This window comes from Chryseobacterium daecheongense, assembly GCF_003729955.1.
GTDB classification, from domain to species: domain Bacteria; phylum Bacteroidota; class Bacteroidia; order Flavobacteriales; family Weeksellaceae; genus Chryseobacterium; species Chryseobacterium daecheongense.
Genome location: NZ_RJTX01000004.1, coordinates 461,371 through 922,743, shown reverse-complemented (window position 1 = coordinate 922,743; position 461,373 = coordinate 461,371). Strand labels below are relative to the sequence as shown.

The following is a 461,373-nucleotide window of genomic DNA, read 5'->3' as shown; positions in this document are numbered from 1 at the left end:
CAAGAGTCATGGACCATTTTGATGAAGCCGGGCTTTTTCCTGCTTTGGATGCCATGGGCTTTGAAAAGAAATTGGGGGCCCGTTTCCTTCGCGGTGATGAAGTCTGCATCTTTGATTTCAGTGATAAGTTCGGGGAAGGCTGGGACTGGACCTGGCAGGTTCCAAGAGCAGATTTTGATAATACTCTGGCTCAGGAGGTTATTAATAAAGGCATTGATCTTGAATTTGAAACCGAGGTTACGGGTATTAAGTTTAATGGTACAGATTCTATCACTACAGTAATTAATAAAGATGGAAAAGCTAAGGAAATCCACGCCAAATTTGTGATCGATTCCAGTGGTTACGGTAGGGTTTTACCTCGTTTGCTTGATCTGGAAAAACCTTCAAAACTTTCTCCACACTCCGCTATTTTTGCGCATGTAGAAGACATTAACCGCGAAGAAGGTGTTGAGGGAACTTTAATTTCTTTTGACATTATTGAAACTGAAGTATGGCTTTGGGTAATCCCTTTTTCCAATGGCAATACAAGTGTTGGAATTGTTGGACCTACCGATTATATTGAAAAACTTTCTGAAAACGGAGATACTATAGAAGCTTTAAAAAAGGCTATTTCACTTTCTGATTATTATGTAAAGCGTTTCGGAGATGTAGATTTCCTTTTTGAACCTAGACATTTGAAAGATTATTCTTGTTCTGTAAAAAAATTATTCGGAGACGGATTTGCCCTAACCGGAAATGCGTCTGAATTTCTGGATCCTGTATTTTCTTCAGGAATGGCATTTGCTACAGAATCGGGTATGCTTGCTGCAAAACTGGCATTAAGACAATTGAATGGTGAAACCATTGACTGGCAAAAAGAATATACCGATTATATATTATACGGCGTAGATGTTTTCACCACTTATGTAAAAGAATGGTATACAGGAAATCTTCAGGAATTATTCTTTCACAGGCCTGAAAATGAAGATGTAAAAAGGAAAATATGTGCTGTTTTAGCAGGGTATGTATGGAACAAGGACAATCCTTTTGTAAAGAAACATGATACCGTAATTAAAAATCTTGCGAATCTGATTAAAATGGAAAAAGAACAAAAGCAATAAAAGTTTCGGCGGCCTTTGGCCGCCGAAACTTTTATTGCTTATTCACATAATGATTCACTTTCAAGGCGAGCATTTTTGATGTTTTTGCATAGCATTCAGAAATTCGGTCATTATTATTAGGAATTCCTATTACATTATCTCCGGTAGCTTTTATTCCTTCAACCAGCATTAAAATGTTGCTCGGGTTTTCAGTTTCCACAAAAGTCATTTTGGAGTTCATTTCAGCAGGAATACTTCCTATTCCTCCAAAAATACCTTGAGAAATCCATGTGGGTTCAACAATTAAAGTATATCTTGTTTTCTCAAATTTTGTAGATGCTTCTATCTCTGTATTTTTATTCCACGAAGCTAAAAACTTATCCTGAAAAGTTTTCTCTTTTGAGTATTCCCAATCTGCTTTCCATTTTTCCGCTTCTTCTTTGCCTTTATTCTTTTCTATTTCCATCATTCTTTTGGCAACAAATTCTTCTTCACTCAGTTTCTTTTTCTCAAAAGTAACTCCCTCAAATTTAAAGACAACTTTTATAAATTTTTCTCCTTTTAAAAAATTGTAATCTCCAGAAATAACTTTCACTCTTTGAGACATCAGATTTGCCGAAATAGCCAGCAAAATAAATAATAAAGCTTTTTTCATTTTGAATTTATCTTAAATCAATAAAAGTAATTGGCTTCCTATTGTTCGGATGGTAAACATCTTTAGATAAAACATCAAACTCCATCAATTCAATTTTCGGACTTACTCTTAGTTTTGCCCGGAAATGATCCCTTACCTCATTGACAAAATTTTCATCTTCCCTTTCTGTACTCACCTTAATGACAATCTCATCCAATCCTATTTCATTGGACTGAATCACGATCTGATAACAGGAAATAGAAGTAAAGTCATTAAGAATATCATTCATTGCAGGTGGATACAAGGTAGTCCCTTTGTATTTGATCATCTGCTGTTTTCGCCCGATTACGGGTCCTAACCTCATGGTATTTCTTCCACATGCACAAGGTTCATAATGGGCTTTTACTATATCCCCAGTTTTAAATCTCAATAAAGGAATAGCCTCAACGCCCAAAGTAGTAATGGTTAATTCTCCACTTTCACCCTCTTTTACCGGGTTCCCATCGTCATTTAGAATCTCCGTGATAATCAGCTCCGGGTGATGATGACCTCCAATCTGGAACTCACATTCCGTAAATGCCGTACTCATCTCTGTGGAAGCATAGGTAGAAAAAAGTTTAATATCCCACTTTTCCTTGATCTTCTGAGAGAGAATATTATCCGTGAAGTCCTGATTTTTGATGCTTTCTCCAATACAAACAGCTCCGTAAACACTGGAGTTTTTATAATCCAGTCCGTTTTTTTCAGCATAATCGATCATTTTCAGTAAAAAAGACGGAACAGTGATCAGATATTTGGGTTCATATCTAAATATAGAGTCCCATTGTAATTCCGGAATTCCGGGTCCCATTCTGACCACGCTTGCGCCCATTTTTCTTAATCCTAAAAAATAAGCAAGTCCTGCCATGAACCTCTTGTCAATAGTAGTGATCATTTGAACGACATCTCCTTTTTGAATTCCCGCACAGGCAAATGAGATCGCTTCATTGTAAGCCAGCCTCTCAAGATCATTATCCGATAAACCAAATGTAACAGGGTCACCTAATGTCCCGGAAGTTGTACTGTAATCTACAATTTTATCGTAGGGAATACAGAAAAAATCATGATTGTATTGTTGAAGGTCATTTTTTGTAGTAGTCGGAATTTTCTGTAGGTCTTCCAACGATTGAATATCACTAATACTGATATTGTTTTCTTTAAATAGTCGTTGATAGAAAGGAGAATTTCTTTCAAGATAGATCAGCAGTTCTTGAAGCTTTTCTTCCTGAAACTTTTTAATTTCCTGAATAGTCGATTTTTCAATAGCCGGATAAAATTCCAATGGTTTTGATTTTAAAGTAACAAATGTATTAATTCTTAAATATATTTCTTTTATTCTTTCACTCACGGATTCCACAAATTTTCACAGATGATTGCGTTTAAAATCTGCGTCATCTGCCCAATCTGTTAGAGAAATAAAAACGTATTCTCCCCGTCAGTCAAAATTTTATTTTTTATTTCACATTACCATTCTGGAATTGAAGTTTTTAATAGATAGAACCTAAATAAAACATATATTATAAACCGACAAAATTCACTAAATTTGCAAACTTAATTAATCATCGAATTGAGATATTTACAATGAGCCAATTTAAAGAATATAAAAACCTCAACCTTATCGACATAGCCGAGAATGTATCGGAATTCTGGAAACACAATAAAACATTCAGCAAAAGTGTTGAAATTCGTGAAGGTAATCCCGAGTTTGTATTTTATGAAGGACCACCTTCTGCAAACGGTATGCCCGGAATTCACCACGTTATGGCCAGAGCGTTAAAGGATATTTTCTGTCGTTTCCAGACACAGAACGGAAAGCAGGTTTTCCGTAAGGCGGGTTGGGATACACATGGGCTTCCTGTGGAACTTGGTGTAGAAAAAGAACTTGGAATAACGAAGGAAGATATTGGCAAAAAAATCTCTATTGAAGACTATAACAAGGCTTGCCGTGAAGCGGTAATGCGTTATACCGATGTTTGGAATGACCTTACGGAGAAAATCGGATATTGGGTAGACCTTGATGATCCATATATCACCTATAAGTCAAAATATATGGAGACCGTTTGGTGGTTGCTGAAACAATTGTATGATAAAAACTTATTGTACAAAGGCTACACCATCCAGCCTTATTCTCCAAAAGCAGGAACAGGGCTTTCTTCTCACGAATTGAATCAGCCTGGAACATATCGTGATGTTTCAGATACTACGATCGTGGCTCAATTTAAAGTAAAGAAAGAATCTTCTGAACTATTCAATGAGGTAGATGGTGATGTAAACATCCTGGCTTGGACAACAACTCCATGGACTTTGCCTTCAAACACAGCTCTTGCGGTAGGAAGAGATATTGAATATTATGTAGTTAAAACGTTCAATCAATATACATTTGAACCTGTAACAGTTGTTTTAGCGAGAGTCCTTTTAGAAAAGAACTTTGGTAAGAAATATGTGCAAGGAACAGATGAGGATTTTGCAAACTATACTGCAGAAAGCAAAACAATTCCTTATAAAGTTTTAAAAGAATTCACAGGAGAGAAACTTGCAGGAACCCAGTATGAACAATTAATCCCTTGGTTCACTCCGGATGAAACTCCTGAAAAAGCATTCAGAGTAATTTTAGGAGATTTTGTAACAACGGAAGACGGTACAGGTATCGTTCACATCGCTCCTACTTTTGGTGCGGATGATGCAAGAGTAGCGAAAGAAGCCGGAATTCCGCCAATGTTGGTAAAAGATGAGAATGACAATCTTGTTCCATTGGTAGATTTACAGGGTAAATTCCTTGTCGGAAATAATGTGCCGGAAGTATTCTCAGGAAAATATATCAAGAACGAATATTATGATGATGGAGCTGCCCCTGAAAAATCATGGGATGTAGAATTGGCTATCTTATTAAAAACAGAAAACAAAGCCTTTAAAGTAGAGAAATACGTTCACAGCTATCCACATTGCTGGAGAACTGACAAACCTGTATTATATTATCCTTTGGATTCATGGTTTGTGAAAATGACTGCTGTGAAAGACAGGTTAGTTGATCTGAACACAGAAATCAACTGGAAGCCAAAAGCTACCGGAGAAGGACGTTTTGCCAACTGGCTGGAAAATGTGAACGACTGGAACTTGTCCCGTTCAAGATATTGGGGAATCCCATTACCAATCTGGAGAACAGATGATCTGAAAGAAGAAAAAATCATCGGCTCTGTAGAGGAATTATATAATGAAATCGAAAAATCGGTTGAAAAAGGATTCATGACTGAAAATCCGTTCAAAGGTTTTGAGATCGGAAATATGTCTGAAGAAAACTATTCTTTAGTTGACCTACACAAAAATGTAGTGGATAAAATAGTTTTAGTTTCAGAATCAGGAAAATCCATGAAACGTGAAAGTGATTTGATCGACGTTTGGTTCGATTCAGGTTCTATGCCGTATGCACAGCTGCATTATCCTTTCGAAAATAAGGAAATGATCGACAGCCACAAAGCATTTCCTGCAGATTTCATTGCAGAAGGTGTTGATCAGACCCGTGGTTGGTTCTATACACTTCATGCGATCGCTACTGCTGTTTTTGATTCTGTTGCTTATAAAAACGTAATGAGTAACGGGCTTGTTTTGGATAAAAACGGACAGAAAATGTCAAAACGTTTAGGCAATGCAGTAGATCCGTTCGAAACACTTTCTGTATACGGTCCGGATGCTACACGTTGGTACATGATTTCCAATGCCAATCCTTGGGAGAACCTGAAGTTTGATATCGAAGGAATAGATGAAGTAAGAAGAAAGTTCTTCGGAACGCTTTACAATACCTATTCATTTTTTGCTTTATATGCGAATGTTGACGGATTCAATTATTCGGAAAAAGAAGTGGAAAACCGTCCTGAAATCGACAGATGGATTCTTTCCGAGCTTAATCTTTTAATTAAAGAAGTAAAAGCATTCTATGAAGATTATGAGCCAACAAGAGTAGCAAGAGCAATCAGTACTTTCGTGAACGACAATTTAAGTAACTGGTATGTAAGATTATGCAGAAGACGCTTCTGGAAAGGAGATTATACGGAAGATAAAATCTCTGCTTACCAGACTCTATATACCTGTCTTGAAGTGGTAGCCAAATTATCGGCACCCATTGCTCCATTTTTTATGGATCAGCTGTATCAGGATTTAAATAAAGTTACAGGAAAAGAAACGTATGAATCTGTACACTTAACGGATTTCCCTGTTGCTGATGAAAGCTTAATCGATCAGGATTTGGTGGAAAAGACTCATTTAGCACAGAATATCACCAGTATGGTTTTCTCTTTGAGAAAGAAAGAGAACGTAAAAGTACGTCAACCATTACAGAAAGTATTGGTTCCTGTATTGGATTCTAAAACGGAAAAGCAAATCTTAGCAGTGGCGGAATTGATCAAGCAGGAGGTGAATGTGAAAGAGTTACAATTGATCAATGCTGAAGAAGCATCTCATTTAATTGTAAAACAAATTAAACCTAATTTCAAAGCTCTTGGACCTAAATTAGGAAAAGACATGAAAGTGGTTGGAAATGAAATTGCTAATTTTTCCGCAGAACAGATCACCGCTCTTGAAAAAGAAGGAAAAATCGACATCCAGGGCTATGAAATCACGCTTGATGACGTGGAAATCTCTACGAAAGATATCCCGGGATGGACGGTAACTTCTGATGGAAAAACAACTGTGGCATTAGATTTGACGTTAACAGAGGAATTAAAATCTGAAGGTATTGCAAGAGAATTCATCAACAGAATTCAAAATTTAAGAAAAGACAAAGATTTCGATCTGACCGACAGAATTAAAATCTCTCTTGAAGAGAATTCTCCATTTCTTGAAGATATCAGGAAAAATGAAGAATATATTTCGTCCGAAGTCTTGTCAAATAAAATAGAAGTTGTATCTTCACTTCTTAATTTTAACGAAATCGAAATAGATACCGTTAATTTTAAGGTAAATATTGAAAAAAATTAACATATAGTTATTGTATTTCAAATTCCATTTCATAATTTTATTAAAAAAGAGAAAAGAACATGCAAGACGAAAGAGTAAGATATAGCGATGCTGATTTACAGGAATTTAAGAAAATCATTCACGAAAAGATTGCAAAAGCTGAGAAAGATTTGGCACTGATCAACGAAAGTTTTATCAATGACCAGAACAACGGAACGGATGACACATCCCCTACTTTCAAAGCATTCGAGGAAGGGGCAGAAACCCTTAGCAAAGAACAAAATGCAATCTTGGCAGGAAGACAGGAAAAATTCATTCGTGATCTTAAAAATGCGCTGATAAGAATTGAAAACAAAACCTACGGTGTTTGCAGAGTAACAGGGAAGCTGATTCCTAAAGAAAGGCTTTTGGCAGTTCCGCACGCTACGTTAAGTATCGAAGCGAAAAACATGCAGAAATAACCATCGGTTTGCAACAATAAATTTGGGTTTATATTGTATTTCACAAATACTTTATAAACCTAATTTTTAATGTATACCCATGAGCGAATATATCATTTTAGGGATTATTCTTATAGTGGTTCTTTGGTTTTTCAACAGGGAGTGGATCAAAAACAGATTCTTTCCGGACAAACAGAAGAACTACACCATAGATGATCAGTTTAACTCTGAAAGACGGGAACGAGAAAAAGAAATCGACCGCCTTTTAGGAAAAATGGGCAAAAACGGCATTAATGACCTTTCTGCAAAAGACAGGAAAAGGCTTGATGAATTGTCCAAAAAATAAATTAAAGAAAGATAAAATTTAGAAACCTTGAAAAAGATCTTAGCCGTAACATTCCTTATATTATTAATTGACCAGGCTTCAAAAATTTATATTAAAACACACTTCAACCTTGACGACAGTATTTCTGTCTTACCGGGCTTCAAGCTTACTTTTGTAGAAAATCCGGGAATGGCTTACGGGCTTCATTTCGGAGGAGTCATTGGTAAATATTTCCTGGTGATTGTAAGAGTATTATTAATCGGAGGAATGATCTACCTTTTCAGAAAATGGCTGCAAAGAGGGGAATCCAATTATCTTTTGATTCCAATGGCTATGATTTTTGCAGGAGCTATCGGAAACCTTATTGACGGAATGTTCTATGGTTTGATTTTCGACAGCGGAACAGTCTATGATCCAAGCATCGATCGATGGATCGGCTATGGCGGAGTTTCTAAATTCGTCCCTTTTGGTGAAGGCTATTCTACCTTTATGAAAGGTTGTGTGGTAGATATGCTCCACTTCCCGTTAGTAGACTGGAACGTTCCTGAAAATGTTCCGCTAATCGGAGGAAAACATATTGAATTTTTCAAATATATTTTCAACGTTGCGGATTCAGCCATTACTATTGGAGCGGTTTTATTATTAATTTTCAGGAAAAAGGCATTTCCCAACGGCCTTGAGTTTTAAAAATGAAAAGATTCATTAAAAATACTTTTAAAATTTTCCTGCTTCTTATGGTTGCAGGAATTATTTTTATTGCTTTTGCGAACTACAGCATTAAAAAGCAAAGTGATGCTTTTATATTCTATGATATTTCCAAAGTTCCCGAAACGAAGACAGCATTACTTCTCGGAACCAGCAAAACATTAAGCAATGGAATGCCCAATGCCTATTTCTATAACAGAATTCAGGCTACTATAGATCTTTATAAAAGCGGAAAAATCCAATACATTATTGTAAGTGGAGACAACAGCAGAAAAGATTATAATGAACCTGAGGATATGCAATTGACACTCATGAAGTATGGGATTCCACAGGATAAGATTTTTATGGATTTCGCAGGTTTCAGAACTCTGGATTCCGTGGTGAGGGCAAAAGAGATCTTCGGGCAGAAAAAGCTGGTGATTATTTCCCAAAAGTTCCATAATGAGAGAGCTGTCTTTTTAGCCCAGAAAAATGGAATGGAAGCCTATGGATATAATGCACCGGATGTTAACAAGTATGCAGGATTAAAAACCAATATGCGTGAATATATAGCCAAGGCAAAGGCATATTGGGATTTGCTTTTCGGAGTTGAACCGAAATTCGGTGGAGATAAAATTTTGATTCCTTAGTAAAATTTCCCGGCAGATTAAGCAGATCACAAAGAAACCTATTAAATTTGCAATTCATTAATTTTTATAAATAAAAAACAAATGTCAAGAATTCTTACCGGCATTCAAGCCACCGGAACACCGCACCTTGGGAATTTATTAGGTGCTATTATTCCTGCCATCGAACTATCGAAGCAGGAAGGAAATGAGTCATTTTTATTTATTGCGAACCTTCATTCGCTTACACAGATTAAAAATGCGGAAGAGCTAAAACAAAACACCTACGAGATCGCTGCGGCTTGGCTTGCTTGTGGGCTGGATACGGAAAAAACCTATTTTTACAGACAAAGCGATATCCCTGAAACCTGTGAACTATCTTGGCATTTATCATGTTTTTTTCCTTACCAAAGATTAACGCTTGCTCATTCTTTCAAAGATAAAGCAGACCGATTACAGGATGTGAACGCAGGGTTATTTACCTATCCTATTTTGATGGCTGCCGATATTTTGTTGTATGACGCAGAAATCGTACCTGTAGGGAAAGATCAGCTCCAGCATTTGGAAATTGCCCGTGATGTAGCTTCAAGATTCAATAATCAGATGGGAGAAGTTTTTGTACTTCCACAATCTGAGCTCCAGGAAAACACGAAATATGTTCCGGGAATTGACGGACAGAAAATGTCTAAATCCAGGGGAAACATCATTAATATTTTCTTGCCTGAAAAAGAACTGAAAAAACAGGTAATGAGCATTGAAACAGATTCTAAAAGTCTTGAAGAGCCTAAAGATCCTGAAACCGATAAAGTATTTGCCATTTATCAATTGATTGCCACTCCTGAACAAACAGAAGAATTAAGAGCGAAATATTTAGCAGGAAACTTCGGTTACGGTCATGCGAAAACAGAACTTTTAAACCTGATCTTAACCCGTTTTGCCAAAGAAAGGGAATTGTTCTCCTACTATATGAACAATCTTGACGAATTGGAGGCTAAACTTCAGGAAGGGGCAGAAAAAACGAGAGTAATTGCTTTGGAAACCATTAAAAGAGTAAGAACAAGTTTAGGAATTTAATTCATCATGTTCTTGTATAAATAAAGTTTCGGCGGCACCAAAGGTGCCGCCGAAACTATTATAAATAATCTTTTATTTGTAATAGTAGCTTGACCGTCTTCAACCCATCTTCTTCCCTATTTTCATCCAAAGCATCAAAGAAAATAACGTCCATTCCAAAGTTTTGCGCTCCTACTACATCTGCAATCCAGTCATCCCCAATTAAAATACTTTCTTCTTTTTTTGCTTGGGAAAGCCCCAAAGAATATTCAAAAATAGCAGAATTAGGTTTTCTTACACCCACGGAATCTGCACTTGTGATGGTATTAAAATACTTGGCAATTCCGGATAGAAGGCACTTTCTTTCCGTTACTTCCTGGAAGCCGTTTGAAATTACATGTAAAGTATATCCTTTTGATTTCAGATACTCTAGAAGAGCTTCTGCTCCCTCCACCAATTGATTATGATTCAATATTTTATCCAGGAAATGTTCTTCAAAATACATAGAAAGCTCTTCATTATCAACACCAAAATGTTTGAATGTATCATAAAAACGATGCTTTCTCAAATATTCCTTACCAATAATTCCATCTCTGATCTTTTCCCACAGTGATTCATTAATCTCATGATAAACAGCATGAAACTCCTCAAAATCAATAGCATATTGTAAGGTGATTTCCTGTTTCTCAAAAAGGTCTTTGATAGTAAGATAGGCGTTCTTGCGATGATCCCAAAGCGTATTGTCCAGGTCAAAAAAAATGTGCTGAATTTTCATACAGCACAAAATTAATAATTTTAATTTTTGGAAATCGGATAATTCTTATTCTTGGACTTAACAACTTCCAGGTTCTTTGAAAAGTTAAGCAAAAAATCAATTGTTTGTTTTTTTGGTTTCAAAGTTTTCTCTTTTAGGGAATCATTTTTTCTCATAGGCGAGTGAATGTTTTTCCTTAAAACGAGAAATATTAAGAATTATTATCTTGTTAGTATAATATTATTCTCATCCATGATTTTTCTCAGGTTAATGAGTGCATATCGCACTCTTCCCAAGGTTGTGTTGATACTCATATTGGTATGATCCGCAATCTCTTTGAAGCTTAAGCCGTCAAAAAATCTAAGTTTAATCACTTCCTGTTGATTTTCCGGCAAAAATTGCAGCATTCTGAGTAGGTCTTCCTGAATCTGGTTGGTGACCAGCTGGTCTTCAATGTTTTCAGAAGGCTCTCTGATCAAATCAAAAATAGAATACTCATCCGTTTCAAAGGTAGTCTCTGAAACTTTAATGTTTTTCGATTTTAATCTGAAATGATCGATAATGAGGTTGTGAGCGATTCTTTTGGCCCAAAGGATGAATTTTCCTTCTTCGTTGTAACGTCCTTCTTTCAGCATGATGATGATTTTCATAAAAGTATCCTGAAAAACATCATTAGCAAGGTCTTCATCATTAATTTTGTAAAAAATGAATGTAAACAGCTCTCTCTGATGACGATGAATAAGCGTTGATAATGCTTCTTCGTCTCCTTTCTGGTAAAGGGAAATTAGTAGGCTATCCGATTTTGATTTCATAACTTTCTTCTCAATAAAATATTTGTAGACAATTTATCTTCCAGATATTTTATCTGGCTCTTATTGTAAATACAAAATAATTCTTTAGAGTAAAGTCTAATCAATAGGCGGGTACAATTTTTATGGATGTAAATATAATAAAATTTTAATAACTGTTAACCTATTATTAATATTTTCCAAAAAATAATTAAAAGAAATCATTTAAACATGTCATGAATGAATACAGTAGGGATATTTAATGTGAAATTAATATTTAATCCTTTCAATTGTTTACCATTTAATTCCGCATCTCCGATAGGAAAAGCATACCCTCCTGTAAGATCTAAGATCCCAAAAAGTGTAACTCCGACCTTAGGAGCGATGTATTTATTGGTTCCTTCCGCTCCAACCAAAAAATAATAGGAATGGTAAAAATCTACATTTTTTTCAAAATTAAGAAGCACATCCGCCTGCAATTTCGGCATAATGGCAAACTTTGAGTGAGCAGATCCCATTAAAGCAGAACCTCCTAGTCTGTAAATTACATCGTCATCCTTCAAAAAAAGCAATTTACCTCCTACTTCACCGAAACTCTGGTTTTGGTACACATATCCTACATTGATCATTTTATGCATTGTATACTGAGCTTTTGATACACTCCCTAAGAAAAATACAAGCAAAGCGGCCATTGCCAAACGAAATTTCAGCATCATATTATTTATTTAAGTGTAAAAATAAAAAAAACTGCCTTATCTGTTGGATAAAGCAGTCATTATATTATCAAAAGCGGGAAATTAAATTCCGAAAGCGGCTTTAATTTCGTCTACTTTGTCAAGTTTTTCCCAAGTAAAGAATTCAAGACCTTCTAATGTAAGTTCATTCTTTTGACCTTTATTGAAAGTTTTATTACCTACATAATGCTCTTTACCCATGTGTCCGTAAGAAGCCGTTTCTTGGTAAATAGGATTTCTTAATTTAAGGTTCTGCTCAATAGCATATGGTCTCAAATCGAAAATAGTTGAAACCTTCTTAGCAATCTCTCCATCATGAAGATCTACTTTTGATGTTCCGTAGGTATTAATGTATAAACCACAAGGTTCAGCAACACCGATGGCGTAAGAAACCTGTACTAAAACTTCATCAGCAACTCCCGCTGCTACTAAGTTTTTAGCAATGTGTCTTGTTGCATACGCTGCACTTCTGTCTACTTTGGAAGGATCTTTTCCTGAGAACGCACCACCTCCGTGAGCTCCTTTACCACCATAGGTATCAACAATGATCTTTCTTCCTGTAAGACCCGTATCTCCGTGAGGACCTCCGATTACGAATTTCCCTGTAGGATTAATATGATACTTGATCTGATCATTAAATAATGCTTTGATTTCCTCCGTTTGCTGGGCAACCACTCTTGGAATCAAAATATTTTTAATGTCTTCGCGGATTTTATTCAACATCTCTTCTTCCGTACCAAAATCATCGTGTTGAGTAGAAACTACGATAGAATCAATTCTAATGGGTTTGTGGTCATCAGAATACTCAATCGTAACCTGACTTTTTGCATCCGGACGAAGGTAAGTAATCTCTTTATTTTCTCTTCTGATCGCAGAAAGCTCTTTAAGAATAGTATGTGCCAAGTCTAAAGCTAATGGCATATAGTTCGCCGTTTCATTAGTTGCATACCCGAACATCATTCCCTGGTCACCCGCTCCCTGAGCATTGGCTTTGCTTTCAAAAGATTCATCCACTACAGTTCTGTCAACACCTTGGTTGATATCCGGAGACTGTTCATGAATAGCAGAAATCACTCCGCAAGAATCTCCATTGAACATATATTCTCCTTTGGTATACCCGATTCCGTTGATCACTTCTCTGGCAATAGTCTGTACATCTAGATAAGCATCAGATTTCACTTCTCCTGCCAAAACTACCTGTCCTGTTGTAACAAGAGTTTCACAAGCTACTTTTGAATTTTTATCGTATGCTAAGAAGTGATCGATTAATGCATCGGAGATCTGATCGGCAATTTTATCCGGATGTCCTTCTGAAACGGATTCAGATGTAAATAAATAAGACATATTATTCTTTTGTTTTTTTAATTAAAAATTGAGTGAAGAAAAATATGAAATAATTGCCTAGAAAGCTCAAAAAAGAATACTGTTTTAGCATTTTTTTATAGAGGTTGCAATCAGGTCAAATTTTTCCTCGTTTAATAAACGTTGGCAAATTTAAGCACTATTTTTTTAATACTCAAATTTTTATCCGCTATTTATAATTTTCTTTAAATTAATGATTTATATCATTTTATGAGATATAAACTATTGTGGCTTTATGCTTACAAATTCCTTCGGACTTTGATTATAATTCAGCTTTTCTTTTAAAGAAGCCTTGATGGAATTCGCCAATTCATCAATAATCTTTTGCTTGAAAGTAGGTTTATAATAAATAATGCTGATTTCTCTGTAAGGGAATGGCTTTTTAAACCTGAAAACGTTGTTCTTCTGCTCCTCAGAAAGCTGGCTTAGTGCCAATTCAGGCAAAATACTGATCCCGCCCACTTTATCTACCATATGTACTAAAGTCTGGATGTTGGAAGCAAGGAAATCCAAATTCTTTGGTTTCAGTGTATTTTCTTTTAAATGACAAATATTCTCAAACTGATTCCTTAAGCAGTTACCTTCCTCAAGAAGCCACACTTTCTCCACATTCAGCTCCTCTGGAATAATGTATGAATTCTTTTTATTGGCTTCTGTATCTGAACTATAAATCATTAACTCTTCATTGAACAGGAAATCCTGATAAAATTCATCAGCACTGTCGTAAGGTGTGGAAATGATTCCCGCATCCAGCTCGCCTGCTTTTAAAGCTTTGATGATATTATCAGTTGTCATCTCCTTCACATTCATCTGAATTTTGGGATTTTCTTCCAAAAATTTAAAAATCTCAGTAGGTAAAATGAAAGATGAAACTGTAGGGATGATTCCTATATTAATAGTGCCTCCCAGAATATTGTTCAAAAGGTTTGCTTTGTTTTTCAGCTCATTGACAGATTCTATAATTACCTTCGCCTGATCAATGATCTGTAACCCCACATCCGTAGTACGGATAGGGTGGGTTGTCCTGTCGAAAACCTTCACATCCAGTTCATCTTCAAATTTTTGTATCATTGCACTTAAAGTAGGCTGAGTAATAAAGCACGCCTGCGCGGCTTTTCCAAAATGTTTATACTTATCGACAGCGATAAGATACTCCAATTGCTGAATGTTCATCTGATTAATATTATCTATTACAAAGATATAACGTTTTTGCTATTAGCAATTAAAAATTCAAGTAAATTTGATATTTATTACGTTTAAGAACTACCTTTGAAAAGGCAGAATTATTATTCAAATCATAACTATATGGATTCTAAAAAATTAACAGCAAGCAACGGAGCTCCTTATTATGAACATCAGGATTCCCAGACGGTAGGACCCAGAGGACCAGTGCTTTTACAAGATTTTATCCTTCAGGAAAATCTGGCCCATTTTGTAAGAGAGAGAATCCCGGAAAGAATTGTACATGCAAAAGGCAGCGGGGCTTATGGTAAGTTCACCGTAACTCATGATATTACAAAATATACGAAAGCCAAATTGTTTTCCAATATTGGGAACTCTTGCAGAATGTTTGCCCGTTTTTCAACGGTAGGTGGAGAAAAAGGAAGCGCAGATACGGCAAGAGACCCTAGAGGTTTCGCTCTGAAATTCTATACGGAAGACGGAAATTGGGATCTGGTAGGAAACAATACCCCGGTTTTCTTTATTAAGGATGCTAAAAAATTCCCGGATTTTATTCATACTCAGAAAAGAGTACCAAAAACCAACTTAAAAAGTGCCACCATGATGTGGGATTTCTGGAGCTTGAATCCTGAATCTCTTCACCAGGTTTTAATTCTGATGTCTGACAGAGGAACACCTCACGGATACAGACATATGCACGGATTCGGATCTCATACTTTTTCCATGATCAATGCTGATAATGAGAGAGTGTGGGTAAAGTTCCATCTGAAAACCAAACAGGGTATCAAAAATTTCACGAACGAGGAAGCCATAAAAATGGCAGGGGAAAATCCCGATTTTGCCCAGGAAGATCTTTGCAATGCTATAGAGAATGGAGATTTCCCGAAATGGACGATGTACATTCAGGTGATGACGGAAGAACAGGCTAAAGAATTCAGATGGAATCCTTTTGATATTACCAAGGTATGGTTCCAAAGCGACTTCCCATTGATTGAAGTTGGTGAAATGGAACTGAATGAAATTCCTGTGAATTATTTTGCACACGTAGAGCAATCTACTTTCTCTCCAAGCAATTTAATCAATGGTATAAGTTTTTCCCCGGATAAAATGCTTCAGGGAAGGTTATTCTCTTATCCGGATGCACACAGATACAGAGTGGGAGTAAATGCTCATCAGCTGGAAGTCAACAGATGTCCTTTTGCTGTTAATAATTATCAAAGAGACGGATTTATGGCAGATTCCAAAGATTATGGTGACCAGCCTAATTATTATCCGAATAGTTTCGACAACATCAGACCGGATTCTGCTTATAAAGATTTTGAATATGAGCTGGATAGCTATCACGTAGCTCATTACAACAGAAACGAAAATGATGATGACCACTACACCCAGCCAGGTTTACTATATACTAAAGCGATGAATGCTGAGGATAGGGAACATCTTGTTCACAATATTGTTGAAAGTATGAAAGGAATAGACGGTCCAAAGAAAAATGAGATCATCAACCGACAATTATGCCATTTTTTCCGAGCCAATATTGAGCTTGGCATGAAAGTAGCTTTGCAACTAAATATCAATATTGATGCGAATATGATGAATCATTCTAAGTAATCATATCAAATAAATAATCACACTAAAAGGAAAAAAAATCAATATTTTTTCCTTTTTTTTACAAAAAATTTATAATTTGCGGTCGATTGTATTTTAAAGTTGAAAATGGGTTACCAAAATATATTATTAGAAAAGGAAGATAAAATATCTATCATTACCATAAACAGACCTGAAAGTTTAAACGCATTGAATGCAAAAACCATTCAGGAAATAAGCTCGGCGCTGGATGAATTGAACTCTGATACAGGATGTAGAGTGATTATCATTACAGGAAGCGGTGAGAAGTCATTTGTTGCCGGAGCAGATATTAAAGAGTTTAGTGATTTTGGACAGGAGAAAGCTGAAGAATTGGCCAGAAACGGACAAAATATACTATTTAATAAAATTGAAAATATGTCTAAGCCTGTGATTGCAGCCGTAAACGGTTTTGCATTAGGCGGAGGACTGGAGCTTGCTATGGCATGCCACATCAGATACGCATCGGAAAATGCTAAATTAGGACTTCCGGAAGTTACCTTAGGATTGATTCCCGGGTATGGAGGAACTCAAAGATTACCAAAGCTTATCGGAAAGGGTCTTGCCAACGAAATGATCTTCTCAGCCAAAATGATCCCCGCTCAAAGAGCCAAAGAGATCGGATTGGTGAATGAAGTATATCCTATCACAGATTTATTAATCCAAACAAAAGAATTAGCAAAGATTATTGCCCACAATTCACCGATGGCAATATCCAAGGCAATACATGCCGTCAATTTATCAGACACTGATAAAGGCTTCGATACAGAAATCCAGTATTTCGGGGAGCTTTTTGAATTGGATGATAAAAAAGAAGGAGTGACCGCTTTTATGGAAAAAAGAAAGCCGAACTTCTAAACCTTAATACAAAATTATTTCGAAAAAAAACAATGCTGCGGTATGAATAAGTTTGATAAAGCTTATCTAAAAATGGCTCAGGAATGGGCAAAACTCTCCTACTGTAAACGAAAGCAGGTAGGGGCTCTTATCGTAAAAGATAGGATGATTATTTCAGATGGTTACAATGGTACTCCTTCAGGATTTGAAAACTGCTGCGAGGATGAAGAGGGGAAAACACACTGGTATGTACTGCATGCTGAAGCTAACGCCATATTAAAACTGGCTGCTTCAACCCAGTCTGCAAAGGGAGCTACGTTATATTTAACGCTTTCACCCTGCAAGGAATGCAGTAAACTGATTTTACAGGCGGGAATTACCCGGCTAGTGTACATTAATGAATATTCGGACGATGACGGGATATCATTTTTAAGGAACCATCATATTGAAATAGAGCAAATTTCGGACAATGAATTAAAAAAATAAGCACACAATGACTTGGGATGAAAAAATTAAGGATTTTGAAATCTTTCTTCGATTTGAAAGAAATTTTTCAGAAAACACTCTCGACGCGTATGTACGAGACATTAAAAAATTAAAAGAATACGCAGAAGAAGATCTGGCAAATGTCGGTCCAGATAGTATTGAGTATGAGAACTTACAGGAGTATATTTTCAATCTCTCCAAACAAAAGTTCAGTGAAAGATCACAAGCAAGATGGATTTCATCCATAAAAGCGTTTTTCAAATTCTTACTGGAAGACGAATACCGTGAAGATAATCCGGCAGCATTGCTTGAAGGCCCTAAATTAGGATTATATCTTCCGGATACTTTAAGCCTCCCCGATATCAACAAAATTATCGGTGCTATCGAGGTAAATTCCGATCTGGGAAAAAGAAATCAATGCATTATTGAGGTTTTATACGGATGCGGGCTTCGTGTTTCGGAACTTATTGAACTAAAAATTTCAAACATCAATTTTCAGGAAAATTACATTAAGGTGAACGGAAAAGGGAATAAAACCCGCTTTGTTCCTCTGGCGGACTATACTGCTGAGCTCCTGAAAAGCTATATTGACGATGTACGTTCTAAGAATAAAATCAACAAGAAATATGAAGACACTTTGTTTCTGAACAGCAGAGGGACTTCCATGTCCAGAGTAATCGTATTTCTTATCATCAAAGAACTTACAGATAAAGCTGGTGTTAGTAAAAAAATCTCTCCCCATACATTCAGACATTCATTTGCTACCCATTTGTTGCAAAATGGAGCAGATCTTCGATATATCCAGGAAATGCTTGGACATTCGAGTATAACAACCACAGAAATTTATACTCATTTGAAGACAGAAGAACTTCGGGATGTAATTTTGAGTTATCATCCGAGAAATATTAATATTACTCAATGAAATTATTGAAATATTGCCCTAGCTGCGGCAAAGAATCTTTACATTGGGACGGCGAAAAGAAATGGAGCTGTCCCAATTGTAATTTTACCCTTTATAATAATGTTGCTGGTGCCGTTGCTGTTGTCATACGATGTGGTGACGAAGTATACCTTACAAGAAGAAACAGAGACCCTAAAAAAGGAAAACTGGATCTAGCCGGAGGATTTGTTGATCCGAAAGAAAGTGCAGAGGAAACCTGTAAAAGGGAACTTTTTGAAGAGTTGCAGCTGGATATTGATATTTCAAATTTAAAATACTTAACAAGCTTACCCAACGTTTATGAATATAAAGAGATCGATTATAATACGATTGACCTTTTTTATGAATATAACGTAGCGGAAAAGTTTGAAGTAAATATTGATCTTTCTGAGATCTCACAGGCTGTCTGGATTCCCTTAAAAGAGTTAAATCTGGATGATATAGCCTTTGATTCCCAAAAGAAGTTTTTTGAGCAGTATTTGAAGGATTTATAATCATATTCCCACACATTTCACAGACGAGCACAGATGTTTATGAACATACACTGTGTAAATTGTGAAATCTGTGGGTTATATTTTAAGATTAATAATCTTTAGATTTCAGAATATCCTGGAAATAATTGATAAGCAATGTTCTTTCTGCTTCGGATAGATTAGCTTCTTTATGATACACTATATAACCCGGCATCGGCATTGTTTTATTCCGTAAGGTCTGAACGGATTTCGTCAGCATATTCGTTTTTAAATCCTTATTGTAGCTTTCCCAGACAGAGAAATTAAGATGCTCTCTACCTTCATTGATATGGCTTTTCACAGACCACGAAACGGGGGCGATATAAGCATATTTCGGATAAATGGTTTCATCCGAATGACAATCGTAGCATGCTCCTTTAAGCAATTGTGTAATCTTTTCCGGTGTTTTTTTGGAATCTACAAAGTTGATCTTATGATTTACCGGTTTATTTGTCCTGTCAACAGGAATAAACTGGATGATCGCAAAGCCTACCAAACACCAAAATACAATTTGCCTGAATTTTTTCATTCTGTTATTTCACCGGTGTTAAAAGAGTTCCATTCTTATTGGCATTATTTAAAGCCGGAACCTGTCTATCCTGCGTTCTAGCAGGTTGAGTATTGCTATTGTTTGGGACTGTATTTTTAGGGCTTTCCAGAGTTCTGGTATCTTTTAGATCCCAATCCTCTACGGAATCCCATAATGGTCTTACAATAGCTATTTTATAGAACACGTACGAATCTTCCGCAAACGTTTCATTGGCAAAATCAGCTTCATCCCAATACTTGTTATCATTATTATCTACCAGGATTCTTACGATATATTCTCCAGGCTTGATGATATTGAATTTAACACTCTCTCCTTTTATATATTTCTGATACTGAACTTTCTCTGAGGAATCCAATAATTGAATCCAATAACTTGTAGCAGGTGGATTTTTGAAATTAAAAGCTAAGCTTCCATAATTCTCCACTTTATCGAATTCAAAATCAAATCGTTTTGAAACGGAATTTTTAGCGTAGAATGAAGAAACGGTCTCTTTAGGAACGATGAGCTGGTATTTCTTTCCTGAAACAAAGTCAGACTGTACCAGAATCTGATACGGATTGGTTTCGGAGATTTTTGCTGTAAATGGCTGAGTAGTTAAGCTATCACTTTTAAGCACCCATTTTTCTGTATTTATTTTATCAATAATATAGGTGGAGGTAATCTTGAAATCAGATTTCGGAGCTAATGCGCCTACTTCATTGTTGACGATATCCATTGCGTTCTTTGCATTGTACTTATAAAACAAAGATGCATTATAAAGAGTATCTTTCTTTTGATCCGCATTGTATCCAAATTTCAAATTCTCAGTTGCGGTTTGCCCCACATCACTTTTTACCGCATCAAACCAAATATTCACAGTATCCGATTTTGGACGATGCGTTACTTTAATATCTTTAAGCTTATCATTCAGCGAGACTACTTTTACGTTTTCAGGCTTGCCTTCAAAAGTCATCGTAATTCCGCCCGGAGATTCTTTCATTTCCAAATATTTCACGGGCTTCTTAGACGGATACACCTTTAAATTCAATCCAGAAATAGATTTCTCCAAATCTACGATCTCCTTCTGAAAACCTATTTTCTCTTTTCCGGGATCATACATAGAATTCCCGTTTTCATCTTCAAAAGCCAAGATCTTATATCTGCCTTTTGACAAATAATTAAGCTCATAATATCCGTCGTCGTCAACTTTTGTAATATAGTAAGGTTTCTCTTTATAATTGATGGTATCTTTAGCCTGATATAATCCTACGACAAGTTTATTATCAGTGTTTGTAGTCTGTTTTTTGATGGCAAGTGCGTCTTTGATTTCCCCGCTGATGTATAGATCGTCTAATTTTTCTCCCGTTGAAAAAGCAAAGTTGAAATAACGCAGAATATTGGCTTCATTATTATCTGCAATCGCGTTTCCAAAATTAAAGTTATACGTAGTATTGGCCTGTAAAGTATCTTCCCATTGGATCAGAATATATTTATTGGCAATATTGGAAGGGAGAATACGCTTCATCTTCTTGATGGGTGGAGAAATATTCAGATTTTTATTGATATCCTTCAAGGTAATATATTCATCAAAGTCAAGGCGCAGTTCTTTGATGTCTCTTGGGACATTTACTCTCGTAGTATCAATATTAGAGCTTAAAAACTTAGGAGCCAAAGAATCTTTAGGACCTCCTACAGGCGACCCTACCCTTGCACACGACTGTACAAGAAAACCGATGATGAATAATAGAAAAAGTTTTTTCATGAAGATGTTTGAGCAAAAGTAAACATTATTCTCCAAAAACTTCGTGTCCGCTTTTCAGAGAATCCTGATTATCATTCATGATGCTGTGAAGCTTGTCTTTCTGTACAGGAAAATCCTCAAAAAGTCCGGATAGAGCAAGTGCAGTATACACTCTGTTGGAGTATTTATTCCCGATAGCAACAATCGTTACTTTCGATTTCAGCAAATGGGCAAAAACCGCATTGGTTCCGTGCCACCAACCATTATGATAGGTAAGCTTCTCTCCGTTATCAAAGATCTTCATTCTGAATCCTAATCCGTAATTATTCATTCCGGCTTTTTCATTACTGTAAGGAGTGAAAACCATTTTCATAAGTTCTGGCTTCAGGAAATTATTGGAAAACATCGCTTTGGAAAAATTATACAGATCTCTTGGAGTTGTATATACATTTTTATCCCCATAAATAAGATCCAGTCTGTCTAAAGGATACAATCTGTTCCCACCATAATAAAAAGATTGTGCTGCTGTAGGAATATCTTTTTCCTGGAAGATATAGCTATCATTCATTTTTAATGGCGTAAAGACCATTTCTTTCATTGCCTGAGGGAAAGGTGTTTGAGTTACTTTTTCTATCAACAAAGCCAACAAGGCAAAATTGGTATTACAGTACATAAAACCGGTATCCGTATCTCTGGCTAATTCAGGCTTGTATTGGATGATCATATTCAGAATATCCTGATTCGTCAGATACGGTTTTGAAAGTTCCGCCGGAGCTGGTTGAATCTTGGTAATAAAATACTCATATTTTGGAAGTCCGCTTCTTTGATCCAGCAAGGTTTGTACAGTAACATTCGGATAAGGAAATCCCGGGAAATATTTTGAAAGGTTATCCGATAATTTGATCTTCCCTGCTTCTACCAATTTCATCATAGCCATTGCCGTTAATGTTTTGGAAACTGAAGCTACATGTAATGGTGTGGTCTTTCCAATCGGCATCTGGTTTCCATCCCTACCGAAGCCTCTGTAATTTTCATAGAGAATTTCATCTCCTTTTGCCACTAATATGCCACCGCTCAGATCACTTCCTTCCCAAACGGTTTTATAATATTTATCGATAAAACGGACAATAGAATCTTTATTGGACAGATTGTTATCTGCCTTTGTAAATACTTTATCCAGTTCTACATTTCCAAAATTAGGAAGTTCAGTAGTTGCAGCTACGGATTCATGAGATTCAGATTTATTTTTACAGGAAAAAAGGAATACAATTACGGTTATAACCAGTGCAAGATTAAGCTTCTTCATGAGTTCAAAAAAATGAGCAGCAATTTAATAAAACTCAAAATAAATAGTAAAGAGTTCCTATGACATTATGAATTATTTAACATAAAAGATGGAAGGTAAATTCGTGAAAAGGCTACATGGCAAAATCGCTGAATTGCAAAATCGTAAAAGTGTGAAAGAGTAAAATCAATAATAAAGTATAGTTGCGGTGTTTGTAATTAAGCTTTTTCGCGATTTTGCGATTTTACTTTTCTTAGCAATAAGACGCTACAATTTTGTCTACAATCACCTGTGCCAGTTTTTCTTTACTTTGATGTGTCCATCCTGCAATATGAGGCGTTACAATTACTTTTTCTGATTCTAAAAGGAATTTCAAATCATCATTTTCCGTTTCCAAATGTTCAAATGAAGATTTTTCATATTCTAAAACATCAAGACATGCTCCTTTTACTTTGCCAGACTTCAACCCTTCAACTAAATATTTAGTTTCAACATTCTTTCCTCTTGCCGTATTGATGAAATAGAAGTTATTTTTCATTTCAGAAATGAATTTTTCATCGATCAGGTAGTGAGTTTCGGCTGTAAGAGGTATATGCAGACTTATAATGTCTGCTGTGCCTTTTAACTCTTCCAAAGTCACCTGGGTTGCGAATTCATCAGAAAGATTGGGTAGTATATCATGAAAAATCACCTTACAACCGAATCCGGAAAACCTCTTTGCCGTGGCTTTTCCCATATTTCCATATCCGATAAGCCCTACTGTTTTTCCTAGTAATTCATCCCCTCTGTTCTCTTCACGCTTCCAGATTCCATTTTTCACTTCCTGAGAGGCGATAAAAAGACGATTCATAAGGATCAACAGCATTCCTACGACATGCTCTGCTACAGAATCCCTGTTTCCCTCCGGCGAATTGATCAATTGAATACCTAATTGTTGAGCGGCTTCTACATCAATATTCTCCATTCCAGCTCCCACTCTGGCAATAAATTTCAAATTTTTGCCTTTTTCAAGGAAATTTCTATCCAAAGGAATACGGCTTCTGATGATGATTCCGTCATAATTTTCAATGATATGACAAACCTCATCATAGGAAGAAGTAAAATCCTCTTCCAGAACGAAGTTTTTGGCTAAAAGCTGTTCTGTAATAAGAGGATGGTTTTTATCTAAAAGAAGAATTTTCATTTTTTACTTTAAACGCAAAGTCCGCAAAGATTCGTGATAAACTGGTTGTTTTTAAGTTTGTAAAGGCGTTAACACTCAGCAAAGACTATTCACAAGTTGTCTAAACTTGTAATTTGGATTAGCTGGGTTCCTGGAAAAGCTTTTTAAGCTCTACAGATTCCAGAGGCTTCATTCTTCCGGAAAGAATCAATGAAAGCTCTTTTCTACGGAAAGCAGCATCAAATCTGGCTTTTTCTTCATCCGTTTCTGGGACCATTTCCGGGATCGGAATAGGGCGGTTGAATTCATCTACTGCAACAAAAGTATAGATCCCCTCATTAGTATGAACTTTCTTCTGATTGATCGGGTCATCCAACCAAACATCTACATAAACCTCCATAGAAGTTGAAAAAGCTCTTGACACTTTTGATTCCAGAACCACAACTCCGCCTTCAGGAATCGGGTGGTTAAAAGAAACGTGATTCACAGAAGCTGTTACCACTCTTCTTTCACAGTGTCTTGCAGCAGAAATGGAAGCACATCTGTCCATTTTTGCTAACAGTTCACCTCCGAAAAGGTTTCTTAGTGAGTTCGTTTCGTTAGGAAGTACAATATTGGTCATGATGGTCAGAGATTCTGACGCTGTTTTTACTTTTGCCATTTATTAATCTTAGTGTTTTTAGACGTCTGTTTTCCGACACCTTTTTTTGCGACAGATACCATTGCTGAATCTTTTTTCAAAGAGTCAAGCATTTTCATCTGTGCAGAATCTTTTTTAATTTTTACTGTATCTTTTACGATTCTGTGTGTTTTGGTCTGTACGGAAATAGAATCAAAAGATTTTTTTCCGAAAAGAAGTTCCTGTTGTGTGTAGGCCAGATAACCAAGTCCCAAAGCAGGAATAATGAAAAGAAAAGTCCACAGAATAGATTTATTAAATGTATAATCTCCTTCAGTATTCTTCTGTTTACCGGCAGTTCCGGTAGTATTGATGTCCGAAATCCTGATTTCTTCCAATCCGTAATAATCCGGATGATCAGTCTGCAATCTGTTTCCTTTGAAGTGGGTGTCCCCGTCTTCTATGTAAATGGTCCCCAGATTCTGAATTTCCAAAAGCTGATCCGCCTGAAGTCTTTTTTTCCAGAAATCGGTTTGAATCAATAATTCATTTTTCACAGACTCCATGGATGTCTGTTTCTGAGCACTTACAAATGAGGCCAGCTCATCAGATTGTACTTCATAATCGGAGATAAATGCAATTTGACTGGATGGTGGAAGTATACTTCCGTTCTCAGCATTGATGATTGCTTTGGAATTTTCCAGATGAAATACACCAAAACCCGGAACTGTAACAGTACCAAATTGTTTCAGATATTCAAGAATGTAAGCCGAAATATTCATTTGGCAGCAAATTTATAACTTTTTCATGACTTTTCAGGAGATTATTGACATGAAAAAAGACTGCCGAAACAGTCTTTGATAAAAATTTAATCTAACTTCTATTTTACTATTTGAAATATAAAATATCTGTTATATGGTTATTGGATTTTCCAGCTGATCCCAAACATAAAATTGGTTCCTGCCTGTGAAAAATAATAAGGAGAACCATCCCAAACTGCTCCATTATTCACGTACTTCTTATTGAACAGGTTATTGACCAATAATTTTAAAGCGATATCATTATTCGCAATTTTGAATTGATATTGTGCATTAAAATCCGTAAGGAAATAATCTTTCAATTGAAGATCCTTATTCTCCGTATTATCCAAATATTGTTTCCCTACATACTGATTCATCAATGCAAACTGGAAGTTTTTATTAGGATTAAACTTCAACCCCAGATTCGCTATCACATCCGGTGAGAAAGAAGTTTGTGTATTTCCCAGATCTTTCACGCCCGTTTCATCTTCGATTTTAAAATCCAGGTTTCTGTTTTGGCTTACCGTTACATTACCTGAAACCTCCCACTGTTTTGAAAGTTTAGCCATTGTACCAATTTCAATACCTCTCCTATAGCTTTTCCCTGAATTGGCTCTGATAAATGCTCCTACATTATTAAGTTCCCCCGTTAAAACCAACTGATTCACATAATACATATAATACAAATTGGCGGTTAAAGAGAAAATTCCGAACTGTTTTTCAACGCCTGCTTCAAAGTCGTGAAGTTTTTCCGCTTCAGTGTCATTATTGGCAAACAAATCGTCTCTGTTCGGTTCACGATGAGCATGGGCATAAGAAAGAAACACCTTTCCTTTTCCTATATTATAATTAATTCCCGCTTTTGGATTGAAGAACAGCCAATTTTTATCTAAATCAGCTCCTTCATAATCACCCTGAGTAATAATCTTCGTATCATAATCGATATGCCTAAGCTGTAAATCTCCGAAGAATTCAAATTTATTCACCCGGATCAAAGCCTTTGCAAATCCGGCTGCTTCATTTTTCACAGAACGGTTTCTGTAATATTCATGCTCATCTATCTGCGGATAAAAAACGCCCGTTACATTTCCGAAATGCCTTCCGTAATATTGATTGGCAACGACTCCGAAATTAAGATCCAGATTATCAAACTTTCCGTAAAGCGTGGAAACCAATCCGTAGAAATCATTATTCAGCCATTTTTTTCTGATGAAATCTGAATATTCTATTGTTTGTCCGCCCTCAATTACATTAGGTAAATTATATCTTGAAAAAGGATCTCCCTGTTTATAGTTTTCATAATATCCTTTTCCTTTGGTATAATGTAAAGTAGTTTCTAAATTCCATTTTTCACTGATCCCCTGCTCCCAAAATAGCTGATAATGATTTTGTCTATAATTATCCGTTTCATTATCATAAAACCCAACGATATTTTCCCAATTGGCATCATAAATAGCCCCGGAAATATTGAACTTCGGGTCTGTTTCCCATCTTTCTCTGTCAATCCCATTCCAAGCCTGATACGTTTTTTCTTTTCCTCCAAAGGCCATCAAACGAAGTTTTGTTTTTCCTTCTTCGAACAATGCCGTGAAATTATAAGAATGAAGATCAGAAGAAGCCCTGTCTATATATCCGTCAGAATGAATATGCGTGTATCTTCCCATCACAGAAAGACGGTTTTTCCAGAATTTTCCTGAGCCTACCTCAGCAGAATATTTATAGGTATTGAATGATCCGTAACTGTCGTCAGTTTTAAAATAAAACTTTTCTTCCGGCTCCTTAGAAATTACATTGATACTTGCTCCGAATGCTGATACCCCGTTGTTAGAAGTTCCTACCCCTCTTTGAATAAGAATTTGAGAAGCAGAGCTCGTTAAATCCGGCACATTCACAAAAAAGGTCCCCTGACTTTCAGAATCGTTGTATGGAACACCGTTCATCATGACATTGATTCCGCTTCCACCTACACCACGGATTCTAAAACCTGTATATCCAATTCCGTTTCCCGCATCGGATGTGGAAATAATGGAAGTTTGGTTTTTCAGAAGTATGGGTAAGTCCTGGCCAAGATTTCTGCGGTCTACATCTCTTTGAACATTGATGATCTCTTTAGCTACAGGAAGTCTTTTGGTAAAATTAATGGCTTCTATTTCCTTAACCTTCAAGGAATCTGTATTTTGGGCAAAAGCCAAAGAGCTTGCGGTAAGCCCTAAAAAAAATAATCCTTTCATTCTATAAATTTTAAAATTTAATGAATAAAAGGGGTGATTATGATGAGTAATTAGTGATTGGTAATAAGTAATATTTTGATTACTCATTGCTCATTACCTATTACTTACTTTAATTTCCCTAAACAGCATTACCCGTTCAGGTTCATTGGGTATCATCTCAGCCTGTTACAGCACCCCTTTATTTCAGCCGCAAAATTACGAAAAAAAAATTGAGTCTCGAGAAACATGCATTTTTAATATGCCTTATTCTTAGAATCAATGTAATAATAATTCTTACCGTCTTTTGTTACTTCAAACATTTTACCCAGTTTCCAGCTGAAGTTTCTCTTAATATTGGAATACTCAAAAGGAATAATCACTTTATTATTGACATCAATGACTCCAAACTTGTCATTATGAGAAGCTACAATCATCGGATTAGAAACATCATCACCTTCCATAATGTGTAAATATTGATATTGAGGATAGATCTGATAGTCTCTGTAATCAGCAGCATTAACAAATTTTGCAGGCTCAATGATCCCATAAAATCCGTTTAAAATATAAGCCTGATATTGTTGTTGTTTATATTCGCTTTTACATTTTCCCAGATCGGAATTTTTATACTGATAAACTCTTTTTCCTGCCTGATTGATCCTGTAAGAGATCATATCTTTTTCTACAGTTGCATATTCTTTGGTTCCAAACTTTCTTATTTTTTCATTGGGAGAGTTTAAAAGATTACAATCTTCTGCAAAAAAAACAGCAATATGATATTGGGGTTGAATAATGAATTTTCCTTTCTGATTGATGTATCCGAACTGATCGTCTTTCTTTTGTGGAATTAAAACGGGAACCTCTTCATTGATGCGTACCAGATCCGGATTTGGCTTAGGTGCTGAAGCTTTCTTAACAGCAGTTTTAGGAGTAGTTTTTACAGGTAATTTCTTCACAGATTTTGCCTGTGAAAAAATTAAAATTGATAGTAAAGTCAATAAAAAACCAAACGTCTTTTTCATATTCATCATTTGGTTACAAAAATACGACCAAAATAGAAAATATAAAAATCATATTTATAAAGAATCTAAATAATTTCATCTTTATAAAATAGTAAAATTTCGTAATTTTGGGATCATTTTTGATTGGTTGATAATTTCGAAAAGCCCATTTATAATCACTTGGAACAGAATATTATCTCGCATTAAAAAAGTGTAGGATATACTGACTTTAATACTACTAACAACAGTCTTATACTCTACTTAAAATTGAAAAGATTTCTATTATTATGAACATTTATAAGGATTACATCAAAGAGATTGAAGAAAGAAAAAACCAGGGGCTTCATCCAAAGCCGATTGATGGTGCTGAATTATTAAGCGAAATTATTGCGCAAATTAAAGATTCAGGTAATGAGCACAGAGCTGATTCTCTTAAATTTTTTATCTATAACACTTTACCTGGTACCACAAGTGCTGCCGGTGTGAAAGCTCAGTTTTTAAAAGAAATTATTCTTGGTGAATCCATAGTAGAAGAAATATCGCCTGTTTTTGCTTTTGAATTATTATCTCACATGAAAGGAGGTAAATCCATCGAAGTATTATTGGATTTGGCTTTAGGTGATGATGCAGCCATTGCTAAACAGGCTGCCGAAGTTCTTAAAACACAGGTTTTCCTTTATGATGCAGATACCAACCGTCTGAAGGAAGCATTCCATAGCGGAAACGAAATCGCAAAAGAAATTCTTGAAAGCTATGCAAAAGCTGAATTCTTCACAAAACTTCCTGAAGTTGCCGAAGAAATCAAAGTGGTTACATTCATCGCAGGGGAAGGGGATATTTCAACTGATTTACTTTCTCCCGGAAATCAGGCCCACTCTAGATCGGATCGGGAATTGCATGGTAAATGTATGATCACACCTCAGGCTCAGGAAGAAATTAAAGCTTTACAGGCAAAACATCCTGATACAAGCGTAATGCTTATTGCCGAAAAAGGAACAATGGGTGTTGGTTCCTCTCGTATGTCAGGAGTAAACAACGTTGCACTTTGGACGGGGAAACAAGCAAGCCCTTATGTGCCATTCGTAAATATTGCTCCGATTGTTGGAGGAACGAACGGTATTTCTCCAATTTTTCTTACTACAGTTGACGTTACCGGAGGTATCGGTATCGATCTTAAAAACTGGGTAAAGAAAGTGGACGAAAATGGAAACGCTGTTCTTAACGAAAACGGAGAACCCGTTCTTGAAGAAGCTTATTCAGTAGCTACAGGAACTGTTCTTACCATTAATACAAAAAAGAAAAAATTATATAACGGAGATAAAGAATTGATCGACCTTACGAAATCCTTTACTCCACAAAAGATGGAATTCATCAAAGCAGGTGGCTCTTATGCCATCGTCTTTGGTAAAAAATTACAAACATTCGCGGCCCAAGTTTTAGGCATTGAAGCTCCAGCTGTTTTTGCTCCGTCAAAAGAAATTTCTCATGAAGGGCAAGGTCTGACTGCCGTTGAAAAAATCTTCAACAGAAATGCAGTTGGAACAACTCCGGGAAAAGTATTACATGCCGGTTCTGATGTTCGTGTACAGGTGAACATCGTTGGTTCTCAGGACACCACAGGTCTAATGACGGCTCAGGAATTGGAATCAATGGCGGCAACAGTAATTTCTCCAATTGTAGACGGTGCTTACCAATCAGGTTGTCATACTGCATCAGTATGGGATAAAAAAGCCCAGGCAAATATTCCGAAATTGATGAAATTCATGAACGATTTCGGTCTGATCACAGCTCGTGACCCAAAAGGTGAATACCACTCTATGACAGACGTAATCCACAAAGTTCTTAACGATATTACTGTAGACGAATGGGCGATCATCATTGGTGGTGATTCTCATACAAGAATGTCTAAGGGAGTGGCTTTCGGAGCTGACTCCGGAACTGTAGCCCTTGCTTTAGCTACAGGAGAAGCTTCTATGCCAATCCCTGAATCTGTAAAAGTAACATTTAAAGGAGATATGAAAGAGCACATGGACTTCCGTGATGTTGTTCATGCAACTCAGGCGCAGATGCTGAAGCAATTTGGGGGAGAAAATGTATTCCAGGGTAGAATTATAGAGGTTCACATCGGAACACTTCCTGCTGACCAGGCATTTACGTTTACAGACTGGACCGCAGAAATGAAAGCTAAAGCTTCTATCTGTATTTCCCAGGATGACACTTTGATTGAATCATTGGAAATTGCGAAAGGCAGAATCCAGATCATGATCGACAAAGGTATGGATAACAAAAACCAGGTTCTTCAAGGGCTCATCGATAAAGCAAATAAGAGGATCGCGGAAATCAGATCTGGTGAAAAACCAGCTTTAACTCCGGATGCGAACGCTAAATATTATGCTGAAGTAGTGGTTGACCTTGATGTGATTGTTGAACCAATGATCGCTGACCCAGATGTAAATAACGAAGATGTTTCTAAGAGATACACTCACGATACCATCAGAGATCTTTCTTATTATAAAGGTGAGAAAAAAGTAGATCTTGGTTTTGTAGGATCATGTATGGTTCACAAAGGAGATTTAAAGATCGTTTCTCAAATGCTAAGAAACCTTGAAAAACAACAAGGTAAGGTAGAATTCAATGCTCCACTTGTAGTAGCTGCACCAACCTATAATATCATCGATGAATTAAAAGCGGAAGGAGATTGGGAATTGCTGGAAAAATATTCTGGCTTTGAATTTGATGATAATGCTCCTAAAGGCGAAGCTCGTGTTGAATACAAAAATGTAATGTATCTTGAACGTCCTGGATGTAACCTTTGTATGGGTAACCAGGAAAAAGCAGCTAAAGGAGATACGGTATTAGCAACTTCAACCCGTCTTTTCCAGGGAAGAGTGGTTGAAGATTCCGAACGTAAAAAAGGAGAATCTTTATTGGCTTCAACTCCGGTTGTTGTACTATCTGCTATTATTGGAAGAATTCCTAATATTGATGAATATAAAGCAGCAGTTGAAGGTATTGACCTTACTAAATTTGCTCCCCCAATTAAGGAGCTGGTTCAGGTGGGTCACTAATAAAAATACCTCAGCTTCTTAATCCTATAAAATTAAAAAACATTAATTCTAAGAGATATGACTTTTGATATTGATATGATCAAAAAAGTGTACGAGCGCTATCCAGAAAGAATTGCTGCGGCAAGACAAATCGTGGGAAAACCTCTTACCCTTTCAGAAAAAATCCTTTACACCCACCTTTGGGAAGGAAATGCTACACAAGCATATGAAAGAGGAAACTCTTATGTAGACTTCGCACCAGACAGAGTCGCTATGCAGGATGCTACCGCACAGATGGCGCTTTTGCAATTCATGCAGGCAGGAAAATCTAAAGTGGCGGTTCCTTCAACGGCCCATGCGGACCACCTGATCCAGGCAAAAGTAGGTGCTGATAAAGATTTACAAGAAGGCATCAACAAAAACTCTGAGGTATTCAACTTCTTGAGTTCTGTTTGTGATAAATATGGAATCGGTTTCTGGAAACCAGGAGCAGGAATCATTCACCAGGTAGTATTAGAAAACTATGCTTTTCCTGGAGGTATGATGATCGGTACAGACTCTCACACAGTAAATGCTGGTGGATTAGGAATGGTAGCTATTGGTGTAGGAGGAGCTGATGCAGTAGATGTAATGGCTGGAATGGCGTGGGAACTTAAAATGCCTAAGCTTATCGGAGTGAAATTAACCGGTAAAATGAATGGCTGGACTTCTGCAAAAGACGTTATCCTGAAAGTGGCAGGGATCCTTACGGTAAAAGGAGGGACAGGGTGCATCATCGAATATTTCGGTGAAGGTGCAGAATCTCTTTCAGCAACAGGTAAAGGAACCATCTGCAACATGGGTGCTGAAGTAGGTGCAACAACGTCAACTTTCGGATATGATGATTCCATGAGAAGATATTTAGCGGCAACCGGAAGACAAGATGTAGTAGACGCTGCTGACAAAATTGCTGAACATTTAACGGGTGATGCTGAAGTATATGCTAACCCTGAACAATACTTTGACCAGTTAATTGAAATTAACCTTTCTGAATTAGCTCCACACTTGAATGGACCTTTCACACCGGATTTAGCAACACCTGTTTCTGAATTCAGAGCGAAAGCTGAAGCTAACGGATGGCCTTTAGAAGTTGAATGGGCTTTGATCGGATCTTGTACCAACTCTTCTTATGAAGATTTGTCAAGAGCTGCTTCCATCGTTGAAGATGCTGTAGCAAAAGGAGTGAAACCAAAAGCGATCTTAGGAATCAACCCGGGATCTGAACAAGTGAAATTTACGGCAGAGAGAGACGGGTTCTTAGATTCTTTCAGAAAATTTGAGAATGCGAGAATCTTTACTAATGCTTGTGGACCTTGTATTGGACAATGGGACAGAGAAGGAGCTGAAAAAGGAGAGAAAAACTCAATCATTCACTCTTTCAACAGAAACTTCGCAAAAAGAGCAGACGGAAACCCAAATACGCACGCATTTGTAGCTTCTCCTGAAATGGTAGCTGCAGTTGCAATCTCCGGAAGATTAGACTTTAACCCGATTACAGATACTTTAACCAACGAAGCTGGTGAACAGGTAAAACTTAATGAGCCAAAAGGTTCTGAATTGCCTGCTAAAGGATTTGATGTTGGAGATAACGGATATCAGGCTCCATCTGAGGATGGTTCTTCAGTGGTTGTTAATGTAAGTCCTACTTCAGACAGACTTCAGCTATTGGAAGAATTCCCTGCTTGGGATGGTAAAAACATCGAGGGAGCTAAAGTTTTAATTAAAGCTTTCGGAAAATGTACTACCGACCACATTTCCATGGCTGGACCTTGGTTGAAATACAGAGGGCACCTTGATAATATTTCTAACAACATGCTGATCGGAGCTGTCAATGCTTACAACATGGAAACCAATAAAGTGAAAAATTTACTTACTGGTGAATATGGGGAGGTTCCTGCAGTACAAAGAGCTTACAAAGCATCCGGAGTTCCTTCTATTGTTGTGGGTGACCAAAACTATGGAGAAGGTTCTTCAAGAGAGCACGCTGCGATGGAACCAAGACACCTTGGAGTGAAAGCTGTGTTGGTGAAATCATTTGCGAGAATCCATGAAACGAACCTTAAAAAGCAAGGTATGCTTGCATTAACGTTTGCTAATGAGTCTGATTATGATAAAATTTTAGAAGATGATACCGTAAACTTCTTAGATTTGGATCAGTTTGCTCCGGGAAAACAACTGACATTAGAGTTTGTACATGCTGACGGAACTAAAGACATCATTATAGCCAACCATACTTATAATGCTCAGCAAATTGAATGGTTCAAGGCTGGTTCTGCACTGAACTTAATTAAACTACAAGAAAAAAATTAAGATTAATTGTTAGATCGATTAATATAAAGGCGGCTTCAAATAGAAGTCGCTTTTTATTTCAGTCTGTTCAAAATATTTGCTCTATAGCTATCCCCTACAGGGATTTCATGTTCAGAAATCAAATCAACTTTTTTCGCCCCGATGCTTTTAATTTTATCTAGATTAATGATAAATGATTTATGGATTCTTACAAAATGTTTAGGAAGCTGGTTTTCCATCGATTTAAGAGTATCTAAAACTATATATTCTTCATGAACCGTCCGAATATTAATATAATCTTTAATGCTTTCAATATAAAGAATATCGTTAAAATTTATACGATGTTGCAATCCTGAGGATTTAACAAAAATATAGGATTCCACCTTATCCGTACCAGAAAAGCGCTCCCTGGCTTTTAGAGCACTTTTTTGAAACCTTTCAAAAGAAACTGGTTTCAGCAGGTAATCAATAATATTATGTTCATACCCCTCCAGAGCATATTCCGAGTAAGCGGTTGTTAAAATATATTTTTGTTTTTCGCCGACAATCTTCATAAAATTAATTCCGGTAAGCTCCGGCATCTGGATATCCAGAAAGACCAGGTCTGAATTATTGCCCTGAATATACTCCAGAGCCAGAATAGGATTTTCTGTAGAAAAAACCAGCTCAAAAAAAGGAATTCTTTGAATATAGTTTTCAAGAAGCGATATCGCCAAAGGTTCATCATCTACAATAATGCATTTAATCTTATTCATCTCGTAAATTAATCTTTAAATCTACAATAAATTCTGTTTCCGAATCTTGTATGTCTAGCTCATACTTTTTAGAATACAAAATTGCCAGTCTTTTTCTCACATTTTCAATTCCAATCCCGGAAACCATATCCTTCATTCTTTCTTTTTTGTGGTTTAAAAGATAAAAATGCAGAATTTGATTTTCATCCGAAATTTTCATTTTAAATCCTTTATCCCGAAAATTGCCGTGCTTAAAAGCATTTTCAACAAATGGAACTAAAATCATCGGAGAAATATTTAATTTCGGGTAATTAATATTTTTTTCAATGATTAATAATTCCGGATTTTTGATCCTCAATTTTTCCAAAGCCGTCAAACTATCAATATAGCCGATTTCTTTATCTAGAGTAATAGTATCTTCGCCAAGATCTTTTGTACTGTATCTTAATAGCCGGCTCAATTCTTCAAGCGCGGGTAAAGCCTGATCTGACTTCTGATAAACCAATGAATAAATATTATTTAAGGAATTGAAAATAAAATGTGGATTGATTTGCATCTTTAAAGCCTGTAATTCTGCACTTTTTTTAGCTTCAATCAGCTTTGTTTTTTCCTCTTCTGCCATGATGGAATATTTAAAAAACCAAAAAGTCGTGCTGATGAAGATTGTTGTGCTGCTGTAAAAAATATTATCAAAGAAGTAAAATCCGAAACTTATTCCCTTTTCATAATTCCTGATCCCGAAAAACTGAGGCAAAAACATTTCTTCTGCAAAATATCTTACCATTACAAATGCAGTTACACTAAGGAAAAAAGCGAAAAAGGATTTATAAAGCTTATCTACATCAAAGAACTTCGGAACCACAATAAAATAATTGATATAAAAACAAATAATACTCGTGATAAAAAAGGTAATATTGAAGATCGTATTCTTCGTGTGAAAAACAAAATAAGGAACAAGAACAGTACCCGTTATATAAATTGCCCAAAAGAAAATATGCAGATAAAGGAGTTTATTAATTTTCATACAACAAAAATAGATTTTCCACGAAATTTCGACCTGTTTTTTCGACAAACTATACATTTTTTCCGATGAAATTTTTTTCATGCCGTTTCAGATTCATTTGACCGAATTGATGTTTTACACTGTTAATAGTAATGATATTTTTGGCAAAATCAATCTCATGAAAACATTATTATATACATTTCTGCTTTGCCTATCAACGTATACGTTAGCTCAGAAAAAGCCATCAGAATATTTTACAAATGCTAAGACAAAAGTTTTAGTTGTCGGGTCATTTCATTTTGATTATCCCAATCTTGATGCTCATAAAACCAAAAAAAGTGATCAGGTCGATGTTTTGTCACCCAAAACTTCACAGGAAGTGACCGAGCTTATTAATTACATCAAAAAATTTAAGCCCACAAAAATTGCAATTGAAGCCTTTCCAAGCTGGAATGCCAATCAGAAATTAAATGAATATAAGGAAGGTAAGCACATGAATAAAAGGGATGAACGATACCAAATTGCGATGCGTACAGCGAAAGAATTAAACTTAAATGAATTGTACAGTATTGATGCAGAATCGGTTTTGGATGATTTGCAAGAAAGATTCGGGAAGAAAGATTCATTATATTTCAAAAATTTAAGCCAAGACTATGATTTTTTAAGTGATGATCCTATTTCAAAAGAATACAATGCATTCTTTAAAAGTTCAGAACCTAAGAAATTTAAATCGTTGTTGGAGCTTTTCCAATTTATGAACAGCAAAGAATACCATCAATATGAATATGGAGCCTATTTAAGCGGAGATTTTAAATTAAGAGAACACGATGGTGCAGATATGCTGGCTCTATATTGGTACAACAGGAATCTGAGAATGTTCAGAAATATTCAGAATATTCCGCATACTTCAGAAGACAGAATTTTAGTTGTTGTGGGAAATGGCCATGCTTCGGTTTTAAGGCAGTTATTTTCCTCATCTCCCGAATTTGATTATGTGGAATTCAATTCATTAAAATAATACAGTACAATTGTTTGTAACAAAAATTCTTTTTCAACGTCTAACCCAATAGAAGTTTGAAAAACATTATGAAAAAAACAATTATTGCTTTATCCTTTTTGGGCTCTGTAGCGATCTATGCACAGGAGAAACCTGATAACCAAGTAAAAGAAAAACAAATTGAGGGTGTCACCATCACCAAAACTAAAAAAGCCGTTGAGCAAAAAGCAGATCGTACGATCTTCGATTTTTCTGAACAGCCTCAACTGAATAACGGGAATGTTTTAGAAGGGATTAAAAAGTTACCCGGACTTATTTCTACAGATATCGCAGGAATGATGTATCAGGGAAAAGTATTGGATGTATTCTTGAACGGAAGACCTCTCAACATTACTTCCAATGAATTGAATTCTTTCCTGGAAGGAATGCCTGCCAATTCGGTAGACAGGATTGAAGTAATCACACAGCCGGGTGCTGAATTTCCTGCTACCTCAGGCGGAGCGATCATGAATATCATCACCAATAAAAATGCCAATAAATATTTAACAGCAACCTATTCCGGGAACTATTCATTTACGAACTATGATAAATTCCGAAGCAGAACTTCGAACTCCCTAAATTTGAATGCCAGAAATAAAATTTTCGGATGGCAATTGAATATCGGGCAGAATTACCGTGAAAGTAATCTGAGAACGCTACAGGACGTATTATTGAATAGTAACACAGACAGAATCGGAAGAGGATACTTTGCAAAATCCGGACTGACTTTCGATCTTGGGCAGGACCGATTATTAGTAAACTACGATATTTATCACAACAACAATGACAACTATACTGCGAGTAACGGACTTGCTGATATTCCCGTAGCACCGGATACTTTCAGAGAAACTATATTTGAAGCTTCGGATGCCGCTCATACGAACAATTTAAGGCAGGAAGCGGTAGTAACTTATCAGAAAAGATTTACAGATAAGTCTCAAAAACTGGATTTTCAGTTTGGGTATACCAAATCTGACAGTAAATTCATACAGGATAATTTCTTCCAAAAAGGTATTTTCACAGATAATAATCAGAAATATTTCATTCCCGGAACCAAGGGGCTTTTGGATAACAAGACGGATATGAGCATTGCCAATTTCAAAGTGGATTATTCTCAACCTATCAATATTCTGGATGGCGGAAAAGTAAGCTTGGGAGGTCTATATGAAAGACAGGATCTGGATACGGAGAGTAAAGGTCTAACTAACTTAGAGTACCAAAGACAAACGGCTTCCACTTATCTGGAATTCCAGGCAAAATTGAAAAAATTTGATTTCATTTTGGGTTCCCGTGCAGAAAATTATGATATCTCCGGGGTAACAAGAGTGATAAAGTCAGGAGCAGTTGTTGAGGGTGATTTGAGGCCTTTCAACCGATTCAAGTTATTCCCGAATGCAAGTGTCCAGTATAACCTGATGAATCAAGTATACGTGGCTGCCAATTATAATAAAAAAATCAACCTGCCAAGTATTTCTGCTCTAAACCCGAATAACGTGATTTTTGCAGGACCAAACACGCAGGTAACCGGTAATCCTAATCTACAGCCTACTATTTTTGATAATTATGAAATAAAAATTTCCGCCTTTGATTATGCTTTTATCGGATATAATGTAAGCTCTGCCAAAAACCAGGTGGCGCAGATCATCAGAAAGAATGGTAAAAATCTTACTAATGAGCAGATCAACATTTCGAATATGAGAATTCATAATTTCAATGTGGGGCTTCCTGTTCCTTTTATGCTTTTCACTAAACCTTTGAGTGAAGTGATGAAGTTCAATTTCAATCCTGACAAGATCAACTTCATGTATATCTATGCAGGATATCAGAAGCATGACATTGATAACCTGAACAATAAAGGTTTTTGGATTTTCAACATCATGACCCAATTGATTTTACCAAAAGATATCAAACTGACGGCAAATTATAGTTACCTGACTCCAAAAGCAGGATATTTCTACTTTACAGCAGAGAAACCATTTAATAATTCTTTCGATCTTACGCTGACGAAGAAGTTCATGGATAACCGTCTGACACTTTCTGTTTTTGCGAATGATATTTTCAACGGTCAGAAAATGCAGGTCCGTTCTAATCCTCCAACAGGAGAAAGCGTATTTATGAGCAATAAATACGATACGAGAAACTTTGGTTTATCTATCAACTATAAAATCCCAACTAAAAATAAGCTGGCCAAAGAGGATCCAAATATCTTAAACAGTACAAAGAAGGAAGAAAATGGCGGAGTGATGCAGCAAGGTCAATAATTTTGAATCAATTTATATAAAAACGGACATCGGTCCGTTTTTTTGTTTATACCTCTCCGTCAACAATTCTTGGTGATTACATCAGAAGTCAATCGTCTGGAATCTCCAGTGTAAAGTATCAATCAAGGTAATTTGATTACCCTGCAAAGGAAGCTCTGTTATTATTTTCAAGATTAAATTCGCCATCATACTTCCTACAATTCCCGGCAAAGCTCCCAAAACACCTAAGCTGTCACAATCAGGAAGGTCTTCATCAAAAGGAGGTTCAGGAAAGAGGTCTCTTAAATTTTTGCTTCCTTTATAATTAAATACGGCAACCTGCCCCGAAAATCCTAAAATGCTTCCGTACACCAAAGGCTTATTTAATTGCACACAAGTATCATTGATTAAATATCTGGTTGTAAAATTGTCTGATCCATCAACAATGATATCAAATTGAGCGAGAGTCTTCTCCGCATTGGAAGCACTAATCTTTTCATCAATTCCAATAAAATTGATATGATGATTGAGTTTACTCACAAATTGTTCTGCACTTTTCACTTTAGATATCCCTACAGTATTTTCATGGTGAATGATTTGCCTGTTCAGGTTATGCAGTTCCACCTCATCAAAATCTGCGACACCCAAAGTTCCTACTCCCGCTGCTGTTAAATACTGAATAACAGGACTTCCCAATCCACCAGCTCCCACTACAAGAACTTTTGCATTCATTATTTTTCTTTGCCCTTCCAGGCCTATCTCATCAATGAATATCTGTCTGCTATACCGGGAAAAGACATCTTCACTTTTCATCTTGTTCTATTTAAATTAAAACCCACTGTAAACCGAATCCCAGTCTTTCATTACCGGATCATAGCCGGATTTTTTAATGACATTTCTTATTTCCTCCATACTTCTTTCATCACTGGTTTCAAACTGTTCTAATGATTCCTGATCTACCGCATATCCTCCAGGATTAGTTTTAGATGCTGCACTCATGGCTGTTGCTCCCAATGAAATAATATGGTCTCTGAATTTTTCATTCTCTCTTGTAGAAATCGAAATTTCCAGATCTTCATTCCAAATTCTGTAGGCACAGATCAATTGCAGCAAATCTTTATCTTCCATGATGAAATTGGGTTCAATAATTCCTTCCGCAGGTCTGAGCCTTGGAAATGAAACAGAAAATCTGCTTTTCCAATACTGTTTTTGCAAATAATCAATATGTAAAGCATTAAAAAAGCTGTCAACACGCCAATCTTCCAGACCCAATAAGACTCCCAAGCCCATTTTATGAATCCCGGCTTTACCAATTCTGTCAGGAGTTTCCAAGCGAAATTGGAAGTTTGATTTTTTTCCTTTCGGGTGGTATTCTTTATAGACTTCCTCATGATAGGTTTCCTGATACACCAGAACAGAATGTACTCCTTCTTTGTGAAGTTGGGAATATTCATCTTCAGACAGTGGCTGAACTTCAATGGAAATATTCGCAAAATGAGGCTTCAATAAACGGACTGCATTCAGAAAATAGGAAATTCCCACCATTTTATTGGCTTCTCCGCTTACCAGCAAAACATGATTAACACCCATTGCTTTTAACACACTTGCTTCAATCATCAATTCTGTGTCAGTAAGTGTTTTACGTTTGATCTTATTATCTAAACTGAAACCACAATAGGTACAAATATTCTGGCATTCATTACTGAGATATAATGGTGCATACAGCTGAATGGTCTTTCCAAAACGTTTTTGTGTGATAGAACGTGCCATATTCGCCATTAATTCTAACTTTTGAGCGGCAACCGGTGAAATCAGATTCAAAAAATCATCTATTGTTTTATTCTTTTTTGACAGGCTGTGTTCTACATCAGATAAGGTTATTTTTTCAAGCTTTTGCTTTACTTCTTCCCAATGATAGCGTTCAAAAATGTCTTTAAAACTCTTCATAGCAAATCAGATTAATCAAATAAGAAAGAGGTCAGCGGGCTTGATGCTTCCGCATGATCAGCAATAGCTCCTAATCCTGATTCAAAGGCTCTTCTTCCTGCAATAACGCCTTCTTTAAAAGCCCAAGCCATATTTACCGGATTTTTTGCCACTGCAATGGCCGTATTCACCAAAACAGCATCTGCTCCCATTTCCATTGCTTTTGAAGCGTCGGAAGGGGCGCCAATTCCCGCATCTACGACCACCGGAACATTGCTCTGACTGATGATGATCTCCAGAAAATCCAAAGTCCGTAATCCCTTATTAGTCCCGATTGGCGCTCCTAAAGGCATTACTACAGCTGTTCCCGCATCTTCAAGACGTTTACATAAAACCGGATCCGCATGGATATAAGGCATGACCACAAATCCTAATTTGGCCAGTTCCTCCGTTGCATACAATGTTTCTATGGGATCGGGCAATAAATATTTAGGATCCGGATGTATTTCAAGTTTCACCCAATTGGTTTCCAGGGCTTCTCTGGCTAACTGTGCCGCTAAAACCGCTTCTTTTGCAGTTCTGGCTCCTGAAGTATTAGGTAAAAGATGCGTTTTGGTAGGTTTTAAAGCGGTCAATAAATCATCTTCGGAAGCTCCGGAATCTATTCTTTTCAAAGCCATGGTTACCATATTGGTTTCTGAGGCTAGGATGGATTCCGTCATTTCCATAAGATTTCCAAACTTTCCTGTTCCTAAAAACAATCTTGATTCAAATACTCTATCGGCTATTACTAATTGTTGGCTTTTCATTTCAATACTTTTTTAAATTCTTTAATGATGGAAGGTTGAATGGTCAATTCTCCTGAAACAGCTACTCCATAAATTCCGATTTGCTGTAATAATTCTATATCATGTAAAGTAACTCCGCCGATCGCAAAGATTTTAGGAATTTCCTGTGACTTTTCTTTCAAACTTTCAATGATCTTCTGATACCCTTCAAATCCTAAAACCGGACTTAAATTTTCTTTGGTTGACGTAAACCTCAATGGTCCCAAACCTATATAATCACATGGTTCATTCATTCTTTGAAGCACATCCGACATGGTGTTTGCCGTTCCACCAATAATTTTATCGCTTCCTAAAATGTGCCTTGCTTTTTCAGTGGACAGATCTTTTAAACCCAAATGAACTCCATCTGCATCAATATCCTTAGCTAATTGAGCATGATCGTTAATGATGCAAACAGCTTTATATTCTGAACAAAGCTGTTTTGAAGTTTCACAGAGCTCGATCAATTCATTTTCAGGAGCATTTTTCCAACGAACCTGAACCCATTTCGCCCCATGATCTAATATTTTCCGGATATTGATCTCCTGTTCCTGCTTTGTATTTCCTTGTGATATGTATTGTAATGTTTCCATTGTTAAGTTGAATGAAACCCTAATAAAGAAGGGCTGCTTTTTAAAAATTGTTCGATGTAGTTTTTTCCTTTTTTACAGGCCGTTTCCAGGTCTTTTCCTCGAGCCAGCCAACTCGCAATAGCAGAAGAAAGAACGCAACCGGAACCATGTTTTGGAAAGTATTCAAAATTTCCCTCACCAGGCTCCAATGAAATTTCATTTCCATTTTCTTTTAAAATATCAACACCTAATTGATCATCTCTATGCCCTCCCTTAATGAGAACGGAACACTGCTGTTGATCCAACAGCTCATTTCCTTTTAAAATATTGTATTCATGATAATTGGGTGTGATTAAATCAATCTGATGCAAAATATTCTTCAAAAGAGAAAGTGAGTTTAAGTCAAAGAATGCAAACTCAGATGTACTTTTCAAAACAGGATCCCAAATGATTTTAATGTTTGATTTGTTCGATTTGATCGTTTTTAGGATTTCAATAAGCATCATCGCATCTTTAACTACTCCTATTTTTACTGTCTGGATGGGATACTCTTTCATCAAGACAACAATAGATTTCAATATTTCCCCTAAAGGCTGCCATTCCAAACTCAAACATTGAGATTCCGTCTGTAAAGTCATTGCTGTGCAGATCCCCAAACCCATTACTTTCAGCTGTTCCATGGTTTTGATATCCGCCAATAAACCAGCTCCACCACTGGGATCATATCCAGCAATACTCATTACGAAAGGGCGTTCTGTATGCATCTTCTGAAAACTTGTAAAGGTTGATTACTTTCCCATATTGCACCCAATACAGCTACTCCGTCTACTCCACTATCAAAGGCCTCATGAATATTATTTTCATCGATTCCTCCTAAAGCAACTAATTTCACATTCGGATTATCCCGATGTTTAATATCCTCTAAGACCGTTGTATTTTCTCCATATCCTCTTTTGGAAATGCTTGGAAAGACCGGGCTTATGAATGAATATTCCCATTCTTTTTCCAATCTGTTGTATGCATTAATATCATGAACGGAGGTTGAAAGAGTTTGATTTTTGAATTGAACAGCCCATCCATTCTTTCTCTCTTTTTCCCTGATATGAAATCTGGAAATAGCATACTCTTCTCCCAAATCATAATGACTATGCAATACTACTTGAGCATGGTATGGTGAGTCTATCCGATCAAGAAAATTTTTCATTTTTTCATTGCTGATAAAAGGTTTTCTGACATGAAGCAGATCCAATCCTTCCTGAAACAGCTGATTAATAATTTCAGTTTCATTGGAAATGATTGATTCAGGAGTGATTACAATGATCATATATAAATTTCTTTTCCTTTTTCAATAAATTCCTGTGATTTATCCAGCATTCCCTTTTCAGCAGATTCACGGATTTCCTGAGTGATCTTCATAGAACAGAATTTTGGTCCGCACATTGAACAGAAATGAGCGATCTTGGCTCCTTCTGCAGGAAGAGTTTCATCATGATAAGCTCTTGCGGTATCCGGATCTAATGAAAGGTTGAACTGATCTTCCCATCTGAATTCAAATCTGGCCTTGCTTAAGGCATTATCTCTATACTGTGCTCCCGGATGTCCTTTTGCCAAATCTGCAGCGTGGGCGGCAAGTTTATAAGTGATCACCCCGTCTTTCACATCTTTTTTATTAGGGAGTCCCAAATGTTCTTTCGGAGTTACATAACAAAGCATTGCGCATCCGAACCAACCGATCATGGCTGCACCAATTCCGGAAGTAATATGATCGTATCCCGGAGCAATATCCGTCGTCAACGGTCCTAAAGTATAAAAAGGGGCTTCATGACATTCTTTCAACTGCTTATCCATATTTTCTTTGATCATGTGCATCGGAACGTGACCGGGACCTTCGATCATTACTTGCACATTATGTTTCCAGGCAATTTTTGTCAGCTCTCCTAATGTTTCCAATTCTGCAAACTGTGCCGCATCATTTGCATCTGCAATAGAACCCGGACGAAGGCCGTCTCCCAGAGAAAAAGCAACATCATATTTTTTCATAATCTCACATATCTCTTCAAAATGGGTATATAAAAAGTTTTCTTTGTGATGATAAAGACACCATTTGGCCATAATAGAGCCTCCTCTGGAAACAATTCCCGTCACTCTATTCGCTGTCAGATGAATGTATCTCAATAAAACTCCTGCATGAATAGTGAAGTAAGAAACTCCCTGCTCTGCCTGTTCGATCAAGGTATCTTTAAAGATTTCCCAGGTAAGATCTTCAGGAACACCTTTTACTTTTTCTAATGCCTGATAAATGGGAACTGTCCCGATAGGAACCGGACTGTTTCTGATGATCCATTCTCTTGTTTCATGGATATTTTTTCCTGTTGACAGATCCATGATGGTATCTGCACCCCAACGACACGCCCAAACCGCTTTTTCCACTTCTTCATCTATACTCGATGAAACAGCACTATTTCCGATATTCGCGTTAATCTTCACTAAAAAGTTTCTCCCGATGATCATAGGTTCACTTTCAGGATGATTAATATTATTCGGGATGATTGCTCTTCCCGCTGCAATCTCTTCTCTGACAAATTCCGGAGTAATTGTATCTTTCGGTGTATTGGCTCCAAAGCTGTTTCCTTCATGCTGAAATGCCATATCCTTCGAAACGGAATCAAGCTGCTCTATACGCTGGTTTTCCCTGATCGCTACATATTCCATTTCGGGAGTAATGATTCCTTGTTTCGCATAATAAAGTTGGGTAATTTCTTTTCCTTCAGCTGCTACTTTGGGTTTATGGTCATATGAAAAACGTAATTCATCAAGTTTGGGATCTGCCAAGCGAGCTTTTCCATATTCTGAAGAAATTCCGTCTAAAACCTCAACATCTTTTCTATCCAGGATCCACTGTTCTCTGATCCTTGGAAGACCTTTTAAAATGTCGATTTCTGCGTTTTCATCAGTATACGGTCCCGATGTATCATATACAGTAACAGGTGGATTATGCTCTAATCCCCCATTGGTAAGTCTGGTAGGACTGAGTTGTATTTCACGCATTGCAACATTGATGGGATGTATATTTCCTTCAACGTAAATTTTTTTTGAGTTCGGAAATGGCGAACATGTAATTGAATGAGCCATGAGTATTGGTATTATTATGGGTATGAAGATTAGCCGCCTTGAGTGGCCGTAATGATTAAAATAGAATCTTGATCTTTGAGAAATGTTGCTGCCCAATCTGATTGGGGAACAATACGATTGTTAAGAGCTACTGCGATCCCTTTTTTCTTTCCGGGTGCTTCAATAGTCATTAATGCTTCCAGGGTTTCGGGAAGTTCATTAAAAGTTTTTCGGGTGTGGTTGATTGTAAGTTCCATTCCTAAATTTATTTGTACACTTTAGGAATGGCTATTATTGTACAATAGAATGTACAGCAAAAGTCATCTCACTTTTCCCTACGCTGGTATGATCCAGATCAGGTTCAAAGGGTAAAGTCTCAGCCTGTTGGTCAACAGACACCCCTAAAGTATGGGACGAAGTTAGGTATTTTTTCAGAATACACAAAATTTCATATTTCAGAAAACAAAAAAGCGGTGAATGAACACCGCTTTTTTATTAAAGATATTTTATGTTATTTCTATTTCTTGATAATCTTGACAGATTGCTGAGTTCCATCTTTCATATCCAACATCAGAATATAAAGGCCCGCTGAAAGATCTTGTAATCTTAGTATGGACTGAGGCTGATCAATCGTTTTGATTAATTTCCCTGAAAGATCTATTATTTTAGCTGATCTTACCAATTCAGGCTTACTGATATTGATGATTTCCGAGAATGGGTTTGGATGAACTTTTACGTTTTCTTTAGCACCCGTTTCAGAAGTTCCTAAACAAGTTGCGGCATCAACGGTTGCTGTTACCTGCTGACGTGAAGATTCGCAATTGGTTGATATTTGCCAATTATAAAAGAAATAATAATAAGTTGTTGATAAGTTGGTTCCCGTAATATTTACATAACCAGGTAATGAATAAGGATAAGCTAGGTTGCTTCCATCTCTAAACATATTGGTAACCCCCGTCCAAGCGGCTACACCTAAACGATAACTTGCTCCCCCTGTAATAGGGAAGTTGAGTGTAACAGTCTGTGGTGCTGATGCGGCTGTTGTATTATACCCTGTAACATTTACAGTCGTGGAGGTAATTGGTGTCCCTGTAGCAGTACGTAATTCAATGGTCACTGTACCTGCTGTACCTGCCGTAGCCGAATATGGATATAGATCTACAGTTTTCAAAGTGAAATCTGATAATGCGGTAAATTCAAGATATGAAGTAACTCCTCCACCTGTACCACTTGCATTAGACTCTATTCCTGCTTTACCTACATTCGCTGTTCCTGAATTTGAAGCAGAAACATAATAGTTGGTTGTTGAACTCAATACAGGTGTAGTAAACGAGTTCCCTGTTCCTACTAAGTTACCGTTTGTTGCAGCATCATACCATTTTACAGTTGCCCCTGCATCAGCCGTAGCATGTAAAGTTGCTGTTGCTCCAGGACAAATTGTTGCTCCTGTTGTTGAAAGTATATTAGGTGGTTGACAAAGCGTGGTAACAGATATTGGTAAAGCAGACCACTCACTGTAATTTCCAGATCCACAATTAGATCTTACCCAAACATAATATGTAGTAGTGTTTGATAATGAATTAATTGTTGCTGATGTCCCTGTAATATTATTTTGTGTTGGAGTTGTAGTACCTGTTGGGGCAATATTGGTTGTATTATAATACACATCATAACTTGCGGGCGTTGGTGTTGGAGCAGCCCAGTTAACTGTAACAGAATTTGGAGTAGATGAACCCGTCGTTAAAGTTGGAGCAAAACAAGTAGGAGGAGTCCATGTATAAGTAAATCCTGCCGGAGGCATTCCTGCTGTAGATGTAGAGGTAGTACTTGTATACTGTGTGCTTGTGTTAGCTGTCCCGGGAGTAGAGCTGGTAAATGCTAATGTGCTTGCATTTAAACGATTATTGTAATCAGCGCTTGAAGCACCACGAAGCCCGATCTGAACAGTTCCGGAAACACTCGTAGAACCTATAGCAAAGGCTCCACTATTGTAAATCATATCGATTACATTAGTTGTTTCTTTCAATCTGATTTGAAAAGAAAATGCATAGGCAGATGTAGAAGAAGTACTGTATGCAGGTCTAAAATTCGTCCATTGAATGACCATCTCTCTATTAGGAGCGGTTCCTACAACATCTGTTCTGATATCACCGGTAATTCCACCTAAATTAGCAAACGTGTTTAAACTTTTACCAAAAACAGAAACAGTTCCTTCATAAGCCTCCGTTGATGATATAGGAGTAGAATTTGATATACTTGGAGCAGTTGTTCCAAAAGTAATGTAGCCATTAGACGAGACTTTAATACTTGAGTAGATCTTACCATTATAATTAAAATTAAAAGGTAATGTCACATCATAAGGTGTTACCTGATATAAACTGGCCGTTCCTGAGTTGGCTGTGGCCGTTCCTAAAACAGTTCCCCCCGTAATTGTTGTAAAAGTACCCGTAGACTGAGCAAACGCGTAAGCTTTTGCCTGTGCATTTACCAATGAGTATGAGCCAGATAATAAGAGAGAACAAAGGGCTAGTGTTTTTAAATTCCGTTTTCTGAAATTTTTAAAAACATTTAAATTGTAAAGTTGTTTCATAAGGATAAATTTAAAAGCACAATATATGAAATTTTTAAAATATCAACACATACCACATTTTCACAAAAAATCATCACTATTAAATGCAATTAATTGAAAAATTAACAAACAAAAATAACTTATCCGTATAAATTTACTAAATCAAAAAACACTCATAAGTTTATTTTAAATTCTCATGTTACCATACTATTCATTTAAAAAAAAGAGTAGCATAATGCTACTCTTTTACAGTCACTTACTATTTTTAAAAGAAATTTTCTATTCACACGCTTTCCAAATGGCATCATCTTGTGGAACAGAAGCCACAATTTCTATTTTTTCTTTGGTTACAGGATGAATAAATTCAAGTTTTCTTGCATGAAGATGAATTCCACCATCCGGATTAGACCGGGGTGATCCGTATTTTAAATCTCCTTTTATAGGCACTCCTATTTTAGAAAGTTGCGCACGGATCTGGTGATGCCTTCCCGTTTCAAGATCAATTTCAAGAAGCAGGTAATTATCAAGGCTTTTAATTACCGTATATGTTAAAATGGCTTCTTTTGCCCCATCAGTAGCTTTGGGAAAGACAATTGCCTTATTATTTTTTTCGTTTTTCTTCAAATAATGAATGAGCCGTTGGGTTTGAGGGATCATCTCTTTAGCAACAACTGCCCAGTATGTTTTTTTGATTTCCCTGTTTTTCACCATCTGCGTAAGACGGGAAAGCGCTTTGGAAGTTTTAGCATAAATAACAAGGCCGGATGTAGGACGATCAATACGATGAACCAATCCAAGAAATACATTCCCTGGTTTATTATCTCTTATTTTTATAAAATTCTTGATCGATTCCAGCAAAGATTCATCTCCGGTCTTATCTCCCTGAACAAGTTGCCCTACTTTTTTATTGATCACCAAAAGGTGGTTATCTTCATATACAATCTGTTCTTCCATTTGATCAGATTTGTTTAGGCCTGTTGGATAAAGAAAGAATAATTCCCGCTAAAAGACCTATTGTTTTAAGTACAGATAATTTCGAATCTGCTGGAATAAAAGCTCCAAGAACACAAATAGCTGCCGCACCATACATCGCGTACACAAAATTTTTATTAGTAAGAAAAGGGGCTTGCAAGAAAAAACTGATTCCAATTAAAACATAGAATACCTTGCGGGAGAGCAGATCATTGATTTCAGGAGAAAATAAATTAAACCATCCGGCTGCAAGGCAAACTAAAGCGATAATAGAAATAACCCCTTGTGCTGTCTGTTGATTTCTCATGAATTAATAGCTTTCGTTTTCATTTGGAAAATCAACACTTTTCACATCTTTTACATATTGGGCAACTGCTCCTGTAATTTCAGTATAAAGATCAAGATATCTTCTTAAGAACTTTGGGGTAAAATCTTTATTCATTCCTACCATATCATGATACACCAGAACCTGCCCGTCACAATGAGGCCCTGCTCCGATTCCGATAGTAGGGATAGAAATACTTTCAGACACTTTCTTTGCCAGATCAGCAGGAATTTTTTCCAACACCACAGAAAAACATCCTAGTTCTTCCAAAAGTTTTGCATCGCTGATCAGTTTTTCAGCTTCCGCCTCTTCTTTTGCCCTTACTTTATAGGTCCCGAATTTATAGATGGATTGTGGCGTTAATCCTAAATGTCCCATCACCGGAATTCCGGCATTAATGATTTTCTTGATTGATTTTGAAATCTCTTTACCTCCTTCAATTTTAACGGCATGAGCTCCTCCTTCCTTCATCATTCTTACTGCAGATTCCAATGCTTTTTCTGGATTACTCTGATAAGTTCCGAAAGGTAAATCTGCCACCACCAAAGCTCTGTCTATTCCTCTAACCACACTCTGCGCATGGTAGATCATCTGGTCTAAAGTAATTGGCAACGTAGTTTCAAATCCCGCCATTACATTCGCAGCAGAATCTCCTATCAGTACGGCATCAATTCCTCCTGCGTCTACCATTTTGGCGGTAGTAAAATCATAAGCAGTAAGCATGGTTATCTTTTCCTTATCGAATTTCATTTTTCGTAAGGTTTCGGTAGTAACTTTTTTAATTTCAGAATGAACAGACATAATTATTGTATGTTTAAAAGTTAAAAAGTCGGCTTTCGCCGACTTGAATTTTGTATGGATTATAAAACTACGTGTCCTAGTTTCATTAGTTTGTCGTGATTCAAGATTTTGATGTTTCTGCCATCCACCTCGATGAGGTGATCTTGTTTGAATTCGGAAATCAATCGAATGGCACTTTCTGTAGCCGTTCCTATGATATTGGCAATTTCTTCCCGTGTTAAAGAAATTTTGATGAATCCTTCCGGATCCACTCCCAGTTTCTGTTCCAGAAGTAATAAGATTTCTGCCAATCTTTCTCTTACTGTTTTTTGTGCAAGGAAAGTAATGGTATTTGATGATTCTCCTAACTCATAAGCGATTTTCTGAAGCATCACAAAAGAAAGCTGAGGATCAACTTCTAAAAGATGCATAAAAATCTCCGAAGGAAGAAAAACACATTCAATGTCTGTCATAGCTTCAGCTTTCGCCTGGAAATTTTCCCCACAAAGCAAAGATCGGTATCCGATAATATCGCCTTCTTTAATAAATCTTAAAATCTGGTCTTTTCCAAAAGCCCCTGACTTCGATAATTTTGCCGCTCCTTTTTCCAAAACAAACACTCCTTTCGGAATCTCGCCGTCCTCGAAAATAGTATCGTGTTTTTGAAAACTCAATCTTTTTTTGGCATTAATATATTTTTCGAAATCTGCGCTGGAAAGTCTTTCTTTAAATGATTTATCATTAAAAACTCTGGCAAATCTTTCTTCAATCGCTAACTGTTTTTCCTGAGGCATTTTACATGACATTTATCACAAAAATAGAACATTTTAACTCGATAAACAAAAAAAATTGTTATAATTTTGTAAGTCAATATTTTATGAAGGTGAGCGAGAACTGTTATCATTGCGGACAAGGTATAGAAAAGGAAAGGATTCTTTTTGATGAAAAGACTTTTTGCTGCAACGGCTGTAAATCTGTCTATGAAATTCTGAATACCAATAATTTAAGTAATTTCTACGAATTAAATAAAAAGGCAGGAATTCGTCCGAGCGATGAAAACTCTTCTCAATTCGATTACCTGGACACTCCCGAGATTTTCGAAAAGGTAACTGATTTCTCCGAGGGAGGAACCAGCCTTGTCACTTTCAAAATCCCTGTAATCCATTGTTCTTCATGTATTTGGTTATTAGAAAGCCTTCATACCCTGAATAAGGACATCAAGTATTCGCAAGTTAATTTCACCAGAAAGACCCTACAGATTTCTTTCAATCATAATAATTTGAAATTAAGTGAATTAGCTAAATTCCTAACAAATCTAGGGTACAAACCCGTCATCAGTTTAGAAACCGCGGAAAAAAACGTTGATCACCTTGACAAATCTCTCTTGGTAAAATTTGCCATTGCAGGGTTTGCTTTCGGTAACGGGATGTTCCTTGCTTTTCCCGAATATATTGGAGGCGAAGATTACTGGATGGACCACTACAAAGGACTTTTCAGAATATTAATGTTTTTATTGGCCACTCCTGTTGTATTCTATTCCGCATCAGACTATTATAAATCCGCGTGGTACGGTTTAAAAAACAAAATAGTCAACATCGATGTTCCAATCGTTTTAGGAATTCTGGTTCTCTACGGAAGAAGTATTTATGAGATCGCAACAGATTACGGTCCCGGATATTTTGACACATTGTGCGGCCTTTTATTCTTCATGCTTTTAGGTAAAATCTTTCAGAAAAGAACTTACAATGCGCTTTCCTATGATCGCGACTATAAATCCTTCTATCCTATCGCCGTTACAAAAGTTGACTTCGAAGGAAAGCAAGAAAACATTTTACTTTCCGAGATCAAAGTTGGAGACAGGATACTGGTAAGAAATCAGGAAATCATTCCTGTGGATGCTGTTTTGATTAATGGTGAAGGGAATATAGATAACAGTTTCATTACCGGAGAAAGCGTAAGCATCAGTAAACAACCGGGAGATAAGATTTTTGCAGGAGGAAAACAGATCGGCTCCTCATTAGAGCTTGAAGTAATCAAGAATGTTGATCAAAGTTACTTAACCCAGCTTTGGAATAAGGAAGCTTTCAAAAAACATGAAACCGGACTCGACACTCTCACCAATAATATCAGTAAGTATTTTACATTCATTATTTTAGGCATTGCATTGATTGCCGGAATTTACTGGTCTTTTATCGATCTGGAGAAAATGTTCCAGGTTATTTCCGCCATCTTAATTATTGCCTGCCCTTGTGCATTGGCTCTTTCAGCGCCATTCACATTTGGACACATTATGAGGATTTTAGGTAGAAATAAATTCTATGTAAAGGATACTTTAACCATTGAAAAGATTGCAAAGCTTGACACTATTGTTTTTGACAAAACAGGAACCATCACCCATAGAAAGAAATCAAGTATCACCTACGAAGGCTCTGAAATTCAGGAATTTGATTTAGCCAACATCAAAACTTTATTAAAGAACTCCAACCACCCTCTTTCCAAATCTTTATATGAATTTTTGGACATCCAGGATGATTATTTTCCGGTGGAGAATTTTGAAGAAATTTCAGGAAAAGGATATCATGCCTATGTAAGGGGGAATATGTATAAAATAGGTTCTGCCCGTTATAACAATCAGGAGTCCAAAAATCTTGAAACAGCAGTTTACATCAGCAAAAACGATGAGTTTTTAGGAAAATTTATATTCAAAAACGAATATCGAGGAAACCTTAAAAATCTTTTCCAACGACTCACCAACTATAAGATTTTTATCCTGAGTGGAGATAATTCCTCTGAAGAAAACCAATTAAAAGAATTGATTCCAAACTATGAGGAAATGGCCTTTAACCAAAGCCCGGAAGACAAGTTGAATTACATTAAAAATCTTCAGGATAAGAATTGGAAAGTGGCCATGTTAGGAGACGGCTTAAATGATGCAGGAGCTTTGAAACAAAGCAACGTTGGAATTGCTATTTCTGATGACACCAATACATTTACACCATCCTCAGATGTTATTATGAATGGAGATAAAGTGGTAACTCTTGATAATTATCTAAACGTTTGCAAAGGTTCTATTACCATTGTGAAAATGACATTCATAATTAGCTTTTTGTACAATATCGTTGGTTTAAGTTACGCAGTCACAGGACACATGCATCCTCTTTTTGCCGCGATCATCATGCCAATAAGTTCTATTACGGTGGTTACATTCACTACACTTTCAACTTGGATTTTGGGTAGAAAATATTTCAAGAAACAAGCCTGAAACCCGCTTATTTAGACTGATTTTAAATTAGCTGAAATCCGTATTTCGTGATGAAAGTCATTATTTTTCACTAAATTTGAACCCCGAAAATTGGTTAATTTTGTTGTCCAATGGATATTCTATATTTAATGATCTTATGCAGCGTTTCTTTGGCTGCGATTTTCTTGGTCGTATTTATAGTCAACGCCAGAAAAGGACAGTTTGAAGACGATGAATCTCCAGCTGTAAGGATTCTTTTTGATTCTGATGAAATCAAGGAAAAAGAAGAAGAAAAAGTTGGCAACAAAGAAACAGACCTGCAAGAAAAAGGAGACAATAAAAAAATTGAAGAAAAAAGTGAATAGTTGATATGGAAACACAAAAGTTTAGTTATGACAACAGTATTGTTCGGGCATTCCTTTATGCGACCGTAGCTTTCGGGATCATAGGGTTTTTATTCGGGCTTACAGCAGCATTAATGCTTTTCTATCCGGAGCTTCCTGAGTTTTTCTTTGGAACGGATGATACAACCATTAAAAGCTTAGCCTCCGGCAATATACAAGGCTTGATCAATACACAAGGAGCGTTTGGATTCGGAAGAATCAGAATGCTGCATACAACGACTGTAATTTTTGCATTCGTATGTAACAGTGTATTCGTAGGAGTCTATTACTCATTACAGAGACTATTGAAAACAAGAATGTACAGTGATACTTTATCATGGATACATTTCTGGACATGGCAGATCATGATCATTGCTGCCTATATTACATTCTTTATGGGGATCAATACCTCTAAAGAATACGCAGAACACGAATGGCCAATTGATATTTTGATCGCATTCTCATGGATCGTATTCGGAGCGAATATGTTCCTAACTATTGCGAAAAGAAGAGTGAGACACCTTTACGTAGCAATCTGGTTCTTTATTGGTACCTGGATCGCGGTAGCAATGCTTCACATCTTTAACAACTTAGAAGTTCCATTATCATTCACCGGATGGAAATCATACTCAGCGTATGCAGGAGTGAAGGATGCTATTGTACAATGGTGGTATGGTCACAATGCTGTAGCATTTATCTTGACAACTCCGGTTCTTGGTTTGATGTATTATTTCTTACCAAAAGCTGCTGACAGACCGGTTTTCTCTTATAAGTTATCCATTATTCACTTCTGGTCATTAATTTTCGTATATATCTGGGCTGGTCCTCACCACCTTCAGTATACAGCACTTCCAGCATGGGCACAGGCTGTGGGAACAGGTTTCTCTATCATGCTTATTGCACCGTCTTGGGGAGGAATGCTAAATGGTCTTCTTACATTAAGAGGAGCTTGGGATAAAGTGAGAGAAAATCCTATTCTTAAATTCTTCGTGGTTGCAGTAACCTGTTATGGTATGGCAACATTTGAAGGACCACTTTTAGCTACTAAAAACATCAACAAAATTGGTCACTTTACAGACTGGGTAATTGGTCACGTACACTTAGGTGCTCTTGGATGGAATGGTTTCATGGCATTCGGGGTGATCTATTATTTGATCCCAATCTTGTGGAGAACTAAACTTTGGTCTGTAAAATTAGCTAACTGGCATTTCTGGTTAGGAACATTAGGAATTATTTTCTATGCAGTACCAATGTATATTTCAGGGTTCACTCAGGGGTTAATGTGGAAACAGTTCAACCCGGATGGAACATTAGTATGGAAAAACTGGTTAGATACGGTAACCGCTATTATTCCTTACTTTAAAATGAGATTCTTAGGTGGAGCATTCTACCTTTCAGGAGCTATCTTAATGGTGGTTAACCTTTATAAAACAGTAAGAGCGGGTTCGTTCCAGAAAGAAGTTCCTGCAGAAGCACCTGCTTTAGCTAATATCAGCAAAAACAGAAAAGAAGGAGAAGGAACTCACCTTTGGTTAGAAAGAACACCGGTTTTATTAGGGATATTATCTTTCTTAACCATCTCAATTGGTAGTTCAGTGGAAATCATTCCTACACTGTCTCTTAAGAAGAGTGTTCCTACCATTTCAGCAGTAAAACCATATTCTCCACTGGAATTAGAAGGTAGAGATATTTATATCCGCGAAGGCTGTAACGCTTGTCACTCTCAAATGGTAAGACCATTCAGAGATGAGATCGTAAGATTCAACGGTAAAAATGGACAATATTCAAAAGCTGGAGAGTTCGTGTATGACAGACCATTCTTATGGGGATCTAAGAGAACAGGACCGGATTTACATAGAGAAGGAGGTAAAAACCCAAGTTCTTGGCATTACAAGCACATGTATAACCCAAGATCTACTTCCGCAGGTTCTATTATGCCTCGTTACCCTTGGTTAATTGCTAATAACTTAGACAGATCTAAAATGGTTGACAAAATGGTATTAATGAAAAATGCCTTTGAAGTACCATATACTAAAGCTGAAATAGATTCTGCAAACAAATGGGCAGATAACCAGGCGGCAAAGATTGTAAGAGATATCTTCTCTGAAGCTACTGACTTAAAAGACGCGTATGCTAAGAGACCTAAAGGTGAATTGGAGAAAAAAGAAATCGTAGCTCTTATCTCTTATTTACAAAGATTGGGAACTGATATTAAAACAACTGAGATAAAAACAGCAAGTAATAACTAAACATATTAAAAGGTTCAATAATGATTCCTCAGAATTTTAAAGATATATTATCCAATACCGAAAATGCTGGCTTTTACCAGACATTGGCTCTGATATTCTTTATGCTGTTCTTTGTAGCCTTAGTAATATATGTTTTTAGCAGGCCTAAAAAATATTACAAGGAAGAAGAAGAAGCTCCTCTTGAGGATGACGCAGATGAATCTGACTTTAAAAATTAAACTTTATTATGAAACAAAGAACACCGGTTTTTGTAAACATTTTAATAATAACTGGACTTTTAATAGTTTTTTATTATTTGTTTGTTCAAAGCTATTCGTTTTTATCTTCACCTTATTTCTGGGGAACTATTGTAATAGGCAGCATTTTAGCTTACATCCACAGTGCAATTGGAGATTTAATTGAGAATAATAAATTCAAAAAACTAAGCCCTGAAGAAAAGGCAGCTTACTTAGCAGAAAAGAAAGTTCCTTACTTCAAGAGATTATATAATGCAGCCTTCAAAAAACAATCTGCAGCTGAAGAAAAAGATATCCTTATTGACCATGGTTTCGACGGGATCATGGAGCTGGATAACCAATTACCAAAGTGGTGGGTAGGATTATTCTGGTTTGGGACTGCTTTTTGTATTGTATATGTAGCGGCTTTCTCTTTCACAGATTTTGCACACCCGATCAGTGAATACGAAAAAGAATATAAAGAGCAAATTGCAAGTATTGAAGAGTTTCAAAAGTCTCAGCCTCCTGTAACTATTGAAACAGCTAAATATTCAGCAGATAATATTGCAGAAGGTAAAGAATTATTTAAAACAAACTGTGCGTCTTGTCACAAAGAAGATGGTAGTGGTGGTATTGGTCCGAACTTAACGGATAACTATTGGATCAACCAGCCTGAGAAAACATTATTCAAAAACGTTTTCCATATGGACTGGAATGGTTCGCCTACCAATCCTGCGATGAGACCATTCGGTAAAAACGGAGAAGTTTCCGGTGCAGAGATTGAAAAGATTGCAGCATATGTATATCACATCAATCAGGAACAACCTCCGGTAACACCTGCTCAGGGTGGAGCTGCTCCTCAGGGAACAGAAGCACATTGGGAAAAAGAATAATTTTAAAAAGAAATTAGAAAACATATGAAAAAACATAATTTGTTATTAGAGAAAAAATAGTAACGAATTATGTTTTTCTTTTTTTAAATCTATACAATATGTCAGACATAGAAGAAATAGAAGTACGCGGCGGACAGGGACAGGTTCTGGACCCTGAAACTTACAGAGATTCTATAGGGACAATGGAGCAATCCGGAAAAAGAAAATGGGTTTTTCCAAGAAAGCCTAAAGGTAAATATACCAACTATAGAAATGTTGTAAGCTATATTTTATTACTTATTTATTTTGCAGTACCGTTCATCAAAATCAATGGGAATCCATTACTCCTATTTAATGTTATTGATAGAGAGTTCTTCATTTTCGGACAGCCATTCTATCCTCAAGATTTTTTCATCCTTACATTAGGCGCTATTGCCTCTTTGATATTCATTATTGTATTTACGATTGCTTTCGGTAGAATTTTCTGCGGATGGATATGTCCTCAGACAATTTTCCTAGAAATGATCTTCCGTAAAATAGAATATGCTATCGAAGGAGACAGAAATAAGCAGATGAAGCTGGACAGACAGGAATGGAACAGTGAGAAGATCTGGAAAAGAGGACTGAAATGGAGCATTTACATCATTATTTCTCTTATCATAACCCATTTTATGTTTATGTATATTGTGGGCTATGAGGAAGTATTAAGAATTATTTCAGAAGGCCCTTTTGCCCATCCTACTAATTTTATCGTAATGGTCCTTCTTACGGCTGCCTTTTACTTTGTGTTTGCATGGTTCAGAGAACAGGTTTGTACATTGGTGTGCCCATACGGAAGATTACAGGGTGTATTGATCGATAAAGATACCATCAACGTATTTTATGATTTCAAGCGCGGTGAAAACAGAGCTAAATGGAGAAAAGGAGAAGACAGAAAAGCAGCAGGAAAAGGAGATTGTATTGATTGTCATCAATGCGTTGTGGTATGTCCTACCGGAATTGACATCAGAGACGGGCAGCAATTAGAATGTGTAAACTGTACGGCATGTATTGATGCATGTGATGAAGTGATGGAAAAAGTGGGGCTTCCAAAAGGCCTTATTCGATATGCTTCTGAAAATGAGATAGAAAACCAAACCGGGTTTAAGTTTACAGGAAGAATGAAAGGCTTTGCCCTATTTCTCGTTCTACTGGTGGGATTCCTGGGCTACCTTCTTTACAACCGTGGAGAAATGGAGGCTAAGTTCATTAAACCTGCAGGAAGTACCTTCTTTGTAAGGGATGGTAAAATTACCAATACCTATAACTATACTTTCCTAAATAAAACAAACGAGAAAAAGATTGTAACCATAAAGGTACTGGAGCCTGCACATGGTGAAGTTATTTACAGTGCCTCAAGCAAAATTCCGGTAGAAAGAGATAAAATTTCAAAAGGAACGGTCAATATTAGTTTCCCTGAAAGCGAAATGAAGCTTTCCAAACAAAATATCACCATTGGAGTTTATGACACAAAAGGTAAACTGATCGATTCTTACCAGACCTATTTTGAAGGACCATTTAAATTACAATTTTAATTTTTAAAGATGAAAAACTTTAGTTGGGGACACGGTGTTGTTATTGCATTATTTGCATTCATAATATTTATTTTATCCATGTTATTTCTTTTCCCTAATGGGCAGAAGAATTCTGAAATGGTAACGGATAATTACTATGAAGAAGAACTACAATACCAGGATGTAATAGATGCGAAGAAAAGAGCAGATCAATTGCAGGAAAAACCTGCATATCATCAGACTGCTGAAGGAATTAAAATAACATTTCCTAAAGACTATAATAATTCCAATACCACGGTGAAATTTGTACTCAACAGAACCGACGACCAGAATTTAGACATAAAAAAATCTGTACAACTTGACGCCGCACAATCTTTCCTGATTCCTACACAGGTTTTAAAAACAGGAAACTATACATTGAGATTGATGTGGACGAAGGATAAAACAGACTACAGAATGGATTATGATGTGATATGGAAATAGCACTTGTCATATCGGCAATCGGTTTAGGCTTTGCATCCGGATTTCATTGTATCGGGATGTGCGGTCCTATTGCTTTGTCGATGGGATTAACGAAGAAGCAGGCAGCCAATTATTATCTTCAGAATCTTACTTACCAGTTCGGAAGAATATTTACCTATGCTTTGCTTGGAGCCATACTGGGAATCATTGGAGAAGGTTTTGAAATGGCAGGCTTTCAAAAGTATTTAACTATTGCAGTTGGTATTTTACTAATTGTAATGGCTTTGTTTTCATTCGGAGGGAAAGATTTTGCTTCAAAAATTCCTTTCTTTTCTAAATTCCTATTTTCTGTAAAATCTAATTTAGGAAAGCTTCTCCAAAAGGCTGATTACCGTTCAAGATTTACGACGGGTATCCTTAATGGGTTTCTTCCGTGTGGAATGGTTTATATGGCATTAACAGCCAGCTTGGCCAGCGGAGGAATATGGCAGGGAGCTTTATATATGGCTTTATTCGGATTGGGAACACTTCCGTTTATGTTTGCTGTAGTTTTAGTTGGAAACCTCATGAATCAGGCTTTTAGAATTAAAGTTTTAAAAGTTATTCCTGTTATTATGATTATTTTAGGCGGATTATTTATTGTGAGAGGATTGGAACTTGGAATTCCCTATATTTCTCCAAGAGCTGAAGCCATGACGATTTCTAAGGATAATCAAGGCTCATGTCATTTAGAAGGAGATCACAGTAAGCATGAGCATTCAACCAATTGTCATTAAATTTTAAAAACTAATAGTATGAAAAAAAACTTATTATTCTTTCTTGCCATATGTCTTTTCGCATTACAATCCTGTTCAGTGAACTCTGAAATTACTTATCATAAAGACTCCGCCTCTACAACGGTGATGGATCTTGATATGAAGGATGCCATGCAAATGATGAAGTCTATGGTTCCCGACTCAGCTAAAAATGACCAAAAAGAATTAGCCGAACTGGAAAAACTTCCAAGAACATGGACCAGCCTTTATGAGATGGAGAAAAAAGAAGGCAAATTAAAAACCGAAGATCCGGATTCTATTAAGATCATGAAGAAAATTTTTATGAAATCTAATGCCGAAGGTAAGGAGATAACCGGTTTTTCTTTAAAAATGGATCACTTTACAAAAGCTGACTATGATGGTCTTACTAATTTTTCCAAAGAGGAAAAGTTACCTATCGATCAGATGGCATTGAATTCCTGGGATGGAAAAACATTAGTAATCAATACAGACCAGTTCAGTTTGGATGGATTGAAAGAGATCATGTCCGGAAAAGATATGGGAGATGGTGAAATTTCAGCAGAACAGGCAGGAAGTATGATGAAAATGATGTACAAAAGCGTAGGAACTACATTGAAATTTGAAAATAAGATCAAATCTATTTCCGGAAAGCATGACTGGGTTTCCAAAGTAGATGATTATTCCGTAAGGATTAATTATGATTTAGATGCCTTATTTGGTGATGCTAAAGATAAAAAGTCCCTTAAGAATTCCGATAAGAAAATAGTTATTGTAACAGAATAAAACAAACCACCGAGATTCGGTGGTTTATTATTTATATAAGAAGATGATAAATCTTAATTAATCAGATCAAATCTTGCATATTCTGCAACTTTCTTAGGAAGCTTGATCCCTTCTGCAGTCTGGTTGTTTTCGAGAAGAGCTGCCATAATTCTAGGAAGCGCCATTGCTGAACCATTTAAGGTATGAACTAGCTGAGACTTTCCTTCCGTTTTGTAACGGCATTTCAAACGGTTCGCCTGGAAAGTTTCAAAGTTAGAAACAGAGCTTACTTCCAGCCATTTTTCCTGAGCAGCACTCCATACTTCGAAATCATACGTCATCGCCGATGCAAAGCCCATATCTCCACCACACAGCCTTAGTATTCTGAAAGGCAATTCAAGGTCCGTTAAGATCTCTTTTACATGCTCTACCATTTCCTCTAAAACAGCATAAGAATTTTCAGGTTTCTCCACTCTCACAATCTCAACCTTTTCAAACTGGTGAAGACGGTTCAATCCTCTTACGTGAGCTCCGTAGCTTCCCGCTTCTCTTCTGTAGCATTGAGAGAAAGCCGTATTTTTTACCGGAAGGTCTTTTTCATCAAATAAAACATCACGATATAAATTCGTGACAGGAACTTCCGCTGTTGGGATCAGATACAGATCATCTGCTCCGATATAATACATTTGCCCTTCTTTATCCGGCAATTGTCCCGTTCCGTAACCTGATGCTTCATTCACAACATGAGGCGGATTAACTTCCGTATATCCTTTATCCACATTTTTATCTAAAAAATACTGAACCAAAGCTCTCTGCAATCTCGCTCCTTTACCAAAATAAACGGGAAATCCTGCTCCCGCAATTTTTACTCCCAGTTCAAAATCAATAAGGTTATATTTTTTAGCAAGCTCCCAGTGAGGAATAGCGCCTTCTCCTAAACCAGTTACATCGTGAGACTGATAAATAATTTCATTATCATCAGCAGATGCACCGCTTTTTACTAACTCACTCGGAACATTCGGGATTTGGTATAAAATATCCAATAAAGCCTTTTCTTTTACGTCTAATTGGGACTGTAATTCTTTACTCGATTCTTTGTATTGTGCTGTTTTAGATTTTGCCGATTCTGCTTCTTCTTTTTTTCCTTCTTTCATTAAAAGCCCAATTTCTTTGGAAATTTTATTGATTTCGGAAAGTTGTGAATCTAATTCAAACTGAATTTTTTTTCTTTCGTCGTCAGTAGCAATAGCTTCATCTACCAACTCAAGATTTTTGAATTGTCTTTTTTTCAGACCTTCTAAAACGCGCTCTTTGTTATCGCGTAAAAAATTGACTTGTAACATTTTATTTAGATGTTAGTTATTAGATTGTCAGTCATCTTATGATTTTGATTCTGACAGTTGTGCAAATTTAAAAAATTATTTTACGATAGTCACTACATTGGGTAAACCCGGTTCTTTGGTAAATTTCAGCTCGTGATTGTAGTACACTTTCGAGACCTGAAATGCGGAAGGAGTCCAGTGGTATTGAATTTCCAATGTATCGTTAATGGTATCTGTGACGTTATTTACCGTTCTTCTTAAGGCCAATGCAATGACGGAATGATAAGTCCTGTCCTCCGGACTTATGGAATCCAGTGTCAGTCTTTTTGCTCCGGCAATGTACTCAATATAATAAGTAGAGTCTGCCCTCATTTTAAGAGACGCATTTACCGGTGCCGAATTGGTATTCCCATTGGTATCATTCATGGGGAATGCAAAAAAATAACCAGGAGTTTTATTGCTCAGAAGATCCTGTCCTGCACTGTTTTTGATATAAAGATTCAAGATCTGATCTATTTGCTGTAAAGAATCCTCATCACCACTTCTACAGCTCAGCAGGGCGAAAAATATGACTAATATTCCAAATACGATGTTCCTCATTATCAGCAAAGATAAAACTTATTTTAATTTCCCGGAACCATTTATCAATAGATTAACCAATCTGGATGAGTTATCAATCATTTACTTCGTTCCATTCTTCAATAATTTATCGAGCAGTATTTGAAATTCGCTTTTGGAAATAAAAAAATCTTGAATATGAAATTCCGTGATCTGATAAAATTTCCAGAACAGCAGTGCTGATGATAAGCAATACGATATAGAGGTTACCATACAGGCTCCGGTAATTCCCCATCGCGGAATGATGTAAAAAGAAGAAATGATGGTAAAGACAACTCCAATCAGGGATTTGGCGTTCAAAATTCTGAGTTTATTAATCCCTGCAAAGTAATACCCGATGATATTGCTGACGGCAATCGCTAGAATTCCGGGTGATAAAAACAAAATGATCTGCTTCGTCTGATGAAAGTCTTTTCCGAAAACAAATACATAAAACCGGGCCGGTAACAGCAAAATTCCCGCAATAAAAAACAACGTAGTGAAAAAACTTATTTTCAGGGAAATTTTTGTTTTTTCAAGGGCCGCGTTCTGATTTTCATTGTTAACCAGATCTGCATACAGAACAATTGATAAGCTTCTGCTGACCGTCCAGATCGCCTCAGAAAAGGCTACTCCTATTGAAAATATACCTACACTTACAATTCCTTTGAAATATTCCAGAAAATAGAAAGACAACCTGTTATTCAAAAACTGTAAAAAAGAACTGAGCTGAATTTTCCAGCCATAATCGAACATCTTGTTTCTGATGGGGGTAGAAAATGAAATATTTGACATTTTACAGTTCCGCAGCAACAGAAATGAGCTTACTATAAATAATAAAGAGTAACATCCTATTTGCGCAAGAAAATATGCTGATACAGAGGTCATCCCTATTAAGTAAACAATGCCTACAATAAAAACAATATGTACAAGTTGTTGTAAGATCGTAAACACATTAAACATCCGGATATTCTGTTTTCCCACAAACAGATTGATATTAGCGGCCAAAAGGGAAGAAAAAACAGACAGGAAAATCAGATAATTCAGATATTCCACATGCCGGACTAAACTAAAAATAACAGGAATAAAAAACCCGATCAAAACAGACCATCCATAAGCATACAAAAGGATTTGCTCGGTTTTATATTTTGAAGCAAAATACGTCACACTGCTTCCTACAAATATATTACTGAAAAACCCAATGATCGTCAAATCCGCAATGACTATTGATATGACTCCCTTTCCTTCACTCCCCCACATATTGGTAGAGTAAATTACAAGTCCGAAGTTCAATATCAGTATCAAAAATCGGGAAATGAAAGTCTTAAAAACAGTATTTTTCATCTAGTGCAGTGCTTTTTTGACAAAGTCCACAAATATATCCCGGATCATGTTCCAGTTATATTTCTTCTCATATTCCATTCGGGCATTATAAGCATGCTCATCGTACCTTTCAGGATGATCAATATAATTTAAAATAATATCAGCTATTGCTCCTGAATCTTCCGGATTAACCAGAAATCCAAATTTTGATACTTCTACGTGTTGTCTTGTTGCTTTCAGATTGGTATAAATGACGGGCTTACCGGAAGCTGCATAATAAAATATCTTAATCGGAAGGCAATGATCATTTTCATAATTATGCTCCCTTAAATCAAAACAAATATCAGCAGAAGCGTAGGTTTGTGTAAATGTTTCAAATGAAGCTGGCTTTTCGATCCTGATATTGCTCCAATTATACATAGCCAATTGATTATCAAAATAGATTTGGTCTTTTTCTTTTCTTGTTCCTCCTATAAGCAAAATATCAATCTCCAGATTCGGACGTTTTTTACGCAGCTGATCTATTGCTTTAAAAAAGTTCCCGATGCCTTTTTCTTCAGACATTTGCCCTGTATAGCATAGCGTAATTTTTCCGGGCTCTAATTTCTTGATGTGGGTATGAATATAACGGTCATCAGGAAAATAGGGCAAAAGAATACTTTTTTTGAACGGAAAAATATATGCTAAAGGAAATTTTTTCGTGTTCTCCCCAAAAATGAAATGAGTGCTGAGATACCCTGCATACAATTGAATCAGAAAGAATTTAACGGCATGCAGAAGTTTTAAATAAGAAGGATATTTTTCCACCATTCTCATGGAAGGATACCATTCGGTAATATCATAGATAATGCTGATCTTTTTCTCTTTTTTAATATTTTTTGCAGCCACTACCGCCAAAGGTTCAGAGCAGATCATACAATCCGGCTGAAAACGGTCACATACTTCCTGAAGTTTTTTCTGCTTTTCGTTAATACTATGATCTAAAATTCCATAAGCTTCTACTTCAATCCCATCAATGCTGCCTTGAAAATCTGTATAAAGGCTGCATATTTTCACTTCGTATCCGTGGCTTTTCAGTTCTTTTGCCTGATGATAGAAGATCCTGTCATCATTATAGTTATGTGAAGTCGTTAGAAAAAGAATTTTAGACATCAGTTATTAGTTCTATGCAAATATACTTTAAAACAAAAAAGTGGAAATATTTCCACTTTCCATTTATTATAATGTATTCAAATTTATATAGAAGCCGCCCAACTTTTGTCCAAAGGCAAAAGGAAATGACTTAAGAAATCCAGGTAGGTATTTTTAGAGAAATCAAAAACTTCTATGTCTTTTGATAATTCTCCGCTTCTCAGTTTGGATTTAAACTCCTGAAGTTTCAAAGTTTTTACCTCACCATTCTCCACATAGCTGGCTTTCATTCTGTCGAACAATCCCAATTGATATTCCTCATCAATCTCTCTCATCACTTTCCCTAAAGTGTCAATACTACATCCTGAAGCCATTTCTTTTTCTTCATCTACACAGATCACTATAAACTGATTTTTTTCAATTTTGAAGGATGAAGAAAGTGGTTTACCGTGGGCTGCCCATGTTGCCAGAAAATCAAATAATTTTTCTGTAATAGTCTTTGCTTCTTTGGTTGTAAAAGGTCTTGAAGCAGGATATATAATGACTCTATAATCGTTTGTTTCAACGACGTTTGATTCTTCAATTTTCATTTTCAATAAATTAAAGTACAAAATTAGTAAATAAAATCGAGTTCTGATAAAACTAAAAAAACTCAGGATGTCGTCCTGAGTTTTTTATTATTTTATTTGACAAAGCTTATAAATCTTCCGCTTCTGCAAGAAGTTCTACGATGTCTTTTACCGCAACTTCAGCATTCTTATTAAAGTGTTTCACTCCATCTGTCATCATCGTATTACAGAAAGGGCATCCTGTAGCGATCACTTTAGGCTCAAAAGATAAAGCTTCTTCTGTTCTTTCGATATTGATGTCTTTATTTCCTTTTTCCGGCTCTTTGAACATCTGTGCTCCTCCTGCTCCACAGCAAAGTCCGTTGGTTCTGCAACGTTTCATCTCCACTAATTCTGCATCTAGCTTTTCCAAAAGCATCCTTGGTGCTTCATACTCATCATTGGCTCTTCCCAAATAGCAAGGATCGTGGAAAGTGATTTTCTTTCCTTTGAAAGCGCCACCTTCAATTTTTAGCCTTCCCTCTTCCATTAGTTTTTTCAGGAATTGGGTATGGTGCATTACTTCGTAATTTCCACCAAGGCTTGGATATTCATTTTTCAGAGTGTTGAAACAGTGCGGACAAGCGGTTACGATTCTTTTTACCTCATAGGCATTCAGAACTTCAATATTCGTTAATGCCATCATCTGGAAAACGAACTCATTTCCGGCACGTTTTGCAGGATCCCCGGTACAGCTTTCTTCCTGTCCCAGCACTGCAAACTCTACTCCTATTTTATTTAATATTTTGCAAAATGCTTTGGTGATTTTCTTGGCGCGGTCATCGAAACTTCCGGCACAACCTACCCAAAACAAAACTTCCGGTGATTTTCCTTCGGCAGCATATTCTGCCATTGTTTTAATTTGCATTTTCTTTTTGTTTAATTAAAAAATCCGCATAGTATTCTTTAGCCTTCTTCATCACTTCCACCGGTATTACTGATGCATACAATGGATTGGTTTCATCGTAATTCACATATTTCCAGACATTCCCTGTAGATTTATCATTAATAGCCACAGACATGCTTTCTTTACTCATTTCTATCGTATGATCGTCCACAAACTTCGCTTTCATTCCTTGAACTTTCATCATACCGATCATCATTGTCTTCTTTTCATCATCAAACTTTTCCTTTAGAAAAGTCATTTTCATGTTCATTGGATAAGTCACGAATGCATACTTTACTTTATCCTTTCCGGAGAAAACCTCAGAAGCTTTGAATGCATTTTGATCAATTTTTCCGAGTTCTATTTTGAACTCTTCATTACCTTCAAACATGGCCTTGAATCCTTCAAGCATTGTTTCTCTTCCAACCTTTTCAAAAATAGCCGGATGCGTAAGGTTGAGTATTCCGTTATAATCCTTTTTTTCCATTAACTCCATCATAGACCGGGAGTCGTCAAGAATTTTTTTCTGATCAGCAGATTGTGCCACCAGAAAGCCGGAAATTAATATGAAAAGTAAGAATAGTTTTTTCATCTTTTGAGCATTATTTAATCATTCGCCCAATTCAAACGATCGGCCTGATTATATTGCCAAGGAGCCGCATTGTTCTCCACATTGGTCATCATCAGATTCAGTTCCTGTGGAGCCGCCGATTGTTCCATGACCAGGAATCTTCTCATTTCAAAAATGATGGAAAGCGGGTCAAGCAAAACAGGACAAGCCTCAGTACATGCGTTACATGTAGTACAAGCCCAAAGCTCTTCTTTGGTAATATAGTCGTTCAACAACTTTTTACCGTCATCTACAAACTTTCCGTTTTTATCGATATTTCTTCCTACTTCTTCCAGACGGTCTCTGGTTTTCATAAGGATTAGTCTTGGTGAAAGCTTTTTCCCCGTAATATTGGCTGGACATACAGATGTACATCTACCACATTCCGTACAAGAATAAGCATTTAATAATTGAACCTGATTCAAATCAAATACATCTTCTGCTCCAAATTTTGAAGGAACATCTGTTTCTGCTCCTTCTGCCGGTGCAGCATAAGGATCTGCGTTAGGATCCATCATCAATTTGATCTCCTTGGTAACAGATTCCAGATTATTGAATTTTCCTTTCTTATCCAGATTAGCATACCAAGTGCTTGGGAATGCCAGGATAATATGTAAATGTTTTGAATAATACAGATAATTCATGAAGAATAAAATCCCTACAAAGTGGAACCACCAGGCTGCTCTTTCCGTAAAGAACAAGAAGCTGTCTCCAAAGTTGTTGAAGATCGGAGCCAAAATAGTGGAACTGATCGGGAAGTTTCCATGTTCAGGAAGTAAACCTTTCTGTTGCAGTACCCAATCAGAAGTATTCATTGTAAAGAAAGCCACCATTAAAGCAAACTCAATGATCAGGATCCAGTTCGCATCTTGTTTGGGCCATCCGAAAAGCTCTTTCATGGTTAATCTTTTAACTCCATAAAAATTTCTTCGGATAAAGAATACAACAACACCAATCACTACTAAAAGAGCTAGGATTTCCAGTGTTGCCGTAAAAGCATTATAAAACCCATGTCCTAAGATCGTTGCCAAAAAGCGGTGTGTTCCGAATAATCCATCAACAATGATCTCTATAAGCTCTATATTAATGATAATAAAACCTACATATACAAAAAGGTGTAAAATCCCTGCAACAGGACGCTTCACCATTTTGCTCTGTCCCATCGCTACTCTTGCCATGGTTTCCCAGCGTTCGGGTTTTCTATCATTACGGTTGATCTCTCTTCCTAATCTGATGTTTCGATAGATCTTCTGTAAGCTTTTCGCAAACAGTCCAAAACCTGCAACTAATAAAATCAGGAAAATTATGTTATCGATGTACTGCATAAGGTCTATGAGTTATTAGTCTTTATTGTTCTTGCCAAAAACGGAGAAGTTGATATATCTTTTCGGATTGGCTTTCATGTCTTCAATTAATGAGTTCAGATTATTGGAAGCAGAATTCAGGTTATTGTAAAGCTGTTCGTCTTTCATGAGTTTACCTAAGCTTCCTTGTCCGTTGTCTATTCCCACGATCACCTGATTCAATTTTCCAACAGTGGCATCTAAATTGGCAATGGTAGCATTTAATTTTTGAGTATCAATGCTTTCTGCCAGGTTTCCATATTTATCCAATGTAACTTTACCGCTTTGCATCGTTAAGCTTGCATCATCCAATACTTTTTGAAGTTTAGGATCATTGTGTCCTACCAGCGAATTTACACTAGCAGCAGTTGTTTGTAAGGCACCAACTGTTTTATTAAGATTAGCCAATAACGCTTTGATCTCTGCTCTGTTCTGAGCATCTACAAGCTGATTGGCATTCGTCATTAAAGAATCTACACGGTGAAGAACAACCTGTAGCTGATCTTTAACCGGACCTACCTGAGAAGATAAGTTATTCATCATGGATAATTTAAAAGCTCCTTGTAAGGTGTCTCCATCTTTCGCAGTAGGACCACCATACATAAGATTTACTCTCATTTCTTTTCCTGACATTAATCCCGGTTCGAAAATTTCAAGGGTAGAATTCTTTGAAAACTCAAAGTTATTGTCAATAGTAACTTTTACAATAAAATGAATTTTTCCATCTTTTGTAGTTTGAGGAATAATCTTATCCACCTGACCCACTTTTAAACCATTGATCGAAACGGGAGAAGATTGAGCTAACCCTTCTACATTATCATATTTTGCGTAAAATATATTATCGGTAGTAAAAAGACTTCTGCCTTTCATAAATTGAAATAATAACACAAAGCCTACAATAGCTAAAAGTGCGATCACACCAGCTTTTAATTCTTTACTGAACTTCACTTGCTAAATTTTTTCTAATGAGCAAATATAAGACATTTAAATTAATGTTTTTCTTTATTGCTCTGCGTTAAATACAAAAAAAGCGGCAAAAACTTTGCCGCTTTATATAAATAAAATTGAATTCTTATTGTTGCTGTGCTCCAAGCTTACTCCAGATCTCGATTCTGTAATCTTCGATATCTGCATTATCCTGTAAGCTCTTCATCCACGCCTGTCCGAACATTCCGGCATTTCTCTGCGTAATAGATTCTGTAAGCTGTTTTAGATCTCCAGGTTGTTTGTTCATCGTCTCATTCTTTTTGATCAGTACATACACTCCTGTTCCGCCTTCTACTGGATTAGAAATTTTACCTTTTGCAACTCCAAATGCAGCTCCTGCTACTTTAGGCTCCATAGATCCTCCTACTGACGGATTTAAAAGATTCACCTGAGCAGATTGTTTTGTTGTCGCAAACATTTTAGCAATTTGATCTAAGTTAGAAGCTTTTGCTGCAGCAATTTTATCAGAGATTTGTTTTGCAGCCAATTTATTTTTCACAATCACTTCGATCTGGTCTCTTACAGATTCAGGATCAGCAAGTCCTTTTTCCTGTTTTCCGTTCAGATACACTACAATTTTATCTCCTGTTCCCTCTACCGTAAAGAATTCCGTATCTCCTTTAGATCTTTTCTTATCGAAAGCCCATGCAAGGATTTCAGAATCTTTATCTGTTCCTAAACCTTGTAGCTGACCATCAAATCTTTTAGCTGCTTTAGGGTTGGAGAACTGGTAATTAGATTTTTTGGCAATATTCACGAAATCGTTGAAAGATTTTCCTTGAACCTGCTGAATAAATCTTCTTGCTTTTTTATCAGTATCAGCTTCTGTAGCTTCAGAAGGCTTAATTACTTTTACAAGGTTAGCTACTTTATATCCCATTGCTCCAGGCTTTTTATCCTGAATATTGATGATGTGATAACCGAATTGTGTTTCCACAACACCAGTTGCTCCTTTAGGATTGTTCGCTAAATACGTTAAAAATTCAGGAACGAAAGGTGTTTCCGGTGTAGTCCATCCTAAGCTACCTCCCTGAGCCGCAGAATTAGGGTCATTGGAAAGCTTAATGAAGTCTGTAAATTTAGCAGGATCAGCTTTTACAATAGCTCCGATAGAATCTGCTAACTTTTTAGCCGATTCTTTAGATCTTGTAACGCCTTGTCCGGCAGGACTTCCTTTGAATGCAATAAGGATATGTCTTGATAATGTAGAATCCGATGTCTTTTTATCCAAAAGTTTAGATACCACATACACGTTCTGTTCTTTATAAGGACCAAAGGTCTGACCGATTGCAGCAGTTGCAATCTGACCTTGAATAGTCTGAGGCAATTGATTAGGCTTTACATACTGATCGCTGAAAGGCATATCAGAATTAGCCATGATGAACATAGAGTCATTGGTTGTATTCTGGAAGTTTTCTTTCCCTCCACTGGCGTCAGTACCTCCTGAGAATAATTTTGTAATTTCCTTCTGAGTTGCCGCTTCATCCGCCGCACTTGCCTGAGAAGGGAAATATACGATTCCGATATTTCTGCTTGGCTCAGTTTTGAACATCACAGGATGCTGCTTAATATAATTAGCAAGGTCCTCAGTAGAAACATTGATTTTAGTTTTTTGAAGGTAAGCTGCGTAATCGATTTTCACAAAGTCGATATCAGCAAGCTGATCTCTCTGTTTCATCAATTCTTCAGCTTCTTTCTTACCTGTAGTGATTCCGGCAGAAAGATTAGCAAACACTTGTCTTGCCATCAATCTGTATTCGATCGCTTTTTTAGATTTCAACCACTGGTTGTAACCCTCAGGACTAGCATTTTTTAATTCTTCGATCTGTTTTTTAAGCTCTTGGGTCTTAAAATTACCTTTTTCATCAAAGAATTGTTGGTTTTGAGCGAACAACTGATCGTACTGGATCTGATTCCAGAAGTAATCTTCCGTCATTTCAAACCCCATCTTCTCGAATTGTTGTTTGATAAGCTTAGATTGCACCAACAATTGCCAAGCTTGCTCCTCAAGACCGCTCTTTGGCTGACCTTGCTGCTCTGCCTGCTGTTGAAGTACGAATAGCTGATCATTATACTCTTCACGGGTAATTTTTTCACCATTCACTTTTCCTAAAACATCAGGATTTTTTCCAAAAACCTTATCAATACTATCAGGATTCACCAAGAAGGCTAAAAGTGCCAACGCAATTACTCCCATCAAAAGCCAAGGTCTGTTCCTAATCTGTCCTAAAATTGCCATTTTATAAATTATAGTTTTTTATCAGTTTGCGAAAATACACATTTTTAAGAAATTACAGAAGCGTATATGCTTTTTTTAATCTTTTTAAACTCAAACTTATATAAAAAAGGAAATTTTGACCAGATTTTTCACTAAAAGACAAATGGCATAAGTATTGTGCCATTTAGAATGATATAGTATGGCCGGTATTCTTCCGGCATATTATCAAAATATCACTTTAACGATTTAAAACTGTAATGACAATTTGTCATTCAACTGACTATGACAGAATTTGAAGATATGAGTTTAGAAGAAATAATCAGTGATGGATTCGATATTGTGGCCGAGGAGATCAATCTTTCCGACCTTACCGAGACTGATAAAAATTCCGAACAGAAAATATTCCCTATACTTCCTGTAAGAAATATGGTTATGTTCCCTAATGTGGTGATTCCTATTACCGCAGGAAGAAAAACATCCATACAGCTTCTTGAAGAAGCTCAGAAAAATGGAGATCTTATCGGAATAATAAGCCAGAAAAACTCCGACTTGGAACAACCTGCCGAAAAGGATCTTTTCCAGATCGGAACGTTAGCTAAGATCATAAAAATCATTAAGCTTCCGGAGGGAAATATCACTGCAATTACCAAAGGGTTCTACAGGTTCAAGGTTAAGAAATATATAGAGACACAACCTTATTTCAAGGCTGAAATTTCAAAATTAAAAGATTCCAAACCGAAAGATAAGGAAGAATACGAAGCTTTGCTTGAGAACATCAAAGACCTGGCTTTAAAGATCATTGAGCTTGATCCTAATATTCCTAATGCAGCTAATTTTGCGATTAAGAACATCAATAATAATGACGATTTATTAAATTTCATCTGTACCAATGCTAACTTCTCTCCTGTAGACAAACAGAAGTTGCTTGAAGAGAAGAGCCTGGTTGAAAGAGCGAATAAATGTTATGAAATGATGCATGAAGATTTCAGAAAACTGGAGTTGAGAAATCAGATTCATCAGAAAACATCCAAAGACCTGGATAAGCAACAGAGAGAATATTTCCTTAACCAGCAGATCAGAACGATCCAGGAGGAATTGGGTGGTGGGCCAGAAAGCGATGTTGAAGATCTTATCAAAAAGGCAAGAACTAAAAAATGGAGCAATGAGGTAGAAGAACATTTCCAGAAAGAGATCAGCAGGCTTCAGCGCCAGAATCCGAATTCACCGGATTACAATGTTCAGAGAAATTACCTTGATTTCTTCACTGATCTTCCTTGGGAAACTTATACTAAAGATGTTTTTGATATTGCCAAGGCTGAAAAAGTTTTAGAAAAAGCACATTTCGGGCTTGAAGACATTAAAAAAAGGATCTTGGAGCACATGGCTGTTTTAAAATTAAAAAACAACATGAAATCTCCTATTCTATTGCTCGTTGGTCCTCCAGGAGTGGGTAAAACCTCTTTAGGAAAATCAATTGCCGATGCCTTGGGCAGAAAATATGTAAGACTGTCTTTAGGAGGTCTTCATGATGAAAGTGAGATCCGCGGACATAGAAAAACATATATCGGAGCAATGGCGGGAAGAATTCTTCAGTCCATTAAAAAATCCGGTACTTCTAACCCGGTTATTGTTTTGGATGAGATTGATAAAATCGGGCAAGGTCTTCACGGAGATCCGAGCTCCGCACTTTTGGAAGTTCTTGATCCTGAACAAAATAAATCTTTCTATGACAATTTCTTAGAAATGGGTTATGATTTGTCTAAAGTAATGTTCATTGCCACAGCCAACTCTCTTTCCACAATACAGACTCCTCTTTTGGATAGAACAGAGATCATCCAGATTGCAGGATATACATTGGAAGAAAAGATAGAGATTGCCAAAAGACATTTGATCAAAAAGCAGCAGGAAGAAAATGGCTTGGATTCCAAATCATTTAAATTAGGAAATGCTGAACTTAAACATATTATTGAGGCACACACTTCTGAAAGCGGAGTACGATCCCTAGAAAAAAGAATTGCCGCTATCGCTCGTTGGGTAGCTCTACAAACAGCTTTATTAAAAGAATATGATCATAAAATCTCTATTGAAAAAGTAGATGAGATTTTAGGGGTTCCCAGACCAAAAAGTTTATCTGAAATTACCGGAGTTCCGGGAGTCGTTACAGGCTTGGCCTGGACCAGTGTAGGTGGAGATATTTTATTCATTGAAAGTATTTTAAGCAATGGTAAAGGATCTCTTACAATGACAGGTAATCTGGGAACTGTAATGAAAGAATCTGCCACAATTGCCCTAGAGTATATTAAAGCGAAACATAATGAGCTGGGAATTGATCAGGAAGATTTAGAAAAGAAAAACATCCACGTACACGTTCCTGAAGGAGCAACTCCTAAAGATGGTCCTTCGGCAGGGATTGCAATGTTAACTTCCATGGTTTCCTCTTTTAAAAACAAAAAGGTAAAACCTCATCTTGCTATGACAGGAGAAATTACGTTAAGAGGCAAAGTTCTTCCTGTGGGTGGAATTAAAGAAAAATTACTGGCAGCAACAAGAGCCGGAATTAAAGATGTTATTCTTTGCGCAGCCAACCGGAAAGATGTGGAAGAAATTAAAAAAGATTATTTAAAAAATCTGAAAGTCCATTATGTAAACAGAATGGAAGAAGTGATTGACATCGCTCTTGAAAAATAAAAACTTACATATTAACTTCTCAATATTATAAATTCGTCTCAATTGGGGACGAATTTATTTTTATTTACTATTCAAGAATTAATTGAAAATATGAACAAGATAAAATCTTTCAATTAACGGCTTTTTATTATTTTTATACTGAATAATTATAATATGAACTTTTTTAGGATTCCTTTTTTACTGAAACTTACTCTTGTTATTGTTTCCATCATTGGCATCGGATATCTTCTGGCTTTGGGGCAAAGCATTCTATCACCTTTCTTTCTGGCATTTTTAATGGCAATGTTATTTTTACCGGTAGCCACTTTTATGGAAAGAAAGCTAAAGTTTCCAAGGTCGGTCTCCACTATGGCTTCTGTAATGATCATGCTGGTCATTTTAACCGGGCTTGTTTATTTCTTTGGATCCCAGCTTTCCAGTTTCAGTAAGGACCTCCCTCATCTGAGGGCACAATTCGATTCGGTATTTGAAAGCTTGCAGAAATGGGTATCAAAAACTTTCCATGTAAAAATAGATGAACAGCTGGATTATCTGGATCAGGGTTTAAATAAGCTTCTATCTTCTTCGGGGGTCATCCTGGGCTTTACTTTCGGGGTTTTTTCCACGGGAATAGGTTTCATCGTGTTCTTTATTCTGTTTTTTATTTTTATTTTGAACTACAGAAGAATCCTGAAAAACTTCATCGTTTCTGTTTTCAATGAAAAGCATAAATCCAGTGTACAGGAAGTAGTGAATGAAGTAAGGGTGATGACGAAGAAATACATCATCGGGCTTTGTTTACAGGTGATAATCGTATCTGTACTTACCACTATCGTACTTTCTATTTTGGGAGTGAAGTATGCTGTTCTTTTGGGAATATTAACAGGCCTGCTCAATGTAATTCCTTATTTGGGAATTCTTATCTCCCTTTTAATAGCCTGTTTCATCGCTTTTGCAACCAGTACTCCGGCAACCTGCATTTATGTAGCTATCGGATACATCGGTGTTCATATTGTTGATGGTAATATTGTACTTCCATTTGTGGTGGGTTCAAAAGTGAAAATCAATGCTTTATTTTCTTTCATCGGCATTGTGATCGGAGAACATCTTTGGGGAATTGCAGGAATGTTTCTTTGTATTCCCGCTATTGCCATTATCAAAATCATATTTGAAAGGGTAGAAGATCTGAAACCTTGGGGAAAATTATTGGGTGAAGAAGAAAAGCCTCATAAAAAGAAAAAGAGCTATAAGATCTCTAAAAATATTACCTTGCAAGAAAAGGATTAAAAAAGCCCTCCGATTGGAGGGTTTTATTTTTTATAAAGGGCAAAGTGGTTGTCTGCCGTCAGAGCAAAGCTGATCGCAAGGAATATAGGCTCCGTCATTCGGGCAATATCCCAATGTACCACCTCCTCCCGGATCTCCTCCGCCGCCAAGGCACGGATGCCCAGGAGGAACTTTACAAGGGCAACCTTCTGGAGCTATATCACAAGGCTCGATGCCTGTTCCCCCGTTAATTTTCTTTAATTCTTCGCGATTTAATTTTTGAAGTTTTTTCAACATAATACTATTGTTTAATTTGTTTGGTTTAACAAATATATAAAGTATAAGGCAAGAAATAATAAAAAATTCTCTAAACAGAGAGTATCAATGTAATTTTTATTTAAATTTGATAAAAAATCCAACAATCATGAAAATAGTAAAATTCATTTTATGCTTACTTTTCGGGCTTATGTTCATTAATGCCGGATTAAATAAATTCTTTAATTATATGCCTATGGAGAAGCCAACTCCCGAACAAATGAAGCTTTTTGCTGCCTTTGGAGAAATCAGTTGGTTGATGCCGTTAGTAGGCATTGTAGAAGTAATTGGCGGTTTATTATTCATTTTTCCTAAAACAAGAGCTTTAGGTGCCATTGTGATTTTACCTGTAATGGTAGGGATCGTTGTTCACGTTTTCACTATGGATAAATCTCCAATGGGGATGAGTATCGCCGGGATTATGTTCCTGATCAACCTTTGGATCATTATTGATAATAAAGAAAAATATAAAGCTTTAGTGAGCTAATATTTTTGGGTGAATGGTGAATGGTCAATTGTGAATTTTGCTACGCAAGTGAATTCTAAATTGACAACGAAGTTAATTGACTATTGACCATTCACTTTTAATTATACGAATGCACTAAAACCTGTAATAGATCTTCCTACAATCAGTGAATTGATCTCTTTTGTTCCTTCATAAGAATAAATGGCTTCTGCATCGGCAACAAATCTTGCCACATCATATTCCAGAAGAATTCCGTTTCCGCCCATCACTTCACGGGCTCTGGAAACAATATCTCTTGTTCTCAGCGTACAAAATACTTTGGCTAAAGAAGCATGTTCATCTTTAAGAATTCCTTCATCCTGCATTTCAGATAACCGGAATACCATTGTCTGCATCGCTGTAAGATTAGACAACATTTCTACCAGATGTCCCTGAATCATTTGAAAAGAGGCAATCGGCTTTCCGAATTGTTCTCTCTTTCTGGTATAATCCAATGCACTTTCATAGGCTCCTCTTGCACATCCCGTTGCCATCCAGGCAACTCCGGCTCTTGTCATTCTTAGGACTTTTCCTGTATCTTTGAATGAGTTGGCATTTTGAAGCCTGTTTTCTTCTGTGATCAGGCAGTCTTTCAGCGTGATCAATCCGTTTTGAACAATCCTTAAGGCCATTTTTCCTTTAATCTTCTCTACGGAATATCCAGGATTATCTTTTTCTACAATAAATCCTTTCACTTCACCATCATCCAGATCTCTTGCCCAAATGATGACCAAATCTGCAAAAGTGGCATTTCCAATCCATTTTTTCTGACCATTTAATATCCAGCCTGCCGTAGTTTTTTTACAGGTTACCGTTAATCCGCCTGCCGCTCCGGAACCCACTTCAGGCTCCGTTAATCCAAAAGCGCCAATTTTTTCAAACTTCTGCATTTGAGGCAGCCATTTCTGTTTTTGTTCTTCAGAACCACAAATATAAATGGACCCCATTGCCAATCCGGACTGCACTCCGAAGAAAGTGGCAATAGAAGCATCAATTCGCGCCATTTCCATAGCAATAACACCTTCCATTAAAAACGGCATTCCGGGACAGCCATATCCTTCATAGGTGACTCCGCAAATATCAAGTTTCTGAAATTTCGGAATCAGCTCAAAAGGAAATTCGTCTCTCAGCCAATAATGGTTGACTAAAGGTTTAACTTCTTTTTCCATAAAAGCTCTTACTTTCAGCTGAATTTCTCTTTGTTCCGGCGTCAACGTATGATAGATATCGTAGAAATCTCCGTCAATGGGCGGAAGTTCTTTTTTTGGCTTATTCGGATCAAGCATTTTCATTAATCCGCTCAGCTGCTTATCATCTAATTTTGAAAAGTTTTGCATCAGTTTTGGAAGATCCACTTTTTGAGAGATGGCACTTAACTGATCAAAATCTATTGATCTGAATAATTCTATTGCGTTTCTGATTTTAGAAAAAGGACTAGACATAGTTATTGTTGTGATTTTATTTTGTAAAAGCATGCAAAAATCAATCCGAAATTAAGCATTAGCACAATCGTTTATTTTACAAAATACTGATTTACAAACAATTAACCAACGCATTGAGTTTACAATTTTTTTACCCGTGATTTTCAAACATTACAAAAGATTCAGGCTGAACTTTGAAATAAGAAAACAATAAAAATCAACAATATGAAAACGACTTACATCAAATTATCATTAGCATCATTATTACTTCTAGGAGTATATTCATGTAAAAAGGGAGAAGCAACGGCAAGCGATTATGAAATAGCCGCTACCGCAGATTCTGCTTCAGCTATGGTTTCAGACAGCGTTTCTTCTGCTGCCACCATGAAAGTAAAAGATAAACAGTTCATTAAAACGGCAGATGTAAACATGGAAGTGAAAGATGTATATGAAGCCACCATTTCCATTGAAAAGTCGGTTCAGGATTTGGGTGGATTTGTTACTCATAGTGAATTACACAGTAATGTTATTTCGGAAGACACTTACAATACTTCGAATGAAAATGCAATGCTGGTAAAGAAATACCAGACAGAAAACACCATGCAGGTACGTGTTCCTACGGAAAGATTGGGAGAGCTTCTCACTTTGATCAATGATAAAAAGCTGTTTTTGAATTCAAGAGTTATTAATGCTGAAGACGTAACATCAGGTATTAAATATGCTGAACTGGAAGGCAAAAGAATCAAAAAAACAGGTGAAAATATTTCTCAGCTGAAAACCAATAAGGACAAGGTGAAAATGGGAGATGAAAATATGTCGGAAGAGAATTTGCAACAGCTCGCCAATATGGATGTGACGGATAATTTGAAATACAGCACCATTGATATCTACATCAAAGAACCTAAACTTCGTATTGCTGAAATTGCAATTACCAATACGAATAACATTGACAATAAATATCAGTTCAATTTTATCTACGATGCCAAAAATGCTTTTGTAGAAGGGTTTTATTTAATTCAAAAGATTGCTGTAGGACTAATTACAATTTGGCCTCTTCTATTAATTCTTGGAACAGTCATATATTTTTTAAGAAAAAAAAAGCCTGTAAAAAGAAAACCTCAAACTCTTTCTGAATAAGAGATTATGCTATCCTAACCGTTCGGTTATCCTCATAATTTTAAATTTTACGAGCCTCCGATTTTTTTTCGGAGGTTTTTCGTTAAAAAGCTAATTTTGTATAAACACTCTTACATTATGGGAACCATTTTCTTCATTGGAATTTTGCTTGTATTCGGTCTGCTGATCTTTCTTTGGGCCCAAACAGGGAGGACGGACCACCAAAACCCTGATTTGAATAGTATACAAGCCAAGAATGAAAGTTTTAAAACTCTCAATGAAGCACAACAGGAATTTCTAAAAGGAGATCATCAAAGAATTGAATTCCGGAGAAATGAAATCCACATCAAAAACCATCCTCTTTATGCAGGCGTAGGCGCCACCGATACAAAGGAAGTTCTTCTAGAAGGAGCAATCCCTGAAATAAAGATCTATGAAAATGGGAAATACCTGCGGACCTATAAGATTGAACCTAAAGATTCAAACCCGGATCTCAATAATCAGATTTTTGACTGCGAAGTCAGAGTTCATCCGGATTTTTCAGTGCAAATTGAAGGAGCTGTTTATAAAAATAAAGATCAGGAGAAAAAAGAATATATAAGATTTCAGCCTTTTTATCTTTCCAATAAAAATGAAAAAAACGAAGCACTTTTCGGAAGAGGAATGTTTGCCAGAGGGCTTCATTTCAGCGGTTATATTTCTTCAGGCGATATAAGGCTAATCTGTATTTGTGATGTCTGTGAGAAAAGTTTCTCCGTAGATTTTTATCATGCAGGATTTTCTGACACCCAATATTTCTATTCATCAAATAGCATGGAGACGCTTATGGTTACTTATGGAGATATTGAAAACATGCCCACTCAGCTCCAGGAAAATATTGATGAAAACATTCTTGGCGAGGTAGAAAGCCAGCTTCCGAAAACATTTGACGGAACCTTTACATATTACAATTCCTTCTGTTGTCCACATTGCCATTCTCCTTTTAATAATTTCGAAAAATTCAAAGCAGACAGACCTAAAGAATATTACGCTCATTTTTACTTGAACAAAACCCCAATTTATTTCCAAAAAATTTAACAATAAACTTCAACGCTGTAATTTCACTAGGGTTTTATTTTTCCGTAAATTTGCATCTTAATTTCAAGATTCTATTAGAAATATTTGATTTCAACCTTGAATCTTAAAATGTGAATTTACTATGCTATCAAAAATAAATCCTATACAGACCAACAGCTGGAAAGCACTTGACGAACATTTTGCCGGTAACGATTTTGATTTAAGAAGTCTTTTTCAATATAATCCGAACCGTTTTGAAGAATTTTCCATCAAAAGAAACAATTTTCTTTTTGATTATTCCAAGAACTTAATGGATTCCAGAACGAAAGAACTTTTGTTGAATCTTGCTGAAGAATGCCAGTTAAAAGATGCAATTTCTAAAATGTTTTCTGGCGACAAAATCAATGAAACGGAAGGAAGAGCTGTGCTTCATACAGCTTTGAGAGATTTTTCAGATAAGGAAATTATAGTTGATGGTGAAAATATCAAGCCTCAGATCAGAAGAGTCCTTGATCACATGAAAGCTTTTTCTGAAAGTATCATTTCAGGAGCGCATAAAGGCTTCAGCGGAAAAGAGATCACCGATGTAGTGAATATTGGAATCGGAGGTTCTGATTTGGGACCTGTAATGGTGGTTTCAGCTTTAAAGCATTTTAAAACAAGATTGAATGTTCACTTTGTTTCCAATGTAGATGGAAACCACATTGCAGAAGTGGTTAAAAATCTTAATCCGGAAACTACTTTATTCATCATTGCTTCTAAAACGTTTACTACACAGGAAACAATGACAAATGCGAATTCTGCAAAGGATTGGTTCTTAAAAGCTGGAAAACAGGAAGACGTAGCCAAACACTTCGTCGCTTTATCTACTAATATTCAAGAAGTTAAAAAGTTTGGGATTGCAGAGGAAAACATTTTTGAATTCTGGGATTGGGTAGGCGGACGATACTCTCTTTGGAGTGCCATCGGATTAAGTATTGTTCTCGCAGTAGGTTATGATAACTTTGAACAGCTTTTAAAAGGAGCTTTTGATACCGATCAACATTTCCAAACAGCGGATTTTTCTGAAAACGTTCCTGTTTTAATGGGGCTTCTGGGAATCTGGTATCGTAATTTCTATGCGGCAACAAGCTATGCTATCCTGCCTTACTCACAGTATTTGGACAGATTTGCAGCATATCTTCAACAGGGCGATATGGAAAGTAATGGGAAATGTGTTGACCGAAACGGGGAATTTGTGGAATATGAAACAGGACCAATTATTTGGGGAGAGCCGGGAACCAATGGACAACATGCTTTCTATCAATTGATTCACCAAGGTACAGAATTGATTCCTGCAGATTTTATCGCTTACGTGAAAAGTTGTAATGAAATTTCCGATCATCAGGAAAAACTGTTAGCCAACTTTTTTGCTCAGACCGAAGCACTTGCTTTTGGAAAGACAGAAGAAGAAGTAGAGGAAGAATTAAGAAATTCTGGAAAGTCTGATGAGGAAATAGACAGGCTATTAAATTTCAAGGTATTCCATGGAAACACCCCTACTAATTCATTTATGTTCAAAGAATTAACTCCTTTTTCTTTAGGACAGTTAATTGCTATGTATGAGCATAAAATTTTCGTTCAGGGAGTGATCTGGAATATCTTCAGTTTTGATCAGTTTGGTGTTGAATTAGGAAAGGTTTTAGCCAATAAGATCTTACCGGAGCTGGAAAATAATGATCCCATTACCTCTCATGACAGTTCTACCAATGGACTGATCAACTATTATAAAGGAAATAAGTAAATTTGAACTCAATATCTAATAAAAGTAAAATGGCAGAAATTCTTGACGGACTTAAAGTATCCAAAGAAATAAAAGCAGAAATCAAAACTGAAGTTGAAAAAATCCTTGAAGGAAAAAGAAGAGCACCCCATTTGGTGGCTATCCTTGTTGGGAACAACGGAGCAAGTAAAGCGTACGTAAACTCTAAAGTGAAAGACTGTGAGGAGGTTGGCTTTCAATCCAGCTTAATCAAATTCCCAAGTACGGTTTCTGAATCTGAATTATTGGAAAAGATCGATGAATTAAATAAATCAAAAGCAGTTGACGGATTTATCGTTCAGTTGCCATTACCGGATCAGATCGATCAGGAGAAAATCATCAATGCTATTGATCCAAGAAAAGACGTAGATGGGTTCCACCCTGAAAATTTTGGGAAAATGGCATTAGAAATGGATACTTTCTTACCTGCAACTCCCTTCGGAATTTTAACATTATTAGAAAGATATAATATTGAAACTAAAGGTAAAGATTGTGTCATCATTGGAAGAAGTAAGATTGTAGGAAGACCTATGAGTATTTTAATGGGAAGAAAAGATTTCCCGGGAAACTCTACTGTTACCCTTACCCACTCTTACACTAAAGATATTGAAGAGTATACTAAAAAAGCAGACATCGTTATTACCGCTTTAGGAGATCCTCATTTCTTAAAAGGAGATATGATCAAGGAAGGAGCTGTAGTAATTGACGTGGGTATTACAAGAGTGGATGACGATTCTCCAAAAGGATATCACCTTGCAGGTGATGTGGATTTTGACAGCTGTGCTGCAAAAGCAAGCTGGATCACCCCCGTTCCTGGAGGAGTCGGACCTATGACGAGAGCCATGTTGATGAAAAACACCATCATTGCTTACAAAACTTCGGTCTATAACGACTAATTGTAAAATGAACAAAGAAGAAGATATTTTATTAAAAGAAGGTAAAATGCTCCCGGTAATGGAGCATTTTTATACTTTACAGGGAGAAGGAGCACATACCGGAAAAGCAGCCTATTTTATCCGCTTGGGAGGCTGTGACGTCGGATGTCACTGGTGTGATGTAAAGGAAAGCTGGAATCCGGATTTACACCCGTTAATGAATACGGAAGAAATTGCTGAGATTGCTGCAAAACACTGTAAAACTATTGTTTTAACCGGTGGTGAACCTTTGATGTGGAATCTGGATATCCTTACCTCTAAATTGAAAGAATTAGGTTGTACCATTCATATTGAAACTTCTGGAGCTTATCCGATGAGCGGCCAACTAGACTGGATTACCCTTTCTCCTAAAAAAACAGGGCTTCCTAAGGAAGAGATCTATGCAAAAGCCAATGAACTGAAAGTCATCATTTTCAACAATCATGACTTCACATTTGCTGAGGAACAGGCTGCTAAAGTTTCGGATAGCTGTAAGCTTTATCTTCAGAGCGAATGGAGCAAACGCGACGAAATGTATCCTAAGATCACGGATTTTATTTTAGCTCACCCGGAATGGCAAGCATCAGTGCAAACCCATAAATATCTGAACATCCCATAAAAATACGTATTTTAGCTTTCGGTATTGTTTTAATAGTATTAGATGCAAAGAATTCGATATTCTAGATATTTAAAATCGATTATCATTTTGCTTGACCTCGTGGTTATTGCATCTATCTTTATTTTTTTCTTTATCAGCAGGAATGAAGATTTAAAATACGATCAGGAAACGTGGTATCAGAACATATTTTCTCTTATATTATTGTTTTTATTCTGGATGCTTTTAAGCGGTAGAACAAAAATCTATAATATTCCGAGAAACCTAACGTATACTTTATTTCTTGAACGTCTTTTAATTCATTTCATCTTATTTATCATTGGGGTATTATTGATAGGAAAGGTAAGCTATAACGTTTTTTTCAATTCAGATATTTATTGGCTGTCTTTTTACCTGTTCTTCTTTATTTTTATTATAAAATCCATTATATTCTTTGGAATCAAATATTTAAGAAGTCTTGGGATCAACTACAGAAATGTGATGTTTCTGGGCAAAAACAGCTCCACTGAGATTTTAAGGAATATATTCAGTGAGAGAACTGACTATGGGTATAGAATTTTTAATTATACTCATCCTGATATAAATCCTGATAAACTTGTTGAATTCTGGAAAGAGAATGAAATTCACACCTTATTCTTATCCACAGAAAATTCATTAAGCGAAAATATTGAAAATGAGATTTTCAAAAGAGCTGAAGCCAGCAAAGTCCACGTTTCGCTGATCCCGAGTATTACCCAGAGTGATTTTTTCCTTTACGATTTGGCTTACATTCAAACACAACCGGTTTTAAATCAGGCAAGATATCCTTTAGATTATTTTGCTAACTATTTAGTAAAGCGAACATTTGATATTATTTTCTCGGTTCTGATATTAACCTGTATTTGTTCCTGGCTGTTTCCGATCATTGCTATCCTTATAAAAATCACAACTAAAGGACCTGTATTCTTTTTGCAAAAAAGATATGGATTTCATGAAGAGGTTTTCACCTGCATTAAGTTCAGAACTATGGTTGTAAACGAGGAATCTTCCACCAAAACAACACAGGAGAACGATTCCAGGATTACCAAAATAGGAAAATTCTTAAGAAAAACCAGCCTTGATGAAATGCCACAATTCATTAATGTTTTGAGAGGAGAAATGTCTGTGGTAGGCCCAAGACCTCATATGCTTTCTGTAGATAATTATTATAAGCCTAAAATCGGAAGATATAGTTTAAGAAGTATGGTAAACCCCGGAATTACAGGTCTGGCTCAGGTAAATGGATTGAGGGGTGACTTCGGAGATGTGGAAGTGGAAATGAATAAACGAGTTCTGGCAGATTCATTTTATGTACGAAACTGGAGTTTTGTACTTGATATGGTTATTATTTTGAAAACCGTTTTATTAGTCATAGGAGGTGATAAAAATGCAAAATAAAAGGCTAAGATGAAGAACATCGCTTTATATTTTAACATTAATTTCAACCTCAACCTTACCTTCACTTTGACACTTAATTAAATAAAAAAGGTTAATTTAGCAGCATGTTAAAAAAGTTTTTCACAGCTGTAGGAGAATATATTATTCTTTTAGGGAAATCCCTTCAGAAACCTCAGAAAATGAGAGTATTCTGGAAGCTGTTCATGAGAGAGATCAACGACCTGGGAGTCAATTCATTTGGATTGGTAATCTTTACCTCCATATTCGTAGGAGCAGTAGTTGCGATCCAGATGTTCAACAATTTTGATGCTTCATCATTCCCTATTCCTACTTCTTTTGTAGGATATGCAACAAAAGCTGTATTGGTTCTGGAATTTTCACCTACAATTATAAGCTTGATTTTGGCAGGAAAAGTGGGTTCATATATTGCATCAAGTATTGGTACGATGAGAGTTTCCGAGCAAATTGATGCATTAGATATCATGGGAGTGAACTCACCAAACTTTTTGATATTTCCTAAAATAATAGCTTGTGTTCTTTTTAATCCTCTTCTTATTGCCATCAGTATCGTATTTGGGATAGGTGGTGGATATATCGCCGGAGTTTTAACAGGAAACTGGACAGATAATGATTATGTCATCGGGATTCAGATGTATATGCCTAATCTTTTCATTTATTATGCATTTACTAAAACCATTGTTTTTGCTTTTATTATTGCCACTGTACCGTCTTATTTCGGATACAATGTGAAAGGAGGTTCACTGGAAGTAGGTAGAGCAAGTACACAGGCGGTAGTTTGGACCATGGTATTTATCATCCTTTCTGAATTACTTTTAACCCAATTAATATTAAGCTAATGATTGAGGTAAAAAATCTTAAAAAGAGTTTTGATGAAGTTGAAGTACTTAAAGGGATTTCAACCACGTTTGATAAAGGAAAAGTAAACCTGATTATAGGACAGAGTGGTTCAGGAAAAACGGTTTTCCTGAAAAGCTTATTGAATGTTTATCAGCCATCATCCGGAGAAATCCTTTTTGATGGAAAAGATATCAATACGATGTCCAGAGAACAAAAGCAACATCTTCGTTCCGAAATTGGAACGGTATTCCAGGGAAGTGCTTTGTTTGATTCTTTAACTGTAGAAGAAAACATCATGTTTCCATTGGATATGTTCACCAACCTTACTTTCAGAGAAAAGAAAAGAAGGGTTTTTGAAGTAATCGGCAGAGTGCATCTGGATAAAGCCAATAAAAAATTCCCGTCTGAAATTTCAGGAGGGATGCAAAAGCGTGTGGCCATTGCAAGAGCGATTGTAAACAATCCGAAGTATTTGTTCTGCGACGAACCGAACTCCGGATTAGATCCTTATACATCCAATGTTATTGATGATCTGTTGTTGGAAATTACTAAAGAATATAATACTACAACCATTATAAATACCCATGATATGAATTCCGTGATGACAATCGGAGAAAAGATTGTTTACCTGAGATTAGGAATTAAAGAATGGGAAGGTAATAAGGATATTCTGATCACTGCAGGCAATAAAAACCTCATCGACTTCGTTTATTCATCAGAGTTGTTTAAGGAGTTAAGAGAATATTTACTAGAAAATAATAAAACTATTGATAATACAATCACAAAACTAGACGACAATGAAAAAGATTCTTAGTATAGCATTAATAAGTTTTTCCGTATTTGCTTCTGCACAAATTTCTCTTGCCGGTAAGGCCAATTTGATTTTCCCTACAGGTTCTCCTTCTTGGGAAAACATTAAAGGGACAGTGGTGGATGCAGCAAATAATGAAGGAAAAAACAACGTAGGTTTCAATGTAGGTCTTTCCTTAAAAGTAGGCCTTCCGACTTCATTCTATGTAATGCCGGAATTATATTACACTACTTTTAAAAATGAATACACGGCAGCCAATACAACATTTGATATCAAAAGCAACCGTATTGATTTACCTGTGCTTTTAGGGTATAATCTTTTAGGAAATACACTAGGTGTTTTTGCAGGTCCGGTGGCAAGTTATAACTTAAGCAAAGAGGATACATTTAATGACTTCAAAGAAAATGCAAGAGATAACTTCACGGTAGGGTATCAGTTCGGGGCACAGCTTGAAATCCAGAAACTGATCATCAATGCAAGATACGAAGGTGCTTTCAGCAAGGATGAAAGAAACTTTATCAACAGAGTATCCGGCGAAGAGATCAGATATGATAACCGCCCTAACTTATTTATGGTAGGTATTGGATATAAATTCTAATCAATTCAATAATTGAAAATAACAACAACTATCAAAAAATCCTCAAATTTAAATTTGAGGATTTTTATTTTGTGCTTCCAGCTCTGCCTGACGTCTTGCGATTTCAGCAGCCTGTTTTTCTAATTCTTCTTTGTCTTTTTGCAGTTGTTTGAATTCTTTTCTCTTCTGCTCTTCTTTGATGGCACTTCCCTTACTTACATACCCCACCATTCCGCCAATAATAAGGCCAATACCCACTCCTGCCATAATTCCCATGATATGAGAAAGTTTAATCTGCTCTACGGCAAAATCGGTAGTCAGGTAAAAAAGCAATGCTGATACAGCTAAAAGAATAAGTCCGGTAATTGATAAACTCTTCATAATGTTGTGTTTAATAATTAAAAAGCCTTATCAAATGTAGGGAAAATTTAATAAGGCTTTATCAAGATTAAAAAATTCTAATACCTATATTTTTCCTCCGGCTGCTTTATAGTATTCTAAGGCCTTTGGTAAATCTTTCTGAATATCTGAAATTCTGGTTTCCGGATTTGGGTGGGTAGATAAAAACTGCGGTGGTCTGCTACTTCCCTGAGAAGCTGCTTCCATTCTGTTCCAGAATGGGATCGCCGCTCTAGGATCATAACCTGCCATTGACATTAAATATAATCCCATTTCATCCGCTTCAGACTCCTGGTTTCTTCCATATTTCAGCAATGCTACTTGTGAACCTACCGGATATACCTGTTGGAAAATGTTTGCCCATTGTGCATTAGAGATAGTACTTCCTAAAATAGCTCCTCCATATTGAGCTACCATAGCCTGAGAAATTCTTTCGTTCCCGTGCCCTGCCAATGCATGCGATACTTCATGTCCCATTACTACAGCAAGTCCGTTATCATCTTTTGTTACAGGTAAAATCCCTGTATAGACGGCTACTTTTCCTCCCGGCATACACCAAGCATTCAGTTCGCTGCTTTGTAAAAGATTAAATTCCCATTTATAGCTGGCTAAATCGGCTGACCTTCCTATACTTTGATAATATCTTTCAGCAGCACTTTTTATTCTGTTTCCTACACTTACCACTCTTTTTGCATCTGCTGTCCCGGTAATTACCTTACCTTTGGCCAAAGTTGATTTATATTCCTGAGCAGACATTGTCATGATTTCCGAATTATTGGCTAACTGCAAAGAAGACCTTCCCGTAATCGGGTTGGTGGTACAAGCTGCAACTGACATTGCAATTGCTCCTATTCCTAATAGATGTATTATTTTCATAGTTTAGAGTGTTAATAATTCAACTTTAACAATTTTTATTCCAAAAAATTTCCAAGAGGAGATTTGCATACATTTTGCTATTTAAATTTAATAATTATTAAGGTCATGAAAAAGTATATTTCACTTCTATTTGTTTTTGGTATCTTTTTTTTCTTTCAAAGCTGTTCTGCTCAAAACACAACAGATTCGAAAACAGTAGATGCATTGGTGAATTCACAGAAATTCACATTCTATGCAACAAGGGCTAATCCTACGAATTATGATGTGATTAACGTCATGAACTCTATGCCCAATTCCACTTCTACCAGAATGTTGGATTTAACTGGAAGCAACTACACTATTGAGTTAAAAAATAATACTTTAGACGTGGTTTTACCTTATTTCGGAAGGTCTTTCACTCCATCATATAATAATAATGACAACAGCTACAGATTTACGTCCAAAGACTTTACCATTAATAAATCTCAGGGTAAAAAAGGAAAATGGATAGTAAAAATCAAGCCTAATGATGTGAGGACCGTTGATGAAATCATCATTGAAATTTTCAAGAACGGGAAAGCACTTACTTCGATAAGAAGTAATGACAGACAGCCTATATCTTATGATGGATATATTGGAAAAAATGAGGAAGCTAAGCCTTAATCTGAATCTTTAGAAAGAAATTTTTCTACAAATAATTTTGCTTCGGTACTGGGGTTAGAAACCATTGCCGAAGCATTTTTTTTGTGCTGAACATAGGCTTCTTCCATAGAATTGTCCCTTTTCATCATAGCCAGAACATACTCCTGCACCCAATAATCGAATCTTTTTTCGGATTGTTGAGTTCTAACCGTTTCAAAACGGCCTGTTTTCTTTTTCAAGCTGATAAATTCATCAATTTTATCATACACATCTCCTAATCCTTCATTGTGTAAAGCAGAACCTAACAGAACCGGTACTTTCCAGTCTTTTTCTTTGGGCGGAATAAAATCAAGGGCTCTTTTCAATTCGAGACGGGTGCTTTTAGCTTTCTGAAGGTTATCCTGATCCACTTTATTGATGAAAATAACATCCACCATTTCCATAATTCCACGTTTAATCCCCTGAAGTTCATCCCCACCGCCGATAATTTTAAGGAATAAGAATATATCTGTGATGTCTGCCACTAAAACTTCTGATTGGCCTACACCGACAGTTTCAATTAAAATATAATCATAACCCGCGGCCTCACAGATCATCATGGTTTCAAAAGTTGTATTGGCAACACCGCCTAAAAAGCCTGAACTAGGGGAAGGACGTATAAATGCATTTTCTTCCTTTGCCAGCTCTTCCATCCTGGTTTTATCACCCAAAATACTTCCTTTGTTTACGGCAGAACTTGGATCAATAGCCAGTACAGCTACTTTTTTGCCATTGGAAATGGCCAATCGTCCGAAATTTTCTATAAAGGTTGATTTTCCGGCACCAGGAACTCCCGTCACTCCCACTCGTATGGAATTTCCGGTAAACGGCATTATTTTTTTTAATAATTCTTCCGCCTGTTCTCTGTGTTCCGCCTTTTTACTTTCAACCAGGGTAATAGCTTTTGCAGTCAGGCGTTTGTTTCCTGATCGTATTCCCTGTATAAGCTCTTCTGTAGAAAATTTCATTGATTCAAAAATAATAATTAAATGTGAGAATGTGAACGGCGAATCTTGAATTGTCAGTGATAAATAGTGAATTTTTAATAAAGAAAACCCCGCAAATAAAATGACTCCACTATTGACAATTCACTTGCCCTTACTTTTATTTCTTCTAAATTAAAACTATCTGCGTTTATATCAACAGGAAGGGGAATTCATTACATTTGTTATTATTCAAATTTTTAACTCACATGAAAAAAATATTCGCTGTAGCAACATTTACTGCTATTTTACTAGCTTCTTGTACTCCAAAAACTACAACTCCAACTGCTGCTACGGGACCTGCCACTTCTACTGCTGAGCAAATTGCCCAAGGAAAAACTATTTTTGAAAATTCGTGCGGTAGATGTCACAAATTGCCAGATCCAACCTCTCACAATTCTGTACAATGGGTAGGAATTATGAACTCAATGGCTCCGAAAGCGAAGCTTACCGACGAGCAGCATCAGTGGGTTTATGATTATATTGTTTCTGTGAAGAAATAAATCATTTCCAAAAAATAATAGTATGAAAAAATTGATTTCAGGGATGATCCTAGGTTCCGTTTTTATGGTATCCTGCGGACCCAAAAGTGTAGCGGTGACCGGACCGAAATACACCTCATCCGAACAGCTAGCTCAGGGAAAAACCATTTTTGAGAATTCGTGCAACAGATGCCACAAATTACCGGATCCGGCAAAGCATGACGACCAAGGGTGGATAAAAACCTTAAGCAGAATGGCTCCAAAGGCCAAATTGAGTGACGACCAGCATCAAATGGTTTACGACTATCTGATTTCTGTAAATAAGAAATAGAATCATATCATAGTTTTGTAATAAGAAATTTTATATCTTTCAATGTAAAAACTACAGAAGTCTAAAACATATAAAAAATAAGACAACCAAAAATAAATATTTATGAAAAATTTAAAAAAATTAACAAAAAAACAATTGAAATCAATTAAAGGTTCGGGAGGATGTACATTGGTAAGACCTGCCTCGAATTGTGAGGAGTGGTGCTTATATATGACAATGGGGGAAGCTGCGTGTCTAAGTGCTCCAGCATTTCCATTAGACTGTTATGATCCTTGCGAGTAAAATATAAAAATCGGTTGTTTCAAAGATGAGACAACCGATTTTTATTTTAACTCTATTCCTAATCCTGATTTTCCGGACAATATTATTTTCCCGTTCTCCACAAAATTTCCGGTTGCATAATCATTGGAGATAAGGTTGGCCCCGTCAAGATCTGAATAGTCCACAAGTCCTGTCAATACACATCCTGCAGAAATTCCGACAGAGGATTCCGTCATACAGCCAATCATTATTTTGTATCCTAATTCTTTTCCTTTCCGGATCATTTCCAAAGCCGGAGTTAAACCTCCGCATTTCATCAGTTTTATATTAATGCTTTTATAGTAAGGAATAAGTTCATCCAAAGATTCTATATTCTGGCAATCTTCATCCGCCATCCAATTGGCAAACCCTTCTTTTTTTAAAACCTCGTACTGATCGATCGGCCTTGGCTGTTCCAGATAAGAGAATTGTTGGACTTTTATATTTTCCTGCAACCAAATACAGTCTTCATCTGTAAAGCTTGCATTGGAATCCAAGGCTATATTTCTGTTCAATTGCAGAAGTTTTTCTACATCATTTTCATTCAGTCCTTTGCATTTTACTTTGAACTTGTTCCATTGACTGTTTTCAATTTTTCTGATTTGTTTATCAATTTCATCAACAGAAATGGTAATGGAACTTTCCACCAGATTTTTGTGGGGAATATTATTCAACTCAATAAAACTTTTGTTTTCAAGTTTTCCAAAAAGATCCCAATACGCACAATCTAAAGCGGACAGTAAAAAGGGATGCAAATTCAAACTTGAAAGAAATTGAAAAAAATCCTTGGGATGAATGATCGAATGAGTTTCAATCCGGGATTGAATTTCTTTTAATGTCGAAACAAAGGTTTGCAGATTGATCTGATAATAATCAATGGCTACACATTCTCCGTATCCTTTAGAGCCTTGATGACATAACTCTATGAGCAGTGCCTCTCTTTTATCATAGTTTCCGTAAGCAATAGAGAATGTTTCTTTTAATTGGAGTTGTTTTATAGTAAAATTGATCTTCATACTTAACTTATCCAATGATCAAATGTTCTCACTTCTATCCATTTTCCATCTACTTTTTTATAAATAGCTGTGTATCCTCTTCCGTTTAAATATCCACAGGAAAATGAATGTTGAACAACACACTTTGTTTTATCTTTATTGAAAAAAGGCACTGAAAAGCTTTGCATACATTTAATCCCATATTTTTTATGAAATTCTGTCCAAAAATCACTTTTCCTATTTTGGCTCAATTTAAAAAGTTCTTCATCCGTAGTGAATTGCAGGTTCTTACTTATTTTATTTTTATCAAATTTGAAGTTCTTAAATATCTGCATTTCATTCCGATAATAAGCAGAATCCTTACTTATAAATATTGAATCATAATTCAATCTGATACCAAATCCGGGTGGAGGTGGAGGCAGTTCAGATGTATTTATTGGTATTTCTAAAGAAATGGGCATCAAGGAAATGTTATAAACATATGAGTCTGTAAATTTTTCTTCGGATTCTGTTTCACTAATCAATTGGTTTAAAACCTCATATTTCAGATCTAAAGTTCCATCTTTAGGAATCACCTTTTCTTTTCTATTTTCACTTTTCTTACAAGAGACTACTATAAGCAGGAATAAAAAAATAATGTGTTTCATAACTTAAATCTACAAAAAAGGAGACTTATTTCGTCTCCTTCTCGGTTTTATTTTGTTTTTTCTTCGGCATTTTTGACTTGATAAATTTTTTACGATCTCTTACTAAATCCAGACTATATATTGTGAAGCAATATTTTTCTGCCTCGTTCAAAAATTTCAATGCATTAGAAAAGCTTCCTCTTTTCTCGGAAAGTAAAGATCTGTAAAGCCATATTATTGATTTATCTATTCCTTTTATTTTCAATGAGTATTCAATTAACTTTTCGGCTTCTCTCAAGTCTTCGTTATCCAATAGACATTTAATATAATATTGAGGTACATTTAAATTCGTCATGTCACATTGCATAGCCTCTTCAAAATAGAGTTTGGCTTTTTCAAAGTCATTCAGCATTTCACTGTAGATTCTTCCCATCAGACAAAGGCTGTCTGCATCTTCCGGATCATAAGACAACGCATAGTTTAACGCTTCCAAACAATCAGGAAGGCTGTATGGATAATTATCTAAAGCTTCAAAGTAGTATTTATTTTTAGTTAAGGTCATTGTTGTAGTTTTTTAATTCATTTTTCAGAGCATTTCTTTGCTTTTTGAAAGATTTGTCCTTGTAATTCTTTTTAAAATCTGTTCCGGAAAATGTACGGACCGGGTTTCCCCTCTGCACCTGCAAATGGTTGTTCCAGGTTTCCTGCATTCTTTTTTCCAGTTGTTGAATATGTAATCCCATTACTTTTTCCTTTAACCGGATAACGGAAAGCTTTTTGTTCTCCAACTGTGAGCGGGAATCCTGTACGAAAACACTTTGTCCCGTCGGAATATGGGTAGCCCGAACAGCAGTGTTTACTTTATTCACATTCTGTCCGCCACTTCCCTGGCTTCTCGTTGTTTGAAACTGGATATCTTTTTCATTAAAATGAATCTTCTCCAATCCTTCCATTTCAAAAATCCCGATAAACCAATTGCTTCTTTTATGCAATTTCCGGAATGTACTTTTTCCGACCCAACAGATACTTCCCAACCAGCTTTTCAAAAATTGAGATAACTTTTCTCCTTTTAAAAGCAGGCTCACGGATTTCAATGTCAGGTTTTCATCACCATTTTCACGATGAATGATTTCGTACTCTATATGATTATCTTTTATTTCCTCAAGAAAGACCTTCAGAATTTTGGCAACTACCCATTGACATTCCAAAGGTCCTCTTCCTGAGGTAATCTGTATTAATTTTTCCATTTTATTTTGGCATTTCACTTAATCTGGGGTGGCCAACCGGATCAATTCCCTTTTCCAATAAATCTTTGGCAGCCATTACTGCCCAACATTTATCATTGGAATGAATATTTCTGTAGAATGAAAGTAGAACTTCAGGTTTTACCACAGTAAATCCATTGGATTCCACAGTTTCTAAATCGTTTCTTTCAAAAAAATCTATAGTAATCCTGTGAGATTTTCCATTTTCAATTTCCACCGTTTTCTCATACCTGCGGAAGTTTTCTTCGCTCGGCAAGTGATCATAGCGTGTCCAAACTTTTTGAAAACCTTCCTGCTGAAGAATAATGACAACTTCAGCTACATTTTCTTTTTCTACAAAAACATCAATATCTTTATGATCGTGGGCATGCTTATATTCGGTATGTCCTGCTTCAGACATAAAATGCCACGCCCAGCCGCCAGATAAAATGATTCTATGTTTTAATTTTTCTAAAATTTCAAGTCCGTGCCTGATTCTGAATTCCGGCCAGACTTCACCGTATCTTTTTATATTATGTGGTGCTCCCATTTCTTTAATTTTAGTTGTTCGTACTTGACCATTTCGAACGAAGCAAGTGAAGGGCGAAATCTTTGAGATTCTTCATTACACTCTGCTTCATTCAGAATGACATAACGGATATTATTATTTATCCATTCTTACAATTCTTGGCTGAAAGGTTCCGAGGATATCTACTAATTCACTTTGTGCATTCATGACTTCATTGATGTCTTTGTATGCCATCGGAGCTTCTTCTGCATTGCCCCCCATCAAAATGACATTTTTTAATTTTAATTCTTTTTTGATGTCATTTTGAGTGAACAGACTTCTGCATTCTCCTCTTGAATGAGCTCGTCCTGCGCCGTGTGAGGCAGAATTCAACGATTCTGAATTTCCTTTTCCGCGGACAATAAATCCTTTTGCCGTCATGGATCCGGGAATCATTCCCAATTCATTTTCATTGGCCGGAGTTGCCCCTTTCCTGTGAACGATCACCTCTTTTCCGTTATGGATCTCTTTCCATGCGAAATTGTGATGATTCTCGATTCTTGCTTTGACTCTTCCGCCAACTGCTCTTACCAGTCTTCTGTGAATATCGTCATGACAGGCTGAAGCATAATCTCCTGCTAAATTCATTGCCGTCCAGTATTCTAATCCGAGATGGGTATTCAAATCCAGCCAAGCAAATTGTTGTGCTTCCTTAGGCAACGGACATTGTTCTACCGCAACCCGTGAATAATATTGGGCTATCTCTGCTCCCAATCCTCGCGAACCGCTGTGTGAAAGAATTCCTAAATATTTGCCTTGTGGCAATCCTATTTGTTCGTCTTCTTCAGTGATTTCCACTTCTCCGAATTCCACAAAATGGTTTCCGCCACCGGAAGTTCCCATTTGTTTAACAGCTTTTCCTTTCAATCTTCTCAAAATCGGAATCATATCAAACGTATCTCTATCGAAAATTTCATGTTCCCCATGAGATTTATGCGTTTCATACATCCCGAATTTGGTATGTTCAGCCAGTGCTTTTTCATATTTATCTTTAGCACCGTCCAGATATGAAATTGGCGTATCCAAAATACTAAGGCTCATTCTGCAGCCTATATCCATTCCTACCCCATAAGGAATTACCGCATTTTCCACTGCGAGAACTCCCCCGATTGGAAGTCCGTAACCGCTGTGTGCATCGGGCATTAAAGCCCCCTGAACAGACACCGGCAATTTTAAAGCAGTATACAACTGATTCTTTGCTTCTTCTGAAATATTGTTCCCGAAAATCTGAAAAGAGGCTCGTTGAGTATTCAACATTCTTTTTTCTGTTTTCTTTGAGGATAGCAATGCTTCTGCAATCTGTCCGAAGGTTAAGTCTTTCTCAAAACCCTCCGGATTAATCAATATTTCTTTTAAAAGAGATTTCACATAATGGATATTCTTCGTTGCAAAATTTCTTTTCATTACTTCCAAAGCGATGTTTACACTTTGGTTGTTTGGATAGCCTAATTTTAATATATCTTTTCCTTTTAGTTTTAAATTTCCCATTGTTTTTGTTTTAAAAAATCAGATGTGAGCGTTTAGAAGTTAATTTCATATCTCTAAAAGACACATCAATATCAATTCAACTAAAATATTAGTTGAAAATAATCATTGTCATTTTGAAATACTTAAGAAGACGTCAGAATGACAAATTAATTGAATATTAAAAGGATTTCGGGAAACTAAGTTTGAAATATTGCGCAATAAAAAACCCGAAATCTCTATGACTCCGGGGTTTGATATTTCATTATACTGTTATTCTAAGAATGTACCATACCACGAAGCCTTACCACCATAAGCGGTAATCCAACTGTAGAATTCTGATTAAATCTGAACATTTGCTTCGTTGTTTTTTAAATGGTTAAACTTTATTTTCTGGTGCAAATATATTAATTTTTCTGAAACTCAAAATTTTTTATTTGCAAAATAAAAAGCCTGAACAAAATATTCAGGCTTTTCTTCTACTTTTCTATATGCTTTGAGATCAGTCTTCTGATCCCTGACTGTCCATAGGTTCATCCATTCCTTTACTTCCGGATGTATATACTCTTTCGGAACCCAAGAAATATAGGTCGTGCCTTGCTTTGGCAATGATTCCGTTGTACACTTCCTCAGACATCCCTTCCGGTGCTTTAGATTCGGATTGTTTTCGGTATACTTCTATAGCTCCGTTTTTATCAAGAATTGTTTTTGCTCTTTGCGCATCATCAGCAGTATCCGCATACACTATGATATTGTTTTTTCCTACGCTTTCTTTTTTGTAGGCTTCTAACATTTCTGTATCATGGGCAAAGATGAAATCCCAAAAATTTCTCGTCTTCACGTCATCTTCGTAATGACCATCCGGTGATCCGTCTTCCAGCTTTGATTTTGAAACTATAATATTTGCCTTATCAAAGCCGTTACTTGCTAAGTCTCTTTTAATTTCCTCTGTATCTACAGTAGCAGGAAATACTGAAATTACTGTATAAGCCATAATGAAATTTTTCAACAAATAATGCAAAAATCATACAGCTTATACTTTATAAATGTTAATTAACTTAAAAATTTTTCTAAAATATCCACTGCACATTTTGGCAGATTGGTTCCCGGGCCAAAGATGAAATCGGCTCCGTTAGCATAAAGGAATTCATAGTCCTGCTGAGGAATTACCCCTCCCACAACAATGGTAATATCATCTGCGCCAAGCTTTTTCAATTCTTCTACTACCTGTGGAACTAAAGTTTTATGTCCTGCTGCTAAAGAGGAAACTCCTAAAATGTGGATATCATTTTCTACAGCTTGTTTTGCTACTTCTTCAGGAGTCTGGAACAATGGAGCCACATCAACGTCAAATCCCATATCGGCAAATGCGGTGGCAACTACTTTCGCACCTCTGTCGTGACCATCCTGTCCCATTTTGGCAACCATAAGTCTTGGGCGACGTCCTTCTTCTTCCTCAAATTTTTGAGTTAACTGAAGGGCTTTTTCAAAATATTCGTTTTTACCGGCATTCATGGCGTATACTCCAGAAATTGTTTTAATGTTGGCTTTATATCTTCCGAAGCTTTCTTCCATAGCATCGCTCATTTCTCCCAAAGTCACTCTTCTTCGAGCCGCTTCAATGCATAATGCCAGAAGATTACCTTTTCCTGTTTTTGCACTTTCACGGATTTCGTTCAAGATCTGTTCAACCGCTTCGGCATTTCTTTCTGCTTTTATGGTATTTAATCTTTCGATCTGCTTTCTACGAACTTCGGTATTATCAATATCTAAGATCTCAATTTCGTCTTGTTTTAATGATGATTTGAATGAATTCACTCCAATAATGAATTCTTCACCGCTATCAATTTTGGCCTGTTTTCTTGCAGCAGCTTCTTCGATTCTCATTTTAGGAATTCCGGCTTCAATGGCTTTGGTCATTCCACCTTCCTGTTCTACCTCATCAATGTATTTCATCGCTTCTTCAATCATCTGTTGGGTAAGGCTTTCAATTAAATGGCTTCCTCCCATTGGATCCACCACATCACAAATCCCACTTTCCTGCTGTAAAATGATCTGCGTATTTCTTGCAATTTTTGCAGAATAATCTGTCGGAAGTGCAATCGCTTCATCTAGCGCATTGGTATGCAGGGATTGTGTTCCCCCCAAAGCAGAAGATAAGGCTTCAATTGCTGTTCTGGTGATATTATTGAAAGGTTCCTGCTCTGTTAAAGACCATCCTGAAGTCTGAGAATGTGTTCTTAAAGCCAGAGATTTTGGATTCTGAGGATTGAATTGCTTTAAAAGGTTCGCCCAGATGTATCTTGCTGCACGCATTTTAGCAATTTCCATGAAGTGATTCATCCCGATTGCCCAGAAAAATGATAGTCTTGGCGCAAAATCATCCACATTCATTCCTGCTTTTATCCCTGTTCTTACGTATTCAAGGCCATCTGCCAAAGTGTAAGCCATTTCCAGTACGGGAGTCGCTCCGGCTTCCTGCATATGGTATCCTGAGATAGAAATTGAGTTGAATTTAGGGATATTTTGAGAGGTATATTCAAAAATATCGGCAATAATTTTCATGGAAGGTGCAGGTGGATAAATGTATGTATTTCTTACCATGAATTCTTTCAAAATATCGTTTTGGATAGTTCCCGAAAGTAATTCCTGCTTTACTCCCTGCTCTTCTGCAGCTACAATGTAGAAAGAAAGGATGGGCAAAACGGCACCGTTCATTGTCATGGAAACGGAAATCTGATCCAAAGGAATTTCGTTGAAAAGGATCTTCATATCTTCTACGGAATCAATTGCTACTCCCGCTTTTCCAACGTCTCCTACTACTCTTGCGTGATCTGAATCGTAGCCTCTGTGTGTTGCCAAGTCGAATGCTACAGAAAGTCCTTTCTGTCCTGCTGCTAAGTTTCTTCTATAGAATGCATTGGATTCTTCTGCTGTGGAAAAACCTGCATACTGACGGATCGTCCAAGGCTTTTGAACATACATGGTGGAATAGGGGCCTCTTAAATAAGGTGCTATTCCCGGTGAGGTTTCCGTTAAAGATTTGTCTTTAATATCTTCGGCAGTATAAGACGATTTTAACTGTAAACCATCCTTTTCAAATGGATAGATCTCTGTAGTGTGTTTGGCTATGCTAAATTGAGGAGTTTTGTTCTGGATTTCCCTTCTCATTCTTTCGGATTTATTACAGTGCTAAAATTACGGATTTTTGCATTAATATTTTTGCGTCAATTTTTGAAGCAAAAAGGCGAAATTGCAACATTGCAAAATCGCCTTTATCATTAAGTTAAACATTTGCTTTGTCGCTTTTTTGCGATCCAGCTTAGTTATTTTTCTAATTTTTTAATTCCCATTTCGTAAAGGGCGAAGGAAAGTCCATCTGAACTTTCACTAAGGATTTGTTCTGTTGATCTTCCTGCTCCATGGCCTGCATCTTTTTCTATTCTCAGTAAAATTGGGTTATCACAACTTTGTTTCTCCTGCAATTCTGCGCCAAATTTAAATGAATGTGCAGGAACTACTCTGTCATCATGATCACTTGTAGTGATCATTGTGGACGGATAACATGTTCCTTTTTTCACATTGTGTAAGGGAGAATATGATTTCAGATATTCAAACATTTCCTTATTATCTTCTGCCGTTCCATAATCATATGCCCATCCTGCTCCTGCGGTAAATTTATTATATCTCAACATGTCTAAAACTCCAACTGCAGGAAGTGCCACTTTTGCCAAATCCGGACGTATGGTCATTGTGGCTCCTACAAGTAATCCTCCATTCGAACCTCCTGATATTGCCATAAAGTCTTTGGATGTATATCCTTTATTCTGTAAATATTCTCCTGCCGCAATAAAATCATCAAAAACATTTTTCTTCTGAAATTTAGTTCCTGCATCATACCATTTTTTTCCATATTCTCCTCCTCCGCGGAGGTTTGGAACGGCATAGATACCGCCATTTTTCATCCAGATTGCATTTACCACTGAAAATCCAGGCTGTAAACTAACATTGAAACCTCCATAACCATAAAGGATTGTCGGATTTTTACCGTCAAGCTTTGTTCCTTTTTTATAATTGATCATCATAGGAACCTTTGTTCCGTCTTTTGAAGTATAAAATACCTGCTCCGAAACGTATTCATCCGGGTTGAAATTCACTTTTGGTTTTTGGTATACCTCTGATTTTCCAGAATCTGCGTTGAATTTATATATTGTTCTTGGCATGATATAATTGCTGAAAGAAAAATATAATTCTTTTTCTTCTTCTTTTCCTCCAAAACCTCCAATACTTCCTTTTCCGGGAAGAGAAATTTCTCTGATCAATTTTCCTGTCTTGTCAAATTGTTTTACCTTATCTATAGCATCAATCATATATGTTGCAAAGAAATAACCACCTCCTGAAGAAATTCCCAATACGTTTTCTGTTTGCGGAATTACGTCTTTCCATGTTTCGGGAGAAGGATTTTTAATGCTAGTTTTCACCAGACGCATATTCGGAGCGTCCTTATCAGTAAAAATGAAGAGATCATCTCCTTGCGTATCTACAATACTGGCATTGATGTCAAACCCTTTATTAATCTGAACAAAGTCCCCTCCATTTTTTAAATCTTTAATATATAATTCATTCCCGTTAGTTGCATTGGCTGCTGAAATAATAAGGTATCTCTGATCTTCAGAAACTGATGCACCAATATATCTGCGAGGTGTTTTTTCTCCTCCGAAAATCAATTTGTCTTCAGATTGCTTGGTCCCTAATTTATGGAAGTATACTTTATGCTTATCCGTCATTCCGGAAAGCACGGTTCCTTCTTTTGGTTTATCATAGCTTGAATAATAGAACCCTTCATCTCCCTGCCATGAAATTCCGCTGAACTTTACATCCAGCAAGGTTTCATCGATCTGTTTTTTGGTAATAGCATCAATAATAATGATTTTATTCCAATCGCTTCCACCTTCAGAGATGGAGTAAGCCGCAAGGTTTCCTTTTTTATTGAATGACAGATTGGAAAGAGAAGTTGTTCCTTTTTCCGAAAATTTATTGGGATCAAGAAATACTTCTGTTGCTTTCGTTTTGTTGTTGGTTCTGTATAAAACAGACTGAGCCTGTAACCCATCGTTTTTGTAATAATAGGTATAGCCCCCCTCTTTGAATGGCGCTGAAATTTTTTCATAATTCCAGATATCGCGCAACTGATTTTTGATTTGTTCTCTGAAAGGGATTTTAGAAAGGTAATTCTGGCTATATGCCACTTCTTCATCTACCCATTTTTTGGTTGCCTCCGAATCATTTTCCAAATCTCTGAAAGGGTCTGCTACTGCAGTTCCGAAATACTTATCTGTCTGACTTCCTTTTAATGCTTTAGGATAACTCATCATTTTTTGTGAATAGAAAGATGCCGAAAACAAAACTCCGGCAGTTAATAAAACAGGTTTGATATTCATATTAATCATTTTCTCAAAAATACATAAAGTAGTGAAATAAAAAAAGTTCCGATTACTGGAACTTTTTTAGGTTGATTTCAATTATTCTTTTGAACCAAAACTGTCGAAATAGAAGTCCGACAAATTAGTGACAATCTCATCCGGGCTTCCATTCCAATAATAGATCTTATTATTTTCTTCGAGTTGATATAAGCTGAACTCTTGATCGGTAGTCACAATTTTATCTGCATTTTTAAAACCTTGAACTACCTGAGTCAAATATTTTTTAAGTTCTTCCGCTTTAACTTTTCCAGGATCTCCTTTAGGTCCTGCATCTAATTTCGATGGTACTTTAAAGCTTACCGTATAAGTTATTTCAGCTATTTTTTGCCCTTCAACATATTCATTGGGAACGATTTTCACATTTTTTATCTTCAGGCTTCCATTTCTAAAGTTTCCGAATATTGCTCTGAAGTAATCTTCTGCTTCTTTTTTGCAGGCTGAAGCAGTGGAAGCGGGAAAAACCGCCAGGAAATTTTCGGTAGTTGTTTTAATCATATCTTCTGATGTTTCCTTAAAATTGGCCTGATAAGCATCTCCTCCTTCTACGGTTGGTTTTAAATATTCATTGAGTGTGCGTTGTGCCGACTCATCATTTTTTAAGAAAGTGGCAAAGAACAATTCAAATACTTCAGCAGGCTTTTTCACTTCTGTCTGTGCCATAAGTTGCTGTCCTGTCATTGCCAGCAAGAGAACCAGAATGATTTTAAAATTTTTCATAATATATATTTAAGATTTTAATGTTGATGTTATTAAAAAAGGCCCTTGATGAACAAGAGCCTTAGATATTTTTTATAAGCTTTCCTCCTCTCCTTTCATCTTCTCTGCATTTTCCGCCATGATTACCGCGTCTATCATTTCAGAAATATCTCCATTCATATAAGCGTCGAGATTATACATGGATTTGTTGATCCTGTGATCGGTCACCCTTCCCTGAGGATAGTTGTATGTTTTGATCTTTGCAGAACGGTCTCCTGTAGAAACCATTGTTTTTCTTTGGGCTGCAATGTCTCCCTGAACTTCCTGTAATTTGATATCGTATAATTTGGCACGAAGCATTTCCATTGCCAATTCACGGTTCGCTAACTGGGAACGGGCCTGCTGACAAACCACTACAATACCTGAAGGCTTATGTGTAAGCTGAACTTTTGTTTCAACTTTGTTTACATTCTGACCTCCTGCTCCTCCTGAACGCGAAGTCTGCATTTCGATATCCGCCGGGTTGATCTCTACATCCACTTCTTCAGCTTCGGGTAGAACCGCTACTGTAATGGCGGAAGTATGAACTCTTCCTTGCGATTCCGTTTCAGGGACACGCTGTACACGGTGAACTCCGGATTCGAATTTCATAATTCCATATACGCCTTCACCTTCTACTTTCATGATCAATTCTTTGTAGCCTTTTGCCGCTTCATTAGAATCAGTTACTTCATGTCTCCATCCTTTTGCTTTGAAATACATGCTGTACATTCTGTAAATATCTTCTACAAAGATTGCTGCTTCATCCCCTCCTGTTCCAGCACGTAATTCCACGATTACGTTCTTGTCATCTGCGGGGTCTTTCGGGATCAGTAATACTTTCAATTCTTCTTCAAGTCCCGGGATTTTATCCTGAGCTTCAAGTTTTTCCATTTTGGCAAGGTCTACTAAATCTCTGTCTGAACCGTCAGCAATGATTTCATCAGATTCTGCAATGGTATCCAAAGCTCCTTTGTACTGATCATATACTCTAACAATTTTCCCCAAATCACTATACTCTTTATTCAAAGAAGAATATCTTTTTTGATCTGAAATCACATCAGGCTGTATAATAAGGTCTGCCACCTCATTATATCTTTGTTTTATAGCTTCTAATTTTGGAATTAATGACTTAGACATTGTAGAATTTTTGTGGGTGCAAAGATAAGAATTATTAATTCAATTTAAAACTCTTATCATTTTCTGATGGAGAAAGTCTTCTGTAATTCATCATTTCAAAATAAAAGAGAGACGATTTCTCCATCATCTCCCTTTCTTTTATTAAAAGGTTAATTAGCTATTGAACAATCATTTTCTGGATAGCCATTCCTGTTTCGGATTTTAAATGTACCAGATAAGTTCCTGCCGGATAATGGGCTTTCAATTCGTAAATTCCATCCTCATCCTTCAATTTAAATGAATCCATTTTCTTGCCGCTTACATCATAAATGGTAATTTCTCCATTCTTAGCCTTATGATAAATTAATTTTATCAATCCATTTTTCACAGGGTTGTCTGCTATCTGAAGAGATAATTTATGGGCAGCATTTTGATCTATTGTAGATAATGCCCCCGTATAGTTTCCAAAAATCCTGAATTCTCCCGGCTGAAGTGTAATAGGAGCTGTTGTGGATGCTACACTTAATATAGTATTATCCATTAGGTTCTGCCATTGCCCTGTGTATGGGAAATAAGGAACAACATCTTTTGCCACGGTATTATAATTGGCTAGAACCACTACATTTTTAATTCCTGCAGCTGCCGGATCATATACATATATTCTTGTGATCAGTCCATCCGGATCATTGGTAAGATTGTTAGATTCTACACTGTATGTTTTGGATTTAAATACCTGGTTAGCATTTCTGATATTGATAATTTTTGCCCATGTATCATAAACCGCTTTTCTATTGACATTCGTATCATACCCTAAAGTGAAAGCCACTGGTTTTTCATCTGTTCTGCATCCATTGTTGATGGAACCGTCCGCACACCTGTTGATGCTGAATTCATATCCCAGTTCTCCAAATTGCCAGATCATTTTAGGACCTGGAATCGTGAAGAAAGTAGCTCCGAAAGTTTTCATTCTTTCCAATGCCGTATTTAAGTTTTTAACGTCATATGCTCCGCTTACGGCACCATAAGCAAGATTTTTATACATCAATCTTTCTTCATCGTGGCTTTCTCCATATCCTACAGCATGCATATTAGTGAAGCCGTGAAGCTCATGATCCATTCTATCATAATTGCTGTTATCTTTATACCCCATTGTATTTTGATTGTAAGGATCGGTCTGTTTATTCCAAAGCATTACGCCTTTTCCTTCCGCAATTCTGTAATTGGCCCACTGCTGTTCTTCTGCATCTGTTCCCAAATGTTCAAAAATCATATAGGAATTAGGATCAATTGCCCATTGTCTGTCTGCATAATATTTCATAATATCCACTCTATCCTGCTGATAAGCATTGGTACACGTTTCATCATTGGCTGAACAATTTTGAGTAAATCCTTTTGTTAGATCCCAACGGAATCCATCAATATGATATTCTGTTAACCATTGCTGTAAAGACCTTTCAACATAATATTTGGTTGCCGCACTGGTATGGTTGAAGTCATTGAAAACATTATAGGAATGCTTCGGAACCTGATTAAAGTAAGGGTTATTGGCTGCTACATCTCCATAGCCGTCTCCGTCCGGATCAATATTCCACAATCTTACCAACGGTGATCTTCCTGTAGCGTGATTGAATGCAATATCTAAAATAACGGCAATTCCATTCTGATGGCACAGATCTACAAATTCTTTGAATTTTTCCGGAGTTCCGTAAGCTTTATCCAGTGCATAGTGGAAAGAAGTATTATACCCCCAGGAAAGATTGCCTTCGAATTCCATAATCGGAAGAAGCTCTATTGCATTGATGTTAAGGTTCTTTAAATATGAAATCTTGTTAATTAAAGACTGCCAGTTTTTTTCCTGTGTAAAATCTCTCAGTAGCAATTCGTAAACTACCAGATTTTCTTTGTTTGGTCTTTGGAAGTTAGTCACTTGCCAATTGTATGGGGTTTGTGCCGTTTTAAACATAGAAACCTCAAATCCCTGTCCTGCAGGAAATGCCGGTAAACCAGGATATGTAGAAGCAGATATCCATTGATCATCATAAGAGGATAAAATCTGCGGAGAAAAAGGATCTGCCACTTTTCTCAGATCATTTGTCTTATACTGAAAAGTATATAATTGTGCCGCAGTAAGTCCGCTCAGTTCAATCCAGTATAGATCCGGATTGGCGGTATCCCTTTTCATCAGGTAGGTGTCATTCACTGTCCAGTTGTTGAAGCTTCCGATCACATGAACAAAGTTTTTATACGGAGCATACAAAGCCAACCCTACTTTTGTATTGTCTGTAGGATGATAATTAATTCCTTGTTTTATCCATGCAGGAATTGCTTCAGAAACCACATTTCTGGCTTTATTCAAAATGAATGTCGCATTTTTGGTAATAGATGTTGAAGCATCCGTAGCAATAAGCTCCATAGATGCGTCATCAGCAAGAAAACTGTAGGCATATGAGGTAGAGGGCGTGGAAGTTGAATTCACAACCACTCCGTTTGCTTTCAGCTGGAATGTTGCATTAACATTGGTGGTCGCAGTGATATTGATGGAATTTCCTGCCGGTACAGATGTTACACTGTTTGCTAAAGGATTTGTTAAATTTAAACTCAACATTCCCACATTCACGAAATGATCTGCGGTTTGATGTGCTCCTGTTTTATCTTTCAACAAAAATCCAAATCTGCCGATTCCTGTTCTGTTAAAAAAAGTAGTAGGAGTAAAAGTTAGAGAATAAGTGTCTGTTCCTGCATTGTAAGCCAGTCTATTGGCTTCATTAGAATTGTTCCAGCTTCCATTGGTAGGGCAATCCTGACTGTTGTTAAAATTGGTATCCAATGACCATGACCATATATAAATAGCATTCCCTGTGACACCCCATGCAGATTCATCAATCTGGTTTCCGGGAACACTTAATGTGATCTGATTCGTTTCATTGAATGGATTTGGTGTAATGGTATAGCTGATCTGCCCGAAAACGAGAGCCATTACAAACAGCAGTATACCAGAATAAAATTTCTTCATAAAAGTTTGTTTTTTTAATATTTTAATACGAATGTAATTTATTTTTTGAAAATAATTGATTCTGAGTAAAAAAAATAAACTTTTACACAAAGATTAAAGACACCTATTCCTCTCTCTTCTTCAAAAAAGAAAGAAAACAAAAAACCACTTACAAAAGTAAGTGGTTGATATATGTTGTTTTGCTTTGATATTACTTTTTCAGAATTCAGGTGAAAAAGCAATGACAATCAATTAATGATGATGTCCGTGACTATCGTGTAAGAAAGGACCATTTCCTTTAGGTTCATTGTAGATCACTTCTACACCTTCCTGCTCATAAATGTTTTTTCTTCTGATCTGTTCAGGATCGAAAGGTTTTACTTTTCCAAAATATTCTTTCAAACCTTCAGTTAACCACATAGGGATTACTAATCCGAAGAACATAAAGATACACCAGAATCCCACTAAGAACATGGTGAAGAAAAATATCGTCCAAATGAACTGATAAAACGGCCAAAATGCTGATAACATCATTTTTCTTAAAGATTTTAGGCAAAAATAGAACTTTTTTCCTTTTCACACAAAAGATAGAAGCCCTATTTTTTAATTTATTTTGATTTTAAACTAATTAGTGAGCAAGATCTGCAAAGAAATCGTTTCCTTTATCATCGGTGATGATAAATGCAGGGAAGTCCTTCACTTCAATTTTTCTTACGGCTTCCATTCCTAACTCAGGGAAGTCTACCACATCTACGGATACGATATTATCTTTTGCCAAAATAGCAGCAGGCCCACCAATAGATCCTAAATAGAATCCTCCGTATTTGTTGCATGCATTCGTCACATCTTTGCTTCTGTTTCCTTTTGCCAACATGATCATACTTCCGCCATGGCTTTGGAATTCATCTACATATACATCCATTCTTCCCGCAGTTGTAGGCCCAAAACTTCCTGAAGCCATTCCTTCCGGAGTTTTAGCAGGTCCGGCGTAATAAATCGGATGGTTTTTGAAATATTCCGGCATTGGTTTTCCACTGTCAAGAATTTCTTTGATTTTTGCGTGGGCAATATCTCTGGCAACAATTAAAGTTCCATTTAGCTTTAATCTTGTTTTGATTGGATATTTGGAAAGCTCCGCCAGAATTTCAGGCATTGGTTTGTTCAAATCAATCTCAACGGCTTCTTCCAGGTGCGGCGGAGTATCCGGTAAAAATCTTTTGGGGTTTTGTTCCAACTGCTCAAGGAAAATTCCTTCTTTTGTAATTTTACCTTTGATATTTCTGTCTGCAGAACAGGAAACTCCCATTCCGACAGGGCAAGAAGCCGCGTGACGAGGGAGTCTGATCACTCTTACGTCATGAGTAAGATATTTACCTCCGAACTGCGCTCCAATAGCACTTTCCTGGCAAATTTTCTGCACTTTAGCTTCCCATTCCAAATCTCTGAAGGCTTGTCCTGCTTCATTTCCTTCAGTAGGAAGATGATCATAATATTTAGCAGACGCTTTTTTCACCGCCGCCAAATTGGCTTCAGCAGAAGTTCCCCCAATAACCAGTGCTAAGTGGTACGGCGGGCAAGCCGCCGTCCCTAAATCTGAAATCTTTTCTTTGATAAATTCTTCAAGGGATTTTTCGTTCAATAAAGATTTCGTCTTTTGGTAAAGGAATGTTTTATTGGCAGAACCTCCTCCTTTTGTCAAAAATAAAAACTCGTAATAATCCCCTTTTTTAGCATAAATATCGATTTGCGCAGGAAGGTTTGATCCTGAGTTTTTTTCATCAAACATCGTTAAGGGAACTACCTGAGAATATCTTAAGTTTCTTTTTTGATAGGTATTATAGATTCCTTTGCTTAAATACTCTCCATCATCAACTCCTGTATATACATTCTCTCCTTTTTTTCCCATTACAATAGCTGTTCCCGTATCCTGACAAGAAGGTAAAGCGCCTTCTGCAGCCACTGCAGCATTCTGTAACAAATTATAGGCAACGAATCTGTCATTATCTGTAGCTTCAGGATCATCAATAATTCTTCTAAGGCTTTCCAGGTGAGAAGAACGAAGCATAAAAGAAACGTCTGCCATAGCTTCTTCGGCCAATAGCTCAAGACCTTTCGGATCTACAGTTAAAATTTCCCTGTCTCCCAGTTTCTCAACTTTTACGTAATCTGATGTAAGTTTCTTATACACCGTATCATCTTTCTGAATCGGATACGGATCCTGATATCTAAATTCCATTTCAATTTTTTATTGGTGCAAAAATAAAACATACATAAAAAAACATGAGTAAAATCAGTGACTTACATTGATATTTATAATGATTATAAATTGCAAGGTTTTCATGTTATGAGTAACTTTATAAAAATTTCAATCACAATGAATTACAGAATAGAAAAAGACACCATGGGAGAGGTGCAGGTTCCTGCTGATAAGTTCTGGGGTGCACAAACGGAACGCTCAAGAAACAATTTCAAGATTGGTCCGGAAGGCTCTATGCCGCACGAAATCATCGAAGCATTTGCGTTTTTAAAAAAAGCGGCGGCTTATACCAATACTGATTTAGGTGTTCTTCCTGCTGAAAAAAGAGATATGATTGCCAAAGTATGTGACGAAATCCTTGAAGGTAAATTGAACGATCAATTTCCATTAGTGATTTGGCAAACAGGATCAGGAACACAGTCGAATATGAATGTGAATGAAGTTATTTCTAACAAAGCACATGTGAATAATGGTGGCGTTTTAGGAGAACAGTCTGAAGTTCACCCGAATGATGATGTAAATAAGTCTCAATCTTCCAACGATACCTATCCGACGGCCATGCACATCGCTGCTTATAAAAAGGTAGTAGAAGTAACGATTCCTGCTGTTGAAAAATTAAAAAATACTTTAGCAGAAAAAGCTAATGCATTTAAGGACATCGTAAAAATCGGCAGAACACACTTAATGGACGCGACTCCTTTAACATTAGGACAAGAATTTTCTGGTTATGTAGCTCAATTGGAGTTCGGATTGAGAGCTCTAAAAAATACACTACCTCATCTTTCAGAGCTTGCATTAGGAGGAACGGCAGTAGGAACTGGCTTGAATACTCCAAAAGGCTATGACTTGAAAGTAGCTGAATATATAGCCAAATTCACTAATCTTCCCTTCATCACAGCTGAAAACAAGTTTGAAGCTTTGGCGGCACATGACGCTATTGTTGAATCTCATGGAGCTCTTAAGCAATTGGCTGTTTCACTGTTCAAAATTGCACAGGATATCAGATTACTGGCTTCAGGACCTCGTTCCGGAATCGGGGAAATTTATATTCCGGAGAACGAACCGGGATCATCGATTATGCCAGGAAAGGTAAATCCAACTCAAAATGAAGCTATGACTATGGTTTGTGCACAGGTGTTAGGTAATGATACTACCATTTCTTTTGCAGGAACTCAGGGGAATTATGAACTGAATGTTTTTAAGCCTGTAATGGCCTATAATTTTTTACAATCTGCACAGTTAATTGCTGATGCCTGCATTTCGTTCAATGATCATTGTGCTGTTGGAATTGAACCTAATCATGAAAGAATCAAAGAATTGGTAGATAAGTCTTTAATGCTTGTAACTGCTTTGAATACCCATATCGGCTATGAAAACGCGGCAAAAATCGCCAAAACAGCTCATAAAAACGGAACTACCTTAAAAGAAGAGGCCATTAATCTTGGGTTATTGACGGCTGAACAGTTTGATGAATGGGTAAAGCCTGAAAATATGGTGGGAAGCTTGAAATAATGATTTTAGTAATTATAGATTAAATGTTAGAAAAATCCCCGGAAAAATTCCGGGGATTTTATTGGGTGTTTACCTAAACCGCAGAAACAGAAACCTGATCTGCAAAATACTGTTCAAGTTCACGTAATGTTTCCGGATTGGTTTGGATGTCTTTTACCAGCAGTCCTTTATTCACTACGACAATTCTGTTACAAACTTCCGTCGTATGGGATAAATCGTGACTGGAAATCAGGAATGTAACTCCATCCTGTTTAGATAATTCTTTAATCAGGTTTTTCAGTTTGATTTGTGTGGAAGGGTCGAGATTGGCAAATGGCTCATCCAGGATAATAATTTCAGGGTTTCCAATGATTGCCCCAACAATCCCTACTTTTTTCTGGTTTCCTTTTGATAAATCACGAACATATTTTCCGGAGTTTAATATTTCTCCATTGAACAGATCATGAAACTGTTTCAGAAATTCATCCACTGTTGCTTTGTTTTGGCCTCTCAGCTCTCCGATGAAATAAAAATATTCTTCCGGAGTGAGATACCCGATCAGGAAAGTATCATCTACAAAGGCAGAAACTTTACTTTTCCATGCTTCCGATTCACTGACTTTTATTCCGTCTATGCTTACTGACCCCGTGGTTGCCTGGATAAGATCAAGCATTAGACTGAAAAGGGTTGTTTTTCCAGCGCCATTATTCCCAACCAGCCCGAAAGTTTCTCCGTTTGGAATTTCAAGGTGTTCAATATTAAGAACAGTAGCCGTTCCGTAAGTTTTGGATAGATTATTTATAGTGATCATTGTATTATTTATTAGATTTGAATGCATCTAAAGTACTGTACTTCTCTGCTTTATATTGTTTTACGATAATATCAAAGATTTTTTCCCGGAATAAGAATCCGATCAAGCCTAAAATAGCGATACTTACCACTCCTCCAGTCATTCCGAAGAAATATTTTGTTATCCCGAAAACAGCCATCGGCAATAGCATTTTAGGAATTAATAACAAAAGTGCTTTCATGCTGAAACTGTTTTTCTGTCCTATTCTTTTTTCTTTGGAATTCAGATCGATCTGGGTTTTATTGAAAGCTCCGGACCAAAGGGTAAACTGTGAATTCACTCCTATATTATAAAGCCCGGCCGCAAAAAAAGTAACATACAATTCCCATCCGAAATATACATAAAACAAAGCCACAACAATGGATACGGCAGTTATGATATTCATCAACCACCATTTTGCTTTCAAATATTCCTTGTAGGGAACATTCAGCGTCATCATCAAAGGGTAATACGAACTATCGAAAGACGGAACCCTTTGCCCGAACATAAACTGAAAACCTCCGGTAACAAACAATCCCATGAACATCATCATATAAGACGTTTTATATATAGGAGACGTAAAAATCAGCAATCCGTAAAAAATGAACAGAAAGCTTCCCAGTAAAACACCTTTGGTAACCTTATTCCTTCTCAGCATTTTAACGTCGTTATTAATAAAGCTTCCCAATACACCATATTTATTTAAAAAAGCTATATTCTCTGTTTTACCTACGGTTTTCTTAGCTTCAAGCCCCTGATCAAGATAAAATTCCTGGTACACATGCCTGAAACATATTCTCCACAATCCTAAAAACAGTATGATGGATAGCACCGCAAAATAAGGTCTCTCATAAAAGTTATAAAAGAATTTTTCCGAGTATGATAATAACGGAATAATATTATAATAGGTAAGAATTCCCAATACCGTAAAAATACTTCCCACTACAATGGCAATGGTTTCTTTGTCGTTAAAAAGGATATTAATAAAATTGTTGAGATAAAAGAGTAACGAAGCTCCTACCAGCCATGTAAAGGTTCCTAACACTCCATAGCCATTGAATAAACAAATGCCTGCGAAAGTGATCAAAAAGAAAGAATTCAGCCAGCTGAAAGCCGATAAGAATGTTTTGACCAGCATATAATTGACCAATGTTTTTTTGGAAACATTCAGCGTCAGAAAAGGCTTAATATTCTGAGTAGGCATTTCCTGCCAAAGGTATTTAAAGACAAGATCCAGAACCCATGCAATGATTAAAAACCTGGAAACAATTTTCAAAGGGTCTGTGTGCATTTCTTCCTGCACGTAATAAAAGGCCCCGAATGCTCCAGCCACTAAACATGCAATGAAATAAAAAATCCCCATAAACCGGAGAATTTTCATGGCAAGATTAATTCCTACTGAAGAACCACGAAAAAAACTTTTTATTTCTAATCTGAGGAACTTAAAAAACATAGTTTACTTTTTTACATTAGTAAATGTAATGCAAAATATGTTACAGTTTTTATCCAATTAATTCTTTCGCCTGTGCCAAAGCAGCTTCTGTAATCTTACTTCCGGAAAGCAATTGGGCAATTTCGTTGAGTTTTTCTTCTTCACTTAGAGGAATGATGGTAGATTGCGTTTTCCCGGAAATATCCTGTTTTACCACTTTATAGTTATTATTTCCTTTTGCTGCAACCTGAGCTAAGTGAGAAATCACGATAAGCTGCATATCGGCAGACATTTCACGCATCAGATTTCCGATCTCTTCTGCTACTTTTCCGGAAACTCCGGTATCAATCTCATCTAAAATAAGTGTTGGAAGCTCATCATTTTCCGCAATGATTTTTTTCACCGCCAACATTACTCTCGATCTTTCTCCACCCGAAATAGCGGTTTGAATAGGTTTTAACGGAAACCCGGAATTCGCCTGGAATAAAAGCTGAATGTTTTCTTTCCCAAATGAATTGAATTCTGTGACAGGTTGTAAATCAATATCTACTCTGGCTTTTTCAAGACCTAGTTTTTTAAGAAGTCCTTCTGCTTTTTTAATGAAATCCGGAATGCTTTTTTTCCTGTTTTTGGATAATTTTTCGGCTAAAGCCTGAAGATTTTTATCTTTTTTAGCAATATTCTCTTCGATTTCATTTATTAAGCCTTCAAGCTCGGAAGCCCCTTTTTGTTCTCCTGCTAACTGGTCTCTGATTTCTTTCAGTTCACTAAGGTCTGAAACATTATGTTTCAGAAACAAGGCATTGATTTTATTGTTGAGATCGGATAATACAGCTAAAGTTTCCGGATTGATTTCAATTTTTTCCGATTCGTTTTCAAGCTCGGCAATAATATCTTTCAACTCTACAAAAGAAGTTTCCATTCTCTCATCCAGTTCAGAAAAACCGGACGAAACTTCGGAAATTTTAGAAAGTTTATTTTTCGCTTCATTAAAAAATGACAGGATCCCGATTTCTTCCTGATGGAAACGGGATAAAATCTGACCAAGGTTCTCGGAAATCATTTCCGCATTTTCCTGAATAGAAAGCTGATTTTGCAAATCCTCATAATCTACATCATCCAATTTCAATTCTTCCAGCTCATTTAATAAGAATTGTTTATAATCACTTTCCTTGGTATTTTCAGAAAGCTGGGTTTGTAATCTTTTAAGCTGTGTTTTGAGGCTTTGAAATTCAGAAAACTCATACTGATAGTCTTCTATGATTTTTTTATTGCCTGAAAGCCCGTCAATAATTTTAAACTGATATTCGGAAGTAAAAAGATTAGAAGTTTCAAATTGGGAATGGATGTCAATAAGCTGGGATGAAAGCTCTTTTAATACATCCAATGTTACCGGAACATCATTGATAAAAGCTCTGGATTTCCCTGAAGGAAGGATTTCTCTGCGGATAATCGTCTGATGCTCATAATCCAGGTCATTCTCAATAAAGAATTTTTTGAACTGGTTATTGAGTGCAAATTCCGTTTCCACAATACTTTTCTCTTCAGCAATGGAAATAGATTTCACATCCGCTCTTTCGCCTAAAATAAGTCGTAAAGCACCTAAAATAATGGATTTACCTGCTCCCGTTTCACCGGTTATGACCTGTAAACCGTTGTGTAATGATACTTCCAGTGTATCAATCAGGGCAAAATTTTTAATGTAAATTCTCGAAAGCATGAATCAGTAGCAGATTACGTTAGGTACTGCAAATATAGAACTTTAGAATTCAGAATTCAATAGAAGGAAATGAAGCTTTTGTTATTTCCACTTATTCCATTTGGATTCAGTATTCTTAGGGGAAAACATAATCATAAGCTGCTTCAGGTCATTGAGTACAATTCCGCCATTATTTCCTGTATTGAAGATATTGAAGATCTCATCACTTTTATTATCCATGAAAAGATTGAAGAAATAATTCTGCTGGAAGGAATTTTCATACATTTTCAGCTGCATTAGGGCATTGAAAATGATCTTTTTAGCCGCAGTCTGATCCTGGTTGAATAAATTATCCAATCCTGCTCTGTGGTATGTATAAATAGTAGAACGAAGCTGACTTAAATTAGGGTTTAGAATTTCTCCGATCAATATAGCACGGCTTCTTGGCTCATTGATCTGCCCCCATCCTTCATATCCTCTGTTCTGAGCATTCTGGGCGATCTGCTGTGCTTTGGAAAACCATTGTGATCCCGCCATAGACTGGAAACTGTCTGCATCATATCCTAATATCAGATAAACATAAAAACTGATGACATCAATTAAGTTTTTCCCTGAAAATTGTCTTTCATTGAAGATCAGATTTTCATTTTCCACGTATTCAAATCCGAATTTGGTGTCCTGAAGATTTAGAAGCGGAGATTCATAGGTAGTATTGTATACCGGACGGACCGCCTGAACTACAATGCTTCCTTTAAACCTATTTCCGTCTCTTTCTGAAATGACGATAGCAAAGTTTGACTTTACTTTTTCGAAATTCTGTAGTTTTTTCCCGGTCCAGCTTGTATTGTTGATAAAGTCTCTAAGACTTTTCTCCAACGCTTTGTAAGCCTGCTGGTTACTTCCTCCCAATTGCTGAGCATTCACCTGCACTGTGGCCAAGATTTCTTGGGAAAAGCTGATGTTATATAAGAAAAGCAGTAAAAATAAGCTTATGATCTTTTTCATTCTGTTAGTAAAAATTGAGAACGGAAATTTATTAAAATTATTCTTAGTATACGATAGAAATTCAGAATTAATCTAAACCAGAACTAAATTAAAAGCAAAAAGTATTATAGTAAATTTAAAGGACCTGCCACTACAAGGATTTGACGTAATGAAGGTGGATGCTCTCCATATCAACATTATTGCTAAATTTGGAGTTTATAGCAAGTAATTGCTAAGACGTTACAGAAATGACTGAATACATAATAATATGCCTTTTTGCCTTACTCGGTTCCGGACTGACATTTTTTTCAGGTTTCGGACTTGGAACTTTATTAGTTCCGGTATTTGCCATCTTCTTTCCTATTGATCTCGCCATCGCATTGACAGCAGTAGTACATTTTCTCAACAATATTTTTAAACTGACCTTAATTGGTAAAAACGCCAACCGACAAATTATTTTAAAGTTTGGATTTCCTGCAATTCTTTCTGCATTTTTAGGTGCTTATGTTTTAACTTTTATTGTAAACATCTCACCTCTTTATACTTATGCAATCTCAGACAAAATATTTTACATAACTCCAGTAAAGCTGATTATTGCAATATTACTATTTATCTTTTCTCTGTTTGATATTGTCCCGAAATTAGTCAAACTCGACTTTGACGAAAAATACATCCCATTAGGTGGTTTGTTGAGTGGCTTTTTTGGTGGGCTGTCAGGAAATCAGGGAGCTTTAAGAACCGCATTCTTGATAAGAGCTAATTTGACAAAGGAGGCATTTATTGCAACTGGTGTTGTTATTGCTGTTCTTATTGATATTTCAAGACTAACTGTCTATTCGGCTGATATCTTAAAAGTGGGCGATAAAATAGATTACACGCTTTTAATTTCAGCGACCCTTTCTGCATTTGCAGGAGCGGTATTAGGAAACAGACTTCTTAAAAAGATTACAATAAAGACCTTACAGCTAATCGTTGGAGTGATGTTATTAATTTTTTCGGTTTTATTGGCCCTTGGAATTGTATGACAAAAGCACCACTGCTAGTAGGCATTTGGCTGATGAAGTGATTAATTGAACACTTTATCTATTTTAAAAGCTGACTTTCAACAAAATTGAGGATATCCTTCGCCACATCATCCTTAGATTTCAGGTCAAACTCCTTTTTTTCCGTCTTAGTAAATATTTTTATTTTATTGGTATCGTTTTTAAAGCCGGCTCCTTCATCGCGGAGAGAATTCAGAACAATCATATCCAGGTTTTTCTTTTCCAGTTTTCCTTTGGCATTTTCTTCTTCATTCTGGGTTTCCAAGGCAAATCCTACCAAAAATTGGTGAGATTTTTTCTCTCCCATCGTTTTAAGGATATCGGGGTTTTTAACCAATTCAATAGTTAAGCTGTCATCATTCTTTTTAATTTTTTCTTTGGCTACTTCTTTCGGTGCATAATCTGCGACGGCAGCACTGGCAATAGCAATATCTGCATTTTCATAGAACTCAAATACTTTTACCAACATTTCTTTTGCAGAAGTCACTCTGTGAAGTTCTACATTTTGATCATTGATCACCTGAGAGCTTGGCCCGGAAATCAAAATAACTTTCGCTCCTCTTTTGGACGCTTCTTCCGCCAGAGAAAAGCCCATTTTCCCAGAGGAATGATTCCCAATAAACCTTACGGGATCAATGGCTTCATAAGTGGGCCCAGCTGTAATTAAAACAGTTTTTCCTTCAAGACTTTTATTTGTACTTCCTGAATTAAAAAAATCTTCTACTGCTTTAGCAATAGTTTCCGGCTCCGCCATTCTCCCTTGCCCAATTAAACCACTTGCCAATTCCCCGTTTTCTGCGGGAATGATGAAGTGCCCGTAATCTTCCGCCAATTCAAGATTTTGTTTGGTAGACGGATGCTGATACATATCCAAATCCATTGCCGGAGCAATAAAAACAGGACATTTGGCAGACATGTAAGTGGCAATCACCAGATTATCACACATTCCATGTACCATTTTAGCTAATGTATTGGCTGTACAGGGAGCCACAATCATTACATCTGCCCACAAAGCCATTTCCACATGGCTGTTCCATGTGCCATTATCACTGTAAAAGTCTGTGTAGACAGGTTTTTTAGACAGTGTAGATATACTGAGCTTGGTAACGAAATGTTCCGCATCAGGAGTCATAATCACCTGAACTTCGGCTCCTTTCTTTATAAAATCCCTGATCAGAAAATGAATTTTATATGCAGCAATTCCTCCAGAAACGGCAATAAGGATCTTTTTTCCGGAAACACCCATGTAGTTTTAATTTTAGAATACTAAATTACTTATTTTTTCTCAGGTTCAGAAACAGCAAAGGTCATAAAAGAACTTATTCCTTTACGACCTTCGTTTATTGTAGTACAGAAAAAATTATTTTCTGTCTTCTGTTTTTCTGAAATAGATATCTTCATTCATCCATTCTTCAATTGCGATTGAAGTTGGCTTTGGAAGTTTTTCATAGTGCTTAGAGATTTCAATCTGCTCTCTGTTTTCAAAAACTTCTTCCAATGTAGAATTGTGCACTGCAAATTCATCTAATTTATTATGTAATTCCGTACGAATTTCTGCATTGATCTGTTCTGCTCTCTTTCCCATGATAACAATAGCCTCATAGATTGAACCTACTTTTTCTTCAATCTTATCTCTATCGTAAGTAATTGTATTTACTTCTGCTTTTGTATCTTTTACGCTCATTTTGAGAAATTTATTTTATTTTAAGATGGCAAATTTACGAATTATCTTTGAATTTTGAAAGTCGCAGCCGGAGGAGGGGTTTGAAGTGCTGCACTATCCCTTTGGATCTGCATTGCCTTCTTTTCTGCATCCACCTGATCTTTCATTTGTTGCTCGGTTTTATTTTTCTCGGCTAATTTATCCGCTTCTTTTTTCTGCTTAGCTGTTAAAGTTGCGATTCTTGCTTCTGTTTGTTTCTTTACAACAGCGAAATCTTTTTTCTCTTTCTCTAACTTACCTCTTAAATCCAGAGCTGTTTTAGCATATTCTGTATTCGGAAGTTCTTTTTCTACCTGTCTGGTAAATGCCAAAGCACTTTCTATACGTTCTTCTTTCAGGTCATATACAGAGTTCAGAGCTAACTGATAACGTGATTTTAAGATATAATCATAGATCTTCGGACGAAGCTTGGTACTTGGAAAATCTTCCAATACATTATCCAAAGCTACATTCGCTGCTTTATAATCCCCCATTTTGAAATACTGTCTTGCATTTTCGTATGCTTTAAACTCTAGTTTATAAGACAATTCATCAATAAGCTGGCTTATATTTTTAGATCTTTCAGAATTCGGATAATTATTCAGGAAGTCCTGCAGTTCATTTATTGCTAATTCTGTACTAGACTGGTCCAGGTTGTAGTCCATAGATCCTTCATAATAGCATAAAGCAGACATATATGCCGCTTCTTCTTTCCTGCTGTCCTGAGGAAAGCTTACTGCGAAGTTTTTGAACTGGTGTCCTGCTAGTTTATAGTTCTTATCGTAATAGTTGGCATATGCAGAGTTGAAAACCACATTTGGAGCATCATCTGTTCCTGCTACAAGGTTTGGAAGCCTGTCGTAAAGAGCCAGGGCATTTTTCCATTTCTTTTTAGCAAAGTTTTCATTAGCAACTTTCAAGATGTAGTTTTTGTCCGCACTTTTCATGGCTTTATCCTGCTGACTCACACATGAAGCAACCACAACTGCTGCTAAAAGACCTAAAATATATTTTTTCATAAAAAATTCAACAGTTTCCGGATTTTTCCGATCTACTAATTTGCAAAAATATAACTTTTTTGCCAATACATTTCTTTTTATGAATATTTAACGTAATTTTAGTCTGCTGCGTATCCCAAAATGGCAAAAACACTGAGCAAGAGGTTCATTCTTACCTTTTTTTCCGCTTCTTTGGTATATGTTTCATCATTTTTGCTGGGAACATATAATTCATAGAAATTTTTATTGCGGATCACGAAAAGTGTTGAGCCTATAATTGTGGTAAGAATATCTTCCGGCTTTGGAGTGAAAGTAAAAACCCCGGAAGCTACCCCTTTTTTGATAACGTCATCCAGCTTCTTCACAAAAAGCTGGTAAAAATCCAGCAATTCATCTTTTAGATTTTCTGTATGGCGTAATTCCTGGGTAACAAAACCGTGGAAGTAATTATATTTAAATAACTGGGAAACAATGTATTTAATGATTTCTTTCATTTGCATTTCCGGCTTGCCGTCTTTAATGGTATCGGCAAATTCCGAAAAATTCTCCCTGGTTTTCAATACTCTGTACTGATAGAGATAAGACATCATTTTTTCTTTGGAACCAAAGTAATAGGAGATCATGGCGACATTGATATTGGCTTTGGAACAGATATCCCGGACGGAGGTTCCTTCATAGCCTTTCATCGCAATAAGCTCTTCGGCAATGTCTAAAATATGAATTTGTTTTTCTGTAAATTTTTTTCTCATGAAGTGCAGTTTGAGTAAAGTTAAGAAATTTTTAACAAAATTATAAACGTTTGTTTAAGGATTTTACCTTAATTCCAAATAATGAGTATTTTTGATCATGGATTTTTTTGATTTTCACCATCATAAAAAAAATGTATCCACGGGTATCTATAATGTGAACCCGGGAGAAATTCTACCGAATCATTTCTACTCTATCGGAATTCATCCGAAGGATATCCTTGTTGATTCCATTGAAAGTCAACTTCAGTGGCTACAGTCACATATTTCAGAAAATTGTTTTGCGATTGGAGAATGTGGTCTGGATTCTTTTGTTCCGGTAGATCCATCCATTCAAGAAGATGTCTTTCTAAAACAGATCAATATTTCTAATGAATTCGGAAAGCCATTGATCATCCATTGTGTAAGAAAGTTTTATGAGGTGATTTCGTTCAGAAAGAAAGCGAAACACGCGATGATCATTCATGGTTTTAATAAAAAACAGAGTATAGCGGATGATCTGCTGAAAAATAATTTTTATCTGAGTTTTGGAAAAGCGGTTTTGTATAATTTATCTTTGCAAGAAACTTTGAAAACGGTTCCTTTAGATAAGATATTTTTAGAAACTGACAATGATGATTTTAACCTCGGAGAGTTGTATCAAAAAGTTTCGGATATCAAAGGAATTTCGCTGGAGAAGCTTAATGAGCAGATTATAGAAAATTTAGAGACGATAAAAAATGGATAAATACTGGCTGGAAAGAACAGAACTTCTTATTAAGGAAGGTGGGATCAGGAAATTAAGCAACGCTAACATACTTGTGATTGGCTTAGGTGGTGTCGGTTCTTTTGCTGCGGAGTTTCTGGCAAGAGCCGGTGTCGGAAATATGACCATTGTAGATGGTGATACGGTAGATATTACCAATATCAACAGACAATTGCCTGCATTACATTCTACTGTCGGAAAGCATAAAGTGGAAGTGGTTGCTGAAAGACTTTTAGATATCAATCCTGAACTCAACCTTATCAAGATCAATGAATTCTTAAATCCTGAAAGAATGGATGAAGTGCTGGATTCCGGAAAGTTTGATTATGTACTGGACTGTATTGACAGCGTTACCCCTAAATTATGTCTTATTAAAGCTGCGAGGAAAAGAAAAATCAAAATCATCAGTTCGATGGGAGCAGGCGGGAAAACCGATCCGAGCAAAGTAATGGTGAGAGATATCAGCAAAACCCACAACTGTTTTCTTGCCAAACAAGTGAGAAAGAGACTTAAAAAAGAAAAAATCCATAAAGGTTTCCGATGTGTATTCTCTAATGAGATTCAGAATGAAGAAAGTCTGAAAATGACTGACGGAAGCAACTTCAAAAAATCGTTCTACGGAACCATCAGCTTCATTCCTGCTATTTTCGGTTTGTATGCAGCGGCGGAGGTGATTAATTACTTAGTGAAAAAAGAATAATGCAGAATTTCAAATATCCCAGAGAGGAAAAACTCAAAAAAAACAGTGCAATCACTTTACTTTTTGAAAAAGGTAAATGGAGAACCTGTGGAAATCTGAGAATCATTATTCTTAAGGATAAACCTAATCATCCTGTTGAAAGCACCCAATTCGGAGTTTCTGTTTCCAAGAGGTATTTTAAGAGAGCTGTTCACAGGAATCGTATCAAAAGGCTTCTGAGAGAATGCTACCGGATGCATAAAGACATATTTAAGGATGCTTTTGGCGGAAAAACTTTAGCAATGCTGTTCTGGGTTTCTCCCGAAATGCCACAGAAATTCCAGGATGTGGAAGCTCAGTTTATAAAACTTTGCCAAGCTCAGAAAAAGTCTTAATCTTTATTTCATTGATTGCATAGATTTATTTAAATCTTTGCATACTTTTTGTAACTTTAGGGAAAACAAACACTGAAAATTAAAATGTTAGATAATGTTCCCTATTTGCCTTACGTAATCAGTGCCTTTATTGGCATCGGTTTGGCTGCTGCATCCGGCTTCAGGGTATTTCTCCCGATGTTTGCCGTTAGTTTAGCTTCCTACATGGGCTGGATCCCGATGAATGAACATTTTCAATGGCTTTCCGGGCTTCCTACGCTTATTACTACAGGAATTGCAACAATTGTGGAGATTTTAGCCTATTACATTCCTTACATCGATCATTTGCTGGATACCCTTTCGGTTCCGATGGCTACCGTTGCCGGCTCGGTTCTGTTTGCCAGTCAGTTTGCTGATCTTGGAACGTTTCCTCAATGGGCATTGGCTTTAATTGCAGGGGGAGGAACTGCGGCGGCGATCAGTTCAGGATTTGCTGGAACCAGGGCTGCTTCTACTGCCACTACTGGTGGACTTGGAAATTCCGTAGTAGCGACTACAGAAACAGCGGGTGCAGGAATTATGTCTGTTTTAGCAATGGCTGCTCCGGTAATTGCAGCAATTTGCGCCATTATACTGGTTATTCTTGTTCTTGTAGTAGGACGGAAAGCATGGCGGAAACTGAGGAATAATAAAGATGTTATTGATCATACATAAAAATTCCGGCCATAAATGGCCGGAATTTTATTTATAATATTTAAATTTCCTTCGTCTGAATAACATCATTAATTTTTACCGCGAATATCTTTTATTTCCTGAATTTTACCTTCAAAATAATCTTTCTTTTCAGGATGTTTGTTGGCCAATATCTGGAAAGCATTGATTGCTTTCGTGTATAGCTTCTGCTCGAAATACAATTTTGCTAACGTTTCCGTCATTAGGTGGGAAATATCATCTCCTTTTTCCTTAACTACAAAGCTGCTTTCTTCTTTTAACTGGGTAATTTTCGGGTTGTTCTCAATGAAAGAATCAATAACTTTAATTTTACTTTCAACTTTTGATTTTTCTACTTCCTCCGACCTATCGATCTTCAACCAGTTTTGCCATGTATTGATAAATCCGGGAACGTTACTGTCATCAACATCAGAAACTTTAGTTTCCTGCGCAGGTATCTCTTTAATTTCTTCTTCTTTCTTCTCTTTTTGAGGCTCATTGATTGCCCAGTTGGAGCTGAAGAAGGAAACATTCATTACCGGAGCTTCTTCCTGTTTTTTCTCTTCTGTAGTTATTTTTGGAGCTTCTTTGTCTTCTTTAAGCTCTTCTGTATTCTTTTCGAACTTTTCAGAATGATCTTCTACCAATTCCGGCAAATTCTCTAAGGAAGGTAACCCTTTCTCTACTTTTGGAGATTCAATAACAGCTTCTGTTTTCTGTTCGGCAACTTCAATGGGTTTAGGTTTATTGATCAAAGAGTCCGGCACATTGGATTCAAAACTCATTGGCTTCCACGCCGTCTTAGTTTCTTCTTTAACTTCAGTTGCAGGTTGAGATTCTTCAACAGCAGGTTTTTCATTTTGAGAAACTTCGGGTTTTATTTCAGTTTCAGTTGGCTGTGGCTCTTTTACTTCAGCCTTTATTTCATCTTTCTGTTCGGAAACAACCTCGAAACTTTGGGTTTCCGCAAAATTGATATCATGACTTTGGATTTCCGGCTCAGCTACTTCTTTCTCAGAAGAAGTTTCTTTTTTGGCCTTCATTTTTTTCTCTACCTCTTCGATCAAACGTCTCATTTCTTCTTCATGTTTGTTGATGGTAGATCGAGGTGTATCCTGCTTTGGTATTTCTGCCGAAGGATTAGACTGGATCGTAACTTCCGGCAGGAATGATTCTAATCCGTGGAAACTTAATTCTTCATTGTCACGAACTGATTTTATTTCTTCCTCGGAAGTGATTTCTTCTTCGTGGATGATCTTTTCCGGAGTAAACTCTGCAACCCCTTCGATTTGATTTACTTCTTCCTTTTGATTATTTATTTCTACCGTATTAGATTGAACTGAAACTTCCTGCAGGAATGATTCTGTTTCATGGAAACTTAATGCTGCCTCATCCTCAATTTCCCGTTGTTCCTTCATTGAAGAAATCTTTTCTTCTTCAATAATGGTTTCGGGAGTGAATGTATCAATCTGTTCTTCTTCTTTTATTTCTTCTTGTTCTTCTGAAATACTTTCTTCTACTGGTTCCGGTTGACTTATTTCCTCTGTTTTTTCCTGTTTTTGGGTAACAATAACTCCGGATTCTAATGTGGATTCCAGGTCAATGGTCTCCAGATTATCATCTTCAAGAAAGTTTTCTTCTCCTTCGAATAAAATTCTGTTTCTTTCTCCATTCACATAGACATGCTTAATTTCAGGCTGTGGTTTTGCCAATAAACTGGCTGCTTCTTCAAACTGGTTTTTCTCTGAAGGCTTTTTATCTTCAATAAGGATTTCCTCTGAATGAAGAGCCTCCACTTCCTGAACAGGTTCAGCAATATCTTCTTTTCTTTCTTCAACGATTTCAGGCTTTGGTTGCTGCTGCACTTTACCGTTGATCAATTGATACAGGATTTTTTTATCTGTGGTATAAGCTGCTGTAATGGAAAGCTCTTTCTGATAATTCTCTCTGTCGTAAAGATGAACTCCATATAAATGAAGCGCTCTTATATTTTGAATATAGGGAAAGGAACTGATCTCTTCTTTCAGAAGTCCTAAGTCCTCTGACTGAATGTTTTTCGGGTTTTTTAATAATTCTAAAACTCTTGGATTCATGTTACCAATTCGCTACAATATCGTTAAATATTTTATTAATGATTCTATCTGTCACAATTTTCACCTGAGAAGCTTCAATGTCACTTTGGGATAAATTGCTGTTGAATACGGCTTCATCAGAATAGGTTCTATCGAAACTCACATCCGGATGAAGTTTATTTTCATAATGTACTTTTACGGTAATCGTAAGTTTATTCTGTGATTCCTGGATAACTCCCCCCGTATTGGTAGTTTGGGTATTGGAGCTAATGGTCGTAGGGGATATGGAATAATCCGTGATCTCTCCTTCGATCAGAATATCCGGGTTTTCTTTGGTTCCTTTCAATGTTGTTCTTTGCAGAAACCTATTTTGAATATCTGTTGAAAACTGCTGTGATAACGCTGGATTTACGTAAGCTGCATTATTCGGAAATTCATTAATCTGCACTGTTTTTTCATCGGTCAGAGACGATCCGGTAAAACTGTAGCACGAATGTAAAACACTCAGGCAAAGAAGCAAAAGCCCAACTAATAAAGGCTGTTTTATAGAGATATTCTTGTTTTTAATATTCATTTTTCTGTCCGATTTCTTTGATCTCGTCATATTCAATCTGCTGCATCGCATCTTCAAAAGCAAAATAATGAGTTGTGTAGAAATAGGGCATTGTAATCAATATCCCAATTCCGCAAAGCAATATTCCTATTTGAGAAAGAAAGCTTATTACAATACTGAATAGAAGGATGGATAACAGATTGTCTTTAGTCATTATTTTAGACATATTCCATGCTGTTTTGATATCTTTCACTCCTCCGAGGGAGATCAAAGCAGGAATATAAAATGCTTTCAAGGAAAGAAAAATTATAACGATAATGATTAAAAATATATAAAATATAAAGAATACTCCTAAAACCGGTGAAGGCTCTTCTCCATGTCCCATAAAAGGAAATACAAAAAACATAGGAATATAAATAGAAAATACAATCCCAATAATAATCAACTGAAAAATGATGTACGCTGCAAAGTCATCGAAATTAAAAATATCCGAAGGATTCGCTTGTTCTCCTTTATTCACTTTTCTGCAATATTTATAAAAATTTCCTACGGCCATAATTCCACAAAATGGAATGATCGATAGGACCATGCAAAAAATAAAAGCCAAGACGAAGTTTCCAAAGTCTTTTTTTAATAGTTCATATCCTTTGTTCAGGTACTCATTGAATTTAAAATTAATGGGTCTTGCTGTCATTTTCATGTAAATTATTCTTCCAGGTTATATTGTTTAATTTTTCTATATAATGTTCTTTGTGAGATTCCCAATTCATCGGCAGCTTTATTCCTGCGTCCTTTATGCTTTTCCAACGCCTTGATAATCAAATCTTTTTCATTATTCTGAAGCGATAAGGATTCAGGCTGATGTTCTTCCACTTCAATATCTTCTACATCTTCATAGCTGTCATCAGGATTGGAAATAATGGTTGGTGTCTGAACCGGTCCATTATTATTCTCAAAATATAATAAGGAATTCGGGTTTACAGCTTGTTGAGATTCAGGAGTATAAATCCTGTTGATCAAACTTTTCTCATGATTGCTTAAATCTCCTGCTCCTCTATTCTTTATCAGTTCCGAAGTTAAGGATTTTAAATCATTAATATCGCTTCGCATATCAAAGAGGATTTTATACATAATTTCTCTCTCACTTGCGAAGTCGTTTTGTTTAGGTGTATTTGGAGTATTGACCACCATCGGAAGATGGGTTTCCATCGGGATATATTCCGCAAGTTTTTCTACAGTAACATTTCTGTTTCTTTCCACAACAGTCATTTGCTCCACAAGGTTTCTCAGCTGACGGACATTCCCTGGGAAAGTATAATTTTCAATATAATGAACCGCACTTGGATCAAGCTCCAACTCTGGCATTCTATATTTTTCAGCAAAATCGATGGCAAATTTTCTAAATAGCAGATGAATGTCTCCTTTTCTGTCTCTTAAAGGCGGCATATCAATTTGTACGGTATTCAGGCGGTAGAATAAATCCTCACGGAATCTTCCATCATGAATCGCCTTCATCATGTTTACATTGGTAGCTGCTACAATTCTTACATTGGTTTTCTGCACCTGAGAAGAACCTACTTTCATGAATTCTCCACTTTCCAGAACTCTTAGAAGACGTACCTGTGTCTGCAAAGGCAGTTCTCCTACCTCATCAAGAAAGATCGTTCCTCCATCCGCTACTTCAAAATACCCTTTTCTTGTAGCTGTAGCTCCCGTAAAAGCTCCTTTCTCATGTCCGAACAATTCGGAATCGATGGTTCCTTCCGGAATTGCGCCACAGTTGACCACAATGTAGGGTTGATGTTTTCTTCTGGATTCTGAGTGGATGATTTTTGGGATAAATTCTTTCCCCACTCCACTTTCTCCTATAACTAATACAGAAATATCTGTGGGGGCAACCTGGATTGCTTTTTCCAGCGCACGGTTTAAAGCCGGAAAATTCCCGATGATTCCGAAACGGTTTTTTATATTTTGTAACTCGTTGCTCATAAGTAAATGCTAGATTATGGTTTTACTTTAATTCTACTTTTATCTGATTTTTGTAGAATTTTGATTAATTTTTTAAAAATTTGAATGAATTTCTTTAATTAACCTAATAAATCCAAATAATCCTTGTTTCTGATTTTTGAAACTTTAGTTTTAAAATATAATGTTCCTGTAGCAGCATTTTGGTAATTGTTCTCAAAATTTCCCAGAACGATAGTATGCCTTTCTCTTACAAAGCAAAAAACGGCATTATTGTCATTTTTCCCGTATTCTTTTGCAGATACGGTTTTTCCAATAACACCAATTACATTTTGTTTATGGTGTATGGAATGATAAAACTTCGTCTTTTTTGTAACACACGCTTTGTGCGTAGCCTCAGAATATTGAGAATTTAAAAGCTGAGTATATATTTCGCACAGCTTTTTATATTCATTAGGTTCAATAGAGCCATTAATGATCTGTGCCGAAATATTTCCACAAATTATCACCAATAAAACACTGAGGCAATATTTTTGAAATTTTTCCATTGTCTGAGTCTAATTATAAGGTGTTGATAATAATCTGTTATTTAAAGTTCCTGAAAGGGCTTATTTATTTTCTACTGTTTCCCCTAAAAGTGTGCCTTGTGTGTTATCAAAAACAAAAACGTCCACAATGTCACCAATTTTCTGCCCTTCAAGTTTATCAAATACGCAAACAGCATTTTGAGAATTTCTTCCTTTCCATTGGTTTTCATTCTTTTTGGAGGTACCTTCAATCAATATCTGATGTACTCTTCCTACATAAGATGCCATACGTCTTCTGGAAAGCTCACCCTGCAAAGCAATGACTTCCGCTAAACGTCTCTGCTTAATATCTGCCGGAATATTGTCTTCCAATTTCTTGTGAGCCGGTGTTCCCGGTCTTTCTGAATAAGCGAACATATAACCATAATCATATTCTACTTCTCTCATTAAGCTTAATGTATCCTGATGATCCTGCTCTGTTTCATTGCAGAAACCAACGATCATATCTTGTGAAAAGGCAATATCCGGAACAATAGCCTTCGCTTCTCTCACTAAATCCAGGTATTCCTGACGGGTGTGCTGCCTGTTCATCAACTGCAACATATGGTCACTTCCACTCTGTACAGGCAGGTGAACATATTTACAGATGTTATCATGTTTGGCAATCATCCTGAATACATCCAGGCTCATATCCTGAGGATTGGATGTAGAGAATCTGATTCTCATTTCAGGCACCGCTTTAGCAACAAGATCAAGTAATTGTGCAAAGTTTACAGCTGTAGCTTTCTGCATTTCAGAAGCTTTTACGAAATCTTTTTTAGGACCTCCTCCATACCAAAGATAAGAGTCTACATTTTGTCCTAACAAAGTAATTTCTTTATATCCGTTGTTCCAAAGATCTTTACATTCCTCAATAATAGAGTGCGGATCACGGCTTCTTTCTCTTCCTCTTGTAAATGGTACTACACAAAATGTACACATATTATCACAACCTCTTGTAATAGTAACAAAAGCAGTTACGCCATTTCCTCCTAAACGAACCGGATTAATATCAGCGTACGTTTCTTCCTTGGAAAGAATAACATTGATGGCATCTCTTCCGTCTTCAGTTTCTTTTAAAAGGTTAGGCAAATCTCTGTATGCATCAGGCCCTACAACCAAGTCTACCAATTGTTCTTCTTCTAAGAATTTGGTTTTCAGCCTCTCAGCCATACACCCGAGAACACCAACCGTCATATTCGGTTTTTCTTTTTTAAGATTCTTGAACTGAGAAAGACGCATTCTGACGGTTTGCTCCGCTTTTTCACGAATAGAGCATGTATTTAAAAGAATAAGGTCTGCTTCTTCTGCTTTTAGTGTAGTATTATAGCCTTGCTCATTAAGAATGGAAGCAACAATCTCGGAATCAGAGAAGTTCATCTGACAACCATAGCTTTCCAAGAATAATTTCTTAGAATTCCCTTCCTTTTCTGCAATAGCAAAAGCTTCTCCCTGTTTTGTTTCGTCTATATATTTTTCCTGCACTTTTATAAGTCTTAGATTCTTAGAATCAGATATGATGCTGATTCAAAATTAGTTTAGTTTGCAAAGATACAAAATATTGTGACAGAATGGCAGGTTAATCGAAGTTAAAACTTAAAGGCAATCTGAAAGGAGACTAATGGAAATATTTTTATCCCACATACAATTTATATTCGTTACCATCCCGCATTTTCATATTTAACCCTCTCATAGTCAAAACTGAATTCCTGGTTAAATTCATTATAAAATTTGAATTTCATAGGTATTCCATTAAAAGTAGCAGGTTCCCATTCTCCTTTTATTTTTTTTAATTCGTTGGCCATATTTCCTTTTTCTGCAGCCGTATAGTTTCCCTCAATTTGAAAATTCTCAGCTACACCTTTTTCATTCACAACGAAAGAAAGATATAGCTTTTTATCTTCATTAGCGTTAAGATTCTTTTCAATGATATTCTTTACATGACTACCAAAAACCTTCATCCCACTTTTAAATTTTGGTTTTTTATATTCATTCAACTTTGGATTCTCCTTAGAGTAATAAAGATAAAAGGGCTCAATTTGTATTTCTGCAATAGCACCAACAGGCTTACCATTTTCACTTGCAGGTTTCCACTTTTTAAGATATGGAATGAGTTTTCTACTGAATTCAAAAGCACATTTATTCTTGAAAACACTTACTGTATCCGGGTCCTTAACAAAATTAATGGACGCATCTGCATTAACCAAAATAGGAAGCAAATATTTCTCAGTACTAGGGCATGGAGAAAACTCGTTTTTTTTAATGACTTGGATCATCTCAAGTATTAATGCATCAGTACCTCCTTCATAAGGGCTTTGTCCATAAGGGTATCTTTCCAAAACCTCTTGCTGTTGTGCCTGAAGTGTCTTAAGTAAAGTAAAGCAAATTAATAAAACTATTTTTTTCACCATATGATTATTTTAAAGCTTACATATCTGCAGAAAGCGAAGAGAAATTCATTTTAAGTTTCATTTCAGATTTTACAGGTTGTCCGTTGCATACGGCAGGAGACCAGTTTTTCTTAATTCTTCTTACCACATACTGCATATCATCAAAGAAAATTTCACTGTTCAGAACTTTAGGATCCCCTGTCACGTCTATTACTTTACCGGTAGCATCAATAGTAAGCGTAAAAGTAAACTCTCCGTTTAATGTATAGAAGTCTGAATTCAAATAGGTATACATATATTTCTTAAGAATCTCTTTATAAGCTGCAGCCCCGCCTTCAAAACTTGCCGGTTTAAAATCATTACAATTTTTTATAGCAACCTGCATGAAAGGCTCTTTAATATCTATTTTTAAAAGATTCTTATTATTTTCCGTGATAAAAGAATCATCTCTGTCTTCAAGATCCTGGGCAAATGAAAAGTTTGCCATGAAAAGTCCTATAAATAATGTTATTGCTTTCATAAAATTATTATTTGTGATTATACTGCAAAATTACAATTTACAAAAAGAAAACTTCACGCCAATGTGTGAAGTTTTCTATGATTGTTATGTTAAAGTAGATTCTTAAGACAGAAACTACAATACTTCGATCTGATTTCTCAACAGGTCTTCGAATTCATCTCTTTTGCGGATCAAATGAGCCTTACCATCCAGGAATAAAACTTCTGCCGGCTTCAGCCTTGAATTAAAGTTGGAGCTCATTTCAAAACCATACGCTCCGGCATTATGGAAAGCCAGAATATCTCCTTCTCTTACCTCGTTCAGCTTTCTGTCCCATGCAAAAGTATCTGTTTCACAAATATTTCCTACCACAGTATAAATTCTTTCCGCTCCTTTTGGATTAGATAGGTTTTCAATAACGTGATAAGAATCGTAGAACATTGGACGGATCAAATGGTTAAACCCTGAGTTAACTCCCACAAAAACGGTTGCCGTAGTTTGTTTGATTACATTAGCTTTCACCAAAAGATAACCACTTTTACCTACCAAGAATTTTCCAGGTTCAAACCAAAGTTCAAACTTTCTACCATTTGTTTTGGCAAATTCCGAAAGAACTTTTTCCACTTTCTTCCCTAAAGTCTTTACGTCTGTTTCCATTTCGCTATCCTGATACGGAATTTTGAAACCACTTCCCATATCAAGATACTTCAGATTAGGGAAATGTTCAGAAAGCTCCAGCATAATATCTAGTGCCTGAATAAAAACTTCCGGATCTTTAATTTCACTTCCTGTATGCATATGAAGACCTTCCACATTTAAATTAGTGGTTTTCATCACTCTTTCAATATGACGAAGCTGGTGAATGGAGATCCCAAATTTACTGTCTATGTGTCCTGTAGATATTTTATAGTTTCCTCCCGCAAAAATATGTGGATTGATTCTTACAAAAATCGGATAGGTATTTCCGTATTTGTTTCCAAACTGTTCAAGAATAGAAATGTTATCAATATTGATGTGCACTCCATGCTGTATAGCTTCTTCTATTTCAGCCAAATCAACACAATTTGGAGTAAATAATATTTTTTCTTTTGGAAATCCAGCCTTTAAGCCAAGTTTAACTTCATTAATTGATACACAATCCAAAGATGCACCCAGGCTCTTGACATATTTCAAAATGTTTATGTTGGTTAATGCCTTTGCAGCATAAAAGAACTTTGTGTGCTTTAAAAAAGAAGATGTAAGTTTCTCGTATTGAGTTTTAATAGATTCAGTGTCGTAAACATACACCGGTGTGCCAAACTCATTGGCAATCTGTAGCAAATCTTTTGAATTCATAATTAATAAGTAAACTTCTTTTTTGTTAATAAGAAACTGCAAAGGTAGTGAGAAATTGTTTATAATTTAAAACCAATTACATAGAAGATTATTCTTATTATTTAATTTTTACAGGATAATATACTTTATATTACGTATAAAAAGCATAATATTCTGTATATTTAAACAATCTCCAATTAAAGCGCATCAGTCAAAATCACCAAATACAGTACCACAAAGCAATTCGGCATAATTGAAGAATCCCATAGCATAAGTTTGAGATTATTTTCTGTTTTTTATGATAAAAAAAGATTATTTTGGCAATGGTAATGTTTCAAAATCACCACGAAGCAAAGCCAGCTGTAATTCATTATTCAAATCAGTCGAAGATAGCGGGAGATCAATCTTTAACTTGGAAAGCTTACTTAATGTCTGAATTTGCGTAAAAAGCTCATAAAAACCATAAGAATTTACTTTTCCGTTTTCTACAATTAAAAATAGCTTCTCACCCAGTTTTCGTCCCTGTCCAAGCCAAAGCTCATTTCTTTTCTTAAAATCTATCTTTTTCCTAAAAGAATCAATTTCTTTGAAGGCTTCCTGAGTATTGATAAACTGGATGGCCTTGGAGCCTTGAGTAAAAGATCTGAATTTTAAAATTGGCTTTTCAGCTTTGTTCAGCTTATTTTTTTCAACAATATATTTATTGTTTCTGAAGTAAAGCCCGAAAGGAAGAGTTTCTCTTTTCTTTATATTTTTAGAATTCAGAATCAGTTTAGCAATAATATCTGTCCCCGTAAGCTCAAAATTGATCTGTTCCGTATTTTTTTGAATTTCTTCCCATTTCTTAGACTTGGAATTGAAAACTTTTTTAGAGAATTTATTAATGTCCTGAACATGATCACTAAACACAATTTTCCCGGCTACATCCTGAAAATAGACAAAGCCTTTTTCATTAGGAAGATCCTGAGTCAGCTCTTTGATTTTATTGATGTAGGTTTTAGCATTGGTTTCCTCATGTTGCTTTTGAATGATCTCGTTCTCCGTATCTTTTGAAATCAAAAGCTTGAAAAGTTCTAACGTTGCTCTTGCATCTCCTTCGGCTCTGTGATGGTTGGTTAAAGGAATTCCCAAAGACTTAACAAGTTTCCCTAAGGAATAACTTACTTCATCCGGAATAAGCTTCTGTGCCAAAGGAATGGTATCTAATGTATTGATTTTGAAATCATAACCAAGCCTTTTGAATGACTGGCGCAGCATTCTATAATCGAAATCAATATTATGTCCTACCAATGTAGTGTTTTCAGTAATTTCAATAACCCTACGAGCAATTTCGTGGAATTTAGGAGCAGTTTTAACCATTTTTGGAGTAATACTGGTTAATTTCTGCACAAAAGGTGTAATATCGCTTTCAGGATTCACCAGGGAAATAAACTGATCAACAATTTTTTGACCATCATACCTGTAAATAGCAATATCTATAATGCATTCTTTTCTATAACCTGCACCATTACTTTCTATATCTATTATTGAATACATCTAATTATCTGTTATACAACTAATTTTTTTTGATTAATCTTAATAATACCCGTCATCAAAAGTCCAAAAAATAAGGTTATCAAGCTAAGTACATAACCCATGCCATATGTCCAAAGCAGATCCGGATGCCCCTGCTGATATTGCCTTGCCTGAGACAGAAAAACCGCCAAGAGAATATATAAACAGATCAAAGAAATGCTTCCGCCAAAAACCTGGTAAATCCATTTTTTATTGATGAGCAAAGGCAATATTGCTAAAATAACAAAAATAATATCAAAAAAACTAAAATGCCCGTTAATACTGTCCATCACTAAATTCAGTGTAGCCAGACCAATAAAATAGAAAGATGATAGTTTTTTCATGGTTATTAAGTTTTTTTAGTAGTTTTTATCTCCTTCTTCCGCCCAAGCCGAACATTCCTAAAATGGCTTTAGCTCCCTCTCTCATTAATGTATTGGTAAATGTTCTGCCGGCTTTGCTTTGCAATACCTGCTCAAACATTCCGGGTTCTTCCTTAACTGGTTTTGTTTTTTGTGTTGGTGCAGAATTCTGAACAGCCTGTTCCATTCTATTGGCCAACATTTCATAGGCAGACTCACTGTCTACTGCCTGATCATATTTAGCAACCAATGCAGATTTGCTCGTCAGTTCCGAAACTTCGCTATCATTAAGCACATCCATTCTTGATTCAGGAGAGATCAGATAGGTGTGCACCAAAGGTGTTGGAATCCCTTTTTCATCTAAAGCCGTTACAAATGCTTCTCCGATTCCCAGATTCTGAATTAAAGAGGAAGCATCATAAAACTCTGTAGTAGGATAATTTTCCACCGCTTTTGAAATCTCCTTTTTATCTTTTGCCGTAAATCCTCTTAAGGCATGCTGAATTTTTAATCCTAGTTGGGAAAGCACATTTTCAGGGACATCACCCGGAATTTGAGTGATAAAATAAATTCCCACCCCTTTGGAACGAATCAGCTTCACCATCGTTTCAATCTGCGAAAGGAGCGCTTTGGATGATTCATCAAAAATCAGGTGAGCTTCATCAACAAACAATACCAGTTTGGGCTTTCCGCTATCCCCTTCTTCAGGAAAGGTCATATAAATTTCAGCAAAAAGTGAAAGCATGAAAGTTGAGAAAAGCTGCGGCTTATTTTGAATATCCGCAACCCTTAAAATATTCACTACTCCTTTTCCGTCCCTTGTTTGAAGTAAATCCTGAACATCAAAGCTTAATTCTCCAAAGAATCCTGCTGCCCCTTGCTGCTCTAACGCCACAATGGATCTTAAAATAGCCCCTAATGAAGCCGGTGCAATGGAACCATAATTAGCAGAAAGCTCAGCTTTTCCCTGAGGATTATCTGTTACATACTGCAAAACTTTCTTCAGATCATTAAGATCAATCAATGGCAGTCCTTTATCATCGCAATATTTGAAAACGATAGACATGATACTTTGCTGAGTATCATTCAGTTCCAGTATTTTACTTAATAAGACAGGTCCAAATTCCGTAACCGTAGCTCTTAATTTCACCCCTTTTCCTCCGGAAATACTCATCAATTCCACCGGAAAAGCCTGTGGATTATAGGGCAGTTGCGTTTTTGCGTATCTTTCCTCGATAATGGAATTCTTCTCTCCCGCTTCTGCAATGCCGGAAAAATCTCCTTTAATATCCAAAACAAGTGATGGAATTCCAGCATGGGAAAGCTGCTCGGCAAAAACCTGTAATGTCTTGGTTTTTCCTGTCCCTGTAGCTCCTGCTATAAGTCCATGTCGGTTAATTGTCTTCAAGGGAATCGTAACGTTTACCTCAGGAACAACTTCTCCATTCAGCATTCCTTTTCCCAATATAATATGTTCTCCTTTCGGAGTGTATCTTGCGTTTAGTTCTTCAATAAATTGTGCTTTGTCTGCCATTTGATTTTTTTAACCTATAAATATAAAATTTTTTATAAAATATTGACACATTAATGTAAGAATATTGGGCAGGTTCTGTTATTAATATAACCTCAAATCTTACTCCTATAAAATCCCTGGAATAAGTTTTCTACAGCTCTTTGTACAAATCAAATGTATTCAGCAATAGTATTTCTTGTGTATATGACAAAAAACAGTCTACTAATCTAGTGCGATTACACATTTTCATTTTCATGCTGATAATAAGCATTTTACACCCCTTGTTTTACATCTAAAACCACTTACTATTGACAGAAACTATCAATGAGATTTAACATTTAATTTACATTTCATGTAATACTTTGTATCTTTATCTAAAATTTTTAAAACAGAGCCAATGAAAGTTGAACAAATATATACAGGTTGTCTGGCTCAGGGCGCCTATTATATTGTATCAGAAAATGAAGCTGCCATTATAGATCCTTTAAGAGAAATAAAACCTTATCTGGATCGTCTTGAAAAGGACAATGTAACTTTAAAATATATTTTTGAAACACATTTTCACGCTGATTTTGTTTCGGGACACTTGGATTTAAGCAAAAAGACAGGAGCTCCTATTGTATATGGTCCTACTGCACAGCCTCAATTTGAAGCTATCATTGCTGAAGATGAACAGATTTTCAGTATTGGAAAGGTAAAAATAAAGGTGCTGCATACTCCTGGCCACACCATGGAGAGCACAACTTATCTTTTGATTGATGAAAATGGTGTTGAAACAGCAATTTTTACAGGAGACACCCTATTCTTAGGAGATGTCGGAAGACCGGATCTGGCTCAAAAAGCAACCAATTTAACGCAAGAAGATCTGGCTGGTATTTTATATGATAGTCTTCAAAATAAAATCATGCCTTTAGATGATAGCATCACAGTTTATCCGGCTCACGGGGCTGGTTCTGCCTGCGGAAAAAATATGCAAAAGGAGACCGTAGATATTTTGGGAAATCAGAAAAGAACCAATTATGCTCTTAATCAGCCGGATAGAGAATCTTTCATCAAGGAAGTTCTGGATGGGCTTACTGCTCCACCCAAATATTTCGGAATGAATGTAGCCATGAACAAAGGAGGCTACGAAAGTCTTGATGTAGTAATGGATAAAGGTTTAACTCCTATTCCTGTAGAAGATTTTGAAGCGTATGCGGAGGAAACCGGAGCTTTGATTCTGGACACCAGAAATGCCGCAGAATTCCATAAAGGATTTATTCCAAACTCTGTCAATATAGGATTGAAAGGTGATTTTGCCCCTTGGGTGGGAACTTTGATCGTAGATGTGAAGCATCCTATATTATTGGTTTCTGACGAAGGAACAGAGGAGGAAGTGATCACAAGATTAAGCCGTGTTGGGTTTGATCATGTGTTAGGATATTTAAAAGGCGGATTTGAAGCTTGGAAAAACGCAGACAAGGAAATTGATGAAATCAAAAGAATTTCACCCGCTGAATTTGCTGAACAATTTACCAAAAATGCAAAAGTCGTGGATGTAAGAAAACTTACAGAATACTCTGCAGAGCATATTGACAATGCCTACAATAAGCCTTTGGATACTATCAGTGACTGGATCAGCTCCATTGATGATTCAGAACATTTCTTTTTACATTGCGCAGGAGGATACAGAAGCATGATTGCCGCAAGCATCCTTAACTCACATGGAATCAGAAATTTTACTGAAATAGAAGGTGGTTTCAACGGGATCAAAAAGACGGAGAAATTTCCTACAACAGATTTCGTTTGCCAGTCTAAAACATTGTAGAATGAAAAGTAAAATTTTCAGATTCATTCTTGCTTCAGCTTTTGTATTGACTGCTTGCAAAACAGTAAGAACAGCGGAAATCCCTACAGCCAATATCAGGGAAATTGTAAATAGCTCTGATGTAACATTGGTAGATGTAAGGATCCCTGAACAATATGCTGAAGGAACCGCAAAAAATGCTATCAATATTCCTTTGGCAGAGATTCAAAATAATATTGAAAATCTTAAAGGTAAAAAAGTGGTTGTTTTCTGTAATAAAGGAATGCAAGCGGACGAGGCTTTAGAAATTTTAAAGAAAAACGGAGTGGAAGTTTATGACGGAACAACCTGGAAGAACGTAAAAGCCATTCAGGAAGAAAACAAATAAAAACCATTAGCTATGTCACAAAAATTTCAAGAGATCATTAATTCCGACAGACCTGTTTTAATAGATTTTTTCGCGACCTGGTGTCAACCATGCAAGGTTCAGTCTTCAGTGCTAAATACCGTAAAAGAAAACGTTGGCGAAGGCGCAAGGATCATTAAAGTGGATGTGGACCAATATCCAGCTTTAGCTGCACAATATGGAGTTCGTGGGGTTCCTACCTTAGCTATTTTTAAAAATGGAGAATTGCTATGGAAAGAAAGCGGTGTACATGATGTTAACACATTAACTGAGCTTTTAAAGCAATATGCATAAAATAAAGCCTGTGAAATTCACAGGCTTTTTAATTATAGTTCTATAGAAAAATGATCCCTGTCGTTTAAAAACTGGAAATGATTTCTGAAATCTTTTAATTCATTCAAATTCAATTCAGCAGTAATCAAGTTTCCATTTTTTTGAGAGATTTCTGTTCCATCCGCAAAAAAACAATGTGAGCTTTCCTGATAGAAAAGATCGTTCCCATCAGTCCCTATTCTGTTCAGACCAAAAACAAAAGATAGGTTTTCAATAGCTCGGGCTTTTAACAGATACTCCCAGGCTCCTACTCTTTTCTGAGGCCAATTGGCAACATATAAAATAGCATCATAATCATCATTATTTCTTGCAAACACCGGAAACCGCAAATCATAACAAACCTGCAACAAGAATCTAACTCCTTTGTAACTTACAATTACTCTCTCTTTTCCTGGAGTATAGACTTTATCTTCCCCTGAAAAGGAAAACAAGTGTCTCTTATTATAATAGTCAGTTTCTCCATCAGGCTGGACAAAATACATTCTGTTGTAGAATTTCCCATCTTGTTCAACCGGAGCACTTCCGCAAAAAGCAGCATTTTTGTCCTTGGATATCTTTTTCAAAAATTCCAGGGATTCCTGATTTCTATCCGAAATTTCAGAGGCGTCCATACAAAATCCTGTGGAAAACATTTCAGGTAATAAAAAAATATCCGCATCCTGGTTTTCCAGTTGCTTTTCAATCTGCTGAAAGTTCTCTGTTTTATTTTTCCAGATAATATCTAAATTAAGCCCTGTAATTTTCATAAACCTTATTCAAAATCTTCTATAAAAATAAGGTTTTTAATTGATTTCGGTTTCATTTTTGCTTCTCATTATTTTCGGATAGTAACAATAAAAATGTAAAATTTATGAAGAAATTAGTTTTTATGTTGATGGTAGTTGGCCTAGGAACTGCTGCCAATGCACAGGCATGGACAGGAAAAGGAGATCAGAAAATACAGCTGGGTCTCAATGCATGGGGATATGGAACCGGTGTTACGGGAACTTATGATTATGGGCTGAACAAGCTTTTATCAATCGGAGCCGGATTGAATGCTTATTTTGACGGCTATAAGGATAATGATAAAGACAACCGTGTTTTCGTTTTCGGGAGATTGAATTTCCATCTTCAGGAAGCATTACAGTTGCCGGAAAAATGGGATATTTACCCGGGGGTTGACTTAGGGGTTCTTGGAAAAGACTTCGGAATAGGTGCACATATTGGAGCCCGTTATTTCTTTAATGACAAAGTAGGGGTTTTTGCTGAAGTAGGAAACAACGGCAGCCTTGGTGTTTCATTCAATTTATAAGGAATATTCATAAATATGACAAAGCTTCTCGTTTCGGGAGGCTTTTTTATTTGGCATAGTTTTGATAATTGTTACCTTTGCAAATTAAAATCTAAACATATTAATGGAATTAGCAATCAAGATCTTTCAATTTATATTAAGTATCTCAATCTTAGTAATTCTTCACGAGCTTGGACATTTTTTACCAGCCAAATGGTTTAAGACAAGAGCTGAGAAGTTCTTCCTATTTTTCGATCCATGGTTTTCATTATTTTCTATGAAAAAAATCAATGGTAAATGGGAATACAAATTTTTCTCTAAAAACCTTCCGGACACAGAAACCATTGAAGTGAATGGCGAAAAGAAAGAGGTTGCTATTGATATATCCAAATTACCAGACAACGACTGGAGAAAACATCCTGAACAGACAAAATATGGTATAGGCTGGCTTCCCTTGGGTGGTTATGTGAAAATCGCCGGAATGGTAGACGAAAGCATGGACACCGAACAATTGAAAAAGCCTGCTGAACCTTGGGAATTCAGATCCAAACCAGCTTGGCAGAGATTGATCATTATGCTTGGTGGAGTTACCGTTAATTTCTTTTTAGCCTGGTTAATTTTCGGATGTCTTTCTTATTTTAATGGCGAAACTTCATTTGATACCACAAAAGTAGATGCTCCTATGCATTATACCAATATTGCCAAAGCAATGGGATTCCAGGATGGTGATAAGATATTGAAAGTAGACGGAAAAGTTCAGAATAGCCTAGATAAATTGTCATTGGATATTCTTTTGAGTGATCAGGTTACTGTATTAAGAGATGGAAAAGAAGTTACCTTCGATACGAATGATGACGGAAAAGCATTGGCCTTCAAAGATGAAAACCCTAAAGCTTTCCTTACTCCGAGATATGCACCGGTAATTGATTCTATTTTCAACCCTACAACTCTTGCAGCTGGTTTAAAAGTAGGAGATAAAGTGATTTCCGTGAATGGCCAGAAAATCAATTATTATGATGAATTCCGTAGCCTGGTTGAGAAAAACGGTGGGAAAAACCTTGCAGTAGAAGTTTCAAGAAATGGAAATATCTTACCTTTAACGATTCCTGTTTCAAAGGAAGGAGCTATTGGTATTGCTTCCTATAAACAATTGGAAAAATACGCAAAAACACAGCATTTTACGTTAGGACAGTCTATTGGCAGAGGCCTTACAAGAAGTATTGAAAGCTTAACTTATCAGGTAAAGCAATTTAAACTGATCTTCAATAAAAAAGTTCAGGGATATAAAAAAGTAGGTGGCCCCATTGCAATCGTGAAAAATATGCCGGTAGACAAAGCAAAAGATGGTAGTGTTTCTATCAACTGGACTGCATTCTGGGGTTTCACAGCAATGTTCTCAGTTTGGTTAGCATTCCTAAACCTTATTCCTATTCCTGGATTAGATGGTGGACACGTATTATTTACCCTGTGGGAAATGATTACAGGAAAACCTGTTCCGCAGAAAGTATTGGAAAATGCTCAGATGATTGGGGTTATCTTCCTGTTAGGCTTGATGTTACTGATTTTTGGAAATGATATCGTAAAATCCATCACAGGAAATTTGTAATTTTTTTTCAATTTTTTGAATAAAAAATTTGCCCGATATAAATATTCGTCCTATATTTGCACCACTTAAAACAAAGGACATTCCTCCTTAGCTCAGTTGGTTAGAGCATCTGACTGTTAATCAGAGGGTCGCTGGTTCGAGCCCAGCAGGAGGAGCCCAAAAAGACTTACAAATTTTGTAAGTCTTTTTTTGTTTATTTCATTCTCACCATGATTTTTTGCTATAATTTGATTATAAAAACTTGCTTGATATATATTTTTCGTTCTATATTTGCAGCACTTCAAAGAAAGGAAAATTCCTCCTTAGCTCAGTTGGTTAGAGCATCTGACTGTTAATCAGAGGGTCGCTGGTTCGAGCCCAGCAGGAGGAGCTAAAAGACTTACAATTTTGTAAGTCTTTTTTTTGTTAAATACACCTCCTATTTTTCAGATTAAACATTTGATTTATACTATAATAAAATACATCACGTTAATTCATTACATTTGCAGTTTTATATTCCGATAATAAAGACATTAAATTTTTATTATTTTTTTAAATAAGTGCACACTTTTTGTTTATGCTAAATGCTTGAAGAAACAAATGATGTTAAATAATAACTCTAAATACTACTATTTACTTTTTTTAATAGTTCTTTCTGGTTTTATCCAGGCTCAAAATACAGCAGCCGGAAAAATTGTTGACGACAGGACCAATAAAGAAATTAGCGGTGTAGATATTTTTATCAACGACAGTAATAAGCCGTATGCAACAACAACTTCCGGAAACTTTAGTGTCCAGTCTGATTCCATTATCTACAAATTAAAATTTGTGAGAAAAAACTACACTTTGGAAAGTGTAGATATCACCCCTGAAAATGCCAATAATTTGATCGTACAACTTTCACAAGCAAAAGTAAGCAGCATTGATGAAGTTGTGATCCACAATGAACGGCCAAAATACAAAAACAAAAAGGAAAACCCGGCTTATGCTATTATGCAGGAAGTCTGGAAAAGAAAAAGGAACAATGGCTTAGATAAATTCGATACCTATACTTATAAAGAATATGAGAAAATCCAGTTTGACGCCAATAATCTGGATAGCGCTTTTATGAAGAAGAAAATCTTCAATAAATTGGATTTCATATTTGATTATGCCGATTCTACCGCAAGAGGTAAAATGGCACTTCCTATTTTCCTGAATGAAGCCATTTATGAAAATTATGGTGAAAATAAACCGGGAAAAAAGACCAAAAAACTTTTAGTTGCACAAAAAACTTCAGGATTTCAAGATAACCAAATCGTTACGCTAACTGCTAAAAACCTGTATCGTGATATCAATATTTATGATAACACCTTAAATTATTTCGATATTGGATTTCCCAGCCCTGTAGGATCAGATGGTTTTAGCACATATGATTACAATTTGCTTGATACAATATCCGTACGTGGAGAAAACGCTTATAAAATAAGATATCAGCCTAAAAGAACGGAGGTTCTCGCTTTTCAGGGATACTTATATATAGATACGGATAATTATGCTGTTTTAGGTGCTACTCTAAAATCTACCCAGAAGATCAATATCAATTTTATCAATGGCATTTCTACCGAACTTGAATATGACAATCCTGATGAGAATACATTCTTACCGAAAAAGTTCATTACCGAGATCGAAATGACTCCTTTCTCTAAAAAGAAGACCTCAAAAAGCATTGTTGCCAAAAGAACAGTTGATTATTCAGAATACGAGTTCAATAAACCCATTGAAGCTTCTGTATTCACCAGGAAAGAAGAAGAATATGATGACAAGTTCGTGGAAAAAGATGATGCTTACTGGTTAAAAGCAAGACCTGATTCACTCTCCAAAACCGAGCAGGGAGTTTATGATATGTTAGACAAGCTTCAGCAAACCCCTAAATTCAACAGAATAGTAAAGCTGTATGAAACGCTTGGTTCAGGATATTATAATATTACAAAAGGTATAGACCTTGGCCCTATTTTTTCCATATATGGAGTAAATGAAGTAGAAGGAGACAGGATAAGATTTGGAGCAAGAACGTATTTCACTCGTAACGACCCCTGGAGAATTCAATTTTATACGGCCTATGGATTCAAAGATCAGCAGTTTAAATACGGAGCTGAAGCAAGATATATGTTCAACAGAGTAAACAGATTCATGATCGGTGCAGGAACGAGAAGAGACGTTATGCAGTTAGGAGTACAGCTTACCAATGATGACGGGATTATGGCCCGTTCATTTGCGTCGTCTACAGTGTTTGCAAGAGGAGAAAACGCTTCATTAAGCTCCGTAAATCAAACCAATGTTTTTGCGGCTATTGAGCCTTGGAAAAACTTCCAGGTCAGAGTAGACGGAACAATGCAAAGTATTAAATCAGCTAATCCTGCAGGATTTAACCTGATGTATTATAGAAATGGTGATTTAAGAAAAACAGTGAATGACTCTCACATTACTATAAGTTTGATTGCAAGACCCGGAGCAAAATTTTCTCAAACAGGTATTGACAGATATGAACATGGTACTTTAGCTCCTACCATCGTTTTAAAGTATACAAGAGGAATCGAAGGTTTATTCAATGCTGACTTTAACTACAATAAATTACAGTTTATGTTCTATAAACCAGTTTTGATAGGAAGCTGGGGTAAAACTTTAATCAATTTTGAAGCAGGTAAGAACTTTAATACAGTTCCTTTGGCATTACAGAATGTAATTCCGGGAAATCAGTCTTATAGTTTAGCGGCCAATACTTTTGCTCAGCTGAATTATTATGAATTTGTAGCCGATACTTATACCACCTTACACTTAGAGCATCATTTCAACGGGAAAATCCTTTCTTTTATCCCTTTGATCAAAAAATTGAAGTTGAGAGAAGTAGCTTTTATCAGAGGAGCCTATGGAGCACTTAGTGATGCATCAAAGGCAATCAATGTAGAAGGATTTAAATATTCCGCCCCAAGTGAGCATATTTACTACGAATATGGTTTTGGAATCGAAAATATAGGTTTTGGAAATCTTAGAATTTTCAGAGTAGATTTTAACTGGCGTGGAAATTATTTAGACAGGCCGGACATTTCCAAATTTGGGATCAAAGCCGGTTTCCAGTTTGGATTTTAAGAAAAAGAAAAGAGCGCTCTTTATTAAAGAAGCGCTTTTTATTTACCATTTAAATATTGTTACCATCTCCGCAATGGAGACTATTTGTGGAAAATATAACCCTGAACGGCTTTCCGCAGGCCAATCCACACATCAGTATCATATAAACGAATAACTTTTATAAATAGTATTCTATACATATAACAATCAAGCCTCAACATGCGTTGAGGCCCAATCTAAAAACAAATTTCTACTGTTTGTTTTTTCAATGAATAGTTAAGTTATGATTAGCAGTTACACGGAGTATCTATAACTGCATTTAGGCAATGTTGTTTCTGCCATTCGGTCCAGGTACACCAGTCTGCACACCAGCTTGCTAATGGAGGACAAGAACCCGCTCCACCGATTGACTTCAATTCTTTTTTGTTTAGTTTTTTTAGATTTTTCATAATACTTTGTTTTAATTTGCGCCTACTCTATATGCTTTTGGGCTTCCGCAATTTATTTGATGTAAAACAAATATAAAAAATATTTCACTTCGTAATGAATATTTGTGATTTTTTTCAATAAAAAAAGCTTCAACAAATGTTGAAGCTTTTTAATTTTTATGAAACGCTGATTATGCGTTTGGTTCTACAGATACGAAAGATCTGTTGTTTGCTTTTTTTCTGAAAACTACTTTACCGTCTACTAACGCAAACAAAGTGTGGTCTTTACCGATCCCAACGTTTAAACCTGGGTGGTGTTGAGTACCTCTTTGTCTAACAATAATATTTCCAGCAATAGCTTCTTGTCCTCCGAAAATCTTCACACCTAATCTTTTAGAGTGAGATTCTCTACCGTTTTTGGAACTACCAACTCCTTTCTTGTGTGCCATTTTATTATTGGATTATTTATTTATTAAGAGCTTTAAAAGTATCGATGTTCTTTACGATAGCAGCATCCACTTCTTCGTGAGTAAGAACAGTCTTTTCTAATTCAACTTTAACTGCTTTACCTAAAGTAATTAAAGTTTCTCTGTTTTCTTTAGACTGAGACAATCCGTGTTTCTTCAGGTGATAGTTCAATTCGTGATCTTCACCGAAGTTAACTGTTGCGCTGTCTGAAAGAACTTCTGTTTTAGCTTCTGCTTTTGCTGTTTCTTTTTTAGCAGCTTTCTTTGGAGCTCCTTCAAAACCTGTAATACCAGTGATTTGAATCTGAGTTAAAGATTGTCTGTGACCATTTTTCACTTTGTAACCTTTTCTTCTTTTCTTTTTGAAAACGATTACTTTATCAGCTTTTACGTGATCTAAGATTTCAGCATTAACAGTGATACCGTTTACAGCCGGGGCGCCTACAGTGATTGTACCGTTTACAGTAAGAAGAACTTTATCAAAAGAAACTGAATCTCCTTTCTCTCCTTTTAAACGGTTTACAAACAACTTCTGGTCTTGCTCAACTTTGTATTGAAGCCCTGCTATTTCTACAATTGCAAACATTGTTTATAAATTTTTAGTTATTTCGAGGTGCAAATATAATAATAATTTTCTAATTAACTAACAATCAACCCCATCTTTTTTCATAAATAAAAAATTCACTATGTTTTGAATAATTTTTCACCCTAAAGTACTCATACATAGCAGATAATTTTATAACTTCGTTTTCACCAAACCAATATTATATGAAAAACAACTTTAAATTCTGCTTATTAGCAGGGGCTATGGCTGTATTCTCACTTACAGCATGTAACGACGACCAAATGGAAGACACTGTCTTACCAGAATCACAAACGGAAACCGCCAAAATTGAACAACCAGGAGATCTTGAAAAAATCTGCGCTTATGTAGATCAATACTGGACCTCATCCTCTGTTTTAAAGACGTCATTGAAAACTACAACAGACACCAATTTCATGACCGGGCAAATGACAAAAATCGCCAGTCTTTGGGGAAGAAGCAATCCTACATTACGTTTTGTTGATGATCCTAACAATCCGGGGTCTACTTACAATGCCATTTCTTACTCCACAGGGAAAATTTATTACGGGTACGCTATCTATTATGATGCAAAATCCAAAGGTGGAGATATCGTGAATGCAATGATCTTAGCTCACGAATATGGTCATCAGTTGCAATACATTTTCAACCTCCCGTCTGTAAGTGAATCTACTGCAAGACCTAATGAACTTGAAGCAGATGGTTTTGCCGGCTATTATCTGAGAAGACCTGCCGGATACAACAAAACCAATTTCTCCGAAATTGCAGCTGCATATGAGTTTGCACAAAGTATCGGAGATTATTATACAACGGACCCTGGACATCACGGAACTCCGGCTCAAAGAAGGTCCGCCGTTCGTTTAGGCTTCCTTTTAGGGCAATACAGCCTTTCCGCTTCTGATTTTGATTATAATTTCTTCTATTACTACCAAGGAGTTCTGAACGGAACTTATAAAATGGGTAAAAACACAAGAAATCCAGAGATTGATGCTTATATGAGCCAATATATGGATGAATTAAGAAAAATTCAAACCGGAGAAATCTCTGCAGAAGAGTTTAAAAATTTATAAACATTCATTATTAACATATTTTCAAAAAGAGGTAAGCATTTGTCTTGCCTCTTTTTTATTCTATTATTCGTAAACTTTATTTACTTTTGATCATCATACTTACTAATGAACAGAGATCTCTACATAGACTTTGCTAAGGGATTAGCAACCTTATCCATTATATTCATCCATACGGCTTTCTGGTCGGGGCAATTTTATATTCCGGCAGAAGTAAGAGTTTTTTCTTTGGTTTTTGATGTGGCTTTATTTTATGCATTGAGTGGAATCACATCAGGAGCTAATATCGAAAAAACATTTTACCGGTTATTAAAATTACAGATCACTTATATGATCTTTGTAACTTTTCTATTTTTTGCAGATTACTTTTTTAAGGTATTTGGATTGAATTTTTTCTCATTAGAGTGGCTACAGAATTTCTACTCAACCTTTGGATCCAAGTATTCCACCACAAGCATTTCCACAGAACCTCAATGGCAAAATCTTGGCAATTGGTATCTCCATCAATATACCAATGCAGATACTTTCCCTGTAGTGATGGGCAGCTTCTGGTATTTAAAAGTATATTTTATCCTGACGGTTTTCGGGGTCTTGATTTTAAGATTTTTTCCAAAGCACATTAATTGGTTTATAGCTGTTTGTATTCTGCTGACTTTAATATTCAATGTATTTCCCTGGTATTATCCAACGGGGCAGGTTGGTTATGTTGCTTTTTATTTGGGAGTCTTTTTAATTGCTAACAAAATGCGGGGTAAGAAAATCCCGACAAAAATGATCCCTATCCTCTATGGGCTAGTTGCTGCAACATTGATCTGGATGTTCTGGTATTATGGAAATGATATTTTTTATAAAATCAATAGAAATAAATTCCCACCAAAGATTCCTTATATAATATGGACACTCTTTTCTCTGGTGACCTTATTTGTTTTATACAACAGATTAAAGATCTCTAAAGAAAGCTTCATTACACACATCGGAAAAAATGCCATCTTTTTCTATTTTGCACAGGGAATCAGCTCTTCATTGGTTTACTTCATAGTTGTTCCTCTTCAGGGGAAAATGCTTTGGTGGATATTAATGATCTTCATCTATATCGTCAATGTAATTTTAGCATTCTTCATTGCTGAAGGCCTTAAGAAAATAGATCATTCAGGATGGAAAATTTTAGAATTCTTACGAAAAAAGACTGCTTCTTAAAGCAGTCTTTTTTATTCTTTATTCCTGGCTCTCGTTAAAAAAGCGACAATGATAATAAGAATAGCCGCACCTGCGATAAGATAAACGGGATCGGCATACCATTCTGTTGTCGTTGTTGTTTTTGTAGATGTTGAATTTTCACTGGTTTGCGCTTCCCCCACTTTTTCTTGAGCAAATGCCATAGCGGAGAAGAAAACTGTCAATAAATAAACTATTAGTTTATTACCCTTATTTTTTAAAAGTGCAATTGTTTCCATATGTTTAATTTTTTAACTTAAAATAGTAATATCAAAAAAAATACCAGCTCTTTGCTAGATTTTAATTAATTCTTAAAAAGCGTTGCCAATCACAAATCTCAATAATGCTTCTTACTTATGACAATTTATTTTAAATTTACAGAAAATTTGTAACATGTTTAAGTTGAAACTTCCTACCGATCCAAGGTGGGCAAATATTGCAGAAGGAAACATTGAAGAAATTTTGACGGATCATGCCTGGTGTGAACAGAAAGCAGCTACTAATGCCATTGGCCTTATTACCATGCTTCCTGAATACGCTGAAATTGTCACCGAACTTCTTGCCATTGCGCAGGAGGAGCTGGACCATTTCAATCAGGTACATGAAATTATAAAAAAGAGAGGCTATACATTTGGAAGAGCAAGGAAAGATGATTATGTGAATGAGCTTGCCCGATTTATAGTTCAGGGAAGCAGAGAAGATTTAATTGTAGATAAAATGCTTTTTGCTGCTATGATTGAAGCCAGAAGCTGCGAAAGATTTAAGGTTCTTACCGAAAATATAAAGGATGAAGAACTGAAAGCTTTTTATCGTGAGCTTATGATCTCTGAAGCCAATCATTATACTACTTTCATTGGATTTGCAAGGCAGCTTGGAGATCCTGAAAAAGTAAACAAACGCTGGGAAGAATGGCTGGAATATGAAGCCAAGATTATCCAGTCTTATGGAAATAAACAAACAATACACGGATAAACCACTTGAAAAAACTGACCTTTGAAAATATTGCCAATTTTTTCCTGAAAAATTTCTTTCAGGGATTGGTTATTATTGGCCCTATTGGTCTTACGATTTTTGTCATTTGGTACGTCGTTACTTCTATTGATAATATCATTCCTTCGGTTGCCAAAGAAATTCCGGGACTCGTTTTTGTTTCCATTATCTTAATGACTGCTCTTTTAGGATATTTGGGAAATAAATTTGTTGTGGGCCGCTTCTTTTTTGACACGATGGACAGTCTTCTGGAAAGAACTCCAGGGGTAAAGCACATCTATACTCCCACCAAAGATGTAATGTCTTCATTTGTGGGTGACAAGAAGAAATTTAATGATCCTGTTTGGGTAAAAACCAATGAAAACCCTGAAATCTGGAGGATCGGATTTTTAACTCAAAAAGAAATGGCCGATGTAGAAAAACATAATTATGTAGCAGTTTATCTGCCTCATTCTTATGCTATTTCCGGATGGGTGATTATTACTGAAGAAAAAAATATCAAACCTGTGGTTGGGATGACAGCTGCTTCTGCTATGAAATTTGCAGTAAGTGGAGGTGTGGCAGGTTTCCACTCGGATGATAACATTTTCAAAGCTCCTGAATAAGTAGTTGTATTCTTATGTCGTTCTGACATTCAGCGTTTTTAATATTCTCAAAATATTATGTTAAATCAAAATCATCATACTTTGGATATTACGTTATTTACAATCTTATCTTTATTTATTAATTTAATCAACCCCAATAATTCTAATAAAATGAACAAGAATCCTCTTTTAAATTGCGATTACGAAAAAGGCGTGTGCGAAGTTCTTGAAACTCCAGCTCAGGAAACGTCTTCTGAACAATTAAAAGATCTAAGTGCTGATAAAATCCACATTATATATTATACAGACCCAATCTGCTCTTCTTGTTGGGGAATAGAACCTCAACTGAGAAAACTGAAACTTGAATATGGCGATTATGTAGATGTCGATTACAGGATGGGAGGATTACTTCCTTCTTGGGATATTTATAATTCAGGAGGAATCAGTAAGCCAAGTGATGTTGCAATACACTGGGAAGAGGTAAGCCCATACTACAAAATGCCTATAGATGGCGGTGTATGGTTGGAAGACCCGCTTAACTCATCTTATCCACCTTCTATTGCCGTTAAAGCCGCGCAAATGCAGGACAAAAACAAAGCAGTTACATTCCTGAGAATTATACGTGAAATGGTTTTCCTTGATAAACTGAACATCACGAAAATAGAACACCTTGAAAAAGCAGCTTCATTGGCAAAGCTGGATGTAGAGCAATGGAAACAGGATTATGAATCTAGCGCTCAACTGGAATTCAAAAAAGATCTTGACTTAGGAAGACAAATAGGAGTAAGAGGATTTCCTACGCTGATCTTCGTAAAAGATGACGAAATGTTGGATGTTTTGTATGGTTCAAAACCTTACGCTGACTTTGAGCACAGAGTCAAAAAAATCAATCCTGAGGCAAAGAAAAACATCTACTCTACAGAATGGGAAAAGCTGTTTTCCATTTATCCGACGCTTACTACACAGGAATTTGCAGTGCTGTCTAATATTTCTTTCGAAAAAGCTCTGGAAGCTTTACAAAACCTTACCACCGATCATAAAATAACTCGTAAAAAAGTAAAAAACGGAGATCTCTGGATCCTGAATAACCATAAATAAATAAGAATCTCTAAACACTAAAAATGAATACAGTTGCAATAATCGGTGCAGGAGTTTCCGGACTCAGCATGGCGAATTATCTGGAAAAGAACAATATAGACTATCACCTCTATGAAAGAAGAAAGAAAGATGATCTGAAAGGACATGGCTTTATTCTTCCTAAAGAAGGAATTGAATATCTTTCCAACATTATTGATATCAATGAACTTTATGAAAGAGGCAGCTTTCTTAAAAAGTATATTCATTATAATCATATTGGAGAAATTCTTTCCGAAAAAGATCTGGAAGATGTTTTTGTGGTTTCAAGAAGCTCTTTGATTGAGATTCTAAGTAAAAATATTCCTTCAGATAAGATCACCTATGAAAAAACGCTAAATCTTCAGGGATTTTCACCAGAAGGAAAAGCAGAAATACAGTTTGATGACCGTTCTGTTTTAGATGCAGATGTTATTGTAGCCTCAGACGGTTCCCGAAGCAGGATCAGGAGAAATATCTTCGAAGATGAGATCATGAAAGCCGTTTTGGAAAATGAAGTCGTTAACATTATTGAAAACGAAGAATTAGCAAGCCAGATCGAAAGTAATTTTTTAAAATTTCATCATGAAAATGGCGGCCTGACTTTCGGTGTTTTAAAGCTTTCTTCCACTAAAATATTATGGTATTGCCAGTTTGACATTACCCGTTTCTTCATCAATGAAGATTATACACCGGACTGCATCAGACAATTCATGATGGATCATTTTGGAAACTGGAATCCATTGGTTTCTTCCATTATAGAAGGGTCAAGCTATGAAAATGCTCATATCTGGAGAGTATATGAGCTTGAAAAACTGAATCCTTTCCATTATAATAATGTTGTTTTCATTGGTGACTCTGCACATCCTTTGATTCCTTTTACCAGCCAGGGTGTTACTTCCGCATTGAAAGATTCATATATCCTGACTAATCTTTTAATGGAAGAAGAAAATATACAGGATGCATTCATCAAATATGAAAACGAAAGAAAACCCGAAATTGAAACCCATATTAAAAATGGAAGAACTTTACTAGATCAATTCCTGCTGCCATTGGATCAGCAACCTAAAAATACTTTACCAATTTCTTATAAATAAAATGTTTACAAATACTGATATTAATTTCGAAGCCCTTAAAAGAAAAGCATACAACGGAAGATGGGCTACCCTGGAAGACGGAATCATTCCTCTTACAGCTGCAGACCCGGATTTCAGAATGTCCGAAGAAATAGAAAAGGGAATTATAGAGTATATCAAAGACGGATATTTAAGTTACGGTCCGTTTTCAGGTATTCCGGAGTTCAAAAAAAGTGTTGCGAAGCATTTTAATGTGGAAAAGAAAGGTAGTTTTACTCCCGATAATGTATTGGCTGTAAACAGCGCTGCTCAAGGGATGTTCTTAATTGCCAAATACGTTTTGCAACCGGGAGATGAAGCTATTATTTTTGATCCTGTGGATTTCCTCTTCAAAAAAACAGTTGATGCAGTGGGTGGAACTATCAGACTTTGCCCCGTAGACTCTAAAACAGGAGATATTGATTTTGAAATGTTGGTTTCTTTAATTTCTCCCAAAACCAAACTTATCAGCATCTGCAATCCCCACAACCCGGTAGGGAGAGTCTATTCCAAAGAAGTTTTGAAGAAAATCTCTGAGATTGCTGCTGCACATGATCTATGGGTAATGAGTGATGAGATATGGAGTGATATCGTTTATGACAATATTGAATTCAACACTTATTCATCTGTTTCCGAAGAAGCCAAAAGAAAAAGCTTTACAGTATTCGGATTTTCCAAATCTTTTGGAATTGCAGGACTGAGAATAGGGGCTGTTTTATGCAATGACCAGGAGCTTTTGGATGATTTTACTGAAAAATCGAATTTCAATTCCACAATAGAAGGGGTTTCTACATTATCACAAATTGCTGCAAGTGTAGCGATCGAGAAAGCAAAACCATGGTTTAAAGACTTTTTAACTCATTTACAGCACAACCGCGATCTTGCTTATGCGATGCTTAATAACTCAGGGATTTTAGCTCCTAATCACCCTGAAGCCACATTTGTGATTTTCCCGAAAATACAAAACGGGCTATCCAGTGATGCTTTTGCACAGCATGTATTGCAAGAAGGAAAAGTAGCCATTGTTCCGGGCTCGGAAAGATGGTTCGGAAAAGGAGCGGAAGGACACGTGAGAATATGTTTTTCAACCTCTCACGAGATCCTAAAAGAAGGTCTGCATAGAATCATTAACAGTTTTTAGACCTTTATGTTTAAAAAATTCTAATCAGATGAATTAACTATTGAAATTTTTCTGATTTATATACAATGCATACAAAAATCACATTTCTTCTCAAAGAAGTGTGATTTTTTTTATCGATTTACAATCAAAATTTAATACATTTGATATAATTAATAATCTGAAAGATTAAAAAGAGTATGAGAAACAGATGTATTGCCGCCTTTTTTCTGGGTACAGCCTCTATGTTGTATTCTCAGGAAGTAAAAGATACGATTTCAAAAGAATCTCAATTGGAGGAAGTATCTATTACGGGAAGTCGAAACAAAAAGAGAACGGTCGTCAATACTCCGGTACCTATTGATGTAATTGATATCAAGCAGGTAAGCCAATCAACCGGACAGATTGAAGTGAATCAGCTTCTTCAGTTTTCAGCGCCTTCATTCAATTCCAATAAACAATCCGGTTCAGACGGAGCGGATGCCGTGGATCCGGCAACATTAAGAGGACTTGGTCCCGATCAGACATTGTTATTATTGAACGGTAAAAGATACCATCAATCTTCTCTCATTAATCTTTTCGGAACAAAAGGAAGAGGAAATACAGGTTCAGATATGAATACCATTCCTATCGGTGCTATTAAGAGAATTGAAGTTCTTCGTGACGGAGCTTCTGCACAATATGGCTCCGATGCTATTGCAGGAGTCATTAACGTAGTTCTGAATGATCGTGACCACGGTTTTGAAGGAAATGCATTTTATGGAATGAATCTTTTCAAAAGCCCGGGTGATAATGATGTAGTTTCAGATAAGAAAGTAGATGGGATTACCTTTGATTTCAGTGGAAACTACGGAACAAAAATAGGTTCTAAAGGAGGTTTCGGAAATTTCACGGCAGAATTCGTCAATAAAGATTTTGCGATTAGAAATGCCAATCCGGAAAAGTATGAAGCTCCAAGACAACGTTTTGGGGATGCCAAATCCCAGAATTTTTATTTCTTTGGAAACATTGAAGTACCTTTATCCGATAATTTAAAATTCTATTCCCGTCCCGGATTTTCACAAAGAAATACGGATGCCTATGCATGGACAAGAAGTGCAGATGCGGATGGAAATGTTCCTGAGGTATATCCTAACGGATTTAATCCTATTCAAGATACAAGCATCACTGATTTTACATTTGACAACGGCCTGAAATTTAAAGTGGCCGACTGGGATGTTGATTTTTACAATGCTTTCGGAAGCAACCGTTTTACCTATCAGATTGAGAATACCATTAATGCTACTTTAGGAGTTAATTCCCCAAGAAGTTTTGACGCAGGAGGGCATTCATTATTACAGAATACAACGGGTTTTAATGCCACAAAAGAGTTCAAAGTACTGGAAGGATTGAATATTGCATTCGGTTCTGAGTTCAGATATGAAAAATTCAACATTATAAAAGGAGAAGAAGCATCTTACGCGATGTATGATGTTAATGGAAATGTGGTAACAGCTGATACCGACCCAAGTCTTTTGGTCATCAATCCTTTAAGTGGAGATGTAAGACCGGGTGGTTCACAAGGTTTTCCGGGATATTCACAAGAGGTTAATAAAAGCAGAAACAATTTTGCCGCCTATATTGATACGGAGCTTGATATCACTAAACAATGGATGATCAGCATAGCCGGAAGATTCGAAAATTACAATGATTTTGGAAGCACTATCAATGGGAAATTTGCGACGAGATACGCCATTACGCCTCAATTCGCTTTCAGAGGATCTGTTTCTACCGGGTTCAGGGCACCATCGCTTGCACAGAAGTATTACAGTTTACAGTTTACCAATTTCCAGGGAGGTGATTTGGTAACCATCCAGTTAGCATCTAATGACAGCAGCCTGGCAAAAGATACAGGGATCCCGGAATTAAAGCAGGAAACCTCTTTAAACGGGAGCGCCGGATTCACATTCAATACCGGAAAATTTACAGCAACTGTTGACGGATACTATATTAAAGTAAAAGACCGAATTGTATTAACGGGTAATTTTTCAAGATCGGATTTACCTCAGAATGTCCAGGATGCCTATCCATACATTGATCAGGCACAGTTTTTCTCCAATGCAATAGACACCCGTACTAAAGGTGTCGATGTCATCTTAAGTTATAGTGATAATCTGGGAAGTGGAAAATTAACAGCTACTTTAGCCGGAAACTATAATGAAATGGAGATCACCGATGTCCATACTTCTGAAAGATTAGCAGGAAAAGAAGAAATTTATCTAAGTCCCAGAGAACGTGCTTTCATCCTGGCTTCTGCTCCTAAAACAAAGATCAATTTAAATCTAAATTATAAGATCAGTAAGTTTAATGCAAATCTACAACTGGTAAGATTTGATAAAGTGACTCTTATTGGTTATGGAGGAGCAGACGATTATCAGATATACAATCCCAAAGTGACAACTGATATTTCTTTCGGATATGAATTTTCGAAGAATCTTAATCTGACGATCGGAAGTAAAAATGTATTCAACAGATATCCTACATTACAAACCAGCCATGTCTCTGATGGAAACACCGAATCGGGAGGAATCTTTGATCCTGTGCAAATGGGATTCTCAGGGAGACAGGCCTTTGCAAGACTCAATTTCAAATTTTAATATTATTTTTAAAAAGCTTCTGAAATTTTCAGAAGCTTTTTTCTTTATTTTTTTGAAATTTTATAGAACTTTCCACTGTCGGTAACGGCATACAAATTACCGTCCATTCCATCCAGAACATCCCTGAATCTTTCTTTCTGATCTGCAAGAAGACGTTCCTCTCCTACAACCTTATTATCTTTCATTACAATTCTTGCGATATGTTCTCCGCTTAAGCAACCGATCATCAGATTACCTTTCCATTCCTCTATATTTCCGGTATAAAAAGTTACCCCACTCGGTGAAATGACCGGATCCCAGTAATAAACCGGCTGCTCAGTTCCTTCTTTTTGTGTAATTCCCTGCCCTACTTTTTCACCGGAATATTCAATTCCGTAGGTCACATCTCCCCAACCGTAGTTTTTACCCGGCTGGATAAGATTGATCTCATCTCCTCCTCTTGGTCCCATTTCCACATCCCAAAGAGTTCCTTTAGGATCAATCGCCATTCCTTGCGGGTTTCTTACTCCATAAGCATAAATTTCAGGCTTATAACCGACTTTACCAATGAAAGGGTTTCCGGGCGCAGGTTTTCCATCTTTTGTTATTTTAAGGATCTTTCCTAAATAATTGTCTGTTTTCTGAGCATATACCCTGGTTACTTTATCCGATCTTTCTCCTGTGCTTACAAATAAATAACCATCTTTATCAAAAGCCAGTCTGCTTCCGTAATGCTTATCCCCGTCATAGGAAGGCTCTGCACGGAAAATAACTTTTACATCGGTTATATTCTTTAGGTCAGCTGATAGTTTTCCTTTCGCTACAGAGGTCAAATTTCCTTCACCAAAAGGTTCCGAAAAGCTGAAATAAATAATGTTATTTGTTTTGAAATCCGGATCAAGAGCTACATCCAGCATCCCGCCTTGGCCTTTGGAGTCTACTTTTGGAAATCCTGAAATTTTTGAAATCTGTTTACCATCAGTTGAGACCACATTCATATATCCTCTCTTATCCGTTATTAAAAATCTTCCGTCCGGTAAATTGATAATTCCCCAAGGTCTTCCCAAATCCGTATTCAATACTTCCACATTATAAGGAATACTCGTCTTTACTGCCTTAATCCTTGTCTGCCCTTCAAAGGCCGGTTTATAATCGGAATTAGGTTTTTGAGTCTCCACACTTCCGTCTTTACTGACTTGCTGGGCATTTGCGTTATTTTTCTGGCAAGATGTCAGAATTAGAAAAACACTTAGAGCCGAAATATAAAAATTGCTGAATCTCATAGTTTTGTGATTAGTGGTTAGCTAAAATGAATGGAAAAATAATGCCATAAAGTTGAGTAAAAGCATTTTAAGTCTCAATTTGAGACATTATTTTTTTGTAAAAGTTTATTTTACTTTAAAATCTACTTTTTGAAAATAATCTCCTGAATGGGTTTTAAATAATATTCCATTAGGGTTTCCCGAGGCTTTAGGCATAAAATTATTTAAAATCCGGGATTCTGCTTTAACGTCTATGTGATAATGAAGTCCCTTTTTGTGCTCAGGAACAATTTTCTGTTCTATTTTATTAATCACAACAGCTATAGGCTGATATTTTTCGTTTGATACAACAAATGAAACATCATAGCCCCTCTCTTCTTTATTTTGATAAATAGAATATTCTGCATCATTGATTTCAGGAAAATCTTTCAGTCTGTTCTTATGCTGACAAGAAGTAAACATTGCAGTCCACAAAAAAGATAAAACAATAATATTGTTTATGTTCCTGACTTTCATATTTTTGAATTATAAAACAAATATATGAAACTATGAAAATCTTACGCAAAATATCCCTCCTGGTTTTGAGTGTTTTTTTATTATTTTCATGCCATCGGGATGATGATGACGCCACTACAACAGATATCAATGATTTTGTTTGGAAAGGGCTCAATTCCTGGTATTATTGGAAGTCCAATGTCCCTTTATTGGCAGATCAGGCATTTTCCTCAACTTCTGAGTATAAAAATTTTCTGAATAGTAAATCCCCAGACAATCTTTTTTACAGTTTACTGTATGATTATCCTAATAAAGATCGCTATTCCTGGATTGTAGATGATGTAGATGCTCTCCTACAAGGTTTTAACGGAATTTCAAAAAGCTCAGGAATCGATTTTACATTGTATTATAAAGACAGTGGGAATTACAACGTGGCAGGAATCATTAATTATGTTGTTCCCAATTCCCCTGCTTCACAGGCAGGATTATCCAGAGGGGAGATAATTGTTGCCGTCAATGGTTCGGACCTGACTATTAATAATTACCGTCAGTTGCTCAATGATCAGTTTTCATTATCCATCGCACAAAACGTTTCCGTATCCGGAAGCGGAGTAACAACATCAGGAATATCCAAAACAGTCTCTATTACAACAGCAGTTATTGAGGAAAATCCGGTAGCTTTTTATAAAACCTACTCACATAATAATAAAACTGTCGGTTATTTGGTCTATAATGGTTTTAAATCCAATTACAATGATGAATTAAATGCTGCTTTTGCCCAGATGAAACAGGACCAGATTACAGACTTGGTATTGGATTTACGATATAACGGAGGAGGATCTGTTGAAACAGCTATTGCCTTAGGACAGATGATTACCGGACAATTTACCGGAAGCCCTTATGTAAGGACAGACTTCAACGACAAGCATAACCAATATGACAAGACTGAAAGTTTTTCAAATAAAGTCAAATTATATTCATTAGTTAACGGAAACGCTCAACAAACAGGAGAACAAACTATCAACAGTCTTAATTTAAATAGTGTATATATCCTTACATCCGGTGGAACAGCTTCTGCCAGCGAATTAACTATCGATTGCTTATCACCTTATATCAATGTTGTTACAGTGGGTGCGGAAACATATGGGAAATTTGTTGGCTCCATCACTTTATTCGATTCGCCCAAACAGGATTTCACATCATACAGTGCAAGAAACAAGGGACACAACTGGGCAATGCAACCCATAACGTTTGCTTATTTCAATTCAAATAATAGTGCTCATCCCACAAAAGGTTTTATTCCTCAATATCCGATCAATAATTATGACAATTTCGGGAATATCAAAGAGTTTGGGAACCCAAGCGATCCAGCTCTTTCCAAAGCACTTTATCTCATCACAGGACACATATTCAAAACTTCGGTTCCTCAGGTAAGTTTTAGCCGTAGCCAAAGCTTTATTGCCAACAACAAGACTTTGAAAAGATTCGAAACGGAACTCTATATTCAGGATGTAAAAAAATAAGTTCCTTTTTAATTGCGAATTATTTTAATGAATATCATCAAAAGATGGAATTTTTAATAGGATTTTAAGAATATTTTATGGTAAGAGTTCTCTTCAGGACTCTTTTTTATTTTGTAAATTTGAGATATGAATTTCAAGCTTCAATCAGAATATCAGCCTACCGGAGATCAACCTCAAGCGATTAAAAAGCTTACAGAAGGTATAGAGATCGGTGAAAAATATCAAACCTTACTAGGAGTTACCGGATCCGGTAAAACTTTTACCGTTGCGAATGTTGTACAAAATGTTCAACGTCCAACGTTGGTTTTAGCACATAATAAAACGCTGGCGGCACAGCTTTTTATGGAATTTAAAGAATTTTTTCCGGAAAATGCAGTTGAATATTTTGTAAGTTATTACGACTATTATCAACCTGAAGCCTATATTGCCACTACAGGAACTTATATTGAAAAAGATCTGAGCATCAATGAGGAAGTAGAAAAATTACGTCTTTCCGCAACTGCCAGTTTGCTTTCTGGAAGAAGGGATGTTTTGATTGTTGCATCTGTTTCCTGTATTTATGGTATTGGAAATCCTACTGAATTTCATAAATCACTGATCTCGGTCGGAATTGGTGAAAAAATCACAAGAACCGCACTTCTACACTCGCTAGTTAATGCATTATATTCCAGAACATTAAACGAGTTTCAGAGAGGAACATTCAGAGTAAAAGGAGATGTAATTGATGTTTTCCCTGCATATGCAGATAATGCTATTAGAATTCAGTTTTTTGGGGACGAAATAGAAAAAATTCAGAGTTTTGATCCTGTTTCCGGAAATGTGATGTCCAATTTTGAACAGATTCAGATTTATCCTGCTAACCTTTTCGTAACATCAAAAGAAACTTTGAATGGAGCGATCAGGTCTATTCAGGATGATTTGGTAAAACAAGTTGACTTTTTTAATTCTATTGAAAAGCCGCTGGAAGCAAAACGTTTGCAGGAAAGGACAGAACTTGACCTTGAAATGATCAAAGAGCTTGGCTACTGTTCCGGAATTGAAAATTACTCAAGGTATTTGGACGGAAGACTACCTGGCTCAAGACCATTCTGCCTGATTGATTATTTCCCGAAAGATTTTTTAATGGTAATTGACGAAAGCCATGTAACTGTTCCGCAGGTTCATGCGATGTATGGAGGTGACCGAAGCCGAAAAGAAGCCCTTGTTGAATATGGCTTCAGGCTTCCCGCAGCAATGGACAACAGACCATTGAAATTTGATGAGTTTGAAAGCATGCAGAACCAGGTAATCTATGTTTCTGCAACTCCTGCTGATTATGAGCTGGAAAAAACCGGTGGTGCCTATATTGAGCAGATCATTCGACCGACCGGACTTTTAGACCCCGTTATTGAAGTAAGGCCGACACTGAATCAAATTGATGATCTGATGGAAGAAATCCAGAAAAGAGCGGATGTTGACGAAAGAGTTTTGGTGACTACTTTAACAAAAAAAATGGCAGAAGAGCTGACTAAATATTTCACGAAATTCGGGATCAGAACAAGATATATTCACTCTGATGTTGAAACATTGGAACGTATTCAGATTATGCAGGATCTGCGTTTGGGTCTTTTCGATGTTTTAATTGGGGTCAACTTATTAAGAGAAGGTCTCGATCTCCCCGAAGTTTCATTGGTTGCAATTTTAGATGCTGATAAGGAAGGAATGCTAAGAAGCAGGAGATCAATGATTCAAACAGTTGGACGTGCAGCAAGAAATATCAACGGAAAAGCGATCATGTATGCCGATAAGATCACAAAATCCATGCAGGCAACATTAGACGAAACCGAATACCGTAGAGCCAAGCAGATGCAATATAATGAAGAGCATGGTTTGGTTCCTCAAGCGTTGAATAAAAAGATCTCTGAAAGCCTTGTAGGCAGAAGCAAAGATTTCCCGGATGAAAAATATACTCAAAAGGAAATCCTTCAAAAGGTTGCCGAAGCCAAAGCAAATTATGCCACAGAAGATATCGAAAAGATGATTGAGCAAAAGCAAAAGGAAATGGAAGCTGCTGCAAAAAATCTTGATTTTATTAAAGCGGCAAAACTAAGAGACGAGATCGCGGCATTGAAAGAATAAAGTTAATGTCTATAAAATAGTTTCGGCGGCATCTTCGATGCCGCCGAAACTATTAAAATTTATAGGTTTTATTTTTCGGTTTTTCATAGCTTACGGCTCCCCGAATAGGAATCAGAAGATCCATCAAACCATTGAGCTTTATTTCATAAATGGTGGAAAGCTGCATTCCCAATTTTCCTTTAGGCATTCCTTTACGGTGAAACCATTCCAGGTAACTTACCGGCAAATCAGCCAAAATCGTTCCTTCATATTTACCGAATGGCATGGTAACGATGCATATTTCTTTTAAAATATCCGGGTTAATTCCTTCTGTCATTTTATACTATTAAATCAATTTTTTGTTCCAGTTCGTCATTGTCATCCGGAAGTTTGAGATCCGGCGTGTCATCATCAGAAAACTCGTTTCTGTATACCTGAATAAGAAGAAGGGTCAAAGAAATCAGAATAGGCCCGAAAATAAGCCCCATAAATCCGAATAAGTTCATCCCCATGATGATTCCGAAAACTGTATTCAACGGGTGAATATCTTCTAATTTCTTCAGCAAGGTAAAACGCAGTAAATTATCTGTCAGTCCTACTACAACAATACAATAAGCCGCCAGCCCAAGTCCGTGCCCTGTATCACCCTCTGCAATCATGAAGATACAGACAGGGACATATACAATGGCAGCCCCAACTACAGGTATCATAGACGCAGCAGCCGTTAAAGCAAAAAGCAATACCGGGCTCGGTGCTCCGAAAATAAAATATCCAACCAAAGCCACAACTCCCTGTCCAATTGCCACAACCGGAATCCCGATCGCATTTGCCATGATCAGTTTTCTCATCTTTTCTCCTATTAAGGAAACATTGGCTCTTTTCAACGGTGCAGATGATGTAAGGATTCTTTCAAACAGTCTCGGTTTTTCAAGCATGAAATATAAAATAAAGTACATGGAAATTATTACTGTAAGAGTATTGAATGTACTGCTAACCGCTGTGGTTGAAAATTTCCCGACAGAATCTTTCAGCTTAGCCATATTCTCTTTGCTTAATATATCAAAGCTTGTTTTTGAATAAATATAAGAGTGTATTTTCTCAAGAAATACATTGAATTTAGTCATATAAACCTGTGCGTTTCCCAATTTATCAATTAAAAGATCCGCAATAAAATAGATTGGAAGAATCAGAATGATCAAACTGGCAAGCATGAGCAAAAGTGAGGAAAGCCAAGGTTTCCATTTTTTTTCTTCCTGCAAATAAAAATTATACTTCCGGCAAACTACATAAATTGTGATCGCCCCTAAAACAGAAGGGATGAAAAGGGCAAGATTAAAACAGATCAACCCCGCCAATATCAGAATAATAGCAAGAAGAAATACTTGTTTTATAGCAATGCTGCTTATTTGTTTGTCTTTATTTATCATTTATGAAACATTATTTGTCTTGGTTTTCCTAAAAATGCACAATAAGCAGAATACATCACGGCCATAATAAAAGGCATTGTGATAATAATCCCAATGCAGCAGGCTAAAAAGCCGCAAACACTGAGCAACCCGCCTAAAAAAGAAACTCCGAGAAAAGTTCCATAATTTTCTTTGGCGACATTGAAAGATTTACTTATTGCATCAATGACCGAAGCATTTTCAAAAAGCAAAATAGGATAACCAATAAGGAAAAACGGAAATACAAAAATGAACGGCAAACCACACATCCCAAGTGAAATTCCCAGAATAATACTCGAAATGAGGCTATAAATAAGAATATTCACAAAATTTTGGCGATAACCGATGAACAGATCTGAAAACTCAATATCATTTTTAGTATTATACTTGTTGACCATATAAATCAACCCTACATACAAAGGAGAAAGAAGGATCCACAAAACATTGGATAAAGAATAATACAATCCTACTCCCGGTGAATTCCAATATCTGAAATGAGAATAGTCTCCGTCATAATCTTTCATTTCCCTAAAGCTGTTCCAGGAGTTGAATCCCGTAATAGACTGGATAAAGAAATCTCCTATCATATAGATGATCATGGCAACAATGGCATAAAGAAAAACTCCTTTATACATTTCAAAGGCATGCGAGAGAATTGATCCCGTATTTCTTTCAGGAACAGATCCTTGCTGATCAAATTCGTTAAATTCGGACATGGTGTTTAATTTTTTAATGTATACCAAATTTAATTTTTTTTGGCAAAACAAGCATTAAACTATGCCTAAATTTAATTTTTCTCCGAAAAAATAGACTTATAAAGAGAATAAATCATTGCATTCCAAAAAGGGAAAGTGAACAATCCTCCGATAAGAAATAAAGCAAATCCAAGATATTTAAAGAAAAACGCAACCAACACGCAGACAAATATTTCTATAAAATAGACTTTCAATGCTTTGAAGTTTAAGGATATGGCTTCAAATATTCTCTTATCCATAAAAAACATCAAGGGAGCAACAAATAAGGTGACACAAACCCAGATAACAGCTAAGAATACCGTTGGAACCGTAAACCTAAAGATAAAAAACCAAAATACATAATATCCGATATATCTAAAGAAGTTAAGCCCGTTATATCCTACTAAAAGATCTCCCAGTTCCAATTTTTCATTCAGATCTATTTTCCTGAAAATCTGAAAAAAACCTAAGTTTAGAGGATAAAGAAAAGTAGTAGTCAACATGATCGCCAATGACATCTTCTGGGTATTTTCATTAGCAGAAATCTGTACCAGTTTTTCCATATAGGCCTCAGTTCCCTGTTTCATGGCCGCAATTAATTCTTGGTTTTGTTCCCAGATCCCATATTTCCCGGCAAAAACAAAGAATACTGTAAGGAAAATCCCAAAATACATGATGGAAAACATCAGTTGAAAAATCAATGTTTTATTCCAGTAGAAAAAAGCCTGCTTCAATATAAAATCTATTCCCGGTTTCTGAGGATATTTATTCTGCATTTAAAAAATTTTGTGCAAAAGTAAACATCAATATCTATTTTTGCCGAATGTTTTCAATGAATCATACAAAATTTATAGAAATGGATGAACTTTCTCTTCAGCAAGTTCCTTATTTCTTCATCATTGATTTTCTTGGGGAAAATGTAGAAATCTATAAAGAAAACGAAATTAAAAAATCCGGTTTATTAATTGATTTTCAAAGCATTTCATCACAAAAAAACAAACACGCATTAAGTAAAAAAGTAGAATGGAAATCCTATCCGGAAACACTGGAAAGCTTCAAATCCGGATTTGACCTGGTACAAAAAAACATTCGGTTGGGAAATTCCTACCTAGTTAATTATACCAGAAAAACCAGAATTGAGACCAATTTAACGCTGGAAGAAATTTTTTATCATTCTCAGGCCAAGTATAAAGTATTTTATAAAGATTTTTTTGTATTTTTTTCTCCTGAAACATTTGTAAAAATTATTGACGGAAAAATTTTTACTTATCCGATGAAAGGCACTATTGATGCCTCTTTAGAAAATGCAGCGGAAATTTTAAAGAATGACAAAAAAGAAAAAGCCGAACATTATACGGTGGTAGATTTACTCAGGAATGATCTCAGCATGGTGGCAAATGAAGTAAAAGTAGATCAGTTCCAGCACATTGATTTCATCAAAACACAGCAAAAAGATCTCTTTGCCATGAGTTCTGAAATTTCAGGAAAAATAAAACCTGAGTTTGATGGCAAAATCGGAAGCCTTATGAGAAAACTGCTTCCTGCCGGTTCTATTTTAGGAGCCCCAAAACCAAAAACGTTGGAAATCATACTGGAGGCGGAAGGGTATAACAGAGGATATTATACCGGTGTGTGTGGCTGGTTTGATGGCAAGAATCTCGATAGCTGTGTCATGATCCGTTTTATTGAAAAAGAAAATAATACGTTATATTTCAAAAGTGGAGGTGGAATTACCCATATGAGCAAACTGGAGGACGAATATCAGGAAATGAAAAATAAAATTTATGTACCAATTCATTGAAAGCATTAAAGTAGAAGATCAGGAAATTTTCCTGCTGGATTTTCATCAAAAACGCATAGACCAGACTTTCGCCCACTTTGGGAAAGAAGCAACTATTGATCTGGGAAAGGTTTTCAAAAATCTGGATCATGATGAAGACGGCCTGTTCAAACTGAGAATCGTTTACGATCTGGATAAAAGGATCAGAACACAAATGATTCCTTATGCCATTCCTGAAATACAAGATTTTCAGCTGGTTGAAAACAACAGTTTCGATTATTCCTTTAAGTTTGAAGACCGTAAGGAATTGGATAAAATGAAAATGAAATCCAAAGCCGAAGAGATCATCATTGTAAAAAACAATCATATTACAGATACCTCTTTTTCCAATCTTTTATTTCTTAAAGGAAAAGAATGGTTCACTCCGAAAACTTATCTTTTGAATGGAGTTCAGAGACAGAATCTTTTAAAGCATAAAAAGATCAAAGAAGCGGAGATCACGCTACAAAACATCAAAGACTTCTCTCATTTTCAGATCATTAATGCTTTGAATGATTTTGACGATATGTTTATTTATCCTATTGACAGAATCATCAATTTACCTGGCAATGAAGAATATCTGGACCTTTAATTTTCCTTCATAAAATTGAAGTAAGCTTTCAGGACATCCGCACTATTCTTTCCGTATGTATTCACTTCCAATATCTTAGGTTGCACATCCGGTTTGAAAAAATTATCAAGAACTCTGTCTAAAGTAGGCTCATCTTCCACTTTGATATAGGAAAAACCAAAGTGTTTTGCCAGATGCTCTGCATTTTTATGATGCTTTGTCGCAATAAACTCATCCAGTGTATTCGGATTGGCATTTCCAGGCCCTGGAATAATTTTGAAAATATTTCCTTCTCCGTTATTGAAAATGATAATTCTTACAAAAGGAGGAATATACTGATTCCACAACCCGTTGATGTCATAAAAGAAGCTCAGATCTCCCGTAATCAATAAAGTCGGATTGGCGTTTTTAATCGCAAATCCCATTGCGGTGGAAGTAGAACCGTCAATTCCGCTGGTTCCTCTGTTACAATAGATTCTTCTTTTGCCAAAATCAAACAATTGCGCATATCTGATCGCCGAACTGTTGCTGAAATGAATATTATAGTTTTCCGGTATGGTTTGTGAAGCTTTATTAAAGAAATAAAAATCCGAGAATTCAACCATATTCAGGAATTGCAGATGTTTTGCGTCTTTTTTATCCCTCAGAACATCCCAAAGATTAAAATAAGGTTTAGGTTCAAGGCTAATGAATTTCAATAATTTAGAAAAGAATACTTCCGGTTTTACCTCAATTTTCTCAGTTAAAGAAAAATAAGTATCTGGTTGCCAAACCTCATCCAGATGCCAATGCTGCTTCGGACGGGCGCTTCTCAAAAACTGCTTTACTTTTTTGGAAACTACATTTTGTCCGATGGTAATTAATAAATCCGGAGCATATTTTTTGTAATCCTCTTCTGTGAAATTAAAAATATACCGGTCTATATTCTTGAAAAATTTCTCGTGATACAGATTGGAATTAGCCTCACTTAAAACAACCACCGAATGGTTTTTAACGAGCTGTGTAAGCTGGTTTTCCAACTCCGGGCTGTAATCTTTGGTCCCCACCAAAAGTAAAATTCTTTGGGAAGTATTCCAGTCTGCAACCAGGTTGGACGGAATTTCATACTCCTTATGTTTTATGGTTTTTTCAACTGTTGGGAAAGTCGGCAATTCCGAAACCAGCTCATACAAAGGTTCTTCCAAAGGAATATTGATATGAACAGGTCCTTGCTTTTCAAAACAAAGCTCGATCGCCTTTTTGATCGTATCAAAATTAATGTCTTCTGCATTCTCCTTGCTGTCTTCTAAGAGTTGGAAATCCCCGTAAGAATGCTGATGAAAAAGATTATTCTGGCGAATGGTTTGTCCATCAAAAATATCCACATAATCTGTTGGCCTGTCCGCAGTTAATATCAAAAGAGGTACATTCTGGTAAAAAGCCTCAGTGACAGCTGGATAATAATTTGCTGCTGCAGAACCACTTGTACAGGTAATCGCTACTGGTTTTTTTTCACTCATTGCCATTCCCATTCCCACAAAAGCAGCACTTCTCTCATCCACAATACTGTAACAGTTGAAACTGTCTATTTCTGAAAAATGGATCGCTAAAGGTGCATTTCTTGATCCCGGTGAAATGACAACGTCTGAAATTCCGTACTGTTGAAGGAGATGCGCAAGTATCTGAATACTTCTCTTAGAAGAATATTTTTTCATGCAGCAAATTTAGTTTATAAATACTTAATTTTGAAACCATTCTTCCCTATAATTAATCATTTCTTTCACAATTTCAAACAGCTCAGGGAATTTACTGCTGAATTCATGCGGAGTTTCAAAGAAATGTTCCAAAATCACTGAAATAAACTCACTATTATTCGTAAAAGCATATTCTCTGAAATACTCGGAATGGTAAAGCTGAGTATAGAATTCACGATCTTTTAGAATATCCAAAATTTTTCTGTATCCTGTTTCAAAATCATTTTCTGCCACTGTCTGGGAACGAAAGTTTTTCACTTTTGAAGAAGAAAGAATGGCATGTGAGAACTCGTGAATTCCAAGATTATAATTATTGTCATCAACTTTAATTCCTTCCCAAAAATGTTTCCATGAAAACACAATGATTTTCAGGTGGGGATTAAACTCACCTAAGTGATTATCTTTGGTAATATTGGAGAAATAATAGTCCGGATACAGTAGAATTGTTTTAAAGCTTTCGATGAGATAAGTGTACATTCCAAAAGTCAATTGTATATAACAAGATGCAATCAGAATTTTCTTTTCCTCATCCACTTCCACTCCTTGTCTTCCTATAATTTTATATTGTTCCAGAAAAACAGCCACTCTGTTATCAAAGCTTTTTTGAAAATCAGGTTTCAGTCTTCTATAAAATGAATAGTTCTGTTGAATTATATTCTTTTGAGGTGCCGAAAGTTTTTTTGGAAAAAAATGGTAATGAATATATTTAGGATTTCTTGATATTTTTTTTCTTGCCTCTTCAATTCCAAAAAACAGAGCTACAAAAAAGAGCGAAAAGCCTAATTGAAAGTAACTTTTGTTAACCCAAAACCAAAACAATGAAAACGCAATTACCGCTAAAACAGTTCCTAGAGTGCTTTTGAAAAAATTTTTCATTTTATTGTAATTGCTAACAAAAATAATTTAAAAAATGTATTTTAGCAGTACATTAAATTTCTAAAAATGGACAAAATACCTAGTGTAGACCTGCGTGATTTCCTTTCGGGTGACCCGGAACGCAAACAGAAATTTGTAAATGAAATCGGAAAAGCTTATGAAGAAATTGGTTTTGTTGCTTTAAAAGGCCATTTTCTTGATGACAAATTAGTAGATGAATTGTATGGAGAGGTGAAGAACTTTTTTGAACTTCCTGTGGAAACGAAGCAAAAGTATGAGATTCCCGGAATCGGAGGACAAAGAGGTTATGTTGGTTTTGGTAAAGAAACAGCAAAAGGCTTCAAAAAAGGAGACTTAAAAGAATTTTGGCACTTCGGGCAGTATCTGTCTGATGATTCAAAATATAAATCAGAGTATCCTGACAATGTAACCGTTGAAGAACTTCCAAAGTTCAACGAAGTAGGGAAAGAAGCTTACCAGATGCTTGAAAAAACAGGACAGTATGTATTAAGAGCTTTAGCTTTACACCTTGGTTTGGATGAATTCTATTTTGATGATAAAATTGCAGAAGGGAACTCTATTTTAAGACCTATCCATTACCCCCCGATCACAGAAGAGCCGGATGATGCCGTAAGAGCAGCAGCACATGGCGACATTAATCTTATTACCCTTCTAATGGGAGCTCAGGGAAAAGGGCTTCAGGTACAAAATCATAAAGGAGAATGGATTGATGCCATTGCAGAACCGGATGAATTAATGATCAATGTAGGAGATATGTTATCAAGACATACCAACAATAAACTGAAATCTACGATTCATAGAGTGGTTAATCCGCCAAGAGAATTATGGGGAACTTCAAGATATTCTATTCCTTTCTTTATGCATCCGGTGAGCGAAATGTCTCTTAACGCACTGGAAAATTGCATAGATGAAAATAATCCGAAATTATATCCGGATACAACTGCCGGAGAATTTTTACACGAGAGATTAATAGAGCTCGGATTGATAAAAAAATAATTATAAGAAAGTATTATTAATATCAATTTTTAATCATATCTTTACTTTTGTATCACATTTTAAATTAAAACAATATGAAAAATTTAAAAAAACTAAGTAAAGGCCAGTTAAAAAGTATTTCCGGAGCAGGACTTACATTACCTCCAGAAGATTTCTGTATGTACTACTGCAATGGGGTTGTAATTTGTGCAACATGCAGTGATAAGTTTACTTGTCCGGATGACACTATGTAAATTGATATTTGTAGTCTGACATTATAAAAACCGTTCCAAAAAGGAACGGTTTTCTTTTTTAATTACCCACACAATTTCACAGGTTTTCAGTGAGAAATAACATCTGAAAATCTATGTGATCTGTGAGAAAATATTCTAATCAAACAATCTTAACTGCTGATCTTTCGCTCCGGTAAAGTTGGTTGTAGAAAGTTTTGGAAACTCATTCCCGTCAAAATACTTTTTCCTTCCGATTTTAAAAGTATTGTGAATCATTTCTGCAATATTTCCTTCTCCTTTTTGCCTGTCAAAATACCTTTTCTCCCCCAGCTTCCCTCCTCTCATGGAACGGATCAGGTTTAATACCTTCTGCGCACGATCCGGAAAAAAGGTTTCGATCCACTGTACGAAAACCGGCTCTACTGTATCATTCAATCTCACTAAGGTATATCCAAAACTTTGTGCTCCGGCTTCTGAAATGGCTTTTAAAATCGCTAGTGGCTCATCACTGTTGAGCCCGGGAATGATTGGCGCAACCATCACATTCACAGGTATTTTATTCTCTGATAGAATTTCAACAGCCTTTAATTTATTTTTAGCTGAACTCGTTCTCGGTTCCATTTTTCTTCTCAGCTCTTCATTAATGGTAGGAATGCTTAAAGAAACAGAAACCAGATTCTGTTCAGCCAGAGGTTGTAAAATATCAAGATCCCTTAAAACTAATGCATTTTTTGTCAGGACATTGACAGGATGTCTGTAATCAAGACACACTTGCAGTATTTTTCTGGTAATCTCAAATTGCCTTTCCGCAGGTTGGTAGCAATCTGTATTTCCGGACAATAAAATTGGAGCCGGTTTATAACCTCTTTTCTGGAAAAATTTCTCCAAAAGTTCCGGTGCATTTTTCTTCACCATGATCTTTCTTTCAAAATCAATTCCGGCACTATATCCCCAATATTCATGGGTGGGTCTGGCAAAACAATAGGAACAACCGTGCTCACATCCCTGATAAGGATTCATGGAATACTCCATCGGCAAATCTTCGCTTTTCACCTGATTCACAATGGTTTTCGGGAACACTTCTGTGAAAGACGTTTTTACCGTTTCGAAATCTTCATCTTCTGGTTCATAGGTATACCGGTCGAAACGATTGACCACGTTTCGCTGCGCACCTTGTCCTTTTATGAAATTTTCGTTCTGCATTTCTGATGTAAAATTAGAATGGAATAATTTGAAAATAATGAGTTTTAACACTAAAGTTTTCCACAAAAAAATCCAACCCTTTCAAAAGCGTTGGATATAACATAAATTAAATATATTTTTTTACTACTTCAGCGCATAAAATTCAACGCCATGATAATCCTCATCATAATGTTTCCCATCAAAGTGTCTGTGATAATCTGAATAACTATCACTATATTTTTTATCTTTTCTATGTAAAATTTTTTTAATTCCCAAAAAACTTAATACTGCCAAAAGACCAACTCCTCCTGCCAGTAATACTCCAACTTCTTTTTTCATATTTTGTTCGATTTATTGATAAGGCTATTGCAAAAAGCATACCTATTCCAATTTCAGCAATTATAAATTTTGTTAACATTAGCCTCTTTTTTTAAGAATTGTATAATTTCTTTCTTTGATGCAATTCCATTCATAATGGTTTAATTATTGTAGTATTTTTGCCAAAAATAATCCAATGAATAGTTCAGAAAAAATGACCACTCTTAGTCAGGTAATGGAAAAGTTATCGCAACGAGGAATTAAACGAGAATTCAGAATGAATGAATCCGGCGAAATGAAGCTTGAAAACTCCGGTAAAAATTATCTTCCTTCGGATCTAAACGTTCTCAAAACATACCGTTTTGAAGGAGATAGCAACCCGGACGACAATGTAGTGCTTTATATTGTAAAAGATCTTGATGGTAATATGGGGATGATCATTGATTCTTATGGTGCAGACAGCAATTATCCCGGACAGAATTTTGACACTTTTTTACGAGATATTCCTATTCAGGAAAGTGATGAGTTCAACTTTTAAGATATTAAAACCCGAAATTATTCTGTTTCGGGTTTTTCTTTTTTATTGAATATTCCTTTAAACAATCCTTTTTTCTTTTTTTCCTCTTTTGGAGCAGATTCTTTCTTGTTTTTTACTTCCTCTTTAAGCTCTTTTACGGATTGCTTCATATCTTTTACAGCAGAAACCGTATTTTTCACAGATTCTTCCGTTTTATCGACATTCTTTCCTATGAGGGTCTTTTTGAGTCCGCTTTCAATTCCTTTCCAGAATAAATTAAAGAAAGATTTGGTGGGATCTCGTGGAATATTTTCCACCTTTACATCTTCAGGAAGTCTTCCTGAATTGGATCGCACCACCAGATTGGCAATGGCAGTAAGTACTCCTTTCTTTTCACGATTGTTCTTATCAAGAATAGCAACTTTCAGATCTTTATGCTTAAGGTTGAATGTTCCGTTCAATCCTGCAGGATTACCCCTGAAATTGAACAGCATTTCCTGAATGGTTCCTGTTGCTGTTACATGAAGATATGGACGGATAAAAGGGTTAATTCCCTGAGCGGGAAGATTGAGCGTTCTCCCTGAAATAGTAAAGACATCTCTCTGATCCGCTACGTCAAAATTCCAGTTTACGGATAAAGGAGCAAGGTTCATGAAGGAACAATTGATCTTAATATCTACACGGGTAGGTTTTCCTTTGGTTTTTGCGGAATTCAGGTTTTTGACATTCATGTTGAAATTACTGAATGTCAGTTTTCCGGGACCTGCACTTTCAGGAGTATCTTCTTCATAGACCAGTTTAGAGTTCTTAAGATCCAGCATATTAATTGTGACCGGAAACTTGATGGAGCGGAGCATCCTTGAGTATAAAGGCTTCTCTTTCGGGTCATCTTTAGGGATTTTACTTCGGAATATAACAGCATCTGCTCCCTGGATTGTAACATTGGACGCATTAATAAACTTATTCTGAGAAAAGAGATCCCAACTTCCATCTGCTGTTACCTGATTGGCCGTCAGATCATATAAATCTCTTTCTACAGGTATCATTTTGATAAACTGTGCTCTCGAAACGAGAGGTTTCATAGCAAAATTATTGACCTGTACTTTATTTTTATTTAGCTTTAAAAGCCCGACACTCATGTGATAGAACTTTGTTTTATAGGCAAAGTTTTTTGTGGTAAGGAAATAATCTTTGATCTTCAGATCCATCCCGGTTTTATTCGCCTTTTCCAGTAATTCAATATCATTGATGGTTGCGTTCAGGTCATTAAACGCTAAAGGCTGTGCTCCTTTGTCATAAACAACATTCGAATTTTTCAGTGTCACTTTTCTTATGATAATGGGAAACTGGATACCATTCAGGTTTACTTTTTTATCTGATTTTACGGTTCCTCCTTTAATGGTTCCGTTGACATTACTTACCAAAACATCTTTAACATCCAGATTCAGTTTCTTATCAAGAAACTCCCATTTATTAATATTAAAAGCAATTTGTGCTGCTGTAAGATTCATGGATGTTTTTCCCTGTGCATCTCCATTTGGAATAATGGAAATATTTCTCATTTCTCCGCTTTTCGGATTTAATGCAATGCTTTCCGCATTGATATCCTGATGATTGGAAAAATGAATATCTTTCCCGGAAAACCGGAAATCTTTATAACCCACCGGAATCACATTCTCCATTGTTTCCTTGTCAAGCTTCAATTGATTGACATTGACATTCAGGTTTCTGGCAAAAAATAATTTATTCCCATCCGGCTTTAGGATCTGAACTGTGGCATTATTTAATCGTATATCATCCAGATTCACCTCATATGAAAATGGCTTATCCGATTTTTTCACAGCTGCATGTGTTGTATAAACGGATAGCACGGGATTCTGAAAATCTGCGTTTGCCAAAGAAACTCTGTTTTTCTTCAATACCACATCTTTAAAATCCATTTTTTGAATATCAAACTGAAATAATTTTGGCTTTTGAGGATAAAACCTTTTGAATTGCGCAAAGGTCAATAAAGGTATCAAACGGAAATTTTCCACAGACATTTGTCCATTTGAAGTGGTAATTTTATCAATTTTCAATGCATATACATTGTCCGGACGAAAGAAGAATCTTTTTCCTTTGATATCATATTTGTCAAAAACAACCGGCAATTTATTTTCTACCGATTCCTCTGTCATTTGAAGATTTTCAACAAATAAATCCAGCTGTTCTACTGAAAGAAATTTTTGTTTAGTATGTCTGAAAATATTAATGATCCCATTGTTGATCCTGATATTTTCAAACAATACCGGGTTTCTTTTTTTTCCGGTTTTATGATCAACAGGTCTGGCAAGAATAACATTTAAATTTGGACTTGCCAGTAATAAATCCGAAGAATTGATCTGTTTATTGAAAATAACATCATATATCCCAAAACGACTGATCTTCAAGGTATCAATAGTTCCCTGAAGACCAATTACATTGATATTTTGGGGATTTTTACTATTTACCGAGATCCCTGTAGAAACAATATTCCCTGTTCCGAGATCAACGTCCAGTGTTTTGTAAGAAACTTTATAATCTGTATTATTTTTTATGTAATTCGGAAGTTGAGTTTTCAGCCAGATATTTAATCCGAAGTTGGCCAATAAAAAAATTATTAACAAAACTCCCAATCCTATTAATGACTTTTTCACCCATTTCTTCATAATTTGTGATTTAGTGATTTACATTTTAAATATATGATTAATTTTTTACATCCAAACTAATCACATATCCCTCATGTCCTCTCACATTGATAAAATCGCCACCTTCAAATCCTAAATATTGTCCTTTTATGCCCGTTAATCTCCCCGTAAACTCAGGTTTTTTGTCCAGTGTAAAAGAATTTACTTTTGAAGGCTTTTCAAAAGGATAGTCGAATTTCCACAGGTTTTCTCCCTCGCTGTAGAATCTCTGAAAATCTTCCGGAAAATATTGTTTGACTTTTTGTTGGAAATCCGCCAGATCTATTTCATCTTCAAGATCATCCTGAAGCATTTTTTTCCAACTTGTTTTATCCGGAACATGCTGTTTTAGGGCAACTTCTATCATTCCTGCTTCATAACGGTTCTCCGTTCTTGCAATCGGCAAAGCAAAAGTAGCTCCCTGATCAATCCATCTTGTCGGGATCTGTGTATTTCGGGTTACTCCAACTTTTACTTCTCCTGTATAAGCTAAATAAACGGTATGAGGCTGCAGCTGTATTTCTTTTTCAATTTCCAAATCACGCTCAGCAACACCCAGATGAGCTGTAGAAAGCTCGGGACGAATAATAGTATCACTTGCATAAGGGCTTTCAAAAAAGCAGTTTTTGCAGAAACCCATTCTGTAAATGGGCTTATTTTCCCCACAGTTTACACATTGAAACCCGATATGTTTTATAGTCAATTCTTTTCCAAATAGCTCGTTCATATGGATCAGATCACCGGAAAGATTAAGGTAATATTGGATCGGCTGATCATCATAACTGGTCATTTTTAAAATTTGCCCTTCAAATTGCATGTCTATTTACTTTTTTAAGTAAATTTAATGATTATATTTTCAATAAGTAAATTTTATATTTTTGCGCTATAAAAAATCACAGATGGTTTATCTTGTAACAGGAGGAAGCGGTTTTATTGGTTCTCATTTGGTAGAACAGCTATTGAAAAATGGACATTCTGTCATAAACATTGACAACTTTGATAATTTTTATAATTATGATATAAAAATTAAAAATACCTTAGAATCTGTCAGAAAGTCTACCGATTTTGAATTTTCAGATAAGGAAACGGACATTGAAAAGCTTATTTTTCTTTCAAAATCTAACAATTATACCCTTTACTACCAAGATATCCGGGATAAAAACGGGCTTGAAAAAATCTTCAAAGCTCATCAAATCGATATGGTGATTCATTTGGCGGCTCTTGCAGGAGTCCGTCCTTCTATTGAAAGGCCTTTGGAATATGAAGAGGTGAATATCCGCGGAACCATGAATCTTTGGGAATTATGCAAAGAGCATGGCATTAAGAAATTCATTTGTGCCTCATCATCAAGTGTTTATGGAAACAACGAAAAGATTCCTTTTGCTGAAACCGATAATGTAGACAATCCTATTTCCCCTTATGCGGCAACAAAAAAGTGTGGAGAAATTCTGGGCCATGTTTATCATCAATTATATAATATTGATATGATCCAGCTTAGATTTTTCACTGTCTACGGGCCAAGGCAAAGACCTGATCTGGCGATTCACAAGTTCACAAAGCTTATTGCTGAAAATCAGGAAGTCCCTTTCTACGGGGATGGAACTACGGCAAGAGATTATACTTATATTGATGATATTATTGATGGGATTACCAAATCTATTATCTATTTAGAGAACAATTCCAACATTTATGAGATCATCAATCTTGGCGAAAGTGAAGTGATCAATTTATCCGAAATGCTTTCTACTATTGAAAGTACTCTTGACAAAACGGCCACAAAAAAAGTATTGCCGATGCAGCCCGGAGATGTGCAGAAAACCAACGCTGACATTACAAAAGCGAAGACTTTAATTGGCTACCATCCAGACACCCACTTCCAAAATGGCATAAAAAAATTTGTGGAATGGTTTTTGAGAAAATGACATCGTGAATGTGCTGGCACAGTTGGTAAGGCTGACTGTAGCACATTATCAACAAAAATTAATAAAAAGAATTGAAAATCAAGCATAAAAAAGTTTATTTTATAACCTATTTTTATACTTTTGCAAAAAATTAGAAAATTATGTACTGGACATTAGAATTAGCTTCATACTTAAGTGACGCACCTTGGCCAATGACAAAAGCAGAGCTTATTGATTATGCAATCAGAACTGGTGCACCTATGGAAGTTGTAGAAAACCTTCAGGCAATCGAAGACGAAGGAGAAATTTATGAATCCATTGAAGAAGTCTGGAGTGACTATCCAACGGATGAAGATTTCCTTTGGAACGAGGACGAATATTAAAAACTGCTAAAAGCTTTAGGCAATATGCTTAGAGCTTTTTAGATATATCATCACACATTAAGTGTAATAATTAAAAACGCTCAGAACTGAAGTTTTGGGCTTAAATCAAAATTTTATGAGTTTTTTAAACAAAGTTCTTAAAGGGTTTTTGGGAGACAAGAAAGCGCAGGACCTGAAAGAAGTAAAAAAAGTTGTAACAAAAATCAAAGCTGTTGAGCCCGCTATTCAGCAATTGTCTGATGATGGTTTGAGAGAGAAAACCGCTGAATTTAAAGAAAACATAAAATCAGCCACCAGCAAAATAACAGCGCAGATAGAACAGATAAAAGAGCAGATCAAAAACTCAACCAACGTTGATGAAAAAGAAGCTCTTTTCTCAAAGATTGAATCTCTGAAGAAAGAATCATACGAAATCGAAGAAAAAGTTCTTAGCCAAACCCTTCCTGAAGCTTTTGCCTTGGTGAAAGAAACAGCAAGAAGATGGGCTGAAAACGGAGAAATCCGTGTAAAAGCCACTGATTGGGACAAAGAATTGGCAGCAACTAAAGATTTCGTTGAAATCCAGGGAGACACAGCTGTTTGGAAAAACTCATGGGATGCAGCAGGAACTCCTGTTGTTTGGGACATGGTACATTATGATGTTCAGTTTATCGGTGGGGTTATTCTTCACAGCGGTAAAATTGCCGAGATGGCAACCGGGGAAGGTAAAACATTGGTAGGAACATTGCCTATTTTCTTAAATGCCCTTCCTGGAAGAGGTGTTCACGTCGTAACCGTGAATGACTACTTAGCAAAAAGGGACTCTGCCTGGATGGGACCTCTTTACCAATTCCACGGCATGTCAATTGATTGTATCGACAATCACCAACCGAACTCAGACGGAAGAAGAAAAGCATATAACTCAGACATCACTTATGGAACGAATAATGAATTCGGTTTCGATTACCTGAGAGACAACATGGTAACTTCACCTTCGGAACTGGTACAAAGAGAATTAAACTTTGCTATTGTGGACGAGGTAGACTCCGTATTGGTAGATGATGCAAGAACACCGTTAATTATTTCCGGACCTGTTCCTCAGGGAGACAGACAGGAATTTGATGTTCTTAAGCCTTCTATCGACAGAATTGTTGAAGTTCAGAAAAGAACTGTTTCTACGATCTTTAATGAAGCTAAGAAACTGATTGCTGCCGGAAATACAAAAGAAGGTGGATTCAAATTGCTTCAGGCTTACAGAGGTCTTCCAAAAAACAGACAATTGATCAAATTCTTGTCTGAAAGCGGAAACAGAGCGTTGCTTCAAAAAACAGAAGCTCAATACATGCAGGATAACAACCGTGATATGCCGATCGTAGATAAGGATCTGTATTTCGTGATTGATGAGAAAAACAATCAGGTTGATCTTACAGACAAAGGAATCGACTATATGTCTCAGGGGAATGAAGATCCAAATTTCTTTGTTCTTCAGGATATAGGAACTGAAATCGCTGAGCTGGAAGCTAAAAATTTATCCAAGGAAGAGGAATTTGAGGCTAAGGAGAGACTTTTCTCTGACTTTGCTGAAAAATCCGAACGTGTTCATACCATGAGCCAATTATTAAAGGCTTATACTCTATTCGAAAAGGATGATGAATATGTAGTTATTGACGGTGAAGTAAAAATCGTAGATGAGCAAACAGGGCGTATCATGGAAGGACGTCGTTACTCTGACGGTCTTCACCAGGCTATTGAAGCTAAGGAAAATGTAAAAATTGAGGCAGCAACTCAAACATTTGCCACCATTACCCTTCAGAACTATTTCCGTATGTACAATAAACTTGCGGGAATGACGGGTACTGCTGAAACTGAAGCAGGAGAACTTTGGGAGATCTACAAATTAGATGTGGTAGTAATTCCAACGAACCGTCCTATTTTAAGACATGACAGACAGGATTTAGTTTACAAAACTAACCGAGAAAAATATAATGCCGTAATTGAAGAAATTGAAAAATTAACCTCAGTAGGAAGACCTGTTCTTGTAGGTACTACTTCTGTTGAAATTTCTCAATTATTATCAAAAGCGCTTCAATTAAGAAAAATTCCACATCAGGTATTGAACGCAAAACTTCACAAGAAGGAAGCTGAAATCGTTGCAGGAGCAGGACAGCCTGGAGTGGTAACGATTGCAACCAACATGGCGGGTCGTGGTACGGATATTAAGCTTTCCAAAGAAGTGAAAGAAGCAGGTGGTTTAGCGATCATCGGTACTGAAAGGCACGATTCAAGACGTGTTGACAGACAGCTTAGAGGTAGAGCGGGACGTCAGGGAGACCCGGGAAGTTCTCAGTTCTATGTTTCTTTGGAAGATAATCTGATGCGTTTATTCGGTTCTGAAAGAATCGCGAAAATGATGGACAGAATGGGTCATAAAGAAGGAGAAGTTATTCAGCACTCCATGATCACCAAGTCTATTGAAAGAGCACAGAAGAAAGTAGAAGAAAACAACTTCGGAATCAGAAAGAGACTTCTTGAATATGATGATGTAATGAATAAGCAACGTGACGTTATTTATAAGAGAAGAAAGAATGCCTTATTCGGAGATCATTTGAAATATGACATCACGAATATGATTTTCGATGTTGCCAACTCTATTGTAGCAAAAGGGAAAGCTTCAGGAAACTTTAAAGATTTTGAATTCGATATCATCAAGAATTTCACTATGGAATCTCCAGTTTCCGAAAGTGATTTCAAAAATAAGAACATTCAGGATCTTACCAACATTCTTTTCAAAGCGGCTCAAGAAGATTATCAAATGAAACTGAACCTTTTAAAAGAAAAATCATTCCCTATTATTGAGAATGTTTATCAGAACCAAGGTTCAATGTTTAAAATGATCCAGGTTCCTTTCACAGACGGACATAAGACCATGACCATCGTTACAGATTTGAAAGAAGCTTACGAAACACATTGTGAAAGTTTGATCAACGATTTCGAAAAGAATATCACTTTAGCAATTATTGATGAGAACTGGAAGCTTCACCTGCGTGAAATGGATGATTTGAGAAGATCTTCACAAGGTGCAGTATACGAGCAGAAAGATCCGCTTGTTATCTATAAACAAGAATCTTTCCACTTATTCAGTGAGATGATCGACAAATTAAATAAAGAAATTATTTCTTTCTTGTATAAAGGAGAAATTCCTGCATAAGAAACAATAATTATGAAATATTGCCCGCTTCAACTTCGTTGAAGCGGGCTTTTTATTATTTACCGTATAATAATTATATGATAAATATCAATCATATAATTTATTTAGAATAATTAAAAACAATATATTTGCAAAAAAAAGTTTCATGAAAAATGTACTGATCTGTGCCTCTCTGTTAGGTTCTATCGTGGTTTTCTCGCAAGAAAGGGATACTATCCAATCCAATGATATTGAAGAAGTAGTTGTAAACGGAAAATATTATAAGAAGTATGTAGAGAAAGAAGGATCTTCTTCTCTTCGCTTGGATGAAGAGCTAATTAAAATTCCACAAAACATTTCAATCATTACTAACAGAGCCTTGGAAGATCAGCAGGTGACAACTTTAAGTGATGGCGTTCTTAGGAATGTTGCAGGGGCACAAAGATTGGAACACTGGGGAGATATGTACACCAGAGTGAACATGAGAGGTTCCAGAGCAGCAGCATTCATGAATGGAGTTAATGTAACTTCCAACTGGGGACCACTAAGTGAAGATATGAGCTATGTAGATCATATTGAATTCATCAAAGGCCCTTCAGGTTTCTTAATGTCCAACGGAGAACCAAGTGGTATCTATAATATCGTTACTAAAAAACCAACAGGACAATCTTTCAATGGAACAGCGAGAGTGACATTAGGAAGCTTCAATATGTACAGAGGAGAAGCTGACATTGATACAAAAATTACTGATAAAGTTTTCTTCAGGTTAAACTTAATGGCTCAAAACAAAAAAAGCTTCAGAAAGTATGAATTTAATGACAGATATATCATTAATCCATCATTAAGAGTTAACCTTTCCGACAAAACTACTTTAACTACAGAATACATCTACCAGAAAGCAAGAATGTCTGAAGTAGGTTCAGCTTATGTATTCAGCTTTGACGGATACGGAACAAAACCAGTAGATTACACTATTTCTGATCCGGGCATTGCTCCAACCAATGTAGATAATCATACAGTAAATGTAAACTTACAGCATAAATTCAACGAAAACTGGAAATTAACATTTCAATTAAGCTATATCAATGAATATACTTTGGGGAGTGATATCTGGCCAAGTTCATTTACACCGGACGGAAACATGATCAGAGCGCTTTATTTCTGGGAAGCAAGCAATGTGATGAAATTCGGGCAGGTGTTCCTAAACGGATACGCTAAAACAGGCGCTGTATCACATAAAATATTAACAGGATTAGATCTTGGTTCAAAAAAATATTTGGCAGACTGGAATCAGGGAGGAGCTTTAGATACTGCGGCTAATCCTTTTAACATTCACTCTACCACCTATACTCCGCCAAGTAATGGTTATCCTACTTTTGACGGAAGTACTCCTTTGGTACAGAGAGCTACTCCTTACGGGACAATTGAACAAAACTATACCGGCTTATATGTCCAGGATGAGCTGGGGTTCTTTGATGATGCTTTAAGAGTTACCCTTGCAGCACGTTATACTACAGTTAAAGAGAATTCTTATGGCTCCGAAGCTGAAGCAGAAAAAATCACACCTCGTTTAGGAATCAGCTATTCTATTGATGCCAACACTTCAGTGTATGGTTTATATGACCAAGCATTCGTTCCTCAAGCAGCTATTTTCAGAAATGGTGAGATCGCAAAACCAATTACCGGAAACAATTTAGAAGTTGGGGTAAAAAGAGATTGGTTTGGTGGAAAATGGAATACAACATTATCGGTTTATAATATCCTGAAGAGAAATGCAACAACAGCTGATCCCACAAATACCGCTAATGAACAATTTTCAATTGTACTTGGAAAAACAAGAGTACAAGGAGTGGAATTTGACTTAAAGGGGGAAATTACCAAAGGATTTAACGCCATCTTTAATTATGCATTCACAGAAAATAAAGTTACTGAATCTAACGATCCGACCAACAATCCGGTAGGAATGAGAGTTCCAGGGTACGCAAAACATACGGCAAACGGATGGTTGAATTATACCTTCATCAATGGACCTTTAGAAGGAGTGGGCTTAAGTTTCGGAGGAACTTATCTTGCTGACAGAAGCACATGGGCATGGGCAAGTACGAGTGCACAGATTGATATGGATGACTATGTGAAGTTTGATGCCGGTCTTTCCTGGGAGAATACTAAATTCAGAGTGGGCTTGAATGTGTTTAATGTGTTCAACAGATATTTATACTCTGGCTCTCCTTACGGTGCTTATTACTATTATCAGGCAGATGCTCCAAGAAACTGGAGATTATCATTAGGATACAAATTTTAATATTATAAAAAGAAAGTTAGCCGTTGAAGGCTAACTTTTTATCATGAGGAAGAAACATCACTATAAAAAGAAACCTTCTTTCATTAAAAAATGGTCGGCCAAACTGCATTTGTGGTTTGGTTTATCCATTGGCTTCATCATATTCATCGTTTCATTAACGGGGACCTTATATGTTTTTAAAGATGAAATACAGAATGTTTTACGCAAAGATGCTATCTATGTAAAAAAAGAAACTGTTAAAGAAAATCCTTTATCCATTGAGGTTCTCAAGGAAAAAGTAACTTTGGAGATCAATGAAAAATACCCGATAAGTTCTGTTGAAATTCCTTTGGATAAAAATAAATCTTACGAGTTTCTTTATTATGAAAAAGATAAAAAAGCCTGGAATTATTTTGATGAAGTGAAGATTAATAAACTGGTATATGTCAATCAATACACAGGAGAAATTCTGGGAATTTATAATGAAAAATATGATCTCTTCCCTATTTTAAAATCTATTCACTGGAGCCTACTTCTTAATTCCGAATGGGGAAAATATGTGGTGGGAATCCCAGTTGTGATTTTCATCTTCATGCTCATCACCGGAATTATTCTATGGTGGCCTAAAAATAAAAAAGCAAGAAAAGGGCGCTTCTGGTTCAATTGGAAAAACGTGAAGACCTGGAAGCGAAAAAACTATGACCTTCACAATGTTTTGGGATTTTATGTTTCATTTATAGCATTATTTTTAAGTCTTTCAGGGATCTATTTTGTTTATCCTTGGATAAAAAATGCCTTCAATTTTGCATTATCCAGATCAATAGACTTACCTAAAGAAAAGGAAATCAAATCTCCGGATTCACTTTCAGCAAAAAACAATTTGGTTTTTGATCTTACAGCTCAACGGACAGGTAAACTGTATTTAAAATCATCCAGTTTCAGAATTCCATTGAACGGAAAGAATAAAAAAGGAAAAGAATTAAAAAATATTCCCGTGACAGTTTATCAGAAAGAAGAAAGATTCAGTGAGAGGAATCAACTGATTTTTGATAAGTATTCCGGGAAATTATTAGCTAATAAACCTCATCAGCAATTAAACAATGCTGAAAAATATGCCAATGCTAACTATGATCTTCACACAGGATCTTATTTCGGGTTATTGGGTAAAATCATTTGGTTCATTGCCGGATTGACCTGCACTTCATTACCTGTAACCGGTTTCATGGTATGGTGGGGGAAAAGAAAAAAGGATAGAAAAATATAATGAAAAAAGCTCTTTTATCGGTAGCCTGTCTGGGAACAGTGGTTACTTATGCTCAAATTAAAGACAGTCTTCAGACTCAAGATGTAGAGGAAGTAGTATTAACGGCTTCCAGAAAAAAAGAAAATATCAAAGAAGTTCCGAGTTCTGTTACCATTGTGGGTGAAAAACAAATTCAATCGCAATTGACTGTTAACTCCGATATTACAAGCATTTTACAATATACGGTTCCGAGTTTAGCGACAAGTTCGGGACAAACTTCCAACACTGGACAAACCCTTAGAGGACGTCAGGTTTTAGTTCTTATTGATGGGATTCCACAATCTACCCCATTAAGAAACGGAGCAAGAGATTTAAGGGTGATTGATCCTTCTGTTATCGAAAGAATTGAAGTGATTAAAGGTGCTTCCTCCATTTACGGGAATGGTGCCGATGGAGGGATTATCAATTATATCACAAGAAGAAGCCAGTCCGATAAAAAGATTTCAGGTATCTCGCAGATTGGCATTACCGGGCAACCTTACGGAGAAACTTTAGGCTTTAGAGCGAGCCAGCTGTTGTCTGGAAAAATTACTAAGAATTTGGATTATGTTGCTTCATTAGCCTACGAAAGAACAGGCTATATGAAAGATGCGGACGGAGTCAATTTAAGTCCTACCTACAGTCCGGCCAAAATGGATAACTATAATGGAATGTTGAAGTTAGGATACAATATCAATGATAACCAAAGAATTGAAGCCTCATATATTGGCTATGCTTCAAAATCAGATCTGGATTTAGGCTTAAAAACAGGGAAATATGGTGTCACTCCAACTATTGGTGAAGGAAGAGGATTGAATCTGGATACAACACCGCAGGGAACGCCAAGAAATCACAACTATAAAATTAGCTACGACAATAAAAATCTGTTCTGGAACACTTCACTGAATGTGAACCTTTATTACCAGGATTTCAGAACGGTATATGGATACAGTGATACATTCTTCAACGGAGGCCAATCCAATGTCATTTCCAAGAAAAAAGGAGCACGATTGAATTTTGACACCCAATTGTGGAATGCCCAAAACTCACAGGGTGAAGTGATCTATGGAGCGGATATTCTTAATGATCAAACTGTTCAAAAGCTCGAAGACGGCCGTTACTGGACTCCTGATATGGATATGACCAATATTGCTCCTTTCCTTTTGGTTAAGATTGATTTATTGCAAAAATTAACTATTAAAGGGGGACTCCGTTATGAAAATATGAAAGTGAAAGTAGGTGACTTCAATACCCTTTCCACTCTTAAAGCGGACGGAACATTCACTAAAAGTATTTTTGTAAAAGGTGGCGATCTTGAATACAATGCACTGGTAGGAAATATTGGAATCCGTTATAACTTCGAGCCTTATATCAATTTATTCGGAAGCTTTTCTCAGGCCTATTCCATCAATGAGTTAGGAAGAATTTTAAGAACTTCCACTTCTGATACCATCACAAACCTTGAAACGAAGCCGATTATTGTTAATAATTATGAATTAGGGGCAACAGGGCAAATCGCGAAATGGCTGAACTATGAGGTAACTTCTTATGTGAGTACATCAAAGTTAGGAGCTACATTCATTCAAAGCCCGGACAGAGCATTAACGATTCAAAGAGCTCCTGAAGTAGTTTATGGAGTGGAAGGATATTTACACTTTACCCCGGAAAAATGGATCAATTTCGGAGGAAGCTACAGCTGGATGGAAGGTATTACTTCATTGAAAGACGATGGCGATTATTCTGCAAAGATTAATAACAGCCGAATTTCTGCTCCGAAAGTTCTTGCTTATGTTCAGGTAAAACCTATCTCTTCATTATCCGTAGGATTGGATATGCTTCATGCTTTCAAACAGGATAGATTTGATCCTAATGCCAAAGGATTATATGTATATGGTGAAGGTGAAGTTCCCGCTTATACTGTATTCAATTTCAAATCAACCTATGAGGTAAATACAAACTGGAGACTTTCTTTAGGTGTTGAAAATGTATTCAATAAAATGTATCAGCCCGCTATTGCATGGTGGGCCGCAAGAGACAGCGATTTCACCAATTCGTTAGGAATGAGAGGAACATTCATGATTGAATATAAATTTTAATAAGTCTAAATAAAATTAAAACTTATCTTTGCAACACTTTAAAATCGCATGAAAAAAAAACATCATCATAAAAAGAAACCAAGCCTTTTTAAAAAATGGACCGGAAAGCTTCATTTATGGTTTGGGTTAGGCATTGGTTTTTTAATTTTCATTATCTCTATTACAGGAGCATTATATGTTTTCAAAGATGAAGTTGAAAATTTTACCCGAAAAGATGTTATCTATCATCATGAACAAAATATAGACCAGAAACAGATTCTTCCCATCCGCGTTTTGGAAAGATCTGTTGCGGAACAGGTAAAAGAAAAATATCCCATCCATTGGGTAAATATTCCCATTGATAAAAAGATGTCCTACATGTTCTATTGGTATGAGCATGACACAACAGCCTGGAATTATTTTGATGAATTCCCGATTTACAAAGTTGCCTATGTAAACCCCTATAACGGAAAAGTTCTGAGAACATACGATGAAAAGAACGGTTTCTTCAATATTGTAAAAATGATCCATTGGAGCTATCTTTTAAAACAGGAATGGGGAACCTATGTTGTTGGAATTCCTGTCATCATCTTTATTATCATGCTGATTTCAGGAATCGTTTTATGGTGGCCTAAAAATAAAGCGGCGAGAAAGCAGCGCTTCTCATTCAAATGGGAAAATGTTAAAAGCTGGAAAAGAAAGAATTACGATTTGCATAATGTCTTAGGATTTTATGCTTCTATTTTTGCTTTGATCTTTTCGATTACCGGCTTATTCTATGCCTTCTTCGTGGTTCAGGCTATGATTTATTATCTTTTTTCAGGAGGAAATACTGTTTATCCGGATTTCTCTCACATTAAAACAAAGGCACCAATAGAGTTAAGAACAGAGACCACGTTAGACAAAATCATCAATACTGTAAAAGAAAAATACCCGGATTCCTATGGATTTTCCGTAGACCTTGGTCATGAACATATGGATGATCATGAGCATCCTAATTTTGAAATTTTTGTAAAGCATCTTTCCTACTCTTATCATAAAAACAGCAGTCTTATCTTCGATGAAAATTCAGGAGAATTACTTCATACCCATGATCCGAAGGACAAAAATTTCGGAGAGAAAACAGTGGCAGCCAACTATGATATACACGTTGGAGCCATTTTAGGACTCCCTACAAAGATCATTGCATTCATTGTGAGCCTCATATGTGCATCTTTACCTGTCACCGGTTTCATGATATGGTGGGGAAGAAGAAAAAAGAAAACTGTAAAAACGGCATAAAACTTTTTTTAATAAAAATTGAGTTAATAATTTATTAATACAATCTTTTTTATAATTTTAACCCTTTAGAATTTAAGAAATAGAAATGTCATTAGTAGATTTGTCAAAACAGGTTGCATTAGGTATTGATATCGGTGGAACCAATACTAAATTCGGATTAGTTAACCACAGAGGAGAAATTTTAGTTAAAGGTTCCATACCCACTGACGAATTTGATACCCCTGAAGCCTTTATTGATGCTCTTTACAATAAAATTCAGCCTTTGGCCGATGAATATTGTGAGGGTAAAGAGTTTGAAGGAATTGGAGTAGGTGCACCCAATGCCAATTATTACAGAGGTACTATTGAGCAAGCACCCAATCTGCCGTGGAAAGGTGTTATCAACTTTGCCGATATGATGACAAAAAAGTTCGGAAAGCCCTGCAAAATGACCAATGATGCCAACGCAGCCGCACTTGGAGAAATGATGTATGGAGCCGCAAGAGGCATGAAGGATTTCATCATGATCACTTTAGGAACCGGCGTCGGAAGCGGAATTATTGCAGGTGGACATTTGATTTACGGACATGACGGATTTGCCGGGGAACTAGGACACACTATTGTAAAACCGGGAGGTAGAAAACATTGGAGTACCGGTTCAGAAGGAAGTTTAGAAGCCTATGCATCTGCAACGGGAATTTCTATTACTGCCAAAAAAATGAGGGCTGAATTCCCGGATTCAATGCTTAATCAATATCCGGAAGAAGAAATAGATTCCAAAACCGTTTTTGAATGTGCGAAAAAAGGAGACCCGACTGCTATTGAAGTTTTCAGATATACCGGACAAAAATTAGGAGAGGCATTGGCGAATTTCGTTATGTTTTCTTCACCGGAAGCTATTCTTCTATTTGGTGGAGTGATTAAATCCGGAGATTTCATTTTAAAACCTGCCAAACTACATATGGAAAGAAACCTTCTTCCGATCTTCAGAAACAAAGTGAAACTGGTATTCAGTGAACTTGACGAAGCGGATGCAGCCATCCTTGGAGCCAGTGCTTTAGTTTGGGAAAAATAGAAATTTATACACAAATATAAACCCGACACATCATTGCATCAATGGTGTGTTTTTTGTTGTGAAGCAGAGAATCAATCATATAAAAATGAAAAAGTTTTTCTTACTTTTGATTGGCTTTTTTCATCATTCTCTGCAATAGTTAGAATAAGAAAAGCAATAAATAAAATAATCAACCAAAAATGGATAACAATAATTTAGAGCAAATTACCTTCGGTGGCGGATGCTTTTGGTGCGTAGAAAGCTGCTTCAACATGCTGAAAGGAGTGAAGTCTGCTATTTCAGGATATTCCGGAGGACACAAAGATAATCCCACTTATGAGGAAGTTTGTACAGGAGAAACCGGTCATGCGGAAGTGGTACAGATTACTTATGACCCGGCAATGATTTCTTACGAACAATTAATGGATGTTTTCTTTTTCCTTCATGATCCTACCCAATTAAACAGACAGGGCAATGACATCGGAACGCAGTACCGTTCGGTCATTTATTATAAAGATGACGCGGAAAAAGCAAAAGCTGCAGAAGCAATTGAAGTGTCTAAACAATCTGGAAGATGGCAGGGAACTTATGTGACAGAACTTACGAAATTCGACAAATTCTGGCCAGCTGAGCAATATCACCAAGGTTATTACAATGAAAACCCGACACAGCCTTATTGCAGCGCTGTGGTAGGCCCGAAAATCCAGAAGTTCAAAAAGCATTTCGGAGAATTGGGTATGCTGAATGAGGAATAATCTGATAAAAATATGTACAATGTATCAAACCTTGAAGGTTTGTTTAGATAAACAGATTTAGAAGATAAATAAAAAATAAAAGCGAAGAGAAAAAATCCCTTCGCTTTTATTTACGCAAAATAATTATTGATATGAAGAAACTAATATCCTGGATTTTGTGAGAATTCTTTTGATGCATCAAGCGTTGCCTGAGGAATCGGGAAAATTCTTCTGTAAGGTTGGGAAGCTGGTTTCGCAGTTCCGGGAAGGTCAAATTTTCCGAATCTGATCATTGCTTTTCTTCTGTACATTTCCCAATACAATTCATATCCGGATTCTTTATAGAGAGTATTGGCATCCAAAGAAGTAATTGCTACCCCCGGAGCATTGTTGAATAAAGCCTCGCGGGTTCTGCTTGTCCTCAATATATTTACATCAGCTAATGCAGCCGCTACATTTCCGCTTCTGAAATACGCTTCTGCTCTCATCATATAAATTGTTCCTAATCTATACAAAGGAACATCCATTCCGCTTGTTCCGTTGTTTCCATAACCCGGGTCAAATTCAAATTTGAAGTTTCTTACCCCTCTGTTGATCTGCGCTTGGGTAAATACCGATTCTGCAGGATTATCAAAATTCAGTTCAGGGGTGAAGTCAGCTGCAAGTGTAGTATTTTTCTCTGTGAATAATTTATATACCTTAATTCTTCCGTCGGCAGTTAAATCAAAATTACCATTGGCAAGAATTTTAGGCCCGTATTGCTGACCCACCTGTAACCCTCTATTGAAATGAAACCAAGGTTTTCCTGTTCCCTCCACTTTACTTGTAGATGGTACACTTAGATCTGTTCCGTCATTTTTAAACCATGTTCCGTCATCATATTGATAATACCTGTGGAAACGAGGATCACTAAAATTCCCGTTCCATGAATAATAAAATTCAGGAGTGATGCAGGATGCATTTGTTCCTCTGTTGTCAGGAGACGGTTTCTGAATTCTTTCCATCGACATATAGGCTAAATCATTATCCGCATTTCTATTGGAATTCTTCTTCTGAACAATAGTAAAGATCATTTCCTTACTTGTATCATTATTAATATCAAAATTGTGGAAATAATTGGATTCTAAACTGAAAAGTCCTCCATTAATCAATAAGTTTGAATATTGAATAACTTTATCCATATCCGTTCCGCCACCATTTACAGCCTGTTCCGTGAAATTGAATGTACTTGCAGTTTTGTTCTTTAAAACTGCTCTGTTCAGGTACATATCTGCCAGTAAAGCATAAGCTGCTTGCTTTGTAAATCTTCCGGCGTGTGTATTTTGGGTTTTAATATCGGCAAGATTAGGAATAAGTCCTTCCACTTCTGTAATTAAGGCATCAATGGTAGTTTCCGCTTTTTTTACTTCAATCGGGGCATTGATATTATTCGGATCTCTGTAAGGAGCCTGCCCAAATAAATCGATCGTTGTATAAGTATAATAAGCCAATAATCCTTTCGCCTCCGCCAAAAATAAATTTTTGTTGTTGATGGTGCTTTTATCGATACTTCCGATGGCTGTTAAAGATTTTGTAATTCCCAGATTCAATTGGTTCCAGGTAGTTTTTACAACGTCACTATTGGCATCCCATGTGAATTCGTGCATGGCTCTCCATTTTCCACCATCTCCCCAGTCACTTCCTCTTGTCGGCAACATTGCTTCGTCAGTAGAATACTCCTGTAGTGCAAAAACACTTCCATGATCGACAAAAGTTCCGTCGCCAAGCTGTCCGTAAGCTGCAGCAAGGGCTGCTTCAGGATCTGCGTTTTCAGAGCCTAATACCTCATCAATTACTCTTTCATCCAGATTTGTACAGCCAATTAAAGCCAAAGCAAAAAAGGGTAGAAAGATTTTAATACTATTTAAAAAATTAGATTTCATGATTTAACTTAAATTAAAATTTAACAGTTGCTCCCAAAATGAAGGTTTTTGCAGACGGATACGTCGTATAATCAATTCCCAGAGACTGGTTTCCTCCTACCTGTTTGTTGGTATCTACAAGAGGATCATAACCGGAATAGCTGGTAATTGTAAATAAATTCTGAGCACTCACATAAAGATTGATGCTTCTCAAAAATTTCAGCTGATTGATATCGAAAGTATATCCTAGCCTTACATTATTCAACCGGATAAAGTCTGATTTTTCAAGATACAGAGTAGATAATTGAGGCTGATTAGTGAAGCTTGCTCCTGATTCATAAAAGTTCTTTAAAACATTTCTGTCTGATGCTAAGTTGTTGATATTTAAATCTAAAGCTGTATTATTTACCAAGTAACCTCCTGTTTGTCCGATGAATGAAAATGCAAAATCAAATTTTTTGTATTTCATATAAGAATTGATCCCAAAAGTGAAGTTAGGAATCGCTCCTTCGAAAATTTTCCTGTCTTTCGGCCCGATCTTTCCATCTCCGTCTACATCTTCGTAAATATATTTTCCGTTGGCGTCAATGCCCAAATAATTTAACATAAAGAAAGATCCTGCTTCATAACCGTTTCTGTAAATATTCGCTGTAACTCCTGAAAGTCCTGGCCCTGAAACCTCTCCCGAATAAATCTCTGAAACCGGAAGATCTTTCACCACATTATTTACTGTCGCTCCATTTATGTCAAGATTCCACGTGAAATTTTCATTTTTTATAATTTCTGACCCTAATGAGAATTCAAATCCTTTATTTACGATTTGCGCATCAACATTTTTCCAGATTGTACTTGTTGGGCTTAGTGCACCTGAAGGAATATTTAAAATAGGATCTTTTGTTGTTTTGTTGTAATATTCCAGTGAACCATACAATTTATTTTTCCATAAGCTGAAATCCGTACCGATATTCGTTTGCTCCACAACTTCCCATTTCAGATCCGGATTGGCTGTTCTGTTTACCGTAACCCCATTGATCAGATTTAAATTATCATATAAATAATATCCTGAACCCTGGGATAACGAGTAACTTGCCTGTGTAATTTTGTTCGGAACCTCCTGGTTTCCAGTTTGTCCCCAGCTTCCTCTTAATTTTAATTCATTAATAATATTTGAATCTTTTAAGAAATTTTCATTTGAAATCGTCCAGCCGACAGCTACAGAAGGGAAATACCCGTATTTGTTATTCAGCCCGAAACGCGTAGAACCATCGGCTCTTAATGACGCTGTTAATAAATATTTTTTATCAAAATTATAATTTACCCTCCCGAAATAGGATTGCAATTCGTTTTCCTGAGCATAACCCGCTCCCGGAATAAATGCTTCTCCCGAATATCCAGGATTGATTTCCGGTGGAACTCCAGTTCCTTGTCCAACGAAGTTTCTCACTCCGAAATAAGTTCCTGAAAACTTGAATTTCTGATATGAGAAGCCTGCCAGTAAATTGAATCCGTGCTTATTTACATTAAAATCATAAGTTAAATAATGTTCCAGCAATACGTTTAGAGATTCAAGGTTTGCCTGTGTGTAGGCTCCTTTCGGAGTTCTGTCTGTAATGTTCGGATACATCGTTGTGTTTCTCTCCGACATTGTTTTATCAATCCCCAAATTGAATTTATAATTCAGTCCCGGTAAGATTCTTAGTGTGGCTTCGGTATTTCCCAACACTCTGAATGTATTGGTTTTATCATTATAAACACTCAATAAATATAACGGATTGTAGTGAGCGTTCATATTAAAGTTCGTATACATACCGTTTTCATCATATACGGAACGTGTAGGATTCGCCATTAAGGCATGGATAATCACCTGTCCGTCAGATCCAGCGTTGGCACCATTTGGAATCCCGGTTTCCTTGATATCACTTGCTGTAAGATTTAGTTTAATCTTTAATCTTTTGTTATCGAAGAAAGATTCTTCTGCATTCAGGCGGGCTGTTGTTCTTCGGAAATTGCTGTTCAGTACGATACCATCCTGATCCATATGAGCAATTGATGCAAAATAATTTCCAGTTTCCGTAGATTTTGAGAATGAAACCGAATGATTTGATGAAACTGCATTTCTGTAAATTTCATCCTGCCAATCAGTATTTCCGCCATGATCGTAAGATTTGTCTATTCCTGCAGCTCTGTATTCATCTGCAGTTAATAAATCTAATTTTTTAATCACAGAGGAAAAACCCAAATATGTATCATACGTAAACATCGGCTCTCCCCTTTTTCCTCTTTTTGTCGTTACCAAAACCACCCCATTGGAACCTCTCGCTCCATAGATTGCAGCTGCAGAAGCATCCTTTAAAACAGTGATGGATTCAATATCACTTGTATTTAAAAAATTTAATGGATTTTTTGCCTGAGCATTTCCTAAACCAATATTCGGACCTGTTGCACTTACCGCATCATTGCTTAACGGAACACCGTCGACAACAAATAATGGAGTACTTCCGCTTCTGATGGAACCAATTCCCCTGATCGAAACATTCACCCCGGCTCCCGGTTCACCGCTCGACTGAACGATACGGACGCCCGCGATTTTCCCCTGCATTAGGTTATCAACAGAGATATTCATTCCTTCTTTGAAATTTTCAGTTTTCAACTGACTTACAGCCCCCGTTAAATCAGATTTTTTCTGAGAACCATACCCAACCAAAGTTACTTCTTCGATGGAAGTTGTTTCTTTTTTAGACGTAAGACTAACAGAAACTGATGTGCCTGAAATTTTCACCATCTGTTCTGTATATCCGTCATAAGAAACAGATAAGGTTTGTCCGATATTTGCCGAAATACTGAAATTCCCCGCCGCATCCGAAGTAGCAGTTTCACCCGTTTCTACAACCGTGATTTTTGCGCCTTCTACCGGTTTGCCTTCCTGATCCTGAACAACACCCGTGATCGTTTCATTCACCTGTGAAAATACAGGATGGCTCATTGTAAGACCTTCAGCATTAACCTGGTTTGCCACCAAAAATATTAATGCTATAGGAATTAGCTTTTTAAACTTAAAAAAATTAATTTTGTGGTACATATCATTAAGTAAAGTAATTGCAAGATGTTACATTGCTTAATAAAAAGCCGCTGTTGTTCCCGCAACAGTGGTTTTCATTTTAAGCCATCGTTAGTTTTTATTTCGGCATACAAAGTAAAAGGATCTACCACAAAATCGTTTTAACAGAGTATTATCTTAAAGTCAATAAAATATAAATATCCCAAAATGAGAAAATATCAACATATTAAATATCAATCATTTAAAAAATAGCATTTTTAAGATGTTACGCAATCTTAAAAAACACTTAACATAATATATAACCAGCCTGAAAAGATGAGTGCTTAATTTCGTCGTTACAAAAATTGATGCAATGAAAAAGGCAGTTGTACTAGGTTTATTTTTATCTTCATTAAACCTTTTCCGGTCGCAATCACAAAATTTAAACAATTTAAAGATCAATGAAATTCAGGTGATCGGTTCGCACAATTCTTATAAAAAGGCGATTCTTCCTGAAGTTTACAGTTATTTATCCCAAAAAGATTCGATGAATTTTCTTCCGAGGATCCAATACGAACACATCCCAATACCTCAACAACTGGATCTGGGATTAAGAAACCTTGAAATTGATGTTTATGCAGACAGTAAAGGCGGAAAATATGCCCATCCTAAAATTCTGGATCTGGTAAAAACATCCCAGCCTTTCGATCCTGAAGGAAAAATGAAAGAACCGGGTTATAAAATGATCCATATTACGGATATTGATTATCAGACTTGGTACTACACATTGGAAGATTGCCTGAAAGATCTGAAAAAATGGTCTGATGCCCACCCCGATCATGATCCTATTTTTATTACCCTTGAACCGAAAGACGGAAAAGCCAACCGATTCGGGACAGAGCCTGAACATTATACTTCAAAACTTTTTGATGATCTCGATAATGAGCTGAAAAAATATTTAGGGAAAAATAAAATCATCACTCCGGATGATATTCGCGGTTCTTACAAAACATTGAATGAAGCCGTTTTAAACAAAAACTGGCCAAAAGTGAAAGATGCCAAAGGAAAATTCCTGTTTGTACTTGATAACAATAGTGAAAACAGAGACTTGTATATGAAAGATCATCCATCTTTAAAAGGAAGAATGATTTTTACAAATTCAACGCCAGGAACTCCTGAGTCTGCAGTATTATTTATGAATGATCCAAGTCCGAAAATTGCCGAATTGGTGAAACGGGGCTATATTATCAGAACCAGAGCCGATGCAGATACGATGGAAGCAAGGAAAGAAGATTATTCAAGATTTGAAAAAGCAAAGGAAAGCGGGGCACAGGTTATTACGACAGATTACTACCTGCCGAGCAAACTTTTTAAATCAAACTATAAAATTAGTTTTGACAACAATACATATGAGAGAAAGAATCCTGTGAACGGAAAATAGAACATTTTTTACGATTAGATTTATATGAGAAGGCCGTCAGAATTGATGGTCTTTTCTGTTTTTTAAATATTCATATCACAAATCTTTTTCACTGGTAAACACAAACATCTGTGAAATCCGTGGAAAATAAAAATCACAACCGTTTAATCTTCTGTTTTTTCAGATCTATTTCAAAATGATCCGCCGGATCGCCGTTTGAAAGTAAAGAAAGAATTTTAAAAACAGATTTTAATTGCAAAACAAATGGATCTTGTGATTTACTTTTCTGAAACAATTTTTCTAATATATAATATTGCTGTAATCTTTCTTTTGGGATATCTTTTTTTGCCAGTTCATCAGCGGACTGAAACTTGTATAAATCCAGTAAAGCATCTCCAAAAAACCATTTCTGGAAAGCTTTAGAATCAATTTCACTTTCCTTTATTTGATCTTTATTTTGAACTAATAACAACAGATCCTCACCATTCAATTTTTCCACTTTTTCAATGAAATCCCTCGGCCAATCTTCCGGAATCATTCTCAATCTAACCAATTCTTTAAGGTGAAACAGCATAAAATCATGATACGTTTCCGAATGCAAAATATCCTTATTCCAAAGGGTTTTATTTCCATTTTTTCTTAAAGCATCATATTCTTTTTCGTAAAGTGGAAATAGCTCATCAAAATTCGGAACATCATTTAAAACTTCTGTTTGCACCTCCATTTTTCCAGATGAATGAATTGTTAGAATTTTATATGCCGGAAGATAAGCCGCTAGTGATGGAACCTGGACATTCACCAATATTTTATTCCCTATTTTCCGGATTCCGGTATCGTTGATGTGCATATGTCCCGCAAAATGAATCTGTAATCCGGCTTCAGCAAAGGCTTTTGCAACATCCTCTTCGGGAACTCTTTCCAGCTGCCATTTCTTTTCGCCCAATACATTTTCAATTTCTTTTGTAGCACCATCATTGAAATCAATCATTGGATAATGTGTAAATGCAATAACAGTTTTTCCGTTCAATTTTGCTTCTTCTGTGATTTTTTTCATCCAATCGATCAAATGCCTTTTGTTGGTAAGAACGTTATTGTAACCGATACTTGCTCCTTTATAATTGGAAGGATTATCTGGTTTTTCATTTACATTTTTCGGAATGTAGGTGTTTCCATCGATGGCAATCATCCAGATTCCTTTTACGGGTTCGACGATATAACTTAAATCCGGAACAGAAAAACCTTTTGAAACTTCATAGATTCTTTTGGAATAATCAGCATTTTGCAGAACTTTTTCGTAAGAATAATTTTTAACAGCCTGAAAATTGAAAGGTGTACTCCAAAATAAATTCTCTTTTTTAGGATAAAAACCAAAGTCTCTTAATTCATCCAAAATTTCCAAATACCCGGATTCTGCAATGTCTTTTGTTATAATCTTATTCTTGATTTTTCCAATATTTTCTTTGCTATAAATTCCTAATGGGCTCCCGTCCTGTCCTAGAAAATCATCCTTTCCTGCATTCTGCCGGAACGGACCAACCGGATCATGATTTCCTGTTGTGATATAAAAATTGATCCCATATCTTTTATGATATTTTTCTAAAATTTTGTGTAATCCGCGAATATTATATGCTTGTCCGTCATCCGAAAAATCGCCGGGCATGGCTACAATTTTAATTCCTTTAGCGGCAATATCATCCAGGGCTTTTAAGAAGGCAAAATAATTTTCATTAAAAATTCTGGTCGAATGCAATTGAGAATCCATTGTTCTCAGAATGGTTGGTTTTCCCGTTTTAGGATTGATGATCCCTTTAAAATCATGATCCGAAAATCTTCCGTACAAATCCTGAAAATGCACATCTGACAGAAAAGCAATCTGCACCGGCTTTTGCTGAGCCCAACACAAAGAAAACCCAAACAGTAAAAATGAGAATATTCCTTTATTCATCTTAAAAAGGACGAAATTAAAGGAATATTAGGTGAATCGTTTTAATTGAATTTTAAATTATTGTGAAGGACGTTTATTCTTCGATCTGTAGGGAGTCTGCGCCTGGTCCTGCAGAATTGGTTCTGAAACATTTTTTAATTATAAACATGTTTATCTAAAATATATTTCGTCATTTTTTTCAGTTTCCTATGATTCGTTGGGTGGTTTCCTTCATGAGTAAAAAACTCTATTTTACCATCTGATTTTAAATACCATATTTTACCAACTGATTTTTCCGTAATAGTATCCGGAAAGGTGATCTTTTTAAAATTTTCTACTAAATTCTTATTAATCGCAATTAAAGAAGCCGGAACATTTTCATCATCACAAAAAGCTTCCTGATAATGATCATCTTTCCAGTACATACATTGCATTTCCTTTTTGGCAGGAATATAAACAGTGGAAATTTTATCTCCGGCATTATTATCTTTTTTACTCTCTATTATCGGCGTTTTCACAATATCTGATGGCTCTGCCATTATGCCTCTCCGCGTCTCTGAGCTATCCGTCATTTTTTCCTGAAAGTTTTCTGTTTTTTTTACCTTATCCTTTATTCCCAAATATCCCGCTAAAATAAAAGAACAGCTAAGGACACCTCCAATAAGAATGTTTTTTAAGCTTAATTCCGGAGTTTTTCCTTTTTTTTCATCCCCTTCCGATGAATATTTGCTTTCATCTTTCTCTTTTTCTAAAAAGTTTTTCTGTTTAGAATTTCCATAACCTCTTTCATTTACAGAGAGCTCTTCCCAATCTGTTTTATTGTCATCAGGATCTCCCAGCTCTGCTTCATAATTAAACTTAAAATTATACGGACGCGGTTCAAAATCAATAAGCCAGGCCAATAATTCAATATTCTTATCCTCCGTTTCCGAAGTTTTTCCTTTTAAAAAATTACTTAACGGTTTGAATCTATCAGTATCTGTATTTCTGATGCTTATCCCATAGTCTGTAGAGTCATCTTTCGGCAGGAAAAAAAGTCTTAAGGTTTTGCCGTCCTTCTCTTTATATCTTTCTGAATATACAATAGAGCACTCCTGTTTCAGTTTTGCAGGAGTTGGTGCAACTAAATTCAGAGAAAGCTTCCCTTTCTCTTTTTTCATTTGATAGGCTTTGAAAACACTATCTGTATAACTGGTAAACATTTTTCCAAATACCTCGAATAATTATTACATCCGGAATCTTCGGAATTCCTAAAGAATGGCCGGAATCTTCGGAATTCTCCTATGCATCAGTGTTTAACGAGCATAGTTTTGCATCAGAAATCATAAATAACTCTGACTTGCTATCAGAGCAAATGTACAAAACAGATTTCATTATTGATGTGATAAAGTGAGGATTAATATCTGAATTGGGAAGCAAATTTTACTCTCACTCTGGATCATCATACTTCCCAAAAATTTAAGAAGCGCTTCAACATGTGTACAGCTCGTGAGCTCTCACGAGAGGAAGAAGAACATTACCAATTTTTAAATTTTTAGAAACATGATCCAATTCTTATTAATGCTATTAGGTTTAGCATTTTCAGGGAATAATGTAGATATACCATCCAATAATAATTCCAGTATAGTAACAGCTCAGACTTCAGAATCCGATCCCGGAAATGAAACTGGCGGAGATGAGGGAGATACCGGTGGTAATACGGGACAAAAACCTCCTGCACCAACACCGGGTATAAATCCTTAATACTATTTCAAGAGTTCGAGAGCAATACAATATTGCTCTCTTTTTTGTATCTTAGGAAGAAAAATTGAAAAGAATTATTTTTTTCATACTAATAACTTTTATTAGCTGTAATAAAGAAAAACTTCAAGATGCAGTTGGTGCTTCCAACGAAAACTTATTAAAAGCACAAGATTTCAGAGACAATGGAAATGCGGATTCTGCTTATGTTTATTACACAAAAGCAAAAGATGATCTTTTAAAAATTCATGACAGCATTGAAGCTGCACGTGCTATTACCAACCTCGCGATTATAGAATGCGACAACGGAGATTATCGTACAAGTATTGCAAACTCTATTGAAGTAGAAAAATTGTTGCAAAATAAGCACGACAGCATTTCCGAACTCATCGCTTCAAAAAACTATAATTCCATTGCGATTGCCTCAAAAAATCTTAAGAATTTTGATGATGCAATTCACTATTACAATCTTGCACTATCTCTTGCAAAAACAAAAATAGATTCATTAGCATTTTATAATAATATTGGGGATACGTATGTAGAGCAATATGATTTAGAATCCGCAAAAGCGTATTTTCAGAGAGCAATAAAAACCCATGATCAAAAAGATTATGCTCGCGCTCTCAACAATTTGGCCAAAACAAAATTTCTGGAAAACAATGATTATGATCCAATGCCGGAATTATCTGAAGCATGGAAAATCAGAATTCAGGAAAATGATCATACAGGAATCAACTCAAGCCTGGCTACTATTGCTGATTATTATATAAAGAAAGATGAGAAATCAAAAGCTCTTTTCTATGCTCAGGAAATGTATAAAATTGCTCAAAAAAACAAAAGTCCCGACGATCGGTTAGAAGCACTACACAAATTAATAAGACTTAATCCCGAAAATTATTCTGAAAACTTCAATACCTATACTTTATTGAGAGACAGTTTGGAGACCACAAGAAACAATTCCAAAAATCGTTTTGCAATTATACGATCCAAAACTGAACAGTTAAAAAATATCATCACTGAAAAGCAAAATCGTATTTTAAGACAATCTGTTATACTGGGTGCTTTGGTAATTGCCATTATAATCTTGGTCCTTATCCTTGGATGGTTTAGAAAAAAGCAGAAAATACAACAACAGAAAAGCGAACTTGATCTTAAAAACACCCAACTTGCCATGTCAAAAAAAGTACATGATGTTGTTGCCAATGGTGTTTACCAAATTCTTACTGAAATTGAAAATCAGGAAGAAATGGATAAAAACAGGATTTTATATAAACTGGAAAGTGTGTATGAAAAGTCCAGGGATATTTCTTATGAAAATCTTAGCTCTAATAATCAGGAAGATTTCAGAGATAAAGTATCCCAGCTTTTAAGTTCATTCCAAAATGAAAACAGAAAGATCTTTATTGTTGGTAATGAAGAGAAAATATGGAATCATTTGTCTGATTCTAAACAAGAAGAAATTTATCATATACTACAGGAACTGATGGTTAATATGAAAAAGCATAGCCTTGCTGATCTTGTTGTTATACGTTTTGAAAACTCCAAAAACAGCACTCATATTTATTATTCAGACAACGGAATTGGTATTCAGGAAAAGCTTAATCCTAAAAATGGGTTACGGAATACGGAAAACCGTATTCATTCAATGAAAGGAACAATTATTTTTGACTTAGAAACTGAAAAGGGGCTGAAAATCAACATTTCGCTTCCTCATTCTTAAAATTAAAAAAAATGTTCAAAAAAGTATTAATTGCTGAAGATTACGAGATCACCAACTTATCTGTACAACGGGTATTACAGGAACTTAACATCCATAATGTTGATCATGTTTATTATTGTGATGATGCTTTGGCTAAAATAAAAAAAGGGATACGGGAAAAGGAACCATATGATCTATTGATTACTGATATCTATTTTGAAGAAGATCATTACACCCAACAGATCAAAGATGGAAAAGAGCTTATAATACAGGCAAAGCTCGAGGATCCTACATTAAAAATCATTGTTTTCTCAGGTGAAAACAGATCCGGTGCCATTGACTCTTTATTTTCCGATTATTACATAGACGGCTTTGTCCGCAAAGCTCGTTATGATGGTAAAGAACTTAATCTTGCTATTAATTCTGTCTACCAAAATAGGCAGCATTTGTCAACGGAATTACAGCAGTCTGTAAAAAAAATAAACGCCTACGAGCTCTCTAATTATGACACAGACCTTATAAAACTTTTAGCAAAAGGAGTTTTACAAAAAGATATCCCTGAGTATCTTAAGAACAAAAATATTAAACCGAATAGTTTGAGCAGTATAGAAAAAAGGTTAAGTCACATCAAAATGTCTCTGGACGTTAACAGTAATGAACACCTGATTGCGTTCTGTAAAGATTTAGGGCTTATTTAAGTAAAAAGTACATCATGCACACCAACTCTTTTTCAAATTGAAAAAGAGTTGTTTTTATTTACGGTTTCCCGTAAGGTAATTTCCTCATACATAAATATTTTTGACATGAAGCTTTTGGCTTCATAAAACTGACTGACACCGTGAAAAAATTAATTATTTTTATTGTAACAGCCTGTCTTGGCTTGTCTTTTTTGTGCTCGTGTTTTAAAGCCAATGATATTATTATTCAAGATGGAAGGTGCATTGGCTCTGCAAATTGTTCTATTTGTTCAAACTGCTCAAGTTGCGGGCATTGCAGTTCCGGTGGAACCTGTGGGGTTTGTATTGGAAAGACTTCTGTAAAAACAGTCTATAATAATTCCCTTCAAAAAAAGAAAGGATTCAGTAAAGTTGCCTCAGAATCTACATTATATGATGCTTCTGTTATATACTACGCAAAAAAAGAAGTTGTAAAAATCTATAAAGGGCCGGGTTTTGAATTTGCCGTAATTGAAAAGATCAGGCAGGGATCAAAACTCGTTGAGATTGAAAAAAATGAAGAATGGCTCTACGTTAAAATCTGGAAAACAGGAACCGAAGGATTTGTTTTTCATGATGATGTTAAAAACTAATAACCCCGAAAATATCTTTTTTCACAAGGAAAGCGAAGATGAATCTTCGCTTTTCTATTTTTTAAGCATTTCCGTATGCGGAATATCATCTTCCATGTATTTTTTCCCGGTATCCTCAAATCCGAAACCGGCATAGAACTTCAGTAAATAATCCTGTGCAGAAATTCTGATCTCAGAAGTATGAAACCTGTTTTCTATAGTTTCAACAGCATATTGTATCAATAATTTGCCCAAGCTTTTTCCCCTGGCATTTTCTGTAGTTAAAACTCTTCCTATGGAAGTTTCATGGTATTTAATTCCTTTGTCAAAAACTCTACAATAAGCCAGAACCTTTCCATTCTCTTCTGCCCAGATATGTATCGCCTTTTGATCATAATCATCCAGATCCGGATAAGGGCAATTTTGCTCTACTACAAAAACATCAACTCGAGCTTTCAAGACCTGATACAATTCCGGAACCGTAAACTCTTCAAAAGTTTTTATTTTCCAGATTATATTACTCATCAAATCTTACATTATTATGTGTTAAAAAATCATTGGTCTTTTCTATAAAATCAAGGATCTCTTCACAACCCTCCTTCTTTTCAGCGGATGTTACATACAATTCAGGAAGATCTTCCCAGGTTTTGTGAAGCTCCATTTTGTAATCTTCTACATTTTTTATAACCACATTAGGTTTCAGCTTATCTGCTTTGGTAAATACAATAGAAAACGGCACCCCGCTTTCTCCACACCATTGGATAAATTCCAAATCAATCTTTTGAGGATTATGTCTCACATCTACCAAAACGAAAAGATTCACAAGATTTCTCCTGTTCAAAATATAATTGGTAATCAACTTTTCAAAATCTTTTCTGATCGACTTGGAAACTTTTGCATACCCATATCCTGGTAAATCGGTTAAATACCAGTTTTCATTCACTAAAAAATGATTAATAAGCTGGGTTTTCCCCGGCGTTTGGGATGTTTTTGCCAAATCTTTATGATTCATCATCGCATTGATCAGTGATGATTTACCCACATTAGACCTTCCGATAAAAGCATATTCAGGAATCGTAGGTTCCGGGCAATCCTGCCATTTCCCACTACTCTTTACAAAATTTGCTGTTTTAATAACCATTTTTACTATTTTAATTCTCCAAATATCGTGATAAAAAAATCGCCGTAAAAATTCCAGTCATCTAAATAGCAATTGATGATTTGCTTTTTCTTACTGCCCAGCTCAAAAGTATATACATTTCTATAATCAGAACTCTCATCTTTTAAAACTGCCGCTTCTATAGCTTTCTTTTCTGATATAATTAATTTTTTTAAAATCTCAGGTTTTATTTTTTTTGAAAAATTTCCACTTTCATTCCTAAAATCAGCCCAAAGTTCATTTCCTTTATAGTAAAAAACAGCATTTTGTTCATTTACATTCGTAGCCGAAACCCCTTTAAAGCTTATTTTTAAAGTATCCAATTTATTAACTGATGAAACGAAAGTAGTGATATCAGGTTCCACAAAATAATCAAGACAAAAGTCAATAAAATTATTGCCTTCCGTTAAATTCACATTTTTAGCTACCGTTTGTCCAAAAATATTCTGATACTGAACTGAATAGGTTTTCGTTTCCATATTTTTAGCATAAAATGCCCCGAATCCTTCATTGATAAAATCAACTTCTCGATCTCCGTCAAATATTTTAATGCTTTTTTGTTCCGGATTATAATTCCCTGTTTTACAATCTTTAATGGCTCCTATCAACCAGGCTTCTTTCTGAGCCCTCATCGTAGTGCTCAGAAAGAGAAATAGAATTAAAAAAGAGAATTTCAATTTCATCATAAATAAAAATAGGAAGTAAAAACTTACCTCCTATCATCTTTTTATACTTTATCTCTTAACCAGTGGTAAAGAATTTCATTGAACTCATCAGGTTTTTCCATCATCGCAGCGTGCCCACATTTATCAATCCAGAACAAATCTGAATTCGGAATAAACTTGTGCATATCTTCTGCAACTTCCGGAGGTGTTACATTATCCTGTTTTCCCCAGATAATACATGTAGGACACATAATCTTAGGCAAATCATTCAGCATATTGTGTTTAATGGCGCTTCTTGCTAACATCACCGTTTTAATCCCTTTCATCCTGTCATTCACCACATTGAAAACCTCGTCCACTAAATCTTCAGTAGCAACAGATGGGTCATAAAAAACCTCTTCTGTTTTCTTCCTTATATATGATCTGTCATTTTTTCTTGGAAAGCTGTCCCCGAAAGTTCTTTCATACAAGCCTGAGCTTCCCGTAAGGACAAGGTTCTTTACGAGATCAGGTCTTGCCAATGTTAAAATCAAACCAACATGACCACCCATTGAATTCCCTACAATAGTTACCGGTCCGGAAACATGGCTCTCAATAAACTTGATGATATATTTTGCAAGAGTGGTAAGATTCGTGTTGAGTACGGGTAAATCATAGATCGGCAATTGAGGCACATACACCTTAAATCCTCTCTCTGAAAAAAAATGCACCATCTTATCGAAATTACTCAAACCACCCATTAGTCCGTGCAACAGCACCAATGGATGTCCTTCTCCGGCCTCTACAAAGGTATATTTCTTTTCTTTTTTTGTACTAAATATCATAAAAATGCTTTAATAAAGCCTTGCAAAAATACAAATTAAACCTCAAAAATATTTTGATATCCCTAATTTAAAATAAAAATAATATAATAATGTTCTTTTACTTGTTTTTTTTCAAAATCCTTTTGTTATGGCGTAAATAACACATCATACAAGATTCAAAAAATCAAACACTTACACCTCAGACTCTTACAACTTGGCAAAACTTATTAACATTAAGTCAAAAAGTGGGAAAAAGTGGGAAATTTTGGAAATATTTATATAAATTTGTCCCAAATGAAGAATTTCATCGGGACATATGAGTGTAAAATAGACGACAAAGGTCGCTTAAAAGTGCCTTCATCGCTGATCAAGCAGATGGAGAACTTTGAGGATAAGGCTTTTGTGGTAAAACGCTCCGTGTTCCAGCCTTGCCTTGAAGTGTATCCTATGAAAGCATGGGATAAGCTGATGGACAAAATTAATAAACTAAACAGATTCATTAAAAAGAATGCTGACTTCATAAGAATGTTTACGGCAGGAGTAAAGACAGTAGAATTGGATAATGCAGGAAGATTACAGATTTCCAAAGACCTTACCCACTTTGCAAATCTTCAGAAAGATATTGTAATCACAAGTGCTGGAGAATTGTTTGAAATTTGGGACAAAGATGCCTATGAAAAAGTAATCTCTACCAATGAAGCCGACTTCGCAAACCTTGCCGAAGATGTGATGGGCTCTTTCGATGAAGAATAACACGCCAATTAAAAAGCGAAAAACACAAACTAAAACATGTATCATAATCCCGTTTTGTTGAAGCAAAGTGTAAATGATTTGGTGACGAATCCAGACGGAATATACGTGGATTGCACCTTTGGTGGTGGCGGACATTCAAGAGAAATACTGAGCAGGCTTTCAGACAAAGGAAGATTATACAGTTTTGATCAGGATTTAGACGCTCTTAAAAATACCATTGATGATCCGAGATTTACTTTGATCAATCAGAATTTCAGATTTCTTGAAAATTCTTTATTAATGTACGGAGTTTCCGGAGTGGATGGGATTCTTGCTGATCTTGGAGTATCATCGCATCAGTTTGATGAAGCAGACAGAGGTTTCTCAACCAGAAGCAATGCTCCCTTGGATATGAGAATGAACGTTATGCAAAGCCTCGATGCCAAAAGAGTGATCAATGAATATGAAGAGGAAGAGCTGGCTGACATATTTTACCACTATGGAGAATTGAGAGAAGCCAGAAAACTGGCCAGAGATATTGTTCATCACAGAAAAACAAAAAGCATAGAAACGACAGAGGATTTAAAAAAACTGTTCAGTTATATCCCCCCTCATAAGGTTAATAAATTCTATGCACAGCTTTTTCAGGCTATAAGAATTGAAGTTAACCAAGAGCTTGAAGTGTTGAAAGAAATGCTGGTTCAGGCTTACAGAATGTTAAAGCCGGAAGGAAGATTAGTCGTAATCTCTTACCATTCTTTGGAAGACCGTTTGGTAAAAAGATTTTTAAAGAACGGAATGTTCGAAGGAGAACCGGAAAGAGACATCTACGGAAATTATAAAAAAGCATTTGAGCTGTTGAAGAGTAAGGCCATTATTCCCGATGACAAGGAAATTGAAGAAAACTCCAGAGCAAGAAGTGCAAAAATGAGAACAGGAATAAAAGTATAAATGATAAGCGATACCAATTATCTTTTATCATTAATCAATTATAAACAAAGCTTTGGCAAAAAAAACAACATATCGTCCTCAGAAGAAGCTCACCTTTATAGACATTATAAAGGGAAACTTCCTGAATCGTGATGAGATCAAAATACATTACAAGTATTTTCTCTTGCTGTTCATACTGATGATGGCGATGATCTATAGTAACCACTTGGTTAACAAAAAGATCAAAATTGTAAATGCCCTAAAAGAAGAAACGGAAGAATATAAATCAAGAAACGCTTATGCGCAAAGTAAGCTGATCAAAGTAAAAATGGAATCGGAATTGGGAAAAGAGGTGGCAGAAGATTCCTTAATGACATTGGAAAATCATCCTCATAAACTGCTGATAAAATTAGATAGTACAGATGCAAAAGCAAAATGAATACGATAACAAACGTAAAAAAACGTTAAGATGGGGCTACCTCTTCGCAGTGGTGGCTTTGTGCGTGTTTGTCATGTTTTTGGGAAGGATCATCATCCTTCAGAATACCAATGTACAGGAAATAAAAGACGATTACATCAATAAAAACTACCGCGAAGCCACTTTAAAAGCGGCCCGTGGAAATTTATACGCATCTGATGGTTCTATTTTGGCAACAACCGTCATGCGTTATGACATCTATCTGGATTTCAAAACAATAAAGGATACTGTTTATTCTAATAATATTGGAGCTTTAACAGACTCTCTAAGTAAAATGTTCGGAAAACCGAGAGCTGAATTCAGAAAGAAGTTTGACGAGCAGAGAAAAAAGAAAAACCAATATTATTCCTTAGCCAGAGGATTGGATTTTGATCAATATGACAGAATCAGAAAGTTCCCGATCTTCAAAAGAGGGAAAAATAAAGGAGGATTCATCGTTGACAGAAATTACAAAAGAGAACTCGCAACTTCAGAAATCGGAGCCGGAACTATCGGAATGGATAACGGTGAGCTTAAAGCAGGTCTGGAAGGCGCTTTTTCAAAGTATTTAACAGGAACTGATGGAAAAAGATTAGAGCAGAGAATCAACTCTTCTCAATGGAAACCAATCGATTACTGGAAAGTTCAGGAACCTATTGACGGTGAAGATGTTTACACCACTTTAGATCTCAGAATCCAGGATATTGCCCATTCTGCGCTTGAAAAACAATTGATCAATTTCGAAGCAAAACACGGAACCGTGATTGTAATGGAGGTTGCAACGGGAAAAGTTCGTGCATTGGTCAACTTAAAAAGAACAGAAGAAGGAGAATACGTTGATTCATACAATTATGCTTTAAAAGATAACATCGAACCGGGTTCTACATTTAAAACCATTTCGCTTCTTGCAGCAATGGACGACGGTTTCATTGATGAAAATACAACTGTAAATGTAGGAAACGGAGTTTGGACGTATGCCAAACAAAGAATTTCAGACGGTCACGGTGGCGGAACATACGAAATCAGTGACGTTTTGGCAAAATCCAGTAACGTAGGAACAGCCAAACTGATCACCAAATATTATGCAGATAAACCTCAGATATTTCTTGATCATTTAAAAAGATGGAAATTATTTGATAAAATGGACATCGAGCTTCCGGGAATTACCAAACCGAAGATCGTAACTCCTGAAAATAAAAGATGGAACGCTGCAACACTGGCTTCTATCGCTTATGGATACTCGTCTAACATCAATCTTTTACAATTGGCAACTTTCTATAACGGGGTTGCTAACGGTGGCAAAATGCTTAAGCCTCTTTTCATCGATAAGATCATGAAAGACGGAAAGATCATGTACGAGGCAAAACCTGAAGTGATGGTCAACAAAATGGCATCAGAAAAAGCTATTAAAATGATGACCAGTGCATTAACCAAAGCCGTAGAAAAAGGAACCGCAAAAAGTATCTTTACTCCCAACCTGAAAATGGCAGGAAAAACAGGAACCGCAAGATTTGAATATTGGCTTCCTGGCCCAATGAAATACCGAGCTTCCTTTGCAGGATTTTATCCCGCAGACAATCCGAAGTACACGTGTTATGTTATGATCAGTGAACCGAATACGGCAAAAGGATTTTACGGAGGAACAGTTTCCGCACCGGTGTTTAAAGAAATCGCAGGAAAAACATTCCTGAAAACACCACAAAATATTGAAAGAGAAATGCTGGTTGACAAAAAGGTAAACCTTAATAAAATGGTTGAGCCTAATGTAAAAGTAGCAGTAAACAATAAACAAATGCCTAATGTAGTTGGCCTAATCGGTAAAAACGTGATTCCTCAGTTGGAAAACTTAGGATACCGTGTCGACTATAAAGGGGTGGGAAGAATAAAAGAACAATTCCCACTGGAAGGCACTGTGATCAGTAAAAACCAGAGAATTTATTTGTCTCTGCAAAATTAAAAGATAAAAGCATCATAGAAATGCAATTAATTGAATTATTAAATAGAATCCCAACTTTAGAAATTCACGGTAACAACACCCGTGAGGTTTCCGAATTGGTATTCGACAGCAGAAAGGTTACGGAAAACTCTCTTTACATTGCGATGAGAGGGACAGTGGTGGATGGACATTCATTTATTGCATCATCTATTGAAAAAGGAGCTAAAGCGATTGTTTGTGAAGAGCTTCCTGAAAACTTGGCCGACAATGTTACTTATGTCAAAGTAAAGGATTCATCAAAAGCTTTGGGGCAATTGGCATCCAATTTCTATGGAAACCCTTCAGAACAGTTAAACCTGATCGGAGTTACGGGGACAAACGGAAAAACATCTGTTTCCACCTTATTATTTGATGTTTTCAAAAATTTAGGGTACAATTCTGCTTTGCTTTCTACTGTAGAAATAAGAATTGGTGATGAAGTAATTCCGGCCACACATACAACTCCGGATGTAATTACCATCAATAAAATTTTAGCAAAAGCCGTTTATGAAGGCTGCGAATATGCTTTCATGGAAGTAAGCTCCCACGGAATTGCCCAAAACAGAATCGAAGGATTACACTTCAAGGTGGCAGGATTTACCAATCTTACCCACGATCATTTAGATTATCATAAAACCTTTGATGAATATCTGAAAACGAAAAAAAGATTCTTTGATGAGCTTGATGAAACAGCTGTAGCCATTACCAATATTGATGATAAGAATGGTAATATCATGCTTCAGAATACAAAAGCAAAAAAAGTTTCTTATGCTTTGAAGACAATGGCCGATTATCACGGAAGACTTCTGGAAGTGGATTTCAACGGAATGCTGTTGAATTTCAATGGAAAAGAATTCTGGACTACCTTGACAGGAAAATTCAATGTCTATAATCTGTTATTGGTATTTGGAATTGCATCTGAACTAAGTTTTGAGCAGGATGAAATTCTTCAGGCGATCAGCCAATTAAAAAGAGTTTCCGGAAGATTTGAAACGTTTAAATCAGATGGCGGAATTTTCTTCATTGTAGACTATGCACACACTCCGGATGCTTTAGAAAACATCCTGGACAGCATCAATGATATCAGAACCAAAAACGAAAGACTGATAACAGTTTTCGGTTGCGGAGGCGACAGAGATCACTCCAAAAGACCTGAAATGGGAAATATTGCCACCAAAAAATCAACGTTGGCCATCATCACTTCAGACAACCCGAGAACAGAAGATCCGGCACAGATTATAAAAGAAATTGAAGCAGGTGTTGAACCTCAGAACTTCAGCAAATACACTTCAATTCCAGACAGAAGAGAAGCCATAAAAATGGCGATCAAATTTGCAGAACCGAAAGATATTGTTCTCGTCGCCGGAAAAGGCCACGAAAACTATCAGGAGATTAATGGCGTAAAACACCATTTTGATGACAAAGAAGTAATTAATGAGCTTTGGAAATTAATGAGTAAGTAAATTATAATCGATAATTGATTAATGATAGCTGATTATATCATTAATCAATCATCATTGATCATTTATTAAGAATAGAAATTATGTTATACTACTTATATGAATATTTAACAAGTCAGGGTATCCATATTCCGGGAATGGGAATGTTGAAATACATCTCCTTTCGTGCGGGAATGGCTGTTCTCCTGTCTTTAACCATAGCTCTTGTTTACGGAAAAAGAATCATCAATTTCCTAAGAACAAAACAAATGGGCGAATTAGTCCGCGACCTTGGTTTAGCGGGGCAAAAGCAAAAAGAAGGAACCCCTACCATGGGTGGTTTAATCATTATTTTGGCCACAATCATCCCTGTTTTGCTGTTCACAAGAATTACCAATGTGTATATTGTTCTTTTGCTTGTTTCTGTTCTTTGGATGGGTGCCATTGGTTTTGTGGATGATTATCTGAAAAAGATCAAAAAAAATAAAGACGGGCTAAGTGGGAAGTTCAAAATTGTAGGACAAGTCGGCTTAGGGCTGATTGTCGGAATTACCATGTATTTCCACCCGGATATTACGGTTAAAAGAAAATATGCTGATGCGAAAGTAGTAAACAGAAATAATGTGGAGCAGAACTTTATGCCTACAGAAAAAATCACAGTTTCTACTGTTCCTTTTGCTAAAAATAATGAGTTTGATTACAGTGGAATCCTATTTTGGATGAATGATAAGGATGCTCACGAATGGGCCTGGATTGTTTTCATTCCTATCGTTATCTTCATTGTAACTGCAGTTTCCAACGGAGCTAATATTACTGATGGAATTGATGGTCTCGCTGCGGGAACAAGCACAGTCATCCTTCTCGCTTTGGCGTTTTTCGCTTATGTTTCGGGGAACATCATTTTTGCAGACTACCTCAACATCATGTTCCTCCCGAATATGGGGGAAACCACCATTTTTGTGGTGGCAATGGTGGGTGCTGTTATCGGTTTCTTCTGGTACAATACCTATCCTGCCCAGGTTTTCATGGGAGATACCGGAAGTTTGATGCTAGGAGGAGTAATCGCCGTTTTAGCGATCATTTTAAGAAAAGAATTGATGATTCCTGTGCTGTGCGGGATCTTCTTAATAGAAAACATATCTGTAATGCTTCAGGTAGCGGTTTTCAAATACAGAAAGAAAAAATACGGGCTGGAATATGCCCAAAACAATAGATTATTTAAGATGTCTCCATTGCATCACCATTATCAGAAAGAAGGATTTCACGAAAGTAAAATCGTAAACAGAATGATCATCATTGGTGTAATGTTGGCGATTGTATGTTTGATCACATTAAAAATGAGATAAAATTAAAAGCTGTAAGCAATAAGCAATAAGCTTAAAGCCTATAGCATAAAGCTTTTATATATGAAAATAGTTGTTTTAGGAGGCGGAGAAAGTGGTTGCGGAGCTGCATATCTGGCAAAAAAGAAAGGAATGGAAGTATTCCTTTCAGATAAAGGTGCCATTAAAGATAACTATAAACAGTTCCTGGTAGACAATGAGATTGAATTTGAAGAGGAAAACCACGACGAAGAAAGGATTTTAAATGCAGACTGGATCGTAAAAAGCCCGGGAATTCCAAAAAAAGCGGATATTATCCATAAAATTCATGAAAAAGGAATCAGGCTTTCCTCTGAGATTGAATTTGCTTCGGAATTTACCAATGCTAAAATTATTGCAATTACAGGAAGCAATGGAAAAACAACTACTACCTCTTTAATCTACTATATCCTGAAAAATGACGGATTAAACGTTGGTTTAGGGGGAAATATTGGTTACAGCTTCGCCAAGCAAGTTGCAGATGAAAATTTCGAATATTATGTGTTGGAAGTTAGCTCTTTCCAGTTAGATGATATTCAGAATTTCAGGCCTTATATCTCTTTATTGTTGAATTTGTCACAGGATCACTTAGACCAGTACAACTACAATTATGAAGAATATGCGCTGGCAAAGTTCAGAATCGCTGAGAACCAGGAAAATGACAACTTCTTCATCTACAACAAAGATGATGAAATGAGCAAAACCATCTTGGAAAAGCTGGAAATAAAAGCGAAAATGATTCCTTTTTCAACCAAAGAAAGGTTAACAGAAGGGGGATTTATTGACAATGATACAATTGTGGTAAAGCTTAAAAATGAATTCTCCATGAAAATTGAAGAATTGTCATTATTAGGGAACCACAATGTTGCTAACAGTTTGGCGGCTTCAATCGCTGGTAAAATATTGGAAATCAATAATGAAAGCATCAGAAATTCATTAATGACTTTCCAGGCAGTAGAACACAGACTGGAATTTGTAACTGAAATTGATGGCGTAAAATACATCAACGACAGTAAAGCAACCAATGTAAACGCCACTTATTATGCTTTAGAAAGCATGAAAACCCCTACCGTATGGATCGTAGGAGGACAGGATAAAGGAAACGACTACTCAGAAATTGAGGAGTTGGTGAAAAGAAAAGTAAAAGCAATTGTTTGCTTAGGAATTGATAACCAAAAGATTATAGACTTCTTTAAGGATAAAAAAGAGTTTATTTATGATACTTCCAGTATGGAAGAAGCGGTAAGAGTATCAAAATCTATTGCTAAAAGCGGAGATACGGTTTTATTATCCCCTTGTTGTGCAAGTTTTGACCTCTTTAAAAATTATCAGGACAGAGGCAACCAGTTTAAAGAGCAGGTTTTAAAATAAATGTAAAAAGTAAAATGACTGTTGTACAAAGTACATTTTTTCATTGTACATCATGCATGAATACAAAAATATGGACGAACAGAACACAGAAAGCAGATTTGAATTTCTAAAGGGCGATAAAGTACTTTGGATGGTCATTCTTGTGATCTCCATTTTCTCTATCTTCCCAGTATATTCTGCAAGTTCAAATCTGGAGTATATTGTGAATAACGGGACCACAACGGGTCACGTGATCAAGCATATGTTCTTTGTGCTTCTTGGTTTAGGAATCATGAGATTGGTAGGAACCGTAAAATATGAATACATCGGAAAGCTCAGCAGCATTTTGCTTGGTCTGATGATCTTACTTTTGGTGGTGACCATGTTTACGGGCCAAACGATTGACGGAGCCAGTGCGTCAAGATGGTTAAAAATCCCCGGCACACCTATTTCCTTCCAGCCGTCGTCCTTTGCATTCTTAATGTTGGTTATTTATCTGTGTAGGTATTTAACCAAGAAAATAACCCGAGAAAGGTTACCTATAGAAAACATTATGTACATCTTCGGTCCTATCCTACTTGTTTTTGTACTGGTAGCAAAAGATAATGGTTCTACAGCTTTAATGATTTTAATGGTTTCCGTGGTGGTTTTAATCATCGGACAGCTTCACTGGAAATATATTGCCGGATTTATTTCTGCCTCATTTATAGCGATAGTTCTGTTCTTAATTATTGCTTTAAATACAAACCTGATTGGTGGAAACCGTGTTCATACGTGGATGAGCCGTATAGAAACCTTTACCTCAAGCAAAGCAAAAACAGCAGATACTGATGACGAAAGCGTAAAAGCCAAAAATTATCAGGTAATGCAGGCAAAAGCAGCCATTGTTCATGGAGGAATCACAGGAATGGGGCCTGGAAAAAGTGCATTAAAGCAAATGTTGCCACAATCTGCCTCCGACTTCATTTTCGCTATTATCGTAGAGGAATATGGATTAATTGGAGCGGCATTTCTGATCAGTTTGTATCTGATCATGATGATCAGGATCGTAATGATCGCCAGTAAAATGCCCGCATTCTTCGGGTCTTTACTCGTGCTCAGTCTCGGAGTGATGATTTTTATACAGCTTTCGGTAAACATTGCCGTTGCGGTGAATCTGATCCCGGTAACAGGACAGCCGCTGCCATTAATAAGTTATGGAGGAACATCCATGTTGGTAACCTATATACAATTAGGAATTATTCTGAACGTGAGTTCCAGAATTCAGATATATGATGAAGAAGGAATGGGGAAAAAACAAAGTGTCGCGGAAATAAACGACATCGCATAAAACAGTAAAGATGAGCAAAAAGTTAAGAGTATTATTATCAGGAGGCGGAACAGGAGGTCATATCTTCCCGGCTATCGCCATTGCAGATGAGATCAGAAAAAGATTTCCTGATACTGAATTTTTGTTCATTGGAGCCAACGGAAAAATGGAAATGGAAAAAGTTCCGCAGGCAGGCTATAAGATCGAAGGAATTGATATTGCCGGAATCGATAGGGGAAATCTTCTTTCCAATTTAGGATTGCCTTTCAAGATTTTGAAAAGTTTGTCCAGATCCAAGAAGATCGTTAAAGAATTTGCTCCCGATCTTGCAATAGGAACAGGAGGGTTTGCAAGCGGCCCTGCATTGTATTCAGCCAGCAAGCTTGGAATTCCGATTTTTATTCAGGAACAAAATGCTCATGCCGGAGTTACCAATAAAATCCTGAGTAAAAAAGCAAGAGCCGTGTTCACCGCATATCCGAAAGTAGAAGGTTTTCCTAATGAAAAGATAAAATTTTTCGGCAACCCTATCCGTGAGAATATTGTTTCCGGAATGGAAGAAACCTCAATTGCCAAAGAGAAAATGGGCCTTAATAAAGACAGGCTTACCATTCTTTCTGTAGGCGGTTCTTTAGGATCAAGAACATTGAATAATGCATGGAAAGCCCATTTAAATGATATCATCAGTAAAAATTACCAGCTAATCTGGCAAACAGGAAAACTGGATTATAAAGATATTATTGAAGAAACAAAAGAGGTTGATACCAGAAATATACAGGTTCTTGAATTCATCAAAGAAATGGAGCTTGCTTATTCTGCTGCAGATGTTATTGTTTCAAGAGCCGGCGCAATTGCCATTTCAGAGTTGGCCGTTGCACAAAAACCGGTTGTATTGGTTCCTTTCCCTTTTGCGGCGGAGGATCATCAGACTAAAAATGCCATGAATCTAGTGGACAAACATGCTGCAAAAATGGTAAAAGACTCTGAAATGCAGGTCAAATTCTGGGAAACCCTGGAGGAAATCTGTGAAAATGAAACCATAAGAAAAGACATGTCTAAAAATCTGCTCTACTTTGCCAAGCCGAATGCAGCGAAAGAAATTGTAGACGAGATTTTGAATACAATATAAAACTAATAACCCATTGAGTATGAAAACAAAATTCTTAACACTGCTTCTGGTTGGCTTTTTTGCTAACTTCTGGACTGCACAAACTCTAGTGAAGCCAGCAGATTTTAAGCTTTCAGCGCTAACTTCTTATCTTAAGGGTAAAGGATATACCATTTTGGAAGAAACTCCAGAATACATTGAGGTAAAAACAAAAAACAATGCCGATGTTTTTCTGGATGTTGATGTTAAAAAACAAGTGATTTACTACTCATCCAATATTCTGGTGAATACCTCTGCCAGCAGAGACAAAATCAGAGAGTATATAGAAATGGTTAATGATAAGATACCTATGTTTAGTGTAGTATATGTACCGGAAAAACAGAAAGCCATGTTTCAATATTCTTTCTGGATAAAATATGGATTTACATATGAATCTTTTGAAGATTCCCTTTCCGAATTCGGTTTATACGTAGGCGATGCACTGGATTTGGATAAAGAACAGAAAATATTACAATAGTAGAAAATGAAAATTTTAGAAACATATCAAACATTTTACTTCGTTGGAATCGGAGGGATCGGAATGAGTGCTTTGGCACGCTACTTCAATGCTTCTGGTAAAAAAGTGTTGGGTTATGATAAGACCAACACTAAACTCACTCAGGAACTGATGAATGAGGGTATTGATATTGTTTTTGAAGACCTTATAGATGAAAGAATAACTTCTCTTCAAAAAGAAAATACATTGGTAATTTATACTCCTGCTATTAAAGTACTGGGGATTTTAGATTATTTCAATGAAAATCAATTTGAAGTTTTAAAACGTGCTAAAGTTTTAGGTTTAATTACTGAAAATACGGAATGTATTGCCGTTGCAGGAACACATGGTAAAACAACAACTTCTACCCTTGTTTCTCATTTGTGCAAAGAGGCCAACCTTCCATTTTCATGTTTTTTAGGTGGTATTTCTGAAAACTTTAAATCAAACTTTTTATATAATGGCTCAACCTATTCTGTAGTAGAAGCGGATGAATATGACAGAAGCTTCTTAAACCTTTCTCCGGATTGGGCAGTAGTAACTTCTACAGATGCAGACCACCTGGATATTTACGGAGATAAAAACCATATTGAGGAAGGATTCAGACAGTTTGCCTCATTGGTTCCGGACAGTAAACAGCTATTTATCCGAAAAGGGATCGAGATCGGAAGAGATCACAGAACCTATGCTGTGAATGAAAAAGCTGACTATTATTCAGACAATCTTCGAATGGATTATGATAAGATCTATTTTGATTTTCATACACCAACCGAAACCATTAAAGATTTTGTCTGGGAAATCCCGGGAATCCATAATGTGGAAAATGCAACCGTTGCGCTTGCTATCCTTCACAATTTAGGAGTGGACTTTGAAACATTAAAAAAAGCCATTGCCAATTTTAAAGGAATTAAAAGAAGATATACCAAACATATTTATAAAAGCGGTAAGATCTATATTGATGACTATGCACATCACCCTACCGAAATCAACGCTGTGATGGGTTCTATAAGAACTTTTTATCCGGATAAGAAACTTTTGGTAGCGTTCCAGCCGCATCTATTCAGCAGAACCAGAGATTTTGCAGACGGTTTTGCAGAAAGCTTAAGCAAAGCTGATGAACTGATCTTACTTGATATTTACCCGGCAAGAGAACTTCAGGAAAATTTTGAAGGAATTACATCTAGCTGGCTATTAGAGAAAGTGACTTTAGATAAAAAAGAAGTATCAACATTATCTGATGCTTTTGAAAAAATAAAAGAAAAAGAATTTGATATTCTTCTTACGGTAGGAGCAGGAAACATAGACACCTTATATGATCCTATCCATAAGTGGTTGAATGAAATGTAAAAAGTAGTAATGTAATAACGTATGCGTGAGATAAAATTCATGAATACATTATATATCAGTACATGAATACAAAAAAATATGAAAAATAAATACAGAATATTAAAAATTGTTATCACAGTAATCATTCTAGGATTTCTGCTGAGCTTCTCGTTGAAGAGATTCAGTGGCCAGAAGATTACGGATAATAAGATTTCTGTAAAAATGAATGAAAAAACGCCAGTGTATTTCATTGATGAGAAAGACATCAAGGAAATTGTAAAGAAAGAAAACCCTTCCGGAAAAGTAGGCGATCTGAATATTCCTGTTCTGGAAAAGAAGATCAATGCACTTCCTGCGGTTGACAGTGCCAATGTCTATTTGAACCTGAACGGAAAACTCAATTTGGATATTAAGCAAAGAGTCCCTGTTTTCAGATTAAACAAAAACGGAAAGGATTTCTACGTAGACGCAAAAGGAATAGAATTCCCGATTTCGAAAACCTATTCACATCCATGCATGTTGGTAACCGGTGATGTAAAGCCGGCTGAGTATGAAAAACTGGCTGAATTGGTTGAAAAAATTGACAAGGATGATTTCAGCAAAAAATATTTCATTGGGATTTCAAAAGATAAAGATGATTACAATCTCCTTACAAGTGAAGGTAACTATAAAGTGGAGATTGGAGATTTAGACAATATTGAATTTAAAGTAAAAGGCTTCAAGGAATTTGTAGAGAAATATCTTGTGTTCCAGGACCCTCAAAAGTACAGCATGGTCTCTGTGAAATACCAGAACCAGATTGTCACCACTTTAAATCCTTATTTTAAAGAAAACGACAGTATTTTAAAAGCAGGACACAAAGAATTAGCTGCAACAGCATCGGCTCCGGCAATGGTTAAGAAAACAGAAACCAAACCTAAGCCGGCAGAGGTAAAGAAAACGGTTACTCCTAAAAAAGCAACTTCTTCTTCGAAGCCAAAAGAAAATACAAAGCCTAAAACGGCTTCCAAACCAAAAGAAACAAAAACAAGTGATAAAAAACCGGCCGCAAAGCCGAAAGCAAAAATTAAAATAGAATAAAAAATCAAATCGTTATACAATGGAAAATCAAGAGTATTCAGTAGGTCTGGACATTGGGACAACAAAGATTGTCGCGATTGTCGGAAGGAGGAATGCACACGGGAAAATAGAAATTCTCGGTGTAGGGAAGGCCAAAAGTCTTGGGGTTCACAAAGGTATTGTGAATAATATTTCGCAAACCATTAATTCAATCAAAGCTGCTGTGGCTGAAGCACAGTCAAGCGCTGGAGTTCCTATCCGTAAAGTTACGGTAGGTATTGCAGGAAAACATATCCGTTCACTGCAACACTCTGATTATATTATGCGTGAAAACCCGGATAAATTTATTACAGATGATGACATTGAAGCATTAAAAGACCAGGTAAAAAAGCTGGTAATGCTTCCCGGAGAAGAAATTATCCATGTTCTTCCTCAGGAATATAAGGTAGACTCCGAAGGAGAGATCCAGGAGCCTATCGGTATGCACGGAAAACGTTTAGAAGCTAACTTCCACGTAGTTGTTGGGCAAATGGGCAGTATCCGAAACATCGCAAGATGCGTAAGAGAAGCCGGATTGGAAATGGAAGCTCTAACCTTAGAACCATTAGCCTCTTCCGAAGCTGTTCTTACCAAAGAAGAAAAAGAAGCCGGAGTTGCTATAGTAGACATTGGTGGGGGTACTACTGATATTGCTATTTTTAAAGACAATATCATCCGTCATACCTGTGTGATTCCTTACGGAGGAGGAATTATTACTGAAGATATCAAAGAAGGCTGTTCCATTATAGAGAAACATGCAGAACAGTTGAAGGTAAAATTCGGTTCCGCAGTTCCGGAGCTGGAAAAAGACAGCACATTTGTTACCATTCCGGGGCTTCATGGAAGACCGGATAAGGAAATTTCCCTTAAAACTCTGGCACAGATCATCAACGCAAGAGTAGAGGAAATCCTGGAAATGGTGAACACAGAATTAAAAGCTTACGGTGCTTTCGAACAAAAGAAAAAGCTGATCGCTGGAATTGTTTTGACAGGTGGGGGTTCTAACCTGAAACACCTTCGTCAGCTTGCTAACTATACAACAGGTTTCGACAGTAGAATCGGTTTTGCCAACGAATATGTTGCCAACGATAAAAACCAGTATCTGAAAGGTCCTGAATTTGCAACATCTATCGGGTTACTGATGGAAAGTTTAAAGATCAGAGACAAAAAACAGGTATTGGAAGTTGAAGAACCCGTTCAGGAAAAATCTCAACCTGAAACTGTAGCCACAGCGGATACCAATACGGTTACCCAGCAAGCTCCGGTTCAGGAACAGGAAATCGTAAACGAACAGCATGACAACAAAAAAGCGGCAAGATTGACTTTCGGGCAGTCGCTTATGGAAAAAGTTAAAAAATTCTTTGAAGAAGTAGAATAAAAATATGAATGATGAATGATAAGCGATAAATGATGTATCAACTATCATGAATCAATAATCAATTATAAAAATTATAATTATGGAAAATATAGGAACACAAGGGTTTTCATTTGATTTGCCAAAAGGAAATTCATCTATCATAAAAGTAATTGGTGTTGGTGGCGGTGGTAACAACGCCCTAAAGCACATGTACGAAAAAGGAATTCACGGGGTTGACTTCGTTATTTGTAATACGGATGCCCAAACCCTGGATAATAACCCGGTCTCTAATAAAGTTCAGTTGGGAACTTCTATTACAGAAGGTCTTGGGGCTGGAGCTGATCCTGAAGTAGGAGAAAAATCAGCGATTGAAAGCATCGAAGAGATCAAAGCTGCGATGGGACAAAACACCAAAATGGTTTTCATTACGGCCGGAATGGGCGGTGGAACCGGGACCGGTGCTGCACCTGTGATTGCCAAAGTAGCGAAAGACATGGGAATCCTTACCGTTGGTATTGTTACCGTTCCTTTCAGCTTCGAAGGAAAAAGAAGATTGGAACAGGCTGAGAACGGTCTTGATAAATTAAGAAATAATGTCGATTCATTAATCGTCATCAATAATGACAAACTGAGACAGCAATTCGGGAACCTTGGATTCAAGCAGGGATTCTCAAAAGCCGATGAAGTCTTAACTAACGCTGCAAAAGGAATGGCAGAAGTTATTACAGGTTACTTTGATGTAAACATCGACTTTAGAGATGCTAAATCTGTACTTCAGAACTCAGGAACAGCTTTAATGTCTACAGGAACAGCTTCAGGCGAAAATAAAGCTGAAGAAGCAGTTAAAAAGGCATTAGACTCTCCATTGTTGAATGATAACAAAATTACCGGTGCTAAAAACGTACTATTGTTAATCAGAAGTGGTGCGGAAGAAGTTACCATGGATGAGATCGGTATTATCATGGATCACATCCAGAAAGAAGCAGGAAACACTGCGGATATCATTTTCGGGGTAGGTTCCGATGAAGAATTAGGAGACTCTGTAAGCGTACTTGTTATTGCTACAGGTTTTTCCAATGACAATCAAAAATTTTCCGGCCCAACAGAGAAAATCAGAATCGGTTTGAATGATGCTTTGGAAACCCCAAAAGCTTCGCCTTTCAAAACAAGAGAAGAAAGAGAAGTTGCTTCTGAGCCTACACATGATTTCGGAGGAAAAAATCTTTTCAGATTAGATGATGAGGAGCAGGAAACGCCACAGTTCAAGGTGACGTCTACTGAAAAAAAAATGATTGTTGAGGAAGAAGAGGTTACCACAGAAATCAAATTCTTTGATAGAGAGGAAGATACACTAGACAGCCCGGTACAAAGCTGGAGAAATGAAGAAGAACCTCAACAGGAAGCCTTCAATCTATTCTCTTTTGATGAGGAAGAAGGAGAAGATACAGCTGATTTAGAAATTCAATCTTTTTCATTCGAAACTGAAGACAAAAAGGAAGAACCAGCAACGGACACTTTCCAAAGTTCTTATGAAGAAGAGAAACCTATTGAATTCAGCTTCTTTGTAAATGAGCCTATCAATGAGCCAAAAGCAGATTTCGGGCAGCCTAAAGCTGAGTTTACCACTCCTGCTCCTGTAGTTGAAGAACCGGTTCAGAGAACAGAGAGCTTCTTTCAACAACCGGTAAAAGAAGAACCAAAAGTGGAAGAAAAACCGGTTTTTGAAAACAAAACAGAAACTGAAGCTCCAAAACCAGCAGAAAGTGAATTCACTTTTGTGAATAAAACGGTTGACCAGGATAAGGTCATGGAGAGAAGAAATAAACTTAAAGAATTCAACTCACGTTACCAAAGTTTTGACAGTGTGAATGAATTTGAATCTGTTCCGGCATTCAAAAGAAAAAATATTTCTATTGACGGAACCAACGCTTCAGACCAAAGTATTAATACATACTTATCTGAAAACAATGGTTCTATGCAGATCAGAGAAAACAGATTTTTAAATAAAGATGTTGACTAAATTAAACGTATGAATGTAAAATGTATTAATGATCTTAAGTACTTATTTTACTGATTTAATCGTTAATACATTAATACGTTTTACGTAAGTACAAATTGAATACTATGAGCTTAGAAAATACCATCAACGAAGCTATAAAAACAGCCATGAAAGAGAAGAATAAAGTTGCATTGGACTCTCTTCGTGCTGTAAAATCTCAAATCTTACTCTTGAAAACCGAAGTTAAGGGAGCAGAAGTTTCAGCAGAGCAGGAAATTGCTATTGTACAAAGAATGATCAAGCAGCGTAAAGATTCTTACGAACAGTTTACTGCGCAGGGAAGACAGGATCTTGCTGAAGTGGAAGAAGCCCAGATGAAAATCATAGAGCAATTTCTACCCAAACAGCTTACTCCGCAGGAACTGGAGCTTGAAATTAGAAAAATTATCGGAGAGACCGCATCTGATTCCCTGAAAGACCTGGGAAAAGTAATGGGGATCGCTTCCAAAACATTAGCAGGAAAGTCGGACGGAAAAAGTATTTCCGAAATGGCTAAAAAACTGCTATCATAATCGAGGGACCGAGTTACGGGTTCCGAGATCCTCTCGGACCTCAATTACCCGAATCCCGAACCACAACCACGGATATTCAACCTTTGCATATCGATTTGATTAAAGAAGCCCGAAACTAATAGTTCCGGGCTTCATTTTTTGTGTACAGAGATTTCAAATAAACTCTCTATCTAATCTGAGGGAAACGTTGAATAGTTTTTTTCCGTGGTTATTTGCTTTTAGAATCATTTCAAATTTAACATTTTTTTTCGGTTATTCATAATTTTATCATAAAATATTTTAATTATACATAGCATATTGATATTCAAGCCTGTTTTTCATTTCATTTCCAAAATAAAGCCGATAGTTTTTATAAATTGAAGAAAAGTAAATAATTGATTAACTTTGTCAAGATTTAAAAAAAGCAAAAAATGTATCCAACAGATTTAGTAATGCCGATGAAGGCTGAACTTACAGATAAAGGCTTCGAAGATTTAACAACACCAGCACAGGTGGAGGAAGCTCTAAAACAATCAGGAACAACTCTATTAGTGATCAACTCCGTTTGCGGATGTGCTGCCGGAGCAGCAAGACCAGGAGTAATCTACTCTTTGACCGGAGATAAAAAGCCTGATCATTTAACCACTGTTTTTGCAGGATTTGATACAGAAGCCGTTGTGGAAGCAAGAAAGCATTTGGCTCCATTCCCTCCAAGCTCACCATGTGTAGCCCTTTTCAAAGATGGAGAATTGGTTCACATGCTGGAAAGACATCATATCGAAGGAAACCCTGCAGGAGCAATTGCTGCTAATCTTCAGGCTGCTTATGATGAATATTGCTAAGAAATAATATCCTTAACAAAAAACCGTTACCATATTGTAACGGTTTTTTTATTTATCAACGGTAAATTTTTCTTTAAAAAGTCAAATATCATTATATTTGAAAATGGCAACGAAAGCACTTTTCAATACTGTGGTCAATTGGTTTATCCGCCAAAGGATAGATCAGATACAGAATTTCATGAATCATCCTGTAGAAACGCAGAAAGGCATCCTGTTTTCCCAGTTGTTTCACGCTGAAGACACGGAATATGGCAGAAAATACGGTTTTAGCTCCATTTCCAGCTACCAGGACTTTAAAAGCAAAGTTCCCATCGTTACCTATGAAGATTTTGAGCCTTATATAGAGAAAGCCAGACAAGGACAGAAAGATGTAAGCTGGCCCGGTTATATCAAGCATTTTGCCAAGTCTTCAGGAACCACCAATGCGAAGAGCAAATTCATTCCTATTTCCGCCGAAAGCCTTGAATATTGCCATATGAAAGCAGGAAAGGATATGGTTTCCATTTATGCCAACAACCATCCGGAAAACCAGCTTTTCACTAATAAAAATCTTCGTTTAGGCGGAAGCTCCGAATTGTATGCCGATTTCAACACAAAGTTTGGAGATTTGTCCGCTATTTTGATCGATAATCTCCCTTTCTGGGTAGAGATTACCACCACTCCCAGTAAAAAAGTCTCCCTGATGTCTGAATGGGAAAGCAAATTGCAGGCGATCGTCTCAGAAGTTAAAAATGAGGATGTAGGAAGTATTTTGGGAGTTCCAAGCTGGATGATGGTCCTTTTACAAAGAATTGTAAAGGAAACCGGTATCAAAAACATTTCTGAATTGTGGCCTAACCTTGAAGTTTTTTTCCATGGCGGAATCAGTTTTAAACCATACAGAGAACAATACAGACAGATTATCGGGAAAAACATCAATTATTATGAGATCTATAATGCTTCTGAAGGTTTTTTCGGCATTCAGGACAGATCAGACAGTGATGAAATGCTTCTGATGCTCGATTATGGTATTTTTTATGAATTCATCCCGATGGATCAGTTTCATTTTGCCCACCCGAAAGTGGTCAATATCGAGGATGTGGAAGTGGGAAAAAACTATGCTATGGTTATTACGACCAATGGCGGATTATGGCGATACCTGATCGGAGACACTGTTGTATTCACCTCAACGAATCCTTTCAGAATTAAAATCACGGGAAGAACGAAACACTATATTAACGCTTTTGGGGAAGAATTGATGATCACCAACGTAGAATCCGCTCTTTCAAAAGCTTGTGAAGCAACCGGAGCTTCTATAACAGATTTTACAGGAGCGCCTGTTTTTATGAAAGATAATGAGGGAGGAGCTCACGAATGGATTTTTGAATTCAGTCAGAATCCTGATGATCTGGAACGTTTTATTGATGCTTTTGATCAGCATCTGAAAACCATCAATTCCGATTATGAAGCAAAAAGATATAACAATATGACGCTGAAAAGACCGATTGTTCATATCGCCAAGCCAAATTTATTTTACAACTGGCTGGAATCTAAGGGAAAACTCGGTGGTCAGAATAAAGTTCCGAGATTAAGCAATGACAGAGAATATATAGACCCTCTATTGGAATTAAACAAATAAAAAAGCCGCAGAATTATCTGCGGCTTTTTTATTCCTATTTTTTTAGATCTTCTTTTAATTTTTTAGCGCCTTCTTCTACTTTTTCAGCTCCTTTTGCAGCGGCATCTTTTATATCACTCCCTACTTCTTTTGCTCCTGCCTTGATATCTTTACCAGCCTGATTAAGATCTTCTTTTGTTTTCTGAGCGGCATTGTCTATTTTATTTCCTGCCTCATCCACTTTTATCTTTACATTTTCTTTCGCCTGATTGATCTTTGAGGTATCTACTATATCTGCATTTGTGGTCGTTGTAGTAGTTGTTGTAACAGAGCCGTCCGGGTTTTCCACCTTTTCGGTTTTTGTTGTTTTAGTACAGGATACAGCTAATGCTGAAAACATAAGTGCGGTTACAATGTGTTTTTTCATATTCTATAATTTTTAGGTTAATAAAAATCTTTATTCGGTTTTGGTTTCATTGGGCGTTGAGGTCTCCGTTGCTTTTTTCTGTTTCTTCTCTTCATCCGCTTTTTTCTTTTCCTCATCCAGCTTCTTCTTATTTTCTTTTTCAAGCTCTTCTTTCAGCTTCTTTTCCTCTTCTTGAAGACGTAAAGCTTCTTTTACCGAATCCCTGTATTTAACGGAAGACATTCGGATTTGTTCTGCAATATCTACGGAAGTTGCTCCTGAGGAAAAAGAGTCAATGGCCGTGGTATCATAGTCAGGCTTTAATTCTTGGGCAACATCTGCATTTACCGGTTCTTTTTTTGAACAGCCCGTGAATAAGATCCCCAAAATGAGGCTTGCAAACAAAACATTTTTCATGGGAACTAATTTAGCAGAAATTCTGCAATTACCGGATAATGATCTGATAATTTTACTGAGTTGTCTACTTTATAGCTTAGAGGAATAATGGATTTGGAAGTGAATATATAATCAATTCTTAATGGTACTTTATAATCGTAAAAACTGCTTGAGCTTCCGTTTCCTGCCGTCAGAAATGCATCCTGAAGATCTTTCCCAAGATTATAATATTCATACGAATTCGGAACAGAATTGAAATCACCAGCCAAAATTACGGGATATGGAGAAAGGTCAATAGCTTTTCTGATCTTTTTTATTTGCTCTTCATGGGCCTGGAAAGTCGGAATCATATGAGATAAAAGAGTATTAATCTTGCTTCCTTCTCTTAATCCTTTAAACTCAAACATAGATTTGTGCAGCCGGAAGGGCTCCAGATATACATTTACTACCCTCACAATTTTACCACGAATATCTATATCTGCATAAAATGAATTCCCTCTGGCTTTATCTTCTATCAGCTCAGCCTGTCTGACGATACGGTGTTTGGTTTTCAGAATTACAGTAGGATATTTTACCATGTCCTGCCTTAAGTCCCTATTGGTATCTTTTTCCTGAACCAGGATAATATCCGCATCCTGATCATGGATATATTTTTTCACTTTATCCCAGCCGAAACTACCATACTTTACATTAAAGGTCAAAACTTTAATATCTCTTATGGATTTAAGATTTTCAGATTTCGGGGAAAAATTAACCCATCTTCTGACAGGGTTGTAAAATAGCAGCATACTTGCTGCAAAAAGAATAGCAATTTTCTTTCTTTTAAATACCCAGATCAGCGTAAAAATAATGTGCAAGACGATCAGATAGGGAAAACCAAGAGAAAGAAGATTTAAATTCCCTATGATATTGGGTGGAATCCAGGCATTCCCCAAGGTGCTAAGTAATAATACAATAATTAAGATATGAAAAAATAATACTATCTGGTTCGGCTTCATGAAAAACGTTCTTGGTACGCCTTTTTTTCAGCAAAAATCCTACCAACAGTATAGGCTTTAACGAATTTTATGAATATTATTTTTCTAATTGAAAAGTGGCAACAACCGGATAATGATCTGATAATCTGACAGAACGGTCAACCTTATAACTGACTGGCTTTATAGATTCTGATGAAAAAACGTAATCAATTCTCAAAGGAAATTTATAGTCATGGAAGCTCGTTGCACTGCCTCTTCCCACCACGACAAATGCATCTTTTAAACCTTTTGACAAGTGATAATATTCATATGAATTGGGAACTGAGTTCAGGTCTCCGGCAAGGATAACAGGATAAGGAGAGTTTTTCAAAGCTTCCTGAATCACTCCTACCTGCTCCTGATGCTTTTTAAAGGTCGGAATAAGTCTTCTGACAACTCCTTTTACTTTTTGTTCGTTTTCCTCGTTATTCCCATTAAGCTTCACCATGTTTTTTTCAAACTTGAATGGCTGAAGATAGACATTGATAATACGATAGATTTTTCCTTTTATTTCTATATCGGTCTGATTGGCGTAGGCATTATTGGTTTCAAAATCACTTTTGATGAGTGCTTTATGGTCAATAATTTTATACTTGGAGAAAGTAGCTGTTAAAGCATCTATGCTTGTCTCTTTCAATCCGTCAAAGTCATATCCTTCACCTATATCTTCCTGTAGAAGAACAATATCAGCGTTCTGGCTAACAATATATTCCTTTATTTTCTTTTTCCCCAGCACCAATCCATTCTTTGTATTAAACGAAACTATTTTCAGATCAGATTTTTCGTTGTTCTCAGCATTATAATTGATCCATCTTGTTACTGGATTGATGAAAGCCAGTCCTAAAACAGCAAATAGAATCGCTCTTTTCTTCCAGCTGATTATCCAGAAAATGGTTAACAGGACATATGTTATAATTAAAACCGGAAAACCCAGGGAAAGTAAATTGAACCAGGGAAATAACTTTGGTGGCACATAAGCATTCAATAGCATTCCCAATAACAGAAATGCGATTCCGATATGCAGTATAAAAAGGGTGAGACGAACGATTTTCACAGGAAAATTTTAACGGAATCTGTATAAATGTTTCTTCCAGCTTCTGGCCAATAACCAACCTACCAAAGCTCCTCCAACGTGAGCCAAATGAGCAATTCCGCCCCCGTTTCCTGAAATCCCTAAAAATATAGAAACAACAATTACAATCGGCATCACATATTTTACCTTCATAGGCACCGGAATAAACATGATTCCAATTTTTGCCTCCGGATAAAGAGTGGCAAAAGCCGTTACAACTCCAAAAATGGCCCCGGAAGCTCCCACCATAGGAGTTCTGAGCGCTTCATAGTATTTCTGAAATAATTCCTGGCCTTCCGGTGTGGTTGCACTTGTACTCATACTTCCAGTATAACCAACTTCTGCTTTAGGATATATCTCAGAGGCATTTAAACCTAAACTTTGCAGTCCGGAAATAATTTGTTGAACTTCAATAAAATTCCAGAGATTGAAAAGAAAAAACGCTCCTAGACCACTTACAAAATAAAGAATTAAATATTTTTTTTCTCCTAATGACTGTTCTAATATCGGTCCAAAACTCCACAATGTCAACATATTAAACAATATGTGCATAAATCCACCATGCATAAACATATGGGTAATGATCTGCCAGGATTTAAAATTGGGAGAAAACGGATAATACCCTGAAAGGGAAACATACAATTGAGGAAACACAAAAGAAGAAATAATAAACACTATCACGTTGATAATGATAATATTTCTCGTAATGGGTGGTATACTGTTGAACATTTTTTCTAAAATTTGTTTTTAAAATCATTAAACGGAACTTCATAAAAGCATCTCTTCCCGTTTGGCAAAAATTCAGGGAAACCTAAAGCCGTAAAGTCCTTGATCAGCTGTTCCGCGTCTTTTTTGTAAATAAAATCAAACCTGGATTTCGACTGCATCTTGCTCCACTGGTTTTGATAGTACTGCATGAATTCTTCTTCCGTTTTATATTCCAGGATCTCAAACAAGTCCTCCAGGAACTTCATCACCTGAGTTTCTTTCAGTCCTTCCGGAACAGTATCTATTCTGAGTACATTTTCATGAGCAATTTTCATGTCAAACCCCAATTCCGGCAAATATTTTTTGATGGATTTATATTTGTTCTTCTCTATCTCGTTCATATGGTACTCCAAAGAGAAAAGAAGGGAATGACTGTTTATGGATCCCTTTTTTACAGATGTCGTATTTTCAGAAACAACAAGACGGTGCATTCTGCCTAAATCCAGCATCAACGTCCGGTCTCCTTTATTGAAAAGCCAATATCCGTTGGGAAGTCTCATCAGGTCCTCATCGAAATCTTCATCTTCAAAAAGATTAATCTTTGAAGGTTCAGCGGCAATATTCTGATGATACATTTCCGCCAGGTTTTGAATTTCAACCTGCTTTACCTCTTTTTCTTCCAGGAAAGGATTATAATCTTTATCTACAACAATTTCAGGCATTTTAATGCTCACGCTGTTTCCCTTGCTTGGAAAAGGAGTATGCATGATTTCATCCAGCTGCGGATCTTTTTCAAAATCTAAGCTTGGTGCTACATTATAAATTCCTAATGATCTCTTTATCGTTGAGCGGATCAAAGCAAAAATAAGATGCTCATCTTCAAATTTTACTTCCGTCTTCTGAGGATGAATATTAACGTCTATTTTCTCCGGATCAAGCTCTAAGAACAGGAAAAACGTTGGCAAATATCCCGGCAACAGCAAGCCTTCAAAGGCCTCCTGAACTGCTTTGTTGAAGTAAGGGCTTTTGAAAAATCTTCCGTTGACGAAAAGAAACTGCTCTCCTCTTGTCTTCTTGGCTCCCTCCGGCTTTGCTACAAAACCGTGAAGCTTACACCACATAATATCTTCCTTGATAGGAATCAGCTGCGGCTGAAGTTTTCTTCCGAAAATATCTACAATACGCTGCATCTGGCTTCCTTTTCTTAAGCGGAAAACCGGCTCATCATCATGAAATAAGGAAAACTCAATGTTTTCATGAGCCAATGCTACACGTTGAAACTCATCAATAACATGTCTGAACTCAATATTATTATTCTTGAGGAATTTTCTTCTTGCAGGAACATTATAGAAAAGGTTTTTAACGAGAAAATTAGATCCATCTGCCGTTTGCACGGGATCCTGAAACTGAAAAACCCCGCCTTCAATATAAATATTGGTTCCGACTGCCGTATCTTTCTGCTTGGTTTTTAATTCAACCTGGGAAACGGCTGCAATAGATGCTAAAGCTTCTCCTCTGAATCCTTTTGTTGAAATCCTGAAGATATCATCCGTTCCTCTGATTTTAGAGGTTGCGTGTCTTTCGAATGCCATTCTTGCATCGGTTTCAGACATTCCTTTTCCATCATCCACTACCTGGATCAGGTTTTTCCCGGCATCTCTTACAATCAGTTCGATTTTGGAAGCATCGGCATCTATAGCATTTTCCAAAAGCTCCTTTACAATAGAAGCGGGTCTTTGCACCACTTCTCCTGCTGCAATCTGGTTGGCTACGTGATCCGGTAAAAGCTGAATAATATCTGGCATACTGTGTAAAATGAACTTACAAAAATAATCAAAGGAAATGGGAATAAAAACAATAAAACAGTGAATTCAAATTTATCCTCAAGGTACAAAAATATAAATATTTCTGTTACAAAAAACACAACCCTCCGATTGTAATACACAAACAGAGGATTGATTTACAGCTGGTTTATACAAAAAATTAATACTGATATATACCTAATTAATCATCAAATGCAAGCTTTCTTTTGGTTTTTCTTTGCGGAATCCCGTGAATTTTATCGTATAAAAATGCCACGAGTGTTGGTTTTTTATAAATCCTGCTGTATCTGTATCTGGTATTAAAGTGTCTCAAATGAATTTTATAGGCATCATATCCGATGACCACCAAAAGGCATAGACAGATCACATAGAACACTCTAAACTCCAGGTAGTAATAAGTTAAACCTGAGAACACCGCTCCACAGACATAAGCTAACATAATACTCATCAACAATTTGGCTCTTCCTACCAATTCACCATTTTTTCTAAATTTCTTTTGGGTAAACATGGAGAACAAAATTCCTAAGTCAGTCGTTGTACCAGTAAGGTGGGTGGTTTTTACCGAGAAGTTTGAGATACTGGCCGTCAAACCATTCTGAAGGCCCGTCGCAAATAGCATTAATGCCACCAGATATTCTGTTTCTTCCAGGGTTTTCTGGTAGTAAAACTGTCCGTAAATTCCTACAAAAAGCAAACACAGAATTTCCAGCACAATCGGCATGGCGTGTGCAAAATATTTGCTTCTTTTATTAAAGCTGATCACAATAAGGTTTGATAAAAAGCTTCCGAAGAAGAACAAGAAGATCCATCCTCCGACAACAGCTACCTGCGTCCAATTTCCTTTACTGATCTCAGCTGCCAGAATTGCATAATGTCCCGTTACGTTGGATGTGAAGGAAAGAAATATGAGCAGAGATGCTATATTTATAGTACCCGCCGTAAAGGCAGTCAGCGTCCCCAGTCTTATGTTGTCTCCCAATGTCCTGCTGTTACTATAATTTCTTAACATTTTTTCAATTTTTTAAATGATTGTGTTTTTATTTATGGTTAGACCTCAACAAAAATTTCGGCCAGTCTTCCTCTTTCCGGAAGCCTTTCCGGGATTTCAATGATGATTTCACGAGCTTCTAAATCATTACATTTTCTGATGTAAGGAGCAATATCAAATTTTCCCTTTCCTTTGCTTTTAATGGATGAAGAATAGTACGCTTCTTCAATCTGCTCTGCTTTTACATAATGATTGAATGTTCTTTGGAAACTTCCGGTGAAAATATCGCAGACAATTTTGTTGATCAGATGCGGATATTTGTTTTTGATGATTCCATAGGCATCACAAAATTCCTGAGACCTTATTTTATTGAATATTGTATTTTTCGTAGTAAACAAAAGGTCCCTGATGGAATCCCCCATATCATAACCTGAAACCAAAAGAATATTGTATTGGTTCTGATCTTCCGAGGCATCTTTCTCTTTTAGTACTTTCTTTAATATTTTTAAAGATTCAAGAGAATAATCTGTGGCTATTAAAATGGTTTTGGTCATATTTTTAAGATTTTGTTTTGTGTTGTCTTATTTTGATGATACAAAACTAGAATGACCAGATTAGAAGACTTTTGGAATGGAATTAAAATATCATTAAAGAGATTAAAATGAGATTAGAAAATTGTTAAGTTCTATTAATATAGTGATTATAAGTCTGAAGAGTTGCTTTTTTTATCTCGCGGATTGAACAGATTACACAGATTTTATAATATAAAACCTATTTTTTTTCTTTGTTATCGTGTATTCATAACATATGAGAATAATGTTGGGTGAAATTGAATTAAATTCCTTTTTCCTCGGATTGAGTGCTGTAGAAATTGGGGAAACGGAGCTGTACGGTGGTTCCCTGATTTTCATGGGAACTGACAATTAGTTCGCCGTGATGCATTCTCACAATATTTCTTGCCAAAGGAAGTCCGATTCCGTAACCCTCATAGTTTTTAGTATTGGAAGCCCTGAAGAAAGGATCATAAATTTTATTCATTTCTTCCTGAGGAATCCCGATTCCATTATCTTTTACAATGATATACACATCGGTATCCGTTGCTCCTAATGACACTTTTACCTGTTGGAAATTAGAATATTTGCAACCGTTATTGATGATATTGGCTACTGCAAGATGTAATAATTGTTCGTTACCCTGAACTTTCAACTTCTTCGGATTATCCGGCAGCATACTTATATCCAGATAGATATTATTTCTAGGATCTATTCTTCGTAGTGTTTCAATCACATCCCAAAGCAATTGATCCATCCTTACTTTATCCATTTTTTGGATCTTTCCGTCAAATCCCGTTTGAGCAATCATCAACAAAGCCTTAATTTTTCGGTCTAATTTTTCGGCTTCATCCAGAATAATTTCCAATGTTTCTTTGTACTCTTCTGCTGTTCTATTGATGGAAAGGGCTACATCAGCTTCTCCCATAATAGATGTAAGAGGAGTCCGCAATTCGTGAGATACATTTCCAATCAGATGATTTTGGGTTTCAAAAGAGGTTTCGATACGGTTCAGCATATCATTAAAGGTGTCCACCAATTCGTTCAATTCTTTATTATCCGGCTGGGATTCCAGTCTTAAATGAAGGTTTTCAGAACTGATCTGTTTTACTTTGCCTGTAATTTTAAGGATTGGCTTAAATAATGTTTTAGACAGATAAAAAGAAAAAATCATACTGAAGAACAGTGAAAGTACAATACAAGTAATCAGCGTTCTTTTTAAAAACCCCAGATAATACACCACATAATGGTTTTTCGCCGAAGCGATCGCAATATATTCTTTATTATGAAATTTAAAAGATTGCCCTATGTAATAAAACTCTTTATCATTATAATTAGCTTCTCCTCTTTTCAGTATATTTTTAAAAAAATCATCCGGAATATGGACTTCTCTGGATATTTGCTTGAAATTAGAATCCGCCGGAACAGCAAAAACGTAATCTTTTTCCATTGGAAGCTCTTCATCATTCAGATTATTTAAAACGTAATTTTCCGGAAGATCAAGATGCTCTTTACTTTTTTCAATCTGGACAATAGTGGTCGTACGGATTTTGAGCAACTCATAAAATCTTTGATGGGAAAAGTTGACAATCGAAAAATACACCAATCCGCTGAACAGCAATATAATGACGGTAAATACCAGCATTAAAAGCACCATTGTTTTGGTCTGATTGGTAACAACAACCTTATTTAACATTCCTTATGGTTTTTTCAAAACATATCCCATTCCTATAACGGTATGAATCAACTTATTATCTTCCTGATGGTCTAGTTTTTTCCTTAAATAATTCACATAAACATCTACTACGTTGGTACCCAATTCATAATTAACTCCCCAAACCGCATCCAGGATTTCGGCTCTTGAGATCACCTTTTCAGGATTATTCAGAAAGTATAGGAGTAATTTATATTCTGTGGAGGTCAGGGTAATTTCTTCACCAGCCCGGGTAACTTTTTTGGTATAATCATTCACCACAAGATCTGAAAACTGAAATACATGTTCATTATCAACTTCCGGTTCTGCCATTTCGTGAACATTTCCGTTAGTATGACTTCTCCTCAACAAAGATTTTACACGGGCTACCAATTCAATAAACTTGAACGGTTTTACCAGATAATCATCTCCTCCGCTTTCTAAACCGAGAACAATATTTTCAGAGGTTCCCAACGCGGTCAAAAAAAGAATCGGCACGTGCTGATTGGTTTTTCTGATCTCTTTGCACACATCCAGCCCATTCATTTCCGGCAGCATAATGTCTAAAATGACCAGATCAAAATCATTCGCCTGCACAAGCTGCACGCCTGTACGTCCGTCAAAAGCCACTGAAACTTCATATCCGCTTTCCTGCAACCCTTTTTTGATAAAGGACACCACACTGGTTTCATCTTCAATCAGAATAATTTTTTTCATGAAAAATAAGGACTTTCACAAAAATAGAAATTTTATTTGGGTTGGAAGAATTGAAGAAGGAATGTAATACATTCAAAATAAGAACAATACTTAAATAAAACAAAAAACCCTCCGTAACAAAGTTACAGAGGGTCTTGTACCCCAGGCGGGACTTGAACCCGCACGCCAAAAGAGGCACAGGATTTTAAGTCCTGCGTGTCTACCAGTTCCACCACCAGGGCGTGGAATGGAGCGAAAAACGGGATTCGAACCCGCGACCCCAACCTTGGCAAGGTTGTGCTCTACCAGCTGAGCTATTTTCGCATCGAATAGTGCGGATGAAGGGACTCGAACCCCCACGCCTCACGGCACCAGATCCTAAGTCTGGCGTGGCTACCAATTACACCACATCCGCAGTTATTTTTTTGTCGTATGATAAAGAACTTCTTTCGTTTTTGTGAGTGCAAATATAGGGCAATTTTTTGTATTTGCAAGAGTTTTCAGAGAAAAAATTATTTTTTTTACAAAATTCATTCGGGAGTCATTTTATTACATTTCATTTTATTACTTTTACATCGTTAATATTTATGATATGGAATTACAAGGAACGGTAAAGAAACTTTTTGAAACTCAAACATTTGCAAGTGGATTTCAAAAGAGAGAAATGGTTATTTTAACTCAGGAGCAGTATCCACAGCCAATTAGCATAGAATTTCTTTCTGATAAAATAAATTTATTAGATAATGTGACTGAAGGAGAAAATGTAAAGATAGGGATCAACATCAGAGGTAGAGAATGGACTTCGCCGCAAGGAGAAACCAAATATTTCAACTCTATTACAGGATGGAGACTGGAAAAGGTTTTTGATAATGGTTCAGAACCTACACAAGCGGCACCATCTCATTCTGCAGCACCGGTATCTAATGAAAATCCGTTTGCAGGAGACGACGACGATGATTTACCTTTTTAATAAGATAAACAACGAAATAACAATCCTGCTTTTTAAGTGGGATTTTTTTTCTAACAATGGTTCGATTAGACGAAAACGAAATTTCTTTTCCTGATCCTGAAATGTATGACGGGCACGAAGGACTTATTGCATTTGGTGGCGATTTGTCTGTGGAAAGAATTTGGTTTGCCTACCAATTGGGGATCTTCCCATGGTACAATCCCGGGGAAGAAATTCTTTGGTGGTGTCCAGATCCAAGGTTCGTTCTGTTTCCTGATGAGTTGAAGGTTTCAAAATCCATGAGGAAAATCTTAAACAGGAATGTTTTTTCCTTCACAGAAAATCAGGATTTCAGAGGAGTGATTAAAAATTGTCAGAACGCTAACAGAAAAGGACAAACGGGAACCTGGCTTTCTGATGAGCTGATGGAGACATTTATTCAGCTTCATTTGTATGGTCTTGCTAAAAGTATCGAAGTTTGGCAGGGTGAGGAATTAGTGGGTGGATTTTATGGATTGCAGATCGGGAATGTTTTCTGTGGAGAAAGTATGTTTGCTAAAGTGAGCAACGCATCAAAAGCTGGTTTCATCCATTTTGTGGAAAGCAATAAAAAGAATCTTGAATTAATTGACTGTCAATCCCACACCGAACACCTGGAAAGTCTCGGCGCCAGAATGATCCCTAAAAAAGAATTTTTAAAAATTTTACATAAAAACAATGAACGCAGATAAAGAAAAATGGATCCTTTTAATTGTACTTACGGTTATCTGGGGATCCTCTTTTATTCTGATCAAAAAATCACTGGAACATTTTAATCCTTTTCAGGTAGGAGCTTTAAGGGTACTTATCGCCGGAATTATTCTGTTGCCTATTGCGATCTCCAAATACAAACTGTTTCCAAAAAAACATTTAAAATGGCTTCTTTTGGCAGCATTTACGGGAAATTTTATTCCTATGTTCCTTTTCCCTATTGCAGAAACTGAAGTAAGCAGCAGCATTGCAGGAATTATCAATTCTATGATGCCGATCTTTGTGATTATTGTCGGGGCCTTAGTCTGGAAATTCGAAACAACGAAAATACAGATCGTAGGAACGCTGATAAGCTTTACAGGAGTTTGTTTACTCGCTTTTGGAGGCAGTGACGGTGGAGAATTTAAGCTGATTCCGATTTTATTGCTGTTATTGGCCACTTTGTGTTACGCCGTGAGTACAACTACGGTAAAATCTAAACTTATGGAAGTTTCTTCCACGATTTTATCTGCTTTTGTATTCTCTTTTGTTTTATTCTTCCCTTCTATTATTGCTTTAGCATTTACAGGATTTTTCTCTACATTCAGTTTTGATGAAAACCACATGCTTGGACTGATGTTTGTGAGCTTATTATCTATTTTCGGGACGGGATTAGCTATGATGATGAATTATCGTCTGTTAAAGGTTTCTTCGCCTCTTTTTGCGTCAACCGTGACTTTACTGATGCCTATTGTGGCTATTATCTGGGGTATTTTAGACGGTGAGAAACTGACAGTCATGCAATTTATGGGAGCGACAGTTATTATTGCCGGATTGGTTTTCCTTAGAACAAAGCCGAATGTTATCAAAAAATAAATCCTGCAAAATTGCAGGATTTTTATTTGCTCTGTTTTCCAAAAAGGAACTAGTGGAGAGACGGTTCACTCCATTCATTCCGTTCAGAATGACAGGATTTCTTAATTTTTCTTTTTTACTCTGGCCTTAGCTTTCTTCACTCCATCTTTGATGAACGGATATTTTTTCTGCATATCCGGTGCAAGAGAAGGATCAAGTTCCAATGCTTTTTGAAGAGCTATGGTTGCTTTTTCCTGATCTTTAAGGTTGAAATAGCAATTGCTGAGCTGATAATATAATTCGGCTCTTTCATGCTTTTTCACAGCGTTGATCAATACTGTAACAGCTTCTTCATATTCTCCCAAAAGCATTAATACTTCGGAGTAGGCATACCAGTTATAAAATCTCGACGGTTCAGCTTCAACCAACTTCTTCAGACAGGAAAGACTTTCTTCAAATTTTCCTGAATCGATGAATAAAAAGGCTAATCTTTTCTGATAATCGAGATTGTTTTCATTCAACTGGGTAGCTTCTTTAGCGAAGTGTAGCGCTTCCGTCATCCCTCCCATTTCCTCATACAGATAAGACTGCTCCATCATCGAAAGATAAAACTGAGGGTCTTCTCTCAAAGATTTTTGAAAGGAATTCAATGCTATGATCGGCTGCTTCAATGCTTTATAACAAAGTCCTATTTTATAAAAGGTAAACGCTTTGGTGTATTCCAGCTCAAGCATTTCCTCATATACTTCAATAGCTTTTTTATATTGTCCTAAAGCTTCATAACAAGCAGCTTTATTCGCATATACCCCTACTGAGTTCGAATTGATCGCCAATAGATAATCATATCCTTTGATGGCCTCTTCGTAATTCTTCCTGTTGAAGTAAAACTGCCCATATTCAAACCATGCTGTTTCAGAATAAGGGAATTCATCTAAATATTCATTAAGAAAGGCTATTGCCTCCTCACTCTTATTCAGGTCACTAAAGCAGATCATACAGTTTTCCAGGGAGTATTCGTCCGCCGGATCTTCTTTCAATGCTTTTCGGTAATGTTTAAGAGCGTTAAAGGGATCTCCCAGATTCACATATTCATCCGCAATAAAGTTGTGAAGGAAATTTTCTTCTTCCCCCAATTGTAATGCTTTTTTGCAAATTTCAATAGATTTTCTTGGATTTCCCAGGTTCGAATAATACTTAGCATAGCAGACTAAAAAGTCTGTGTTTTCCATGGATGAACCTTTCAGCTCATCAATAAGCTCTTTTGCCGTATTATACTCTTCCCATTCTAAAAGAACTTCAAGCTTTTTAATCTTGATATCCAAAGAATTGGGATGGAGCTTAAGGCCATAATTCACTGCATTATCTGCGTAATTAAAATCTCCCAGCTCCAGGTAGTAAACGATAATGTCTTCTAATTCTTCTGTATCGAAATAGAATTCATCATGGTTTTCCATCATTTCTTCGAACTTTTTCACAAGTTCATTTCCAAAATACTCTTCCAATATAAACAAGTTTAAGATCTAAGACTTGAGATATGAGATATACAAATACTCGGTTCTGAAAATCTTAATACTATAAAGTTAATAATAATTCTTTTTTAAAATGATGAAAATGATGTTAAAATTTTTAGATCAGGCTATTAATTTTTTCGATCATATCATCCGCTAACTGATCGGCTTCTTCCTGGGATTTTGCTTCTGTATAAATTCTAATGATTGGCTCTGTATTCGATTTACGAAGGTGAACCCAGTTGTTTTCAAAATCTATCTTTACGCCATCTACAGTAGAAACCTCTTCTGTTTGATACTCTTTTTCCACTTTAGTTAAAAGATCATCCACATTGATCTCCGGAGTCAGCTCAATTTTCTTTTTCCCCATGAAATAGCTTGGATATCCTGCTCTTAATTCGGAAACAGTCTTGTTTTCTTTGGCCAGGTGGGTTAAAAACAAGGCAATCCCTACTAAAGAATCTCTTCCGTAATGCAGATCAGGGTAAATAATTCCTCCGTTTCCTTCTCCTCCTATTACTGCGTTCTTTTCTTTCATTAAAGTAACCACATTCACTTCTCCTACAGCACTTGCAAAATATTCTGAGTTGTGAGAGCGGGCAACGTCTCTCAAAGCCCGGCTTGAAGAAAGGTTGGAAATAGCTACTCCATTCTTATTTTTCAGTAAATAATCTGCAACGGCAACTAACGTATACTCTTCCCCGAACATTTCGCCTTTTTCATCAATTAAAGCCAATCTGTCCACATCCGGATCTACTACTATTCCTAAATCCGCATTTTCTTTTTTCACCAGTTCACAGATGTCACCCAAATGTTCTTTCAACGGTTCCGGATTGTGTGGAAAATGTCCGGTAGGTTCGCAATATAATTTTACTGTTTCACAACCAAGTTTATCTAACAGCATCGGGATTGCGATTCCTCCTGTAGAATTTACGGCATCTAGAACCACTTTGAAGCTCTTGGATTTAATGGCTTCTACATCTACCATTGGTAAATCAAGAATCTGCTGAATATGAATATCAAAAGCATCATCTCTTGTTTCATATTTCCCCAGATTATCTACTTCTGCATAGTTGAAGTCTTCACTTTCAGCCAAAGCAAGAACTTCCGCTCCGTTTTCTCCGCTGATGAACTCTCCTTTTTCATTTAATAATTTAAGAGCGTTCCATTGTTTCGGGTTGTGGGAGGCGGTAAGGATAATTCCTCCGTCTGCATTCAACTCAGGAACCATTACCTCAACTGTTGGTGTTGTAGAAAGGCCTAAATCAACTACATTGATTCCCAATCCTTGTAAAGTGGCCGTTACCAGAGAAGAAACCATTTGCCCGGAAATTCTGGCATCTCTTCCGATGATTAATGTTAAATCCTTTTTATTTTTATTATTTTGAAGCCAGGTTCCGAATGCCGAAGCAAATTTTACTACATCAAGCGGTGTTAAGTTATCGTTTACTTTTCCACCGATCGTTCCACGGATTCCTGAAATCGACTTTATTAGCGACATTATATTTTTTTATTTTTTTTAATTGTTAATTATCAAACTTTGTGCAAAGATACTTATAAAATAGGAACCTGTTTTTGAATTTTATCATAAGTATTCTTTACGGCTTTAGGAGGCGCAAAGCGATATCCTACGTAGATCAATCCGTATATATTATTGTTTTCAACAGTATAATTATCTCTCTCATCGTAAGCCGTCGCATTGAAGTTGAGCTTTCCTCCAAATAAAAACCTGTCTGAATTATATCCGATGTGAAGTCCTCCGGAACCTCTTACAACTGCATATTGCGCTTTTTCTTTCGGCCCTTTCGACCCGTCTTCCTGCGTATCCCTGAAGTTTGTGAACTTCCCGCCGACACCTACCGTTAAATAAGGTGCAACACTTACTTTATCAGCTATTACCCAATTATAAAAATAGCCGATGTTTGCTCCGATATTATATTGGTATTCTTTACTTTTCCTTCCTTCCAGAACATCCCTGAAAATGGTAAGGTCATAATCTAAAAACGGAACAAAGCTTCCTTTGCTGTTTCTTTGCCATTCCCCTTGTGTGTAAATGCTTTTTAATGAAAAATCTTTCTTTAAAACATAAGACGTGGAACCTCCGAAAGTCTGGACTCTCAAATCGGGGAACTGTATATATTTATCCTTTCCTTCCTGCCAATCTGGAATCAGATCCTGTGTGTTTTCTACATAAAACCCTTTTACATTCTTATAATAAACCGTCTGAATAAATCTTTTAGGAAAAAACCTGAATCTAAAATCTGTGTATGAACTTTTTCCTTTTAATTCATTGTCATTATTTCCGGGAAAAAATCTCGGCGCAAATGATAATGTTGCACTTATGCTTCTATAATCAACGGATAATGAAGTTTTTGTTTTATTATTAACAGAAACTATCAGTTCTTTTATTATATCTTCCCCATTTACTTCTGAGTAGGTAAAGTTTTCCAGGTTGGTATCAAGATTAACCCGGATCATGATCTGGTCGACATAGGACTTGATGTTTGTACTATCAGTCTGACCTTCGGCATGAGTATACATCAGGCCAAGAAAAAAAATACATAATGCTTTTGGTTTCAAGTGAATGGGTGGTTATTATTTCTGAAAATAAAATTATTTTTTCAATTCATGATGTAAAATCTACGAACAACCACAATCTTTGTCACAATTCGTCCTTTTGGAACTGAATTTCTTCGGTGCAAAGTTCTTTCTGATGATCCTGAATAAGGAGTAGCAGGCAAACCCGACAACGAGCAGAACAATGATATACTGAAAAATTAATGATGTACTCATTATTTTAAAATTTGATATACTAACATGGACACAAAATATGCCAAACCAGTCATCATCACCACCTGAAAAGCTGTCCATTTCCAGCTTTTGGTTTCTCTGTAAACTACTGCCAATGTGGAAACACACTGCATTGCAAACGCATAAAATAATAGTATGGAAATTCCTGTGGCAAAACTGAATACTTTTTCACCATTAGGTTTCACATCTCTTCTCATTTTATCTATTACTTTCACCTCGGGCGCATCATCTTCCAGACTATAAAGGGTAGACATGGTTCCTACAAAAACTTCTCTCGCCACAAAACTTGTCAAAATACCAACTCCCATTTTCCAGTCATAACCAAGAGGCTCGATAACGGGCTCAATCCCTTTTCCCATTTTAGCTAAATAAGAATGATCCAGGTGAACGTCTGTAGCAACAAACTCGTTAGGTTTTTGCTTTGGCCCGAAATAACTCAGGAACCAGATAATGATGCTTACAATGAAAATAATCTTTCCTGCTCCGGTAATAAAATCCCATACTTTTCCTAAAACCATTTTAAAATCGTATCCGAAAAGTGGTTTTTTGTAGGTGGGCAAATCCATTACCAGATAGGTTTTCCCTTTATTTTTGATAAATCTTTTGAGGATAAAAGCTGAAAACAGGGCAACAAGGAATCCCAGTAAGTACATTCCCATCAATACCAATGCTTTATATTTTATTCCTAAAAAAGTATCATCTGAAATAATCAATCCTATAATAATACTGTAAACCGGAAGTCTTGCAGAGCAAGTCATGAAAGGTGTCACCAAAATAGTTAACAGTCTTTCTTTGACATTTTCGATATTTCTTGTTGAAATTACGGCCGGGATAGCACAAGCTGTTCCGGAAACCAATGGAACGATACTCTTTCCATTCAATCCGAATGGTCGCAACAACCTGTCCATCAGGAAAACCACTCTTGCCATGTATCCTGAGTCTTCCAAGAGATAAAGAAAATATAATAAGATCCCGATCTGCGGAGCAAAAACGACAATTCCTCCGATTCCGGGTACAATTCCATTGGATATAAGTGAATTTAATGGTCCTTCCGGAAGGTGTTCTCCCGTAAAAGCAGACAGCCATGAAAAGAAGCTGTCGATCCAGTTCATCGGATATTCCGCAAGGAAGAAAACACTTTGGAATATGATCAGCAATACTGCCAGAAAAACCACGTAACCCCAGAACTTATGCACCAAAACCCTGTCCAGCCTTTCTGTAAGCAATTCTTTGAACTGAGGTTTTTTAGAGATCACATTGGCTAAGATTTTATCGACATTCTGATATCTTCTTACCGTTTCCTGCACCTGTAATCTTTTAGGAACCAGACTTTTATTTTCCGGTTCATTCAGCAGGTTATGAATTGATTCTATTCTTCCCAGCTCGGCTCCTGAAGAAATAGCCATCCAAGCTTTATAAGGATTATCAAATCCCTTTTGTGAGGCAAGTTTTTGAAGAAAATCTTTATGTTCATTTGGGGTTTCAAAAGAAATGGTATCTGTTTTTACAAATTCATTGTTGAAAACTGCTTCTTTCACCTCCTCTATTCCAAGGTGCTCTTTCGCATTGGTTTGGATAATTTTAATTCCTAGTGCTTCTGAAAATTGTTGAATGTTGATATTGATTCCTCTTCTTTCTGCCTGATCGATCTGATTTACGATCAGAATCATCGGAATTCCTAAATCCTGGATCTGCTGGAATAAAAGAAGTCCTCTTTTTAAGCTTAGTGCTTCAAGGATATAAATAACTCCTGCATAGTTTTTCTGCTCATCAATAAGAAATTTGGAAAAAATAGCTTCGTCTTCCGAACTTGGATAAATACTGTATGATCCCGGCAGATCAATTACCTCAACATCCTCATCCTTGTAGGTATAATTCCCTGAATGGCTTGCTACGGTAACACCGGCATAGTTCCCGGTTTTCTGTTTCTTGTTACAAAGTGTATTGAAAACCGTTGATTTTCCTACATTAGGATTTCCGACTAAAAGTACTTTTTTTCTCTTATTATTCTGCATCAATTCAATTCTTCAACAATAATATAGTCTCCCTCTTCTTCACGAAGAGCGATGCGGCTTTTCTCTTCTCCGAACTCCACATACATAGGACCGTTAAAAGGTGCCTGATACAAAATCCTGAAAACGGTTTCCGGCAAAAGCCCCATTTCGATGATTTTATTGGGCATCTTCAAGTGATCATTATCATAGCCAAGAATCTTTCCCGTCTTATTTTTAGGAAAGCCACTTAATTTATGTAAATCCTTTTCTTTCAAAAGCCTGTTTTTTGTGAATGCAAATATACGCTATTTAAATTTAATCTAAATAATATCTGTGTGTAAAAAAATAAACCCAAATGCACTGATACATTTGGGTTTACCAATATAATTTAGTTGATATGAATGCTATTTTTTCTTTTTGTCTACTACCTGATCTTTCTCAATAGGATTATCATTGGCATTGTAGAAATCTTTGTATTGCTTTTCCTGCTTTTTCATCATGTCTCCTATTGTTCCATCCATTCCCGGAATGGTTTTAGACATCATTTCCTGTGTCATCATAGGTCTTACAGATGCAAAAGGATCTTTTTTGAAATCACTGAAAGTTTTTTCAAACTTATCTCTTGGCAATTCTTTTACTTTTCCTCCTGTAGCCTGCATTAAGTTTTCTATGTAAGAGAATTCCGAATAGTCCTTTACTTTTTTATTTCCTTGTAATATCCATGAATAGTTTTTCTCATCATCCTCAATTTTAACGATCAACCCCGGAAGTCCTGAGAATTTATAAGGTCCATCCTGGAATGGCAAATCCGTACTGAACCAAGCCGTCCATTTTCTTCCTCCAAATTCAGTGGTTGCTTTTTGCGCGTTATAAGCTCCGATTTTCTGCTTTTCATTGGAAATATTCCAGTTGAATTTCAAATCTTCGCTGTACCCGATATTGCTTGGGGTAAATCCATTGGCTACTTTATCCACGTACTGAACTTTCATGCTTGGATAGGTTTTGTATACTCTGGCAGAAATTTTAGGCTGTCTGATTGTCTTTGAAAGATCTTTCATTACTCCTGCCTTCTGCATTGCTTCAATTTCCACCTTCATGATAGAATCCTGTGCAATTACCGTGTAATCCTGATAAATAGATCTGTTTTTATCTGTAATATCCAAAATGGTGATCACCTTATCCATTTTTGTGGAGTCTTTTTTAGGCTTGAATGTAAGCTCATAAAAGAAACGGTTGGCTGTTTCTTTGGAATCTTTGTCCTGTGCGTTTGAAAAGACAAAAAGAGCAATAAAAAATACTGAAAAGAGTTTTTTCATTTTAAATAATGTTTACTAATTAGTTATCCGTCGCAGGATTTTGTTACAGATTTTTTTTGATTATTTTTTACCTACTCCCTCAAAAATAAAATTTTATGATTTTCTTACGATTTTCTCGTTGTTTAAATTTCTAACTTTATGTGCCTAAAAAAACAAAATATTATGGACACTTTATCTCAATTAAAATCAGAATTACAGGGGGAATATCAAACTACTAAAAAGTTTATTGAGCTCTTTCCTGACGGAAAAAACGATTATGCCCCCCATGAAAAAAGCATGAAAATGATGCCTCTTGCTACCCACCTGGTAGAAGTTTTCGAATGGCCGAATACTATCTTGAATACTTCCGAGCTTGACTTTGCGAAAGGGGGTTATAAACCTTCTGTTCTTTCCACCAAAGAAGATCTGCTTAAAAAGCTTGATGAAGATTACGAAGCAGGCAAAAAAGCATTGGAAAATGTACAGGAAGATGATCTGAGTCCGAGCTGGACCATTAAAAACGATGGACAAGAATTGGCAAGCTGGAGCAAATATGGGGCTATACGACATGCTTTAAACCAGATCACTCATCATAGAGCACAATTGGGTGTTTATTATCGATTGAATAATATTCCTTTACCCGGAAGCTACGGCCCATCCGCAGATTCACCTAGTTTTTAAAATAATTGAAGTAAATGATTAAATAAAAAACCAATCTCGATGAGATTGGTTTTCTTATTATTTAAAGTTGAACTTTACGGTGAACATGACCTGGCTTGGGCGAAGCTGAATTCTTGTGTATGAAATATTAGTTGTGTTAATATCATACGTTTCAAATACTTTTTTGTTTGCAATATTCATCCATTTCAATTCAAAATCGATTTTCTTTTTGGACCAACTGAATTGATAAGACAGATCATAGAATCCATTGTTATATTTCTGATCTCCTGCATTGGTATTTACCTGATCCCAGTTGAATCCAACAGTATGGTTTTCGATAGGATAGAAGAATACACCCAGATTATGAGTGAATCCTTTTCTGGCAGCATTAGAATTTACTCCCCCCTGACTTGTCTGTTTTGTTCTTGAGATGCTTGCATTATAATCAATACTCATCCAACTGAAGTAGGTGTTATTGAATTTAATACCATATGACTGACTGTTGTTCTTGTTGGTATAAGAAGCATTATCCAAAAAGGCATCTGATTTTGAGGTATTATTGCTATAACTTACAGAAGCATTGGTCTTGAATTTTGGAAAATATTTTCCAACTTCCGCGCTGTAGCCATTGTTAATGATATGGTTATCCTGTTCAATATATTGCATAATGGTATACCCTGCTTCGTTAATTCTTGGGTTAGAAATCAGGTTTCTTTTTGCATCTGAATACCTGTAGTTCACATTGAAGAATAAATTATTCAGTGGATTTCTGTATTCTAATCTTGTTCCTGCAGATTTATTATTGTTCTGAGGGATCGGATTATTAATATCCATCGCATTAATTCCGTTTGGAGAAGTCATCAAGAATCCGGAATAAGCAGAATTGATTTCTCCGAAATTATTGTTAATATTAGCATTAACTGAAGCTTTCCAGAAAGAGGCAAATGTATACTGAGCAAAAATACTTGGTTCAAAGGTAACTTTGTTTACTTCTTTAGAGACCTGTCTCATCGGATCTTCCGCTTTAATATTGTTTGAGTTCACAGGGAAGTTCGCGTATAACATCCATGCTTCGCTTTTATAGTTTACGCCTACGCTTCCGTATGGTGTTGCGGTTGTATATTTTAAATCATTACTATATGCTGAAACAGGCGTCACCGGATCATTAGGATCAGAAGACGGAATTGTGATGATATTTGATAAGTCTGAAACTAAATTCGTTGTTTTAAAATTAAATCCAACTTCCGGAGTAAAGGTCCATCCCTTGGTAGAAAAACCAATGTTTGCCGAATGATTCGCTTCAAAAGTTTTCAGTCTTAAATTCTGTCTGACAAAATCTGCAGAAGTCGGAATAAATCCAGGAATGGCTAAATAAGAAGCAGGAGAAACATCCAATGTTTGCCTATCTGTCTGATAATTAATGAAAGACATCACATTGACCATTTTTTCTTTCCATGGAATGATGGTACTCAAAGAGTTCTGGAACGATGTAGTAGGAGACTCTATGGCTTCTTCACCATGTCTGTTATTGATCGGGTCTGTTCTGTCTACAACGCCTCTGTCTGCATTCCAGAATTGAGAGAAGCTCGTAGTGTTTTTAAAGAATCCTTTCTTCGCATTTTTAGTGAAGATCAATTCTCCTTTTGCTTTATCCGTATAAAAATTATTGAAAATATTCTGTGTTACTTTTGATGCGGGTCTTTCCGGAGTAGCAAAATAATTCGTTTCGCTGTAAGATTCTCTTTCTACTGCATTATTGGTGTAGTTGGCATTCGCTTTTAATTCCCATTCTTTTTTCTTATCAATATTGGTAAGATAATTGGCTGATAAATAATGGACACTGTTCATCAGATATCTTTTCACAGGAAGATTCGGGGTACTTGCATTTTCCACATTCAGCCAGTCATTTTGAGAAGCATTGATTCTCCTTCCTTCAAATCTGCTTCCGAAAGCCAGTATATTTCCTTCATTTTCCACCTGCTCTCCCATGTTATTGGTTTTATAATTGACTACCCACTGACTTTTCTGTCCGAAAAACATCGGTGTTAACTTCACATTCCAAAGCCATGGAGCTCCAAATCCTGATCCTACCTCTCCTCTTCCGGTCATGGTTACGGAGTTTTTCAACTTGATGTTGATCGCTGCCTGATCGGAAGGAACTTTATCCTGAAGAATTTTTACCGGCTGGTGATTTTCAAGCACCTCCACTTTTTGTACGGCATCTTTAGGAAGGGAGTTGTTGATGGTTCCGTATCCTCCTTCCATTAAATCTTTTCCGTTGACATAGAATTTGTTGATTGCATTTCCCTGATAAAGAATACTTCCGTCTGCATTGACTTCAATACCCGGAATTTTCTTCATTACATCCGCAAGTGTTCTATCGTTTTTGCTGTCAAAAGCCTTAAGATCATAAGAAATGGTATCCCCTCTTGCTGTGATCATTTTGGTTTTCAGCTGAACTTCTTTTATTTCCGTAGTTTCAGACTGCATTTTAAAGCTCAATGTCTGATCACTGTTACTGATCTGTTTTGTTAATGGTTTTTGATTGAAAGCCTTTACTTTCAAATCCACGTTAGATTCTGAAGAAGTAAAGGTAACTTTATATTCTCCTTTGGAGTTGGTAATTCCATAAGCCAAAATTGCATCCTTTCCCGGCTCTTCTATCGTTACACTTGCACTGGGTACTGCTTCTCCATCTTCATCGGTAATTTTCCCTGAAACTGTTTTTTGTGCAAACGTCAGCATAGAGAAAAAAATCATCACGAATACATAGATATTCCTTTTCATAATTTATTATTTGGCTTATTAGTTATGGTTTGTAATTTTTTGTTACACTTTATAAAGATTGATTTTAAAGGAAAAAGTTAAAAAACACCTCTATCACTGTATTTATAGTGATAAAATTTTTTATTATTTTTTTATTTCTCAATTCAGGATTCTCAAATATTTTTCTAAGATGTAATATTTTTTATGAATATTTTGTTTTCTGTTTAGTATATATAATTTTGTTTTCTCATACATTTGAGGAAGTATTTTTATTTGGTCTAAATATTTAAAATTGTGATTTGAATCATAGATTAAAAAAAACTTAATCTCGGATTCGTAAACATTTATTTAATAATTTTGTAACATAAAATTTATAAAATGGGAATTATTTTAAAGCCTATAGATATTGTAGATGACATAACGAAAGAAGAGTTTCACGAAAAATATCTTAAGCCGAGGAGGCCTGTTGTCATTAAAAACATGGCAAAGAAGTGGCCTGCCTATCAGAAATGGACAATGGAATACATGAAGGAGATGGTAGGAGATGTGGAAGTTCCATTATACGACAGTTCCAAAGCTGATCCGGCCGCTCCCATCAATGCTTCTGCCGCCAAAATGCAATTTGGTGATTATATCGATTTGATTCAAAGAGAGCCTACTGATCTGAGAATTTTCTTTTTTGATCCTATAAAGCATGCCAAAAAGCTATTGGAAGATTATATTTCTCCTAAAGAATTAATGGGCGGGTTTTTAGATAAGTATCCATCCATGTTCTTCGGAGGGAAAGGTTCTGTAACTTTCCTTCATTATGATATTGATATGGCTCACATTTTCCATACGCACTTCAATGGAAGAAAGCACGTGCTTCTTTTCGATTATAAATGGAAAGAAAGATTGTACCAGATTCCTTATGCTACATATGCATTGGAAGATTATGACATAGAAAATCCCGACTTCACCAAATTCCCGGCATTAGACGGTGTGGAAGGAATTGAATGTTTCCTTGAGCACGGAGATACGCTGTTCATGCCTACCGGATGGTGGCACTGGATGAAATATCTTGACGGAAGTTTCTCTATTTCTTTGAGAGCCTGGGATAAATCATGGGCAGTAAAGGCTCATTCTTTATGGAATCTAACAGTACAACGTAAGTTCGATGATATCATGAAAGCCAATTTCAAAAAGAAATATATGGACTGGAAAGAAAGTATGGCTGTCAAAAGAGCAGAGCGGGCCCTGAAAAGAGGCTTACCAAAATAAGAAATGATTTTTCCATAATAAAAAGGTGTGATGTTATCACGCCTTTTTTATTTTATCTGTAATAATAGTTCTTCCATATTCCGGGTAACTTCGTTGCATGAAAAGCAGGCATCCTTACCATCCTGGTGAAACCACCTGCAATTGCTACGAATAGGGCAATAGGATAATTCTTTATTTGTATACCCAACATCCAGATTCTGTACTTTTTGGGATAAGGAACATTTGGATTCTTCATTGTTCCATTGGGCACATCCTTTTTCCACACATTTTCCTGTAAAGCGGAATCTTTGTTCAAGACTGTTTTTCCCTTTATTAAGCTCTAAAAACTCTTCGGTAACGGTAAGTGGTGTGATGAATTGCACCTTCCCGTCTTTATTGACAACTCCAAAAAGCTGTGCCCCGGCTTTTCCTACATAACTGGGACACATCTTTTTTGAATGTGAATTAGCCTCCATAGCTTTTAATTTGAGACTGTAGATCTTTAATCTGAGACTGGATGTCTACTCCTGGTTTGAAAATAATGATTCCCCAAGGAAACCAGTCTTTAATTCTCAAGGGTTTGGTAAGCCCCCTGAAATCTCTTTGTGCAGCAAAAGATTGGCTGTTATCAATTTTTGAAAGTTCTGAAAGCACGACATTCTGTATTCCTTTGTCTATGCTTTTTAATTGTTCATCGGTAAGATCCACTCCTTCCAATGAAATGAAAAAATGCTTTTTGGTTGCCATGATCGTTATTTTTATTGGTTTACCCATCAAAGCTAGTGGTATCCATATAAAAACAAGTCAGGGAAAAACCCAAAATCAGCAGGTGGAAAATACGGTAATTTCATTCATAATCAAACACTTACAAGACTCTGTAGATAGGATACTGTCTGAATGTTTTTTCTTCAAAATAAGGAGAGTTCCTGTAGATCCAATCCAGCTGAGCCTGTCCGTCTTCAGCAAACTTTTTATCCGTTGTTTTTTTATTTTCAAATGCTTCTTTCAGCTTTTTATCTTTCTTTAATAGTTCTGAAGCGGTATCTTCAAATATATAGGCTGAATAATATTCTTTTTGCCCTAAAATTCCGTCAAAGAAATTCCAGTTGAAGAAAGAATCCAAAGCTTCCGGCTCAAGGGTTTCAATGATATATTTTACACCTTCCTGCTGGGTTGAAATTACATAATCTCCAGCTGAAAATATAACCTTCTTGTTGATTTTATCCACTGTGGTCTCATAATGCAGATAATGTCCCTCATAAGGATTTTTAACGGTTTTAAAATCGTTGATCTTATAAGATTCCACCAGAATAGCGCTGTCCTTTTGCAGAGGTTTCATCTGAATTTTATTTCGTTTGAATTCTTCAATGATTCTGTATTGAGATTGTGGAATTACATAATATTGAGGAATAGTAATATATCTGGTAGGAACAGCCGTTGTAAAGAGCTTTATGGTTTTTGTAAATGGTTTTGACCTGTCATAATACAGCCTTGGTTTCCCGGAAATTTCACTGGGTTTATATTTTCCTTCGTATCCTTTAAAATCCATGGTCGTAAATTGGGTAGAATCTATTTTCCAACGGATTCCGTATTGTTTCCCTGCCTGATACTGCTTTAGATTTCCAAGGCGAAGTTCTTTTATTTTTTTATATTCCTTATCGAGATTCTGGAGATTCACGAGCATATACTTATACGTGGCATCCACCCTTTTATCGTAAGGTTTTAGCATATGCGTTTCCGGTACCGTCCCTAAAGAATTGAACAGAGAAGTGTAACCTGTAGAATATCTCGGAGAATCTTCAAAAGCGGCAAACCCCACTTCAGGAACATCTCCATGGATATTGACATATGGGGTACTTTCATATCCCAGCTTCTTTAAATCTTCAAGGTTTTTAGCCTGATAATTCTTGTAAAAATATTCTCCTAACACATTTCCCAACCGCTCTTTAAATGTTGAAATGTAGGTAAAGGTATATTGATAGTCAGCACCGTTGCTTACATGGTTGTCGATAAAAACATCCGGTTTCAGCCAATGATAGATTTCCTGGAAACTTCTGGCATTTTTAGAATCCGCTTTGATGAAATCCCGGTTAAGGTCATAATTTCTGGTGTTTCCTCTGAAGCCATATTGTTCCGGACCGTTTTGATTGGCTCTGGAAAAAGACCCTCTGTTCAGCATTCCACTTACATTATATGCAGCAATAGCGGCAACAATGAAGTTCTGCGGGGTTTTTATTTTTTTTGTTGCGAGATCTTTCATTAACATCATGGTAGCATCAATCCCGTCCGGTTCTCCCGGATGAATTCCATTATTGATGAAAAGAACAGCTTTATCTTTTCTAAGTTTTTCCAGCTCTTTTTCCGGGAAAGGATTGTACACCACTACATAAATGGGCTTTCCATTATCATCTTCTCCTTTTTTCAGGTATTGAATGGTCTCAAAATTTTTAGATAAGTCCTGGTAATAAGCATTCATTTCATCGTAAGTGACGGTTGTATTACCGTTTCCTTTTTCAAAGGGAGTCTGAAAGGAACTTTGAGCGAACAAAAAAGATGAAGACAGAGAAAATAAGAGCGTTTTCAATTTCATTGATGTAATATTTCAGACTTTAAAATTACTTAAAGTTTGGGAAAAATGGATAATTGATAATTTCCCTCGCAGATTGAGCTGATTTCGCAGATGATTGTGGATATTTGAGAGAAATATGATTATTTAGTCTTGATTTCTTCCCTTTTCATTTGGATATAAAGACGGAAGCGGATCACTCTGCCAGAATTCTTTGGTGTCAACATCCATAATGGATAATGATCCGGTAAATGCAGCACCTGTATCCATGTTCCAGATATTGGCTTTATTTAGCGGATGCTTTATGCCTAAATGCAATGTGGGAGTATGGCCGATGTAAATTTCATGGTACAATAACAATCTTTTTGGATACAGTTCTGAGTTTTTCGACAGTTTCTTATCCATGGCTACAGCTGTTTCCCAGAGCGTTCTGTCCCAACGGTAATTGCTGGAATACACTTCTTTTTCAGGACCATGCATGGAAGAATACCCCGCATGAATGAACAGGCGGTTTTCTTCGTCTACAAAGTAGTTTTTCATTCGTTGGAAAAATTCCAGATGGAGCTCTAAATCCTCTACTGAATATTCTTTGTAGCTTTCAACGGTACTTTTTCCTCCATTAAATAACCATACCTCTTCGCCTTTTCCAAAAGAGAGCCAGTCTTCACACCAAACATCATGATTTCCTTTTATGAAAATGCATTCTTGCTGTTCTGAGAGTTTTATCAGGAATTGGATCACCATTGAAGATTCACTCCACCCGTCAACGTAATCTCCGAGAAAGATCAGCTTATCATCGGAGGTAACTTTCGCCTGCTCAAAAACCTGTTTCAAAGCTTTAAATCCCCCATGAATATCTCCTACTACTAAAGTTCTTTTCATTTATTTTGAAATGTATTTTGCATCTACGAAATCGGTAAGCCATACTCCATTTTCTGAGAGGTAAAATTCTATTCCTTCCTGGAGCATAAGACCGGTTCTTATCGTAAGGATCACAGGTTTTCCATGACGCATTCCTACTTTGGTGGCCGTTTCCTTATCACTGCTCAGGTGAACATGCTGTCTGCTTCTTTTTTCAATTCCTTTTTCTAAAATGGAAGGGATATTGATTTCCGCAGTTCCATGATAGAGATATTCCGGCGGCTGTTGGGGTGTTAAAGCCAAGTCAACATCAATAGAGTGCCCCTGATTCGCTCTGATTTTGGTTTTATCTTCATTAAAAGCAAACCGTTTCTTGTTATTGGTTTCCACTACCTCATCCAATTCTTCTAAGGTAAAATTTATTTTGTTTCTAGCCGACTTTTCTCTTAGTTCCTCAATATCTGCCCATCCGTTTTCATCCAATTCCAAATGGATGGCTTCCGGCTGATGCCTAAGAATAAGGCTCAAAAATTTGCTTATTTTTTTCTTTTCTGTTTCGTTCATGATTTAATTATTTCATCAGTTTGTTTTCGAGTTTGATACATAAGCTTTCAATATCATTTTTTCTTACCAGATCTGAAATCCATTCTTCCGGAATATCTTCAAACCCATAGTAAATTCCGGCAATTCCACCTGTTATAGCCCCTGTTGTATCTGTATCTTCGCCTAAATTTACAGCTTTCAATACGGCTTCGGAATAACTCTTTGAGTTTAGGAAACACCATAATGAAGCTTCCAATGAATTCAAAACATATCCGCCGCTTTGAATTTCATCTTCCTTATAACTGGAAATATCATTCTTTAAAATCCTATAAAAAAGCTGTATTTCTTTTGGGTTAAACTCCCGATTTTCTGCATATCTCAAAGCAGTTTCCTGTATATAATCATATGCTTCTGATTTACTTTTCCCTTTTAACAGCTGTATTGCGAAAATCACATAAATGAAGCATGCAAAAACGGATCGGAAATGGCCGTGAGTAATTGCAGAAATTTCCCTCACAGTTTTGTATAGTTTATCAATATCTTCTTCATCTTTAAGATAGAAAGCCAAAGGAAGAGTTCTCATTAAAGAGCCATTCCCATTATCTTCTTCAAAAATATTTCCTGAAAATCTTGCACTTTCTCCTTTGATCAATCTCGCAATAGAATGTCTTGTCGTTCCTCCTATATCAAAAAGCCTTCCGTGTGCGGTCCAATGTCCATATTTGTTCCATTTCACAAAACTTTGCCCAATTTTTTCCAAGTCATATCCTTTTGTGAGCTCTTCAGCAATGCATAATGTTAAGGAACTATCATCGCTCCAGGTTCCTTTAGGCTGATTCCAAGACATAAATTCCAAATATCCTGTCACCGGAAAACGTTTAAGAGTTTCTCTGGTTTTAAACTCCACCGGAACACCTAAAGCATCCCCGATACAAACACCAAAAATTCCTGCTTTTACTGCATTTTCCATCATGCCATGTTTACTAGTTTATCAAACAACAATTTCATTCCCTGCGTTGCGGTTTCTTTAATCACTACCGCTCGTTTTCCGTAGCTCATGCTATCATCCGGATTTATGACAATCAATAAACAATCATCTTTAATGTCCTGTAACAATCCTGCGGCAGGATACACCTGCAATGAAGTTCCGATGACTAAAAAAATATCTGCTTCTTTGGTTATTTTCATGGCTTCCACCATCATCGGAACATCTTCTCCAAACCATACGATGAATGGTCGAAGTTGTGCTCCATCTTCTGCTTTATCACCGATTTTTATATCATCTTTTTGTTCATAGATCAGACTTTTATTGTTGCAGGAACAGGATTTGAAGAGTTCTCCATGTAAATGTAAAACATGGGATGAGCCTGCTCTTTCATGCAGATCATCAATATTTTGGGTGATAATATGTACCTCGAAATACTTTTCCAATTCAGCTAATAATTTATGGGCATCATTGGGCTGTACTTCATGGAGTTGGTGACGTCTTTGGTTATAAAAATCTAAAACGAGTTCTCTGTTTCTTCTCCATCCTTCCGGACTTGCCACCTCCGTCACATCATGATTTTCCCAGAGTCCATCGCTGTCTCTGAATGTTTTGATCCCGCTTTCGGCACTTATTCCGGCTCCGCTTAATATGGTGAGTTTTTTCATTTTTCTAATAGTTTTTTATACATCTCTTCGTTTTCATCATCAAAACAAACAAAAATAACTTTCTCTATTGTTTCAGATTGAAACTTTTGTATTTCCTGAATGGCAATTTTAGCTGCTCGGTTTTTAGGAAATCTGTATATTCCTGTACTGATATTAGGGAAAGCAATTGTTTTAATCTGTAGACTTTCTGCTAACTTCAATGAATTTTTATAGCAATTCGCTAATAATTTTGAACATTTTTCTTCATCTCCATTCCAAACCGGACCTACTGTATGAATAACATAGTTTGCTGGAAGATTTCCAGCAGTTGTGACAACAGCTTCACCGGTATTACATTTTCCTTGTTTATTTCTGATTTGGATACATTCTTCTAATATTATTGGCCCTCCTGCGCGATGAATAGCTCCATCAACTCCGCCTCCGCCTAGCAATGAAGAATTAGCAGCGTTTACAACTGCTTCGACTTGGATTTTGGTAATGTCTCCTTTTACTAGCTCTATTTTGTGTTTCATTATATTCCTTCAAATGGTTTCAACATTTCCTCTTTTTTAGTCAGAATTGCGAAAATCACTCTTTTAAATTTATTTTTATACTTTCCTTGAAGATGTTTTTTGAATAGTTCTGCAATATCCTTCGGATCATTTCTAAAAACTCCGCATCCCCATGCTCCTAAAATAAGAATTTCGTTTCCCTGATTCAAAGCCAACGCAAGCATTTTATCAATTCTGATATCCATTGCCCCGTATATTTCGTTTATTCGTTCTGGTTCCTGCTGTTTTACAACACCTACATTCACAGCAGCAGAAGTAATAAAGTTACAGAAAACGGCTTTCTGTAATAATTCTCCTTTATCTTTTCTGAAAACAGGAACTTTTGGACTATAAATCATGTTATCTGTGTAAAAACATGATTTCATTTTTCTATGGGTTTTATAAAAGTTTTCTGCTTCCAATTGTGCTGCATACAAAGCAGACGTTCTCGCCAAACTTTCTTCCTGCGCCTCTGCTCCACTGATAAAACCACCACCAGGATTTTTTGCAGACGCAAAGTTCAGGCACATTATTTTCTCTTGATTTTCCTCTTCTGCAAGTCTCAAAATTACCTGTAAAGAGCTGCAATTCCATGTTTCTATTTTACTTGTAAAATCAACTTCTGGGATTTGTTTTCCTGTTAATTCAAAAAGCTCTTCTGAGCTAAATAATTTTGTTTCTTCTTTACAGAATTCTATTTCTTTCTGTATATCGATCTTTTCATTATTGTTATTTATATAATATTTCTTAGCTAAGATTTGTAAAGTATCTTTCGCCATTCCTTTATTTGTCATTTCTTAATTTTTAAGTTCATCATTAAATCTTCAACTTCATCACTTCCGGGTCTTTTAAAGTTTTCACCTATAAAAACTTTTGTAACTATAATATTTCCCACAATAGCCCGATTAAAAGCTTCTAATTCTTCAGAAGGAACCCACAATTCATTATGATTTCTTGCTCCTACATTTTGAGATGGGTATTTATTAACAATTTCTTCCAACACTTCAAACTTGGTTACAAAACCCAGATAATTTCCTGATTCATCCCTTGTATTCCATTTTTCAGCAATTTCGGAAGCATAATCTTCATCCAAAACAGGATAAAAAATAGGTTGCCATTCTAATCTTGGTGGAAATTTTTTATAATTACTTTCAATAATTAAAATCATTTCCTTTTCTCCCACAGGTCTGTAAAGTGTTTTTGTTTTCATCATTTTTTAATTCGTTACCAAAACCGCTTCCTCATCAGAAAGCTTTATTTCTGCCGTTGCTCCGCTGTTAAATTGCAGAAAATCCTGTTCAATTCCATCACTAAATATAAAACCATTATTTGGCATTAAAGATTCTACAATCAGCTTATTTCCTTTTTTCAGCTTGCCTCCACAAATTTCTGTTTGTGTTCTGATGCTTTTAAAAGGCTCTCTTACTGCAAAATACAAATCCTCTTCGCTCATTGTAGGATACCCGAGTTTTTTGGGTCCTAAAATTCCGTAAGCCATATTAAAAATAGAGCTTAGCCAGCCTGTACTTCCTGTCTTTGTAGAGACTATAATTCCACTTGAAGAATGAACCTCTTCTTTTCCGTTCAGCATAATTTTGTATCTCGCAGAGCTATGGGAAGAGATTCCGATGAACAGATCATTGACTGCCAGTAATTTTTGACCATCATTCAACACCGCTTCTGCAAACCTCATCTTTTTTATTCTATAGCTTTCATTGATTACTGCATTTACTCCATTTAGAAAGTTCTTTGCAGTAAACGGAAGCAATACACCATCATATCTTTCTTCATCAGGATTAATTGCTATAATGGGAATATGTTTAGAATATTTTGCCACATTGGCGACTAATCCGTCCTGCCCTATCACAATGATCAGATTCTTTTCAGAGAAAATATAGGAGGGTACAAATTCTTTTTCCACCACTTTATTTTTGATCACTTTGGACAGTCTGGTCTGAACTTCCATGAAGGATTGATAAAATCTTTCATGCTCTTCCACATACTCCCGGAAATTTCCACCTGAACTTTCAATATAAAACTGAGCCTGAGCTTTGGTGTTGAATCTTTCGATCAGAGATTCCAATCTCGTTTTATTTTTAACAATGATGGCATATTCTGGTTTCATGAGATCATCTTTTCTGTTACTTTTCAGTGAGCAATGTTTCCAATAAGTCTGGACTGATGTTAAGCGTTCCTATTTTACCTGCGTTCTCCGCCAGTTCTCTAAAGGCTAAAGCAATACTTGATCTTGCATCCTGGTTACTGTTTAAAGCAGTTAAAACTCTCCAATCCAATTCTTTATAAGGCTTCAACGCAGCTTCGAGAGCATATCCCTTGGTTTCCGCTTCTTTTCTGTCGTTTTCCGTTTTTTGATCAATCAGTTCCTTTCTTTGATTTTCAACGGCGATATCTGCGGCAATCTTCATTTCTCTCAGGATTCGACTGTTTTCTTCTTTCTGAACTTCAGCTTCCATTCTTTTTTCATCAATCTGCTTTTGCTTTTCTTCTACGGCAATTTCGGTATTAAGTTCAGATTCCTTGATTTTTCTTTCCTGTTCTACCGCAAAATTTCTTCTTTCATACACCGCTTCATCTGCCTGTTGCTGCAATTTTTCCCGGGTTTCCGTTTCCAGTGCTCGTGCCATTTCCGGAGTGGTTTGTACCGCCAGAATATTGACTCCCAAAATCTCTATGCCCATTGTCTGAATAGCTTCAGAAGCCATTAATCCTTCCAGAATATTTCCTTCTATGTCCTTAGCGGAACGGATGGCATCTTTCAGGCTCTGATTATGAATAAATGATGACGTTGAAGTCTGAGCAAGATTGATAATTCTTTGATTCAGTTTTTCAATATCATTCTTCTTATAAATTCCTTCTTCATTTACTGTAAAATCCAATGTATTGGAAAGTGCTTTCGGGTCCGTGATTTTATAGCTGATCTGTCCTTGAATTTTTACCGTCTGATAATCAAAAGTATTTTCATTAAAAATAAACGGCAGATCATTACTTCCCATCGGAATAGCAATGATAGAGCTGTTTGGAGCAAAATAGAAGAATGATAAACCTCTTCCTTCTCTTACGACCTCTCCATTTTTAAAATGAAGAACATAGGTCATTGAATCAAATTTAATGTGTCTGAAACCAAACATAGCTTTATGTTTTTAAATTAATATTTGTGTTGTTTTTACGCTAACCAAAGATTGCATAAGATTTCGCTAGACTTAATATATACAATTCATTATTGCGTTATTTTTACACAAATTTAAATGAATATAACTTTACACACCAAATTAATTTGCGTTTATTTTACACTAATTTGTTTAAACAATTGATTTTCAGCCGTATTTTTTTTCGAATATTATTTTATTTCAAAATAAAACCCTTGCTCTTCAAGCTCTTTATATTTCTCCTGGTTAAAAGTAAAAAGTTTCCCGGGTCTGCCACTTCCTTCCTTTTTTACATTATTGGTTTCATTAAGAAGCCCGTAACTCATGATTTTTTTACGGAAATTTCTACGGTCGATTTCCTGTCCTATAATGGTTTTATACAGATTTTCAAGGTCTGAAAAAGGAAATTCTTCATGAAGAAGATTAAAGCCAATAGGCTGATATTGAATTTTTGTACGTAACCTTTTTAGTGCTGTTTCTATGATATTTTGGTGATCGAAGGCCAATTTCGGGAGCCTATTCACACTAAACCATTGTGCATCTTCTGCATCGGAATCGGCAAATAGTTCATGATAAGAAGGGTTGACAAGCCCCAGATAAGCTATGGAAACCACTCTGTTTCTAGGGTCTCTCCCTACATCTCCAAAAGTATAAAGCTGTTCCAGAAAATCGGGTTTTATTCCTGCTTCTTCATACAACTCTCTCTTTACAGCATCATCTACATTTTCATCATCCATAACCAAACCTCCGGGGAGAGCCCATCCTCCTTTGAATGGATCTATTTTCCTTTTGATTAAAAGGATTTGAAGATCCTTCTTATCAAAGTATCCGAAAATAACAGCATCTACTGCCACTTTTATATTCTGCATAGTTAATTTGCGTTATGAATACACAAAGTTACGGTTTAGAATTTAATTGACAGGTATTAAAAAAGAATTTTCAATCAAAATAAAATTCACTAAATTTATAATCAACTTAAAACTAAACGATTATGAAAAATTTACTCTTGGCTTTCAGTACCGTTTTTTTACTGATCGCCTGCGAAAAAGGAAAAACTGATGCTTCCAAAACTTCAGACAAAACGGATTCTGCAACAGTAAGTTCGGATTGGAAACCTGTAGATACAGCCACTGCCAACAAAGCCTGGATGGAATTTGCCACTCCCGGAGATATGCACAAAATGTTAGCTAAATCTGATGGAAACTGGACCGGTGAAAACACCATGTGGATGGAAGAAGGCGGACAGCCGATGAAAAGCACTTCTCAAGCCACCAACAAAATGATTTACGGCGGCCGTTATCAAATGAGTGAACATAAAGGAGATTTTATGGGAATGCCTTTTGAAGGAATGAGCGTTACAGGCTATGATAATGCTAAGAAAAAATTTGTAAGCACTTGGATTGACAACATGGGAACAGGCATTATGTATATGGAGGGAGAATGGAATGCTGCCAATAAATCCATAGAATTTAAAGGAAAAATGACAGATCCTGCCCGGCCTGGAAAAGATTGTAATATAAGGGAAATCTATACATTCGTTGATGATAATACCCAAAAGCTGGAAATGTTCGGACCAGGTTCCAAAACAGGAAAAGAGATGAAAACCATGGAAATTTTATTCACCCGCAAAAAATAACAACAGCCGCTTCGCTTGAAGCGGTTTTTTATTGATTAGGGTGAAATCACTGAAAAGAAATCGGGATTTTACTTACTGATTCCTTGATAGTTATATTCAATTTTGGGATAAACAAAAGGATGCGCCGAAAACCTTAAAGAGTAGGCAACAACCTAAAACCAAAACCATGAATTATATTATCAAAGGAAATCTAGCTGCCTATTTGTGCAGAGAGTGTTCAGAATACCTGAGCCAGGTAAGAGTGCGTATTTACCTTCCTTCAGCTGATATCAATATTGCAGCCGTTTCAGCCGCTGAAATTAAAGATACATTCAGAGAAGTTTCGGAAGATGAGATCAAAGCCAAACAGGACAGGTTAATTGCAGAGGCAGAAACGGATATCAATGGAAATTTTTCTGTAGAAATTGATGAAAAGTATTCCCGTTCAGCCCTAGAATTCGATTTTTACTGCGGAACGGTTCCCCGTCCTCCCTTCCCTCCTAAAAAAGGAAAACCAAGACAGTTTCATATCACCACTTTTGTTCCTCAATGGAAGATTACGAAAGAACAGGTTTATGTAGCCAATTTCTCTTATATAATTCCTGAAAAATGGTGGTGCTTAATTAAGGGAAGATATTTTGATGTTTGGACTATCTGTGGAAGATTAACAGATTGCAAAACAGGAAAACCTCTTTCCGGAGTTACTGTAATCGCCATGGATGCAGATTTCATTACAGATGATGAACTGGGAACTGATGTTACCGACAGTAATGGTCATTTTAAAATCTATTATTCTTCTGCCGATTTCAAAAAGACCTTCCTCTCTCCTATCATTAATATTGAAACAGATGTCCTTCCTCCGTTTGCTAGTGGTCCTGATGTCTATTTTCATTTAGAATATGGCGGACAGCGTTTTGCCCTGGAAACAAAAGCAGATCGTCGTAATAATGTGGGTTACTGCTTATGTGTGAAGCTTTGTTCGAAAGAACTTATTCCAATAGATCCTTCAATACCTCCTTCTTTTACTCATTTTGGTCTTACACAGCATATTCCGATCCAGACTGGAATTAATCTGGCTACCGGAAAAACTCTCGGCGGATATGCGTTTTTCTCATCCGTCAATTTGGTAGGAACAATAAGTAAAAAGATCAATGCACAGCCTATGGAATATCTTTTCGAGTATCAGGAAGTCGCAAACCCATCAGATGCATTAAATCCAGCCGGATGGAGCCCTGTGGTACCCAATATGATTGATAAGACCGTTATCGGGTATTTATGGACGTTTACAGGAGACCCTTCCAACCCTATTGCTTATGAACCTTATCACATCAATGGAACAGGAACTGAAAAAACGGTTACCTTTAATGGAAACTGGATTCAGGTGCCGCAGGATTCCAACTTTGCTGCTCATGTAGATGCGGAAATTCTTAAGCTTAATACTGAAAAACTGACCGGAGTAACCACTATCGATATGAGCATGCCCACATCAGGAATAGGAAATTCAACAGTTTCAGGGACAAGACCGCATACATCCAATAGATATTTTGCTGTCAGAATGAGACAAAGAGAAGCAGGAAATGTTGCAACAGAAGTGGTGGCCGGAACATCTAAACCTATAGCCATTTTCAATGTTTTATATCACAATGTCAACAAATATGGAAGTTGGGCTCATACCACCGTCAATGATCAGAGAATTGCATTGTCTGTAGATCTCCAGGAAATAATTTCCGGAAGCAGCGGATGTAGTAAAATAACCACAGATCTGCATGTAAAATACGGGGCAAGAAACGAAAATCTCGGCAGTGTAAGCCTTTCCATTGTAGGTCCTCATAAACCAGGACAAAGCTTTGGATTTGATCCGATAGTATTGATGCCTTCTCCAGAAACATTTGGATCGACACAATTGGTATTTACACCTCCAACTGATACTGTGGCGGATTTATTACCTTGTGCATATACTGTTTCTATTTCTGCAACAGCATTGCTAACAACAGGAGACGGAAATCTGAATTCCTATCATGACTTTGTATCTTTCTGTAAGGTATAATCAAAATAAAAACGAACACCATGAAAGCATTATTAAGAGCCATTATAGTAATCATTATTATTATTGGCGGCGCGATCATCATTATCGTAGGGAAAAAACCATTCCCTGAACCGGAATGTATCGTATGCGGACCCAACCTTGTAACAATTCTGGGTATTGCTGAAATTGTCCTCGGATTGGGAGCTCTCGTCATTCAGGGAAACCTGACTGAAAAAGAGAGAACATTTTGAAAACAAAAAGACCGGCGATCTACCGGTCTTTTTTTTATTTTTATTATTAATCGTTGAGCTTTAATACAGCCATAAATGCAGACTGTGGTACTTCTACTCTACCAATCTGCTTCATTTTTTTCTTACCCTCTTTCTGCTTTTCCAATAGTTTACGCTTTCTGGAAATATCCCCTCCGTAACATTTTGCGGTAACGTCTTTTCTTAAAGCCTTAATGGTTTCCCTCGCGATAACCTTCGTTCCTAATGCTGCCTGAACCGCAATATCAAACTGCTGTCTTGGGATCAGCTCACGAAGCTTTTCACACATTTTCTTACCAATGTGATAAGCATTGCTATCATGTATTAATGAAGAGAGTGCATCCACCATATCTCCATTGATCAGGATATCCATTTTCACAAGCTTAGATGCCCTGAAACCGATCGGATGATAGTCGAATGAAGCATATCCTTTAGAAATGGATTTTAACCTGTCATAGAAGTCAAAAACAACTTCTGCCAAAGGCATATTAAAGACCAGTTCAACTCTGTCTGAAGTTAAGTAACTCTGGTTAACAATTTCTCCTCTTTTCTCAATACATAAGGTCATTACTGGCCCTACAAAGTCAGATTTTGTAATGATGGAAGCTTTAATATAAGGTTCTTCTACCCTGTCAAGAATAGAAGGATCCATCATTTCAGACGGGTTGTTGATCAGGATTGGTGTTTCCGGCTCTTTTTTAGAATATCCAAAATACGATACGTTCGGTACAGTAGTGATCACATTCATATTGAATTCTCTATCCAAACGTTCCTGAACAATTTCCATGTGAAGCATTCCCAGGAATCCGCATCGGAAACCGAAACCAAGAGCAGCAGAGCTTTCCGGTTCAAAAACCAAAGAAGCATCATTCAATCTTAACTTTTCCAAAGAGAATCTCAATTCTTCAAAATCTTCGGAATCAATAGGATAAATACCTGCGAAAACCATTGGTTTTACTTCCTCAAACCCTTCAATAGGTGCGGAAGCAGGTTTTTCAGCAGAAGTAATGGTATCTCCTACTTTTACTTCTCTTGCGTCCTTAATCCCTGAAATAATATATCCTACATCTCCCGTTAAAATCTCTTTTTTAGGAGCCTGTTTCAATTTCAATGTTCCTACTTCATCCGCTTCATAGGTTTTATCCGTCGCCATGAATTTTACCTTCTCCCCTTTTTTTATGCTTCCGTTCACAACTTTAAAGTAAGCTTCAATTCCTCTGAACGGGTTATATACTGAGTCGAAAATCAATGCCTGAAGCGGAGCATCCGGTTCTCCAACCGGAGCAGGAATTCTTTCAACGATCTGCTCCAATAAATGATGAACCCCTTCTCCTGTTTTTCCTGAAACTCTCAGTACATCCTCATATTCGCAACCGATCAGGTTCATGATCTCATCAGTAACTTCTTCCGGATTGGCAGAAGGTAAATCAATTTTATTAAGAATCGGAATAATCGTTAAATCATTTTCCAATGCTAAGTAAAGATTACTAATTGTTTGTGCCTGAATACTTTGTGCAGCATCTACAATAAGAAGCGCTCCTTCACAGGCGGCAATGGAACGGGAAACTTCGTAAGAAAAGTCTACGTGTCCAGGTGTATCAATAAGGTTTAAGATATATTTCTCTCCTTTATATTCATAATCCATCTGGATTGCGTGAGACTTAATAGTGATCCCACGTTCTTTTTCCAAATCCATATCATCTAAGGTCTGTGCCTGCAACTCTCTTTGAGAAACAGTATTGGTATATTCCAAAAGACGATCTGCCAAAGTACTCTTACCGTGGTCGATATGGGCGATTATGCAAAAATTTCGTATGTTTTTCATTTAAGAACCTTGTAATTTGCAAAGATAAAAAAAAGGAGGACAATATCGTCTCTCCTGATTGTATTCGTATTATTTAATTTTATACTCTTCTTCGGGGAAAATATAATTTCCGGTAAAAGGATTTAAATACACCTTGGGTAAATCCGGGTTATTTGCTTTTCTGTTCTTTTTAATACTTGCATCTATAACAGCTCCCACTAATCCTCCCACTAATCCTCCTGCCATTGATCCTATCATCGCACCACTTCCCATATATTCAGGAAATAATTCTGCCCGTGAAGCAAAAATAAAATACCCTTCTTCATCCTTTTCAATTTTTATAGGTCCAACTGGAGTTATCTTATATGCTTCCCCATTGAATATATAGGCATACATTTGTCTCAATGGAATTTTTTCCTCTCCTTTAACGGCTTTGGTAACGTACCCTTTCTCATTGGTAATAAGGTTATATCCTGATTCCGGAGACTGAGTAAAAAATCTGTAGAAATTTTTATAAGCACCTTCTTTCAATTCACTCCCTTTATATAATTCCAGATTATTTTTAATCAGAGAGGCGTAATTGGTAAGTTCATTTTCCGGAATAGCATAACTCCATGAATCTGACTTATAGGAGCTTTTTAATAAATCCGTTAATCCAATCGTTATTTTTTTAGCTAAACTTTGTGCGAGATATGGGGTCGTTCTTGATGAAACTGTAGCAACAGTATCCATTCTGTATAAAAAATGATATCCGTCTTCTTTTTTAATGAATGTGCTTGCTTTAAAAGCAAGTTTGCCTATTGAATATTTTTCTTTTTTATCTTCCGAGATTTCTATATTTTCCAATAATAAAACTAAATCTTCTTTTCCTCTTACTTTATTATCTTCATAAAACCAATCTTTTATATCTGTAGCTGCATCATTTGCGAAAGCAATATTTACCTGGTTTTTATGATACATTACATTTCCAATTTCTTTATTTGGTCTTTGGTCAATCACTGTAAAAGTTTTGATAGAATTCTTACTGTCTTTAATCGATTTGGATAAGTTAATAGTCTCCGTTTCTATTTTCTGGGCACATAATGAAACCGAAAATAGGAAGAACAATATAATTTTTCTCATAATTTATTTTTGCGCAAAAATAGAAAACTTATGATGAACCCTAAAATTAAACGACTCCCGCAATAGAATTGCGAGAGTCGTCCAACATTAAAAAAATAAACTATTATGGGTTTTGTCTGTTTTTTGAAGTTTTTCCGTGAGGTTTTCTTTCATTCATTTTATCTCTCATCATTCCCTCGGACTGGAATAGCTTCAAAACTTTTTGGCAGGGAATCACCTGCTGCATTTTATCTGCATATTTTTTTCTGTTATCCAATAGCTTTTGGCCTACTTCAAAGCTTTGCTGTAGTTTTAGCTTGGCTTCTTCATCGGATAATGTTTCCGGGTTAAAGTTGGGATCAAACTGACTTTTGATCTGCTTCTGGCTTTCCAGATATTCGTTATAAACTGCTGTAAATTCAGCTTTATCTCCGGGATCAATATTCAGGTTATCCATCACCATATTATTTCTGAACTTGGTTAAAAGTTCTTTTCTTTCTTCCGGAGAAAGATTATTTATTACTTCTTTTCTCTGTTTTGGATCCATTTTTTTCCAGTCGTAATCTGTCCTTTGTGCATTTAAGCCAAAACCATAGATTATAAAAAGTGTAAATAATATCTTTTTCATCTTTCTTTTTAATTATATAAATCCAAATAAACATCCTGAGTTGAATTGCTTGCTAATTCTGAAATTTCAGAATTGGTAAATGAATCCAAATATTCGTTCATCTGAGTTTCTTCTTGTTTTGAAACAGGTTTCACTGTTTTTGTTACTTTTTCAGTAGGCGTTTCCTGCATATAAGCTGTACTTTTACTTTCCTGATTTTCAACTTTTTGATTATTATTTTCAACAGAAGTTAAATCTGCCTTCAAGGTTTCATACGCCAGTTCACTTTCTGTTTTAGCCTGGCTATCATTGGAAGCATATGTATTTGCAGAATTGATTGTATTTTCTGTTGAATCATTGCCTGCGTTTACAACAAAAGTAATTCCAAAAATCAAAACGATGGCTGCAGCAACAGCATATACCCAATTCATTTTAATAATTGGTGCTTTTTTCTCGGTTTTTACCTCGCTCATCACTTTTCCCTGGATATTTTCAAACAAATTATCCGGGACTTTGTAAATATTCTTTCGTTCTAATTTTTCTATATCGAACTCTTTCATCTCTTTGTTCTCAAAAATTATCTTTCGTAATTTTCCTTAATATATTCTTCTATTTTTTGTTTGGCATAATGATAATTCGTTTTTAGTGTTCCTACGGACATATCCACAATTTTGGATATTTCTTCGTAAGGCAAATCATCATAATACCTCATCATAAATACCAGTTTCTGCTTTTCGGGCAGGCTTTGTATGGCACTCTGCAATAGTATTTGTATTTCTTCGGCATCCTTTTCTGCATTGTCGGCTACAAGATTCTGCATATGATATTCCGCATCTTCATCAGTTTTCTGCATTTTTTTTAGCTTATTGATCTGCTGTAACGCTTCGTTGGTAGCAATCCTGTACAGCCATGTATATAATTGGCTGTCATTTTTGAACTGGTGAAAATTCTGATATGCCTTAATGAATGTTTCCTGCAAGGTATCTTCTGCAAGAGCCCCATCCACAGTAATTCTTCTTATATGCCAATACAATCTACTTTGATAAGCATCCATCAGCGCACGCAACCCTTTGTCCTGGGTCCGTGGATTCTGCATCAGCGCAATAATTTCTGCGTCCTTAATCTTCATAAGATGCTTTCACTGTTTTGGATTACAAAAATATCTAAAAGTTAAATTACATATTCAATTTTTAGTCCAAATATTATAATTAATTTCAAGTAGTTATGTTGTTTTCTTTAGGCAACGGGTAATAACGGAACTTTGAAAAATTTCCATCTCCCTGCTTCCTTTCTAAACTCAACGCAAAATATTATCTTTGTTATATGCAAACTGTAATTATCGGTTCCGGAAATGTTGCCTATCACCTGGCAAAAGCTTTTGTTCTCAATACCATTCCTTTAGCTCAAATATTTGGCAGGAATGAAGAAGATCTGAAGGAAATATCTGAAGAATTGAACATTCCTTATTCTACAGATAAACTGGAAGATGCAGATCTTTATATCATTTGTGTAAGTGATGGTTCGGTAGAAAATGTTTCCAAACTGATCACTAAAAAAAATTGTTTGGTTGCTCATACTTCCGGTTCTTTACCAAAAGAAATTTTAGAGGGGGAGTACAGGAAATCAAGCTTTTATCCGTTGCAGACCTTTTCCAAATCTAAGGAACTGGATTATAAAAAGATTCCTTTTTTCATAGAAACAGAAAATGAATTTGACAAAAGGGTTCTTTTTGAGATTGCAACCAAAATTTCGGAAAATGTAATGGAAAGTTCTCATGAAAAAAGAAAATACATTCATCTTACGGCTGTTTTTGCCTGTAATTTTGTAAATCATCTTTTTTCGAGAGCAAAAGAAATTTCAGATTCACAGCAAATTCCGTTTGATTATTTTTTACCATTAATTGATGAAACTGTACAGAAAATTCATGAAATTGAGCCCAAATCGGCGCAAACCGGACCTGCCGTGAGAAATGATGTAAGAGTTTTACAGCTGCATGAACAATTATTACAAGGGGAAAGCCTTGAAATTTATAAAACAATGAATCATTCTATTAAAAAAATGTATGAGTTATAAAGAGAAATTAAAGGATATTAAGGCATTTGTATTTGATGTAGACGGTGTTTTCACAGACGGAAGCGTTTATCTTCTTCCGGGAGGAAATATGTGCAGGGTAATGAATGTTCTGGATGGTTATGCTGTTGTTAAAGCCTTAAAAAACAATTATTTAATAGGAGTGATCACAGGTGGGAACGATGAAATGGTAAAGCATAGGATCAATTACCTTGGAATCCAGGATTATTACCCGAAATCTCATGATAAAATGGTGGATTTTGAAGATTTCAAGAAAAAATATAACCTGAAAAACGAGGAAATTTTAACAATGGGGGATGATCTTCCTGATCTCCACATTATGGAAAATTCTGCCATTGCTGCATGTCCTGAAAACGCAGTTCCGGAAATCAAAGGAATTGCAACTTATATTTCTCCGAAACAGGGGGGAAGCGGGGCAGTGCGTGATGTAATTGAACAGGTGATGAAGGTTCAGGGAAACTGGCATGATGATAATACACAATCCGTTTAATCCGTAAGAATGAAAATACTTTTAGCCTCACAGTCTCCTAGAAGAAAAGAATTGCTTTCCAGTTTGGGGTTTGATTTCGAAGTGGTAAAAATAGATTGTGAAGAAATTATTCCGGAAAATATATCAATAGGAGAGGCGGCTGCATATCTTTCTCAGTTAAAGGCCGATGCATTTGCGAATCTGAAAGAAGGAGAAGTTTTATTAACTGCTGATACAGTTGTTGCTATTAATGACCAGATTTTGGGGAAACCAAGGGATAAATCTGATGCCAAAGCAATGTTACAGGCCCTTTCCGGAAAAACCCATCAGGTCTATACGGGAATCACTATCAAAACTATTGATAGAACCTTTACAGAAACGGATGTAGCAGATGTAGAATTTGATGACATTTCAGAGGATGAAATAGAATATTACATTCAAAATTACAGGCCTTTTGACAAAGCAGGAAGCTATGGTATCCAGGAATGGCTGGGTATGGCTAAGATCAGAAAAATGAATGGCAGTTTCTATACAATAATGGGGCTTCCTACCCATTTAGTTTACAAAATTCTGCGAGAAATATAATATTTTTCAATATAAAATTTTACTATTTTTACAAAATCATCAAACTGCTTTATAATAAAAAGCAGATTAGCGAGTTATATTGAATAAATGAAAAAGAATATTTTATTCCTTTTAGCAGCGTGCATCATTGTTTCCTGTGCTACCAAGACCAAAAAGCCGGAGCAGCGATCTAAGTTCATGAAAGGATTTTCCACATATTACAACACACTCTTTAATGCAAAAGATGCATTGAATAGTGAGTTCACGAGCAGAGATAAAGGCCATAAGGATAATTTTTATGCTCCTTATATTCCTATTCTTACGTATGAAGATCAACCGTTGGGAAGTGATTTGGGGCAATCAGCAGCGTTTGCCGAAAACTCTATGAAAATGGCAGAAGTCAACCGATCTTCAGGAAATAATAATAACGGAAGAACAGCTCCAGGAATGCCGCCCGGAATGCCCGGAGCTCCTGGTATGCCTAATGACGGAACGGTAACTGCTGATCCTAATCAGCCGGATGCAAAAGGAGCCACACCTTTAGAAATTGCTGAAGCGAAAGCTTTAAAGGCAATCAATAAATACTCTGTTATCAAAAACGGAGAAGAAAAGAATAAGAAGATTTTTGATGCGTATATGATTCTTGTACAGTCAAGGATTTATCAGAATAAATCGTTGGAAGCACTGGATGCATTAAACTATGTTTTCACCCATATGAAAGACGATAAAAGGTTACCATTGGCCAAAATTTATCAGGGCGTAGCCTATGCACAGCGTCAGGATTATCATAAAGCCAATGAAACTTTTGCCAAGCTGAAAAGTGAAGGCATGGACAAAAATTATGATAAACTATTAAGTATCTACAACTCTGAAGCTCTTTTAGATGCCGGTAAAAAAGAAGAGGCCGCTAAAGAACTTGCCCGAGCTTTTGACCTGAACAGCAACAGAAAACTGAAAAGCAGAATCGCTTATTTAAGAGGCCAGGTTTTATCGGAATTAGGGAAAAATGAAGAGGCCAGAGAAAGCTTTCTCAATGCTTATAAATATGCCAATGATTTTGAATTTGAAGTAAAATCCCAGATTGAAATTGCCAAAACCTTCAACGGAAAAGGGGATTACAACGGAGCTAAAAAATATCTGGAAGATATCAGTAAAAAAGGGACTTATGGTTCCAGAAAAAATGAATTTTATTACGCATTAGGTTTAATGGCTAATAAAGCGGGTAAAAAAGAAGAAGCTCAGGAATTTTTCAGAAAATCTTTATTGGAGAAGGTTTCGGATCCGCAGGTTCGTGGCCTTACCTATTACGAAATAGGAAAATCTTATCTTGAAAAGAATGATTACATAGGTGCGGGAAGCTATTATGATTCTGCACTTGTTGCTATGACTTATGAGCCGTCCAAACTTCTTTTAAAAGATCAGGCTGAAAACATTAAGAAAATTTCCAAAAACTATTATCTGATTAAGAAAAACGACAGTATTCTTGCTTTAGCTAAAATGAGCGATGCTCAGAGAAATGATTATTTCGCTAAACATATTGAAAAATTAAAAGCGAAAGAAGCTAAGGAAGAACTGGAAAGAAAACGTGCAGAAAGAGCCAAAGGCTTTGATACGGGAGATTATAGCGCCAATTCTATTTTTGCTAGTAATGGAGGTAATGCTTTTGAAGATTTCGGAACCACTACCAAAGGATTTTATTTCAGCAATACGAATACGGTAAGCAAAGGATCCTCTTCGTTTAAACAGATATGGGGAGACAGAGCACTTGCGGATAACTGGCGTTATTCTAAAAAAATGAACTCTCTTGAAGACCTTAAAAATGAAGCTTTAGGAGTAACTTCTGCACCAAATCCAAGGCGTTATGAAACTGCTTATTATATTGAGCAGATCCCAACAGATGCCGGAAAGCTGGGACAGCTTAAAAAGGACAGAGATACTGCTTCTTTGGGTCTTGGAATCATGTATCAGAATTACTTTACCAATACACCTTTAGCTACGAAAACCTTATATGATCTGGTAGACAATAAGCCGGAAGAAAAGGTAATGTTGCAGGCTTTGTATGAGATCTTTGCCATGAATTATGAGAAAAATCCACAGGCAGGAGAGAGAGCTAAGCAAATCCTGTTAACAGATTATCCATATACATCTTATGCTGAGTTCGCCAGAAATCCTAAGAATAGTTCCTTTGTGAAATCTTCCGAAGATGTGGAAAACCAATACAAAACTGCTTACGCCTTATTTGAATCAGAAAAGTTTGAGGAAAGTAAAGCCATAATTGACCAGACTATTCAGAAATATCCTAAAGATGCCCTGGTTCCTAAACTTTATCTTTTAAATGCTTTCAATGCAGGGAAATCGAGTGGGAAAGAGGTAATGATTCTACAATTGGAGCAGATTGCTTTGAACTATGCTAAAACGCCGGAAGGAGTAAAAGCCAAGGAAATGCTGAATTACCTGAAAAGTGATTTGTCTTTCCAGGCTACCGATAACAAAGGAAACGTGATTCAGAATCCGGGAAATAACAACAATATGCCTTTGCAGCCGTCTCAGAATAACGCAAATGTTTCTCCTGCCAATCCGAGCGGTAATTTTAGCGGACAGCCGATGAATGGAGTTCCTAACCAGCCACAGCAACAAAAACCGGTTAATAAAAACCAACAGCAGATCAATAAACCGAACAATACAGTTCCTGCAAAACCACAATAAAATAAAAAAAGCGAAGATGATCATCTTCGCTTTTTTTATATCGTTATTTATCTTTTAGGCTATACAGAATCTGATGATTTCTTTTTCTTTACCCCATGGAAATCTTTTAAATAAAACGGTTCAAAATACGCAGTGTCTTCAAACTCTTTTTTCTCAATTTTTTCCACCGTCCTTTTAATCAGATATTGAGCGGAAGGGTAGATGTCATCCTTAAACTCAGCGTTCGGAAGCCGTACAATCTCCTTTGTCTTTTTAGCTCCGTCTCCTACAAATAGTACTTTTTTATCCTTTAATTCTTCAAAAGAGTGGTCATCTAAAATTTTGGCTTCGGTCTCTGAGATCTCCTTACCCGTTTCACCGTCATAAATGGCTGTATAAACCTCCATTCTTCTTGCATCAATCAGAGGAACTATATAATCATAGTTTTGCCCTAAAAAAGGCTCTATCATGCTTTCTAAAGAATTTACGGCAATCAAAGGAACTTTTAATCCATAACAAAAGCCTTTTGCTGATGACGCTCCAATTCTTAATCCTGTGTAAGAGCCAGGGCCTTTTCCTAAAGAAACAGCTTCAATTTCCTGTAAGGATATTCCTGCTCCTTCCAATGCCCATTCTACAAAGGTGTGAAGACTTTCGGATTGTTTATAATTTTCTGAAACTTCTTCACAAAGGCATAATAACTTTTCATCATCCGAAATCGCTACTGAACAGTTTTTTGAGGAAGTCTCAATGTATAAAATCTTCATTTTAAAGCAAAATTGTTATCTATTATCCTGCAAATTTATGGCTTTATTTCGACACTTTGCCGGCTCCATAATTTCCAGACAGAATTCTTTTTCTTCCAGATCTCCAATAAGGCTAAATTCAATTCAAAATCCTGGTTTTTGTAGCTCCCAAGAACTTTTATTTTTCTTCTGACACTGGCCATATTTTTATATTTTTTCAATTCAGAAATTTCCAATTGTCTGATTTCTTTATATACTACTTTTTTTGAAGAAAAATCTTTTTTAAAATCATCCAGGTTTTGAACCCATCCATTGGAATGCCCAAAAGAAACATCTGAACAGAGAATATGGGTGATGTTATCATCATTATTCTGCAAATAGCGGTCTAAAAGTCTGATGCTCTCAACCAGTTTTTCATCTTTAAGGGCCGGCTTGATGTGTTGGCAACTCCAAAAAGTGAATGAAAAAAGCAGAATAAAAAGAGATAACTTTTTCATTCTATTTTCTGTAGATGGTTCTCGGTTCTGCCTGAGCGGAAGGATAAATCGTCATATCTGAAACGCAAACGTGCTTTGGGGCATTCACACAATACGCAATGGAATCTGCAATATCTTCTGCTTTCAATGCCTCATATCCTGCATACACTGTGGCAGCTCTTTCACTGTCTCCTTTGAATCTCACCAAAGAAAAGTCCGTTTCCACCGCACCTGGCTGAATATTGGTTACTTTGATTCCGAATTCCGTTAATTCCAGTCTCATTCCTTCGGAAATAACATCTACTGCTTTTTTGGTAGCACAGTAAACGACACCATTCGCATAGGTTTGCCTTGCTGCCACAGAACTGATATTAACAATATGCCCGGAATTTCTTTCTTTCATTCCCGGGATAATCATTTTGGATACGTATAAAACTCCTTTTACGTTTCCGTCGATCATAGAATCCCAATCTTCTGTTTTTCCGGCTGAAAGAGGATCTAAACCATGCGCATTTCCGGCATTATTAATCAAAATATCAATGTTTTTCCATTGTTCAGGAAGACTATTGATGGCATTCTCTACCTCTTCTAAGTTCCTTACATCGAACTGTAAACTAAATATTTCAGTGAATGCAGCAAGTTCTGTTTTCAATGCTTCCAAAACTTCGCTTCTCCTACCACAGATAATGATTCTGTTTCCTTGTCTGGCAAGAAGTTCTGCTGTCGCTTTTCCTATTCCGGAAGTAGCTCCGGTAATTAATACTGTTTTCATTTTCTGTATCATGTATGTTGTACATTGTACAAAGTGCTTTTTACTTTATACAATTAGTTGGCATCAAATGCTTGAAAAGCATCGGTAATATGTTCGATCATTAAATTTCCTTTGTCATCGGGAAGTACACTCATAATATCGAATCTGACTTCATGCTGTTTATTGAATTCTTCCAGGTAGTGATTGGCTGTGGAAACAATTGACCGTATTTTAGTTTTGGTAACGGCTTCCTGAGGCAGCATAAAAGCATCTGTGGAGCGTGCTTTAACTTCAACGATAGCAACAATACCATCTTTTTCAGCAATAATATCAATTTCAGCTTTCTGAAACCGGAAATTTCTCACAAGGATCTTATACCCATTTTTCAGCAAATATTCTACAGCCAGATCCTCCGCTTTTTTCCCAAAATCATTGTGAATAGCCATTTTTGCTAAAAATCAACTTTTACTTTATCCTCAACCTTCATTTTAACCTTTCCTCCTATAATCAAGGGTCTGTTATCTTTGATATGCCCGTTTGGAAAGCCAAAAATTACAGGGAATTTATATTTTGAAAGCTTGTCTGAGATCAGCTGATAAGCAAATTCATCAAAGCTTTCTTCATAGCTTTTATTCTCCTTTTCATCACCCATATTCGTCATTCCACCTACAATAAGACCATTGATTTTATTGAAAACTCCGGACAGTTCAAGGCTCATGATCATTCGGTCTAAAGCATAGAAATTTTCTCCGATATCTTCAATAAATAAAATTTTATTTTTAAAGTCAAATGAATATCTGGTTCCCAATAAGGCATAAATTAAGGCTAAATTTCCTCCAACCAGCTCTCCTTCACAATTTCCTTTTTTATTGAATTGGTGAGCATTTAAAGCGTATTTTGGAGCCTTTCCTTTCAGAATATCAAAAATTAGGTCATAGCTTTCTTCTGTAACTCCGAAACTGGATGTTTTAATAGTTTGTCCATGAATGGAAACAAAACCTTTCTTCAATAGATAACTTTGGATCACCGTATTATCTGAATATCCTATGTACCATTTCGGGCTTTCTTTGAATTTATTGAGTTTCAAATGCTGGATCAGGTGTTGACATCCGTATCCGCCTCTTGAAGCCCAGACCGCAGAGATTTCCTTGTCATTTAAGGCCCAGTTGATATCCTTAATTCTTTCTTTTTCCGTTCCGGCGTAATTATAGCCGTTAGAGAATTTGGTATACAGATGTTCTCCCAATACAGGTTCATAACCTCTGTTTTTAATCATTTCTATTCCTTTTTCAAGCTGAGCGGCATCTACAGCCCCAGCGGGGGAAATAACTGCTACTTTATCACCTTTTTTAAGAGATTTCGGAAAAATATTTTTCATTATTGCGTCTTTTGATATTTTACTTCTTTCTTTTCAGCTTCTTCTAATTTTTTATCGAATTGATTGAACTTTTTAAAGCTCTGCAAAAAAATAAAGAAACTGAAAACAATAAGAATTCCGCCAACAACTCTTCTGATCTGGTTGGCTAGTTTTTGTGTTAATTTATAGTGAAATTGTTTTGCCAGGAATATTTTAGCAAGATCAATACACAGATAAGTAGCAATCACAATACCTATGTATAAAATAAAATTACTGGTATCCGGATACTGATTTCTTACCGAGATCACCGTTACCAGCCAGAAAAGAATAACGCCTACATTTAAAAGATTAAAGAAAAAACCATTAATGAATGTTTTGAAATAATTCTGATTAATGATTCTTTCTTCACCGGGCATATGCATTTTGGTCTTGGTGACCATCATGACGATACCGTAAACAAATATAAGAATGGACGTAATCCTGTAAAATCCGGGATGCTTGTCAATTAATGTTACTATATCCGCACTTGCATAATAGGACGCCAAAATACATAATAAATCGGCGGAAATCACCCCCAAATCCAGTGCTAAAGCATGTCTTGGGCCTCTTGAGAAGCTGGTTTCAATAAGAAGGAAAAATATAGGTCCTATGAAAACCAGACTCAACATGAATCCTAATACAACAGCAGAAAGTATAAGTTCGAACATGTATAATTCTTTTTAAAGATGAAAAAGATCATCTCTTACAAAGTTATACTTTATGATTTAATTAATCAACTACCATATAATTGCAATTATTTTTTATTAACTCAAATGCTTATTTATCTAAGCAATTTTCGTTATAAATAAATTGAAAGTCCTTTCTGATCTTCAATCCAAAAATACCCTTTTCAAAAGTGTAGGTTATTTGATTTTTAAACAACATTCTTTTATAATCAATAAAAAAACTTCTTGTCATATAAGAATATTCGTAAGCATTATCACTTAGATAAATATAAGTTGTTTTTCCCTTCTGATGACTGCCTCTTCCACCTACTTCTGCAATCATATTTTTATAACAATATGTTTCTTTTGTAGGATTCATTCCTGTAATATAGTTCACAAGAAAAAAAGCATTAATGATCATTGGAAATGTAACTCCAAAGAAATAATTTTTACCTAAACTTCCTATTTTAAAAATATTTCTATTAATTAAAATATTACTTATAATGCAAAGAATACCTATGATTACTATAAACCAATAAAAATTAACTACCGTTTTAAATATTACTGTAAAAACTAAAATAACATTCAGAATACTAAAAACGATATACTTATCAATTTTAGTCATTAATCAACAATCTTAAAGTCCAGTTGCTTTTGAATTAGGTTGGCTTTTACCACTTTGATCTGAACCTGATCTCCCAGTTGATATTTATTCCCTGTTCTTGATCCGTAAACCGCATGGGTTTTGGCATCATATATATAGGAATCATCTACCAAATCTCTCAATTTGATCAATCCTTCTGCACCGTTTTCAGGAATTTCCACCCAGAAACCGAATTCGGCAACCCCTGAAATCACTCCCGTGAAAACTTCACCGATATGTTTTTCCATGAATTTCACCTGCATGAACTTGATGGAATCTCTTTCTGCATCAGCAGCCAGTCTTTCCATGGAACTGCAATGTTTTGCTTTTTCTTCCAGTTCATGTTTGCTTGGTGATTTTCCTCCATCCAAATAGTGCTGCAGAAGACGGTGTGCCAATAAATCCGGATAACGACGGATAGGAGAGGTAAAATGGGAATAATACTCAAATCCCAAACCATAGTGCCCAATTGGTTCCGTAGAATAAATCGCTTTGCTCATACTTCTCATCGCCAAAGTTTCGATCATATTTTCTTCACCTTTTCCTTTGACATCATGAAGTAATTTATTCAATGATTCTGCTACTTTTTTCGTGTTGGCAAGATTCATTTTGTACCCGAAAGTAGAAACAAAGTCTCTCAACGCTTCCAGTTTAGCAGGATCCGGGTCATCGTGAACCCTGTAAATGAAAGTATTGTTGGTAATTTCTCCTTTTCTGGTTAATGAAACAAATTCAGAAACCTTTCTATTCGCCAGCAGCATGAATTCTTCGATCAAATGGTTAGAGTCTTTACTTATTTTAAAGTAAACTCCTACCGGTTCATTATTTTCATCAAGATTGAATCTTACTTCGCTTCTGTCGAAAGTAATGGCTCCTTTTCTGATACGCTCTGCACGCATGATTTTGGCAAGCCTATCCAACACAAGAATCTCTTCAGCCAAATCTCCCTGTTTGGTTTCAATACGTTCCTGAGCCTCTTCATACGTGAATCTTCTGTCTGAATGGATCACCGTTCTACCAAACCATTGTTTCTGGATTTCAGCATTGTCATTCAGTTCAAAAACAGCTGAAAATGTATATTTATCTTCATTTGGACGAAGGGAGCATACATCATTACTTAAAACTTCCGGTAACATGGGAACAACACGATCTACCAAGTATACTGAAGTCGCTCTTTGGTAAGCTTCATCATCTAAAATGGTTCCGGGAACCACATAATGAGAAACATCTGCAATATGTACCCCGATTTCCCAGTTTCCATTTTCTAATTTTCTTATGGATAATGCATCGTCAAAGTCTTTTGCATCTTTCGGGTCTATAGTAAAGGTACAGATACCACGCATATCCCAACGTTTAGCAACTTCCTCATCGGTAATGCTTCGGTCTATTTTATCTGCATCTCTTTCCACTTCATTTGGAAACTCGTATGGTAAACCATATTCCGCTAAAATAGAGTGAATCTCGGTCTCGTGTTCTCCCGGAGCTCCTAAAACCTGGATAATTTCTCCTTCCGGATTTTTGTCTCCCGGTTTCCATTCTGTCATTTTTACGATGACCTTGTCACCGTTTTCAGCACCTCCAAATTTTGTTTTCGGGATAAAAATATCTGTATTGATAGACTTTTTATCACACACCACAAATCCGAAATCTTTATGATTGATCACCTGGAATGTTCCTACAAATTCGGTTCTGGCTCTTTCCAAAACCTCTAAAACAGAGCCTTCCAGTTTTTTTCCTTTATAATGATAGGTTATAATTAATACCTTATCACCCTGCAATGCATCCTTCACATTTTTGGAATGGATGAAAATATCATCCTCCAATCCTTCCACATTAACGTAGGCATTACCGGTCTGATTGAAATCTATAACTCCGGTTAATGTACCCGCAATATTAAGATTGACAATATATTTACCTTTTTCGGCTTCCTTAATTTTTTCAGAGCCCTGTAATTTATGCAAAGCCTGGATCACCAGTTCTCTTTGTCTTGGATTTTTATGATCTATTCCATCAGCAATCTGCTTATAATTATAGATTTTAGACGGATTTTCATTCATGAAACGCAGGATCAGTCTTCCGATCTCCATCAGTTTCATATCATTTTTATGACTTATATATTTTCTTTTTTTCATTTTTTAGTTATTGTTTAATTCAACTACATCAATTTTCCTTCCATATTTTTTAACAATGGGATTAGTTTGTATAAATTTAATACAAAAAACAGAGCGGAGAGGGGAGAAAAACCTTTTACTACTATTAAAGGTTTGTGAATGGGAATAATAGAATGTGTTTCAGTTTTACTTTGCAAAGATAAGCATTTAAAAATAAATAAGGCTTGCCGATTGATTGACAAGCCTTTATAGGTTAGCAGTATGCTATTTTATCTACTCTGTTCTGATGCCTTCCGCCTTCAAAATCGGTGGAAAGAAACTTATTAACAATCTCTATGGCTAGTTCTTTAGCAATGAATCTTGCCGGGATGGAAATCATGTTGGCATCATTATGTTGTCTTGCCAATTCTGCAATTTCCGGCATCCAGCAAAGGGCACAACGGATTTTCTGATGCTTGTTAGCCGTAATCTGAACACCGTTTCCACTTCCGCAGATCAGAATTCCTAATTCATTTTCACCATTTTCTACAGATGTTGCCGCAGGATGCACAAAATCAGGGTAATCTACGCTGTCCGTAGAATATGTTCCGAAATCCTGAACTTCAAATTGCTCTTCAAGATGCTTTTTAATGATCTCTTTATATTCGAAACCCGCGTGATCAGCTGCAATAGCTATCTTTCTTTTCATAATTGTAGTATTATACTTTATTAGATTTTCTTTCACTACAAAGTTAAGTATTCTATCAACAACTGTTAGCTTTTCATTAGTTAATTGTGAAAACTCATGTGAATAAGTGTGGAAAACTTTTGTGAACTAAATATTTTTCGTTTCAAAAAAATCCTTATTGAAATTGTACTCCAAAAATTTCGAGCGGAACTTTCAAAATCTTTCTTCCATTTAATCTTTATTTTTTCCATAGAGGAGAAATTAATAATTGCCACTGTTAACAAGTTATCCATAATTGTTAATAACAGCAAAAAATATCAGATTTACAGCCCTTTATATTGTTAATTAAATATGAATTGAAAACAAACTTCGTGTTATGAAGTTTTTGAACAAAAGTTATCCCCGAAACTCACAATACTTAACAACAGTCACCAGCTTTCTCTTTTTTAAAAAAAATAAAATTGTTGATTAGTGGATGATTGGGGTTGTGGGAAGTTTTTGAAAACTTTTGTCAGGATGGGGGTTTTCAAAAAGTTTAAAATCTTACATTTGTGAAAAGAAAATTCAAAGTAATTTATGAAGACAATCAATGATTTCAATTTTAGAGATAAGAAAGCTCTGGTAAGAGTAGATTTCAATGTTCCGCAGGATGATCAGCTTAATGTAACAGATAACACAAGAATTGTTGCCGTAAAGCCAACAGTGGAGAAAATCCTTAAAGACGGAGGTTCTGTGATTTTGATGACGCATTTGGGGAGACCTAAAGGAGAAGTAAAAGATGAATTTTCTCTTAAACATATCATAAATGAAGTTTCTAATGTTCTTGGGCAGGAAGTAAAATTCGTTGAAGAATCGGTAGGAGAGAAGGCTGAACAGGCCGCTGCTGCACTTCAGCCGGGTGAAATCTTATTGTTAGAGAATCTTCGTTTTCATAATGAGGAGGAAAAAGGAGATGAAGCATTTGCTCTGCAGCTATCTAAATTAGGTGATGCTTATGTGAACGATGCTTTCGGGACAGCTCACAGAGCACACGCTTCTACAGCAGTAATTGCTCAATATTTTCCTTCAACTAAATTTTTCGGTTTATTAATGGCAAAGGAATTACAAGCTATTGATAAAGTTTTGAAAAGCGGTGAAAAGCCTATTACAGCTATATTAGGAGGATCTAAAGTTTCAACTAAAATTACCATTATAGAAAATATTTTACCTGCTGTAGATAATCTGATTATCGGAGGTGGTATGGCATTTACATTCATTAAGGCTTTAGGAGGTAAAATAGGTAGTTCTTTGGTAGAAGATGATAAGCTTTCTTTAGCTGTCGAAATTCTTGGTAAAGCAAAAGAACATAACGTTAAAGTATATCTTCCTTCAGATGCTATTATTGCTGAAAGCTTTAATAATGATGCTGAAAGAAAAGAAGTGGATATTTATGCTATTCCTGAAGGATGGATGGGATTGGATGCAGGTCAGAAATCAAGAGACCAGTTCAATGATGTTCTTTTAAATTCCAGAACTATCTTATGGAATGGTCCTATCGGTGTTTTCGAAATGTCAAATTTTGCTGCGGGAACTGTGGCTTTAGGTGACAGTATTGCTGAAGCAACAAGATTAGGAGCTTTCTCATTAGTAGGTGGGGGAGACAGTGTAGCATTCGTTAAGCAATTCGGATACGGAGACAAAGTAAGTTATGTTTCAACCGGTGGAGGAGCAATGTTGGAAAGTCTGGAAGGTTTGGAACTTCCGGGAGTGGCTGCAATCAATAAATAATATTTTACCATTATACATTTTAAGTCCGCTGTTCTTTCAGCGGACTTTTTCATTTTAGCTGAAAATAGAATCTTCTCTAAAGATGTTAAAAAAATCAGCTTCAGTATTAGCTCTTGATTTGAGAACATATTTTTTGATATTTTATATTCAATTTTCAAAAACAGAGCTTAAACTAATGCTTACGTTGAAATTAACTTTTTGAAATTTCACGTTTCTTTTTTACTCAATTTAGTCGCTTCAAAATCTCCAGGTCAAAATGTTATTTGAAGATTTTAAATTTTACATGTTTTCCTAAAAAATAAAAACTCTGAAATTTTTCAGAGTTTTTTTAATTTTTATTCAAAAATGCTAAAAATTGACCTTCAGAAATGGGGTAAAAATCGATTTTCTATCTTTTTTCGATTATATAGACCAAACTTGAAAATTCGTTAGAAAAAAGCGCCTTTACGTTAGAAATCGTTCCATAGAACATTGCTTTTAGCCAAAAAAGCGGTGATTTTTTATATTTTTCGCTTAACATGGATATGTAGTACGAGTCGAGAATCAGAGGTTTGATTTTTCTCATTTTCCAATTTGATTTTTTTGAAATTAAATTTTCCATTCCGTTTTTTGAAAAATGATAAATGTGTCTAGGTACATCGTAAGCTGCCCAATGTTCTTTGTAATGTTTTGCATCGTAAGAAGTAGGATTGGGAACTGCTATGATTAACAATCCTTTTTCTTTCAGCTTTTGATGAAAAATATTAAGCATTTCATCCTGGTTTTCTATATGCTCGAATACATGCCATAATGTAATAGCATCAAGGCTTCCATTTTCAATGAGATGAACATCGTCTATTATTTTTGCTTTGGAGATCTTATTTTGTGCTGCTGTTCTTGCATCAGAATCCGGTTCAAAGCCGAAAGTTTCAAAATCATTTTCTATATATTTTACAAATTCTCCGGCACCACAACCATAATCTAAAACTCTTGAATTTTTCTTTATTCTGTCTACAAGAATATTTTTTTTGTATTGTAAATTGAAAGACTGTAAGAATTTATAAAGCTTTTCTTTCAAACTCCCGGAATCCTGATGATGGGAAATGTAATCTTCACTTTCATAGTATTTGGAAATATTAGATGGGATAGGAGAAGTCTTGAATACTCCTTTTGTTTCCGTTTCTTTAATTTCGAATATTTCCTGAGAGAGAAAATGATCTTTAATTTTCATTGAAATGTATTTTAAATTAAAAATTAAGATATTCTGAGTTTATTAGAAGCTCATAAATATCTTAATTTTTGTTTTATTTTTAATATATGTTTCACGTGAAACATAGAGTAATTATCTTCCTAAATACACAAGTAAAACGTTGATATCGGCTGGCGAGACACCACTTATTCTTCCGGCCTGTGCAATGGTTTTAGGTCTTACATTAGACATTTTTTGCTTAGCTTCTGCAGAAAGACTTGAAATCTTAGAATAATCAAAATCTTCCGGAATTTTAATATTTTCCAGACGATTTAATTTGGCTACATTTTCCTTTTCTTTTTCAATATATCCTTTATACTTGATATTAATTTCTGCCTGCTCTCTCACTTCATCATCATATTGAGATGCTTTTTCTTTAATAGCTTCAATATTTTCAAGTTTTTCCAAAGTCATATTAGGTCTTGTAAGGATCTGTGCTGCTCTGTAAGCTTGATCTACAGGGTTGCTTTCTATGTTTTCGAGAATAGGGTTTATAATGCCCGGCTTTAAAGATGTTTCTCGTAAAAAGCTCTCAAGTTCCTCACTTTTAGCTACTTTTTCTTCCACTCTTCTTAATCTTTCTTCTTTGGCTAAACCTAACTTGTAAGCTCTTTCTGTTAATCTGATATCTGCGTTATCCTGTCTTAGAAGAAGTCTGTATTCTGCGCGCGAAGTGAACATTCTATAAGGTTCTTCCGTTCCTTTGGTGATCAGATCATCAATTAAAACGCCAATATAGGCTTCATCTCTGTTTAAAGTGAACTCACCCTTGTCATGTACCTTATTATGGGCATTAATCCCCGCCATGAAACCTTGTCCGGCTGCTTCTTCGTATCCTGTAGTACCATTAATTTGGCCTGCAAAATATAAGTTTTCAATGAGTTTTGTTTCTAATGTATGCTTTAATTGAGTAGGCGGAAAATAGTCATATTCAATAGCATAGCCCGGACGGAATACTTTTACGTTTTCAAATCCAGGGATATGTTTCATGGCTTTGATCTGAACATCTTCGGGTAGGGAAGAACTGAATCCGTTTACATAAATTTCCACTGTTTTCCAACCCTCGGGTTCTACAAAAAGCTGATGTCTTGTTCTTTCTGCAAAACGGTTGATCTTATCTTCAATACTTGGACAGTATCTTGGACCTAAGCTTTGAATAGTGCCATTAAACATAGGGCTTCTATCAAAACCTTCTCTTAAAATATCGTGTACTGTTTCGTTAGTGTAAACAATATGACAGCTTAATTGTTTGGTTAACTTCGGAGTATCTAAATAGCTGAATTTTTGAGGGTTTTCATCTCCTTTTTGTTCTTCCATTTTGCTGTAATCCAAGCTTCTTCCGTCCACTCTTGGTGGAGTACCGGTTTTCATTCTTCCAGCTTCAAATCCTAAAGAAACTAGTTGTTCAGTAATTCCGAAAGCTCTTGGTTCACCCATTCTTCCACCACCTAATTGCTTATCTCCAACGTGGATCAAGCCATTTAGAAATGTTCCGTTGGTAAGAACCACGGATCTTCCTTTTATTTCGATTCCTAATGAAGTGATGACACCTGTAACCTTATTATTTTCGATGATAAGCTGTTTTACCATATCCTGGAAAAAATCAAGATTTGGGGTGTTTTCCAATGCTAATCGCCATTCTTCTGCAAAAAGCATTCTATCGTTCTGTGTTCTTGGAGACCACATTGCAGGACCTTTGGATAGATTAAGCATTTTGAATTGAATAGCAGATTTATCAGCTACAATTCCTGAATAACCACCCATTGCATCAATCTCTCTTACAATTTGTCCTTTTGCAATACCTCCCATTGCGGGGTTGCAGCTCATCTGTCCAATGGTTTGCATGTTCATCGTAACAAGCAATGTTTTGGACCCAAGATTAGCCGCCGCTGCTGCCGCCTCACATCCTGCGTGACCGGCACCGACTACTATTATGTCGTATATTTCTGAAATCATTTTATCACATATTTAGCTTTACAATCAATGTTTTTATTGTGATGTTTCACGTGAAACATTAGTTGGAAAACTGTCTTATAATGGTTGTTTTCGTTGTTTTCTAGCTTGTATTTATGAATTAAAATACTCTAAATATCTTGCTAAATAAACATCTTCTTTTCTTCGCATCTCTTTTTCCTCTTCTTCCGTTTTGTCTTTATACCCACAAAGATGAAGGATACCGTGAGCTAAAACTCTTCTCAGTTCTTCTTCATAATTTTTGGATAGGGTAGAAGCATTATCTGAAATGCGCTGCAAAGATACGAAAATCTCTCCGCTTATTGTTTTACCCTTTACATAATCAAAAGTAATGATGTCTGTATAGTAATCATGCTGGAGATAATCCTGGTTTACCTTAAGCAAATATTCATCATCACAGAAGATGTAATTAATTTCGCCAAGTTTTTTTCCTTCCGTAAGGATAAGATCTTCCAGCCATTTGGTGTATTCTGTATTGACAGATTCGGGTAAGTTTTCGTAGAAGAATTGTATCATAGTTTTAAAACCAGTGTCCTAATATCACACTGAATATGCCTTTTTGATTATTTTTAAGTGAGTGGCTAAAGTTGATTTTGATCTGTCCGAAAGGAGATTTGTAACCTGCTGTAACTCCCAATGAACTATAATTTAATTTCACAGTATCTTCAAAGGTAATGTCATCGGAAAGATTCGCAAAGGAGAAGTTTCCGCTAATGAAGTAATTCTTGTTGAACTTAAATTGGAGATCATTAGAGATTAAAATGGTGTTATTGGTATTCAGCTGTGCAAAGTAAAAACCTCCAAAGTTTTTAAAATTGATCACATTTTGTTCAAAAATACCTCCTAACCTGTACTGGTAAAATTCAGGAAGGTTATCACCGATGGTAATTCCTCCATATAGGTTTAAACGGTAAGAGAATTGTTTGGTAAGAGGAATATTAACTCTGATATCAGCTTTTACCTGTACAATTCTTTTATCCACTTCTGATTTTAACAGATCGATTACTTTTCCTTCAGCTGAAATATAAATACCTTTTGAAGGAAAGTCCTTGTCATCCTGTGTATCGCTTTTTAAGAAGATATAAGGGTTCAAAAATCGCTTATATCTTTTATTGGTACCATTGGCTTCAGCTTCAAAGTAATCGTGGCTTATTCCGCCTCCAATAGCGAATTTATCTTTCCATATCGATTGAATATAAACCTCATTTCTTAGCCACATCCAATTATCTACTTCATAATTGTTCTGGTCTTTGATATCAAAGCTCATTCCTGACGAATAAATTCCAAATCCCGGAATATATCCGTTATCTATAAAATAGTTTAAATAATACCTTGGTTTATCGCCTACAATAACATCCAAAGAAAGATTGGTATTTTTGAATAAAAGACGTTTTGCTGAATAGTTGAGCAGTAAACCAGTCTTAAAAACTTCATCGTAATGCAAACCGAACTTTAGGAAATGTCTGGTATCATCCTCGGTTACATATAATTTGAGATAGTTGGCATCATTTTCCGGAATAATATCATAATTGATAAACCTATAATTATTGGTAGCAACCAATTTATCAATCATTTTATTAATGCTTCCATACGTATGCATGGAAGGAAGTCTGAGTCCCATTTTCCCCAAAACATAGTTTTTTCCATAAATTTTCCCGCCTTCTATATCAATGCTATCAATCTTATAGACATTAGAGTAAATGGGATTTACACGCTCTCTGAGGCGATCAAACGGGCGCTTGGGAAGCTGATCCAGGACTGCTGTATATTTTAACCCTTCAGCAAAACCACTATCTAGTATTTTTTTCTTCTCATCGTAGCTTGTGGCAGTCATGCCTTTCAGATTGGGCTTGATATTAATATCAGTGTATTTGTATTGTCGTCTTGTATCTTTTTTGATTCCGAAATCGATAACCTGATTCAGAATCGCTATAATGTTGTTTAAATCCTCTCTTTTGGATAGATCCTGGTTCAGGTCCACTCCGATAACGATATCGATTCCTTTGTCCTTTAACGGCTTTGAGGGATAGTTTACAGACATTGCTCCGTCAATATAAATACTGTCTCCGATTTTCACGGGGTCCATCAAAGAAGGAAATGCAGAGCTGGCCATAATGGATTGTACCAGATCTCCTTTCTCGAATATTTGCATATTTCCACTTTCCAGATTGGTGGCTACGCACATAAAAGGAATAGGAAGTTTGGAAAAATCATCAATATTGGAGACATTTTTGAAAAGTTCTTTCAATAAATAAACGTTCTTTTGGCCTGTACTTATGGAGGAAGGAAGGGTTATTTTTCCGTTTTTCAGAGGAATGGACAGAAGGTATTTATCAACGGATTTGTTGTAAAATGTAGCCTCTTTTCGGGATTTCGGATCCATAATCAAAGAATAGAAATCCGTATCCATCACTATTTTTTCTATTTCTTTCCCGGAATATCCGGATGCATACAGACCGCCAACAATGGCCCCCATACTGGTTCCGGCAATATAATCAACTTTAACACCCAGAGAATCCAATACTTTTAATACTCCAACATGAGAGAATCCTTTTGCTCCACCTCCGGCAAGGGAAAGTCCTATTTTTGGATTTTTAGGAATTACTAAGTCCTTTTTTACCTGCGAATGAATCAAAAGCAGTTGAAAGGCAAATAAAAGTATCAGGAGCTTTCTCATAGTTAATCTTTGATATAAATCCGTTTCACCCGCGGGGAAATAGAGGTTAATACTTCATAAGTTATCGTTTTGCAATAGGCTGCAAATTCTTTTAAACTTGGATAGGCGTTGAAAATAGTAACTGTATCGCCTTCTTTTACATTTGGGACATTATCTACATTGATCATCATCATATCCATACATATATTACCTACAATAGGCGCCAAAACTTTATGTATGCCTACATTTCCCACCTGGTTTCCAATCAGTCTAGGAATTCCGTCTGCATAACCTACAGGAATGGTAGCGATTTTTGTCTGATGGTCCGTTTTATATTTTCTGCTGTAGCCTACAGATTCTCCATTTTCTACCAGAGAAATTTGTGATATAACTGTTTTAAAGCTCACTACAGACTGTAGTTGTTTCTGAATTTCGGGATTGGCAGACTCTCCAAGCATTCCTATACCTATTCTTACCATATCGTACTGGTGATCAGTATAGCTTGTTATTCCTGAAGAATTTAGTATATGTCGAATAGGTTGATAGCCTAGTTTTTCAATTAAATAATTGGAGTTTTTTTCGAAAGTTTCTAATTGATTTAATGTAAATTCTTTTTCTGTCGGAACATCTGAAGAGGATAAATGGCTGAAAATACTTTGAATTTTTAAATTTTTATTCTCTAAAGTTTCACTGAGCTGATCGAGCTCAAATCCTTTAAAACCAAGACGATGCATTCCCGTTTCCAGCTTGACGTGGATTGGGTATTTTTTATCATATCCGGATTTCTGAACGGCCTCATAGAATAGTTCCAACACCCGGAAACTGTAAATTTCAGGCTCTAAATTATATTCGATGATAGCTTCATAGCTGTGTTGTTCAGGATTCATTACAACGATAGGGGTAGTAATTCCTTTTTTACGAAGTTCAACGCCTTCATCAGCAAATGCAACTCCCAGATAATCAATATGATGATGCTGTAAGAATTCTGAAATTTCATAACTGCCTAATCCATAGGAATTGGCTTTCACCATCGCCATCATTTTGGTTCCGGGCTTCAGTAGAGATTTATGGTAATTGATATTGTGTAAAATGGCGTTCAGATTGATCTCCAAAACCGTATCATGTTTCCTGAGCTCAAGAATATCTTTTAATTTTTCAATCTCAAATTTCCTTGCCCCCTTCAGGAGAATAATCTGATTTTCTATTTCAGTAAGATGTTTACTTTCAATAAGTTCCTGAGTATTGATAAATGTAAAGGTTTTAGCTTTAAAAAGACCGCTGAACTTGCTGATTTCATGTCCGATGAGAAAAACGGAATCAAATCGCTGTTCATTTACGAGGTCTGAAACTTCTTCATACAGTTCCTGCGAATTGGAGTTTACTCCTACAATATCTGTTAAAACCAGCGATTTTTTAGACTTTTTATATTCATTTAAGAATTGTAGAGCTGTTTTCAGAGAGTCCAAGTCCAGATTAAAAGAATCATTGATAATGATATTGCTTTTAATTCCTTCAATCGCTTCCAATCTCATTTCAATAGCCTTTAAAGCATTGATTTTTTCAACGATTTTCTGATTTTCTATACCCAGCTCTTTTAAAACTGTAATCAAGGCGAGAGCATTCGTTAAAGTAGCTTCATCCCTTTGATGAACAGGGAAGGCAATCTCTTCATCAAAATATTTTACAATTACGGATTCATCTTTAAAAATATCATTTTTAATGAAAACCTGGTTCTCTTTTTTAAATCCGTATGATATTAATTTTTTACTTGAATATAATTCTTTTATTTTATGATCAACCAGAAAGTTATCCCCATTATAAATAATAGTTTTCGAATCTTTAAAGAGCTTTATTTTTTCATTAATGAGTTCTTCTTCAGATTCAAAATTGGCAGCATGAGCAGATCCGATATGGGTAAGCAATCCGATTTGTGGGTGGAAAATATTTTCCAGTTTCTCCATTTCATGAGGCTTTGAAATTCCTACTTCAAAAATGCCCAATTGATGAGTAGAATTGATCTGCAGCAAGGAAAGAGGCAATCCGATCTGGGAATTAAAGCTTTTCGGACTTTTTACGGTCGGAAACTCATTCCACAGACATTGATATAACCACTCTTTTAAAATCGTTTTTCCATTGCTTCCTGTAATCCCGATAGATTGTAAGTGTGAATTCTCAAAATGATATTTAGCCAGTTTTTGAAGAAATTCCACAGCGTTTTCTACAATAATCCAGGTTATATCTTCAAATTGGGGATCATAATGTTCAGAAATAATGATATTGATTCCTCTGTCTATGGCAGATTCAATGAACTTTTCCCCGGAATTTTTTTTAGTATTGATTGCAATGAACGCAGTATTTTTAGTGGAATAAATAATCCTGCTGTCAAAAGCTATGTTTTTGACTAATAGTTCCTTATCTCCAATAATCTGTGCATTGGTGATGGCTGCAATTTCTTGTACTGTATAATTCATGTAGTGACCCCTTCAACTTTTATTAAAGCGAAATTGCAATTTTATAGATTTGCAATTTCGTTAAATCGTAAAAAGCTAAAAAGCTATTTTTAAAACAAATTCGCAGTTTAGCAGTTTTGTGATTTTACTGTTTAATCTATTATTTTTTCTTTTTCAAAAGCACTTCATCGATGAAAACCCGACGGCTTACTGCTTCATAACTTTCGGTTTCTCCTAATTCTACAAGATTATCTCCCTGAGAAATCCTCATGGAATAATTAGCAAGATTCCCTGTTCTCTTGCAAATAGCGTGCACTTTTGTTACATATTCTGCGGTGGCCATCAAATTAGGCATGGGACCGAAAGGACGTCCTAGAAAATCCATATCCAACCCTGCAATAACCACACGTATACCGCTGTTTGCAAGCTGATTGGCTATATCAACAATGCTTTCATCAAAAAATTGGGCTTCATCAATTCCTACTACATCACAGTTGGAAGCCAGCAAGAGAATTTCATTAGGATTTTCTACTGCTGTACTGCGGATTTTATTCTGGTTGTGAGAAACCACATCTTCTTCAGAATATCTTGTATCCAGTTTAGGTTTAAAAATTTCCACATTCTGCCCTGCCATTTCAGCCCTTCTCAGCCTTCGGATCAACTCCTCGGTTTTCCCCGAAAACATAGAGCCGCAAATAACTTCCATCCACCCGCTCTGTTTGGAATGATTAATTGTATTTTCTAAAAACATTTGTTAAATTAGCCGTATATTTTTAACATCAAAAGTAAGCAATTTTAACAAGAATCTTATATGCAGAATATCCAAGATTTAAAGGAAAAGATTTTTTTTGAATCCCGGAATATCATTGATATTTTGGAGAAAATCAACAATGTAGACGAATTACTTTCTAAGCAGGATCTTGTAGATGAGCTTGCGAACAGAATCTCTTTTTTGAGATTACTGGAAAAGAATATCGAGTATTTTATCATCGATAATTCATTACAAAATTCAGATAATCAGTTTATTGCTGATCGTCATTCGGAAATTCATGAATCCGGAAATGAGGTTACGGAAGAAGAAGCTATTTTTAATAACGAATTCAATGAAATAGACGAAAATTCTGAAAATATCAGCGGCGAGTCTTTCCAGGACAGGGTTACTGAAGAGGAGGCTATTTTCAATAATCAACTGAACGAGATCGTAGAAAGCGAGTTCCATGAAGGTTTTGTGAACTTGGTCGAACAGAACTCTGAATCTGAAGTGGTTGAAAATACAGAGGCACCTGAAAAAGTCGGAGAAGAGGAAAATGTTTTCATGAACCAGTTAAATGAAATTGATGAAAATGAACCCTCTGATTATCAGGAAAATGTTTTAAGCTTTGTTGATGAAGAAAGAATACTGGCTAATGCCGAACCTGAAAATGATGAAGATATTCATGAAGATATGTTCGTGAATGAAATAACAGAAGAAGAAGCTCTTTTCAACAATCAGCTTAACGAAATAGACGAGTTTGAAAATGAAGTTTCTGATGATCAGGGAAGTAATGAGAGTGATTTTGAAGAGGAAGAGAAAATCCAGGATAATTTTGAATCTGAAGTAAAGCCTGCAGAATATACAGAGACTATTCCAAGTATTTTTGATACGGAAATATTGGAAGATGAAGAAATCCTTGTCGAAGAAACCGAAGATCAATTCATTACTTCGCATGCTGCTATTGAGCAGGGAGAAATGATAACTGAAACCTCTAATGTTGAAAATATCCTGAATGAAATTAAAAATGAAGGTCAGCTAGAAGAAAAGCAGGAGGAAAAGATCATTTCTGAAGATATTGACAGGAGAAAAATTGTTGATATTGACAGACCCATGCCGGAAACAGAGAAAGAAAAACCGGCTTCTGATGAAAGCTTTGAAAATTTAGATGCTTATCAGCAGGAAAGAAAAATAAGATTAGCTAATATCAAAGGGTTAAAAGTTGTTCAAACCTTATTTGATGATGATCCATTGGAAAGAGAAATTCCTAAGGAAGAAAAGCCGGAACCCATCGTAAAAGAAGAAACGGGAAGTATCTTAAAAACCAATATTCCTACAGATTATATGGAAGCTGAAAAAGCAAAACCGGAGTTCAGACTGGATCTGAATGACAGGATTGCTTTCTCAAAAGTACTATTTGGTGGAAGCCAATCGGAGCTTAATGAAACAGTAACGATATTGAACAGTTTCAAAACTCTTGATGAGGCAAAAGAGTATCTAAGTGAGCTTTACTATGAGAAAAACTGGAAAAAAGTAGATGAATATGCTCAAAGATTGTGGGTGTTGGTAGAAAATAAATTCTTATAATTTTGAGCGGTATTCTTTATTTTGTTCCTACACCTGTAGGGAACCTGGAAGATATGACCTTCAGAGCGGTACATGTTCTGAAAGAGGTAGATTATATTTTGTGTGAGGATACAAGAACCTCAGGGATACTTTTAAAGCATTTTGAGATTTCAAAACCATTAAAATCTTATCATTTACACAACGAACATCAGGCGACTGAAAAAGTGATTGCTGATCTCAAAAATGGCCAAAATGTTGCCCTTATTACGGATGCAGGAACTCCTGGTATTTCAGATCCGGGGTATTTACTGGCTAAGGCTGGAGCAGATCATCAGATCGAAATGATCTGTCTGCCGGGAGCAACAGCTTTTGTTCCGGCACTGGTGGTGTCCGGATTACCTAATAATGAATTTCTATTTGCTGGTTTTCTTCCACAAAAGAAAGGAAGACAGACCAAACTGAAACAACTTGCGGAAGAGAAAAAAACAATCGTTCTTTATGAAAGTCCGCATAAGATCAATACAACCTTAGAACAGATCAAGGAATTCTTTGGAGAAAATACAAAAGTGAGCTTGAGCAGAGAAATTTCCAAAAAATTTGAGGAAACCAAGAGAGGCACAATCAATGAATTGATTGAATTTTCCAAAAGCAAAACTTTAAAAGGAGAGATTGTTCTGATTGTTAACAATTCCATATAATAATCCCAGGATTTTTTCTACTTTATTCTTTACTTTGAAATTTGGTAGATTACAAAGTTTTAGTGCTATTCTATGAAAGTGAAAATGCATAAAAATGAAGTAATTTGATGATTTAAAATGTATTGAATAGTAAATTATAATATCTTTGCGGTTTATTATCTATTTTTAGAGATACAAAAACACCAATAACACTAAGGATTAAATGAATGAAACAGGGAAATAATAATTAATAAATATGAAAATACTAGAAGGAAAAGTAGCGTTAATTACCGGAGCTACAAGAGGAATCGGAAGAGGAATTGCTGAAGTTTTTGCTCAACAGGGAGCGAAAATAGCATTCACTTATGTAGGTTCTGTTGACAAAGCAAAAGAATTAGAAGCAACTTTAAGTTCTGTAACTCAAATTAAAGGTTACCAATCAGATGCATCGGATTATGATGCGGCTCAAAAATTAGTAGAAGAAGTAATGGCTGAGTTTGGCCAGATTGATATTCTGATCAACAATGCAGGAATTACAAGAGATAATTTATTGCTGAGAATGTCTAAAGAAGATTGGGATACTATTATTAAAGTAAATTTAGATTCTGTATTCAATCTTACAAAAGCGGTGATCAAGCCGATGATGAAAGCAAGATCAGGATCTATTATCAATATGACATCCGTAGTTGGAATCAGTGGAAATGGAGGGCAGGCTAACTATGCTGCTTCTAAAGCTGGAGTTATCGGGTTTACTAAATCTGTAGCGTTGGAATTAGGTTCAAGAAATATCCGTTGTAATGCTATTGCTCCTGGGTTTATCGAAACTGAAATGACAGCATCTCTTGATGAAAAAACACTTCAGGCCTGGAGAGACGGAATCCCAATGAAGAGAGGTGGACAACCTGAGGATATTGCCAATGCATGTGTATTCTTAGGAAGTGAAATGGGTTCTTATATTACAGGTCAAGTCCTGAATGTTGACGGAGGAATGTTAACATAAGAAATAACTGAACTATTATAAACAAAAAAACCGTCGCTAGACGGTTTTTTTATTGTTTTAAGACTTTATCATACATTTTCTTTACCTGAAGATCACCATATCCGTACATCCCGAATTTCTGCTGAAATTTTTCAAATATTTGCTTAAAATCCTTCAGACCATCATCCATTAACTTCTTTACATATACTTCAGGATTTGTGGAAGTCTTATTTTCCGGAAAAGTATTGAAATAAGCTTCAATTATTTCTTTCAGCAGATTAAAACACTTTGATTGTGTTTCAGACAGAAGGGTCAAACTGTTTTTGTCCTGATTTTGATAGGCTTTCCAAAGATTTACACCCAATTCAATATCTTTTTCTTCTAATTTAACTCTTGATTGTAGAGATTTTTCCAGCTCTTCATTGCTTGATCTTGAAAATCCCTTCCAGTGATCTTCATTTTCTGAAATCGCCGGAAAAACCCTGAAAATCTTGATATTCTTATTTCCTGACAATAAGTAAAGACAGAACCACATATTGGTTTGACAGAAAAGATCATCTTCAAACCAGAGATTGACTTCAGCGCTTTCAGGAATATTCAATATTTTCTGAAACTCAGCAACTGTTTTTTCGTAATACACTTCTTTGTTGATTCCATAATCTTGTGAAATGAATTGAGCTCTTAATTTCCAAATCTTCTAAAGAATTGGCTTTTATATCACCGGAAATTAAAGCTTCGCGGCAAATAATCACCCCGCCTTTAATTGAAGTTTCCTTTAATTGTTCAGCAAGGCAATCACCATTGAGTATATGAAATATTTTTTCCAAAATTAATCTTTAAAAATTTGGTTTTCCTGCTCCTGAACGCGGATGAAAGTCGTTCTTTTGGATAGTTCTTTAAGCTTGGATGCTCCTACATAAGTACAAGTGGAACGAACTCCCCCTAAAATGTCCTTTACAGTTTCTGAAACAGGACCTTTATAAGCTACTTTCACCGTTTTACCTTCGGAAGCCCTATATTCAGCAACACCACCTGAATGCTTATCCATAGCTGTTTTGGAGCTCATTCCATAAAAGAGACGGAATTTCTTGCCATTTTCTTCGATTATTTCACCTCCACTTTCATCGTGTCCGGCAAACATTCCGCCAAGCATCACGAAATCTGCTCCGCCTCCGAAAGCTTTGGCAACATCTCCGGGAACTTTACACCCCCCATCTGCAATAATATGTCCCCCCAAACCATGAGCGGCATCCGCACACTCAATAATAGCCGAAAGTTGTGGATAACCAACTCCTGTTTTTACACGGGTTGTGCATACAGAACCAGGCCCAATTCCAACTTTGATGATATCTGCGCCTACCAAAAGAAGCTCTTCCACCATTTCTCCGGTAACAACATTTCCTGCCATGATGATTTTATCCGGAAAATTGGCCCTTGCTTTCTTCACAAATCCTACAAAATGCTCAGAATATCCATTGGCTACATCGATGCAGAGAAACTCGATTTTTGGATGCTTTTCGAGGATTTGTCTTATTTTTTCCTCATCGGTTTTCCCCGTTCCAGTGCTTAAGGCAATATATTGATGAATGCTTTCCGGCTGGCTTTGTAAAAACTGACTCCATTCTTCTACTGAATAATGTTTGTGAACCGCTGTAATGATCTTATCTTTAGCCAGTTCTACAGCCATTTCAAATGTTCCTACTGTGTCCATATTGGCAGCAATAATGGGGGTTCCCTTCCATTTTTTCTTGGTATGACGAAAAGTGAATTCTCTTTCCAGATCAACTTCGGAACGGGATTTTAAAGTGGAACGTTTAGGGCGGAACATTACATCCTTGAACCCCAGTTTTATATCATATTCTATTCGCATTTTGGATAATTGATTAAATTGTTTATCAAATAAAATTAGCAAATAATCTTAAATGTATTACTTTTGAAAGGATGGATTTTCCAGTTACTTTTCAAATATTCGGCAAAACGGTTCTGGCGCACCCTGTTTTTGAAACACTGGGAATATTTCTCGGCATGCGTTTTTATTATTATGGCAAAAGAAAGTCTGCTGAAAAGCTTTCTTTCAATACTTCTGCGGCAGTAATCATAGGAGCAACAGCCGGAGCACTTTTTGGCTCTAAGCTCATTGGAAATCTTGAAAACCCTTTTGCCTTATTTGAAAACTTTTCTTTGAAAGAAATCTGGTCCAATAATACGATTGTCGGAGGACTTGCTTTTGGACTCATTGGAGTAGAACTGGCCAAAAAGATCGTAGGACACAAAGAAAGCACGGGGGATTTAATCGTTTTTCCATTAATATTTGCCATCATTATAGGAAGGATAGGTTGCTTTCTCACAGGTGTTTATGAAGAAACCTATGGAATTCCCACAGACTCTGTTTTTGGAATGCATCTGGGAGACAAGTATTGGAGACATCCTGTTGCATTGTATGAAATAGTATTTCTAATTATTCTTTGGATATTCTTGAAAATTCTTGCCAAGAAAAGAAAATACCCTTCGGGATTTTTGTTTCAGATCTTTATGTTGAGCTATTTTACATTTAGGTTTTTCCTTGATTTTATTAAACCGAGAGTAGAGATCATTGGAAGTTTGGGAACCATTCAATTGGTATGTATTTGTATAATTATTTATTACATTTATAAAATTAAAAATAGGGAACCATTATTTCGATCATATTAAAATATTAAAAATGAGACTATTAACACTTTTGGAAGTAGGTGATTTGGGAGCGTTAGTCGTGATAATCATTCTGACCATGTTATTTATCGGGTTGGCTGTTTCGGCAGTAGTGGCCGTTATTGCTAAAATCATCTATGAATGGAATAACGACAGGAAATTTTCCAGGAAACAGTTCATACAAACGATGGTGATCAGTCTATTGGTCTGTGGTCTCATTAGCGGATACATTTGTGGAGGAGGCCTTTAAAAATTGAACTATGCCAGTAAGAAATTATACCTACTACGATTATACAATCAGTCTTTGCCCGGAATGCTTAAAAAGAGTAGGAGCGAAGATCATTATAGAGGATGAAGCTGTTTTCATGACAAAAAGATGTCCTGATCATGGATTTTTCAAAACAAAAATAGCGTCCGACGTTCAGTATTATAAAAACATCAGAAACTACAATAAAGCTTCGGAAATACCTTTACATTTTGGAACGGATGTAGAATATGGCTGTCCTTATGATTGCGGGTTATGTGTAGATCATGAACAGCATAGCTGCCTTTCCATTGTTGAGGTTACAGACCGCTGTAACTTAACCTGTCCTACTTGTTATGCCATGTCGTCTCCTCATTATGGGAGTCATAGAAGCCTGAAGGAAATAGAAGCGATGTTTGATATCATAGTGAAAAATGAAGGGGAGCCGGATGTTGTTCAGATCAGTGGCGGAGAGCCAACGATTCATCCTGAATTTTTCAAGATCATGGATATTGCAAAATCGAAGCCGATCAAACATTTAATGCTGAATACAAATGGAGTGAGAATTGCCAATGACCCCGGTTTTGCGGAAAAATTAGCTACCTATGCCCCGGAATTTGAGATTTATCTTCAGTTTGATTCGTTTAAGCCAGAGGTTTTGGAAGATTTCAGGGGAAAAGATCTCACTGACGTCCGGATGAAGGCTTTAGAAAAATTAAACGCTCTTAATCTTTCCACAACACTTGTAGTGGTATTGCAGCAAGGAAAAAACATAGATGAGATAGGAAAGATCATCGAATTTGCCCTGAAACAGAAATGTGTACGAGGAATTACATTTCAGCCGGTAGAAATAGCCGGAAGAAACCGTGAAGATTCTGCACTTGAAAAAATTACCTTAACGGAAGTACGCCAGGAAATTCTCAACCAGTTTCCGCTACTAAACGGAGATGATATTATCCCGGTTCCTTGTAATCCGGATGCTTTGGCAATGGGATACATACTGAAAATTGAAGGTGAAACGATTCCTTTAACACGATATATCAATCCGGCTGATTTACTGAACAATGAATCCAGGAATACTATTGTTTATGAGCAGGACAAAGGACTTCATATGCAGCTTCTGGATATTTTCAGTACAGGCATTTCGGTAGATCAAGTAAAGCCTAAAGTAAACCAATTATTGTGTTGTTTGCCGGAAGTTTGTGCACCGGATCTGGATTATGATAACCTGTTCCGGATTATCATTATGAATTTCATGGACGCCCATGATTTTGATGTAAGGGCGGTCAAAAAGTCTTGTGTTCATATTGTAAATAAAGACTTGAAGCTGATTCCTTTTGAAACAATGAATCTGTTTTACAGGGATGATAAAATCAAATATTTGGAAGAGCTCAGAAAAGAGGATAAAGTATTATTCTAATATAACAATGGGGCGAAGATTATTTCTTGACGCCCCATAAATTTATTTTACCTCTATGAGCAAAACCTAATTTCTCATAGAGCTTTTTTGCTCCAAAATTGCTTTCCGCTACATGCAGAAATGGCGTTTTGCCATCATCAAAGATTTTACCTGAGACAAAGGTTACAAGCTGTTTGGCAAATCCTTTCCCAAAATAATCGGAATCTGTGATTACGGCACTTACTTCCGTCATATCATTCATCTGCATTCTTTCGCCAGTGACGGCAACAAGCTTATTATCTTTAAATATCCCAAAATAACGACCTAATTCAGGTGTTCTGTTCTTAAAATAATGAGGATAGAACTTTTTTACAAAAGCTAATAATTCTTCTTGATTTTCATCAGTTAAAAGAACAATATTTTCCGTAATATCTGCATCAATCCTGTTTTCCAAAACATATTGGTCACACACAAGCTGGGATAAATCCGTCTTGAAACTTCCAAGCTCCGGCTTTGCTCCGAATACAAGAAAATCATCACAGATCTTAGCGTATTCAGCGATATCTTTCTCTTGGGCAACATTGAGGGATCCTCCAAAAGTAGCGACTTCAGGATGGTAAAACTTAGAATTCCCAAAATGTAAGCAAAACTTTTGATGAAATTCATTAAGTGAGTGATAGATAGGATTATCTAACTTCCCGTACATTGTCAAAAGTCATTACTTCCTCCAATTGCTTCATGTATTCATAAGCCGTTAAATCGAACTTTACAGGAACAATGGAAATGTACCCATTCGCCAAAGCAGTTTCATCAGCATCTTCAGATTCATCCATATTGTTGAAATATCCTGTTAACCAGTAATATTTTTTCCCATGTGGATTCACTCTTTCATCGAAGCTCTCTTCCCATTTCGCATGAGCCTGTTTGCAGACTTTGATTCCTTTTATTTCTTCAGCACTTAGTTTAGGAATATTTACATTTAGAACAATTCCTTTCGGCATTGGGTTTTCTAAAGTTCTTCTAACGATCGTCTGAATATATTCTTTTGCCTGAGTAAAGTCTGCCTCCCAGCTGAAATCAAGCAAAGAAAATCCAATTGCAGGAAGTCCTTCCACTCCGGCTTCCACCGCAGCAGACATGGTTCCGGAATAAATTACGTTGATAGAAGAATTAGCTCCGTGATTGATGCCCGAAACAACAATATCCGGTCTTCTTGGTAAAATTTTATCAAGAGCCATTTTTACACAGTCAACAGGTGTTCCGCTGCAAGAAAAATCTCTTTGCGGACCATCCAGATGAACCTCTTCAAAACTTAGGGTAGAGTTGATGGTAATGGCATGACCTTTTCCACTTTGAGGAGAGTTCGGTGCTACTACCACAACTTCTCCGATTTCATTCATAAAACTTATAAGATTTCTGATTCCCGGTGCAGTAATTCCATCATCATTGGTAACCAGAATAAGTGGTCTTTCCATAAAAAAAATAATTTTAACAAATATACGATGTATATTGTTCATATTCATTCAAATATATGGATTAAAATTTTTTTACATCCATAAATGAGCCCGGAAATTTCCGGGCTCATTTATGGGATATCTAAAATAAAACAGAGTTAGGGACATCCGTATATCGTTTGTTTGAAGCTTCCATTTATTCCATCCGAGGTTCCGACTTCATGCTGAACAGTAAAATATGACAAGGCTGCAGTTGCATAAGTATTAGTATTATACATTCCCATATGTTTTTCCATTCTTTTCTGATTCGTATTTGATTTACATTCATACTCTACAGGCAAATAAATGGGGTCTATACAAAAATTGGAATTGTAGGGAAGGGTGAAATTTCCCTGATATAGTTTTCCTTCTACAAATTTTACACAAAGTGTTGTACTCTTATCCTTTCTTCTGTTCCAGTTACCATTACTGTCAATATGATGTAATTCCGTCCACCCTGCAATGGAAGATCTGTTTCCGCCAAAAGGAAAGGGGCTCCAGTTATAGTAATCTACCTTACCCCGTAATACATTGGACGAATTAATAACCATATCCTGTAATCCTCCTCTTGCATCTGTTGTACAAGACTGATCCATTGATCTCACATATACGGAATAGGTTTGTATAACATTCCATGCATTTCCTCCGGAATTATAAGGACTTATTGATTTTACCTTTACAGTAGGATGATATGTTGTGTTTGTGGCTGGATATGTGTGTTCAACAACAGGCAAAACATATTGATTTGGAAGGAGCAGAAATTCAACAGCAGCATTTGTACCATCATTAAACTCAATTCTGTACCTTGCCTGCTGCGGAACGGATAGACGACTTAATGTAAAACCTTCAAATCTTACCTTTCCCGGATTGCCACAAACAAAATTTTCATAAACAGTACCGCTTAATCTAAATATTTGTAGAGGAATTGGAGTGCCTCGTGTTCCTTTTGCATCAGCAAAATCAATTGTTCCAAATTCCCTTTTGGCAATTTTAGGAGATGTCACTGAAATAACTTCTCTTGCAGGATCCAGCTGAATGATATCCTCTAACGAAGGATTATCCCCAAGTGCCTCTACCTTTTTCAATACATCCGTACGATCTGCTTTCACGGATGCTATAAACTCAGGATTGATATATTTTAAGACATAGTTTCCCACTTTTACTTCCCTATTTACGTTTAAAATGGAACGTAGGATATTGGAAGTGATCCAGTGTTCTTCAGGGATGTCTTTATAGGACGGCCAGCCGATAGCATTTTGCTGCTCGAATTTGGCCAAGGCATCTGCTCTTAAAGAATTCAAACCCAAAACCTGTTCAATCTCTAATAAGTAATCATCTTCACTCATCTGCTCATCAGAAGTAGCAGTTACATTAACAAGATAATCATAATAACAATTGAATTGTTGTTCATCCGAAAATTCCAACATCCCATTATACAAACCAGGGCTGGAGCAAGGTAAAGAAACCTTCGATGAAATGTTTTTTAATAGTAATTCACGGTCTTCTTTTTTGCTGTTTTGAAGTTCTTCTTGACAGCTCCAGAAAAAAAATAGAGAACATAGTAAAATCAAATACTGTTTTTTGAAAGATTGTAGCATACATTAATATTTGTTTAAAAATAATTTTTGAGGATATGAGAAACAATCAAGATTTGTTAAGTGTGGTATTATAGTAATTAAATGAAATAGAAATCGGATTAACTGTATTTTGCAGATCAAAAGAAAAAGAAAATAATTACATTTTGCCTCTTTTAACAAAAAATGCTCAAAAGTATTCGATAATTGTAAATAAGGTATTAAATTTGATAGTTTGTAACAGTCATTAGATTGTTACTACTAATTGCAATAATAATTTAAAAAGAATTTAATAAATACAGACAGTTTATGTGGAAAAACTTTAAACTAAATAAATTTTTACTCCTTATTCCATTAACAAGTCTTATGTTTTGCTTCAACTCGCCTAAGAATGACGATGAAAAAATGCAGACGATAATGGTGAGCGTAAAAAACACACTTTCTTACCTTCATTACAGCCCGAAACCTATCAATGATGCTTATTCCAAAGATGTTTATAAGCATTATTTCGAATTGGTGGATCCGGCAAAAAGATACTTTCTTCAGTCCGATATGGATGAATTCAGCAAGCATGAAACCAAGCTTGACGACTATCTGAACGTAGGAGATCTTACTTTCTATAAACTTACAATAGACAGATTGTACCAAAGAGTTGATGAGATAGATAAAATCACTCAGGAGATTTTCAGCAAGCCGATCAATCTTGAAGAAGATGAAACATTAACTCTTGAGCCGAAACTTAAAAAGGCTCCTGCTACAAAACAGGAGCAGTATAACGAGTGGAGAAAGTTCATTAAATACAATATCCTTCAGGAAATTGAATCAATGAACAGTAAGGAGGAAGCCCAAAAAGAGAAAAAAGACTCTGTTCAGAAATATAAGCTTAAAGATACCATTAAGCTTCAAATTCTAACCCCTGAACAAAAAAGAGTAAAAGCAACCGATGAGGTAAAAGATCTTGTTAAAGAAACATTTACAAGATTTAAGAAGAGAAAGAAAATGGATTGGTTCACCGTGTATATGAATGCATATACGGAAGTTTTCGATCCTCACACCAATTATTATTCTCCAAAAGATAAAGAAGATTTTGATACCAATTTCACAGGAAAAGTAATTGGAATCGGAGCCATCATTCAGGAGAAAAAAGGAAACCTTTACTTAGGAGCTTTAACAATTGGAGCCCCTGCATGGAAATCCAAACAGCTTTCAGAGGGAGATAAGATCTTAAAAGTAAAGTCTAAGCCAAAAGAAGATGCCGTAAATGTAGTAGGAATGCTTTCTGATGAAGCTGTAAGACTGATCAGAGGAGAGAAAGGAACTCCGGTAACGTTAACCGTCCAGAAAAAAGACGGAACCATCAAAGATGTAACAATGATCCGTGAAGAAGTGGCTATTGAGGATACTTTTGCAAGAAGTATTGTTGTAAATACTCCAAATGGTAAAAGATATGGATTTATTAACCTGCCAAGCTTCAATGCAGATTTTGAAGATTCTAAAGGAAGGAATGCTTCGGATGATATTAAAAATGAGATCATTAAGCTTAAATCTCAAAATATTGAAGGAATTGTTTTAGACCTTAGAAATAATGGAGGAGGGTCTTTAACGGAAGTAGGTGATATCATGGGACTTTTCATGAATGCAGGGCCTTATGTACAGGTAAAAGACGGTAATGGTAAAATCCAGACCTTAAAAAATAAAAATGAAGCTCCGATATGGACAGGACCATTGGTTATTATGCAGAACGAGCTTTCCGCTTCCGCTTCTGAGATCCTTGCAGGAGCAATGCAGGATTACGGGAGAGCAATGGTAATCGGTTCTCCACAATCATTCGGAAAAGGAACCGTACAGACATTTGTGGATCTTAACAGATTCCTAAATACAGAAGACGATTTCGGTTCTTTAAAATTGACGATCCAGAAGTTCTACAGAATTACAGGTGAATCTACCCAGAGAAAAGGAATTGTTTCCGACATTCAGATGAAAGACTTCTTTACGTATGCTGAAATCGGAGAAAGATATGATGACTTTGCTTTGGCATGGGATAAAATTCCTAGCACCAAATTTGAAAAGCTTAGCTATTTCGATATTAAGGCTCTGGAAAAAGCAAGTGCAGACAGAATGGCTAAAAATTCAAACTATCAGTTACTGTTAGAATCTGCTCAATGGAGAGAAAACCTGGATAAAGAAGAAAGCATTACATTGAACATCAATAAATTCAATGAGCTGATGAAGCAAAGAAAAGCTCAGATCGAAAAATTCAAAGCGTTGAGTAAATTTGAAAACGGACTTCAGTTCACCATGTACCCTGGCGAAATAGAAAGAGAGAAAAAAGACGAAGCCTTCAAAAAGAAATCGGAAATCTGGGTTAAAAACCTTAAAAAAGATTCCTACCTTCAGGAAGCAATGAATATTCTTACAGATATGAAAGCAAAATCATAAAATAAAAAAACCGCTAGAAATAGCGGTTTTTTTATTTGTAAGTGAAGAATTATTTAATTTCAACACATCCCACTCTTCCTCCGGCGTTTCCGGTTGGCTGAGTGTGAAAATCGTCTGCTGCGGCATGAACGATAAGACCTTTTCCGATGATATTTTTAGACTCATCAGTACAGCCAAGACACCATTTATCCGTCTTGAAAGTCAGTGTTGCATTTCCGCTCTGGTCAGCAACTAAGTTTCCGATATCTCCCATATGGAAATGTTCGGCACCCCATTTTCCATGATCATCTTTTGCCGGATTCCAGTGTCCTCCCGTTGAGGTTCCGTCAGCAGCAGAACAATCTCCTTTTTCGTGAATGTGCACGGCATGGATACCCGGAGTAAGGTTGGTAACATTAAGAGTCATTACTACCTCATTTCCTTTTTCCGTAAACTTCGCCGTTCCTCCCGTTTGAGTACCGCTCTTAGCGTTGATGGAGTACGTTTTTGTTGTTCCGCAAGAAACAGCAAATAAGGCACATCCTGCTAATAATGCTAATGTTTGTCCTTTCATTGTAAATGATTTTAAGTGATTTTTTTTTAAAAGTCTTATAAATTTAAAAAAGATTTTCAAAATGCTTTATGATTTCAGGTCTTTTTTATGTTAAATGGTTTTTACGGTTCAGTGAAGGAATTTTACAATTCAGGCAGAAAAAATTGAACCAAAGTTAATTTTCATCTTATTTTTGACGGCAAATTAATCACCATGAAAACACAAGGACAAAGATTCCTGCTTCTGATCGCTTTTCTCACATTTGCCTGGAGCTACTCCCAAGTGAAGATTACCGGAAAAGTAAGTTATAAAAATAAAGGAGTAGGAGAAGTAAATGTGACATTAAAAGACACCTATGACGGAGCCACTACAGATGCCAGCGGGAATTTCTCTTTTGAGACTTCGGAAAAAGGAAATCACCTCCTGACCTTTACTCATCCCAATTATATCGATGTTGAAAAACCAATTGTTATTGAAAATCAAGATGTTTCCGTCAATATTGAACTGAAAGAGCAGATCAATGAAATCAATGCCGTTGTAGTTTCTGCCGGTTCTATTGAAGCTAGTGATAAAAAAAGAGCAACCGCATTATTAACCCCCATAGACATTTACACAACGGCTGGAGCAGACGGACAGATTTCTTCCGCATTAAATTTCCTTCCGGGCGTGCAGAAAGTTGGCGAGACGGAAGGCCTTTTCATCCGTGGTGGAACAGGCACAGAATCTAAAATCTTTATGGACGGAAGTCTAATTAATAATTATTTTTCAAATTCCGTTCCGGGAATTGCCGGAAGAGACAGATTCAATACATCTCTTTTTAAAGGAAATGTTTTTTCCAGTGGCGGATATTCCGCATTATACGGGCAGGCTCTTTCTGGGGCTTTAATGTTGGAAAGTGTTGACCTTCCGGATCAAAGCTCTTATGATTTCGGGATTTCTCCCATCTTTTTGAGCGCAGGATTTCAAAGATTAAGTGAGGATAAAAACCATTCTTATGGAGCTACTTTGGGATATTCTATGCTGAATGTGATGCAGGAAGTTTTTAACTTCAACACAGATTTTATTGATGCTCCTCAAGGCTTAAATGGAGACCTCAATTTCAGGATTAAAACAAAATCCGGTGGTTTTTTTAAATATTACGGGATGTATGACAGCAATAAGATGGGTGTGAAAACGGAAAGCCTGGAGCCGGAAGATTATGATTTTTCCCTGGTGAGGCTAAAAGGGAAGAATACCTATCACAACTTGTCTTTCAGACAAAAATTCGGCAAATATTTGCTGAATGCCGGGACATCTTATTCATTCAACAGGTCTGATCTTAACTTTTCAACAGAAACAGCAGATATAGAATCCGATAAAACACGCTTGCTGACAGATGGTAATTATATCAATTTCAAAACGGTTTTAGAAAGAAAGGTAAACAAAATCAGTGCGGTAAGAGGAGGAATTGAATTAAACAGTGCCGATGAAAAGCTGAATTTTGAAGAAGTGAAAAAGCACTATAAAGATCTCATCTCCTCTGTGTTTGTAGAAACGGATTTAGGTTTCAGCAACCAGTTATCAGCCAAAATCGGAGTAAGAGCAGAGCATTCTTCTTACCTTGGAAAAAGTAATATTGCGCCCCGTTTTGCGTTGGCATACCGTTTAAGCCAGGATTGGACAACTTCTTTTGCTTACGGGCTTTTTTACCAGAATCCGGAAAGTAAATACATCAACGGACCAGCAAGCTTGGATTTTCAAAAGGCACAACACTATATTTTCCAGTTGCAACGCGCTTCAGAAGGGAGGAGCTTAAGATTCGAAGCTTTTTATAAAAAATATGATCAGCTGGTTAAATTCAAAAATCTTGAATATGTTGATAATCAGAATCAATATGTACAAACCGCAGATAATAATAACGGATATGGCTTTGCGAAAGGACTGGAGGTTTTCTGGAGAGATAAAAAAACATTTCAAAATATAGATTACTGGATCAGTTACTCTTTCCTCGATTCAAAAAGAGATTTCATGAATTATCCGGTAAGCTTAAAGCCCAACTTTGCTTCAGAGCATACTATTTCGGCGGTTGCCAAAAGATTCGTCCCGGAGTGGAAGGCAGGAATCAATCTTTCGTACACGTATGCAAAAGGACGCCCTTATTATGACATTGCTTCACAAAATATGAATGGACAAACAGTAAATTATATCCGACACGAAGGAAGATTAAAAGATTATAATGCCTTAAACGTAAGCTTTAATTATTTGCCTAATCTCGGGAAAAAGGATGCCAAAGCATTTACTGTTTTCGTATTGAGTATTTCCAATGTTTTAGGATCCAAGAATGTGTACGGATATAATTTTTCTATGGACGGAACAAGAAATTCCGCAGTAGTACCTCCGGTTAACACGTTTGTTTTTGTAGGAGCGTTTATCAGCTTTGGTGTAGATAAAACACAGGATGCAATCAATAATAATTTATAAACCAATCAATAATTTTAATAATTTCACGACCAACAAGAACTACAATTAAACATTAAAAATTTAAAATAATGAAAAAGTATCTATTAAGTTTTGCTCTGATTTTGTGTAGCTTAACTTCTTTCGCCCAGACGACGTACGAAAAAATAATGACCGAAAAAATTGCCAAGCTGGAAGCCTGCAAAACGCCGGAAGAATTCCAGACATTGGCTAATGATTTCCAGAGAATTTCAGAAAAAGAAAAAGATAAATGGCAACCGCTTTATTATGCTGCTTTTTCATTCATCCAGAAAGGAAGAGTACAAATGAGAGAGGGTAAAATGCAGGAACTGGATATTACTGCGGACCAGGCAATGAAATACTTGACTTCTGCAGAGAGCCTTGCAGATAATGCTGAAATCCATTTGTTGAAAAAAATGGCTTATTCGTTAAGGATGATGGTAAACCCAGCCCAAAGATATATGACGGATGGTGCAAAAGCATCTACCGAACTTACAGCAGCAGAAAAACTAGACCCGGATAATCCTAGAATTGCGCTGATCAAAGCTGAAGATATGTACTTCACTCCGGAACAGTACGGTGGAAGCAAAACAAAAGGATTAGAAATGTTTAAGCTTGCTTTGGAAAAATTCAATGCTTATAAGCCGAAAACAGCTCTTGATCCGAATTGGGGGAAATCTGAAGCTGAATATTTTATCAGCCAGCCGGTAAAATAAGATCAATAATGAAATATTAAACCTTCCGGATCATGGGAGGTTTTTTTATGCAATTCAGTTGATAAAATGTACCATTCGGTAAGAAATAATTTTTGGTACCTTTAAGATCAGCTAAATTTGAGCCAGAAAATAACCCATGAAACGTAAAGACTTCATCATATTACTTTGGATATCGCTGGGAACATCTTTGTTTTTCTTTCTGTTTTTTACAGATGAACACAGTCTGAAAAGCTTTATGCTTACCCTGCTAATTTCATCCATGTATTCTTTTCTCATAGGAATAGGAAATGGTTTTATTAACGATTTTCTCAATAAAAAATTTCCATGGTCTGAAGCAACTACAAAAAGAGCAATCGTAAGTATTGCGTGCATTCTTGTTGCCAATTTCATCATCGTCTATTTCTGTAACTATATGAACTTTGTGGTCTTCCAGAAAAATGCTACTACAGAACAGTTTTTTTCAGGAAAATACAATTTCACCAATTGGTTCATGGTCAATATTGCCCTATTGATCTCTGCTTTTCTTCATGCGAAAGGATTCATGGAAGAATTGAAGAAAACTTCCAGAAAAGAAGTCGTGGAACAGAAGCTGATCGCTAAATCTGCGAATGCTCAGTTTGAAACGTTGAAAAACCAGCTGGATCCCCATTTTCTTTTTAATTCATTGAACGTATTAAGCTCATTAATTGATGAAAACCCGAAACAGGCTCAAAAGTTTACCGCTTCAATGTCAAAGATTTATCGATATGTACTTGAACAAAAAGATAAAGAGCTTGTAACCGTAGAGGACGAAATGGAATTTGCCAAAACGTATTGTGAACTGTTGAAAACAAGATTTGAAAACAGCGTGGATTTTATCTTTGATGTTCAAAAAGAAGACTACAGAAGATACGTGGTTCCACTTTCCCTTCAGCTGTTATTGGAAAACTGTATCAAGCACAACTTTGCAACATCTTCAAAACCGTTGGTTATTAAGGTTTTCTCTGAAAATGATACATTATGCATTGAAAATAACCTTCAGGTAAGAGAACAAATGAAAGAAAGTGCAGGAATAGGATTGGCTAATATTGTGCAACGGTATTCTTTGCTTACAAAGCGAAACGTTTTTATTGAAAAGTCAGAAGATTATTTTAAAGTAAAGCTTCCGATATTGATGGAAAAGCCTAATGTTATCAGTGCACAGCCTAATGATAATGATGCGGCCTATGAAAAAGCCCAGAAGAGGGTAAAAGAAATTAAAAGCTTCTACAGCAACCTGATTTCCTATTGTATTATCATCCCGTTTTTGGCCATCATCAACCTCACGACTTCTCCTAAAAATATCTGGTTTTATTTTCCGATGCTGGGATGGGGAATAGGATTGGTTGCTCACGGAATGAGTGTTTTTGCCATAGGAAAAAATTGGGAAGACAAAAAGATCAGGGAAATTTTAGAAAAACAAAACAAACAATAAAATACTACAGCCATGGAAAATATTAATGAAAATGATATCCGCTACAAAGAAGCGGCGAGAAGGGTAAAAAGAATAAAAAACTTCTACGTTTTTACCTTCATTTATTTTGCCGTCAATCTATTTATCCTGTTTCTGAATTATAAAGAGCTGGAGCCCGGGGAAACCATTTGGAAAGTTGAATATTTCGTTCTTCCCTTCTTTTGGGGAATAGGCTTGGTAGGTTATGCATTGAGTGTTTTTTTGCCGGGATTCATCCTGGGAAATAAATGGGAAGAAAAAAAGATCAAAGAATTGATGGATAAAAACAAATGAAATGGAAACGCTGAATATTGTATTTTATATTTCAATGGCCGCCTGGTTGCTGAGTGAGATCATTTATAAAAGAAAGCTGAGGTCGGAAGATAAAGACAAAAAAAAAGATAACTCAACGCTCAATATCTTATGGATCGTTATTATTTTGTCCGTTGCGAGCGCGGTTAGTGTTTCTTATATTTTTGAGCTTCCGATTACGGATAAAACCTGGATCTTCTATATAGGAGAGGCTTTTGTTCTTTTAGGAATTGTTTTTAGACTGATTATCATCCGGTCTTTAGGAAAATATTTCACCGTTGATGTTGCTATAAGAGAAAATCACAGAATAAAAAAAGAAGGCTTTTATAAGTATTTGAGACATCCTTCTTATGCTTTTTCACTGCTTACCTTTCTTGGTTTGGGATTATTCCTTAATAATTGGCTTTCTCTTGTTCTCGCATTGATCCCATCTTTTTTGGCTTTCAATTATAGGATGAAGGTGGAAGAGCGTGCTCTCATTGAGGAATTCGGTGATGAATATATCCAATATCAGAGAAATACAAAAAGAATTCTCCCATTTCTTTATTGATTTTTTATTAAAAAATTAAATATTTTAGAAAAAATGTAAAAATATATTATTTAAAATTGTAGTTTTGCAAAAAAACAAAACAACGATGAATTTTTGCAAAATTATTTCGCTACTATCGGTATGCGCGATTCTGCCTGCGTATGCCCAATCTCCCGGAGGAATCAATTCAGGATTAGTTATATGGATGAAAGCCGAAACAGGCTGGACGGCCGCTACCTGGACAAACCAATCAACAACACCATTATTTGCGGGTATTTCTCAACTAAACGTTGGTGGAACAACAGCGCCTGCTAAAATTAACAATGCAGGATTTAACTTCAATGATGCCATACAGTTTACTGCAGGGGCAGGAAATGTTACTGGAATAGCTTATTCTACAACCAACACTTATTCCACAACCAATTTTTATGGAGGAAGTACAGCAGCCACTAAGAACGTTACTTATTTTGGAGTTTCCAACAGTGCCAATTTTGACCTTTTTTCGAATTTCTGGTCGAATATGACTACCGGACAATGTGGAGCGAACAGATGTAATTCCGGCTTTCGTACAAACAGTGTCCAGTTTGGGAATGCGACACAGGCGATTGTTTACCCTGCAACTTCTAGAAATAATATCGGAGTGGGCAGGAGAGTAAGCAGTACCAACAGGAGTAGTTTTATCAATGGGATTGAGACCAACTCAACGGCGTCAGATACCTTTAATGATCAGGGGAATTATGCATTCAGTATCGGTTATTGGCCTGTATTTTTTGCCAATTATGCTATTCCGGAAATTCTATGGTATAACAGGAATCTGTCGAATGTGGAAATAAACAGGGTAAATTCATATTTAGCCCTTAAATATGGAACTACTCTTACGCAGACTACGGCTCAGAATTATACTGCCGGAGATGGCACCACTGTATACTGGGATAATCCTTCCGCAAACGTTGGAGGAGCTTTTATTTACAATATTTTTGGGATCGGGAGAGACGATGCTTCCGGACTTCATCAGAGAATTTCCAATTCTGCAAATAATTCCGGAACCACTACAACTTCTGGATCGTATCTTACTATTTCTACAAATAATAATTTTACAGCTTCCAATACATCGGCCAATCATACAGATATTTCAGCCAACAATAATTATTTGATGATTTCTGATAATGGAGGTGCATTGAATACTTATTCTACTGCAATTTCCGGAATCCCCAATATTCAAAGAAGCAACCGTATCTGGCAAGCTCAGAAAACAGGTTCAGCAATAGGCTGTGTATATTATCAATTTAATTCTATTACCAATCCTACGGCTAATCAAAGGTATTATTTAATTGCAGCAGATAATCCAACTTTTACAACCAATGTCTCTATTAAAGAGATTTCAGTTTCCGGAGGTACAGCCACAATACAGGTCAACCAGAACGCAGGAACATCCAATTATTTCACGATAGGACTTTGGGACAATACAAATATTGCTGATGTTGCCGATACTCCTTTTGGGATTGATCTTACCAAGACTTCCGGATGGAAACCGACCTCCAAAAACGGTTATATGCAAATCAATTCTGTCGGAAAATCTTTAGTATTAACCAGAGTAGCCTCTACAGCGGCGATTACTTCTCCTATTGAAGGAATGCTGATTTTTGATACTTCGGATAATACAACGAAGGTATATAACGGAACTGCATGGAGGGCATTAGGAATTATCTTTAACAGATTTTGCAATTAAAAAAACTATTCAGATGAAAAAATATATTATCACATTTAATTTAGCTTTAATTTTCAGCTTTTTTATTCAAATAAACGCACAAGTTGCTATTGGAAAAACAAGTGTTGACGGTTCCGGGATTCTGGATTTTGGAACCAGTACGACAACCATCAGAACAATTGTTATTAACCCGATCAATTTACCAACATGTGATGCGACGACTAAAGGAGCTATTGCCAGCAATGCTTCTACAGGACAGCTCGCTACATGTAACGGAACGGCATGGACGAATAATGGTGCTTCAACAACATCAGTTGCCGTTACTGGAACGGATTCAGGAAGCGGAGTGATTATCGGGGCAACATCTTCAGCAGCCACAGGAGCTTTGATCCTGGAGTCGCCAAGTAAAGCGCTTATTCTTCCCAAATATTCTTATCCGGATCTTCAGATCAAGCTTCCTACAAGAGGAGCATTGGTATATGATACAACCCGCAAAGCAGTAGTGTACTATAATGGTACTACTTGGCAATATTTTTAGAAATTAGTTCATACAAATTATGTTTTCATGGTAATTCCTGGTTCAATTGAATCAGGAATTTTGCTATTCAGGATTCATTTTCTACCATTCGGTAAGATAAAATTGATTGGAGGTATTTTCATGGAGTACATTTGTCTCAAGAAAACTCAACAAATTAATTTTAAAACAGATAATATGGAAACTACATCATTCAACAAAGAAACCTTAGCTTACGAAAAAGCAACAAGAAGAGTAAAAGAATTAAAAGGATTTTATGGAAACCTGACTTCTTACTGTCTGGTGATTCCTTTTCTATTCATTCTGAATCTTTTGACATCTCCTGATCATTTATGGTTTTACTGGCCAATGTTGGGATGGGGTATAGGACTTACGGCACATGCCATTAATGTTTTCGGGATCGGAAAAGACTGGGAAGAGAAAAAAATCAAAGAATTGATGGAAAAAGAAAAAGAAAATAACAAAACAATTTAATAACTTAAAATATCAAAACCATGGAATATAATCAGGCATACGAAAGAGTGAACCAGCTTAAGAAATTTTATAAAAGCCTTTTATGGTTCGGGATCATTACAGTATTTGTATTCGGCAATAAATTGTTTAAAAATGGAGAAATAGAAATCTCATTCTTCAGCGGATCCATTTTTTTAATGATTTGGGCGATCATTTTAACGGTAAAAGCAGTAAAATTATTCATTTTTAATTCCGAATGGGAAAGAAAAACGTTAGAACAAGAACTTAAAAAGGATAAAAAACCAATAAACTTTTAAATATCCGCTGGCTTTTATTTATTTTTATTCCGTTTTTATTAAAAAACTATAACCAATGATCAAAACTGTAATTATTGAAGATGAAAAACCTGCTTCAAGGAAATTGGAAAGAATGCTGAGTGATTTCCCTGAAATACAGATTGTTGCTAAAATAGAATCTGTGGAAGAAGGAGTAGAGTGGTTTTCACAAAATGAGCATCCACAGCTTATCTTTTCGGATATTGTTCTGGGGGACGGGCTTTCTTTCGATATCTTCGAAAAAGTCCCTACTAAAGGATTCATCATTTATACCACCGCATTCGATCAATATACCCTGAAAGCCTTCAAATTAAACAGTATTGATTATTTATTAAAGCCCATTCTGGAAGAAGACCTTTCGGGAGCTATTGAGAAGTTTAAATCATTTATTCCTTCAGATAACTCTGTCAGCTCACAGGAAATTAAGGAATTAATTAAAAAAGACAAGACCACACTTTCCAGGATCCTGGTGAAAATTGGCTATAATCTGAAGATCATTCAGACTCATGAAGTAAGCTGTTTTTTCAGTGAAAACAAGATTGTTTACCTCCAAACACAGGAAAGGAGTTATCCTTCAGATTTTACATTGGATGAATTGGAAGATGTGCTGGATGAGAAGAAATTTTTCCGTGTCAACAGGCAGTTCATCATCCATGCAGATTACATTAAAAATATTCATACTTCACCCTATTACAAAGTTGATCTTGAATTTCAACCACAGGAAGAAATTACCGTAAGCAGAGACCGGGTGAAAGATTTTAAGGAATGGTTGATAAGTTAATCCGGGTTGCTGGATTCGGGATAACGAACCACGTAACTACTTATAATCAATCCTGTTAGCTTCGGTATCTTCAAGCTGTTTTACAATAGATGCCGGAATTTCATCACTGTCAATTGGGAAGCTGATGGAATCGGGGACAAAGTTTTTTCTGTCCGCTTTTTGAAAAATTTCGAACAGAGCGATCGGCTCTTGATTAAAACTGATACATGTACTTATAAAATGCAATTCATGGAGCTTGTATTCTGGGTTCTTAAGTTTTTCTTTGATATCTTTTATCCTTGAAATAAAATGTCTTTGGCGGATAAATGTATTGCTGTTCATAATAATGAACACATAATCTGAATAGGCTGTTACTTTTCCAAAATACTTGTGATGGTCTCCACCGCTTCTTTCTATATAATATTCCCCTGAAGTTTCAGACTTATAGATTTCCATGGCAGAACGCCATATCCGGTCATCCTTGGCTTCTAGAGGATTATCCGGCAAATTCCTGTTGTAAGAATACCAGCAACCGACCAACCTGTCTAAAAGGGCTGTATTCTGCTTGGCATTATCCAAATCAATCCGCAAATCGTTAAAGTTGAATGCTCCAGTGTGTGAGTTAATGAAATCAATATAATTCGTATATCCTAACACTTTGACGATCAGACTTAATTTGGCAAGGTTGGGCTTGCTCAAAACCGCATTTTCGTTAAGGTAATATTTCTTTAGTTTATTGATTATCAAATGTTCATAGAGATAGTTGCTGCCTATGAGATCGGCTTCTTTTTTTATACCCTTATCCATCTGATCCTGAAGGATGAGATCATTGAGCTCTGCTACAATGTAAGACCACTCTGTTTTTGTAACGTCTTCCCAATGATTCTTTTTTAAAAAATGGAGGCTTAAGAAATTCATCAATTTCTCTAAATGCAGGATATCTTCTTTTTTCATAGTTCTTAATTTTATAAGACTAATTTAAGTCTTTTTTAATTCCAAAAAAGATTTCTGTAAGACTTTTATATTGTAAAATCAATGGAGATTTGATAAGAAAAAACAATAACATTAAATCAAAGAATATGGAAACAACGATGATATTAAAAAACGAATCGCTTTGGAACAGGATCTGGCAGTTCTCATTAGACGCTCCTGATGCTGATTTTCCTTTCTCAAAAAAGCTTGCAAAAGAAGAAAACTGGACTTTAGAATTTACTAAAAGAGCAATTGAAGAGTATAAAAAGTTTATTTATCTCTGCTGTATTCTGCCTAAAGGAGCTTCTCCGAGTGAAATCGTAGATAAAGTATGGCATATGCACCTTATTTATACTCAAAATTACTGGGAAGAATTCTGCCCGAATATTTTACAAAGGAAACTACATCACCATCCTTCAAAAGGAGGTAGTACAGAAAAGGAAAAACATCAGAACTGGTTTGCGGATACCTTAGAAAATTACCGAGAGATATTTCAACAGGAAGCTCCCGCTGAAATATGGAATGCACAGAAAGAAAAACCCAAAGCAAAATCCTGGCTGAAAAGAATGGCTGTCTTCTCACCTTTACTTGTATTACTTTTACTGTACTCATGCACTGAGGGTGATGGCTTTATGGGATTGATGGTCATAGCTGTTGTATTTGTGATCATTTTTATTTTCGGTGTAATTGGGGCGATAGTAGGAGATAGCAATGCCTCTGATTTTCACAAACAGGATAAACGGAACAATGATGCCGGAGGAAGCTGTAGCGGAGGTGGCTCAAGTTGCGGTGGAGGAGGATGCGGCGGAGGATGCGGGGGTTGCGGAGGATGTGGCGGCTAAACAATATAGGATATGAAAAGTTCAATATCTCACTCAGTTTCAATAGGAATTAGTATGTGTTGGCTGGTTACCGAACATCACATGTACAATCCTATTTTGTTAAAGGGACCTGATTTTTTAGCATTTTATCTGATACTGATCATCACGTTTTATCTTTCCATTTTTATGTTGAGGCTTATCAAAGAAAGTATTTCAGGTGTTACCTCTTTCTTTATGATCCTTATTCTTGGAGTAGGAATCGTAAAGCTGATAAGAGGGTTGATGCTGGGAAAACCGATTGGGTTTCTGATCATCATTTTAATAGCGGAAGTATTTGTTAGTTTGTTTATTATGTCAATAAAAGTAAAGGATAAGTTGAGATGATTTTTACATTCAATAAATAACCCGAAACAAGAATGCTTCGGGTTTATTAGTTAAAAAAGTTGTTTTTTTAATCCTCTTCTAAGGTTTTACTGTATCTGTTGATAACTGCAACAATGATGGCCAGAAGAAGAATGCTTTGTGCAATACCCGGGCTCTTAAAATGTGCAATGATCTTATAAAGATTAAATCCTAAAAGGAATGCGGCCAGTAAAATCACAATAAGGCCGGCTTGTACGGAATAATTTTTTAACGAAGTTTTCATTATGTTTTTTATTTGTGTCATACAAAGTTACACAAATAAAGCATTGTTAATGAATAACTTTTAAAAAAAATTATGAAATAACTCCACTTCCTAGTAATTCTTCATCTGCATACCAAGATGCAAACTGTCCTTCTGCAATTGCGGACTGCGCTTCTTCAAATTCAATATAAAAGGCATCCTCGAATTGGTAAAGAGTAGCTTTTTGCAAAGGTTGTCTGTATCTTATTCTTGCCAGAATTTCCATAGACTCACCGTTTTTCAAAGCTAAATCCTCTCGAACCCAGTGTACTTCAGCATTGTCAATTTTTAAAGCTTTTCTATACAATCCCGGAAAGCTGTGGCCCTCACCTACGAAAAGAATATTATTCTCCATATCTCTGGAAATGATAAAGCAGCTTTCTTTGTGGCCACCGATTCCCAAGCCCTTGCTTTGCCCGATCGTGAAAAATTGAGCACCCTGATGCTTTCCAATAACTTTTCCGTCAGCTTTTTTATACTTAATTTTCTGAGATAGAAATTCTAATTCCTCCTTTTTTGAAGAAACTTGAGGCATTTCCTGTGCAAAAAGAGGAGAATCTCTGAAAATTTCAACGATTTCACCTTCTTTAGGTACTAATTGCTGTTGTAAAAATTGAGGAAGGCTTACTTTTCCAATGAAACATAGCCCCTGAGAATCTTTTTTATCCGCAGTTACCAGACCGATTTCTTTCGCAATCTCCCTTACTTGAGGTTTAGTAAGTTCACCGATAGGAAACAATGCTTTTGACAGCTGGTCCTGACTCAATTGGCAAAGAAAATAAGACTGATCTTTATTGTTATCCTTTCCTGCTAAAAGATGGAAAATTTCTTTTCCGTTTTCATCAAATGTAGAAGTTACTCTTGCATAATGTCCTGTCGCTACTTTATCTGCACCTAAAGACATGGCAGTCTTCATAAAAACATCGAATTTTACTTCTCTGTTGCACAATACATCCGGATTGGGTGTTCTTCCTTTCTGATATTCATCAAACATGTAATCCACAATGCGTTCTTTATATAATTCACTCATGTCGATTACCTGGAAAGGAATTCCCAGTTTTTGCGCAACCATCAATGCATCATTACTGTCCTCAATCCACGGACACTCATCTTCTAATGTTACGGAAGCATCATTCCAGTTTCTCATAAACAAAGCCACTACCTCATGGCCTTGCTGTTGTAACAAATAGGCTGTTACACTCGAGTCTACGCCTCCGGAAAGGCCTACTACTACTTTCATTGTATTCAATTTTACGAAACTCTTAACGGGAGTTCTTAGTTTGACGCTGCAAAAATACGATTAAAAAGATTCGTAAAAAAGTTATAATTTTAAGCATTGATAAAAACAATTCAAGTATGAAGAAACTTATGACTTCCTTATTTCTGATAATTTCAGGCTCAATATTTTCACAAGTTGCCGTAGGAGCTTCGCAGGAAAGCAACAATCGATGGACTTTCGGTGGGGGCATAGGATTTGGATTCGGAAGTAACAATTACTTTAATCTTTCAGCAGCGCCGAGGGCTGGATATAAACTTACCGACGATCTTGAAGGCGGTCTTTTGGGAAGTGTTTCGTGGCAGAAATCCAATGCCTACAGTTCAACGATGTTTGGAGTCGGTCCGTTTCTGAATTATTACATCGCAAGAACCTTTTATTTAGGTGCTAATTACCAACATTATTTCATTAATTATAAAGATAAGATTTACGATTTTAAGGCAAATACCAATGAAGATGCATTGTACCTTGGAGGAGGATATATGCAAAGAATAGGGAACAATTCTTTTATGCAGATCGGAATCATGTATAATGTGCTTTGGAAAGAGAATGAGAGCGTGTTTTCCAGCGGATTGGTTCCAAATATTGGATTTGTGGTGGGATTGTAATTTTATTGAGATATTTTAATCAGTATCAAAAAGTAAATTGTTAAGATTCATGATTCCGCTATTTGGAGTTCCTCTTTCCGGCTTTACCCATTTTTATTTCTTTAAGGTGTCTTTTAAAAATGAAGGATAAAAAGCTTTCAGACATTATTGAATGACAGTAAATAAAATCTAAAACAATAAAAAAGCATCAGGAATTTTCCTGATGCTTTTTTTATATAATCAAATTATTTATTTATGATTGAGAAGACTTTTCTGCCGATTTTTTCGGTTTTGAAGTTTTGCCCGTTAAAGCATCTTTCGCTTCATTAAGATCAAGAACCACAGTTTCTCCTTCAGATAATTGTTTGTTTACCAGCATTTCAGCCAATAAATCTTCAATATATTTCTGGATAGCTCGTTTCAATGGTCTTGCCCCGAAATCTTTATCCCATCCTTTTTCAGAAATAAAGTCTTTTGCTTCTTCAGTCAATTCCACTTTATAGCCTAATTTTTCAAGTCTGCTGTAAAGCTTATTCAACTCAAGATCAATTATTTTCTTGATGTCTGTCTGTTCAAGAGAGTTGAAGATAATAATATCGTCAATTCTGTTTAAGAATTCAGGAGCAAATGCTTTTTTAAGGGCATTTTCAATGGTACTTCTTGCTCTTGTATCTGAACTTGACTTTTTCGCCGAGGTACCGAATCCTACACCATCTCCGAAATCTTTAAGATCTCTTGTTCCGATGTTGGAAGTCAGGATAATAATCGTATTTCTGAAATCGATTTTTCTGCCTAAGCTATCGGTAACGTGGCCTTCATCTAAAATCTGTAACAAGATATTGAATACATCAGGGTGAGCTTTTTCAATTTCATCCAAAAGAACTACAGCATAAGGTTTTCTTCTTACCGCTTCAGTCAATTGTCCCCCTTCTTCGTATCCTACGTATCCCGGAGGCGCACCAACCAATCTTGAAACCGCAAATTTCTCCATGTATTCACTCATATCAATTCTGATCAAAGCTTCATCAGAATCGAATAATTCTCTTGCCATTACTTTAGCCAGCTCCGTTTTACCAACTCCGGTTGTTCCTAAGAAGATAAATGTACCAATTGGACGGTTCGGATCTTTAAGACCGGCTCTGTTTCTTTGGATGGCCTTAACAACCTTTTTCACAGCATCTTCCTGTCCGATCACTTTTCCGTTCAGCTTATCATCCATCTGAGCTAACTTATCAAGCTCATTCTTACCTACTTTGGTTACAGGAACACCACTCATCATAGAAACCACTTCAGCTACATTTTCCTCCGTCACGGTTTCTTTTTTCTCTTTTACATTTTTGTCCCATTGTTCCTGAGCTGCATTAAGCTCCATCTGAAGGCGCTCTTCTTCATCTTTCAGTTTTCTTGCCTCAAGATAATCCTGTGCTTTTACAGCTTTTTGCTTCAGTTCCTTGATATCTTCGATTTTCTTTTCGAATTCAATGATCTCTGTAGGAACCTTCATGTTTTTAATATAAACACGGGAACCTGCTTCATCCATTGCATCAATCGCTTTATCTGGTAAGAAACGGTCTGTAATGTATCTAGATGTCAAATTGACACACGCAGCAATAGCTTCAGGAGTATAAATTACATTGTGATGCTCTTCATACTTATCTTTGATCTGATTCAGGATCTGGATGGTTTCTTCAATAGAAGTAGGTTCCACCATTACTTTCTGGAATCTTCTTTCTAATGCTCCGTCTTTTTCAATATACTGACGGTATTCATCAAGAGTTGTAGCCCCGATGCATTGAATTTCACCTCTTGCTAAAGCTGGCTTGAACATATTGGATGCATCTAAACTTCCCGTAGAACTTCCTGCACCTACAATAGTGTGAAGCTCATCAATGAATAAGATCACATCTCTGTTTTTCTCCAGCTCAGTCATGATGGCTTTCATTCTTTCTTCAAACTGGCCACGGTATTTGGTTCCGGCCACTAAACTGGCCAGATCCAGCGTGATCACTCTTTTGCCATAAAGAACTCTTGAAACCTTTTTCTGCTGAATTCTTAAAGCCAGACCTTCAGCAATCGCAGATTTACCAACACCCGGCTCTCCGATAAGAAGAGGGTTGTTTTTCTTTCTACGCGACAAGATCTGCGAAACTCTTTCGATTTCTTTCTCACGTCCGATTACTGGGTCTAATTTCCCGTCTCTTGCCAAAGAAGTAAGGTCTCTACCGAAGTTATCCAATGTAGGGGTTTTACTTTTTGCAGAACCTAAATTTCCTGTCGGCTTTCTCATCTGCTCAAATTCCTCTCTTTCTTCATCGTCATCATAGGCGCTCATTTGTGGTGCCTGTCCGGAATTTTTAAGCATAGTCTGGTATTCTCTTGAAACTCCTTCATAGTCAATATCATAAGCTCCCAGGATGTTAGAAGTAGGGTCTTCATATTTATAAAGAATACCTAAAAGCAGGTGAACGGTATTAATTTCATTGCTTTTATATTGTCGGCATTCTAACTCTGCACGTTTAACGGCATGATCTGCCATCTTGGTGAAAGAAATATTGGTAACCTCTTCAGAAATAGGATTTAGACTTGCTGTATTTAAAGTTTCAATTTTTCTTCTGATTTGTGTTAAATCCGCATTAAGGTTTTGAAGGATTTCTTTTGCAGAGTTTTCCGTTTTTATAATACCTAAAAGAAGGTGTTCTGTATTAAGAAATTCACTTTTCAGCCTTTTTGCCTCATTCTTGCTCTGTTTGAACACTTGGCTCAAACCTTGTGAAAACTTATAATCCATAATATATCTCAATTAGAATAAAGATAAAATCATCTTTATTCATTATCTAAATTACAAATATTTTACCAAAAACCAATTAATGACTTTATGTCATGAAAAATTTTATTATCTTATTGAAAATGACTAAGTTTGTTTCCCTATAAAAATTTTGCATGAGCCCTGAAATTGCTACTTATATCGGATATGCCGCTTCTTTTTTTATTGTTCTGAGTTTTGCCTTAAAAAATTTAAGAAAAATCAGGATCGTGAATATGATCGGCTGTATCTGTTTTGTAATTTATGGCGTATTCAGCGGAATGCTTTGGCCAGTTATTATTCCCAATGCTTTACTTTGTTTTGTTCAGGTATATCATTTGATGACAGCAAATAAAAAGGGATGAAACGGAAGAAAATCATTACCTCTGCTTTTAGCAACCTATACACGGATCAACGGATTGAAAAGGTCTGCAGGACTTTATATGAAAATGGATATGACATTGAATTGATAGGAAATAACTGGGGTGGAGAAGAAAAAATGGAACGGCCTTATCCCTTTTCAAGGATTACATTATTTTCCAAAAGTTTAAAAACCGCGTATTTTGAATTCAATTGGAAACTGTATCATGAATTGAAGAGAAATGCAGATCACAATACGATTCTCCATGCTAATGATTTAGATGCTTTATTGCCTAATTATCTTATCTCTAAGAAACTGAATATTCCACTGGTTTTTGACAGTCATGAAATTTTTTCCGAAATGCCTGCCATTCAGGGCAAAATGTCACAAAAATTATGGAGATACGTTGAAAAACGAATTATTCCGAAGCTGAAATTTATGATTACGGCAAGCGGAAGCTATGCAAAATGGTTTCAAAAAAAATATGGAATCAGCTCCGTTGTTGTTCAAAATGCACCAAGAAGAATAACATTCAACAGAGAAGATTTTGAAAATAATCCTAAAATTCTTTTGTATCAGGGAGTAATCAATCCATTTCGGGGAATTGATAAAGCTATTCTTGCGATGCATCATTTGGACAATGTGATTTTTAAAATTGCAGGTGACGGTCCTAAAAGGAAAGAATATGAAGAACTGGTTATCAAGGAAAATCTTCAGGATAAAGTTCAGTTTTTGGGGAAGCTATTACCAAAAGATCTAAGAAATGTCACATTAATGGCAGACTGCGCCATGAGCATCGAAGAAAACGGCGGCGAAAGTTATTTTTATTCTTTGCCTAATAAAGTGCTGGATTGCATCCAGGCAAGAGTTCCTCTAATAGTATCGGATCTTCCCGAAATGCGGAATATCAAAGATCAGTTTGACATTGGAGAAATTATTAAAGACCACCAACCTGAAAATATTGCTGAAGCTGTAAAAATAGTTTTAAATAAGGGAAGAAAAAGCTATCTACCTGAGCTTGAAAAGGCGGCAAGCCTACTGTGTTGGGAAAATGAGGAAGTAAAACTATTAGACGTTTTTGAAAAAGCATCTTCATAAATATTCTTTACAAATTGGTTATCTTTGCATAAAGAAATTGTTAACATGACCATTAAGGAAAAACAGCAGGAAATTATCGACGAATTTGCCTTTCTTGAAGATTGGGAGCAGAAGTATGAATATATTATCGATCTTGGAAAAGAATTGAAAGGGCTTCCTGAAGATAAGAAAACAGAAGAGAACCTGATTAAAGGCTGCCAAAGTAAAGTCTGGATCGATGCTGAATTCAAAGATGGAAAACTGTTTTTCAATGCAGATTCTGATGGTATTTTGCCGAAGGGAATCGTTTCTTTATTAGTAAGTATTTACAGTGGCCATTCTACGCAGGAAATCCTAGATTCGGATTTTGATTTTATTTCAGAGATAGGATTACAGGAATTCTTGTCCCCATCCAGAGCCAATGGATTAATGGCCATGACCAAACAGATTAAATTTTACGCAGTCGCCTATCAGCTTAAGTCGTGACCAGAATATTAGCATATCGCTTTTCGGCATTTGGTGATGTTGCGATGACAGCACCGGTTTTCCGGGAATTCCTGGAACAAAATCCGGACGTGGAAATCGTGATGGTTTCCCGGAAAAATTTTGAGAACTTATTTTCTGATATTCCAAATGTTATATTCAAAGGAGTAAACCTGGATGATTACAAAGGTTTTTTCGGTTTAAACAGGCTTGCCAATGAACTTTTAAAGGAATTTCACCCGGATATGATCGCTAATTTGCATGACGTGATCCGAACCAAGATTCTGGATAAAATATACAGGAGAAAAGGACTGAAGGTATTTAAAATTGATAAAGGCAAGGAGGAAAAGGAAAGATTAACTGATATTTGGAACCTGGATAAAGTACAGTTGAAGACAACAGTAGAACGTTATGCCGATGTTTTCCGTGAAATGGGATTTAAAGTAACACTTTCTCATCAGTTAAGGCCAGGGTCAAAACCAAAATCAGGGATAGGTTTCGCCCCGTTTGCCCAACATAGAGGGAAAATGCTTCCTTTGGAAAAATCTTACGAATTGGCCCGGGTTTTAGCACAGAAACATCCGATATACTTCTTCGGAGGAGGTAAAAAAGAAACTGAAACATTGGAGCAATGGGAAAAAGAAATTCCCAATACAAAAAGCTTAGCAGGTGCATTAAGCCTTACGGAAGAACTTAATAAAATTTCAGAACTGGAATTAATGATCTCCATGGATTCTGCCAATATGCATTTAGCGAGCCTTATGGGAACAAAATGTGTTTCTATTTGGGGGTCTACTCATCCATATGCCGGTTTTCTAGGGTTTGGACAAAGTGAAAATGATGTGGTTCAGATGAAAGATCTAAGTTGCAGGCCATGCTCGGTTTTTGGTGATAAAGAATGCTATAGAGGAGATTGGGCTTGCCTTGAAGAGCTTACTATTCAGAAGATTATTGAGAAAATCAACCTGCATGAAAAAGAGAATGAAATTTAGATTGGCATAATATTTTAATAATCTATAGTAAAAATACGATTATGAAATTAATGAAAAAAATAGGAGCTATAGCGCTAGTAGGATTATTTGTTGCTTCATGTGCCCCTCGTTTGAAGCCTAACGGTAATCACGGACTTCCTCCGGGACAGGTTAAAAAAGTAACAGGAGCAAAATCAGCCAAACATTATGCTCCGGGACAAAATAAGAAATAACTTAACACTAAAATAAAGAACCACAACAATTTGTTGTGGTTCTTTATTTTATGACCACGGTCATATTTTCAGCACTGAAAAGTTTATTATTTTTAAAGTGAAATCAATCCATTCTATTTTCATCTTTAAACAACTATCTTTTGAAACTTCTCTTTTTTAAAGGGAAGTTTTTTATTAGATTGAAAAAAGAATATAAAAAAAACCGCAACAGAATGTTGCGGTTTTTTTGTGGGTCCTGAGGGATTCGAACCCCCGACCCTCTGGGTGTAAACCAGATGCTCTGAACCAACTGAGCTAAGAACCCGAATTTTTTTTAAAGGTTTCGTTTCCTTTCTGTGGGTCCTGAGGGATTCGAACCCCCGACCCTCTGGGTGTAAACCAGATGCTCTGAACCAACTGAGCTAAGAACCCTCTATACTTGTTTTCTCGTTTAGAGTGGTGCAAATATACGACTTATCTGGAAATCTCCAAATTTTTTTCTAAAAATTCTCCGACTACAAAGTTGCTGCCGCCGATAAAAATCATTTCATCCGCTGTACATTGTTGTTTTGCAGAAAGATAGGCGTCCTGTACAGAATCCAAAATTTTATAATTTATTTTTGCTTTTTGCAGCAGGTCTTCATACTCTTTCGGGTCTCTTCCCCTGTTGATAGAGGGTTTGGCAAAATAAAAATCAGAGTTTTCGGGCAATAAGCTCATGACTTCGTCTATTTTCTTATCATTCACGAAGCCTAAAATTACGTGCTTATGTTTATTGATAGAATTTAATTGGGCAAAAACCTGTTCCAATCCGGCCTGATTGTGTGCTGTGTCACAAATTGTCAATGGGTTTTGGGAGAACTCAAACCAACGGCCGATAAAATGGGTGTTGTTGTGAACATGTAATAGTCCTTTTTCCAGATCAGGATCTGTAATGGTAATGTCAAGCTTTCTTAATTCATCAACCAATGCTTTAACCACTCTGATGTTCTTTTCCTGGTAATTTCCTTTTAGATCTGATTGTAAATCTGTTTTTAATAAGCTTGCATCAATAAATGGGGCATTTTTCCGTTCTGCCTTCTCTTTAATAATGTTTTTTACGGTGTCATTTTCATCTCCGGAAATGATGGGAGTATTGTTTTTAATGATTCCCGCTTTTTCTGCGGCAATTTCTTCAATGGTGTTCCCTAAAATATTCTGATGGTCTAGTTGAACATTAGTAATAGCGGAAACTAAAGGTTTAATAATATTTGTAGAATCCAGTCTGCCGCCTAAACCGACTTCAATAATGGCGAAATCAACTTTTTGCTGATAAAAATATTCAAAAGCCATAATCGTAGTGAACTCAAAAAAAGAAGGGCGAATATCTTCCGGAAGGTTTTTAAGCTTTTGGATAAAATTAAAAACGAACTCCTTATCGCAGTTTTTACCGTTTACTTTGATACGTTCCGTAAAATCAATAAGATGAGGAGAGTTATATAAACCAATTTTATAACCGGATTCCTGAAGAACTGAAGCCAGCATATTGCTGGTAGATCCTTTTCCATTGGTTCCTCCAATGTGGATACATTGTATTTTTTCCTGTGGGTTTCCAAAGAAAGCACACAGTTTGATGATATTGTCTAAACCCGGTTTATATGCCTTTTCCCCATCAACCTGGTAATTGGGAGCCTGTACAAAAAGCCATTCTACGGCCTGTTGGTATTGTTCATTAGTCATGGCACAAAATTCTCAAAAGTTTTTTAAATAAAATATTAATTTTTTAGAACTGTAACTTTTTTATATTTGGTTCGTCTAATATCAGTAAAGATTAATTAATATGAAAAAAGTTTGGATCATCGTTTTTGGATTGGCTTGTTTGGGCGTGAATGCCCAGAAAAAATGGTCCTTAAGAGAATGTGTGGATTATGCAGTGAAACATAATCTTCAGGTTATCCAAAATGAATATTCAAAACAAGTTCAGGATACTAATCTTAAAATGGCAAGAAAGGAATACCTGCCTTCAGTATCCGGAAATATGAGCAATAATATGAGCTTCGGGCAGACTTCTTTCGGAACGGGGAGTTTGAGAAACGACAGGTTCAGTAATAGCGCTAATCTGGGAGCTGATATTTTACTGTATAATAACGGGAGATTAGAAAAAAATATAAGAAAGGTTCAATATGATGTGGAAGCAAGCCAATATGACGTGGAAACGATCAAAAATGACATTTCTTTACAAATCGCTCAACAATATTTAACAACACTTTTAAATAAGGAAATTGTAAAAATTTCTCAAAGTGCAGTAGAAAATGCACAAAAACAATATGATAGAGCCAAAATAACCACGAAAGTAGGGTCTACTGCACAAACCGTTCTTGCCGAAGCAGAAGCAGGGTTAGCCAGAGAAAAGCAGAATCTTAAAACTGCTGAAATCAACGTGGGAAGAAGCTTATTTGCTTTAGCTCAGCTTTTGCAATTGCAGGATTATAAAGGCTTTGATGTGGAAGATGTGAACGTTCCGGATCAGCTGGAATCTCAATTGAAATCCGTTGATGAGGTTTTAAATACGGCCTATGAGAACCAACCACAGGTTAAAGCGGCAGAAAGCAGAATCAGAGCGGCGGAAGCTCAGACAGAGGTTTCAAAAACGGCATTCTGGCCTACTATAACGGCAAGTGCGGGAATCGGAAGTTTCTATAACAATTTATTAAATAAAAGCTACGACCAGTTTGGCAATCTTGTGAATGATCCGTCTTTCTTCCAGCAGTATAAAGATAATTTCGGGCAGCAGGTAGGAGTATCCATCAATGTTCCTATTTTTAATAAAGGAATTACCAAATTGCAGGTAGAGCAATCAAAAATCAATGAGAACATTGCTAAAAATTCGCTGGAGCAACAAAAGCAAACAGTAAGGCAAAATGTTCAGAAAGCTCAATTTGATGTGGACGCTAACTATGAAACGTATCTGTCTGCATTAGAAACCGCGAAAAGTACTAAACTTGCATTGGATTTTGCAGATAAGAGCTATGCGGCGGGAAGATCCACCATTTATGATGTGAATGTAGCCAGAAACAATTATGCGAATGCACAAGGTTCTGTAGCGCAAGCGAAATTTAATTATCTTTTCAGTCTTAAATTGTTGAATTTCTATGCGGGAATTCCATTAAGTTTGTAAAATGTCTATTCAAGCCCTAGAAAAATATTTACCCTCACATACGCTTCAATATTTAAAAATCTGGTTTTCAGATTACTATATTCATATAAAGATTACAAGAAACAGGGATTCCAAACTGGGAGATTACAGAAAGCTCCCGGATAATTCCCATGAAATCACCATTAATTCCACACTGGTTCCACAGTTGTTTTTCTTTGTGCTGACCCATGAGCTGGCTCATCTCATAGCATTTGAAAAATATGGCAGAAGAATTTCTCCTCACGGAGCGGAATGGAAAGAAACTTTCAGGCAAATGCTTTTGCAGAGTATCGAAGTCTATGAAGAAGGTTTAAGACCGATCATTGTGAAATTTTCAAAATCTCCGAAGGCCAATTTTATGTCGAGCCCGGAGCTTGTAAAATACTTTCATATTGAAAAGCAGGATGATAAGCTTCAGTTTATTCAGGAATTGCAAAAGGGAGAATATTTTATATATCGCAGAGAAAAGTATTTATTAGAAGGTCTGATTAAAAAAAACTATCTTTGTAAGAACCTGGCTACTGGAAGAAAATATTCTTTCAAACCTTTGGCAAGGGTAGAAAAATGCACTTAAGTATGTCAAAATCAGATAAATACTGTGTAATTATGGCAGGTGGGATCGGGAGTAGATTCTGGCCTTTAAGTACACAGAAATTTCCAAAACAATTTCAAGATATTTTAGGAGTTGGACGTACCATGATTCAGCAGACTTATGACAGGATCAGTAAGATCATTCCTAACGAAAATATATTCGTTATTACCAATAAAGAATATGTAGGCCTTTCTCAACAGCAATTACCGGAAATCCCGGAACAGAATATTGTGGGAGAACCGATGATCAAGAATACGGCAGCCTGTAATTTGTACATGGCGAATAAAATTGCAGAGCTCAATCCTGATGCTACAATGATCGTTCTTCCTGCAGACCATCTAATCCTTAAAGAAGATATTTTCCTGGAGAAAATGGAGCTGGCTTTTGATCTTGCCTCTAAGAATGAATATCTTGTGACTTTGGGGATTACCCCTACAAGACCGGATACCGGATATGGATACATTCAGTTTGTAGAAAAGAAAGGATCGGAATTTTTTAAAGTAAAAACCTTTACGGAAAAACCGATTTTAGAGATTGCGCAAAGCTTTCTGGAAAGTGGAGACTTTCTTTGGAATGCAGGAATATTTATCTGGAACGTAAAAGCAATTCATCATGCTTTTGAAACCTTCCTTCCTGAAATGACACAGCATTTTATGGCTTGTGAATACAATTCCGAAAATGAAGACAGCTGTATTGAAACCATTTATCCGAAGGTTCAGAAAATTTCTATTGATAACGGGATTCTGGAAAAGGCAAAAAATGTCTACGTGATTCCTTCGGATCTGGGATGGAGCGATCTTGGAACGTGGACTTCGGTGTATGAAAATACCGAAAAAGATGAAAATAGGAATGCGGTAAAGCAAAAGCATATTCTAACGTATAATACGAAAGGGAATATCATTCATGTCAAAAACAACAATAAAGCAATTGTCATAGACGGACTGAAAGATTATATTGTAGTAGACACAGAAAAGGTATTACTCATTTGCCCAAGAGATCACGATCAGCTGATCAAAGATTATGTTCTGGACCTAAAAAACCTCAAAAAAGGAGAAAAATTCATGTAAAAGGATTGGCATACTTTCTGCCGGGTTTTGAACTATGAAAAAAATAACATCCAAAATCATATTATTTGCCTTCCTTATTTCGGGGATATTGATGTATTCGCAGAATAAGAAAAAGTTTGCCGGTATTCCTGGGATTCTGCAAAGAATTATTCCTAATGATAAGGTAGATTTTTGGGTTTTGGTGTATAATAGCTATGGAAAAGATCAGGAAATCAAAATTTCCGGAACGAAGATGTCTTATACTCCGCAATTTTCCGGATTTGATATTTTCCCAGAGGAGGACAGTTTCTATTATATTGCTTATTCATCGGCAGGAAAAATGGATTATGTGACGGATCTGGCAACATTGAAAAGTTTTATCGGGACTATTGATAATGTAGAAGAAGCAGCCATTGCAGCAACGATAGAAGGATATATGGTGGATGAAGAATTTAAAGATGTTGCAGGAAATTATTATGAAGATAAATCCAATTATTATCTGGATCTCGGAAAACTGACATCAACTGAATGTCCTTATCAGAAAAATCATTACACATTAACGATAAGCAAAACTACAGGTGCAATTACTAATGTAAAAGATAATGGGACCTATATTGAGCTCTATAATAAAAAATGTAAAAATAATCCACGGCTTTTAAAGCTTGAAAAAAAGGAAGAACCCAAAGATGAGCCTAAAAAATCAACCGGAGCAACCCAACGAAAATAGCTTTTACGAAACAGCAAGACTGATTATCCGCCCTATGTCTGTGGATGATGCAGCTTTCATATTTGAACTTTACAATAGCCCAAGATTTATTAAATATATCGGGGATCGGAATATTAAAACCATTTCTGATGCAGAAGACTATATCAGAAATAAATTTTTTCCACAGTTTGAAAAATTAGGTTTCGGAAATTACATAATGATCACCAAAGAAGGGAATGAAAAAATCGGGGGTGTAGGAATCTTTGAAAGAGAAGGCCTTGATGTGGTAGACATCGGTTTTTCCCTGTTGGATGGTTTTGAAGGGAAAGGATATGCTTATGAAGCCGCCATAAAGGTCAAATCTATTGGAATGGATGATTTTGGCTTGAAGAAAATCTCAGCAATCACCTCAAAAGACAATTTCTCCTCCCAAAAATTAATTGAAAGATTAGGCTTGAAATTTCAGAGATATGTCACTCTTCCCAATGATGAAGAGCTGATGTATTACGAAACAGAGTAACGTATTCCTTAACTATCATTCTGAGCAAAGCGAAGAATTTATTAACACGAATTTTCACGAATAACACTATAATTGGTGTCATTTGTGAATGTATTAGTGTTTCTTGTGTTATAATTATCCTTCCAGAATCTGCTCAGCAGCCGTTTTAGATGTTATTTTTTCAATCACTCTTGTACAGATCCCGTTTTGATCAAAGATAAAAGTAGTTCGTACAATCCCCATATAAGTCTTCCCGAAAGTGGTTTTCTGCTGCCAAACTCCAAATTTTTCTACCAGATCTCGGTTTTCGTCAGCAATCAGATCATAAGGGAATGCAAATTTATTGTGGAAGTTTTTCTGTTTTTTAACGGAATCTGCGCTTACTCCCAATAATTGGAATCCCGCTTTCTTCAATTTGGAATAATTGTCGCTGAGATTACATGCCTCTACCGTACAGGTTGGAGTATTCGCTTGAGGATAAAAGAATACAACCAGTTTTTTTCCTATTAATTGAGATGATTTTATAGTTTTTCCATCTTGATTGATTCCTTCAAATTCCGGTAATTTGTCTCCAACTTGCAACATAATGTTTAATTTTGTCAAATTTAAGGGTTACATGACAAAAAAGCAAAGAGCAGAGCTTATCCAAACGGAATTAGAAAAATTATATCCGGAAGTTCCCATTCCCCTGGATCATGTGGATGCATATACATTAATGGTTGCTGTAGCACTTTCTGCACAGACAACAGATAAAAAAGTAAATCAGGTAACTCCAAAGCTTTTCGAAGTGGCCGGAACCCCTGAAAAAATGGCTCAATTGGAAGTGGATGAGATCCGGGAATTGATCAAAGAAATCGGTCTTTCCAATACCAAAGCTAAAAACCTGAAAAGAATGGCTGAGCTCCTGCTGGAAAGACATAACGGAGTGGTCCCGCAAACCTATGAAGAATTAGAAGCTTTGCCGGGAGTGGGACACAAGACCGCTTCTGTAGTCATGAGCCAGGGGTTTGGATATCCTGCATTTCCGGTGGATACGCACATTCATAGGTTGATGACGCAATGGCAGCTTACTTCCGGAAAAAACGTTGTGGAAACAGAAAAAGACGCCAAGAAGATTTTTCCTGAAAGCGTGTGGAATAAACTTCACCTTCAGATCATCTTTTATGGAAGAGAATATTCTCCGGCAAGAGGAAAAGGAGATAAAGATTTTATAACGAAAATGCTGTTCGAAAAAAATAAATAAAAAAAATTCCCCTTCAAAGAAGGGGAGTATTTTTGTAAAAGAAGATAAACTCTTAATTATCTAATAATCTTCTGTGATAATTAATCTGTCCCAAATGATAATCCAAATGAGAAAGCAGGTGAATCAAAAAATATTCTGTTGACATTTTGCTTTCAAAAACAACAAGGGGATACTCTTTTTTCAAATCATCTTCATCGAGCTTATCGAGAGTTTTAGTGACAATATCTAAAGTTCTGTCTATTTTTTCAATCAGTTCCGGGCGGGGAATATTTTTCAATGAAAATTCAAGGTCTCTGTTTCTTACATAACCCGAATTTCCAAGAACAGTTCCTATAAAATGATTTAAGTTTCCTACCAAATGAAGGCATAAATTTCCCGCGGAATTGGAGATGTTTTTGTCAACACTCCAAATGATCTTTTCATTGTTGTAAGACAGAATTTCTGCTCTTAATTTATTTAAATCTCTTGTATAAAGAGATTTCAGACTTTCTATCATGGCTATTAATAAATTATTTTTGTTTTTTTGCCCAAAGTTCCATTTTTCTGTTCAGAACATCTAAAGGAAGACAACCCTGGCTTAATACTTCATCATGGAAACTTGCCAGGCTGAATTTATTACCCAATTGTTTCTGATACTGATCTCTCAATTCACGGATTCTCAAAGAACCGATCTTATAGCCTAAAGCCTGACCCGGCATGGCCATATATCTTTCTACTTCCGCCGTTGCACCAGCCTCATCATAAGAAATATTGCTTAGGAAATATTTAATGGCCTCTTCTCTGGTCATTTTTCCGGTGTGCAATCCTGTATCTACAACCAATCTTACTGCTCTCAGCATTTGGTCGCTTAAATATCCCATTTTTTGATAAGGATCCGTATATAAACCGAATTCCGGACCTAATGTTTCACAATAATGTGCCCATCCTTCTCCATACGCACCAAACCATCCGAATCTCATAAATTTAGGAAGTTTAGTGTTCTCCTGTTGCAGAGAAACCTGATAATGATGTCCTGGAATAGCTTCATGAAGGAAAAGAGACTCCATTCCTGAAGTGACATTAAATTTAGATGGATCCGGAAGAGGAACATAGAAAATTCCCGGTCTTTTGCCATCCGGCGTTCCCTGGATATATTCCGCACTTGCACTTGCTTCCCTGAATTTTTCCGTTTGTCTGATTTCAAACTTGGTTTTCGGGGTTACGCTGAACATCGTTTTCAGTTTCGGGGTTATTTTAGCTAAAATTCCGTTAAAGCCATCTAAAACTTCTTTTGAAGTTTTGTAAGGCATCGCTTTGGGATCTGTTTTTACAAAATTGATGAATTCTTCCAATGTTCCCGTGAAACCAACCTGCTGTTTTACCTTTTCCATTTCGGAACGAAGCATAGCAACCTGCTGAAGCCCGATTTTATTGATCTCTTCAGGAGATTTATTTGTTGTCGTCCAGCTTTTTACATAATATTTATAGATGTCATTTCCTTTAGGTAAGCTATTGTAACCATCTGTTTCTCTGGCTTTAGGCAAGTATTCTGTTTGAAGGAAATTTCCCATTTTCGTGTAAGCAGGAATGATTTTTTTAGATATTGCCTCTTTGTAAAGTGTTGTATACTTATCTTTTTGATCCAAAGTGAAATCTTTTGGAAAATTTTTAATAGGACCGTAGAAAATATTCTTCTCAAAGTCAGGCGTTGTGATCTCTTCCGATTTCATTTGAGGAATCATTTTGATTACCAGTTTTTTAGGAAGAACCACTTTGTTATTAATTCCTTCACGGAAGTTTTCAATAGCTGCATCCATCCATTCCGGGAATTTCTCCATTCTTTTTAGCCAATCGTCATAATCTTTTGCTGTTTTGAACGGCTGGCTTCCTTGTCCGCTTCCATACAAAGGGAATGTAAGCGGAAGTCCTCCAAACTGGGTGAAAGGAATGTATTCCGGGTGATAGGCGTAAGCTTCAATTTTATCTTTCAAAGTATAATCCAGAACATCATATACTACTTTGTCTTCATCCGATAGGCCTTTGTAATCCACCTGCTCCAGTTGTTTCTGAACAGAATTATAAAAAGCAATTTCCCCTGAAATAAAATCTTTATCAATATTGATCGGCAATTGATCATTGTACCTTGTGTCTCCTTGAGAGGTAGCATCTAAAGGATATAATTTTAAATATTGCTCATAATAGTTGGAAGCAATAGAGTCTAAATTGGTAGGCGTCACCTTCGTTAAAGGCGAATCCGATTTTTTACAAGAAACTAAACTTATAGCGAGGCCTATGCCTACAATACTTTTAGATAAAATGTTTTTCATTTTCAGGATCTTTAGGATAACAAAAGTAAGTAATATTAAGATAACCAGAGGATCTGTACTGCTGATTTTGAAAATTATTTTTTCAAAATATTTTTCACTTTCAATCAATTTTTTATCTTTGTTGAAAACGTTTAACACTCATACTATTACAGTTCTTTTTTTAAGACACAATGAAAGGGATTTTAAAGATTTACCATCCGGAAGAAACGCTAAAATACAATATCAGAAATACTTATTGTAAAGCGGTCTATAGTAACCAGCAACATTTTCTTGAGGTTGAAATTATCACGGATGACAGTTTGGATCATGTAGATGATGATTCTTTGCAATACAATTTTCCACAGCTTTCGCTTGAAGTTTTTGATTTCCCTATAGAATCGGGAGAAATTGAAGGAAAAACAATTCAGATCACGGATTCCGACGATGAAACGTATACGGAAGTAGATCTTTTTGATGATGAAGATGCTTATATCTATGATAATGAGCTCGTATTTGAAAGAAATGAAGAAGGAGAGCTTCAGGTAATCTGGAAGGGAACCATTGATGATTTCTACACAGGATCTGATACTCCGATTCCTTTCAGATTAAAATGTGAATTTAAGCAAGATGATATTGAAGTAGACGAAGAATAAGTCTCCAATCAATATTTTTTTATATCGAATTTCTTTTCAAAGCTGTTTTGGAAAGAAATTTGCTTTTATGTTGATAACATAAATTTAAGTTGTTTTTAAGCAATTTTTAAGAGATCAATTAATAATATTCCTTTATTTTTGTCGTTTAAACCATAAAAAAATACACTTTAATGCTGTTAACGGAACTTACTCAGATTTTATTTGCACAAATTACTGCACCTGTAGCGGCTACAGACGATTTAGAATTCTCATTTTGGAAAATCATGTTTCATGGTGGAGCTTTCGCCAAAATAGTAATGGTAACGGTGTTACTGTTGGGTGTATTTTCTGTATATCTGTTCTTTGAAAGGTTTTTCTTTATCAAAAGGCTGACTTCCAAAACAGATTCCAATTTTATGGATAATATCGAAGACTTCATCAAAGAAGGGAGAATTGAATCAGCAGCAGATTACTGCAAAAGACAGAACTCTCCTGAAGGAAGGATTTTAGAAAAAGGAATTTCCAGGTTAGGAAGACCAGTTTCTGATATTGTAAGTGCCATGGAAGCTCAGGCACAAGTGGAAGTAGCCAATATGGAGAAAAATCTTAATCTTTTGGCGGTAGTGCCAAGTATTGCTCCGATGTTAGGACTTTTAGGAACGGTAATCGGGATGATTATTGCATTCTTTAACCTATCTCATGCAACAGGCTCATTCTCTCCTAAAACACTTTCCGAAGGTATTTATACCGCGTTGGGACAAACTGCAGTAGGTCTTGCGGTAGCTATCCCTGCGAACTTTTTCTATAACCTGCTTTTAACGAGGATAGATAAGTTTGTATTGAGAGCTCAGAATATGTCCGGAGAATTTTTAGATCTTATCAACAAACCTTTATAATTCTTGTTTTATGAAACCGAAAGGTTACATCTGACGAATTAAAAAACAACAGAAAGTAAACAGATGAAAATTCAAAGAAGAAATAAAGCAAACCCGGAATTCAGTTTAGCTGCGATGACAGATGTTATCTTGCTAATGCTGATCTTCTTTATGGTAACTTCATCCGCTGCTAATCAGAGTGCGATTGATGTTAAATTACCAAAAACCGGAGCCGTTGATGATAATATCCCAAATCCCCTTACGGTAAGTATCAAACCGGATGGGACGTATTATGTGGATGATCAGCCGGTCGAGAGACAACAGCTGGAGACAACAATCTCCAATAAATTAGCAAATCAGACGAATAAATCTTTTACCATAAGAGCCGATGAAAATACCATGCATAAAGACGTTGTTTTTGTGATGGAAATTGCGGAAAAGTATAAGTTTAATATCGCTATTGCAACCGTAAAAGATAAATAAACCTGTATCACAGGAGGTAATACAATGAAAAATTATATCATAAGCAAAAATGAAGAAAACAGAGATAGGATAAAAAGCGGTGTGCTTTCTATTCTCATCTGGTCTGCGATTTTGCTTTTTGTTTTTCTATATAAGCTAAAGCCTGAACTGGAACAGGAGCCCGAAATTGTGACAACGATGTTGGTTAATTTCGGAGACAACAGAAACGGGAATGGAGTTGAAGAACCCGCAGAACAGGAAGGAAGCCTTGCTGCAACCGCTGAAGAGATTACTCCAGAGCCTGTAGAAGCCGCTGTTCCTGAAACCAAAACGGTAATAAAACCGGATCCACAACCTGAAACTAAAAAAACAGAGGCTAAAGAAAAAATTATTACCGGAAATAATTCAAAGGTTGCTGTTCCTAAAAAAGAAGAATCTAAATCTACAAAGAATACTACATCCGGAAGTACGGCCTCTAAAAATACGAAGAAAGCATCTGCCACAACCGCCAATTCCAAGACAGGAAGTGGAGATGGTAAAGGAACTGCTGCCATAGGAAATTTAATAAAAGGAAGAGGGACAAAAGCAGGAAGCCAGGGAACAGGTACCGGAATTGGAAATGCCGGAGATCCTTTAGGTGGTGACGGAAATGGAGATAGTAAAGTGGGAATAGATAGAAAACTGGTTGGTTATATTCCCGGAACAATGGGAAGAGGAGGAGCACAACCTTCACATAACTGTACAGCAAGTGGTTCTATTACCATTGCTTATACCGTAGACAAAGTAGGAAATGTAGTTTCCGCAAGAAGATCTGGTGGAATTTCAGACCCTTGTGTCGCTTCCACTTCAGTAGCATGGGTTAAGAAATATGTGAAGGCTGAAAAGGCGAATGTTTCTTCTACCGGAACGTATAAAATTACTTTCTAAAAATACAAAAGCACTTTATTCAAGTGCTTTTTTTATTTCGTTGATTCTGTTGATAACCGGAAGAGCAAAGATTCCGCTTGTCTGAAGATACCTTTCGTAGAATGTTTTTGCCTTATCCAGAAAGTCCGTATTATTGGATTCTCTTCCTTTAAAATAAAAAAGGTTTCCAAGCATTTCGTAATAATCTTTGTAATCCCTTTCCTGTCTCTCATTGACCATTTCAATCAGTTCTTCTTTTGTTTTAGAGGAGACATCTGAGAAGTTCATCTTGAAAATATCTTTCATCAAAGAATCAAAGTCTAGTTCTTTTTGCATTAAACTTTCGTCAGGTTTATCTAATATCAGTTTTTCTAAGGCTTGGGTTAACTGACGGATGAGTCTTAGGGTGAAGTCTTTATCTTGGATCATGTTTTTTTTCTTTTTTGTTTAATTCATCAATTTCGGGAGTTGCAGCTGTGCGGGAAACAAAATGGATTGTTCCTTCTTTACTTTTATAAATTTTTGAGGCGAGTTTTATCCCCAGAATAATTCCTAAAATGGTAATAACAACTGCAATAATCAATGTTATGGTATTAGGATTAGTGAAATATATGATTGCAGCAATTATTACCGCAATTAAAAAAGGGGATAAGAAAATCTGGAAACCACCAATCACCTCAGTGGATTTTTCAAATATATTTTGATCTTCTTCTTTCATCACTTACGCAAAAAACAGATAAGCTAAAGCAATCGAAGTAATAATTCCCACTAAATCGGCCAAAAGCATAGCAATTACCGTGTATCTCGTATTTTTGACAGCTACGGCCCCAAAGTAAACCGCAATCACGTAAAACGTCGTATCTGAGCTTCCCTGAAGTACCGCAGCCAATTTTCCTTGGAAACTATCTGCTCCGAAAGTTGACATCGTATCTACCATCATTCCTCTTGCTCCGGAACCGGATAAAGGTTTGATTAAGGCCGTTGGAAGCCCGTCTACAAATCGGGTGTCTAAATTCGCAATATGGGCCACCCATTTCATTCCGTCAATGATCACGTCAAATACGCCTGATGTTCTTAAAAGAGAAATGGCAATCAGCATTCCAACCAGGTAAGGAATAATTTTGACGCAGGTCGTGAAGCCTTCTTTTGCGCCATCAATAAAAGCGTCAAAAACATTAATCTTTTTATAGACCGCTCCCAGAACTATAGCTAAGAATATGAAAAGGATAAGCCCGTTACTTAAAATTTTACTGAAAGTATCCAACTCATCTTTGCTGAGCTGCACCAAATACCAAACAAGAAGTCCGATAATCATGGAAATTCCTCCTACATATCCAATAACAACAGGACGAAGCAAATTAATCTTCTGATACAGAGAAACAATAATCATTGCTGCTAAAGTAGCCGTAAATGTGGCAATCATACAGGGAAGGAAAATATCTGTCGGGGTTTTGGATCCCATTGAAGCTCTTATGGCAATAATAGAAACCGGAATCAAAGTCATTCCTCCCGCATGAAGGCAAAGGAACATGATCTGTGAATTGCTTGCGGTATCTTTATTGGGGTTCAAAGTCTGTAAACTTTCCATCGCTTTCAGACCGAAAGGAGTTGCTGCGTTATCCAGTCCTAAAAGATTGGCGCTGAAATTCATCAGCATATGCCCGAAAGCAGGATGGTTTTTAGGAATTTCAGGGAAAAGCTTTGAAAAGAAAGGCTGAATAAAACGGCTCAGAAGATTAATCCCGCCGGCTTTTTCAGCAATACTCATAAAGCCCATGAATAAGGTCATAATTCCAATCAAACCAATACAGATCTTCACTGCAGTTTCAGACGTTCCGATCACTCCATCAGCTTCCTGAACTCTGTAGACTTTTACATCTTGTTGCAAAGAATCTGTTTTATAATGAATTCTATTGTCTGCAAAATCCGGGTTTTTCATCAGGCTGTCTCTAACAACGGGAGAGAGCGTATTCATCTTCTGAGTGGCAATCTGCACCGTATCACCTCCTTTTCCAACCACCATATCATTGAAAATGGTCTTGTAATTACCTGAAGAAATATATTTTATACTTGCAATAGCAATGGCTATGATAATAAAAGCCGACCAAATTCTGCTGAGAACCATTTGTTTTGAATTAAATTTTTAGAAAAGATAATAAAATTAATGTTATGAAAACTACTTCTACCGAAGATATACAAGATCCCCCTCAAAATTATCATCCAGGCTTTTTAAGATTTTTGCATTTTCTGTTTTTTTTAGCAAAGCATCAATAAAAAATCCTTTCTCAAAAAACTGGCGGTGTATTCCTGGTAAAAGCTCCACGAAGTAATCCATGCCTATTTTGTTATTATGAAGATCCATTTTGGTTTCCAATGGTTCATTGGGAAAGAGTTCCTCGTGCATATCTGTTATTCTTTTGCAGAAATTCAGAGCTTTTTGAGGGGAAGATACCTTGCAGCAATACATCATGATAAAACAGCACCAAAGTGCATGTCTGAAAGCGTTACCTACTCCGTTATTGGAAGCGCTGTCCGGAAATCTTTTCTGAGCAATGGAAAATGCTTGTACGGTGGCATGAAAGCTAAGCAAAGAAAAAAGAGGATGGGGAAGAACAAGGGATAACAACCGAAGAATTTTTTTGAAACTCAACGTACGTATGGTCCTGAAAAATATATTGAAAGTCCTCATAAATAAAAATCTCTCCCTAATTAGAGAGAGATTATATTGTTTTTGTTACAAAATTTATGCGTTTACCGCTAATAAATTCACTGTTTTTGCTACAGTGTCTTTGATTTCAGTTCTTTTGACAATAAAATCAACGAATCCTTTTTCCTGTAGGAATTCTGAGGTCTGGAATCCTTCCGGTAAATCTCTACCGATAGTTTCACGGATAACCCTTGGTCCTGCAAAACCGATCAGTGCTCCTGGTTCAGCCATAATAATGTCCGCTGTCATAGCGAAAGAAGCGGTAATTCCTCCAAATGTAGGGTCGCAAAGGTAAGCGATATATAAAAGTCCTGCTTCTGAAAGCTGAGCTAATTTTGCCTGTACTTTTGCCAACTGCATTAGAGAGTAAGTTGCTTCCTGCATTCTTGCTCCACCAGACTGGCAGATGATCATATAAGGAAGTTTATTGGCGATGCAATAATCTACTGCTCTTCTGATCTTTTCTCCCATTACAGAACCTAAAGATCCACCAATAAAGGCAAAATCCATACAGGAAACTACCATTTTGGTTCCATTTACGGTTCCTACAGCATTTCTGATAGAGTCTGTAAGTTTAGTTTTGGCTTTTACTTCTTTTAGACGGTCAACATAAGGTTTAGTGTCTTTAAAGTTCAGGATATCAATACTTTCAACATTAGCATCCAGTTCAGTGAATTTACCTTCGTCAAAAAGGATGTCAAAAAATTCTGCACTTCCTATTCTTACATGAAATCCGTCTTCCGGAGAAACATAATTATTTCTCTTCAATTCTTCATGTTCCACGATCTTTCCTGATGGTGTCTGATGCCAAAGTCCTTTGGGAACATCCTTTTTTTCATCAGTAGAGGTGGTAATGTTTTTTGCTTTTCTTTTAAACCAGTCGAATGCCATTTTTTGCTTGTATTAATGTATAAATGTAAAATGTATTCATGTAAAGTATTTTATGATGTGATACTTTTACGTGAATACATTGTACAATTCTTATTTTAAAGTGTTTACGTTATTTAAGTCTTCAAACGCTTTAACCAATCTTGTAGAGAATGTTTCTTCTCCTTTTCTGATCCAAACTCTTGGATCGTAGAATTTCTTGTTTGGTTTCTCTTCTCCTTCAGGATTTCCGATCTGAGATCTCAAGTATTCGATATTGTTTACCATATAATCTCTGATTCCTTCCGTATAAGCAAATTGAAGGTCTGTATCAATATTCATTTTGATGACTCCATAATCAATTGCTTCTCTGATCTCTTCTAACGTAGATCCTGAACCTCCGTGGAATACGAAATTAATCGGCTTCGCAGCAGTTCCGAATTTTTCCTGAACATATTTCTGAGAATTGTCAAGGATTTTTGGAGTAAGAACCACGTTTCCAGGCTTATATACTCCGTGAACATTACCAAAAGCAGCCGCAATCGTAAAGTTATCAGAAACAGCTTTTAATTTTTCGTAGGTATATGCTACATCTTCCGGCTGAGTATATAATTTGGAATTGTCTACATCGGAATTGTCAACACCATCTTCTTCACCTCCTGTAACTCCGATTTCTACCTCTAAAGTCATCTGCATTTTAGCCATTCTTTCGAAATATTTTGCCGAAATTTCAAGGTTTTCTTCTAAAGGTTCTTCAGAAAGATCCAACATGTGAGAAGAATAAAGGGATTTTCCTGTCTGCTTGAAGAAATCTTCGTTAGCATCCATTAATCCGTCGATCCAAGGCAATAATTTCTTTGCACAGTGGTCTGTATGTAAAATAACAGTAGCTCCGTAAGCTTCAGCTAGCGTATGAATATGTTTTGCTCCGGCAATTGCTCCTAAAACAGCAGCTTTTTGTCCGTCATTGCTTAATCCTTTTCCTGCATTGAAAGCAGCTCCTCCGTTCGAAAACTGGATGATAACAGGAGAATTTAATTTTGCGGCAGTTTCCAATGTCGCATTTATATTGCTTGATCCTACAACATTTACTGCAGGTAAAGCGAATTTGTTTTCTTTAGCGTACTGGAAAATATCTGTAACTAACTGACCTGTGGCAACTCCTGCCGGGAAAATTCTGCTCATGTTTTACTTTTTATATGTAATTATTAGATGATTTAAAAATTCGTGTAAAGGTAAGAAATTTTGTGTAATTACTAATTTCTTTTGTCTCGTCCCCAAAGTAGCTTCTGACGAATCGTTTCGTAAAAACTTAAACTGTTCGGCTGAACCAGAAGAATCTGAAAATCTGCCTTTTTGATAATGATTTCTTTATCGGTTTCGATATGGATAAGCCTTGAGTCCAAAGACAAAGAATATTGAGGAACCCTGCTTTCCACTCTGAATTTAATTTCTACTGTATCATTCACAATCAGAGGTCTTACATTCAAATTGTGAGGGGCAATAGGTGTAATGACGAAGTTTTCGTTGTTGGGCGAAATAATCGGACCTCCACAGCTTAAAGAATAAGCGGTAGAACCTGTTGGTGTAGAGATAATCACACCGTCACCCCAAAACACATTCAGAAATTCGTCATTAATATAAGAATCCACGGTAATCATGGATGTTGTTTCTTTTCGGGAAACGGTAACGTCGTTCAATGCATACGGGAAAAAATCTTCCGATCTTGGAGAAACCACTTCAATCACAGAACGGCGGCTTGTTTTTACGTCACCTTTCAAAATAGCATCAAGCTCTTTAAAAACTTCTTCTTTGGTAAAGCTGGCTAAAAATCCTAATCTTCCGGTGTTTACCCCTACAATAGGAATTTCAAGATCTTCAATGAATGTAATGGAATTCACAATGGTTCCATCTCCCCCAAACGTAAAAAAAAGATCTACTTCCTTATCGATCAGATCTTGTTTATTATTGAACGTTTCAAAAATTTTGGAAAACTGAAGCGCTTCAGCCATTTCATCATATAAAACAGATTTTACGCCTCTGCTTTCAAGCTCTGAAACAAATTTGCTTAGATACAGAAACGTATCAAGATCTTTCTTCTGAGAATATATGGCTGCCTTCATTGTTATATTTCTATGAATTTTTGGAGAAATCCGTACCGGTCTTTGAACAGGTCAGTTTTCTCATCAGAATAGTATTTTTCAACAATTCTATAATCATATCGGTCAAAAGTTGCATCAATGGAACCCAGGTTTTCATTGCTGATTTTGATGGTCACCTGAATAACCTCCTCAGACATAAAGCTAATGAACCCTCCATAAAATTTGGAATTATTGCTTTCCACAATATTGGCGATCTCCGTCATGGAATATTTTCTTGCAGGTGTTTCAACAGTAAGAATAGCTCCCGATTCTGAAAACAGCGGGTAACGGGAAAAATCCTGGAAAATATCATCACAGCTGATGTATCCCAGATATTTTTCGTTTTTATTGATTACCGGGATCACATTGGAATTGAATGTATAAAACAAACGGATGCTGTCCATGATATTATTGTCCTCAAGAATGGCGAATCGTTCGATCTGATGTTCAAGGTCCTTAAGCGTCCCTTCCTCTTCGTATAAAAAGTCTTTGGCAATAGCTCCGTAAAAATGGTGGGATTTCTTGATGAAAATATGGGTATATCCAAAGTCTTCTAAAGTATTTCTTGCTGATTCTATCGAATCAGTCAGGCTGAAACACGGGAAATCTTTTGAGATATAATCCTTGATAAACATTGTGCTAATTTATAAAAAATTAAACGAAACTTTTTCTGAAAATGAAACTTTTTTAAAGGTAGTGCAAAAAAAATAAATTTAAAATTTGTTTGTAATGAAAAAAAAGTTACCTTTGTAGCCTTTCATTTTTACTTTTTATTAGATTTATTTCAAACTGCACTGTCTATCAAATGACATATGCAGTTTTTTTATTTTAATGCCTTGGCAAATTCCCACATTACGATTCCTCCACATACACTTACATTTAATGAATGCTTTGTTCCTAATTGAGGAATCTCAAGAAATGTATCAATATTAGGTAACGCTTCATCACTGATTCCGTCTACTTCATTTCCTAATATGACAGCATATTTCTTTGTTTTGTCAATTGTAAAATCTGTAATCAGCTGGCTTCCTGAGGTTTGTTCAATGCCAATGATTTCAAAACCTTGAGCTTTCAGATCATTAATGGCTGTATTGATGTCGTTTTCATAAATCCAGTCCACACTTTCCGTAGCACCAAGAGCCGCTTTATGGATTTCACGGTGAGGAGGTTGTGGAGTGATCCCGCAAAGAATTATTTTTTCAATCAGAAAAGCATCACCTGTTCTGAATGCCGCACCGACATTATGCATGCTTCTAATGTTATCTAAAACAACAATTAATGGGATTTTTTCCGTCTTCTTAAATGTTTCTACATCTATTCTGTTGAGTTCCTCCAGTTTTAATTTGTGTACCAATGTATTATTTTGTTGAGATTAATTTTCCGTCTTTATAAACTTCCGTTTTTTCTACGCTTCCGTCTTCACGATAATGAATTCGGTTTCCGTTCCATTTATCATTTACGAATTCTGTTTCGCGTTGGATTTTTCCTGATGGATATAATGTTTTCCATTTTCCTATTGCGGCACCGCCTTCATAATAACCGATCTGCTTCACAGACTTTCCGTCTTCATGAAACAATTTGCTTTCCCCATGTAATTTTCCGAATTTATAGTTGGAAATTTCGGTCACTACACCGGTAGAAGAAAAAAAAGTAGCCGTAGAGCTGTTGTCATAAATGTTCTTTTCACCATTTCTGAATGTTTCTTTAGCGGTTAGTTTGCCATCTTTATCAAAATAAGACCATTCTTTTACCTTATAGCCTTTTTTATATTCACCTTGCGCCTGAATTTTTCCGTTTTCAAAATAAAAAACAGCATCTCCCTCTAATTTTCCTTTTTTCCATTCTGCTATTTCCTTTACCTGGCCATTCTTATAGAATTGTTTGCATGTTCCTTCCTGAAGCCCGTCCTTGTATCCGCAGGGCTTTTGGGCAGAAAAAAATGATGAAACGCAAAAAAGTAACGAAATAATGTATTTCATAGATATTTTTATTTCAAAAATAGCAAAATAGTTATATTTGGGTAAAAAATATGCTATGAAAAATGTACTCATTTTAATGACGTTGGTATCGACTTTTATTTTCTCAAAGGCCCAAAACACGTATTATCCACAGGCTTTTTTTGATAAAAAACAAGCTCAGGCAATGATAGGTTTCGGGAATTCAACCATTGAAGGAGTAGCTTCCACCAAACAAAAAAATAATTGGGGAATAAAACCTCTTTTAGGCCAAAAACATTATGCTCCGCAAGGAACCGTGGTGATGTTATTTCCTGTGACACCCTATTTTGAGGAATTCTATAAAATGAGACGAAAATATGAAAATAAGAATACCACCGTGTATATGTCTGAAGAAACCTTTAAGTACAGGATAGAAGCTTTAACGGATAACCGGGGAAGATTCAGATTTGAAAAGCTTAAGCCGGGAAAATATTACCTTGAAACCATTGTTAATTTTACTGCAACAGCAAGTTATCAGCAGCAGACAGGAACTACGGATACTTATATCAATAACAATTATCAGTATTCCACACCGATATATCAAACATTCTTTTATAACTATGCTTCGGCCAACAGGGAAAGCAAATTTGTAGAAATAAAGAGTGACGGAGAACTCGTAGAAATCAATCTTTAAGAGGTTGATTTTTTTATTCCCATAATTTGATGAACATTTTTCTCAATATTCTGAGCCAGTGTTTCCATCGGAATATCATTTTCATCATTATTGAAAGGGTCTTCAATTTCTTCTGCAATAAGCTCCAAGCTCATCAGAACATAATAAACAAAAACGGTCAGCGGAATCATAAAAAGCCCAATATTGATGACATAAGCTACCGGTAAAGCCAATACATAAATGACAATAAATTTCTTTACGAATGAAGAATAGGAGTAGGGAATAGGAGTGTTTTTTATTCTCTCACATCCGCCGCAAACATCTAAAAAACCCGAAAGCTGGGTGTCCAGATAGACCATTTCCACTTCAGAAATTTTTCCCTGCTTCTTTAATTGGTTCAGTTTGTGAGTCAAAAGAATGATGATTTCACTCGGGCCATGATTTTTCAGGGATTTTTCAATTTCAGAATAATCTTCATCCAAAGCCAACCGGGTAGAGTCCTTGGAAAGATGTTTCGCCAGAAAATGAGGAAAGAATTTTAAATATCGCGCAATTTGTTCTGCATTTTGCCTGTCATCTTCCAGGATTGCATTGATCTTAATGGCAAAGTTCCTCGTATCATTCACCAGTTTTCCCCAAAGTTTTCTGCCTTCCCACCATCTGTCATAAGCCGTATTGGTCCTGAAAACCAGCAATAAAGACAGAACAAAGCCCAGTAAAGAATGGATGAGACCCACATTGCTTACTTTTGACTTGGATGTCAAGTGGAGATATTCCAGTTCCAGGTAGGCAATGCCATAAGAATAGGCTCCCACCAAAATCATGGTAGGGAAAAGAATTTTTAGCGTATCGCTTTTGTGAAGGCTGAAAAGAATTTTCAGAAAATGTTTGGTATTATAGGCTTTCATAAATTAGCTTAATGGTACAAAGATAAATTTTTACAAATTTCAAAAAAAACAGTATTTTTATTCATCATAAATCTAAAACAGATGATCCTCGAGAACGTAGATGTTGTACATGATATCAGAAAAGAAGACTTTCAGAAAAATTACTTCAAAAAGCATAAGCCTCTTCTAATCAAGAATTTTGCAAGCCGTTGGGATGCTTATGACAAATGGAACCTGGCCTATATTCGTGAAAAGGCAGGTGACCAGGAAGTTCCTTTGTATGATAACAAGCCTGCTGATGCTTCCAAAAGCTCAGATGCTCCGGTAACACATATGAAAATGAAGGAGTATATAGATACGATCAAAAGTAAACCTTCGGATTTAAGGATCTTTTTTTACATCATTACAGACCGACTACCTGAATTGTTGAAAAACTTCGCCTATCCGGATCTGGGGATGAAATTCTTTAAAAGATTGCCTACTTTATTTTTTGGTGGAAGTGAAGCTCATGTTCTCATGCATTATGATGTGGATTTAGGTGATTTTCTCCATATCCATTTTGAAGGCAAGAAAAGGATTCTCCTATTTGATCAGAAACAATCTCCGTTTTTATATAAAGTACCGCTTTCGGTACACACTATTTACGACGTAGATTTTGAAAACCCGGATTATGAAAAATTCCCGGCCCTGCAATATGCAAAAGGATATGAGATCTTTATGGAACACGGGGATGCGCTTTTTATACCCGGTGCTTTCTGGCATTTCAACAGATATCTGGAGCCTGGGTTTTCCTTATCGCTTCGGGCATTGCCTAATAAGCCTAAAGTTTTTGCCAGCATGCTCTATCATGTTTTCATCATGCGGTATACAGATAAGCTGTTAAGAAAAATGTTCAAAGCAAAATGGGTAAATTACAAACAGAAATGGGCGTATGAAAAAAGCAGCAAGGCTTTAAAAAAATACGTTAAAAACAAGCAGTAAATTTTATAAAGACCAACAGAGACCACAAATTAGCGCAGATGTTTCGGTTTTATTTTTAATCTGAGTAAATCTGTGAAATCTGAGGTAATTATTTTTGTCTTCAAACGTTGAATTCACTATAAAGGGTTTTAGTCGTTTTGTTTTTTATTCTTACTTTTACCATCCTAAATTTCAAGAGACATTTACATGGCAAAGGTGAAAAAAGAAACCCCGTTAATGACACAATATAATACCATTAAGGCGAAATATCCTGATGCGCTGTTACTATTCCGTGTGGGAGATTTTTATGAAACTTTCGGGCAGGATGCCATTAAAACCTCGCAGATCCTTGGAATTGTCCTTACCAAAAGAGCCAACGGAGACAGCCATACTGAATTGGCGGGATTTCCTCATCATTCCATAGATTCTTATTTGCCCAAGCTGGTGAGAGCGGGAATGAGAGTTGCAATCTGTGATCAGCTGGAAGATCCGAAAATGGTGAAAGGAATTGTGAAAAGAGGAGTCACTGAATTGGTTACTCCCGGAGTTACTTTCAATGATCAGGTGCTGAATTCCAAAAAGAATAATTTCCTGCTTTCTATTCATAAAGAAAAAGAGAAGTTCGGAATTGCGTTGGTAGATATTTCAACCGGGGAATTCCTGGTAAGCGAAGGGAATTTGGATAAATTACTTCATATTGTCAATACTTTTGATCCCAGTGAGATCATTTACCAAAGAAGCGTACAGATCCCGGAACAGCTTAAAAATAAAAATGCTTTCAAATTGGAAGACTGGGCTTTTCAGTATAATTTTGCTTACGAAAAGCTTACCAGTCAATTCAAAACCAATTCTTTAAAAGGATTCGGGGTAGAAACATTACCACTTGCCATTACTGCAGCAGGAGCTATTTTCGCGTATTTAGTAGAAGATACCCATCACAACCTTCTTGCTCATATCACAAAAATCCAGATTATTCCACAGGAAGATTTTCTGATGATGGATAATTTCACGCTGAGAAATCTTGAAATCGTTTATTCAAGCAATCCACAGGGAAAATCGCTGCTGGATATTATTGATAAAACATCTACACCGATGGGAGGAAGGTTGCTGAGAAGAAGAATTATTCTTCCTTTAAAATCTGTGAATGAGATCAATAGAAGACTATCTTTGATTGATTTTTTCAACGAAAACGATAATCTGAAATACGAAATTTGTCAGCTACTAAAATCGATTTCCGATCTTGACCGTCTGATGGGAAAACTGGCGGCTGAAAAAATCTCCCCGAAAGAACTCGGATATCTTCGTCAGAGTCTGATCAATATTCACCAGATCAAAGCATTGCTTCATCCACATGCTGATGTTCTCGCTTGGCTGGAGCCATTATATGATCTGGATGCATTGATAAAGTTCCTGCAAAATAATCTTAATGAAGAACTTCCCGTAAGCCTTGCCAAAGGAAATATTATTAAAGAAGGAATTTCGGAAGAGCTGGACAGATTGAGGAATCTTCAGAGCAAAGGAAGAGGTTTCCTTGACGAAATGTGCCAAAGAGAAGTTGAAAGAACCGGAATTACCAGCCTTAAAATAGATTTCAATAACGTTTTCGGGTATTTTATTGAAGTTCGAAACACTCATAAAGATAAAGTTCCAAGTGAATGGGTGAGAAAGCAAACCCTTGTGAATGCAGAACGCTACATTACAGAAGAATTAAAAGAATATGAAAACCAGATTCTTGGAGCTGAAGAAAAAATAGGAGTGCTGGAAAATGAACTGTACAGAAATGTATGTTCGGAAACTATGGTGTATATAGATCAGATCCAGGAAAATTCAAATATCATTGCACAACTGGATGTAGCTGTCGGATTATCTGAGCTGGCTGTTTCTGAGAGCTATACGAAGCCGGTTTTAAATGAAGGCTATGCCATTGATCTAAAAGAAGCAAGGCATCCGATCATCGAAAACGCTCTTCCTTTAGGAGAAAAATACATCCCGAATGATATCTTTTTGGATAAAGATACCCAACAGATCATCATGGTTACAGGACCGAACATGGCCGGTAAATCAGCTATCCTTCGTCAGACAGCCATTGTTTGCCTTTTGGCACAGATCGGAAGCTTTGTCCCTGCCAAACATGCGGAAATAGGAACTTTGGATAAAATCTTTACAAGGGTTGGAGCTACAGACAATATTTCAGCAGGAGAATCCACTTTCATGGTGGAAATGAATGAGGCGGCCAATATTCTGAATAATATTTCAGACCGAAGTCTTATCTTGTTAGATGAAATTGGGCGTGGAACTTCCACTTATGATGGGGTTTCCATTGCGTGGGCAATCGCAGAATACCTTCATCAACACCCAACACAGGCCAAAACGTTATTTGCGACTCACTACCATGAGCTGAACGAGATGACGGTGAATTTTGAAAGAATAAAAAACTTCCATGTTTCCATTCAGGAGAATAAAGGGAATATTATTTTCTTAAGAAAGCTGATTCCGGGTGGAAGCGAGCATAGTTTCGGGATTCATGTTGCGAAATTGGCCGGAATGCCTGTAAAGGTAGTGAACAGAGCCAACGAAATCCTGAAAACACTGGAAGACAGCCGTTCCCAAGGAGGAAGTTCATCTTCAGATACAATAAAGAGAGTGACGGAGGAAAATATGCAGCTTTCTTTCTTCCAGCTGGATGATCCTGTTCTGGAAAACATTCGCGAAGAGCTAACGAAAATAGATATTAATACTTTGACTCCTATTGAAGCTCTAATGAAGCTTAATTCAATAAAAAAAATGATTGGAGGATAATTCTGGACGTTTTTATTTATCAAAAAAAACTTTTATTAATCAAATCGTAAAGTAAGGGGAACTTTATAACGGCTCCGTACTTTGTAACCATTAATTTCGCCAGGGATCCATTTATATTTTATTTTTGAAAGGGCTCTTATTGCTTCTTCATTAAAACTTTCATTGCTGCCTTTTGCTTGTATACCTGTCATAGAGCCGTCCCGCTCAACTACAAAGATGAGCTCACAGGTTTCTACTCCTTGCCCTTTTACTTTTCTTTCTCTGAAGTTTTTGGCAATCAGTTGTTGAAAGTTGTTGATTCCTTTGGGGAATTCTGCAGCTTTTTCTACTATGGTAAAAATTTCAGCTTTTTGTTTTGTGATATTTAATTCAGGTAATTCTGAGGTCCCCAAAGGCATTTCCTGCGCAAAAACATTAATAGACAATACTATACCGAAGATGAGAAAAATTCTTTTCATAGAGAGCTTTATGCAAAAATAGCCATTCTAAAAGGAATTGGAGGGCAAATTACTATTAACAAAGTTTAACAGATTGAAAATCAAAATGAAATAAAGCTTTTTATTAATTTTGAGTATGAAGATTCTGATTTACATAACATTGCTGTTCTTGAGCTTTACAGGATTAAAAGCCCAACAGTCTACCGTACCTTCCATGAAATATGAAGAATTGGAGAAACGTATTCAACAGGAAGGAGACAAGTTTCTTGTGGTCAATTTTTGGTCTACTACCTGTGCTCCCTGTGTGAAAGAGCTTCCACACTTTATGGAAGTGAACAGTCATTATAAGGGGAATCCGAAATTTAAAATGCTTTTAATTTCCCTGGACAGATTGGTGGATAAAGAAAGAGTGGTAAAATTCATTAAAAATAAAAATCTTACTGCCGAAGTGATTTTGCTGGATGATATTAAAAGAATGAATACCTGGATCCCGAAGTTTGAAAAAGATTGGGACGGCAATATTCCGGTGACTCTTTTTTATAAGAATGGAGAGAAAGTTCATTTCAATGATGGGGAAATGAGCAAAGAGGAACTGGAAACAACAATTACGAAATATTTACCCTAAACCATAGAATATGAAAAATTTTAAAATTGTACTAACGGCTTTTATCGTAGTGCTTGGATCATTGAGCTTTACTACGATAAACCAAGATAAAGAAAATGTTCAAAAACAGACGAATTCTGCTGTAAAAGGATATGAAATAGGAGATGAAGCAACAGACTTTAAACTGAAAAACGTGGATGGGAAAATGGTTTCCCTGAGTGATTTTAAAAGTGCAAAAGGGTTCATCGTTATCTTTACCTGCAACCACTGTCCGTATGCCAAAAAATACGAAGACAGAATTATTGAGCTTGATAAAAAATATAAAAGCCAGGGATATCCTGTCATTGCCATCAATCCTAATGATCCGGGAGTTCAGCCGGAGGACAGCTATGAAAAAATGATTGAAAGAGCCAGACAGAAAGGTTTTACGTTTCCATATTTAATGGATGAAGGGCAAAAAATCTATCCACAATATGGAACCACTAAAACGCCACATGTTTTTCTTTTGCAAAAGGAGAATAGCAAAAACATCGTGAAGTATATTGGAGCTATTGACAATAATTACGAAAATCCCAATGATGTTTCAGAATACTATGTTCAGGATGCCGTGAATGCCCTAATTAAAGGGGAGCCGGTGAAAACTACAAAAACCGTTGCCATAGGATGTACGGTTAAAGCAAAGAAATAATATATTAGCCATAAGATCGGTATTCTTCCAGATGCCGATTTTTTTATATCCTATTTTTACCCAATGAAATTGAAATTAACATTCGATATCAGATATTTTCTCATCACAATAGCTCTCTTTCTCATGGAAGTTATAATTGCAACGAAACTGGGACATGTTTTCTTCGTGAGAGCATATCTTGGAGATATAATTGTGGTGATGCTGCTTTACACATTCATTAAAAGCTTTGTGAAAGTGGATAACCAAAAACTCATCTTCTGTATTTTTGTTTTTTCATGTTTGGTGGAATTTGCCCAATATTTCAGTATAGCGGAAAAATTAGGCTTCCCGGAAGGAAGCCTAATGTATATCGTTATTGGAAACTCTTTTTCCTGGATTGATATTTTGTGTTATGCAGCAGGATGTGTGCTGCTTTACCTGTATGTAAAAATCAAAGATTCAAAGCAAGAGAATGTAAGACTAAATTGATTACCTTCCGAAACTGTCATATTTATCCTCCGCATACTTAATAAAGCGGTTTAAAAGAGCTACATTTTCTTTTTCCGTCTGTGAAAGATCATTATCTACGTTGTTGGAAACAGGAATATACCAATCTGTCTGCTCAAAGAAATTTCTGTACGTATCTTTTTTGAAAGAATATCCATGTCTTGCAAACACTGAGTTTTTAATGATTTCAAGATCCAGTTTTCTTAAGTTTTTAAGTTCCTTTTCCGTTAATTTTTGTTTGGATGCATTAAGTCTGAAAATAGCATCGGATGCCACTCTGTTTTTTGAAGTGGTATAGCTTTCCGTTTTCCCTGTTTCTTCATCGGTATATTTTTCAACAAATTCTTTCGGGTTAGACCAGTCTACCAGGTCTGAATTTTCATCCAACATAAAATTCGGATTGTAAACGAATTCTTTTTTTATCAGCTTTAAGGTTTTCACGGGTGATTTCACAGCAGATGTATTGAAAACGGTCCATTTTCCGGTTAAGCTGTCACCGGCAAGTTTTACTTCAAATCTGCCATCCGTTTTATCATTTCCGGGTTCATCCAGAATAAAAGATTTTGAATTTTCATTAAAAATTCCTTGAAACGGGCGCTGATTTCCGTTCACAATACTCTGTCCGTACACGGAGTCCTTTGTAATCCTGTTGATTTTTAAAGTGATCTTTTTGTAAACCTCTCCTTCATACTCTTCTCCTATTTCCGGGGTAATCATTTCCTTTCCGGCAAAATCCCCGCTGTAAATACCATAATATTCCTTATAGATTTCAGGAACCACTACGGAATCCTTTTTAGCGCTTAGACTGTCTTTGGCTGAATCAGTGGTTTTTGTCTCTTTTTTACAACTTATCAATGTAATGGCAAGTAATGAGATGAGTGTTAATTGTAATGTTTTCATAGATGTTTTTTTGTAATTAGGTACTCAATCAAAAGGATATTGGGAATCCAGCCCAGCCATGCGATGATCTGGTAAACATCCATAGGATTGGGATGGAATACATATACGATAATAACTTTCCACATTCTTAAAGTAACAGCAGATAAAGTTAAAGCAAGGCTTCGCCACATCCATTGTTTGTGAAAAATAAAATTTCTCTTTCTGGCATATTGATAGGCCTTCAAGGTAGAAAACCACCATAAGCAGCCCAAAATGACGAAAGAAATCTTAGCATAAAAACCTCCGTTGGCAAAAATCCCCATATAAATTCCGGAAGGAGCAGAAAAGATAAGCAACAGCAAGATATAAACCTTCCCGGTAGTTCTGTGAAAATTGGGAATTCCAAAATCTTTCCTGGTAATAGCCAGAAAACCCGAAAGAAGAACAAATATGCTGGTGTAAACATGAGTATAAAAAAAGGTGAGATATTCAGGCCTCTGTTCAACCTCTGTCTGCTTAATCATCAGGAAGCTTACATCGGGTTGTAATGGAATATATTCCAGCGTAATTGTTAGCATCAGCCAAAAAAAATACCCAAACCCAAGAGCCAAAAGGATTTTGAAAAAGGATACAGAATATTTTTTATTAGCTAACATGGTTTCTTAGTGTATTTGCATGATCATTGGAAACGAAAACCAATTATCAACAGGCTGACCGTTGTGTGTGGCAGGTTTCCGTTGTACTTTATTAATTTATAATTCATATCTAAATTATAAATTATTAAGATCCTGGGCAATCAGCCACGCCTCGCTCCAGCAAGCCTGGAAATTAAAACCACCCGTAACGGCATCAATATTAAGGACTTCTCCGGCAATATAAAAGTTAGGCAATAGCTTTGAAGACATGTTCTTAAAATTGATTTCTTTCAAATCTACACCTCCTGCTGTTACAAATTCATCTTTAAAAGTAGATTTTCCGGTAACCTGGAATTTCTTTCTGCATAGGTTTTCCAGAATAGCCTGCATTTCTTTTCCTGAAATATTGGCGATCTGTTTGTTGAGGTCTACTTTGGAAACATTTAATATTTTCTGCCAGAATCTGTTTGTAACGTCAAATATTTTAGATTGTCCAATGGTTTTCTTCGGATTATTCTGCTTGAAATGTTGAAAGTTTTCCTCCGCATCCTGAATAGCCATCGAAATGAAATTCACTTCAATCTCAAAATGATATTTCAGTTGAGCCAAACTTATAGCCTCCCAAGCGGATATTTTTAAAATGGCAGGTCCTGAAAGGCCCCAATGTGTAATCAATAATGGCCCGCTTTCTTCCGTTTTTAGTTTCGGAATAGAAGTTTGTGCCATTTCAAAGCTGGTTCCTGCCATATCATTCAATACATCATCCTTTATATTGAATGTGAAAAGGGAAGGGACAGGATTTACAATTTTATGTCCCAGATTTTTAACAATTTTCAATGACTTGGGAGAGCTTCCGGTTGTATAAATGATATAATCCGCTACAAAATCTCCCGAATTGGTTTTTACGAGATATTGGGCATCCTTTTTTTCGATTTCCTTTACGGCACATTTGGTCTTTACCTCCACATTCTTTTGCTGAACTTCATTCAAAAAAGTATTGATAATAGTCTGTGAAGAATTGCTTTCTGGAAAAATCCTGTTGTCATTTTCTATCTTTAACGAAACTTTTCGTTGATCAAACCAATCCATGGTGTCCCCAGGCTGAAATTTGGTGAAAACGCTTAGTAATTCCTTATTTCCACGAGGATAAAACTGAACAAGCTCTCTTGGATCGAAGCAAGCATGTGTTACGTTGCACCTTCCTCCTCCTGAGACTTTCACTTTTTGTAAAACATCTGAGTTTTGCTCCAGAATGGTGATTTTATATTGGGTTTCGTCCAGGTTAGATGCACAGAAAAAACCTGCGGCACCCCCTCCGATTATAATTATCTGTTTCATGTATACGTAATCCTATGCTGAAGATTATTTTTCCAAAAGTACAATTTTTATAAACCATCTTATTTGAGTATTTTTGAAGATTATAATGTATTTATTCTAAAAACGACTATTAAATGATTTTCTACCATACATTCGAAGTTCGTTGGAGTGATCTTGATGCCAACAAACATTTAGCCAACTCTACATATGTTCAATACTGTGCACAGGCGAGGATGGCTTTTATGACCAAGGAAAAGATGGGGGTTACCCAATTAAGCAGATGGGGGATAGGTCCGGTAATTTTGCATGAAAGATATTCTTTCTTCAAAGAAATATATGCTGACCAAACCGTAATTGTTAGTGTAGAAATAGACGGATGCTCTGAAGACTCTTCGATCTACCGTTTTCTACATAAATTTTATCTTCCGGATGGAACCCACTGTGCAACAGCTGAAGCAACAGGGGTATGGATTGATATGATGATCAGAAAAATGACAACTCCGCCAGATGATGTGGTAGAAGCCATGAATAAATATAAAAGCCCGGAAACAGTAGTATTAAGTAGAGAGGATTTCAAAAAGTTCCCTTTCCATCCACATAATATTGATCCGGCAGAATTCAATAAATAAATTTCAATGATAATTGATGATCATCAATTATCATTCATCAATTATAAATACAACGTATGTTTGAAGATAAATCTCAGGAATTAACACCGATCTCTAAACTTGGAGAGTTTGGATTAATTAAACATTTAACGGAACATTTTCCATTATCCAATGAATCTTCGGAGCTTGGAGTGGGTGATGATGCCGCGATCATTAATCCTGATCAGAAAAAAATAATCCTTACAACTGATGTTTTAGCAGAAGGAGTACACTTTAATTTAGGCTATGTCCCGTTGAAACATTTGGGATATAAGGCGGTGGTGGTGAATCTGAGCGATATTGCTGCCATGAATGCAACGCCAACTCAAATTTTAGTTTCTTTAGCGGTCTCCAACCGTTTTCCGGTAGAAGCACTTGAAGAGATCTATTCAGGGATTCAGGCGGCCTGTAAAAGATATAAAGTAGACCTGGTTGGGGGAGATACTACCAGTTCAAACTCTGGTCTGGTCATGAGTATTACGGCCGTAGGAATAGAGAATGAAGAAAACATTGTAAAAAGAAGTGGGGCAAAACCGAATGATCTTTTGGTAGTGACCGGAGATTTAGGAGGAGCATATATGGGATTACAGATTTTAGAAAGAGAGCATGCTGTATTTCTTGCTGATCCCAATATGCAACCGGAGATGGAAGGCTACGATTATATTCTGGAAAGACAATTGAAGCCTGAAGCAAGAACTGACGTTAAAGGAATATTGGGAGAGCTTGATATTAAGCCAACTTCTATGATTGATATTTCTGATGGTTTGGCTTCGGAAATTCTGCATCTTTCAGACCAATCTAATATAGGATTTAGGCTTTATGAAGAGAAAATTCCATTGGACAGCCTTACCATTTCTACTGCTGATGAAATGAATTTAAATCCTGTAATGACTGCGTTAAGCGGAGGTGAAGATTATGAGTTATTATTTACCATTTCGCCAAATGATTTTGATAAAATTAAAAATCACCCCGATTTTACCATTATCGGCCATGCTGTAGAAAAAGAAGATGGAAATTTTATGGTAGCAAGGGGATCCAACCAGCTGATTGCCTTGACGGCACAAGGATGGGATGCTTTTTTGGGTAACGAATAAAAGTAAAATTCATTAAAATATTACGTACGAACCGCTACAATTTGTAGCGGTTTCTTTTTTGTGTGCACGGAAAAAAAGAGATAATTTCAGGTGTTATGTTTTGCATATTAATTTATAAAATATATCACTTTTGTAAGATAAAATTTTTTAGCTTTGTCTTATACGAAATTAAAAAACACACAATTAAAAGCTAATACTGATGAAAAAGAATTACTATTTACACCAATAAGTCTCTTCTCTGAGATTTTCCGGATACTTATATCCACAATTTTCACAAATTTTTCGGAACAAAAATAGAACAAGTAGAGATTAATGCTTGTTGCATTTGACTTTACTTTAAGAATAATTATAAAAAGTTAAAAATCTGTTTTTATGAAAAAAATACTATTATTTACATTAGTGTCTTTGTCCCATTTTTGTTTTTCCCAATCTTGGAATATTCAGGGAAATGCAGGAATCAATCCGGCAACAGACTTTGTCGGGACAACAGATAATAAAGATTTAGTCTTCAGAACCAATAACACCGAGCGGTTTAGAATTGGTGACGGCAGAATGTTTTTCAATATTAATACAATCGATGGGGATGGTATTGACATCATTGATAATACTCCAAATAAGAATAGCGGAACAGATGTCGTGTGGATTAAAAGTGTTCACAGCCAGGCTAATGATGTTGGACTTTTAACCATATCTACTGCCAACTGGCTATATCCTATATTTTCTGCAAGAGAAAACGGAAGAATTCTAATGGGAATTAATGGTTACAATTCTTCTTTGGCTTCTTGCTCAGACTGTAGTAATTACAGGTTGTTTGTGAAAGATGGAATTAAAACTGAAAAAATAAAAGTGGAGATAGCTTCTGCAAATGGATGGGCCGATTATGTTTTTAGAAAAGACTATAAGCTGAGATCACTTGAAGAGGTTGAAAAACATATCATTGAAAAAGGACATTTACCTAATATTCCTTCTGCAACAGAAGTTGAGAAGAATGGAGTTAACCTAGGAGAAATGGATGCTAAGCTTCTAGAGAAAATAGAAGAACTTACATTGTATGTCATTCAGCTTAATAAAGAGGTAAAGGAGCTGAAACAGCAAAATCAGGTTCTCACACAAAAAGTGCAAGAAGCTGCTAAATAAAACTCATTTTACAAAACATTTGTACAGCTAGGGATTTATTTAGTAATCCTACATGTTTTCATTATCCAATAAAAAACAATATGCAGATGCAGAAAATCTATCATAAATCTATATTGACAGCTTCTGTTCTTTTTTTCCTGTTATCCCAGGCTCAAATAAAAGATACCTTACAGGATAATCAGAAAGAAAGAGACATACTGGCTTTTAAAAATAAAGTCAGCCAATATGATGACTATCAAAAAAAAGAAGTTCAAAGGCTAAAAAGCTTAGGACATCAAGAGTTCATCTCCGAAAATGGAAATGAAAAACAACTTATAGGTTCCGATGAAAACGGAAGACCTATGTATTATACTACTCTGAATGCAGGGGCTGCGAAGATGACAAAAGCGGACAATCTTTATGCGGGAGGAGGTTTAGGGCTTAATATTACGGGAAGCAATATGAAAATCGGGCAATGGGATTATTCTAAACCAAGAACAACCCACGAGCTGTTAGCCGGAAAAATTAATAGTTATGATGCTTTGCAAAACCAAACAATCTCGAGGCACAGCACAAATATCGCGGGAACACTTGCTGGAAACAATGGAGATCCGAACGCGCGGGGAATAGCGTATGATGCTATCATCAATGCTTATGATTGGAACAATGATGTTAATGAGATGTTGTCGGAAGCCTATGTACCAGGAAATAACGGGATATTGGTAGCAAATAATAGTTATGGTTTTGATCCTATGTATCTTCAAACTTATCAGTTCGGGAAATATAATACCACAGCGCAATCCTGGGATAACCTGATGTATCTGAAACCTTACCTCCAAATTGTAAAAGCTGCCGGAAATGCGCGGGAAATTGATCCGTCTATTGTACCACAGGTGTCTGCTAAAAACGGATATGATTTGCTTGAAGGAGCAGGAGTGGCCAAAAATGTTTTGGTAGTGGCTTCTGCAAAAAAGAATGCAAATATGAGTGCCGATGACGCATTTGATGTTTCGGCATTCAGCAGTTATGGACCTTCAGATGACGGAAGAATCAAACCGGACATTTGTGCCCCGGGAGAAAATATGTACTCTTCTATAGAAACGTATGATTCTGCTTACGGAGTCTATCGGGGAACTTCTTCTGCTACGGCGGTTGTTTCAGGAATCATTACTCTGCTTCAGCAATATTATAAATCAGTGAGTCCTTCCAGCAGCTATATGCTGTCTTCAACGGTAAGAGCATTGTTGGCTCATACGGCGAATGATAAAGGATCAGAAGGACCGGATTATATTTACGGATGGGGATTAGCGGATGCGAAAAGAGCGGCTGCTGCCATTTATAATAATATCGAGGGAATCATCAACGGAGAGAAAAAATCAACATTAATTAAAGAAGTAACCCTGAATCAGGGGAACAAATACACACTTTATGTAGTTCCTTATGAATTGAATCAACCTTTATCGGCCACCATTTCCTGGACGGACCCTCAAGGGAATTTAGTAAGCAATGTTGTTGATTTGAATAGCCCAAGTGTTATCAATGATCTGGATTTAAGAATAGTAAGGATAAATGCAGATGGAAGTGAAACCACCTACTATCCATGGAAACTAGGGGGAATGAGTAACCTGACCGGAGCAGCAACCAATAATTCTACCAATAATGTGGACACGATTGAAAGAGTGGATATTAAAACCCCGCAAAAGCTTACGTATAAAATTATTGTTTCTGCCAAAACGAATGCCACGCCTTTATTGCCAAGTGGTAACCAGACCTTTTCAATTGTAGTATCCAATGTGGATTTCTGCTATAAAGAAGACCTTAGAACCCTTACCAGCCCGGCGGATGATATTACAACAAGCCAGACTATTCTTGCCAAACAAATTGTAGCAAGCAATAAGGTAATTGCCCCGGTGCAGAATGTTGAATATATCGCTTCAAGAGACATTGTACTGCTTCCGGGCTTCCATGCGGAACAAGGAGCAGGCTTTTTGGCAATGATCACCCCATGTTTCGATATGATTTCTGCTTTGAAGTATAAAGCTCAAGACAGAGGAGCTTCTGAATCTCCTTCAATCACGTATAATGCATCACTAGGGCATTTCTCACTATTCCCGAACCCTGCAAAAGAAGAAGTGAATATCAGATTCACCTTGCAGAATGAATCAGCTGTAAAAGTTTCAGTGTATGATGCTTCCGGAAAGCTGATTCTTACAGAAAAAAGTTCCGACAATTTCCCTAAAGGTGAATTCGTAAAGACCATTGATACGAGATCTCTTGCAACAGGAGTATATGTAGTTTCAATAGAAACAGCGGAATATAAAGAGACGAAAAAACTAATCATCAAATAAACACCTGAATCACATGAAAAAGATAATAAGTGTACTGGGAGTTTTCCTCATTTCCATGCTGGAGGCACAATCGCCCGGAGGAGTAAACGGAGTAAGTGTGTGGTATAAAACCAATTCTCTTCAGACCCCTGCTTTGATGTATCAGGATTATAGTGGAAACCAACACCAGATACAAGCTTTAGCCAGTGCTAACAAACCCAATTATTCATTGCTTAATTACAATGAATGTTTGGATTTTGACGGAAACGATGATTACCTAAAATTTCCTTTTGTAATAGAAACGGCGGATAAAATTAATTTTTACACGGCTTATCAAAATAAAACGGCCAATGCTGAAACAGCATTGTTTACAACGGATAATACTGATGAAAAAGAGTTGTTTTACGGGACGAAAAATGTGTTCAGATATAATAATGAGCAAATCAATTATATCAATACTTCCACCATTGATACGCTGGCTTCATTTAGCCTATACTCTAAATTCGGAATACCTTCTACTAAGATTACCAAGGTGATTGGAAACACGGGGCTTTCATCTATGTATGTTGGAAAAGATGCGGGAAGCCACCAATGGCAAAATTTTAAAGGAAAGCTTCCAGAATTTTTTGTGTATAAAAAAGTACTTACCCAGAATGAAAGAAATAGGGTGAACACTTATATGGCTGTTAAATATGCCATTACAATGCCTTACACCGTATACTTAAGCTCTAAAAATAAAAAAATCTGGAAACAGGAAGACTTTACGGATTATCCGGCAAGAGTTACAGGAATAGCCAGAGACGGATTTTCGGGCTTATATCAAAAGCAGGCCACCAGTTCATCAGAAGAAAAAAGATTAATCATTGCAGCCAAAAAATTAGCTGTGGATAACAGATCCAATGATGCGCAGTTCCCGGATCAGAGCTTTTTAATTTGGGGGGACAATAAAAAACCGTTGGAATTAGATAATATCACTTTCGGGTATAAGCTTTTGAAAAGGAAATGGAAAATAAGATATACTTCTGAAACATCTCAGACCATTCCTACAGAAGTGGTGTTTTCAATTAAAAATATTATCACACAAATTCCTACAGATAAAAAACTGTGGCTTTTAGTGGATAAAACCGGACATGGAAATTTTAGTTCTGCCAATATGGAAGCTTATCCCATGGATCATGTAGACGGGCAGCAGAATGTATATTTCAAAGATGTAATTTTTGACCAGGACCTTTCCGGAACCGATGTGTTTTCATTTGCTTTAGGAGACAAAATCCTTTCAATGTATGACTTGATCCAGCCTACATGTACCATTTTAAAAGGGACACTTAATTTAAATATCAAAGGAGGAAAAGCTCCGTTTAATGTAGCGCTTTCCGGAAATGGGACATCACAGAATATTACGGTACAAACTTCGCAACTATCTTTCCCAAACTTAGCGGTAGGAAACTATCATCTGAATATCACAGATGCGGATAATAATGTGACATCGTATGACTTTACGGTTAATGATTTCAACTCGATCAACTTAGATCTAGGTCCAGATGTGGCCATCTCTTCAGGAAATCCAGCACAATTTAATGCGGCTTCACAAATTACAGACCCAAATGCAACTTATTCATGGACTTCTGATAACGGCTTTACAAGTAATTCTCCGTCGATATCTGTGTATGAACCGGGAGAGTATACTGTAACGGTGACCACTTCGGATAACTGTACTAAAACCGATACGGTGAAAGTGACGAGAAAAAAAGAAAATGGTATTGTGATTTACCCTAACCCGGTACCGAAAGGACAGCCGTTTACCATTAGAATTATTTCAGATAAAAAAGAAAACATTGATATCAAAATACATGATGCTTCCGGAAGATTGGTAAAAACCATTCAGGATAAAGGCAAAGATTACTACGAAATCCAGGATACTTTACCAACAGAAGGAGTATATCTGATTATCGTAAAAACTTCATCTGAAATCAAAGTTTTCAAACTGATCGTAACAAGCTAAATAACCATCTGAGATTTCCTGAAGCTTTTCAGGAGATCTTGGGTGTTTTCAAAAAACACCATAAATAATGAGAAAGCCACTATTAAGTGTTGTAAGACAAAACACAAAACTGCTTAATTCAATTATATTTTTTACCTGCTGGTCTCAATTACACGCCCATGCGAATTCACTCTTCTTGAATAAGGGTGAAAATGTAACGCCTATTATGGAAGTTTCATCATTTTCAGGTGGAAATATTGATAAAGGGCCTGAAAAAGATAAAAATATACCCGAAATCTCTGATCCAAGGAGAAAGACGGAAGGGGAGAATAACATTCAAACTAATACAATAGCTCCTACGGTTACTACATTATATAAAGATAATGTTGTCAATCCAGGAGTATATGGCAAGACAAGATATTACCTTTCAGATATAAAAGAAGGGATTATCGGAACAGATACAGATCATCCGATAGACCAGGTATATGATAATATCTTTACCATTTCGCTCGATGAAAAAATCAGTTCAGCTTACCAATATACACTAGAATATGATTTATATGGAGCAGGAAGTTATAAAGAAATAAGCAAAGTAATCAATGATGAACTGGCAGTAGGAGGAAATAATCTTCAAAAGAATGAAGGATGGATTCATCAATCTGAACCGATTTCGGGGAGTTCTGTTCATCAGGGAATTAACACCATTATCTTTACGATACCTCATCTATCGAAATACAGCTATAGAATAAGAAATCTTCAAATAGGTGTTTCTGAAAAAAAGCAAAATCTGGGAAGTATAAATGAAAAGCATAATGCTGCTACTGTTTCAAAATTTGTAGCTAATATAGGAGGGGCAGAAAAAATGAGCCTGGGTTCGGCTGAACTTGCCATTCCTCAAGGAGCATTGAAAAGTTCGGAAAACTTTTCTATTACTGCCCTTAGAGATATAGATATGCCTGTTTTGTCTCCGGAAATGGTGAACGTAACCTCACAAAATGCAGGATATCGCTTCCTTCCACATGGTGAACATTTCTCGGCTCCGGCAAAAGTGACCATAGGATATGATAAAAGTAAGATCCCAACCGGGTATACTGAACAGGATATCAGAACCTATTATTTTGACAAGCAGCAAAAAAAATGGATTGCTTTGGAAAAAGATACTTTGAATCATCAGCAAAGTGCTTTAGTTTCAAAAACCACACATTTTACCGATATGGTAAATGGGATTCTGAAAGTTCCTGAATCTCCGGAAACGGGTAGCTACGCTCCCAATTCCATTAAAGATATAAAAGCAGCGAATCCTTCCGAAGGAATTGTAAGTATTGCTCCTCCTACTCCGAACAGTATGGGAAATGTGACAACCAATTTTCCTATTAAACTTCCTGCTGGAAGAGCCGGAATGCAGCCATCATTAAATGTAAGCTACAGTAGTGAAGGTGGAAATGGCTGGATGGGAATGGGATGGGATATGTCGATACCAGCAGTTTCCATTGATACCAGATGGGGAGTTCCAAGATATGATGGCGGAACGGAAACTGAAATTTATTCTTTAGGTGGCGAACAACTGACATTTGAAGTAAGCCCGGGAGTTTTCGTAATGCCAAACAGAAACGAAGGCTTTGAAAAAGCAAGACAGGCAGACAGACAATTTTATCCTAGAATTGAAGGTGCTTATAACAGGATTATAAGAAAAGGAACGAGCCCTACGAATTATGTGTGGGTGATAACTTCAAAAGATGGAACTACCTCTTATTTTGGAGGGGATGAAACGGGCGTAAAAGATAATGCTGTTCTTAAAGATCCTAACGGAAATATTGGATATTGGGCTTTGTATAAAACTGTAGATGCTAATGGAAATTATGTAAAATATGAATATGATAAGCCTGTATACAGTTCTTCAGGTGCTATTGGGAATGGAGGAAAAGAAATGTATGTCAGTAAAATAGAGTATACTCTTAATGATGCTAATCCTTTTTTAAAAAAGTATGTAGTTAATTTTGGATATGATGCTAATCAAAGAGAAGATGTGCAGGTAAACGCAAGACTTGGATTTGTACAGGTAACTTCAAAAAGATTAGGAAATGTTCAAGTCTTGTATGATGGAGCGAAAGTAAGAAGCTATGAATTCCAATATAAAAAAGGAGCCTTTTCTAAATCTCTTTTAGAAAGCATTACTGAAAAAGATGCCAATGATAATGTTTTCTATACCAATAAAATAGAATATTTTAATAATATAGAAACATCTCAATATACGCCAGAAACAACAATTGATGCAGTTGCTAATGATGCTGAAATAAAAAGTTCATCTTTATTAGGGCATGGAGATTCTAAAAACACTACTGTAGGGGGAGCTTTGACATTCGGGATTGCTTTGGCTGGGGATACGAAAGGATACAATCCTTTGATCAAAAGTGCAACTCTGGGTGGAGATTATCAATATACCGATGGTGAAGGAGGGGGAAGACTTTCCATGACAGATGTTGATGGAGATGGTCTTCCAGATAAAATCTTAAAAAATGACTGGAGTTCTCCGGATACAGTTTTTAAATACAGGAAAAAAGGACAAGATACCAATCCCTTTGGAAGCAGTTTATTAACTCCCGAAAATTCAAAATCTTTTTCCTACTCGAAAAGCTATACGAATGCTTTTGGGTTTCAGGCGACGGCCGGAGATTTGTTTACTGCATCAGCTTCGTTTGGAACTTCGAAAACAAAAGATTTCACCTATAATTATTTTATAGATGCCAATAGTGATGGCATACAGGATATCGTTAATAATGGACAAATATATTTTGGAAGAGTAGACAATGGTGTTCTAAAATACACAACGGATGTGTCACTCACACCAAACCCTATCACTAAAGGAGCGGCTATAAGTTCTCCAAGTACAGATTGTAACGATCTGTTTGAAGATTATAAAAATTCACCGCTTCACGACGTTGTTAAAGTATGGAAAGCTCCTTATGATGGATATATTAAAATTTCAGGTCTTATTAAACTGAAAAATCCTGCAAGTCCTGATGGGGTAAAAATAAGTTTGCAATATTATAAACCTCAAACGAATACTTCCACTTTTTTAGTTCCTTTTACGGTGCTAAATGCTACAAACAGTACTTATATGGTTGATCAGCCATCAGTGGAGGTAAAGCAAGGAGATTATTTTTATTTCAGGATAAATTCAATAGATAATGGAACAGAAGATGCAGTTGAGCTGCCGATAAATATTGAATATATATATGCTCCGTTAGCCAATATATATCATTTATATAATGATTCATCAGAAACGCCACTGCGCCAATTTAATAATATCAGTCTGGTAAGCAGTAAAAATGGAACGGGAGTGCCAGTAGGGGTGAGTTCGGGGACAATTACAGGAACATTCGTTAAACCGATAACTGTACGAGATATTAATATTAATGTTCTAAGAAAACAGACAAATGGCACTGTAACACTTATAGCGAATCAGTCATTTGCATATGATAGTGCTGGAAATAATTCTATTTCCTTTAACACAGGAGCTTTGGCAGAAGGAGATATTTTATATTATCAGGTAAAATCTGATGTAAATGAAAAATGGGAGAATCTAAGCTTTAATAATTTAAAACTAACGATAAACTATAACGGAGATAATATTGAGATTCCGGTAATTCCTGATTTTCAATTCTTTAATCTTAAAACAAATACCCCATCGACCTTTAAATCTCACTTTTCTGCGCCTGCTAACCTTAGTAATTATGGATTATATGCAAAACTGGCAGGTAAACCGGTGGGCAAATATACTTTTATTGTAAGGACAAGGCCGATAGGAACAGGAAACTTCGCTATTCCTCAGATAACGACAATAAACTGGACTGGTAGTGTAAGCTCTATTCAGCAGCTTTCCATTTATCAGTCTATCCAACAGGGATATGAGTATTATGTAGAGTGCTACTCTGATCTTGCTTCTGACGAGGGTTTAGATACCAATACGTCTAATATACAGGTTGAACTCCGTGAGCCCGTGTATTTCAACACTTCTGCCCCAACTGTATTTGCAACTCATGATATAAATGTTTATGGCAAAGACACAGATAAAATATATCAAACAGGATCTACATCCAATCTTTCACAAGATGATGGAAGGTTTGGGGCAATGTACAGAAACTGGGGACAGTTTATATATCATGGTGGATATGGAACTTTACCAAACACGTGTAGCCAGCTACAGAGCCAGTTAGTCGATTATGGAAGTCAGGCAATAGAGCCAAGTAAACTGCTTCCTCCAAATGATCCGAATGATTCTACTCCTTTGAATGAAAGGATATTTATTATGATGAATGCCTACAGCGGCAAAGATCTTAATATGCAGATAAATCCTGATTATATTCAAAGATTTATTGGAATCAGTAAAACAACCTATGTACAAAATCTGGATGTTTCTACCTCTCGTATGGGAATGAACGATATGGGTGTTCTTTCACAAGGAGCATCAACAAATACACCCGGAATTTTTAATGCCCCTGTTAAACAATCAAAAACAACAAATAACAATGCTGGTTTATCAGGAGGAGCAGGGCCGTTTTCCCTAAACAATACAACATCTACAGGTAAAACAATTAATACATTAGATTACTTTGATATGAATGGAGATGGCTACCCAGATGTATTGAATGGGAATATGATCCAATTCACCAATATGATAGGGATGCTTTCCGGAAATACATTAGCAGGAGCTAATGACAACTCACATAGAACAGACCATTCTAATTCAGGGTTCGGAATGGGACAAAATTATCCGTTATCAGGGAAATCTAACGAAGAAAGTAATAAAAAAGCACAACAGGCAGCTGAAGCAGGAATTAACTTTTCTGCGGGTTCATCTAATGGAAATGATAATTCAAACTATAGTTATATAGATATTAATGGAGATGGTTTATTAGACATGGTTGCTGAAAGTGGTCAGGTAAGACTCAATTTAGGATATTCTTATGCTGCTCCGGAAAATCTTTCATATGGAAACTTTAGAAATGGAGAAACAAACTCTTCTAATCTTGGGATAGGAGCATCTATTGGAGGAACTGTAACAAGTGGCTTACCTAAAGGAATCAGTATGTTTAATGCTAGTATCTCTTTTGGGGCTGGAAAATCTGAAACACTTAGTGATCAGAAAACATCGTTGGTAGATATAAATAATGATGGATTAGCAGATTTAGTTAGCGTTTCCGGGGGGAACCTAAATGTACAGTTAAATACAGGGAACAGATTTGTTTCAATACCGTGGAATGCGTCTTCAGCTATTCAGCAAGATGTTTCCAGAGGATATAATTTTAATATTGGATTCACAGCTTCTATACTTATCCCGATTGGTACTACTGGAAATTCATTTAAAATTTCCATAAATCCGAGTGCAAGCTTCGGAGAAGGAGACAGTAATGTACAACAGCAAATAACAGATTTAAATGGAGATGGATATCCGGACTTATTGAGATCACAGGTTGATGGAAATGGAAATTTCATTAACAATACAGCTCTTGTAAAATATTCTACTATTGGAACCACCAATCTTCTTAAAAAAGTAACAACACCAATGGGTGGTTCTTGGGAAATTGGCTATGAAAGATTAGGAAATACTTACAATATGCCTCAAAGCAAATATGTTTTGAAAAGTGTAATTACTAATGATGGGTTTACCGGAGACAGTGCATTTGGACCGGATGTTTCTAAAGTCACTGTGGATTATGAAGAGCCTTATTACAGCCGTAGGGAAAGAACTTTCTATGGTTTCAGACAAGTAATGGTCAACCAGATTGATACTAAGCAGGGAGGAGCTACTTCAAATGTAATTTATAGAAAGACAAGACAAAGGTTCCATAATAATAATTATTATTTGAAAGGATTAATGATTTCGGAAACGCTTTTTGACGCAAACAATAAAAGTTGGACTATAAAAGCTAATAATTATCGTTTGAAGCATATAAAAGACACCAATACTGATTTTGTTCTTAAATATGAAGAAGACGAAAAAACATATCAGAACTATGCTTGTTTTGTGGCGTTATTAAATATTGGTTCTTTCTTAAATGAAGGAGATACAGGATCAAAGTATACCTACACAAACTTTAAAATGTTTGATCAGTGGGGGAATACAATAGAGGTAGAAGAAACAGGGGATGCAGAAATTGGTGCTTCTGATGTGCTAACCAGCACTATAGGATATACTTTAGTAAATCCGTCTGCTTACATCATCGTGCCAACCTCTGTGAAGAATACGGCACAAGGTGTTACCAGGGAGAAAAGAGCAGAATATAATACGAATGGTGACCTGACGAAAATGATTATCCGAAGATCAGGAGTTGATTATTCTGTCTATGATTTTGAATACGATATTTATGGTAATATTACTAAATCGACAGGTCCAGTAAACTATAACAACCAAAGATTCTTCCATCAGTATACCTATGATGATAATGTAAAAACATATCCGGTAAAAGTTCAGGATGCATTTGGATATAGCAGTAAAACTCAATATGATTTCCGTTTTGGACTGCCAACACTTACAGAAGATATGAATCTTCAACCGATGAAGTTTGTATATGATGCGAAAGCCAGAACAACAGAAATCGTAGGTCCATATGAAATGTTTAACAATATTCCTTGGACAATAAAATTTGAGTATAACCCAATTACTAATGCTCCACAGAATGCTTCCAATGCACAATCTTATGCACTGACGAAGCACTATGATCCGGAATATACCGACAGTACAATTAATACGATTACTATTGCAGATGGAAACGGAGAAGCTATTCAAGTAAAGAAAACAGGAGATATCCATAATGAAGGAGTGAAATATATTGTTGCCGGGAAGGTGGAACAGGATGCATTTGGCAGAGCTTTAAAAACATATTATCCGACGACTGAAAGTATAGGATCAAGCAATACTCAATATAACGCCTCAGTGGATAGTATTGAGCCTACTACAAATCAATATGACATATTAGACAGAGTAGTCTATACAAAACTGCCTGGAGAAAACTTATTCTCAACAGTTACTTATGGTTTCGGAACAGATGTTCAGGGAAGAAATATGTTTGAAACGATCTTCAAAGATGAACTGGGAAGTATTAAGAAGACCTATACGGATATTAAAGGAAGAACAACTTCTGTATACGAGGTTTCCAATACCGGAGATATTAAAACCCAATTTACTCATGATGCCATTGGAGAAATTCTTCAGGTAAAAGATGTTCAGAATAATATTACCACATCTGTTTATGATGATTTAGGGAGAAGGGTTTCTTATATCCATCCTGATAGCGGAATTACCACGTATAAGTATGACACAGCAAGTAATATGCTGTCTAAAACCAATTCGGCCAACGAAGAAGTTCAGTATGAATATGATTATACGAGATTGAAGGCTGTTAACTATCCGGTATATCCTGAGAATAATGTGAAATATTATTACGGAAATGCACTAGATGCTTCAGCAATGGATAATAATTCGGTAGGAAGATTATGGTATCAGACGGATGCTACCGGAACCCAATATCTAAAATATGGCAGATTAGGGGAGATGACGTATCAAAGAAGATCAGTCGCTGTTCCGGGAGCCGGAGTATATTGGTTCGGAACCGAATGGCAATATGACACATGGAACCGTGTGAAATCTATTACCTATCCGGATGGAGAAGTTGTTAATTACAAATATAATCGAGCGGGTAATTTAAATAATGTTTCTTCCGATAAGGACGGAAATCATTATAAAATGATCAATGGAATAGGGTATGATAAATTCGAGCAAAAAGTATACTTAGCTAACGGAAATGGAACGGAAACCACTTACGAGTATGAAACCAACCGCAGAAGACTGCTTAAAATGTATGCAAAAAATAGCAACAGATACTTTATGCAGAATACCTATCAGTATGATGTAATCTCTAATGTAATGCAGATCCATAATAATGCACCGGTTGTTAACGGATTATTAGGAGGCGGAACGAACTATGCCTTTGGATATGATGACCTTTATCGACTTACTTCTGCGTCAGGAAACTGGAGAGGGATCAATACTCAGGCACAGGAAGAACGCCACCGTTATACATATACTATGACTTATGATAATATGCACAATATCATGAGTAAAACACAAAAGCATGAATGGACTACCGGAGCAACTAATAATAACTGGATAGCTCTGGAGCCAACCTCTTATAGATTGAACTATAAATATGAAGATGCTGCACATCCTCATGCTCCGTCTACTATTATTGATGAGCCTAATTTAGTGCCTTCCTCTACATGTTGTAACCCAAATGATCCAGGGGTAAAGTTCCAGCAATATTCCTATGACCAGAAAGGAAATCCTTTGGGAATAATACAGGAAACCTGTGGATTTGATGAACAAAAAACAGTGTATCAATGGGATGAGGAAAACCGCTTACGTTTTGTAGATACCAACCCTTCTACTCCTGAAGTTGATGGAGCAGCGATCTATACGTATGACGCAGGAGGAGAAAGAATTATAAAAGATGTGTTACAATCCGGAATTTTGGCTAGAATGGTAGCTGATCCGTCTCTTACAGGTCCTCCGCCGCCACAATATTTCGGAACTACTCACAATACAGGATTATATCCTAATGGATTATTAACATTAAATTTTTCATATGATGATAACGGAACCGTTACGCAACCCCGTTACACCAAACATTATTATGCAGGAAGTCAAAGAATAGTAAGTAAAATCGGAACAAGCCAGAATATCGGAATGTTTGACTGCAATTGGTTGATTATTCCATTGGGAGGAACAACCCCACCAATAAATCCGGTGAATGTATCTAATGCTATTCTGCAAACAGCTACCCAAAGCAGCTTGAATGTAATGCAGGTAAACAGTATTACACCACCTCCTAATTACGGACAGAATGCAGGGTATAACGGAAGTTGTGTTAACAATTATACAGGACCGAAAGAAGAGCAAATTTATTGGTTCCATCCGGATCACTTGGGATCTAGCAACTATATCACAGGAATAGATGGAGAAGTTACTCAAAATATAGAATATTTCCCAAGTGGAGAAGTTTTTGTTGAAAATCATAGAAATAGTAATTATAGCCCATATAAATTTAATGGTAAGGAACTTGATGCGGAAACGGGATACTATTATTATGGAGCAAGATATTACAATCCTAGAGTCTCTCTTTGGCTTAGTGTAGACCCTTTGGCAGATTATAATCCTATGTATAATGACGAACATTATATAGATGGTGATCATAATGAAGGTATTTATAACTCCGGGAATAATAATCCTTATATTTATACATATCAAAACCCTGTTATTTTTGTTGATCCTAATGGTAAGCAGTCAAATAATAGTAACAACAATAATAATCAGATCCATAGGACTTATACAATGAATAGTTATATAAAGATGTGGGAAAAGTCAAACAGCAGACGTATGACAGCTGATGAAAAAATAACACTTAGAGCCGGATGTATTGGGATAACAGCTTTAAATGTTGGAATAACTGGAAAGTTAACATTTCCAGGAAATGTACCTCAAAGAGGACCAGCGTACTCTAGTTTTAAAAGAGCTCAGGAAGCAGCGAAATTAAGGGAGGCAGATATAAAGAAAAATCCATCAAAGTATCCGAAAGGATCACATGTTGTTATTTTTTCTATGAGATTTTGGTCAGGGAATTCAACTGAATTTCAGCCAGATCAATATGGAAGAATTGATTTGACAAATTATAAATACGTAGCAAGGCCGGGATTTACAAATTTTGATTTTGGAATGTATGATAAAAAATCTAATGTTTGGTGGCACGCAAATCATTGCGAAGGATGCAATGGAGGCAAACCAATGAATGTATATGAGAGTGATTTACAATATTATTCAAGACCTTTGCTTGATTTTAATAGGCAAGTATTTATTCCTGCAGTAACTACAGTAAATGTGCCTTCCAGCGGTAGCTCTCCTTCAACAAACAAAAAGGTAAAACCATAAATATTAATATTATGAAGTTTAACAGTTTTAAATGGATAATAATCTTAAGTATATTAGTTATGAATCTTAACTTTTGTCAAAAATGTGATAAGGTTACCATAAAAGGAATTACAGGAAATGTAAAACAGGGAGCTGTCGTAGAGACTGAAAACAATGAAATTTACTATGTTGAAGGATTGCATGACTGGGGAAAGAACATTGGAAGAAAAGTTTTAATATCTGGATGTTTAAAGAAAATTAAACATGTTGATAAAAAGGAAAATGATAATCAGATAATTCAAACTGTTGATAATGGGATTTGGGTTGAAAAACTCATTCAACATCCAAAATGGAAATTTATGGATAAATAATCTGTAAAAGCCACCGCTTTAAGCGGTGGCTTTTTTATATAAATCTGTAGCAATCTTAACCTCTCACAATATTCACAATCACCTCAACCGCCTTCTCCATACTCTCCAGCGCCACATACTCATAAGGACCATGAAAGTTGATTCCACCCGCAAAAATATTCGGACAAGGTAATCCCATATAAGATAATTGGGCTCCATCTGTTCCGCCTCGGATCGCTTTTATTTTTGGCTCAATTCCTGCTTCCTTCATCGCTTTTGAAGCTAGATCAATGATATGCATCTTCCCTTCAAACTGCTGTTTCATATTGCGGTATTGCTCTTTAATTTCTATTTCAGCGGTTCCTTCCCCATGTTTTTGGTTGAATTCAGCAATTTTTTCCTCCATGAACTTCTTTCTTGCCTCAAATTTATCCGCATCGTGGTCACGGATGATGTACTGAAGTTTAGCTTCAGAAATATCAGCAGTAATATCCATTAAATGATAAAAACCATCAAACCCTTTTGTTGTAGCGGGTGTTTCGTTAGCAGGAAGCATTTGCGCAAACTCAGCTGCTAAAAGAGCTGCATTCACCATTTTTCCATAAGCGTAACCAGGATGTACACTCAATCCGTGTATTTTCACCACTGCACCTGCGGCATTAAAATTTTCATATTCTAACTCTCCAACTTCACCGCCATCCATGGTATAAGCAAACTCAGCTCCAAATTTGGCAACATCAAACTTATGTGCTCCTCTTCCGATTTCCTCATCAGGAGTAAATCCAACAGCAATTCTTCCGTGTTTGATCTCAGGATGAGCAATCAGATATTCAGCAGCTGTTACAATTTCAGCGCAACCTGCTTTATCATCAGCGCCAAGAAGAGTATTCCCGTCTGTCGTGATTAAGGTCTGGCCGATATATTTCTTTAAACTTTCAAATTTCGAAGGTGATAAAGTGAATCCGGTAGTTTGGTTCAAAACCAGATCACTTCCATCATAGTTTTCCCAAACCTGTGGGTTTACATTTTCTCCACTGAAATCAGGAGACGTATCATAATGAGAAATAAATCCAATAGTGGGTTTGTCATCATTTTCCAGGTTAGATGGAACATATCCCATAATATACCCGTTATCATCAATTGAAACATCTTCTAAACCGATAGTCTTTAATTCTTCAGTAATATATTTGGCGATGTCCCATTGTCTAGGAGTTGAAGGTGTTGTTTCACTTTCCGCATCACTCGTTGAATAGATTTTTACGTAACTAAGAAAACGGTTCAGTAACTTTTCTTTCCACAATGCGTTGAATTCTATAGTGCTCATTAGATAATATAAATTTTAACAAAGGTAACGATTTTGGTGCTCAGAATATATTATCGGCTTTTGGATATTTAATCATTGATACTATGAATCATGGATAAATATTTGAAAATCAAAATAATATTAACTTCGTATGAGCCTTATATGGAATGGTTTAGTTTTATTATATTTGAGAAAATCAAAAAGTAGAAATGTTTCTTACCGAATGTCCTCGAGACGCAATGCAAGGTTGGGGGGAATTTATCCCAACCAATAAAAAAATAGATTACATCAACTCTTTAATGGAAGTTGGCTTTGATGTTTTGGACTGCTTAAGTTTTGTTTCTCCAAAAGCAATCCCTCAAATGGCTGATTCTGCAGAAGTTGCTGAGAATATCGATAAATCTTTGTCCAATACTAAAGTCTCTGCGATTATCGGAAATTACAGAGGAGCGGAAAAAGCATTGGCTCATCAGTCGGTGGACATTTTAGGATTTCCTTTTTCTATTTCCGAAACATTTCAGCATAGAAATACCAATAAAAGTCAGGAAGAAGCATTCAATGAGATCATAAAAATGCTGGAATTAACGAAAAGAGAGAACAGAGAGCTGAACATCTACTTTTCAATGGCTTTCGGAAACCCTTATGGTGAAATGTGGAAATGGGAAGATGTAGATTTCTGGGCACAGCGATTTTCGGAAATTGGCATTAAAAATATTTTGCTTTCTGATACAACAGGGGTTGCCACACCGGAAACCATCGCTCTTCTCTTCGAGAAAATACCTTCAAAATATCCTGAGATCAATTTCGGCGGACATTTTCATAACCGTTATGAAGACTCTTATTCCAAATTAAAAGCAGCTTATGATAAAGGCTGCAGAAGATTTGACAGTGCCATCAAAGGAATCGGCGGATGCCCAATGGCGAAGGACGATCTGGTAGGAAATATGCCCACAGAGCAGGTGATCAATTTCATGAGTGTTGAGAAAATAGATCATACGCTTAATTTATTAAACTTCGAAAGCTCCTACAATAAGGCTAAAGATATTTTTCATTTTTAAAATCAATAGTGACGGGTTTTTAGCCCGTCTTTATTTTAATGTGTATAATAATTAATCCAAAATCTACAAAATGTCCCCAATTATCTCTTCATCCGAATTAAAAAATATTACCTCTGAAAACCTTGTCATTCTTGACACAAGAACAGGAAAAGATATTCATCAAATCTTTCTGAACAGGCATATCAAAGGAGCCAGGTTTGTAGATTTGGATAAAGATTTGGCAGATATTGGAGAAGATGCTGCATTTGGTGGAAGACATCCTCTTCCTCATATTGAAAAATTTGGTGAAACTCTTTCAAAGCTGGGAATTTCAGAAAATACTCATATAGTAGTTTATGATGATAAAAATGGATCTAATGCGGCTGCGAGAGCTTGGTGGATGCTAAAAGCTTTTGGGATTGAAAATGTTCAGGTGTTGGATGGAGGGATGCAAGCTGCGGAAAAGAAAGGTGTAGAATTCTCATCAGGTGAAGAGGTTTTTGAAACGACTCCAATAATTAAAAAAGACCACTGGCTTCTACCTGTTTCAAGCTTGGAAGAGGTTGAAAATGAATTAATAAACAAATCCTCTATAGTTATTGATGTAAGAGATGCTTATCGCTACAAAGGAGAATCGGAACCGATAGATTTGGTGGCGGGACATATTCCGGGAGCTATCAACATTCCTTTTTCAGAGAATCTTGATGAGAACGGAAACTTCTTATCACCCGAGATTTTAAAAGAAAAATATCAAAAACTGTTAGGGAATAAGCCTGAAAAACTTATCATCCATTGCGGATCGGGAGTAACGGCATGTCATACCATTCTGGCTTTAGATTATGCTGGTTTCCAGATTCCTAACCTGTATGTAGGATCCTGGAGCGAATGGAGCAGAAGAGATAAGGAAATAGCAAAAGATCTATAAAACAAAAACCGCAGACATTTCTGCGGTTTTGTATTTTTATTAAAGCATTCCGAGTTCAAATTTCGCCTCTTCGCTCATCATATCCTTATTCCAGCTTGGTTCGAATGTAAGCTCTAAATCAACACTTTTCACATGTTCTACATCCGAAACTTTATCTTTTACTTCCTGTGGAAGCGTTTCTGCAACAGGACAATTCGGGGTAGTAAGTGTCATGATAATTTTTACATCGCCTTCATCGGAGATCTGTACGTCATAAACCAGTCCTAGCTCATAAATATCCACCGGGATTTCAGGGTCATACACAGATTTAAGTACCTTTATGATATCTTCTCCGATATCAGCAATCTGATCGTCTGTAAATTTCATTTTTTAATCTAAATTGATATACCTTTTCAATAAATCTTCCTGGCGCATACGCCGGAAAATATTTGCCAAAGTTAAGACATCTTTTTCACAATAGTCAACAATTCTTTGCAAGTCTTTCTCTATGTAGTAAATTGATGAAACCATTGAGCCGTCTATATCATCTTTAGGAGTGGGAATTCCAAAGACATGCGCCAGTAATTCAAGAGAGACAAAACTTTTATAATCCCCGAATTTCCAAAGTTCCATTGTATCAATATGAGGGATTTCCCAAGGCTTTTTTCCAAACATCTGAAAAGGAACCGGAGGTTGCATACCATTGATCAGGAATCTTCTTGCGATCCAGGGAAAATCAAACTCTTTTCCGTTATGCGCACAAAGAATAACATCTCGAAGCCGCGGACTGTTAAAAAGTTCACCAAATTCCTGAAGAAGCTTCTTTTCATTATGACCGGAAAAACTTTTGATCTTCAATGTTTCATTTTTTTCGAGCATTCCGATAGTAATACATATGATCTTCCCAAATTCGGCCATAATTCCTGCTCTTTCGGAATAAAACTCTTGTGCGGTAATCTCTTCTTTTCTTTGAAATCGGGTCTTTTTATCCCAAAGTTTCTGATCGGTTTCTGAAAGATCTTCCCATAAACCGGCGCCCGGAACAGTCTCAATATCAAGGAATAAAATTTTTTCCAAAGGAATGTGCTGTATCATTTTTTGTCTTTTTAGGATGGAAAGATATGGCATAATATATGAACTACCAAAGCGTTTAATAGAGACAAAATATATTTTTATGAAGAAGCTATTAATTTTAGGAAGCAGTATCTGCTTACTTTTCATGGGGTCATGTAATGACGATTCCGATGGGAGTGGTACTGCTACAGTCAATGTGAGGCTTACGGATGGCCCCGCAGCGTATGATGCTGTTAATGTTGATATTCAGAGAATTGAAATTAACAGTGATGGGCAATGGATTCCATTGAATTTTCCAAGCCCGGGAGTATACAATCTGCTTAATTTTAAAAACGGAACCGATGTGGTTTTGGGTCAGGCGGTACTTCCCGCAGGGAATGTCTCTCAAATGAGAATGGTTCTGGGGCCTAATAACACGTTGGTTGTTAATGGTGTAACCTATCCGTTACAGACTCCTTCCGCACAGCAGAGTGGTCTTAAATTTAACTGGCACCAAACGTTAGCCGCCAATGGAGCGTATACAGTATGGATAGATTTCGATGCAGGAAGATCTATTGTGACTACGGGAAATGGATCTTATATCCTGAAACCTGTCATCAGAACTTTTTCTGAGCTTACCAACGGGCAGATAAAAGGATATGTACAGCCCGCAGCGGCTGATGCGGTTGTACATGCTATTGTGGCAACTGATACCATTGCTACGGCAATACCAAATCCGGATGGATTCTTTATGTTCTCAGGTTTACCTCAGGGTACCTATACTGTTTCTTATGATGCAGATGACAGCACCGGGTATAATGATGAAAATACGAGTAACGTTTCGGTAGCGTTCGGGCAGATTACCAATTTAGGAACTAAAACATTACAACAGTAGGTTTAACCTACCTGAAAACCATTTTTAGTGGGAAGTGATGTTGTAAGCAATGTCACTTCCTGCTTATTGTCTCCATAAACTCCCAATACCAAACATTCACTAAAGAAATTGGCAATTTGCTTCTTAGGGAAGTTGACAATGGCTAAAATCTGCTTGCCGATCAGGTCTTCTTTTGTATAAAACGTGGTGATTTGTGCTGAAGACTTTTTGATGCCCAAATCTCCAAAATCAATTTCTAACTGATAAGAAGGATTTCTTGCCTTCTCAAAATCAACAGCTGAGATAATTGTTCCGGTTCTTATATCTATTTTCTCAAAATCTTCCCAGCTTATTTCTGGCTTTATCATTATGGTAATGAATTAATAAATTGTTCTACTTCTGTTTTCTGTTCCGCATATTGTTTTTGTAATTCCGAACCTTCTCCCATTCTCCTGTAATACTCCAATGCTTTATTTCCGAAAAATTTTTTATGAAAATCCGTAACATCAGGAATTTGAGGAAAAACTTTGTGGAAAAGCATTTCGTAATATGCTTGGAATTCACGTTCGTTTTTATCTTCAATCACATTTCCCGGAGCTTTTTGTCTTACATGAAGCATTTCGTGAGCCACCATATTGAGAACAAGGTTCAGATCAAAATCAAATATATTCTTAGGAATCATTACTTTCTGAGGCTGTCCTAATTCTCCTTCAGCGGTTAAAAGCATAGAATTTGGAGAAAATTCTTCCCTGAACCCAAAGCCCGCAAAATTTTCATGCTCCAGATTAAATGAACGGATTAAATATTCTGCAGCATCTATAATTTGATCATGTTCTTTGTAAGCATCAAGATGTAAATTGATTTGTTCGAAATTCATCCAATTATTGTTTTAACAAATGTATTAAAACAGATAGAAATCATAGATTAAAAAGCCAAGATTATTTCAGTACATGAAATAAAAAAATAAAAAAATCTCTCTTTTTCAAAATTCCATGCAAGATTTTCAAAGAGCCAGGATTTATATCAATGAGTACTCACAACAATAATGTATAATGTAAAGAATTAAACGAATGAAAAAATTGATAGTGCTTAAAGCTTTTATAGCTGTTTTGTTTCTAAGTCTTTTTGTAATATCCTGTGATGATGATTACGAGCCAATACCAGTAAAGCTGGAAGATGTGAACGGGAATTATAAAGGAAAGCTGATTACCACGCAAGGCGGAAATCAGAATGAGAAAATAATAAATTTTACGGCCAAAAAAGATACCATTAAATTTGCAGAATTCCCCATCAGGGAAATTGTAAAAACAGTAGTAGGGGATCCTGTGAAAACAGAAGCTGCATTGACGGCAATAGGAAAAGTGAAATATAATCTTGAATATACATCAAAGATCAATACAGCAAATAATGTAGTGGAGCTGACATTTGCACCCAAAACTCTTCAGTTCCAGATCCCGGTGGACGGAACCAATAAAAATACGGTAGTAACATTGGCGGCCAAACAAAAAGGGTTCTATGTAGGACAGGATTTTTCACTAAGATTTGGCTTGGTGGCAGAAAAAATAACAGTGGACGGATTAACGTTAGATCCTTTTGCAACAATTAAATATGACTTCCCCTATTGCATAAAAAATTAAAATAGTTAATTGATGATGCTTATAGATTGCGTTGTTAAAGACGCAATCTATTTTTCATGAAGAGATTGTCCTATAAGGAACATAAAAATAAATGGAAGAAAACAAGGAACAGATTTTAGCGAATCGCCTTCTGAAGAAAGAGGAAGCGGCCTGGAAAGAACTTTTCAGGGCTTATTCTGGTCATCTGTCCTATGTATGCTCCCGCTATATTATTGGTAAAGACGATATACATGATGTTTTACAGAATAGTTTCATAAAAATGTTCCGCTCCATAGAATCATTCGAATATAGGGGAAATGGTTCTTTGAAAGCCTGGATTACCCGTATTGTAGTCAATGAGTCGTTGAAATATATTAAGAAAAACCCAGATTTTAAATGGGTTGATGAAGAATTTGAATTTTCCGATCTCCCAAATGAAGAAGAACCTAATCTGGAAGAAATCCCGCAAAATGACATCATGAAAATGATACGGTCTCTTCCCGAAGGATATAGAACAGTTTTCAATCTGTATGTATTTGAAATGAAAAGCCATAAAGAAATTGCCGGACTTTTAGGAATTGCAGAAAATTCTTCAGCCTCACAATTTCATAGAGCTAAAGCGATGCTTGTTCAGAAAGTTAAAGAATATAAAATGTCAAAAGAAGCACAATATGAGTAATCAATGGTTAAATAACCTGCGCAGAAAAATGGAAGATCACACTGAGGATGTTCCAGATGAATGGTGGGATGACATCAGAGATGAATTATTCTGTGAAGATGAAAAAAATAAGGCTGTTTTTTTTACAGTGGGTAATAATGAGGCCGACAAAAAAGAAGAAAAACCTTCAGGATATAATGGTAGACCATTATTATATCGTATGGTGGGAATGGCTGCTGCTCTTGCCTTTTTATTCATCATTGGAAAAAGATTATTTGATAGGGCTAATGAAGAGCATCTGCCAAAAGAAATATATTCAAAACACGATTCCGGAATCAATAATTCTTCGGATATATCAACTAAGAATATAAATATTCCTGACAATAGTTTAGGAAAACAAAGCGAAGAATCCGTAACATCCGGTGAAACCCAGTCAAAAAATATTTTTGCCAAAATCTATGATAAAATAATCGGGAAATCACCAGAGGGAAGGAATTCAGACTTAGCAGAAAAAATCAATAATGAAACGATAGAAAAGCTGAAACAAAGTACACAACAAGTACAGAAAGAAAATGAAATTACTGCTGAAAATCTATTCAATACTGAAAATAGAACAGATGAGCTGTCAAAGAATGAGGTGGAAGAAGAAAATCCATTAATGAATGATAAACCCAAAATAACCAAAAGACAGTCCAAGAAATCCTGGATGCTCAACGTACTTACCGGAAGCACATCTTCCAGCTCGGCACAGCAGTTTCCGGGCTATGCAACAATGAATGGAAGCCCAATGAGTGTTGATGATGTATTTACCATTTCTGATTTTCATGAAAACCCTTTGACACAGGTTTTATTAGCGAACCAGGATGAAGAGGTAAAGGCAAAAGTAAGACATAAAGTGCCTGTAACCTTAGGCGTTTCGCTGTATTACAATATTGGAAAAAAATGGGGATTAGGAACCGGAGTGAACTATACGAAACTATCATCAGAGCTTCGTTCCGGCAGTGAATCCAATCTGATCAAAAGCGATCAATATGTTCATTATGTCGGAATTCCGGTACAGGTTAATTATAATGCGGTACAGAAAGGCAGATTTACGGGATATGTTACAGGAGGTACTCTGGTTGAAAAAGCGGTGGCTGGAAATGTCAAAACACAATACATCGTCAATGATGAAGTAAAGGAAGAAAAAACAGAAAATCTGGAAACCAAACCCACTCAAATTTCTGTAAATGGCGGATTAGGATTTCAATACAAGATCATCAACAATATAGGAATTTATGCAGAACCGGGAGTAAGTTATCATTTTAAGGATAATAGTGATCTCAATACCATTTATAAGGAAAAGCCGCTGAATTTTAATATGAAGTTCGGAATAAGGGTTTTAATTAATAATTAATGACTGAATCATAAAGAAAATCACCAACAAAAAATTGACTATGAAGACAAAATTAATTTTTTTAGCTTTTTATGCATTCATCGGAATGCTGAATATTAAAGCACAATGCTCACTTACCCCTACTATCACAAGTCCAAGATTAGGCGTCATGTTCCCCGATAAAGTCGTTTTTTGTAATACGGAGACCGAAGTGTTATCTACACAAACGTATGGAACTTATCAATGGTATAAACAGGAATGGACCTGGCAAACCCCTAATACGAATCCATGGGTGGCTATTCCGGGAGCGACATCACAAACGTTAACCATTGATGGGACGAATGACATGCTTTATTATTTTAAAGTAGTTGTTACCCTGAATGATTGTACCGCGGAAAGCCCGGCTATTATGGCAGATGGCTATGCCTATGGTCTTCCTTCTATGTTGACTACCTTAACTCCGGGAACGTATCAGCAGATTGATGCTGGAGAATATAATGTTTGTCAAGGAGCTTCCGTAACATTTGAAAATACATTTCCTGTCTTATACGGAGTTCATACATGGTATAAATGTACACCAAGTAATATTCCGCCTGTTCCGGGAGATCCGTGTATTATTAGTGGTGCTGTAGGAGATTCCTATGTGGCAACTACATCCGGAGAATATGGTTTTTATGCATGTACGGAATACTGCCCGGATCAATGTGAATTCTTAGGCTTGGGCGGATTTGTTAAGCTCAATTTTGGAAACTGGAGCTTTTGCAGTCTGGGAACAGGAGAAACAACACCTAAAGAAAATGATCTGACTTTATATCCAAACCCAACTACTCAACTTCTTTACATTGGGAAAAAAACAGATAAAGCGTATGCGGATATTTCGATAGTAGATGCTTCTGGAAGGCTTGTTTTAAAGAAAAGCAATCATCAATATACTGAAGCAATAGATGTAAGCAAGCTTACAGCTGGAAATTACTTTATCGTTTCCAAAAGTTCTGATGGGAAAATCTATAAGAACAAATTTATCAAGAAGTAATAGACTCAAGATATAAATGGATCCAAGAGAGGATTTGTTTAGTTTTTCAATAATGGTTTGATCGGCGCAAATTTATTTGCGCCGATTTTTATTTTATCCATTTTTAAATTCTGATTTATTTTGATTGAAATTTTCAAAAATAAAGGAAACGTGTGTTTATAATTTTCATCAATAATTTTTTAATGAAATTGTTTTTTCGTCGTTCCTTAAAAGTTCTCACTCATAGGTTTTTATAAAAAATATTACATTTACATAAAACACAAAATATGCTGATAAAAATTTATGGAAGCGCAATTCACGGAGTTGCCGCTCAGACGATTACTATTGAAGTTAATGTAGATACAGGTGGAGTTGGTTATCATTTAGTCGGGCTTCCTGATAATGCCATTAAAGAAAGCAGTTACAGGATTTCAGCCGCCTTGAAAAATGTCGGATACAAAATACCCGGAAAGAAGATTACTATTAATATGGCTCCTGCGGATCTCAGGAAAGAAGGATCTGCTTATGATCTGAGTATTGCTATTGGAATTTTAGCGGCATCAGATCAAATTATTGCTGAAAATATTCACCAGTATATTATCATGGGAGAATTGTCCCTGGATGGAAGCCTGCAACCTATAAAAGGAGTTTTACCTATTGCCATTCAGGCCCGGGAAGAAGGTTTTAAAGGAATTATTCTTCCTAAACAGAATACCCGTGAAGCGGCGGTAGTAAGTGATCTTGAAGTATATGGTGTGGAAAATATTAAAGAAGTGATTGAGTTTTTTAACGAGGGAAAACCTATTCCAAGAGAAATGCTGGACACTTCAAAAGAATTTCAGGAAAAGATCAGCCAGTTTCCCTTTGACTTTTCTGAAGTGAAGGGCCAGGAAACAGCCAAAAGAGCGATGGAAGTGGCAGCAGCAGGCGGACACAATATTATCTTGATCGGACCTCCAGGAAGCGGAAAAACGATGCTTGCCAAAAGAATTCCCGGTATTTTGCCTCCTCTTACCTTAAAAGAAGCTCTGGAAACTACAAAAATACATTCCGTAGCTGGGAAAATAGGAACCGAAACCTCTTTAATGACAGTAAGGCCCTTCAGGTCACCTCATCATACGATTTCTGATGTAGCACTCGTCGGTGGCGGAAGTTATCCACAACCGGGAGAAATTTCTTTAGCCCACAACGGTGTTTTATTTTTAGATGAAATGCCTGAATTTAAAAGGGCTGTGCTGGAAGTCATGAGACAACCTTTAGAAGACCGGGAAGTTACTATTTCCAGAGCGAAATTTACCGTAAATTATCCGGCGAGCTTTATGCTGGTAGCTTCTATGAACCCCAGTCCAAGCGGATTTTTTCCTGATGATCCAAACAATACGTCTTCTGCCTTTGAAATGCAGAAATATATGAATAAGCTTTCCGGACCGCTTTTAGATCGTATTGATATCCATATTGAAGTACAGAAAATAGAATTCGAACAGCTGGCAGAAAAAAGGAAAGGAGAAAAAAGTGAAGACATCAGACAAAGAGTTTTGATTGCCCGCGAGATTCAGAGAGAGCGATATAAAGATTTAAAAATCAGTTATAACGCTCAAATTGGACCCAAAGAAATTGAACGATTTTGCCAATTGGATGAGGCCTCCTTCAATCTCATCAAGTTAGCAATGGAAAAGTTAAACCTTTCCGCAAGAGCCTATGACAGGATTTTAAAAGTAGCGCGAACTGTTGCCGACCTGGAAGAGTCCGAATCTATTCTATCTCATCATGTTTCGGAAGCGATACAGTATAGAAGTCTGGACAGAGGTTTCTGGAATATGTAATCCAGAACCCTTTTTCTTAATTCCCCCTATATTTAAAGTTATCGCAAGGGCTCGATATAATTATAACTCTCTGTTTAGGGAGAAATTTCTGTTTTTCTTTGCAGGGTTAAAATATTATGTTAAATTTGATTATTGATGTTTTATTGATATTTCATTATGAATATGTATAATTCTATAAATGCTGTCATAATGTTATAATATAAATAAAATATTGAAGCGGACCGTGAATTATTCATATGCGGATTAATTCTGGTTCCGTATAACACCAAACTAAAACTAATATGAAACTCAAATTAAACAGTGCCTGTTTACTTGCACTGCACATCCTCTGTTTCCTAAAATTTCTATTTATCCGTAAGGTACAGACAGTAATCTTACGCCAAGAAAGATTGAAATCAACCAACATAACTTTTACCAACCAAAATTATTACTATGGAAAACTTAATTTCAACAACAAAACCGGTAACATTATCTCCTGAAGACAGAGATAAGCTCTTGTATGAGTTTAATAAAACGGCATGGGAATACAGACAAGAAGAAACCCTCGTGACACTCTTTCAAAAGCAGGCTGAGAATTTTCCAAATCATGTCGCTGCTGTATATCAGAATCAACTGATTACGTATCAGGAACTGGATCGGAAGAGTAATCAGTTGGCACATAACCTCATTGAAAAAGGGGTAAAGGAAGGAATGTATGTTCCTGTTTGGCTTGATCGTTCTTTGGATTGGATTGTAGCCATTCTGGGGATTATAAAAACAGGAGCCGCTTATGTTCCTATAGATCCAGCCTATCCGGTAAAACGAGTGGAGTATATCCTTTCAGATACCTCATCGGATCTTATTATTACTAATGAAACATTGGGAGAGTTATTAAAAGGAGATGTAAAGGATAAGATATACCATTTGAATCAACACCTACTGGAGAAATTTCCGGTTTTAGAACCAGAAGTAATGATACATTATGATGCACTGGCATATACTATTTATACTTCCGGGTCTACAGGTAATCCTAAAGGAGTGATGGTAACGCATAAGAGCATACAGCATCTCGTGACGTGGCATAATCATTATTTTCAGGTAGATGACTCTTCCCGTCTAACTCTGGTTGCCGGGTTGGCTTTTGATATATCGGTGTGGGAAACATGGTCTGCGTTAACTACAGGAGCCACTATTTTTATAGCTGATAATGATGAACGTACGGACGCTTCAGCATTAACGGATTTTTACCGTAAGAATGGGATTACCCATGGTTTCGCCCCTACTGTTCTGATCCCAGCTGTTGTTGAAAAGACCAGAAAATATGATGATCTGAAATTACAGTACCTTTTTACGGGAGGAGAAAAACTCAAACCGGTGCTTACCGATGGTTTAAACTATGAATTGATCGATTATTACGGCCCTACTGAATGTACGGTATATGCTACTTTTAAAAAAGTGAAGGATGTAGGGGGACGATACGTATCCTCAATTGGAAAACCTATTGCCAATGCTCAGGCATATATTTTAGGAGAACAGATGGAGTTGTTACCTGTAGGAGCAACTGGGGAACTCTATATCGGCGGGGCAATTTTGGCCAAGGGTTATCTCAATAATGAAGAGCTTACATCAGCTAAATTTATTCTTCATCCTTTCAAAGAACGAGAAAAATTATATCGCACAGGGGATCTTGCCCGTTGGTCTCCGGAAGGAGATATTGAATTCCTGGGGCGAATAGATAATCAGGTTAAGATTCGGGGGTTTCGTGTGGAACTGGGAGAAGTAGAACGGACACTCATGCGTATGGAAAGTATACACGAAGCTGTTGTCATTACAAAAGACAGTGCAGGAGGTAATAAATACCTGATTGCTTTTATTGTGTTACAACCAGGAGAAGAAAAAAACATTGCCACAGTCAGAAATCAGCTTAAAGAAGAGCTGCCCGGTTATATGATTCCTGCCCAGATCATTACTATTGATAAAATACCTTTAACAGCAAATGGGAAAACCAATGTAAACTTCCTGAAAGAACTGGCAGATAAGGAAGCGAAAGAGCTTGTGGCAGTAGAACCTCCTACTAACGAAACAGAAAGGATCATTGCAGATATCTGGGCTGCAGAGCTGGAACGTCCGGTAATCAATATTACAGATCATTTTTTTGATATCGGAGGAAACTCTCTTTTGGTGGCCATAGTAGCAACAGTTTTAGAAGAAAGATTGGATGTAAAAGTCTATATGCGTGATATCTACCAATATCCTGTGCTGCAAGATCTTGCTGAAGTACTTATAGCAAGAGCTAAAGAAGCCAGGGAAGCTTTGCCTGTAGAAGATGTTGAACCTTATGTGGAATTGCAGCAGGATGTTTATCTGAATCCCGGAACTGTATTTGCAGGCGGATTTAATCCCGGTCAGATAGAAAATCCCGGAACCATATTTTTAACAGGGGTTACAGGGTTTGTAGGCATACATTTGTTGCAGGAGCTTCTGGATACTACGGAAGCAGATATTTACTGTTTGGTAAGGGCACAAGATGAATTTCATGCCATGGATAAAATTGATCGTTGTTTTTCCCAATACCATGTTCCTCGTAAAGAAATACAAAAGCCAAGGATTATTCCGGTAATAGGAGATCTTGCATTACCGTCATTGGGACTTTCGGCTGAACAGTTCAATAAGTTGGCAAAAACAATAGATCTTATTTATCACTCAGGAAGCTCCGTAAACTTTATTGAACCTTATTCTTATATGAAAGCCCCTAATGTGGAAGGTTTACGGGAGATCATCCGGTTTGCCGGAGCAGAGAGAACCAAGTGTCTTGCTTTGCTGTCTACCATTTCTGTATACAGCTGGGGTCATGTGTTTACAGGCAAAACAGTGATGTTAGAGAGTGATGATATCTCTCAGAATCTAATGTCTGTAAGTAAGGATATAGGGTATGTAAGAAGCAAATGGGTAATGGAAGCAATCGCTGACTTAGCCGCAAAGGAAGGGTTGCCCTTAATTACTTATCGGTTAGGGTATGCGATGTGCCATAGTGAAACTGGTGCCAGTGCACCTTATCAATGGTGGTCAGGTCTGGTTAAGAACTGTGTGGAATTCAAATCATATCCAATGCTGACGGAGCTTAGAGAAGGGCTGATCACTGTTGATTATATGACCAAAGCAATGGCACATATCACAAAAAATAAAGATGCCATTGGTAAAAAGTTTAATCTGATTGCAAGACCGGAGACTAACCTTACTCTGGAAGGATTCTTTAGCCTGATTAAAAAATATTATCCATTTACTCTTGAGGGACTCCCTTATAAAGAATGGAAAGAACAGTGGGAAAATGACAGCAAAAACCGCCTCTATCCACTCACCAGCCTTTTTAAAGATAATATGCATGAGGGATTATCTACGGTAGAGCTTTATCAGAACACCTATATCTGGGACTGCTCAAACGTAATCCGTTTTCTGGAAGGATCTGGTATTGAGGAGCCGGTGTTTGATAAAAAAATGCTGGATGCCTATCTGAAATATCTTGGTCTTCTTGCTTAAGTAATTGAAATTAATAAATCCGGATAATTTGTTATCCGGATTTTTTCTAAATCCCTTTTTTCCCTTCCAGGATCATCTGGATCATTTTCCCTTTTCTGTTTTCCCTGGTCTCAGCTTTTTTGGCCTCTTCGATCCAGCGGATATATTCTTTTCTATGAGTATAGCTCATTTTATCAAATAATTCTTTTGCTTCCTGATTTTCATTGAAAACCAAGGCGATGTCATCTGCAATGTCCACAGTTCTTTCTTCTTTATCTTCAATCAGGCTTACTGAAACTTCATCTCCAAAAGTCTTTCCAAGCTGCTTCCTAACTTTCTGCGTTAAGCCCAAAATATGGCAATCCGATTTCATTTTAGCCAGACTTCCACGATATTCAATGGCATCATCAAATAAAGCTTTGATCTTTACCTGTCCTTTCTTTCCGAATAACTTCTCCGTAGAAAAGGGAAACTCTACAAAAGCGGCATTCATATTCCCGTTTTGCTTGATGATGGCTGAAAATTGGATAGCTTCAGATTTCATAAGGTCAACAATTAATTTATTTCAAAAATAAAAAAACCGTGAAATAACTTCACGGTTTTCAAAATAATATAATGAGGATTATTTTTTCTTTTTGGTTTTCTTAGGCTCTGAAGTAGTCCCTGAATTCTTAGTCTTTGTGTCAGGAGGAGTATTTTCACCTCTTACAAGTTTTAATTCATCTACTAATCTTCTTGCTCCTGCATATTTGTCAATTACCCAAAGAACGAAACGAACGTCAACATTGATCGTTTTTTGCCATTCTGGTTCGAAAACGATATCTCCGCTTAAAGCTTCGCTGTTTCCGTCGAACGCGATACCTATAAGGTTTCCGTCGCCATCAATTACCGGAGAACCAGAGTTACCACCAGTAATATCATTATTAGAAAGGAAGTTTACAGGCATATAACCTGCAGCATCTGCATACTGTCCGAAATCTTTCAGGTTGTAAAGATCAATTACTCTTTGTGGAAGATCGAATTCTTCATCACCTTTTTTGTATTTGTTTACAAGACCTGTCATATCCGTATAATAGTTGTCAGTAACCCCGTGGTAGTTTCTGTCAGTTCTTACAGGCAATCTGTCAACCGTTCCATAAGTTAATCTCATCGTAGAGTTAGCATCCGGATAGAATTTTTTCTCAGGCATTGCTTTCATTAATCCTGCTAAGAATAAACGGCTGTTTTTAGCAAAATTGTCATCTACTTTAGCATACTTTTCAGCAGATAATCTTTGATCTGTAGCTAATCCGTTAGAGGTTTTCAAAAGCGGATCAGCATCAAGCTTAAGACGGTCCGGATTTAAAATAAAATTAGTAACAGACGTTTTATTAGCAAAAATAGAGGAGAATGCTACATTAGATAAGTTTTTAGCATCTAATGCCATTAATGTAGGAGAAGCAACCTCTTTGCTTACTCTTGTTTGATAAAGATTAACCATGGAGTTTAACATTTCTCCTTCCAGCTGGGTGTTAAAGTTTTCATATACACTTTTCACAGCTGCATCCACTTTTGGCTTCATAGCAAGTCTTCCTTGTAGATCCTGCTCTGCATAAGCTCTAAGAACAGATCCTAATTGATAAGCAATGCTAAGATATTTTGAGTTTCTTGAAAGCTGGGTCATATAGTTTCTCTCAACGTTTCTGTCCGAAACCTGTTTGTAATAAGAAGAAATGGCCTCTAATACTCCGTCATATTCAAGATTTCCATTTAAAGTCCAGTCTCTGAAGATCTTTTCAATGTTTTGCTTATCGGCAATCGTTCCATTTTTAGCAACAGCATCAATAGTTCCCTGTCTGTTTTTCCAGTAGTTGGCAACAGATGCATATTGAGAAGCATAGTTAAGCTGAGTTGCTTTATCTTTATCCATATACTTCTTCATCACATCCATTGCTAATTTAGAAGCTTCTACCCAAGCCGGATAATCTTTAGCCACCATTTGTTGGATACCGTAAGAAGTCAGGTAACGGTTGGTTCTACCAGGATATCCTAAGATCATTGAAAAATCACCAGGCTTGATCCCTTTAAGAGAAACTGGTAAGAAATGCTTAGGCTTTAATGGTACGTTGCTTGGAGAATATTCCGCTGGATTTCCTGCAGCATCCGCATACACTCTGAAAACAGTAAAGTCTGCGGTATGTCTTGGCCATTCCCAGTTATCTGTATCACCACCGAATTTTCCTAATGAAGAAGGCGGAGCTCCTACTAATCTGATGTCTTTATAATCTTGGTACACAAAGTAGTAGAATTCATTTCCGTTGAAGAAATCTTTTACTACAACAGTGTATTTTCCGTTTTCAGAGTTTTCTGCCTGAATAGCTTTTGTTTCAGCATCAATCACAGCCTTTCTCTGTTCCCCGGTCATATTGTTATTGAGTTTGGAATTGATTCTTTGCGTAGCATCATCCATTCTAACTAAAAATCTTACATATAAATCTTTTGCATTGAACTCATCTTTTTGCTTCATGGCCCAGAATCCGTTCTTCAAATAATCTTTTTCCGGAGTAGAAGCAGCTGCTACAGCTCCATAACCACAGTGATGATTAGTGAAAATAAGACCTTTGTCTGAAACAATTTCTCCAGTACAGAAACCGCCAAAGCTTACAATAGCATCTTTTAGACTTGAATTGTTAACAGAGTAGATTTCTTCCGGAGTCAGATGCAAGCCTTCTTTTTGCATATCAACACCATTAAGTCTTTTGATGAGCATTAAAAGCCACATCCCTTCATCTGCTCTCATTTGAGCAAAACTCAACAAGAAAGTGAATAGTAGAAATATTCTTTTCATTTTTATAAATTAAATTTTTGTGTCGCTAATTTACTAATTTTTACGATATTCTGTTGGGAAATGGTATGAAAATGGGATAAAGACAGTTATGAAAAAAATAGTAATGCTTTTTTTACCATTGATCATGGGAGTAATGATAAGCTGTTCATCCGCACAGGTTAAAAATCCCTATATTCAAAGAGAGTGGATGTTAATTTCTTTTGAGGACTTTACTAAAGAGCAGCTCATTAAAAATAAAGCAGGAATCAATCTCACCGCAGAAAAAAAAGAAGGTAAGATCCGTGGCGGAGCGTTTATGGGATGTAATAAAATATTTTTTACTTCGGAATTTAAAAGCAATGGGAAAGTGAAAATTTCCGGAGTGGGGAGTACGATGATGGCATGTCAGAACATGGCTTTGGAGACAGCATTTGCTAAAAGTTTTGATAAAATGACAACATATTCAGTAGAAGGACATTTCCTCACGTTATCTGATGAAAAAGGAAAAGTGATGAAATTTGTGGCTGCTGATTGGGACTAATGATCTGTACAAAATAAAAAGTCCGCAATCTGCGGACTTTTCTCCCATTGAATCAGTTATTAGTTTTTAGGTATTGTTTTTTTAATTTCTTCTAATGTTGCGGTATTGGGAAGCCCTACTACATTGTTGTTTGTGTTCCTAGAATCAATAGATGTTTTACGTGTTTTTTGCCTGTTGGGAATTGTTGATAACATCTCTTCAAAACTGGCAGTGTTAGGTAATAGCTTTCCACCGGTATTGTTTGCATTTACAGGCTGGGTTTTATTTTCCTGGGTATTTACTTTAAGACCTTGCTCTGAGACCAAAGTATTAGGAGCTTGCTTTAGAGGAGCATTTTCTTCAAGGCTTTTCGTTAACTGTAGTTGGCGTTCTTTGGCCTGTTTTACAATTTGTTCCTGATCTTCAATCTGCCCGGTGGAGGTTCTCTCTTGAGCATAAATGTTTAGGCTTAGTGCCAGAAAGGGGATGATATATAATGATTTCATGGTATTTTATTTAATGTTTACTAAAACTTTTATTTTTCCGGTTTCATTTTGATCATAATCCTGAAGTGCCTTGCCGATTACTTGCCCTACTTTTACCTTTTTCAGGTCAGCTTTCATAGCAACACCTGGTTTTGATGAGGTCACCAGCATATCTCCTCTCCTAATCTTACCACCTTCCAGGCATACTTTAGTAGGAATCACCCCGATAACTCCCATAGGAACTTTATCGGAGATGTCTGCATCTATATGCTCTTCGGTAAGTAATACTCCTGGCTTGGTTGCATAAACTCCGGCTACAAGAGTAGAGTAAGGTTTTGAAGATTTTTCTACGGTTCTGTCTGAATCCGTTGAAATGACCAGAATATCTCCTGTTTCATATTCAGAAATAGTTCCTTCCACATCAAAGGCCTCTGCTACGTCTGCACCACTGTTCTGGGTTCCGTCATTAAAAAATCCTTTTCCCGCAGAATTGATACGCGCCACATTTACAGTTCCGGGGTTTCCGGATTTAAATACCGCTATTGATCCTGTGCTGTGGGTCTCTACGGTAAGGGGAGGGTTGGTGTTAGCGGTATTATAATTAACAAACCTGGCAGCACGTCCGTTACCAAAATTAGGAACCCATGCATAAATGGCGTTTCCTGTTCCGTCGGCTGTAGTTTCTACACCATCTCCGGTGTTCGAGGCATTGGCGGTAATACCATTTCCGTTTCCGTCTGCAATGGCGATCAAGGCAGGTCCGTTTCCTGCCGGATTACTGGCGTGGAATAATCCTGCATAGCCCCCGGTTCCGGAAGATACCCCATAAATACCCGCTGTTCCGAAATTAGCAAACTGAGAATTGACTTCTCCTCTTACGGCTGGAGAAGTTCCTGTAACTCTATCCACTTTGAAATTTCCGGCAATACCATTTCCAACGGTAGTTACCGTAATTACGTCACTCGTATTCGAGGTGTTGAAAATATTAAATCTTCCTGCGCGGCCCGTAGCAAACGAGGGTACCCATGCATAAAGAGCATTACCTGCGCCATCAATATTGGTCTCTACACCATTTCCGTCTTTGCTCGCATTGGCGGTAATGGCATTTCCGTTACCATCTGTTATGGCAACTAATGCTGGACCGTTTCCTGAAACGTTTGAAGCGTGGAAAAGTCCCGCAAAACCTCCGGTTCCAGATGAAATACCAAAAATACCGGCAGCCCCAAAGTTTCCGAAAATGGTTTTGACTTCACCTCTTACGGCGGCAGCCACACTGTTCGTGTTATTCACCAAGAAAGATGCGGCATTACCCTGTGTATTATCAGGGATATTTCCGTTTCCGTTGGTTTCTACTTCAAAAGTATTTTTAAGGTTGGTGGTATTAAAGTTTTCAAAGCGTCCTGCACGTCCTGTACTGCTGTTGAGCCCGATTTGTCCTAAAACACCTATTCCGGTTCCGGTGGTATTGGTGGCAACAAAACCTCTTACTCCATATCCGCCGCCATCATTTCTACCCACTACAGCTCCTGCAATATCACTGGTAGTTCGTCCTACCACAGCTTCTCCATTTCCATTGTTGTCTCCTACAACCCCGGCTGAAGTTTGAGCGCTTGTAATCCCATGGATCCCAAATCCTGCTCCTGTTGAACTTCGTACACCGGCGCCGTTTCCTGTGGTGGTAACATTCACTACTGTTCCATTTCCTACAGAATTGGCGACAATGACATTATTGTTATTGGCATTATTGTAAATTGAAAAATTGGCCGGAATACCATTATTACTGGTGGCATTTAGACCTGTTCCTGTATTGCTGTTTGCATAAACACCATATCCATTGGCACTCGCATTTCCATACACCCCTAATCCATCAGGAGTCACTCCATAGACACCCCATCCGCTTCCTGCCTGGCTTCCGTATACACCTACACCTAAACCTCCTGTACCATTATTGATTCCTCGAAGTCCTGAAGAAAAACCTCCGGGGCTTGCGCTATTGACGATACCCCTGATGGCTGCTATGTTCGAAGTAGTAGTCATATTAACACCTTCCAAGGAAGTGCCATCACCATTATTGATAAGTGAAAAGAGAGAAGATGCATTGTTTAGAGTATTGGTATAGGGAAGAGTGAATCCACCGCCTCCACCACCTGCTGATTTAGCATACATGGCATAAGGAACACTAAGCAATTGGCTGGTTCCTGCAATAATATAATTGGTTCCTCCCGCAGGGTCGGTCTCTGTTTTTAAATAGTAACTTCCTGTAGTCCAGTCAATCGTGTTGAATGTACCTGTAAGTACTGTTCCTGAGCCTATTTCCAAGCTTACAAGGCCATTGGCATTGGTATTTCCAGTAAGTCTTTCGGAATATACTGCCGCTCCGGCAGGAGAACCCTGTAAAATGCTGACTTTTACTGCGACACTCTGATTAGGCACTAGTTGTCCCGAATTATTTCGGATCACAGCCTGATAACTCATTTTTTCAGGAACCTGAGCTGAAGCCAGAAAGACACCAAGCACAATCCCTATCGTAAATAAAAATTTTTTCATGGTCGTTTATTTTTTTATGATTTTAAATATTTTGATGTCCCTGCCTTCCTGTCTTATTTTAATGATATACATTGCGGAAGGAAGATCAGAAAAATTGAGTTCGGATTTTGATTGGGAAATCTTATCCTTTTTAATCAGTTTCCCTTGAGCATCGAATAATTGATAGGAGGAATCCCTATAATCATTGGAGGTGAAATCTAAATAAAGGAAATCCTTAAAAGGATTTGGGTAAAGCAGAATGCCATTTTCTTTATTGCTGCCGGATTCGTTGGTTGAGAGAGCTGTAACTTCGAAAGCTGTTTGAACTCCCTCCATTACTTCGGCATTGCTTCCTTTATGGAGATAGGCGATCTGTCCTATACTATAGGAGCTTGAGCCGACTCCTGTGGCATTACCTCCGGATGCTAAAACCGCCATTTGTGATTTTAGAAGTCCTGAAGTTGCTAAAAGCCAAAGAAAAATAAGGGGGGTAAATTTAATTTTCATATTAGGTTTTATTTTTATGGTTATTAATAGTATTATAAGTTATTTAGGGACACTAAATTACCACATAATAAAACCGGATATTTTTAAAATAGATAAACGACAGAAATAATCGACCAACGACCGTCGATAAGAAATCGGCTTAAGGGTCAAAAAAAGAAAGATTGCTCTTGTAAGCCCTTCCTATAGGGAGTTTAATGTGTTCCACGAGCTCTACTTCGTGGTTGTTTTTACTTCTGATCAGATGTCGGGGGACGGCATAACTCCGGTGAATCCGTACAAAAGAATCAAAGCAGCTTTTATGGAGAATATTTCCAAGAGAATCCAGGATGCAATGCTTTTTTTCCTGAGTTATGATTCGGGTGTAATCTTTTAATGCTTCCAGATAAAGAATATCTGTGATCTTTACCTGGTAAATATTGCCCCCCTCCTTTATTTTAATACAGTTTTCACCGATTAAGGCATCAAAACAATCGCATTTTTCCTTTGTTTCAAAAAAATCAAAAAGCCTTTGCATAGAATGATGAAATCGATCTGTTTTTAAGGGTTTTGGAATGAAATCTAAAGTGTCGAGCTCAAACGTTTCTATCGCATACTCAGGATGGGAGCTTACAAAAATACAGGCGGGAATTTTATGAGCAAGCTTTCTGAATTCAATCCCGCTCATGCCAGGTAAATCGATATCAAGAAATAAAAGATCTATGGGCAGATCAAGATAGGGTATGGCTTTTTCTGCTGAATTGAAGGTTGCAACAATTTCAATATTCTCATATTGATTAACGTGGTGGTGAAGAACCAGTCTGTCCAGTTCATCATCATCAATAATCATGCATCTTATATTGGTAATCATGATACGCTGGAGTATTAGTTTTTATATAATTTTCAATAATAACGAATTAAAATTGAAAACAAGCACTATAAAGATAATAAAATTCTATAAATCAGCACTATGAAGAGATTAAGATTATATCAACTAAATGTTAATGACGGACTTTTTTTTGTTTTTTATATTTAAAAATATTACCTTGTAAATCTCATAAACATAGAAGAAACTTAATGTTAGAAAAGAAGGAACATCAATATGAAAAAGCGGTTTTGGTAGGATTAGTCACCAAAGACCAGGATGAGGACAAGCTGAAAGAATACATGGATGAGTTGGAATTTTTAGCTTACACTGCGGGAGCTACGGTAGAAAGAAGATTTACCCAAAAGTTATCGCAGCCGGATTCCAGAACGTTTGTAGGAAGTGGAAAGGCAGAAGAAATCAGAGATTATGTAAAAGAAAATGAAATAGGGACCGTGATTTTTGATGATGAACTTTCTCCATCACAACTTAAAAACTTAGAAAGAGAACTTGAAGTTAAAATCTTAGACAGAACCAATCTCATTCTTGATATTTTCGCCCAAAGAGCGCAAACTTCGTATGCAAGAACGCAGGTAGAGCTTGCACAATATGAATATCTTTTACCACGTCTGACAAGGATGTGGACTCACTTGGAACGTCAGAGAGGGGGAATCGGAATGAGAGGACCGGGGGAAACGGAAATTGAAACCGACCGTCGTATCATCCGTGACAGGATTTCCTTATTGAAGGATAAGCTTAAAACAATAGATAAGCAAATGGCCACTCAAAGAAATAACAGAGGAAAAATGGTACGTGTTGCTTTGGTTGGGTACACCAATGTTGGAAAGTCCACTTTGATGAATGCACTTTCAAAATCTGAAGTTTTTGCTGAAAATAAATTATTTGCGACCCTTGATACAACGGTGAGAAAGGTGGTGATTGGAAATTTGCCATTTCTGCTAACAGATACAGTAGGATTCATCAGAAAATTACCTACCCAGCTCGTGGAATCATTCAAATCTACATTAGATGAGGTAAGGGAAGCTGATTTACTGATCCATGTGGTAGATATTTCGCATGAAAGTTTTGAGGATCATATTGCTTCGGTCAATCAGATTTTACAGGAAATTGATGCTCATAGAAAACCGATGGTCATGATTTTCAATAAAATCGATGATTTCAGTTATGAGAAAAAAGATGAGGATGATCTCACTCCTGCTACGAGAAAGAATATTTCTTTAGACGAATGGAAGAAGACCTGGATGGCAAAATCAAAATACCCGACTGTTTTCATTTCAGCCTTAACAAAAGAAAACTTCCCGGAAATGAAAAGACTGATCTACGATGAGGTGATGAATATTCATATTTCGAGATTCCCGTACAACGATTTTCTTTTTGAATATTTCGACAACGACGAAGAAGAAAACAACGATTAATGAAAAACTACCTTTTCCTTTTATTGCTTCTATTTTCGGTTTTTGGGTTCAGCCAGAAATCCAGATTGGATTTTAAAAGCATTGAGAAAAATCTTAAAAGTACACAGTCTCCCTACAATTATGATAAACTGATTTTCAAATATAAAGGGTATCCAAAATCTTTAGATAGCATTGAAGCGCAGCATCTTTACTATGGAAGGAATTTTAAAGACAATAAGGTTTCTACTTCGGACGATGACTTCAAAAGCCTGGCGGAAGCATTTAAGGCTAAGAATTTTGAAGATTGCATCAAACAAGGGAAAGTTTTATATGATAAAGATCCTACGAATCTGGATGTGTTGCTTATTTTGCTTAGGGCATATGATGATAAGAAAGATGCAAGCAACTTCAGTCATCATTTAAGCCAGCTCCGATTGCTGACGGATGCCATAAAATCCTCCGGGGACGGGAAATCTGAGAAAACGGCCTATCAAGTCAACTCTGTAGGGGATGAATATATTTTGCTCAATATGCTGAATATAGGGCAGGATTACACAAGAGGATCAAAGCCTGCGAAAGACGGAATGTTCGATATTTGGGAAAAAGGGAGCAACACCATTTACATCAAAGTTCTTTATCTGGACTTTTAATTTAAAAATATAAAAACAGCTTAGTGGAATTATATTATTCATTTTCAGCTTTAATCGTCTTAGCATCCATATTTGCCTATCTTAATTACAGATTTCTTAAACTTCCGAGTACTATCGGGATCATGGTGATTGCTATTGTGGTTTCCATTTTTTTAGTTTCATTTGGGGAAACTGTTCTGCCGAGAACTTTCGGACACCTTAATAAGTTGATGGGAAGCATTGATTTTACGGAGGTTCTGATGGGGGCAATGCTTAATTTTCTATTATTTGCGGGTGGAATTCATATTAATATTGATGATTTAAAGGAACAGTTTTGGCCTGTTGTCATATTTTCTACGGCAGGGGTTGTAATATCTACCTTTGTGGTGGCCTTCGGTGTGTATTATCTATTGCCATTGGTAGGACTTCAGTTGCCTTTCATTTATTGCATGGTTTTTGGGGCTTTAATTTCGCCCACGGATCCTGTTGCCGTATTAAGTATTTTAAAGCAAGCCAATGTTTCTAAAGCTTTAGAAACAAAAGTAGCGGGAGAATCCCTTTTCAATGATGGTATGGCTGTAGTGGTTTTCACTGTGGTAATGCAGTTGGCGATAGGAAATGAGGTGGATTTGGGAGTAGAAAGCATTATCATACTCTTAATGAAAGAAGCCGGGGGCGGACTGCTTTTAGGTGTTGTCTTAGGGTGGGTTACTTCCAGATTAATGCGGGAAGTGGATGATTATATTATTTCAGTGCTGGTAACATTGTCTGTGGTAATGGGTGGCTATCTTATTGCAAGACAAATGCATATTTCCGGACCTTTAACGATGGTTGCGGCAGGACTGTTCATGGGGAATTTTAATGTGAAGTTTAAAATGAAATCTGTGACACAGGATTACCTTATCAAGTTCTGGGAATTGATTGATGAGATCCTGAATGCAGTATTGTTTTTATTCATAGGATTTGAGCTTTTAATGATTAAAGATTTAAGACACTTTATGATCCCGGGACTGGTTGCTATTGTAGTAGTTTTATTGGCAAGATTTATTTCTATTTGGGGACCTACGAAGTTCATGTCTTTTAAAACAAGATTCAGTCCGCAAACAATGAAAGTTTTGGTTTGGGGTGGAATAAGAGGAGGGGTTTCCATTGCTTTGGCAATGTCTATACCTAAAAGTGAATACAGTACGGTTATTTTAAGTATTACTTATTGTGTGGTTGTGTTTTCCATTATTGTTCAGGGGCTTACTATTGCAAAGGTGGCTAATCCGAATAAAATTGCCAAAGAAGAGCAGGAACAGGAGAGTATTGCTTTAGATGATGTTAAATAATGTGTTAATAACCAGATGACTAATATTGTAAAAGAAGTACAGGAAGCATTGGCCGTTTTATCCATTCCCGAAAAAGCTGAATTTTTCCCAAGATTCTTTAAAACAGGAAAAGGAGAATACGGAGAAGGAGATTTGTTTCTTGGTGTAACAGTTCCTGATCAACGTTCTGTTGCGAAAGAATATTATTCAAAAATTTCTTTAGAAGATTTAGGCATACTGCTTTCTTCAGTTTATCATGAACATAGATTAACGGCTTTATTTATGCTGGTTTCTAAATTCGAAAAGACAAAAGATCCTGCCATAAAAAAAGAAATCATAGATTTTTATTTAAATCATTTGAAGTACATTAACAATTGGGATCTGGTGGATTCCAGCTGTTATAAAATTCTAGGCCGATACGCCTTTGAAAATCGGAAAGAAGACCTGTTGAGAAAGTTATCTGCTTCTGAAGAGATGTGGCATAAAAGAATAGCGGTAGTGGGAACCATGCATTATATTAAAAAAGGATCTTACGAGTTGACGAAAGAATTTGTGACAAACAATTTGAAACATTCCCACGATCTCATGCATAAAGCCAATGGATGGCTGTTGCGGGAAATGGGGAATAAGAACGAAAAGGAATTGATCGATTATCTTAATATTCATTACAAAGAAATGCCAAGAACATGCCTCAGATATGCTATTGAAAAGCTTGATGAAGATGTAAGGCAGGACTATTTAAAAGGCAGAATATAATGGATTGTTTCTTTTGGAAAACATGCACTCATTACTTTTTACATTTAATTTTTCCGGGTTTTATTGCACTTGTTTTTTACCGTGAAAATTGGAAGAAAGTATACTTCATTTTATTGGCAACCATGTTAGTGGATCTAGATCATTTGTTCGCTAATCCTGTATTTGATCCTTCTAGAAACAGTATAGGTTTTCATATTTTGCATTCCTACTATGCTATTGCGGTGTATTTTTTGATGTTGTTATTTAAAGGAAATATCAGAATTATTGCCATCGGATTATTGTTTCACATGTTGACAGATTTTCAGGATTATTACTTCTGGTGTCATTAAAAATTGATTAATTTTTTCTTTTAATATTTCAAATTCAATAGATTTTTTGTATTTTGTAGACGCTTTATGAGATTAAAGGAACTTTTACATTATACGTATATTATCCCTGTTCTGGCAGTATTATATTACTTTTCAGGATGGATGGGAGGTGGAGTCTTGTATGATATCATTGCCGGGCTTTTGCTTACCGGAAGTGTATTATCGGCAGTACATCATGCTGAAGTAGTGGCTCATAAAGTTGGAGAACCTTTCGGAACAATTATTCTGGCTCTCTGTATTACGATTATTGAAGTAGCATTGATTATTTCTTTAATGGTTGCAGGAGGGGATCAGGCCATCACATTGGCCAGAGATACGGTTTTCGCTGCTGTCATGCTTATTCTTAATGGAATTTTAGGAATATGTATTCTGGTAGGTGGTGTAAAGTATTACGAACAATTCTTCGCCAGAACCTCAGCAACAACTTATCTGGTCAGTATTGTCTCTATACTGGTTCTGACTTTGGTCTTACCGAATTTTACCTCCAGTGTGAACGGGCCGTTTTATAATGAAGCCCAGCTAACCTTTGTATCCATTGCCTGTCTTGTCATTTATGGGATATTTTTAATGGTTCAGACCGTAAGGCACAGAAATTACTTTACTATACCGGAAGAACATCCGGAAGAGCTTTATATTCCTTCCTTTGCGAAAACGTTGATTAGTTTTGTATTTTTGGTGATTTGTTTAGGAATTGTCGTTCTGATGGCAAAAGGACTGTCTACTACCATTGAAAATATGGTTCAGAGTTTTGGGGCGCCAAAATCCTTGGTTGGGGTTATCATTGCAGCAGTAGTATTGCTTCCGGAAGGAGTTGCGGCGATCAGAGCAGCACGAAATAATCAGATACAGTCCAGTTTGAATTTGGCTTTGGGCTCTGCCTTAGCAAGTATCGGACTTACTATTCCGGCCGTTTCGATGGTTTGTATAGCGTATGACATTCCTCTCGTGTTGGGATTGGATAAAAAAGATATTATTTTGCTTTCCTTATCTGTATTTATTGTGATGTTATCTTTAAGCAGAGGAAAGACCAACATTCTTTACGGAACCGTTCTTTTAGTTAATTTGGCGACCTATATTTTTACGGTCATTGTTCCTTAAAGCTTTCTTGCCATTTCCATTTTGTAGGCCATTAGTTTGGCAATATTTTCAGCTTTATAGATCGCCATATCAGCATTTTCACCCACAAAGTTTTCATCAATCGTTTTTTTCCAAAGCTCAATCCATCTATCAAAATGTTTCACCTCCATCGCTTCCATTTCATTGATCGGGAAATGAACCGCCATAGGATTGCCTTTGTAAGTCATTTGTCCGAAAAGAATAGATTCCCAGAACGAATACATTTTAGGAAGATGATTGGCCCAGTTCACCTTAGCAACATCATTGAAGAAGAAGCCAATGGTTTCATCCTTAGTTACTTTATCATAAAATGAATTGACAAGAAGCTCAATATCTTCTCTTGATTCCAGCTTTTTCATAGTATCAAAGTTACTCCAAAATCAATTTATAAATTCAATGGCAGAGTTGATAAATTTCATGAAAACAATATTTTATCTTTGCATGTTGGTTATGCTGTAGTAAAATCGTAAAACTGCAAAATCGTAAATGTATAAGAGAATAAATTTGAAAATCTGTACAATTTGTGAGAGTAGCCAATTAAAACAAAAATGAGATAACATGGCAAAAGGATTCAAACAAAAAATTCGCCAGAAAAATACAGAAAACAGTGGTTTCGGGAGTAATGCACCTTCCGGAAGATTTATTAATAAAGATGGACTTCCGAATGTTAAAAGACGGGGAGTCAATGTTTTCAACAGATTAAGTTGGTACCATACCATGCTCAATTTGTCGTCTTTCCGTTTCCTTTCTTATCTGGTGATTGCTTATATATTGATTAATCTTGGATTTGCATTCATTTATTACCTGATCGGGGTGGAGCACCTTACGGGAATTGATAAAAGTGATCCGTTAAATGAGTTTATCGATGTGTTTTTCTTCAGTTCACAGACTTTCACAACAGTTGGCTATGGAAGAATAGCTCCGGTTGGATTTATGGCGAGCTTAGTTGCCACTTTCGAAGCATTTTTGGGATTACTTACCTTTGCCATTGCAACAGGTCTTTTTTATGGAAGATTTTCAAGGCCAAGAGCTTATTTAAGATTTTCTGAGAATATGGTTCTTGCACCTTTTCGGGGTTCAACAGCATTAATGTTCAGGCTGGCTCCTTACAAAAACAATGCACTAACAGATGCAAACGTCATTGTTTCGGCAGCCATTGAAGTCATTGAGAATGGTACTCCGAAAAGCAATTTTTACCGTTTGGAAACCCAGATGAACAAGATTAATACTTTGGCATTGAACTGGACGGTTGTTCATAAAATTGATGAAAATTCACCATTCTATGGATTTACGGAAGAAGATTTTAAAAATACGGATATTGAAATTATTGTTCAATTAAGGGCATTTGATGAAGTATTCTCTAATACTGTGGTACAGAGAACATCTTATACCTCCAATGAAATTGTTTACGGAGCCAAATTTACTCCTATGTATTATCCGAGTAAAGATAACCTCACAACCATTCTGAACCTGGATAAAATCAATGAATATCAAAAAGCGGAACTCCCCATTGCTGAGGAGGTGGAATCATAATGGATCTGGAATTTTACAAAAAGCAGGCTTTACAAAAGCAGAAGGAACATAAGAAATTTTTGGAGGGATTGAAGAAAAAGCCACCCAAAAACCTGGATTATGTAGTGCAGGAAACTCATGATGAAGTGTTTGAAAAAATAGATTGTCTGCAGTGTGCCAACTGTTGTAAAACAACAGGACCTTTGTACACGGAAAAAGATATTGAAAGGATTTCCAAACATCTCCGTATGAGGCCGGCAGACTTTGAGTCCAAATTTTTGAGGGTGGATGAAGATAATGATAAGGTGCTGCAAAACCTCCCTTGTTTTTTCCTGAATGAGGACAATACCTGCTCTATCTATGAAGTAAGGCCAAAAGCCTGCAGAGAATATCCGCATACCGACCGCAAAAAGATCTACCAGATTAATAACCTGATGATAAAAAATACACTGATTTGTCCCGCTGCATTTGAATTCGTGGAAAGAATTATGAAAAATTTAGGAAAATAAGATATAATCCCAATTCGTCTTAAAGAATTATAAAGTACGTTAAATAAGCCACTTAGACATAATTTAATAAAAAGAGTGTCGTTTAAGAAATATTAAACAACCATTTAAAATATTAGTTATGAAAAAGTTAGTTTTAACAGCGGCATTCTCATTAGTCGGAGTAATTGCTGTATCGGCGCAACAAACCACAACGCCACAAAAACCGGCAGAAAACACCAATAACCAGACTACTCAAACACAGCAAACGACACAGGCAAAAACAGATTGGAGCACTACTTCAAACACCAATACTGGCGCCCAGAATCAAAATACAACTGCTACCGCAACAGTAGATGCTTCGGCTGCTACAGCTGCCGCTACTGATGCTACAGTAAGTGCAAGTACAGATACAAGCCTTGAAGCCACCAAACCTTCAGAGGCTACTAAAGAAGAAAAGAAATCTAAGAAGAAAAAGTCGAAGTAGTAGAAATTTCAAAGTAGAAATGAGGGTCCTGAAATATTTATTTCAGGATTTTTTATTAATTTCCTTTATTCTGAAACTGACGATTTTTTTAATCAATGTTGTAGGAAGCTCTTCCTGGATAGGAAACTGAACAGCTCCTTTTGAAAATTTATATTTCAGCGCTTTAAAATCATTTTCAAAATTTTTAATTCCTTCTGCTCCGGGATAAAAACCAATGTGTTTCTTATACCCGGAAAAATACACTAAAGGCTTACCTTTATATTTAAAAGCAGGCATTTGGTAACCAATATATTCTTCTATACCGGGAGTTTGGGAAAGGATGGCCTTTCGTAATTCTTCCAGCTTTTCCTGAACTTCTTCCGGAAATAACAGCAGGTATTCATTAATGTTTTGAAAAGAATTTTCCATGTCATAAAAATAAAAAAAGCATTGAATTATTCAATGCTTTCTCCTTTCACTTTTTACTTTTTTCCCATTTTCCCGGGAACAGGCTATAAGAAAAAAGGTCGGGAATTTACCCAACCTTTATATGTTTTATACAACTCCCTGAGCTAACATTGCTTCTGCAACTTTCACGAAACCGGCGATGTTGGCACCTTTTACGTAGTTTACATAGCCGTTTTCTTCTTTTCCGTAGTCTCTGCAAGCTTTGTGAATCCCGATCATGATCTCTTTCAATCTTGCATCTACTTCTTCAGAAGTCCAGTTCAGACGGATTGAGTTTTGAGTCATTTCTAATCCTGAAGTAGCAACACCACCAGCGTTAGAAGCTTTCCCTGGAGAGAATAATACTTTGCTGTCTAAGAAGTAGTTGATGGCATCTAATGTTGAAGGCATGTTGGCAGCTTCAGTTACACAAACACATCCGTTTTCAACTAATTTTTTAGCATCTTCCAGATCCAATTCGTTTTGAGTTGCAGAAGGGATAGCCACATCACACTTCACTTCCCAAGGACGTTTTCCAGCATGGAATTCAGCAGAAGGGTATTTTTTAGCATAATCTTCAGCTCTGTTGTTACCAGAAGATCTAAGCTCTAATAAATAATCGATTTTTTCTCCATCGATACCGTCTTTATCATAGATGTATCCGTCCGGACCGGAAATTGTTACTACTTTTCCACCCAATTCAGATACTTTTTTGATCACTCCCCAAGCTACGTTTCCAAAACCTGAAACAGTCACCACTTTATCTTTAAAGTCTTGTCCGATCGTTTTAAGCATTTGCTCAGCGAAGTAAACCACACCATATCCTGTAGCTTCAGGACGGATCAATGAACCTCCGTAAGCAAGTCCTTTTCCTGTAAGAACTCCGGTGAACTCGTTTCTGATCTTCTTGTATTGTCCGAATAAATATCCGATCTCTCTTGCTCCTACACCGATGTCTCCCGCAGGAACGTCAGTTTCAGGACCAATATGCTTGCATAATTCTGTCATGAAAGCCTGGCAGAAACGCATTACTTCCATATCAGATTTACCTTGCGGATCAAAGTCAGAACCTCCTTTACCACCACCCATTGGAAGAGTAGTTAAAGAGTTTTTAAATACCTGCTCGAAAGCTAAGAATTTAAGGACAGATAAGTTTACGGTAGGATGGAAACGGATACCGCCTTTATAAGGTCCGATAGCAGAGTTCATTTGAATTCTGAAACCTCTGTTTACCTGGATTTCTCCTTTGTCATCAACCCATGGAACTCTGAATATAATGATTCTTTCCGCTTCAGCCATTCTTTCAAGAAGCTTCATTCCGTTATATTCTTTTTTGGTAGCAATGAACGGAATTACAGTTACAGCAACTTCTTTTACGGCTTGTAAAAATTCCGGTTCGTTAGGATTTTTTGCTTCAATCTTTGCAATAAACTCCTGAATTTTCTGCTCAATATTATATTGTTCCATATATTAAGGTTGAATATTATTGCCAACAAATTTAATTTTTTTTTCAAGATTCACAACACCTTAAAAACGAATTGTTGAAAATTTAATAATATAATTACTTAATATTGTTAAATTGATAATTAAGGGTTAAACGTTGTTAAAAATTAAATGTTATCTGTGAAATAATGCAATATTAAGAAATAGTTAAATTTCAAATTGCTATAAATTGCCTCCCGGAAAATGATTTCACTTTCCCCAAAAGCTCTAATTCTAAAATTATAGGTAAAATTTTGTGAGAAGCAAGGTCTATTTTTCCGGATAAATCATCTAAAGAAATTTTAGGATTATCTGTGATGGCTTGATGTATTATTTTCTGATTTTCAGTTAATTGTATGGTTGTTTCTGCAGTTGGAAATAATTCTTCCATTTTCTCTCTTGGCTGATTAAAACCGAGGGTTTCAATAAGCTCTTTTACAGTTGAAATTGCCGTTGCCTTGTTCTGAAAAATCAGTTTATTACAGCCTTGGCTGTAAGCATCCGTAATTTTTCCCGGGAGGGCAAAAACATCCCTGTTGTAATTATTGGCAAAAGTGGCTGTGCTTATGGAGCCTCCTCCGAATCCGGTTTCCACCACAATGGTAGCAGGAGAAATTCCTGCAATAATTCTGTTTCGTTGTATAAAATTTTCCCTATCCGGTTTCCGGGATGTATTGAATTCTGTAAGCAAGGCACCACCTTCTTCCAATATCTTTTCAGACAATTTTTTATGTTTCGAAGGATACAATGTATGAAAACCATGTGCTAAAACAGCAACTGTGGGAATATGATAATGGATAGATTGTTCATGCACTTCTTTATCCACACCTAATGCCAGTCCGCTTACAGAAATATAGTCGCAATTCCTCGATTCTTTAAAAAAGGATGCTATGAATTGTTTACCATAGGAAGTAATATTTCTTGTTCCTACAATGCTTATTGTTTTTACGGAATTGCTGAAATTGCCTTTTTGATATAGAATAGCAGGAGCATCATCACATTCATTCAATAGGTTAGGGAGTTCATTGTAATGTCTTAGTTGAATGCGGATGTTATTCTTTTCACAGAATTCAAGCTCTTTTTCTGCAAACTTCAGATATTCCGGATTGCCGATATCAGAAACGACTTTTCGGCCTATTCCTTCAGTTTTGCTATACTCTTTTTTAGCTTTTTCCCAAGCCTCTTTTGCGCTTCCGAAGGTTTTGATTAATTTAAAGAAGTTGATATCACCAATTAAGTTACATTCGCGTAAAGCGATTGCATAAAGATGTTCTTCTGAGATCATTTGTGTTGTTTTCTCAAAAGTAGTGAAATTACTTCTACCTTTTCCTAAGCTCTTCTAAATGATCCCAGATTTCATCTCTTTTTTTATAGGGGAGTTCCAGGAAGTCTTCGGGGTGTTTTTCTTTGTATTCCTGCCAAAGTTTATCATCTTTTTCGCTGTAATAATTAGGAAATTCCCAAATATATTTTTTCTTTCTTTCCCCCACATTTTTAAAAACGAAGGCAATAATACTTCCCACGACAGCACCGGAAAGATGGGCCTGCCACGAAATTTTGCTGGGCTCACTCAGATTATAGAACAATTCTTCCGGAAACATTCCCCAAACCAAACTTCCGTAGTATAAAACTACAAGCAGAGAAATCGTGAGAAGCTTCATATTCCATTTGAAAATTCCGCTGAAAAAAAGGAAAAAAGCGAGAACATAAACGACACCACTTGCTCCAATAGTGCAGGTATACAAATATTCACCTGTAAGAATGTCAATAGGAGGTAGAAGCCATACTAGTAGCCCTGTTGCTAACCATCCGATAATGAAAACCTTATTGGCGACCAAGGGATAGAATTGATATAAAAGAAACATCAATACGGCAATAGGTATAGAATTACTTATGATATGATCTATATTTCCGTGAAGTAGAGGAGACGTAATTACTCCTAATAAACCTTCCGGCAATAAAGGAATAATGGCTCCGAAGCAGCTATCGAAAAAGCCGTGCATTTGTAAAAAGTAACCGAACCACATTGCAGCAAGCATTAGCAATGGGTTGATGACAGCTCTTTTTGATATTACATTTTTCAGCATAGGATATTCATGTCAAATGAAAAGCCAATGATAAATTTCGGAAAAATTGGCGATGTTTCGTATCATTTGGTTGGTTTTAAGACAAAAGGTTATGATTTTAAGCAACTTTTAATTTTAAAGTAAAATATTTTGTCATTTAATTTGCTTTTAATGAGATCTTTTTTGAGAATCTGCTTGGTTAAAGTATTCATTCCATAGTGAATTGTGTGAGAAAAAAAATTATATTTTTATTTTTGCACTGAAAATCTTTAGATATGAAAAAACTTTTATTCATCGTTTCTATTTCGTTGGGAATGAGTGTAACTGCACAGGAAACAAAAACGGATGCGGCAGTTGTAGATACTACAAAAGCATGGTCTATTCAAGGGCAAAATACATTAATGCTGAATCAGGCAGCCTTCTCCAATTGGGTGGGAGGCGGAGCCAACAATGTAGGATGGCTTGCCGGCGTTAACTATAACCTTACGTATGAAAAAGGGAAGGATCTTTGGGAAAACATTATTGTTCTTGGATATGGGCAAAACAATACAAAAGGAGTAGGAACAAGAAAGACTCAGGATGTGATTAACCTTTCTACCAATTACGGAAGAGAATTTGCTAAAAGCTGGTATTATTCAATGGGAGCAAGTTTGCAAACTCAGTTCGCACCGGGATATGAAGACGGAAATAATCCTGAGGCGGCTAAACTGTCTAACTTTATGGCTCCGGGATACGTAAATGTTGGGGCAGGCGTTACATATCGCCCTAATGACAACTTTACGATGACCTTACGTCCTGCCAATGCAAGATGGACATTTGTGCTGGATAAAGATTTGCAACATGCAGGAACTTATGGTTTAAAGAATGATGGAGATTCATCATTATTCCAATTCGGATTCCTGGGAACAGCTATTTATAAATTGCAGATCATGGAGAATATCACTTTACTGAATACCGGTTCTGTATTTTCAAACTATTTGGACCACCCTGAAAGACTGGTGCTTGCTTATGGAGCCGTGCTGAATATGAAAATCAATAAGTATATTTCTTCGAATGTTACTTTAGACCTGTTGTATGATCATAACCAGATCAAGAAAACACAGTTAAAACAAACTTTAGGGGTAGGATTTGCCTACAATATTGATAACGGGGTAAAACGTTCTGATAAAAAAGATAATCAATCCTGGTTGAAGAAATAATATTCTATAATAATATCAAAAAATAAAAAGCACTTCAAAAGAAGTGCTTTTTTATGGATCAATTATTTATTAAAATTCAATATCTACCTCAAGCTTTTCAGCTAATAATTTAGATATTTTTTCTTTTAAAGGTTCAATATCAATGTTTTGCATCGCATCATTAGCAAATGCATATAACAATAAAGCCTGAGCTTCTTTTTTAGAGATTCCTCTTGCTCTTAAGTAGAATAAGGCATCTTCATTCAATTGCCCTACGGTACAGCCGTGAGAACATTTTACATCGTCTGCAAAGATCTCTAATTGAGGTTTAGTATCAATCGTAGCACCTTCACTTAGTAAAACGTTATTATTTTGCTGGTAAGCATTTGTTTTCTGAGCAATTTTATCTACGAAAACCTTTCCGTTGAATACTCCATGAGCTTTGTCTTTGAAGATTCCTTTATAGTTTTGGTAGCTTTCACAGTTAGGCTGATTATGATGAACAGCAGTGTGGTGATCTACCAACTGATCTTTACCAATGATCGTGATACCATTCATAAATGAATTGATATTTTGCCCGTTGTGAATGAAATCCAGGTTATTTCTTACCAGTTTACCTCCAAAAGAGAATGTATTTACAGTAGTTAAACTGTCTTTTTCCTGTTTTGCAAAAGTATTATCGATCAGGTAAGAAGTATCATTGTCATTCTGAAGTTTATGCCAGTCTGCTTTTGCATTTGGATAGGTGAAAATCTCCGTTACGGAATTCGTCAATACATAAGTATCATCAAAATTATGATGACTTTCAATCACTTCTACTTTTGCTCCTTCTTCTACGATCAGTAGGTTTCTTGTATTGTAGAATGTGTTTTCTTCCTGGTTTTGTGAAAGATAAAAAACGTGGATTGGTCTTTCAATCACCACATTCTTAGGAACTTTCAAAAAGAAACCATATTTGCAGTAAGCAAGATTTAAGTTCGTGAAAGCAGAATCCTTAGAAGCTATTGTATTGAAATAGGTATCAAAAACCTCTTTATGTTTTTCATCATTCAAAGCATAGTTGAATGAAAGAAACTCCACATTTTCAATGGAGATCTTTGACAACTCTTTATGGAGCTTACCATTCACGAAAGTGATCCAGTCGAAATTTTCCTCACCCAAATGAAGCTGGTCCAGCTGTTCTTTAGTGATGTTATGACTTTCTTTCGGGAAAAAGTTATACTCTTTCTCGGTAATCTCCCTTAGGTTGGTATATTTATATTCTTCGTCTTTTTTTGTCGGAAAACCAATGTTTTCAAATTTTTGAAGAGCAGCTTTTCTGTCTTCATCCAAAAATCTGTGACGAAGGCTCTCCAGAAATTGATCGTGGTTGTCTGTAATTTGTTCGTATAAAGCCATTATTGATATTTCGGCCATCACACCTTATTTATATATTTAAAATAATATTGTTTCAATGGGGAACAGTTTCCCGTTTTTCTCTGGTTCTGATTAATTCAAAAGCCAGTCGTATCCTTTTGCTTCCAATTCTAAAGCAAGAGATTTATCACCTGTTTTGATGATTTTTCCGTCTGCTAATACGTGAACGAAGTCCGGTTGGATATAGTTAAGCAATCTTTGATAGTGGGTAATCAAAAGAACTGCATTTCCTTCATTTTTAAAATGGTTTACACCATCTGCAACAATTCTTAATGCATCAATGTCTAATCCTGAATCTGTTTCATCAAGAATAGCCAATTTAGGATTCAGCATCATCATCTGGAAGATCTCGTTTCTTTTTTTCTCACCGCCGGAAAATCCTTCATTTAAAGACCTGGAAAGGAAATCTTTTTTGATTCCTAGTTTTTCAGATTTTTCACGGATCATTCCCAACATTTCTTTAGCCGGCATTTCTTCCAATCCGTTTGCTTTTCTGTTTTCGTTTAAAGCAGCTTTGATAAAGTTAGTTACAGAAACACCAGGAATTTCTACCGGATATTGGAAAGAAAGGAAGATCCCTTTATGAGCTCTCTCTTCTGGAGCATCTTCATTAATGTTTTCCCCTTCGAAAATAATTTCTCCGTCTGTAATTTCATAATCTTCTTTACCTGCAATTACAGAAGAAAGAGTAGATTTACCAGCTCCGTTCGGTCCCATAATGGCGTGAACTTCTCCCGGCTTTATTTCAAGATTGATTCCTTTTAAAATTTCTGCGCCATCTTCAATTTTGGCGTGTAGGTTTTTTATTTCTAACATTTTATTTGCTTAAACCAATTATTTTTGAATGATATATATTAAACTTTCCGGTTGTCCGGGAACATCATCAAGCTTTCCGATCAGGCTCATCCCTGATTTTTCTAAAACCTTCACAGATGCAATATTGTCCGGACGAACAACTCCGAATATTTCTTCTTTGTTGATCTCATTAAACCCGAAAGCGATAGTTTTCTTTGAAAATTCTGTGGCATACCCTTTTCCCCACGCTTCGGGAGCGAAACGATAGCCCAAATTTAATTTTTCCTCTTCACCGTACAATTTATAGCTCAGCCCACCAAAACCTATGATGTTTTCGGGATTGTTTTTTTCAACAATAGTCCAACCTCCGAAATCATACTTTTCCCAATGATCAAGCATTCTGGCAAATGTACCTTCTGCTTTTTCGAAACTCATCGGTCCGTTTGGGTTATGCATATTGGTCTTGGGATCATGATTAATTGCAAAAAATCTTTCAAAATCTTCTTTGGCAGGCTTTCTTAAAATTAATCTTTCTGTAGCTATCATATTGTTCTTATCCAACAGATCCTTCTAATGAGATTTCCAATAATTTCTGCGCTTCAATAGCAAATTCCATAGGAAGCTTATTCAAAACTTCTTTGCTGAAACCGTTTACAATCAAAGCGATTGCTCTTTCTGTGTCAATTCCTCTCTGGTTGCAGTAGAAGATCTGGTCTTCTCCGATTTTTGAAGTCGTAGCCTCGTGCTCCAACTGTGCAGAAGGATCTTTAATTTCAATATAAGGGAAAGTATGTGCTCCACATTCATTACCCATCAATAAAGAATCACATTGCGAGAAGTTTCTGGCCCCTTTTGCAGAAGGCATCACTTTTACCAATCCTCTGTATGAGTTGTTGGATTTTCCTGCGGAGATCCCTTTTGAAATAATGGTAGATCTCGTATTCTTTCCGATATGGATCATTTTGGTTCCTGTATCCGCATACTGGTAATTATTGGTAACAGCGATAGAGTAGAACTCTCCGATTGAGCCATCACCTTTCAAAATACAAGACGGATATTTCCATGTTACAGCAGAACCGGTTTCTACTTGTGTCCAGGAGATTTTTGCGTTTCTCTCACAAAGCCCTCTTTTCGTTACAAAGTTGAAAACTCCTCCTTTTCCTTCTTCATTCCCTGGATACCAGTTCTGAACCGTTGAATATTTAATTTCCGCATCATCCATTGCAATAAGCTCTACAACGGCAGCGTGAAGCTGGTTTTCATCTCTTGACGGTGCTGTACATCCCTCAAGATATGAAACATAACTTCCTTCATCAGCAATCACAAGCGTTCTTTCAAACTGTCCTGTTCCCGCCTGATTAATACGGAAGTACGTTGAAAGCTCCATTGGACATCTTACTCCTTTTGGAATATAGCAGAAACTTCCGTCAGAGAAAACTGCGGAATTTAATGCAGAATAAAAATTATCTGCTCTCGGAACTACTTTTCCAAGATATTTTTTAACCAGATCAGGGTGATTTTTGATAGCCTCGGAAATGGAACAGAAAATAATTCCTTTTTCTGCCAATGTATCCTGGAAGGTTGTTTTCACAGAAACAGAGTCCATCACAATATCCACGGCAACTCCTGAAAGTCTTTTTTGCTCTTCGATATTGATCCCTAATTTTTCAAAAGTTTTTAATAATTCAGGATCTACCTCATCTAAACTTGCCAATTCCGGTTTTACTTTGGGCGCTGCATAATAACGGATAGCCTGAAAGTCAGGCTTTTCGTATTTAATATTAGCCCAGGTTGGTTCTTCCATTTTCTGCCAGATTCTGAAAGACTCCAAACGCCATTCTGTCATCCATTCCGGTTCCTCTTTTTTTGCAGAGATGGCACGGATGATATCCTCATTTAAACCAATCGGGAAATCTTCATAATCAATTTTGGTTTCCCAACCGAATTCATATTTTTTATTTTCTAAGTCGACGCGTAAATCGTCTTCGGTATATTTACTCATTATATTGTGTTAGATTTCAGACAGTTAATGTCTTTTAATCTTTTGTATTTTACAAGCTAAAACTTTCTCCGCAACCACACGTTCTGGCTGCATTCGGATTGTTAAAAACAAATCCTTTTCCATTCAATCCTCCGGAATATTCCAGAGTTGTCCCTGCTAAGTAGAGAATTGATTTTTTATCTACAATAATTTTGATTCCATTGTCTTCAAAAATCTGGTCTGTATCCATTTTTTGATTGTCAAACTTCAAAACATATTCTAAACCAGAGCATCCTCCGCTTTTTACTCCTACTCTTATATAATCGTTAGCAGGGTTAAAACCATCTTCCGTCATCAGCTGGATGGCTTTTTCCTTTGCGTAATCTGATACTTTTATCATTGTATTTATTTAGAATGATTTAATGATGCAAAAATACGAACAATAATTAGGAAATTCAAATCGGCATTTTTATTTTATCGATTTTTATTATTGATGGCTTTAACTTTGATAATATTTTGAAATCCAAATACTAAATTAACCGTACAATGAAAAAATTAGGCATCATTGCTTTAGCGCTATTCATGCAGACTGTTTTTGCCCAGACCAACAGGTTTGTGTATCAGGTAACCATGAAATCAGACGCTTCTGATCCCAAAAATGTAACAACAGAAAATGCATATTTGGATATTTCCCCGGAAAAATCAGTTTTTTATTCTGAAAACAGGATAAAAAGAGACTCTATTTTGCAAAAAGCATTTCAGGGAGGTGGCGGAAGAGGAAGTATCAACAGAGATCAGATGGAAAGTTTAAGATCCAATATCAATTACACCGTTGAAAAAGATAAAACCAATCAGAAAACCTTTTTTAAAGACAGGATAGGAAGGGATATTTACAGTTATGAAGAAGACAGACCGCTGAACTGGAAGATTTCCTCCGAAACTACAAAAATAGGTGAGTATAAAGTGCAGAAAGCCGAAACAGACTTTGCAGGGAGAAAATGGACCGCTTGGTTCACTACTGATCTGCCTTATCAGGATGGACCCTACAAATTCGGGGGACTTCCTGGACTGATTGTAAAAGTGGAGGATGATAAAGGGGATTATTCTTTTGATTTAATGAAAAATTTTAAAATTGCAGAATTTCCTACTTTGAATCAGTTTGGAAATACCGTTAAGGTAAAAAGAGCTGATTTTGTGAAGCAGCAGAAAAAATTCATAGAAGATCCGATGTCTTTCATGAGCCAGGGCCAAAGTGGTGGCTTTAATCAGACCAGAATCGGAGGAGGAAACCGTGGTGGCGGTGGCGGCTTTGGCGGCGGAAATCAAAATCCTGCTGAGATGAGAAAAAGAATGGAGGATAGAATCAAAGAAGAGGTAAAGAAAAACAGTAATCCAATCGAATTGCAATAATAAAAAACCCTGAAGAATTTCTTCAGGGTTTAATTTTTATCTATTAATCAAGCTTATCTCAAAAGTTGATTGAAGGTGTCTCCTTGTCTGATATCTCCGGTATTATATCCTTTCATGAACCATTCTTTACGCTGAGCAGATGAGCCATGAGTAAAACTTTCCTGATCTACATATCCTTGTGATCTTTTTTGGATATTATCGTCTCCAACAGCCTGCGCTGCTTCTATTGCGGCTTCAATATCTCCTGGTTCTAAAATCTTTTCTCTATTGTCTGTTTGTCTGGCCCAAACTCCTGCATAAAAATCTGCCTGTAATTCGGTGGCAACAGAGACCCTGTTCATGTCCGCTTCAGAATATCTTCCGCTTCTTCTTAAAGCATCTACTTTTTGAGTGGTTCCTAAAAGTGTTTGGACATGATGGCCAACTTCATGAGCAAGAACATAAGCAACAGTAAACTCTGTAACTTGTGCGCCAAACCGCTGTTGTAGCTCATTAAAGAAACTCATATCCATATAAACAGTTTGGTCGGCCGGACAATAAAACGGTCCCATGGCAGATTGTGCTGTTCCACAGCCTGATTGGGTTGTGTTTTCAAAAAGTACGATTTTAGGAGGAGTATAATTCATTCCATTTTCTTTGAAAATCTGATTCCAAGTAATGATATTCCATTTTCCCATCATGTCTACCATCTCTCCAATCTTTTTTTCATTGGCATTGAGTTCTCTTTGCTCGGTTTGAGGAGAACTGTTTCCCATTCCGGAAGAAAGGATAGAGGATGGGTCGCCTCCTAAGAAAAATACAATTGCAGCGATAATAAGAGTTCCGAGTCCACCACCTACAATGGCACCACTGCCTCCCAGTCCTCGTCTGTCTTCTACATTACCACCTCTGTCGTCTGTCCATTTCATAGTAAAATAATTTTTGTTTGTAAATTTAAAATTAAAATCATTATTATAATTACTTTTGTGAAAATTTACGATTAAAAAGTGAGAAAAATTAAGTATTATTTTTTGGTTCTGGGAGTAATTTCGTTAACCGCCTGTAATGAGAAAGAGGTCAAAGAAGATGAAGTGAGCAGTGTAGATAAAAATGCATCCATTGAAACTGAGCTTTCGGTACAGCATATAGATACCGCAGATGTTCTTATTACCAAACACAAAGTGTGGAAAGACAATAAGCTTGTAAGAGAAATTATAAAAAGAGATACTATTCCGGGTTTGAAAGATTCCATCATGGAAGTGGGAGATAAGGACGGCTATGAACATACGACCAATGTCAAAAAGGACTATGAATTTTATATAACGGTTCAATAATCATGAAAAAGTCTAGCTCTATAAAATTACTTTTTGTTACCGGGGTATTAGCTGCCTGTTCCCAGGAGAAGCCCAAAGGAGAATGGAATAATGAGAAAAAAGTATATATGAGATCTGATACTACAGCGTCTTATACAAGAACTCATGGTTTTGTTCCCGGATATTTTTGGTATCATGCATTCAGACCTTATGGATTTTATAATAACGGGGCATATCAGAAAGCCGGATATTACAGTGATGCCATAAGTTCAAAATCCAATCTTGGAAGAAATACATATAAAGGAAGTATTTCAAGAGGGGTATTGGGAAGAAGCGGATTCAGAGCATCATCATAAATTATGAAAAGATTACCATCAGTGATCCGTAAGGATTGGGAACATAAACTGGAAAGTTTAGGATTCGGCTATCATTCTTTAGAAGGTCTGTACTGGGACGAAAGTCATCATTATGAATTTTCTTTAGAGGAAATCAACACAATAGAAAAAGCAACTTCCGAACTATGGCAAATGTGCCTGGAGGCGGTTGATTATGTGATATCTAAGAATCTCTGGTATCGATTCAATATTCCGGAATCATTCAGAAATTATATCATTACAACTTGGGAAGAAGATCACCCCTCTATTTATGGACGATTTGATTTAGGATTTGATGGTAAAAATTTAAAATTACTTGAGTTTAATGCCGATACTCCTACCTCGCTTTATGAGGCTTCAGTCATCCAATGGTATTGGCTTCAGGAGTTGTTTCCGGATAAAGATCAATTCAACTCTATTCATGAAAAATTGATTGATTACTGGAAATATCTTAAAAACTATATGAATCCGCATTATATCTATTTTGCATCTTTGACCAATATTGAGGATGTTACGAATGTAGAATATATGCGTGATTGTGCAGCACAGGCAGGATTTGAAACAGAGTTTATTCCGATCCAGGACATTGGCTGGGCAGAAGATATTGAAGAGTTTATAGCAGCAGACAGATCTATCATGGAATACATTTTTAAATTGTATCCTTATGAGTGGATCCTGGAAGACGGTTTTGGAGAAAAGCTGGTAAGAAATGGTTTCAGATCTCAGTGGATTGAGCCTGCCTGGAAGATTCTTCTTTCTTCCAAAGCTATTTTACCGATTCTTTGGGAGATGTATCCTAATCATCCTTATTTATTGGAATCTTATTTTGAGCCGCGCCATCTGAAAGATTTTGCTAAAAAACCTATCTATTCAAGAGAAGGAGCGAATGTAACCTTACATAAAAATAACCTTCCGATTGAGCAGAACTCCGGAGCATATGGAAAGGAAGGATTCATTTATCAGCAATTATTTAATCTTCCTAATTTTGATGGAAATTATCCTGTTATCGGCAGTTGGGTGATTGGCCAGGAACCTGCCGGAATCGGGATCAGAGCAAGTGCTCACCTGATCACGAATAACCAAAGCCGTTTTATTCCTCATTTGATTACCGATTAAGCTGTTTGGTCTTTAACCAATATGATGTTGACTGATAAGCAGAAACTGCATCGATAATCAGCTTTTGCTCAGGTGTCTTCAATAAATTTTCGTCGTAGTAAATATTAAACTCCGGAGTCAGATTGTTTTTCTCAGGAACTAATGAATATTGCTTCGCCTTTTTAACGGGGGAGATAATCGTTAAGTGATTATCTTTTATCAATCCCAAATCCTGATAAGTGGCAACATACGCTTTAGGTTGGAATTCCGGTTTGAAGACATCCTGTCCTAAAAACTTGGATGTATAGCTGAAATTCAACATTCCGAAAAGAGTGGGCATCACATCGATCTGAGACATCAGTTGATCAAATTTCTGAGGTTGTACGAAACCTTCAGAGAATATCATCGCAGGAATTCTGTATTTATCCATTGGGAGCTCGGTTTTTCCTGCACTGGATGCGCAGTGGTCTGCAATGATCACAAATACCGTGTTTTTATACCAATCCTGTTTCTTAGCCATTTCAAAGAATTTTCTGATGGAATAATCGGTATATTTTACGCCTCCGTCACGGGATTTTGCATTTCCGGGAATATCAATCCTTCCATCAGGATAAGTGAAAGGTCTGTGGTTTGAAACTGTCATCCAGTGATTGAAGAAAGGTTTTCCGGATTTTGCTTCCTGATTCATGACCTGAATAGCTTTTTTAGCCATATCTTCATCTGCAACCCCCCAAACATTGGCAAAAGTGATTTCCTCAGGTTTAAAGCTATTTCTGTCTACAATATCATAGCCGTTTCCACCAAAGAAGTCTTCCATATTATCAAAATAGCTGTAACCTCCGTATAGGAACTTTACATCATAGCCTTTGGATTTGAAAACACTTCCTGTGGTAAACTTATTCTTATTGTCATCTCTTTTAATGATGCTTTCTCCAGCTGTTGGCGGAATACAAAGCGTTAAAGCTTCTAAGCCACGCACCGTTCTGTTTCCGGTAGCATACAGATTGGTAAACATCAATGACTGATTGGCAAGACTGTCAAGAAATGGAGTTACTTTTTGGGTATTTCCATAATGTTCCATAAAATCGGCAGATAAGCTTTCAATGGAAATTAGAACCACATTCTTTTTAAGTTCCGGCTGTTCGGAAATGATATTTCTTGTAAGAGTATGCTGTGGATACTGACTTAAAAAATTCTGTTCCGCCTGTTTTTGATCGATCTGGGAATAAAACTGGAAGTAATCAAGTTCGTTATGCGTAAATGCCCAGTAAAATTTCGGAATTCCATTGGCCTGGATTTCATTAGCAAAAACATTGGATGATCTTATTTGTTCTGTTGCGGGAAGGACTACTAAACTGATTCCTACAGAGACAATGTACATGCTTAACAAGCCAAACTTTTGCTTCAGGTTAGGCAATGTTAGAAGCTCATCTTTGGTTTTTTTATAGATGAACCATGTAACTCCTGCGGTTATTAAAAAGATAGCAATAAAAAGCGGAGCAACGGGATAGCTTTCCATAATATTCCCGATGACTTCATTGGTATAGATCAGGTAGTCCACTGCGATAAAGTTATAACGGACACCGAATTCATTATAGAAGAAATATTCACTTACCGCATTAAAAACAATCAGTAATACATAGAGTGAAATGATAATGCAATAAAGAACGTTACGGATTTGAATCCTTTTGGTAGGTAAAAAGAGCATTAACCCGAAAAAGAAAGCTTTTATTCCTACAAAGATTAAGGCGACTTTGGTGACAGGGCCACCATATTGCCTGAAAATATTATTAGGAATTAATAAAATATACAGAAAAAGAAGAACTAAAATGCTCAAAATAATATAGCCGTAAGGATTTTTATATTTTGAATTCGACAAGAATAAAAAATACAATACCAAAAAAGAACTTGCCGGAATGAATACAAATACGTCATTCACCATTCCCAGCAATAAGACCTTTATGATTTCAAATACCCCAAAGCTGGCTGTAGTAATGGGATGGAAGAAAAATACAATTCTTATGATCAAAGAAAGCAAAAGGTAAAAACCACCTAAATAGATAAAGGGCTTTATTTTTTGTAAATACATACGTTAACTGTATATTAATTTCGCAAAGATAGTTTTTGTAGAGGTTTGATTAATAAAAAAAAATAAAAACGTGCTATTGTTGCATAATTTATATTATTTCCAATTAGCATTAATGAAATAAAAAAAGACCATTAAAAATGGCCTTTCTATTATTATTTATGATCAATTATGCGTTTCCGAAACCGATGTTTCCTTTTTTATCGGAGAGTTTCTTTTTAAAATCGATCATTCTTAAAGCTGTTACAGCTGCTTCAACTCCTTTGTTTCCCAAGTCTCCACCGCTTCTGGCAATAGATTGTTCTTTGGTGTCATCTGTAAGCACACAGAAGATTGTTGGGGTATCTGTTAGGATGTTACAGTCTTTAATTCCCTGCGCTACTGCGGAACATACATAATCAAAATGCGGAGTTTCCCCACGAATAACACATCCGATAGCGATTACTGCATCGTATTTTCTTTCCTTGCAAAGCTGCATGCTCGCATAGTTCAGTTCAAATGCTCCAGGAACCGGAAAAAGTTTAATGTTTCCAGCTTTTACACCTTCTTTTTCAAGAATTTCCAAAGCAGCGTCACGAAGATTGTAGGTTACAAAATCATTCCACTCAGAAAAAACAATGCCGATAGAAAAATCTTCGGCATTGGTTATATGAAGTGGCTTGTAATCTGAAAGATTAACTGTTGCCATATATTAATAATATTTAGTCATTTCAATATAAGAATCAGACATTCCGTTGTCATAATCCTGATACTTTTCATCAATAGTTGCAAAATATTTCTTAGCTTCAGATTTTTTATTTAATCCTAATGCCAGAATACCAGCTTTTCTTGTAAAATAATACGTAGTATAAGGATCGTCAGAAGCAGATGCTGCTTTATCAAGAAGAGAAAGAGCCTCATCATTTTTATTAAGACCTGATTTTGCATCTGCCATTGCGCCATATTTCATAGCCATCAATGCTTTGTTATCAGATGAAAATTTGTCTAAAAGATCGTAGGCTTCCTGGAATTTACCTTCTTTGAATTTCAATAAACCCGCATTATAAGCTGAAAGTTTACCCACTTTTGTAGAAGGATACTCATTGTATGTACCTTTGAATCCAGGGTTGGCTGCAGAGTTTCCTCCTAAAGCTTCTTTATCTTTTCCTTGGCTAAGGTTTTTTTGTGCGGCAAGGAAGCTTTTTACTGCTTCAGCATTTTGAGGAGCCACAATGAATTGCTTATAGGCGAAAAAACCTAATACCCCTAATATCAATACCCCAAAGATGATACTCAACGGTTTTGAATATCTTTCAAGGAATCTTTCAGTATTTAAAGCTTCTTTATCAAGATCTTTAAAAAACTCCACTGTTTCTTTACCTTCTTGCTCGTTCTGAGCATTCTTTGTAAGTTTTGCCATAAATTCTTAAAAATTGAACTGCAAATTTAATTGTTTCTGAATGATTTACAAAATACTTTGCATAGATAATTGATAAATGATAGTCGATAAGTGATAATATTCCTGTTAATTATGAGAATTTTCAAGATATTAAATAAAAATGCTTTGAAAACGAGTTCTCAAAGCACCTGTATCTATAAAGTTTGAAAATCTTTAATATTCTAAAATATGATAGACTTCTGCGCTGAATTTTTTTAGCTTTTCATCTCCATTCAACCCTTTCAATCCAATTAAAAAACTGAATTGGGAAACATTGGCTCCTTGCTTTTCTACAAGTTTAGCTGCTGCTTCTGTAGTTCCTCCTGTTGCCAATAAATCGTCATGGATCAGAATACGCTGTCCTTTCTGGATTTGCCCTTCGCGGGTTTCTATTTCTGCACTTCCATATTCCAGGTCATATTTTTCCGAAATAATGGGTGGTGGAAGTTTTCCTTTTTTCCGGATCAAAATAAATGGAACTTCCAAAGCAACAGCAATTGCAATTCCAAATAAATAACCGCGGCTTTCTATTCCACAAACGGCATCTACCTTTCCCTTACTGAAAGCAACGAGGTCCTCAATCACCTCTTCATACAGTTTAGGGTTCAGGAATATAGGAGATATATCTTTGAACTGAATTCCCGGGATGGGAAAATCAGGAATATTTTCTATGGTTTCTTCTAATTTTCTGATCAGTTCCTGTGAAGCCATTTACGGATTGATTTTATAGCTGGAAATTTTCCAGTCTCCATTTACATTTTTAAGCCCGAAAGTGGCTTTCAGTGAAGTTACTCTTCCATTTTTGTCTGTTACATCGTAAGTAGCATTCACACTTGCATTATTAGGATTGGATGCATTAGTGGTGATATTTTTTACACTTACATTTTTGATAGACCCAAATCCCGAGGTAGGATTGGAGAAAGACTCATAGCTTCCCCAGCTTGGGTTGCTTGAAGCATCAAATGCTGCCTTCAGGTTTTGAGAACTCACATTATTTAAAAACTTGTTTACTGTAGCTTTCGGGTCTGCGGATGGTTGTTTTGGAGTAGCCGGAGTAGCATTCGGGTCTGTAGGGTTGGCTGGATTGGCATTCGGGTTATTAGGATCAATAACTGCCGGATTCTGATTTACAACTGTAGAATCTACTTTTGGCGGCGCAGGAACATTCAATGCAGAAGAATTCACATCTAATCCTATTTTTGACATTTTGAATGTTTTAGCTGTTGTTTTTACTGTTACAGTAATGTCGATTTTATTGTCAACCACCTTTGAAGCAGGAATCGATGAGAATTTTAGATTGAATCCTTTGAAATTATTATCCTGCATTAAGTTTTTAGCTGTTGAAAGTTTCACCCCATTACTGAAAACTTCCAAAGTAGTTTCCAGTCCGGCACCCGTAAATGCAACAGGAGTTCCTGCATTGTCTACCAATCTTGGGATGATCTGGATCGCTGTTGCACCTTCTCCGTTGTCTCCGGTAGGTCTTGTTATGATGCTTAAAGAGTTTGCTTTTATGTCATTAGGATCACTTTCTTTGGCTTTTTCATCCCCAAAAATATTCATCTCTCCTAATGAAGGAGGGGCCGTACTTGCCCATTCAATTCCATTTTTTTGAGCTACCTGATCTGCCATTGCCATGATTTCAGGAACTTTTTTCCCATTGATCAGTTGGCCGAGAGCCTTCAGTTCATTAATGTCTCCGTCTGCTTCTACTCCGAAGGTTTTCAGAATGTACAATGCTTCATTAAACTTGATCTGTTTAATAGTAGGAAGGCTGGATGCCATATCATTAATACTGGACTGTAAGGTCTTGGTATTGGTGGCGTCCACATGATCTTTTTTACATGCTGTAAAAAGCAGCAAACTTAAAATAAGTAGAAAAGAAAACTTTTTCATTTTATTCGGTTTGCTACAAATTTAATAAAATCCTTTACTAGTAGGTATTTTTATTTTCTTTTATTTATTTTTTCCTGTATCTCTATACTATTGTTGTTTTTTGCCAGCTCTTCTTTCATTTTTTTCTCCGCCTCGCGCATCTTCTCTGTTATGGAAGAATTGTCGGGCAGTTCAACACCTGCCGGAAGTTGAGAAAACAGCTGCTTCATACTTGCCAAAGGATCTTTCTTATATTGTTCGTATTTCTCAAGGAATTTTTCTTTTGTAATTTCTTTTGAGCTTGATAGTCCTGACTGCTTAATGAAACCTTCCATATATAGAGTGTCTTTTATATGATCTATTTTCCTATTGCCTTTAAGCTCCCAAGAGTAGTTTTTCTCATTGTCTTCAATTTTTACAATCAATCCCGGAAGTCCATAAAATTTGTAAGGCCCATCCTGGAAAGGAACTTCTGTAGTGAACCATGCCGTCCATTTTCTTCCTCCAAAATCAGTTGTTGCTTTTTGAGTATTATAGATTCCTATTTTTTGTTTCTCATCTGAAATTTTCCAGATAAGATTAGGATTCTCCCGATAAGAATAATAATCCATTAAGATTTGATCTTTATAAGTGATTTCCTGGATGGGATAATTTTTAAAGATCCTATGAACAAATTTCGTTTGCTTTTTTCTTTCCAGGGTCTTTGTATCTGGCATATTACCGTTTTTCATTGATTCTGTTATCATGACGTTGCCCAATGAATCCAATGCAATAAACTCGTAAGACTGGTAGACAGATTTGTTCTGATCAATGTCTAAAGTCATCATTTCTTTTTCCAGTTTTACAGAATCTTTATTGGGTTTATAGGTTAATTCATAGAAAAACCGGTTCGCCGTATTTTGTGCATTGATTACGGCAAAAAAGAAAATGAATACTATTTGAAGATTTTTTTTCATAACTATATATTTTGAATCTATAATTATTATTTAACTGCTGCTGTTCTGGAATTTTGTTTCTCTTTTAGATCATCTTTGAAATATGAACTGAAAACAGTCTGCATATTTGGAAATGAAGAATCTTCCCAGAAATTATTCTGATAGTTACTGTTGTTGGCGCTGAATTTTATTTTTTCTATATCATTGTTGTTCCCGAAATCTAATTCTGTAGGATAGAAGTTACTATAAACAACTACTGCATTATATTCGGGTTCACTTTTATGTTTTAATTTTAAAAATTCAATTTCATTATACTCCAGAAGGTCTTTCAGTGTTTTTTTGGAATCTTTTTCATAGGCAATATTTAGAATGCTTCTGAAATCAAAGAATCGATAACCGAATAAAGCAAATTCCTTTTTTTGTAATGCTTCTCCGGTAATTTCAACTTCATCTTTACGATTACCTTTTAGTTCTTTAAATCTTGTATTCTTGGTTTTATATTCTTCTACATTGCCTACATTTTTAATTTTCGGAACTTCTAAGAAAGTGCCATAATCCCAGGATGAAAGCTGCTTTCTATCCATATTTACGTTTTCTAATCTGAAAATTCTGTATTGTTCAATGTGTGTGCTTTTTAGTTTTTTAGATTTATTATCAAAAATGTAGGTAACAACTCCATCCGCATAACAATTCAGTTTATTATTGAGCGTCACATAGGTATTGAAGTTTCCTTTCACAAAAACATATTTTGCGGGTTTATTATTTTTAATAACAACCGCTTCGATCTCTTTTACTTTGTCATCTATTTTAATGATTTCTTTATCAAAATCAGAATAGGAAAGGGTTGCAATGGGATAGTTGTCATAAACCAGCTGAAACTTTTCCTGTGAAGGTGCTAAAGCTTGCCTATCAATTTTACCATCGATATCGGAATACGCTAAAATGCTTCCGTCTTTTCCGAAGACTGAAACTTTGGGTAAGGGTTTGTTGGTGTTTTCAGAAATGAAAGTAATGGTTTGTGCATTAATAAAGTTTGCAATGAATAAGAGCACAATGTATAACAGATAATTTCTTTTCATAAGAGTAAGTTTTAATAGTTATCAATCCGAAGTCTAATGATAAGACACCTAAATTTTAAAAAGGTTGCCTGAAAACAGTTTTTACTCAAAGAATATCCATAAAAAAAGACTGATTTCTTAAAAATCAGTCTTTTATTGTTTTATTTTGTTACAAGTCCTTAGAAAGGATACTCATAAATTTCAGATTCGTGTAAGTAAGGGTTTCCAGTTGGGATTAACTTCAACTTAGATAGTGCAGATAATACAGTGAACATGAATAGTCCCGCTACGAATAGGATAGCTCCTAAGATCAAGATGAATACTTCAGGATTTTTCCAGTATGGGCCTACTGTTCCAGGCATTACCATATTGAAGTAATCTAAGATATGTCCTAAAAGAACTACTACAGCCATAGTTGTTACTACTTTGTAGTTTCTCTTGATGCTGCTACTTACCAATACCAATAGTGGTAATAAGAAGTTGATGATCAACATTGGTAAATATGTAGGAGAGTAGTGCTGGAATCTTCCAAAGAAGTAATTAACCTCTTCCGGAACGTTTGCATACCAGTATAACATGAATTGAGCAAACCATGTATACGTCCAAAGCATACTTGTTGCGAAAAGGAATACTCCTAAATCGTGTAAGTGGTTATCATTGAACTGAGGTAAGAATCCGTTTTTCTTCAAGTAAACACTTAAAAGAATAATTACAGCGATTCCACTTGACAGGCAGCTTACCATTGAATACCAAATATACATGGTAGAATACCAGTGAGGGTCAATAGACATCAACCAGTCCCAAGCCCAAGCAGCAGAACAGAATCCGAAGAATACGATGTATCCAACAGCCCATCTGTAAAGCATTTGATAGTCTACTCTTGATTTTGTCTCGTCTACTTTCTTAGTCATAGCTTTTAATTTCCATGCAAAGAACGATGCTCCCACTACATAAAGAATAGTTCTGAATGCGTAGAACGGAATATTTAAGAACTTTTTCTTTTCGAATAAGATGGTGTCAAAATGTGGAGAGTTTGGATCTGTCAATTCAGGGTCCATCCAGTGGAATAGGTGCCCATTATGAGTAATGTTTAAGATCATTAAGATGATCAAAATAGCACCACCATAAGGAATATAAGAAGCGATAGCTTCCATTACTCTTGTAATGATGATTGGCCAACCTGCGTGGGCAGCGTGCTGAATACAATAAAAGAATAATACAGCACAGCTCACTCCAAAGAAAAAGACAGCTACAAAATGCAGCGATGCCAAAGGCTGGTTATGAACCTGTAAAGTTGCATGTTCCAAATGAGCTGTGTGATCCTGAGGACCTACCATTTCACTGGAGTGAGTAGGTGCATTGTGTCCTGAAGAATGAACAGCCTCCATCATGTGTTCAATTTGTTCTGTAGTGATTCCTTTGTTCATAAAGAAACCAATAGCAAATAAAATTAAACCTACAGCAAGGAGTATTATAGAGGTTGATTTTAATTTTGGTGAAAAACTATACATTTCTTTTCTTATTTTTTAGTTTCGGTAGTAGTTTCAGGTTTAGCTTCTGCTGTTGTCGCTGTAGCTGCTGCCGGTGCTGCTGCTCCTTTTTTGAAAGCATTCATCACATACATTGCTACTCTCCATCTGTCTCCAGGGGTCAATTGCCCTGCATAAGATCCCATTGCATTTCTACCGTTTGTTATTACATAATGAACAGATCCTACAGTAATTTCTCTATCAGCATAGTTTGGTACACCTGAGAAAGCACCGCTTTGTACAATTGGTCCCTGTCCATCTCCTCCTACACCATGACATGCGGCACAAGTACGCTCGAACAACATTTTCCCTCTTTCAAGATCTTTAGCTGCATTTGCAGGATTTAAAGGAGAAGTAGTTAATGTTTTCGATGCATCATAGCCTGCATTATACTGATCTGGGTTTTTAGGAAGTAAACTTTCTTCAAAAACACCATCTTTATTTTGAGCTACTGATCCTTCTACTGGAGAAAGACCTGTTGCACCATTATTTTTTACAAAGGCAGGAATTTCATTTTCATGATCTGAATAAGCATCCTGAGCTTTCATCAATGGATCATAAGCTACCGGAAAGTACATATCCGGGAAATATACCAATGGTACATTTTCTTTTGGTCCGCAAGAGTTAAGTAAAACTGTTGTTAAACCTAAAACTGCTGTAATTTTTAATACATTCTTTTTCATTTTAAGCATCTTTAACAGTTATTTCTTCAACTCCAGTTTCAATGAGTAACTGTTTTACAGATTCTACATCTTCAGTTACGAATTCCATCATGAATTTATCATCAGTAGTTCTAGGATCCGGGTTTTGTGCCGGAGCTCCAGGATACATTTTATTTCTTACTAAGAAAGTCAATGACATCATGTGAGCAGCACAGAATACCATTAATTCGAACATTGGAACTACGAATGCAGGCATATTGTGTCCCCAGTCGAATGCTGGTTTACCCCCAATATTTTGAGGCCAGTCGTGGTTCATTACATACCATGTTAATGTTGCACCAATCGTAACCCCATAACAAGCATAGATGAAAGCGGCATCAGAAATTCTTGTTTTCTTTAACCCTAAAGCTTTATCTAGTCCGTGAACCGGAAACGGAGTATAAACTTCGTTAATTTTGATTCCTTTATCGTTGAATGCTTTAACGCCGTTCATTAAATCGTCGTCATCAGCATAAAGTCCGTATACAATTTTAGTGGTGCTCATCTCCTTCTTTTGCTTTATAAGTTTCACCTGAGATTTTCAAAATCGATTTTAATTCAGCCTGTGCAATTACAGGGAATGTTCTTGCGTACAATAGGAATAATGTAGAAAAGAATCCGATTGTTCCTAAATATACTCCCACATCAATGATTGTTGGCTTAAACATCGTCCATGATCCTGGTAAGTAGTCTCTTGAAAGGTTGATAACGATGATATCAAAACGCTCAAACCACATACCGATGTTGATGATTAACGCAACGATGAATGTCCAGATAATATTCGTTCTTAGTCTCTTGAACCAGAAAGAAGCCGGAATAACAAGGTTACAGATGATCAATGACCAGAAAGCCCACCAGTAAGGTCCTACAGCAGCACCCGGAGATAGATAAGTAAAGTCTTCAAATCTTGACCCGGAATACCATCCGATGAAATATTCAGTTGCATAAGCTACAGTAACCATACCACCTGTTACAATGATTACAATGTTCATAATTTCGATATGATACATAGTAATATAGTCTTCCAAGTGACAAACCTTTCTCGCTACTAACAATAATGTTTGTACCATTGCAAATCCTGAGAAGATTGCTCCGGCAACGAAGTAAGGAGGATAGATCGTAGAGTGCCATCCTTTAATTACCGAAGTGGCGAAGTCGAAGGATACGGTAGTGTGTACTGAGAATACAAGTGGAGTTGCTAAACCTGCCAATACCAAAGATAATTCTTCAAATCTTTGCCAGTGTTTTGCTTTACCACCCCAACCGAATGCTAGGAATGTATAAATTTTTCTAGTCCAAGGCGTTTTAGCTCTGTCTCTGATCATTGCAAAGTCAGGGATCAATCCCATGAACCAGAATACTGTTGATACTGAGAAATACGTAGAGATCGCAAATACGTCCCAAAGTAGTGGAGAGTTGAAGTTCCCCCATAGAGAACCGAATTGGTTCGGTAAAGGGAATACCCAATATCCTACCCAAACTCTACCCATGTGAATTACCGGGAAGATAGCCGCCTGTACAACCGCAAAGATCGTCATCGCCTCTGCTGATCTGTTTACAGACATTCTCCATCTCTGTCTAAATAATAATAATACCGCTGAGATTAAGGTTCCGGCGTGACCAATACCTACCCACCATACGAAGTTAGTAATATCCCAACCCCAGTTAATAGTTCTGTTAAGTCCCCATGCTCCAATACCTGTTCCGATAGTATAAGCGATACACCCGAATCCATAGATGAATAGAACTAAGGCTGCATATAATGAGATCCACCATAATTTACCTGCTCTTTCTTCGATAGGTCGTGCAATATCTTCTGTGATATCGTGATAAGTTTTGTGACCAATAATTAGAGGTTCCCTTATCGGAGCTTCGTAATGTCCTGACATTTTTTACCTATTTATTATTTAAACTTTATTTTTCTACTCTGTTTCTTACTTTAGTATGATAGAACACGTTTGGTTTTGTTCCGATCTCTTCAAGTAAATAATATCTTCTGTTGCTGGAGTATAATTCTCTAACTTCAGACTCTTTGTCATTCATGTCTCCAAACTTGATGGAACCTGTAGAACAAGCTTTAGCACAAGCTGTCTGGAACTCTCCGTCCTTCACAATTCTATTCTCTTTTTTAGCTTCAAGAATAGTAGCCTGAGTCATTTGGATACACATTGAACATTTCTCCATAACCCCTCTTGTTCTAACCACTACGTCAGGGTTTAGTACCATTCTTCCAAGATCGTTGTTCATGTTGAAATCGAACTTGTCATTCAGGTTATAAGTAAACCAGTTGAAACGTCTTACTTTATATGGACAGTTGTTTGCACAATATCTTGTACCGATACATCTGTTGTAAGCCATGTGGTTCTGACCTTGCTTACTGTGTGAAGTAGCCGCTACCGGACATACTGTTTCACATGGAGCGTGGTTACAGTGCTGACACATTACTGGCTGGAAAATCACATCAGGATTTGTTGCAGGGTGATCTAATGCTCCCTCGCTGGTAAGAAGAGGAACTCTGTTTCCATAAAGTTCAGGAACAGCCATACCTTCTTTTAATCCTTCATATACCTCAACTTTCTCTTGAGTAGAGTAGTAACGGTCAATTCTTAACCAATACATATCTCTCGACATTCTGATCTCTTCTTTACCAACAACAGGAACGTTGTTTTCAGCCTGACAAGCAATAATACATGCTCCACAACCTGTACAAGAGTTCAAGTCGATTGATAAGTTGAAGTGAGGTCCATCCGTATCATCGAAAGCATCCCAAAGGTCAATCTTTCTTGCCGGAAGAGCTCCGCTGATCGTATGATATTCCAAAGGCTTATTCCATCCTTTATGTTCGTCATCAAATGCTACGTTTAAGAAATCAGCTAGAGGAACTTCCTTAGCGATCTCATAACGTCCCATTAATGTATTTTGAAGCTGGATACCTGCAAATTCATGATCTTCACCTGTCTTTTCTAATTTAACATTAGATACAATTAAGTTAGAACCATCAAATAAAGGATAAGCATTTACTCCTGTATCAGCTGTTGCTCCTGAGTTTTTCTTACCATACCCAAGTGCAAGACCTACAGATCCTTCAGCTTGTCCAGGTTGAATGAATACAGGAACGTTTTCTATTTTTACTCCACCTACAGTAAGATTCACGATGGAACCGTCTAACTGCATTCTTGCATTAAGATCATTTTCGATTCCTAATCTTTCTGCATCTTTTAGAGAAATTGTCAAATAGTTATCCCAAGACATTCTTGTGATAGGGTCAGGTAATTCTTGTAACCAAGGGTTATTTGCCTGAGTTCCGTCTCCCATAGAAGGCTTAGTATATAATACCAATTCTAGATCAGAAGCTTTGAAGTTGTTCAATTCAGCAATAGCCTGAGCAGCATTTCCTCCTGCATATGATAATGTTGTAGCATTGGCAGAAGCGTTGATACCATTGTACAATGCTTTATTGAAAGAAGTGCCTGCTAACAGAGAAGTAGCATTCGCCTTTAAATAATCATAATAATTATTAGCAGCGTTGTTTTTACCATTTTTCCAAACCAATAGAGATTCTTCGATCTGTCTTGATTTGTAGATTTTCTGAATCGTTGGCTGCATCAATGAATATGCTCCTGTCTGAGGTTCAATATCTCCCCAAGATTCTAGCCAGTTAGCAACAGGAATTACAGCTTTCGCTGCTTTGTACATTGCATTTTTCTTATCAGCAACTGCAATTACATAAGGAACTTTTGATAATGATTTTTCAAAATCAGCTCCTTTATGGTGAGAGTAGATAGGATCTACATTGTTGGCAATTAATACTCCAACCTGACCTGCATTGATCCATCCTAAAAATTCCTGATATCTTGCTTTATCAAATTCTTTAAGTAAGTTAGCTTTACCAGTGAAAGCTACTGAACCTAATTTTTGGTTAATTAAGTGTGCTAAAACCTGTGCTCCTTTAGAACCATCAGCAAAAACAACAGCTTTGCTTCCTTTTGCCAATATTTCTTTTGCAATTTCAGATGCGGTCTTATCAGAAGTACCACCTCCTACGATTGCGTTGTAAACCTCAACTAATGTTTTGTTTACAGCACTTGGTTTTAAACTGTATCTTGAATCAGCATTAGCACCTGTTAAAGACATGTTTGATTCCACTTGGATGTGTCTCAACATATTTTTTCCCGGTTTTCTAGCTGCTGCGTAAGAAGTTTCTAAACTTGAAGCATTGTAGTCTCCTAAGAAATCTGCTTGGAAAGAAACTACTAATTCAGTAGCTGAAAGATCATAAACCGGTAATGCTCTTTGTCCGAAAACCTCCTGAGCCGCATCAAGCGCTGCAGAGTAAGGGAAAGCATCATAGGTTACTAATTCTGCTGTAGGGTATTTTGCTTTAAATTCAGAAAATAATTTTTTGAAAGTAGGTGAAGGCAAAGAATGAGATAAAAGCACAATCTTCTTTCCTCCTGCCTGAGCTTCTGCCAAACCTTTAAGAACAAAATCATCCACTTTATCGAAAGTTTCGTCTTTACCGTTTAGTTTAGGCTGTTTTACTTTATCATTATCATAAAGAGAAAGTACACTTGCCTGAGCTCTTGCATTGGTTTTACCCAAATCTTTTGCAGCTGGGTTAGGTTCTATTTTAATTGGTCTACCTTCACGAGTCTTTACTAGAACACTAGCAAAGTCGAAACCATCAAAATAAGTTGAAGCGTAATAATTAGGAACTCCCGGAATAATATCATGTGGTTTTACCACGTAAGGAATTGTTTTAATTACGGGTGCTTCACAAGCAGCTAATGTTACCGCTGCAGTAGAGAAACCTAATAATTTTAAGAAATCTCTTCTTGAAGTACTAGATCCGTTCTGTTCAGCATCTCCAAGGAAATCTTCTACCGGAATTTCTTCCTGAAACTCTTTCTGAGCCAGCTTATTGTTTAAAGCCGGATCTTTAAGTTCATGAATACTTCTGAATTGTATTTTGTTTGAAGCCATTTATACTTCTAATTTTTAGTTATTAATAATGACATTTACCACACTCAAGACCTCCAATTGCATCTACAGTAATCTTACCACCATCTTTAGGGTATTGTTTTTTCAACTTGTCATGTAGATTCTTGAAGTATTCTTTATTATAACCGTTGTTCATATCGATCTCTGTAGTTCTGTGGCACTCAATACACCATCCCATTGTGAAATCATTAGCCATCTGAACAACATTCATTGTGTCTATTTTTCCGTGACAAGCTTTACAAACAACATCAATTTTGTTATTTGGATTCTTTTTGTTGAAAGAATTGATGATCGCTTGTTCACCTGCTACAACGTGCTGTGAGTGGTTGAAGTATACGAAATCCGGCATGTTGTGGATTCTTGTCCATTCCACTGGCTGAGTTTTCCCTGTGTACTGTTGTTTTGCAGGATCCCAACCTGTAGCAGCATAGATTTTCTGGATTTCACCATCATAGAATGCTTTGTCTTTTCCTGGCTCCATGTATTTGCCATTATACTCAGAAATAGTTCTGTGGCAGTTCATACAAACGTTCATGGATGGAATCTCAGAAACTTTACCGTATTTAGCACTAGAGTGGCATAATTGACAGTCAATTTTCTGTTCTCCAGCGTGGATTTTGTGTGAGAAGTAGATAGGCTGTTCCGGCTTATATCCTTTGTAAACCCCAATCCACATGATCCAGTTCCAAATTCCATAAGTTGCTAAAATAGCCAGGATTGCTAATAATCCTTTACCTACATAGTGATATTTTTGATAGATTTCACTGAAAGAACGAACTCTAGTTTCGTTAAGTCCTGCTAAGTCTTCAGATTGACCTAATTTAACTAATTGTCTTAGTTTTATTAAGATCCAAACCAATAAACCTGCAATGGCTAAAAGTGAAATAATGACAATGTTTGTAGTAGTTTTGTCTGCTGGTGCAGCAGCTGCAGCATCTCCTGCAGGAGCAGTTTCAGCTGTCTTTTCCGGTTCTGGAGCCGGAGGATTAGTTGTAAACGCTAAGATGTCATCAATATCCTTATCTGAAAGATTTGGAAAAAGCTGCATCTCAGCTTTATTGTATTTTTCAAAAATTTTATTTGCGTATTCGTCCCCGGAAGCTCTTACTTCTTTGTTGTTTTTGATCCACTTATGAAGCCAAGCCGTATCTTTGCCGCCCTCTGTTTTCACTCGTTCTACAACCCCTTTCAAAGGAGGCCCTACAACTTGTTTGTCTAGCGCGTGACATGCTGTACAGTTTGCCTTAAAAAGTTTCTCGCCATTTTTGGGATCGCCGTCTTGCCCGTAAATTGAAGCACTGGTTGATAACAATAAGCCTATTGCAATCAACGTTTGTTTATAATGCTTTCTCCAACTAATCATTTAAATTATCTTATGTTAGTAAATTATTGAACATTCAATCAATTCGGCAAAAATAATGTTTTTAACAGAAATTTAACGGCATATAGAAAAGGGAAAATATCATTTACGTTTAATTTGTATTGATTCTAAATAAGTAGTTTGGCATATTTTTTTAATTTGTATAAATTTGCGGAAATAAGCTTAAATGAGAAATTTAATCAAAATATTTTCAGTATTATTTATATTCGGATTTTATAATATTGAAGCACAACAGGTTGTAAAAAGAGATACTTTGGCCGGAACGGAGCTAATCATGTCCATGGATCCTAAAGTAAAGGAAGCGTTGGAAAATTTAGAGGAAAAATGTTCACGAACAGCAAGCAATACTTCTGTTCGGGATAATGATGATGATTCCGCAGCGAGACCTACTAAAATATATGTTCCCAACAGAGAACTTACAAATGCTGAGATCTGTAGAAAAAATCCAAGAATTTTAGGCTACAAAATCCAGATTACCACTGTGAAAAGTAACGAAGAAGCCAATGAAGTGAAAGCTTATTTCAGAAGAAGATTTCCAAATCTTAAGGTAGAAACGGATGCTTCACTAAGACCAAACTATAAAATATTAGCGGGAAGCTATTTCACTAAACAAAGTGCTGCTTCCGACCTTTCAAAGGTTAGAGAGTATTTTAAATCTGCCATTGCTGTACAATATAGAATATTCTGTGCCGAAGCTAAATAAATTTTATTTGAAATAAAAACGAAAGCTGAGATTTTTCTCAGCTTTTTTTATTGGTAATATTGATTCATGAAATGAAAAAATTCAGTCATTCGGTAATAGTTATTGATGGACATATACAGTAGTAAAATCCCTATAATGACAGTTAAAAATGATAACATTTTTGGAGCCATTCTATATGTATAAAACAGCCATCCCAGTAATAAGGGATAGACAAACACAAAATGCCCTCCATAAATGTAAGAAGTATGCAGTCCAAACTTCATGATGCAATGGATAATGATGTCGATAAAAAAAGAAATCATTAATATTTGAACCAGCTTCTTGTTTAAGTTTTTGAAATAGCTCCAGAATATGAATAAGAGCAGTATGGAAATAAAAATATAAGGAATCCATGATGTATAAACATCCATGATTAAGCCCTTATACTCAAAACCTTTCATGTTGTGCTTGTCCCGGATGATAAAGCCCGGTAATAAAATATTTCCCCCAAAAAAGAATGAAGCGATCATATCCCAAGTCGGAATAGACTTCACATTAGAAAACTTTTCATACTGTTTGTTCGTCTGATCAAAAATATGCTGATACTTGAAGTTGATTCTATTCAGGTAGAGGAGGATAAAGCAAATGCAAGCAAATATGACTCTTAAAATAGCACTCCCGAATTTCTTCCAGTTTTTAAAAAGATTTTTCTCAAATGCAACCGGAATGAAAACCTTTACAATATTAGTAATGGTGAGTCCACCAATCGTTATTCCTGCCAATGTTAAAGCTAAAGCCGGTGTTTTTTCTTCTTTTTTTAGCTTAATTGCAGAATAATGATTGTATAGAGTAAGCAAAAACAGAGTGTAGGTGAAGTTTTCCGGAGTGAAAGACAGTAAAATAGTAGTTGAGAAAAATCCAAAAAATAATACAAGTAATAAGCTGATCGAGTTGGGTAATCTGATAATATTTTTCAGATATTTGAAAACCTGTAAGATACTTAGACTTACAGCTAAATTACTAAACCAGGCTAAAGCCAATCTAAATACGGCATTCGTTTTTCCATCTGAAATGTATAATGCCAATTCTCTTATCCAGTTGAAAAAATAATAAGCGAGGGGATGTCTCTCGAAGCTTCCTCCGGTCAATACAATCGAGCGGTTATCGAAACTGAAATACGCATCCCATGGAATTCTGGAGTCATAGATAATACGATAATCAAGAGCGATATGCCATCCTAAAATCCCGTATAAAAGAATGAAAAAAGTGAAAACTCCCAGTTCTGAATAAGTGGCAGGAAAGATGAGTTTGAAAAAATTGTAAAGCTTTAGTTTAAAAGACACTTGTTAAAAGTTTTTTGCAAAAATAAAAAACTCACCTGGAATTGGTGAGTTTTTAAATTAATATGAGTTTATTTATTCTTTAACTACTTTTTCGGTTGCTGTGCTTCCGTCTCCAAATTCTACCTGCATTAAGTAAGTTCCTTTTGGCAGAGAAGAGATGTCTACTTTTTTAGAATCTGTTTTCAATACTGTCTTTCCTGAAATATCAACAATAATAGATGATTTTATTTTTTTATCAGTCTTGACATTAACTTCACCTTTTGTCGGATTAGGGAAAATGCTTAGTGATTTAGCTTTTGCGGATACTTCATTCGTTGAAAGCGCTCCTGTAGTAATTTTTACATCATCTACCATAAACATATAATTGTCAGAAGAAACACATTGAATACCTACTCGTATAGTTTGTCCGGCGTAAGCATCCAGGCTATAGGTTTTTTGTTCCCAATTAGGATAAGGTGCACTTAAAGCGGTTCCTCCGGAAATAATAGTAAAATTAGCAGATCCGGTAGGGGTTCCGGAACCAATATATACTCCCACTCTATATTTGTCAAGTCCGTACGAGTTGGATAATGATTTTACCCAAAGAGTCAAAACATTTGAGCTTGCGCCTAATGTTACAGCTGGACTAATCAGCCAGTCGTTGTTCGCAGTAGGACCGCCTGTTGTAGATGGAACTGCATCCCATGCCGCTGCATATTTTTGCCCACTGTGGGGGTCAAAGTTTCTGACCTCCGATCCTGTTGTAGCATTAGTAACACCAGCTGCTGTTGGATTGAAAATTTGAAAAGCCTGAGGGCTGTTAGCATTGGCCCAAGTTGCAGGATCCGCCCCTCCTGTATATGTAGGTAAGCCATCTATGTCCAATGTCAGCCAACTACCGAACCCTGTAATTACAAAGTTGGTGTAAGAGTCAAAATTTTCGTTTAAAAGGACTGTTTGTGCATTTGCAAAAGCCCCTGAAACTAATAAACTGAAAGAAAATAGGAGTTTTTTCATAGGGATATTGTTTTATGTAAAGTTAAATAAAAAACAAATACGCTATAAAAAAATCAAATAAAATTCAATTTTTGTTGAATATTTTACAATTATGAACTGCATGATAGCATAGAGCATCCCGATATGTCATCATAGTTGGAAGGTCTTTTTTTAGAAAATTCAGGATATATTTCCAGATAAGGGTTTTGCAAAGCTGTTGTTAGTTTATTAAGCATTTCTGTCTTACCAGTTTCAATTTCTTCAATACATTCAAAAAGCAAATAATTCCTTAAAATGAATGTTGGGTTATTCTTTTTCATCAATTCCAGTGCGTCTTGTTTTGAAATTGTATTTTGAGAAAATCTTTCATAATATCTTTGGACAAAATGTTCCAGCTTTTTGATGTTTTCTTCTTGCAAAGGAATGTAGGAAATATTTTCTAGAATGGATTTCAAATCGCTGTCAATAGAAATGTTTTCTAATTGCTTAAAGAATAAGGTGTAGTCTAATTGCAATTCCTGCATCAACCCTTGCCAGTTGGTAAAAAACTCTTCATCTCCATCCAATAATTCATTAAACCCGAATTTTTTACATAGCATATTGTCATGAGACTCCCAAAAATAATTACCATAGGTATTTAATTTTTCTTCCAGGAATTTTTCATCCTTAATAAGCGGGTAAAGTGCATTGGCCAATTGCCAAAGATTCCATTGGGAAATCTGACCTTGTTTTCCAAATGCATATCTTCTTCCGGGAAGGTCTGTGGTATTGGGCGTAAAATTCAGATCATACTCATCCATCATAGAATAAGGACCATAATCAATAGTTAATCCCAATATAGACATATTATCGGTATTCATTACTCCATGTACAAAACCTACACGATACCATTCAACCATAAGATTGGCGGTATTCCGGCAAACACTTTCGAAGAAATCTTTATATTTCTGATCTCCTTCGGATTGTATCTCTGGAAAATAATTATTTATGGTGAAGTCTGCCAAGTCTTGTAGTGTTTTATATTCTTTTTGAGCAGACATCAGTTCAAAATGTCCAAATCGAAGAAAGCTTTCTGCTGTTCTTATGATAACCGCTCCTTTTTCTTCCTGAGGATTCCCGTTGTACATCATATCTCTTACAACACTTTCCCCGGTAAGGCATAAGCTTAAAGCTCTTGTTGTTGGAATTCCCAAGTGATACATCGCTTCACTCATCAGATATTCCCGTACAGAAGATCTTAAAACGGCTCTTCCGTCTGCATGCCTTGAATAAGGAGTGGCACCTGCTCCTTTCCATTGTATTTCTGTTTTTTGTCCAGATTCATTAATGATTTCTCCAGCCAGAATTGCTCTTCCATCACCCAACTGTCCTGCCCAGTTCCCGAATTGATGTCCTGCGTAAGCTGTTGCATAAGAACGGATATTTTCTGGAAGATTGTTTCCCACCAGAAAGTCCAGGTCTTTTGCTTCATATTTTCCTAAACCGATCTCTTCAGAAAGAGATTCATTGAAAGCAATTAAAGCAGGATGTTCAAATCCAACAGGACGAATGGTTGAAAATAGGACTTTAGGAGTGTTTCTCTGAACCGGATTATTGGAGAAATCTCCTGGGAAAGTCTGTATAAAAGGTTGTTTGATGTTAGCAATATTCATACTTCAAATATACCAATAATAAAAAAAGACCTTACAAATAATCGGAAGGTCTTTTCTATTGGTAAAGAAGAGTTTATTTATTAAAATCCACTTCTTCTCCGGTATTTAAATTTTCATTAACGTTTTCTTCTTTCTTTTCAGAATTGTTTTTTGGTGTTGTCTCTACAGGTTTTGGGTTTTTGATCTCATCAATAGTCTGCAGTCCTCCTTCGTCACCATAGCCAGCTCCAAGTCCTTTAAGATCTGAACACCCGTCTTTCCATTCAGAAGGTTTTACAAATTTATCATCAGGAGAAATGCCTAAACTTTTATCCGCCCAAACTTTTTTCATGAAGATTGCCCAAATTGGCAATGCCATTCTTGCTCCCTGACCTTCTCCGGTTCCATAGAAGTGAGTGGCTCTGTCTTCCCATCCAACCCATGCTCCTGTTGCCAGTTTTGGAGTGATTCCCATGAACCAACCATCTGAGTTATTTTGAGTTGTACCTGTTTTACCGGCAATTTCCACATCTTTTGAAATTCCTTTTCTTCCTAACTCTCCGGAAGCTGTTCCATATTGAGCTACCCCTTTCATTAATTCGATCATGGTGTAAGCATATAATGGGTTCATGACTTCTTTTGGCTCTACATTTACTTCCTTGATCACTCTACCATTGGCATCTTCAATTCTCCAGATCATTTCAGGTTTATTGTAGTTCCCATAATTGGCAAAAGTACTGTAAGCACCCAACATTTCGTAAATAGTAATGTCAGATGAACCCAAAGCAATTGTATTGTTTCTTGGGATTTCTTCCGTTACACCCAGATCTCTTGCGGTCTGAATAACGGCATCTACCCCTGTCATTTCTATAAGACGTGCTGCCACAGGGTTTTGAGAATGTGCTAATGCATCTTTAAGAGTCAGCATTCCTCCTCTTCCCGGAACATGCCATCCTTTATGGTCATAAGTGCCATTGGAAACAGCTGAACAAGGAGTCATTCCCAATTTCATGATGGCTGTTGCATACACGAAAGGCTTGAAGGTAGAACCTACCTGTCTTTTCCCTTGTTTAATGTGGTCATATTGGAAATGCTGCCAATCGATACCTCCTACCCAAGCTTTGATCTCACCGGTTCCGGGAACCATGGACATCAATCCTGCCTGAGCAATTTGTTTATGATATCTGATAGAATCCCAAGGAGACATTTCCACTTCTTCTTCTCCATTCCATGTGAAGCGGGAAGTTTTAATCGGTTTTTTGAATTCCATCATGATGGAGTCTTCTGAAACTCCGGCAGCTTTCAACTGCTTATAACGGCCGGTTCTTTTCATGGCCTGAACCATTACATCATTGATCTGCTTGTCGTTCAGGTAATAGAATGGTCTCTGCTTTCTTCCTCTCTGTTCAGCATCAAATCTCTTCTGAAGATCAGTAAGGTGTTCCTTAATCGCTTCTTCAGCATATTTCTGCATTTTAGAATCAAGAGTTACATATATTTTTAAACCGTCTTTGTATAGATTTAATTTTTTACCAGTCTGCTTTTCGTAATCCTGAAGATAATTATCAATCTCTTTTTTCAGATAGAATTTATAGTAAGCAGAATAGTCATCATTAATATTTTTAATAGGATGATAATCTAAAGTAACAGGTGTGGCAGCAGCTTTATCATATGTTGCCTGATCGATATATCCTGTTTTCAGCATTTGTTCCAATACAACGTCTCTTCTGGCTTTTGCTCTTTCAGGATTACGCATTGGGTTGTTTTTTACCGGGTTTTCTAACATTGCCACAAACATAGCTGCTTCCGGTAAAGTAAGCTGAGAGGTCGTCTTATTGAAATAGATTTTGGATGCCATCTCAATCCCGTTGGCATTATATAAGAAGTCAAACTTGTTGAAATATAAGGTAACAATCTCTTCTTTAGTATACCTTTTCTCAAGGCTTACTGCTACTACCCATTCTTTCAGTTTCTGGAAAGCTCTTGAGATTTTATTTTGAGAAGCTCCACCTGTAAACAATAGTTTAGCAAGCTGTTGGGTAATGGTAGATCCACCACCTCTTCCTCCACCATATACAACAGCTCTGGCAACAGACTGTAAATCAATTCCGGAGTGTTCTTTGAAACGTTCATCTTCTTTAGCCTGCAATGCATATACAAGATAAGGAGGAAGGTCTTTGTAAACAATGGGCTGTGTTTTTTCTTTTTCAAACTTGCCTAATAGTACTCCGTCTGCGGAATAGATTTCAGAAGCAACATAAATATCAGGATTTTCAAGCTCTTTTACATCGGGCATTTCCCCAAGAAAGCCTTGGGAAACCGCAAAGAAAAGTCCTGAAATTCCTAAAACTACCGCAATGAGTCCAAGCCAAATAAACTTAACCCATTTCTTCCAAGAGGTATCTTTTTTATTTTTTTTGGGCGGAAGAGGAAAAGTTTTTCCTTTACTTCCAGCGTTTTGTTTATTTTCTTCCATGTATGGTTACGGTTTAGCCGTTTCTATTTTTACTCCAATATCTTCAATTCCGGGAAGGTTATCATTTCTCATGGCCTGAATAAGCCCAATTTCATATTTTCCTTTTGCCGGAAACCTGTAATTCAGTTTATACTGAAAAAGAGTCTCCTTCGTGTCACCAAAACCTGTACCAAGCCATTCCCCGTTAGGTTTTGCCAAGACATAGTTCAAAGTGTCGGTTTCCTTTTTCTTGTTTTGAAGATTAGTGAAATTAACGATGAACCTTATATTGCTGTAAGGATAATCATTGTTATTTCTTACAACAAATATAATATTTTTAGGATTTTGCGGATCTGAAACTTCAAGATTAAATTTTTGTTCACTTTTCTTATTCCATTTATTATCAACGGAATTCATGATGATGTTTTCTCCTGAAGAGTTACAGCTAAAGAAAAGGATAAGCGGTAATAATCCTAAAAGTTTACGCATTTTTATCTTTTTTGGGAGGATACTTCTTTTTGAATTTTTTCTTGTTTGGTTTCTTTTCAGCATCAGAACCTGCTTCTACTTTTTCCATCTGACCAGCCTGTTGTTGTGGCTTTTGTTGTTTTGGCTGATGGTTAGCATTGGTGTTTTCAGATCTTTCAGGCTTGTTTTTCCTTTGTTGATTGTTGTTTTGCCTGTTCTGACTCTTATTTTTGTGATGCGGACCTTTTTTCTTTTCAAATCTGTCTACATTATTCTCCTGAATCAGATCAATGCTATGAAGTGATGTCTCAGGTTGTTTCAGATCTTCAAGAGGTAATGTTTTTTCTCCACGTTTATTTTTCGAGATTAGCTTTTTAACTAGATCAATATCGAAATCGTACCAGGCGATAGAATTTTCAACGTAGGCAAACCACATTTTCTTTTTGAAAACGTCTATTTTGATACAAAAAGCTTTTCCTTTTTCTGTTTCTAATGTCGTAGAAGAGGAAGGGAAATCACTTAACGCATCGAGGTAGCTGTCTAATTCGTAATTAAGGCAGCATTTTAATTTACCACATTGTCCTGCTAATTTTTGAGGATTGATACTCAGCTGCTGATATCTTGCAACGTTGGTGTTCACAGATCTGAAATCTGTTAACCATGTTGAACAGCAAAGTTCCCTTCCGCAAGAACCGATACCGCCTACTTTTGCCGCCTCCTGTCTGAAACCGATCTGTTTCATATCGATTTTAGTTCTGAAAGCCGCAGCGTAGTCTTTAATCAGTTGTCTGAAGTCTACTCTGTTATCAGCGGTATAATAAAATGTGATTTTTGAAGCATCTCCCTGATATTCAACATCTGTAACCTTCATTTCAAGGCCAAGTCTGTGGGCAATTTTTCTTGCTTCAATCTTTACATTATCTTCTTTTTTTCTAGCTTCCTGCCAAACTTCAAGATCTTTTTGGTTAGCTAGACGATATATTTTAAGTGATGCTTCTTCTGAAAATTTTTTCTTTTTCATCTGAATTTTCACTAATTCTCCGGTGAGACTTACCACACCTACATCATGTCCGGGACTGGATTCTACTGTGATTACACTACCTATATGTAACGGGATATTATTTACATTCTTATAAAACGATTTTCTGTCATTTTTAAATCTGACCTCTACATAATCGCACCTGTTTTCTACAGGATTGTTGATGTTGGATAGCCAGTCGAAAACACTTAATTTATAACTATTACCACAGGTATTTACACTTTCACAGCCATTCGCGGATTTCGTTCCGCATGAATGTGCAGAATCGCCGGATGTTTTACATCCACAACTCATATATTATATTATTTAATCTTGCAAATTTATATATTTTTATCTTTATGTAGTTCTGAAAATTTCAAATAATCGTGAACATTATTGTTTAACATTAAACAAAGAATGTTTAATAGGGGTGTATAGTTATTAAATGCTTAATTTATATTCAATTAAACTCGATTATTCTTAAAGTGTTATTTCAAACATAATTTTCTTTTGATATATTGTTTAATTTATTAAGAAATATTAACAGGAGTATCTAAAATAATTTTATATTTGGATTATATAATAATAGTCTATGAAAAAAATATTAGTATCAACCGCATTATTGGCAGGGGTTTTATCTTATGCAGGAGGCTTCAGGGTTTCTTTGCAGGGGGTGAAGCAATTGGCAATGGCACATACCAGTGCACATGCTGAAGATGCGAGTGTGGCATTCTTCAATCCTGCAGGTATGTCATTCATTCCCTCAAAATTAAGTATTGTTGCCGGAGGGTTTGGCGCAAGCAATAAAGTTACCTTTCAAAACCTGAATACTTTACAGAGTACGGAAACAGATAACCCTATGGGAACGCCTCTTTATGCCGCAATTGCATATAAACCCCTAGAAAAACTGTCTGTAGGTTTTAGTTTTACAACACCATTCGGTAGTACCATTGAATGGCCAAATGATTGGGAAGGAAAGGAAATGGTTCAGAAATTGGAGCTAAAGAGCTTTTATTTCGAACCTATGATTTCTTATAAATTTAATGACTGGCTGGCTTTCGGTGCAAGCTATATCTATGCAAGAGGTACTGTAAACTGGGATAAGGCAATTACTCAGTTTGGAGGAGAGCTTAATCTTGATAGTAAGGCAAGCGGACATGGTTATGGATTCGGGTTCTATTTCAGACCAGATCCTAAATTGGACGTAAGTATTGCTTACCGTTCACCGGTTGATATGAAAGCGAAGGATGGAAAAGCTACATTCAAATTCCCTTCAGCTTCTGTATATCCGTTATTAGGATTAGATGCATCGGGAACAGACAGTTTTAAAGCAACTTTACCTTTAGTAGAAGAATATACCATCGGTTTAACATATAAAATTACTCCGAAATGGTTGGTTTCTGCGGATTTCAACTATCACGGATGGGAAAGATACGGCAAGCTGACGTTAGATTTTGCTACCGCTCCTGTTGGAAATCAGGCGGATCCAACGATTTCAGTCTCTCCTAAAAACTTTAGAAATGCTAAAACGTTCAGGTTAGGAACTCAATATGCATTTACTGATATGATTTATGGACGTTTAGGAGCCTATTATGATGAATCTCCTTATACTGATGAAAACTTCATCCCTGAGACGCCATCCTTTAATACCTATGTAGTTACAGGTGGGGTAGGATTCAAGTTGAAACAATTTGGGGTAGATGTTGCAGGAGGATATGCAATGCCTCAGGCTAGAGATGTTAAAAATGCTAATCTTGGATTCTACGGACAAGCCAAAGCTACCGCATTTTATCTGGGTCTAGGTTTATCTTATAATCCTTTTTAATTGAAAGACTATGAAAAAATTTATAATTTCTACATTCGCTATTTCTGCTCTTCTTTTTACAACGAGCTGCGAAGACGACTTTGATACAGACGTAAAAGATATACAGGTAACCGCTGGAGATGCCGACTTTTCTAAATATATTTCTTTAGGAAATTCCTTAACATCAGGTTTCAGAGATAATGCATTATATATTGATGGGCAGACAGAGTCTTACCCTAATATTATTGCAGGACAAATGAAACTTGCCGGAGGAGGAAACTTTGTTCAGCCTTTAATGGCGGATAATAATGGAGGGTTATTACTTGGCTCTACTACGATCCAGGCTACAAAATTATATATCAAGACCTTTACCAACGGATCTCCGGTAATTGAAAACGTTGCAGCTACACCTACTACGAATGTACTGAATAAAATCACAGGACCGCTCAATAATTTTGGGGTTCCAGGAGCTAAATCATTCCATTTGGTAGCACCGGGATATGGAAATGCTGCAGGAGTCTTATTAGGAACGGCTAACCCATATTATGTGAGATTCTCTTCAAGCACAACTTCTACGGTTGTGGGAGATGCTGTTGCTCAGCACCCTACATTTTTCTCTCTTTGGATAGGGAATAATGATGTATTAAGCTATGCAACAAGTGGTGGATCAGGAGTAAATCAAGCTGGAAATACCAATCCTGCAACTTATGGGGCCAATGATATTTCTGACCCTAATGTTGTGGCAGGTTCTATTAAGGCAGCATTAGATGCTCTAAAAGCGGGAGGAACTACAAAAGGAGTTATTGCTAATATTCCTTATGTAACATCAATTCCTTATTTTACAACAGTGCCATATAATCCTTTAACACCGGCTGCTTTAGGCTCTAATATCACAACACTTAATACCAGTTTATATGGGCCGCTTAAACAAGCGCTTACTGCTTTCGGTGCGGGAGACAGAATCAATTTGCTTTCTTCTACATCTTCTAATCCTGTATTAATTAAAGATACTTCTCTTCCAAACTTAAGCGCTCAGCTTACTGCGGCTTTAACTCCTTCTTTAGGACCAACAACTGCTGCCGCTTTTGGACAGATTTATGGACAAGCAAGACAAACTACAGCGGAAGATTATATTTTGCTTACAACAAGATCAGTAATTGGAACAACTGCACCAGGAGCACCTGCTCAGGTTAATGTATATGGAATTTCTTATCCATTACAAAATCAGCATGTGTTGACTAAAACAGAAGCAGGTCTTGTAAAAACGGCAATTGATGCGTATAATGCTTCCATCAAAACACTATCTGAGACATACGGCTTAGCTTTTGTGGATGCTAATAAGAAAATGGTAGAACTGAACGGAATGTCAGGAATCTCGTTTGACGGAGTGAAGTATACCGCTAAATTTGTAACAGGAGGTACTTTCTCTTTAGACGGAGTACACCTTACAGGTAGAGGATATGCTATCGTTGCTAATGAATTTATCAAAGCAATTAATACTAAATACAGATCTACGTTACCACAGGTTGATCCTAATAAATATTCAGGGGTAAAATTCCCATAATGAATAAGCTAATAAAAAACATAAAAACCACAGGAGTAAATCTTGTGGTTTTTTTTTAAATTTGCAAATCTTTAAAAAGTAAAAATGGCCGAACAGTTAAGTTATCTATTTTGTACAAGGACAAGCAGGGACTTGGCAGAGAAAATTGCCCAATATTATGGGCAGGAATTAGGAAAAATCAACTTTCAGGAGTTTAGTGATGGAGAGTTTGAGCCGGTTTTAGACGAATCGGTAAGAGGGGGGAGAGTTTTCCTGATAGGATCTACATTTCCACCAGCAGACAATCTTTTGGAGCTTCTTCTCATGATTGATGCTGCAAAAAGAGCATCTGCAAAGAGCATTACAGTTGTACTCCCTTACTTTGGACTTGCAAGACAAGACAGAAAAGACAAGCCAAGAGCTCCAATTGGCGCTAAATTGGTTGCCAATCTTTTGACAGCTGCGGGGGCTACAAGGATCATGACTATGGATTTACACGCAGATCAGATCCAGGGGTTCTTTGAAATTCCGGTAGATCATCTTTATGCTTCTACTATATTTGTAGATTATATCAGAGATCTGAATTTAGAAAACCTTACCATTGCTTCTCCGGATATGGGAGGTGCAAAAAGAGCGAAAAACTATGCGGGTCATTTAGGAGCAGAAGTAGTAATTGCTTATAAAGAAAGAAAGAAAGCCAATGTAGTGGAAGAAATGTTCCTTATTGGAGATGTAGAAGGTAAAAATGTTATCCTTATCGATGATATGATTGATACGGCAGGAACACTTTGTAAAGCCGCAGATATTTTGATGGAAAAAGGAGCTAAAACAGTAAGAGCAATGGCTACTCATGGAGTGCTTTCTGGAAAGGCTTATGAGAATATTGAGAACTCAAAATTGCTGGAAGTAATTGTTACTGACTCAATTCCTGTAAAAAATCATTTGTCATCTAAAATAAAAGTGCTATCTTGCGCCCCGTTATTTGCAGATGTAATGAAGATGGTTCATGAGCACCAATCAATTAGCAGTAAGTTTATTATCTAATTGATTTTTAGCTGTTTGCAAAAATATTTTGAAACAATTTTTTTAATTTTTTTATAATGAAATCTATTACAATTCAAGGTACAAAAAGAGAAAGCGTGGGCAAAAAGTCTACAAAAGCTTTACGTGATGCTGAATTAGTTCCTTGTGTTGTTTATGGAGGTGAAGCACCTTTAAACTTCTCTGCTGAAGAGAAAGCTTTCAAAGGATTAGTATACACTCCTGAAGCACACACGGTATCTATTGAGGTTGACGGACAAACAATTCCAGCTGTTCTTCAGGACATCCAGTTTCACCCAATTACTGACAAAATTCTTCACGTAGACTTCTATCAGTTAGCTGACGATAAGCCGGTTATCATGGAAGTTCCTGTAAGAATCACTGGACGTTCAAAAGGTGTTGTAGCTGGTGGTGTTTTACGTCAGTCTTTCAGAAAATTGAAAGTAAAAGCTATTCCTGCTAACTTGCCGGATGAAATCGTTGTAGATGTTACTCCATTAAGAATCGGTAACAAACTTTACATCGGTAGCATTAAAACTGAAACTTACACATTCATGCATCCTGACAACGCAGTTGTAGTAGCTGTGAAGATGTCTAGAAATGCAATGAAAGGTGGTGCAGCAGCAATGGATGATGAGGATGAAGAAGAAGCGGAAGAAGTGGCAACTCAGTCTCCTGATGTTCCAACAACAGAGGAAAAATCTGCAGAATAAGAATTGCTTATTGAAACAACAATATAAAACCTGTCAAATTTTGGCAGGTTTTTATTTTTAGATTACATCTATCATCATTTTCACCAATGCCCCTTTCGGAAAAAAGACGTAAATTTGAAGTGTTCTAAATAAGAACGTCATTAATGATAAAATTGTAATAAATGTTTGACATTCAGGAAATCAGAAGTCAGTTTTCTATATTAAACAGGCAGGTGAACGGTAAACCATTGGTTTACTTAGACAATGCGGCAACATCCCAGAAACCGGATTCGGTTTTAGAAGTATGGAACAAGTATTATACGGAGCTTAATGCCAATGTACACAGAGGTATTCATACATTAAGTCAGCTAGCAACGGAAGAAATGGAGCTTTCCAGAAGAAAGATCCAAAAATTCATAAATGCTAAACATGATTTTGAAGTGATCTTTACCAAAGGGACAACGGAAGGTTTGAACCTCATCTCTTATATTCTGACCCAAAAGCTAAAAAAAGATGATGAAATTATCATTTCTTACCTTGAACATCATTCCAATATTGTTCCGTGGCAATTACTTTGTGAAAGAACAGGGGCCAAACTTAAAGTGATTCCGATAGATGAGAACGGAATTCTTCAGTTGGAATACCTGGATCAGTATTTGAGTGAAAAAACAAAAGTAGTTTCTGTCAACCAAGTGTCTAATGCATTGGGAGTTGTAAATCCTGTTGAAGAGATCATTGCTAGGACAAGAAAAAGCTCTGATGCTTATATTGTGATTGATGGAGCACAATCTGCACCACATTTTCAAATTGATGTGCAGAAACTGGATTGCGATTTCTTCGTGTTTTCCGGGCATAAAATGTATGCGCCGATGGGAACGGGGATTTTATATGGAAAACAGGAAATTCTAGAGTCTTTGCCGCCTTTTCACGGAGGAGGAGAGATGATTGCCACTTGCTCCTTTGAAGGAACAACCTATGCTGCTTTACCTTTTAAATATGAAGCGGGAACTCCAAATGTAGGAGGAAATATTGCTTTGGGAGCTGCTGTAGACTTTATTGAAAAAGTAGGTCACGAAAATATTCAGAAACATGAAAATGCTCTCCTAGAATATGCACAGAAACAGCTATTGGAAATAGAAGGGTTAAAAGTATATGGAGAAAAGGCCAAAAGAGCAGGGGTAGTTTCCTTTAACTTAGAAGGTGTAGGAATTGCGTCGGATGTGGGAATGATCCTTGATAAAATGGGGATTGCGGTAAGAACAGGACATCATTGTACACAGCCTATTATGGAATTCTTTAATATTGCAGGAACCGTAAGGGCAAGCTTTGCGGTGTATAATACCTTCAACGAGATTGATCTTTTGGTAGAAGGTGTCAAGAAAGCACAACGAATGTTATCTTAAAAAAATAAAAAGCAGTTTTTAAACTGCTTTTTTTATTTTATTACTGACCAGGGCAATATTCTCCCTGTGGAATACAATAACATTTTCCGTCAATGATACATTGAAAATAGTCAATGGCACACTCAAGGCAGATCTCTCCACCAGCAATGATCTCCTTTAAATTTTGTTTACTTAATTTTTTCATGTTGAATATTTTGGTTGATTCACTGCTAAATATAAACATAAATTGATAATAGATGCTGTTTTAACAATTGCTGTTCTATTTTTTCAAAAACGAAATCTAAGGGTTTTACTTTAAATAGGTGTAAATAATAGATTTTAACGATATTTCAAATAGTAATTTCCAGCTCCGTACATACGATGAATAGAAGTAATTTTGAATAGTCAAAATTTAATTTTATGGAATTATTAGAAAAGCTGAACTGGAGATTTGCTACGAAAGCAATGAACGGTCAGAAAGTGCCACAGGAAAAAGTGGATAAAATATTAGAGGCTGCCAGATTAGCTCCTACTTCAAGCGGGCTACAGCCTTTTGAGATCATTGTTATTACCAATCAGGAAATTAAAGAACAAATTAAACCACATGCATGGAACCAGCCTCAAATTACGGACAGTTCTCATCTTTTGGTTTTTGCTGCATGGGATAATTATACGGAGGAAAGAATCAATAAGATGTTTGATCTTACCAACGATATAAGAGGATTTAAAAACGAAGGCTGGGAAAACTACAGACAGCAATTATTGTCAACTTATCCTCAAAGATCGGCGGAAGAAAACTTCATCCATGCTGCCAAACAGGCTTATATTTCTTTTAGTGCGGCAATTATTGCAGCCGCATTTGAAGGGGTGGATTCAACGCCAATGGAAGGATTCTCTCCTGAAGCTGTGGATGAAATCCTGAACCTTAAAGAAAAAGGACTGAAAAGCGTTCTTCTTTTACCACTTGGTTACAGAGATGCAAGCAACGATTGGCTGGTTAACCTGACCAAAGTGAGAAAGCCTAAAGAAGACTTCATTACAGAAATCAATTAATATTGCTTAAAAAAAGCCCTTTCAACAATGAAAGGGCTTTTATATTATAAAATAGTTAGTTTCAATATAAAGAACTACGGTTTCCACTCAACAACCGCACGGATAAATGCTTCTGCATTTTCCAACGGAATATTAGGTAAAATTCCATGACCAAGATTGGCAATGTAACGGTCTTTTCCAAAACGGTGGATCATTTCGTTGACCATTTTCTTAATAGTTTCTGGTGTTGAATGCAACCTTGCAGGATCAAAGTTTCCTTGCAAAGTCATTGTATGATTGGTTAAAGTTCTTGCAAACTCAGGTTTGATGGTCCAGTCTACCCCTAAAGCAGAAGCTTTGGACATCGTCATTTCTTCTAAGGCAAACCAGCATCCTTTTCCGAAAACCACCACATGAGTAAGCGGGCTTAATGCTTCAACTATCTGGTTGATATATTTCCATGAGAATTCCTGATAATCTTCCGGAGAAAGCATTCCTCCCCAGGAATCGAAAACCTGTACAGCAGAAACTCCTTTTTCTACTTTTCTCTTTAAATAAGCAATCGTAGTATCTGTAATTTTCTGAAGTAATAAATGAGCCGCTTCCGGTTGTTGGAAACAGAATGATTTTGCAATATCAAAAGCTTTGCTTCCTTTTCCTTCTACACAGTAGCAAAGAATCGTCCATGGAGAGCCGGCAAAACCGATCAACGGAATCTCATTGTCTAATTTTTGAAGAGTCAATTCAATGGCATCAAAAACATATCCTAATGTGTCATTCACATCCGGAGTTATAATATTTTGAACCTGTTCCATGGTTCTGATTGGGTTATCCAACCAAGGTCCAACGGATTCTTTCATTTTGAAATCAAGTCCCATTGCTTGTGGAACTACCAAAATATCAGAAAACAGAATAGCAGCATCCAATGGAAACCTGCGGATAGGCTGTACTGTGATTTCAGCAGCAAGCTCCGGAGTCTGGCATCTTGTGAAGAAGTCGTACTTGTCACGAAGTGCAATGAATTCAGGTAAATATCTTCCTGCCTGTCTCATCATCCAAACGGGTGGTCTCTCTACGGTTTCTCCGCGAAGTGCTTTTAAATATAGGTCGTTTTTGATCATAATATATTCAAATCAATATTGCTTTGCAGCAATACATATTCATATGTTGTTGCTCATCTCTTTTCTTATGATTTCCAAGATAGAATGTAAGTTCTTTCCTTCAGAGGTGAAAATCTTTTCCTTTGTGTATTTTTCAAGCTCACCGGTAGTGGTTTCACCTATTGAAAATAGCTTCATCCCTTCCAATGAATTGTGCTTTGCAAAACTACGAACTCCACTTGGACTAAAAAAAACTACAGCATGATATTTTTCAGGTATCAATGGATAGATTTCCGTAGTTTGATAAACCGTCACTTTTTTATATTTAATATTCTGTAAAGGAAGGTTTTTATCAAGAACATCTATGGCCAGGTTTCCGCAAAAATGAAGAAATTTTTCATGTGAACAATGACTGATGATAAACTGCGAAAGATCTTCTGCACTTCTCAAAACTTTAAAAGTCCCAAAACCATGCTTTCTCAATTCTCTTTTTGTTTTTTCACCTACACAATAGATTTTATTATAGTTTTTTGCAGTGAAATCTTCGTTAGGTTTAAATTGATTTTTAAAAAAGGAACTCACTCCATTTGCACTCGAAAAAATCAAGGAATAATTTTTTAGATCAAATGGAGTTACCTGTATAGGATCAATCTTTATTACCTCAGCACAATCAGCCGAAATATCCTTTCCTAATTCTTTGGATATAACAGATGGGTCTATATTTTTGGTAAATAAGATTTTCATTTCATTGAAATTATATGGAAATAAAAAGAATGTTTACAGCTTGTTTTTAATTTCAGCCATTAATTCTTTTCCTCCGTTTTCAAGAACAACTTTAGCAAACTTTTCACCGAAATTCTCTGTTTCATTATATACGAAGTTCTCATCCAGTGAAATACAGTTTTTGCCATCCAGTGAACAAAGTGCAGCTTTGAAACGAATCTGGTTTTCAATCAGCTCGGCATAAGCTCCGATAGGTGCAGTACAGCCACCTTCTAAAGTTCTTAGGAAATTTCGTTCCATCTCAACACAAATCTGAGTTTTTTTGTGATTGATTTGGCTTACGATTTCGTTGATTTCTTTTTTATCAGAATGTCCGGCAACGGTTATTACACCTTGTGACGGCGCAGAAATCATCAGTGGAAGCATTTCATAATCAATGCTCATTTTCATTCTTTTGATTCCTGCTAAGGATAAAATGGTAGCATCAAAATCTCCTTCTTCCAGTTTTTGAAGACGGGTCTGGATATTTCCGCGGATATCCGAAAAAGTAGCATCAGGGTAATATTTTAGCCAGAAAGCTCTTCTTCTCAAACTGCTGGTTGCCAGCTTTAATTCATGGAATTCTTTATTTCTGGATTCTTCCTTTCTGATCAGAACGTCCTGAGGATAGTCTCTTTCTAGGTAAGCAATAAGCTCAAGTTTTTCAGGGAGTTGAGTAGGGACATCTTTTAAAGAATGTACGGCAATATCTATTTCGTCATTTAACAAAGCTACATCCAAGTCTCTTGTAAAAACTCCGGTGATTCCCAAAGAATAAAGGGGTTGTGTAAGATTTTTATCTCCGGAAGAAACAATGGGAACAATTTCAGTTAAATAGTTATTGTTTTGTAAATGCCTTGCCACTTCTCTAGCCTGCCAAAGTGCAAGTGCGGAATTCCTGGTTCCGATTCTAATGCTTTTCATTGAATTCGTTGTTTGGTTGTTCAACTAATATTTCGTGCATTAATTTACTAATTTCTTCGGCTTTCCAGGGATTATCGATGATATATTTTGCAAAACGGTTGGTAATCTTCTGGATCATTTTATCAGAAAGCTCCATATCCGTTACATTGATGTATTTATTTTTCCTGTAAAAATTATGCATTTCATTGCGTTCCATATTCTTTAAAACGGCTTTGAAATGATGAATATTCGGTGCTAATTTTCTTTTTTTCTCCCACTCAAGGAAATCTTTGGCCATTTCCTTAATGATTTTATCCGCTTTCGGAACTTCTTTCTCCCTTTGTTGAATGGTTTCCTGGATTTGCTTTGAAAGCTCATCCACATCCACTAAAGTAACATTTTCATTATTGGTGACGTCTTTCTCTACGTTATGTGGAATAGAGAGGTCAATCACTAAAGTCTCTTTTCCATTCGGGAAATGAGAAGCATTGATGATAGGGTGTTTTGCTCCGGTAGCTACGATAAGAATATCAGTATTCTTTAATTCCTTATCAAAATCAGCATAATCAACATGAGGAATATTGTATTTCTGAGAAATTTTTTCCGCTTTGTCCTGAGTTCTGTTGGCAATCTTGATCTTAGGCTGATATACATGTTTTACAAGATTCTCAACCGTGTTCTGTCCGATTTCTCCCACACCTAAAAGAAGGATATTTTTATCAGTAATTCTTTTTTGATTATTTAAAATATAATGAACAGCAGCATAAGAAACAGAAGCCGCACCGTTGGAGATCCCGGTTTCGTTTTTAATTCTTTTCGAAATCTGGATGGCAGAATTAATTGCTCTTTCCAAATACGGATTAGAATTTTGTCTTTCTTTTTTAAAACGATTGTATGCTTTTTTAATCTGTCCTATGATTTCAAAATCACCAATGATCTGGCTTTCTAATCCGGCAGCAACTCTGAATAAATGAGTTAAAGCTTCTTCTTTTGTTAAAATATTGGCAAACTGAAGAAAATCTGTAAGATGAACACCAATGGTTTTACAGTATTCTTCCGCAACTAAAAGATAATTGGGAGTAGTAGTGTAAATTTCTGTTCTGTTACAGGTGGAAACAACAAAAGCATCTCCTAAATTTTCATCATGAATTCGGGAAACAAAACTTTTAATGTTTTCATCAAAAAATGCAAACTTCCCGCGTGTTTCTCCATCAGCTTTTTCATAGCTTATAGAAAGTACGGCGAAATTGGATGTTTGATGCATATCAGAATACTGTAACATAAGCGTTGCAAATTTACGTTTTTTTTAATTAATCACTTTCTGAAAATGTATATGATAATTATCGTAAAAAACTATAAACAGCCGATTCAGTTTAAGATAAATTTTAATGCGATTGAAAAAGGAGTCAATAGTTAAAAAAATATTTCAAATTTTAATAAAACTTTAACCAAATTATATAGTAGTGGAATTTTATTCGTAGTATGAAATTTATATCTTTGTAAACTTAAAATCAGAAGAAATATATGAGTTTATTTGATATGTTTACGCAAGAAATTGCGATAGACCTAGGAACTGCTAATACCCTTATCATCCATAATAATAAAATTGTTATCGATCAGCCTTCAATTGTTGCCATAGAACGTTCTACGGGGAGACCGATTGCTGTGGGGGAACAGGCAAAGCATATGCAGGGGAAAACTCACGAAGATATCAAGACAATCCGTCCTTTGAAAGATGGGGTAATCGCGGATTTTCATGCTTCTGAACATATGATCAAAGAATTTATCAAAAAAATTCCGGGAATTAAAGGTAAATTCATTCAGCCTGCTTTAAGAATCGTGATCTGTATTCCTTCAGGAATTACTGAGGTAGAGAAAAGAGCGGTAAGAGATTCTGCGCAAAAAGTAAATGCGAAGGAAGTGAAATTGATCTATGAACCAATGGCTGCTGCAATAGGGGTGGGAATTGATGTTCAAAAACCGGAAGGAAATATGATCATCGATATAGGCGGTGGTACTACTGAAATTGCGGTGGTAGCTTTAGGAGGTATCGTTTGCGATAAATCCGTAAAAATTGCAGGTGATGTATTTACCAATGATATTGCTTATTACTTAAGAACTCATCATAACTTATACATCGGAGAAAGAACGGCGGAAAGAGTGAAAATTGAAGTAGGATCGGCTGTTGAAGATCTTGATGTAGATATTGAAGATATTCCGGTACAAGGTAGAGACCTTATCACAGGAAAGCCAAAAGAAATTATGGTTGGCTACAAAGAAATTGCACGTGCACTAGACAAATCGATCATCAGAATTGAAGATGCCGTAATGGAAACTCTTTCTTTGACACCACCGGAATTGGCTGCTGATATCTATAAAACAGGTATTTATCTTGCTGGAGGAGGTGCGTTATTAAGAGGCCTTGCAGACAGAATTCATAAGAAAACAGGACTTCCTGTATTTGTAGCGGAAGACCCGTTGAGAGCTGTTGTGCGTGGAACAGGTATCGCGCTTAAGAATATGGATAAGTTCAATTTCTTGATTAAATAAATTTTAACTTTTTACGACTTAATATCTGAATGGGATTTTTGCTGAGATTATTTTCGAAGAACGCACTTTTTGTCTTCTTTATTTTCTTGCAAATTATTGCTCTGGTTCTGATATTCTCTAAAAATGCCATGCAGAGATCGTGGATTGCGGGGCAGACTGCTGCTTTTAATTCATGGGTTTCAGGGTATATTGATGAAGGGGTTACTTACCTGAAGCTGAAACAGATCAATGAAGATCTGGTAGCGCAGAATAAAGCCTTAATGGTACAGCTTTATGGAAAGGAGGGAGCAAAAAATCCTGTTTTCAGAAAAGTTCATGATACGTTGGGAGGAGGACAGATCTATACATTTGTAGACGGAGAGATTGTTTTTAACAGTATCAACAGAAGGAATAATTATTTTACGATTAACCGTGGAAAAAGAGACGGGGTATTCCCACAGATGGGTGTAATGGCCCCGAGAGGAATTGCCGGAATCGTGATTAATTCTACAGACAGCTATGCATTAGTTCAATCGGTGCTAAGTGTCAATAAGATCAGAATCAATGCGGCTTTGAAAAATTCAGGATATTTTGGTACTCTTACCTGGAATGGAGATAATTCAAGAGTAATGCATTTGGCAGACATTCCTAAATATGTTGCCTTAAAAATTGGAGACACCGTTGTAACAGATGGTAAATCGGCGATCTTTCCAAAAGGTGTAATGATTGGGACCATTGCAGGATATTCAGTAGATAATAAAACCGGTTTCTGGGATATTTCTGTAGAACTCAGCGAAAAGATGGGAGCATTGAATAAAGTGTACGTCGTTAAAAATTTAAAGAAAGCTGAGGTACAGAGAATTCAGGATACATTGCAGGCAGTAATAAAAAAAGAAAATGATTAGCAGAACACTATTTACGGATATTTTAATCATGATTTTTCTTGTTGCATTGCAAATCTTTGTTTTGAACAGGATCACTATTTTTGGGAAATATACTCCCGTGCTATATCCTGTGTTCGTTATGTTTTATCCTTTTTTCAGAAATAAATTTCAATTCCTGGCTCTAAGCTTTTTGATAGGATTGGCAATAGACATGTTTTTAAATTCGGGCGGGATCAACGCTTTTGCAACTACTTTGATCGCCTACTTCAGAACCTTGATTTTCAGGACATCTACAGATACTTCCACAGACTTTTTTTCTTTTCAGTCCCTTCAATGGGCTCAGTTTCTGTTGTTCCTGTTTTCAAGCATATTTTTGCACCAGCTTTTAGTGCAATATATCGAATTCTTTAAGTTTAGCAGATTTTTTGAAATATTACTTAATGTATTGGTAACAAGTATAATTTCCTTTATATTTATCGTTATATATGCATTAATATTTAAAATCAAACAGAAAGTTTGAACACACGTTATTTAAAGATCTTTTCCGTTCTTGTTGTAGTTGCCGCAATTTTTGTGGCAAGGCTTGCTTATTTGCAGTTGTTTACAGACCGTTATGCCTTAAATGCCGCTAATACGTCTATTAAAATCGAGTACATTATTCCGCAAAGAGGAGTTATTTTTGACCGTAATGGTAAAATTATGGTTGGGAACCAGCCTGCCTATGAAATTTCCTTTACTCAGGCTTTGATGAAACCTGATTTTGATACAGTAGGATTTTGTAATCTGATGAAGATCACGAAACAGGATTTCATCAATAAGATCAAAACCATTAAAAAAGAAAAATATTATTCCAAGCTGACTCCTATGACATTTATAAAGGACCTCAGCAGGGAAGATATTGCCAGAGTTCAGGAAATCATTTTTAAATATCCGGCTTTCAGTATTGTTTCAAGACCTCAGCGTCAGTATGAAGTTTCCACATCCGGGAATCTTTTAGGATATACCAGTGAGGTGAACGACAGGGAAATAAAAAAAGATTCCATCTATTATCTGCCCGGAGACTTTATTGGAAAGACCGGAGTTGAAAAATCTTATGAAAAAGAGCTTCGCGGTATTAAAGGAATGAAATATATCCAAAAGGACATTAAACTAAGAAACATAGGCTCTTACAAAAACGGAGCATTAGATAAAGATGTTGTTACAGGGAAGGACATTACTTTAACAATCGATTATGACCTGCAAAGATTGGCTGAAGAAATGTTGGTGAATAAACATGGAGCCATTGTTGCAATAGACCCGAACAACGGAGAGATTTTAACATTAGCAACCGGACCGGATATCGATCCGAATTTATTTACCGGACCCAATAAATCCAAAAATCTTTACGCCTTATCCAAAGATACGATCTACGAAAACAAACCTACTTTTGACAGATCTGTTCAGGCTGCCTACCCTCCGGGGTCTACATTTAAATTGTTGACCGCTTTAGCAGCAATGCAAATGGGGGTGATGGACGAAAATACGGTTTTCCCATGTGGAGGCGGATTCAATTATAAAGGATTAAGAATTAAAGGTCACGGTGGAGCAGATCCGCTAATCCCTGCGATTCAGGTTTCAAGTAATTGTTATTTTTCCTACGCGTATTTGGCAATCATGAATAAATATCCGGGAAATCCTTCCAAAGGTGTAGACGAATGGAAAGCGATCATGAACAGCTTTGGAGTAGGAGAGTTCTTAAATAATGATTTGGCAGTAGGAGCCAAAGGAAGAATTCCTTCCGGAGAATTCTATGAAAAAAGACAAAAAACTCTAAATAAATACAGCGGCAAAAAAGATTATAAAAACTGGGATCAATTAGCAACAGGTGCCGTTTTTAACGGAATGGGACAAGGGGATGTGTTGGTGACTCCTCTTCAGCTGGCCAACTATGTAGCTGCCATTGCCAATAAAGGATGGTTCTATACTCCACATATCGTTAAATCAATTGATGGAAAGCCTAATCCGGACCCAAGATTTAAAAAGAAACATAAAACACTGGTGGATCCGAAACATTTTGTGCCGGTTCTTAAAGGAATGGAGGCTGTAGTTTTAAGAGGTACTGCAGCTGGATTGAAATCAAGTGATTTCACCCAATTAGCAAAAACAGGTACCGCACAGGTGCCACAAGGAAAGGATAACTCTATTTTTGTATTGATCGCACCAGCGGATAAACCTAAAATTGTGGTTGCTGCCGTAATGGAGCACGCAGGATTTGGAGCAACATGGGCAGGTCCGGCCTGTACGGTAATTGCAGAAAAATATATTACAGGAGATCTGAAAAGAGAGCATCTTTACAAAAAGATGACCACTTCCAGCTTTATGCCGGAATATAAAAGACAATGGATTGCCGATCTGAAACGTAAAGGCTTATATGTAGAGCCGAAACCCGATTCCATTAAGCTGAAAAGAATGCAGGACAGCATTGAGTTTGTTAAAAAACAAAAAGCAAAGCTCCAGAAGAAAATAGACGAAGAAACCAAAAATAGTAAAACCAAAATTACAAAGCCATGAAATGGACGGAAGGATTAGATAAAATAGGTCTTGGCTTATATTTCCTGCTTTGCACTTTTGCGATTGCCAATATTTATAGTGTAGATCAGAAGCTTGGAGAAAAACAGCTGATATTCTTCTGTATTTCCCTTTTTGTAGGGCTGATCATTTTTGTGGGAAGAAGTAAATTCTTCGAAAATATGGCGGGTATTTTTTATATCGGCGGTGTCTTATTATTGATCGGTCTTTTCCCGTTTGGTAAAGAAATTTTGGGACAGAAAAACTGGTATAAGTTCGGAAGCTTTACCATGCAGCCCGTTGAATTTGCCAAAATAGGAACTGCACTTATGCTGGCGAACTATGTTTCCGGGCCGGATTTTAACCTGAGTAACAAAAAATCTCTTTGGACTTCTTTAGCGATTATTGGAATTCCGGCAGCTGTAGTATTGGCAATTCCGGATGTAGGTTCCATGTTGGTTTTCATAGCATTCTTCATAGCATTGTATAGAGAAGGATTAAGCGGATTGTTATTTGGAATTGGTTTCCTGTTTGCAGGAGTATTTCTGGTTTCTTTAGCGGTTAATCCTATTTATGTGGTCATAACGATAGTATTGATTGCAGGTGGATGGATTGCCATGAATTATTACAAAATGTCTTGGAATGTGATCTCTATCTCAGGGATTGTGGGGTCCATTATTATATTATGCGGATTAGCTTTTGCTTCTCCGTATGTTTTAGAAAAGCTTCCCAAACACCAGAGAGAAAGAATTGAAGTTCTCTATAAGGGAGAAAAAGCGTTCAGAGATACTTCCGGATATAACTTGTTATATTCCAAAACAGCAATCGGCTCTGGCGGACTTTTAGGGAAAGGATATCGCGAAGGTTCCGTTACCCAGGGTAAATTTGTACCCGAACAGGAAACTGACTATATTTTCTGTACAGTAGGGGAAGAATGGGGATTTGTTGGAAGTGCTGTCCTGATTCTTTGTTACATGATTTATATTGGGAGGATCTATTATCTCGCAGAAAGACAGAAGTCTACTTTTAATCGTGTTTTTGGATATTGCTTTGCCTCGATCCTGTTAATGCACTTTTCGATCAATTTAGGGATGGTTATGGGGCTTTTTCCAACTGTTGGTATTCCATTGCCTTACTTTAGTTATGGAGGAAGTTCTTTACTTGCTTTCTCTATCATGACTTTTATTTTCTTTAAATTAAACTACTCGGATAAAAACAGCTTGGTGTAACCTCATCACAGATGGGATTCTATTAATCTTACTGATTGTAAAAGGAGCTGTATCAGATATTATACAATGACACAAAAACATACAATATGAAAGAAGCTTATATTTCAGAGCAAAATTTTGAGAATACGGATTTTGCCCAACATCCGCTGGAAAAAGGAGAATATGAAAATTGTACTTTTAAAAACTGCTGTTTTGAGCAGGCCGATTTCTCCGGATTTAAATTTACCGAGTGTGAATTCATCGGGTGTAATGTAAGCCTTGCTAAACTTTTAAAAACGGCTTTCAGGGATGTACATTTTAAGGATTGTAAAATGTTAGGGCTTTCGTTTAATGATTGCAATGAATTTGGACTTTCTTTTACATTTGACGGATGTTCATTAAACAATTCCAGCTTTTATAAATCTTCTCTTAAAAAGATACCATTTAAAAATTCAAAATTGATTGAGGTTGATTTTGAAGAATGTGACCTTTCGAATGCTGTGTTCCATAATTGTGATTTAAGCGGAGCTGTTTTCGAAAATACTAATCTTGAAAAGGCAGATTTAAGGACCTCTTTCAATTATTCCATAGATCCGGCAACCAATCGTCTTAAAAAGGCTAAATTCTCCCTTTCTGAGATTCAGGGACTCTTGTATAAGCTTGATATAGAACTTGAGAAATAAACCGCATGATGTCTCTTCAATATCATGTTGAGGAATCGGGAATCTCCGGAGCGGTTAACTTATAATAAAAAAGCCATCAAAATTTTTGATGGCTTCATTATTTAAATCAATTATTTAAAATTAAAAACTTGTTGAAGTTGTAGCTGTTGTTGCAGCTAAGTTGTTGTAAGCATCTCCGTTCTCATTGATCACTCTCTTGGCAAATCTGTATTTAGGGCCCCAATAAGAATCATTCAATGAAGAGATCATTACGCCTTTAGAAGTTGCTGCATGGATGAATTTTACCTCACCGTCTTCAGAAACACTTTCTACAATACCTACGTGAGAAATTCTTCTTCCGTGAGAAAAGAAGACCAAATCACCTTTCTGAAGGTTGCTTTTCTCAATTCTTTCTCCTTCCTGAGCCTGAGAAGCGGCTACTCTTGGTAAGCTAAGACCTGCTGCGGCACCGAATACAGAAAGAACAAAAGCAGAACAATCTATACCGTTTCTTGTAGTTCCTCCATATCTGTAAGGAGTTCCAAGGTAAGTTGCTGCTTCAGATAAGATATTATCGATGGTTTTATTGTATTTGATCGCTTTGGCGATCTCAGAATTTTTAATGGAATTTTTTGCGTTCGCTAAAGAAGCTGCCTTTTCAGCAAGAAATGAATCGATCAATCTCTGCTTATCCTGCTCCATTTTCTTGTTGTCGATAGAAGCTAGTTTGGCATCTGTTTTGTATTCTTTAGTGTATGTTGCTGGTTTTGAAACTACATAGTTGGTAACACAAGATTGTAACGACATCGTAGACACAAAAGCAACTAAATAAAACAAAACTCTTTTCTTCATATATATTTGATTATCCGTGTTAAATAAGGAATATTTATTTTCAAAGGCATTACAAAAGTAGAGATTCCGAGAAAAAGACCCCAGATATGATTATTATCAGGTTCTTATTTTAACACATTTTAACATATTATTTAGGTATGTTAAAGAAAAACAAACCGCAATGCCCCTTTTTTGGTAGGCTGCGGTTTTTTTTTATTAAGATTTTTTAACAAAATAAATCGCTTTTCCTTTATTAAAGGGCATCTTAGTTTTAAAACTCCAATTTTCACCCTTGTTAATAAAACAAAAAAAACTCTCCGGTTTTCCGGAGAGTTTCACTAATATGGAACTTTTACAGCTGTTATTTTGTAAATAACATTTCTCTATATTTTGTCATTGGCCAAAGCTCGTCATCCACCATCATTTCAAGATCATCAGAAGCTTCTCTGATTACATCAAAATGAGGTTTTACTTTATTACAATAAGCTTCCGCTTGCTTTTGGCTGTCAGACACCGCTTTTGCAGCTTCTCTTGCTTTAATCAGGTCTTCTACACCCAATTTGATTTTGGAAACATTTTCAGAAATACTCGCAATTAAGCTCATTTGCTCTTTTGCCAATGCCTTGAATTCTTTATCTCCAAAAATTTCTTTAAGGCCTTTAACGTTTTCAATTAATCTGTTCTGATAATTTAAAGCCGAAGGAATAATGTGGTTTCTTGCGATATCACTTAAAACTCTTGCTTCAATATCGATAACAGTAGAATATTTCTCTAATTTGATCTCGTTTCTTGCTTCAACTTCTCTATGGGTAAATACCCCAATTTCTTCATAAAGATCAAGGAATTTCTTGTCCATTTCCTGCTTCAAAGCTTCAGGAGTGGTTTTTAAATTGTTCAATCCTCTTTTCTTAGCTTCTTTTGCCCAGTCATCAGAATATCCGTCTCCTTCAAACATAATATTTTTAGACTGCTTGATGTACTCTCTCAATATGTTGAAAATAGCTTCATCTTTTTTCAGTCCTTTTTCAATAAGGGCATCCACTTCTTTTTTGAAATCATTTAACTGTTTGGCTGCAATGGTATTCATTACCGTCATTGCTTCAGCACAGTTAGCAGAAGATCCTACCGCTCTGATCTCAAATTTATTCCCTGTAAAGGCAAATGGAGAAGTTCTGTTTCTATCTGTGTTATCCAAAAGGATTTCAGGGATTTTTCCAACTACATTTAATTTTAATTCAGTTTTTTCTTCAGGAGATAATTTCCCGTTGGTTACTTTCTCAAGCTCTTCCAAAACACTGAATAACTGGCTTCCGATGAATACAGAAATAATTGCCGGTGGAGCTTCATTAGCACCTAATCTGTGATCGTTACTTGCAGAAGCGATACTTGCTCTTAAAAGATCTGCATATTCATGAACAGCTTTAATTGTATTCACGAAGAACGTTAAGAACTGTAAGTTTTTCTTAGGGTTTTTTCCAGGACTCAACAAGTTTTCACCTGTATCCGTAGCAAGAGACCAGTTGTTGTGTTTTCCACTTCCGTTTACCCCCGCGAATGGCTTCTCGTGGAATAAGATGTGAAAATGGTGTTTGTGAGCAACTCTCGCCATGATGTCCATCAATAAAGAGTTGTGGTCTACTGCAACGTTTACCTCTTCAAACATTGGAGCCAGCTCAAACTGGTTGGGAGCTACCTCGTTATGTCTTGTTGTTACAGGAATCCCCAATTTCATACATTCGATTTCCAATTCCTTCATGAAGTTCATTACCCTTGTAGGAATAGAACCGAAATAGTGGTCATCCAATTGCTGTCCTTTTGCAGGAGAATGTCCTAATAATGTTTTACCGGTTAATACTAAATCCGGACGGGATTGGTATAATGCTGAATCAACCAAGAAATATTCCTGCTCCCATCCTAAAGTAGGAGTTACTTTTGTTACATTTTTATCAAAATACTGCATAACGCTGGTTGCAGCTTCGTCTACCGCGTTCAAAGCTCTTAAAAGAGGTGCTTTATAATCTAAAGTTTCTCCGGTGTAAGAGATGAAGATAGAAGGAATACAAAGAGTAGTTCCCATAATGAAAGCCGGAGATGTAGGGTCCCAAGCTGTATAACCTCTTGCCTCGAAAGTATTTCTGATTCCTCCGTTCGGGAAAGAAGATGCGTCCGGCTCTTGCTGGATAAGCATGCCTCCGCTGAATCTTTCAATAGCTCTTCCTCCTTCAATCGGAGTAAAGAATGAATCGTGCTTTTCCGCAGTACTTCCTGTCAAAGGCTGAAACCAGTGAGTATAGTGAGTTACTCCTTTGCTCATTGCCCAATCTTTCATAGCTACAGCTACCTGATCTGCAATGTGTCTTTGGATTTTAGTTCCTTTTTTGATAGCATCCATAATAGACTGGAATGCTTCCTTCGTTAAATATTCTCTCATAGTTTCTTCAGAGAAAACATTCTGACAGAATAATTCTGATAATTTAGCAGGAACCTCAACAGAGTTGTCTCTTCTAAAGTCCTTGAATGGTAAGGTTTCTAACGCTTTGAATCTTAAAGTTGACATAATAAGGTTAATTTTTACTGGGCAAATTTACGAAAAAAATGAATTCAAAATATTTTAACCCTAAAAATTTTAGGGGTATCATTGAAAATTTTAAATTTAAACTGTGGTTTAACTTTTTTAAACAGGGGTATTGGTTGTAAAATTGAATTTAAAGCGTGCAGATATGTTCAGATATGATATTTTACATTGCAGATTATAAATATAAGCATAAGATTTTGATATTATGTTAAATCTCTTATTAAAAGATACTTAACGTGAAGTTGGCGGGAGATTTTGTATATTTGTGTGAAATTTATTTTATGACAAATTCCAGAGCAAGAGAAACAACGGAAGCAATTGAAAGATTGTATATTTCTATGAGACACCTCTTTTACAGAGGTTTTTTTAAACCCGCCGGTGTTTCAGGAGAAAGTATCAGAAGCTTGTTGAAAACCATCAATCCGGAAATTTACGGTACCATGAATGTTCCAAATAAATTGGAGCTGGATGGTTTGATGTATGTGTTAGACAGGCTTCCGGAAGGGATTGAGGAATGCGCTTTTATTCATCTTACTTCAGATGAAGGATTTGATAAAGGAAGTTTCGAACCTATTGTACCTAAAAAGAGAAGAAGAAACTGTTATAGAATAGATGAACACCAGATGAATATTGAGGTTCTTTTGGGGCGTTCGGAAATCTATGACATTCTTACTCACCTTACCTTCTTATTTATAGAGGCAGATAAAGTACGTAATCTGGCTTTTATCCAGGAAGAGAATTGGAAGCCAACCCGTGCTTTTAAAATCATTGAAGAAGTAGTAAAAGGCGAAAAGAAATTCAGCAGAAGAGAAAAAGAAGTAGCGCTTATTCACCTTTCCTCTTTAATAGGAAGAACGTTTGATGAAACGTTGAATGCCTACAATACTTTCGGGGATGATAACAATCCGGATCGTTTGTTTAAAATCATTTACAACTTAGGAAAAGTGAGTTTAGAAGATGCCAAGCAGACGAGAGAAAGAGAAATTCATTTCAGTGCTATATTAAAAGAAAGAGTAGGGCACCACTATTTCGGTGAAAAATGGGCGAACAAAGTGAAAGAAGTTTTATTTGAAAACAATCTTCATATGCGTCCGCTTCATATTATTTCTGCCAATATGCATTCGGTAAAAAACATGCTGTATGCCAATGATGCTCTTAAAAAGAAGCAGACGAAAGAGGTAGATTATAAGCTTTATGAAGATATCTCCAACAAAAAAGACCTTCGTGATAAGGTTTCAAAATATGCGTTGGATGAAGGATTGATCTATATTAATGATAAGAGCGGAAGCAATATAGACGTTCAGATCATTGACTTAGGCAAAACAGATTTGAAAAACACACCATTCGGACATATTAAGTTTAATGGAGATGATGTGATTATGGTTTTCGATTATGCTTTCGGAGAACAGGCGTTTGAGATAATGGATGAATTATTGAGGCCATTTGAGCATCAGGGAGAAGTCTATATGATGAAAGTAAAATCGGTTTCCATCATGGGGAAAGCAGGAATTCTTGCAGGAGGAAAAGGAGATATTATGATTCCTACTTCTCATATCTTTGAAGGTACCGCAGACAATTATCCTTTTGAAAATGCTTTATCATTGGAAGATTTTAAGGATGATGAATTAAGAGCTTTCGAAGGATCTATGATTACGGTTTTAGGAACTTCACTTCAGAACAGGGATATTCTTTCCTATTTTATGAATACTTCCTGGAAAGCTATTGGTCTTGAAATGGAAGGGGCTCATTATCAGAAAGCCATCCAGGTAGCTTCTAAAATCAGACACCATATTTCACCGGATCTGTTTGTGATGTATGCCTATTATGCTTCAGATAATCCGTTGGAAACAGGAAGTACGCTTTCTTCAGGAGGATTAGGACTTACAGGAGTAAAACCAACATATCTGATCACGTTAAGAATCCTTGAAAAGATTTTGGAAAGCGGGAAAAAGCAAATTGCTAAGAAATAATCTTTAACAATATAGCAATATAAAATAGAAACCTCAACGTGAATGTTTGAGGTTTTATTTTTTTTAGTTCTAGCAGATTAAGTAGATGATTATTCCGTTAAAAAAAAGTCTGCCCGATCTACCAAATCTGTGAGAAAAATAAAATTTAATTATATAACATACAGCTTATCTAAAAACATGAATTCTTACAATAATTCAACTTTTGAGCATTCTGTATAAATTATTACCTTTAGAAAAAATAAATTTTAAATGAGAAAATCGGTTGCAATCGTATTTGCGTTTATCATTTCACAATTTCAGGCACAGCAGACGCCTTATTATCAGCAGGCTGCGAAATACAAGATGGATATTGATGTCAATGCTGAAAAATTTACTTACCAAGGAAATCAAACCTTAGAATATACCAATAACTCACCGGATGAAC

431 protein-coding genes, 7 tRNA genes and 1 riboswitch (2 of these 439 cut by a window edge) are annotated in these 461,373 nt (G+C 36.4%); of the genes, 201 read left to right on the top strand and 237 right to left on the bottom strand.

Features of this window, described 5'->3' with window-relative positions; translation table 11 throughout:
- Positions 1 to 1,100, top strand: partial view of an NAD(P)/FAD-dependent oxidoreductase gene (locus tag EGI05_RS17580; protein WP_123264314.1) — the 3' portion only. It extends 148 nt beyond the left edge of the window; only the last 1,100 of its 1,248 coding nucleotides appear in the window; its start codon lies beyond the left edge, outside the window; its stop codon occupies positions 1,098 to 1,100.
- Between the two features lie 31 nt (positions 1,101 to 1,131).
- On the opposite strand, the gene EGI05_RS17575 is transcribed toward EGI05_RS17580, so the two are convergent.
- On the bottom strand, positions 1,132 to 1,734 hold the full coding sequence (locus EGI05_RS17575) for a hypothetical protein (protein WP_123264313.1): 603 nt from the start codon (positions 1,732 to 1,734) through the stop codon (positions 1,132 to 1,134).
- A gap of 7 nt (positions 1,735 to 1,741) precedes the next feature.
- Positions 1,742 to 3,034, bottom strand: coding sequence for a phenylacetate--CoA ligase family protein (locus EGI05_RS17570; protein WP_123264410.1), 1,293 nt, complete (start codon positions 3,032 to 3,034; stop codon positions 1,742 to 1,744).
- A 299-nt stretch (positions 3,035 to 3,333) separates the two neighbouring features.
- Here EGI05_RS17570 and ileS point away from each other — a divergent pair, with 299 nt between their 5' ends.
- From ileS to trpS, 6 genes are all read left to right on the top strand, one after another.
- A complete protein-coding gene (ileS, locus tag EGI05_RS17565) occupies positions 3,334 to 6,723 on the top strand; it encodes an isoleucine--tRNA ligase (RefSeq protein WP_123264312.1) in 3,390 nt (1,129 codons plus the stop codon).
- A 59-nt stretch (positions 6,724 to 6,782) separates the two neighbouring features.
- Entirely contained in the window at positions 6,783 to 7,163 is a 381-nt protein-coding gene (locus EGI05_RS17560) for a TraR/DksA family transcriptional regulator (RefSeq protein ID WP_123264311.1), read from the top strand.
- Positions 7,164 to 7,242: 79 nt separating this feature from the next.
- Positions 7,243 to 7,488 carry a DUF6576 domain-containing protein gene (locus tag EGI05_RS17555; protein WP_123264310.1) on the top strand — a complete coding sequence of 82 codons (246 nt, stop codon included), beginning with the start codon at positions 7,243 to 7,245 and terminating at the stop codon, positions 7,486 to 7,488.
- Positions 7,489 to 7,515: 27 nt separating this feature from the next.
- Complete coding sequence (locus EGI05_RS17550) at positions 7,516 to 8,154, top strand: lipoprotein signal peptidase (RefSeq protein WP_123264309.1); 639 nt, start codon at positions 7,516 to 7,518, stop codon at positions 8,152 to 8,154.
- A gap of 2 nt (positions 8,155 to 8,156) precedes the next feature.
- Positions 8,157 to 8,801 carry a SanA/YdcF family protein gene (locus EGI05_RS17545; RefSeq protein ID WP_123264308.1) on the top strand — a complete coding sequence of 215 codons (645 nt, stop codon included), beginning with the start codon at positions 8,157 to 8,159 and terminating at the stop codon, positions 8,799 to 8,801.
- 81 nt (positions 8,802 to 8,882) lie between these two features.
- Positions 8,883 to 9,851, top strand: coding sequence for a tryptophan--tRNA ligase (trpS, locus tag EGI05_RS17540; protein ID WP_123264307.1), 969 nt, complete (start codon positions 8,883 to 8,885; stop codon positions 9,849 to 9,851).
- A 58-nt stretch (positions 9,852 to 9,909) separates the two neighbouring features.
- On the opposite strand, the gene EGI05_RS17535 is transcribed toward trpS, so the two are convergent.
- From EGI05_RS17535 to EGI05_RS17515, 5 genes are all read right to left on the bottom strand, one after another.
- Complete coding sequence (locus tag EGI05_RS17535; protein ID WP_123264306.1) at positions 9,910 to 10,605, bottom strand: YjjG family noncanonical pyrimidine nucleotidase; 696 nt, start codon at positions 10,603 to 10,605, stop codon at positions 9,910 to 9,912.
- A gap of 200 nt (positions 10,606 to 10,805) precedes the next feature.
- Positions 10,806 to 11,396 (bottom strand): RNA polymerase sigma factor, encoded by a 591-nt coding sequence (locus EGI05_RS17530; protein WP_121462821.1) that lies wholly within the window; start codon positions 11,394 to 11,396, stop codon positions 10,806 to 10,808.
- A gap of 197 nt (positions 11,397 to 11,593) precedes the next feature.
- A complete protein-coding gene (locus EGI05_RS17525) occupies positions 11,594 to 12,085 on the bottom strand; it encodes a hypothetical protein (protein ID WP_185144985.1) in 492 nt (163 codons plus the stop codon).
- A gap of 84 nt (positions 12,086 to 12,169) precedes the next feature.
- Positions 12,170 to 13,450, bottom strand: a complete 1,281-nt coding sequence (gene metK / locus EGI05_RS17520) for a methionine adenosyltransferase (RefSeq protein ID WP_123264304.1) — start codon at positions 13,448 to 13,450, stop codon at positions 12,170 to 12,172.
- A gap of 240 nt (positions 13,451 to 13,690) precedes the next feature.
- On the bottom strand, positions 13,691 to 14,641 hold the full coding sequence (locus tag EGI05_RS17515; protein WP_123264303.1) for a LysR substrate-binding domain-containing protein: 951 nt from the start codon (positions 14,639 to 14,641) through the stop codon (positions 13,691 to 13,693).
- 132 nt (positions 14,642 to 14,773) lie between these two features.
- Between EGI05_RS17515 and EGI05_RS17510 the strand changes: the two genes are divergently transcribed.
- The 5 genes from EGI05_RS17510 (at position 14,774) to EGI05_RS17490 (ending at position 19,033) form a co-directional block, all read left to right on the top strand.
- Entirely contained in the window at positions 14,774 to 16,261 is a 1,488-nt protein-coding gene (locus EGI05_RS17510; protein WP_123264302.1) for a catalase, read from the top strand.
- Positions 16,262 to 16,366: 105 nt separating this feature from the next.
- Entirely contained in the window at positions 16,367 to 17,134 is a 768-nt protein-coding gene (locus EGI05_RS17505; protein ID WP_123264301.1) for an enoyl-CoA hydratase/isomerase family protein, read from the top strand.
- Between the two features lie 42 nt (positions 17,135 to 17,176).
- Positions 17,177 to 17,599, top strand: a complete 423-nt coding sequence (locus EGI05_RS17500) for a deoxycytidylate deaminase (RefSeq protein ID WP_123264300.1) — start codon at positions 17,177 to 17,179, stop codon at positions 17,597 to 17,599.
- A gap of 7 nt (positions 17,600 to 17,606) precedes the next feature.
- The gene (gene xerD / locus EGI05_RS17495) at positions 17,607 to 18,521 is read left to right on the top strand and encodes a site-specific tyrosine recombinase XerD (RefSeq protein WP_123264299.1); all 915 of its coding nucleotides are present in this window, start codon (positions 17,607 to 17,609) and stop codon (positions 18,519 to 18,521) included.
- Complete coding sequence (locus EGI05_RS17490; RefSeq protein WP_123264298.1) at positions 18,518 to 19,033, top strand: NUDIX hydrolase; 516 nt, start codon at positions 18,518 to 18,520, stop codon at positions 19,031 to 19,033. Before xerD ends, EGI05_RS17490 begins: the two co-directional genes overlap by 4 nt.
- 88 nt (positions 19,034 to 19,121) lie before the next feature.
- On the opposite strand, the gene EGI05_RS17485 is transcribed toward EGI05_RS17490, so the two are convergent.
- From EGI05_RS17485 to EGI05_RS17450, 8 genes are all read right to left on the bottom strand, one after another.
- On the bottom strand, positions 19,122 to 19,580 hold the full coding sequence (locus tag EGI05_RS17485; RefSeq protein WP_123264297.1) for a heme-binding domain-containing protein: 459 nt from the start codon (positions 19,578 to 19,580) through the stop codon (positions 19,122 to 19,124).
- 4 nt (positions 19,581 to 19,584) lie between these two features.
- A complete protein-coding gene (locus tag EGI05_RS17480) occupies positions 19,585 to 21,342 on the bottom strand; it encodes an Ig-like domain-containing protein (RefSeq protein WP_123264296.1) in 1,758 nt (585 codons plus the stop codon).
- A 25-nt stretch (positions 21,343 to 21,367) separates the two neighbouring features.
- A complete protein-coding gene (locus tag EGI05_RS17475; RefSeq protein WP_123264295.1) occupies positions 21,368 to 22,627 on the bottom strand; it encodes a serine hydrolase domain-containing protein in 1,260 nt (419 codons plus the stop codon).
- A gap of 232 nt (positions 22,628 to 22,859) precedes the next feature.
- Positions 22,860 to 23,789, bottom strand: a complete 930-nt coding sequence (locus EGI05_RS17470) for a 2-hydroxyacid dehydrogenase (protein ID WP_123264294.1) — start codon at positions 23,787 to 23,789, stop codon at positions 22,860 to 22,862.
- A 118-nt stretch (positions 23,790 to 23,907) separates the two neighbouring features.
- Positions 23,908 to 24,429, bottom strand: a complete 522-nt coding sequence (locus EGI05_RS17465; RefSeq protein ID WP_123264293.1) for an acyl-CoA thioesterase — start codon at positions 24,427 to 24,429, stop codon at positions 23,908 to 23,910.
- Positions 24,417 to 25,169, bottom strand: a complete 753-nt coding sequence (locus EGI05_RS17460) for an HU domain-containing protein (RefSeq protein ID WP_123264292.1) — start codon at positions 25,167 to 25,169, stop codon at positions 24,417 to 24,419. The genes EGI05_RS17465 and EGI05_RS17460 overlap by 13 nt, the downstream gene beginning before the upstream one ends.
- Positions 25,170 to 25,306: 137 nt before the next feature.
- Positions 25,307 to 27,418, bottom strand: a complete 2,112-nt coding sequence (locus tag EGI05_RS17455) for a TonB-dependent receptor (RefSeq protein WP_123264291.1) — start codon at positions 27,416 to 27,418, stop codon at positions 25,307 to 25,309.
- Between the two features lie 233 nt (positions 27,419 to 27,651).
- Positions 27,652 to 28,416: a WG repeat-containing protein gene (locus EGI05_RS17450; RefSeq protein ID WP_228428636.1), complete on the bottom strand. Its 765-nt coding sequence runs from the start codon at positions 28,414 to 28,416 to the stop codon at positions 27,652 to 27,654.
- 266 nt (positions 28,417 to 28,682) lie between these two features.
- Here EGI05_RS17450 and EGI05_RS17445 point away from each other — a divergent pair, with 266 nt between their 5' ends.
- Positions 28,683 to 31,463 (top strand): bifunctional aconitate hydratase 2/2-methylisocitrate dehydratase, encoded by a 2,781-nt coding sequence (locus EGI05_RS17445; RefSeq protein ID WP_123264289.1) that lies wholly within the window; start codon positions 28,683 to 28,685, stop codon positions 31,461 to 31,463.
- 57 nt (positions 31,464 to 31,520) lie between these two features.
- The gene (locus EGI05_RS17440; RefSeq protein WP_123264288.1) at positions 31,521 to 33,791 is read left to right on the top strand and encodes an aconitate hydratase; all 2,271 of its coding nucleotides are present in this window, start codon (positions 31,521 to 31,523) and stop codon (positions 33,789 to 33,791) included.
- 53 nt (positions 33,792 to 33,844) lie between these two features.
- Here EGI05_RS17440 and EGI05_RS17435 read toward each other — a convergent pair whose 3' ends face one another.
- Both EGI05_RS17435 and EGI05_RS17430 read right to left on the bottom strand, forming a co-directional pair.
- The gene (locus tag EGI05_RS17435; protein ID WP_123264287.1) at positions 33,845 to 34,525 is read right to left on the bottom strand and encodes a LytR/AlgR family response regulator transcription factor; all 681 of its coding nucleotides are present in this window, start codon (positions 34,523 to 34,525) and stop codon (positions 33,845 to 33,847) included.
- Positions 34,518 to 35,528 (bottom strand): sensor histidine kinase, encoded by a 1,011-nt coding sequence (locus EGI05_RS17430; RefSeq protein WP_123264286.1) that lies wholly within the window; start codon positions 35,526 to 35,528, stop codon positions 34,518 to 34,520. Before EGI05_RS17430 ends, EGI05_RS17435 begins: the two co-directional genes overlap by 8 nt.
- 157 nt (positions 35,529 to 35,685) lie before the next feature.
- On the opposite strand from EGI05_RS17430, the gene EGI05_RS17425 reads away from it, so the two are divergent.
- Both EGI05_RS17425 and EGI05_RS17420 read left to right on the top strand, forming a co-directional pair.
- The gene (locus EGI05_RS17425) at positions 35,686 to 36,525 is read left to right on the top strand and encodes a DUF5694 domain-containing protein (protein ID WP_123264409.1); all 840 of its coding nucleotides are present in this window, start codon (positions 35,686 to 35,688) and stop codon (positions 36,523 to 36,525) included.
- Between the two features lie 68 nt (positions 36,526 to 36,593).
- Positions 36,594 to 38,804: an outer membrane beta-barrel family protein gene (locus EGI05_RS17420; RefSeq protein WP_123264285.1), complete on the top strand. Its 2,211-nt coding sequence runs from the start codon at positions 36,594 to 36,596 to the stop codon at positions 38,802 to 38,804.
- 81 nt (positions 38,805 to 38,885) lie between these two features.
- On the opposite strand, the gene EGI05_RS17415 is transcribed toward EGI05_RS17420, so the two are convergent.
- The 13 genes from EGI05_RS17415 to EGI05_RS17355 all read right to left on the bottom strand — a co-directional run bounded on the left by EGI05_RS17415 (position 38,886) and on the right by EGI05_RS17355 (position 50,659).
- Entirely contained in the window at positions 38,886 to 39,596 is a 711-nt protein-coding gene (locus EGI05_RS17415) for a HesA/MoeB/ThiF family protein (protein ID WP_123264284.1), read from the bottom strand.
- A gap of 15 nt (positions 39,597 to 39,611) precedes the next feature.
- Positions 39,612 to 40,730: a 2-iminoacetate synthase ThiH gene (thiH, locus tag EGI05_RS17410; RefSeq protein WP_123264283.1), complete on the bottom strand. Its 1,119-nt coding sequence runs from the start codon at positions 40,728 to 40,730 to the stop codon at positions 39,612 to 39,614.
- Between the two features lie 11 nt (positions 40,731 to 40,741).
- Positions 40,742 to 41,518, bottom strand: a complete 777-nt coding sequence (locus EGI05_RS17405) for a thiazole synthase (RefSeq protein WP_123264282.1) — start codon at positions 41,516 to 41,518, stop codon at positions 40,742 to 40,744.
- Positions 41,515 to 42,129, bottom strand: coding sequence for a thiamine phosphate synthase (locus tag EGI05_RS17400; protein WP_123264281.1), 615 nt, complete (start codon positions 42,127 to 42,129; stop codon positions 41,515 to 41,517). The genes EGI05_RS17405 and EGI05_RS17400 overlap by 4 nt, the downstream gene beginning before the upstream one ends.
- Before the next feature lie 2 nt (positions 42,130 to 42,131).
- Complete coding sequence (locus EGI05_RS17395; RefSeq protein ID WP_123264280.1) at positions 42,132 to 42,872, bottom strand: hydroxymethylpyrimidine/phosphomethylpyrimidine kinase; 741 nt, start codon at positions 42,870 to 42,872, stop codon at positions 42,132 to 42,134.
- Positions 42,848 to 43,432 (bottom strand): thiamine phosphate synthase, encoded by a 585-nt coding sequence (locus tag EGI05_RS17390; RefSeq protein ID WP_123264279.1) that lies wholly within the window; start codon positions 43,430 to 43,432, stop codon positions 42,848 to 42,850. The genes EGI05_RS17395 and EGI05_RS17390 overlap by 25 nt, the downstream gene beginning before the upstream one ends.
- Positions 43,429 to 45,240, bottom strand: a complete 1,812-nt coding sequence (gene thiC / locus EGI05_RS17385) for a phosphomethylpyrimidine synthase ThiC (RefSeq protein WP_123264278.1) — start codon at positions 45,238 to 45,240, stop codon at positions 43,429 to 43,431. Before thiC ends, EGI05_RS17390 begins: the two co-directional genes overlap by 4 nt.
- A gap of 29 nt (positions 45,241 to 45,269) precedes the next feature.
- A complete protein-coding gene (gene thiS / locus EGI05_RS17380; RefSeq protein ID WP_123264277.1) occupies positions 45,270 to 45,476 on the bottom strand; it encodes a sulfur carrier protein ThiS in 207 nt (68 codons plus the stop codon).
- Between the two features lie 58 nt (positions 45,477 to 45,534).
- Positions 45,535 to 45,632: riboswitch (TPP riboswitch) on the bottom strand.
- Between the two features lie 104 nt (positions 45,633 to 45,736).
- The gene (locus EGI05_RS17375; protein WP_123264276.1) at positions 45,737 to 47,809 is read right to left on the bottom strand and encodes an Ig-like domain-containing protein; all 2,073 of its coding nucleotides are present in this window, start codon (positions 47,807 to 47,809) and stop codon (positions 45,737 to 45,739) included.
- Between the two features lie 258 nt (positions 47,810 to 48,067).
- Positions 48,068 to 48,742, bottom strand: coding sequence for an RluA family pseudouridine synthase (locus tag EGI05_RS17370; RefSeq protein WP_123264275.1), 675 nt, complete (start codon positions 48,740 to 48,742; stop codon positions 48,068 to 48,070).
- Between the two features lie 4 nt (positions 48,743 to 48,746).
- Entirely contained in the window at positions 48,747 to 49,067 is a 321-nt protein-coding gene (locus EGI05_RS17365; RefSeq protein WP_123264274.1) for a hypothetical protein, read from the bottom strand.
- Positions 49,068 to 49,070: 3 nt separating this feature from the next.
- Positions 49,071 to 49,886 carry a 3-methyl-2-oxobutanoate hydroxymethyltransferase gene (gene panB, locus EGI05_RS17360; protein WP_123264273.1) on the bottom strand — a complete coding sequence of 272 codons (816 nt, stop codon included), beginning with the start codon at positions 49,884 to 49,886 and terminating at the stop codon, positions 49,071 to 49,073.
- A gap of 59 nt (positions 49,887 to 49,945) precedes the next feature.
- Complete coding sequence (locus tag EGI05_RS17355) at positions 49,946 to 50,659, bottom strand: Crp/Fnr family transcriptional regulator (RefSeq protein ID WP_123264272.1); 714 nt, start codon at positions 50,657 to 50,659, stop codon at positions 49,946 to 49,948.
- A gap of 89 nt (positions 50,660 to 50,748) precedes the next feature.
- On the opposite strand from EGI05_RS17355, the gene EGI05_RS17350 reads away from it, so the two are divergent.
- The 9 genes from EGI05_RS17350 to EGI05_RS17310 all read left to right on the top strand — a co-directional run bounded on the left by EGI05_RS17350 (position 50,749) and on the right by EGI05_RS17310 (position 60,399).
- Complete coding sequence (locus tag EGI05_RS17350; RefSeq protein WP_185144980.1) at positions 50,749 to 53,127, top strand: heavy metal translocating P-type ATPase; 2,379 nt, start codon at positions 50,749 to 50,751, stop codon at positions 53,125 to 53,127.
- A gap of 110 nt (positions 53,128 to 53,237) precedes the next feature.
- Complete coding sequence (gene ccoS / locus EGI05_RS17345) at positions 53,238 to 53,471, top strand: cbb3-type cytochrome oxidase assembly protein CcoS (protein WP_123264270.1); 234 nt, start codon at positions 53,238 to 53,240, stop codon at positions 53,469 to 53,471.
- Between the two features lie 5 nt (positions 53,472 to 53,476).
- Entirely contained in the window at positions 53,477 to 55,738 is a 2,262-nt protein-coding gene (gene ccoN, locus EGI05_RS17340; RefSeq protein WP_123264269.1) for a cytochrome-c oxidase, cbb3-type subunit I, read from the top strand.
- Positions 55,739 to 55,758: 20 nt separating this feature from the next.
- Positions 55,759 to 55,956, top strand: coding sequence for a cbb3-type cytochrome oxidase subunit 3 (locus EGI05_RS17335; RefSeq protein ID WP_123264268.1), 198 nt, complete (start codon positions 55,759 to 55,761; stop codon positions 55,954 to 55,956).
- Between the two features lie 8 nt (positions 55,957 to 55,964).
- The gene (locus EGI05_RS17330) at positions 55,965 to 56,846 is read left to right on the top strand and encodes a cbb3-type cytochrome c oxidase N-terminal domain-containing protein (protein WP_123264267.1); all 882 of its coding nucleotides are present in this window, start codon (positions 55,965 to 55,967) and stop codon (positions 56,844 to 56,846) included.
- A 98-nt stretch (positions 56,847 to 56,944) separates the two neighbouring features.
- Positions 56,945 to 58,399 (top strand): cytochrome c oxidase accessory protein CcoG, encoded by a 1,455-nt coding sequence (gene ccoG, locus EGI05_RS17325; protein ID WP_123264266.1) that lies wholly within the window; start codon positions 56,945 to 56,947, stop codon positions 58,397 to 58,399.
- Positions 58,400 to 58,408: 9 nt separating this feature from the next.
- Entirely contained in the window at positions 58,409 to 58,861 is a 453-nt protein-coding gene (locus EGI05_RS17320) for a FixH family protein (protein WP_123264265.1), read from the top strand.
- The gene (locus EGI05_RS17315) at positions 58,852 to 59,616 is read left to right on the top strand and encodes a sulfite exporter TauE/SafE family protein (RefSeq protein ID WP_123264264.1); all 765 of its coding nucleotides are present in this window, start codon (positions 58,852 to 58,854) and stop codon (positions 59,614 to 59,616) included. The genes EGI05_RS17320 and EGI05_RS17315 overlap by 10 nt, the downstream gene beginning before the upstream one ends.
- Before the next feature lie 18 nt (positions 59,617 to 59,634).
- Positions 59,635 to 60,399 carry a hypothetical protein gene (locus tag EGI05_RS17310; RefSeq protein WP_123264263.1) on the top strand — a complete coding sequence of 255 codons (765 nt, stop codon included), beginning with the start codon at positions 59,635 to 59,637 and terminating at the stop codon, positions 60,397 to 60,399.
- A 53-nt stretch (positions 60,400 to 60,452) separates the two neighbouring features.
- Here the strand turns inward: EGI05_RS17310 and serS are convergent, their stop codons facing one another.
- The 10 genes from serS to EGI05_RS17260 all read right to left on the bottom strand — a co-directional run bounded on the left by serS (position 60,453) and on the right by EGI05_RS17260 (position 71,424).
- Positions 60,453 to 61,721 carry a serine--tRNA ligase gene (gene serS, locus EGI05_RS17305; protein ID WP_123264262.1) on the bottom strand — a complete coding sequence of 423 codons (1,269 nt, stop codon included), beginning with the start codon at positions 61,719 to 61,721 and terminating at the stop codon, positions 60,453 to 60,455.
- Between the two features lie 75 nt (positions 61,722 to 61,796).
- On the bottom strand, positions 61,797 to 62,300 hold the full coding sequence (locus tag EGI05_RS17300; protein WP_123264261.1) for a hypothetical protein: 504 nt from the start codon (positions 62,298 to 62,300) through the stop codon (positions 61,797 to 61,799).
- Positions 62,301 to 62,381: 81 nt separating this feature from the next.
- Positions 62,382 to 63,641 carry an MATE family efflux transporter gene (locus tag EGI05_RS17295; RefSeq protein WP_123264260.1) on the bottom strand — a complete coding sequence of 420 codons (1,260 nt, stop codon included), beginning with the start codon at positions 63,639 to 63,641 and terminating at the stop codon, positions 62,382 to 62,384.
- The gene (locus tag EGI05_RS17290; protein WP_123264259.1) at positions 63,642 to 64,772 is read right to left on the bottom strand and encodes a glycosyltransferase; all 1,131 of its coding nucleotides are present in this window, start codon (positions 64,770 to 64,772) and stop codon (positions 63,642 to 63,644) included.
- An 83-nt stretch (positions 64,773 to 64,855) separates the two neighbouring features.
- Complete coding sequence (locus EGI05_RS17285) at positions 64,856 to 65,341, bottom strand: hypothetical protein (RefSeq protein ID WP_123264258.1); 486 nt, start codon at positions 65,339 to 65,341, stop codon at positions 64,856 to 64,858.
- Between the two features lie 106 nt (positions 65,342 to 65,447).
- Positions 65,448 to 66,227 (bottom strand): (Fe-S)-binding protein, encoded by a 780-nt coding sequence (locus tag EGI05_RS17280; RefSeq protein WP_123264257.1) that lies wholly within the window; start codon positions 66,225 to 66,227, stop codon positions 65,448 to 65,450.
- Positions 66,217 to 66,837: a hypothetical protein gene (locus EGI05_RS17275; RefSeq protein ID WP_123264256.1), complete on the bottom strand. Its 621-nt coding sequence runs from the start codon at positions 66,835 to 66,837 to the stop codon at positions 66,217 to 66,219. Before EGI05_RS17275 ends, EGI05_RS17280 begins: the two co-directional genes overlap by 11 nt.
- 14 nt (positions 66,838 to 66,851) lie before the next feature.
- The gene (locus EGI05_RS17270) at positions 66,852 to 68,180 is read right to left on the bottom strand and encodes a (Fe-S)-binding protein (protein WP_123264255.1); all 1,329 of its coding nucleotides are present in this window, start codon (positions 68,178 to 68,180) and stop codon (positions 66,852 to 66,854) included.
- A 15-nt stretch (positions 68,181 to 68,195) separates the two neighbouring features.
- The gene (locus EGI05_RS17265) at positions 68,196 to 69,146 is read right to left on the bottom strand and encodes an MlaD family protein (protein ID WP_123264254.1); all 951 of its coding nucleotides are present in this window, start codon (positions 69,144 to 69,146) and stop codon (positions 68,196 to 68,198) included.
- A 124-nt stretch (positions 69,147 to 69,270) separates the two neighbouring features.
- Positions 69,271 to 71,424 carry a SurA N-terminal domain-containing protein gene (locus tag EGI05_RS17260; protein WP_123264253.1) on the bottom strand — a complete coding sequence of 718 codons (2,154 nt, stop codon included), beginning with the start codon at positions 71,422 to 71,424 and terminating at the stop codon, positions 69,271 to 69,273.
- 261 nt (positions 71,425 to 71,685) lie between these two features.
- Between EGI05_RS17260 and lon the strand changes: the two genes are divergently transcribed.
- The gene (lon, locus tag EGI05_RS17255) at positions 71,686 to 74,091 is read left to right on the top strand and encodes an endopeptidase La (RefSeq protein WP_123264252.1); all 2,406 of its coding nucleotides are present in this window, start codon (positions 71,686 to 71,688) and stop codon (positions 74,089 to 74,091) included.
- A gap of 153 nt (positions 74,092 to 74,244) precedes the next feature.
- A complete protein-coding gene (locus EGI05_RS17250; protein WP_123264251.1) occupies positions 74,245 to 75,357 on the top strand; it encodes an AI-2E family transporter in 1,113 nt (370 codons plus the stop codon).
- Positions 75,358 to 75,387: 30 nt separating this feature from the next.
- Here the strand turns inward: EGI05_RS17250 and EGI05_RS17245 are convergent, their stop codons facing one another.
- Complete coding sequence (locus tag EGI05_RS17245; RefSeq protein ID WP_123264250.1) at positions 75,388 to 75,633, bottom strand: hypothetical protein; 246 nt, start codon at positions 75,631 to 75,633, stop codon at positions 75,388 to 75,390.
- A 127-nt stretch (positions 75,634 to 75,760) separates the two neighbouring features.
- Here EGI05_RS17245 and EGI05_RS17240 point away from each other — a divergent pair, with 127 nt between their 5' ends.
- Positions 75,761 to 76,138, top strand: a complete 378-nt coding sequence (locus EGI05_RS17240; protein ID WP_123264249.1) for a DoxX family protein — start codon at positions 75,761 to 75,763, stop codon at positions 76,136 to 76,138.
- Positions 76,139 to 76,239: 101 nt separating this feature from the next.
- On the opposite strand, the gene EGI05_RS17235 is transcribed toward EGI05_RS17240, so the two are convergent.
- Positions 76,240 to 77,598 carry an acyl-CoA dehydrogenase family protein gene (locus EGI05_RS17235; protein ID WP_123264248.1) on the bottom strand — a complete coding sequence of 453 codons (1,359 nt, stop codon included), beginning with the start codon at positions 77,596 to 77,598 and terminating at the stop codon, positions 76,240 to 76,242.
- 204 nt (positions 77,599 to 77,802) lie between these two features.
- Here EGI05_RS17235 and EGI05_RS17230 point away from each other — a divergent pair, with 204 nt between their 5' ends.
- The 9 genes from EGI05_RS17230 (at position 77,803) to EGI05_RS17190 (ending at position 86,763) form a co-directional block, all read left to right on the top strand.
- Positions 77,803 to 78,714 (top strand): DUF4349 domain-containing protein, encoded by a 912-nt coding sequence (locus EGI05_RS17230; RefSeq protein WP_123264247.1) that lies wholly within the window; start codon positions 77,803 to 77,805, stop codon positions 78,712 to 78,714.
- Positions 78,715 to 78,831: 117 nt separating this feature from the next.
- Positions 78,832 to 79,770 carry a hypothetical protein gene (locus EGI05_RS17225; RefSeq protein ID WP_123264246.1) on the top strand — a complete coding sequence of 313 codons (939 nt, stop codon included), beginning with the start codon at positions 78,832 to 78,834 and terminating at the stop codon, positions 79,768 to 79,770.
- A 121-nt stretch (positions 79,771 to 79,891) separates the two neighbouring features.
- Complete coding sequence (gene pgi / locus EGI05_RS17220; RefSeq protein WP_123264245.1) at positions 79,892 to 81,532, top strand: glucose-6-phosphate isomerase; 1,641 nt, start codon at positions 79,892 to 79,894, stop codon at positions 81,530 to 81,532.
- 29 nt (positions 81,533 to 81,561) lie between these two features.
- Positions 81,562 to 82,446 (top strand): bifunctional 5,10-methylenetetrahydrofolate dehydrogenase/5,10-methenyltetrahydrofolate cyclohydrolase, encoded by an 885-nt coding sequence (locus EGI05_RS17215; RefSeq protein ID WP_123264244.1) that lies wholly within the window; start codon positions 81,562 to 81,564, stop codon positions 82,444 to 82,446.
- Between the two features lie 7 nt (positions 82,447 to 82,453).
- Positions 82,454 to 83,083, top strand: coding sequence for a 7-carboxy-7-deazaguanine synthase QueE (locus EGI05_RS17210; RefSeq protein ID WP_123264243.1), 630 nt, complete (start codon positions 82,454 to 82,456; stop codon positions 83,081 to 83,083).
- 42 nt (positions 83,084 to 83,125) lie between these two features.
- Positions 83,126 to 84,496, top strand: coding sequence for an exopolysaccharide biosynthesis polyprenyl glycosylphosphotransferase (locus tag EGI05_RS17205; protein WP_123264242.1), 1,371 nt, complete (start codon positions 83,126 to 83,128; stop codon positions 84,494 to 84,496).
- Between the two features lie 104 nt (positions 84,497 to 84,600).
- The gene (locus tag EGI05_RS17200; protein ID WP_123264241.1) at positions 84,601 to 85,353 is read left to right on the top strand and encodes an MlaE family ABC transporter permease; all 753 of its coding nucleotides are present in this window, start codon (positions 84,601 to 84,603) and stop codon (positions 85,351 to 85,353) included.
- Positions 85,353 to 86,168: an ABC transporter ATP-binding protein gene (locus EGI05_RS17195; protein WP_123264240.1), complete on the top strand. Its 816-nt coding sequence runs from the start codon at positions 85,353 to 85,355 to the stop codon at positions 86,166 to 86,168. The genes EGI05_RS17200 and EGI05_RS17195 overlap by 1 nt, the downstream gene beginning before the upstream one ends.
- Positions 86,152 to 86,763 carry an outer membrane beta-barrel protein gene (locus tag EGI05_RS17190; RefSeq protein ID WP_123264239.1) on the top strand — a complete coding sequence of 204 codons (612 nt, stop codon included), beginning with the start codon at positions 86,152 to 86,154 and terminating at the stop codon, positions 86,761 to 86,763. The genes EGI05_RS17195 and EGI05_RS17190 overlap by 17 nt, the downstream gene beginning before the upstream one ends.
- A gap of 48 nt (positions 86,764 to 86,811) precedes the next feature.
- Here the strand turns inward: EGI05_RS17190 and EGI05_RS17185 are convergent, their stop codons facing one another.
- Positions 86,812 to 87,123, bottom strand: a complete 312-nt coding sequence (locus tag EGI05_RS17185; RefSeq protein WP_123264238.1) for a hypothetical protein — start codon at positions 87,121 to 87,123, stop codon at positions 86,812 to 86,814.
- Between the two features lie 84 nt (positions 87,124 to 87,207).
- Complete coding sequence (locus EGI05_RS17180; protein WP_123264237.1) at positions 87,208 to 88,017, bottom strand: M48 family metallopeptidase; 810 nt, start codon at positions 88,015 to 88,017, stop codon at positions 87,208 to 87,210.
- A 105-nt stretch (positions 88,018 to 88,122) separates the two neighbouring features.
- On the opposite strand from EGI05_RS17180, the gene EGI05_RS17175 reads away from it, so the two are divergent.
- Positions 88,123 to 88,659, top strand: coding sequence for a DUF4251 domain-containing protein (locus tag EGI05_RS17175; protein WP_123264236.1), 537 nt, complete (start codon positions 88,123 to 88,125; stop codon positions 88,657 to 88,659).
- Here EGI05_RS17175 and meaB read toward each other — a convergent pair.
- Complete coding sequence (meaB, locus tag EGI05_RS17170; RefSeq protein ID WP_123264235.1) at positions 88,656 to 89,645, bottom strand: methylmalonyl Co-A mutase-associated GTPase MeaB; 990 nt, start codon at positions 89,643 to 89,645, stop codon at positions 88,656 to 88,658. The two genes, EGI05_RS17175 and meaB, sit on opposite strands and share 4 nt — an antisense overlap.
- A gap of 224 nt (positions 89,646 to 89,869) precedes the next feature.
- On the opposite strand from meaB, the gene EGI05_RS17165 reads away from it, so the two are divergent.
- The 3 genes from EGI05_RS17165 (at position 89,870) to EGI05_RS18270 (ending at position 90,755) form a co-directional block, all read left to right on the top strand.
- On the top strand, positions 89,870 to 90,163 hold the full coding sequence (locus tag EGI05_RS17165; protein WP_123264234.1) for a c-type cytochrome: 294 nt from the start codon (positions 89,870 to 89,872) through the stop codon (positions 90,161 to 90,163).
- 22 nt (positions 90,164 to 90,185) lie between these two features.
- Positions 90,186 to 90,473 carry a cytochrome C gene (locus tag EGI05_RS17160; protein ID WP_123264233.1) on the top strand — a complete coding sequence of 96 codons (288 nt, stop codon included), beginning with the start codon at positions 90,186 to 90,188 and terminating at the stop codon, positions 90,471 to 90,473.
- A gap of 102 nt (positions 90,474 to 90,575) precedes the next feature.
- On the top strand, positions 90,576 to 90,755 hold the full coding sequence (locus EGI05_RS18270) for a bacteriocin-like protein (protein WP_407936038.1): 180 nt from the start codon (positions 90,576 to 90,578) through the stop codon (positions 90,753 to 90,755).
- Positions 90,756 to 90,796: 41 nt separating this feature from the next.
- Here EGI05_RS18270 and EGI05_RS17155 read toward each other — a convergent pair whose 3' ends face one another.
- The 14 genes from EGI05_RS17155 to EGI05_RS17090 all read right to left on the bottom strand — a co-directional run bounded on the left by EGI05_RS17155 (position 90,797) and on the right by EGI05_RS17090 (position 108,235).
- The gene (locus EGI05_RS17155; protein ID WP_123264232.1) at positions 90,797 to 91,789 is read right to left on the bottom strand and encodes an enolase C-terminal domain-like protein; all 993 of its coding nucleotides are present in this window, start codon (positions 91,787 to 91,789) and stop codon (positions 90,797 to 90,799) included.
- Between the two features lie 2 nt (positions 91,790 to 91,791).
- Entirely contained in the window at positions 91,792 to 92,415 is a 624-nt protein-coding gene (locus EGI05_RS17150) for a hypothetical protein (RefSeq protein ID WP_123264231.1), read from the bottom strand.
- A 25-nt stretch (positions 92,416 to 92,440) separates the two neighbouring features.
- Positions 92,441 to 92,956, bottom strand: coding sequence for a tetratricopeptide repeat protein (locus EGI05_RS17145; protein WP_123264230.1), 516 nt, complete (start codon positions 92,954 to 92,956; stop codon positions 92,441 to 92,443).
- Entirely contained in the window at positions 92,943 to 93,641 is a 699-nt protein-coding gene (gene prfH, locus EGI05_RS17140; protein ID WP_123264229.1) for a peptide chain release factor H, read from the bottom strand. The genes EGI05_RS17145 and prfH overlap by 14 nt, the downstream gene beginning before the upstream one ends.
- A gap of 1 nt (position 93,642) precedes the next feature.
- Positions 93,643 to 94,188, bottom strand: coding sequence for a nucleotidyltransferase domain-containing protein (locus EGI05_RS17135; RefSeq protein ID WP_123264228.1), 546 nt, complete (start codon positions 94,186 to 94,188; stop codon positions 93,643 to 93,645).
- Positions 94,189 to 94,302: 114 nt separating this feature from the next.
- The gene (locus tag EGI05_RS17130; RefSeq protein WP_123264227.1) at positions 94,303 to 95,694 is read right to left on the bottom strand and encodes an RtcB family protein; all 1,392 of its coding nucleotides are present in this window, start codon (positions 95,692 to 95,694) and stop codon (positions 94,303 to 94,305) included.
- 478 nt (positions 95,695 to 96,172) lie between these two features.
- A complete protein-coding gene (locus tag EGI05_RS17125) occupies positions 96,173 to 96,664 on the bottom strand; it encodes a hypothetical protein (RefSeq protein WP_123264226.1) in 492 nt (163 codons plus the stop codon).
- A 59-nt stretch (positions 96,665 to 96,723) separates the two neighbouring features.
- Positions 96,724 to 98,841 (bottom strand): methylmalonyl-CoA mutase, encoded by a 2,118-nt coding sequence (gene scpA, locus EGI05_RS17120; RefSeq protein WP_123264225.1) that lies wholly within the window; start codon positions 98,839 to 98,841, stop codon positions 96,724 to 96,726.
- A 155-nt stretch (positions 98,842 to 98,996) separates the two neighbouring features.
- Complete coding sequence (locus EGI05_RS17115; RefSeq protein ID WP_123264408.1) at positions 98,997 to 101,111, bottom strand: prolyl oligopeptidase family serine peptidase; 2,115 nt, start codon at positions 101,109 to 101,111, stop codon at positions 98,997 to 98,999.
- A gap of 81 nt (positions 101,112 to 101,192) precedes the next feature.
- On the bottom strand, positions 101,193 to 101,870 hold the full coding sequence (locus tag EGI05_RS17110; RefSeq protein WP_228428635.1) for a hypothetical protein: 678 nt from the start codon (positions 101,868 to 101,870) through the stop codon (positions 101,193 to 101,195).
- Positions 101,871 to 101,942: 72 nt separating this feature from the next.
- Complete coding sequence (prfA, locus tag EGI05_RS17105) at positions 101,943 to 103,028, bottom strand: peptide chain release factor 1 (protein WP_123264224.1); 1,086 nt, start codon at positions 103,026 to 103,028, stop codon at positions 101,943 to 101,945.
- Between the two features lie 157 nt (positions 103,029 to 103,185).
- Positions 103,186 to 106,020, bottom strand: coding sequence for an alpha-amylase family glycosyl hydrolase (locus EGI05_RS17100; protein ID WP_123264223.1), 2,835 nt, complete (start codon positions 106,018 to 106,020; stop codon positions 103,186 to 103,188).
- 231 nt (positions 106,021 to 106,251) lie between these two features.
- Entirely contained in the window at positions 106,252 to 106,533 is a 282-nt protein-coding gene (locus EGI05_RS17095) for a hypothetical protein (protein ID WP_123264222.1), read from the bottom strand.
- Between the two features lie 94 nt (positions 106,534 to 106,627).
- Positions 106,628 to 108,235 carry a fumarate hydratase gene (locus EGI05_RS17090; protein WP_123264221.1) on the bottom strand — a complete coding sequence of 536 codons (1,608 nt, stop codon included), beginning with the start codon at positions 108,233 to 108,235 and terminating at the stop codon, positions 106,628 to 106,630.
- A gap of 138 nt (positions 108,236 to 108,373) precedes the next feature.
- On the opposite strand from EGI05_RS17090, the gene fumC reads away from it, so the two are divergent.
- Entirely contained in the window at positions 108,374 to 109,768 is a 1,395-nt protein-coding gene (fumC, locus tag EGI05_RS17085; RefSeq protein WP_123264220.1) for a class II fumarate hydratase, read from the top strand.
- Positions 109,769 to 109,841: 73 nt separating this feature from the next.
- On the opposite strand, the gene EGI05_RS17080 is transcribed toward fumC, so the two are convergent.
- From EGI05_RS17080 to porD, 4 genes are all read right to left on the bottom strand, one after another.
- Positions 109,842 to 110,558, bottom strand: a complete 717-nt coding sequence (locus EGI05_RS17080; RefSeq protein ID WP_123264219.1) for an ABC transporter ATP-binding protein — start codon at positions 110,556 to 110,558, stop codon at positions 109,842 to 109,844.
- A 4-nt stretch (positions 110,559 to 110,562) separates the two neighbouring features.
- A complete protein-coding gene (locus EGI05_RS17075; protein ID WP_123264218.1) occupies positions 110,563 to 112,029 on the bottom strand; it encodes a DUF5687 family protein in 1,467 nt (488 codons plus the stop codon).
- 49 nt (positions 112,030 to 112,078) lie between these two features.
- The gene (locus EGI05_RS17070) at positions 112,079 to 113,728 is read right to left on the bottom strand and encodes a DNA repair protein RecN (protein WP_123264217.1); all 1,650 of its coding nucleotides are present in this window, start codon (positions 113,726 to 113,728) and stop codon (positions 112,079 to 112,081) included.
- An 81-nt stretch (positions 113,729 to 113,809) separates the two neighbouring features.
- On the bottom strand, positions 113,810 to 114,712 hold the full coding sequence (porD, locus tag EGI05_RS17065; RefSeq protein ID WP_123264216.1) for a type IX secretion system protein PorD: 903 nt from the start codon (positions 114,710 to 114,712) through the stop codon (positions 113,810 to 113,812).
- 227 nt (positions 114,713 to 114,939) lie between these two features.
- Here porD and EGI05_RS17060 point away from each other — a divergent pair, with 227 nt between their 5' ends.
- Positions 114,940 to 115,716: a sulfite exporter TauE/SafE family protein gene (locus tag EGI05_RS17060; protein ID WP_123264215.1), complete on the top strand. Its 777-nt coding sequence runs from the start codon at positions 114,940 to 114,942 to the stop codon at positions 115,714 to 115,716.
- Between the two features lie 58 nt (positions 115,717 to 115,774).
- Here the strand turns inward: EGI05_RS17060 and coaBC are convergent, their stop codons facing one another.
- The 4 genes from coaBC to EGI05_RS17040 all read right to left on the bottom strand — a co-directional run bounded on the left by coaBC (position 115,775) and on the right by EGI05_RS17040 (position 119,183).
- Positions 115,775 to 116,980: a bifunctional phosphopantothenoylcysteine decarboxylase/phosphopantothenate--cysteine ligase CoaBC gene (gene coaBC, locus EGI05_RS17055; RefSeq protein ID WP_123264214.1), complete on the bottom strand. Its 1,206-nt coding sequence runs from the start codon at positions 116,978 to 116,980 to the stop codon at positions 115,775 to 115,777.
- Positions 116,981 to 117,094: 114 nt separating this feature from the next.
- Positions 117,095 to 117,418, bottom strand: coding sequence for a DNA-directed RNA polymerase subunit omega (locus tag EGI05_RS17050; RefSeq protein ID WP_123264213.1), 324 nt, complete (start codon positions 117,416 to 117,418; stop codon positions 117,095 to 117,097).
- Positions 117,419 to 117,459: 41 nt separating this feature from the next.
- Positions 117,460 to 118,455, bottom strand: a complete 996-nt coding sequence (locus EGI05_RS17045) for an outer membrane protein assembly factor BamD (protein ID WP_123264212.1) — start codon at positions 118,453 to 118,455, stop codon at positions 117,460 to 117,462.
- A 98-nt stretch (positions 118,456 to 118,553) separates the two neighbouring features.
- Positions 118,554 to 119,183 (bottom strand): TetR/AcrR family transcriptional regulator, encoded by a 630-nt coding sequence (locus EGI05_RS17040; RefSeq protein WP_123264211.1) that lies wholly within the window; start codon positions 119,181 to 119,183, stop codon positions 118,554 to 118,556.
- 97 nt (positions 119,184 to 119,280) lie between these two features.
- On the opposite strand from EGI05_RS17040, the gene EGI05_RS17035 reads away from it, so the two are divergent.
- The 4 genes from EGI05_RS17035 (at position 119,281) to EGI05_RS17020 (ending at position 121,692) form a co-directional block, all read left to right on the top strand.
- The gene (locus EGI05_RS17035) at positions 119,281 to 119,907 is read left to right on the top strand and encodes a TatD family hydrolase (protein ID WP_123264210.1); all 627 of its coding nucleotides are present in this window, start codon (positions 119,281 to 119,283) and stop codon (positions 119,905 to 119,907) included.
- A complete protein-coding gene (locus EGI05_RS17030) occupies positions 119,900 to 120,625 on the top strand; it encodes a tRNA threonylcarbamoyladenosine dehydratase (protein ID WP_123264209.1) in 726 nt (241 codons plus the stop codon). The genes EGI05_RS17035 and EGI05_RS17030 overlap by 8 nt, the downstream gene beginning before the upstream one ends.
- Positions 120,625 to 120,999, top strand: coding sequence for a ribonuclease P protein component (rnpA, locus tag EGI05_RS17025; RefSeq protein WP_123264208.1), 375 nt, complete (start codon positions 120,625 to 120,627; stop codon positions 120,997 to 120,999). Before EGI05_RS17030 ends, rnpA begins: the two co-directional genes overlap by 1 nt.
- An 84-nt stretch (positions 121,000 to 121,083) precedes the next feature.
- Positions 121,084 to 121,692 carry a DUF4126 domain-containing protein gene (locus EGI05_RS17020; protein WP_123264207.1) on the top strand — a complete coding sequence of 203 codons (609 nt, stop codon included), beginning with the start codon at positions 121,084 to 121,086 and terminating at the stop codon, positions 121,690 to 121,692.
- A 68-nt stretch (positions 121,693 to 121,760) separates the two neighbouring features.
- Here the strand turns inward: EGI05_RS17020 and EGI05_RS17015 are convergent, their stop codons facing one another.
- The 12 genes from EGI05_RS17015 to EGI05_RS16960 form a co-directional block, all read right to left on the bottom strand.
- Positions 121,761 to 123,782, bottom strand: coding sequence for a hypothetical protein (locus EGI05_RS17015; protein ID WP_123264206.1), 2,022 nt, complete (start codon positions 123,780 to 123,782; stop codon positions 121,761 to 121,763).
- Between the two features lies 1 nt (position 123,783).
- Positions 123,784 to 124,335 (bottom strand): LptE family protein, encoded by a 552-nt coding sequence (locus tag EGI05_RS17010; protein ID WP_123264406.1) that lies wholly within the window; start codon positions 124,333 to 124,335, stop codon positions 123,784 to 123,786.
- Entirely contained in the window at positions 124,325 to 125,014 is a 690-nt protein-coding gene (locus EGI05_RS17005) for a DUF4013 domain-containing protein (protein WP_123264205.1), read from the bottom strand. Before EGI05_RS17005 ends, EGI05_RS17010 begins: the two co-directional genes overlap by 11 nt.
- Positions 125,015 to 125,019: 5 nt before the next feature.
- Entirely contained in the window at positions 125,020 to 126,303 is a 1,284-nt protein-coding gene (locus EGI05_RS17000; RefSeq protein WP_123264204.1) for a sigma-54 interaction domain-containing protein, read from the bottom strand.
- A 98-nt stretch (positions 126,304 to 126,401) separates the two neighbouring features.
- Positions 126,402 to 126,827: a hypothetical protein gene (locus EGI05_RS16995; RefSeq protein WP_123264203.1), complete on the bottom strand. Its 426-nt coding sequence runs from the start codon at positions 126,825 to 126,827 to the stop codon at positions 126,402 to 126,404.
- Between the two features lie 60 nt (positions 126,828 to 126,887).
- The gene (miaB, locus tag EGI05_RS16990) at positions 126,888 to 128,330 is read right to left on the bottom strand and encodes a tRNA (N6-isopentenyl adenosine(37)-C2)-methylthiotransferase MiaB (RefSeq protein WP_123264202.1); all 1,443 of its coding nucleotides are present in this window, start codon (positions 128,328 to 128,330) and stop codon (positions 126,888 to 126,890) included.
- A 173-nt stretch (positions 128,331 to 128,503) separates the two neighbouring features.
- The gene (locus EGI05_RS16985; RefSeq protein ID WP_123264201.1) at positions 128,504 to 129,256 is read right to left on the bottom strand and encodes a hypothetical protein; all 753 of its coding nucleotides are present in this window, start codon (positions 129,254 to 129,256) and stop codon (positions 128,504 to 128,506) included.
- A gap of 16 nt (positions 129,257 to 129,272) precedes the next feature.
- A complete protein-coding gene (locus tag EGI05_RS16980) occupies positions 129,273 to 129,755 on the bottom strand; it encodes an energy transducer TonB (RefSeq protein ID WP_123264200.1) in 483 nt (160 codons plus the stop codon).
- 114 nt (positions 129,756 to 129,869) lie between these two features.
- The gene (gene lysA / locus EGI05_RS16975; RefSeq protein ID WP_185144979.1) at positions 129,870 to 131,069 is read right to left on the bottom strand and encodes a diaminopimelate decarboxylase; all 1,200 of its coding nucleotides are present in this window, start codon (positions 131,067 to 131,069) and stop codon (positions 129,870 to 129,872) included.
- Positions 131,070 to 131,360: 291 nt separating this feature from the next.
- A complete protein-coding gene (locus tag EGI05_RS16970) occupies positions 131,361 to 132,584 on the bottom strand; it encodes a 3'-5' exonuclease (protein WP_123264199.1) in 1,224 nt (407 codons plus the stop codon).
- 11 nt (positions 132,585 to 132,595) lie between these two features.
- Complete coding sequence (locus tag EGI05_RS16965; protein ID WP_123264198.1) at positions 132,596 to 132,946, bottom strand: hypothetical protein; 351 nt, start codon at positions 132,944 to 132,946, stop codon at positions 132,596 to 132,598.
- A 25-nt stretch (positions 132,947 to 132,971) separates the two neighbouring features.
- Complete coding sequence (locus tag EGI05_RS16960) at positions 132,972 to 134,498, bottom strand: helicase HerA-like domain-containing protein (RefSeq protein WP_123264197.1); 1,527 nt, start codon at positions 134,496 to 134,498, stop codon at positions 132,972 to 132,974.
- Positions 134,499 to 134,874: 376 nt separating this feature from the next.
- Between EGI05_RS16960 and EGI05_RS16955 the strand changes: the two genes are divergently transcribed.
- The 3 genes from EGI05_RS16955 to EGI05_RS16945 are packed head-to-tail and all read left to right on the top strand — an operon-like array spanning position 134,875 to position 136,963.
- Positions 134,875 to 136,284 (top strand): MBL fold metallo-hydrolase, encoded by a 1,410-nt coding sequence (locus EGI05_RS16955; RefSeq protein ID WP_123264196.1) that lies wholly within the window; start codon positions 134,875 to 134,877, stop codon positions 136,282 to 136,284.
- Position 136,285: 1 nt separating this feature from the next.
- Positions 136,286 to 136,651, top strand: coding sequence for a rhodanese-like domain-containing protein (locus EGI05_RS16950; RefSeq protein WP_123264195.1), 366 nt, complete (start codon positions 136,286 to 136,288; stop codon positions 136,649 to 136,651).
- A gap of 12 nt (positions 136,652 to 136,663) precedes the next feature.
- A complete protein-coding gene (locus tag EGI05_RS16945) occupies positions 136,664 to 136,963 on the top strand; it encodes a thioredoxin family protein (protein WP_123264194.1) in 300 nt (99 codons plus the stop codon).
- A gap of 32 nt (positions 136,964 to 136,995) precedes the next feature.
- Here EGI05_RS16945 and EGI05_RS16940 read toward each other — a convergent pair whose 3' ends face one another.
- Complete coding sequence (locus EGI05_RS16940; protein ID WP_123264193.1) at positions 136,996 to 137,748, bottom strand: nitrilase-related carbon-nitrogen hydrolase; 753 nt, start codon at positions 137,746 to 137,748, stop codon at positions 136,996 to 136,998.
- A gap of 104 nt (positions 137,749 to 137,852) precedes the next feature.
- Between EGI05_RS16940 and EGI05_RS16935 the strand changes: the two genes are divergently transcribed.
- The 5 genes from EGI05_RS16935 to EGI05_RS16915 all read left to right on the top strand — a co-directional run bounded on the left by EGI05_RS16935 (position 137,853) and on the right by EGI05_RS16915 (position 142,986).
- The gene (locus EGI05_RS16935) at positions 137,853 to 138,293 is read left to right on the top strand and encodes a DUF6646 family protein (RefSeq protein ID WP_123264192.1); all 441 of its coding nucleotides are present in this window, start codon (positions 137,853 to 137,855) and stop codon (positions 138,291 to 138,293) included.
- Between the two features lie 103 nt (positions 138,294 to 138,396).
- Complete coding sequence (gene rseP / locus EGI05_RS16930; protein WP_123264191.1) at positions 138,397 to 139,878, top strand: RIP metalloprotease RseP; 1,482 nt, start codon at positions 138,397 to 138,399, stop codon at positions 139,876 to 139,878.
- Between the two features lie 81 nt (positions 139,879 to 139,959).
- Positions 139,960 to 140,033 (top strand) — tRNA-Asn (locus EGI05_RS16925).
- A 141-nt stretch (positions 140,034 to 140,174) separates the two neighbouring features.
- Positions 140,175 to 140,248: transfer RNA gene (locus EGI05_RS16920), tRNA-Asn, on the top strand.
- Between the two features lie 209 nt (positions 140,249 to 140,457).
- Complete coding sequence (locus tag EGI05_RS16915; RefSeq protein ID WP_228428634.1) at positions 140,458 to 142,986, top strand: DUF5686 family protein; 2,529 nt, start codon at positions 140,458 to 140,460, stop codon at positions 142,984 to 142,986.
- A gap of 266 nt (positions 142,987 to 143,252) precedes the next feature.
- Here the strand turns inward: EGI05_RS16915 and EGI05_RS18055 are convergent, their stop codons facing one another.
- The 3 genes from EGI05_RS18055 to rplU all read right to left on the bottom strand — a co-directional run bounded on the left by EGI05_RS18055 (position 143,253) and on the right by rplU (position 144,446).
- Positions 143,253 to 143,414 carry a bacteriocin-like protein gene (locus EGI05_RS18055; protein ID WP_166668354.1) on the bottom strand — a complete coding sequence of 54 codons (162 nt, stop codon included), beginning with the start codon at positions 143,412 to 143,414 and terminating at the stop codon, positions 143,253 to 143,255.
- A gap of 170 nt (positions 143,415 to 143,584) precedes the next feature.
- Positions 143,585 to 143,842: a 50S ribosomal protein L27 gene (rpmA, locus tag EGI05_RS16910; protein ID WP_121462702.1), complete on the bottom strand. Its 258-nt coding sequence runs from the start codon at positions 143,840 to 143,842 to the stop codon at positions 143,585 to 143,587.
- Positions 143,843 to 143,858: 16 nt separating this feature from the next.
- A complete protein-coding gene (rplU, locus tag EGI05_RS16905) occupies positions 143,859 to 144,446 on the bottom strand; it encodes a 50S ribosomal protein L21 (RefSeq protein WP_121462701.1) in 588 nt (195 codons plus the stop codon).
- Positions 144,447 to 144,628: 182 nt separating this feature from the next.
- On the opposite strand from rplU, the gene EGI05_RS16900 reads away from it, so the two are divergent.
- A complete protein-coding gene (locus tag EGI05_RS16900) occupies positions 144,629 to 145,513 on the top strand; it encodes a neutral zinc metallopeptidase (RefSeq protein WP_123264189.1) in 885 nt (294 codons plus the stop codon).
- Positions 145,514 to 145,618: 105 nt separating this feature from the next.
- Positions 145,619 to 146,707: an acyltransferase family protein gene (locus tag EGI05_RS16895; protein ID WP_123264188.1), complete on the top strand. Its 1,089-nt coding sequence runs from the start codon at positions 145,619 to 145,621 to the stop codon at positions 146,705 to 146,707.
- A gap of 11 nt (positions 146,708 to 146,718) precedes the next feature.
- On the opposite strand, the gene EGI05_RS16890 is transcribed toward EGI05_RS16895, so the two are convergent.
- Positions 146,719 to 146,964, bottom strand: coding sequence for a hypothetical protein (locus EGI05_RS16890; protein ID WP_123264187.1), 246 nt, complete (start codon positions 146,962 to 146,964; stop codon positions 146,719 to 146,721).
- A 154-nt stretch (positions 146,965 to 147,118) separates the two neighbouring features.
- Between EGI05_RS16890 and miaE the strand changes: the two genes are divergently transcribed.
- From miaE to EGI05_RS16860, 6 genes are all read left to right on the top strand, one after another.
- On the top strand, positions 147,119 to 147,697 hold the full coding sequence (miaE, locus tag EGI05_RS16885; protein ID WP_123264186.1) for a tRNA-(ms[2]io[6]A)-hydroxylase: 579 nt from the start codon (positions 147,119 to 147,121) through the stop codon (positions 147,695 to 147,697).
- A 5-nt stretch (positions 147,698 to 147,702) separates the two neighbouring features.
- Positions 147,703 to 148,320, top strand: coding sequence for a DUF502 domain-containing protein (locus tag EGI05_RS16880; RefSeq protein WP_123264185.1), 618 nt, complete (start codon positions 147,703 to 147,705; stop codon positions 148,318 to 148,320).
- A 150-nt stretch (positions 148,321 to 148,470) separates the two neighbouring features.
- The gene (locus tag EGI05_RS16875) at positions 148,471 to 149,397 is read left to right on the top strand and encodes a DsbA family protein (protein ID WP_185144978.1); all 927 of its coding nucleotides are present in this window, start codon (positions 148,471 to 148,473) and stop codon (positions 149,395 to 149,397) included.
- Between the two features lie 23 nt (positions 149,398 to 149,420).
- A complete protein-coding gene (locus EGI05_RS16870; RefSeq protein ID WP_123264183.1) occupies positions 149,421 to 150,509 on the top strand; it encodes an FAD-dependent oxidoreductase in 1,089 nt (362 codons plus the stop codon).
- Position 150,510: 1 nt separating this feature from the next.
- The gene (locus EGI05_RS16865; RefSeq protein WP_123264182.1) at positions 150,511 to 151,668 is read left to right on the top strand and encodes a pyridoxal phosphate-dependent aminotransferase; all 1,158 of its coding nucleotides are present in this window, start codon (positions 150,511 to 150,513) and stop codon (positions 151,666 to 151,668) included.
- 176 nt (positions 151,669 to 151,844) lie between these two features.
- A complete protein-coding gene (locus EGI05_RS16860; RefSeq protein WP_123264181.1) occupies positions 151,845 to 154,280 on the top strand; it encodes a TonB-dependent receptor plug domain-containing protein in 2,436 nt (811 codons plus the stop codon).
- Positions 154,281 to 154,324: 44 nt separating this feature from the next.
- Here the strand turns inward: EGI05_RS16860 and EGI05_RS16855 are convergent, their stop codons facing one another.
- Positions 154,325 to 155,542 (bottom strand): PQQ-dependent sugar dehydrogenase, encoded by a 1,218-nt coding sequence (locus tag EGI05_RS16855; protein WP_123264180.1) that lies wholly within the window; start codon positions 155,540 to 155,542, stop codon positions 154,325 to 154,327.
- 105 nt (positions 155,543 to 155,647) lie between these two features.
- Complete coding sequence (locus EGI05_RS16850; RefSeq protein WP_123264179.1) at positions 155,648 to 156,037, bottom strand: hypothetical protein; 390 nt, start codon at positions 156,035 to 156,037, stop codon at positions 155,648 to 155,650.
- 32 nt (positions 156,038 to 156,069) lie between these two features.
- Here EGI05_RS16850 and EGI05_RS16845 point away from each other — a divergent pair, with 32 nt between their 5' ends.
- Positions 156,070 to 157,539, top strand: coding sequence for a S41 family peptidase (locus EGI05_RS16845; RefSeq protein WP_123264178.1), 1,470 nt, complete (start codon positions 156,070 to 156,072; stop codon positions 157,537 to 157,539).
- 126 nt (positions 157,540 to 157,665) lie between these two features.
- Positions 157,666 to 159,657 carry an excinuclease ABC subunit UvrB gene (gene uvrB, locus EGI05_RS16840; protein WP_123264177.1) on the top strand — a complete coding sequence of 664 codons (1,992 nt, stop codon included), beginning with the start codon at positions 157,666 to 157,668 and terminating at the stop codon, positions 159,655 to 159,657.
- 52 nt (positions 159,658 to 159,709) lie between these two features.
- On the opposite strand, the gene EGI05_RS16835 is transcribed toward uvrB, so the two are convergent.
- The 4 genes from EGI05_RS16835 to EGI05_RS16820 all read right to left on the bottom strand — a co-directional run bounded on the left by EGI05_RS16835 (position 159,710) and on the right by EGI05_RS16820 (position 162,591).
- Positions 159,710 to 159,961 carry a DUF3820 family protein gene (locus EGI05_RS16835; protein ID WP_123264404.1) on the bottom strand — a complete coding sequence of 84 codons (252 nt, stop codon included), beginning with the start codon at positions 159,959 to 159,961 and terminating at the stop codon, positions 159,710 to 159,712.
- A gap of 13 nt (positions 159,962 to 159,974) precedes the next feature.
- The gene (locus EGI05_RS16830; protein WP_123264176.1) at positions 159,975 to 161,063 is read right to left on the bottom strand and encodes an AI-2E family transporter; all 1,089 of its coding nucleotides are present in this window, start codon (positions 161,061 to 161,063) and stop codon (positions 159,975 to 159,977) included.
- Positions 161,060 to 161,797 carry a DUF2189 domain-containing protein gene (locus EGI05_RS16825; RefSeq protein ID WP_123264175.1) on the bottom strand — a complete coding sequence of 246 codons (738 nt, stop codon included), beginning with the start codon at positions 161,795 to 161,797 and terminating at the stop codon, positions 161,060 to 161,062. The genes EGI05_RS16830 and EGI05_RS16825 overlap by 4 nt, the downstream gene beginning before the upstream one ends.
- A 71-nt stretch (positions 161,798 to 161,868) precedes the next feature.
- Entirely contained in the window at positions 161,869 to 162,591 is a 723-nt protein-coding gene (locus EGI05_RS16820) for a hypothetical protein (RefSeq protein ID WP_123264174.1), read from the bottom strand.
- A gap of 47 nt (positions 162,592 to 162,638) precedes the next feature.
- Here EGI05_RS16820 and EGI05_RS16815 point away from each other — a divergent pair, with 47 nt between their 5' ends.
- On the top strand, positions 162,639 to 163,616 hold the full coding sequence (locus EGI05_RS16815; RefSeq protein ID WP_123264173.1) for an aminodeoxychorismate synthase component I: 978 nt from the start codon (positions 162,639 to 162,641) through the stop codon (positions 163,614 to 163,616).
- On the top strand, positions 163,600 to 164,226 hold the full coding sequence (locus tag EGI05_RS16810) for an aminotransferase class IV (protein ID WP_123264172.1): 627 nt from the start codon (positions 163,600 to 163,602) through the stop codon (positions 164,224 to 164,226). Before EGI05_RS16815 ends, EGI05_RS16810 begins: the two co-directional genes overlap by 17 nt.
- Here EGI05_RS16810 and menD read toward each other — a convergent pair.
- Positions 164,223 to 165,899: a 2-succinyl-5-enolpyruvyl-6-hydroxy-3-cyclohexene-1-carboxylic-acid synthase gene (gene menD / locus EGI05_RS16805; protein ID WP_123264171.1), complete on the bottom strand. Its 1,677-nt coding sequence runs from the start codon at positions 165,897 to 165,899 to the stop codon at positions 164,223 to 164,225. The genes EGI05_RS16810 and menD overlap by 4 nt on opposite strands.
- A 24-nt stretch (positions 165,900 to 165,923) precedes the next feature.
- A complete protein-coding gene (locus tag EGI05_RS16800) occupies positions 165,924 to 166,814 on the bottom strand; it encodes a zinc-dependent peptidase (protein ID WP_123264170.1) in 891 nt (296 codons plus the stop codon).
- 66 nt (positions 166,815 to 166,880) lie between these two features.
- On the opposite strand from EGI05_RS16800, the gene EGI05_RS16795 reads away from it, so the two are divergent.
- Positions 166,881 to 167,831: an isopenicillin N synthase family dioxygenase gene (locus EGI05_RS16795; protein ID WP_123264169.1), complete on the top strand. Its 951-nt coding sequence runs from the start codon at positions 166,881 to 166,883 to the stop codon at positions 167,829 to 167,831.
- Between the two features lie 74 nt (positions 167,832 to 167,905).
- Positions 167,906 to 168,064: a bacteriocin-like protein gene (locus EGI05_RS18265; protein ID WP_449506043.1), complete on the top strand. Its 159-nt coding sequence runs from the start codon at positions 167,906 to 167,908 to the stop codon at positions 168,062 to 168,064.
- A 135-nt stretch (positions 168,065 to 168,199) separates the two neighbouring features.
- Here the strand turns inward: EGI05_RS18265 and EGI05_RS16790 are convergent, their stop codons facing one another.
- Together EGI05_RS16790 and EGI05_RS16785 are read right to left on the bottom strand one after the other, a co-directional pair.
- Positions 168,200 to 169,246, bottom strand: a complete 1,047-nt coding sequence (locus tag EGI05_RS16790; protein ID WP_123264403.1) for a PA0069 family radical SAM protein — start codon at positions 169,244 to 169,246, stop codon at positions 168,200 to 168,202.
- Between the two features lie 123 nt (positions 169,247 to 169,369).
- Entirely contained in the window at positions 169,370 to 169,564 is a 195-nt protein-coding gene (locus EGI05_RS16785) for a hypothetical protein (protein WP_123264168.1), read from the bottom strand.
- A gap of 175 nt (positions 169,565 to 169,739) precedes the next feature.
- Between EGI05_RS16785 and EGI05_RS16780 the strand changes: the two genes are divergently transcribed.
- Positions 169,740 to 170,081: a hypothetical protein gene (locus EGI05_RS16780; RefSeq protein WP_123264167.1), complete on the top strand. Its 342-nt coding sequence runs from the start codon at positions 169,740 to 169,742 to the stop codon at positions 170,079 to 170,081.
- A gap of 17 nt (positions 170,082 to 170,098) precedes the next feature.
- On the opposite strand, the gene EGI05_RS16775 is transcribed toward EGI05_RS16780, so the two are convergent.
- Both EGI05_RS16775 and EGI05_RS16770 read right to left on the bottom strand, forming a co-directional pair.
- Complete coding sequence (locus EGI05_RS16775) at positions 170,099 to 172,747, bottom strand: hypothetical protein (RefSeq protein WP_123264166.1); 2,649 nt, start codon at positions 172,745 to 172,747, stop codon at positions 170,099 to 170,101.
- A 37-nt stretch (positions 172,748 to 172,784) separates the two neighbouring features.
- Positions 172,785 to 173,582, bottom strand: a complete 798-nt coding sequence (locus EGI05_RS16770; protein ID WP_123264165.1) for a DUF2797 domain-containing protein — start codon at positions 173,580 to 173,582, stop codon at positions 172,785 to 172,787.
- An 82-nt stretch (positions 173,583 to 173,664) separates the two neighbouring features.
- On the opposite strand from EGI05_RS16770, the gene EGI05_RS16765 reads away from it, so the two are divergent.
- The 9 genes from EGI05_RS16765 (at position 173,665) to msrA (ending at position 186,922) form a co-directional block, all read left to right on the top strand.
- Complete coding sequence (locus tag EGI05_RS16765) at positions 173,665 to 174,687, top strand: GDP-mannose 4,6-dehydratase (RefSeq protein ID WP_123264164.1); 1,023 nt, start codon at positions 173,665 to 173,667, stop codon at positions 174,685 to 174,687.
- 140 nt (positions 174,688 to 174,827) lie between these two features.
- Complete coding sequence (locus EGI05_RS16760; RefSeq protein ID WP_002662059.1) at positions 174,828 to 175,049, top strand: DUF2795 domain-containing protein; 222 nt, start codon at positions 174,828 to 174,830, stop codon at positions 175,047 to 175,049.
- Between the two features lie 115 nt (positions 175,050 to 175,164).
- On the top strand, positions 175,165 to 178,236 hold the full coding sequence (gene secA, locus EGI05_RS16755; RefSeq protein ID WP_123264163.1) for a preprotein translocase subunit SecA: 3,072 nt from the start codon (positions 175,165 to 175,167) through the stop codon (positions 178,234 to 178,236).
- A 145-nt stretch (positions 178,237 to 178,381) separates the two neighbouring features.
- Complete coding sequence (locus EGI05_RS16750; protein WP_123264162.1) at positions 178,382 to 180,517, top strand: TonB-dependent siderophore receptor; 2,136 nt, start codon at positions 178,382 to 178,384, stop codon at positions 180,515 to 180,517.
- Between the two features lie 43 nt (positions 180,518 to 180,560).
- The gene (locus EGI05_RS16745; protein ID WP_123264161.1) at positions 180,561 to 181,760 is read left to right on the top strand and encodes a PepSY-associated TM helix domain-containing protein; all 1,200 of its coding nucleotides are present in this window, start codon (positions 180,561 to 180,563) and stop codon (positions 181,758 to 181,760) included.
- Complete coding sequence (locus tag EGI05_RS16740; RefSeq protein WP_123264160.1) at positions 181,760 to 183,874, top strand: TonB-dependent receptor; 2,115 nt, start codon at positions 181,760 to 181,762, stop codon at positions 183,872 to 183,874. The genes EGI05_RS16745 and EGI05_RS16740 overlap by 1 nt, the downstream gene beginning before the upstream one ends.
- Before the next feature lie 48 nt (positions 183,875 to 183,922).
- Positions 183,923 to 185,134, top strand: coding sequence for a PepSY-associated TM helix domain-containing protein (locus EGI05_RS16735; RefSeq protein WP_123264159.1), 1,212 nt, complete (start codon positions 183,923 to 183,925; stop codon positions 185,132 to 185,134).
- Between the two features lie 85 nt (positions 185,135 to 185,219).
- The gene (locus EGI05_RS16730; RefSeq protein ID WP_123264158.1) at positions 185,220 to 186,188 is read left to right on the top strand and encodes an ROK family protein; all 969 of its coding nucleotides are present in this window, start codon (positions 185,220 to 185,222) and stop codon (positions 186,186 to 186,188) included.
- 179 nt (positions 186,189 to 186,367) lie between these two features.
- A complete protein-coding gene (msrA, locus tag EGI05_RS16725; protein ID WP_123264157.1) occupies positions 186,368 to 186,922 on the top strand; it encodes a peptide-methionine (S)-S-oxide reductase MsrA in 555 nt (184 codons plus the stop codon).
- Between the two features lie 140 nt (positions 186,923 to 187,062).
- Here msrA and EGI05_RS16720 read toward each other — a convergent pair whose 3' ends face one another.
- Entirely contained in the window at positions 187,063 to 188,823 is a 1,761-nt protein-coding gene (locus EGI05_RS16720) for a RagB/SusD family nutrient uptake outer membrane protein (protein WP_123264156.1), read from the bottom strand.
- A 13-nt stretch (positions 188,824 to 188,836) separates the two neighbouring features.
- Positions 188,837 to 191,881, bottom strand: coding sequence for a SusC/RagA family TonB-linked outer membrane protein (locus tag EGI05_RS16715; protein WP_123264155.1), 3,045 nt, complete (start codon positions 191,879 to 191,881; stop codon positions 188,837 to 188,839).
- Between the two features lie 331 nt (positions 191,882 to 192,212).
- Between EGI05_RS16715 and EGI05_RS16710 the strand changes: the two genes are divergently transcribed.
- Positions 192,213 to 193,280 carry a phosphatidylinositol-specific phospholipase C1-like protein gene (locus tag EGI05_RS16710; RefSeq protein ID WP_123264154.1) on the top strand — a complete coding sequence of 356 codons (1,068 nt, stop codon included), beginning with the start codon at positions 192,213 to 192,215 and terminating at the stop codon, positions 193,278 to 193,280.
- Between the two features lie 133 nt (positions 193,281 to 193,413).
- Here EGI05_RS16710 and EGI05_RS16705 read toward each other — a convergent pair whose 3' ends face one another.
- Positions 193,414 to 195,204, bottom strand: coding sequence for a metallophosphoesterase family protein (locus EGI05_RS16705; RefSeq protein ID WP_123264153.1), 1,791 nt, complete (start codon positions 195,202 to 195,204; stop codon positions 193,414 to 193,416).
- 134 nt (positions 195,205 to 195,338) lie between these two features.
- Positions 195,339 to 196,343: a hypothetical protein gene (locus EGI05_RS16700; protein ID WP_134197445.1), complete on the bottom strand. Its 1,005-nt coding sequence runs from the start codon at positions 196,341 to 196,343 to the stop codon at positions 195,339 to 195,341.
- A gap of 382 nt (positions 196,344 to 196,725) precedes the next feature.
- On the opposite strand from EGI05_RS16700, the gene EGI05_RS16695 reads away from it, so the two are divergent.
- The 4 genes from EGI05_RS16695 to EGI05_RS16680 all read left to right on the top strand — a co-directional run bounded on the left by EGI05_RS16695 (position 196,726) and on the right by EGI05_RS16680 (position 199,931).
- Positions 196,726 to 196,926, top strand: coding sequence for a hypothetical protein (locus EGI05_RS16695; protein ID WP_134197447.1), 201 nt, complete (start codon positions 196,726 to 196,728; stop codon positions 196,924 to 196,926).
- 64 nt (positions 196,927 to 196,990) lie between these two features.
- Positions 196,991 to 198,643, top strand: coding sequence for a tetratricopeptide repeat-containing sensor histidine kinase (locus tag EGI05_RS16690; RefSeq protein ID WP_123264150.1), 1,653 nt, complete (start codon positions 196,991 to 196,993; stop codon positions 198,641 to 198,643).
- Between the two features lie 11 nt (positions 198,644 to 198,654).
- Positions 198,655 to 199,320, top strand: a complete 666-nt coding sequence (locus tag EGI05_RS16685; protein WP_123264149.1) for a helix-turn-helix domain-containing protein — start codon at positions 198,655 to 198,657, stop codon at positions 199,318 to 199,320.
- Between the two features lie 140 nt (positions 199,321 to 199,460).
- Complete coding sequence (locus tag EGI05_RS16680) at positions 199,461 to 199,931, top strand: SH3 domain-containing protein (protein WP_123264148.1); 471 nt, start codon at positions 199,461 to 199,463, stop codon at positions 199,929 to 199,931.
- A gap of 54 nt (positions 199,932 to 199,985) precedes the next feature.
- Here EGI05_RS16680 and EGI05_RS16675 read toward each other — a convergent pair whose 3' ends face one another.
- Genes EGI05_RS16675 through EGI05_RS16660 form a run of 4 tightly spaced genes read right to left on the bottom strand, consistent with a single transcriptional unit; the run spans position 199,986 to position 202,558 of the window.
- On the bottom strand, positions 199,986 to 200,435 hold the full coding sequence (locus EGI05_RS16675; protein ID WP_123264147.1) for a GNAT family N-acetyltransferase: 450 nt from the start codon (positions 200,433 to 200,435) through the stop codon (positions 199,986 to 199,988).
- A complete protein-coding gene (gene yihA / locus EGI05_RS16670) occupies positions 200,428 to 201,051 on the bottom strand; it encodes a ribosome biogenesis GTP-binding protein YihA/YsxC (RefSeq protein WP_123264146.1) in 624 nt (207 codons plus the stop codon). Before yihA ends, EGI05_RS16675 begins: the two co-directional genes overlap by 8 nt.
- 5 nt (positions 201,052 to 201,056) lie before the next feature.
- The gene (locus EGI05_RS16665) at positions 201,057 to 201,755 is read right to left on the bottom strand and encodes a hypothetical protein (protein WP_134197449.1); all 699 of its coding nucleotides are present in this window, start codon (positions 201,753 to 201,755) and stop codon (positions 201,057 to 201,059) included.
- Between the two features lie 41 nt (positions 201,756 to 201,796).
- Complete coding sequence (locus tag EGI05_RS16660) at positions 201,797 to 202,558, bottom strand: alpha/beta fold hydrolase (protein WP_123264144.1); 762 nt, start codon at positions 202,556 to 202,558, stop codon at positions 201,797 to 201,799.
- A 273-nt stretch (positions 202,559 to 202,831) separates the two neighbouring features.
- On the opposite strand from EGI05_RS16660, the gene mraZ reads away from it, so the two are divergent.
- From mraZ to EGI05_RS16575, 17 genes are all read left to right on the top strand, one after another.
- On the top strand, positions 202,832 to 203,290 hold the full coding sequence (mraZ, locus tag EGI05_RS16655; RefSeq protein ID WP_123264143.1) for a division/cell wall cluster transcriptional repressor MraZ: 459 nt from the start codon (positions 202,832 to 202,834) through the stop codon (positions 203,288 to 203,290).
- Between the two features lie 36 nt (positions 203,291 to 203,326).
- Positions 203,327 to 204,220, top strand: a complete 894-nt coding sequence (gene rsmH, locus EGI05_RS16650) for a 16S rRNA (cytosine(1402)-N(4))-methyltransferase RsmH (protein WP_123264142.1) — start codon at positions 203,327 to 203,329, stop codon at positions 204,218 to 204,220.
- A gap of 52 nt (positions 204,221 to 204,272) precedes the next feature.
- A complete protein-coding gene (locus EGI05_RS16645) occupies positions 204,273 to 204,638 on the top strand; it encodes an FtsL-like putative cell division protein (protein WP_123264141.1) in 366 nt (121 codons plus the stop codon).
- Positions 204,622 to 206,613 (top strand): penicillin-binding transpeptidase domain-containing protein, encoded by a 1,992-nt coding sequence (locus EGI05_RS16640; protein ID WP_123264140.1) that lies wholly within the window; start codon positions 204,622 to 204,624, stop codon positions 206,611 to 206,613. Before EGI05_RS16645 ends, EGI05_RS16640 begins: the two co-directional genes overlap by 17 nt.
- Positions 206,614 to 206,633: 20 nt before the next feature.
- Positions 206,634 to 208,094 (top strand): UDP-N-acetylmuramoyl-L-alanyl-D-glutamate--2,6-diaminopimelate ligase, encoded by a 1,461-nt coding sequence (locus EGI05_RS16635; RefSeq protein ID WP_123264139.1) that lies wholly within the window; start codon positions 206,634 to 206,636, stop codon positions 208,092 to 208,094.
- Positions 208,095 to 208,174: 80 nt separating this feature from the next.
- Positions 208,175 to 209,416 (top strand): phospho-N-acetylmuramoyl-pentapeptide-transferase, encoded by a 1,242-nt coding sequence (mraY, locus tag EGI05_RS16630; RefSeq protein ID WP_123264138.1) that lies wholly within the window; start codon positions 208,175 to 208,177, stop codon positions 209,414 to 209,416.
- Positions 209,417 to 209,476: 60 nt separating this feature from the next.
- Positions 209,477 to 210,802, top strand: a complete 1,326-nt coding sequence (gene murD, locus EGI05_RS16625) for a UDP-N-acetylmuramoyl-L-alanine--D-glutamate ligase (protein WP_123264137.1) — start codon at positions 209,477 to 209,479, stop codon at positions 210,800 to 210,802.
- 70 nt (positions 210,803 to 210,872) lie between these two features.
- Positions 210,873 to 212,111: an FtsW/RodA/SpoVE family cell cycle protein gene (locus EGI05_RS16620; RefSeq protein WP_123264402.1), complete on the top strand. Its 1,239-nt coding sequence runs from the start codon at positions 210,873 to 210,875 to the stop codon at positions 212,109 to 212,111.
- A 10-nt stretch (positions 212,112 to 212,121) separates the two neighbouring features.
- Complete coding sequence (murG, locus tag EGI05_RS16615) at positions 212,122 to 213,219, top strand: undecaprenyldiphospho-muramoylpentapeptide beta-N-acetylglucosaminyltransferase (RefSeq protein ID WP_123264136.1); 1,098 nt, start codon at positions 212,122 to 212,124, stop codon at positions 213,217 to 213,219.
- 19 nt (positions 213,220 to 213,238) lie between these two features.
- Positions 213,239 to 213,715 carry a hypothetical protein gene (locus EGI05_RS16610; RefSeq protein ID WP_123264135.1) on the top strand — a complete coding sequence of 159 codons (477 nt, stop codon included), beginning with the start codon at positions 213,239 to 213,241 and terminating at the stop codon, positions 213,713 to 213,715.
- 6 nt (positions 213,716 to 213,721) lie between these two features.
- Complete coding sequence (gene murC, locus EGI05_RS16605) at positions 213,722 to 215,080, top strand: UDP-N-acetylmuramate--L-alanine ligase (protein ID WP_123264134.1); 1,359 nt, start codon at positions 213,722 to 213,724, stop codon at positions 215,078 to 215,080.
- A gap of 78 nt (positions 215,081 to 215,158) precedes the next feature.
- Positions 215,159 to 216,139: a cell division protein FtsQ/DivIB gene (locus tag EGI05_RS16600; protein WP_123264133.1), complete on the top strand. Its 981-nt coding sequence runs from the start codon at positions 215,159 to 215,161 to the stop codon at positions 216,137 to 216,139.
- Between the two features lie 19 nt (positions 216,140 to 216,158).
- Positions 216,159 to 217,535 (top strand): cell division protein FtsA, encoded by a 1,377-nt coding sequence (gene ftsA / locus EGI05_RS16595; RefSeq protein ID WP_123264132.1) that lies wholly within the window; start codon positions 216,159 to 216,161, stop codon positions 217,533 to 217,535.
- A gap of 79 nt (positions 217,536 to 217,614) precedes the next feature.
- On the top strand, positions 217,615 to 219,534 hold the full coding sequence (ftsZ, locus tag EGI05_RS16590) for a cell division protein FtsZ (protein WP_123264131.1): 1,920 nt from the start codon (positions 217,615 to 217,617) through the stop codon (positions 219,532 to 219,534).
- Between the two features lie 104 nt (positions 219,535 to 219,638).
- Complete coding sequence (locus tag EGI05_RS16585) at positions 219,639 to 220,085, top strand: GatB/YqeY domain-containing protein (RefSeq protein WP_123264130.1); 447 nt, start codon at positions 219,639 to 219,641, stop codon at positions 220,083 to 220,085.
- Between the two features lie 410 nt (positions 220,086 to 220,495).
- Positions 220,496 to 220,906, top strand: coding sequence for a BrxA/BrxB family bacilliredoxin (locus EGI05_RS16580; RefSeq protein WP_123264129.1), 411 nt, complete (start codon positions 220,496 to 220,498; stop codon positions 220,904 to 220,906).
- A 103-nt stretch (positions 220,907 to 221,009) separates the two neighbouring features.
- Positions 221,010 to 222,524: a GH3 auxin-responsive promoter family protein gene (locus tag EGI05_RS16575; RefSeq protein WP_123264128.1), complete on the top strand. Its 1,515-nt coding sequence runs from the start codon at positions 221,010 to 221,012 to the stop codon at positions 222,522 to 222,524.
- Positions 222,525 to 222,558: 34 nt separating this feature from the next.
- On the opposite strand, the gene EGI05_RS16570 is transcribed toward EGI05_RS16575, so the two are convergent.
- The 13 genes from EGI05_RS16570 to EGI05_RS16510 all read right to left on the bottom strand — a co-directional run bounded on the left by EGI05_RS16570 (position 222,559) and on the right by EGI05_RS16510 (position 232,267).
- Complete coding sequence (locus tag EGI05_RS16570; protein WP_123264127.1) at positions 222,559 to 222,930, bottom strand: hypothetical protein; 372 nt, start codon at positions 222,928 to 222,930, stop codon at positions 222,559 to 222,561.
- Between the two features lie 30 nt (positions 222,931 to 222,960).
- Positions 222,961 to 223,326, bottom strand: a complete 366-nt coding sequence (locus tag EGI05_RS16565) for a hypothetical protein (protein ID WP_123264126.1) — start codon at positions 223,324 to 223,326, stop codon at positions 222,961 to 222,963.
- Positions 223,327 to 223,331: 5 nt separating this feature from the next.
- Positions 223,332 to 224,303 carry an endonuclease/exonuclease/phosphatase family protein gene (locus EGI05_RS16560; RefSeq protein ID WP_123264125.1) on the bottom strand — a complete coding sequence of 324 codons (972 nt, stop codon included), beginning with the start codon at positions 224,301 to 224,303 and terminating at the stop codon, positions 223,332 to 223,334.
- A gap of 76 nt (positions 224,304 to 224,379) precedes the next feature.
- Positions 224,380 to 225,375 carry an endonuclease/exonuclease/phosphatase family protein gene (locus tag EGI05_RS16555; protein WP_123264124.1) on the bottom strand — a complete coding sequence of 332 codons (996 nt, stop codon included), beginning with the start codon at positions 225,373 to 225,375 and terminating at the stop codon, positions 224,380 to 224,382.
- A gap of 9 nt (positions 225,376 to 225,384) precedes the next feature.
- Complete coding sequence (locus EGI05_RS16550) at positions 225,385 to 226,122, bottom strand: rhomboid family intramembrane serine protease (RefSeq protein ID WP_123264123.1); 738 nt, start codon at positions 226,120 to 226,122, stop codon at positions 225,385 to 225,387.
- A gap of 5 nt (positions 226,123 to 226,127) precedes the next feature.
- On the bottom strand, positions 226,128 to 227,906 hold the full coding sequence (gene mutL / locus EGI05_RS16545; protein WP_123264122.1) for a DNA mismatch repair endonuclease MutL: 1,779 nt from the start codon (positions 227,904 to 227,906) through the stop codon (positions 226,128 to 226,130).
- Between the two features lie 199 nt (positions 227,907 to 228,105).
- Positions 228,106 to 228,933: a YoaK family protein gene (locus tag EGI05_RS16540; RefSeq protein WP_123264121.1), complete on the bottom strand. Its 828-nt coding sequence runs from the start codon at positions 228,931 to 228,933 to the stop codon at positions 228,106 to 228,108.
- 38 nt (positions 228,934 to 228,971) lie between these two features.
- Positions 228,972 to 229,466 (bottom strand): hypothetical protein, encoded by a 495-nt coding sequence (locus tag EGI05_RS16535; RefSeq protein WP_123264120.1) that lies wholly within the window; start codon positions 229,464 to 229,466, stop codon positions 228,972 to 228,974.
- A 280-nt stretch (positions 229,467 to 229,746) separates the two neighbouring features.
- Positions 229,747 to 231,159 (bottom strand): sensor histidine kinase, encoded by a 1,413-nt coding sequence (locus tag EGI05_RS16530; protein WP_123264119.1) that lies wholly within the window; start codon positions 231,157 to 231,159, stop codon positions 229,747 to 229,749.
- Positions 231,160 to 231,162: 3 nt separating this feature from the next.
- On the bottom strand, positions 231,163 to 231,873 hold the full coding sequence (locus tag EGI05_RS16525) for a response regulator transcription factor (RefSeq protein WP_123264118.1): 711 nt from the start codon (positions 231,871 to 231,873) through the stop codon (positions 231,163 to 231,165).
- 137 nt (positions 231,874 to 232,010) lie between these two features.
- Positions 232,011 to 232,094 (bottom strand) — tRNA-Leu (locus EGI05_RS16520).
- Positions 232,095 to 232,100: 6 nt separating this feature from the next.
- Positions 232,101 to 232,176, bottom strand: a tRNA-Gly gene (locus EGI05_RS16515).
- Between the two features lie 9 nt (positions 232,177 to 232,185).
- Positions 232,186 to 232,267 (bottom strand) — tRNA-Leu (locus EGI05_RS16510).
- A gap of 177 nt (positions 232,268 to 232,444) precedes the next feature.
- Between EGI05_RS16510 and EGI05_RS16505 the strand changes: the two genes are divergently transcribed.
- From EGI05_RS16505 to EGI05_RS16495, 3 genes are read left to right on the top strand one after another with little or no spacing between them, the layout of a single operon-like run.
- Complete coding sequence (locus EGI05_RS16505) at positions 232,445 to 232,822, top strand: DUF3127 domain-containing protein (RefSeq protein WP_123264401.1); 378 nt, start codon at positions 232,445 to 232,447, stop codon at positions 232,820 to 232,822.
- 56 nt (positions 232,823 to 232,878) lie between these two features.
- Positions 232,879 to 233,532, top strand: a complete 654-nt coding sequence (gene aat / locus EGI05_RS16500) for a leucyl/phenylalanyl-tRNA--protein transferase (protein ID WP_123264117.1) — start codon at positions 232,879 to 232,881, stop codon at positions 233,530 to 233,532.
- Positions 233,519 to 234,406, top strand: a complete 888-nt coding sequence (locus EGI05_RS16495; protein WP_123264116.1) for a DMT family transporter — start codon at positions 233,519 to 233,521, stop codon at positions 234,404 to 234,406. Before aat ends, EGI05_RS16495 begins: the two co-directional genes overlap by 14 nt.
- Positions 234,407 to 234,507: 101 nt before the next feature.
- Here EGI05_RS16495 and EGI05_RS16490 read toward each other — a convergent pair whose 3' ends face one another.
- The 7 genes from EGI05_RS16490 to EGI05_RS16465 all read right to left on the bottom strand — a co-directional run bounded on the left by EGI05_RS16490 (position 234,508) and on the right by EGI05_RS16465 (position 242,014).
- A complete protein-coding gene (locus tag EGI05_RS16490; protein ID WP_123264400.1) occupies positions 234,508 to 235,887 on the bottom strand; it encodes a tetratricopeptide repeat protein in 1,380 nt (459 codons plus the stop codon).
- A gap of 124 nt (positions 235,888 to 236,011) precedes the next feature.
- On the bottom strand, positions 236,012 to 237,394 hold the full coding sequence (gene glmM, locus EGI05_RS16485) for a phosphoglucosamine mutase (RefSeq protein ID WP_123264115.1): 1,383 nt from the start codon (positions 237,392 to 237,394) through the stop codon (positions 236,012 to 236,014).
- Between the two features lie 53 nt (positions 237,395 to 237,447).
- Positions 237,448 to 238,473 (bottom strand): DUF4421 family protein, encoded by a 1,026-nt coding sequence (locus EGI05_RS16480; protein WP_134197451.1) that lies wholly within the window; start codon positions 238,471 to 238,473, stop codon positions 237,448 to 237,450.
- Between the two features lie 60 nt (positions 238,474 to 238,533).
- On the bottom strand, positions 238,534 to 238,686 hold the full coding sequence (locus tag EGI05_RS18050) for a hypothetical protein (RefSeq protein WP_166668355.1): 153 nt from the start codon (positions 238,684 to 238,686) through the stop codon (positions 238,534 to 238,536).
- Positions 238,686 to 240,719 carry a ferrous iron transport protein B gene (feoB, locus tag EGI05_RS16475; RefSeq protein ID WP_123264113.1) on the bottom strand — a complete coding sequence of 678 codons (2,034 nt, stop codon included), beginning with the start codon at positions 240,717 to 240,719 and terminating at the stop codon, positions 238,686 to 238,688. The genes EGI05_RS18050 and feoB overlap by 1 nt, the downstream gene beginning before the upstream one ends.
- The gene (locus tag EGI05_RS16470) at positions 240,719 to 240,973 is read right to left on the bottom strand and encodes a FeoA family protein (RefSeq protein WP_123264112.1); all 255 of its coding nucleotides are present in this window, start codon (positions 240,971 to 240,973) and stop codon (positions 240,719 to 240,721) included. The genes feoB and EGI05_RS16470 overlap by 1 nt, the downstream gene beginning before the upstream one ends.
- A 129-nt stretch (positions 240,974 to 241,102) precedes the next feature.
- The gene (locus tag EGI05_RS16465; RefSeq protein ID WP_123264111.1) at positions 241,103 to 242,014 is read right to left on the bottom strand and encodes a GLPGLI family protein; all 912 of its coding nucleotides are present in this window, start codon (positions 242,012 to 242,014) and stop codon (positions 241,103 to 241,105) included.
- A gap of 162 nt (positions 242,015 to 242,176) precedes the next feature.
- On the opposite strand from EGI05_RS16465, the gene EGI05_RS16460 reads away from it, so the two are divergent.
- Positions 242,177 to 242,674 carry a DinB family protein gene (locus EGI05_RS16460; RefSeq protein WP_123264399.1) on the top strand — a complete coding sequence of 166 codons (498 nt, stop codon included), beginning with the start codon at positions 242,177 to 242,179 and terminating at the stop codon, positions 242,672 to 242,674.
- A gap of 57 nt (positions 242,675 to 242,731) precedes the next feature.
- Here EGI05_RS16460 and EGI05_RS16455 read toward each other — a convergent pair whose 3' ends face one another.
- Positions 242,732 to 245,440, bottom strand: coding sequence for a TonB-dependent receptor (locus EGI05_RS16455; RefSeq protein ID WP_123264110.1), 2,709 nt, complete (start codon positions 245,438 to 245,440; stop codon positions 242,732 to 242,734).
- A gap of 357 nt (positions 245,441 to 245,797) precedes the next feature.
- Between EGI05_RS16455 and EGI05_RS16450 the strand changes: the two genes are divergently transcribed.
- Positions 245,798 to 246,679 (top strand): cupin-like domain-containing protein, encoded by an 882-nt coding sequence (locus tag EGI05_RS16450; RefSeq protein ID WP_123264109.1) that lies wholly within the window; start codon positions 245,798 to 245,800, stop codon positions 246,677 to 246,679.
- A 47-nt stretch (positions 246,680 to 246,726) separates the two neighbouring features.
- Here EGI05_RS16450 and EGI05_RS16445 read toward each other — a convergent pair whose 3' ends face one another.
- The 13 genes from EGI05_RS16445 to EGI05_RS16385 all read right to left on the bottom strand — a co-directional run bounded on the left by EGI05_RS16445 (position 246,727) and on the right by EGI05_RS16385 (position 256,847).
- Entirely contained in the window at positions 246,727 to 247,134 is a 408-nt protein-coding gene (locus EGI05_RS16445; RefSeq protein WP_123264108.1) for a hypothetical protein, read from the bottom strand.
- The gene (locus EGI05_RS16440) at positions 247,124 to 247,405 is read right to left on the bottom strand and encodes a hypothetical protein (RefSeq protein WP_123264107.1); all 282 of its coding nucleotides are present in this window, start codon (positions 247,403 to 247,405) and stop codon (positions 247,124 to 247,126) included. Before EGI05_RS16440 ends, EGI05_RS16445 begins: the two co-directional genes overlap by 11 nt.
- A 118-nt stretch (positions 247,406 to 247,523) precedes the next feature.
- On the bottom strand, positions 247,524 to 249,248 hold the full coding sequence (locus EGI05_RS16435; RefSeq protein ID WP_123264106.1) for a M14 family metallopeptidase: 1,725 nt from the start codon (positions 249,246 to 249,248) through the stop codon (positions 247,524 to 247,526).
- A gap of 123 nt (positions 249,249 to 249,371) precedes the next feature.
- Positions 249,372 to 250,106 (bottom strand): metallophosphoesterase, encoded by a 735-nt coding sequence (locus tag EGI05_RS16430; RefSeq protein ID WP_123264105.1) that lies wholly within the window; start codon positions 250,104 to 250,106, stop codon positions 249,372 to 249,374.
- Entirely contained in the window at positions 250,107 to 250,649 is a 543-nt protein-coding gene (locus EGI05_RS16425) for an RNA 2'-phosphotransferase (RefSeq protein WP_123264104.1), read from the bottom strand.
- 7 nt (positions 250,650 to 250,656) lie between these two features.
- A complete protein-coding gene (locus EGI05_RS16420; protein WP_123264398.1) occupies positions 250,657 to 251,598 on the bottom strand; it encodes an ADP-ribosylglycohydrolase family protein in 942 nt (313 codons plus the stop codon).
- Positions 251,598 to 252,281 (bottom strand): SIR2 family NAD-dependent protein deacylase, encoded by a 684-nt coding sequence (locus EGI05_RS16415; RefSeq protein ID WP_123264103.1) that lies wholly within the window; start codon positions 252,279 to 252,281, stop codon positions 251,598 to 251,600. The genes EGI05_RS16420 and EGI05_RS16415 overlap by 1 nt, the downstream gene beginning before the upstream one ends.
- Positions 252,278 to 252,793 (bottom strand): O-acetyl-ADP-ribose deacetylase, encoded by a 516-nt coding sequence (locus EGI05_RS16410; RefSeq protein ID WP_123264102.1) that lies wholly within the window; start codon positions 252,791 to 252,793, stop codon positions 252,278 to 252,280. The genes EGI05_RS16415 and EGI05_RS16410 overlap by 4 nt, the downstream gene beginning before the upstream one ends.
- Positions 252,793 to 253,605, bottom strand: a complete 813-nt coding sequence (locus EGI05_RS16405; RefSeq protein ID WP_123264101.1) for a TIGR02452 family protein — start codon at positions 253,603 to 253,605, stop codon at positions 252,793 to 252,795. The genes EGI05_RS16410 and EGI05_RS16405 overlap by 1 nt, the downstream gene beginning before the upstream one ends.
- Entirely contained in the window at positions 253,602 to 254,024 is a 423-nt protein-coding gene (locus tag EGI05_RS16400; protein WP_228428633.1) for an ADP-ribosylation/crystallin J1, read from the bottom strand. The genes EGI05_RS16405 and EGI05_RS16400 overlap by 4 nt, the downstream gene beginning before the upstream one ends.
- Before the next feature lie 3 nt (positions 254,025 to 254,027).
- Positions 254,028 to 254,936: an NAD(+)/NADH kinase gene (locus tag EGI05_RS16395; protein WP_123264099.1), complete on the bottom strand. Its 909-nt coding sequence runs from the start codon at positions 254,934 to 254,936 to the stop codon at positions 254,028 to 254,030.
- Between the two features lie 16 nt (positions 254,937 to 254,952).
- A complete protein-coding gene (locus EGI05_RS16390; RefSeq protein WP_228428632.1) occupies positions 254,953 to 255,927 on the bottom strand; it encodes an SPFH domain-containing protein in 975 nt (324 codons plus the stop codon).
- 242 nt (positions 255,928 to 256,169) lie between these two features.
- Positions 256,170 to 256,847: an NUDIX hydrolase gene (locus tag EGI05_RS16385; RefSeq protein WP_123264097.1), complete on the bottom strand. Its 678-nt coding sequence runs from the start codon at positions 256,845 to 256,847 to the stop codon at positions 256,170 to 256,172.
- A 122-nt stretch (positions 256,848 to 256,969) separates the two neighbouring features.
- On the opposite strand from EGI05_RS16385, the gene EGI05_RS16380 reads away from it, so the two are divergent.
- The 3 genes from EGI05_RS16380 (at position 256,970) to EGI05_RS16370 (ending at position 259,870) form a co-directional block, all read left to right on the top strand.
- Positions 256,970 to 257,614: a DUF1579 domain-containing protein gene (locus EGI05_RS16380; RefSeq protein WP_123264096.1), complete on the top strand. Its 645-nt coding sequence runs from the start codon at positions 256,970 to 256,972 to the stop codon at positions 257,612 to 257,614.
- A gap of 166 nt (positions 257,615 to 257,780) precedes the next feature.
- Positions 257,781 to 259,640, top strand: a complete 1,860-nt coding sequence (locus tag EGI05_RS16375) for a transthyretin-like family protein (protein ID WP_123264095.1) — start codon at positions 257,781 to 257,783, stop codon at positions 259,638 to 259,640.
- A 20-nt stretch (positions 259,641 to 259,660) separates the two neighbouring features.
- Positions 259,661 to 259,870 (top strand): hypothetical protein, encoded by a 210-nt coding sequence (locus tag EGI05_RS16370; RefSeq protein ID WP_123264094.1) that lies wholly within the window; start codon positions 259,661 to 259,663, stop codon positions 259,868 to 259,870.
- Between the two features lie 46 nt (positions 259,871 to 259,916).
- On the opposite strand, the gene lepA is transcribed toward EGI05_RS16370, so the two are convergent.
- The 5 genes from lepA to EGI05_RS16345 all read right to left on the bottom strand — a co-directional run bounded on the left by lepA (position 259,917) and on the right by EGI05_RS16345 (position 264,529).
- Positions 259,917 to 261,713, bottom strand: coding sequence for a translation elongation factor 4 (lepA, locus tag EGI05_RS16365; protein ID WP_123264093.1), 1,797 nt, complete (start codon positions 261,711 to 261,713; stop codon positions 259,917 to 259,919).
- Between the two features lie 69 nt (positions 261,714 to 261,782).
- On the bottom strand, positions 261,783 to 262,814 hold the full coding sequence (locus tag EGI05_RS16360) for a hypothetical protein (protein WP_123264092.1): 1,032 nt from the start codon (positions 262,812 to 262,814) through the stop codon (positions 261,783 to 261,785).
- 103 nt (positions 262,815 to 262,917) lie between these two features.
- Complete coding sequence (locus tag EGI05_RS16355; protein WP_121462587.1) at positions 262,918 to 263,421, bottom strand: hypothetical protein; 504 nt, start codon at positions 263,419 to 263,421, stop codon at positions 262,918 to 262,920.
- Between the two features lie 8 nt (positions 263,422 to 263,429).
- A complete protein-coding gene (locus EGI05_RS16350) occupies positions 263,430 to 263,960 on the bottom strand; it encodes a hypothetical protein (RefSeq protein ID WP_123264091.1) in 531 nt (176 codons plus the stop codon).
- 17 nt (positions 263,961 to 263,977) lie between these two features.
- Complete coding sequence (locus EGI05_RS16345; RefSeq protein WP_123264090.1) at positions 263,978 to 264,529, bottom strand: RNA polymerase sigma factor; 552 nt, start codon at positions 264,527 to 264,529, stop codon at positions 263,978 to 263,980.
- A gap of 194 nt (positions 264,530 to 264,723) precedes the next feature.
- Here EGI05_RS16345 and EGI05_RS16340 point away from each other — a divergent pair, with 194 nt between their 5' ends.
- From EGI05_RS16340 to porW, 4 genes are all read left to right on the top strand, one after another.
- Positions 264,724 to 265,473, top strand: coding sequence for a Rossmann-like and DUF2520 domain-containing protein (locus EGI05_RS16340; RefSeq protein ID WP_123264089.1), 750 nt, complete (start codon positions 264,724 to 264,726; stop codon positions 265,471 to 265,473).
- Positions 265,463 to 265,981: a KdsC family phosphatase gene (locus EGI05_RS16335; protein WP_123264088.1), complete on the top strand. Its 519-nt coding sequence runs from the start codon at positions 265,463 to 265,465 to the stop codon at positions 265,979 to 265,981. Before EGI05_RS16340 ends, EGI05_RS16335 begins: the two co-directional genes overlap by 11 nt.
- A gap of 9 nt (positions 265,982 to 265,990) precedes the next feature.
- Positions 265,991 to 266,545, top strand: coding sequence for a Maf family protein (locus EGI05_RS16330; RefSeq protein ID WP_123264087.1), 555 nt, complete (start codon positions 265,991 to 265,993; stop codon positions 266,543 to 266,545).
- A gap of 87 nt (positions 266,546 to 266,632) precedes the next feature.
- The gene (gene porW / locus EGI05_RS16325) at positions 266,633 to 269,230 is read left to right on the top strand and encodes a type IX secretion system periplasmic lipoprotein PorW/SprE (RefSeq protein ID WP_123264086.1); all 2,598 of its coding nucleotides are present in this window, start codon (positions 266,633 to 266,635) and stop codon (positions 269,228 to 269,230) included.
- A 59-nt stretch (positions 269,231 to 269,289) separates the two neighbouring features.
- Here porW and tsaB read toward each other — a convergent pair whose 3' ends face one another.
- The 9 genes from tsaB to rpiB all read right to left on the bottom strand — a co-directional run bounded on the left by tsaB (position 269,290) and on the right by rpiB (position 276,685).
- Complete coding sequence (tsaB, locus tag EGI05_RS16320) at positions 269,290 to 269,976, bottom strand: tRNA (adenosine(37)-N6)-threonylcarbamoyltransferase complex dimerization subunit type 1 TsaB (RefSeq protein ID WP_123264085.1); 687 nt, start codon at positions 269,974 to 269,976, stop codon at positions 269,290 to 269,292.
- A gap of 35 nt (positions 269,977 to 270,011) precedes the next feature.
- On the bottom strand, positions 270,012 to 270,452 hold the full coding sequence (locus EGI05_RS16315) for a nuclear transport factor 2 family protein (RefSeq protein WP_123264084.1): 441 nt from the start codon (positions 270,450 to 270,452) through the stop codon (positions 270,012 to 270,014).
- Position 270,453: 1 nt separating this feature from the next.
- A complete protein-coding gene (locus EGI05_RS16310; RefSeq protein WP_123264397.1) occupies positions 270,454 to 271,203 on the bottom strand; it encodes an SDR family NAD(P)-dependent oxidoreductase in 750 nt (249 codons plus the stop codon).
- Positions 271,204 to 271,256: 53 nt separating this feature from the next.
- Positions 271,257 to 271,628 carry a YraN family protein gene (locus EGI05_RS16305; protein ID WP_123264083.1) on the bottom strand — a complete coding sequence of 124 codons (372 nt, stop codon included), beginning with the start codon at positions 271,626 to 271,628 and terminating at the stop codon, positions 271,257 to 271,259.
- 5 nt (positions 271,629 to 271,633) lie between these two features.
- Positions 271,634 to 272,560: a S66 peptidase family protein gene (locus EGI05_RS16300; RefSeq protein ID WP_123264082.1), complete on the bottom strand. Its 927-nt coding sequence runs from the start codon at positions 272,558 to 272,560 to the stop codon at positions 271,634 to 271,636.
- Complete coding sequence (locus tag EGI05_RS16295) at positions 272,560 to 273,246, bottom strand: LysE family translocator (RefSeq protein WP_123264081.1); 687 nt, start codon at positions 273,244 to 273,246, stop codon at positions 272,560 to 272,562. The genes EGI05_RS16300 and EGI05_RS16295 overlap by 1 nt, the downstream gene beginning before the upstream one ends.
- Before the next feature lie 109 nt (positions 273,247 to 273,355).
- Positions 273,356 to 273,868: a hypothetical protein gene (locus tag EGI05_RS16290; RefSeq protein ID WP_123264080.1), complete on the bottom strand. Its 513-nt coding sequence runs from the start codon at positions 273,866 to 273,868 to the stop codon at positions 273,356 to 273,358.
- Positions 273,868 to 276,018 carry a ribonuclease R gene (rnr, locus tag EGI05_RS16285; protein WP_123264079.1) on the bottom strand — a complete coding sequence of 717 codons (2,151 nt, stop codon included), beginning with the start codon at positions 276,016 to 276,018 and terminating at the stop codon, positions 273,868 to 273,870. The genes EGI05_RS16290 and rnr overlap by 1 nt, the downstream gene beginning before the upstream one ends.
- Before the next feature lie 232 nt (positions 276,019 to 276,250).
- Positions 276,251 to 276,685: a ribose 5-phosphate isomerase B gene (rpiB, locus tag EGI05_RS16280; RefSeq protein ID WP_123264396.1), complete on the bottom strand. Its 435-nt coding sequence runs from the start codon at positions 276,683 to 276,685 to the stop codon at positions 276,251 to 276,253.
- Positions 276,686 to 277,240: 555 nt separating this feature from the next.
- Here rpiB and EGI05_RS16270 point away from each other — a divergent pair.
- Positions 277,241 to 278,431: a phosphoglycerate kinase gene (locus EGI05_RS16270; protein WP_123264077.1), complete on the top strand. Its 1,191-nt coding sequence runs from the start codon at positions 277,241 to 277,243 to the stop codon at positions 278,429 to 278,431.
- A gap of 388 nt (positions 278,432 to 278,819) precedes the next feature.
- On the opposite strand, the gene EGI05_RS16265 is transcribed toward EGI05_RS16270, so the two are convergent.
- The 6 genes from EGI05_RS16265 to EGI05_RS16240 all read right to left on the bottom strand — a co-directional run bounded on the left by EGI05_RS16265 (position 278,820) and on the right by EGI05_RS16240 (position 287,490).
- Positions 278,820 to 279,641, bottom strand: coding sequence for a class I SAM-dependent methyltransferase (locus tag EGI05_RS16265; RefSeq protein ID WP_123264076.1), 822 nt, complete (start codon positions 279,639 to 279,641; stop codon positions 278,820 to 278,822).
- A 111-nt stretch (positions 279,642 to 279,752) separates the two neighbouring features.
- Positions 279,753 to 281,615, bottom strand: a complete 1,863-nt coding sequence (mnmG, locus tag EGI05_RS16260) for a tRNA uridine-5-carboxymethylaminomethyl(34) synthesis enzyme MnmG (protein ID WP_123264075.1) — start codon at positions 281,613 to 281,615, stop codon at positions 279,753 to 279,755.
- Positions 281,616 to 281,726: 111 nt separating this feature from the next.
- Positions 281,727 to 282,149, bottom strand: coding sequence for an rRNA maturation RNase YbeY (gene ybeY / locus EGI05_RS16255; RefSeq protein ID WP_123264074.1), 423 nt, complete (start codon positions 282,147 to 282,149; stop codon positions 281,727 to 281,729).
- Positions 282,150 to 282,153: 4 nt separating this feature from the next.
- Positions 282,154 to 284,310 carry a patatin-like phospholipase family protein gene (locus EGI05_RS16250; protein ID WP_123264073.1) on the bottom strand — a complete coding sequence of 719 codons (2,157 nt, stop codon included), beginning with the start codon at positions 284,308 to 284,310 and terminating at the stop codon, positions 282,154 to 282,156.
- Positions 284,311 to 284,312: 2 nt separating this feature from the next.
- The gene (locus EGI05_RS16245) at positions 284,313 to 286,760 is read right to left on the bottom strand and encodes a bifunctional UDP-N-acetylmuramoyl-tripeptide:D-alanyl-D-alanine ligase/alanine racemase (RefSeq protein WP_123264072.1); all 2,448 of its coding nucleotides are present in this window, start codon (positions 286,758 to 286,760) and stop codon (positions 284,313 to 284,315) included.
- Between the two features lie 139 nt (positions 286,761 to 286,899).
- On the bottom strand, positions 286,900 to 287,490 hold the full coding sequence (locus tag EGI05_RS16240; protein ID WP_123264071.1) for a thymidine kinase: 591 nt from the start codon (positions 287,488 to 287,490) through the stop codon (positions 286,900 to 286,902).
- Between the two features lie 60 nt (positions 287,491 to 287,550).
- Here EGI05_RS16240 and EGI05_RS16235 point away from each other — a divergent pair, with 60 nt between their 5' ends.
- The 3 genes from EGI05_RS16235 (at position 287,551) to fabG (ending at position 290,733) form a co-directional block, all read left to right on the top strand.
- A complete protein-coding gene (locus EGI05_RS16235; protein ID WP_123264070.1) occupies positions 287,551 to 289,077 on the top strand; it encodes a ring-infected erythrocyte surface antigen domain-containing protein in 1,527 nt (508 codons plus the stop codon).
- 2 nt (positions 289,078 to 289,079) lie between these two features.
- Positions 289,080 to 289,754: a 16S rRNA (cytidine(1402)-2'-O)-methyltransferase gene (gene rsmI, locus EGI05_RS16230; RefSeq protein ID WP_123264069.1), complete on the top strand. Its 675-nt coding sequence runs from the start codon at positions 289,080 to 289,082 to the stop codon at positions 289,752 to 289,754.
- Between the two features lie 235 nt (positions 289,755 to 289,989).
- Entirely contained in the window at positions 289,990 to 290,733 is a 744-nt protein-coding gene (fabG, locus tag EGI05_RS16225) for a 3-oxoacyl-[acyl-carrier-protein] reductase (RefSeq protein WP_123264068.1), read from the top strand.
- 49 nt (positions 290,734 to 290,782) lie between these two features.
- Here the strand turns inward: fabG and EGI05_RS16220 are convergent, their stop codons facing one another.
- Both EGI05_RS16220 and EGI05_RS16210 read right to left on the bottom strand, forming a co-directional pair.
- Entirely contained in the window at positions 290,783 to 291,352 is a 570-nt protein-coding gene (locus EGI05_RS16220) for a DUF1835 domain-containing protein (protein ID WP_123264067.1), read from the bottom strand.
- 189 nt (positions 291,353 to 291,541) lie between these two features.
- Entirely contained in the window at positions 291,542 to 292,582 is a 1,041-nt protein-coding gene (locus EGI05_RS16210; protein ID WP_123264065.1) for a GMP reductase, read from the bottom strand.
- 71 nt (positions 292,583 to 292,653) lie between these two features.
- Here EGI05_RS16210 and EGI05_RS16205 point away from each other — a divergent pair, with 71 nt between their 5' ends.
- Genes EGI05_RS16205 through EGI05_RS16195 form a run of 3 tightly spaced genes read left to right on the top strand, consistent with a single transcriptional unit; the run spans position 292,654 to position 295,064 of the window.
- The gene (locus EGI05_RS16205; RefSeq protein WP_123264064.1) at positions 292,654 to 293,403 is read left to right on the top strand and encodes a prolipoprotein diacylglyceryl transferase; all 750 of its coding nucleotides are present in this window, start codon (positions 292,654 to 292,656) and stop codon (positions 293,401 to 293,403) included.
- 10 nt (positions 293,404 to 293,413) lie between these two features.
- Positions 293,414 to 293,650 carry a hypothetical protein gene (locus tag EGI05_RS16200; protein WP_123264063.1) on the top strand — a complete coding sequence of 79 codons (237 nt, stop codon included), beginning with the start codon at positions 293,414 to 293,416 and terminating at the stop codon, positions 293,648 to 293,650.
- Positions 293,651 to 293,660: 10 nt separating this feature from the next.
- Positions 293,661 to 295,064 carry a radical SAM protein gene (locus tag EGI05_RS16195; RefSeq protein ID WP_123264062.1) on the top strand — a complete coding sequence of 468 codons (1,404 nt, stop codon included), beginning with the start codon at positions 293,661 to 293,663 and terminating at the stop codon, positions 295,062 to 295,064.
- Between the two features lie 19 nt (positions 295,065 to 295,083).
- Here EGI05_RS16195 and EGI05_RS16190 read toward each other — a convergent pair whose 3' ends face one another.
- From EGI05_RS16190 to EGI05_RS16180, 3 genes are all read right to left on the bottom strand, one after another.
- Positions 295,084 to 295,749: a GNAT family N-acetyltransferase gene (locus tag EGI05_RS16190; RefSeq protein ID WP_123264061.1), complete on the bottom strand. Its 666-nt coding sequence runs from the start codon at positions 295,747 to 295,749 to the stop codon at positions 295,084 to 295,086.
- A complete protein-coding gene (gene surE / locus EGI05_RS16185; RefSeq protein ID WP_123264060.1) occupies positions 295,730 to 296,518 on the bottom strand; it encodes a 5'/3'-nucleotidase SurE in 789 nt (262 codons plus the stop codon). Before surE ends, EGI05_RS16190 begins: the two co-directional genes overlap by 20 nt.
- 137 nt (positions 296,519 to 296,655) lie before the next feature.
- A complete protein-coding gene (locus EGI05_RS16180) occupies positions 296,656 to 298,134 on the bottom strand; it encodes a hypothetical protein (RefSeq protein ID WP_123264059.1) in 1,479 nt (492 codons plus the stop codon).
- Positions 298,135 to 298,419: 285 nt separating this feature from the next.
- Here EGI05_RS16180 and EGI05_RS16175 point away from each other — a divergent pair, with 285 nt between their 5' ends.
- Positions 298,420 to 300,549: a carboxy terminal-processing peptidase gene (locus EGI05_RS16175; protein WP_123264058.1), complete on the top strand. Its 2,130-nt coding sequence runs from the start codon at positions 298,420 to 298,422 to the stop codon at positions 300,547 to 300,549.
- Between the two features lie 49 nt (positions 300,550 to 300,598).
- On the opposite strand, the gene EGI05_RS16170 is transcribed toward EGI05_RS16175, so the two are convergent.
- Complete coding sequence (locus tag EGI05_RS16170) at positions 300,599 to 301,102, bottom strand: superoxide dismutase family protein (protein ID WP_123264057.1); 504 nt, start codon at positions 301,100 to 301,102, stop codon at positions 300,599 to 300,601.
- A gap of 192 nt (positions 301,103 to 301,294) precedes the next feature.
- On the opposite strand from EGI05_RS16170, the gene EGI05_RS16165 reads away from it, so the two are divergent.
- The 10 genes from EGI05_RS16165 to EGI05_RS16120 all read left to right on the top strand — a co-directional run bounded on the left by EGI05_RS16165 (position 301,295) and on the right by EGI05_RS16120 (position 310,378).
- Entirely contained in the window at positions 301,295 to 303,541 is a 2,247-nt protein-coding gene (locus tag EGI05_RS16165; RefSeq protein ID WP_123264056.1) for a TonB-dependent receptor, read from the top strand.
- Between the two features lie 68 nt (positions 303,542 to 303,609).
- Positions 303,610 to 304,254, top strand: a complete 645-nt coding sequence (locus EGI05_RS16160; RefSeq protein WP_123264055.1) for a hypothetical protein — start codon at positions 303,610 to 303,612, stop codon at positions 304,252 to 304,254.
- A 136-nt stretch (positions 304,255 to 304,390) separates the two neighbouring features.
- Entirely contained in the window at positions 304,391 to 305,707 is a 1,317-nt protein-coding gene (locus EGI05_RS16155; RefSeq protein WP_123264054.1) for a 2TM domain-containing protein, read from the top strand.
- Positions 305,708 to 305,719: 12 nt separating this feature from the next.
- The gene (locus tag EGI05_RS16150; protein WP_123264053.1) at positions 305,720 to 306,019 is read left to right on the top strand and encodes a 2TM domain-containing protein; all 300 of its coding nucleotides are present in this window, start codon (positions 305,720 to 305,722) and stop codon (positions 306,017 to 306,019) included.
- Between the two features lies 1 nt (position 306,020).
- Positions 306,021 to 306,587, top strand: a complete 567-nt coding sequence (locus tag EGI05_RS16145; RefSeq protein ID WP_123264052.1) for a methyltransferase family protein — start codon at positions 306,021 to 306,023, stop codon at positions 306,585 to 306,587.
- Between the two features lie 85 nt (positions 306,588 to 306,672).
- Complete coding sequence (locus EGI05_RS16140; protein WP_123264051.1) at positions 306,673 to 308,295, top strand: hypothetical protein; 1,623 nt, start codon at positions 306,673 to 306,675, stop codon at positions 308,293 to 308,295.
- Positions 308,296 to 308,308: 13 nt separating this feature from the next.
- Positions 308,309 to 308,812, top strand: a complete 504-nt coding sequence (locus EGI05_RS16135; protein ID WP_123264050.1) for a hypothetical protein — start codon at positions 308,309 to 308,311, stop codon at positions 308,810 to 308,812.
- A gap of 174 nt (positions 308,813 to 308,986) precedes the next feature.
- A complete protein-coding gene (locus EGI05_RS16130) occupies positions 308,987 to 309,283 on the top strand; it encodes a 2TM domain-containing protein (RefSeq protein WP_123264395.1) in 297 nt (98 codons plus the stop codon).
- 20 nt (positions 309,284 to 309,303) lie between these two features.
- Positions 309,304 to 309,579, top strand: a complete 276-nt coding sequence (locus EGI05_RS16125) for a 2TM domain-containing protein (RefSeq protein WP_123264049.1) — start codon at positions 309,304 to 309,306, stop codon at positions 309,577 to 309,579.
- Positions 309,580 to 309,634: 55 nt separating this feature from the next.
- Positions 309,635 to 310,378, top strand: a complete 744-nt coding sequence (locus EGI05_RS16120; protein ID WP_123264048.1) for a LytR/AlgR family response regulator transcription factor — start codon at positions 309,635 to 309,637, stop codon at positions 310,376 to 310,378.
- Positions 310,379 to 310,414: 36 nt separating this feature from the next.
- On the opposite strand, the gene EGI05_RS16115 is transcribed toward EGI05_RS16120, so the two are convergent.
- Complete coding sequence (locus EGI05_RS16115; RefSeq protein ID WP_123264047.1) at positions 310,415 to 311,311, bottom strand: hypothetical protein; 897 nt, start codon at positions 311,309 to 311,311, stop codon at positions 310,415 to 310,417.
- 125 nt (positions 311,312 to 311,436) lie between these two features.
- Between EGI05_RS16115 and EGI05_RS16110 the strand changes: the two genes are divergently transcribed.
- Together EGI05_RS16110 and EGI05_RS16105 are read left to right on the top strand one after the other, a co-directional pair.
- The gene (locus EGI05_RS16110) at positions 311,437 to 312,171 is read left to right on the top strand and encodes a glycine-rich domain-containing protein (protein ID WP_123264046.1); all 735 of its coding nucleotides are present in this window, start codon (positions 311,437 to 311,439) and stop codon (positions 312,169 to 312,171) included.
- A gap of 12 nt (positions 312,172 to 312,183) precedes the next feature.
- The gene (locus EGI05_RS16105) at positions 312,184 to 312,534 is read left to right on the top strand and encodes a DUF2207 domain-containing protein (RefSeq protein ID WP_123264045.1); all 351 of its coding nucleotides are present in this window, start codon (positions 312,184 to 312,186) and stop codon (positions 312,532 to 312,534) included.
- Between the two features lie 67 nt (positions 312,535 to 312,601).
- Here EGI05_RS16105 and EGI05_RS16100 read toward each other — a convergent pair whose 3' ends face one another.
- Positions 312,602 to 312,796, bottom strand: coding sequence for a hypothetical protein (locus tag EGI05_RS16100; protein WP_123264044.1), 195 nt, complete (start codon positions 312,794 to 312,796; stop codon positions 312,602 to 312,604).
- Between the two features lie 70 nt (positions 312,797 to 312,866).
- On the bottom strand, positions 312,867 to 314,054 hold the full coding sequence (gene mnmA, locus EGI05_RS16095; protein ID WP_123264043.1) for a tRNA 2-thiouridine(34) synthase MnmA: 1,188 nt from the start codon (positions 314,052 to 314,054) through the stop codon (positions 312,867 to 312,869).
- A 116-nt stretch (positions 314,055 to 314,170) separates the two neighbouring features.
- On the opposite strand from mnmA, the gene EGI05_RS16090 reads away from it, so the two are divergent.
- The gene (locus EGI05_RS16090; RefSeq protein WP_123264042.1) at positions 314,171 to 314,698 is read left to right on the top strand and encodes a hypothetical protein; all 528 of its coding nucleotides are present in this window, start codon (positions 314,171 to 314,173) and stop codon (positions 314,696 to 314,698) included.
- 232 nt (positions 314,699 to 314,930) lie between these two features.
- Here EGI05_RS16090 and EGI05_RS16085 read toward each other — a convergent pair whose 3' ends face one another.
- Complete coding sequence (locus EGI05_RS16085; protein ID WP_123264041.1) at positions 314,931 to 317,465, bottom strand: ATP-dependent Clp protease ATP-binding subunit; 2,535 nt, start codon at positions 317,463 to 317,465, stop codon at positions 314,931 to 314,933.
- A 152-nt stretch (positions 317,466 to 317,617) separates the two neighbouring features.
- Between EGI05_RS16085 and EGI05_RS16080 the strand changes: the two genes are divergently transcribed.
- The 5 genes from EGI05_RS16080 to EGI05_RS18045 are packed head-to-tail and all read left to right on the top strand — an operon-like array spanning position 317,618 to position 320,605.
- On the top strand, positions 317,618 to 317,845 hold the full coding sequence (locus EGI05_RS16080; protein ID WP_123264040.1) for a uroporphyrinogen decarboxylase: 228 nt from the start codon (positions 317,618 to 317,620) through the stop codon (positions 317,843 to 317,845).
- Positions 317,842 to 318,939, top strand: coding sequence for a glycosyltransferase family 4 protein (locus tag EGI05_RS16075; protein ID WP_123264039.1), 1,098 nt, complete (start codon positions 317,842 to 317,844; stop codon positions 318,937 to 318,939). The genes EGI05_RS16080 and EGI05_RS16075 overlap by 4 nt, the downstream gene beginning before the upstream one ends.
- Before the next feature lie 45 nt (positions 318,940 to 318,984).
- Entirely contained in the window at positions 318,985 to 319,404 is a 420-nt protein-coding gene (locus EGI05_RS16070; RefSeq protein WP_123264038.1) for a SufE family protein, read from the top strand.
- On the top strand, positions 319,401 to 320,393 hold the full coding sequence (locus EGI05_RS16065) for a glycosyltransferase family 9 protein (protein WP_228428631.1): 993 nt from the start codon (positions 319,401 to 319,403) through the stop codon (positions 320,391 to 320,393). Before EGI05_RS16070 ends, EGI05_RS16065 begins: the two co-directional genes overlap by 4 nt.
- Positions 320,394 to 320,434: 41 nt before the next feature.
- Entirely contained in the window at positions 320,435 to 320,605 is a 171-nt protein-coding gene (locus EGI05_RS18045) for a hypothetical protein (protein ID WP_166668356.1), read from the top strand.
- Positions 320,606 to 320,834: 229 nt separating this feature from the next.
- On the opposite strand, the gene EGI05_RS16060 is transcribed toward EGI05_RS18045, so the two are convergent.
- From EGI05_RS16060 to EGI05_RS16050, 3 genes are all read right to left on the bottom strand, one after another.
- A tRNA-Val gene (locus EGI05_RS16060) sits at positions 320,835 to 320,909 on the bottom strand.
- A gap of 32 nt (positions 320,910 to 320,941) precedes the next feature.
- A tRNA-Val gene (locus tag EGI05_RS16055) sits at positions 320,942 to 321,016 on the bottom strand.
- 42 nt (positions 321,017 to 321,058) lie between these two features.
- Positions 321,059 to 322,303 (bottom strand): bifunctional folylpolyglutamate synthase/dihydrofolate synthase, encoded by a 1,245-nt coding sequence (locus EGI05_RS16050; protein WP_123264036.1) that lies wholly within the window; start codon positions 322,301 to 322,303, stop codon positions 321,059 to 321,061.
- Between the two features lie 100 nt (positions 322,304 to 322,403).
- Between EGI05_RS16050 and EGI05_RS16045 the strand changes: the two genes are divergently transcribed.
- The 5 genes from EGI05_RS16045 to EGI05_RS16025 are packed head-to-tail and all read left to right on the top strand — an operon-like array spanning position 322,404 to position 326,623.
- On the top strand, positions 322,404 to 323,741 hold the full coding sequence (locus EGI05_RS16045; protein WP_123264035.1) for a TolC family protein: 1,338 nt from the start codon (positions 322,404 to 322,406) through the stop codon (positions 323,739 to 323,741).
- 1 nt (position 323,742) lies between these two features.
- Positions 323,743 to 324,333 carry a SprT-like domain-containing protein gene (locus tag EGI05_RS16040; protein ID WP_123264034.1) on the top strand — a complete coding sequence of 197 codons (591 nt, stop codon included), beginning with the start codon at positions 323,743 to 323,745 and terminating at the stop codon, positions 324,331 to 324,333.
- A gap of 2 nt (positions 324,334 to 324,335) precedes the next feature.
- On the top strand, positions 324,336 to 325,418 hold the full coding sequence (locus EGI05_RS16035; RefSeq protein WP_228428630.1) for a mannose-1-phosphate guanylyltransferase: 1,083 nt from the start codon (positions 324,336 to 324,338) through the stop codon (positions 325,416 to 325,418).
- 34 nt (positions 325,419 to 325,452) lie between these two features.
- Positions 325,453 to 326,124, top strand: coding sequence for a hypothetical protein (locus EGI05_RS16030; protein ID WP_123264033.1), 672 nt, complete (start codon positions 325,453 to 325,455; stop codon positions 326,122 to 326,124).
- Positions 326,084 to 326,623: a GNAT family N-acetyltransferase gene (locus tag EGI05_RS16025; RefSeq protein WP_123264032.1), complete on the top strand. Its 540-nt coding sequence runs from the start codon at positions 326,084 to 326,086 to the stop codon at positions 326,621 to 326,623. The genes EGI05_RS16030 and EGI05_RS16025 overlap by 41 nt, the downstream gene beginning before the upstream one ends.
- 114 nt (positions 326,624 to 326,737) lie before the next feature.
- On the opposite strand, the gene bcp is transcribed toward EGI05_RS16025, so the two are convergent.
- Complete coding sequence (gene bcp, locus EGI05_RS16020) at positions 326,738 to 327,187, bottom strand: thioredoxin-dependent thiol peroxidase (protein ID WP_123264031.1); 450 nt, start codon at positions 327,185 to 327,187, stop codon at positions 326,738 to 326,740.
- A gap of 31 nt (positions 327,188 to 327,218) precedes the next feature.
- Between bcp and nth the strand changes: the two genes are divergently transcribed.
- Positions 327,219 to 327,845 (top strand): endonuclease III, encoded by a 627-nt coding sequence (gene nth / locus EGI05_RS16015; RefSeq protein ID WP_123264393.1) that lies wholly within the window; start codon positions 327,219 to 327,221, stop codon positions 327,843 to 327,845.
- A gap of 52 nt (positions 327,846 to 327,897) precedes the next feature.
- Here nth and EGI05_RS16010 read toward each other — a convergent pair whose 3' ends face one another.
- Together EGI05_RS16010 and EGI05_RS16005 are read right to left on the bottom strand one after the other, a co-directional pair.
- On the bottom strand, positions 327,898 to 328,341 hold the full coding sequence (locus tag EGI05_RS16010; protein WP_123264030.1) for a DinB family protein: 444 nt from the start codon (positions 328,339 to 328,341) through the stop codon (positions 327,898 to 327,900).
- 13 nt (positions 328,342 to 328,354) lie between these two features.
- A complete protein-coding gene (locus EGI05_RS16005) occupies positions 328,355 to 330,151 on the bottom strand; it encodes a DUF885 domain-containing protein (RefSeq protein ID WP_123264392.1) in 1,797 nt (598 codons plus the stop codon).
- 170 nt (positions 330,152 to 330,321) lie between these two features.
- Between EGI05_RS16005 and EGI05_RS16000 the strand changes: the two genes are divergently transcribed.
- The 4 genes from EGI05_RS16000 (at position 330,322) to EGI05_RS15985 (ending at position 333,026) form a co-directional block, all read left to right on the top strand.
- Entirely contained in the window at positions 330,322 to 330,783 is a 462-nt protein-coding gene (locus EGI05_RS16000) for a hypothetical protein (protein ID WP_123264029.1), read from the top strand.
- 170 nt (positions 330,784 to 330,953) lie between these two features.
- Positions 330,954 to 331,658, top strand: coding sequence for a MotA/TolQ/ExbB proton channel family protein (locus tag EGI05_RS15995; RefSeq protein WP_123264028.1), 705 nt, complete (start codon positions 330,954 to 330,956; stop codon positions 331,656 to 331,658).
- 63 nt (positions 331,659 to 331,721) lie between these two features.
- Positions 331,722 to 332,120 carry an ExbD/TolR family protein gene (locus EGI05_RS15990; protein WP_123264027.1) on the top strand — a complete coding sequence of 133 codons (399 nt, stop codon included), beginning with the start codon at positions 331,722 to 331,724 and terminating at the stop codon, positions 332,118 to 332,120.
- A gap of 24 nt (positions 332,121 to 332,144) precedes the next feature.
- Positions 332,145 to 333,026 (top strand): ferric siderophore ABC transporter substrate-binding protein, encoded by an 882-nt coding sequence (locus EGI05_RS15985; RefSeq protein WP_123264026.1) that lies wholly within the window; start codon positions 332,145 to 332,147, stop codon positions 333,024 to 333,026.
- Between the two features lie 15 nt (positions 333,027 to 333,041).
- On the opposite strand, the gene EGI05_RS15980 is transcribed toward EGI05_RS15985, so the two are convergent.
- The 10 genes from EGI05_RS15980 to EGI05_RS15935 form a co-directional block, all read right to left on the bottom strand.
- Complete coding sequence (locus EGI05_RS15980) at positions 333,042 to 333,434, bottom strand: hypothetical protein (RefSeq protein WP_123264025.1); 393 nt, start codon at positions 333,432 to 333,434, stop codon at positions 333,042 to 333,044.
- Positions 333,421 to 333,723, bottom strand: a complete 303-nt coding sequence (locus tag EGI05_RS15975) for a hypothetical protein (protein ID WP_123264024.1) — start codon at positions 333,721 to 333,723, stop codon at positions 333,421 to 333,423. The genes EGI05_RS15980 and EGI05_RS15975 overlap by 14 nt, the downstream gene beginning before the upstream one ends.
- Before the next feature lie 3 nt (positions 333,724 to 333,726).
- Positions 333,727 to 335,130, bottom strand: a complete 1,404-nt coding sequence (locus EGI05_RS15970; RefSeq protein WP_123264023.1) for a nucleoside recognition domain-containing protein — start codon at positions 335,128 to 335,130, stop codon at positions 333,727 to 333,729.
- Between the two features lie 57 nt (positions 335,131 to 335,187).
- A complete protein-coding gene (locus EGI05_RS15965) occupies positions 335,188 to 335,694 on the bottom strand; it encodes a DUF6973 domain-containing protein (protein ID WP_123264022.1) in 507 nt (168 codons plus the stop codon).
- Between the two features lie 54 nt (positions 335,695 to 335,748).
- Positions 335,749 to 336,603 carry an acetyl-CoA carboxylase, carboxyltransferase subunit beta gene (accD, locus tag EGI05_RS15960; RefSeq protein ID WP_123264021.1) on the bottom strand — a complete coding sequence of 285 codons (855 nt, stop codon included), beginning with the start codon at positions 336,601 to 336,603 and terminating at the stop codon, positions 335,749 to 335,751.
- A gap of 90 nt (positions 336,604 to 336,693) precedes the next feature.
- Complete coding sequence (gene fbaA / locus EGI05_RS15955) at positions 336,694 to 337,764, bottom strand: class II fructose-bisphosphate aldolase (protein ID WP_123264020.1); 1,071 nt, start codon at positions 337,762 to 337,764, stop codon at positions 336,694 to 336,696.
- A gap of 71 nt (positions 337,765 to 337,835) precedes the next feature.
- A complete protein-coding gene (locus EGI05_RS15950) occupies positions 337,836 to 338,702 on the bottom strand; it encodes an NAD kinase (protein WP_123264019.1) in 867 nt (288 codons plus the stop codon).
- Between the two features lie 2 nt (positions 338,703 to 338,704).
- A complete protein-coding gene (locus tag EGI05_RS15945; protein WP_123264018.1) occupies positions 338,705 to 339,355 on the bottom strand; it encodes a CBS domain-containing protein in 651 nt (216 codons plus the stop codon).
- Between the two features lie 188 nt (positions 339,356 to 339,543).
- A complete protein-coding gene (locus tag EGI05_RS15940; protein ID WP_123264017.1) occupies positions 339,544 to 340,074 on the bottom strand; it encodes an RNA methyltransferase in 531 nt (176 codons plus the stop codon).
- A gap of 4 nt (positions 340,075 to 340,078) precedes the next feature.
- Positions 340,079 to 340,699 carry a toxin-antitoxin system YwqK family antitoxin gene (locus tag EGI05_RS15935; RefSeq protein ID WP_123264391.1) on the bottom strand — a complete coding sequence of 207 codons (621 nt, stop codon included), beginning with the start codon at positions 340,697 to 340,699 and terminating at the stop codon, positions 340,079 to 340,081.
- 55 nt (positions 340,700 to 340,754) lie between these two features.
- Between EGI05_RS15935 and EGI05_RS15930 the strand changes: the two genes are divergently transcribed.
- Positions 340,755 to 341,351 carry a hypothetical protein gene (locus tag EGI05_RS15930; RefSeq protein WP_123264016.1) on the top strand — a complete coding sequence of 199 codons (597 nt, stop codon included), beginning with the start codon at positions 340,755 to 340,757 and terminating at the stop codon, positions 341,349 to 341,351.
- Here the strand turns inward: EGI05_RS15930 and EGI05_RS15925 are convergent.
- The gene (locus EGI05_RS15925) at positions 341,348 to 342,238 is read right to left on the bottom strand and encodes a bestrophin family protein (protein ID WP_123264015.1); all 891 of its coding nucleotides are present in this window, start codon (positions 342,236 to 342,238) and stop codon (positions 341,348 to 341,350) included. The genes EGI05_RS15930 and EGI05_RS15925 overlap by 4 nt on opposite strands.
- 81 nt (positions 342,239 to 342,319) lie before the next feature.
- On the opposite strand from EGI05_RS15925, the gene EGI05_RS15920 reads away from it, so the two are divergent.
- Both EGI05_RS15920 and mutS read left to right on the top strand, forming a co-directional pair.
- Positions 342,320 to 343,198, top strand: a complete 879-nt coding sequence (locus EGI05_RS15920) for a cupin-like domain-containing protein (RefSeq protein ID WP_123264014.1) — start codon at positions 342,320 to 342,322, stop codon at positions 343,196 to 343,198.
- A gap of 186 nt (positions 343,199 to 343,384) precedes the next feature.
- Positions 343,385 to 345,976, top strand: a complete 2,592-nt coding sequence (mutS, locus tag EGI05_RS15915; RefSeq protein ID WP_123264013.1) for a DNA mismatch repair protein MutS — start codon at positions 343,385 to 343,387, stop codon at positions 345,974 to 345,976.
- A 35-nt stretch (positions 345,977 to 346,011) separates the two neighbouring features.
- On the opposite strand, the gene EGI05_RS15910 is transcribed toward mutS, so the two are convergent.
- On the bottom strand, positions 346,012 to 346,434 hold the full coding sequence (locus EGI05_RS15910) for an energy transducer TonB (RefSeq protein ID WP_123264012.1): 423 nt from the start codon (positions 346,432 to 346,434) through the stop codon (positions 346,012 to 346,014).
- 115 nt (positions 346,435 to 346,549) lie between these two features.
- Between EGI05_RS15910 and EGI05_RS15905 the strand changes: the two genes are divergently transcribed.
- The 3 genes from EGI05_RS15905 to EGI05_RS15895 all read left to right on the top strand — a co-directional run bounded on the left by EGI05_RS15905 (position 346,550) and on the right by EGI05_RS15895 (position 348,173).
- A complete protein-coding gene (locus EGI05_RS15905; protein WP_123264011.1) occupies positions 346,550 to 347,038 on the top strand; it encodes a TlpA family protein disulfide reductase in 489 nt (162 codons plus the stop codon).
- Between the two features lie 10 nt (positions 347,039 to 347,048).
- Complete coding sequence (locus EGI05_RS15900) at positions 347,049 to 347,705, top strand: thioredoxin family protein (RefSeq protein WP_123264010.1); 657 nt, start codon at positions 347,049 to 347,051, stop codon at positions 347,703 to 347,705.
- A gap of 123 nt (positions 347,706 to 347,828) precedes the next feature.
- Positions 347,829 to 348,173 (top strand): ribosomal maturation YjgA family protein, encoded by a 345-nt coding sequence (locus EGI05_RS15895; protein WP_228428629.1) that lies wholly within the window; start codon positions 347,829 to 347,831, stop codon positions 348,171 to 348,173.
- On the opposite strand, the gene EGI05_RS15890 is transcribed toward EGI05_RS15895, so the two are convergent.
- From EGI05_RS15890 to EGI05_RS15880, 3 genes are all read right to left on the bottom strand, one after another.
- Positions 348,174 to 349,091, bottom strand: a complete 918-nt coding sequence (locus tag EGI05_RS15890; protein WP_123264008.1) for a YARHG domain-containing protein — start codon at positions 349,089 to 349,091, stop codon at positions 348,174 to 348,176.
- Positions 349,088 to 349,726, bottom strand: a complete 639-nt coding sequence (locus tag EGI05_RS15885; protein WP_123264007.1) for a DUF2306 domain-containing protein — start codon at positions 349,724 to 349,726, stop codon at positions 349,088 to 349,090. The genes EGI05_RS15890 and EGI05_RS15885 overlap by 4 nt, the downstream gene beginning before the upstream one ends.
- A 114-nt stretch (positions 349,727 to 349,840) precedes the next feature.
- Entirely contained in the window at positions 349,841 to 351,043 is a 1,203-nt protein-coding gene (locus tag EGI05_RS15880) for a BaiN/RdsA family NAD(P)/FAD-dependent oxidoreductase (RefSeq protein ID WP_123264006.1), read from the bottom strand.
- 113 nt (positions 351,044 to 351,156) lie between these two features.
- Here EGI05_RS15880 and EGI05_RS15875 point away from each other — a divergent pair, with 113 nt between their 5' ends.
- From EGI05_RS15875 to EGI05_RS15845, 7 genes are all read left to right on the top strand, one after another.
- Entirely contained in the window at positions 351,157 to 351,651 is a 495-nt protein-coding gene (locus EGI05_RS15875) for an acyl-CoA thioesterase (protein ID WP_123264005.1), read from the top strand.
- A gap of 56 nt (positions 351,652 to 351,707) precedes the next feature.
- Entirely contained in the window at positions 351,708 to 352,763 is a 1,056-nt protein-coding gene (thiL, locus tag EGI05_RS15870; RefSeq protein ID WP_123264004.1) for a thiamine-phosphate kinase, read from the top strand.
- Between the two features lie 372 nt (positions 352,764 to 353,135).
- Positions 353,136 to 353,900: a hypothetical protein gene (locus EGI05_RS15865; RefSeq protein ID WP_134197453.1), complete on the top strand. Its 765-nt coding sequence runs from the start codon at positions 353,136 to 353,138 to the stop codon at positions 353,898 to 353,900.
- Between the two features lie 86 nt (positions 353,901 to 353,986).
- Positions 353,987 to 356,227, top strand: coding sequence for a S8 family serine peptidase (locus EGI05_RS15860; RefSeq protein ID WP_166668357.1), 2,241 nt, complete (start codon positions 353,987 to 353,989; stop codon positions 356,225 to 356,227).
- A 13-nt stretch (positions 356,228 to 356,240) separates the two neighbouring features.
- Positions 356,241 to 358,208 carry a T9SS type A sorting domain-containing protein gene (locus EGI05_RS15855; protein WP_123264001.1) on the top strand — a complete coding sequence of 656 codons (1,968 nt, stop codon included), beginning with the start codon at positions 356,241 to 356,243 and terminating at the stop codon, positions 358,206 to 358,208.
- A 67-nt stretch (positions 358,209 to 358,275) separates the two neighbouring features.
- The gene (locus tag EGI05_RS15850; protein WP_123264000.1) at positions 358,276 to 368,172 is read left to right on the top strand and encodes a SpvB/TcaC N-terminal domain-containing protein; all 9,897 of its coding nucleotides are present in this window, start codon (positions 358,276 to 358,278) and stop codon (positions 368,170 to 368,172) included.
- Positions 368,173 to 368,183: 11 nt separating this feature from the next.
- Complete coding sequence (locus EGI05_RS15845; RefSeq protein ID WP_134197455.1) at positions 368,184 to 368,522, top strand: hypothetical protein; 339 nt, start codon at positions 368,184 to 368,186, stop codon at positions 368,520 to 368,522.
- A gap of 55 nt (positions 368,523 to 368,577) precedes the next feature.
- Here EGI05_RS15845 and pepT read toward each other — a convergent pair whose 3' ends face one another.
- Positions 368,578 to 369,825, bottom strand: a complete 1,248-nt coding sequence (gene pepT / locus EGI05_RS15840) for a peptidase T (RefSeq protein WP_123263998.1) — start codon at positions 369,823 to 369,825, stop codon at positions 368,578 to 368,580.
- Between the two features lie 188 nt (positions 369,826 to 370,013).
- Between pepT and EGI05_RS15835 the strand changes: the two genes are divergently transcribed.
- Positions 370,014 to 370,862, top strand: a complete 849-nt coding sequence (locus tag EGI05_RS15835; RefSeq protein ID WP_123263997.1) for a hydroxymethylglutaryl-CoA lyase — start codon at positions 370,014 to 370,016, stop codon at positions 370,860 to 370,862.
- A gap of 70 nt (positions 370,863 to 370,932) precedes the next feature.
- The gene (locus EGI05_RS15830; RefSeq protein WP_123263996.1) at positions 370,933 to 371,766 is read left to right on the top strand and encodes a sulfurtransferase; all 834 of its coding nucleotides are present in this window, start codon (positions 370,933 to 370,935) and stop codon (positions 371,764 to 371,766) included.
- Positions 371,767 to 371,805: 39 nt separating this feature from the next.
- Here EGI05_RS15830 and EGI05_RS15825 read toward each other — a convergent pair whose 3' ends face one another.
- Together EGI05_RS15825 and EGI05_RS15820 are read right to left on the bottom strand one after the other, a co-directional pair.
- Positions 371,806 to 372,132, bottom strand: coding sequence for an SUF system Fe-S cluster assembly protein (locus tag EGI05_RS15825; RefSeq protein ID WP_123263995.1), 327 nt, complete (start codon positions 372,130 to 372,132; stop codon positions 371,806 to 371,808).
- 3 nt (positions 372,133 to 372,135) lie between these two features.
- Positions 372,136 to 372,840, bottom strand: a complete 705-nt coding sequence (locus EGI05_RS15820; RefSeq protein WP_123264390.1) for a 3'-5' exonuclease — start codon at positions 372,838 to 372,840, stop codon at positions 372,136 to 372,138.
- 79 nt (positions 372,841 to 372,919) lie between these two features.
- Between EGI05_RS15820 and EGI05_RS15815 the strand changes: the two genes are divergently transcribed.
- Positions 372,920 to 373,693, top strand: coding sequence for a DUF4382 domain-containing protein (locus EGI05_RS15815; RefSeq protein WP_166668358.1), 774 nt, complete (start codon positions 372,920 to 372,922; stop codon positions 373,691 to 373,693).
- 2 nt (positions 373,694 to 373,695) lie between these two features.
- On the opposite strand, the gene EGI05_RS15810 is transcribed toward EGI05_RS15815, so the two are convergent.
- Positions 373,696 to 374,043, bottom strand: a complete 348-nt coding sequence (locus EGI05_RS15810; RefSeq protein ID WP_123263993.1) for a tRNA-binding protein — start codon at positions 374,041 to 374,043, stop codon at positions 373,696 to 373,698.
- Positions 374,040 to 374,549, bottom strand: a complete 510-nt coding sequence (locus EGI05_RS15805; protein ID WP_123263992.1) for a hypothetical protein — start codon at positions 374,547 to 374,549, stop codon at positions 374,040 to 374,042. The genes EGI05_RS15810 and EGI05_RS15805 overlap by 4 nt, the downstream gene beginning before the upstream one ends.
- A gap of 193 nt (positions 374,550 to 374,742) precedes the next feature.
- Between EGI05_RS15805 and EGI05_RS15800 the strand changes: the two genes are divergently transcribed.
- From EGI05_RS15800 to EGI05_RS15775, 6 genes are all read left to right on the top strand, one after another.
- A complete protein-coding gene (locus EGI05_RS15800; protein ID WP_123263991.1) occupies positions 374,743 to 375,309 on the top strand; it encodes a DUF4840 domain-containing protein in 567 nt (188 codons plus the stop codon).
- A gap of 91 nt (positions 375,310 to 375,400) precedes the next feature.
- Entirely contained in the window at positions 375,401 to 375,967 is a 567-nt protein-coding gene (locus tag EGI05_RS15795; protein ID WP_123263990.1) for an RNA polymerase sigma factor, read from the top strand.
- A complete protein-coding gene (locus tag EGI05_RS15790; protein ID WP_123263989.1) occupies positions 375,960 to 377,342 on the top strand; it encodes an outer membrane beta-barrel protein in 1,383 nt (460 codons plus the stop codon). Before EGI05_RS15795 ends, EGI05_RS15790 begins: the two co-directional genes overlap by 8 nt.
- Before the next feature lie 40 nt (positions 377,343 to 377,382).
- Positions 377,383 to 378,354 (top strand): T9SS type A sorting domain-containing protein, encoded by a 972-nt coding sequence (locus EGI05_RS15785; protein ID WP_123263988.1) that lies wholly within the window; start codon positions 377,383 to 377,385, stop codon positions 378,352 to 378,354.
- Positions 378,355 to 378,620: 266 nt separating this feature from the next.
- Complete coding sequence (locus EGI05_RS15780; protein ID WP_123263987.1) at positions 378,621 to 380,156, top strand: YifB family Mg chelatase-like AAA ATPase; 1,536 nt, start codon at positions 378,621 to 378,623, stop codon at positions 380,154 to 380,156.
- A 432-nt stretch (positions 380,157 to 380,588) separates the two neighbouring features.
- Entirely contained in the window at positions 380,589 to 383,672 is a 3,084-nt protein-coding gene (locus EGI05_RS15775) for a non-ribosomal peptide synthetase family protein (RefSeq protein ID WP_123263986.1), read from the top strand.
- 46 nt (positions 383,673 to 383,718) lie between these two features.
- Here the strand turns inward: EGI05_RS15775 and EGI05_RS15770 are convergent, their stop codons facing one another.
- Both EGI05_RS15770 and EGI05_RS15765 read right to left on the bottom strand, forming a co-directional pair.
- Positions 383,719 to 384,195, bottom strand: a complete 477-nt coding sequence (locus EGI05_RS15770) for a YdeI/OmpD-associated family protein (RefSeq protein ID WP_123263985.1) — start codon at positions 384,193 to 384,195, stop codon at positions 383,719 to 383,721.
- 78 nt (positions 384,196 to 384,273) lie between these two features.
- On the bottom strand, positions 384,274 to 386,478 hold the full coding sequence (locus tag EGI05_RS15765; RefSeq protein ID WP_123263984.1) for a S46 family peptidase: 2,205 nt from the start codon (positions 386,476 to 386,478) through the stop codon (positions 384,274 to 384,276).
- An 88-nt stretch (positions 386,479 to 386,566) separates the two neighbouring features.
- Here EGI05_RS15765 and EGI05_RS15760 point away from each other — a divergent pair, with 88 nt between their 5' ends.
- On the top strand, positions 386,567 to 386,998 hold the full coding sequence (locus EGI05_RS15760; RefSeq protein WP_123263983.1) for an META domain-containing protein: 432 nt from the start codon (positions 386,567 to 386,569) through the stop codon (positions 386,996 to 386,998).
- Between the two features lie 59 nt (positions 386,999 to 387,057).
- On the opposite strand, the gene EGI05_RS15755 is transcribed toward EGI05_RS15760, so the two are convergent.
- The 4 genes from EGI05_RS15755 to EGI05_RS15740 all read right to left on the bottom strand — a co-directional run bounded on the left by EGI05_RS15755 (position 387,058) and on the right by EGI05_RS15740 (position 391,342).
- On the bottom strand, positions 387,058 to 387,483 hold the full coding sequence (locus tag EGI05_RS15755; protein WP_123263982.1) for a hypothetical protein: 426 nt from the start codon (positions 387,481 to 387,483) through the stop codon (positions 387,058 to 387,060).
- Between the two features lie 6 nt (positions 387,484 to 387,489).
- Entirely contained in the window at positions 387,490 to 390,009 is a 2,520-nt protein-coding gene (locus EGI05_RS15750) for a beta strand repeat-containing protein (protein WP_123263981.1), read from the bottom strand.
- Positions 390,010 to 390,015: 6 nt separating this feature from the next.
- On the bottom strand, positions 390,016 to 390,495 hold the full coding sequence (locus tag EGI05_RS15745; protein ID WP_123263980.1) for a T9SS type A sorting domain-containing protein: 480 nt from the start codon (positions 390,493 to 390,495) through the stop codon (positions 390,016 to 390,018).
- A gap of 139 nt (positions 390,496 to 390,634) precedes the next feature.
- Positions 390,635 to 391,342 (bottom strand): LytR/AlgR family response regulator transcription factor, encoded by a 708-nt coding sequence (locus EGI05_RS15740; protein WP_123263979.1) that lies wholly within the window; start codon positions 391,340 to 391,342, stop codon positions 390,635 to 390,637.
- A gap of 206 nt (positions 391,343 to 391,548) precedes the next feature.
- On the opposite strand from EGI05_RS15740, the gene hflX reads away from it, so the two are divergent.
- The 6 genes from hflX (at position 391,549) to EGI05_RS15710 (ending at position 396,912) form a co-directional block, all read left to right on the top strand.
- Positions 391,549 to 392,772 (top strand): GTPase HflX, encoded by a 1,224-nt coding sequence (gene hflX / locus EGI05_RS15735; protein ID WP_123263978.1) that lies wholly within the window; start codon positions 391,549 to 391,551, stop codon positions 392,770 to 392,772.
- Positions 392,772 to 393,401 carry a DUF4919 domain-containing protein gene (locus EGI05_RS15730; protein WP_123263977.1) on the top strand — a complete coding sequence of 210 codons (630 nt, stop codon included), beginning with the start codon at positions 392,772 to 392,774 and terminating at the stop codon, positions 393,399 to 393,401. The genes hflX and EGI05_RS15730 overlap by 1 nt, the downstream gene beginning before the upstream one ends.
- Positions 393,402 to 393,424: 23 nt before the next feature.
- A complete protein-coding gene (locus tag EGI05_RS15725; protein ID WP_123263976.1) occupies positions 393,425 to 394,711 on the top strand; it encodes a cation:proton antiporter in 1,287 nt (428 codons plus the stop codon).
- 15 nt (positions 394,712 to 394,726) lie between these two features.
- Positions 394,727 to 395,446 (top strand): DNA alkylation repair protein, encoded by a 720-nt coding sequence (locus EGI05_RS15720; RefSeq protein ID WP_123263975.1) that lies wholly within the window; start codon positions 394,727 to 394,729, stop codon positions 395,444 to 395,446.
- A complete protein-coding gene (locus EGI05_RS15715; RefSeq protein WP_123263974.1) occupies positions 395,446 to 395,775 on the top strand; it encodes a DUF6122 family protein in 330 nt (109 codons plus the stop codon). The genes EGI05_RS15720 and EGI05_RS15715 overlap by 1 nt, the downstream gene beginning before the upstream one ends.
- A 66-nt stretch (positions 395,776 to 395,841) precedes the next feature.
- Entirely contained in the window at positions 395,842 to 396,912 is a 1,071-nt protein-coding gene (locus EGI05_RS15710; protein ID WP_123263973.1) for a calcium:proton antiporter, read from the top strand.
- On the opposite strand, the gene EGI05_RS15705 is transcribed toward EGI05_RS15710, so the two are convergent.
- Positions 396,909 to 397,289 carry a group III truncated hemoglobin gene (locus EGI05_RS15705; RefSeq protein ID WP_123263972.1) on the bottom strand — a complete coding sequence of 127 codons (381 nt, stop codon included), beginning with the start codon at positions 397,287 to 397,289 and terminating at the stop codon, positions 396,909 to 396,911. The genes EGI05_RS15710 and EGI05_RS15705 overlap by 4 nt on opposite strands.
- A gap of 199 nt (positions 397,290 to 397,488) precedes the next feature.
- On the opposite strand from EGI05_RS15705, the gene EGI05_RS15700 reads away from it, so the two are divergent.
- The 3 genes from EGI05_RS15700 (at position 397,489) to EGI05_RS15690 (ending at position 399,414) form a co-directional block, all read left to right on the top strand.
- Positions 397,489 to 398,463, top strand: coding sequence for an ion channel (locus EGI05_RS15700; RefSeq protein WP_123263971.1), 975 nt, complete (start codon positions 397,489 to 397,491; stop codon positions 398,461 to 398,463).
- Positions 398,463 to 398,951, top strand: a complete 489-nt coding sequence (locus tag EGI05_RS15695) for a YkgJ family cysteine cluster protein (protein WP_123263970.1) — start codon at positions 398,463 to 398,465, stop codon at positions 398,949 to 398,951. Before EGI05_RS15700 ends, EGI05_RS15695 begins: the two co-directional genes overlap by 1 nt.
- Positions 398,952 to 399,069: 118 nt before the next feature.
- Complete coding sequence (locus tag EGI05_RS15690) at positions 399,070 to 399,414, top strand: hypothetical protein (protein WP_123263969.1); 345 nt, start codon at positions 399,070 to 399,072, stop codon at positions 399,412 to 399,414.
- A 42-nt stretch (positions 399,415 to 399,456) separates the two neighbouring features.
- On the opposite strand, the gene EGI05_RS15685 is transcribed toward EGI05_RS15690, so the two are convergent.
- From EGI05_RS15685 to EGI05_RS15670, 4 genes are all read right to left on the bottom strand, one after another.
- Entirely contained in the window at positions 399,457 to 399,822 is a 366-nt protein-coding gene (locus EGI05_RS15685; RefSeq protein WP_123263968.1) for an iron chaperone, read from the bottom strand.
- Between the two features lie 126 nt (positions 399,823 to 399,948).
- Positions 399,949 to 401,307 (bottom strand): NADP-specific glutamate dehydrogenase, encoded by a 1,359-nt coding sequence (gene gdhA, locus EGI05_RS15680; RefSeq protein ID WP_123263967.1) that lies wholly within the window; start codon positions 401,305 to 401,307, stop codon positions 399,949 to 399,951.
- Positions 401,308 to 401,497: 190 nt separating this feature from the next.
- Positions 401,498 to 402,607, bottom strand: coding sequence for a DNA-processing protein DprA (dprA, locus tag EGI05_RS15675; protein WP_123263966.1), 1,110 nt, complete (start codon positions 402,605 to 402,607; stop codon positions 401,498 to 401,500).
- 34 nt (positions 402,608 to 402,641) lie between these two features.
- Complete coding sequence (locus tag EGI05_RS15670) at positions 402,642 to 403,409, bottom strand: rhomboid family intramembrane serine protease (RefSeq protein ID WP_123263965.1); 768 nt, start codon at positions 403,407 to 403,409, stop codon at positions 402,642 to 402,644.
- 254 nt (positions 403,410 to 403,663) lie between these two features.
- Here EGI05_RS15670 and EGI05_RS15665 point away from each other — a divergent pair, with 254 nt between their 5' ends.
- The gene (locus tag EGI05_RS15665; RefSeq protein ID WP_123263964.1) at positions 403,664 to 404,587 is read left to right on the top strand and encodes a DUF3078 domain-containing protein; all 924 of its coding nucleotides are present in this window, start codon (positions 403,664 to 403,666) and stop codon (positions 404,585 to 404,587) included.
- 69 nt (positions 404,588 to 404,656) lie between these two features.
- Here the strand turns inward: EGI05_RS15665 and sufD are convergent, their stop codons facing one another.
- The 5 genes from sufD to EGI05_RS15640 all read right to left on the bottom strand — a co-directional run bounded on the left by sufD (position 404,657) and on the right by EGI05_RS15640 (position 409,158).
- Complete coding sequence (sufD, locus tag EGI05_RS15660) at positions 404,657 to 405,964, bottom strand: Fe-S cluster assembly protein SufD (protein ID WP_185144983.1); 1,308 nt, start codon at positions 405,962 to 405,964, stop codon at positions 404,657 to 404,659.
- A 90-nt stretch (positions 405,965 to 406,054) separates the two neighbouring features.
- The gene (gene sufC / locus EGI05_RS15655) at positions 406,055 to 406,798 is read right to left on the bottom strand and encodes a Fe-S cluster assembly ATPase SufC (protein WP_123263963.1); all 744 of its coding nucleotides are present in this window, start codon (positions 406,796 to 406,798) and stop codon (positions 406,055 to 406,057) included.
- A gap of 18 nt (positions 406,799 to 406,816) precedes the next feature.
- Positions 406,817 to 407,323, bottom strand: a complete 507-nt coding sequence (locus EGI05_RS15650) for a GNAT family N-acetyltransferase (RefSeq protein WP_123264388.1) — start codon at positions 407,321 to 407,323, stop codon at positions 406,817 to 406,819.
- A 7-nt stretch (positions 407,324 to 407,330) separates the two neighbouring features.
- Positions 407,331 to 408,779, bottom strand: coding sequence for a Fe-S cluster assembly protein SufB (gene sufB, locus EGI05_RS15645; protein ID WP_123263962.1), 1,449 nt, complete (start codon positions 408,777 to 408,779; stop codon positions 407,331 to 407,333).
- A gap of 49 nt (positions 408,780 to 408,828) precedes the next feature.
- Positions 408,829 to 409,158 carry a HesB/IscA family protein gene (locus tag EGI05_RS15640; protein WP_123263961.1) on the bottom strand — a complete coding sequence of 110 codons (330 nt, stop codon included), beginning with the start codon at positions 409,156 to 409,158 and terminating at the stop codon, positions 408,829 to 408,831.
- 146 nt (positions 409,159 to 409,304) lie between these two features.
- On the opposite strand from EGI05_RS15640, the gene EGI05_RS15635 reads away from it, so the two are divergent.
- Positions 409,305 to 410,168, top strand: a complete 864-nt coding sequence (locus EGI05_RS15635; RefSeq protein WP_123263960.1) for a GLPGLI family protein — start codon at positions 409,305 to 409,307, stop codon at positions 410,166 to 410,168.
- A 53-nt stretch (positions 410,169 to 410,221) separates the two neighbouring features.
- Here the strand turns inward: EGI05_RS15635 and ypfJ are convergent, their stop codons facing one another.
- The gene (ypfJ, locus tag EGI05_RS15630; protein WP_123263959.1) at positions 410,222 to 411,076 is read right to left on the bottom strand and encodes a KPN_02809 family neutral zinc metallopeptidase; all 855 of its coding nucleotides are present in this window, start codon (positions 411,074 to 411,076) and stop codon (positions 410,222 to 410,224) included.
- A 78-nt stretch (positions 411,077 to 411,154) separates the two neighbouring features.
- Here ypfJ and EGI05_RS15625 point away from each other — a divergent pair, with 78 nt between their 5' ends.
- From EGI05_RS15625 to EGI05_RS15615, 3 genes are read left to right on the top strand one after another with little or no spacing between them, the layout of a single operon-like run.
- Entirely contained in the window at positions 411,155 to 411,481 is a 327-nt protein-coding gene (locus EGI05_RS15625) for a hypothetical protein (RefSeq protein ID WP_123263958.1), read from the top strand.
- Positions 411,482 to 411,483: 2 nt separating this feature from the next.
- Complete coding sequence (locus EGI05_RS15620) at positions 411,484 to 411,816, top strand: hypothetical protein (RefSeq protein WP_123263957.1); 333 nt, start codon at positions 411,484 to 411,486, stop codon at positions 411,814 to 411,816.
- A gap of 3 nt (positions 411,817 to 411,819) precedes the next feature.
- Complete coding sequence (locus tag EGI05_RS15615; RefSeq protein ID WP_123263956.1) at positions 411,820 to 412,950, top strand: glutathionylspermidine synthase family protein; 1,131 nt, start codon at positions 411,820 to 411,822, stop codon at positions 412,948 to 412,950.
- Here EGI05_RS15615 and EGI05_RS15610 read toward each other — a convergent pair.
- The 13 genes from EGI05_RS15610 to EGI05_RS15550 all read right to left on the bottom strand — a co-directional run bounded on the left by EGI05_RS15610 (position 412,940) and on the right by EGI05_RS15550 (position 428,894).
- Positions 412,940 to 415,018 (bottom strand): LTA synthase family protein, encoded by a 2,079-nt coding sequence (locus EGI05_RS15610; RefSeq protein ID WP_123263955.1) that lies wholly within the window; start codon positions 415,016 to 415,018, stop codon positions 412,940 to 412,942. The two genes, EGI05_RS15615 and EGI05_RS15610, sit on opposite strands and share 11 nt — an antisense overlap.
- A gap of 166 nt (positions 415,019 to 415,184) precedes the next feature.
- A complete protein-coding gene (gene ribH / locus EGI05_RS15605; protein ID WP_123263954.1) occupies positions 415,185 to 415,703 on the bottom strand; it encodes a 6,7-dimethyl-8-ribityllumazine synthase in 519 nt (172 codons plus the stop codon).
- Between the two features lie 3 nt (positions 415,704 to 415,706).
- Positions 415,707 to 416,414 carry a YfgM family protein gene (locus EGI05_RS15600; protein ID WP_123263953.1) on the bottom strand — a complete coding sequence of 236 codons (708 nt, stop codon included), beginning with the start codon at positions 416,412 to 416,414 and terminating at the stop codon, positions 415,707 to 415,709.
- Positions 416,415 to 416,606: 192 nt separating this feature from the next.
- Complete coding sequence (locus EGI05_RS15595) at positions 416,607 to 417,143, bottom strand: adenine phosphoribosyltransferase (RefSeq protein WP_123263952.1); 537 nt, start codon at positions 417,141 to 417,143, stop codon at positions 416,607 to 416,609.
- Complete coding sequence (locus EGI05_RS15590; protein WP_123263951.1) at positions 417,144 to 418,328, bottom strand: hypothetical protein; 1,185 nt, start codon at positions 418,326 to 418,328, stop codon at positions 417,144 to 417,146. It lies immediately after the preceding gene.
- A gap of 50 nt (positions 418,329 to 418,378) precedes the next feature.
- Positions 418,379 to 419,263: a GLPGLI family protein gene (locus EGI05_RS15585; RefSeq protein WP_123263950.1), complete on the bottom strand. Its 885-nt coding sequence runs from the start codon at positions 419,261 to 419,263 to the stop codon at positions 418,379 to 418,381.
- 26 nt (positions 419,264 to 419,289) lie between these two features.
- Positions 419,290 to 420,321: a hypothetical protein gene (locus EGI05_RS15580; RefSeq protein ID WP_123263949.1), complete on the bottom strand. Its 1,032-nt coding sequence runs from the start codon at positions 420,319 to 420,321 to the stop codon at positions 419,290 to 419,292.
- A 158-nt stretch (positions 420,322 to 420,479) separates the two neighbouring features.
- Positions 420,480 to 421,811 carry a quinol:cytochrome C oxidoreductase gene (locus EGI05_RS15575; protein WP_123263948.1) on the bottom strand — a complete coding sequence of 444 codons (1,332 nt, stop codon included), beginning with the start codon at positions 421,809 to 421,811 and terminating at the stop codon, positions 420,480 to 420,482.
- Between the two features lie 8 nt (positions 421,812 to 421,819).
- On the bottom strand, positions 421,820 to 422,521 hold the full coding sequence (locus EGI05_RS15570; RefSeq protein WP_123263947.1) for a c-type cytochrome: 702 nt from the start codon (positions 422,519 to 422,521) through the stop codon (positions 421,820 to 421,822).
- A complete protein-coding gene (locus EGI05_RS15565; protein WP_047098680.1) occupies positions 422,514 to 423,035 on the bottom strand; it encodes a DUF3341 domain-containing protein in 522 nt (173 codons plus the stop codon). Before EGI05_RS15565 ends, EGI05_RS15570 begins: the two co-directional genes overlap by 8 nt.
- A complete protein-coding gene (gene nrfD, locus EGI05_RS15560; RefSeq protein ID WP_123263946.1) occupies positions 423,022 to 424,419 on the bottom strand; it encodes an NrfD/PsrC family molybdoenzyme membrane anchor subunit in 1,398 nt (465 codons plus the stop codon). Before nrfD ends, EGI05_RS15565 begins: the two co-directional genes overlap by 14 nt.
- A 25-nt stretch (positions 424,420 to 424,444) precedes the next feature.
- Positions 424,445 to 427,513, bottom strand: a complete 3,069-nt coding sequence (locus EGI05_RS15555; protein ID WP_123263945.1) for a TAT-variant-translocated molybdopterin oxidoreductase — start codon at positions 427,511 to 427,513, stop codon at positions 424,445 to 424,447.
- Between the two features lie 22 nt (positions 427,514 to 427,535).
- Positions 427,536 to 428,894: a c-type cytochrome gene (locus EGI05_RS15550; protein WP_123263944.1), complete on the bottom strand. Its 1,359-nt coding sequence runs from the start codon at positions 428,892 to 428,894 to the stop codon at positions 427,536 to 427,538.
- A 184-nt stretch (positions 428,895 to 429,078) separates the two neighbouring features.
- On the opposite strand from EGI05_RS15550, the gene EGI05_RS15545 reads away from it, so the two are divergent.
- Entirely contained in the window at positions 429,079 to 429,615 is a 537-nt protein-coding gene (locus EGI05_RS15545) for an SPOR domain-containing protein (protein ID WP_123263943.1), read from the top strand.
- A gap of 47 nt (positions 429,616 to 429,662) precedes the next feature.
- On the opposite strand, the gene EGI05_RS15540 is transcribed toward EGI05_RS15545, so the two are convergent.
- From EGI05_RS15540 to EGI05_RS15515, 6 genes are all read right to left on the bottom strand, one after another.
- Positions 429,663 to 430,937 (bottom strand): DUF6080 domain-containing protein, encoded by a 1,275-nt coding sequence (locus EGI05_RS15540; protein WP_123263942.1) that lies wholly within the window; start codon positions 430,935 to 430,937, stop codon positions 429,663 to 429,665.
- Between the two features lie 72 nt (positions 430,938 to 431,009).
- Positions 431,010 to 431,933 carry a T9SS-dependent choice-of-anchor J family protein gene (locus EGI05_RS15535; protein ID WP_123263941.1) on the bottom strand — a complete coding sequence of 308 codons (924 nt, stop codon included), beginning with the start codon at positions 431,931 to 431,933 and terminating at the stop codon, positions 431,010 to 431,012.
- Between the two features lie 89 nt (positions 431,934 to 432,022).
- Positions 432,023 to 433,564, bottom strand: coding sequence for a protein adenylyltransferase SelO (locus EGI05_RS15530; protein WP_123263940.1), 1,542 nt, complete (start codon positions 433,562 to 433,564; stop codon positions 432,023 to 432,025).
- A gap of 73 nt (positions 433,565 to 433,637) precedes the next feature.
- A complete protein-coding gene (locus tag EGI05_RS15525) occupies positions 433,638 to 436,019 on the bottom strand; it encodes a penicillin-binding protein 1A (RefSeq protein WP_123263939.1) in 2,382 nt (793 codons plus the stop codon).
- 6 nt (positions 436,020 to 436,025) lie between these two features.
- Positions 436,026 to 436,487: a gliding motility lipoprotein GldH gene (locus EGI05_RS15520; RefSeq protein ID WP_123263938.1), complete on the bottom strand. Its 462-nt coding sequence runs from the start codon at positions 436,485 to 436,487 to the stop codon at positions 436,026 to 436,028.
- Entirely contained in the window at positions 436,480 to 437,799 is a 1,320-nt protein-coding gene (locus EGI05_RS15515; RefSeq protein WP_123263937.1) for a PSP1 domain-containing protein, read from the bottom strand. The genes EGI05_RS15520 and EGI05_RS15515 overlap by 8 nt, the downstream gene beginning before the upstream one ends.
- Before the next feature lie 277 nt (positions 437,800 to 438,076).
- Here EGI05_RS15515 and EGI05_RS15510 point away from each other — a divergent pair, with 277 nt between their 5' ends.
- The 5 genes from EGI05_RS15510 to EGI05_RS15490 all read left to right on the top strand — a co-directional run bounded on the left by EGI05_RS15510 (position 438,077) and on the right by EGI05_RS15490 (position 443,967).
- On the top strand, positions 438,077 to 439,309 hold the full coding sequence (locus EGI05_RS15510) for an OmpP1/FadL family transporter (RefSeq protein WP_123263936.1): 1,233 nt from the start codon (positions 438,077 to 438,079) through the stop codon (positions 439,307 to 439,309).
- 10 nt (positions 439,310 to 439,319) lie between these two features.
- A complete protein-coding gene (locus tag EGI05_RS15505; RefSeq protein WP_123263935.1) occupies positions 439,320 to 440,852 on the top strand; it encodes an SGNH/GDSL hydrolase family protein in 1,533 nt (510 codons plus the stop codon).
- Between the two features lie 84 nt (positions 440,853 to 440,936).
- Positions 440,937 to 441,875: a ribose-phosphate pyrophosphokinase gene (locus EGI05_RS15500; protein ID WP_123263934.1), complete on the top strand. Its 939-nt coding sequence runs from the start codon at positions 440,937 to 440,939 to the stop codon at positions 441,873 to 441,875.
- A gap of 56 nt (positions 441,876 to 441,931) precedes the next feature.
- Positions 441,932 to 442,585 carry a 50S ribosomal protein L25/general stress protein Ctc gene (locus EGI05_RS15495; RefSeq protein ID WP_123263933.1) on the top strand — a complete coding sequence of 218 codons (654 nt, stop codon included), beginning with the start codon at positions 441,932 to 441,934 and terminating at the stop codon, positions 442,583 to 442,585.
- 161 nt (positions 442,586 to 442,746) lie between these two features.
- The gene (locus EGI05_RS15490; RefSeq protein WP_123263932.1) at positions 442,747 to 443,967 is read left to right on the top strand and encodes a cysteine desulfurase; all 1,221 of its coding nucleotides are present in this window, start codon (positions 442,747 to 442,749) and stop codon (positions 443,965 to 443,967) included.
- 40 nt (positions 443,968 to 444,007) lie between these two features.
- On the opposite strand, the gene EGI05_RS15485 is transcribed toward EGI05_RS15490, so the two are convergent.
- Positions 444,008 to 444,151 (bottom strand): GNAT family acetyltransferase, encoded by a 144-nt coding sequence (locus EGI05_RS15485; protein WP_123263931.1) that lies wholly within the window; start codon positions 444,149 to 444,151, stop codon positions 444,008 to 444,010.
- Positions 444,152 to 444,366: 215 nt separating this feature from the next.
- Here EGI05_RS15485 and EGI05_RS15480 point away from each other — a divergent pair, with 215 nt between their 5' ends.
- The gene (locus tag EGI05_RS15480; protein WP_123263930.1) at positions 444,367 to 444,999 is read left to right on the top strand and encodes a nitroreductase family protein; all 633 of its coding nucleotides are present in this window, start codon (positions 444,367 to 444,369) and stop codon (positions 444,997 to 444,999) included.
- A gap of 74 nt (positions 445,000 to 445,073) precedes the next feature.
- Here EGI05_RS15480 and hemE read toward each other — a convergent pair whose 3' ends face one another.
- From hemE to hemA, 4 genes are read right to left on the bottom strand one after another with little or no spacing between them, the layout of a single operon-like run.
- Entirely contained in the window at positions 445,074 to 446,099 is a 1,026-nt protein-coding gene (gene hemE / locus EGI05_RS15475; protein WP_123263929.1) for a uroporphyrinogen decarboxylase, read from the bottom strand.
- A gap of 39 nt (positions 446,100 to 446,138) precedes the next feature.
- A complete protein-coding gene (locus EGI05_RS15470; RefSeq protein WP_123263928.1) occupies positions 446,139 to 446,822 on the bottom strand; it encodes a uroporphyrinogen-III synthase in 684 nt (227 codons plus the stop codon).
- 33 nt (positions 446,823 to 446,855) lie between these two features.
- Entirely contained in the window at positions 446,856 to 447,764 is a 909-nt protein-coding gene (gene hemC, locus EGI05_RS15465; protein WP_123263927.1) for a hydroxymethylbilane synthase, read from the bottom strand.
- Positions 447,751 to 449,025, bottom strand: coding sequence for a glutamyl-tRNA reductase (gene hemA / locus EGI05_RS15460; protein WP_123263926.1), 1,275 nt, complete (start codon positions 449,023 to 449,025; stop codon positions 447,751 to 447,753). The genes hemC and hemA overlap by 14 nt, the downstream gene beginning before the upstream one ends.
- Before the next feature lie 242 nt (positions 449,026 to 449,267).
- On the opposite strand from hemA, the gene EGI05_RS15455 reads away from it, so the two are divergent.
- From EGI05_RS15455 to EGI05_RS15430, 6 genes are all read left to right on the top strand, one after another.
- A complete protein-coding gene (locus tag EGI05_RS15455) occupies positions 449,268 to 450,293 on the top strand; it encodes a rod shape-determining protein (RefSeq protein WP_121462419.1) in 1,026 nt (341 codons plus the stop codon).
- 29 nt (positions 450,294 to 450,322) lie between these two features.
- Complete coding sequence (gene mreC, locus EGI05_RS15450) at positions 450,323 to 451,177, top strand: rod shape-determining protein MreC (protein WP_123263925.1); 855 nt, start codon at positions 450,323 to 450,325, stop codon at positions 451,175 to 451,177.
- Complete coding sequence (locus EGI05_RS18135; protein WP_123263924.1) at positions 451,170 to 451,676, top strand: rod shape-determining protein MreD; 507 nt, start codon at positions 451,170 to 451,172, stop codon at positions 451,674 to 451,676. The genes mreC and EGI05_RS18135 overlap by 8 nt, the downstream gene beginning before the upstream one ends.
- The gene (locus EGI05_RS15440) at positions 451,673 to 453,706 is read left to right on the top strand and encodes a peptidoglycan D,D-transpeptidase FtsI family protein (protein WP_123263923.1); all 2,034 of its coding nucleotides are present in this window, start codon (positions 451,673 to 451,675) and stop codon (positions 453,704 to 453,706) included. The genes EGI05_RS18135 and EGI05_RS15440 overlap by 4 nt, the downstream gene beginning before the upstream one ends.
- Complete coding sequence (gene rodA, locus EGI05_RS15435; RefSeq protein WP_123263922.1) at positions 453,703 to 454,932, top strand: rod shape-determining protein RodA; 1,230 nt, start codon at positions 453,703 to 453,705, stop codon at positions 454,930 to 454,932. The genes EGI05_RS15440 and rodA overlap by 4 nt, the downstream gene beginning before the upstream one ends.
- Before the next feature lie 86 nt (positions 454,933 to 455,018).
- The gene (locus tag EGI05_RS15430) at positions 455,019 to 455,594 is read left to right on the top strand and encodes a pentapeptide repeat-containing protein (protein WP_123263921.1); all 576 of its coding nucleotides are present in this window, start codon (positions 455,019 to 455,021) and stop codon (positions 455,592 to 455,594) included.
- A 120-nt stretch (positions 455,595 to 455,714) separates the two neighbouring features.
- Here the strand turns inward: EGI05_RS15430 and EGI05_RS15425 are convergent, their stop codons facing one another.
- Both EGI05_RS15425 and EGI05_RS15420 read right to left on the bottom strand, forming a co-directional pair.
- The gene (locus EGI05_RS15425) at positions 455,715 to 456,425 is read right to left on the bottom strand and encodes a C40 family peptidase (protein ID WP_123263920.1); all 711 of its coding nucleotides are present in this window, start codon (positions 456,423 to 456,425) and stop codon (positions 455,715 to 455,717) included.
- A gap of 340 nt (positions 456,426 to 456,765) precedes the next feature.
- On the bottom strand, positions 456,766 to 458,961 hold the full coding sequence (locus tag EGI05_RS15420) for a glutamine synthetase III family protein (protein ID WP_123263919.1): 2,196 nt from the start codon (positions 458,959 to 458,961) through the stop codon (positions 456,766 to 456,768).
- A 299-nt stretch (positions 458,962 to 459,260) separates the two neighbouring features.
- Here EGI05_RS15420 and EGI05_RS15415 point away from each other — a divergent pair, with 299 nt between their 5' ends.
- Positions 459,261 to 460,949 carry a DUF6909 family protein gene (locus tag EGI05_RS15415; RefSeq protein WP_123263918.1) on the top strand — a complete coding sequence of 563 codons (1,689 nt, stop codon included), beginning with the start codon at positions 459,261 to 459,263 and terminating at the stop codon, positions 460,947 to 460,949.
- Positions 460,950 to 461,198: 249 nt separating this feature from the next.
- A protein-coding gene (locus EGI05_RS15410; RefSeq protein ID WP_123263917.1) for a M1 family metallopeptidase crosses the window boundary here: on the top strand, positions 461,199 to 461,373 show its 5' end (the start). It continues 1,670 nt past the right edge of the window; 175 of the gene's 1,845 nt are visible here — the first part of the coding sequence; its start codon is at positions 461,199 to 461,201; its stop codon lies off the right edge, out of view.

Coding starts and splice junctions, on each gene's coding strand:
- EGI05_RS17575 (WP_123264313.1), bottom strand. CDS start 1,734: ATGAAAAAAGCTTTATTATTTATTTTGCTGGCTATTTCGGCAAATCTG.
- ileS (WP_123264312.1), top strand. CDS start 3,334: ATGAGCCAATTTAAAGAATATAAAAACCTCAACCTTATCGACATAGCC.
- EGI05_RS17560 (WP_123264311.1), top strand. CDS start 6,783: ATGCAAGACGAAAGAGTAAGATATAGCGATGCTGATTTACAGGAATTT.
- EGI05_RS17555 (WP_123264310.1), top strand. CDS start 7,243: ATGAGCGAATATATCATTTTAGGGATTATTCTTATAGTGGTTCTTTGG.
- EGI05_RS17545 (WP_123264308.1), top strand. CDS start 8,157: ATGAAAAGATTCATTAAAAATACTTTTAAAATTTTCCTGCTTCTTATG.
- trpS (WP_123264307.1), top strand. CDS start 8,883: ATGTCAAGAATTCTTACCGGCATTCAAGCCACCGGAACACCGCACCTT.
- EGI05_RS17535 (WP_123264306.1), bottom strand. CDS start 10,605: ATGAAAATTCAGCACATTTTTTTTGACCTGGACAATACGCTTTGGGAT.
- EGI05_RS17530 (WP_121462821.1), bottom strand. CDS start 11,396: ATGAAATCAAAATCGGATAGCCTACTAATTTCCCTTTACCAGAAAGGA.
- EGI05_RS17525 (WP_185144985.1), bottom strand. CDS start 12,085: ATGCTGAAATTTCGTTTGGCAATGGCCGCTTTGCTTGTATTTTTCTTA.
- metK (WP_123264304.1), bottom strand. CDS start 13,450: ATGTCTTATTTATTTACATCTGAATCCGTTTCAGAAGGACATCCGGAT.
- EGI05_RS17515 (WP_123264303.1), bottom strand. CDS start 14,641: ATGAACATTCAGCAATTGGAGTATCTTATCGCTGTCGATAAGTATAAA.
- EGI05_RS17510 (WP_123264302.1), top strand. CDS start 14,774: ATGGATTCTAAAAAATTAACAGCAAGCAACGGAGCTCCTTATTATGAA.
- EGI05_RS17505 (WP_123264301.1), top strand. CDS start 16,367: ATGGGTTACCAAAATATATTATTAGAAAAGGAAGATAAAATATCTATC.
- EGI05_RS17500 (WP_123264300.1), top strand. CDS start 17,177: ATGAATAAGTTTGATAAAGCTTATCTAAAAATGGCTCAGGAATGGGCA.
- xerD (WP_123264299.1), top strand. CDS start 17,607: ATGACTTGGGATGAAAAAATTAAGGATTTTGAAATCTTTCTTCGATTT.
- EGI05_RS17490 (WP_123264298.1), top strand. CDS start 18,518: ATGAAATTATTGAAATATTGCCCTAGCTGCGGCAAAGAATCTTTACAT.
- EGI05_RS17485 (WP_123264297.1), bottom strand. CDS start 19,580: ATGAAAAAATTCAGGCAAATTGTATTTTGGTGTTTGGTAGGCTTTGCG.
- EGI05_RS17480 (WP_123264296.1), bottom strand. CDS start 21,342: ATGAAAAAACTTTTTCTATTATTCATCATCGGTTTTCTTGTACAGTCG.
- EGI05_RS17475 (WP_123264295.1), bottom strand. CDS start 22,627: ATGAAGAAGCTTAATCTTGCACTGGTTATAACCGTAATTGTATTCCTT.
- EGI05_RS17470 (WP_123264294.1), bottom strand. CDS start 23,789: ATGAAAATTCTTCTTTTAGATAAAAACCATCCTCTTATTACAGAACAG.
- EGI05_RS17465 (WP_123264293.1), bottom strand. CDS start 24,429: ATGGCAAAAGTAAAAACAGCGTCAGAATCTCTGACCATCATGACCAAT.
- EGI05_RS17460 (WP_123264292.1), bottom strand. CDS start 25,169: ATGAATATTTCGGCTTACATTCTTGAATATCTGAAACAATTTGGTACT.
- EGI05_RS17455 (WP_123264291.1), bottom strand. CDS start 27,418: ATGAAAGGATTATTTTTTTTAGGGCTTACCGCAAGCTCTTTGGCTTTT.
- EGI05_RS17450 (WP_228428636.1), bottom strand. CDS start 28,416: ATGAAAAAGACGTTTGGTTTTTTATTGACTTTACTATCAATTTTAATT.
- EGI05_RS17445 (WP_123264289.1), top strand. CDS start 28,683: ATGAACATTTATAAGGATTACATCAAAGAGATTGAAGAAAGAAAAAAC.
- EGI05_RS17440 (WP_123264288.1), top strand. CDS start 31,521: ATGACTTTTGATATTGATATGATCAAAAAAGTGTACGAGCGCTATCCA.
- EGI05_RS17435 (WP_123264287.1), bottom strand. CDS start 34,525: ATGAATAAGATTAAATGCATTATTGTAGATGATGAACCTTTGGCGATA.
- EGI05_RS17430 (WP_123264286.1), bottom strand. CDS start 35,528: ATGAAAATTAATAAACTCCTTTATCTGCATATTTTCTTTTGGGCAATT.
- EGI05_RS17425 (WP_123264409.1), top strand. CDS start 35,686: ATGAAAACATTATTATATACATTTCTGCTTTGCCTATCAACGTATACG.
- EGI05_RS17420 (WP_123264285.1), top strand. CDS start 36,594: ATGAAAAAAACAATTATTGCTTTATCCTTTTTGGGCTCTGTAGCGATC.
- EGI05_RS17415 (WP_123264284.1), bottom strand. CDS start 39,596: ATGAAAAGTGAAGATGTCTTTTCCCGGTATAGCAGACAGATATTCATT.
- thiH (WP_123264283.1), bottom strand. CDS start 40,730: ATGAAGAGTTTTAAAGACATTTTTGAACGCTATCATTGGGAAGAAGTA.
- EGI05_RS17405 (WP_123264282.1), bottom strand. CDS start 41,518: ATGAAAAGCCAACAATTAGTAATAGCCGATAGAGTATTTGAATCAAGA.
- EGI05_RS17400 (WP_123264281.1), bottom strand. CDS start 42,129: ATGGAAACATTACAATACATATCACAAGGAAATACAAAGCAGGAACAG.
- EGI05_RS17395 (WP_123264280.1), bottom strand. CDS start 42,872: ATGCATACAGAACGCCCTTTCGTAATGAGTATTGCTGGATATGATCCC.
- EGI05_RS17390 (WP_123264279.1), bottom strand. CDS start 43,432: ATGATCATTGTAATCACTCCTGAATCAATCATTTCCAATGAAACTGAA.
- thiC (WP_123264278.1), bottom strand. CDS start 45,240: ATGGCTCATTCAATTACATGTTCGCCATTTCCGAACTCAAAAAAAATT.
- thiS (WP_123264277.1), bottom strand. CDS start 45,476: ATGGAACTTACAATCAACCACACCCGAAAAACTTTTAATGAACTTCCC.
- EGI05_RS17375 (WP_123264276.1), bottom strand. CDS start 47,809: ATGAAACAACTTTACAATTTAAATGTTTTTAAAAATTTCAGAAAACGG.
- EGI05_RS17370 (WP_123264275.1), bottom strand. CDS start 48,742: ATGGAAGAACAGATTGTATATGAAGATAACCACCTTTTGGTGATCAAT.
- EGI05_RS17365 (WP_123264274.1), bottom strand. CDS start 49,067: ATGAGAAATCAACAGACAGCACAAGGGGTTATTTCTATTATCGCTTTA.
- panB (WP_123264273.1), bottom strand. CDS start 49,886: ATGTCTGTTCATTCTGAAATTAAAAAAGTTACTACCGAAACCTTACGA.
- EGI05_RS17355 (WP_123264272.1), bottom strand. CDS start 50,659: ATGCCTCAGGAAAAACAGTTAGCGATTGAAGAAAGATTTGCCAGAGTT.
- ccoS (WP_123264270.1), top strand. CDS start 53,238: ATGGATATTCTATATTTAATGATCTTATGCAGCGTTTCTTTGGCTGCG.
- ccoN (WP_123264269.1), top strand. CDS start 53,477: ATGGAAACACAAAAGTTTAGTTATGACAACAGTATTGTTCGGGCATTC.
- EGI05_RS17335 (WP_123264268.1), top strand. CDS start 55,759: ATGATTCCTCAGAATTTTAAAGATATATTATCCAATACCGAAAATGCT.
- EGI05_RS17330 (WP_123264267.1), top strand. CDS start 55,965: ATGAAACAAAGAACACCGGTTTTTGTAAACATTTTAATAATAACTGGA.
- ccoG (WP_123264266.1), top strand. CDS start 56,945: ATGTCAGACATAGAAGAAATAGAAGTACGCGGCGGACAGGGACAGGTT.
- EGI05_RS17320 (WP_123264265.1), top strand. CDS start 58,409: ATGAAAAACTTTAGTTGGGGACACGGTGTTGTTATTGCATTATTTGCA.
- EGI05_RS17315 (WP_123264264.1), top strand. CDS start 58,852: ATGGAAATAGCACTTGTCATATCGGCAATCGGTTTAGGCTTTGCATCC.
- EGI05_RS17310 (WP_123264263.1), top strand. CDS start 59,635: ATGAAAAAAAACTTATTATTCTTTCTTGCCATATGTCTTTTCGCATTA.
- serS (WP_123264262.1), bottom strand. CDS start 61,721: ATGTTACAAGTCAATTTTTTACGCGATAACAAAGAGCGCGTTTTAGAA.
- EGI05_RS17300 (WP_123264261.1), bottom strand. CDS start 62,300: ATGAGGAACATCGTATTTGGAATATTAGTCATATTTTTCGCCCTGCTG.
- EGI05_RS17295 (WP_123264260.1), bottom strand. CDS start 63,641: ATGAAAAATACTGTTTTTAAGACTTTCATTTCCCGATTTTTGATACTG.
- EGI05_RS17290 (WP_123264259.1), bottom strand. CDS start 64,772: ATGTCTAAAATTCTTTTTCTAACGACTTCACATAACTATAATGATGAC.
- EGI05_RS17285 (WP_123264258.1), bottom strand. CDS start 65,341: ATGAAAATTGAAGAATCAAACGTCGTTGAAACAAACGATTATAGAGTC.
- EGI05_RS17280 (WP_123264257.1), bottom strand. CDS start 66,227: ATGCAAATTAAAACAATGGCAGAATATGCTGCCGAAGGAAAATCACCG.
- EGI05_RS17275 (WP_123264256.1), bottom strand. CDS start 66,837: ATGAAAAAACTATTCTTACTTTTCATATTAATTTCCGGCTTTCTGGTG.
- EGI05_RS17270 (WP_123264255.1), bottom strand. CDS start 68,180: ATGCAGTACATCGATAACATAATTTTCCTGATTTTATTAGTTGCAGGT.
- EGI05_RS17260 (WP_123264253.1), bottom strand. CDS start 71,424: ATGGCAATTTTAGGACAGATTAGGAACAGACCTTGGCTTTTGATGGGA.
- lon (WP_123264252.1), top strand. CDS start 71,686: ATGACAGAATTTGAAGATATGAGTTTAGAAGAAATAATCAGTGATGGA.
- EGI05_RS17250 (WP_123264251.1), top strand. CDS start 74,245: ATGAACTTTTTTAGGATTCCTTTTTTACTGAAACTTACTCTTGTTATT.
- EGI05_RS17245 (WP_123264250.1), bottom strand. CDS start 75,633: ATGTTGAAAAAACTTCAAAAATTAAATCGCGAAGAATTAAAGAAAATT.
- EGI05_RS17240 (WP_123264249.1), top strand. CDS start 75,761: ATGAAAATAGTAAAATTCATTTTATGCTTACTTTTCGGGCTTATGTTC.
- EGI05_RS17235 (WP_123264248.1), bottom strand. CDS start 77,598: ATGTCTAGTCCTTTTTCTAAAATCAGAAACGCAATAGAATTATTCAGA.
- EGI05_RS17230 (WP_123264247.1), top strand. CDS start 77,803: ATGAAAACGACTTACATCAAATTATCATTAGCATCATTATTACTTCTA.
- EGI05_RS17225 (WP_123264246.1), top strand. CDS start 78,832: ATGGGAACCATTTTCTTCATTGGAATTTTGCTTGTATTCGGTCTGCTG.
- pgi (WP_123264245.1), top strand. CDS start 79,892: ATGCTATCAAAAATAAATCCTATACAGACCAACAGCTGGAAAGCACTT.
- EGI05_RS17215 (WP_123264244.1), top strand. CDS start 81,562: ATGGCAGAAATTCTTGACGGACTTAAAGTATCCAAAGAAATAAAAGCA.
- EGI05_RS17210 (WP_123264243.1), top strand. CDS start 82,454: ATGAACAAAGAAGAAGATATTTTATTAAAAGAAGGTAAAATGCTCCCG.
- EGI05_RS17205 (WP_123264242.1), top strand. CDS start 83,126: ATGCAAAGAATTCGATATTCTAGATATTTAAAATCGATTATCATTTTG.
- EGI05_RS17200 (WP_123264241.1), top strand. CDS start 84,601: ATGTTAAAAAAGTTTTTCACAGCTGTAGGAGAATATATTATTCTTTTA.
- EGI05_RS17195 (WP_123264240.1), top strand. CDS start 85,353: ATGATTGAGGTAAAAAATCTTAAAAAGAGTTTTGATGAAGTTGAAGTA.
- EGI05_RS17190 (WP_123264239.1), top strand. CDS start 86,152: ATGAAAAAGATTCTTAGTATAGCATTAATAAGTTTTTCCGTATTTGCT.
- EGI05_RS17185 (WP_123264238.1), bottom strand. CDS start 87,123: ATGAAGAGTTTATCAATTACCGGACTTATTCTTTTAGCTGTATCAGCA.
- EGI05_RS17180 (WP_123264237.1), bottom strand. CDS start 88,017: ATGAAAATAATACATCTATTAGGAATAGGAGCAATTGCAATGTCAGTT.
- EGI05_RS17175 (WP_123264236.1), top strand. CDS start 88,123: ATGAAAAAGTATATTTCACTTCTATTTGTTTTTGGTATCTTTTTTTTC.
- meaB (WP_123264235.1), bottom strand. CDS start 89,645: ATGAAATTTTCTACAGAAGAGCTTATACAGGGAATACGATCAGGAAAC.
- EGI05_RS17165 (WP_123264234.1), top strand. CDS start 89,870: ATGAAAAAAATATTCGCTGTAGCAACATTTACTGCTATTTTACTAGCT.
- EGI05_RS17160 (WP_123264233.1), top strand. CDS start 90,186: ATGAAAAAATTGATTTCAGGGATGATCCTAGGTTCCGTTTTTATGGTA.
- EGI05_RS18270 (WP_407936038.1), top strand. CDS start 90,576: ATGAAAAATTTAAAAAAATTAACAAAAAAACAATTGAAATCAATTAAA.
- EGI05_RS17155 (WP_123264232.1), bottom strand. CDS start 91,789: ATGAAGATCAATTTTACTATAAAACAACTCCAATTAAAAGAAACATTC.
- EGI05_RS17150 (WP_123264231.1), bottom strand. CDS start 92,415: ATGAAACACATTATTTTTTTATTCCTGCTTATAGTAGTCTCTTGTAAG.
- EGI05_RS17145 (WP_123264230.1), bottom strand. CDS start 92,956: ATGACCTTAACTAAAAATAAATACTACTTTGAAGCTTTAGATAATTAT.
- prfH (WP_123264229.1), bottom strand. CDS start 93,641: ATGGAAAAATTAATACAGATTACCTCAGGAAGAGGACCTTTGGAATGT.
- EGI05_RS17135 (WP_123264228.1), bottom strand. CDS start 94,188: ATGGGAGCACCACATAATATAAAAAGATACGGTGAAGTCTGGCCGGAA.
- EGI05_RS17130 (WP_123264227.1), bottom strand. CDS start 95,694: ATGGGAAATTTAAAACTAAAAGGAAAAGATATATTAAAATTAGGCTAT.
- EGI05_RS17125 (WP_123264226.1), bottom strand. CDS start 96,664: ATGGCTTATACAGTAATTTCAGTATTTCCTGCTACTGTAGATACAGAG.
- scpA (WP_123264225.1), bottom strand. CDS start 98,841: ATGAGAAGGGAAATCCAGAACAAAACTCCTCAATTTAGCATAGCCAAA.
- EGI05_RS17115 (WP_123264408.1), bottom strand. CDS start 101,111: ATGAATATCAAACCTGTTTTATTAACTGCCGGAGTTTTGTTTTCGGCA.
- EGI05_RS17110 (WP_228428635.1), bottom strand. CDS start 101,870: ATGAAAAATTTTAAAATCATTCTGGTTCTCTTGCTGGCAATGACAGGA.
- prfA (WP_123264224.1), bottom strand. CDS start 103,028: ATGTCTAAGTCATTAATTCCAAAATTAGAAGCTATAAAACAAAGATAT.
- EGI05_RS17100 (WP_123264223.1), bottom strand. CDS start 106,020: ATGAAGAAATTTTATTCTGGTATACTGCTGTTTGTAATGGCTCTCGTT.
- EGI05_RS17095 (WP_123264222.1), bottom strand. CDS start 106,533: ATGATGTTATCAGCATTTTGGCCGTTTTATCAGTTCATTTGGACGATA.
- EGI05_RS17090 (WP_123264221.1), bottom strand. CDS start 108,235: ATGGAATTTAGATATCAGGATCCGTATCCGATTCAGAAAGATGATACG.
- fumC (WP_123264220.1), top strand. CDS start 108,374: ATGAATTACAGAATAGAAAAAGACACCATGGGAGAGGTGCAGGTTCCT.
- EGI05_RS17080 (WP_123264219.1), bottom strand. CDS start 110,558: ATGATCACTATAAATAATCTATCCAAAACTTACGGAACGGCTACTGTT.
- EGI05_RS17075 (WP_123264218.1), bottom strand. CDS start 112,029: ATGTTTTTTAAGTTCCTCAGATTAGAAATAAAAAGTTTTTTTCGTGGT.
- EGI05_RS17070 (WP_123264217.1), bottom strand. CDS start 113,728: ATGCTTTCGAGAATTTACATTAAAAATTTTGCCCTGATTGATACACTG.
- porD (WP_123264216.1), bottom strand. CDS start 114,712: ATGAAAAAGATCATAAGCTTATTTTTACTGCTTTTCTTATATAACATC.
- EGI05_RS17060 (WP_123264215.1), top strand. CDS start 114,940: ATGACTGAATACATAATAATATGCCTTTTTGCCTTACTCGGTTCCGGA.
- coaBC (WP_123264214.1), bottom strand. CDS start 116,980: ATGGGTGTTTCCGGAAAAAAGATCCTTATTGCCGTTTCTGGAGGAATT.
- EGI05_RS17050 (WP_123264213.1), bottom strand. CDS start 117,418: ATGAGCGTAAAAGATACAAAAGCAGAAGTAAATACAATTACTTACGAT.
- EGI05_RS17045 (WP_123264212.1), bottom strand. CDS start 118,455: ATGAAAAAATATATTTTAGGTCTTTTAGCAGCAGTTGTGGTTGCTTCA.
- EGI05_RS17040 (WP_123264211.1), bottom strand. CDS start 119,183: ATGAGAAAAAAATTTACAGAAAAACAAATTCATATTTTAGACATTGCC.
- EGI05_RS17035 (WP_123264210.1), top strand. CDS start 119,281: ATGGATTTTTTTGATTTTCACCATCATAAAAAAAATGTATCCACGGGT.
- EGI05_RS17030 (WP_123264209.1), top strand. CDS start 119,900: ATGGATAAATACTGGCTGGAAAGAACAGAACTTCTTATTAAGGAAGGT.
- rnpA (WP_123264208.1), top strand. CDS start 120,625: ATGCAGAATTTCAAATATCCCAGAGAGGAAAAACTCAAAAAAAACAGT.
- EGI05_RS17020 (WP_123264207.1), top strand. CDS start 121,084: ATGTTAGATAATGTTCCCTATTTGCCTTACGTAATCAGTGCCTTTATT.
- EGI05_RS17015 (WP_123264206.1), bottom strand. CDS start 123,782: ATGAATCCAAGAGTTTTAGAATTATTAAAAAACCCGAAAAACATTCAG.
- EGI05_RS17010 (WP_123264406.1), bottom strand. CDS start 124,335: ATGAATATTAAAAACAAGAATATCTCTATAAAACAGCCTTTATTAGTT.
- EGI05_RS17005 (WP_123264205.1), bottom strand. CDS start 125,014: ATGAAAATGACAGCAAGACCCATTAATTTTAAATTCAATGAGTACCTG.
- EGI05_RS17000 (WP_123264204.1), bottom strand. CDS start 126,303: ATGAGCAACGAGTTACAAAATATAAAAAACCGTTTCGGAATCATCGGG.
- EGI05_RS16995 (WP_123264203.1), bottom strand. CDS start 126,827: ATGGAAAAATTTCAAAAATATTGCCTCAGTGTTTTATTGGTGATAATT.
- EGI05_RS16985 (WP_123264201.1), bottom strand. CDS start 129,256: ATGGTGAAAAAAATAGTTTTATTAATTTGCTTTACTTTACTTAAGACA.
- EGI05_RS16980 (WP_123264200.1), bottom strand. CDS start 129,755: ATGAAAGCAATAACATTATTTATAGGACTTTTCATGGCAAACTTTTCA.
- lysA (WP_185144979.1), bottom strand. CDS start 131,069: ATGAATTCAAAAGATTTGCTACAGATTGCCAATGAGTTTGGCACACCG.
- EGI05_RS16970 (WP_123264199.1), bottom strand. CDS start 132,584: ATGTATTCAATAATAGATATAGAAAGTAATGGTGCAGGTTATAGAAAA.
- EGI05_RS16965 (WP_123264198.1), bottom strand. CDS start 132,946: ATGAAAAAACTATCATCTTTCTATTTTATTGGTCTGGCTACACTGAAT.
- EGI05_RS16960 (WP_123264197.1), bottom strand. CDS start 134,498: ATGGCAGACAAAGCACAATTTATTGAAGAACTAAACGCAAGATACACT.
- EGI05_RS16955 (WP_123264196.1), top strand. CDS start 134,875: ATGAAAGTTGAACAAATATATACAGGTTGTCTGGCTCAGGGCGCCTAT.
- EGI05_RS16950 (WP_123264195.1), top strand. CDS start 136,286: ATGAAAAGTAAAATTTTCAGATTCATTCTTGCTTCAGCTTTTGTATTG.
- EGI05_RS16945 (WP_123264194.1), top strand. CDS start 136,664: ATGTCACAAAAATTTCAAGAGATCATTAATTCCGACAGACCTGTTTTA.
- EGI05_RS16940 (WP_123264193.1), bottom strand. CDS start 137,748: ATGAAAATTACAGGGCTTAATTTAGATATTATCTGGAAAAATAAAACA.
- EGI05_RS16935 (WP_123264192.1), top strand. CDS start 137,853: ATGAAGAAATTAGTTTTTATGTTGATGGTAGTTGGCCTAGGAACTGCT.
- rseP (WP_123264191.1), top strand. CDS start 138,397: ATGGAATTAGCAATCAAGATCTTTCAATTTATATTAAGTATCTCAATC.
- EGI05_RS16915 (WP_228428634.1), top strand. CDS start 140,458: ATGATGTTAAATAATAACTCTAAATACTACTATTTACTTTTTTTAATA.
- EGI05_RS18055 (WP_166668354.1), bottom strand. CDS start 143,414: ATGAAAAATCTAAAAAAACTAAACAAAAAAGAATTGAAGTCAATCGGT.
- rpmA (WP_121462702.1), bottom strand. CDS start 143,842: ATGGCACACAAGAAAGGAGTTGGTAGTTCCAAAAACGGTAGAGAATCT.
- rplU (WP_121462701.1), bottom strand. CDS start 144,446: ATGTTTGCAATTGTAGAAATAGCAGGGCTTCAATACAAAGTTGAGCAA.
- EGI05_RS16900 (WP_123264189.1), top strand. CDS start 144,629: ATGAAAAACAACTTTAAATTCTGCTTATTAGCAGGGGCTATGGCTGTA.
- EGI05_RS16895 (WP_123264188.1), top strand. CDS start 145,619: ATGAACAGAGATCTCTACATAGACTTTGCTAAGGGATTAGCAACCTTA.
- EGI05_RS16890 (WP_123264187.1), bottom strand. CDS start 146,964: ATGGAAACAATTGCACTTTTAAAAAATAAGGGTAATAAACTAATAGTT.
- miaE (WP_123264186.1), top strand. CDS start 147,119: ATGTTTAAGTTGAAACTTCCTACCGATCCAAGGTGGGCAAATATTGCA.
- EGI05_RS16875 (WP_185144978.1), top strand. CDS start 148,471: ATGAACAAGAATCCTCTTTTAAATTGCGATTACGAAAAAGGCGTGTGC.
- EGI05_RS16870 (WP_123264183.1), top strand. CDS start 149,421: ATGAATACAGTTGCAATAATCGGTGCAGGAGTTTCCGGACTCAGCATG.
- EGI05_RS16865 (WP_123264182.1), top strand. CDS start 150,511: ATGTTTACAAATACTGATATTAATTTCGAAGCCCTTAAAAGAAAAGCA.
- EGI05_RS16860 (WP_123264181.1), top strand. CDS start 151,845: ATGAGAAACAGATGTATTGCCGCCTTTTTTCTGGGTACAGCCTCTATG.
- EGI05_RS16855 (WP_123264180.1), bottom strand. CDS start 155,542: ATGAGATTCAGCAATTTTTATATTTCGGCTCTAAGTGTTTTTCTAATT.
- EGI05_RS16850 (WP_123264179.1), bottom strand. CDS start 156,037: ATGAAAGTCAGGAACATAAACAATATTATTGTTTTATCTTTTTTGTGG.
- EGI05_RS16845 (WP_123264178.1), top strand. CDS start 156,070: ATGAAAATCTTACGCAAAATATCCCTCCTGGTTTTGAGTGTTTTTTTA.
- uvrB (WP_123264177.1), top strand. CDS start 157,666: ATGAATTTCAAGCTTCAATCAGAATATCAGCCTACCGGAGATCAACCT.
- EGI05_RS16830 (WP_123264176.1), bottom strand. CDS start 161,063: ATGATAAATAAAGACAAACAAATAAGCAGCATTGCTATAAAACAAGTA.
- EGI05_RS16825 (WP_123264175.1), bottom strand. CDS start 161,797: ATGTCCGAATTTAACGAATTTGATCAGCAAGGATCTGTTCCTGAAAGA.
- EGI05_RS16820 (WP_123264174.1), bottom strand. CDS start 162,591: ATGCAGAATAAATATCCTCAGAAACCGGGAATAGATTTTATATTGAAG.
- EGI05_RS16815 (WP_123264173.1), top strand. CDS start 162,639: ATGTTTTCAATGAATCATACAAAATTTATAGAAATGGATGAACTTTCT.
- EGI05_RS16810 (WP_123264172.1), top strand. CDS start 163,600: ATGTACCAATTCATTGAAAGCATTAAAGTAGAAGATCAGGAAATTTTC.
- menD (WP_123264171.1), bottom strand. CDS start 165,899: ATGAAAAAATATTCTTCTAAGAGAAGTATTCAGATACTTGCGCATCTC.
- EGI05_RS16800 (WP_123264170.1), bottom strand. CDS start 166,814: ATGAAAAATTTTTTCAAAAGCACTCTAGGAACTGTTTTAGCGGTAATT.
- EGI05_RS16795 (WP_123264169.1), top strand. CDS start 166,881: ATGGACAAAATACCTAGTGTAGACCTGCGTGATTTCCTTTCGGGTGAC.
- EGI05_RS18265 (WP_449506043.1), top strand. CDS start 167,906: ATGAAAAATTTAAAAAAACTAAGTAAAGGCCAGTTAAAAAGTATTTCC.
- EGI05_RS16790 (WP_123264403.1), bottom strand. CDS start 169,246: ATGCAGAACGAAAATTTCATAAAAGGACAAGGTGCGCAGCGAAACGTG.
- EGI05_RS16785 (WP_123264168.1), bottom strand. CDS start 169,564: ATGAAAAAAGAAGTTGGAGTATTACTGGCAGGAGGAGTTGGTCTTTTG.
- EGI05_RS16780 (WP_123264167.1), top strand. CDS start 169,740: ATGAATAGTTCAGAAAAAATGACCACTCTTAGTCAGGTAATGGAAAAG.
- EGI05_RS16775 (WP_123264166.1), bottom strand. CDS start 172,747: ATGAAGAAATGGGTGAAAAAGTCATTAATAGGATTGGGAGTTTTGTTA.
- EGI05_RS16770 (WP_123264165.1), bottom strand. CDS start 173,582: ATGCAATTTGAAGGGCAAATTTTAAAAATGACCAGTTATGATGATCAG.
- EGI05_RS16765 (WP_123264164.1), top strand. CDS start 173,665: ATGGTTTATCTTGTAACAGGAGGAAGCGGTTTTATTGGTTCTCATTTG.
- EGI05_RS16760 (WP_002662059.1), top strand. CDS start 174,828: ATGTACTGGACATTAGAATTAGCTTCATACTTAAGTGACGCACCTTGG.
- secA (WP_123264163.1), top strand. CDS start 175,165: ATGAGTTTTTTAAACAAAGTTCTTAAAGGGTTTTTGGGAGACAAGAAA.
- EGI05_RS16750 (WP_123264162.1), top strand. CDS start 178,382: ATGAAAAATGTACTGATCTGTGCCTCTCTGTTAGGTTCTATCGTGGTT.
- EGI05_RS16745 (WP_123264161.1), top strand. CDS start 180,561: ATGAGGAAGAAACATCACTATAAAAAGAAACCTTCTTTCATTAAAAAA.
- EGI05_RS16740 (WP_123264160.1), top strand. CDS start 181,760: ATGAAAAAAGCTCTTTTATCGGTAGCCTGTCTGGGAACAGTGGTTACT.
- EGI05_RS16735 (WP_123264159.1), top strand. CDS start 183,923: ATGAAAAAAAAACATCATCATAAAAAGAAACCAAGCCTTTTTAAAAAA.
- EGI05_RS16730 (WP_123264158.1), top strand. CDS start 185,220: ATGTCATTAGTAGATTTGTCAAAACAGGTTGCATTAGGTATTGATATC.
- msrA (WP_123264157.1), top strand. CDS start 186,368: ATGGATAACAATAATTTAGAGCAAATTACCTTCGGTGGCGGATGCTTT.
- EGI05_RS16720 (WP_123264156.1), bottom strand. CDS start 188,823: ATGAAATCTAATTTTTTAAATAGTATTAAAATCTTTCTACCCTTTTTT.
- EGI05_RS16715 (WP_123264155.1), bottom strand. CDS start 191,881: ATGTACCACAAAATTAATTTTTTTAAGTTTAAAAAGCTAATTCCTATA.
- EGI05_RS16710 (WP_123264154.1), top strand. CDS start 192,213: ATGAAAAAGGCAGTTGTACTAGGTTTATTTTTATCTTCATTAAACCTT.
- EGI05_RS16705 (WP_123264153.1), bottom strand. CDS start 195,204: ATGAATAAAGGAATATTCTCATTTTTACTGTTTGGGTTTTCTTTGTGT.
- EGI05_RS16700 (WP_134197445.1), bottom strand. CDS start 196,343: ATGAAAAAAGAGAAAGGGAAGCTTTCTCTGAATTTAGTTGCACCAACT.
- EGI05_RS16695 (WP_134197447.1), top strand. CDS start 196,726: ATGATCCAATTCTTATTAATGCTATTAGGTTTAGCATTTTCAGGGAAT.
- EGI05_RS16685 (WP_123264149.1), top strand. CDS start 198,655: ATGTTCAAAAAAGTATTAATTGCTGAAGATTACGAGATCACCAACTTA.
- EGI05_RS16675 (WP_123264147.1), bottom strand. CDS start 200,435: ATGAGTAATATAATCTGGAAAATAAAAACTTTTGAAGAGTTTACGGTT.
- yihA (WP_123264146.1), bottom strand. CDS start 201,051: ATGGTTATTAAAACAGCAAATTTTGTAAAGAGTAGTGGGAAATGGCAG.
- EGI05_RS16665 (WP_134197449.1), bottom strand. CDS start 201,755: ATGATGAAATTGAAATTCTCTTTTTTAATTCTATTTCTCTTTCTGAGC.
- EGI05_RS16660 (WP_123264144.1), bottom strand. CDS start 202,558: ATGATATTTAGTACAAAAAAAGAAAAGAAATATACCTTTGTAGAGGCC.
- mraZ (WP_123264143.1), top strand. CDS start 202,832: ATGAAGAATTTCATCGGGACATATGAGTGTAAAATAGACGACAAAGGT.
- rsmH (WP_123264142.1), top strand. CDS start 203,327: ATGTATCATAATCCCGTTTTGTTGAAGCAAAGTGTAAATGATTTGGTG.
- EGI05_RS16640 (WP_123264140.1), top strand. CDS start 204,622: ATGCAAAAGCAAAATGAATACGATAACAAACGTAAAAAAACGTTAAGA.
- EGI05_RS16635 (WP_123264139.1), top strand. CDS start 206,634: ATGCAATTAATTGAATTATTAAATAGAATCCCAACTTTAGAAATTCAC.
- mraY (WP_123264138.1), top strand. CDS start 208,175: ATGTTATACTACTTATATGAATATTTAACAAGTCAGGGTATCCATATT.
- murD (WP_123264137.1), top strand. CDS start 209,477: ATGAAAATAGTTGTTTTAGGAGGCGGAGAAAGTGGTTGCGGAGCTGCA.
- EGI05_RS16620 (WP_123264402.1), top strand. CDS start 210,873: ATGGACGAACAGAACACAGAAAGCAGATTTGAATTTCTAAAGGGCGAT.
- murG (WP_123264136.1), top strand. CDS start 212,122: ATGAGCAAAAAGTTAAGAGTATTATTATCAGGAGGCGGAACAGGAGGT.
- EGI05_RS16610 (WP_123264135.1), top strand. CDS start 213,239: ATGAAAACAAAATTCTTAACACTGCTTCTGGTTGGCTTTTTTGCTAAC.
- murC (WP_123264134.1), top strand. CDS start 213,722: ATGAAAATTTTAGAAACATATCAAACATTTTACTTCGTTGGAATCGGA.
- EGI05_RS16600 (WP_123264133.1), top strand. CDS start 215,159: ATGAAAAATAAATACAGAATATTAAAAATTGTTATCACAGTAATCATT.
- ftsA (WP_123264132.1), top strand. CDS start 216,159: ATGGAAAATCAAGAGTATTCAGTAGGTCTGGACATTGGGACAACAAAG.
- ftsZ (WP_123264131.1), top strand. CDS start 217,615: ATGGAAAATATAGGAACACAAGGGTTTTCATTTGATTTGCCAAAAGGA.
- EGI05_RS16585 (WP_123264130.1), top strand. CDS start 219,639: ATGAGCTTAGAAAATACCATCAACGAAGCTATAAAAACAGCCATGAAA.
- EGI05_RS16580 (WP_123264129.1), top strand. CDS start 220,496: ATGTATCCAACAGATTTAGTAATGCCGATGAAGGCTGAACTTACAGAT.
- EGI05_RS16575 (WP_123264128.1), top strand. CDS start 221,010: ATGGCAACGAAAGCACTTTTCAATACTGTGGTCAATTGGTTTATCCGC.
- EGI05_RS16570 (WP_123264127.1), bottom strand. CDS start 222,930: ATGAAAAAACACATTGTAACCGCACTTATGTTTTCAGCATTAGCTGTA.
- EGI05_RS16565 (WP_123264126.1), bottom strand. CDS start 223,326: ATGAAAAATGTTTTGTTTGCAAGCCTCATTTTGGGGATCTTATTCACG.
- EGI05_RS16560 (WP_123264125.1), bottom strand. CDS start 224,303: ATGAAGCCGAACCAGATAGTATTATTTTTTCATATCTTAATTATTGTA.
- EGI05_RS16550 (WP_123264123.1), bottom strand. CDS start 226,122: ATGTTCAACAGTATACCACCCATTACGAGAAATATTATCATTATCAAC.
- mutL (WP_123264122.1), bottom strand. CDS start 227,906: ATGCCAGATATTATTCAGCTTTTACCGGATCACGTAGCCAACCAGATT.
- EGI05_RS16540 (WP_123264121.1), bottom strand. CDS start 228,933: ATGTTAAGAAATTATAGTAACAGCAGGACATTGGGAGACAACATAAGA.
- EGI05_RS16535 (WP_123264120.1), bottom strand. CDS start 229,466: ATGACCAAAACCATTTTAATAGCCACAGATTATTCTCTTGAATCTTTA.
- EGI05_RS16530 (WP_123264119.1), bottom strand. CDS start 231,159: ATGTTAAATAAGGTTGTTGTTACCAATCAGACCAAAACAATGGTGCTT.
- EGI05_RS16525 (WP_123264118.1), bottom strand. CDS start 231,873: ATGAAAAAAATTATTCTGATTGAAGATGAAACCAGTGTGGTGTCCTTT.
- EGI05_RS16505 (WP_123264401.1), top strand. CDS start 232,445: ATGGAATTACAAGGAACGGTAAAGAAACTTTTTGAAACTCAAACATTT.
- aat (WP_123264117.1), top strand. CDS start 232,879: ATGGTTCGATTAGACGAAAACGAAATTTCTTTTCCTGATCCTGAAATG.
- EGI05_RS16495 (WP_123264116.1), top strand. CDS start 233,519: ATGAACGCAGATAAAGAAAAATGGATCCTTTTAATTGTACTTACGGTT.
- glmM (WP_123264115.1), bottom strand. CDS start 237,394: ATGTCGCTAATAAAGTCGATTTCAGGAATCCGTGGAACGATCGGTGGA.
- EGI05_RS18050 (WP_166668355.1), bottom strand. CDS start 238,686: ATGAGTACATCATTAATTTTTCAGTATATCATTGTTCTGCTCGTTGTC.
- feoB (WP_123264113.1), bottom strand. CDS start 240,719: ATGCAGAATAATAAGAGAAAAAAAGTACTTTTAGTCGGAAATCCTAAT.
- EGI05_RS16465 (WP_123264111.1), bottom strand. CDS start 242,014: ATGAAAAAACTCTTTTCAGTATTTTTTATTGCTCTTTTTGTCTTTTCA.
- EGI05_RS16460 (WP_123264399.1), top strand. CDS start 242,177: ATGGACACTTTATCTCAATTAAAATCAGAATTACAGGGGGAATATCAA.
- EGI05_RS16455 (WP_123264110.1), bottom strand. CDS start 245,440: ATGAAAAGGAATATCTATGTATTCGTGATGATTTTTTTCTCTATGCTG.
- EGI05_RS16450 (WP_123264109.1), top strand. CDS start 245,798: ATGGGAATTATTTTAAAGCCTATAGATATTGTAGATGACATAACGAAA.
- EGI05_RS16445 (WP_123264108.1), bottom strand. CDS start 247,134: ATGGAGGCTAATTCACATTCAAAAAAGATGTGTCCCAGTTATGTAGGA.
- EGI05_RS16440 (WP_123264107.1), bottom strand. CDS start 247,405: ATGGCAACCAAAAAGCATTTTTTCATTTCATTGGAAGGAGTGGATCTT.
- EGI05_RS16435 (WP_123264106.1), bottom strand. CDS start 249,248: ATGAAATTGAAAACGCTCTTATTTTCTCTGTCTTCATCTTTTTTGTTC.
- EGI05_RS16430 (WP_123264105.1), bottom strand. CDS start 250,106: ATGAAAAGAACTTTAGTAGTAGGAGATATTCATGGGGGATTTAAAGCT.
- EGI05_RS16425 (WP_123264104.1), bottom strand. CDS start 250,649: ATGAACGAAACAGAAAAGAAAAAAATAAGCAAATTTTTGAGCCTTATT.
- EGI05_RS16420 (WP_123264398.1), bottom strand. CDS start 251,598: ATGGAAAATGCAGTAAAAGCAGGAATTTTTGGTGTTTGTATCGGGGAT.
- EGI05_RS16415 (WP_123264103.1), bottom strand. CDS start 252,281: ATGAAAAAACTCACCATATTAAGCGGAGCCGGAATAAGTGCCGAAAGC.
- EGI05_RS16410 (WP_123264102.1), bottom strand. CDS start 252,793: ATGAAACACAAAATAGAGCTAGTAAAAGGAGACATTACCAAAATCCAA.
- EGI05_RS16405 (WP_123264101.1), bottom strand. CDS start 253,605: ATGACAAATAAAGGAATGGCGAAAGATACTTTACAAATCTTAGCTAAG.
- EGI05_RS16400 (WP_228428633.1), bottom strand. CDS start 254,024: ATGATGAAAACAAAAACACTTTACAGACCTGTGGGAGAAAAGGAAATG.
- EGI05_RS16395 (WP_123264099.1), bottom strand. CDS start 254,936: ATGAAACCAGAATATGCCATCATTGTTAAAAATAAAACGAGATTGGAA.
- EGI05_RS16390 (WP_228428632.1), bottom strand. CDS start 255,927: ATGACCTATGTTCTTCATTTTAAAAATGGAGAGGTCGTAAGAGAAGGA.
- EGI05_RS16385 (WP_123264097.1), bottom strand. CDS start 256,847: ATGCAGAATATAAAAGTGGCAGTAGATGCTGTTATTTTCGGATACTTT.
- EGI05_RS16380 (WP_123264096.1), top strand. CDS start 256,970: ATGAAAAATTTACTCTTGGCTTTCAGTACCGTTTTTTTACTGATCGCC.
- EGI05_RS16375 (WP_123264095.1), top strand. CDS start 257,781: ATGAATTATATTATCAAAGGAAATCTAGCTGCCTATTTGTGCAGAGAG.
- EGI05_RS16370 (WP_123264094.1), top strand. CDS start 259,661: ATGAAAGCATTATTAAGAGCCATTATAGTAATCATTATTATTATTGGC.
- lepA (WP_123264093.1), bottom strand. CDS start 261,713: ATGAAAAACATACGAAATTTTTGCATAATCGCCCATATCGACCACGGT.
- EGI05_RS16360 (WP_123264092.1), bottom strand. CDS start 262,814: ATGAGAAAAATTATATTGTTCTTCCTATTTTCGGTTTCATTATGTGCC.
- EGI05_RS16355 (WP_121462587.1), bottom strand. CDS start 263,421: ATGAAAAAGATATTATTTACACTTTTTATAATCTATGGTTTTGGCTTA.
- EGI05_RS16350 (WP_123264091.1), bottom strand. CDS start 263,960: ATGAAAGAGTTCGATATAGAAAAATTAGAACGAAAGAATATTTACAAA.
- EGI05_RS16345 (WP_123264090.1), bottom strand. CDS start 264,529: ATGAAGATTAAGGACGCAGAAATTATTGCGCTGATGCAGAATCCACGG.
- EGI05_RS16340 (WP_123264089.1), top strand. CDS start 264,724: ATGCAAACTGTAATTATCGGTTCCGGAAATGTTGCCTATCACCTGGCA.
- EGI05_RS16335 (WP_123264088.1), top strand. CDS start 265,463: ATGAGTTATAAAGAGAAATTAAAGGATATTAAGGCATTTGTATTTGAT.
- EGI05_RS16330 (WP_123264087.1), top strand. CDS start 265,991: ATGAAAATACTTTTAGCCTCACAGTCTCCTAGAAGAAAAGAATTGCTT.
- porW (WP_123264086.1), top strand. CDS start 266,633: ATGAAAAAGAATATTTTATTCCTTTTAGCAGCGTGCATCATTGTTTCC.
- tsaB (WP_123264085.1), bottom strand. CDS start 269,976: ATGAAGATTTTATACATTGAGACTTCCTCAAAAAACTGTTCAGTAGCG.
- EGI05_RS16315 (WP_123264084.1), bottom strand. CDS start 270,452: ATGAAAAAGTTATCTCTTTTTATTCTGCTTTTTTCATTCACTTTTTGG.
- EGI05_RS16310 (WP_123264397.1), bottom strand. CDS start 271,203: ATGAAAACAGTATTAATTACCGGAGCTACTTCCGGAATAGGAAAAGCG.
- EGI05_RS16305 (WP_123264083.1), bottom strand. CDS start 271,628: ATGGCTATTCACAATGATTTTGGGAAAAAAGCGGAGGATCTGGCTGTA.
- EGI05_RS16300 (WP_123264082.1), bottom strand. CDS start 272,560: ATGAAAAATATTTTTCCGAAATCTCTTAAAAAAGGTGATAAAGTAGCA.
- EGI05_RS16295 (WP_123264081.1), bottom strand. CDS start 273,246: ATGTTCGAACTTATACTTTCTGCTGTTGTATTAGGATTCATGTTGAGT.
- EGI05_RS16290 (WP_123264080.1), bottom strand. CDS start 273,868: ATGACTAAAATTGATAAGTATATCGTTTTTAGTATTCTGAATGTTATT.
- rnr (WP_123264079.1), bottom strand. CDS start 276,018: ATGAAAAAAAGAAAATATATAAGTCATAAAAATGATATGAAACTGATG.
- rpiB (WP_123264396.1), bottom strand. CDS start 276,685: ATGAAAAGAAAGATAGCTATTGCAGCTGATCACGCGGGTTTCGAATAT.
- EGI05_RS16270 (WP_123264077.1), top strand. CDS start 277,241: ATGAAGACAATCAATGATTTCAATTTTAGAGATAAGAAAGCTCTGGTA.
- EGI05_RS16265 (WP_123264076.1), bottom strand. CDS start 279,641: ATGAAAATTAAAGATCATTTTCTCTCTCAGGAAATATTCGAAATTAAA.
- mnmG (WP_123264075.1), bottom strand. CDS start 281,615: ATGATTTCAGAAATATACGACATAATAGTAGTCGGTGCCGGTCACGCA.
- ybeY (WP_123264074.1), bottom strand. CDS start 282,149: ATGATACAATTCTTCTACGAAAACTTACCCGAATCTGTCAATACAGAA.
- EGI05_RS16250 (WP_123264073.1), bottom strand. CDS start 284,310: ATGAGAAAGCTCCTGATACTTTTATTTGCCTTTCAACTGCTTTTGATT.
- EGI05_RS16245 (WP_123264072.1), bottom strand. CDS start 286,760: ATGAATTATACAGTACAAGAAATTGCAGCCATCACCAATGCACAGATT.
- EGI05_RS16240 (WP_123264071.1), bottom strand. CDS start 287,490: ATGTTTTTAGAAAATACAATTAATCATTCCAAACAGAGCGGGTGGATG.
- EGI05_RS16235 (WP_123264070.1), top strand. CDS start 287,551: ATGCAGAATATCCAAGATTTAAAGGAAAAGATTTTTTTTGAATCCCGG.
- fabG (WP_123264068.1), top strand. CDS start 289,990: ATGAAAATACTAGAAGGAAAAGTAGCGTTAATTACCGGAGCTACAAGA.
- EGI05_RS16210 (WP_123264065.1), bottom strand. CDS start 292,582: ATGCGAATAGAATATGATATAAAACTGGGGTTCAAGGATGTAATGTTC.
- EGI05_RS16205 (WP_123264064.1), top strand. CDS start 292,654: ATGGATTTTCCAGTTACTTTTCAAATATTCGGCAAAACGGTTCTGGCG.
- EGI05_RS16200 (WP_123264063.1), top strand. CDS start 293,414: ATGAGACTATTAACACTTTTGGAAGTAGGTGATTTGGGAGCGTTAGTC.
- EGI05_RS16195 (WP_123264062.1), top strand. CDS start 293,661: ATGCCAGTAAGAAATTATACCTACTACGATTATACAATCAGTCTTTGC.
- EGI05_RS16190 (WP_123264061.1), bottom strand. CDS start 295,749: ATGTACGGGAAGTTAGATAATCCTATCTATCACTCACTTAATGAATTT.
- surE (WP_123264060.1), bottom strand. CDS start 296,518: ATGGAAAGACCACTTATTCTGGTTACCAATGATGATGGAATTACTGCA.
- EGI05_RS16180 (WP_123264059.1), bottom strand. CDS start 298,134: ATGCTACAATCTTTCAAAAAACAGTATTTGATTTTACTATGTTCTCTA.
- EGI05_RS16175 (WP_123264058.1), top strand. CDS start 298,420: ATGTGGAAAAACTTTAAACTAAATAAATTTTTACTCCTTATTCCATTA.
- EGI05_RS16170 (WP_123264057.1), bottom strand. CDS start 301,102: ATGAAAGGACAAACATTAGCATTATTAGCAGGATGTGCCTTATTTGCT.
- EGI05_RS16165 (WP_123264056.1), top strand. CDS start 301,295: ATGAAAACACAAGGACAAAGATTCCTGCTTCTGATCGCTTTTCTCACA.
- EGI05_RS16160 (WP_123264055.1), top strand. CDS start 303,610: ATGAAAAAGTATCTATTAAGTTTTGCTCTGATTTTGTGTAGCTTAACT.
- EGI05_RS16155 (WP_123264054.1), top strand. CDS start 304,391: ATGAAACGTAAAGACTTCATCATATTACTTTGGATATCGCTGGGAACA.
- EGI05_RS16150 (WP_123264053.1), top strand. CDS start 305,720: ATGGAAAATATTAATGAAAATGATATCCGCTACAAAGAAGCGGCGAGA.
- EGI05_RS16145 (WP_123264052.1), top strand. CDS start 306,021: ATGGAAACGCTGAATATTGTATTTTATATTTCAATGGCCGCCTGGTTG.
- EGI05_RS16140 (WP_123264051.1), top strand. CDS start 306,673: ATGAATTTTTGCAAAATTATTTCGCTACTATCGGTATGCGCGATTCTG.
- EGI05_RS16135 (WP_123264050.1), top strand. CDS start 308,309: ATGAAAAAATATATTATCACATTTAATTTAGCTTTAATTTTCAGCTTT.
- EGI05_RS16130 (WP_123264395.1), top strand. CDS start 308,987: ATGGAAACTACATCATTCAACAAAGAAACCTTAGCTTACGAAAAAGCA.
- EGI05_RS16125 (WP_123264049.1), top strand. CDS start 309,304: ATGGAATATAATCAGGCATACGAAAGAGTGAACCAGCTTAAGAAATTT.
- EGI05_RS16120 (WP_123264048.1), top strand. CDS start 309,635: ATGATCAAAACTGTAATTATTGAAGATGAAAAACCTGCTTCAAGGAAA.
- EGI05_RS16115 (WP_123264047.1), bottom strand. CDS start 311,311: ATGAAAAAAGAAGATATCCTGCATTTAGAGAAATTGATGAATTTCTTA.
- EGI05_RS16110 (WP_123264046.1), top strand. CDS start 311,437: ATGGAAACAACGATGATATTAAAAAACGAATCGCTTTGGAACAGGATC.
- EGI05_RS16105 (WP_123264045.1), top strand. CDS start 312,184: ATGAAAAGTTCAATATCTCACTCAGTTTCAATAGGAATTAGTATGTGT.
- EGI05_RS16100 (WP_123264044.1), bottom strand. CDS start 312,796: ATGAAAACTTCGTTAAAAAATTATTCCGTACAAGCCGGCCTTATTGTG.
- mnmA (WP_123264043.1), bottom strand. CDS start 314,054: ATGAAAGTAGTAGTAGGCCTTTCCGGAGGCGTAGACTCGAGTGTAACA.
- EGI05_RS16090 (WP_123264042.1), top strand. CDS start 314,171: ATGAAGAAACTTATGACTTCCTTATTTCTGATAATTTCAGGCTCAATA.
- EGI05_RS16085 (WP_123264041.1), bottom strand. CDS start 317,465: ATGGATTATAAGTTTTCACAAGGTTTGAGCCAAGTGTTCAAACAGAGC.
- EGI05_RS16080 (WP_123264040.1), top strand. CDS start 317,618: ATGAGCCCTGAAATTGCTACTTATATCGGATATGCCGCTTCTTTTTTT.
- EGI05_RS16075 (WP_123264039.1), top strand. CDS start 317,842: ATGAAACGGAAGAAAATCATTACCTCTGCTTTTAGCAACCTATACACG.
- EGI05_RS16070 (WP_123264038.1), top strand. CDS start 318,985: ATGACCATTAAGGAAAAACAGCAGGAAATTATCGACGAATTTGCCTTT.
- EGI05_RS18045 (WP_166668356.1), top strand. CDS start 320,435: ATGAAATTAATGAAAAAAATAGGAGCTATAGCGCTAGTAGGATTATTT.
- EGI05_RS16050 (WP_123264036.1), bottom strand. CDS start 322,303: ATGACTAATGAACAATACCAACAGGCCGTAGAATGGCTTTTTGTACAG.
- EGI05_RS16045 (WP_123264035.1), top strand. CDS start 322,404: ATGAAAAAAGTTTGGATCATCGTTTTTGGATTGGCTTGTTTGGGCGTG.
- EGI05_RS16040 (WP_123264034.1), top strand. CDS start 323,743: ATGTCTATTCAAGCCCTAGAAAAATATTTACCCTCACATACGCTTCAA.
- EGI05_RS16035 (WP_228428630.1), top strand. CDS start 324,336: ATGTCAAAATCAGATAAATACTGTGTAATTATGGCAGGTGGGATCGGG.
- EGI05_RS16030 (WP_123264033.1), top strand. CDS start 325,453: ATGAAAAAAATAACATCCAAAATCATATTATTTGCCTTCCTTATTTCG.
- EGI05_RS16025 (WP_123264032.1), top strand. CDS start 326,084: ATGAGCCTAAAAAATCAACCGGAGCAACCCAACGAAAATAGCTTTTAC.
- bcp (WP_123264031.1), bottom strand. CDS start 327,187: ATGTTGCAAGTTGGAGACAAATTACCGGAATTTGAAGGAATCAATCAA.
- nth (WP_123264393.1), top strand. CDS start 327,219: ATGACAAAAAAGCAAAGAGCAGAGCTTATCCAAACGGAATTAGAAAAA.
- EGI05_RS16010 (WP_123264030.1), bottom strand. CDS start 328,341: ATGATAGAAAGTCTGAAATCTCTTTATACAAGAGATTTAAATAAATTA.
- EGI05_RS16005 (WP_123264392.1), bottom strand. CDS start 330,151: ATGAAAAACATTTTATCTAAAAGTATTGTAGGCATAGGCCTCGCTATA.
- EGI05_RS16000 (WP_123264029.1), top strand. CDS start 330,322: ATGAAAGGGATTTTAAAGATTTACCATCCGGAAGAAACGCTAAAATAC.
- EGI05_RS15995 (WP_123264028.1), top strand. CDS start 330,954: ATGCTGTTAACGGAACTTACTCAGATTTTATTTGCACAAATTACTGCA.
- EGI05_RS15990 (WP_123264027.1), top strand. CDS start 331,722: ATGAAAATTCAAAGAAGAAATAAAGCAAACCCGGAATTCAGTTTAGCT.
- EGI05_RS15985 (WP_123264026.1), top strand. CDS start 332,145: ATGAAAAATTATATCATAAGCAAAAATGAAGAAAACAGAGATAGGATA.
- EGI05_RS15980 (WP_123264025.1), bottom strand. CDS start 333,434: ATGATCCAAGATAAAGACTTCACCCTAAGACTCATCCGTCAGTTAACC.
- EGI05_RS15975 (WP_123264024.1), bottom strand. CDS start 333,723: ATGAAAGAAGAAGATCAAAATATATTTGAAAAATCCACTGAGGTGATT.
- EGI05_RS15970 (WP_123264023.1), bottom strand. CDS start 335,130: ATGGTTCTCAGCAGAATTTGGTCGGCTTTTATTATCATAGCCATTGCT.
- EGI05_RS15965 (WP_123264022.1), bottom strand. CDS start 335,694: ATGAGGACTTTCAATATATTTTTCAGGACCATACGTACGTTGAGTTTC.
- accD (WP_123264021.1), bottom strand. CDS start 336,603: ATGGCATTCGACTGGTTTAAAAGAAAAGCAAAAAACATTACCACCTCT.
- fbaA (WP_123264020.1), bottom strand. CDS start 337,764: ATGAGCAGAATTTTCCCGGCAGGAGTTGCCACAGGTCAGTTAGTTACA.
- EGI05_RS15950 (WP_123264019.1), bottom strand. CDS start 338,702: ATGAAGGCAGCCATATATTCTCAGAAGAAAGATCTTGATACGTTTCTG.
- EGI05_RS15945 (WP_123264018.1), bottom strand. CDS start 339,355: ATGTTTATCAAGGATTATATCTCAAAAGATTTCCCGTGTTTCAGCCTG.
- EGI05_RS15935 (WP_123264391.1), bottom strand. CDS start 340,699: ATGAAATACATTATTTCGTTACTTTTTTGCGTTTCATCATTTTTTTCT.
- EGI05_RS15930 (WP_123264016.1), top strand. CDS start 340,755: ATGAAAAATGTACTCATTTTAATGACGTTGGTATCGACTTTTATTTTC.
- EGI05_RS15925 (WP_123264015.1), bottom strand. CDS start 342,238: ATGAAAGCCTATAATACCAAACATTTTCTGAAAATTCTTTTCAGCCTT.
- EGI05_RS15920 (WP_123264014.1), top strand. CDS start 342,320: ATGATCCTCGAGAACGTAGATGTTGTACATGATATCAGAAAAGAAGAC.
- mutS (WP_123264013.1), top strand. CDS start 343,385: ATGGCAAAGGTGAAAAAAGAAACCCCGTTAATGACACAATATAATACC.
- EGI05_RS15910 (WP_123264012.1), bottom strand. CDS start 346,434: ATGAAAAGAATTTTTCTCATCTTCGGTATAGTATTGTCTATTAATGTT.
- EGI05_RS15905 (WP_123264011.1), top strand. CDS start 346,550: ATGAAGATTCTGATTTACATAACATTGCTGTTCTTGAGCTTTACAGGA.
- EGI05_RS15900 (WP_123264010.1), top strand. CDS start 347,049: ATGAAAAATTTTAAAATTGTACTAACGGCTTTTATCGTAGTGCTTGGA.
- EGI05_RS15895 (WP_228428629.1), top strand. CDS start 347,829: ATGGAAGTTATAATTGCAACGAAACTGGGACATGTTTTCTTCGTGAGA.
- EGI05_RS15890 (WP_123264008.1), bottom strand. CDS start 349,091: ATGAAAACATTACAATTAACACTCATCTCATTACTTGCCATTACATTG.
- EGI05_RS15885 (WP_123264007.1), bottom strand. CDS start 349,726: ATGTTAGCTAATAAAAAATATTCTGTATCCTTTTTCAAAATCCTTTTG.
- EGI05_RS15880 (WP_123264006.1), bottom strand. CDS start 351,043: ATGAAACAGATAATTATAATCGGAGGGGGTGCCGCAGGTTTTTTCTGT.
- EGI05_RS15875 (WP_123264005.1), top strand. CDS start 351,157: ATGATTTTCTACCATACATTCGAAGTTCGTTGGAGTGATCTTGATGCC.
- thiL (WP_123264004.1), top strand. CDS start 351,708: ATGTTTGAAGATAAATCTCAGGAATTAACACCGATCTCTAAACTTGGA.
- EGI05_RS15865 (WP_134197453.1), top strand. CDS start 353,136: ATGAAAAAAATACTATTATTTACATTAGTGTCTTTGTCCCATTTTTGT.
- EGI05_RS15860 (WP_166668357.1), top strand. CDS start 353,987: ATGCAGAAAATCTATCATAAATCTATATTGACAGCTTCTGTTCTTTTT.
- EGI05_RS15855 (WP_123264001.1), top strand. CDS start 356,241: ATGAAAAAGATAATAAGTGTACTGGGAGTTTTCCTCATTTCCATGCTG.
- EGI05_RS15850 (WP_123264000.1), top strand. CDS start 358,276: ATGAGAAAGCCACTATTAAGTGTTGTAAGACAAAACACAAAACTGCTT.
- EGI05_RS15845 (WP_134197455.1), top strand. CDS start 368,184: ATGAAGTTTAACAGTTTTAAATGGATAATAATCTTAAGTATATTAGTT.
- pepT (WP_123263998.1), bottom strand. CDS start 369,825: ATGAGCACTATAGAATTCAACGCATTGTGGAAAGAAAAGTTACTGAAC.
- EGI05_RS15835 (WP_123263997.1), top strand. CDS start 370,014: ATGTTTCTTACCGAATGTCCTCGAGACGCAATGCAAGGTTGGGGGGAA.
- EGI05_RS15830 (WP_123263996.1), top strand. CDS start 370,933: ATGTCCCCAATTATCTCTTCATCCGAATTAAAAAATATTACCTCTGAA.
- EGI05_RS15825 (WP_123263995.1), bottom strand. CDS start 372,132: ATGAAATTTACAGACGATCAGATTGCTGATATCGGAGAAGATATCATA.
- EGI05_RS15820 (WP_123264390.1), bottom strand. CDS start 372,840: ATGATACAGCACATTCCTTTGGAAAAAATTTTATTCCTTGATATTGAG.
- EGI05_RS15815 (WP_166668358.1), top strand. CDS start 372,920: ATGAAGAAGCTATTAATTTTAGGAAGCAGTATCTGCTTACTTTTCATG.
- EGI05_RS15805 (WP_123263992.1), bottom strand. CDS start 374,549: ATGAATTTCGAACAAATCAATTTACATCTTGATGCTTACAAAGAACAT.
- EGI05_RS15800 (WP_123263991.1), top strand. CDS start 374,743: ATGAAAAAATTGATAGTGCTTAAAGCTTTTATAGCTGTTTTGTTTCTA.
- EGI05_RS15795 (WP_123263990.1), top strand. CDS start 375,401: ATGGAAGAAAACAAGGAACAGATTTTAGCGAATCGCCTTCTGAAGAAA.
- EGI05_RS15790 (WP_123263989.1), top strand. CDS start 375,960: ATGAGTAATCAATGGTTAAATAACCTGCGCAGAAAAATGGAAGATCAC.
- EGI05_RS15785 (WP_123263988.1), top strand. CDS start 377,383: ATGAAGACAAAATTAATTTTTTTAGCTTTTTATGCATTCATCGGAATG.
- EGI05_RS15780 (WP_123263987.1), top strand. CDS start 378,621: ATGCTGATAAAAATTTATGGAAGCGCAATTCACGGAGTTGCCGCTCAG.
- EGI05_RS15775 (WP_123263986.1), top strand. CDS start 380,589: ATGGAAAACTTAATTTCAACAACAAAACCGGTAACATTATCTCCTGAA.
- EGI05_RS15770 (WP_123263985.1), bottom strand. CDS start 384,195: ATGAAATCTGAAGCTATCCAATTTTCAGCCATCATCAAGCAAAACGGG.
- EGI05_RS15765 (WP_123263984.1), bottom strand. CDS start 386,478: ATGAAAAGAATATTTCTACTATTCACTTTCTTGTTGAGTTTTGCTCAA.
- EGI05_RS15760 (WP_123263983.1), top strand. CDS start 386,567: ATGAAAAAAATAGTAATGCTTTTTTTACCATTGATCATGGGAGTAATG.
- EGI05_RS15755 (WP_123263982.1), bottom strand. CDS start 387,483: ATGAAATCATTATATATCATCCCCTTTCTGGCACTAAGCCTAAACATT.
- EGI05_RS15750 (WP_123263981.1), bottom strand. CDS start 390,009: ATGAAAAAATTTTTATTTACGATAGGGATTGTGCTTGGTGTCTTTCTG.
- EGI05_RS15745 (WP_123263980.1), bottom strand. CDS start 390,495: ATGAAAATTAAATTTACCCCCCTTATTTTTCTTTGGCTTTTAGCAACT.
- EGI05_RS15740 (WP_123263979.1), bottom strand. CDS start 391,342: ATGATTACCAATATAAGATGCATGATTATTGATGATGATGAACTGGAC.
- hflX (WP_123263978.1), top strand. CDS start 391,549: ATGTTAGAAAAGAAGGAACATCAATATGAAAAAGCGGTTTTGGTAGGA.
- EGI05_RS15730 (WP_123263977.1), top strand. CDS start 392,772: ATGAAAAACTACCTTTTCCTTTTATTGCTTCTATTTTCGGTTTTTGGG.
- EGI05_RS15720 (WP_123263975.1), top strand. CDS start 394,727: ATGACTAATATTGTAAAAGAAGTACAGGAAGCATTGGCCGTTTTATCC.
- EGI05_RS15715 (WP_123263974.1), top strand. CDS start 395,446: ATGGATTGTTTCTTTTGGAAAACATGCACTCATTACTTTTTACATTTA.
- EGI05_RS15710 (WP_123263973.1), top strand. CDS start 395,842: ATGAGATTAAAGGAACTTTTACATTATACGTATATTATCCCTGTTCTG.
- EGI05_RS15705 (WP_123263972.1), bottom strand. CDS start 397,289: ATGAAAAAGCTGGAATCAAGAGAAGATATTGAGCTTCTTGTCAATTCA.
- EGI05_RS15700 (WP_123263971.1), top strand. CDS start 397,489: ATGGCAAAAGGATTCAAACAAAAAATTCGCCAGAAAAATACAGAAAAC.
- EGI05_RS15695 (WP_123263970.1), top strand. CDS start 398,463: ATGGATCTGGAATTTTACAAAAAGCAGGCTTTACAAAAGCAGAAGGAA.
- EGI05_RS15690 (WP_123263969.1), top strand. CDS start 399,070: ATGAAAAAGTTAGTTTTAACAGCGGCATTCTCATTAGTCGGAGTAATT.
- EGI05_RS15685 (WP_123263968.1), bottom strand. CDS start 399,822: ATGGAAAATTCTTTTCAAAACATTAATGAATACCTGCTGTTATTTCCG.
- gdhA (WP_123263967.1), bottom strand. CDS start 401,307: ATGGAACAATATAATATTGAGCAGAAAATTCAGGAGTTTATTGCAAAG.
- dprA (WP_123263966.1), bottom strand. CDS start 402,607: ATGATCTCAGAAGAACATCTTTATGCAATCGCTTTACGCGAATGTAAC.
- EGI05_RS15670 (WP_123263965.1), bottom strand. CDS start 403,409: ATGCTGAAAAATGTAATATCAAAAAGAGCTGTCATCAACCCATTGCTA.
- EGI05_RS15665 (WP_123263964.1), top strand. CDS start 403,664: ATGAAAAAACTTTTATTCATCGTTTCTATTTCGTTGGGAATGAGTGTA.
- sufD (WP_185144983.1), bottom strand. CDS start 405,964: ATGGCTTTATACGAACAAATTACAGACAACCACGATCAATTTCTGGAG.
- sufC (WP_123263963.1), bottom strand. CDS start 406,798: ATGTTAGAAATAAAAAACCTACACGCCAAAATTGAAGATGGCGCAGAA.
- EGI05_RS15650 (WP_123264388.1), bottom strand. CDS start 407,323: ATGATAGCTACAGAAAGATTAATTTTAAGAAAGCCTGCCAAAGAAGAT.
- sufB (WP_123263962.1), bottom strand. CDS start 408,779: ATGAGTAAATATACCGAAGACGATTTACGCGTCGACTTAGAAAATAAA.
- EGI05_RS15640 (WP_123263961.1), bottom strand. CDS start 409,158: ATGATAAAAGTATCAGATTACGCAAAGGAAAAAGCCATCCAGCTGATG.
- EGI05_RS15635 (WP_123263960.1), top strand. CDS start 409,305: ATGAAAAAATTAGGCATCATTGCTTTAGCGCTATTCATGCAGACTGTT.
- ypfJ (WP_123263959.1), bottom strand. CDS start 411,076: ATGAAATGGACAGACGACAGAGGTGGTAATGTAGAAGACAGACGAGGA.
- EGI05_RS15620 (WP_123263957.1), top strand. CDS start 411,484: ATGAAAAAGTCTAGCTCTATAAAATTACTTTTTGTTACCGGGGTATTA.
- EGI05_RS15615 (WP_123263956.1), top strand. CDS start 411,820: ATGAAAAGATTACCATCAGTGATCCGTAAGGATTGGGAACATAAACTG.
- EGI05_RS15610 (WP_123263955.1), bottom strand. CDS start 415,018: ATGTATTTACAAAAAATAAAGCCCTTTATCTATTTAGGTGGTTTTTAC.
- ribH (WP_123263954.1), bottom strand. CDS start 415,703: ATGGCAACAGTTAATCTTTCAGATTACAAGCCACTTCATATAACCAAT.
- EGI05_RS15600 (WP_123263953.1), bottom strand. CDS start 416,414: ATGGCAAAACTTACAAAGAATGCTCAGAACGAGCAAGAAGGTAAAGAA.
- EGI05_RS15595 (WP_123263952.1), bottom strand. CDS start 417,143: ATGGCTTCACAGGAACTGATCAGAAAATTAGAAGAAACCATAGAAAAT.
- EGI05_RS15590 (WP_123263951.1), bottom strand. CDS start 418,328: ATGAAAAAGTTTTCTTTTCTACTTATTTTAAGTTTGCTGCTTTTTACA.
- EGI05_RS15585 (WP_123263950.1), bottom strand. CDS start 419,263: ATGAAAAAAAATCTTCAAATAGTATTCATTTTCTTTTTTGCCGTAATC.
- EGI05_RS15580 (WP_123263949.1), bottom strand. CDS start 420,321: ATGAAAAGAAATTATCTGTTATACATTGTGCTCTTATTCATTGCAAAC.
- EGI05_RS15575 (WP_123263948.1), bottom strand. CDS start 421,811: ATGTATAGTTTTTCACCAAAATTAAAATCAACCTCTATAATACTCCTT.
- EGI05_RS15570 (WP_123263947.1), bottom strand. CDS start 422,521: ATGCTTAAAATGAAAAAGAATGTATTAAAAATTACAGCAGTTTTAGGT.
- EGI05_RS15565 (WP_047098680.1), bottom strand. CDS start 423,035: ATGAGCACCACTAAAATTGTATACGGACTTTATGCTGATGACGACGAT.
- nrfD (WP_123263946.1), bottom strand. CDS start 424,419: ATGTCAGGACATTACGAAGCTCCGATAAGGGAACCTCTAATTATTGGT.
- EGI05_RS15555 (WP_123263945.1), bottom strand. CDS start 427,513: ATGGCTTCAAACAAAATACAATTCAGAAGTATTCATGAACTTAAAGAT.
- EGI05_RS15550 (WP_123263944.1), bottom strand. CDS start 428,894: ATGATTAGTTGGAGAAAGCATTATAAACAAACGTTGATTGCAATAGGC.
- EGI05_RS15545 (WP_123263943.1), top strand. CDS start 429,079: ATGAGAAATTTAATCAAAATATTTTCAGTATTATTTATATTCGGATTT.
- EGI05_RS15535 (WP_123263941.1), bottom strand. CDS start 431,933: ATGAAAAAACTCCTATTTTCTTTCAGTTTATTAGTTTCAGGGGCTTTT.
- EGI05_RS15530 (WP_123263940.1), bottom strand. CDS start 433,564: ATGAATATTGCTAACATCAAACAACCTTTTATACAGACTTTCCCAGGA.
- EGI05_RS15525 (WP_123263939.1), bottom strand. CDS start 436,019: ATGGAAGAAAATAAACAAAACGCTGGAAGTAAAGGAAAAACTTTTCCT.
- EGI05_RS15520 (WP_123263938.1), bottom strand. CDS start 436,487: ATGCGTAAACTTTTAGGATTATTACCGCTTATCCTTTTCTTTAGCTGT.
- EGI05_RS15515 (WP_123263937.1), bottom strand. CDS start 437,799: ATGAGTTGTGGATGTAAAACATCCGGCGATTCTGCACATTCATGCGGA.
- EGI05_RS15510 (WP_123263936.1), top strand. CDS start 438,077: ATGAAAAAAATATTAGTATCAACCGCATTATTGGCAGGGGTTTTATCT.
- EGI05_RS15505 (WP_123263935.1), top strand. CDS start 439,320: ATGAAAAAATTTATAATTTCTACATTCGCTATTTCTGCTCTTCTTTTT.
- EGI05_RS15500 (WP_123263934.1), top strand. CDS start 440,937: ATGGCCGAACAGTTAAGTTATCTATTTTGTACAAGGACAAGCAGGGAC.
- EGI05_RS15495 (WP_123263933.1), top strand. CDS start 441,932: ATGAAATCTATTACAATTCAAGGTACAAAAAGAGAAAGCGTGGGCAAA.
- EGI05_RS15490 (WP_123263932.1), top strand. CDS start 442,747: ATGTTTGACATTCAGGAAATCAGAAGTCAGTTTTCTATATTAAACAGG.
- EGI05_RS15485 (WP_123263931.1), bottom strand. CDS start 444,151: ATGAAAAAATTAAGTAAACAAAATTTAAAGGAGATCATTGCTGGTGGA.
- EGI05_RS15480 (WP_123263930.1), top strand. CDS start 444,367: ATGGAATTATTAGAAAAGCTGAACTGGAGATTTGCTACGAAAGCAATG.
- hemE (WP_123263929.1), bottom strand. CDS start 446,099: ATGATCAAAAACGACCTATATTTAAAAGCACTTCGCGGAGAAACCGTA.
- EGI05_RS15470 (WP_123263928.1), bottom strand. CDS start 446,822: ATGAAAATCTTATTTACCAAAAATATAGACCCATCTGTTATATCCAAA.
- hemC (WP_123263927.1), bottom strand. CDS start 447,764: ATGAAAAGCATTAGAATCGGAACCAGGAATTCCGCACTTGCACTTTGG.
- hemA (WP_123263926.1), bottom strand. CDS start 449,025: ATGTTACAGTATTCTGATATGCATCAAACATCCAATTTCGCCGTACTT.
- EGI05_RS15455 (WP_121462419.1), top strand. CDS start 449,268: ATGAGTTTATTTGATATGTTTACGCAAGAAATTGCGATAGACCTAGGA.
- mreC (WP_123263925.1), top strand. CDS start 450,323: ATGGGATTTTTGCTGAGATTATTTTCGAAGAACGCACTTTTTGTCTTC.
- EGI05_RS18135 (WP_123263924.1), top strand. CDS start 451,170: ATGATTAGCAGAACACTATTTACGGATATTTTAATCATGATTTTTCTT.
- rodA (WP_123263922.1), top strand. CDS start 453,703: ATGAAATGGACGGAAGGATTAGATAAAATAGGTCTTGGCTTATATTTC.
- EGI05_RS15430 (WP_123263921.1), top strand. CDS start 455,019: ATGAAAGAAGCTTATATTTCAGAGCAAAATTTTGAGAATACGGATTTT.
- EGI05_RS15425 (WP_123263920.1), bottom strand. CDS start 456,425: ATGAAGAAAAGAGTTTTGTTTTATTTAGTTGCTTTTGTGTCTACGATG.
- EGI05_RS15420 (WP_123263919.1), bottom strand. CDS start 458,961: ATGTCAACTTTAAGATTCAAAGCGTTAGAAACCTTACCATTCAAGGAC.
- EGI05_RS15415 (WP_123263918.1), top strand. CDS start 459,261: ATGACAAATTCCAGAGCAAGAGAAACAACGGAAGCAATTGAAAGATTG.